This window comes from Pseudidiomarina tainanensis, from assembly GCF_004214835.1.
Lineage (GTDB): Bacteria > Pseudomonadota > Gammaproteobacteria > Enterobacterales > Alteromonadaceae > Pseudidiomarina > Pseudidiomarina tainanensis.
In genome coordinates this window covers 56,751-518,123 of sequence record NZ_PIQJ01000001.1, presented here as the reverse complement: position 1 = coordinate 518,123, position 461,373 = coordinate 56,751, and the positions used below count along the sequence as shown (strand labels likewise).

Genomic DNA, 461,373 nt, shown 5'->3' with positions numbered 1-461,373 from the left:
GTGACCGTCACATGTTGGCAGCGTTGAAATCAACTGCTGTGGTTTGTAACATTGGTCACTTCGATAACGAAATCGACACCAAATTTATGCGTGAAAACTGGCGCTGGGATGAAGTGAAGCCTCAGGTGCATAAAATTCATCGTAGCGATGATGAGAACGATTACTTGCTGTTGTTATCAGAAGGCCGTTTGGTAAACTTAGGCAACGCAACGGGTCACCCAAGCCGTATCATGGATGGTTCTTTTGCCAACCAGGTATTGGCGCAAATGCACTTATTTGACGAGAAGTTTGCTGATTTGCCAGCGGCTGAGAAAGCTGCCAAGTTGCGCGTTGAAGTATTACCTAAGCAATTGGATGAAGAAGTTGCGCGTTATATGGTGCAGGGTTTCGGTGGTGTGATGACGAAATTGACTCAGCAGCAAGCTGATTATATTCACGTGGCTGTTGAAGGACCGTTTAAGTCCGACGACTACCGCTACTAAAATACGAAAACGATATTAGCATTTGGATATTAGATATTAGCGATGCCGCTCTTACTAATATCCAATATCTAATATCTAATATCGAACCTGGTTTTTATGATTGAATATAGACAAATGACGGCCGCCGATTACGCGGCCGTACTTGAATTAGGCAACCGCGTACATGGCGATAACTACTTAACGCCAGAGTCGCTTGCGGATTATGATCAGCGCGGCCGCGTTGGCGATATCAACCTGAATTGGTTAGCGTTTGCCGATGGCAAATTGGCCGGTATTCGGCTGACGTTTGCGCCGGGCAACTGGGATATTGATGGCCATTGCAGCCCATCTGATTGGCCAGTGCCAGCTGAACAACTGTGCTACTTCAAGTGTGTGGCCGTTGACCCCGACGTACGTGGCGGTGGTATTGGTCGTGGCTTGCTTGACCATTCGATTGCTGAAGCGAAAAAACTCGGATGCACGGCGGGTTTAGCACATATTTGGATGCAGAGTCCTGATAACGCGGCGTTCGAATACTTCACCCGCTGTGGAGGTGAATTGATTCAGGAGCACGATAAGCGTTGGTATGACCTATCCATTAACGAAGGCTACCACTGCCCTGTCTGCGACGGTGTGTGCTATTGCACCGCGGGTGAGATGATACTTAAATTTAATTGATTCAATAAGGCCTGGTGCAATGTACGATCCTCTTCACGACAAAAATCCAGGCCCCAATCAACCCTATCCTGCCAGCTATTGGCACGCACACACCCAAACTTCGTGGCCGCAATGCGCCGACACCTTACCTGAACAAGCTGATATTGTGGTGATTGGCGCCGGCTATACCGGTCTGAACGCTGCCCTTGAGCTCGCTGAGCGCTTTCAACAACGCGTTGTTGTGGTGGAGGCGAATCAGCTCGGCTGGGGGTGTTCAACGCGCAATGCCGGCTTTGCAATGCCAGGCACTGGTCGCTTGGGTTATGTTGCTTGGAAGAAACGCTGCGGTGAGGCCGTCGCGCAAGCAATTCAAAATGAATATCAACTCGCCTTTGAACGTCTTGAGCGTCACCTGCAGGCTTGTCCAGAACAGCTGCAAGTCCAACGTGGTGGCTATTTGAAAATTGCTCACAAGTCCGCAGCAATAGGCGAGCTTGAGCAACAATATCGGGCGTTATGCCAATATGAGCCGAACACAAACTGGCTTGATTACGACGCAATTCAGGCCCGAGTGAAAAGTCCACAAGCGTTTGCGGCCATTCACTTTCCGCAAAGTTTTGGAGTGAACCCACTGTTGTTGCTTGCAAGTGTTGCACGGCAAGCAGTCGCTGCCGGTGCCACCCTAGTTGAAAATGCACCAGTTGAACATTGGCAAACACTCAGTAACGGTCAGCATCAATTAACGACGCCACGCGGCAGTATTGTTGCGAACAAAGTGATTGTTGCCACTAATGGTTATACGCCTAACCATTTACACCCAGCCATTCACGGACGCAGCCTACCGGTTCTCTCGAGTGTCTTGGTTACGCGCCAATTAACTGATTCCGAGCGCGCCGCCATTGGTGTTGCTCCGCACGAACTCGTCATGGATACTCGCACACTCAAATATTACTTCCGGCTGTTGCCCGATGGTCGCCTATTATTTGGTGGACGCGGTGCCATTCGTGGCAAAGATGCCCACAAGGAGCGTTATCAGCGCCATTTATTGAGTGCTATGGCTGATACTTTTCCAGCGTTAAAGCAATTGAGCCAAGAGAAACCTGAATACAGTTGGAGTGGTTGGGTATCGGTGGCGCTAGATGACTACCCGCGCATTTATAGCCCAGCCGCAAACGTATTTACGAGCATGGGCTATTGTGGCGCAGGGGTGACGTTTACGCAGTTAGCGGGTCAAAGAGTCGCACAGTTAGCGATGGGCGAGAAGCTTCCAGCGCTACCGTTTTATGAGTCGCCGTTACCGAAGTTTCCTCTGCCGCAACTGCGCCGCCTCGGCCAGTGGCTTTACTATCAAATTCAAAGTCGATATTAGCTATTGGATATTAGATATTCGAAGTGCAAGTTCGATATTAGCTAATGGATAATGGATGTGATGTAAACGGGTATTTATTACTTTTCTAATATCCAATATCCAATAGCTAATATCGTTTTTGGGTTTAAAGACCGAAGACGACTTTTTCGCTGGCGAGCATCCGACCAATCACGCGAATAATCAACAAACTCACAATTGCCGTTACCACCCCACTCACCACCAACGGCAACCACTGCAACGCCTCGCCCTTAATAATATCGAGTAGCGCTTGGTGTTGTCCCGTCAGCGGCAAATAGTACAGTACTGGGTTCTTAAGGCGCGCAAATTCAACGCCAAATACCGCAAGCATCGGTAACATCAGCAAAAATGAGATATACGTTTGAGCTTCTTTAAAGCTTTTTGCGCGGAAGCTGACAAACAACTGCAGTGCGGTTGCAAATAACGCTAATGGCGCCAGCATCAACACCATCAGCAACATCATCGGCCATTCAATGGCGACGCTAATCCCAATATCGTGTAGTGGCAAAAAGCGGAAGATTAGCGGTATCAGCACGACACTCAAAATGCCACCAAACATCGCAAAACAACTCGCTGCAAATGCTTTACCAAGCACCAGCTGATGCGAACTAAGCGGTTGTGACAATAGCAGTTCGAGTGAGTTACGTTCACGCTCACCGGCACTGATATCAATCGCTACATTCATACCTGAAAAGAACACTGACAACAGGATAAATATCAGGACACTGCCCATGAGAATAGCCGAGCGCGAGCCTTTGGTTGCCGTGTCGTGTTTCACTAAGTCAATAGGCTGCACCACGCGTGGGTCGAGCCCGCGCATTTGCATACGAATAAACGAGAGTTTACTACCGTAGCCTTCAATAGCTTTCTCAATACGGCGAATATCCGAACGTTGTTTAGTCGCACTAAAGTCAGCGGTTAACGTAATCGGCGCCGGCTGCGCTTTAGCGATATCATCGGCCCAACTCTCACCGATCACTAACTCAATAGGTTGCTGCCCTGCTGGCCACGCCTTTTCACGTTCAACAATACCTTGCTGTTGTAAATATTCGATGAGTGCCGGTGCGTGTTCTGCGCCTTTAATATCGATTTCAACATCACTCGGATCCGTCAATTGACTGATCATGACATAAAAGGCAACAGCCATTAACAATGGGCCGAAAAATGCGTAAGACATAGCGGCCATAACTGAGCGTTTATCACGAATAGCGTCTTTTAATTCTTTGCGCCAAACAATTCCTATTGGACTGCGAACAGACTTGCTCATGCAGCGATTCCCTCATCGGTTCCGATTATTTTTACAAACGCTTCTTCGAGCGCTGATTCACCCGTTAACTGACACAGTTCGTCGGTGGTGCCTTGTGCTGCGACTTTCCCTTTCGCGACTACAACAACTTGGTCACAAAGGGCCGCTACTTCTTGCATGACATGGCTTGAGAACAAAATACTGGTGCCTTGACTACGCAGCTCACGTAATAAGTCGCGCAAAATTCGGGTACTCATTACATCGAGACCACGGCTAGGCTCATCGAGAATAAGATGCTTCGGACGATGCACAATGGCTTGTGCAAGCGCAACTTTCATACGCTGCCCTTGTGAGAAGCCGGTTGCCTTTCGGTCGGCAATCGCAAGCATATCGAGGCGCTCTAGAGCTTCCTGTACAGCCGCCTGCCCGGCGTCTTTTTCAAGTCCATGCAGTGCCGCAAAATAAGCGACTTGCTCGCGCGCAGTTAAACGCTCATAAAGGCCGAATTTATCTGGGAAAATACCGATATTGCGACGCGCCTCTAACGGCTGTTTGCTGGCATCGATCCCGTCAATTAATGCTTGCCCGCTGTCTGCTTTTAATAACCCATAAATGGTTCGAAGGCAGGTTGTTTTACCAGCGCCATTCGGCCCTAATAAACCCGTAATTTGCCCTTCTGGGGCGGTAAAAGTAAGCCCGTCTAACGCGGTGACTTTTCCAAATTGTTTACGCAGTTCTGTCACTTGAATCATGGTCGGGTACCTTACAAGCCTTTGCCGTTGGCATTGAGAACAAACGGCATTGGTTTTTGATTTTGCAAACAACTGTCATCCAGTGCCGCAAGATCGAGTGTATTGATAAACTGCGTCGCTAATTTATTCGCGCATGTATGGCCGGCGATAGTATGCGAGCCATTTGGGGCAATCAGATGACGGCTATTTGGTAGCGTTTGCGCTGCTAATGCGCCCCACGTTGGTGGCGTTACTGGGTCTAAACGACCTGACAATAACAAGCTTGGAATATCACTCGCAACTGGTTCAAACCATGACTCAGGGCGTGGCACCGATGGCCATACCGAACACATTTCAACAAATGCATCGGCAGTACGCGAACCAATGAAATCGTTATCGCCATCTGCTGCTAACAGCTCATCGGTTGCACGTGGCAAGTCTTCGCTACAAAGCACCGATAAGGTTAATCCCATATACATTTCAGACTGCGACATGCTGCTGCCAATTAATCCCACTAACGGGGTGTAGTTGCCGCGATGCGTTTGTTGAATTGCATAAGGCAATAATTGTCGTGTTACTGGATGATATAGCCCGACACGCATAACCGAAGTAAAACGACCGGCGGTGATCAGAATATCCGTTGGTTCATTAGTCAGCGGGTCATTCACGGTCAACGGCACCGGCTCTTCTTCCAGTTTTGCCAGAGTTTCCGCGTAAGTAGTTTTCAGTTCAGGAAAGGTCGCTTGGCAAGCTGCCGATTGCGCGCAATGTTCTAACAACAAGTTAAATGAATCTGCGCCATGACGCCCAAACGGCCCGACCACAACTTCTGGCGGTGCCACAGCATCTAATACCGCAGCTCGCACAGACTCCGATGCTTCACGCATGTAGACTAAACCGGCTCGTGTGCCATACGAACCGCCGTATAAGTTAACTTGCGGGTAACCTAAATGCTCACGCACTGCTTCGAAATCACGAATTGCATTCACGGTGTGGTATTGGGTGAGGTCTTCATCTTTATATTGCGCTAAACATTCGCCTGCGATTCGCGCTAAATCGATATCATCATCCGCTTTGACCAACTCATCAACATGACTAAGCTCGCAACTAAGAGGATTTGAGTTCCCGGTACCACGCTGGTCGATTAACAGAATGTCTCGTTGTTTACGAACATCGCTAAACATGCGGTTAATCATAGCAGCTAGCTCAGTTGCGGCTTGCCCTGGCCCACCAGCCAAAATCAGCAACGGATCCGCTTTCTTGTTTTCACTTACGGCAGGTAAAACAGCATAATTAATTGATATTTGGCGCTGCTCTGGTTGGTCATAGTTTTCGGGAACCATGAGCGAGCCACATAAAACTTGCTCACTAATATTTTTCAAATAGCACGAGGTGAGTTTTTCTTGTTGCTGAAGCGCAGGTGATTCTTGACTGGCATCGTCTTGTGACGCTGCAAAGGCAGCTTCTGGAGTACCGATGTATAGTGTTCCCCCTAGCAAAAGTGCTAGAGCTGATATTCCCTTATTTCGCATGATTTGTTATCCGGTTGTAACAACTGTGCCCAGTCTATCCTTTCTCGGTGGTGAGTGGAAAGCTGCAAACTGTAAAAGTTTGTTTTAGTTTATTGAGATACTTGCTGCAATCGTTCTTCGATAACTTGGCGAATGCTATTTTGCTGAGGCAGCTGACGAGCCCAACTCACATCGCCGACATCGTACAAATCACGAATCAGTACACTATTGGCAATAAAGCGGCCGATTTCCGCAGAGCCGCTGTGGTGGGCAAATTGAATCATGCTTTCACCATTACAGCGAATACGTGGGTAAATGTCACGGATGCGCAAGCGATACTCGCGCAGTTTGTTACGGAAATCCTGTGAGTTGTTGTGACGTACTTGGCTACAAAACAGTAGCGCAACATCATCGCCGAACGTCGCGAGTGCTGGCTGTGCGCCGGTAGCTCCGCTTGTCAGCAGTAATGCTGTACTCATAACCGTCAGTAAACTCTTTTTTGCCGTACCAAAACCGTTCATACACTTTCACTAAATCACTATTTGAAAGGTATGTTAACGACCACAATAGGCGTTCGCAACGGATTAAAATGTTAAAAAACAACCGCCGTTAACGGGTTTTTTACACTTTATTTGGCTTAGCGGTCAGCTGTTTCGCGCTCGTAAACTTCTGTTACAAATGGGTAGGGATTTTTTTCATCGGCAGGATGCTCAACCGATTCAACCAAATTCCATGTTGCTTGCGCATGATAATCTGGGAAAAACGTGTCGCCGTCGGTTTCCAACTGAATTTGGGTAAGATAGAGACGATGCGCATGCGGCAAAAACTCCGCATAAACATGCCCTCCCCCAATAACCATCAACTCTTCGGTATGACCAGCGGCATGCACAGCTTGCTCTGGGCTACTGACCCAAATCACACCTTGCTCATCGGTATACGGCTGTTGGTATTTGCGACTTAAGACAATGTTGGTGCGCCCTGGCAATGGGCGCCCAATCGACTCGTAAGTTGTGCGCCCCATAACCACTGGTTTACCGAGCGTCACACGTTTGAAATGTTGAAGTTCTGCAGGGAGATGCCAAGGCATTTTGCCGTCTTTGCCAATGACGCGATTGGCCGCCATAGCCGCCACTAAAGCAATATGCATAATAACCTCGTTATTCGTGCGCTTCGCTATTCGTGATTCGTACGCTGCGCTGTTCGAAAAATGCGCAGCACGCACGAACAGTGAGCGAAGCGAACGTACGAATAACGAGCAACGCTTTTATTTTTGGTAGATCACTTCGACGTCGTAATCATCGTCGTCGTAGTCATCATCGTCATCATCTTCGTCTTCAAACGCTTCAAGCTGCTGCTTGTGGTAATCATCCCACTTGAACTCAACACTGGCCTTGGCTTCCGCTTCCATTTCTTCTGGCGTTTGCTTCGGCAATGATTCTAAGTACGCGATGATTTCTTTACATAGCGCATCTGTGCCGATGTTTGATAGGCCTGAGATTTGGTAAACAGGACCATCCCACTCAAGCGCTTCTTTGACGCGTTCGATGCCTTCGGCAATTTGCTCTTCACTTAGCAAATCAACTTTATTGACCACTAACCAACGTGGTTTCGCCGCAAGTTCCGGACTGTATTTTTCTAGTTCGCGTACAATTTTCACCGCTTGCTCAGCTGGATCAGTTTCATCATACGGTGCTAAATCAACAAGATGCAACAATAAACGGCAACGCTCAAGGTGTTTCAAGAAGCGAATACCTAAGCCTGCACCTTCAGCGGCACCTTCAATCAAACCTGGAATATCGGCGATAACGAAGGTTGCATGTGGCACTGGACGAACAACACCGAGGTTAGGAACCAAGGTGGTGAATGGGTAATCAGCTACTTTGGGTTTAGCTGCTGAAACAGAGCGAATAAAGGTTGATTTACCAGCGTTAGGCATACCCAAGAGACCCACATCAGCAAGCAACATGAGTTCGAGTTTCAGGGTGCGGATTTCACCTGGTGTGCCCATTGTTTTTTGGCGTGGCGCACGGTTAGTCGAGCTTTTGAAGCGCGCGTTACCCAAACCATGGAATCCACCTTTGGCAACCATACGACGTAAACCGTGGCGTGTTAAATCACCTAACACTTCGCCGGTTTCTTGATCAGTCGCGCGGGTACCTACTGGCACTTTTAAGACTAAATCTGCACCGCGTTTACCGGTACAGTTTTTGCCGTGACCGTTTTCACCACGCTGGGCACGGTGGAAACGCTCAAAGCGGTAATCGATCAGCGTATTTAGGTTTTCATCGGCTTCTAGATAAACGTCGCCGCCATCGCCACCGTCACCGCCATCGGGACCGCCTTTGGGGATATATTTTTCACGTCGAAAACTAACAACGCCGTTACCGCCGTCGCCTGCTTCTACGCGAATTTCGACTTCATCTACAAACTTCATGATTTTACCTATCTGCTTACATGAAAAAACCCCGCCACTCCGGACGGGGTTTCAATACTTCATTGTTAGCCGTATTTGAGACTTAGCGTAGCTGTGGCGAGATTCACCGTCGCTGCGCCACGTCCCGGCGTAGAACGCCGGGCTACGATTATTCAGTTACGATGCTAACGTATTTGCGGTTCTTAGGACCTTTCTCCGCAAAAGAAACTTTGCCGTCCGCCAATGCGAACAAAGTGTGGTCACGGCCGATACCGACGTTGTCACCAGCGTGGAATTTAGTACCACGTTGACGAACGATGATGCTACCAGCTAAAACTGACTCACCACCGAAGCGCTTAACACCCAGACGTTTACTTTCTGAGTCACGACCGTTACGAGTTGAACCTGCGGCTTTTTTGTGTGCCATGTGTCGTTACTCCTTCAATTAACCGTTAATACCAGTGATTTTCACTTCGGTGAACCACTGACGATGACCTTGACGTTTCATGTGGTGCTTACGACGACGGAACTTGATGATGTTCACTTTGTCTGCACGACCATGGTTTACTACTTCCGCCTTAACAGAGCCACCAGAAACAAAAGGTGCGCCGATTTTCACGTCGTCACCGTTCGACAGCATTAATACTTGGTCGAACTCAACCACATCACCAGTGGCTGCTTCCAGCTTTTCCAGGCGGACGATTTGGCCTTCAGTTACACGGTGTTGCTTACCGCCACTTTGGAATACTGCGTACATGTCTTTCTCCGATTTTCCCCGAGGGGGCTTATTTGAATTAAATTCAGGGCGCGAATTATATGCCCCTACGGGGCGAAATGCAACTACGATATTAGCTATTGGATATTAGATATTAGAAAAGCAAGAACGATATTAGCTGTTAGATATTAGATAAAACACAAATACCCGATACTTCGGCACTAATATCCAATATCTAATAGCTAATATCGCTTTTGTTTTTAAGCGATGCGGTCGACGGCGATGGCTGCTAGTGCATGCAGCGCCTCGCGATACGGCGACTCCGGCAAATGCGCCAACTGTTGCTGTGCCAATTCTGCTTCTTTTAGCGCACGGTTACGTGTGTATTCAAGTGCGCCGGTACGTTGCATAGCTGTCAGCACTTGTTGCAATTGATCGCGTCCGTCACCTTGTTCAATCGCAAGACGAATCATTGCGGCTTCATCATCATTGCCATGCCACATGGCGTATAACAACGGTAATGTTGGCTTACCTTCAGCGAGGTCATCGCCAGCTTGTTTGCCCATCGTTTCGCTATCTGCGGTGTAATCCAATAGATCGTCAACCAACTGAAATGCAGTGCCGAGGTGGCGACCATAGGCAGCTAATGCATCTTCAACTTGCTGTGGTTGCTCCGCTAACACGGCGCCAAGTTGTGTGGCTGCTTCAAAGAGCTTGCCGGTTTTGCCGTAGATTACATCAAAGTAGCTGGCTTCGGTGGTATCGGGGTCGTTGCAGTTCATTAACTGCAATACTTCACCTTCCGAAATGATATTGGTGGCATCGGCGAGAATCTTCATCACCTTCATGGAATTCAACGTCACCATCAGCTGAAACGCGCGGGTATAGAGAAAGTCACCAACCAGCACACTTGCTTCGTTACCGAACACGGCATTCGCGGTTTCTTTGCCGCGGCGCAATTCTGATGCGTCGACAACATCATCATGTAATAAGGTAGCTGTGTGAATGAACTCAATAATAGTCGCAAGGGTGAGATGCCCTTGCCCTCGATAATCGACAGCGCGAGCGGCGGTCACGGCAAGCAGCGGACGCAAACGTTTGCCACCACTATTGACAATATACAGACCCAATTGATTGATTAGTGCGACATCCGACTGAAGTTCAGCACCAATTAGTTGGTTCACTCCGGTCATGTCGTCGGCCATCAAGGCGTTGATTTCTGATAACTTCATAGCTTCAGTGTGACTGTTAAATTAAGCCAAAGATTGTACACGAAATTAGCGAATGAACACAGTCGATTAGCTACTTGGTATTGCGCTTCAACGCAAGTTTTTCGGCAAAAACTAGACTAACTGCGCCTATCGCCCCGCCGACATGTGCAAATACAGCAATTGCATCGCCTGTTTCTGGTTGATCCCAGTCCATCAAGATTTTTATTACTAAGGCGGCGAACACGACACCACCTATCCAATTTCTATTGAGCGCATCTTTGAGCGCTGCATAAGCGAACAGGCCGTAAAGAGTGCCGGAGAAACCAGCGTAGACTTCGTACGTAGGAGCCCCAAAGAGTTCGACAATACTGCTGGTGAGTAATATGGGTAAGCCAACTAACCAGTTGTGCGGTGTTTTTAATTGATCAGGGAATAGTAACCAAGCTATCCAGACACCGGCGATGTTGAACCATAAGTGCGGTGCATCGTGATGCATGAACTGACTGGTTATAAGCTGCCACCAAAAACCATCCATCACGCGCGGATAGCGCATTAATAAATCGTCGTGCCAAGGTGTGAGAAAATAAAAGCAACAAAAAAGCAGAGCACTTATCACGATGGGTGGTAAGACGCTCTGCTTAGGCATTGTGAAGCTGTTCTTATTTAACGAAATCTAAGCCGATTTGAATGTCGTTTTTCAGACCATCCAACATGTCAGCTTTCGCTTTTTCTTCATAAGCACTGAGTTCGCCGTATGACAGAATTTCTTCAACACCATTCGCGCCTAGGCGAACTGGGTGAGCGAAGAACAAAGCATCTTTGCCATCAGTTTCAACGTAGGTGCATTCAACAACGCTGTTGTCGCCTTGTAATGCTTTAACCAAAGATAGACAGAAACGCGCCGCTGCTTGACCCATTGATAAGGTCGCTGAGCCGCCGCCAGCTTTCGCTTCAACAACTTCAGTACCAGCGTTTTGGATGCGCTTGGTTAAGGCTTCGATTTGCTCATCAGTGAAGCTCAGGCCAGTTTGTGACAACAATGGCAAAATAGTCGTGCCGCTGTGACCACCGATAACTGGAACGGTTACTTCAGCTGGGTTTTTGCCGTGAATTTCAGCAACAAAAGTTTCTGCACGAATCACGTCAAGTGTGGTCACACCGAACAATTTGTTCTTGTTGTATACGCCTTTTTTCTCAAGCACTTTCTTCGCGATAGCAACAGTTGTGTTGACTGGGTTGGTGATAATACCAACACAGGCATTCGGGCAGTTGTCAGCAATTGCTTCAACCAAGTTAGCAACGATACCAGCGTTGATGTTAAATAAGTCTGAACGATCCATACCTGGCTTACGTGGTACACCGGCTGGAATCAATACGATATCGCTACCAACTAATGCTGATGCTAAATCGTCTTTGCCGTAGCCTTTTACAGACACCGCGGTTGGAATGTGGCTGAGATCAACAGCAACACCAGGAACAACAGGCGCTACGTCATATAACGCTAGCTCAGAACCAACCGGTAATTGGGTTTTCAAAAGTAATGATAGTGCTTGGCCGATACCGCCAGCTGCACCTAAAACTGCAACTTTCATCTCAGACTCCATCCAGTTATGTGGGGAAATTTTAGGCCGAAAACTTTACTCTTTTTACGCCCAAATTACAACCAAGGGCGCTGTTATGCGCGCTCTGAAATCCTTGCGTAACTCTTGCTTAAGTCTGCCGCACGTATATGATGGACGATTATTTTGAGAATTATTTTGCACGACGAATTGAGCGATTAACATGCCAACTAAAAAAACCGAAGACATGATTGAAGCCTTCAAGGCGCTATTAAAAGAAGAGCGATATGGTTCGCAAGGTGAAATAGTCGACGCCTTGAAGGAATTGGGTTTCGCAAACATTAGTCAATCGAAAGTGTCGCGTATGTTGAGCAAATATGGTGCCGTTCGTACGCGCAATGCACGACAAGAAATGGTCTACTGTTTACCCGCCGAACTTGGTATTCCAAGCACCCGTGCGCCATTAACCCAGCTTGTTTTAGATATACAGCATAATGATGTGATGGTGATTATTCGCACCACACCAGGCGCAGCTCAATTGATTGCTCGCTTGCTTGATTCGGTTGGCAAAAAAGAAGGCGTGTTGGGCACTATTGCGGGCGATGACACGATTTTCATTGCACCACTGAAGGTGTCGGAGATTGATTTCACGCTACAAAACGTGAAAAAGCTATTTGAAGAGCAACCACGATATTAGCTATTGGATATTAGATATTAGAAAAAAGATAAATACCCGATACATCAGCGCTAATATCAAATATCTAATAGCTAATATCGCCTTTGTTTTTCTAATATCCAATATCTAACGGCTAATATCGCTTTTGTTTTTCAGGAACTCGATGGAGGGGGCGAAATAGGCTGCGTTAGCCGTCGCCTCAATGTAATCCAGTAACGGATCATACTCACCCTGCTCATCCGCTATATATCGATTACGCAACCATTGCACCACATGCTTTGGCTTACCGGTAAAGTACATCGCCAACTGGCCTTGCTCGCGCAAATTACCCCATGGCATGTTTTGGCGCAGTAACTCTAATGGCTGGTCGTTGGCATCAATTAAGCGAGCTTTTTGAGTATGGGTGACCATACTCAGAACGGCTTCGCTAATCCGTTCGCCGGTTACTTTTTTACGCCCCATCACATGCTCTTGAATTTCCGTGCTTAATTGTTCCCAGCGGCGCAAATCGTAGCGGAATTTTTGGGTGAAGACATAACTGCCACCTTTGAAAATAGCATCATCGGCAACCACAGATACTTCGCGTCGACGCATGCCTCTCGGGTTATCAGGGGCGTCAATAAAACCGAGTAAATCGCGGCCATCCATAAAGCGGAAGGTATTATTTTGTTCGACTAATTCGACATCGTGACCGAGCCACTCCATGAGTGTGCGTGCTGCTTGAAAATTCACGTCAAATCGATCAGAGCGAATGCAAAGCAATAAATCAGCTGACTCTCGCGGTGTTTGTCTATCGCCGTCACTCAAATCCGGAAAACTAGCAAGCTGTAGCGGACGCACGTCTGGATAAAGTACATCCCAATAATCACTGCCAATGGCGATAAAGCCGTTGAGCATCGACTCTGAGAAACGTACGTCGAGGTCATCGATGAGCTGTGGCACCCGCGCTAATTTACGGCGCATATAATCGGCATCATCGGTCATAACATTCAATAAAAGCGTTATGCCGTGTAGATTGGGTTCTGCATAAATGCCGGTTTGCGCGTTATTCATAGATTCCTCATTGGCCACAATTTAGCGCGGTTCCTCGCCGAAATTAACGCATCAATCGCAATGCTCTTGTGGTAAAGGTTTGGTTGTGCCATAGATTGGTTTTAATTGATAAATGATTTTTACCATAAATTGACACGTTTGTTGATGCTTGTTGATATAAAAGTCTAGCAAATTCATGTCATATTAAAACGTTATAACTCATTGAGCCAACTGCCGGAGATATCATGCGTTCAGATTTAACCGTTGTGTCACGCAAAAAACCACTGTTTCAAGCGACCTTATTAGCAACCTCACTCACTTTTTTACTCGGCGGTTGTGCCGCGACACAAGAACCGAAACCTGATACCGCAACGAAACAAGTTGTTGAAAGTGCAGATAGCCGTTATCAAACGCTGGCCAATGATATTTATGAAAAGCTACAAGCGCAGAATCCATGGCAAAGCGATGTGCTGCCGGATATGTCGGCGGAGTTATTAAAGCAGCGAGCTGATTCACAAAAAGTGTGGCTTGCGCAACTTGAACAAATTGATGTCGAGGCATTATCTCGCCAAAACCAAATTAACCATCGCATGCTGACCTATCGATTGAAAAACGATATTGATGGTTACACCTACAAAGAACATTACATGCCGTTGAATGCTGAAGGCGGTTTTCATAGTAACTTAGGCTTTATGGTGCGTAATGCTAGCTTCCGTAGTTTCGAAGATTATCAAAATTATCTGCAGCGTCTGCGCTCTATCCCACGCTACATGGCGCAGCAAACTGATTGGCTGAAAGCGGCATTAGAAGAAGGCTACACGCAACCGAAGGCGGCGATGCAAGGCTTTGAAGAAAGTATTGCGGCTTACATTGTGCAAGCACCACAAGACAGCCTGTTTTATCAACCGTTTCAGGCCAACAAACCCGTATTCGTGAACGCCGAGCAGTGGCAAGAATTGCAACAGCAAGCGGCACAAATAATTGATGGCTTAGTGCTTCCAGCTTATCAAGACTACTTTGATTTTATGGTGATGGAGTATCTGCCTAATAGTCGTGAAAGCGTTGGCGCGAGCGAATTACCGAATGGTCGCGAGTACTATCAAAACCGCATTAAACACTACACCACGTTAGATTTGACGCCCGAAGAAATTCATCAGCGCGGCCTCGACGAGGTGAAGCGGATCCGCAATGAAATGGCGGTAGTCATTGAAAAAACTGGTTTTAAAGGAAGCTTTGAGGAGTTCACGGATTTCTTACGAACTGATCCACAATTTTATCCGAAAACCGCTGATGAATTATTGAAAGAAGCATCGTTTATTGCCAAAAAAGCCGATGGCGAATTGCCGAAGTTCTTTAAACTGCTACCGCGTCAGCCATACGGTGTCGCGCCGGTACCTGCAGAGATTGCGCCAAAATACACAACGGGCCGCTATGCCGGCAGTAATCGAAGTGATCGCGCAGGCTTTTATTGGGTGAATACCTATGCGTTAGATCGCCGCCCGCTCTATCAATTAGAGGCTTTAACCTTGCACGAGGCGGTGCCAGGTCACCACTTACAAGGCGCGTTAGCGCGAGAAATGGACGATCTTCCTGACTATCGTCGCTACACCTATATCTCAGCCTTCGGTGAAGGTTGGGGTTTGTACTCTGAGTGGCTCGGTAAAGAAATGGGCTTTTATCAAGACCCGTACAGTGACTTTGGCCGTCTGAGCTACGAGATGTGGCGTGCCGCGCGCTTAGTTGTTGATACGGGTATGCATGCCATGGGTTGGCCCCGTGAGCAGGCAATGGATTTTATGGCGTCAAACACGGCATTAAGTTTACATAACGTCAAAACAGAAATTGACCGTTATATTACGTGGCCGGGCCAGGCGCTCTCTTACAAGCTTGGGGAAATGTTAATTCGGCAGTTACGCACCGAAGCAGAAGCGGCACTGGGTGCAGATTTCGACCTACGTGAATTTCACCATGTGGTACTTCGCAACGGCAGCGTCCCTCTCGACATTCTCGAACAAGAAATCCGCAACTGGATAGATGAAACCGTAGCCCGGCGTTCCACGCCGGGTGGCGCATAGCGCCGTGATTGCATGGGGATAATTCGGTGTTGATGCGCCGGGTAGCGCGTAGCGCTGTGATTGCTACTTCGCCGGAAACAGCACTTCCGGAGGGAGCGGTTCGTCGGGGGTAAGCCCAACACCTTCAGGTAACACTGTACCGCGGCCATCCACCACTTCTTGTGGCGCATACATTGATAAACCAACCACCCAACCATTGGGTAAGTTCTTCACAGTCGTCGGGGCGAATGCGCCCCGCGAATTCTGCCCGCGCAACACAAAACCACGAAGCCGTAAAGCCTGTGCGAGGTGTTCGGCTGCACTTGCCGTGACTTCGGTAATCAAAACGGTGCCACGTTGATGAAGCTCGCCTAAGTTAGGCGTGCGCTGCTCATAAACCGCCTGTTGCCGTATTATCGTTAACGGCTCATCGCGACTAACCAAACTATTCGCAAGCTGACTCGCCAGCAGCAAACTGCCACCTTCATTAAAACGCAAATCAATTAAGAGCTTTGGTTTTAAGCCCGTCGCCTGTGCGGTTAAGCGCAGATCGTCTTCAATGTCACGCAGGGCGCGCTGCAAACAGCGTTGTCCCGCCTCGCTATAAGCCGCGTCGGCTGCGTATAAATGCAAACGCTGCACACCGATATAATATTCGCCGGACGCTAGTAACCCCCACCACAACCCTTCGTTGCAACTTTGACTGAGTCGACTATTACGCAAATCTCGCAACAGCTTTTGTCGGGAATGCTCACGCTGGGATTCGCCGACGGCGAAATCACTGACGCGGTGATAACGCTGAATATCGTTTGCCAGCACAAAAGCATGTTCATCGCCACTGTCTTCCAAAACCTCGCTGACAACCTGAAATAGAGCTAATTTTCGGTCCAACTTCGGCATCGATGTCGCTTTATCAAGCAGGCTTGCCTCGTAACGCCAGCGTAATAGGTCTGCTTGTGAAAGGCCATGTTGAAATTGCGCCAGTATTTCAGCAACGGTGTCGACGACTGCGACGGCACTGGCATCTGGCGGCGTATCGCAATGACGTGGTAGAAACGGTTCACGCGTAAACATCACCGGGAGACCATCCGACAACCGTTGCAGTACTAACGTGCGCTCACCAGCACCAATCCATATGTGTTGGCCGGGGTTTTGTGAACTGGAAAATACTCTCGGAAGTAAACCGGCGTCAGCTGCCCAACACTGGCTTGGTGTCCACTGATAACGTGTGACAATTGCATCATCAACAACGAGGTAGCTTTGGTAATGGCTGGACCAATACACGCCGTCATTGAGGGTCAGTGATGGTGGCGGCGTTGAGCTACTGCATGCGGCAAGTAGCCCAATTAATCCGCAGAGAATCCATTTGAATGCGCTCAAAGCACAGTGACTCCTGAGTTTGCTGTGCTTTAGAGCGTAGCGCTACAAATAGCGGTCGTAAAGCATTTGTAGTGTTGCTTGCGCAGCGAGTTGGCCTTGCTCTGCCCATAACTCAAGCTCTTCCTCAATGACTTCGTAGCCACCCGGTTGAGCTGTTACGCCGGCAACTTGGCGCGGACGTTGCAAATTATAGCCGCCGGCGCCAGCGCGATATTCCATCAAACCTTGCGGAATTGGAACACGATCATCGGCCAACAAGGTGGCATCTTCCAAAGACGTCATCGTTATTTGATAACCAATCGGCTCAAAATTCAGCTTGGTTTCGCGATAAGGCATAACTTCTAGGAGCAGGTTCGTGTGCTTACGTAGCATGTCCATTTCAAGACGTTGATTATCGTCTTGTGGATTTCGTTTTGAATCCGCGCGAATTTCAGAATCCAATAAGCGCATGGCGACGGCACGATTGACCAAACGCACGCCGTACTGCATCAGGGTGCTTTGATAGCCGCGTTGATATTCATCCCATTGCGCTGCAGTGAGCATCGTTGAACGGCGCGGATTTGCATAGCTGCGTTGTTCGACTCCCACTTGCACACTTTGTGATTCCGGAACGAATGTCCCCTCAGTGCCCGTTGCTTGAGCATTGACACTCACGCGGCGCTGCATGTGCCAATCCGACACCATATCACTGAAAGGCTCCCCCACTAACATCACTAACTTGGGTCGGCCTGCTTTATCGTAAGCCGCCTTAAACGTAGCTTGATCAACATTGAGCAAGCTAACTTGTTGTTGTTCTGCGGTGCGCGCACGATCAAAATAGCTGTCATTCAGCATGGGTTGTGCGGGCGCATCTTGCGCATTGGCAAAGCTGCTACCCAATAAGGTGGCAGCCGCACACAAAGTATAAATATGCACGGCTTTCATATTATCGACCTTCTCTAAGTTCTACCAAGAAATACTCGGCACGATCATTCAATGAGGTTTCTTTATAAATCGCTGTACCATTAGCTGGCACATAGACCCGTCGCCACATCGATTCGTCCATCAGTGGTGCTTGGTTTGCATCAAAAAACAACGCTTTGCCTTCAATCTGCAAATCGTAATCTGTACGGTTGCGGATCATCGTCCAAACTTCGAGTTGTCCCGTCGCTGTGTTACTGATGCCGCTACGATCAAGCGTCACTTTTACGGTTTCGCGAACACGTTCACCCAAAAAAGATTTGGTGATATCGGTACGGTTTAAGTTGTGATCAATAAACACAATAGTGTTCATTTCATTGGTGGTTGTGCGCTGTACTGGATGTGCGCCACTATAACCATTTTGAGTGCTACCACAGCCGGCTAACGTGAGTGCGATACCTGCTGCAATCAATAACTTACGTTTCATTGTTGGGTTCCTTATTGTTCTTATCGGGCCCGTGAACTGTGCCAAACGATATGATTACCCTGCGGATCTTGATAGTGTCGAAACACACCAGATTGCAAGGCGACTGGATTGCCATCGATATCGGTATAACTGGCCTGCCATTGCGAGACATCGGCAATGTTGGCGCGCATCGTCGAGGTATGCACCGCGTCAGGTAAACGTGACCAATAGCGAATATCAGCACGCGGCTTCACATTCGCAGATAACGCCATGCTTGCCACACCAATTAATGCCAGTGTATTCCCCACTTGACCACTACTACCGCCAAGTGCCGGTGAAAATACCCGTGCGGTGACGCCAAGCTGAGCTAAATCGCGACCAAGATCTGCGGTGGTATTCGCAAACGCAGCCTTGCCTTCAATAATTGCATCAACCGGACGACCACCTCGCGAGGTTGCTTGCCAATAAACACTCTCAATGGGTGCTAACTCGAGTTGTTCAGCCCCGGTGTCGAGAACAACATGTTTTTCTTTGAAGTTTTTACCCGGGCGGAACACTAATTCATAATGTCCCATGCCATCGGCAAGTTTCCGCGGTGAAAACCCTGTTTCCGCAAGGATCAACACATTGTCATCGGCCGCAGGGATTGGAAAATCAGGACGTAAAGCGCGAAGTTCATCGTAGGCTTCTTCAGCTAACACTGGACTTCCCATTTTCTGAGCTGACCAGCCAGCCAAAAGCATCATGACCGCAAAATCACTACGATTTTGTTCTTCTTCAGCAAATGCATCTTGCATTAGACCACTGACAAAACTCGCGCGGGCATTGTCGTATTCGCCATCGATAAGATAAATGAGGCCGCGATAGTAGTAAGCCATCGCCCGCTCATACGGTTCCCCTTTAAAATCTTTACGACCTTCTTCGTGCCATAAACTGCGTGCTTGTGTCGCCGCTTCATTGTCAGCATAGACCGTTTCAATGGTTTCTAATGCGGCATCAAAATTCTCACGTGCTAGGTCAAGGTCGCCACGATAAAAAGCTGCAGTGCCGATTTCCATGCGATTCAGAACTTCATTACGCTTACCTTCTTGAAACAGCTTACGGTAAAGCGGTTGTAGATAAGCTGGCTTGTCTGCAACGGCGTCTTGTTCTTGGGTGTTCAGCGCTAGAGGCTGGTACTGCGCTGGCCCAGTGCTTGTGCACCCAGCCAACGCCAATACCAATGCTGCACTAGCGATAGATAACGTCGTCTTGTGCAGTTTTTTGGAATTCATACATGCCACTCCAGACATAGGTTCCGAGTTCAAGGTCTACGAGTTCAAAGGTGATCTGATGATACCGAGAACGCTCTTGGCTACGGGTATCCATGGCATCAAGTGACATGATGCGACCAACTAAACGAAAATCAGCGCCAGCAGTAGCCTGCGTAGAACGAATAGTGCCACCATCAACGACGCCCATACGTTTCAATTCACGCTCTTTCTCTACCATATCGGCGTACTCACGACCGACAAAAACGAGACGGCCGTTCGAGGCGCGGTTCAAATTAATGCGCAGCCGATCGGTTAACATGTTTTTGTTGATTCGAGACGAGCTTTCGTTGGTGAAGTATTGGCTATCAATAATGATTCGCGGTGCAACCTCACGACTGACAAGCTGTGGATTGCTGAGCATATCGCGCATCATCTGATCGGTTACTGCCATGATATCTTGCGATTCAACGCCAACCCCTTGCACCTTGCCTGGCGAACGCGCATCTTCATAGACAGTTGCGCGACCAGCGCTATTATCAATTGTCGTACTTGAGCAGCCGGCAAGCACAAGTGTGCTTGCCAAGGCGGCTGTCATCACTAAATATTTCATAACAAATGCCTTTGATTGGTTAACTTAGAAATTAAAAACCTGCTTGCGCAGAAGCTTGATAAAGCGACTGGGTATACACTGTTTTCAATTCTGGGTAGATCGACATCGCGGATTCGAGTGCATCTTGATAATGCGGATGCGCTGAATGTGTGACGTACATCCATACCGAAAGCTCATACAGGCTGTTGAAAGAAATATCTGAAGTACCACGGATAACTTCTTCACCACCGGCCATTTCTAAAGCGACTTCACGGCCAACTGTATTACCGATTTCTTGACCCAACCAACCACCGATAAATGGAATGTTTTCTGCAAGCTTTTGTCCAGCGTAAGCACCGGCCATACCGCCGATTGCAGCGCCCATTTCAGCGTTACGAGCATTGTTAACCCATTCAGCTAACACGCCGTCTGAAGTGTACGGGCTCATGTATTCCCCGCTATTGTCTTGAATAGCTGGAGGAGCAGTTAATTGGTAAGGTTGCGCGAGTTGAGGACCCATGGCGCAAGCACTTAAAGTAAGGGCGGCGAGGGCCACAAGGGCGAGTTTGAGTTTGTTCATTGGAGCTCTCCGTGAGCTGGAATTATTGTTGTTGTTTTACATCTGCGTACTGCGTAAGCAGTTACGTTAAGATTATGCAAAGATTAAGTTATCGCAAGATAAATTTATAATTTTTTTTAACAGATTGAATTTTTGGCAAAAAAAAGAGCTCGAGGGGAGAGCTCTTTTTATAGACTGTTGTGGCGAGGTCGCGGACACCGCGGATGCGAGGTCACGGACACTGCGGATGCGAGGTCACGGACACTGCGGAAGCCCCGGATATTAACGGCGCTTCGCGCCACCCGGCGTAGAACGCCGGGCTACGCCACGTTAATGGTTGGGATGATGTTGGCTTTGGCGGCGGCTTCTGCCTCGCGGAAAGCGTCCATCTGATCGAAGTTTAAGTACTTATAAACTTCGCCAGCCATCGCGTTAATATCTTGCGCGTATTCCATGTACTCTGCAGGCGTTGGCAATTTACCTAAGATAGCGCCTACTGCAGCCAATTCAGCTGAGGTTAAGTACACGTTTGCTCCGTCACCTAAACGGTTCGGGAAGTTACGCGTTGACGTCGACAATACAGTAGCACCTGGCTCAACACGTGCTTGGTTACCCATACACAGTGAACAACCTGGCATTTCAGTGCGCACGCCGTTGTTCGCGTAGATGTTGTAGTAACCTTCTTCGCGTAACTGCGCTTCGTCCATCTTGGTTGGTGGTGCAATCCACAAACGCGTGTTCAGCTCTTGGGTGTTCTTCTCAAGCAACTTACCTGCTGCGCGGAAGTGACCAATGTTGGTCATACATGAACCAATGAACACTTCGTCAACTTTATCGCCAGCAACTTCACTCAAGAATTTCGCGTCGTCTGGGTCATTCGGGCAACAAACAATTGGCTCTTTGATATCAGCCAAATCGATTTCGATGACAGCTGTGTATTCAGCATCAGCATCAGCACGCATTAATTGCGGGTTCGCTAACCACTCTTCCATCTTACGTGCACGACGCTCGAGCGTACGTGAATCACCGTAGCCTTCGTTGATCATCCAGCGCAACATGGTGATGTTCGAACGTAAGTACTCAGCCACTGATTCTTCTGACAAGTTGATAGTACAACCTGCAGCTGAACGCTCTGCTGAAGCGTCTGATAATTCGAATGCTTGCTCAACCGTTAAGTGATCCAAGCCTTCAATTTCAAGAATGCGACCCGAGAAGATGTTCTTCTTACCGCGTTTTTCAACGGTCAGTAAGCCTTCTTTAATGGCAAACGCAGGAATAGCGTGTACTAAGTCACGTAACGTGATTCCTGGCTGCATTTCACCTTTGAAACGCACCAATACTGACTCTGGCATATCCAACGGCATAACGCCTGTTGCTGCCGCGAACGCGACTAAGCCAGAACCTGCTGGGAACGAAATACCCAATGGGAAACGCGTATGCGAGTCACCACCCGTACCAACGGTGTCAGGTAACAACATACGGTTCAACCAGCTGTGGATAATACCGTCGCCCGGACGCAAGCTGACACCACCACGGTTCATGATGAAATCTGGCAAGGTGTGTTGCGTTTCGATATCGACAGGCTTCGGATACGCTGCCGTGTGACAGAATGACTGCATAGTCAAATCAGCGGTGAAACCTAAACATGCCAAGTCTTTCAACTCGTCACGGGTCATAGGGCCAGTCGTATCTTGCGAACCTACAGTGGTCATTTTCGGTTCGCAATAGGTGCCTGGGCGTACGCCTTCCATACCACAAGCTTTACCAACCATCTTCTGCGCTAAGGTATAACCTTTGCCAGTGTCAGCCGGTTGCTCAGGCTTCAAGAACAAGTCAGATGGACCCATACCTAAAGATTCGCGAGCTTTCTCAGTCAAACCGCGACCGATGATCAGGTTGATACGACCGCCAGCACGAACTTCGTCTAGAATCACGCGTGAAGCGTAGTCGTATTCAGCAATAACGTCGCCCGCTTCATTTTCGATTTTGCCGGCATATGGGTAAATAGTGATCACATCACCCATGTTCATTTTTTCAACGTCTGCTTCAAACACCAACGCGCCTGCGTCTTTCATGGTGTTGAAGAAGATTGGTGCAACCTTGCCACCAATACAGATACCGCCAGCGCGCTTGTTTGGCGTGCCTGGCATGTCTTCACCGATGAACCAAAGTACTGAGTTGGTTGCTGACTTACGCGATGAACCGGTACCTACAACGTCACCAACGAATGCAACTGGGTGACCTTTTTGCTTCAGCTCTTCAATTTGCTTCGCCGCATCAGTCACGCCTTCGCGTGGCATTTTGTACATTGCTTTGGCGTGTAACGGAATATCTGGGCGCGACCAAGCATCTGGTGCTGGTGACAAATCGTCCGTGTTAGTTTCGCCAGTTACTTTGAATACCGTTGCTTTAATCGCTTCTGGCATTTCGTCACGGCTAGTAAACCACTCGGCATCGGCCCATGATTCAATTACTTCTTTCGCCAATGCGTTGCCGTTTTTCATTTTCTCTTCCACATCGTGGAAGGCATCAAACATAAGCAATGTGTGCTTCAATTCTGCCGCAGCTAATTCGCCCAGTTCCGCGTCATCAAGCAACTCAACCAACGTCACGATGTTATAACCACCGTGCATGTTACCGAGCAATGATACCGCAGCATCTTTGCTGATAACTGGGCTGCTGGTTTCGCCTTTCACGATAGCTGACAAGAAGCCAGCTTTTACATAGGCTGCTTCGTCAACGCCTGGAGGCACACGCTCAGAAATAAGTTCAACCAGGAAGTCTTCTTCACCGGCTGGTGGGTTTTTCAATAATTCAACTAAATCAGCAACTTGCTCTGCTGTCAGTGGTTTTGGCGGAATGCCTTCTGCGGCCCGCTCTTCGACATGCTTACGATATTCTTGCAGCACTGGGTACCCCTTTTGCTGTTGCGGTTTAAAAGTGCGCAGAATTATACGAGGTTTTGTGACTGAATAAAATTCATAAGGGGATATATACGTCAATCTTTGCGATAAAAGCTGTGAATGGAGAGCAAAAGCGATATTAGCTATTGGATATTAGATATTAGAGAAAACATATATACCCGATACATCAGTTCTAATATCCAATATCCAATAGCTTATATCGTACTTGGTTTCCAACAGTTACGCTTTTTTACAATTCCGACATAAACCTTTCACAAATTTGGACTATCTTAATAGATGACATCTCGTGGGGGGATTAGTCATGAACACACATCTATTGAAAGGTCTTTTCTTAGCTGCAGCACTTACTTCTGCAGCCCCAGTTTTAGCTGAATCCGTCGAGTCAACCGAATTTGTTGATATGCCAGTGTACCGCTTTGTTTATTCTGCTGAGCGAGCTATTGGTAGCTGGGATCACAGTGTCGATATTGCGCGTAACGATATTCGCAACGAGACATCGAATGACATTAAAAGCGACTCGCACTTGAGTTTACAAGCTACTGGGGCGGCATTACGCGTGCAGTTTGGTTACGCAATTTATATTCCAGAAATTAAGCAGCCCTTAATCTGGAAAAAGCTGGTTTAAATACAAGTACGATATTAGCTATTAGATATTGGATATTTGCGCAAAAGTAGCGGGTATTCGTTTTATTCTAATATCTAATATCCAATAGCTAATATCACTTTTGATTTTCAAAAGTAATCCCAGATTATTTGGGCGGCGGGGCCAGCTATACGCTCGGCTGAACGCACCAAATGCACCTCTAAGTGAACTTGGTTGATGAAATCGGGAATGTCGATTCGCACGAGATCACCGCGCGCCAGCTCATCCACAATAATATCTCCCGGCACGATGCCCCACCCCATACCAGCAACTAATAATTCACGTTGTGCAATGGAATCATTCACACGAATGCGCTGTTGTCCGGGCATACGGATCATTCTATCGAGGTTTATGCCGACGTCTTGGTTTTGCGGCATGAGCATCGGGATATCGAGTAAATCACGGCGCTGTTTAGGCAGCCCATGCTTGGCTGCGAGGCTTGGCGAGATAGCAACTAAAAGTTCGAAAGGCCGCACAAGCTTGGTTTCAAAGTCACCATGTTGGCGAAACACGGGTAGCCACGGTGTCAGAGCTAAATCCGCCTCACCTTCACGCACCGCTCGTAATGATTTTAATTGCGCTTCGCCATTCAATAATAAATCAGTTGCTGGATAGCGCTCTTGCACGGCTCGCATCGCTTTAAACAAACTGGCCGGCGCACAGGTATGATCGTAAGAAATGCGTAATAGTGGCTCCGCTCCTTCGCGTAATTGTTGCGTTAAGCTTTGCAGCCGTTGCTGTTGCCTCAATACTTCTCGCGCCTGCCGCAGAAACTGTTCGCCAAAAGCAGTGAGTTTTAAACGATAGCCATCACGGTCAAACAATGGAAAACCTACCTCGTCCTCAAGCTTTTTAAGTGCCATACTGACAGCAGCTTGCGTTCGATGCAGTTGCTCGGCTGCACCTTGCAAGGTACCCGTTTCACTTAACGCATTGAGCATTTGGAGCTGCTGAATTTTCATGAATGATTATCCTTATTAAACTTTACTGAATATGTAGTCAAGATTAATTCAATATAAATTAACAAGAAACAAGGTAAAATCAAGTGCGATATTAGCTATTGGATATTAGATATTAGGGAAAACACACATACCTGATACATCAGTTCGAGTATCCAATAGCTAATATCGAATTGGCTTTTCTAATATCTAATATCCAATAGCTAATATCGTCGTTGCTTTTAAAGGAGAATTTATGCGCATTCAGGCTTTAATGCTGACCGGACTTGCCGCCCTCACCAGCTTAGTTGGCTGTAGCGAAGGCGTTGCGCCCGTTGCTCAGGAAGAAGTGGTGCAGCCGGTGAAGCTCTACACGGTTAACTTCTCTGATGATCAGCGGATTCGTCATTTTCCGGCGGTAGTTGAGGCGGCGCAAGTGGCACAATTGGCGTTTCGCGTTGGTGGTGAAATTACTGAGTTTCCGGTTAAGGCTGGTAATGAAGTGAAACAAGGCGAGTTGATTGCCAAGCTTGACCCGACCGACTACCAATTGGTGTTAGATCAAGCGCAGGCACGGTTTGAATTGGCGCAAGCTCAGTTTCGTCGGACCGAAAACCTCGTCGAACAAGGGGTGATTTCACCACAGCAATTCGATGAAGTGAAGTCCAATCTAGAAGTAGCACGAGCCAATTTGGAAACGGCACGCGCGAATGTGCGTTATACCGAGTTACGCGCACCTTTCGCGGGCACTGTGGCACATGTTTTTGTCGAACGTTACGAAACGGTGCAGCCACAGCGTGCGATTGCCACATTACAGATGAATAATGCGATTGATGTAAGTATTCGCGTACCAGAAGGGTTGTTTGCGCGGGTACAACGCAACACGAATTATCAGCCGGATGTTATTTTTGCGGCGGCACCTGAGCAAAAATTTAAAGCGACACCGAAAGAGTGGGACACCACTGCCGACCCCGCAACCAACACCTACAAGGTCGTGTTCACGTTACCCACACCCGAAAATTTAAATGTGTTGCCGGGGATGTCAGCGATGGTCGCGGTGGATGCTCAAGCGGTTTCGCAGCAACTGGATGCGGCGCTGATTGTACCCGCATCGGCGTTATTTTCGCCACCAACAAAAGCCCCAGACCAAGGTCATTTTGTGTGGGTATATGACCCGCAAACTGAGCGCGTGACTCAGCGTGAGGTCAACGTGCGTGCGTTGACAAATCGCGGAGCAGAAATCACCGACGGTCTCGCTGCCGGCGACCAAATTGTGATTGCCGGTGTTCATGCGATTAGCAATAACCAACGTGTGCGACCTTGGGTGAAGGAGCGTGGTCTGTGATGAATATTGCACGCTTCAGTATGAAGCGCAGCACCACCAGTTGGATGCTGCTGCTGATTCTTTTGTTGGGTGGCTTGGTGGCGCTACAAAATATCGGACGTTTGGAAGATCCGGAGTTCACCTTGAAGCAAGCGATGGTGATTACGCAATATCCAGGCGCTACAGCACAGCAAGTTGAAGAAGAAGTGACCTACCGGCTTGAAAACGCGATTCAAGAGCTCAGCTATGTCGACCACATTACGTCGGTCTCACAACCGGGTTTAAGTCAAATCACTATCGAAATGCATAGCACCTTGCGTAAGCATCAAATGCCGCAGGTGTGGGATGAGTTGCGTCGTAAAGTCAACGACTCGCGCAAAACCCTACCGCCTGGTAGCGGCGAGCCGATGGTCAAAGATGACTTTGCCGATGTTTACGGTATGACTTTTGCCATCAGCGGTGACGGATACAGTTATCAAGACATTGCTGACTACACCGATTATTTGCGCCGCGAATTAGTGCTGGTTAAAGGCGTCGGTAAAGTCATGGTGGCGGGCAAACAAAACGAACAAGTTATTGTTGAGGTTTCGCGCGAGAAGCTAGCTAACTTTGGCATTCCGCCGCAACAACTCGTCAATCTGTTACAAACCCAAAACGCGGTTAGCGACGCTGGCCGGGTGCAGGTGGGTCAAGAGCGTATTCGTTTACAAACCAGCGGCGAATTTAATAGTGTGGACGAGCTGGCCAATTTAATGATCAGCAATCCTGGCGCTGACGAGCGTATTTTGCTGCGCGACGTCGCAACGGTAACCCGTGAATACCAAGAGATTCCAACGCACTTAGTACGCTACAACGGGCGCGACTCATTATGGTTGGCGCTGTCTTTTGCTGAAGACGTGAACGTTGTTGAAGTTGGTGCGCGAGTAATGCAAAAGCTGGATGAACTGCGCTATGCCCAGCCCGTTGGTATGCAAGTCGACAAAATTTATGACCAACCTTCCGAAGTTGATCATTCAGTAAATAACTTCCTCATCAATCTTGCTGAAGCAGTCGTGATTGTTGTGATTGCGCTACTATTGACCATGGGCTTGCGCTCCGGCGTGCTGATTGGTGGGGTACTCCTCATTACCGTTCTCGGTAGCTTCATTTTTATGTATCTGATGGATATCCAATTGCAACGGGTATCGCTTGGTGCGCTGATTATTGCGCTGGGTATGTTGGTTGATAACGCCATTGTGATTGCCGAAGGTATGCTAGTTGGCGTCCGGCGTGGCTTGTCGCGCATTCAGGCAGCCAGTGACGTCGTCCAACAGAATATTTGGCCCTTACTGGGTGCTACGGCTATTGCCGTGATTGCGTTTGCGCCGATTGGTCTTTCGCGCGACGCAAGCGGTGAATATGCAAACTCACTTTTTTGGGTATTGTTTATTTCATTGCTATTAAGCTGGTTTACGGCGATCACGCTTACGCCGTTCTTAGGAAATATTCTATTCCGCAAAGACGCACGTGCGCGCTCGGCTCGCGAGCAACCTGAAGATGACGACCATGTTTATAACCACTGGGTATTCCGGGGTTATCGTGTGATGCTTCATCGTTTCTTGGCATGGCGCAAAACCACGATTGCGGTCATGTTACTGTTACTCATTGCGGCGGGTTACGGTTTCACGACCATTAAGCAATCATTTTTCCCGCCGAGCACAACGCCCATGGCATTCGTGGATTTGTGGTATCCGCAAGGTACTGATATTCGCGCGACGGCACAGCAAGTGAAACAACTTGAACATTACCTCAACGAACAATCTGACAGCGACGGATTGGTGTTTACCGCGGCAACGATTGGTCAAGGTGCTCCGCGCTTCACGCTAACCTACTTAGTTGAGAAGTCTTACGAAAGTTATGCACAGCTGATACTTCGCGCTGACAACACCGACCAACTCGAACAGGTATTGCTCGATTTCGAAGACTTCTTACGTACAGAGCAACCTGACGTTGAATACAAAATGAAGCCTCTTGAAATGGGCCCGACCCAAGCAGCCAAAATTGAAGCTCGTTTTAGTGGGCCTGACCCTGTGATATTGCGTCAATTGGCTGCGCAAGCTAGAGAAATTATGGCGCAAGACTCAGGCGTTCGTAATTTAAGGGACAACTGGCGCCAGCGTACGAAAGTATTAGTTACCGATTTCAATGAGGCGGCGGCACGGCGGTTGGGTATAACGAAAGCCGATGTAGACGACGTTCTTAAACGCAATTTTGCCGGGCAAACCGTTGGTATTTATCGCGATGGCACCGACTTGCTACCGATTGTCATGCGAGCGCCAGCTAACGAACGTAGTGACATTGATAATTGGCAAGAACTACAAGTGTACAGCTCGGCGCTCCAGCAGCATGTGCCGTTAGGTCAGGTCGTTCGCGATGTGCAACTCATGGCTGAGGATAATTTGATTGTTCGTCGTGACCGCAAACGGACGATTACGGTGATGGCGGATCACAATATTTTTGGCGATGAAACCCCAGCGATGGTGCTTGCTCGGGTGCGCCCTGCGATTGAAGCAATCGAACTGCCAGCGGGTTATGAGCTGACTTGGGGCGGCGAGTTTGAGGCTTCCAATAAAGCCACCGGTGCGATTTTCCAAGCACTGCCGTTAGCGTTTTTGGTGATGTTTATCATTACCGTATTGCTATTTAGCTCGATTCGTCAGGCCGGTGTGTTATGGACCACCGTGCCGTTGAGCGTCATTGGCGTCACCTTGGGCCTTGTGCTGACCAATCAACCCTTCGGATTCATGGCATTATTGGGCTTTCTGAGTCTCTCCGGCATGTTGATCAAAAACGGTGTGGTCTTGCTCGAGCAGGTTCGCGTGGAATTGCACTCTGGCAAAGAAGCGTTGCAAGCGTTAGTTGATGCATCAGTCAGCCGTGTGCGGCCGGTTACAATGACAGCAGCGACCACCATTGTCGGCATGATTCCATTGTTATTTGACGACTTTTTTGTCAGCATGGCCGTAGTTATCATGTTTGGTCTCGGCTTCGCCACCTTGTTAACATTAGTGGTGGTTCCTGTCATGTATGCTTTGGTGATGCGCGTTAAATGAACATCAATGTGTTAGGTGCCAGTGGTGGCTTAGGTGGGCTCACTGGCACTACTTGCTTGCAAGTGAATGAATCGCTCTTGATTGATGCCGGCACTGGCGTCACGCAGTTGTTACTGAAACAAATGCAGCAAGTACGGCATATTTTTTTAAGCCACAGCCACAGTGATCATATCTGCTGTTTACCCATGTTACTGGGTAATCTCTTTAACGTTGCCGATGCCAGCTCGCCAGTGACAGTGTATGGTTCCCACGACACCCTAGAGGCACTGCGAGAACATGTTTTTAATTGGGTGATTTGGCCAGATATGCGGGAGCTCCCGTCCAAAGACAAACCCTTGTTGCGTCTGCAGGAAATCAGCGCCGGTGAACAGATTTGTATTGGTGATGTGTGCATTGAGCCATTTCGTACCTACCACACTGTTCCCACCTTCGGTTTTGCAATCCGCAAAGAGAACCAAACCACGGCGTTTGTAGCCGACACGGGTTATGCCGACAGCGTGATTGAGAATATCAACGCACTGGGGCCACTCGATGACATCATTTTTGAATGCTCATTTCCGAATGAACTTGAATCGGTTGCGAATCAATCCTGCCATTTAACGCCGCAGTTATGTTTGCGATTGCTTGAGGGGCTGCATTCACAGCCCCGCCGAGTATGGATTAATCACTTGAAACCTGATGTGGCTGATGCGGTGCATAAACAACTTCGTGAACTTCAGCCACCGCAAGGGTGGCAGGTGCTGCTTTAAACGTTATTCGTTATTCGTTATTCGTTATTCGTGAGTGGCACTTTAAACAAAGTGATACTTCTTTGCTACGAATGAGAATGTATTGTGAAAGTTGAACTGGTTACTAGCTTGAAGCGCCGAGCTACCAAAATTCCCACGACGTGGTCGCATACCTCCTGAATTACCAAACTCGGTTTATCGTGAATTAGTCGTCCCGCCGTGTCGCATTTTTTGTAAATGCGAACAGCAGCGGGTTATCATTGTGCATGTGATGCGAGACGAGCAACAGTTACGCCTGTTTATGCTCGGCACGAGCTAACGTGTAGCGGTGATACAACCAATACACGGCTGGTAGCACGAATAAGCTAAGTAGTGGCGCAGCGACCATACCGCCAATCATGGGCGCTGCGATGCGCTGCATCACTTCACTTCCGGTACCGTGGGTGAGCATAATTGGCAACAAGCCAGCAATAATAGTAATTACCGTCATTGCCTTAGGCCGAACACGCTGAACCGCACCTTCCATAATCGCATCGTGTAATCCTTGTTCCGAGCGCGACTGACTGTCACGCCAGGCGTTATTGAGATACAACAGCATCACGACCCCGAACTCAGCCGCGACGCCTGCCAGTGCGATCATCCCGACCACGACGGCAATGGATAAGTTGTAACCAAGCAACCAGATGAACCATAAGCTTCCGGCAAGCGCCAGCGGCAAGGTTGCCATAATGAGCACCGCTTGTTTAAAAGAACGGAAAGTTAAGTAAAGCAGGATCAGAATAACCGCTAGGGTGACTGGCACGACTTCTTTGAGTTTCGCTTGAACGCGTTGCATTGACTCATATTGCCCTGACCAACTGACGCTGTACCGCGGTGGAAGTTGGTACTCACTTACAAGAGGCTGTGCTGCTGTTAATACATCACCAACTGCAACATTATCGGCGACATCGACGAAGACCCACCCCGTTGGGCGAGCATTTTCGCTACGGATCATGGCCGGCCCGACGGTAACTTCGACGCTAGCAACTTGTTCCAGCGTTACCCATGCACCATCTTTGCTCACTAAGGGTAAGGTTTTCAAACGCTCAACATGATCACGATCTGCACGCGGATAACGTAAGGTAATTGGATAGCGCTCAGTACCTTCGACAGTTTCCGCAATCGTCGCACCACCGATACCGAATTGGATGGCAGTTTGGATATCGGCTTGGCTTAAACCGTAACGCGCTGCACGAGCTAAATCAGGACGAATTTCAATATAACGTCCGCTTGCTGGGCGTTCCGCAAATACTGATTTAACTCCCGCAACATCCTGTAAGCGCTGTTCTAGGTCGGCACCAATACGCTGAATTTCACTTAAGTCAGGCCCTGCGATTTTTAGACCCAGTGGCGTTTTCAAGCCGGTTGAAAGCATATCAATGCGCGTTTTAATTGGTTGCACCCACGCATTCGTGATACCTGGCACACGTACGGTGGCATCCAATTCAGCGATAATATCGTGAATAGTAAAGCCTTCTCGCCACTCACTTTGCGGTTTCAGCTGAATGGTGGTTTCGAGCATGGTTAACGGCGCTGGGTCGGTTGCCGTTTGGGCGCGACCGGTCTTACCAAACACGGTATCAACTTCAGGTACTTGCTTAATCAACCGATCGGTTTGTTGTAGCAATTGACCAACCGCCGCAGGGCTAATTCCCGGCATTGTGGTTGGCATATATAGTAAATCACCTTCTTGCATGGTTGGCATAAACTCGCTACCAATCTTGCTATAAGGATAGTAAGCACTCACTGCCGCCAGTATCGCAAAGACAATCGTGAATCGCGGCCAATTCAATACCACATTTAGTAAGGGACGATACAATGCAACCAGTAGCCGTGTGATGGGATTACGCTGCTCGCTGATAATTTTACCACGTACGAAATAGCCCATTAACACCGGTACGAGTGTAATCGACAGCAATGCGGCCGCAGCCATCGCAAACGTTTTCGTGTATGCAAGCGGTGCAAATAGCCTACCTTCTTGCTGCTCTAACGCGAACACCGGAACGAAACTTAAGGTAATAATGAGTAGCGATAAAAATAGTGCAGGACCAACTTCCGCTGTGGCTTTTGCCATAACCTGCCAATGTTCAGCGCCACGTGGTTCATCGCCATGCTGTTCACGGTAACGCTCAAGATGTTTATGCGCGTTCTCAACCATCACAATGGCAGCATCAACCAATGCACCGATGGCAATCGCAATACCGCCAAGGCTCATGATATTGGCGTTGATACCAAGCCAACGCATCACCATAAAGCTGATCAGTACGGCCAGCGGCAACGTAATAATCGCCACCAGAGCCGAGCGCATGTGCAATAAAAACAGCACCGTTACCAGAGCAACAAAGGCCATCTCTTCAATAAGTTTATTGGTTAAGTTGTCGACTGCGCGTTCAATCAATTGCGAGCGGTCATATACCGGCGTAATTTCAACGCCTTCCGGAAGGCCTTGTTGCAGAGTTTTAAGCTTATCGCGCACACGTTCGATGGTTGCTAACGCGTTCTCGCCATGACGCATCACCACAATTCCGCCGACCACTTCGCCTTCACCGTTAAACTCAGCGATACCGCGACGACTCAGCGGCCCACGACGTACTGTCGCCACGTCATCCAATGTGATGGCTGTGCCTGCGCTGCTACGCACATTGAGTGGCAACTGACGTAAATCGTCGAGCGACTGAATATAGCCGGTACCGCGCACCATAAATTCTGCTTCAGCCATTTCCACAATACCGCCGCCAACTTCTTGGTTAGCTGCTTGAATAGCTTGACGGATATCAACAATGGTTAAACCATAAGTTTGCAGGCGCTGCGGCTCAATCACCACTTGATAGGCTTGCACCATGCCGCCGACTGTCGCAATCTCCGATACGCCGCTCACGCTTTGTAGCTCTTGCTTTAAGAACCAGTTTTGCAAACTAGTCAGCTGACCCAGATCGTGCGTGCCTGTGGTATCGGTAAGCACGTATTGAAATACCCAGCCGACACCGCTGGCATCAGGGCCTAGTTCAGGCGTCACGCCAGCTGGTAGTTGCTGTTGTGCCTGACTCAGATATTCAAGAACTCGGCTGCGCGCCCAATAAATATCGGTGCCATCTTCAAACAAAATATATAAATATGAATCACCGAAAAACGAGTAACCGCGTACTTCAGATGCGCCCGGAACCGCAAGCATGACGTTCGCTAGCGGCCAAGTGACTTGCTCTTCAACCAGTTGCGGCGCTTGACCCGGATAACTTGTTTTCACAATCACCTGCACATCGGAAAGGTCAGGTATCGCATCGAGTGGTGTGGTGGTCATCGCGCGCCAGCCAAACCACGCCGCAAGCATGGCGGCAATCAGCACCAGCATGCGGTTGCGTAGCGAGGCATTAATGATGTGCGTGAGCATCAGTTGCCTCCTGTTCGCCGGTTGCGCGGCTATTTAACAAAGTCGCTTCTGAATCTAATAAGAATTGACCGGAAACAACGACTCGCTCACCGGCTTCGAGACCGTGCAAAATTTCTGCTTGGTCGCCGATCACCAGTCCGACGTGAACGTCACGTTGCTCGAACGTATTGTCAGTGGTTTTCACGATCACGCGATTGTTTGCACCGGTAACAATCAGGCTACTTAGTGGCACCGTCAACGCTTCACGCTTGGGTCCACCATATAACTCAACCTGCGCTTGCATACCAACTAATAAGCTATTACCCACTTGGCTATTGGGAAGTTTAATCCGCACGCGCTGCGTTCTTGCACGCTCATCAAGCGATGGATAAATGTATTCGATTTCGGTTTCGTAACCGTTGAGGTTCGCCTGTGGCAAAGTCACATCAACCGGCGCGCCTACGCGAAGCCAATCGCTGTATCGCTCAGGTACATCGGCAATGAGCCAAAAACTTTCATCACCTGTAAGTGTGAGCATGGCTAAACCTGGCTCTACGTACATGCCTTCTGCAACGTTAAGCTGCGTAACAACACCTGCCTGCGGGGCAAACACGGGCACGCGATACATGATTTCGCGACTCTGCTCGATTTCCTTAATAAGTTGCGGAGCAAAGCCAAGTAACTCAAGACGTAGCTTGGCATCGCGCACTAATCTCGCATTGCTCGCACTGTTGCTCAAAACTTGAAGTAAATCCTGCTGCGCCACCACAAGTTCACGGCTGTATATGTCATAAATACGATCGCCTTTCTGGACTTGCTTCCCTTCGCTACGCACATAAAGCTTTTCGATCCAACCGGCGGCGCGGGCATGCACATGATGGCGCGCGTTATCATTCCAAGCCACCTGCGCGATGGTTGGGTAATAACGCCACAACGTATCGTATGTCACGGCGGTGGTACGAATGGCAAGATTTTGCTGCATCGAACCACTCACTTGCACCGACTTCTCTTCTTGGCGCTGCCGCGGCTCAAGATCCATGCCGCAAATCGGGCACGTGCCGGGCTCATCACTGATAATATGACTGTGCATTGGGCACACATATTCGGTGCTTTGTTGAGACTGTTCGCTTTGTTCGCTGTGATTATGGTTGAGTTCGAACTCTTGCGCGTGACCCTGCGGCAACGCGAATGCCAAACACAGTATTGCAGTGAATAAACGTAAAATTGTCATAAGAAAACCTGCCAATAAAAATTAAAACGCACAAGCATCGGTGCTTGCGTTGCAACGAGTTTTAATTAGGCAGACATTGGAGGGCGCAGTTGGCCTTCTTGACGCGACAACGGCACAGCTTGCAGGCTTGGCCATTGCTCGAAAATACTTAGGTTAGTTTGTAATTGAATCGCGGTAATCAAACCACTGGCTGAAGAGCTACAGTGATGCTGACAATCACCGCAACTGTTATCGCAGTTGGTGTGAGGGTTTGCTGAAACTTGTGCCTTTTCAGTATCGCAACAATCGTGATTGGCATGAGTGCCTTCCATGTCTTGATCAGATATTTGATGTTGCATGTGCTGATCTGGCGTTACTGGCATAGCTTCCCATGCTTGCCCCGAAAACGGCGCCAGCAATAAGCTTACAATAATCATCAGTTTCAACAATATTTGCATGGCAGATAGTATAAACCCACTTCTGGGGTAATTACCAGAAGTGGGTTTTGCACTTAATTAGCCAACTTGCCTTACCAAATGGTAACGCGCTCTTCTGGCGGTAAGTACAACTCATCGCCTGGCTTCACATCAAAGGCTTCGTAAAACGCTGGAATGTTAACGACAGTACCGTTAACGCGATAGTCTGCTGGTGAGTGCGGATCGCTCAGCACTTGGTTACGAACGAATTCGTCACGTGCTTTGTTTTTCCATACTTGTGCCCAGCCTAAGAATACGCGTTGCTCACCGGTAAAGCCGTCCATGACTGGCGATTCTTTGCCGTTCAATGAATTGACATAAGCACGATAGGCAATGGTTAAACCAGCCAAGTCACCAATATTCTCACCCAAGGTCAATTTACCGTTGATGAAGGTTTCTGGAATCACTTCATAGCTATCATACTGAGCAGCTAATTGTGAGCCACGCGCATCAAATGCTTCGCGGTCGCCGTCAGTCCACCAGCTATTCAAGTTACCGTCGCCGTCATACTTCGAACCTTGGTCATCAAAACCATGGCCTAGTTCGTGACCGATAACCGCACCGATACCGCCGTAGTTCACAGCGTCTTCAGCATTCATGTCAAAGAATGGCGGTTGCAAGATACCTGCCGGGAACACAATTTCATTACGCACTGGGCTGTAATACGCGTTCACGGTCTGTGGTGTCATACCCCAGTCTTCTTCTTTAACCGGCTGGCCAATTTCAGCGATATTCTCTTGGTAGTCAAACGCGTACGAACGCTTCACGTTTTCGACCAAGTTATCGTCAGAAACAACCAAGCCTGAATAATCGCGCCATTCGCTCGGATAGCCCACATATGGGGTAAACTTGCTGAGTTTTTCGAGCGCTTTTTCTTTGGTCTCGTCAGACATCCATTCAAGATCTTTAATCGACTCGCCATAAGCCACAATCAAGTTGTCGACCAACTCTTCCATGCGCGCTTTGGCTGCCGGCGGGAAGTATTCTGCAACGTATAACTGACCCAACACTTCGCCTAATGCGTTATCGGTTGCGTCTACACCACGTTTCCAGCGCGGCTCTTGCTCTGGCGTACCACGGAGTACTTTGCCGTAGAATGCGAAGTTACGATCGTTGATTTCTTCAGTGAGCATTGACGCAAAGCGGTTCACTGTGCGCAATGTCATGTAATGCTTCCACGTTTCAACGCTCACATCGTCGAACATGTCGCCAAATGTTTCAAAGTAGCTCAACTGAGACACAATGTATTGGTCAGCAACGTCAATACCGGTGATTTTTGCGTAGGTTGGGAAATCAAAACTACCCATCAACGCAACCATTTCGTCGGTTGATTTTGGATTATAGGTCGCTTCTGCGTCGCGACTTTGCACGCGGCTCCAATGTGCTTGAGCAATTTTGGTTTCGAGTTCTAAAATCGCATCCGCTGCTGCTTCGGCTTCTTCGTAATCCACCAACGCCAAAATATCTTTGATGTAGGCTTTATAAGCGTTACGAATCTCAACGAATTTCTCTTCGTCTTTGAGATAGTAATCGCGGTCTGGCAAGCTCAAACCTGACTGACCCATATACAGTGCATTGTAATCAGGGTTTTTCTTGTCGCCGTAAACATAGAAGCCAAATGGACCACTGACGCCAATTTTCGCCAGCTCAGCGAAGCGTTCAACGACATCGGCATGAGTTTCAACTTGTGCAATGGCTTGCAAGTCTGCTGCGATTGGCGTGTAACCCAGGCTATTTAACTTTTCGACGTCCATATAGCTGTTGAAGAAGTCACCGATTTTTTGAGCATTTGAGCCCTCTTCCGCTTCTTGAGCTGACGCGGTTTCAATCAGTGTACGTAGACGTTCTTGATTACGCTCACGCAATTCAAGGAACGAGCCGATACGTGATTTGTCGGCTGGTATTTCAGTATTTTCATACCAGGTACCATTCACGAATTGGAACAGATCGTCTTGTGGGCGTACGTCGGTATTAAAAGCGTCTAGACGCAAGCCTGAAGTCAGTTGCTGCTGTGGTTGCTCTTGCTTGGCTTGTTGGTTTTGTTGTTCGGTGGTTTGTTGTGGCGAGCATGCAGCTACGCCTAACGCGAGCGCAACGCTCAGCGCAATAGTACTTACTTTATTCATAGGTTCCCCGTTTATCTTATTGACCAATCGCTTTGTCAGTAAATCTCTAATAACCTTTCTACCTTAAGCCATGCGCCTTTTGTGTACAACACAAAAGCTATGCTAAGTACCGCAGCTGCCGGATTTTTTGTCGCAAATTGTTTCGGGAAGGGAAAGAAAAAACCCCGTGAGGTGAGTCACGGGGTTTTGGTATTAACTACTTTTTCGCTTTTTTGTTCGGGAGGTCGGTGATTGAGCCTTCGAACACTTCAGCGGCCAAACCTACTGATTCGTGTAGGGTTGGGTGCGCGTGAATGGTCAGCGCAATGTCTTCTGCGTCGCAGCCCATTTCGATGGCCAAGCAGATTTCGCCGAGTAACTCACCCGCGTTTGAACCAACGATAGCACCACCGATGATGCGGTTGTTTTTATCGAACAACAACTTGGTGAAGCCGTCCGTTGCGCCTTGCGCAATCGCACGGCCAGAAGCTGACCATGGGAATACGGCTGCTTCGTACTCGACGCCTTGCTCTTTCGCTTCTTTCTCGGTCAAACCTGCCCATGCCACTTCTGGATCAGTATAAGCAATTGAAGGAATCACTTTCGGATCGAAGAAGTGTTTCTTACCGGCAATGACTTCGGCAGCAACGTGGCCTTCGTGAACCGCTTTGTGCGCCAACATTGGTTGACCAACGATGTCACCGATCGCGAAGATGTTCTTCACGTTGGTGCGCATTTGGTTGTCAACTTCAATGAAGCCACGGTCAGTCACATTCACGCCAGCATTTTCTGCGCCAAGTTTCTTACCGTTTGGTGCACGACCTACGGCAACCAATACCGCGTCATACTTCACTGGCTTCTCTGGAGCTTTGTCGCCTTCGAAGGTCACGTGAATGCCGTCTTTCTTAGCTTCTACTTTCGCCGCTTTGGTGTTCAACATGATGTTGTCGAACTTCTTCGAAATCGACTTGGTGAATGCTTTGATAATGTCTTTATCAGCTGGTGGAATCAGCTGCTCGGTCATTTCGACTACGTCAACTTTCGCACCTAGTGCGCTGTATACACAGCCCATTTCTAAACCGATGATACCGCCGCCCAAAATCAACATACGACCTGGAACAAATGGTAATTCTAACGCATCCGTTGAATCCCAAATACGCTCATCGTCGTGCGGTACGAATGGTAATTTAATCGATTGTGAACCAGCGGCGATAATCGCGTGCTCGAAGTTCACCACGGTTTCGTTGCCTTCTGCGTCTTTTACTTTCAGTTGTTTGTCGCTCGCGAATTCGCCAACGCCATTCACAACTTTCACTTTACGCATTTTCGACATTTGACCTAAGCCACCGGTTAACTGACCGATAACTTTTTCTTTATGAGAACGAATTTTGTCGAGGTCGATTTTTGGTTCGCCGAATTCGACACCTTCAGCGCCCATGTGCTTCGCATCTTCAATATGCTTGGCAATGTGCAACAATGCTTTCGAAGGAATACAACCGACGTTCAAACAAACGCCGCCTAAGGTGCTGTAGCGCTCAACCAATACGGTTTCTAAACCTAAGTCAGCAGCACGAAACGCTGCCGAGTAACCACCTGGGCCGCCACCGAGAACGACAACTTGGGCCTTCACTTCTTTGCTCATATCAACCTCGTTAGAATTCGGTAAAAACTCTTCGGTAAAAACGTTGGGGCTGATTATAACAGCCCCGGCACGATTTGTTTAATTTATAGAACTAATTTGCGAATGTCAGAAAGCACTGCGCTCAAGTACACACTAAATCGCGCGGCTACGGCACCGTCAATGACACGATGGTCGTAGCTTAAGCTCAATGGCAACATCAAGCGTGGCTCGAAGTCTTTGCCATTCCATTTCGGCTTCATCTCACTCTTCGATACACCCAAAATTGCGACATCAGGCGCATTCACAATCGGCGTAAAGGCTGTACCGCCAATGCCGCCAAGGCTAGAAATTGAGAAACAACCGCCTTGCATGTCTTGCGCTTTCAGCTTGCCGTCACGCGCTTTCGCACTGATTTCAAGGAGTTCGTCCGACAATTCATAGATGCCCTTCTTATCGACATCACGAATCACTGGAACCACCAAGCCATTTGGCGTATCGACCGCAATACCGATGTGCACGTATTTCTTCATGATCAGGTGTTCGCCATCGTCCGCCAGCGACGAATTGAATACCGGATACTCGCGCAATGCTTTGGCAACCGCTTTCATAATGAATACTAACGGGGTGATCTTCACACCGTCTTTTTTCTTCGCTTGCAGCTCGTTTTCCTGCTTACGGAAGGCTTCAAGCTCAGTGATATCCGCTTCATCAAATTGCGTGACATGTGGAATCGTCACCCAGTTGCGGTGCAGATTCGGGCCTGAAATCTTCTGGATGCGCGTTAATGGCACTTCTTCAATTTCACCAAACTTGCTGAAGTCCACTTTCGGTGGCGCAATCACTTGTAAGCCGCCAGCACCTTGAGCGACACCACTAGAAGCTGTTGCTTTCGGGCGTGACAATTCATACTTCACGTACTCTTGCACGTCTTCTTTCAAGATGCGTTCTTTGCGACCTGAGCCTTTCACTTGGTTTAAGTTAACACCAAACTCATGAGCCAACCGGCGCACAGCAGGCGATGCATAGGCCAAGCCTTCCGCTTTCGATTTTTTGTCGAGCGGGTGATCAGGAACCGGAGGTTTACGCTCGGCGGATTTGTCGGGGTCTTTGCCGTCGTTGGATGCCTCAGCTTTAGCTGGTGACTTTTCTTCGTCTGCTGAGCCGGTAGATTGGGTGTCAGACCCCGCTGGCGCGGCGTCAGACACCGGAGCGGCGGATACTTCGAGCATCACAACGAGTGAGCCTTGTTTAACTTTGTCGCCGACTTTGACTTCCACTGACTTCACCACACCCGCTTCTGGGCTTGGTACGTCCATCGTTGCCTTGTCGGTTTCAAGAGTGATCAAACCGTCTTCAGCGTTGATTTCGTCGCCTTCACTCACCAACACTTCGATCACGTCGACTTCGCCATCTTCGCCGATGTCAGGGACTGTGACTTCTATCACTTTCTTCTCGCCGCCTGCTGGCTTGTCTTTGTTTGATGACTCTGCTGCGCTAGGTGATTCATCTTCGTCTGCTGAGCCAGTAGGTTGGGTGTCAGACCCCGCTGACGCGGCGTCAGACACCGTTTCATCTACTGCGTCAGACTCCTGCGCTGCTTCGAACATCGCCAACAGGTCGCCTTCTTTGATTTTGTCGCCCACTTTGACTTTCATTTCAGCGACGACGCCAGCAAATGGCGCCGGGATATCCATCGACGCCTTATCGCTCTCAACGGTAATCAGCGAGTCTTCTGCTTCAAGGCTATCGCCTTTGCTAACTAATATCTCGATGACTTCAACTTCATCACCGCCCACATCGGGGGCTTTTACTTCTTTTAAATCTGCCATTATTGCCTCCGCTCCCGTTGCTTACGCGTACAGTGGGTTGATTTTGTTCGTATCAATGCCGAAGTCTTTGATAGCTTTTTCCACTACCTTGGCATCGATATCGCCCGCTTTCGCCAGCTCAGTCAACGCAGCTACTGCAATGTAATGTGCATTCACTTCAAAGTGACGACGTAAATTATCGCGGCTATCTGAGCGCCCGAAGCCATCTGTACCCAATACACGATATGGTGTTGGTACCCATGCACGGATCTGGTCAGCGTACTGTTTCATGTAATCCGTTGCGGCAATCGTTGGGCCTTTCGCCTTGCTCAATACATCAGTGACATAAGCGGTTTTCTGCTTCTTACCTGGGTTGAGCATGTTGTAACGCTCAACGTCATAGCCATCGCGCGCCAATTCGTTGAATGACGTCGCACTGTAGACCTTCGCAGTAATACCGAAGTCATCGGCTAATAATTTCGCCGCTTCGCGTACTTGTTGCAAAATAGTACCCGAGCCTAACAACTGAACTTCACCCTTGGCACTTTTCGCTTTGTGCGTTTCGAACTCGTATAAGCCTTTGAGGATTCCCTCTTCCACGCCCTCTGGCATTTCTGGCTGTTGGTAGTTCTCATTCATCACGGTGATGTAATAGAACACGTTCTCTTGCTCACCATACATACGACGTAAGCCGTCTTGAACAATCACTGCCACTTCATAACCATACGTTGGGTCATACGTGATGCAGTTTGGCACGGTGTTGAACAAGATATGACTGCTACCGTCTTGGTGCTGCAAACCTTCGCCGTTTAGGGTCGTGCGTCCAGCCGTACCGCCGACCAAGAAACCGCGCGCTTGGCTATCGCCTGCCGCCCATACCAAGTCACCCACACGTTGGAAACCAAACATCGAGTAATAAATATAGAACGGAATCATCGGCTCATTGTTGGTCGAGTAGCTGGTTGCGGCCGCCACCCACGACGCCATGGCGCCTAGCTCATTGATACCTTCTTGCAGTACTTGGCCTTTTTTATCTTCACGGTAATAAGCAACTTGATCAGAGTCTTGTGGTTCGTATTTCTGACCTTGACTCGAGTAGATACCTACTTGACGGAACAAACCTTCCATACCAAAGGTACGTGCTTCGTCAGGGATAATCGGCACAATACGCTGACCAATTTTCTTGTCTTTTAACAACGCTGTGAGAACACGAACAAACGCCATGGTGCTTGAGATTTCACGCTCACCAGAACCTTTGGTCACTGCCTCAAATGCTTTCAACGAAGGAATTTCAAGCTCAACCGTCGTTTGCGGTAGACGCTTCGGCATAAAGCCGCCAAGCGACTCACGGCGCTCGCGCATATACTTCATTTCTTCGCTGTCTTCAGGGAACTTGTAGAACGGAATGTCTTCAAGCTCGCTGTCTTTAATTGGAATGTTAAAGCGGTCGCGGAAGTGTTTGATCGCTTCCATATCCATTTTCTTCACTTGGTGCGCAATGTTTTTACCTTCACCAGCGGCACCCATACCGTAACCTTTGACGGTTTTCGCTAAGATGACCTGCGGACGACCTTTGGTGTTCACCGCTTTGTGATAAGCAGCGTACACTTTCATTGGATCGTGACCACCGCGGTTTAAGCGCCAGATATCCTCGTCGGTGAGGTTCGCGACCATGGCTTTGGTTTCTTCCGTTTTACCGAAGAAGTGCTCACGGGTATACGCACCACCTTTCGCTTTGTAGTTCTGATATTCACCGTCAACGCTGCTTTGCATGATGTCGGCAAGTTTACCTTCGGTATCGCGATACAGGAGAGGATCCCAATAGCGGCCCCAAATCACTTTAATTACTTCCCAGCCCGCGCCACGGAACGTGCCTTCAAGCTCTTGAATGATCTTGCCGTTACCACGTACCGGACCGTCTAAGCGCTGCAAGTTACAGTTCACGATGAAGGTCAGGTTATCCAAACCTTCGCGGGTTGCTAAGCCAATTGCACCCAAGCTTTCCGGTTCATCCACCTCACCATCACCTAAGAAACAGTACACGCGCTGATTTGAGCAATCTTTGATGCCGCGATCAGTGAGGTACTTCAAGTAACGTGCTTGGTAAATCGCCTGCATTGGGCCCAAACCCATAGATACTGTTGGGAACTGCCAGAAATCAGGCATCAAGTGCGGGTGTGGGTATGAAGGAATACCGTTGCCATCCACTTCTTGACGGAAATTGTTTAATTGGTCTTCGCTAATACGGCCTTCCAAGAATGCGCGCGCATAGATACCTGGACATGCGTGACCTTGAATGTATAGATAGTCACCGCCGTCTTGCTCGGTTGGCGCACGGAAAAAGTGGTTGAAACCAACATCGTACAGCATGGCTGATGACGCGAAGCTGGAGATATGACCGCCAAGCTCTAGATCTTTCTTCGAAGCCCGCAAAACCATCGCCAATGCGTTCCAACGAATCGCCGAACGAATGCGATGTTCGATGGTGCGGTTACCTGGCATTTCCGGCTCTTGGCTGGCCGGAATCGTGTTGAGGTAAGCCGTGGTTGCATTAAATGGTAGATACGCACCGCTACGGCGAGCTTTTTCAATTAAGCTTTCGAGCAAGAAATGGCCACGTTCTGGGCCGTCTTCTTCCAACACGACCTCGAGAGCTTCAAGCCACTCGCGCGTTTCTTGCGGGTCGATGTCGTCTTTTAAATGGTCAGTCATACTTCTGTCCTTACCCTTGCTGAGTTCGGCGTAGCGACCGCTGAATCCGCGACTGTTCACGGTTCGAGGCGAGCAACGCATGTTCAATATAGGCTAGCAACTGATGACAAGCTTCACGCGCTTGTTCGGGTTCACCAGCCGTGATGGCAGCAACAATTTGCTGCCGATGTTCATGTAACTGCTGCATGACCCCGGGCTTGTGCGCGAGGTCATGCAGGTTTTGCTGAATATTTTTCTGCAACAGTGGCAGCATACTGCGTACCAAGTGCAATAGGATCACATTGTGTGACGCTTCGGTAATACGCAAATTGAATTCGGTCAGTGCCTGCGCCTGTGCGGCAAGCTCCCCACCTGGGTCCTTTTGTAATGCCTCAAACGCCGCAGCAATTGCTTCAATATCTGCGGCAGTGCCGCGCATGGCGGCATAATACGACGAGATACCTTCAAGCGCATGACGAAACTCAAGCAAATCAAATTGTGATTCCGGATGTTGCGCCAGTAAGTCTAGCAAAGGTTCAGCAACACGCTCTTGCATGTTATCGCACACGTAGGTGCCGCCACCTTGACGTCGCTCAACTAAGCCGCGGGCTTCGAGTTTTTGAATAGCTTCGCGCAGGCTTGGCCGCGATACCGAGAATTGCGCGGCTAAATCGCGCTCAGACGGGAGCCGCGCTCCTGCTTCGAGCGTGCCGTCGACGATCATGCCTTCAATGCGGTCCATGATGACGTCGGATAGTTTGGTTTGCTGTATGCGCTGGAAAGTCATAGTTAACGTCAAACCCGATATTAGCTATTAGATATTAGATATTCGAAGAGCCACTTCGATATTTGCTATTGGATATTAGACAAACAACAAATGCCCGATACGTCGGAGCTAATATCTAATATCCAATAGCTAATATCGCTCTTGTTGGTTTTTGGTCATACCAATAGACCAGCATTTTAGATCAGTGGCGTAGAAAAGCCAAACAGATTCCGCTTAGAGCCAGCCGCCAATCGTCAATAACGCAACGAAAACGATATATAACAAGAAGTTACGCTTCACAAGCGCGGTAGTGGTCGGAGCAGTGAGGTCCTCGGCAAGCTCTGCAACTTTGGTCAGTGCAATAAAGTTATTTTGTGGTTTATTGCCGATGGAGTTGAGCCACGTTGCCATTGCTTTTGAGAAATTGCCGACAAGTAAGAAGCCTAAGGTCATCAAGCGTGTTGGTAACCAATCAATCAGTTGATTGACTAATTGCCAGCGCGAATTATGTGGGTGACGCATGTCGCGCAGTGTGGCGTACACCAGCGCGCCAGCTACGCCAAGTAACACGAAATAAATCATCACCGCAAAGTAATGGCGCAAGTGTATCCACAAGAGTAGGTGTTCGACCGGTGCAGCTTCGTTGCGGCCTGATGCTTGTTGCAGCAATCTCAGTTGCTTTGCTTGTTCTGCGCCATCTTCGTCTTGCTCTGCTTGCAGATAGGCTTTGTATGCTGCGCGTGCGGCGGGTGCTTGAATAGCACTGAGTAGTCCGGCGCTGCTGACTAAAAACGTAAGCAGAACGTTGTCGAGCAGGAGGAGAACAAATCCAATAAGCAACGCAGGGATAATCGCCCAGAGCACGTATCCGAGATCATGCTGGCGCCAGTCTTCCAACTTGGTATTGCGTACTTGCCAGTGTTGCCAGTGTTGCCAGCGCAGAATAATACGGCGCCAGTGCAGGTTGCGAGTAATCTCGAGCGTTCGTTCTAATGAATACGCAAGCAATATTGCCAACAAGTACATGCTTATACCTTTTCGCTAACAAGTTGTTTGAAGTATGACCAATCAAATGCTGGGCCTGGGTCGGTCTTGCGCACCGGCGCAATATGTTGGTGCCCTACTATACGATGCCGCGTTAACGCTGGGTAGTGCTGCAAGAGTTGTTCGACCACTTCCGCTAAACGCTGATATTGTGCTTTAGTGTACGGCTGCTCGTCGGTTCCCTCAAGCTCAATGCCAATACTAAAATCATTACAATGGCGGCGACCGCAATATTGCGAGCGACCCGCATGCCATGCACGACGATGAAATGGGACGTATTGTAAGAGCTCGCCGTCGCGTCTAATTAGGCAGTGGGCGGAAACGCGTAGGCCTTCAAGTATGCTGAAATCTGGATGGGCGGTCGTATCGAGCGTACCCATAAATAGGTCATCAATATACGGCCCACCAAACTCCCCGGCTGGCAAACTGATTCCATGCACCACCAGCAAGTTAATATCTTCTGGATCAGGACGCTCGTCGGCATGCGGTGATTCGCGCTTGGTTGCTTGTTTTAACCAGCCGTTGTTAATCATAGAACATCTCAAAGCCTCGTTGGCAGCATACGTTGATGTATTATTCCGTGAATGACTATGGTGTTTTGCTCAACCATGTAAAAAATTATATGACTCTCAAATGGATAACTCTGATATTTAGAATCTAAATTTATATTCAGTTTCCCTAGTTGAGGAAATTCACATAATAGCTTTATTGTCGATTCGATTTGTTCAATGTAATCATTCGCTTTTAATACTCCCCATCGACCAACTGTATACTCCCGAATTTCCACAAGGTCATCTAGTGCTAACGGCGTAAATTTATAATCAAGCATCAGTCATATTTACCAGCGAGTATATCCGTGAATACAGTTTCTCCATCGTGAAGCAGACCTGCTCGCGCTTGCTCTTCAGACGCTTTCAGCCTTGCTTTCAGTGCTTCGAGCTTCATGTGCTCAATTAATTCATATTCTTCAACTGACATCATCACAGCAACTGGCTTACCGTTCTTATTTATTCTTACGGGAGCGCTCTGCACACTCATGATGAGTTCGCCGAAATGCGTTTTCGCTTCATTGGCGGTGACCGTCTTCATATTAACTCCGATTAAATCGAACGATTTAATTAAATTAGTCCATTTCATCAAGCTATTCCACTTTAAATTTTGATAGTAAGATACTTTTAGGTAATTTAATTTGATTACTTTTTTCGATGTAATTATATTTAATTACTTTATTGCCTTGCTTTATTATCTAAGGAACTCATCACATGCCTGCTCAATTTGCTGCGTTAATGGGAGATATCGTTGAATCTCCTAATCAAAGCGCTGATAGCCGCCGACATCTCGGTGCGCATATTGAGCTTGGGTTGAGGCTGATTCATGACTATATCCCACTTTCATATGAAGTTTTTCGAGGGAGTCGCTTCGTTATCGAAACCGAGCACGCCGAGCAAGCCGTAACAATTGCGTTATTGCTACGCTTGTTTCTTAAATCCAAGCAGCAACGGGAAGATTGGGATGTACGCATTGGCGTGGGCGTTGTAACTCAAGATGCTAGCGAGTACACGACGAGTAAACACCGCGCTGAAAAGCTTGCTGAAAAAGCGTTGAGAACAATTAAAAAAGAACGTTTGTGTATTCAAACTGAAAACAACGACCTAAATGAGCGATTATCTCTGACAACCAAATTCGCCGATGCGTTACTTACAGCCTTAACAACAACGCAAGCGCAAGTGCTTAGTTACTATCTGCGATTTATGCCAATGACCCATCAGGCTTTAGCAACCAAACTCAATAAGTCACGCGTTAATGTCACGCAAATACTCAATAGTACGCATTACAAATTGTTTGAACTGTATTTGTTAGAAACCCGAGAAATTCTAAGTATGCGTGAATAATCACGAAGCGCCTTGTGAGAAGAGGCTGGTCGCCCTACAATAAGCTCAATTTTTGAATTCGCTACATATATATGAAGGCACACCGATGGACACTCGAGTCGACTCTACTCTTTTAGCATCTGATCGTGAGCAAATGGTGCAACGCGCCTTGCAGGAAGATTTAAACGGCTTAAGTGCCGAATTAGATATTACCGCGCAATTGATTCCAGCAACGGAACAGGCTCGAGCCACTGTGATTACCCGAGAAGATGCTGTGGTGTGTGGTGTCGAGTGGGTCAATGAAGTATTCAAACAACTTGGCGACGCCGTTGCGGTCACTTGGCATGTTGCCGATGGTGATGCTGTTGATGCCGATACGGTACTATGCGAGCTTGAAGGTACAGCCCAAGTGATCTTAACCGGTGAACGTACCGCTTTGAACTTTCTACAGACCTTGTCTGGTGTTGCCACGACTACGGCACATTATGTTCGCCACCTAGAAGGCAGTGATACGCGCCTGTTAGATACCCGCAAAACAATTCCTGGTTTACGCACCGCATTAAAGTACGCCGTGGTCTGTGGTGGCGGCTTTAATCACCGGATTGGCCTGTACGATGCCTACCTGATTAAAGAAAACCACATCATGGCCTGTGGCGGTATAGTGCAAGCAATACGTAAAGCTCGCGAACTAAATCCGGGCAAGCCCGTCGAAGTGGAAGTCGAAAATTTAGACGAATATCAAGATGCTCTGCAAGCAGGGGCAGACATCATTATGCTCGATAATTTCCCTTTACATGATATTTACACCGCAGTAGAACAACGTACAGGTCAGACCCGCTTAGAAGTGTCCGGCAACATAACGGATAAGCGTTTGAAAGAACTGGCCTTAACCGGCGTTGATTACATTTCATCCGGCGCTCTAACAAAAAATATACAGGCCGTTGACCTTTCTTTAAGATTTCAAAAACTTTAGCTATTGACGAATTTAAATCATCTGCTATGTTTTACATGCAATGCGCAACTAAGCACCAGAAATGGGCTTAGGGGCCAGGCATGCTTTAAAAGGCAAAGCCACCGAGAGGTGGTGACGCAAAACCTCCGGTCCAACTGGGATGCTATATAAATTTCCAGCGGATAGCGGGGCTGCAGGCTAAAGTCTGGTGGATGAAGTAGCTTTCCGATACAAGTCGACAAAGCAAATACCACTTGTTCTTTCGGCTGATGCAGAAGACTTGTAGTGGTCGTTAAAAGCGGCCATCCAAGTGCTGAATTGCATCTGGATGCTACTTTTTAACAACTACAATAACTAAATAAGTTGAAATTACTTTCGGGAGATATTTCATGAAAGCGCAAGTACAAAAAGGTTTTACCTTAATCGAATTGATGATCGTTGTTGCGATTATCGGTATCTTGGCTGCTGTAGCAATTCCTATGTACAGCGACTACACCCAGCGTGCTAAAGCTGGTACAGGAATGGCTGCACTTGCATCATATAAAACCGGTATTGCTATGTGTTATCAAAAGCGTGGAATCTTTGACGCAGATAACTGCAGTACTGCTGGTCAAGACGGAATTCCGGGCCGTATAGATTTAGATGGTACGACCGTATCAGTAACGGGTGTTCGCACTGCAACAGTTGCAACTGCGCAAGTCCCAGTTGACGCTGATGGAGACGGAACTGCGGAAGGTACCGATGATGTGACAGGTATTATTGCTGAATTAGATGCTACCGATACTGACGGCTCATATATTGTTGTAAATCTTACGCCAAAATTGGTCGGTGGTAATATGTCTTGGGACATCACTTGTTCAGACTACGACGCAGAAGGCAATTCTCGTGTAGATGGCTGTACGGGTGAAGCTGTGGCAACCACAGTTCCAGCAGGTTAACTTTTTAATTTGACATTTTTTATCTCAAGATTGAAAGTTGCTCAGTTGGCTCCCTAGGGAGCCAACTTTTAAATATTCAGATAAGGTAAATCATGCTGCATCACTCCCTCGCGGCGCTGTTGCTGCGTGATAAATTAATCCCTGAAGATAAGCTCACCAAATGCAGTGAGTATGCTTGGGAAAATAAACTTCCGTTTAGTGCGTGCTTAATTGACCAGAAGCTTATTTCGCCAAGCGAACTCGCCAATTTTTGTTATCTCGAATCAAACGCCCCTTGGCTCGATCTCGACGCCTTTAATCCAGATTACATTCCACAAGAATTTATTAATGAACGATTAATTCGCAAGAATCACGCGATTCCGCTGTATATGCGCGGCAACGTGCTGTACGTCGCAGTTTCGGATCCAACCCGCATTGAAACGCTTGATGAATTCCAGTTTCGTACCCGCATGCAAGCAGAAGCGGTATTGGTGGAAGAGAGCAAGCTCCAAAAACTCATTGATAGCGTTCTCGAAAATGACTCCTCGGCATTGGGCGTTACCGCAGAAGATGAACAAGAGTTGCGGGATATTGACGCTGAAAGCGAGCGTCAAGATGACACCGGTGCCGTTTCGGCGGATACTAAGAACGATGCGCCGATTGTCATCTACATCAACAAAATGCTCTTGGATGCGATTAAACGCGGCGCATCAGATTTGCACTTCGAACCGTACGAACAGGAATATCGCGTACGATTTCGTATCGACGGCGTACTCCATGAAATTGCTAAGCCGCCGGTACAGCTGGCGGGACGTATCGCGGCGCGTTTAAAAGTTATGTCACAACTTGATATCGCGGAACGGCGCTTACCGCAAGATGGTCGTATCAAACTCAAGTTATCGAAGCACAAAGCGATTGATTTCCGGGTGAGTACCCTACCAACGCTGTATGGTGAAAAAATTGTACTGCGGATACTTGATGCTGCGGCGGCCATGATTGGGATTGAATCACTTGGTTATGAGCCTGATCAGCAAGAGCTTTATGAAGAGGCGTTGGAAAAACCGCAGGGCATGATTCTGGTCACCGGTCCGACTGGTTCTGGTAAAACCGTTTCGCTATATACCGGTTTGAACATCTTAAATACCCCGGAGCGCAATATTTCTACCGCGGAAGACCCGGTGGAAATCAACTTGATGGGTATCAACCAAGTGCAGATTAACGTGAAGGCTGGTTTAACCTTCGCCGACGCGTTGCGCTCGTTCTTACGACAAGACCCGGACGTGGTCATGGTGGGTGAGATTCGTGACTTAGAAACCGCGGAAATTGCGATTAAAGCGGCACAAACGGGTCACTTAGTACTCTCTACCCTCCACACCAACTCGGCCGCAGAAACCTTAACACGTTTGATGAACATGGGCGTGCCGTCGTACAACATTGCTGGTTCAGTCACATTAATCATTGCGCAGCGCCTTGCTCGTCGTTTATGTAACACCTGCAAAGACGAAGAAAAATTGCCGAAAGAAGAAATGTTGCGCCAAGGCTTTTCAGAAGAACAGGTAAAGACTGCGAAAATATTTAAGGCGGTCGGTTGCGATCAGTGCACCGGCGGGTATAAAGGTCGTACAGGTGTATACGAGGTTATGCCCATTACAGATAGCATCGCTGATCTTATAATGCAGGGAGCTTCATCGTTAGAGATTGCGAAACAAGCACGGCGCGATGGCATTAATTCATTGCGTCAGTCGGCGTTGCTCAAAGTTTTAAAAGGTACCATTAGCCTGGCGGAAGCCAACCGTGTCACCAACTTCTAATTAAAATAATCAGAATAATAAAGGTGCTGTCATGGCCAAAAAGCCGCAAGCCATCAAAGAAATTTCCGAGTTTGCCTGGACCGGCATCAACAAACGCGGCCAACGTGTCAAAGGTTTGATGCGTGCCGACAACGATAAACATGTCCGCGCCAAACTGCGTGATCAAGGCGTCACCCCAAAAACCGTCAAGAAAAAAGGCAAATCGCTGTTCGGTAATAAGAAAATTACCGGCGGTGACATTGCGCTTTTTACTCGTCAAATCGCGACTATGTTAAGTGCTGGCGTCCCGCTTCTGCAGTCATTGGAGATGGTCGCCAAAGGGGTCGAAAACCCAAAGATTCGGGATCTCATGCTGACCATTGCCAACGACGTTGGAGCGGGTTCTCCGCTGGCATCGGCACTACGTAAGCACCCTGCCATTTTCGATACGCTCTATTGTGACCTCGTGGAGTCAGGCGAAGACTCTGGCTCACTGGAAACCATTTTTGATCGTATAGCGACTTATCGTGAAAAATCCGAAGCGCTTAAAGCGAAAATTAAGAAGGCCTTAGTATATCCGGCGTCGGTTATTGTCGTTGCGCTGGTAGTTACCATCATCTTGTTAGTTTTCGTGGTACCGCAATTCGAAGCTGTATTTAAAGATTTCGGTGCTGAGTTACCCGCGATGACACAGTTCGTGGTAACGCTCTCGGAAATCGTACAAGCGTACTTTATGTACGTTGCTGCAGGATTCGTGGTTGCTGGTTGGTTGTTTAAGCGGGCATATTCGAAGAGTCAAAAGTTACGCGATAAAGTCGACGCCTACTCGCTGAAGATCCCTGTCATTAAAGAGATTCTCAATAAGGCCGCCGTCGCGCGGTTTGCTCGAACATTGTCGACGACGTTCGCCGCTGGTGTGCCATTAATTAATGCGCTTGAATCTGCGGCCGGTGCGTCAGGCAACGCTGTTTACCGCGATGCCATTTTCCGAATTCGTGAAGAAGTCACCACAGGTATGCAAATGAATACCGCGATGCAATCCCAAGATTTGTTCCCAACGCTTGCCGAACAGATGGTATTCATTGGTGAAGAATCCGGCTCACTCGACGATATGTTAGCGAAAGTTGCGAGTATCTATGAGCGCGAAGTAGATGACCTCGTGGATAACTTAACCGCCCTACTCGAGCCGATGATCATGGTCGTCATTGGTGTGCTCGTGGGTGGCTTGATCGTGGCCATGTACTTGCCAATCTTCTCGCTCGGTAAGGTGGTTAGTTAACATGGAATTTATTGTCGATTACCCGGCGCAAACTTGGTGGGTCACGGTTTTCGGTTTGTTGCTCGGGCTTGTTGTGGGCAGCTTCTTAAATGTGGTCATTGGCCGTTTTCCGGTCATGATGCAACGCCAGTGGCAGCGAGAGTGCGCAGAAGTGAATGGCGTTGAGCCACCGCCGCATGAAACCTTTAACCTCGCCAAACCAAACTCGCATTGTCCGAAGTGCCAAGCGGCGATTAAATGGTATGACAATATCCCCGTTATTAGCTGGTTGCTGTTAAAGGCAAAGTGTCGCAGTTGTGGCGTACACATCTCGGCGCGTTATCCGGCGATTGAACTCTTAACAGGCATGATTTTTGCGGTTGTCGTGTGGAACCTCGGCTTCACATTCACGACTTTCGTTTATTTATTCCTCGCTTGCCTGCTGATCAGCATGTTCTTTATTGATGCCGACCACATGCTATTGCCGGACCAAATGACCTACTTGATGCTATGGACAGGGCTTGGGTTTGCTATCTACAGCGGCCACCTTCCATTAAAAGATGCCGTGATCGGTGCAATGGCGGGCTATTTAGCGCTGTGGAGCGTCTACTGGGGCTTTAAACTGCTGACTGGCAAGGAAGGTATGGGTTACGGCGATTTTAAGCTCTTAGCTGCATTTGGCGCGTGGCATGGCTATCAATTGCTGCCGGTCACGATTATTGCGGCCGCTGCCAGCGGCGCCGTGATTGGAATCGTGTGGCAGAGCATCAACCGCAACAAACAAGGTCAGCCGATCCCGTTTGGTCCATTTTTGATTTGCGGCGGCGTGATTGCGATGCTTTGGGGTGAGCCCCTCATGACCAGTTATCTCAACTGGGTTACACGTTAATGTTCGTGGTTGGTGTTACAGGTGGCATTGGTAGTGGGAAAACCACGGTCACTAATTTATTTCAGCAGCACGACATTGTTGTCGTGGATGCCGATGTTATCGCTCGTCATATTATGGATAAAGGTGGTGAAGCACTCGCCGCAGTGAGTGACCGTTATGGTCAGCAAGCATTGTTCGAGGACGGCACCTTAAATCGTGCCTGGCTGCGTGAGCGGATTTTTCAACACCCTGAAGACAAACAATGGCTCAATGAACTCACGCATCCGCTGATTCGGCAGCAAATTCTGACACAATTACAGCAAGCGCAATCACCTTATGTGATCTTGTCGGCACCACTATTGGTCGAAAACCGTCTAACGAAGCTGTGTGATCGGGTATTGGTTGTGGATGTAAGTGAAGCGACCCAACTAGAACGCACGCAACAACGCGATGATGTCAGCGCTGATCAAGTGCAATCGATTATGAACGCCCAGGCCTCGCGCGAACAGCGCTTACAGGCGGCTGATAATATTATTAATAATGAAGCTGACGAAGCGCAATTGGTTGCGCAAGTCGAAAAACTTCACGAGCTTTACCTACGTTTAGCACTCGCGAAACGCTCAACTCATTGAAACTTCTTAATAAGCGGCTATGATAGTGCAGATGGATAACAATAATAATCATGCAACCATAGTCTACGAGTACCCGCTTTTGGAGCGGGTGCGTACGTATTTGCGCCTGGAACATATCCTGCAAGCCTTACAACCGGACACCCCGGTGACGTTACAGAACTACACCCGATATTTCAGTGCGCTCTTCGCTATTCTCGATTTATGTGAACGCAGTGACGTGCGCACCGACGTACAAAAAGATTTAGAGCGGCGCAAAGCGCAATTAAAAGTTTGGGCGCAACACCCTGATGTGAATCAGGATTCGTTAGAGCAGACTTCAAATCATGTGAATCACGCCTTGCAGGCGATTCAACCCATCAATCGCGTCGGTAGCAACCTCAAGCAAGATCGGTTGCTCAGTGCAATTCGTCAACGCTTTGCCATGCCGGGCGGCACCTGTAATTTTGATGTGCCGCAGCTGCATTTTTGGTTACATCAACCGCAGCAAGTACGTGATGGAGACGCCGCGCGTTGGTGGTCTGAACTTGAGATTTTGGTGAATGGTCTGCTATTAGAGTTGGAGTTGATGCGCGGTCAGGCACGGTTTCAACCGGTAAGTGCACCAAACGGTTTATTACAAGAAAGTACCGAGCCGTTGAGTCTATTGCGTATTCGAGTGCCTGCGGACTTAGCGGCGTATCCAGTGATTTCAGGCCATAAACAGCGTTTCAGTATTCGCTTTTTACGCTATGAACCTATCAACGGCAAAGCATCCGTCGACGAACAAGTCGATTTTGAGCTTGCGCGGTGTCCATAACACCCTAAGTTATACTTTTTCGAATTAGTAACGCGCGTTCTGCGCAAGCAATCGGTCGATAATCGGCTGGTTAGCGGCTGGAAACGGATAAGCGTCGAGTTGATGCAACGGTACCCAGGCCCATTCCTGACCTTCTTGTTGGCGAACAGCACCCTGAAAATCAGTCACCACCCACACATCCAACAAAACCTGCTTATCTGGATAATCAAAGCTAATGGCAGTAAATGGCGCAGCGGCCGTAACCGTGATATTGCACTCTTCAAGTAACTCACGGCAAAGAGCTTGGTAGACATCCTCGTCGGCTTCAACTTTACCGCCGGGAAATTCCCATTTGTTACCTTGGTGAAGGTGGGCGTGACGACGACTAATGAACACATCGCCGTCAGGGTTTTGAATCACCCCGACAGCGACGTGGATACGCTTAGATGCGGCCATGGCACTGTTTAAATTTCTTACCAGAACCACATGGGCAAGGATCGTTACGACCCACTTGAGCTGCCGCTGCGGCTTGCTGTGGTGATGGCTCAGCACCGCTGGTTGGCACGCCTTCGTGCTGATATTCTTTTTGCTGAGCTGCTTCTGCGGCACGGCGCTTCGCTTCAACAGCTTCCACGTCTTCTTCGGCACGCACGCGCACTTTGCTCAGAATCGTCACTACTTCAAGTTTCAGCGCTTCTAACATCTCAGCAAATAACTCAAATGCTTCACGCTTGTATTCTTGTTTTGGGTTCTTCTGTGCATAGCCGCGTAGGTGAATGCCTTGACGCAAGTGATCCATTGCCGCCAAGTGCTCTTTCCAGTGCATATCGAGGCTTTGCAACATAATGGTTTTCTCGAACTGGCGAATCACCTGCTCACCAACCATTTTTTCTTTGTCTTTATAAGCTTTTACGAGCTCATCAAGAATGCGTTCACGGAGGATTTCTTCATGCAATTTATCGTCTGAATCCAACCATTGTTGAATCGGCAACGGTAACGCGAAGTCGGCACGTAAACGCTCTTCAAGCCCTTCAATGTCCCACATTTCTACCAACGACTGTGGCGGAATGTATTCACTGATCACACGGTCGATAACGTCTGCACGAATGGCTTCAATGGTTTCAGAAATATCGCCTTCATCAAGCAACTCGTTGCGTTGCTCGTACACCACTTTACGTTGGTCGTTGGCAACATCATCGTATTCAAGCAATTGCTTACGAATATCGAAGTTTCGACCTTCAACTTTACGTTGCGCGTTCTCAATCGCACGGCTCACCCACGGGTGCTCAATAGCTTCACCGCGCTTCATGCCTAAACGCTTCATCATGGTCGCCATGCGCTCTGATGCGAACATGCGCATCAAGCTATCTTCGAGTGACAAGTAAAAACGTGACGAGCCTGGGTCACCTTGACGGCCAGAACGACCACGAAGCTGGTTATCGATACGACGTGATTCATGGCGCTCGGTACCGATAATATGCAAACCACCCGCTTCGATAACGGCATCGTGGCGCTTCTGCCACTCCGCCTTCGCTTGCTCGATTTTTTCTGGGGTTGGGTCTTTCATGTCAGCAATTTCGGTCTGCAAGTTGCCACCCAACACGATATCGGTACCACGACCCGCCATGTTGGTTGCAATCGTTACCGCGCCCGGCAAACCTGCCTGCGCAACAATTTCTGCTTCACGCGCGTGGAACTTGGCATTCAACACGTTATGCGGAATTTTTTTCTTCTTCAACAACCGCGAGAGTAGCTCAGAGCTTTCAATCGAAATGGTACCGACCAATACCGGACGCTTGGCAGTACGGCACTCTTCAATATCAGCCACTATCGCTTCATATTTTTCTTCGGCAGTGATGAAGATTAAATCAGCGCGATCATCACGGATCATTGGACGGTTGGTTGGAATCACCACCGTTTCTAAGCCGTAAATCGACTGGAATTCGAATGCTTCGGTATCTGCCGTACCCGTCATACCTGCCAGCTTGGTGTACAAGCGGAAGTAGTTCTGGAACGTAATCGATGCCAACGTTTGGTTTTCGTTTTGAATCTTCACGCCTTCTTTGGCTTCAATGGCTTGGTGCAAGCCCTCTGACCAACGGCGCCCTTCCATTGTCCGACCGGTGTGTTCATCAACAATCACAATCTGGTCTTCTTTGACAATGTAGTCGACATCTTTTTGGAACAAGTGATGCGCACGTAATGCGGCATTCACATGGTGCAATAAGGTAATATTTGCCGCTGAGAACAACGAGTCATCTTCAGCCAACATACCGCGTTCTTTCAAAATCTCTTCGACATGTTCTTGACCGTGTTCGGTCATATGTACTTGCTTTGATTTTTCGTCAACTGTGAAATCGCCGTCGCCGCGCTCTTCTTCGGTGTCTTCTTTTTCCTGACGCACCAACAGCGGAACAATCTCGTTCATCTTGATGTACATGTCAGAACTATCTTCAGCTGCACCTGAGATAATCAGCGGTGTCCGCGCTTCGTCAATTAAAATGGAGTCAACTTCATCCACAATCGCATAATTTAAATCACGTTGAACGCGCTCTTGCGGGCTAAACGCCATGTTGTCACGCAAGTAGTCGAAGCCGAATTCGTTGTTGGTACCGTAAGTAATGTCGGCAGCGTATGCGGCACGTTTATCGGTTGGATTCATTCCTGGGATGTTGAAATCAACCGTTAATCCAAGGAATTCAAACAATGGGCGGTTCGTTTCGGCGTCACGGCGTGCTAAGTAATCGTTGACGGTTACAATGTGCACGCCCTTACCGCTTAATGCGTTTAGGTAAGCTGGCAGAGTTGCCGTTAGCGTTTTACCCTCACCGGTACGCATTTCAGCAATGCGGTTGTCGTTTAAGATCATCCCGCCGACCAATTGCACATCGAAGTGCCGCATTTTAAATACACGCTTCGATGCTTCACGCACTGTCGCGAACGCTTCAACGAGTAGATCATCGAGTTTTTCACCCTGCTCGATTCGTTGCTTAAACTCGACGGTTTTTTGTTTGAGTTCTTCGTCGCTAAGCGCTTCAAATTCAGGCTCAAGTGCGTTGATTTGCTGAACTTTCTTTTGCAAACCTTTCAGAATACGGTCGTTGCGGCTACCAAATACCTTGCGGAATATACTACCTAACATGTGAATCTATGTTCCTGTTGTAACAATCGAACGGCCTTAGTCGGCCGAACGATAGACATATTTATATGGGTCGATTTGACGATTGTTGCGCAGCACTTCGTAATGAACGTGTGGCCCCGTAGAGCGACCAGTGCTTCCGAGCAGAGCAATTTTTTGCCCGCGGGTAACAACATCACCTTCTTTCACCAATAATTCTTTGCTGTGGCCGTAGCGAGTTTTCAACCCACCACCGTGATCAATTTCAATCAACTGACCATAACCTGAACGCTCACCAGCCCATGTGACGACACCGGCACCAGTTGCATATACACCCGCACCTTCTTCTAAACTGGCGAAGTCGAGACCTTTATGCATGGCAGGACGACCATTGAATGGATCTTTACGAATACCGTACTGTGACGAAAGCCAACCTGAATCAACTGGACGCCCGGCAATAAAGCTCTCTGCTGAGATATGGTGACTCATCATCACTGACTCAAGTAGCGACAACTGTTTTTGTTTACTGGCAAGTTCACCCATCATGCCTTCGATTTTGTCGATGACATCGCGGCCATCGACTTTAGGCGCATCAGTAATGGACGCTTCAGGTCCCCCCATGATCTCAACCAGCGGTTGCTCAAAGGCAAATTCGCCGTTATCAAGATCAGCAACCGATGCTAGCCGTTTACCAAGTGCATCGAGGCGACGCAGTTGCGACTGCATCTCACCCAAATAGATGGTCATGGCGGTGAGTTTTTTCTCGGTTTCGTCTTTTAGTTCACGTACAGCTTGCTGTTGTGCAGCCAACGCGATTTTCTCTTCTGTAATTTTTGCGCGTGCGGCTTCTGGATTTAATCCCTGCGGCTCCCACGGCTTTGTTACAGCAAGTACACCAAGTGCAGCTAAGCCGGCCAGCGACATCAAGCGTCGACGGCTCAGCTCAAAGCTGAATTTTACTTTGGTGCCTCGGTAGAAGACTGATAAACTCATGCAATCTCTCGCTGCTAATTATAATTAAATGGCACGCAAACATGGCTCGAAAACGACCTCGCGATATCCAACAACTGTTTGGCGGTCAGCGCTTACAGCGTTTTACTGACTTTACAGAGCAATACCAACGCTGGCAACAGCAATTGCAACAATGTTTTGTTGCATTGCAGCTGTCGCCGCTGTTGGCTCATTGTAAAGTGGTGTCGGTTCGTGCGCACACCCTCGTGCTCGAAGCCTCATCGGCAGCCTTAGCCAGCCGCATAAAACTTCAGCAAAGCCGCATTATAACGCATTTTCAAGATGAATCTACGGGGCATATCTCTCGTCTTGAGGTGCAGGTGCGTCCAAAAATCAATACGCCTTCGCCTAAGCTTGCTGAAACAGCGCCGCAACCCACTCAAAATGCGGAAAAAAATGATGATGAGACGGTGGCGAAATTACGGCAGCAAGCGGCCTTGTGCGAGGAACCGTTGCGGTCGCAATTGCTTGCGCTGGCGGCGAAATACGAGAAAAACTAAGAGCAAGAGCGATATTAGCTGTTAGATATTAGATATTGGCAAAAGCGAAAAAGACCGCTTCCAGCTTCAGCCGTAGCGGTCTTGTCTAATATCTAACAGCTAATATCGTCGTTGTTTTTCTACGCGATAACTGGGTTGGCGAAAGCGATTGGTGCTGCTTCCACTTCGTCCTCAAAGGTCACAAATTCCCACGCTTCTTGATTCTGCAGAACCGCACGCAATAACTGATTATTCAGTGCATGGCCCGATTTGAAGGCGCGCAAGTTACCCAGAATTGCATAGCCACCCATATATAGGTCACCGATAGCATCAAGAATTTTGTGTTTAACGAACTCATCGTCGTAACGTAAGCCGTCGCTGTTCAGAATACGGAATTCATCCAGCACCACGGCGTTGTCGAAGCTACCACCTAAGGCGAGGTTATTCGCACGTAGCATTTCGATGTCTTTCATGAAACCAAAAGTACGCGCACGGCTAATTTCTTTAATGAAATTGCTGCTACTGAAATCAATGCTTAGTACTTGGCCGGTGTCGGCAATCGCCGGGTGGTCAAAGTCGATCGCAAAGTCGATACGGAAACCGTTATGGGGTAACAGTTCCGCCCACTTATCGCCTTCTTCAACCCGAACCGGCTGTTTGATTTTGATAAACTTTTTCGCTGCGCCTTGCTCTTCAATGCCCGCGCTCTGTAGCAGGTATACAAAGGGGTGAGAGCTTCCGTCCATGATCGGGATTTCGTGGCTATCTACTTCAATAACAAGGTTGTCGATGCCCATCGCTGCGACCGCCGCGAGCAAATGCTCAACGGTAGATACACGCACGTTGTCATCGTTAATCAGACAGGTACACATACGCGTATCCCGCACTAACTCGGCGTTAGCTGGAATATCAACCGCAGGATTCAAGTCAACACGGCGAAACACCAGACCTGCATTCACAGGTGCTGGGCGCAGCGTGAGCTGAACCTTGTTGCCTTTATGCAAACCAACACCAGTGGTTGCAATCGGCTGCTTGATTGTACGTTGTTTAATCATGTCTGTTCTTCTCTAAGTTAAAGAAGTTTCTAGTCCTTTGACTAGCAAAAGGCGCAATAGTTTACCGGATTATCTAAAAAACCGCAAGAAAGCCCAGTTTCTAATCGACTTGTCGGCGTAAAAATGCCGGGATGTCGAGATAATCCATATCTTTGCCTTGATTTGCCTGAGGTTTTGACGCTGGCTTTGACGCCACCGGCTCTGCCTCCATCGGCTCTTCATCTACTTCTGGTTCAAGCTGGCGAGCAGTTGCCGTATTGCTGTAGTTACTGCTACTAGCTGCACTACTACCGCTACGGCTGCCATAACTTGGCGCTGGTTCGCGACGATTAACCAGCGAAATATCAGGCTTTCGCTCACCACCAATACCGGTTGCAACAACGGTGACGCGCAACTCTTCCGACATATCCATATCGATAACGGTACCGACAATCACGGTCGCGTTTTCAGACACAAAGCCTTTCACGACGTTACCGACAATCTCGAACTCTTCCATGCTTAAGTCCATGCCAGCGGTAATGTTCAACAATACGCCACGCGCACCAGAAAGATCGATGTCTTCCAATAGCGGGCTGTTGATTGCCATTTCAGCTGCTTCTTGTGCACGGTCTTCACCACGCGCCACGCCGGTACCCATCATTGCCGTACCCATTTCGCGCATGACCGCACGTACGTCAGCAAAGTCGACGTTGATTAAGCCGTCACGAGTAATGAGGTCAGAGATACCTTGAACCGCGCCCAATAATACGTCGTTTGCCTTAGCAAATGCATCTAGCAAACTGGTGCCTTTACCTAAAACTTTCAAAAGTTTTTCGTTCGGTATGGTAATCAGTGAGTCAACATGACGACCCAGCTGTTCAATCCCCTCTTTGGCAGCAGCCATACGGCGTTGACCTTCGAATGGGAATGGTTTGGTTACCACTGCCACGGTCAAGATGCCTAATTCACGCGCGACTTCAGCAACCACAGGAGCTGCACCGGTACCGGTACCACCGCCCATACCAGCGGCAATAAATACCATGTCGGCACCTTGCAATTGCTTGCGAATTTCGTCGCGTGCTTCTTCAGCAGCTTGGCGACCCACTTCTGGATTGGCGCCAGCACCGAGTCCTTTGGTGATATCACTGCCAAGTTGAATCGTTACGTGAGCGCCGTGATTACGCAATGCCTGCGCATCGGTGTTAGCGACAATAAATTGTACGCCTTCAATCGACTCACTGATCATGTGTTTCACGGCGTTGCCGCCGCCGCCACCGACGCCGATGACTTTAATCACCGCATCAGTATCAAAGTTGTTGAGTACTTCAAACACTTCTTCTGACATGTTAATTCTCCTTTAACCTGCTTATTGTACTACCCCTAAAGTCATATCCAAAATGTTGTTTTAATTAAAATTCACCCTTAAACCAGCTCAATAAACGTTTCCCCATTCCTATAACGTTCGTTGAGCTCGCTTCAGTTTGACGATTTTGGACATCTTGTTGGCCATAACGTAACAAACCAACCGCTGTCGCATAGGTTGGATCTTGTACGTAATCGCTCAATCCGTGCATGCCAAGTGGCTCACCCAAGCGCACTGGCATTTGAAATATTTCTTCAGCAAATTCAATTGCACCTTCCATACGGCCGCAGCCACCGGTCAGCACAATACCTGCCGCTATTTGATCTTCTAAGCCGCTTTGCGTGATCTGGTCGCGGATCAGTTCAAATAACTCTTGGTACCTCGGTTCCACCACTTCGGCCAAAATATGGCGCTCCATGCTTCGCGATGGGCGACCGCCCACCGAAGGCACTTCAATATGATCATCTTTGCCAACGAGTTCGCGAAGTGCACACGCGTATTTGGTTTTAATCTCTTCAGCGTGATTCAATGGCGTCCGGAATATTTTCGCAATATCGCTGGTTACCTGGTTACCCGCCGCTGGAATCACAGCCGTATGGCGCAATACACCGCCAGTATAAATATTGATATCAATCGTGCCAGCGCCCATATCCACTAGCGCCACGCCGAGATCTTTTTCATCGTCGGTTAGCACCGCATAGCTTGATGCCAACGCCGAGAAAATCAGACGGTCGACACTTAATCCGCAACGCTCGACTGCCTTTTCAATATTCTTCGCCATGTCATTGGCGCAGGTAATAATGTGAACGCGAGCTTCCATACGCACACCGGACATGCCGATTGGGCTCTTAATACTCTCTTGCGAATCGATAATAAATTCTTGCGGCAACACATGAAGAATGCGGCGTTCTTGCGCAATCGGAACTGATTTCGCGGCATGAATGACGCTATCGACGTCGTCTTGCGTCACTTCCGCTTCGTTGATTGGCACCATGCCTGATTCATTTTGGCAGGCAATATGACGACCGGAGATATTCAAATAAACCGAAGCAATGCGGCAGTCGGCCATCAACTCGGCTTCTTCTACCGCCCGTTGAATCGACTGCACCACTAAGTTCAAATCGTTGACGCCACCTTTATCCATGCCGCGCGCAGCTGCAGCACCAACGCCAATGACGCTGATGTCACCGTCAGGCATCACTTCGCCTATCAGCGCCACCACTTTGCTGGTACCGATATCTAGCCCTACTACCATGTTCCGTTCTGCCGCTTTTGACATGCTACTTTCTCTCTTCTTCTTCTTTCCACGCCACCGCAACGCCGGTGTCATAACGTAAATCCACATAATCTATTGGCTGCGCTTTATGGCGAACGATGGTCGGGAACACATCAATAAAGCGTTGTACCCGTTCCAACAAGCCCTCGCGGCCTAAACGCAACTGAATGCCGGACAGCAACTCGACATCCACTGCAAAACGCTCTGTCAGCGTCAGCGCCACCACTTGGTGGCCGTTAATCTGAAGCAGTTCGCTAACTTGCTGATACTGCTCCACCGTTTCTTTCACTGCGTGTTCTGGGCCATTTAACTTCGGTAACAACACGTCAATAACTGACTTGTCGACCTCGAACACTTCACCCGCTGCGCTCACTAAAGCGTGTGGTCGCATCGCTTCATTCCAGTGGCCAAGCGGTTTTTGCTCAACCAAAAACACTTTTAAAATATCCGGCCATTCTTTGCGCACGGATGCTTGTTCTATCCACGGCTCGGCTTCTAAGCGCTCGCGAATGACATTCACATCCGCCGAAAAAAAACTACCGAGCTCTTCGCCTGCCAGCGCATCACGTACCTGATTGCGCTCTAAAAACCTCAATTCGCCTTGCACCACTAACCGCTTCAATGGCACTTCGTTGGCGTCCATCGCCAAGTAATACAACCACGCGACGCCCGCTATGGCTCCGATGACGACGCTGAGAAAAAAACTAAATCCCAGCCAAAACTGCCAGCGGATTGCCGCCACCCTACACCTCGCTAAGTTCGAGAATGCTTAAAACCAGTTGCTCGAAGCTCATGCCCACCGCTTTTGCTGCCATCGGTACCAAGCTCTTGGTGGTCATGCCTGGCACCATGTTTGCTTCAAGTAACTTAAAATTACCGTTGTGATCGCACATCACATCAATGCGACCCCAGCCCTTGCCGCCAACCGCATGAAATGCCGTTACAGCCAATTGCTCTAAGGCGCGTTCTTCAAGTTCGCTTAAACCTGCAGGGCAATGATATTGCGTATCTCCCGCCTGGTACTTCGCGTCATAGTCATAAAATTCATGAGTCGACTGCACACGAATTGCCGGTAAAGCACGGTCGCCGAGAATCGATACGGTATACTCAGGACCACTCAACCAGCTCTCAACCAAGGCTTCACGATCGTATTTGTGTGCCAAAGCAACTGCTTGCTCAAGCTCTGCAGCATTGCGCGCTGGGCTCATGCCAATACTGCTACCTTCTTGGGCCGGCTTCACCATCACCTTGCCGCCCAAATCAGTGATCAGCGATTGCCAATCGATAGCACGCCCACGAGCGATGACAGCACTTTGCGCAACTGGCAAACCAGCGGATTGCCACACTTGCTTCGTGCGTACTTTATCCATCGCCAGCGCGCACCCTAACACGCCACTGCCGGTGTACGGAATGCCTAAATATTCGAGTGCACCTTGAATAGTGCCATCTTCACCACCGCGCCCATGCAATACAATAAATGCCCGGGTAAACTGTTGTTCGACTAACGCCGTCAATGGCTGTTCAGCTGGGTCAAAACCATGCGCGTCAATATCTTGCGCTTGCAATGCAGCGAGAACGGCCTGGCCGGAGCGCAACGACACTTCGCGCTCTGCTGAATGGCCGCCGTACAATACAGCGACTTTGCCAAACTTTGTCTTCGCGACCATTACTTGGTTTCTCCTTGCAAGTCTTCAGCTTTCTGACGCAACTCGCTTGGTGCCAATTCAGTGGCAACTAAATCGCGGGCAATCGCGCCAATGTTGCCAGCGCCCTGCGCCAATAACATATCTTGCGGTTGCAATACATCAGCGAGTACTTTGTAAAGTGACGCTCGGTCACCCACATAAATCGGTTCCATTTGCCCGCGCATACGAATTGCGCGCGCTAAAGCACGGCTGTCGGCACCTGTCACCGGTGCTTCGCCGGCACTATACACATCCAGCAGCAACAACACATCAACTTCGCTTAACACATTGACAAAATCATCAAATAAATCGCGCGTTCGCGAGTAACGATGCGGCTGAAACGCCATCACGATACGGCGATCGGGCCAACCAGCGCGCGCCGCGGCAATAGTCACCGCAACTTCAGACGGATGATGACCGTAATCATCAACTAACAGGACGTCACCAGTCAGACCGTTGTGTTCGCTAGCAAACGCACCGAGGTGCTCAAAGCGACGACCGATGCCACCAAATTTTTCCAATGCTGCAATAATGGCGTCGTCACTGACACCTTCATCGGTTGCCACAGCAATCGCAGCAAGCGCATTCAAGGCATTGTGTTTTCCTGGCAAATTCACAGTGACTTGCAATGGCTGATGGTGAGGTCGATACACGGTAAATGAGCTCTGCCCGCCATGTTGCTGATAATTTGCGGCACGCACTTCGGCATCTTCGCTAAAACCATACGTGATGATTTGGCGGCCAACACGTGGGAGTAAATCGCGCACTACGGGATCATCGACACACATCACAGCCAAACCATAGAACGGTAGGTTGTGCAGAAAATCGATGTAAGTATCGAGCAACTTATTAAAGTCACCACCATAGGTGTCCATGTGGTCTGCTTCAATGTTGGTCACCACGGCCACCATCGGTTGTAAGTGCAAGAACGACGCGTCGGACTCATCGGCTTCCGCAATGAGATATTTGCTGGTGCCCAGTCGTGCGTTCGTACCGGCACTATTAAGCAAACCACCGATCACAAAAGTCGGATCTAACTGGGCTTCGGCAAACACACTCGCAATTAAACTGGTGGTTGTGGTTTTACCATGCGTACCGGCAATCGCCACGCCATGCCGGAAACGCATTAACTCAGCTAACATCTCCGCACGACGAACCTGCGGAATCATCTGTTCTTTCGCCGCAACTAACTCTGGGTTATCCGCCTTGATAGCAGATGAGACAACAATGACGTCAGCACCCTCAATATTTGCCGCAGCATGACCAATAAATATTTCTGCGCCGAAGTTACGCAAGCGTTGCGTATTGGCGTTTTCAGCAATGTCAGAACCAGCAATGGTATATCCTTGGTTCAGTAGCACTTCAGCGATGCCGCCCATACCGGCGCCACCAATGCCGACAAAGTGAATGCGACGCACGCGGCGCATTTCCGGCACACTGACGACTGTAAATGGGGCTGACTTCTCTTGCTTCATTACTATTTGCCTACGTTAATTTGTTCTGGATTTGCCCAACGCTCACATTGACTCACAACCACCTCTGTGGCATTCGGATAAGCAGCTTGCGCTGCATTCTTTTGCATCAGTTCGCGGGTTTCGCGATCTTGCAGTAACTCGTTTAGTAGCTGCACTAATGGCGTAATTTCTTGTAATTGCGCTTGTGGCAATAAACGTGCCGCACCAGCGCGAACTAATTCATTGGCATTCGCCGTTTGATGATCATCGACAGCGTGCGGTAATGGCACGAAAATCGCTGGCGTTGCAACCACAGCGAGTTCAGCCACAGTCAGCGCACCTGCTCGGCAAATCACTAAATCAGCTGAGCTGTACGCGCTGTGCATATCATCGATAAAATCTTCGACGACTAAATTTGCAACAGTTGCATTGCTGTATGCTTGTTGCACCTCATGGCTCCGCCCTTGACCACATTGATGGTGGACGCTCAATTGTTGCTGAAGTTCAGCACTTAACTGCCCGATTGCCGCAGGCACTGCTTGGTTCAATGCTTGCGCACCAAGGCTGCCGCCAACAATAAGTAAGCGCACACTATCACTTGGTGCTTTATTCCCATTTGGCTTCAGCCAGTCAGCACGCAATGGGTTACCGACCACTTCGGCATTTGGTAGTTGCGCTTTTGCCGCCGCAAAACCTACCATTACGTGGTCGGCAATACGCGCTAGTACTTTATTGGTCATGCCGGCTACGGCGTTTTGTTCATGCACCAATAATGGAATACCCAGCGAACGAGCTGCTAGCCCCGCTGGACCACACACATAGCCACCAAACGACAGCAATAATTGTGATTGGTGGTTTTTTAACAAGTGTCGGCATTGACGAAATGCCTTAAATAAGCGCCACGGCGTACCCAACTTGCGCAACAGACCATGCCCACGCACACCTTGCATGGTAATTTGTTCCAATTTAAAGCCAGCGGCTGGTACAACCTTGCTCTCTAAGCGTTGCTCGGTGGTACCTAACCACACGACTTCCCAACCATAGCCTCGAAGTTGCTCAGCAACGGCTAATGCGGGGAAGACATGACCACCGGTTCCGGCAGCTGCGATCATGATGCGATTCATGCAGCACCTCCGGCTTTTGTGGCGCTGCGTCGACGCGGCGCAACTTTAATCTGACTAACGCGAACCTCATAATCGACTCGCAATAAAATGCCGATAGCCACACAGCTAATCAGTAAGCTGGTACCGCCATAACTAATCAGTGGCAATGTCAGGCCTTTGGTCGGCAAAATGCCAGCAGCAGCGCCAATATTGACCATGGCTTGAAATGCGAACCAAATCCCAATGCCATAGGCGACAAAGCCACCGTATTGATGACCGGCATGCAGGGCTTTGCGGCCAAGTTGCATGGTGCGAATCACCAAGGCAAACGACAGCACTAGAATTAATACAATGCCAAAGAAGCCCAACTCTTCGCCGACCACGGCCATAATGAAGTCGGTATGCGCCTCGGGCAAGTACTGTAATTTTTGAATACTGTTACCAAGGCCTTGCCCGAACCAATCACCTCGACCAAACGCCATGAGTGATTGGGTTAACTGATAACCGCTACCGAAAGGGTCTTCCCACGGGTCTAAAAAGGACACAACGCGACGCATCCGATATGGCTCTTTAACAATCAGCAAAACAATTGCCGCTGCAAAAGCAATCATTACGCCGAAGAATTGCCATAACCGCGCACCAGCCAAAAATAGCATCCCCACCGCAATACACGACATGACGACTAACGAGCCAAAGTCTGGTTGTAAGAGCAGCAACCCGGCGAACAAGAACAGCACCAATAATGGCTTCAAGAAGCCTTTGAGGTTTTCTTGTACCTCACCAACTCGGCGGGTTAAGTAGCTCGACATGTAAATAACAAAAAATAGTTTAGCGACTTCGGCCACTTGCAACGTGAGCGGACCGAGTTTAATCCAGCGTTTGGCGCCATTTACTTCATGACCAATAAACAACACCATAATCAGCATGCCCATTGAAATGAGTAACAGCGAGCTACTGCCGCTCGACCACCACTGGATGGGCACTTGAATCACCGTCAACATCAGCGCAACGCCAAGGCCAACATAAATGCCATGACGAATCATAAAATGGAATGGATTACCGGTAAGTCGCTCGGCTACTGGAAACGAGGCTGACGTTACCATGACCAAGCCAATCGCCATGAGCGCCAGTGCCAACCAGAGGAGCATACGGTCATACAAAAGCGTACGGTCAGTGGCGATCCACCAATCACGCCAGCGTTGCGAAGGCGGTACACTCATCGCCTCAAGCGACGACTGGATACCAAGTTCCAGCTGCTGCTCGGCGCTATGTGATGTACGCGCTTTATGCGCTCTTGCGACCATAATGGGCCTCCACTGCGGCGCGGAATTGCTCACCACGCTGCTCGTAGTTCTTAAACATATCTAAACTGGCGCAAGCTGGTGACAACAACACCATACTATTTGGCGTAGCCAATTGCGCGGCTGTTTCAACGGCTTCTTCGAGTGTTTTCACCCGCACTGCATGCTCGACTTGATTGGCGATTCGCTCACCATCTTTACCCAGCACAATCAGCACATCCACTTGCTGCAAAGCGGCACGGAAATGAACGAAGTCAGCACCTTTACCATCGCCGCCAGCAATCAGAATCAATTTCCCTTTAACCAACTCGCGGGTACCGAAAATTGCCGCTTCAGCGGCGCCAATATTCGTTGCCTTCGAGTCGTTAACCCACTGTACTTGCTGATACTCACCGATGAGTTCACAACGATGCGGTAACCCTTTGAACTGACGCGCGGCCTCCAGCACCTGTTCTGGCTCAACGCCAAAGGCATACACTAATGCCAGCGCAGCTTGCATATTGAGCAGGTTATGCACACCAGTAAGTTGTAACTCGCTGGCTTTTAATATGGGTTTGCCAGCAAAACTAATCGCGATTTCGCCGTTGTTATCAACGAGGCCAAATTTATCCGTGCCATCTTCAGTGCTCGGCGATAAACCAAAGGTCAACTGTGCATTGAGGGGCACCAATGATGGCGCAGTCATTTCTTGTTCACGATTCCAAACAGCGACATCAACGCGGTTATAAATACGATGTTTGGCGTTGGTGTAATCACGTAAATCGCTGTAGCGGTCCATGTGATCGTCACTAATATTCAAAATAGTTCCGGCACGCAGGTGCAGGTCATGCATCAACTCAAGTTGGAAACTTGAAAGTTCAAACACAAACACATCCGCTGGCTGCCCCACTAAATCTAAAACTGGGACGCCAATATTGCCGCCCATCGCAACTTTCTTGCCCACCGCAGTTAGTAATTCAGTCACTAATCGGGTTACCGTTGACTTACCATTGGAGCCGGTAATACCAATAACCGGCTTGTTGGCATGGCGCGCAAATAAATCCATATCACCAACAACTGGAATTGCGGCGTCTATGGCTAATTGCAAAGCTGGCGTACGCAAATCAACACCAGGACTCACAATCAGTAAGTCCATTGCTAAAACATGTTCAAGTTCGAGCGCGCCGGTGTGTATCTCGAGTTCAACGTCGAGGCTCTGCAATTCTTTCAGCCCTGGCGGCTCTGCACGCGTATCGAAAATAACCGGCGTAATATCGCGCTGCAGCAAATAGTGCACACACGACAACCCAGTCTGGCCGAGGCCGACCACACCGATTGTTTCATATGTATCTAATGCTGCTAGTTTCATCTGTTATCTCAGTTTCAAGGTTGCTAAACCAATCAATACGAACACCAAGCTTAAAATCCAAAAGCGCACGATGACGCGCGGCTCCGGCCAGCCTTTTAATTCGTAGTGATGATGAATAGGTGCCATGCGAAAGACCCGTTTGCCGCGCAATTTATACGAACCGACTTGTAACATCACACTCAGCGTTTCCATCACGAACACACCACCCATAATGAACAGCACGAGTTCTTGTCTCACCATCACCGCAATCACACCAAGTGCTGCACCTAGCGTCAATGAACCAACATCCCCCATGAATACCAGTGCTGGGTAGGTGTTAAACCAGAGGAAGCCGAGACCAGCACCAAATATAGCGGTACATACAATCAGGAGCTCACCGGAGAGCGGTAGGAATGGGATATTTAAATAACTGGCAAAATTAGCGTTACCTGAAGCATAAGCGAAGACACCCAATGCACCAGCGACCATTATCGTTGGTACAATCGCCAAGCCATCAAGGCCATCGGTCAGGTTCACAGCGTTACTGGTACCCACAATGACGAAATAGGCCAACAAGATATACATGAGGCCAAGTTGCGGCATAACATCTTTAAAAAATGGTACCAGCAACTGGGTTTCTGCACCCACAGTTGCATGCGCGTATAAATAGACTGCTGCGAGCGTCGCGATAAGCGATTGCCAAAAGTACTTCCAACGTGCCGGCAAACCGCGCGGATTTTTTTGGACGACTTTACGGTAATCGTCAACAAAGCCCACTGCACCAAAGCCGAGTACAACGGCAAGTACAACTTGCACATAATGATTCGTTAAATCAGCCCAAAGTAAGGTTGAAAACACGATTGAAGCAATAATCAACACACCACCCATGGTTGGTGTACCGGCTTTGCTCAAGTGACTTTGTGGACCGTCGTCACGCACCGCTTGGCCAACTTGTAAACGTTGTAGATATTTAATGAGGGTCGGCCCCATCCACAACGAAATCAATAATGCGGTCAACACACTTAAAATCGCGCGCATGGTGAGGTACGAGATGACGTTAAACGCACTCGCAAATTGCGTGAGGTATTCCGCTAACCACACTAACATGCGTGCTTTCCTTCTGTTGAAGCCATTGGTTTTAATTCTTCCTGACGTTCTTTAAGAGCCTGCACCACGCGTTCCATATGCGCACTGCGTGACCCTTTCACTAAAATGGTAATAGGTGCTGGTGCTTGGTTGACTGTTTCGACAATCGCCGTCACCGCATTTTCCAATGTTGAAAAGTGGCGTCCACCACGACCATTAAAGACTTCACTCGCACTTTGACTAAGCACGCCTAAGGTATATAGGTTATCGATACCGGCGGTAATGGCATAAGCGCCGACTTCTTCATGATATTCGCGCGCTTGGCTGCCTAACTCGCCCATGTCGCCGAGTACCATCATGCGGTAACCGGGATATACTGCGAGCATGTCCAGCGCAGCTTTCACCGAGCCAACATTGGCGTTGTAGGTGTCGTCAATCAGTTGAATATGATCATTCAAACGGATCACATTCAAGCGTCCAGCAACTGGCGTTAATTGCGCTAATGCGGTCTGTGCATCGGCGAGCGCACAACCTACCGCAACTGCAGCACGAATGGCTACTAGTGCGTTGTCAACATTGTGTAAACCAGGCAGGTTCAGTTTAATATGGCCGGTTTGTGATTGCTCACCAGTCAATTCGATATCGAATTCAGCACAACCTTGGGCGTCAACTTGCACGTTTGTTGCACGCACGGTTGGCTGTTGTTCACCTGAATCTTGCACCCGCCCAAAGGTTTCGTGCTTGGTACCCGCCAGCATTTGCGCCCAACCTTGGGCAAACTGCGAGTGCAATGGCGTGAGTGCAAGACCATGCGGCCCGAGCCCACGGAAAATTTCTGATTTCGCACGATACACACCGTGAATATCACCAAAGCCCTCAACATGCGCCGGTGCCACGTTATTGATAATGGCAACATCTGGTTGCGTGAGTCGTGTCGTGTATGCGATTTCACCCAGGTGATTAGCGCCTAGCTCAATCACTGCAAACTCATGTTGTGGCTCAATCCGCAACAAGGTTAATGGCACGCCAATGTCATTGTTGAAGTTACCGGCTGTTGCGAGCACCTCGCCACGCTGACGCAATATTGCGGCAAGCATTTCTTTCACGGTTGTTTTCCCGCTGCTGCCCGTAATAGCGACTGTTTTTGGTGCGACTTTCGCTTTCACGGCCGCGCCGAGTAATCCCAGTGCATAGCGAGTGTCATTGACAATAATTTGGGGTGCTTTGGCACAAACGTCATCGGTTAGTTCACGCTCAACCATAATCGCTGCCGCACCGCTTTGTAGCGCTTGCGCAGCGAAGTCATGCGCGTCAAAATTTGGCCCTTTTAAAGCAATAAACAAGCAATCTTGCGGCAGCGTTCGTGTATCTGTGCTGACCTGATCGATCGTGCGGTTAGTACCGACTAAACGCCCTTCAACAGCAGCGGCGATCCATGCTAAATCAATACGAATCATGAGAGCTCCTCCGCGGCTGGTGCGGCGATGATTTCAGCAACCAAGGCTCGCTCGTTATAATCAATACGTTGTTGTCCAATTACCTGATAGTCTTCATGACCCTTACCCGCTAACAGCACAACATCATTAGCTTTGGCTTGGGCAATAACTTGGCGGACGGCGTTTTCGCGCCCCATAATCACCTGCACACGCTGGCGAGTTGGCATACCGGCCACGATATCCTGCACAATTTGCTCAGGTAACTCGGTACGCGGGTTGTCATCAGTCACGACGACCCGATCTGCCATGTCGGCAGCAACCGCACCCATTTGGGGACGCTTGCCGCGGTCTCTGTCACCACCACAACCAAAGACACACCATAATTGGCCAGCACAGTGCCGGCGCAATGCACCAAGAACTTGCTGGAGTGCGTCTGGCGTATGAGCGTAATCAACAATCACCAGAGGTTTGCCGTTGCTACCACCAAAGGCCTCCATACGCCCAGGTACCGCATGTAAATCATTACAAGCAGCGGCTACTTGTTGTGGTTCGTGCCCTAAACTAATCACTGCGGCCATTGCCGCAAGCAAGTTGTACACGTTAAAGCCGCCTAGGAGTGGTGACTGCACTGCTAATGTTTCGCTGTGCTGCGCGTCATAGCGCACATGCAAATTAAACTGGGTGCCGTCATGTTGGTATTTCACTTGCTCAGCCCAGATACTGCGGGCGGCGCTTTGTGGCGTTAAGCTGAAGCGCCAACTATCGCTACGATCAGGTAACCAAGCGGCAACCGCTGAGTCATCTGCATTTAACACGCTAAATTGGGTATCTAACTCGGTGAATAAGCGCCGCTTCGCGCCCGCATAGTTCGCCATAGTGCCGTGATAATCGAGGTGATCACGACTGATATTTGTTGCCACACCAACTTTAAAGTGCACAGCTTCAACGCGGCGCTGTACCAGTGCGTGTGATGATACTTCCATCGCCACCGCCTGCGCGCCTTCGCTACGCATGACATGCAATCGATGTTGCACGGCAATTGCATCAGGTGTGGTGTGTGTTTCAGGTAACAAGCGACCAGGAAAGCCTGAGCCGGTTGTACCAATCACACCACAAGGCACGCCAAGCGACTCAAGCAATTGCGCCGCAATGTAGGTGACCGAGGTTTTGCCGTTGGTACCCGTCACGCCAATCACCTGCAGCGACTGCGAAGGTTCATGGAAAAAGCGCCCGGCAATGGCCGACAGTTTGTTCTTTAATTGCGGCACTTCAATTACCCAAGTGCGGCCGCGCAACTCCATGCCGACCGTTTCTGAGTCGGCTAGTACAACAGCAGCACCGGCTTGAATGGCAGCATCGATATATTGACGACCATCCACTTGATAGCCAGGCACCGCCACAAACGCATCATTCGCTGCAACTTGTCGACTGTCGAGCTTCAAACCGCCGACTTTTACAGCCGGAAGTTGTAACGGATAATCTGGGAGTAAGGTCATCAGATCAATCATCTGAACCTCCAAAACCGGCAGCTTTTAACTGCGCATCGGCCAAATTATCTGGTGGAATGTTCATCACGCGTAACGCATCACTCACAATTTCAGCAAACACAGGTGCTGACACCTCACTGCCATAATACTCGTCGCCGCTCGGTTCGTTGACGGTCACCACCACCGCTAAGCGCGGATTACTGACTGGCGCAATACCAGCGAATAAAGTCACATACTCTTCGCCATAGCCGCCAGCAATAGCCTTCCGCGAAGTACCGGTTTTCCCAGCCACGCGATAACCGCGCACCTGCGCACGCTTACCTGAGCCATTGGCAACCACGCTTTCAAGCATGGCTAACACAGTCTTTGCTGTATTTTCTGAAATAACCTGTTCACCTTCCGGCGCACCTTCGCGGCGCTGAATGGTCAGCGGAACACGCTTACCACCGTTGCCAATTATCGCGTACATTTGCGCTAATTGAAGCGTGGTGGCGGACATACCATAACCGTACGACAACGTCGCAATCTCAAAATCGGACCAGCGTTGCCGATTCTGTAAAATCCCAAAACTCTCACCCAACATGGCAACCCCTGTATCATTCCCAAATCCCACCGCTGCGTAGGTATCTAACATGTTGTTAATTCCCGTAGCTAGTGCGATTTTGGCAGTGCCAACGTTGCTAGAGTTCTCTAAAATTTGTGTAATTGTTTGCTCACCACGATTAATCGGATCGCTCACGCGGCGTCCGCCCAAGCGTAACCAACCCGGACTGGTATTAATCACATCATCAGGTTTAATCGCGCCCGCTTCTAACCCGGCAATCACCGCTAGTGGCTTCACCGTTGAACCTGGTTCATAGGCATCAGTAATCGCCCGATTACGCAATTTATGTGGCTGCAAATCATTGCGGTTATTAGGGTTGTAGGACGGGCTGTTGACCATTGCGAGTACCTCGCCGGTTTTCACGTCTAGAATCACTGCCGAGCCCGAAGTCGCCTGGTGATAGCGCACGGCCTTTTTGACTTCGGCATAAGCCAGTGATTGCAGACGTTGATCAATACTCAGCGTCAATTGTTGTGGTTGTTGCGCTTCGGTCACCCGAATTTCTTCAACAACCCGTCCTGCCGCATCCTTGCGATAAACTCGCTCGCCGGGTACACCGGTGAGCACTTGATTGTAAATCGCTTCTAAACCTTCAATACCGAGTCCGTCGATATCGGTAAAGCCCACCACATGAGCGGCAATTTCACCAGCTGGATAAAAGCGACGCGACTCTGTTTTGAGATAAACACCAGGGATACCCAGCTGCCGCACAAAGTCAGCAACGCCAGGTGTCACTTTACGTTCCAGATAAACGAAGCGACGCGACGGATCGGCTACTTTTTCAAGCAAGTTGTTTACGTCGGTCCGGAACACTTCAGCAAGCGCTAACCAACGTTCGCGATTCGCCAAGCCGTCCCCTTCATGAACCCGCTTCGGATCCGCCCAAACGGTTTGTACTGGCACGCTAACCGCTAATTCACGGCCATTACGGTCTAAAATGCTGCCACGTTGTACGGTGGTTGCATCGGCGCGAAGCGAACGACGGTCACCTTCGTAGATCAAGCGCTCAGGCTCAATCAATTGAATGTATGCGGCGCGTGCCACCAGCGAGCCAAACACGCCGAATACCACTAACAAGGCGAAGTAGAAACGTCCCTTGCTCAAATGTGGTTGCGCTTTTTTAACAGCGCGGCGGTTTGGCTTCGGTGTTATTGCCATGGCACTAGCACCTCCTGCTCGGCTTCAGCGCGCACCATATTGAGGCGTTGCTGGGCAATACGCTCAACGCGGTTATGTTCGGTTAAGGTATTCTGTTCAATTTGTAAATGGCGCCACTCAATATCAATCTCATCGCGTTGTGAGAGGAGATCATCACGCTCAATAGTCAGCAATCGATGGCTGTGTGAAACGTAAATCACTGCCATGGCGCTACCGATGACCATTAAAAACAGCAAAACCAACACGAGGTGTTGGCGCAAATCTTCAAACAAAACTGTCAATAACGCTGGTACTCGGCTAGCTTTCATAATCTAACCTCGCAGCAATTCTTAGCACGGAGCTCCGCGCTCTGGGGTTCACTTTAATTTCTGCGGCCGATGGTTTGATGGCTTTGCCAACTAGGCGCAAAGTTTGGCCGCGATCGAAGTCCGCGTCTCGGATTGGCAGCCCGGCTGGAATGGGTCGACCCTGTGCTTGCGCTCGCATAAAGCGCTTCACCATGCGGTCTTCGAGACTATGAAAACTAATCACCGCAAGCCGCCCTTCTGGTTTCAAACCACTCACGGCGGCAGTTAAGGCCGTTTCGATTTCATCGAGCTCGCCGTTGATATGAATACGGATACCCTGAAAGCTGCGGGTAGCAGGATGTTTGTGTTTGTCCTTAAATGGCACCGCCTGCGCAATTAACTCGGCAAGTTCACGCGTTGTTGAGAGCGGTTGTTCTTCACGTTGTTTCACAATGGCTTGCGCGATACGCCAAGCAAAGCGCTCCTCGCCGTACTCACGCAGTACAAATGCAATGTCATCAGCGCTTGCGGTATTAAGGAAATCCGCTGCGGTCATACCGGTGCTAGTATCCATGCGCATATCGAGTGGACCTTCGCGCATGAAACTAAAACCTCGCTCAGCATCATCCAATTGTGGGGAGGAGACACCGAGGTCAAATAAAATACCGTCGAGCTTGCCGCGCAATTGCTGCGTTTCAAGCACCTCGTCTAAGCGAGAGAATGGCGTGTGGATAATGGTAAATCGCGGGTCGTCACGCAAGGCTTCAGCAGCAGCGATGGCGGTGGGGTCGCGATCGAGTGCGTAGAGTTTACCTTGCGAGTTTAATTCGGCCAGAATAGCGCGTGAATGCCCCCCTCTACCGAAGGTTGCATCTAAATAAATTCCGTCTGGTTTGATCGCAAGAGCCTCTATGGACTCTTGTAACAACACCGAGACGTGTTGTTGCGCTTCTGTTGTCATTATAATGAGAAGTCTTGTAGTCGATCACTGTGTGCCAAGTCGTCTTCTTGCTCCGCTGCCATATCGGCTGCGATTTGCTCTTGCCATGCCGCTTCAGACCAAAGTTCGAACTTGTTGAGCTGACCAATGATCATGATCTTTTTGCTCAAGTCAGCATGTTGGCGCAGTGTTGGTGCGATCAAAATGCGACCATTTTTGTCCATTTGGCAGTCTTCGGCGTGACCCAGTAGCAAACGCTGGAGACGACGCTCCGCGGGGTTCATGCTTGATAAGGTGGTGAGCTTCTGTTCAATCAATTGCCATTGTGGCAATGGATACAGCAATAAACAGGGTTGCTTGATGTCGATGGTGCAGACCATTTGCCCGTCACAATCCAAAAGCAGACTCTTGCGATACTTTGCTGGTATCGCGAGCCGACCTTTGTCATCTAGACTGAGTGCTGCTGCGCCACGAAACATATTATTTGATCCACTATTACCCACAAATCCCCACAATGTGACAGTCTAGGTGCCGATCTTTCCACCTGTCAAGAAAAAATGATGTGTTTGCGATGTGTAACAGCGCTTGACGGAAAGGATTAGGTAAAGGATGATGCGAATACTATGTCAAACAGCATATAATTCTAATAATAAGCTTTCTCATATAAATGAAGCAGATAGATGTTGTGAGTTTTCCAGATAAGTTCGGTAAGCAGTCCGAACGATGGCGTTTATTGCGCTACCTTGTTGTTGTGCTATTTATTGCATCCGCTTTGTTGTACGCGGTGTACTTGGTTGTCGACGGCGAGCGACAGCAGCAACTGGAAATAGAAAAACGTCGAGCTAGCGAACACTTAAGCTCGATGCGCGGCCAAATAGAACAGCGCCTGCAAGCCAACATGCTCGCGTTACGTGCCCTGCGTCCTGAAATTCTATGGCAAGATTCGCCCGACCGTGTTCGTCTTCAACATATCATCGATGAGTTTCTCTCTTCTAATCTCGACATCATGCATGTCGCGCTTGCGCCTGATTTAATCGTTAAGTTTGTTTATCCGGTTGAAGGTAACCAATCCATGATTGGTTTTAATTATCGCCTTGATACCGATCAATATGCAGGTATTTTGCGTGCCGTCGCCGTCAAAGATGTGGTGTTGACGGGGCCATTGCGGCTGACGCAAGGTCGTGATGCGCTGATTGCGCGGATGCCCATCTTTCGCAACGACCGGTCATTGTGGGGCGTCGCCTCGTTAGTGATTGATCATGTGCACTTACTTGAAGGCGTCCGGTTTTATCAACACCCAAATTATTCGTTTGCCATTCGTCATGCAAAAAATGACTTAAACCCGAATCCAATCCCGTTTGCCGGCAATGCCGATGTGTTCAATGCCGACGCACTCACTGCCGAAATTTCCTTCCCACGCGGTCGCTGGGAGCTCGCTGCGTTTCCGCGTGATGGCCAATGGGTTGCCACCAACGCCGACTTTTGGTTGCATTGGGCGATTGGCATTGGCCTTACAGCGGTAATCTTATCCGCATTCTTGATGCTGATTTTTACCCAGCATCGCTTACGTGGCGCTATTTCAACGATTGCCTATCAAGCGCGTTACGATGGCTTAACCGATTTACCAAATCGTAATTTCTTCTCGGAACAACTGGGCGCCGATATTCGATCAGCATTGCGCAACCAGCAGAAATTTGCATTGTTAGTGCTCGACCTTGATCACTTACGCGAAATCAACGATGTGTTAGGCCATGAAGTTGGTGATGCGCTATTGCAGCGGGTTGCGGAACGTATTCGTACCAGTATTCGTGAAGATGATTTATTAGCACGTATTGGCGGCGATGAATTTGCCATTGTACTACGTGACCTCAACGACCCGAGCGAAGCCGAAATTCGTGCCAAAGCGATTATGAACGATCTCTTGCACACGCTCGATATCGAGCACAACCATATTAATATGACCGCCAGTACCGGTATCGCGATGTTCCCGCATGACGGCCAAGAAGTGCAACAGCTATTGAAGCACGCCGAATTAGCGATGTACGCAGCCAAAGCGCAAGGCGCAATGAGCGTGCACTTTTTTGATGAGCAACTGCGCCAAAGTACCGAGCGCGATATTAATTTGCACCATCAAATTATTAAGGGCATCGAGGCGGAACAATTTGAAGTGCATTATCAACCCGTCATTGAAACCGAAACTGGGTTACTGACACGTTGTGAAGCGCTTATTAGATGGACTCACCCAGAACGCGGCGCGATTTCGCCAGCGGAGTTTATCCCGATTGCAGAAAAAACCGGTGCGATTATTGGGTTAGGTGATTTCGTATTACGTCAGGTGGTACGCGATTGGAAGAAAATGCATGAAGCTGGTCTTGATTTGGCCGTTGCGCTTAACCGTTCGCCGCGCGAATTTAATGACCGCCAAGCAGCAACACACTGGCTTAACGTGATTGCTGCGGCCGATGTTCCAACCAACCGCCTGATGTTCGAAATTACCGAATCAATGCTCATGCGCAATAAAGAACGACAGTTCGCTAACTTAAGAAAGCTGCGCGATGCCGGTATTTCGTTAGCTATTGATGACTTTGGTACCGGTTACTCAAGTTTGAACTACCTGCGCTCCTACCCCATCGATGTGATTAAGATTGACCGTAGCTTCTTGCATAATGTACCGCATCAAGGCCAACAAAAAGCGCTAGTTGAAGTGTTGATTCGTATTGCTCACACGTTGAATATGAGTGTGGTTGCTGAAGGCGTTGAGCATGAACAACAAGTTGAGTTCTTACAACAGCAAAAATGTCATTACCAACAAGGCTTCTTCTACGGCCGAGCGATGCCACTGAACGAGTTTATTCGTTTTACTCAACAATTTAATCGCGATGTATTAGAGGGTCGTTCTGATACTGAAAAAGATGTGTCGGGAGCCAGCCGATAAGCCGGGTTCTGTCGAGGACAATCATTCGTCTAGCCACTAGATCACTCTAGCGTTCAAGCAGTCTACCCGGGTTCAACGCGGGCCGCGCCAATGAACCCCTATTTGACCTTGCTCCGGGTGGAGTTTACCGTGCCACGAACTGTTGCCAGTCGCGCGGTGCGCTCTTACCGCACCCTTTCACCCTTACCTGATCCTACTTGCGTAGGCCATCGGCGGTTTGCTCTCTGTTGCACTAGTCGTCGGCTTACGCCGCCCAGACGTTATCTGGCACCCTGCCCTATGGAGCCCGGACTTTCCTCCCCCTATGCTAAGCATAGGCAGCGATTGCCTGGCTGACTCCCGGAGCGCATTCTACTGGTTATCTTGCTCGAGCGCCAGCTGATACAGTGTGTTTTTGCGCGCCCCATGAATTTCTGCGGCAAGCGCGGCGGCCTTTTTCAAAGGAAGTTCTTTGCGCAACAAATTTAGTGTTTTTAACGCCGCAGGATTGACGTCATCAGCTTCAACTTCAGGCGCGCCGCCAAGAATTAATACCATTTCACCACGCTGTTGATTACTGTCACTCAGCACTTGCTGTTGTACTTCAGCAATTGTACCGCTTAAATAAGTTTCAAATTGCTTGGTGAGCTCACGTGCCAGAACAAGTAGACGCTCGGTGCCGATCGTTGTGACCATATCCGCTAAGGTGTCGACAATGCGATGTGGCGATTCATAAAAAACCAAGGTCCGTGTATCTGTGGCCACCTGCTCGAGCCGTTTACGACGTTGCTGCGGTTTGGCTGGTAAAAATCCTTCGAAACTAAACCGATCAGTCGGTAACCCCGCACCAGATAACGCCGTGACAAATGCACAGGCACCCGGTAACGCAACAACCTTTAGACCAGCTTGACGACATTGTTGGACTAACACATAGCCAGGATCAGAAATTAGAGGCGTGCCGGCATCACTGATAAGCGCAATGGTTTCGCCCTTTTGTAATCGCTCAATGACTTGCTCTGCGCGTTGTCGCTCGTTGTGTTCATGCAATGCAAACAAGTTGGCACGAATACCAAGATGCTGCATTAACTGTCCGCTATGGCGGGTATCTTCAGCAGCAATAGCATCACAAGAGCGTAGGATTTGAATTGAACGCTCCGTCATATCCGCCAAATTACCTATGGGTGTTGGCACAATATATAAACAGCCAAAGGTTTCGGTACTCATGTTAACCCCTTGTAAGAACCTCGCGGCGCGATTGTGATGCCTTGCCGTACGGTTTATAGTATGACCCATTGCAGAAACTATGGGTAAATTCAAAATGTCTGTTGCTATTGTGCCAAAGAAGCTCCTGTTGTGCATGGTTATTGTCGCACTTTTCAGTGGACTCAATGGCTGTTCGTCGGGGCCGCGTGCGCCATCAACACAACCGGAGGCCAGTGAATCAGAATCTGAATTTACAGCAGTTCCGTTAGATGAACGTTTTCGATCTGCACAGAGCTGGCTCGCCAATGCCCGATTGATGACCGGCAGCGAACAAGTTGATGCATTATTACAAGCGGCGGCGACGTTTCAACGCGACGGCGAATGGCAACAAAGTGCAGCGGTGATTGCGCAAGTTCAACGCCACTTTGAATCAAACGAACTCAGCAGTGCGCAACAGCAACTGATGGCGTTGTTAGAAGCGCGTTTCGCTGGCCGCGAAGAGCGTTGGACCTACGTTGAGTCTTTACTCGAACCGCTACTTAAGCCGCGCTTATCAGTAGATTATCCAACTCAGACTCTTGAGCTTGCATTAAAATCAGCAAGCGCCCAGCAACATTGGGAAGAAGCCGCTAGCTATCATCTACAACTACTAAATGTGGCACCGGAGAGTACCTCACCCGAACAAGTTTGGCAGACCTTGCGTCAAGTGAATAAACCTGAACGTATCGTGCTACCACCGAGTTTTGAACGCAGTGAAGAAGTAGCTGGTTGGTCGGCATTGGTTAAGTCTTTGCACCAAATTAGTGCGGCGCCTGAACAGCTGGATTCCACACTAACCCAGTGGCAGAATGAATTTGCAAATCATCCGGCTCAATTCGTCGTTGATAATTTAATAGTGTTGACCGCACAGCCGCGCCAGACCGCACTCGTTTTGCTCCCATTAACAGGCCAATATGCAGAGCAAGGTTTAGCCGTGCGTGACGGTCTAATTAAAGGTTTAAGCCGATTACCGCAAGTACACGCGCAGTTTATTGATACCAATACGCTAGATTTCGCATCGCTACCTGAATTACTCCAGCAATACCAAGCGAATGTGCTAATCGGTCCATTGTTGAAACCGAATATAGCGGCTATTGATGCAACGCTACTACCTGAAGCGTTACCTTGGCTAACGCTCAATGAGCCGAGTGGTCAACTCGCCACCACATTATCGCAACAATACTTTTTTGCGTTAGATGCCGAGACAGAAATTCGTCAAGCCGCCAAACATATGGCGCAACAAGGGCATCGCCATCCCATTGTATTAGCGCCAGCGACGGAACGCGGTTCGCAACATGCGCAAGTATTCAAAACAGCTTGGCAAGAACAGTTTACTGATCCCGCAGCGATTTCAATGGGCGATTATCGCAATACGGAAGAGATGAAATCGGCAGTGCAAGATCAACTGGGGGTAACAGCCAGTGAAGCGCGAATTTACCAGGTAAAAATCGCCGCAGGTAAAATTATTGTGGATGCGCAAGCGCGCAGTCGAGCCGACGTCGATGCAGTTTACTTAGTAGGAGGCATTGAGCAAACCCGCCTGCTTAAGCCTTTTATTGACGTCAACATCTCACCATTTATGAAAGCGCTGCCTGTTTATGCAAACTCGGGTAGCCACACACTGCGTAACGATTTAAGCGAGAATGATCTCGACGCGGTGCGCTTTACCGATGCACCATGGCTATTGCCAGGGCACAGTGAAGCACAACAACTCGAAGATTTACTCGAGTTAAGAAGCAATTGGGGCTACAGTACAGCGCGCTTAGTCGCCTTTGGCCATGATGCGTTACTGTTGAGCCAACGATTGCCACTATTACAGACGATGCCGGGCATTACTGCCCAAGGGCTAACAGGAGAGCTAACCGTTCACAATAACCAAGTGATTCGCGAGTTAAACTGGGCTCGTTTCGACGGGCACGAGGTTGTCGCTGGTCAGTAACTCAATGAGGGACAAGGAATGTCACGCAAAGATATGGGTAAGGACGGGGAAGATCTTGCCCGTGGATTACTTGAGCGTCACGGTTTAGAGCATGTCGAAAGTAACTATACTTGCGATATGGGCGAAATTGATTTGATCATGCGAGAAGCGGATACTTGGGTATTCGTTGAAGTGAAAAGTCGCAGTAACGAGCAATTTGCCAGTGTCGTGGAACAGATTACCGCTGCGCAGTGTCAAAGAATCAGACGTTGTGCTCAACTCTTTCTTATACAACAAAATTTGAATGAGCACGTCACGCGCATGCGCTTTGATGTGGTCGCCATTGTCATGGACTATGAGCAAGCGCAGTGGTTGCAAGATGCGTTTTAACGAGGTGATATGCAGGATCCTATAAAAACCTTATTTACTGAATGTATTCAAACTCAAATTGCTGCGGCTGACATGTTGCAAGAGCCCATTGAGTTAGCGTGCAACCTATTAGTCGAATCACTCCTGAATGGACGTAAAGTCTATTGCTGTGGTGAAGGTCTTGCCCATGCAACGTCACGCCATTTTGCGCATATTATGCTGACTGGCTTGAGTTTCGAGCGCCCGCCGTTTCCGGTAACATCATTGCACGCCGACTACGGTGCGCTTGAATACAATCGGATGTTTGCACAACAGATACAAGCGGTAGGCCAGCCGAACGATGTACTTATTGTATTTAACGCCGCGGAGCGTGCTCCGCGTGTTAGCCGTGCGATGGAAGCGGCACTCAGTCGCAATATGCTGATTATTGCACTCACGCAAAATAGCGATGTAGATATTGCCGGCTTGCTCGGTCCTGATGACGTTGAAATTCGTATTCCAACCAGCAATGCCGCACGTGCAAGTGAGCACCTGTTACAAATTTCAAATATGCTGTGCAGTGTCGCAGAACAACGAATTTTCCCTCAGGAGACAGATTAATGACCGAACGTCGGAAGTTTTTGCCTGTAGCGGTATTAATCACCGCATTAGTTGTGAGCTTAAGTGGTTGTGCCGCGGCACTCGTCGGAGCTACCGCAGTTGGCATTTCAGCTGCCACGGACACCCGCAGTATTGGGACTCAAATTGATGACCAAACCATTGAAGTGCGAGTTATCACCGCACTGAAGGGCGATGATCGCCTCGACGATTCACGGGTACAGGTCGTGTCTTTCAACCGTTCAGTATTGTTACTAGGTCAAGTGACAAATAGTTCTTTGCGCGACTTAGCAAGCCACATCGTGCGCAATACGCAAGGTGTCGACCGCGTTCACAATGAGCTGAAAGTCGCCCCTGTAATTTCTCTCGGTCAGATCAGCAAAGACACTTATATCACGAGTAAAATCAAAGCGAAGTTTATCGCAAATGAAAATATCAAAACCAGTGATATTAAAGTCGTAACCGAAAACGGTGAAGTGGCATTGATGGGGTTGGTTGAGCGTGATATCGCGCGTCAGGCAATTGATATTGCGCGTAACATTAACGGTGTGACTCGCGTCATTGATGCCTTTGAATAAAGGCAATTAGACTCTTATTTAACGACGCGCAAATGTGAGCCGGAAGATTTTTTCTTCTGGCTTTCTTTTTTCTGTGGCTTAGCACTTTGCTCTTCAGACTTACTACCGGATTCAACTGGCTTTGGAGAAACCGGCGCTACGGCAGCAGGATTGTCATAAAAAGGTTCCGGTTCAAACATGCTCCCGGCGCCATTTTCACGTGCGTACATTGCTAAAATTGCCCCCATTGGGACAATAACTCGGTGCGGGTCGCCTGAGAATCGGGCATTGAATTGAACCGCATCGTTGTCAGCAATGAAGTTAGTGACTGCGGTAGGGGAAATATTCAAAATAATTTGCCCATCTTGGACAAACTGCCACGGCACCTGACAACCAGGATAATCAGCATCTACCGCTAAATGAGGGGTTAGCTGATTATCCAGAATCCATTCATACATCGCCCGCACTAGGTACGGGCGACGTGGTGTCATCGCCTCATCACTCACCGACCTAGATCTCTCTCAACATCGGTAAGCGACTCTTGGAATGACTCACGCTCAAATACGCGAACCATGTAGGCTTTTACTTCCTTCGCACCAGTACCTTCTAATTGGATACCATATAGCGGCAAACGCCACAGCAACGGTGCCAAATAGCAATCGACTAGGCTGAACTCTTCGCTCATGAAGAATGGTGAATCAGCGAACAATGGTGCTAGCGCAAGAATACCTTCACGCAGTTCTTGACGTGCTGCATCTGCGCCTTTACCACCTGCCAAAATTTTATCCGCAAGCGCATACCAATCACGGTCGATGCGATACATCATCAAACGGCTAGTACCACGTGCAACCGGATAAACCGGCATCAATGGCGGATGCGGGAAACGTTCATCAAGGTATTCCATGATGATATGAGCGTTATATAGCACTAACTCACGATCCACCAACGTTGGCAATGCATCCGCATATGGGTTGAGTTGCATGAGATCTTCTGGGAGATTATCTGGCTCCACAAAAGTAATCTCAACGCCCACACCCTTTTCAGCAAGCACGATACGTGTTTGATGGCTGCGTAAGTCATTTACGCCCGAATATAAGGTCATCACTGACCGTTTGTTTGCCGCAACCGACATGTTGTTCTCCATAAAACTTATTTCACATCCTTAAAGAATTCACGTTTCAGCAGTACCGCGAATACTAAAAAGACTAGTAAGAAACCGAACACATACCAACCGATACGACGCTGTTCCAACATCATTGGTTCACCGGTGTAAACCAAGAAGCTAGTTAGGTCGAGTGCGGCTTGATCGTACTCAGCATCTGTCAGCATACCGCTGCCGTCGGTTTTAATGCCTACGTATACATCTTGCATTTCACCGTCAATCATTCGCTGTTCGGTGGTTTTGCGCGGAATACCTTGTAGCTCTTCTAATACGTGCGGCATACCCACGTTCGGGAACACAGCATTGTTTACGCCAAATGGACGTGATTCGTCAACATAGAAAGAACGTAAATAGGTGTAAATCCAGTCCGCACCACGAACTCGCGCTACTAACGTCAAATCTGGCGCTGCAGTACCAAACCAGTTGCCAGCATCTTCAGTGGCCATGGCGTTGGTAATGAGATCACCGACTTTTTCACCCGTAAACTGAAGGTTTTCAACGCCTAACTCTTCTGGGATTTCTAAATCACGGAAAGTACGGTTGTAGCGTTGATACTGCATTGAGTGACAACCCAAGCAGTAGTTCATGAACAATTGTGCACCACGTTGCAACGACGCTTTGTCATGTAAATCAACGTTTGCTTTGTCCAGTGGTACTGTTGGGTCAGCTGCAAAACTTGCAACTGACCACAGTGATGCTGCTACCAGCAGAGTATTTTTGATTAACTGTTTCATCACTTAGTAATCCTCTCTGGAACTGGCTTCGTGTTTTCATTCTTACTGTAGAACCACAGTAAAACGAAGAAGGCGAAGTACAAGAAGGTGAAGATACGAGCGAACATGGTGTAAACCTCTGTCGCTGGCTTCAGACCCAGATAACCGAGTGCAATAAAGCTAATTGCAAATACAGTCAGGTTTACTTTGTGCAACGCACTACGATAGCGAACAGAGCGCACTTTACCGCGATCCAACCAAGGCAGTACAAATAGTGCGACAATGGCACCGAACATCAAAATAACGCCCAGTAACTTGTCAGGTACCGCACGCAAAATTGCGTAGAACGGTGTGAAGTACCATACCGGTGCAATATGTGCTGGTGTCTTCAACGGATTCGCCGCTTCAAAGTTTGGTGGCTCAAGGAACAAGCCGCCCATTGCCGGAGCAAAGAAGATAACGTAACAGAAGAAGAACAAGAAGATTGCTACGCCCACTAAGTCTTTCACGATGTAATACGGGAAGAATGGGAAGGCATCAACAATGTCATACTTCTTAGTGAAGCGCTCATGGAAGGTAAACTTCGGCTTCTCTGAATCTGGCACTGAGCCCTTCGGTTTCTTGATTGAAACACCCTCAGGGTTGTTCGAGCCGACTTCGTGTAGCGCGATGATGTGTAAGAACACCAAAATAACCAGTACTAATGGCAATGCAATGACATGCAGTGCAAAGAAGCGGTTCAGTGTCGCACCCGAGATAACGTAGTCACCACGAATCCAAAGCGTTAAATCATCACCGATGATTGGAATCGCACCAAACAACGAGATAATTACCTGCGCACCCCAGTATGACATTTGACCCCATGGTAATAGGTAGCCCATGAAGGCTTCAGCCATTAACACGAGGAAGATCAGCATACCGAACACCCACAGCAGTTCGCGCGGCTTCTGATACGAGCCGTACATCATGCCACGGAACATGTGCAAGTAGACCACCACGAAAAATGCGGACGCACCGGTTGAGTGCATATAGCGAAGCAACCAGCCGTACTCGATATCACGCATGATAAATTCAACTGATGCGAAAGCGCCCTCAGCTGAAGGTACGTAGTTCATGGTTAGCCAGATACCAGTCAAGATTTGGTTGACCAAAACTAACGTTGCTAGCACACCAAAGATGTACCAGAAGTTAAAGTTTTTTGGAGCTGGATATTGAGCTAAGTGGATATTCCACGTTTTGGTCATCGGAATACGTTCGTCAAACCATGCAATGAGTTTATTCATTAGGCTTGCTCCCCATCTTCACCCACCAAAATGGTGTTATCGTTGATGTAGTAATGAGGCGGAACCACCAAATTATAAGGGGCAGGAACGCCTTGGAACACTCGACCAGCGATATCAAAGATAGAACCGTGACACGGACAGAAGAAACCAGTCTCAGCGCCCTCTACATATTCACCCATTCCTGTATCAAGGAACTGTGGTGAACATCCCAAGTGTGTACAGATACCGACAGCGACAAAGAATTCTTCTTTGCGCGAGCGGTGAATATTCTTCGCATATTCAGGCTGCTGAGGTTCTTCAGAATTAGGGTCGCGAAGTTGGTCACTCACGGCTTCAAGCGATGCCAACATTTCAGGGGTACGACGTACCACCCAAACCGGTTGACCACGCCATTCAACACGAATCAATTGACCCGGCTCGGCTTTTCCAATGTTCACTTCCACTGGGGCACCCGCGTTTTTAGCTTTTTCGCTCGGGTTCCACGACGCAATGAAAGGAACGGCAACACCAACCGCGCCCGCTGCACCGACGACAGATGTCGCGACGGTCAGGAAACGACGGCGGCCTTTATCTACAGGCGCATTGCTCATCCACTTACTCTCCAGTTTGGACGCTTCGCGAGACATCGCCGCGAAGTCAGTAATTAGCTGCTGCGATAGGTTCACCCAAGTGATTTTAGGCGAACGGCAAAAAAATGCCTTCAGATGATAAAGAAATGCCCTGATTTTTACAAGGATAAAGACAAAAAACCCGGCACAAAGGCCGGGTTTTTGATGCAGTCGAGATTTCGAAGAATTAACGCTTCGAGAACTGTGGACGCTTACGTGCTTTATGCAAGCCGACTTTCTTACGCTCAACTTGACGCGCGTCACGAGTTACATAACCCGCGCGACGTAAGTCACCACGTAAAGCTTCGTCATATTGCATCAGTGCACGGGTGATACCGTGACGCACTGCGCCTGCTTGACCACTTGCACCACCACCTTTCACAGTGATGTATAAGTCGAATTTTTCAACCATGTCTACCAACTCAAGCGGTTGACGAACAACCATACGAGCGGTTTCACGACCGAAGTATTCTTCTAAAGTGCGGTTATTGATGCTGATGTTGCCGCTACCTGGACGCAAGAAAACGCGTGCAGTTGAGCTTTTGCGACGACCAGTACCGTAGTATTGATTCTGTGCCATAGTCTTCATGCTCCGTCTTAAATTTCAAGTTGTTTTGGTTGCTGAGCGACATGATTGTGCTCTGCACCAGCGTACACTTTCAGTTTACGGAACATGGCACGACCTAGTGGACCACGAGGTAACATACCTTTCACCGCTTTCTGAATTACCATTTCAGGCTTCTTAGCAATCAACTTCTCGAAGTTGATTTCTTTGATACCACCTGGGTAACCCGTGTGTGAATAGTAGATTTTGTTTTGCGCTTTGCGGCCAGTTACAGCAACTTTTTCAGCGTTAACGATGATGATGTAATCACCAGTGTCAACGTGAGGAGTGTACTCAGGCTTGTGCTTACCGCGCAAACGACGGGCAACTTCAGTTGCCAAACGACCTAAAGTTTTACCTTCAGCGTCAATAACATACCAGTCACGTTGTACTGTTTCTGGTTTTGCAACAAATGTACTCATTGAGAATTACTCTTTCTTTAAGGTTCACGACAGTAGTTCCGGGCTTCCCCGCGAACCACAACAACCGTTGTGGTTGAGCCACAAATTCGGTTAGTTGTACCTGTAACGTGGGCTGCGCGGATTATAGGGAAAAGCGCTTAAAAGATCAACGACGATATTAGATATTGGATATTAGATATTAAAACATCGACGACGATATTAGCTATTGGATATCAGGGAATAGCGGGTATTTGTCCTTTTCAAATATCCAATATCTAAGAGCTAATATCGTATTTGCTTTTAGGTTTTGAGAGCGGTGATGATTTCGGCGCTGCGTTCCCACATACTTGCCAACTGCATCAACGCCGCCCCTTCCGTTGGTTCTAACTCGTTTGCTGCGATGCGATTTAACCATGTGTGACGGAGCAAGTTGCGCGTCGCGCGTATCGAGCTCACAAGAGAAGCCCAGTTTGCTTCGGGACGATCTTTCATGTCGGCGCCGTTAAGTAACTCGAGTAACTGTTCGCGGAGTTGGTGGTTCAAACTGGCGTCAATTTGTGTCGGTGTTGCGGCACGTAGTTTTTCGACAATATCACGTAGATCGCGCAAGCGAGCATGGCTGGTATGCAGTTCGGCAAGCAGCAATGCTTCATCGCCATGCAGTTGTTTGGCGCTTAGCTTGGTCAGATAGGTTTGAATATGAGCTAACAATTCACCGGTTGCGATATCTTCCTCGGTTTCCTTTAAAGCGCCTTCATCTTTGAGGAGCATGCGCAGACGTATAACATATTGACGCAATACGCGGTTGAGCTCCTGCTGTATTGCGTTCAGGCCCATTGAAGGAACTTCTAAAACGGTTTTATCGAGAAAACGTGGTTCACCAGAACGTAATGGCGGTAACCGGTACCAGCTCTCAACTCGCCGGAAAATACGCTCATCAAGAAACCACATAAGAACTAAGCCGAGCACATTGAATAATGTATGAAAGATAGCGAGGCCGGTACTAATATTGGTGACCTGCTCGCCCCCTGAAAGGATTTCAGCAACCCACCACATTGGCACGAGCAATATCAATGCCACAACAGCGGTGACAGCGTTCATCAACACATGAACTGCCGACAAGCGCTTGGCGTGAGCAGTCGCACCAATACTCGCAAGTAGTGCGGTCAGTGTGGTTCCAATATTGGCGCCAATGACAACCGCTGCACCGGCTAAAGGTGTAAATGCGCCGCTGACTGAGGCCGTTAAGACAATTGCTAGTGCCGCTGACGAGGATTGCATCAAGGCTGTCAGCAACACACCAGCAAAAACGGCTAATAATATGCTTAATGGCCCACTCACAGAAAACTGCTCTACCGGCATGATAGTGACAAGTTGCTCGAAAGCATCTCGTAAAGTGTCTAAGCCGACGAAAAGAACACCAAATCCAGCGATAGCTAACCCGACACTGCCTGATGGAGAAGAGCGACGCACCAATTGCAATAGCATTCCGAGGCCAATAAGTGGCCATGCAATCATGCCAACATTAAACTTCAAACCAATTAACGCCACAATCCAGGCTGTCATGGTGGTGCCGACATTACTGCCGAAAACAACCCAAGCAGCTTGTTTGAGCTTGAGCATCCCAGCATTAGTAAAGCCGAGCAAAGCGACAACTACTGCGCCAGAAGCCTGCACCAGCGCCGTGACGGTAAACCCGGCAAATGCTGCGCGCAACCGTGTCTGTGTCGAACGCTCTAAAAAGCTTTGCAAATGGGTGCCGGCGGCAGCTTTAAGCCCGTCGGTTAGCAGCTGCATACCAAGGAGTAGCAGGCCAAGTCCACCCAATGCTAAAGTCCAATCAGTCAACGTCATGGTTTATGGGCCAGTCCTAAATATTCGTGGCTTTGCATTTCAAGTAAGCGACTTACACAGCGTTTAAATTCGAAATTCAACTTGCCTTGCGTATACAGCTCGTCCAATGGCGCTGCACCAGACATGATCAATTTGACGCGACGCTCATAAAATTCATCCACTAATGCAATAAAGCGCCGTGCCGCATCATCGTTTTGGGCGCCCATTTGTGGCACTTCGCTAATCAGTACCGCGTGGTAACACTGCGCTATTTCAATATAGTCGTTCTGTGAACGAGGACCACCACAAATGGCGTCAAACGAAAATAACACCACATCGTCGCACTCCATCCGTACCGGAATATTGCGATTATTCACCACAATGTAACCGCGTTCGTCGCGGTTACAATGGTCCGGCGCCAACTCGGTAAAATAACGCTGTAAATTTTCATCGGCGCCAGCATCAGCTGGAGCATGGTATATTTCAGCACGAGTTAGCGTGCGTAAACGATAGTCGATACCACTATCAACGTTGATCACTTGGCAATGCTGTTTGATTAGTTCAATTGCAGGAATAAAACGCTGCCGCTGCAGACCGTTACGATACAGCTCGTCAGGGACGATATTGGAAGTTGCAACTAACACCACGTTGCGCTTGAAGAGCTCTTGCATTAACGTGCCGAGAATCATGGCATCGGTTATATCTTGCACAAAAAACTCATCAAAACAGACCACTCGCGCTTCGCTGGCAAGCTTGTCTGCAATAATTGGTAGAGGATCGCTACGCCCTTTTAGCTCCTTCAGTTCGTTATGCACACGATGCATAAAGCGGTGAAAGTGAACGCGAAGCTTGCGCTCAAACGGTAAGGTTTCGAAGAATGTATCAACCAAATAAGTTTTACCGCGACCAACGCCACCCCAAAAGTAAATCCCCTTTGGCGTGGGCTGACCACCACCGAAAGTCTTCTTCAAGCGACTCAATAAGCTCGACTTAGCTTCAGCTTGATGAAATAAGACCAGTTCGTCATAAAGCCGCTGCAATTCCTCTACAGCTCGACGTTGCGCGGCGTCCGGCTGGAAATTGCCAGTCGCTAAATCCTGCTCATATTTTAATAATGGCGTAAGCTTGTTCGTTGTCACTACCACTTCGACCCTGTTCTAGATTATGCTAGTAGACAGTAGTTTATCATGCGAAATGCATTTTTAAGGAGTTTTTATGAGCTGGATTGTTGGAATTTTACTCGTCATAGCAGGCGCAATCGTTGGTTTTTTTGTGGCGCGTTACTGGCTCGCAGAGCATTCGGATGAAGCCGAGTTAAACCAACAAGTTACCCAAACCAAACAACAGCTTGCCGATTATCGTCAAGAAGTTGCCGAGCACCTTGCAACTGCTCAAGCTCTGGTAGGTCAACTCGAAGAAACTCAAGACAAGCTAAAAGCGTATTTACATCACAGCGCGGACTTATTACAGCGTGAGCAAGAGCAGCCAAGTTTGCCATTTTTTGCGGAAGATACTATTCGCGAATTGCGAATGGCAAACAAGGTAAAGGGCGAAAAACGCCGCTCGGATGATAAGGCGCCAAGTGATATGCCGCGTGATTACAGCGACACCAAATCCGGCCTATTCAAATAACCCCCAAAAATGATATTAGCTATTCGATATTAGATATTAGGACTGATGAATCGGGTATTTCTGTTCTCTCTAATATCTAATATCGAATAGCTAATATCGCCTTTATTTTCTGTTTTACATCTTGAAACACATCCACGGTGAACTTATTTAATCTGAGTCAGTCTTTAACTGCATCTACCTGAAATTATTTCGAGCCCTGCTAGCGACATCTTCTAGCAGAATTTGCATGTATAGGAGTTAACTCTGATGAAAGTGAAGTTCATTGCGGTTCTGGCATTGGCAAGTGCGTTAATTATTGCACCTGTTTCAGCCGGCATTCCTTTTTTTGGTGACAAAAATGAAACGCCTACGCTGGCCCCTATGCTTGAGGAAGTCACCCCTGCGGTGGTGAATATCTCAGTAAAAGGTAAGCGTGAGGTGCGCCAGCGCATTCCAGATATGTTTCGCTTTTTCTTTGGTCCAGGTGGCCCTCGTGAGCAAGTACAAGAACGTCCATTCCAAGGATTAGGTTCTGGCGTCATTATCGATGCTGATGAGGGTTACGTGGTCACAAATAATCACGTAATTGACGGCGCGTCTGAGATCATGGTGACCTTGAAAGACGGACGCCAATTTGATGCCACGGTTATTGGTACCGATGATCGCTCGGACATTGCACTGCTTAAAATAAAAGACGGCGAGAACCTCACTGAAATTAAAATTGGTAGTTCAGCTGATTTACGTGTGGGCGATTTCGTTGTCGCTATCGGTAATCCGTTTGGTCTTGGCCAAACCGTGACCTCTGGTATTGTCAGTGCGTTGGGGCGCAGTGGCTTGGGTATTGAAGAGATTGAAAACTTCATTCAAACCGACGCGGCAATTAATAGTGGTAACTCTGGCGGCGCATTGGTGACGTTAAAAGGCGAGTTGATTGGTATCAACACGGCTATTTTGGGACCAAACGGTGGTAACATCGGTATCGGTTTTGCCATCCCAGCTGACATGATGAAGAATCTTGTTGCGCAGTTGGTTGAGTTTGGTGAAGTGCGTCGTGGTGTGCTTGGTGTTCGTGGTAATGATTTGACTCATGAAATTGCCAAAGCGCTCGAACTGAAGGCGAACCAAGGCGCTTTTATCGCCGAAGTCATTCCGGAAGGAGCGGCCGATAAAGCGGGTTTGAAATCAGGCGATGTTATCGTTGCTGTGAATGGTGAAAAAATTCGAACCTTTGCTGATTTAGGTGCGCGTGTTAGCACAATCGGTGCCGGCAAAGAACTGAGTATTACGGTTTTACGTGACGGTAAAGAGCGTGATTTCGATGTGGTGTTAACTGCTGACGAACAGGCAGTAACGGCGGCTGCTCTGCATCCTGCACTTGATGGTATTACCTTGGTTCCGGACGAACGCGGCGGCCTCAAGGTTACCGAAATTGAAGAAGGTTCATTAGCGGAGCGCTATGGTATTCGCAAAGACGACGCCATTATCGGTGTGAATCGCAGCCCTGTGAATAGCATGAGTGAGTTACGTGAAGCATTAAGCAACGCCGGAAGCGTGGTCGCTCTGAATATTCGTCGCGGAAACTCGCAATTATACCTTGTGTTACGTGGCGGCTAGTTAGCTACGCTGCGAATGTTCAAAAGTAACGTATGACAAAACGAAGGCAGTTGAGATACTGCCTTCTTTTGTAAACAGTGTTATGCTTTGCAGTATTCTTAATCAATAGGTTACAAGTCGCTATGCAGCTACGGCAATTCGCTTGGTATATTGTTCGATCAGTCATTCTTGGCCTCGCAGTCGCAGCTATCGTGATTTATGCCCTACCTCACCTGCGTGAACAGTTCACTGGTGATTCACAGCAATCAGAGCAACCATTTAGCTTCTCCACAGCGGTTCAGCGCGCTGCGCCAGCAGTGGTAAACATCTACAGTATCGGTTCAACGCGTGATTCGTATTACTCGCGCCGACCGAACACGCTAGTGCGCTTAGGCTCTGGTGTTATCATGGATAACCGCGGTCACATACTCACCGCGTATCATGTTGTTGCCGATGTGAATGAAATACAGGTCGCATTGCAGGATGGCCGTAATTATAGCGGTCAAGTGATTGGTTATGATCGGATAACCGATTTAGCGGTGGTACGTATTGAGGCGGATAACTTACCAACGATTCCTCAAAATGAAACGCTGACAACCCAAGTTGGCGACGTAGTTCTTGCCATTGGCAACCCTCACAACTTAGGTCAAACCATTACACAAGGTATTATCAGTGCGACCGGTGGACGTATGGGGGTCATTAACTCTCACGCAGATCTGATTCAAATGGACGCAGTGATTAATGAAGGCGCCTCCGGTGGTGCCCTTATTAATAGCCAAGGTTATTTGGTGGGAATTAACAATGCGCAATTTCGTGACGCCCGCGGCCAAGGCATTGATGGGATTTACTTTGCCGTTCCCTACCCGCTGGCACGTTCAGTGATGGACACGCTGATTCGAGAAGGTGAAGTTGTACGCGGTTATTTGGGTGTACAAGCAGGTGAAACGCCGCAATCCAGTCCCTATACACAGCCCGGAATTTTCATCACTGGCGTCGACCCAAACAGCCCAGCAGAGCGAGCAGGCTTGCGCGCCGAAGATTATATTACGGAAATTAATGGTCAGCCGATGCAGTCGGCAGCAGAGGGCTTAGCACTGGTTGCTAACACCAAACCTGGCACCACTTTGCAGGTTCAGTTTTTACGAGACAATAAAGAAGAAACAACGGCAGTGACGATTACTAAACTGCAGTAAGAAGAAACGCGTGAGATCAATTCACGCGTTTAATATCGGCTCCAAGCGCGGAAAGCTTTTTCTCAATGGTTTCATAGCCGCGATCAATGTGATAAATCCGCTCTACAACCGTTTCGCCTTGAGCAACAAGTCCAGCAATAACCAGCGATGCTGAAGCGCGCAAATCGGTACACATCACCTGAGCACCAGTAAGCTGTTTCACACCTTTCGAAATTGCGGTGTTGCCTTCCAACTCAATGTTCGCACCCATACGACGCAGTTCCGGTACATGCATAAAGCGATTTTCAAAGATGGTTTCACGAACCCAACCGGCTCCATCAGCAATAGCGTTTAGCGCGCAAAACTGAGCCTGCATGTCGGTTGGAAATGCAGGGTGAGGCGCCGTCACGATATTGACTGGTCGCGGACGTTCAGTTGCTTGAATACGGATCCAGTCTTCGCCTTTGGTAATGGTTGCACCGGCTTCAGTTAGCTTTTTCAATACCGCATCTAACATGGTTGGATCGGTATTACGGCATGTGACATCACCGCCTGTCGCCAAAGCCGCGACCAAAAACGTACCCGTTTCAATTCGATCCGGTTGCACGCGATAGCTGCCACCATGAAGTTTTTCTTTACCATAAATGGTGATGGTATCCGTACCAGCGTCACGCACATCGGCGCCCATACTGTTCAAAAAGTTCGCTAAATCTTCAACTTCAGGTTCGCGCGCAGCGTTCTCAATGACAGTGACTCCTTCAGCAAGAGTCGCTGCCGCCATCAAATTTTCGGTACCGGTAACGCTAACCATATCCATCAAAATGGTCGCACCTTTCAAACGGCCGTCAACTTTTGCATTGATGTAGCCATTTTCTACGGTGATGTCTGCACCCATTTGGCGTAAACCTTCGATATGCAGATTCACCGGGCGTGCGCCAATGGCGCAGCCACCAGGCAATGACACTTGCGCTTGGCCGAATTTAGCCAGTAATGGGCCTAATACCAAAATCGATGCCCGCATTGTTTTCACCAAGTCGTAACTCGCGACATGATGATTAATACCTTGTGGCTTAATCAGATAACTATTGGGTCCCAACGTTTCGCTCGCAACACCAAGCTCACCTAATAGCTTCAAACTGGTACGCACATCTTGTAATGCCGGTACATTGTCTAATTGCACATCTTCAGATGGTAATAACGCCGCCATGAGTATCGGCAGTGCCGAATTCTTGGCACCAGAAATAACCACTTCGCCGTGCAGAGGAGTACCGCCGCGGATAACTAGTTTTTGCATCGTTTACTCTGCCGCTTAACTGAGCATCGCGAGCTTTTTCTCGCGTTGCCATTCGGTCGGGGTATAGGTACGAATTGATACAGCGTGCAATTCGCCGCTAGCGATTAATTCTTTGAGCGGTGCATAAACAACTTGTTGCTTTTTAACCCGCGAGAGTTCGGCAAACATTTCACCAACCACGGTAATATTCGCATGGCTGCCGTCAAGCTTTACCAAAACTTCAGTTACATCGAGCTCATCCAACAATCGCTGTTGAATTGATTCTGCTGTCATCATATTCATTTAATCGCTTTTATTTATTTGTGTGTTCATTCAGTTGTAGTAGTGCCGACACACCACTAACCTGCACCATGGCGTGCAGCTGTTGGTTCGCATGAGTTATAGCGAGCTCACGTTGATCTGCTAACACTGCACGTTTGGCTTCAAGCAGCATCGCCACGCCGGCTGAATCTATTTTGGTGACGCCTTGCAGATTTAGAGTAAGCACTTGCTCACCGCTTAGCCAGCTCTTACGTTGCTTCCAAAGTGCAGGTACAGTCATCCGATCCAATTCACCGATGAATTGAATTTCGTTGTCTTCACCACGCTGCCACTCGCAAGTTTTCATTATTCGGCACCTACGCCATCATGCGGCTTCACTGATTCTTGCGCCTTTTCGCGTAACAATGCAATCGTGCCATCAATCCCGTTACTACGGATCACTGCGCTGATTTCCGCTTGCTTACTATTCAGTAAGCTAACACCTTCAACGACGAGATCGTATGCTTTCCAAACGTTATCGCCATTGTCATAACGCATTTTAAAATCCATACGCACGGGTGGACGACCTTCTTCAATCAGTCGCGTGTTAACAACCACCATGCGGCTACCTTCTTCAAACCGACCAGAGTCACCGAACTCGATGGTGTGCTTGGTCTCGTCATATTGGGTAAATGCACCCGCGTATGTGGTGATTAAGTAATCACGAAATACTGTGTAAAATTCTTGCCGTTGCTCTTCGGTAGTATCAGTTAAGTTACGACCTAACACACGCTTGGCGGCGTAAACGTAATCCACATATGGCATCATTTCTTCGCGAATGACGACACGAATATGGTTGATATCTTGATCAATAAGTTCACGATCTTGCTCAATTCGCTCGATAGTTTTATTCGCGAGTTTCTCCAATAAGATGTATGGATTCTCGTCACGAATTAACTCGGCCTGCGCAACACCACTACCGGTAACTGCAACTACCGCAACTACAAGTGCTAACAACCATTGTTTCATACGTACTCCTTAATCTTTACCCTGACTAAATAGGAACTGCCCAATTAAGTCCTCTAATACCAGCGCTGATTTCGTGTCATAAATCTGATCGCCGTCTTTTAACATCTCAACGGTGTCGTCAATAAATCCCGGATTCAAGCCGATATATTGCTCACCTAATATTCCTGAAGTCAGAATTGAGACCGATGTTGTATCAGAAAATTCACTGTATTCTTGGCTAATTGTCATCTCAACCAATGGTTCATAATAATCACCGCTAAGTGAAATCTTGCTGACACGGCCAACAACAACACCGCCCACTTTGACAGGCGAGCGTTCTTTTAGTCCACCAATGTTGTCGAACTTTGCATAAAGTTTATACGTTTCACCATTCGTCACAACACTTGTATTGGCTGCTTGCAAGCCTAAAAACAACAATGCCAGAACGCCAATAATGACAAAGAAACCGACTGCGAGTTGTGTATTTCTTGATTCCATAGCTCTTATCCAAACATCAATGCTGTTAATACGAAGTCGAGGCCGAGCACTGCTAAGGATGCAGTGACTACCGTCGATGTTGTGGCACGACTTATACCAACCGAAGTCGGTGTACAGCTGTAGCCTTTATACAAAGCAATCCAGGTGACCACAAACGCGAAAACTAAACTTTTGATAATGCCGTTGACAATGTCTTGGCCCCATTCCACATTCGACTGCATGACCGACCAGAACGCGCCATCGTCAACACCTAACCAACGTACCCCGACTAAATAACCGCCGTAGATACCAACCGCCGAGAACACCAAGGCAAGAATTGGCATGCTGTAAAAGCCCGCCCAAAACCGCGGTGAAATAACACGACGTAACGGGTCAACTCCCATCATCTCAAGGCTCGACAACTGTTCGGTCGCTTTCATTAAGCCGATTTCTGCCGTTAGTGCTGAGCCAGCACGACCGGCAAACAGCAACGCAGTGACCACTGGACCGAGTTCACGAAGCAACGACAGTGCCACCATCGGACCCAGTGATTGCTCAGCACCGAAGTCCACCAATATGGTGTAACCTTGCAAGCCAAGCACCATACCGATAAATAGGCCGCTGACGACGATTATCACCAACGACAAGACCCCAACCGAGTACATTTGCTGCATCAACAGCGGCCACGATTTACGCAAGGTAGGTTTTCCCACTAACGCTCGCATCAGCATAAAAAACGCTGCTCCGGCACCTGCAATCGTATTTAGGGTGGTTCGCCCTAGTGCGGCAACTCTATCGAGCATTGTCCACCCCCAATAATTCATCTTCGAGCGATGGTGCGGCATAATGAAACGGCACAGGACCATCGGCTTCACCATGTAAAAACTGATGAACCAAAGGATCGTCAGAGGCTTCTAGCTCACTTGGCGTACCATGACCAACAACCTTTTTATCCGCAATAATGTAGACGTAATCGGCAATGGTCATAACTTCCGCAACGTCGTGCGTCACCACAATGCTGGTTAACCCCAGCGATTGATTCAGTTCTTTAATCAACTTCACGATAACGCCCATTGAGATTGGATCTTGTCCAGCAAATGGTTCATCGTACATGATGAGTTCAGGGTCAAGCGCAATTGCCCGAGCCAGTGCCGCACGCCGTGCCATACCACCGGATAACTCAGCTGGCATAAGATGACGTGCACCACGCAAACCAACCGCTTCAAGCTTCAATTTAACGATGGTTTCAATAATTTCTTCAGGGAGCTGGCTATGCTCACGAATTGGAAACGCAACGTTGTCATACACCGTCATATCAGTGAACAACGCACCGCTTTGAAACAACATACTCATTCGTTTGCGCAGTTCGTATAAGTCTGAACGCCCCAACGCATGAATATTTTCACCAGCGAAAGTAATTGTCCCTTGCTGAGGTCGCAACTGTGCACCAATTAAGCGCAACAAGGTTGTTTTACCGATACCACTTGGCCCCATCACTGCGGTGATTTTGCCTTTGGGTATACGCATGGATAAACCGCGATAAACTTGATGAGCGCCGAACCCGTGCGCGAAGTCAATGTTGTCGATAACAACTAATGCTTCGTCGTTACTATGAGTTTGTGGCTGGTTGCTCGTTGATTTTTGAGCCGTCTGCATCGCCTTGATATCTCCCTTTTCGAGCCCGCTAGTGTACCAGATTTAGCGCTTTTTCCAAAGATTAAGGCGGTAAAAATTGTGACAATTCGTTAGTTTCTATGCTTTTTACGTCTGCATTTCGCTTTTCGATCGGTTATTATCTGAGTTTAGGACAAGCAATAGCACATGCCATCACATTGGGTCGGAGCAAAATCAGTTATGACAGATTCCAGCAACCGTTCATTTCGCGAGCTTGGCGAGCGCGTTATTGATATCGAGACTGCCGCCGTTTCTGGTTTAAAACAGTATCTCAACGGCGATTTTGAGCACGCTTGTGAGTTGCTCTTAAATTGCCGTGGCCGCGTGATTGTGATTGGTATGGGTAAATCTGGCCATATTGGCGGAAAAATTGCAGCGACACTGGCGTCAACCGGCACACCAGCCTTTTTTGTGCATCCGGGCGAAGCAAGTCACGGTGACCTTGGCATGATAACGGAACACGACGTGGTATTGGCGATTTCCAATTCCGGAGAAACTGGTGAATTGCTGGCTATCGCCCCACTCATCAAGCGCCGCGGCGTTAAGCTGGTCAGTATGACTGGCAACCCGAAATCAACGCTGGCCGACATTGCGGATGTGCATGTTTGTATTGCAGTTGAGCAAGAAGCATGCCCGCTGGGGCTAGCACCCACGTCGTCTACAACGGCGACTTTGGTCATGGGCGACGCCCTCGCTGTGGCACTTTTGAATGCTCGCGGTTTTACTGCTGATGATTTTGCTATGTCGCACCCAGGCGGAAGTCTTGGCCGCCGATTGCTACTACACATTCATGATGTCATGCATGATGGTGAACGCATGCCGATGGTTGCCGAACAAGCGACGATTTCTGAAGCTTTATTAGAAATGTCACGCAAAGGTTTGGGAATGACCGGTGTTGCAAACATCGAAGGAAAGCTCGCAGGTATCTTTACCGACGGCGATTTGCGTCGTATCCTCGACCAGCGAATCGATCTGCACAGTACCCCAATAGCGCAAGTGATGACACGTCAACCTGTAACCATTAAACCCGATGTGCTTGCTGCGCAGGGTTTGAAGTTAATGGAAGACCGTAAAATTAATGGCCTGTTTGTTGTCGATGAAAACGGTATCCCTCAGGGCGCCTTGAATATGCATGACCTTTTGAAAGCCGGAGTGATGTAATGGAAATGATCAGTACCTGGTACGGCGACATTAATGCGACATTATTTGATCGATTCCAGCAAATTAAACTGGTGGTTTGCGATGTCGACGGGGTGTTTTCTGACGGCTGTATCTACTTGGGTAACCAAGGAGAAGAACTTAAAGCGTTTAATACACGTGATGGGTTTGGCGTCAAAGCACTGCTGAATGCTGGCATCGAGGTTGCTGTGATTACCGGGCGACGTTCGGCCATTGTCGAAAATCGTATGACCGCGCTGGGGGTAAAGCATATTTATCAAGGCCAAGAAGATAAATTAACCTGCTTTGAGCAGTTGTTGACCAAGCTAAACTTAGATGCACATGAAGTTGCCAGTATCGGTGATGATGTACCTGATGTTGACATGCTCAAGCGCAGTGGCGTTGGTGTGTCAGTGCAAGATGGGCATCCGTTTGTGCAACAATCGGCAGATTATGTCACCGCACAACGCGGCGGTTACGGTGCCGTGCGGGAATTAAGCGATTTAATTTTGTTGGCACAGGGACAATTACAATTGCACGGTGGAGTGAGCCTGTGAATCGGAATATTCTGGTTATCATTGGCATTATCTTTCTCGCAGCGGCAATGCTGATTTGGCGACCGTTCGATGACAGCGTGAGTACCGAAGAACAGCAGGGTTATCGAGAAATAAAACCTGACTTTACCGCCAAAGGTTTAATTGTGCGGGTATACGGCGAACAAGGTGAACTTGCTCACAAAATAGCTGCCGAACAAATGACGCACTACAGCCCCATTGGACTAACCGAGTTAATGGCGCCAACTTATATTGTGCAGCTCGATAATAACGGGCCGATGTGGCAAGTTGAAGCCGAACAAGGTTCGTTTTATGCAGATAAAACACTGGTATTAGAACGTAATATTGAAATGACGAGTCTGTCTGCCGAAGAATTTGTCGAACGTATTGAAACCAGTTATTTGACAATTAATACGCGCGAAGAATTGGTTATCACCGAACAGCCGGTGTTAATTATTGGTCGTGACTTCACGGCAAAAGGTGAAGGAATGCGTGCCGATTTGCGCGCCCAAACATTGGAAATGACAAAACATGTTGAAACGATTTATACCGGTCGTAGTGCTACTAGCAATTAATGCTATAAGTGTGAATGAGAGCGCTGCGCAAGGTCGCGAAGACTTTGATAAGCCGATTCAGATTAATGCCGAACGTGAGTCATTTGATGTGGCCAAAAAAGTAGCGGTGTTCGATCAAAATGTCGTGATTCGTCAGGGTAGCTTATCGATTCGTGCCGATCATCTTGAAGTGACACGTCGTGATGATCAAACGGATGTATTCACCGCCACAGGTAGCCCCGCTGTTTATGAGCAGCAGTTGGACGATGGCTCGCCCATCACGGCTGAAGCGGAAATAATTAGTTACGATCAAAGCCAGCAATTATTGACACTCTCTGGCAATGTGAAGGTCTCGCAAGAAAATAGCGTGATACAAGGTAGCGAGATTATCTATAACTTTGCGACGCAACAGCTTTCAGCTAACCGTAGCGAAGATGATGCGGATCGTGTGACCACCATTTTTATGCCAAAGAAAAAGAGCGACAACCAGAATGAGCCGACTAATCGCTGAGCATCTCGCGAAATCGTACAACAAGCGGCAAGTAGTAAAAGACGTCAGTCTAACCGTAGAATCCGGTCAAATTATCGGCTTGCTGGGCCCGAATGGGGCTGGTAAAACGACTACTTTCTATATGATTGTTGGCTTGGTCAACAACGATAAAGGTCGCATCATGATTGATGACGAAGATATTTCGTTGCTTCCAATGCATGAGCGTGCGCGCCGCGGTATTGGGTATCTGCCGCAAGAGTCCTCAATATTTCGAAAATTGACCGTACGTGACAATATCATGGCGATCTTAGAGACGCGCAAAGACCTCGATGCCAATGGCCGTGAAGAACGTTTAGATGGTCTGCTCGAAGAGTTTCATATTGGCCACATTGCGAATAGCCTCGGGATGAGCTTGTCCGGCGGTGAACGTCGTCGCGTCGAGATTGCTCGTGCTCTTGCCGCTGACCCAGCGTTTATTTTGCTCGATGAACCGTTTGCAGGCGTCGACCCCATTTCAGTTCTCGATATTAAAAAAATTATTGAGCATCTGAAAAATCGCGGCATTGGAGTGCTAATTACTGATCACAACGTACGCGAAACCCTCTCGGTTTGTGAAAATGCTTATATTGTTAGCCACGGTGAGTTGATAGCGACCGGTGACGCCCATACCATCTTAAATAACCAACAGGTTAGAGACGTGTATTTGGGCGAACAATTCACCCTCTAGGTGGTTTAATGAAACAAGGTCTGCAGTTTAAGTTCTCTCAGCAGCTGTCAATGACTCCACAGCTGCAGCAGGCGATTAAACTGTTGCAGCTTTCAACGCTGGAACTACAGCAAGAAGTTCAACAAGCGCTTGAAGAAAATCCCCTACTTGAACTTGAGCAAGCCGAAGCGGAGGGCGAAACCGCAATCAGCGACGATGAATTATGGGATAGTCCTTGTTCTGCTTCTTTAGGTCAGTCAGCATCGAGTTTCGATGGCGAGGATTCAGTATTTGAAGGCGCCTCAAGCACAAGTTTGCACGACCATCTAATCTGGCAAATGCAGCTCTCGCATTTTTCTACTGTTGATGAAGTCATTGCCCTCGCCATCATTGACGCCATTGATGATAGTGGTTACTTAACCGCCTCGCTTGACGACATCATTAGCGCCGTCAATCAGCAGTTAGACGAGCCAGTTGAGCTCGATGAAGTGGCTGTTGTACTTAAGCGTATTCAACATTTTGACCCTATCGGCGTCGGCGCTCGCGATGTCGGTGAATGCCTCGCCTTGCAACTTCTACACTTACCCACCGATACACCGTGGCGCAATGAAGCGTTTACGGCAGTTCGTGAGCATTTAGCTCTTTTGGGCAGTCGTGATTACCGAACGTTGGCGCGGCGATTACGCTTGAATGAAGACGACTTAGCCGCAGTCATTGAGCTCATTCAACAACTACAACCGCGACCGGGCGAGGCGTTCAATCAAAGTGATGACGACTATGTGATTCCGGATATTTTAGTGCGCAAAAAAAATAATCGCTGGATGGTTGAGCTAAATCCAGAAAGTGTGCCTAAACTTAAGGTAAATGAAAGTTACGCGAAGTTATGCCAAGGATCGCGCCAAACTGATGACATGCAATACATACGCCAGCAAACACAAGAAGCCAAATGGTTTATTCGTAGCCTTGATAGCCGCAACGAAACGTTGCTCAAGGTAGCCAACGCTATTGTTTTGCGCCAACAAGGCTTCTTTGAATACGGTGAAGAAGCCATGAAACCGATGGTTTTAGCGGACATTGCCAGTGCGGTTGATATGCACGAATCAACTATTTCACGAGTAACCACGCAAAAGTATATGCATTCGCCGCGTGGTGTGTTTGAATTGAAGTACTTCTTCTCTAGTCAGCTTGGCACTGATACGGGTGGAGAAGCTTCATCAACGGCGATACGCGCGTTGTTGAAAAAGCTAGTTGCTGCGGAAAACCCGAAAAAGCCGCTGAGTGACAGTAAATTGACTGAACTCCTAGCGGAACAGGGTATCCAAGTAGCTAGACGGACCATTGCGAAGTATCGAGAGGCACTCAATATTCCGCCCTCGAGTCAACGCAAACGTCTTATCTGAATCTTGGACAACAGAAGGAAGATGTTATGCAAATTAATCTGACTGGTCATCACGTAGAAATCACTGACGCCTTGCGCGAGTATGTTGATAGCAAATTTAGCAAGCTCGAACGTCATTTTGACCACATAAATAACGTCCATGTCATTTTAAATGTTGAAAAGTTGACGCAAAAAGCGGAAGCTACGCTGCATTTGAATGGCGGCGAAATTTTCGCAGATTCAGAGCATCAAGATATGTATGCCGCCATCGACGGGTTGATCGACAAACTCGATCGGCAGGTTATTAAACATAAAGAAAAGATGAAACGTCACTAAATCATGGATTTATCCACCTTGTTAAGCCCCGACTGCACGCGCTGTGCAGTCGACGGCTCAAGTAAAAAGAAAGTACTTGAGCTCATTGGCCAACTGGCCGCGCCTCGCCTGTCTGGCACTACCAGCTTCGATGTCTTTGAAAGCCTGCTGAATCGCGAACGATTGGGCAGCACCGGTATCGGTATGGGCGTTGCAATTCCACACGGTCGGTTAGCGAGTGCTAACAAACCTGTAGCAATACTCATGACGCTATCAGCACCTATCGATTTCGACGCCATTGATAATCAGCCGGTCGACATTATTTTCGCGCTATTGGTACCTGAAGACCAGCATGAGCAACACTTGCAAACTCTGGCGTCGGTGGCACAACGATTAAATGATAAGAATTGTACGCGGGCTTTACGTGATGCCCAGAGCGATCAAGAATTATATGACCTGTTCACGGGTTAAGTAGAAGCATCATGCAATTAATTATTGTCACAGGCCGATCCGGCTCCGGGAAAACTATTGCGCTGAGAGTTCTTGAAGATCTCGGCTATTACTGTGTCGATAATTTACCGATTACTCTGATGCCTACACTTGTGCATGCAGTCATTGATCAATATGACAAAGTTGCGGTCAGTGTTGATGTGCGCAATTTACCTGCCGATCAAAATGAGCTTACCGAAGCGCTCGATTTTCTGCCCAGCAAAGTTAAACCAGAAATTCTCTACATCGACTCATCGGAAGCAATTTTACTAAGACGCTTTGGCGAAACCCGTCGCCTGCACCCGCTCTCACAAAAAGAAATGCCATTGGCGGATGCCTTAGCCGCTGAAGCAGCGATGCTTGAGCCATTGGCGGAACGCGCAACTTGGCGTATCGATAGTAGTGATTTGAGTGTTCATCAGCTCAGCGAACAAGTGTCCGAGCGCGTGCTTGGTAAAGCCGCTTCACGATTAATTGTGGTGTTTCAGTCCTTTGGCTACAAATATGGGCTACCGCCTGATTTAGACTATGCATTTGATGCGCGTATTTTACCCAACCCGCACTGGGTGCCAGAGCTCAAGCCATTAACTGGCAATGACCCGGCAGTACAACATTTTTTTGAGCAGCAGCCGCTAGTAACTAAGTTTATTCATCAGCTTGAAGTGTTTTTTGAAACCTGGTTACCACATTTTCAGCGGAGCAACCGAAGTTACTTAACCATAGGCATCGGCTGTACGGGTGGCCAGCATCGCTCGGTTTATATTGCCGAACAACTTGCCAAGCGTTTCGCTGAACAACCATTCAAGGTGCAAGTGCGACATCGTGAATCAAGTCGCCACGCAAAATCATGACGCCTAAAGCTCTTTAAAGGTTTTCTTATGACCGATGTCATCCGTCGCACCGTTACCATCCGCAATAAGCTCGGCCTGCACGCACGCGCCGCAACCAAGCTTGCTAAGCTCGCTCATCAATTTGATGCCCAAGTATCCATTGTACAAGGCGAACAGCATGTGGATGCCTCGAGCGTCATGTGTTTACTGCTATTGGCGAGTGGTCAAGGTCGTGAGATTGATATCGTTGCTGAAGGTAACGAAGCAAGCCAAGCCGTTGATGCTATTGCAAACTTAATTGAATCTCGCTTTGATGAAGAGCAATGATGCGGTAAACTTCTCTTATTACTGAGGGTTTAACGTATGCTAGCTGAAGTCGCCGACAAAGAATTTGCCGAACAACGCATTCAGGAAGTTTCTGAATCGTTAGCTCGTGGCATGTACGTGCAGGCGCGACGTCAGCTTCATAACCTGCCGGCCTGGGATGTTGCCCTTCTTCTCGAATCATCCCCGCCTAAAGCCCGTGCCATCATCTGGCAATTAGTTGATGCCGACGAGCATGGTGATATTCTCGAGGAACTCTCGGAAGAAGTTCAGAAGTCCGTTATTCGGCAAATGGCGCCAGAAAAGCTGGCAGCAGCAACCGAAGGTATGGACACCGATGACCTTGCCTACGTTTTACGTGGTCTGCCGGAGCAAATTTATCAAGAAGTTCTAAAGTCGATGGACGAGCAAGATCGCCATCGTGCAGAACAAGCCTTGTCATACGCCGACGAAACTGCCGGCGGTATGATGAATACCGATACCATCACCTTACGTCCCGATGTCACCATCGATGTGGTCCTACGGTATTTGCGACTGAAAGGCGAGCTACCCGAAGCCACCGACAAATTGTATGTGGTTGATCGCGATGACAAGTTTATTGGTGAGATTGGTATTACGCGATTACTCACCGTTGACCCGACCAAGCTCGTTAGCGACGTCATGGATCAGGATATTCAAGGCATTGCGGTCGATATGGATGAGACCGAAGTCGCCAAGCTATTTGAACGCCAAGACTGGATCTCGGCGCCCGTTGTTGATGATGAAAACCGCTTGCTCGGTCGTATCACTATCGATGACGTAGTTGATATCATTCGTGAAGACGCACAACATTCAATGTTGAGCATGGCCGGTTTAGATGACGACGAAGATACGTTTGCGCCAGTACTCAAAAGTACTCGGCGCCGCAGTATTTGGTTGGGCGTTAACCTCATAACCGCACTCCTCGCCGCAGCGGTGAGCTCAATGTTCGAGGACATCTTGGCGCAAATGGCAATTCTTGCCATCTTAAACACCATTGTGCCAAGTATGGGCGGCATTGCCGGTTCACAAACTTTAACATTGGTGATTCGCGGTATGGCGTTGGGGCACATTGGTCAAAGTAACCAACGTTGGTTAATTGGTAAAGAGCTGGCAATTGGTGCGCTCAACGGTGTCATTTGGGCAATTCTCATTGCCGGTGTCGTTGCGCTATGGAAACAAGATCTTGTGATAGGAGGTATCATCGCATTTGCGATGATGGCGAACCTGTTAGCCGCTGGTTTAGCGGGCGTCACGGTGCCGCTGATTTTGAAAAAGTTTGATATCGATCCGGCTTTAGCCGGCGGTGTGATTCTCACCACCGTAACCGATGTCGTTGGTATTTTTGCATTCCTTGGCACTGCCACTCTATTGCTGGGTTAAACCCCAGCAATACGCATTTCTTCTAGTAAGACCGACCCAGTGCGCACGCCATGCCGTGCATCAACATCACCCGCAATGGCTACAATATTTGCCAACATATCTTTTAAATTGCCGGCAATGGTGATTTCTTCAACTGGGTACTGAATCTCGCCATTCTCAACCCAGAAACCTGCAGCACCGCGCGAGTAATCGCCATTCACGATGTTCACACCCTGCCCCATCAGTTCGGTTACCAGCAATCCGGTACCCATTTTTTTGCACAAAGCAGATAAATCTTTCACTTGATGATTCACTTCCCAAGTATGAATACCGCCGGCATGGCCTGTTGGCTGCATACCCAGTTTGCGCGCCGAATAACTGGTTAATAAGTACGTTTGTAGCACACCATCTTGAATGATATCGCGATCATGCGTCGCCAGACCTTCATGGTCAAACGGACTACTCGCCAGTGCACCACGCAAATGTGGACGCTCTTGCACAGTTAACCAACTTGGCAACACTTGCTTACCTAAATGGTCCACGAGAAAGCTCGATTTACGATACAAACTACCACCGCTAATACCGGCGACCAAATGCCCAAATAGGCTATTCGCGACATCGGCACGGAAAATCACAGGTACCTTTGCGGTCGCAATTTTGCGCGCATCCAAACGCGATACGGTGCTTTGTACAGCGTCTTCGGCAACCTGTTGCGGTGTCCATAAATCGTCACGATGGCGCGCCACGGTATAGCTATAATCACGCTGCATCGCATCGCCACTTTTCGCAATTAATGAGCAACTTAAGCTATGCCGCGACTGTAAATAACCGGCAACGAAACCGTGACTATTACCATACACACGATAGCCAACATGGCTACTGTAGCCAGCACCATCAGAGTTAACGATGCGCGGATCAAGCTGGAGTGCGTGATTTTCACAAGCAAGAGCCTGCTGGAGTGCAAACTCGGCACTCTGATCGGCTGGATGACATAAATCCAAATCAGGGATATCCGTTGCCATCATTTCAGCCGGCGCTAACCCAGAATATGGGTCTGCCGAGGTATAGCGCGCAATATCGTTTGCCTTCTCTACTGCTGCGCGAATCGCTTTCGCGGTCAAGTCGGTGGTAGAAGATGAACCTTTTTGCTGACCCCGAAAAACCGTAATCCCCAGTGCGCCGTCTTGATTGAACTCAACCGTTTCTACTTCACCTAACCGAGTGGCAACGTTGATGCCACTACTGCGGCTCATCGCGCACTCAGCTGCACTTACGCCAAGTTGCTTGGCGTAGGCTATGGCGTCGGTGACAGCCTGCTCGACGTCGTGCAGTTCTGTTTGTAGTTCATTTTTGTCAGGAATCATTACCTCTCCTTTGAAAACCTTACTGCGATATTAGCTATTGGATATTAGCGACGACGCTTCTAACCCTGCTTTTTTAATATCTAATATCCAATAGCTAATATCGTTTTTGTATTTATGTCTCTTGTTCGGGTACAATTCGCTCGAAACCACAGAGGCATCCCCATGAGCGAATTTGAGCACGACGATGAAATCGTCAGTAAATCCGAACTAAAACGCGCCGCCGAAGCGCAACAACAGCTGGGCGAACAACTCGTCAGCCTTGCTGAAGGCAAATTAGCGAAAATTCCTCTCGATGAAGAGCTACTTGACGCTATTCATCTGGCACAGCGTATTCGTAATACGCGCGAAGGCTATCGTCGCCAATTACAGCTCATCGGTAAAATGATGCGCCATCGCGATACCGGGCCAATTGAGCAAGCACTTGCTGAACTCGAACATTCGCATCACGAACAAAACGCTTTGTTTCATCAACTTGAGAAACAGCGTGATGCGATATTGGCAACTGGTGATGATGCGATTCAGCAATTCATCGATACTTATCCAAATGCTGACCGGCAAAAACTTCGTCAGTTGTATCGTCAGGCCAATAAACAGGCTGAACAAAACAAACCGCCGACCGCGAAGCGCGAGCTGTTCAAATATTTGCGTGAGGTGGCCACCGCTTAGTCGGTGCCACCCACCGTCATCGCATCTAATTTTAAGGTTGGCTGTCCAACACCAACCGGAACACTTTGACCATCTTTTCCGCACACACCTACGCCTTGGTCTAACGCGAGATCGTGACCAACCATGGATACCTGTCGCATGGCATCTGGACCATTACCAATTAGCGTCGCGCCTTTCACTGGTGCGGTGATTTTACCGTCTTCTATCAAATACGCTTCAGATGCTGAGAACACAAACTTGCCTGAAGTAATATCAACTTGGCCACCGGCAAAGTGCGGAGCGTAAATGCCGCGTTTCACACTACCAATAATTTCCTCTGGATCATGTTCCCCAGCAAGCATGTAGGTATTGGTCATGCGCGGCATTGGTAAATGGGCGTAGCTTTCACGACGACCATTTCCGGTTGGGTTCACGCCCATTAAGCGCGCATTCATTTTATCTTGCATGTAGCCAACCAAGCGGCCCTTTTCAATCAGCACGTTGTAACCCGCTTCGGTACCTTCGTCGTCAATGGCTAATGAGCCGCGACGGTCGGCCAAGGTTCCATCATCTACGATTGTGCACAATTCTGAGGCTACCATTTCACCGATTTTACCGGCATAGGCCGATGCGCCTTTACGGTTAAAATCGCCCTCTAAACCGTGGCCCACGGCTTCATGCAAGAGAACACCCGGCCATCCTGCACCAAGCACCACCGGCATGGTTCCAGCAGGCGCTGGACGTGCTTCTAAATTGACCAACGCTTGGCGAACAGCTTCATCGGCGTAGGTTTGCCAGCGCGGCTTGTCGCTCACATTGGCAGTAAAGTAATGGTAGTCAACACGAGCGCCGCCTCCAGCACTGCCGCGCTCACGACGACCATTGTGCTCGACGAGTACCGTACAATTCACGCGTACGAGAGGTCGAATATCGGTTGCAAACGTGCCATCGGTTGCGGCAACTAACACTTCGTCATAGCTACCGCTGATGCTGGCGATCACTTCGACTACTCGCGAATCCAGACTGCGCGCATAGGCATCAATTTCACGCAGCAACTCGATTTTCGCTTGCTCATTCAAACTCGCTAATGGGTTCACTGGTGCATATCGCATGCCGACAGGAGCCGAAGCAAATGCTTGCACCTGCTTATTTTGACCAGCTAAGCTGATGCCGCGAGCAGCCGCTGCAGCTTTTTGCAGTGCTTGCGGTGAGATATCGTCGGCGTACGCGAAACCGGTTTTATCCCCATGCACCGCACGTACTCCAAGCCCCGCTTCGATATGAAAGCTACCTTCTTTGACAATACCGTCTTCGAGTACCCACGATTCATTTACGCTACTTTGCAAATAAATATCTGCAAAATCTATTGCGCCGGTGTAAAGCGTCGCCAACGATTGATGTAATTTGTCACTATCTAATTGGTATTGGTGAAGCAGGTTTTGCTCAACGTTCTGTGCTTGCATGAATAACCTTTTTACTACGGTTGAAGTGTTTCGCTACGGGAATATCTTGGCGGATTTTGTGTAAGCTGTCGGTATTGCCCAACGCCGTCGCTAACCCCGGTTGCAGCGTTTCTGTTTCAGCTAATATGCGGCCCCAACCATCAATAACAAGGGCGTGCCCATAAGTCTGACGCCCATTTTCATGTTCTCCAGCTTGGGCGGCGGCGACCATAAAGCATTGTTGCTCAATCGCTCGCGCACGGGTCAGCACATGCCAATGCGCATTGCCGGTAACCTGTGTAAAGGCTGAAGGTAATACGAAAATATCTGCACCAGCATTTCTTAAGGCGCGAAATAGCTCGGGAAAGCGCACATCATAACATACTGCAAGCCCGATCGTACCGAACTCTGTGGTGACCGTAACAACGCTATCACCGGCTTCTGTCCAATGTGACTCTCGGTAGCTTTTGGTTTTGTCGGCAACGTCAACATCAAACAAATGCATTTTGTTATAACGCGCGACGCACTCGCCCTGAGGATTAAATACCAAGCTCGTCGCACTAAATTTTGTATCATCAACGTTGTCGATGAGAGGCATAGTTCCGCCAATTAACCACACGTTAAATCGCTTGGCCAATTCTGCGAGGCCGTCTTGCATTGGGCCTACGCCAGGGAGTTCGGCTATTTCGCGCTGACGTTTGTCACCGGCGCCGAAGCAAAGACAAGCCTCAGGTAGTACCACAAGTTGGGGACGAAAATCTGGGAGTTGTTGTAAGTGAGCCTCAATTTCCTGAAGATTCTGTTGCGGGCTCGGGCTGCTGGTTAGTTGTAGCGCCGTCAGTTGTACTTGATGGCTGTTCTGTTTTTGGTTCAACTTGCACCTCCGGTGGAATTGGCGCATCGCGGCTATCTCGCGCGACTTCCTCAATTTGTGGCTCATCCATAGTGCCAGAAATTTTGTATTCAAGACGGCTAATTACTTTGGCGTCGTGCAACATGCGATCAATCACTAACGCAGCTAACCCTGATGGTGGATTAATCATCCAAGCTAAAATAACTGGCAAACTTGAAGTGACCTTCGGCACAAACTGCAAGTCGTAGTCCAAGCTGCGCGTCATTAAATTGGTTTGGCCTTTCACTTCCATATCGCCCGCAGCACCGTTGAGTTGGGTGTTATCTGTCGCGACAATGCCATTGACGATATTGAAATCCCCACTAAAGTTCGTGTAGAACAAGCCATTTGCGAATACATCACGAAAGTCGAAACGTAATTTGCGCAAAATACTATCGAGACTTAGTAGCGAGAATAATCGCGCACCTCGATCACTCACATCATTCAGGTAACCTTGTCCTAAGCGCCAGTTCACGGTGCCATTCAACGAACTTGCTTGTAATTCTTGCGGCGCACCAAGGTAGCTTAGATCAAAAGCAATTGTTGCATTACTATCCCGCACCATTGAGGTGAACTCGTAGTTTTCCAGAAACTCACCAAAATCTGGTGAACTAAATTCACCGGTGATACGTGTTTGCGGGTGCTGTGTCGCTGTTTCCAGCGCCCAGGAACCGCTCGCCTTCAGGGTATGATTGCGATGATTCGCGCTGAATTCAACCAGTTCTAATTGCTTTTCGTCGCCGCGTAAGTGAAGATTCACTTCGCCTAAATCATATACGTTGTAACGACAGCGTTTGCAGGCTAAATAGATGTCAGGCAACTTTGCAAAGCTTTGTGGATAACTGCTTTGCTCTCCTTCGAGTACTTCATCGAGCTTTTCTTCTGGCTGAGCACCCTGTAACTCAATAATGTCAGCGTTCAATAATAGCTGCGCACTGCCCGTTTCAGCTGTTGCTGGGCGCCACTCAACTTCTGTAATGACTTGCTGAGAATCGATGCGCGCGCGCCAATTCTTTTGTTCTGGCCAGCCAACAACAGTCACGTCGTTAAGCACCACACTGCCATAATTTAATTGCGGACTTAAAAGCTGAATATAATCCGGTTGTAACAGCATAGCGAGTTGGCTTTCACCAGAACCCTCAGGCATAAAACTCAATAAGTGCTCGTAGTGTTCCAGCCACAATTCAACATCACTCGGCGGTAAGTTTGCCTCGACCGTAAACGTTGGATTGAGCCGCAAAACATTTGGGTTTGGCGCTTGTGATACAGCGTTACCAATACGCGCATAACCCGATTGAAGAACATTGGCGGCGCCATCAAATTGCAGCTCCAGCATGGCTCTCTCACCAAGCTCAGCATTGACCAAAATACTATCTTGGCTACCGGAAACGATGAGCTCTAACTGCTCTGATTCATCGGCATTTTTAGCAAATGGCGCAGGAACATTAATGACCGTCGGCTGTAAATCTGCGGTTTGTTGCCACCGAAAAGAATAACCACCGTCTTTGGGTAAACTTAAATTGAAATCGGCCTGCCAAGGCATCTCACCGGCAGTAAGCGGAGCAAATTCATCAAGTTGCCACGTGCCCAACGCCGCAACCTCAACATAGTAATCATCTTCGCGTTGTGCGCTATTCAAATTTGCCTGCAACGGAAACCCGCGCCAGGTCATAACCAAATCTTGCGCGTCAATCACATCATTACGAAAATGTACGCGACCGTGTAGATTTCGAAAACTCTCTTTTAAACCACGCACATACATACTGACATCATCTAACTGTGCATAGCCTTCCGCAACAACTTGAGGTGATTCCGCTAACGGAATGGTCAATTTTAGCTGACTCGTCATTGGCCCGCTTAATTGAAGTTCAGCAAACGTGGTACCCAGCGAATTTGCCAGCGGGCTGTCGTCAAAAATTGGTTTTAACTCGTTCGCGTTACCAGCAATATCGGCGGTAATATCTAAACGCGCTTGCTCACCACCGAGTAAGTCAGGTAGCACCACATCGGCGCGCTCGATTTGCACATTCCCTAACAGTCCATCAGTCGCTTTGATGTGCATGCGCTCGTTACGAAAGTTCACCACGGCGTTGGCATCGTAAATCGGCCGCCAGTTTGGTTGAAACTTATAATTTAATCCGGAGATTCGAGTGCGCGCTTCGAATATCCCTTGATTATCATGATAAGGAAAATGTTCGACGGCACCACGCCACACCATGGCGAGATCTTGCGCCTGGCCATCTTGTAAGGCCACAGTAAGATAATCATGAAGATTGTCGCCCATAACCACGGGTAAATGACGCCGCAATACTTCAGCATCAATTGGCTCTTGGTTCAAACTCGTTGCGATGGCATCAACATAAACCGACTCGTCACTCGGTTGCAATGTAGCGACGAGGCCAATTGATAAGCCATCTAAATGCAACTCACTACCTGGAGCAACCTGCAAGCGCCAGCCACCATCCTCAAACCATACGAATTGCCCCGACAAGTCGATTTTTGGCAGTGCCCATGGGTCGTCATAATCCAATGCACGGCTAATAAACGAGGCATCCGTACCATCTAACTGCCAACTTAATTGGTTATCGATACCTCGTACGCGTAAATTGACGTTACTTAAGCCGGGAACGCCAGCAAATTGCCCCCAGCTTAGTTTTTCGCCTTGCGCGAACCACCGCGCGCCGGCATTAATATCACTTTCATAAACCACATCAATTAAGCCTTGTGTGTCACGCTCTGCGAACTGTTCGCTGACTTGCGCACCTTGGCTACCGAATAGGTTTAATAATTGAAGTACTGGTGCCAACGGGAGGTCATCGACACTCACTGCCGCTGTTGTCGGCGTCTGTTCCCAGCTAAAGGTTGGTAATTCCCAACTGCGTTGATTGTGTTCAATAGTTAATGGATTTGAATTGACGCGCCAGCCATCACGATAAGGACGCAATTTAAGCTCACCACTCGGAATGCGTAACTGATGTTGCTGTTGATCAACTTCCCAAACTAAAGCCTGCTCACCGAGTTGCAATAGGCCATCGGTAAATTTATTTTGCTTAAAGTTAAGCCAGAGCTTGTAATTAAATTCAGCCGTTTTGATTTCGGTATCGATAATCTGTTGCTGCACCCACGGCGTAATATCCAACTGGTTTGCGGCGACATACACCTGACCATTTAATGCGCGTGAATCAGAACCCTGCACATCGATAATGATATCTAAGGTATTGTCGGATACCTTAGAAAACGCTAACTTTCCAACACCTTGATGGCGTCGTTGTTGGTTCGACCAACGTAACTCGGTAATATCAATTGTACGTGTTGCACCAACTAAGTTCACAAGCTCCAGCGTACTATCAACAACTTGAATGTAATCAAGCTGTTGCAATAATAAATCGGTCAGGTTATTGGAAAGCTTGAACTGCGTATCGGCGCCATTGCCATAACTGTCGCGAAGGTCGTAATGTAAGCGCATAGCATCCAGTTGGACACGCTCAAATTGAATACTGAATGAACGGGCGCTTGCCCAAAAATCAATCAGCACCCGCGCTTCATTTACTTCTACGCGTGTTGCCTTGGCTGCGTCTGGCTGCACCACTAATTCATGTAATATCAACTCAGGGCCACTGCGTCCCCAGTCAGCACTTATTTGTGCAAGTGAAACTTCGGTTGCATAGTTATTAGCTAGAAACGCTTCGACTTGTTGGGTCACGTCAGGCAGTTGCGGTAGTAAATAGCGAAGCCCACTAATCAGCAACGCAAAAAGCACCAAAGCGATTGCGATAGTGTAAAGTAAAGTTCGGTAGACAAACCCAAACGCCTTACCCGCCATAATTACATCATTACCACGTCAAACTGTTCTTGATGGTACAGTGGCTCAATCAGCACTTTAACCTGCTTGCCAATAAACACCTCGAGCTCAGCAAGCGCATGCGATTCCTCGTTTAACAGCATATCTGCTACTGCTGCAGATGCATAAACCATAAAGTGGTCAGCTGCATAAGCACGGTTAACTCGCACAATTTCTCGCATCACTTCGTAACAAACCGTCTCAACTGTCTTCATTGAGCCGCGGCCACCACATACCGGACACTCTGAGCATAGTACATGCTCTAAGCTTTCGCGGGTTCGTTTGCGGGTCATTTCAACTAAGCCAAGTGAAGTGAATCCGTTAATGGAGGTTTTCGCGCGATCTTTACCGAGCGCTTGTTCAAGGCTGTGCAAGACGCGGCGACGGTGATCGGCATTCTGCATATCAATAAAGTCAATAATGATAATGCCGCCTAAGTTACGTAAACGCAGCTGCCGCGCAATGGCTTGGGTTGCTTCAATATTGGTGTTAAAGATGGTTTCTTCGAGGTTACGATGCCCCACAAAACCACCAGTATTGATATCAATTGTGGTCATCGCTTCTGTTTGATCGATGATAATTGAGCCGCCTGATTTCAACTCAACTTTACGATCTAACGCGCGCTGCACTTCATTCTCAACATCAAATAAATCGAAAATAGGACGCTCGCCAGCGTAGTATTCCAATGCATTACTGAGCTCAGGAATAAACTCTTTCACGAACTCGTTGAGCAAGTCGAAGGTGACGCGAGAATCAACTCGAATTCGTTCAATTTGCTCGCCCACAAAGTCACGCAAAATACGACAAGAAAGATTTAAGTCCTCATAAACTAAACCAATGTTACGCATGCCTTTGCGACGTTTTTGGATGGTGTCCCATAAACGACGTAAAAACTTCGCATCGCGTTGCAGTTCGTCATCACTCGCACCTTCGGCAGCGGTGCGCACAATAAAGCCGCCCTCGTCGTCGCAATACGGCATGGCTGCTTGCTTCAAGCGATTCCGCTCCGCTTCATCCTCGATACGTTGCGAGATACCCACATGAGGCGATTGTGGCATTAACACCATGTAGCGCGATGGAATGGTGATATCGGTCGTTAATCGCGCCCCTTTGGTGCCAAGCGGGTCTTTCACGACCTGAACTAATATTTTTTGTCCTGGGCGCACCAGTTGTGCGATGTCTGCGGCAGGCATGGTGCCACGCGCGATGCCTTCAGCTTGTTCGAGTTGCGTGACAATATCAGAGGCGTGCAAAAACGCCGCTTTATCGAGGCCGATATCAATAAACGCGGCTTGCATGCCAGGTAATACCCGCGACACCTTGCCGACGTAGATATTACCTACCAAGCCACGTTTGGCTTGGCGTTCAATATGAACTTCTTGCAAAATCCCATTTTCAATTAACGCAACGCGCGTTTCGGTGGGCGTAACGTTCATCAGAATTTCTGCACTCATACGCTCCCCTCAATCGTTTCAATAAGTTGTTCGGTTTCATACATCGGCAAACCTACTACGGCAAAGTAGCTGCCGTTTAAGTGGGTTACGAACTTCGATGCTCGCCCCTGAATACCGTATCCGCCGGCTTTGTCTTGCGGCTCGCCTGAATGCCAATACTGGTCAATTTCACCATCACTGAGCCGTTTAAAATGAACCTCAGCTTGGCTAACAATCACATGTTCTTTTGCTCCCAGCACCGCCGCTACAGCCGTGATGGCAAAATGGCTACGTCCGGAAAGACGCTTCATCATGTCGACAAAATGATCGTAATCGTGAGGCTTTTCGAGCACATCGTCATCGCACACCACTACGGTATCAGCACCCAGAACCAAGCTATTCGGTTCGGCGAGCTCTGCACCAGCGCGCGCTTTGCTCAGCGCCAATCGTTGCACGTAAGCCGAGGCCGACTCGTGGCTTTCTCGCTGTTCAGGAACATTCGGCACCACGACACTAAATGGTCTATCAAGTAACTTCAGTAACTCTTGGCGACGCGGCGAGCCTGAGGCCAATACGAGTGCATTAGCGAACAAGGTAATGCCTCCGGTATTTGCGCAAAATCAGGTAAACCCATGGCCAAGCGATCGCCGAGGATAGAACCGGATAGAGATACGCGAAGTTAAACACAGCATCGTTTAAGACGTGTTCAAGCTCATACACAATCACGCGCTTGATGAGAATTAATACCGCTACCACAAATGCTTGTTGGGTAAATGAGTAGTTGCGAATACGCTGAAAATGCCGAATGGCAGGGTAAGCCATGATTAGCAAAGCGGTCGCATAAATACCAAACACCGAACCCATCAATATATCGGCGATCAGGCCGAGAATTAGTACCGTTCCCATACCAACTCGATGCGGAAGCGCCATGACCCAATAAATAATAACGAGACTGAGCCAATCTGGCCGCCAAGCCTCCAAAAACGAAGGCATCGGCATCACCATCAATACTAACGCAATCAGATAGCTCACAAGCAGCGGTATTAAACCCGATTTAATCCACATTGTTGGTGCTCTCCGTGTCGTCGTATACGGGCTGCTCGGTAGCGCTCGGCGGCCATAGTAATAGCACCGTACGAATACGATCGAGTTGTGCAAATGGTCGTGCCGACACGCGTGCATACTGAAGCCGTTCATCTCGGTCAATTTCAGTGATTTCCGCTACCGGATAGCCTTCTGGGTAGACACCACCAAGGCCAGAGGACATCAGCTTATCGCCTACTTCAAGCTCACTTGAGTGCGGGATATACATGAGCTCAAGCCGTTGCAAATCACCAGTACCGCGCGCCAGCACACGAATATCGTTGCGTTCGGCTCGTAGCGATAATGCATGACTTTGATCGCTGATAAGCAACACCCGCGCAGTGCCTCGTCCGACACTCATCACCTGCCCTAAAATGCCGCGATTATCGAGTACCGGTTGCCCTTCATAAACACCGTTAGCACTGCCTTTATTAATCACCACCTGATGCGAGAACGGATCGGTTGCTACCGCAACGACTTCAGCTGCCATACGTCGACTCGCTTGACGAATATCCGAGCCGAGTAATTGGCGCAAGCGGTCATTTTCGTTTTCGAGAAAATTAAGCCGTTGCACCGCCATTTGTAACTCTTGTAGCTCTTGTTTCAGTGCTTTGTTTTCTTCGCGTAACGTAGTGCGCGTAGTTGATAAATAAACGAGGCGATCGAGAACTTGCTCTGGTAATACAGCAAGATATTGAACAGGGGCAACGAGGGTCGATAAAAACGAACGCACCGGCTGCATGGTATTGAGCCGGTGGTCGAGAAACATCAAGGTACTGGCGCAAATTAGCGCCAATATGAGTCGTGTGAGAAGGGTTGGCCCCCGTTCAAAAAGCGACTTCATGGTGTCGCTTACTCATAACTGAACAGGTCACCGCCGTGCATGTCGATCATTTCGAGTGCTTTACCACCGCCACGAGCAACACAAGTTAGCGGGTCATCAGCAACAATTACCGGAATGCCAGTTTCTTCCATCAGCAGTCGGTCGAGGTCACGCAACAATGCGCCACCACCGGTTAACACCATGCCACGCTCAGAAATATCTGACGCAAGTTCTGGTGGTGATTGCTCTAATGCAACCATAACAGCGCTTACAATACCCATTAACGGTTCTTGTAGCGCTTCTAAAATTTCGTTGCTGTTCAATGTAAATGAACGCGGCACACCTTCAGCGAGGTTACGACCACGAACTTCGATTTCGCGAACTTCTTCACCTGGGAATGCTGAGCCAATTTCATGCTTGATACGCTCAGCAGTCGCTTCACCAATCAGTGAGCCGAAGTTACGACGAATGTAATTCACAATTGCTTCGTCAAACTTATCACCACCGATACGCACTGAAGACGAATAAACAACACCGTTTAACGAGATGATGGCAACTTCAGTGGTACCGCCACCAATATCAACCACCATAGAACCCGTCGGTTCAGAAACCGGAAGACCGGCACCAATCGCTGCCGCCATTGGCTCGTCAATCAGATAAACTTCACGCGCGCCTGCACCTAAAGCTGATTCACGAATTGCGCGACGCTCAACTTGCGTTGAACCACACGGCACACAAACAAGAACACGCGGACTTGGACGGAAGTAGTGACTATCGTGTACTTTTTTGATGAAGTGCTGCAGCATTTTTTCAGTCACGTAGAAGTCTGCAATCACCCCATCTTTCATTGGGCGAATGGCTTTAATATTACCCGGCGTTCGACCTAGCATTTGTTTGGCTGCTTGACCGACAGCAGCAACGCTTTTCGGGCCGCCAGAACGTTCTTGACGGATCGCCACGACTGAAGGTTCATTCAGAACAATACCTTCGTCTTTCACATAAATCAGTGTGTTTGCTGTACCCAAATCGATCGACAGATCGTTGGAGAAGATGCCGCGTAACTTCTTAAACATGAGGGGATGTTCCCTTACTCGTAATTTGGTGGACTGAAAAACTGTGTAACTTTACCAAGCTGACATCCTGCGGGCAAGCGTTATACCTTGTATATTAACTGCAATTACCCACCCGAATATAGCCTTGGCTTTGCACGCAAACGCGACGTGCGTTTGCGCCATTTATTTGTAGTTCTACTGAACTCTGACCGCAATTCTCGGCAGTGGTTGCATGGTTTGTTGAAACCGGACAACCCAACGCATTAAAGCGAAACCCAGTCGATGCACTTGGTAATGTCGAAACCACAGTCAGATTATTCGCCTCAGGCAACGTTATAACTCGCGTATTTTCAATGGCTTGACCACAATCAAATGGTGTCACTACGGTACTACTTAGGTTAACTCCGTAACAACGATTGACGACATCTTGCATTGCTTGTTGTTGTTGCAAACGCAGCAGACTTAGCAATTGTCGCTCAGTAACGACTTGATCGACACCGCCTGAACCAAAAATTCGGGGGCCTGCGGTCACAGCCAAAATACCGACCAGTACAATAACAATAATCAATTCAACAAGCGTGAAACCTTGCTGATTATTTACAATTTGGCGCTGTTTGGTCGAGGCAAATCCCATGGTCTCGTTAGCTCTATGTCGTTAGTCATAATTGGCGAACAATTTATGCAGTGTAAACGAAAAAAGTGTAGTATACAGAACAATATATCAACAAATTATAAGAAAAGTAGAAGCTGCGAGGCTTATCTATGCCCAGAACGTCGAGCACACAGCCATTGATGCACTCAACCCAGCGTGGATTCACGCTCGTTGAGATTATTATTGGTATTGTTGTGCTTGGCATTTCCATCGTATTGCTCACGGTACTTGTATTTCCGCAGGCGCAACGAAGCGCCGAACCGCTGTTGCAGCAACGTGCGTCGGCTTTAGGCCAAGCGTTTATCGACGAAATTAGTGCAAAATCGTTTGATGAAAACAGTGACCGTCAAGGCGGGTTGATTCGCTGCGGCGAAGACAGCACAACGTGCACGGTTCCCGCCAATTTGGGTCCCGACGGCGAAACCCGTGATATTTTTGACGATGTTGACGATTACCATCAACTTGAAACCACAGCCGCTACTCTTGAAGATGCGCTTGGCGATGATATCGCAGCCCGCTACCAAGGCTTTAGTTACGCTATTAATGTTTGTTACAGCGACAACGCGGGTAACTGCCAGACAGTCATCACCGAATTTAAGCGTATTCAAATCACCGTGACCACATCCTTCGGCCAAAATTTTGTGTTCAGCACGTTGCGAGGTAATTATTGATGCCTCCATTCGCTTCTGAACTAAACAACAAGAACCATGGCTTTACTTTGGTCGAGCTGATTATTGTGATTGTGCTACTCGCACTAACTGGGCTGTTTGTGTTCAATTATTTGGGTTTCGGTGCACAGATATTTCGTGACACGACCGAGCGCGATCAACTGGTATCACAATCAAGGTTTGCGCTAAACCGACTCACCAGCGAACTGCGCAATGCGGTTCCTCGAAGTGTTCGAGTGCGGGCAGCAGATAATCAGCGCTGTCTCGAATTCATGCCGATTTTAGCTAGCAGCCAGTATGTACGGATGCCGCGGCCTGGTCCGCCATCAGTTTCAAACGTGCCGTTTACCGCAATTGAACCAACCTCACTTACTAATTTGGTGGGGGGGTACTTACTGGTTTATGCTACCACCACGCAACATATTTATGGCAATTCGACTCAACGGCGCAAAGAGGTCACTGGCATTTCCACGCCATCCAATAATCTCGTCGAGATTACCTATACACCAAGCACGTTTTTTGTAACCGATAGCCCAGTACGACGTTATTATATCGGCGGTGACCCAGTGAGTTGGTGCTACGACGAAATTAACCACAATCTATTTCGTTTTGCCGGGTATGGGCGCATGAATAATCAACCAACGCTGGCCGATTTGAAAGCTAGCGCAGCGACGAGTGCCGAAGTGATGGCAGAGAACATCTATAATGATCTCAATAACAGCGAATTCCCATTTCGCGTCTACGAAGCAACACTGTATCGGAACAGTTTAATTCAGCTTGATTGGCGCTTTCGTCGCGCAAATGCACAAGAACCTTTAGAAATATTGCACGAGGTGGCGATACCAAATGTTCCCTAAACGTCAAATACCTTCACCTCAACAACAACGTGGCGCGGCTCTCGCTGTCGCGGTGTTTATTATTGTGGTGATGGGGCTGATTGGTATGGCCATGGTTCGTATCTTAGGTGACGCTTCAAGTGCCACAGTAAGTGAAGTGCTTGGTGCGCGAGCACAGGCGGCAGCTCGCAGCGGTGCTGAAACATTATTAGTTGAATTATTTCCGCTTGGCTCGGCAAACGCCGATATCAACGTGTGCCCAACGAGAACTAGCGGAGTGCCAACATCAGTTGTTGTGCAGACGTCGTATACAATTGACGGATTAGCGAATTGCGACACAACGGTGTTGTGCGACCAAGCAGAGCTCACTGCGCCATATACTGGTGTGCATTTTCGGATATTGGCACAGGGTAGTTGTAGCGCAGGTGACATGAACTATTCAAAGGAAATAATGTTGGAGGCGAGCGATGGGGTTTATTAGAGCCTGCTTAGTTGTTTTTGCGTTAACACCGCTTATCGCTCATGCCAACTGGTCTCTCCCAAACGATGCCATTAACAACGTCGGTGATTTTGCTTCGTGTAGCTTTGATGGCGGACAAACTGTTACTTGTAATAGTGCCATTACGCTGACCACAGTGGATGCCACGTTAAGCCTGACTCAGAATCTCAATTTAGTGATCAATGGGACGTTTACGACTGCTGACGGTATCACAATTAACCCCAATAATAGCTATACTTTGGCTATTCAACTTGGCAATAATAACTTCTTAATGAGCGGTGACAACGCGATCATTAACGCCAATATTGCTGCAGGTAATGTCACCATCAGCGGATTAGAGACGGTAATTAATGGTGACTTAACCGCACTAGGGAACATTTCAGTGCTGGCGGGCCCTACTGTGAACGGCGATATGACCGCTGGTGGCTCAGTCAGCAATAGTGGACTGATTAACGGCAAATTAACCGTTGCTGGGAGTTTTATTAATAATCCCGGAGCGGTACTGAGCGGTCGTGTCGACGCTTCCGGAAGCGTACAAAATAGCGGTACGGTGACTTCCAATATTGATGCGCTAGGTTCTGTTGCAAATAACAGTGGCGCAACCGCGGGCAGTATTAACTCAAGTAGTCCAGTGGTCAATAATGGTACCGTATTAGGCTATATTAATGCGCCAAGTGTTAGTGGAACCGGCACTGCTCCGTTCACCTGTAGTATTAATTCTTATGTGGGCCCCTGCCCCGGTGCGCAAGATCCAGAATTTGATTATTGCAGTGAAGTGACGTTGCTCACTACATACGGTGTTGTCGGTAGTGGTGGTTTTACCTTTGGAAACGGTTCAGAAATTAATGGCAACCCGATAGATGGCACCGGGAATACGCCAACGCCGGTTGGTCAAGTGGATACCGTTGACTTGGACTATCCGCCACTTGACCCCTTGGTGTATCCAACCTTTAGTGGTGGCCCTAACCTCAATATCAGTAAAAAAAATGACCCAGAGGATATCCCTGCTGGTACTTACGGAACAATTAATGTCGCTGGGGGTAAGAATGGTAATTTCTTGGGCGGCACGTATTACATTGACCAACTCATCGTCGGAGCCACTGGTAGCGGCACGGGTATTACCTTAGGAGCAGGTGATTACTTCATCCGTGAAATCATCTTTAATTCCGGTATTTATGTGAATACCACCAGTGCCGGACCTGCTCGATTGTTCATTGAGACCAGCATTGGCGAAAGTAATGCCAACCAACTTGAACTCAATAGTTCCGGCTCAGCGGCGAACTTTCAGATTTATCTCTATGAAGGTGCCACCATCATGCTCGGTAACGGGAATATGGGTGGTAGCAAAGATACCTTAAATTTTAATGGGACGATTTATGGTCCGTTTCCCGATAACGATATTAGTTTAGGTAATAACAATACGTTACAGGGCAGTATCCTTACTGCTGGGACCATTGATGTGGGTACCGATACGGTATTCAATTATAGTCCGGAAGTTCAGGCAGAGGTCACCGCATCACTCGGTTGTGCTCCAGTAGACGCCGAAGTGCATCATTACCGTTTGCTTCACCCCCAAGTTTTGGTGAGTTGTTATTCGGCGGCAATTGAAGTGATTGCTTGTGCCGATGATACCTGCTCGGCAACCTATGATGACCCGGTTACGATTACTATCACTTCAAGTGATGGTGATAGTGTTTGGCAAGGTGGCAATCTTGATGCCACCACCGGCGCTGAAGTTAATTTACTATTTAGCAACGGTAGCGGTAGTAGCGGTCTACGTAATGTGAATGGTGGCACAGCAACATTAGCGCTTAGCAATGCTTCGCCAACCGCTGTTGAAGCAACACAATGTTATGACAGTAGCGGCACCGTGCCGACAAGCTGCGAGGTCACGTTTAATACTGCGGGATTAATTATTACGGATACCGATGGTATGAGTCCGCTCCCTTCAACCTTTGCCGGTGTAGATTTACCTGCTGCTTTGCGCGCTGTAGAGACCAACACAACCACCGGTGCTTGTGAAGCCCGTCTTACCGGCACTCACAACGTTAACTTAGGTATGCAATGTTTAAACCCCAGCGCCTGCCAACCCAGCCAGACACTCACTATTGACGGGCAAGCAATTGGCCTTAATGCTGCAGGAGGCACTGCAAACACACAAACGCTAGCGTTGACCTTTGATGCAACCGGACGTGTTGATCATGATTTGCTGATTAATTATTCCGATGTCGGACAAATTCGGTTGTTTGCATCATTACCACTTACCGAAGCGCCATCAGCCTCAAATCCCGCTCTGAGCGATCCTGACATTGAATTGGTCGGCACCAGTATCAATGACTTTGTCGTGAAACCTCACACGTTGGTAACACGCGCGCTTGATAGCGCCGGCGATCTTTGGACAAGTACAACGAATACCGGCGCTGGATTTACTGCCGCAGCAGCACCATTCAGTATGGTTGTACAATCACTCAACGCGGCGGGCAACCCGACCCCAAATTTTGGTTTGGAGACAACTTCGGCGGGCGTGCAGGTCCAGTTTCATTCGATGGCCTACCCTAGCCCTGCCGACCTTGATAGTAACGGCTCTAAACTGACGCTGAATAATCCATTTGTGCTTGATCCAACCTATCCAGGTGCCAAACGAACTTCTGGGGCAATTTGGAAAGAAGTTGGCACCGTAAATCTGACCGCACGTTTGACGGCTGATGATTATCTCGGCGCTGGCGATGCTTTCTCACGCCCACCTAGCCCAATAGGTCGGTTTTATCCAGATCGCTTCGCAGTATCTGCGGCCAATGTACTCAATGCCTGCTCTGGTTTTAGCTACATGGGGCAAAATAGCATTGACGTCAGTTATACCGTTCAAGCGTTGAATCGCCTAGGTGAAGTAACCAAGAATTACGCCAACACTGGCGGTGTACTCTATAACGATACCGCAACCGTGCAAATGCGGGCGGCGAGCCTTACGCCTTCCGACATTGTCGCTGACGAGTTTTATAATCGGCTTGATTTTCTACCACAAACAACTTGGTTAGCCGGTGAGCTTAGTTTTGCTAGCAGTGCAATCGCGTTTAATCGTCGCACTGATAATGCGCCTGACGGCCCCTATCCCGAACTTCAACTTGGCCTGCAACTCATTGACCCGAGTATTGATGGAAGAAATTTCGCTGCGGCCGATTTGACGATGCTGGTGCAAAATGATCCGTTATTAACTTTACCAACAGTCGCAACACCAATCGGTGGCCTACTCGAACTGCGCTATGGTCGGTTGCGTTTAGAGAACATCTTCGGTCCTGAAAACGAAGATTTACCGATTGTCATGTACAGTGAATATTTCGACGGTAATCGCTTTTTACTCAATGAATTAGACTCTTGTACGAGTGTATTGGCCGCCAACCTAAACATTGTTGAGAACCCCGATGCGATCGACACCACAGCCGGTCAAACTACTGGACCTATTTTGCTCACAAATGGTGAACTGAGTTACGGTGATTTATTTTGGCTAGCACCCAATGCACCAAATAACTTTGGTGAGTTTGTGTTCGAATATCAGACGGACCCATGGCTGCGCTATGAATGGGGCAATGACACGGTTGAAACCAATGAGAATCCGCGCGCAACAGCCGGCTTTGGTCAATATCGAGGTAACGACCGCGTCATTTTCTGGATGGAGCGCCAATAATCCGGCCAAGGCCGGATTACCGTAGCCCGGCGTTTTCTCCGCAAGGTAATGCCGGGTGACGCGAAGCGGCGTTAATCTAAAATCGTTATTCGTTGTTCGTTATTCGTGCGCTTCGCTCACTGTTCATTAAATTACAGGCAATAAAAAAGCGCCCGAAGGCGCTTTTCAACATGTCTAAATGTTTATTAGCAACCAGTTGTCTCAACAGTAATAGTTGGACGCGCACCGGCTGTCGTTACATCAACATACTCAACGTAACATTCAGTGATAGTCGTATGGTCTGCAGGATCTAGTGCCGCAGTACCTGTTGTCGGAGTGGTTCCTGCAGGAGCAAAGCGTACTGTTGCAGCTGCGGTTCCAATTGCTGTTGAAGCTGTGTACGCAATATCCCAGTCAGCTGCTGTTATATTTAAAGCTGAAGTAATACCTGCTGCAGTCGCTGCTGGATAACCATAAACTACTTCAATAGTGTCTACGGTGACGTATGCTGGTGTGGTTGCGCCGTCATTCGCATCACCTTCAACGCCTTGAATCGCTGCTTTGCCGAAAACTAAGTCAGCTGCGCCGTTCATTGAGCCTTTAAGACCATTCAGAGTTGACTCGCGTGCATCTGTTGAGAAGTTAAAGAACTGCGGCGCGGCAGTTACGGCTAGGATGCCGAGTACCACGATAACGATGATCAGTTCGATCAATGTAAAACCTTTTTGTGCTTTCATAACGCTTTCCCTTTTAAAAGTAAGGAGTATTCCCCAAAGTATAAATTAATTATTACTAAAAATACTGACCCCACCGGTACGTGGGTTGTAAACAAACACGTTACCGACAGAGAGGTAGTCGGTGCCGCTTGGCGCTGAGGCCAAGTTTTTAATGGTATTTGCGAGATAATAAACGCAAATATCATTCACACCGTTATTTTCGCGGGTCACGTAATAACGGTTTTCACCCAGAAGGGTAAAACTGGTTGTTGCGGTTGGCGCACCTTGCAGAATCGCTTGCATCATGGTGCGACAATCTTCACTTGTTACGTTTAAATCATGGGCATCAAGGTTGTTATCGCCGCTCACGGGATAACCGGTGCTACCGTCAACATTTACGCTGATACCGTCCATCACTACCACGGCGCCAGCGCCATCCGCATTACCTTGCGGACGACCACGTAGCTCCCATTCGGCACGCACTAAGCCAACGGCACTTGCAAAGCCGCCAGCCACGCCTTCTACGGCGGCATCTTCAGCATCAGCGGTCACACTCGTGAAACGCGGCAACGCTGAGGCTGCTAACAAACCTAGAATGACAACCACAATAATCAGCTCAATCAGAGTAAAACCTGATTGTTTCGCTGTTGAAGTAATTTTTGTCTGCACTGCTTGCATCCCTTATTCCCCGTAGCTTTATTATGATTTTTATAACAAAACCATGCAAATATTAATGGTTATCTACACTTGTTGTATTATTGTTATATTAGCGCCCTCGGTATGCATCCATCATTTCCCACATTGGCAGGAATACTCCTAATGCCATGATGGTAATAATGACTGCCACGAAAACCAACAAAATAGGCTCAATACGGGCTGTTAAACTCTTGAGGTCATAATCAACTTCGCGTTCATAATAACCCGCCACTTCAAACAACATTTCATCAACGCGTCCAGTTTCTTCGCCCACCGCTATCATTTGTAATACTAACGGCGTAAATAGTTCACTACTGCGTGTTGTGCGCGTGAGGCTCTCACCACGCTCAATATTACGACGCATGTCGTTTATTCGGCCACTCATCCAAGAGTTATCAACTGCTTCAGCAACCAGTCCTAAGCCTTGCGTGAGCGGGACGCCAGCTTGCAACATCACCGCAAACGTTCGAGCAAATCGGGCGAGTAACGAGCGCATAATGATGTCGCCAACTACCGGCATACGCGTTTTAAACCTGTCCCAGGCTAATTTGCCAGGCACTGTTTTCACGTAATTAATTGCGCCAGCAATCGCAATCACCACAGCACCAAGCATCAGTGGCCACCAGTTCACAAAGAAATTTGATGTCGCCAAAATGATTCGTGTTGGCAATGGCAACTCGACATTAAAGTTAGCAAACATCTGTGCAAATGGCGGTATCACCCAAATATTAATAATCACCACAGCGGCGACCAGCGCCAACATAATAAATGTTGGATAGCGTAATGCTGATTTAATCGCCTTGCGAGTTTCTTGCTCTTTCTCTAAATAATCGGAAAGCTGTAAAAAAGCTCCTTCTAACTCACCAGTGTTCTCACCAACATGGACAATAGCCACTAATAAGCGTGGGAATACGCGCGGATGTGCAGCCAATGCTGAGGACAATGATCGCCCCCGCTCCAACTGATCCACCAGATCTTTCAAAATGACGCCAAAGCGTTTATTGCTGGTATTCTCTGCTAATCCTTCCATTGCCCGTAACAAGGGGATACCAGCTTTGGTCAGTGAGTACATTTGCCGAGTGAAAATAATCAAATCCACATGGCTAATGCGCGGCTGAAAGAGGCTACCGGATGTCGACGCGGTTTTTGTCTCATTTGCTTCTACGTGTATCGCCAGCGGGGTGATCCCCCGACGCAATAGGCTATCTGCCGCCGAACTTTCGCTGGCTGCTTCAATAACCCCTTGCACTGGTTGGCCGCCGTTATCGCGACCACGATACTTATAGTTCGCCATCGCCCTTCTCTGTAGCTGGAGCGGTTATCCGCAACTCTTTCTCTTCTACTGTTTCCGCTAAGAACAATACCTCATCAAGTGAGGTGATACCTTGACGCGCGTACTCGAGTGCCACACTTGCTAACGGTTTAAAACCTTCTGATTGACGCGCAGCCTGAGCGAACTCACGCATATTGCTATCGCGCAAAGCGTCGATCATGGTTTCGTTCATTTCGAGTAATTCAAATACACCGATTCGGCCTTTGTAGCCGGTATGGTTACAACTACGACACCCTTTGCCCCGCACAAATCCGCTACCATCTGCCGGGATACTGGCATCCATGCGCCGCAAAAGCGCTAATTCTGCGGCTTCTGGTGTATCTGTTGTTTTGCAGTTGTCGCACACTCGGCGAATCAACCGTTGCGCTAAAACGCCACGTAAAGCGGCGCCAACCAAATACGGCGCAGCCCCCATGTCGATGAGGCGCAACGCACTCGTAATAGAGTCGTTGGTGTGCAATGTCGTTAATACTAAGTGACCGGTAATTGAGCCACGCAAACCGATTTCGACCGTTTCATGGTCGCGCATCTCACCCACCATGATAATGTCAGGGTCTTGACGTAGCGTGGTACGCAATACATTCGAGAAGCTCAGACCAATTTTACTGTTCACTTGCACCTGAGAAATACGCGGCAGACGATATTCCACTGGGTCTTCCACCGTAATAATCTTTTTCTCAGCTTGGTTGAGTTCACTCAGCGCGCCATACAAGGTCGTGGTTTTACCAGATCCCGTTGGACCAGTAACAATCAACATGCCGTATGGGCGATGGATCAAGCGTCGCACGCGTTTAAGAATATGTTCTGGCATACCTGTTTGCTCTAACTGCAACAAACCGGCTGATTGATCAAGTAAACGCATCACGCACGATTCGCCATACTGAACGGGCATGGTGGATACCCGCACGTCAATTGAGTGGTCTCGCACTTTGATGTTAAACCGGCCATCTTGCGGTAAGCGTTTCTCCGAGATATCTAACCCCGCCATCAGCTTTAATCGGAGCAACAATGCGTTGGCGATATTGGTTTCGGTAAGCACGTTTTCTTGCAAGACGCCATCAACCCGCATACGAATGCGCAAGGCTCGATCGTCTGGTTCAATATGAATATCTGAAGCACGTACCTGAACAGCATCGGCAAAAATCGATTGCAGAAGTTTGGCTACCGTCGCTTCGTCATCGTCATCATCAAGTGACAAAGCGCCGAGATCGAATTCCGCACCATCTTGCGTTTCGGTTTGTAATTCTTTCGCGAACTGAGCGATATCTTTGGTGCGGCGATATAAATTATCAAAGGCTTCAAGCAGCTCGGCGTCAGGCACGACCGCTAACTTCATTTCGCGCGGTTGTAAATACTGTGATATCGCATCAACCGCCGCCAAATCAGCCGGATCGCTCATGCCGACCAGAGCCGACTTGTCATCTGCCTCAATCACTAAGGCACGATGGCGACGCGCTTGCACTTCAGGAATAAGATTAACGACCTGCTGTGAAATTTTTCGGTCACCCAGCTCAATCAAAGGAATATTGAGCTGACGCGCCAAAAACTCTAATAAATCATGTTCATCGATAAAGCCAAGATCAATGAGGGTAACACCGAGCTTACGACCATTTTGCTTTTGGTCGGCAAGGGCTTGTTGTAGCTGATTCTCGGTGATCATGCCGTCTTGAACGAGTAAGTCACCAAGGCGCATTTTTAAACGTGGGCGCATCTTAGAACCCCTCCAACACAGCAAGTCGCTGCTCAATGTACAAGCGCGCGTCTTGGCCTAAATCATTTTGCTGTAAGGCTTGTCGGTAACTTCGTACAGCGGCATCAAGATTACCGCCATCGTCGTAAGCGACGGCTGCAGCTAACCACCAACGCCCTTCATTAAACTCTGCAGCTAGTGCGGTGTAATCAGCTGCGGCTTCATTAAAATAACCAAGCTGAGTGGCTGCGGCCGCCCGCAACTGCAACAATTCTCGGTGCTCCGGTGCTTGCGGTGAAATGACAGCTAATACTTTGTAGGCTTGTTCAATACGGCCAATGCGCTCGTAAATGCGCGCTAGCAACAATTGCCACTCGGCCTCTTGCGGTTTCAGCTCAAGCCCTTGGTGTAACAGCGTTGTTGCGCGGCTTGTTAGGCCTTTGCCATACCAATATGCCGCTAATTCAGAGCGAACTTGTACGTGATCAGGCTTAACAATTAACGCTTTTTCCAACAATTCTTGGCCGCGTATTTGTTCACCTTTTTGCAAGGCTTCGCGTGCTTTGGCTAAGTTGGTATCAGCCAGTTGCTGCGGTGATAATTGCACACGTTCGACGCTAAACGATGATACGGACTGTTCTTGCGCTGGCTTCTTCCGAACGGCTGGCGTCACTGGTGCTGGTGGCTCTTCAGCCGCGGTTACTGCAGGTTCAGCAGACGACTGCGGTTGCTCTTCATTAATCGCCGCCAACTCTGGTTGTGAGACTGACTGTCGCTCTGCTTGTGATTCTGATTGTGGCTCTTGTTGCGAGTCTGGTAAACGTTTCACATCGACAATCGCCGTTGACTTTGGTTTTGAAACAACCGGTTCGATAACTTGTTGCGCCGGTGGTAGTGACACACCCTCCGAAGTCGCAAGCGTTTGTTCCGGTGTGGTGACCGGCTCTGAAGAACTGGTACCGTACATCCACCACAGATTCAAAGCGCCGATAATCACCGCGAGGCTTAACAGCAGAATACCCACAATCCAGGCCCAATGAATCGGCTGAGGAGCTACTGCCGCTGGCGTATAAGTTTGCTGATTCTGATGCTGCTGTCGCTTATCTAGGTCGCGTAACATGCGATTAATCACACTCACATGTCACCCCCAACAAACCATTGTTGGTAATACCCCACAGCGGCCACTCCAGCAATTACGGCAGCCCCTAATAACCACCATGGCCAAGTTGCTTTAGGTAAAGTTGCATCCTCGGTATCGTCCACAGCGGTACGAACATGCTTAGGCGTAACCGGATATACGCCCTCGCCGTAGCACAACAGGAGCACTTTGTGACACAGCACATTAGCCAAGCGCGGAATTCCGCGGCTGGCTTGGTGTAGCATACTCACAACACGACCGTTGAAGATTGGTGCACCCTTATAGCCGGCGATATGTAAACGATGAGAAATGTAACGAGCGAGCTCGTGTACTGTCATCGCCTGCAAGTGGTAGCTAAATGAAATGCGCTGACGTAATTGGCGGTGCTCGCGCGCAGCTAAACGTTCATTTAATTCAGGTTGGCCAAACAACACAATGTGAAGTAACTTACGCGTTTCCGTTTCTAAGTTCGAAATTAAGCGCAAAGCTTCAAGCGAATCACTTGGCAATGCTTGCGCTTCATCCAGCACAATCACCACCGTTTTGCCGGCTGCATTAATTTCCATTAAACGTTGCTGAATAGCCTGAGTGACCAGTTGCTGACTGCTCGCCTGAGAAATATCGACTTGTAACTCGCGCGCAATTTGCGCACGTAGTTCGTCTGGATTCAAAAACGGATTTGGAATGTATGCAGTAACATAATTTTCTGGTAATTCATTCAAAAGCTTGCGACACAGCAACGTTTTCCCGGTACCCACTTCACCCACAACTTTGATAAAGCCTTCACCGGTTCGCAGTGCGGTTAACAATACCTCTAACGCTGCGCGATGGCCTTCCAGATCACAGTAGAAGCTGGTATTCGGCGTTAGCGTAAACGGTAATTCTGTTAAGCCGTAATGCTTTTGATACATGTCAGTCTCAGTTTCCGTACCATTGTTTTAAAATTTCACTGGAACGGTCCAGCTCGTCCTGCCAGGTGTCAACACCAACAACGGTCGGACGAATTAAGATAACTAACTCTTTCTTCTGCTCAACACGACGTTTGTTTTTAAACAGGTTTCCAACTACCGGAATATCGCCGAGTAATGGTGCTTTCGCTTCGGTATCGGTGTACGAGGTTTGCATCAAACCACCGAGTACCACAATCTCACCGTTGCGCGCTTTGACAATTGTATCGCTCTCGCGAATGTTGCTTTGTGCGAGCGGGAGCACAAAGGTGTCGTTATTGAGTTTCACCACTTTTTCTTGCTCTGTGGTTTCGACCACCGACGGGTGGACATGCAAAATCACTTCGCCGTCTTCACTAATTTGTGGTGTGATATCCAGCGAGATACCAGAGAAGAACGGTGTTAATTCAATATTTGGCGTTGATGTTGTTGCCGTACCGGTAACGGTTGTGGTTGAGACGTTAGTGACAAAGTATTCGTCCTCACCAATTTTGATCACTGCTTTTTGGTTATTGGCAGCACTCACGCGCGGATTCGACAAAACTTGCACGTTTCCTTGTGTTTGGAGCAAATTCAGGGCACCGGTAAACTCACCAACATTTAATGTCATGCCAAATACGCCGCCAAGGCCGCTACCGACAACGCCTGACCCGCTCATGCTGATAGAACCAGTAGAGTTTCCGGCTTTAAAAATATCATTCCAATTGATGCCTTGCTGATAGTCATCGTTAAGAGCGACTTCAACAATACGCGCCTCCAGAATCACTTGCCGTTGCAGGCGACGTTGCGCAGATTCAAGAAACTCGCGCGCTGCACGTAACTCACGTGGTAACGCAGTGACTGTGACCAAACCGGCTTGCGGAGCAACCACCACGCGGCGACCATCGCCAGAGCCAATAATTCCTTCAATAATGGCTTGCAGCTCGCTCCACCAATCCGTCTCTGAAGAGCTACTGATGGATGAGCCATTGGTTTGCATACCATTTAAGTTTTGCGACAACGGATTGTTATTCGCACCACCTTGGTTACCTAATAGATTGTTATTGGTATTGCCGCCATATTGATTGTTACTGCCGCTATTACGGTCGTTTTCTTTTACACCACCAGAGCTGACACTCGTTTGTGACAACCCCATACGGCGTAGAGCTAAATAATCCAGAGCAATGGTTTCGCTACGCAAACCGGCAGGGAAAACACGAATCATATTGCGCTCTTTGCGCACTTGATAGCCATAGATATCACTAATCACATCAAGCGTTTCGGTTAACGTGACATCTTTTAGGTTCACTGTAATAGTGCCGCTTACCTCAGGATGAACGACAATATTGTAAGGTGAATCAGTGGTTAACCCAGCAAAAAACTGTGCCGCTGGAACGTCGTTCGCAGCAATTGAAAAACGCGGTTCAGCCAGCAATTGCTCACCGGCTTCACGCACTTGGTTGTTCTGACCACGCAGACTTGCTCGCACTGACTCAGGCAATGGCGGACGCTCTGCGCCAGCACGATCAGACGCGCGCTGTTGCAACGCTTGCTGTGCATCAACAGGCTGCCGCTCAGGTTGATGGGCACAAGCGGCCAACACTAAAACAGCGACACTAATAAGGCCTGCTCGAATCATAAACTGCTCCCTGCTGTCGGATTAACTGGTGTTGCTGAAAAGCCAAACAGCCGTATGGTTAAATCTTTACTGTTACGCGTATCTCGCAAAACTACTTCACTCATATGTATCGCATTCACTCGGTATGGGCCTACACTGTCACCAACTTGCTTCCATGAGCCTTCAATCAGTGCTTTACGTTGTTCGCCAACCCATTGAATAGACTGTAATTTTGGTACAGTAACAGCCGTCGCCGTGCTACCGGCACGCTCCAACACTCTTGGCGGTGCGGTTGGGTCGCGCAATTCTTGCGCCACGAGTGTCGACATGCCTACCAACGGCAAGATTAGTAGCGCTTTAACTCGCCACATAATCACGCTCCAAACTGATGGTATAAATTTCTAAAGTCAGCTCCGCCTCAGGCGCTTCCAAAACTTTGTAATCCAAGCGTTGCCAATAAAACGACCAATCTAACTGCTCCAATTGCTGCAGATAGTTACTCAACGAGTAATAATTACCGCGAATAACCAGTTGTAACCGATGACGAAAAATTCCCGTTTCAGAATCTACTTCATCCTGATAAATTAACTCTGCTGGCAACGCTTGTGCCGACTGTACCTGCACACGACTTGCTTGATTCAACAGTTCTCTTAATAGCGCACGGTTGTCGGCAGCGCTGACATAATTTGCTTCTTGGTTCAGTTGCTGATTCACCTCAAGCAAGCTAGCCTGAAGTTGCTCTAATCGACGCCGTTGGGCAGCCTGAGGATCGCCTGCTAATCGTTGTTGTACCTGGGTGACTTCGCGTGAAACTTGATCAATCTGCGCCTGCTGCGCTTGTTGCTTGTTTCTCTCGCTGGTAATAATTTCCAGCGCTGGACGCACACCAAACCAATAACTGAGATACAAAATCAGAAATACGGCGGCAATCAACCATATGCGCCGCCGCTTGGCATCGACACTTTCAAACTTTTGTTGCCACTGTAGCCATTGCTCTTTCATCGTGCCGACCTCGAATTCATGCGTGGTTGCACCAGCAAACTGCTATGCTGCAAACTCCCCACGGTAAAATCGAGAACGCCACGCGTGTCCACGTCGCGTAGTTCGAATACACCAAACTGACGACCACTCAACGTCTCATAATCAGAGAAGCTGGCTAGCCACAATGGCAGAGCACTCGCATCGGCGGTTTTACCTTGCAGCGTCAGTTGGCCATTGGTAATCAGTATGCGATTTAGCCAAATGGCATCGGTATCGGCGCGCGCCAAATCGGCAAGCACGTCAGCAAAGCTCGCATTTGCGGTTTGCGTGACGCCGCGCATTTGTTGCAACAAACGTTGACGTTGCGCGAATTCGAGCTCTACCGTTTCAATTTGTTGCGCAACTTGCGGATCGTTCATCGCGGCACGCAGCTCGTTTTGCTTGGCAACTAATTGCTGTTGCGCCTGACTCAGGCTATGGGCCATGCGTTGCGTTGCAATCGTTTGTTGATTGGCCCAGAAATTTAATGTGATGCTAGCAAGAACCCCAACCACCAACACAGCTGCTATAGTGATTGCGACACGCTTGAAAGTTAAGGTTTCACGCTTCGGTTGTAGTTCAGGCACATAGAGGTTCGCTATTTTTTTCATGCGACCTCCGCCTTACTGGCGCGTAAAACTTGCGCCAGCAATACTCCGCCAAGTACTGGAAAATCAGAGAAATCACCGGCGGCCAACTCTTGTGCCCACATTGGGTATTCGGCCCAGCGCGAGGTTAAACCTAAATCTTCGTCTAGCTGTTGCGTGATACCTTGACGGTGCTTGGTACCGACCGCTACCACAACCTCGCGAATCGGACGTTGGCGTAACTGCCGTTCAAAATAATCTGCAGATCGTTGCACTTCGACGCTCAATGGCGCAGCGCCGCCCAACTGAATTTCATCTGCACTTAACTGCGATAATTGCTCAAGGCTACGTACAACTCGGTTAACCTGTAATTTCCCTTGTTGATAGACCTGCAACAAAGCTGGCTCAAGATCGTGCTGATAGGCAATCACGATGGGGTCTTGCTGTTCGCTAAAGAGTTGCGCAATCGCTTGCTCTTCGGAAACAATGCCGACGATATTCTCGCTGATACTGTGTAGCTCAGTGAGCACCGGTTCAAGAATCCTTTTGTCCGCGACAATGGCGTTGATCTTATCTTGCCCAGCAAGTTGCACCGGTGCATCGTAATAATCCGCAATAATATCTGCGGGCGGTAACGTGACTAAATCACGCAAGTTGAAACGTAATGCCTGTGATATTTCTTCAGCAGGAAGGTTTGGACGTTCGAGTTGCACGCTTTGATAGAGAGATGGCCCTAAAACAAGCACCACAGCTGGGTTGGTTTTGGTATAGCGCGCATACTTGGCAGTAAGCGTTTTAATTGCTAAAGCCCAATTACCGTCGGCAATTTCAAGGTGGTCAGAAACAATCAAGGCAGGCGCATGACTAGTGTCATCATCGGCATATTCTGCGATCGCTAGAGACACAAAACCTGACGCTAACGCATACGTTAGCACCAGTCGATTGTTGTGTTTAGCGCGCCACAAACGAATCAAGTTGATTTCCTTTCAAATTATAATTTTTATTATAGTTCTATTTATAAACCCTGAAGTCATATAAGACCATGTCTTGAGGGGGATTACTAGATTGTTAAATTGTTCAACTGTTTGTTTATTTTTTGTTGTTTTTTTATTTTAGCTGCCAATTTAACATTTCGCCAGCCCAATATGGCACCATCGGCCCAACGGCTGTCATCACAGTTTCTGGTACTCGCCACGGCGACCTGATTAACGTTACTGTTGATATTGCCCGCGCATACCCGTAAAAATCAGCACCAAAGCCACTGGCAAAATCGGCTAATTTATCAAGCGCACCCATTTGTTCAAAAAACTCTGCATACAAAGGTAACGCTGCAGGCGCTGAGTAACAACCCGCGCAGCCACAAGCATTTTCTTTTTTCGATTGCGCATGCGGTGCAGAGTCCGTGCCGAGGAAGAACTTCGGATTACCGGACACGGCGGCGCGACGCAGTTCCAACTGGTGATCGCGACGTTTCAAAATCGGTAAACAATAATTGTGCGGACGAACGCCACCAACAAGCAAATCATTGCGGTTCATCAACAAGTGTTGCGGTGTAATGGTTGCGGCAACATTGTCGCCTTGCTCTTCAACAAATTTCACTGCGTCAGCCGTGGTGATATGCTCCAACACCAATTTTAATTTCGGATGGCGCTGCAGTAATGGACGCAAATGACGATCAATAAACACTTTTTCACGGTCAAAAATATCGATATCCGCCGTGGTGACCTCGCCATGCACTAATAATGGCACCTGCAGTTTCGCCATTTCAGCAAATACGTCGTCTAGGCCATCAACATCGGTAACACCCGCATCAGAGTTGGTGGTAGCACCTGAAGGGTAGAGTTTAAAACCAATGATGTTGGTATCTGCCGCCGCTGCACGCACCGTTTCTAAGCTGGTGTTTTGCGTCAAATACAATGCCATTAACGGCTCAAAAGAATTTGCTAGCGGGCGCTGTGCGAGAATACGTTGGCGGTATTGTTGCGCTTGCTCCACTGAAGTTACCGGCGGAACTAAATTCGGCATAATCACGGCGCGCGCAAATACATCCGCAGTTGCAGGTACTGTCGTTGCTAACAAGTCGCCGTCGCGAAGATGTAAATGCCAATCGTCTGGGGTTGGAATGGTTAGCTCAGTCGCCTGCATGTGTACCTCTATGAATTGAATTTTGGGATGCGATGAATTATCGCACTATTATACCTCGTTTGCGGCGATACAGCGATTCCGTCCGTCAGATTTTGCTTGGTAAAGAGCTTTGTCAGCCCGGGCAAACCAACGGTCGATATCTTTGTCGGTTGATAACAGTTGTGCGATTCCAATGCTTACCGTAACCGGAATACGTTTACCCTGCCATTCGAAACTAGCTTTCTCAACGCTACTACGGACGCGCTCGGCAACCAATAAGGCCTGCTCGATGTCTGCATGAGGGAGTAATATGGCAAACTCTTCACCACCTTGTCGCCCCAGTAAATCGCCATCTCTCAAGATCTCTCGAGTAGTATCGGCGAATTGCTTCAACACTTTATCGCCGGCCGCATGCCCGTATGTGTCATTCACGTTTTTGAAATGATCTAAATCGATAATCGCAACGCTCACAGGAACATCGTAACGATGTTGTTCGTTGAATTTTTGCCCAGCCGTTTCAAGAAATATTCGCCGATTCGCGACTTGGGTCAGCTCGTCAATCGTTGCCATACGGCGCAGCTCTTCGGTTGCTGATAGTCGTTGCGCTTCGATACGACGAAAGTGCATCAGAGTTCCCAGCGTATTGAGTATCGGCTCAAAGGTTAACAACAGATCGGGGGTGTATCCAATTGGGCTATTCGCCAGTAATAAGATACCGACCACTTCGCGATTGAAAAACAATGGCAGTAAATAGGCATTATCAAATTCCGGCAAGTCAATGGGTTGCAGTAATACTTCATCCTTCTGAACCGGATAAGGACAGAGTTGCGCTTCGCCGTCGCTCAACACTTGGCGGATGACACGACCCGTCACCTCAACTTCTAAGCCTTGTTGAATCAGTTTCTGATAGGCTCGATTTTTGTTGTCATCATCGTAGCGACGAACGCCATGCAACCAGAGCAAATCCTGCGTATGTGAATTACCGGGTAGCTCACCGATAATACCAACATCACTCTGAGTGAGCGCCATCAACTGCGGCAATGCGATATCACAGACTTCGCTAAACTCCTTCACGAACAGAAACTCATGCTGTACGGCCGTCACGAGATTTAAGATGGTTTCTTGTTGACGGCGACGTTCCTCGTTAGCAACTTCTGCAGTGATGTCGTGATGAATGCCAACCATTCGCACTGCTAGACCTTGTTCGTCGGACTCAATGACTTTGCCGATACTATGCAGCCAAATATAATGCCCATCAGCGTGTTGCAAACGAAAGCGTGCTTCAAAGCGTTCATCAAGGCCTTTCAAATGACGTTGCAATGCCGCACGTGTTGCTTGAAAGTCATCGGGATGGATTAATTGCGCCCACCTATTTTGCTGCGAATAGCTTTCATCACGCCCAAGTATTTCATCCCAGGTGTGGTTAACATTGACGGATTGTTTGAGTAGGTGCCAATCCCAGGTGGCTAAGTTGCCAGCCGCAAGGGCTAACGCAAAGCTCTGGTTCGCTTGTTTTAAGCTAAGTTCGAGTTGTTTGCGCTTGGTATTGTCATGCAAATAACCGCGCACTCTAACGATATGCCCTTGGCTGTCATAATCGGCGCGCGCATAATGCTGTACCCAACGAAGCTCATTTTCTGGCGTAATAACCCGATACTCGAGTTCCAACGAAGGTTGTTTACCGTCTAATACCGCATGCATTCGCGTTAATAATTCGCGGCGGTCGGCGCGGTGCACGATGGACTCATAATTGACTGCAGGACTCAGCAAGTGGTCACGCGAGTAACCGAGTACTTTTTCGACATTCGCAGCGGCATAGATCAAATGAGCTTCGGGCTCAACTTGCCAGACAACTGCGGCAATTGGCCCTTCAGCAAGAACTTGGCGTTCTTGTTCGTAATTACTGATGGCATAACGATTGGTCAGCTCATTCTCGACCCATTCAGCAAGGCTTTCTAACCATTGTCTATGTTGTGCGGAGAATTGACGCGGCTTGGAGTCGATAATGCAAAGTGTGCCGATGATAATGCCCGGCTTTATTTCGAGAGGTGCGCCGGCATAAAAGCGCAAGCCCTCTGCCGCAACCACAAATGGATTATCTGCAAAGCGTTCGTCTTTCGTGGCATCCTCGACGACCATGGTGGAGCCCTGCATAATCGCATGACCACAAAAAGAAATTTCGCGCGGTGTTTCACATTCTTGAAAGCCAATTTTTGACTTGAACCATTGTCGTTCGCTGTCGACGAGGGTTATGAGAGCAGCATCAACATCAAATAACTGCTTTACAAATTGCGTAATATTGTCGAATACCGGTTCTGGTTCGGTATCGAGAATGTCGAGCTCATGTAACAGATGCAACCGTTCTGACTCATTGTTCGGTATCGGTGCTGGTTTCATTGACTCTCCGCTATGAGTTAAATCTACTTCTGTTTAAATAGTAGCAAACTTTTCCCAAAGCAATTGATGTGATTAATTATTTTACGATTTAAAGGCCGAGTCGCTCTTTCCAATGTTTACGACAACAAGAGATGTAACGGTCATTGCCGCCGATAGCAATTTGATCGCCGGCTTTTACTGCGTTACCTTCGGCGTCAATGCGTAAATTCATGGTAGCTTTGCGACCACAAAAACAGATTGTTTTCATTTCCGCGAGTTTATCGGCTACGGCGAGCAACACGGCGCTACCGGGAAACGCCTTGCCAAAAGCGTCACTTCGAATACCGTAGCACATGACCGGAATATCTATCCGATCAACAACGTCAGTGAGCTGCCAAACCTGAGTTTCAGTGAGAAACTGCGCCTCGTCAATCAACACGCAATCAATGTGCTTACGTTGATGCCGCGCTTCAATCAAGGCGGCTAGGTCGGTAGTATTCGAAAATGCTAAGGCTTCCCGATCGATACCAAGCCGAGATGCAATTCGCCCATGCCCGGCCCGATCATCAATCGATGGTGTTAATAATAAAACGTGTTGCTCACGTTCTTCGTAATTATGAGCAACCTGCAGTAAGGATGTGCTTTTACCGGCATTCATTGCCGAATAAGTAAAATAAAGTGAAGCCATAGGTCGATATTCGTTATTAGTTATTGGTTATTCGAAGTGTCTTTCTAATATCTAATATCCAATAGCTAATATCCAACCTTTTTCGCCTTTCTTTTTGATATAATTGCTCAAATTAAAACAGGAGAAGCCCATGACAACACCTTATTCGCGCGCATTTTTAAAAGCCATGCCAAAGGCTGATTTGCATTTGCATTTAGATGGCAGTCTGCGCCCAGACGGACTAATTGAAATGGCGAAGCGAAGTGGTATCGAGCTGCCGTCGTATACAGTTGAGGGCTTGTACGACCTCGTTTTTAAAGAGTCGTATCAGAATTTAGGTGAGTACTTAAATGGCTTCCAATATACCTGCGCGGTACTGCGTGATATGGAAAACCTCGAGCAAGCTGCGTATGAGCTCGCGCAAGATAATATTGCCGAGGGCGTTATCTACATTGAGGTGCGCTTTGCGCCGCAATTGATGATGGACCCAGCTCGCGGTATCGATTTTGACACGGTGATGCACACCACCAACAAAGGCTTAAAGCGCGCTAAAGACGAATACAATGCGCAGGCCGATGTCCAAAATGGTACCAAACCGTCATTTGATTACGGCATTATTAATTGTGCGATGCGTATGTTCGGCAAGAAGGGCTTCTCGCCATACTACACGCAACTCTTCCAAATGTTACGTGATCATGAACCGAAGCAAGTGATTAAAACGGCGGCCATGGAAATGATCCGCGCCAGCGTTCGTCTGCGTGATGAAGAAGGCTTACCGATTGTCGGGCTCGATATTGCAGGTCAGGAAATGGGTTATCCAGCCCACGATTTCAAAGAAGTGTACGAATACGCCCATCAGAATTTCTTACTGAAAACCGTACACGCAGGCGAAGCCTATGGCGCCGAGAGTATTTTTGAAGCACTCACACAGTGTTATGCCGATCGGTTAGGTCATGGCTATTCGTTGTTTTCGCCTGAGATGATCCAAGCCCCCTCAATCACCAATAAAGAAGACTATGCGCGTCGGCTTGCATCATTTGTTGCCGACCGCCGCATTGCAATTGAAGTATGTATCACCAGTAATCTACAAACCAATCCAGAAATTGGTGATGTCGCTAATCACAACTTTAAGCACATGTATGCGAATCGCTTAGCCACTGTCATTTGTACCGACAACCGGCTGGTTTCGCGTACTACCGTGACACAAGAATATGAACTGGCGTTAAGCGCTGTTGACGTGCCGTTAAAACGTCTAAAAGACATGGTCGCATACGGCTTTAAAAAGAATTTCTTTGCCGGTGATTATATTGCGAAACGTGCTTATGCAAAACAGGCACTAGAGTACTTCGATAAAATCGCTGCAGAGCATGGGATAAGCTAAATCGACAAATGGTAAGAGGCGCAGATTTGCGCCTCTCTTCGTCTTATCCCTTGAATGTCAGCGCTTTAAAGTCATCGAATGTCATCGGCTTATGAAAATAGTAGCCTTGGCATACAACGTCTGTTGAAAGGCGTTGTAAGAAATCGAGTTGTTCTTTCGTTTCAACACCCTCAGCAACAATGCGTAATCCTAGGTGTTGCCCCATCGAAATAATCGTTTCAACAATCTTATCTTGGTTGGAATGGCCAATGCCTTGCACGAAGCCTTGATCAATTTTCAATTCATCAATGGCTAAGGTGGTCAGATAACTTAGCGATGAATAGCCCGTACCGAAATCGTCAATTGAAAACTGCACGCCAGTTTCCTTTAACGTTTTCATTTTCAGAGTAATATCCTGGATGTCATCAACGAGCAAATTCTCAGTGATTTCTAAAATAAGTCGGTTCGGCGAAACACCACTGCGCACGAGTTGTCGTTCAATAAAGTAGACAAAGTCATATTTACGGAAATGACGTGGGCTAATATTTATCGCAACCGTCAACTGTTCTGGTAATTGGGCGGCTATTTCTAGTGCGCGTGTGACAATCCACTTACCCAGCAACACAATAAGGTCACTTTTTTCAGCGATTGGAATAAACACTCCAGGCGATACGTGACCAAGTTCGGGATGCTGCCACCGACACAGTATCTCAATACCCACCAGAGTACCGTCTGGTAATTGCTGTGGTTGCAGATGCAATTGCAATTGCTCAGTGCCGATTGCGTCGCGCAGTGCCCGTTCAATTTCAAAGTACTGCTCCAACGCATAGCTATAAGACGGGTTATAAACCATCAACTGGTTGCCGCCATTTTCTTTGGCATGATGAACGGCGGTTTCGGCATGGCGAATGATCGACTCTGGCGTATCGCCATATTCAGGATACATCACCATACCCGCACTCGCTGTAACAATAATGCGTTCGCCGTCAACAAGCAGCGGCTTACTAATTTCGTCTAAAGCTTCTTTAATCAGCACTTGCGTGTGCGCAAGCACATGCTCACGCTCAGCAGTCGCAGGTAATAAAAGTGCAAACAGGTCGCCACCAAGATTACCGAGTGTTGCATTACTTTCGTGTTGCACAACCTGGCTGAGGCGATCTTTAATTGCGAGCAATACTTGGTCACCAAACTCAAAACCGCACACGTCATTGATACGTTGCAATCCATCAACATCCAACAAAACAACGGCGCCAAATTTTCTTGCTTCACGCGTTGTCAGTAGCTGTTGCAAAATTTCTGTGCATTTCGTTCGGTTTGGAAGTCCCGTTAGCACATCGAAATAGGCCAAGTAATTGACTTGTGCTTCAGCAGCACGGCGTTCGGTAATATTTTGTTTGCTCGCCAAATAATTAATGATCGTACCGTGCTCATCTCGCAGTGGTGAAATGGTCGCCCATTCGCGGTATTCACTGCCATCTTTACGCCGATTATACAGCTCACCCTGCCAAACTTTACCGTCAGTCAGTGCTCGCCACATTGATTCATAGGTCGATTTCGGTGTGTTTCCAGATGCCAATACTTTCGGATTGAGCCCGATTACTTCGTCGGCGGTATAACCGGTGATTTCAGTAAACGTTGTATTGACGTATTGAATACGCGCATCAAGATCGGTAATGACAATACAATCGCTACTTTGCTCTACTGCTGCAGATAAGCGGCGTAAACGACCTTCGTACTGCTCGCGTGCTTGCGCGGCATTCACCAACGCATCAGAAAGCAATCCAAGTTCGTTATATGCTTTTATTTTTACGTCACCAATTGGCTCACGCCGTGAAAATCGATCGAGTGCTGACACAATGGATTGCATCGGGCGCACAATCAGCGTTTGTAATCCGAGCCACAACAAGATGCCTAGTGTCGCCAAAACCATGACAAACACACTTAACTCCTGAACCGCTAGCATACTAAGCTGATACCAGGCGTCGTCGTGACGATATTCCACGACGAATAAATTTCGGCGTAGTGCAGCACTCAGTTCACCCGGTGGCACCACCGGTACAATCGCAACAAAATGCTTATGCTGAGAATGATATTCGATTGACGTTACACCTGAACGCGAGGCCGACTGAATTTTATCAATCGATAGTCGCTGTATAAATTCTGGTAGTTCTGGCGCAATTTGATTCATCGCATAGAAGCGCATCAGCTCGCCACTACTATCGAGCAAAAACGCTTTTTCAATACGCGGGTGAACATGCACCTCACTTAACAATTCCGGTACCGACTCTAATCGATTCAAACCAAACATTCGGTTGAGTGAACCTTGCGCAACCACCAACATCGAGCGTAATTCAAGTTCCGCTCGCTCAAATGCCTCCTCTTGTTGCGCACGGATAAGATAATGGCTCAAACTTGCCAAAATAATGAACGCAATCGCCACAATCGGCACGGTGATTTGTAGGCTCAAACGTTGGTATAGCGGTAGCTTCATCACAAAACACCTTCGCAAGGCGATAACATTTTAGGCGCATCAAATACGCCCGTTTCCTGTAAGTGAGCTGCGATTTGTTCACTAACCTCGGCATACCCCGTTTTAAAAAACTCACGACTCTGTTTAGTGTCATAAAACTTCAATTGTGCCATCGACATCGTCAGCTCTTCAGCTGATAAATCAGATAACTTCATCATCGCGTTGAAAATGTCTGAATTGGGAACTTGTGCTTGAGCCAACGCGGTATCCCAAGATGTGGTCACTAAAGGGAGTAAAAGATCGTGATACTGCTGCCAAGTCGCTTTTCGAACCACCACGGTGTCAATGATCTCGTCGGGTATCTCTCGGCTCGAAAAGATAACTTCTGCACCATGCTCCACCAAATTTTGGGTAAATGGCGCATAGGTCGCTATGACATCAACGAGGTTGGTGTTTAAAGCTGTTTCTTGTCCAGGTGGTAAGACAATCATCCGATTTACCCGCGATGGGTCAATGTCATGTTCTTCTAACCACCGCGATACCACATAGCGCGCCAGCGCGCTGTCTTCCATTCCGACTCGAATTGGGACCTCTGTTTTGAGCTGAGGAACAAAGTCTGGACGAGTCAAAATTGCATCTGCACCATCGGAACTCGAGAGCGCCAGCGCAATGCAAAAATCAAGATCGGTGCGCGAATTCAGACTAATGGCATTATCCAAACTCAACATAGCCACACTAGCGGCTTGGTTGGTTAGCATCCGAATGACACTAATATCTGATACCAACATGGTCAGATGGACATTGCTGGGCTGTTGCTCCGGATGCAGTATATGCTGGGCGTAGAGTGGTTGGTAACCTAACCAGGAATTACCTACAACATTGATCGACTCTTGCGGTGGTTGGCAACCAACAAGTAAAAATAGACTGAGGGCGGTGAACCATACATTTTTTTTCACGTAAACACTCCAAAAGCCACCCTCTCGGACAAATAACATTCGTTATAATATAACAAAGCGAACTGTTTGAAAGGAATTTTTGTTATTTACAGGTAATATAGTTTAGATTAAGACGAAATAAAGAAGAAGTGAGTCTGTATGGAAAAGAAAGAAACGCTAACCTCTCGCTTAAGTGCGATTATCGAGAGCTCCGGCGCTGGCACTTGGGAGTGGAACGTCCAAACGGGAGAAACGCGTTTTAATGCGACTTGGGCTGCCATTGTGGGTTATTCGTTAGAAGAGCTTGCACGGATTTCGATTAAAACTTGGGAAGCATTAAGCCATCCGGACGATTTAGCTGAATCAGGGCGACAGTTACAATTACACTTTAATGGCGATACGCCGACCTATCGGTGCGATGCACGCATGCGTCACAAGCAAGGCCATTGGGTGTGGGTGCGGGATACTGGCCAAGTTGTTTCATGGACGGCCGATGGCCAACCAGAATGGATGGCCGGCATGCACTTCGATATCACGGCGGAGAAACAAGCCGAACAGCAAGCTCGCACAACAGAGCAAAACTTACGGCGCGTGATTGACAGCTCGCCGACCACGATATTCGTGTGGGACATCGATACCGATAAATTACACCTCTACGGAGAACGCGTTGAGTTATTGCATGATAGCGACGAGACCATCATGAATGCCTCACGTTGGTGGCAACAAAATATTCACCCAGTTGATGGCAAGACGATGCTACCCAAGTTGCGGGAATGGGTAAAATCTTGCTCGGAACAGCCTTTATCACGCCGCTACCGCATTCGCGGCGCGAATGACCAGTACTATTGGTTGAAAGAGCGGATGCGGCCCGTGATTGAAGATGGTCGCATGAAACAGGCAATTGGTTCCATCATCAACGTCACTGAATCGGTGAATTTAGCCGAGCGACTCGAGGCGCTGTCAAGTTCCATTCCAGGAATGATTTATGATTATCATTGGTATCCCAATGGCCGCTCCTTCTTCCCTTATGCAAGCGAAGGAGTGCGACTTATTTACGGTTGCTCACCAGAAGATATTCAAACTGACGCATCGTTGGTGTTCAAGCGTATTCATCCTGATGATGTTGAACGCGTCACTGAAAGCGTCTTGAAGTCAGCTGACGAGCAATCTGTTTGGGAAGCTGAATATCGGGTTATTTTGCCCGACGTTGGTGAAAAATGGGTATCTGGACGGGCTACACCGATTCGATTACCTGACGGAGGTACCAGCTGGCATGGCGTAATTTTTGACGTTACGGCGGAGAAAAAGCTTGAGCTTGAGCTACAACAAAAGCAAATCACTCTCGAACGCGCTCAGGAGATTGGTCAGCTTGGTTATTGGACCTCGAAAATAGGCTTTGATGAATTATATTGGTCGAACAAGATTTATACTATTCTTGGGCTCGAACCGAACGCTATCGCGCCATCAGTCGAGGCCTTCCGCGACTTCGTTCATCCCGATGATCGAGAGTTTTTTGACACAAGTCTTGCAGCTGCAGAGGCGACTGGCACATACAACATTGAACACCGAATTGTTCGTGCTGACGGCCAGCTCCGTTGGGTGCATGAGCTCGCGAGTTTCTGCAAGATTAATAATGAAGACTATTTTGTTGGCACCATGCGAGACATTACGCAAGCCAAAGAATATCAAGCGCAACTTGAAGAACTGAGCGAAACAGACGAGCTAACAAAGCTCTACAATCGCCGATATTTTATGAGCCAAGCAAAGCTTGCCTATTACCATCTTGAGCGATTTAATCATCCGACAACGCTTGTGCTCATTGATATCGATCATTTCAAAAAAATCAACGATGATTTTGGCCATGATCTCGGCGACGTCGTATTGAAAACATTAGCCAATTACCTAAAACAAGCGGTTCGCCCATCTGATTTGGTTGCCCGACTCGGTGGTGAGGAATTCGTTTTGTTGCTTCATCAGACTGAGCTGCACCCTTCGTTACCGCGTCTCGAGGCAATTTTAAAGGGTATTAGCGAACTCGAAGTCAACACGAAAGGTATTCAAGTATCAGTCACAGCGACATTCGGAGTGACCGACATCAAGCCTGAGGATGTTGATGTTAGCGTTGCCCTCATACGTGCCGATCAGGCACTGTATGAGGGTAAACGAAAAGGCAGAAATCAAGTTGTCGTGAACTTGGCGAAGTACTGAGGAGCCTTTATATCATTCAGAACGGAATGTCGTCGTCGAAATCTTGGTCGGGCACAAACGGTTCTTGCTGTGGTTGTTGTGCCGGCTTCTGATTAAAGCTCTGTGCCGGCGCTTGACGCTGGCCACCTTGTTGACCACCGAAGCCACCTTGACCTTGACCACCTTGAGGCGCTTGACCACCGCCTTGCTGGCCACCGAAACCGCCAGATTGTTGTTGGCCGCCGCCGTAGCCACCTTGACCGCCACCTGGACGACCATCCAACATTTGCAGGTCGTTGATCACAATTTCAGTGGTATAACGCTCAACACCATCTTGACCTTGCCATTTACGTGTTTGTAAACGACCTTCCACATAAACCTTAGAGCCTTTTTTCAGATACTCGCCAGCAATTTCGGCTAAACGACGATAGGCAACGCAACGATGCCACTCGGTTTGCTCGCGCGGCTCACCAGTTTGCTTGTCTTTCCAAGTTTCGCTGGTAGCAACAGATAAGTTAGCGATGGCTGTATTATTTTGCGTGTAGCGCACTTCTGGATCGGCGCCTAAGTTTCCAATTAAAATTACTTTGTTGATGCCGCGACTGGCCATGCCATCTGCTCCTTCACTTGTCTTTTATGTTCAATGCTTATGTTCGGTATGAGGCTAAATATGCCTCTATTTCAGAATCATTGTAATCGGTTTTATGAACTTTTAAATACACTGTTTGCTCGGCGGCCACAATGCGAACTTCCTCAACACCTGCTACTTGACTGAGTTGCTCGGCTAAGCCATCAGCTTGGTCTGCAGTCAATTTATCGAGCGTGAAACTCACACTTTGCTGTTGTGGCGGTGGTTCCATGCCAAAGCTAATGACGAACCAGCATACTAGCAGTACCGTGCAGAAAATCCCAACACCTAACAAGCCAAAATATTGATAAATTGAACCACCAGCGGCGCCGCCAATAAACGCACCTAAGAACTGGAATGTGGCATAGATTCCGCTCGCACTGCCCTTGCGCCCAGCTGGTGCAAAGCGCGTAAGTGAGCTCGGTAATGTTGCTTCTAAGAAATTGAAGCCGGTAAAAAACAGCACAACAGCTATCGCCAAATAAGTCCAATGCGCTGGGATAAATACGATAACAGCTACCGCTAAGATAACTAAGGCAATAGCAACACGGAAATAGCGCGGTTGTTGCCGTTGGCGCTCGGCCTTAATCAGCATTGGGATCATAAACGCAAACGATGCAATTAACGTCGGCAAATACAACCAAGCATGTTCATCGGCAGCCAAGCCGCCGCGCATCAGTTGTAACGGTACTACGACGAAAAATGCGGTTAACACACAATGAAGTACCAATACGCCAAGGTTTAATCGCGCCAATTGCGGGTCTTTAAATAACTGACTCAGCTCGCTTTTCAGTGGAATCAAATCGCCGCGTGCGGACTTTTGCGCAACTTTAGGAACAGCCACAAGTAGCACGAAAATGCCGAAAACGGCACTGACAGCCGTGAAATAAAACAATCCGGATAAGCCAATTTGGGCACCAAGCAATGGCCCTAACACGAGAGCCAATGCGAAGGACAAGCCAATAAACATGCCTATTGTCGCCATGACTTTCGGGCGCTGCGAATCGCGGGTAATGTCGGCTGCCAAAGCTAAAATAGCAGCGGCAATTGCGCCCATGCCCTGCAACGCGCGGCCAATAATGACACCCACTAACGAATCAGCCCAAGCCGCCACCAAGCTGCCCACGGCAAACACAATCAGTCCACCGATGATAACAGGCCGGCGCCCAATTCGGTCGGACAGCATACCTAACGGAATTTGCAATAATGCTTGCGTTAACCCATAGGCGCCAATCGCTAAACCAATCAGCAATGGGGTGTAATCAGGGTACTGTTGTCCATAGATCGCAATAACGGGCATGATCAAAAACAGCCCGAGCATACGTAATCCAAACACAGCAGCTAAAGCACCAGAGGCGCGCCGCTCAATTGGGGTGAGTCGATTGTCTTGGTTTTGCTGTCGCATGAAATTCTCATAGCTGCAGGAAAAAATCGCTGGCCATTGTACCAGAAGGTACCGGTTGTGCGATAATACTCGTTTCATTCAATTGCTTGTCATTGGCAACGGAGAGTTGTAATTCTCATGGATAAAATAGAAATCCGCGGTGCCCGCACCCACAACCTGAAAAACATTAACGTGACCATACCCCGCGATAAACTGGTGGTCATCACAGGACTGTCCGGCTCGGGAAAATCTTCGTTAGCTTTTGATACGTTGTATGCGGAAGGCCAGCGCCGCTACGTCGAATCACTCTCAGCCTATGCGCGCCAGTTTTTATCGCTCATGGAAAAGCCGGATGTCGATAGCATCGAAGGCTTATCACCGGCAATTTCGATTGAGCAAAAATCAACCTCGCATAACCCGCGCTCAACCGTTGGTACCATTACTGAAATATACGACTATTTGCGCTTGATGTTTGCACGTGTTGGCGAGCCACGTTGTCCAACCCACAATGTGACCTTAGCGGCGCAAACCATTTCACAAATGGTCGACCAAGTATTGGCGTTGCCAGAAGGCGAAAAGCTGATGATTGTGGCGCCGATTATTCAAGAGCGTAAAGGTGAACACACCAAAGTTTTAGAAAACCTTGCCGCGCAAGGTTTTATTCGTGCTCGCATTGACGGCGAACTGTGTGATTTAAGTGATCCGCCTAAACTCGAACTACAGAAAAAGCACACCATCGAAGTGGTTGTTGACCGTATTAAGGTGCGCGAAGGGCTTGAGTTACGTTTGGCCGAATCGTTTGAAACCGCATTAGAACTAAGCGGCGGTACTGCGCTTGTGGTGCCAATGGAAAGCGATTCTCAGGTTGAGGATATTGTGTTCTCAGCTAACTTTGCTTGTCCACATTGCGGCTACAGCATGCAAGAGCTCGAACCACGATTATTTTCCTTTAACAACCCAGCGGGAGCTTGTGGGTCATGCGACGGCCTTGGCATTGAACAGTTTTTTGACCCAGCGAAAGTCGTGACGAACCCTGAGCTTAGCCTCACCGGCGGCGCGATTCGCGGCTGGGATAAGCGTAATTTTTATTATTACCAAATGCTGCAATCGCTTGCGCGCCATTACAAATTTGACCTCAATAAGTCATTTGCGAGCCTCGATGAGAAACACCAGAATGTGGTGTTGTTTGGCAGTGGCAAAGAAGAAATTGAGTTCACCTACATGAACGACCGTGGTGATCGCGTTGCTCGTACACATGCCTTTGAGGGCATCATTCCAAACATGCAACGCCGCTACCGCGAAACGGACTCGATGGCGGTGCGCGAAGATTTGTCGAAGTATCTTGCTTCACAACCATGCAAAAGTTGCGGCGGTACACGCTTACGCCAAGAAGCACGACATGTGTTTGTTAACGATACGACATTGCCACAAGTCGTTGAACGCTCGATTGGCGACGCACTCAAGTTTTTCCAAGAACTCGAGTTAGAAGGTCAGCGCGCCAAAATTGCTGAAAAGATTCTCAAGGAAATAAACGATCGTTTAGGCTTCCTCGTCAACGTTGGTTTGAATTATCTGAGCCTATCGCGCAGTGCCGAAACACTCTCCGGTGGTGAAGCTCAACGGATTCGCTTAGCTTCACAGATCGGCGCAGGATTAGTTGGCGTGATGTATGTCCTCGACGAGCCTTCCATTGGTTTGCATCAGCGCGATAATGAACGTTTGTTGAACACCCTCACACGTTTACGCGACCTCGGTAACACCGTGATTGTGGTTGAGCACGATGAAGACGCCATTCGCGCAGCAGATCATGTGATTGATATCGGCCCTGGTGCCGGTGTGCATGGCGGTCAGGTGATTGCGCAAGGCCATTACGAAGAAATTGTTGCCAACGAAGAGTCGCTCACCGGTGACTATCTCTCTGGCCGTAAAGCGATTGAGGTACCAGCAAAACGTCATCAGCCGGGCAAACAGTGGGTCAAGCTCAATGGCGCTTCTGGCAACAACCTGAAGAACGTCAATGCAGAAATTCCGGTCGGCCTAATGACCTGTGTAACTGGCGTATCAGGCTCGGGTAAATCAACGCTGATTAACGATACTTTATTCCGTATTGCGCACCGCGAGCTCAATAAAGCGACCGCTAATGAGCCAGCGCCTTATGAGAGCATCGATGGCATGCAATATCTCGACAAAGTGGTCGATATTGATCAAAGCCCAATCGGCCGTACTCCGCGTTCAAACCCGGCAACTTATACCGGTATTTTCACACCGATTCGTGAACTTTATGCCGGTACCGAAGAAGCGCGTTCGCGCGGTTATAAAGTTGGACGTTTCAGTTTTAACGTGCGTGGCGGCCGTTGTGAGGCGTGTCAGGGCGACGGTGTCATTAAAGTTGAAATGCACTTCTTGCCAGACGTTTACGTTCCGTGTGACGTTTGTAAGGGCAAGCGCTACAACCGCGAAACCTTGGAAATCAAATACAAGGGCAAAAGTATTCACGAAGTATTAGACATGACCGTTGAAGACGCGCGCGAGTTCTTTGCACCGATTCCAGCCATTGCGCGCAAACTACAGACCTTGATTGATGTTGGTTTGTCCTATATTCGTTTAGGTCAAAGTGCCACAACCTTATCAGGTGGTGAAGCGCAGCGGGTGAAACTTGCGCGTGAGCTCTCAAAACGCGATACCGGTAAAACGCTCTATATTCTTGACGAGCCAACAACCGGTCTGCACTTCCATGATATTCAGCAGCTGTTAACGGTATTGCATCGCTTGCGCGATCATGGCAATACCATCGTGATTATCGAGCACAACCTTGATGTGATTAAAACAGCAGATTGGATTATTGATTTGGGTCCAGAAGGCGGCTCTGGTGGCGGTGAGATTTTGACCGCAGGCGCACCGGAAGATATTGTAAAGTGCGAGGCGTCGCATACGGCTCGATTCTTAAAACCAATGTTAAGGTAACCATGACAGCAGATGTAATCAGTGGCGGCCAGTCCATCCACGCTCCGGATAACCTCAAGTCATTGCTGGAAAGTATTCTGCAGCAAGCCTTAACGGTGAACGATGGCAAAGTTGCTGATTACATCCCTGCCCTCGCCGAAGTCAAATCAGACTACTGTGCCCTGACGGTGGCAACGCTTGATGGCAAGGTCACTTCGGTCGGTGATTCAGATAAGTGTTTCTCAATTCAGTCGATTTCAAAAATCTTTGGTTTGATGCTCGCAATGGAGCGCTTCGGCGATCCACTTTGGGAGCGGGTGCAAATGGAGCCATCGGGCCAGCCATTTAATTCTATTGTGCAGCTGGAATGGGAAAAGGGCATACCACGCAACCCGATGATTAATGCCGGCGCGCTGTTGGTTAGCGACGTGTTAGTGAGTCATTACTCCGCCAGTAAGTCAGCGCTACTGAGTATGGTTCGCGGGTTATGTGGTAGCGAAGATGTGGCTGTTGATTCACGGGTACACGAGTCGGAACGCACCCACGGCGCGCGCAACGCCGCCCTGGCCTATTTGATGAAAAGTTTTGGCAATATCGAAGCTGACGTTGAAGAGGTTTTAGATCATTATTTTTGGCAGTGCGCATTAACGATGACGACCGAACAGTTAGCGCGCAGCTTGGCCTTTTTAGCCAACCGCGGCAAATGCCCTCGAAGCGGCGCACAAATCACGTCACATCGCGATGCACAGCGCATTAACGCGTTACTGAGTACCAGTGGTATGTATGACCAATCGGGGCAGTTTGCGTTTACTGTGGGGCTACCAGCGAAAAGTGGTGTAGGTGGTGGCATTGTCGCGATTGTTCCCGATTATGGTGTGATCACAGCATGGAGCCCACCGCTTAATAGCTACGGTAACTCAGCGCGCGGCATGTTCATGATTCGTGAATTAGCCAATCACTTAGGCTTAAGTGTTTATTAATCTGATGTATGGATTACCGCTGGGAGCTTAAAGCTTTTAAAAATAGCGTTTAGTTTGCCATTCTCTTTTAAACGCCGAATAAGCTTATCGACGTGGATTGCATCGACGTTTTTGTCTTTATTAATGACCGTGGCCATGTTGAACACGCCATATGGCTTGTTTGAAATGAGTAATTGTCGTTTCACTGCATCCGAAACCATTGCAGCAAGATACTCATCCGATAGCATGACGAGATCGAGACGCTCATTCAGTAACATTTGTAGATTCACGCGATGTGAATGCCCTAAATAAATGCCATATTTTTCTTCGAGAATTCGATGGTCTTTTTCGTTTGCTGCAAACGGATAGTGATAGCCCACGATACCGCCGAAACGCAGCCCTTTCATCTCGAAGAAGCGTTGATCACGATTAGGGTGCTGTAGCGCAACAAAGCGCTCTCTGCCCACCAGCAATGGCTTCGTAACATGAAGGTCTATATCCTCATCAGCCCAACCCCACGCAACGTCTTCAAACAACATCAAATCACAACACCCATCTGCGCTGAGCGCTAAATAGCGGGCATTCGGCGCAATCGGTTCAAGAGTGAACTGATAGTCTTGTTGAAGCTGATTTAACGCTTTAATGACTTCGCCAACCAAATGCGTCGGCATATTCTCAGAATAGTATGGTGGGTACTCGTAGGCGGCTACTCGAACCTGAATAGGCTCTGCGGTAGCTTTAAATATGAAACTGGCGAGAATGATGATTATTGTTATTAGATACTTCAACGCTTCGTTTACTCCGTTAACTCTTGTGTATCCTTCACACATCAGCGCTCAAAGTCAAGAGCGATATTAGCTATTAGATATTGGATATTAGAAGAGCGGTCTCGGACTTTCGTGTTTTCGCTAATATCTAATATCTAATAGCTAATAGCGCTTTTGCTTTTCAAAAACAAAAAAGGGAGCCGAAGCTCCCCTTTCTAAACAACCCGGCGTAGAACGCCGGGCTACGCATTAAGCGATGATCTTAGATACAACGCCTGCGCCTACAGTACGACCACCTTCACGAATCGCGAAACGAAGACCTTCGTCCATTGCGATTGGGTGAATCAGTTCTACTACGAACTTCAGGTTGTCGCCTGGCATTACCATCTCTACGCCTTCTGGTAACTGTACTGCACCAGTTACGTCAGTTGTACGGAAGTAGAACTGTGGACGGTAGCCTTTGAAGAATGGAGTGTGACGTCCACCTTCTTCTTTGGTCAATACGTACACTTCAGCTTCGAACTGAGTGTGTGGCGTGATTGAACCTGGCTTCGCCAATACTTGACCACGTTGGATCTCGTCACGCTTCGTACCACGCAACAAGGCACCGATGTTCTCACCTGCACGACCTTCGTCAAGCAATTTACGGAACATCTCAACACCAGTTACAGTAGTTTTCGTTGTATCTTGGATACCTACGATTTCTACTTCGTCACCAGTGCGAACGATACCGCGCTCAACACGACCAGTTACTACTGTACCACGGCCTGAGATTGAGAATACGTCTTCGATTGGCATGATGAACGGCTTGTCGATATCACGCTCTGGCTCTGGAATGTATGAATCCAATGCTTCTGCCAATTCGATGATTTTCTTTTCCCACTTCTCTTCGCCTTCCAAAGCTTTCAATGCTGAACCTTGGATTACTGGCAAGTCGTCGCCTGGGAAGTCGTACTCAGAAAGAAGTTCACGAACTTCCATCTCAACCAATTCCAACAACTCTTCATCGTCAACCATGTCACATTTGTTCATGAACACGATGATGTATGGAACGCCAACCTGACGTGACAACAAGATGTGCTCACGCGTTTGTGGCATTGGGCCGTCAGTTGCAGCTACTACCAAGATAGCGCCGTCCATCTGCGCAGCACCGGTGATCATGTTTTTAACATAGTCAGCGTGCCCTGGGCAGTCTACGTGTGCGTAGTGACGTGATGGAGTGTCGTACTCTACGTGTGAAGTTGCGATGGTGATACCACGCGCTTTTTCTTCTGGTGCGTTATCGATTTGATCGAATGCACGTGCTGAACCACCGTAGGTTTTCGCCAATACTGTGGTGATCGCAGCGGTCAGAGTAGTTTTACCGTGGTCAACGTGGCCGATAGTACCGACGTTAACGTGCGGTTTGGAACGTTCAAATTTTTCTTTTGCCATGACTTTTCCTTAACTTAAGTTAAAAGTCCGGTCCTAGGTAGAACCGGACCAGACTCTACTTAATCTTTATCTTTAACCTGACGAGCAGCAATAACCTGCTCAGCAATGTTGTTTGGTGCTTCAGCGTACTTCAAGAATTCCATCGCATAAGATGCACGGCCCTGAGTCTGCGAACGCAGGTCAGTAGCGTAACCGAACATTTCTGATAATGGAACTTGTGCGCGAACTTCTTTCAGACCACCAGGACCATCTTCCATGCCCTCGATGATACCGCGACGACGGTTCAAGTCACCAACTACGTCACCCATGAAGTCTTCAGGGGTAACAACTTCAACTTTCATCATTGGTTCAAGCAATGCTGGTTTAGCTTGTTGGGCACCTTTCTTGAATGCCATGCTACCAGCGATTTTGAACGCCATTTCTGATGAGTCGACATCGTGGTATGAACCATCGTACAAGGTCGCTTTCACGCCAAGTACTGGGTAACCAGCAATTACACCATTCTGCATTTGCTCTTGGATACCTTTGTCTACCGCAGGAATGTATTCCTTCGGTACCACACCACCAACGATTTCGTTTACGAACTCGTAGTTTGGCGCATCGTCATCGTTCGCATCGAAGTCCATTGGCTCGATGCGTAACCAAACGTGACCGAACTGACCGCGACCACCTGATTGACGTACGAATTTACCTTCAACTTCCACTTTCTGGCGGATAGTTTCACGGTAAGCAACCTGTGGTTTACCAACGTTACATTCAACTTTGAATTCACGCTTCATACGGTCAACGATGATGTCTAGGTGAAGCTCACCCATACCAGAGATGATCGTCTGGCCAGACTCTTCGTCAGTTTTAACGCGGAACGATGGATCTTCTGCAGCCAATTTACCTAAAGCGATACCCATTTTTTCTTGGTCAGCTTTAGTTTTTGGTTCTACAGCAACAGAGATTACTGGCTCTGGGAATTCCATACGCTCAAGCGTGATGATGTTGTTCGGGTCACACAACGTGTCACCAGTGGTTACATCTTTCAAACCGATAGCTGCAGCAATGTCGCCCGCCAAGATTTCTTTAATCTCTTTACGGTCGTTTGCGTGCATCTGTACCATACGGCCGATACGCTCGCGCTTGCTCTTCACTGGGTTATACACGGTATCGCCCTGAGACAGAACGCCCGAGTAAACGCGCAAGAAGGTCAAAGTACCTACGAATGGGTCAGTTGCGATTTTGAATGCCAATGCTGAGAACGGCTCGTCGTCAGATGACTTACGAACGCCTTCAGATTCGTCTTCCAAAATACCACGAATCGCTTTAACTTCAGTTGGTGAAGGTAAGTATTCGATAACTGCGTCAAGCATTGCTTGAACGCCTTTGTTTTTAAACGCAGAACCACACAAACAAAGGATGATTTCGTTGTTCAGCGTACGCTGACGTAAACCAGCTTTGATTTCAGCTTCAGTCAACTCACCTTCTTCAAGGTATTTGTTCATCAGCTCTTCGTTGGCTTCAGCAGCAGCTTCAACCAAGTCATTGTGCATTTCTTCAGCTTTGTCTTTCAGTTCCGCTGGAATTTCTTCATAGTTGAAAGTCATCCCCTGGTCTTCTTCATTCCAGTTGATTGCTTTCATCTTGATCAAGTCAACAACGCCTTTGAAGTTATCTTCAGCACCGATGTTCAAATGAATTGGAACTGGAGTTGCAGCCAAACGGGTTTTGATTTGACCTACAACGCGCAAGAAATCTGCACCAGCACGGTCCATCTTGTTGACGAATACCATACGTGGAACTTCGTATTTGTCAGCTTGACGCCATACGGTTTCAGTTTGCGGCTGTACGCCAGAAGAACCACACAGAACAACTACCGCGCCATCAAGTACACGCAGTGAACGTTCTACTTCGATAGTGAAGTCAACGTGTCCTGGAGTATCGATAACGTTGATACGGTGTTCTGGGAACTGGTTATCCATACCTTTCCAGAAAGCAGTTACAGCGGCCGAGGTAATAGTAATACCACGCTCTTGTTCTTGCTCCATCCAGTCGGTAGTCGCTGCACCGTCATGTACCTCACCCAATTTGTGAGACAAGCCGGTGTAGAACAACACACGCTCTGTGGTGGTTGTTTTACCTGCGTCTACGTGAGCACAGATACCGATGTTACGGTAACGCTCAATCGATGTTTGTCGAGCCATAAATTCCTCTTTGGGTTAACTGTGAATTTACCAGCGATAGTGTGCGAACGCTTTGTTCGCTTCGGCCATACGGTGGACGTCTTCACGCTTCTTCACAGCAGAGCCTTTACTTTCTGATGCATCTAACATTTCACCTGCTAGACGCTGAGCCATGGATTTTTCACCCCGAGTACGCGCAGCATCAACTAACCAACGCATAGCCAGTGCATTGCGGCGAACAGGACGTACTTCTACTGGTACTTGGTAGGTAGAACCACCAACACGACGAGATTTAACCTCGACAGTAGGACGAACGTTGTCCAACGCAGATTCGAAAATTTCAAGGTGGTCTTTGCCTGACTTCTCAGCCAGGATATCTAACGCACCGTAGATGATCTTTTCAGCGACAGATTTTTTGCCGTCAACCATGACGACATTGATAAATTTAGCCAACAACTCTGATCCGAACTTAGGGTCCGGAAGGATTTTACGTTGACCTATGACGCGTCTTCTTGGCATCTCAATATTCTCCGATTAATTCAGGGTATTCCCCAAAACTTATAAATTACAGTTTGGCCTTACTAACGGAGAACCGTTAAGACTTAGGCCGTTTCGCGCCGTACTTAGAACGTGCTTGGCGACGATCATTCACGCCTGCACAGTCGAGAGCACCACGAACTGTGTGATAACGAACACCTGGCAAGTCTTTTACACGACCGCCGCGAATCAATACGACTGAGTGTTCTTGCAAGTTGTGACCTTCACCACCAATGTACGAAGAAACTTCGTAGCCGTTAGTCAAACGTACACGGCATACTTTACGCAGTGCAGAGTTTGGCTTCTTCGGGGTAGTAGTGTAAACACGGGTACATACGCCGCGTTTTTGTGGGCAAGCCTCAAGTGCCGGAACGTTGCTTTTCACAACCGGCTTTTGACGACCTTTGCGCACCAGCTGATTAACTGTTGCCATTCATTACTCCTGATTATGTTGATGTCGCTCAACAGAATGAAAAATCCAAGTTTCCCCCTATTTTTAAGCTTGCTGTCGACAAGCCACGAGCTAATCGCCCAAATATGGGGAGGCCGAATTTTAATGGTCAATAATTGGACTGTCAAGGAAAAGCGACGGAAATAAAAAGGCCGCTCGCTAATGCGAACGGCCTTTAGAACGAGTTTTTACTCGTGAATGCAACGGCTTATTCGTTGCTGTCACCGTTGTCGGCCGCTTCGTTACCGAAGTTCAAAGCGTCAGCAAGTTGCTGCTCGGCTTCTTCTGCGGTTAAACGAGGGGCTTCGGTACCTGCCAACGCTTCAGCACGCTTGCGCGCACGTTCACGGTGGTAAGCGAAACCAGTACCAGCTGGAATCAAGCGACCAACAATAACGTTCTCTTTCAAGCCACGTAATGGGTCTTGCTTGCCTTGCACGGCTGCTTCGGTCAATACGCGCGTCGTTTCTTGGAACGATGCGGCAGAAATGAACGATTCAGTCGACAATGACGCTTTGGTGATACCTAACAGCTGACGCTCATACGAAGCTGGAATCTTACCTTCTGCTTCCGCTTTCGCGTTGGCAGCAAGTACTTCAGACAGCTCCATCATTTCGCCTTCAAGCAGTTCAGTTTCGCCTGGGTTCAAGATAATCGCTTTACGCAGCATCTGACGCACGATGGTCTCGATGTGCTTATCGTTAATCTTAACGCCCTGTAAGCGATAAACTTCTTGTACTTCGTTCACGATGTAGTTTGCAAGCGCACTCACGCCACGCAAACGCAAGATATCGTGTGGTGCTTCTGGACCGTCGGCGATAACTTCACCTTTGGTCACTTGCTCACCTTCGAAGATGTTCAACTGACGATATTTTGGAATCATCTCTTCGTACTGCTCGCCGCCATCCGTTGGGGTGATGATCAAGCGGCGTTTACCTTTGGTTTCTTTACCAAAGCTAACGGTACCAGAGACTTCTGCCAAAATTGCAGGCTCTTTCGGACGACGTGCTTCGAACAAGTCGGCAACGCGCGGTAGACCACCGGTAATATCGCGTGTTTTTGAACCTTCTTGTGGAATACGTGCAACCGTGTCACCCACTTTAACTTCAGCGTTATCTTCAAGGTTGATAATCGCGTTACCTGGCAAGAAGTACTGCGCTGGCATATCGGTGCCGGCGATGTTTACGTCTTTACCTTTCGCGTCAACCAACTTCACCATAGGACGCATGTCTTTACCGGCGCTGGTACGTTGACCTGTTTCAAGCACAACAATGCTTGATAAGCCAGTCAGCTCATCGGTTTGACGTGTCATGGTGACGCCGTCGATCAAGTCGACAAACTTCAGACGACCCGCTACCTCAGTGATGATTGGGTGCGTATGTGGATCCCAGTTCGCTACGATTTCGCCCGCATCAACTGCGTCGCCTTCGTTTTTCTTCAGAATCGCACCATAAGGCACTTTATAACGCTCGCGCTCACGACCGAACTCATCAATCAACGTCAATTCGGTTGAACGTGAGGTGATCACTAGGTGATTGTCTGTGTTTTCAACGAACTTCGCATTGTGAAGTTTCAGGGTACCCTTGTTCTTCACTTGAATGTTGTTGGCTGCAGAGTCACGCGATGCCGCACCACCGATGTGGAACGTACGCATCGTTAACTGGGTACCTGGTTCACCGATTGACTGTGCTGCGATAACACCAACCGCTTCACCTTGGTTCACCAAGTGACCACGAGCAAGGTCACGACCGTAACAGTTCGCACACACACCGAAATCAGTGTCACAGGTGATTACTGAGCGTACTTTGACTTGGTCAACCGAGTTCTGCTCTAACACGTCACACATTTTTTCATCAAGCAATGTGTTACGTGGAATCAGAACATCGTCGCTACCTGGCATCAGTACATCATCACATACCACACGACCCAATACGCGCTCACGCAATGGTTCTACAACGTCACCACCTTCAATTAACGGCTTCACATACAAGCCGTCTTCGGTGCCACAGTCGTCTTCAACAATTACAACGTCTTGCGCAACGTCAACCAAACGACGCGTCAGGTAACCTGAGTTCGCTGTCTTCAATGCGGTATCGGCCAAACCTTTACGCGCACCGTGGGTTGAGATGAAGTACTGGAGTACGTTCAAACCTTCACGGAAGTTCGCAACAATTGGGGTTTCGATGATTGAGCCATCTGGCTTCGCCATCAAACCACGCATACCCGCCAACTGACGAATCTGTGCGGGGCTACCACGAGCGCCTGAGTCAGCCATCATGTAAACTGAGTTGAAAGAATCTTGCTGCTCTTCTTCGCCTTTGGCGTTGATCACAGTTTCTTTCGACAAGTTTTCCATCATCGCTTTCGAGACTTTCTCGTTCGCAGTTGACCAAATGTCGATAACTTTGTTGTATTTCTCGCCGGCTGTTACCAAACCTTGCTCGAACTGTTCCTGAATTTCAGCAACTTCTTCTTCCGCCGCTTCGATAATATCTTTCTTAGCGTCTGGAATAACCATGTCATCGATACCAACTGACGCACCCGCGATCATCGCGTAGTGGAAACCGGTATACATGATTTGGTCAGCAAAAATTACGGTTGGCTTCAAGCCTAAGTCACGATAAGAACGGTTCAACAAACGACCGATCTGCTTCTTACCCATGGACTGGTTGATCATGTCAAACGGCATGCCAGTAGGTAGAATCAGTGACAAAATGGCACGACCCACAGTGGTGTCGTACAGTTTTGTCGTGGTGGTTGTGACACCTTCTTCGTCGGTTAACGTTTCAGTGATACGTACTTTAACGCGTGCGTGCAGCTCAGCATCCTTGTTACGGTATGCTTTCTCGGCTTCTTTAGCGTTCTTAAACGCCATGCCTTCGCCTTTCGCATTAATTTTTTCACGCGTCATGTAGTACAGACCCAATACAACGTCCTGTGAAGGAACGATAATTGGATCACCACTTGCTGGTGACAAAATGTTGTTGGTTGACATCATCAACGCGCGCGCTTCTAACTGCGCTTCAAGCGTTAATGGTAAGTGAACCGCCATTTGGTCACCGTCGAAGTCGGCGTTATAAGCCGCACACACCAATGGGTGCAACTGAATCGCTTTACCTTCGATAAGTACCGGTTCGAACGCCTGGATACCCAAACGGTGCAACGTAGGTGCACGGTTGAGCATAACCGGGTGCTCTTTGATAACTTCGTCAAGTACGTCCCAAACTTCTGGAATCTCGCGTTCAACCATCTTCTTAGCAGCTTTGATGGTAGTAGCTAAGCCACGACCTTCTAACTTACCGTAGATGAAAGGTTTGAATAGCTCGAGTGCCATTTTCTTCGGCAAACCACACTGGTGCAAACGTAGTTTAGGACCAACAGTGATTACTGAACGGCCTGAGTAGTCAACACGTTTACCCAACAAGTTTTGACGGAAACGACCCTGCTTACCTTTGATCATGTCAGCCAAAGATTTCAGAGGACGTTTATTGGTACCAGTGATAGCACGACCGCGACGACCGTTGTCTAACAACGCATCCACAGCTTCTTGCAACATACGTTTTTCGTTACGCACGATGATGTCAGGAGCTGCTAGGTCTAAAAGACGCTTCAAACGGTTGTTACGGTTGATCACGCGACGATATAGATCGTTCAAATCTGAAGTCGCGAAACGGCCACCATCCAATGGAACCAATGGACGTAGATCAGGTGGCAGTACTGGAAGCACTTTCAAGATCATCCACTCTGGCTTGTTGCCTGAGTTATGGAATGATTCAAGCAGCTTCAAGCGCTTGCTGATTTTTTTACGCTTGGTTTCTGAATTGGTTTCTGGAAGCTCTTCACGCAATTGCTTGATATCACCTTCGATATCAATGTGTTGCAACAATGACAACACAGCTTCAGCACCCATCTTGGCTTCGAACTCGTCGCCATGAGCTTCTAATGCGTCTAAGTATTCTTCTTCGGTAAGAATCTGGCCACGTTCAAGGTCAGTCATACCTGCTTCAGTCACAACGTATGATTCGAAATACAACACGCGCTCGATATCACGCAAGGTCATATCAAGCATCAAACCGATACGGCTTGGTAACGATTTCAAGAACCAGATGTGTGCAACTGGGCTCGCCAATTCGATGTGACCCATGCGCTCACGGCGCACTTTGGTGAGGGTCACTTCGACGCCACACTTCTCACAGATTACACCACGGTGCTTCAAGCGCTTGTATTTACCACACAAGCACTCGTAGTCTTTTACCGGGCCGAAAATGCGCGCACAGAACAACCCGTCACGCTCAGGCTTGAACGTACGGTAGTTGATCGTTTCTGGCTTTTTCACTTCACCGAAAGACCAGCTGCGGATCATGTCCGGAGAAGCAAGTCCGATGCGAATCGCATCGAACTCTTCAGTCTGGTTTTGCGGTTTTAAAAACTTTAATAAGTCTTTCACGATTTATCTCCTGGCAAATAGCGTCCGGTGGTGTCTCAGTCTTGGTCCAACTCAATGTTGATACCAAGCGAGCGGATTTCCTTCAGAAGTACATTGAAGGATTCCGGCATACCTGCTTCCATGCGCAGATCGTTGTCGACAATGTTTTTGTACATCTTCGTACGACCGTTTACGTCGTCCGATTTCACCGTCAACATTTCCTGCAACGTATAAGCAGCACCGTATGCTTCCAGTGCCCACACTTCCATCTCACCGAAGCGCTGACCACCAAACTGTGCTTTACCACCCAGCGGTTGCTGAGTAACCAAGCTGTAAGAACCGGTCGAACGCGCGTGCATCTTGTCGTCAACCAAGTGGTTCAGTTTCAGCATGTACATATAACCAACGGTTACATCACGCTCAAAACGCTCACCGGTACGACCATCCCACAACGTGATCTGACCTGATTCTGGTAAATCAGCCAGTTTCAGTAGTTCTTTAATTTCGCTTTCGACTGCACCATCGAATACAGGTGTCGCAGTTGGAAGACCTTTTTTCAGGTTTTCCGCTAGGCGAAGTACTTCGTCATCACTGAAGTCGTTAATATCAACTTCTTGACGTGTGTTACCTAGGCTGTACACCTTGTCTAAGAATTCACGCATTTCAGCAACTTTCGCTTGGCGCTTCATCATATTTTCGATTTTGGTACCAATGCCACGCGCAGCCATACCCAAGTGAGTTTCAAGGATCTGACCGATGTTCATCCGCGATGGAACGCCCAATGGGTTCAATACGATATCCACTGGCGTGCCGTGCTCGTCATGCGGCATATCTTCAACAGGAACGATGGTTGAGATAACACCTTTGTTACCGTGACGACCAGCAAGCTTATCACCTGGCTGGATACGGCGACGAACCGCAAGGTACACTTTCACAATCTTCAGTACGCCAGGTGCCAAATCGTCACCTTGCTCGATCTTACGACGCTTGTTTTCGAACTTGTTGTCGAAATCAGCGCGAATTTCTTCGTACTGTTGTGCAATCTGTTCAAGCTGTTGTTGCGCATCTTCTTTCTTCAAGTTTTGCGTCAACCACTTGCTTTGCTCAAGGCTAGCTAGTTTTGATTCATCAAAACCATTCGCTAACAACAAGCTACGAGCACGCTCAAAAATACCTTTTTCAAGGATTTTGAGCTCGTCAGCTAAATCTTTCTTAACCTGCTTCAGTTGCATCTCTTCGATTGAGCGAGCACGTGCGTCTTTCTCTACGCCATCACGGGTAAATACTTGAACGTCGATAACTGTACCGGTCACGCCGTTTGGTACGCGCAGTGAGCTATCTTTCACGTCAGACGCTTTTTCACCGAAGATTGCACGCAGCAATTTCTCTTCTGGCGTTAATTGAGTCTCGCCTTTTGGCGTTACTTTACCAACTAAGATGTCGCCGCCAGAAACTTCTGCACCAACATAAACGATACCGGCTTCGTCAAGCTTGTTCAGCGCAGACTCACCCACGTTTGGAATATCGGCAGTAACTTCTTCAGCACCTAGTTTGGTGTCACGCGCCACACAGCTTAATTCTTGAATGTGGATTGTGGTTAAACGATCTTCTTGAACCACGCGCTCTGAAATCAGAATCGAGTCCTCGAAGTTGTAACCATTCCATGGCATGAATGCCACGCGTAAGTTTTGACCCAATGCCAATTCACCCATATCGGTTGACGGACCGTCAGCCAATACATCGCCACGCATTACCGGCTCACCAACATTGACGGTTGGCGTCTGGTTAATACAGGTGTTCTGGTTAGAACGGGTGTATTTAACAAGGTTATAAATATCGATACCGGCTTCGCCTGGCATCATTTCTTCTTCGTTAACCTTCACGACAATGCGGCTAGCGTCAACTTTGTCGACCACACCACCACGTTTCGCAACAACGGTTACACCCGAGTCAACGGCAACAGTACGCTCAATACCAGTACCAACCAACGGCTTATCAGCACGTAATGTTGGAACGGCTTGACGTTGCATGTTTGAACCCATCAATGCACGGTTGGCGTCATCGTGTTCAAGGAACGGAATCAAGCTTGCTGCAATTGAAACGATCTGTTGCGGAGCAACGTCCATGTACTGAACTTGCTCTTTTGACATCAATGTGAATTCGTTTTTGTGACGACATGGAACCAAGTCTTCAACCAATTCACCTTTATCGTTCAAGGCAACGTTTGCCTGCGCAATGACGAAGTGACCTTCTTCAATCGCTGACAAATAATCGACTTCATCGGTGACAACGCCGTTTTCAATGCGGCGATATGGCGTTTCTAAGAAGCCATATTCGTTGGTACGTGCGAACGTTGACAACGAGTTGATCAAACCGATGTTCGGACCTTCAGGGGTTTCGATTGGACATACCCGACCGTAGTGCGTTGGGTGTACGTCACGAACTTCGAAGCCTGCACGCTCACGCGTCAAACCACCTGGACCTAATGCAGAAATACGACGCTTGTGCGTGACTTCTGACAATGGGTTGTTTTGGTCCATAAACTGCGACAACTGGCTTGAACCGAAGAATTCTTTCACCGCGGCGCTAATTGGCTTCGCGTTAATCAAATCTTGCGGCATGGTGCCATCTAAATCGCCGAGGCTTAAGCGTTCTTTAACTGCTCGCTCAACACGAACCAAACCAACACGGAATTGGTTCTCAGCCATCTCGCCCACAGAACGGATACGACGGTTACCTAAGTGATCGATATCGTCGACTTCGTCTTGACCGTTACGGATTTCGATGAGTTTTTTCATCACCTCAACGATATCTTCTTTGGTCAATACGCCTGGGCCAGTTAGGTCTTCACGACCTAAACGACGGTTGAACTTCATACGACCGACCGACGATAAGTCATAGCGGTCTTCGCTGAAGAACAAGTTGTCAAATAAGGTTTCAGCCGCTTCTTTGGTTGGCGGCTCACCTGGGCGCATCATACGATAAATCTCAACCAACGCTTCTAAGCGGTTGTTGGTTGAATCGATGCGCAAGGTCTCACTCATGTACGGCCCATGATCAAGGTCGTTCACGAACAAGGTTTCAAATTTCTTGAAGCCGGCTTCGCGCAGTTTCGCGAGTAACTCAAGTGTTAACTCAGCGTTCGCTTCAGCAATCACTTCACCGGTTTTCTTGTCGGTGTAGTTTTTCGCTAAAACTTTACCTACCAAGTACTCAAGTGGAACTTCCATTTCTGGCTGATTCAAGCTTGCGATTTGGTTGATATGACGCGCAGTAATACGACGGCCTTTTTCTACGATAATTTCGCCATCATCATTTTTGATGTCGAATTTCGCAGTTTCACCACGTAAACGCTCTGGTACCAGTTGCATAAATACTTTTTTATTGCGGAACTGGTAGTACGTGGTTTCGAAGAACATATCGAGAATTTCTTCAGTGCTATATTCAAGCGCACGAAGAATAATAGACGCCGGTAATTTACGACGACGGTCGATACGTACGAATACGTTGTCTTTCGGGTCGAATTCAAAATCCAACCACGAACCACGGTAAGGAATAACGCGTGCGTTATACAACACTTTACCTGAAGAGTGCGTCTTACCTTTGTCATGATCAAAGAATACACCTGGTGAACGGTGTAACTGAGATACGATAACCCGCTCGGTGCCGTTAATAACAAACGTACCGTTCTCGGTCATCAATGGGATTTCACCCATGTAAACTTCTTGCTCTTTGATATCTTTAACGGTGCCTGCCGCTGCTTCTTTATCAAAAAGAACCAAGCGCAGTTTCACCCGCAAAGGAGCTGCGTAAGTGATGCCACGGATTTGACATTCTTGTACGTCAAATACTGGCTCACCAAGGTGATAGCTCACGTACTGCAGTTCCGAATTACCTGAATAAGCGGTAATTGGAAATACTGAGCGAAATGCCGCTTCCAGACCATTATTGCCTTCTGGATCCGGCTCGATGAATTTTTTAAATGAATCTAATTGGATTGACAGCAGGTATGGCACCTCAAGTACATGAGGGCGTTTACCAAAATCCTTGCGAATACGTTTTTTCTCAGAGTAGGAGTACGCCATGGGGTTCCTCAGCTAGCTGATTGATGACCCTAACCACCGGAGTAGGAGTCGATGGTTAAAAACAAACTACTTAAAGCTTGTCGTTCCCGTTTTTGTCACCGCGAGCATGCACCCCAATAACGGGCAAAAATGATACATGCTTTACAGCGCAAAAAGGCTGGTAGCAAAATTGCCACCAGCCCTAGGCCTAAAAGGCCAAGTTATGTAAGTGGTTAAACTTACTTAACTTCAACTTCCGCACCAGCTTCAGTCAATTCTTTAGCAAGTGCTTCTGCGTCTTCTTTGCTGATGCCTTCTTTAACAGCAACAGGTGCAGACTCAACCATGTCTTTCGCTTCTTTCAAGCCAAGACCAGTTGCGCCGCGAACTGCTTTGATAGCTGCTACTTTGTTAGCGCCAGCAGATTTCAATACTACGTCAAATTCAGTTTTCTCTTCTGCAGCAGCAGCGCCTGCAGCAGCTGGACCAGCTGCAACAGCAACAGCAGCTGAAGCGTCAACACCGAATTTTTCTTCTGCAGCTTCGATCAACTCAACCAATTCCATAACTGGCATTTCAGCGATCGCGTTCAAAATATCTTCTTTAGTAAGAGCCATAACTCTAAACTCCTGGGTTATAAATTACAAAAAAATGGTTAAAAAAACCGCTTCTATTTAGCGTCTTTAATTGCCGACAACACACGCACAAATTTAGTAGGTACTTCGTTAATTGTACGAACGAACTTACTAACAGGCGCTTTGAAGGTTGCGAGCAATTTCGCCAATGCTTCGTCGCGAGTCGGAAGTGATGCAACAGCGTCAAGCTTGTCTGCGCCCATCAGGCCTGAGCCAATTGATAGTGCAGTTACTTTCAGGTGCTTGTTCTCTTTGGCAAACTCTTTGAATAAACGCGCAGCAGAACCTGGTGCGTCGATAGAGAAACCGTAGATCAAAGGACCTGTTAACGCTGAGTCCATGTCTTCAAACTTCGTGTCAACAAATGCACGTTTTGCCAGAGTGTTCCGAATAACTTTCAGATACACGCCTTGCTCACGAGCTTGACGGCGAAGTTGAGTCATGTGCGCAACTTCCATACCACGATACTCAGCAACAGCGACGGATAGAGCGTTTGAAGCAACTTCGTTAACTTCTTTAACGATTGCTTGTTTTGCTGCTAAACCTAGTGCCACTAGTATCACCTCTTTTTTTGGCCCGCCGCTCAAAGAGCTTTGGGCCTATCGTTACACATAGGTAGACCGTTACTGCATCTACCACGTTGTCACGGTGAATCTCTTACCCAGAGAGTCTGGATCGGATATCACCATCTGCGCAGGAAATTAAGTGTCGCTGAATTGTCTCTCTCGAGATGTCAGCCGCGATACACCTGCGGTCTTGGACGGGAGCTACAGCTCCAACCCATAAAACCTTAGTTTGCGCTTAACGAACCTTGGTCGATGGCTACGCCAGCGCCCATAGTGGTCGAAAGGCTAACTTTCTTGATAAATTGACCTTTTGCTGAAGAAGGCTTCGCTTTTTTCAGAGCAGCCAACAACGCTTCAAGGTTTTCTTTCAATTTATCGTTATCAAAATCAACTTTACCGATAGTCGCGTGGATGATACCCGCTTTATCGTTACGGTAACGAATCTGACCAGCTTTTGCGTTTTTAACTGCAGTTGCTACGTCAGGAGTTACAGTACCAGTTTTCGGGTTAGGCATCAGACCACGTGGGCCTAAGATTTGACCTAACATACCAACAACACGCATAGCGTCTGGAGAAGCGATAACAACGTCAAAGTTCATTTCGCCTTTCTTAACTTGTTCAGCTAAGTCTTCCATACCTACGATGTCAGCACCGGCTTCTTTCGCTTTATCAGCGTTAGCACCGCTAGTGAAAACTGCGACACGTACGTCACGACCAGTACCGTTAGGCAGTACAGTTGCACCACGAACGTTCTGATCAGATTTACGAGCGTCGATACCCAAGTTTACAGATACATCAACGCTTTCTTTGAATTTTGCAGTTGCTAATTCTTTTAATAAGTTGATTGCTTCGTTGATTTCATAATCACGCGCTTCAACTTTTTCACGGATAAGACGTGCACGTTTGCTTAACTTAGCCATCTTACAGACCCTCCACATTCAGGCCCATTGCACGAGCTGAGCCGGCAATAGTACGAACCGCTGCGTCAAGGTCAGCCGCAGTTAAGTCTGGCTCTTTAACCTTCGCAATTTCTTCCAGCTGCGCACGCGTCACAGTACCCACTTTTTCAGTGTTAGGACGGCCTGAACCGCTCTTGATACCGGCTGCTTTCTTCAACAAGAATGCTGCTGGAGGAGTTTTGGTGATGAACGTGAATGAACGATCTTCGAAAACGCTAATTTCTACTGGAACTGGCGCGCCTTTTTCAAGCTGGTCAGTTGCAGCGTTAAACGCTTTACAGAATTCCATGATGTTCACACCGTGCTGACCCAATGCTGGACCAACTGGTGGTGACGGGTTAGCTGCACCAGCTGCCACTTGCAACTTGATGATAGCTTTTAACTTCTTAGCCATGTTTATGCCTCTTGGTTGTGGGTCAAACGCCTCGTAAATCTAAGAGATGACTTACTCTAACGGCTCCCCAATATAAAAAAGGAGGCGAATTATAGTCCTATTCGCCCCTCATTGCAAGAGATCAGCTATTAGCTATTTGATATTAGATATTAGCTGACCGCTTCAAGTTGTGTTTTGGCTAATATCAAATATCTAGTAGCCAATATCGCACTTGTATTTATTAAGCTTTTTCCACCTGGCCGAACTCGAGTTCGACTGGCGTTGCGCGACCGAAAATAGAAACCGATACAGTCAAACGGCTCTTCTCGTAATCCACGCTTTCAACCGTACCATTGAAATCTGCAAACGGACCGTCATTAACACGAACCACTTCGCCTGGCTCAAACAACGTTTTTGGCTTCGGCTTATCAACAGATTCTTGCAGACGGTTCAAAATAATATCTGCTTCTTTTTGGGTAATTGGCGTTGGACGCTCTTGCGTACCACCAATGAAACCTAATACGCGTGGAATGCTTTTCACTAAGTGCCACGCATCTTCATCCATTGCCATTTCAACCAGAACATAGCCAGGGAAGAATTTACGTTCACTCTTCGCACGCTTGCCGGCTTTCATTTCGACAACTTCTTCGGTAGGTACGAGTACTTCACCGAACTTATCTTCCATGCCGTGCATTTTGATATGTTCGCGCAACGAATCAGCAACGCGCTTCTCAAAACCTGAGAATGCTTGAACCACGTACCAGCGCTTTTTCACTTGATCAGTCATAGATTAAAACTCCAGTCCGGTGAAGAAGCCTACAATGCGTACTAAAATCGCATCCATGCCCCACAGAATTAATGAAACGATTGCGGTCGCAACGACAACGATTAACGTTGTTTGAGTTGCCTCTTGGCGCGATGGCCATACCACGCGGCGCGTTTCTTTGCGGCTTTCTTTAGCAAATTCGCGGAATTGGCGACCTTTACCAGTCATACCTGCAATGACACCCGCAATAACAACTAGAAGTACCACGCCAATGGCGCGATAAAGCACAGACACTTGGTCACCGTAATAGTAGTTACCCAGTACTGCTGCAGCCAGCAGTGCAATCGCGACGATCCATTTTAAGCCGTCGAGTGAGCTGCTTTGCGTTTCGGTGTTTGCACTCATTATTCAATCCTGTAATTAAAACCAACGTCGATATTAGCTGTTAGATATTGGATATTAGCGGTACATCTGCGTTTTCCAATATCTAATATCCAATAGCTAATAGCTGAATGTGGCAGGGGTGGAGGGATTCGAACCCCCAACCGTCGGTTTTGGAGACCGCTGTTCTACCAATTGGAACTACACCCCTGCAGGTTCTGTATATGTGACAGAAACGGACGCTGTATTATACCGATCAAACCATGCAAAACAAGGGCGATATTAGCTATTCGATATTGGATATTAGAAGAGCGGTCTTGGACTTTCGTGTTTTCGCTAATATCTAATATCCAATAGCTAGTAGCGCTTTTGCTCTAAAAATTAAAAAGGGAGCCGAAGCTCCCCTTTTATCAATATCCGTTAACGGATACCAAGGCTATTAAGCGATGATCTTAGATACAACGCCTGCGCCTACAGTACGACCACCTTCACGAATCGCGAAACGAAGACCTTCGTCCATTGCGATTGGGTGAATCAGTTCTACTACGAACTTCAGGTTGTCGCCTGGCATAACCATCTCTACGCCTTCTGGTAACTGTACTGCACCAGTTACGTCAGTTGTACGGAAGTAGAACTGTGGACGGTAGCCTTTGAAGAATGGAGTATGACGGCCACCTTCTTCTTTGGTCAATACGTACACTTCAGCTTCGAACTGAGTGTGTGGCGTGATTGAACCTGGCTTCGCCAATACTTGACCACGTTGGATCTCGTCACGCTTGGTACCACGCAACAATGCGCCGATGTTCTCACCTGCACGACCTTCGTCAAGCAATTTACGGAACATCTCAACACCAGTTACAGTAGTTTTGGTGGTATCTTGGATACCTACGATTTCTACTTCGTCACCAGTGCGAACGATACCGCGCTCAACACGACCAGTTACTACAGTACCACGGCCTGAGATTGAGAATACGTCTTCGATTGGCATGATGAACGGCTTATCGATATCACGCTCTGGCTCTGGAATGTATGAATCCAATGCTTCTGCCAATTCGATGATTTTCTTTTCCCACTTCTCTTCGCCTTCCAAAGCTTTCAATGCTGAACCTTGGATTACTGGCAAGTCGTCGCCTGGGAAGTCGTACTCAGAAAGAAGTTCACGAACTTCCATCTCTACCAATTCCAACAACTCTTCGTCGTCTACCATGTCACATTTGTTCATGAACACGATGATGTATGGAACGCCAACCTGACGTGACAACAAGATGTGCTCACGCGTTTGTGGCATTGGGCCGTCAGTTGCAGCTACTACCAAGATAGCGCCGTCCATTTGCGCTGCACCGGTGATCATGTTTTTAACATAGTCAGCGTGCCCTGGGCAGTCTACGTGTGCGTAGTGACGTGATGGAGTGTCGTACTCTACGTGTGAAGTTGCGATGGTGATACCACGCGCTTTTTCTTCTGGTGCGTTATCGATTTGATCGAATGCACGTGCTGAACCACCGTAGGTTTTCGCCAATACTGTGGTGATCGCAGCGGTCAGAGTAGTTTTACCGTGGTCAACGTGGCCGATAGTACCGACGTTAACGTGCGGTTTGGAACGTTCAAATTTTTCTTTTGCCATGACAGCCTCTTTTTGGACAACGTACGGTGGTTTAACACCAACAATTGAAAATCTTTAGCCGGCGATTATGCCGAAATAAGCGAGACAAGGGAAGAGTTGGCCTGATGCGTGGTGCTGATAGGCGGATTTGAACCGCCGACCTCACCCTTACCAAGGGTGCGCTCTACCAACTGAGCTATATCAGCACAATACAGATTATTTGGAGCGGGTAGTGGGAATCGAACCCACATCATCAGCTTGGAAGGCTGAGGTAATAGCCATTATACGATACCCGCATGCCTTGAATCGGGCCACCTCAAACCATTCTGGACTCACCGCATTCGCATGACCATGCTAAAAAGTGGTGGAGGGGGCAGGATTCGAACCTGCGAAGGCTGAGCCGTCAGATTTACAGTCTGATCCCTTTGACCGCTCGGGAACCCCTCCAAAACCAGATTTTAAAATGGTGCCGGCACCAAGAGTCGAACTCGGGACCTACTGATTACAAGTCAGTTGCTCTACCAACTGAGCTATGCCGGCACCCCGGTTAGGTGGAGCGCATTCTATTGTATCGATTTTGATGATGCAATAGTAAATACCAATTTTTTTAGCTTTCTTGGTTCGATTGGTTAATTTGCGAACGGATGGCGCAAAATAATCGTCTCACCGCGGTCTGGGCCTGTTGAAATAATATCCACTGGCACACCAGTTAAAACTTCAATTCGTTTGATATACGCAAGTGCTGCGGTCGGCAGATCTTTGTGCTGCGTGATACCCACAGTACTGTCATTCCAGCCTGGCATGGTTTCATATACTGGCTCAACAGTTTCATAATCTTCTGCTGCCATTGGTGGGTATTCAACCACCTCGCCATTTGGCAGTTTATAGCCAACACAAATCTTCAGTTCTTCAAGCCCATCTAACACATCGAGCTTGGTTAAGCAGAAGCCACTGACCGAGTTAATTTGCACCGCACGACGCGCTGCTACCGCATCAAACCAACCAGTACGACGTTTACGTCCTGTTGTTGCGCCAAACTCATGCCCTTTCACACCTAAGTGTTGACCAACTTCACATTCTAGTTCAGTTGGGAATGGGCCGCTACCAACACGCGTGGTATACGCTTTCACGATACCCAACACGTAATCGATGTAGCGTGGACCAAAACCAGCGCCGGTCGAGACACCACCTGCGGTCGTGTTAGACGATGTCACGTACGGATAAGTACCGTGGTCGATATCCAACAACGTACCTTGCGCACCTTCAAACATAATGTGCTGGCCTGCTTTGCGAGTTTCATCAAGTAACGATGGAATATCGGCAACCATGTCTTGAAGTTGTTTAGCGACGTCTTCACAGTAAGCGAGTACGTCATCAACATTAACAGGTTCAACTTTGTAGTAATTCACCAACGTGAAGTTATGGAATTCGACAACCTCACGTAACTTCTCTTCAAATCGCGCAAAGTTGAACAAATCACCAACGCGTAAGCCACGACGCGCAACTTTATCTTCGTATGCAGGGCCGATACCACGTCCGGTGGTGCCGATTGCTTTGTTGCCGCGGGCTTTTTCACGCGCTTGGTCTAACGCGATGTGGTAAGGCAAAATTAACGGACACGCTTCGCTGATAAGCAAACGATCACGAACTGGCACGCCGCGTTGCTCAAGCATCGCGATTTCTGTCATCAGGGCTTCAGGTGACAACACCACGCCGTTACCAATCACGCATTTGACGTTTGCGCGCAAGATACCAGATGGGATTAAGTGTAAAACGGTTTTCTCACCGTCTATGACCAGGGTGTGGCCAGCGTTATGTCCGCCTTGATAGCGAACGACTAGCGACGCCTTATCGGTAAGCAAATCAACGATTTTGCCTTTACCTTCGTCACCCCATTGTGTACCTAGAATTACTACATTTTTACCCATGATCTCGCTACCAGCAGTTACTGTTGAAAAAACAGGCGGCGATTTTAACAGGTATTTAGGGGCGACGGTAGCCCGATCAGTTCTGACTCAACGCATTTTTTAATTGTTGATAGTCGGCAACGTCGTGATAAATAGCAAAGCCAAAGCGCAACCGTTCGCCGCGATAATCGGTTTCGATACCACAATTGCTAAGTTGCTCAGCAAGTTGCTCAACAAGCGTTGCGTTGGCTAACTTAAACGTCAAAAAGTGCCCGTGATGTGCTAAATCATTGACGATTAAATTGCCACGATGAATGTGTGGGTGTTCCACCTCATCAAGAATTGCCAGAAACTCCTGCTGTAATCGCTGCACGTACGCGTGCATCGTTTCAACGCTAAGCCCATCTCGATGCCACCACTCCAACACACTCTCAAGCCGATACACCGCCGAAAAGTCCATGGTTGCACCGGCAAAGCGCATGCCGTCATCGGCGTATTGAACGCTTGCTTGTTGCGGTTTGGCAAGATTGGCGAAATCCGCGAACCAGCCGGTAAATTCCGGCCGTAACTGGCAGCCCTTGGGCACGGCCATGAAACAGCACCCTTCCCCAGCCTGCAAATATTTATAGCCACCGGCGAGGTAAAATACACGATCAGCGATAGTCGATAAGTCAGTGGGGATAGCACCACAACCATGGTACCCGTCGATAATAATCTGAGTTTGCTGCGGCACTTCGTCTAGCCAAGTTAAAGGATCGGGTGCCACCACCCCTGAATTGAAAAATACCTGGCTGGTGAAGATGATATCAAACGAACCTTGTTTAATTGCATCAAGCCAGCGCGCTTCAAACGTCTCATAGGGTTCGGTTGGAGCGCTTTCAAATTGTACGTTAGCACGCTCTTGTAGGCGTCGAATTTGCCTTGCGAAGCTATGAAACTCGCTATCGGTGCTTAATATCTTTAACGGTTTGTCTGGCGCAAAACTTGAAATGACGCGATACAGCAACTCATGGGTATTACCCGCGAATACAAATTGCTCAGGGTGTGGATGATTCAATAACGCGGCCAAATATCGTTGTACCGCAGGAACACGCTCGCCAAACACGATATCCCACTTATGGTCTACGCCACGCGCACTATCGTCCCAATAAGCCAGTTGGGCATCGCGTGTCACATCCGGCCAATAGTGATGGCTGTGCGGCGCAAAATGCAGACTTTGAGGATGTTCTTTAAAGTAGCGACTGTAGTGCTGTTTATACGTCATGAGCTGCTGTCCGTTGTTCGTTATTCGTCGTTCGTTATTCGCTTGAGATTAAACACAAAAAACCCGCGGGACAACCGCGGGTTTCTAATATCCAATATCTAATAGCTAATATCTAAAAGCTAATATCGCTTTTGCTTTTATTAATTCGCAGTCGCTTTGTTTAGATATTTGAAGAAGTCGCTGTCTGGCTCAAGTACCAAGACATCGTTACCCTCTTCGAAGCTCTTTTCGTAAGCTTGTAAGCTACGAATGAAAGAGAAAAACTCAGGATCCTTGCTGTATGCACCGGCATAAATGCCAGCAGCTTCCGCATCACCTTGACCACGCAATTGACGTGATTCACGCTCCGCATCAGCAAGCATAACAGTTACGCGTGCATCAACATCGGCACGAATGAACTCAGCCTGCTCACGACCTTCTGAGCGGTGCTCCATCGCCACGGCTTGACGTTCCGCGCGCATACGCTGGAAGATTGACTGACTAACTTCGGTCGGCAAGTTAATTTGCATCACCCGCACATCAATCACTTCAATACCCAATTCTTGCGCGCTATCAGCGCCGCGAATCAATGCTTCGCGCATTAAGTTGTCACGCTCGCCTGACACGATTTCTTTGATGGTACGGCTACCAAATTCAGCACGAAGACCACTGCTAACACGACGGGTTAAAAGCGCTTCGGCTTGTGCTTGGTTACCACCATTGGTCGAGAGATAGTAAGTTGCAAAATCAGAGATACGCCATTTCACATAGGTATCAACGATTAAGTCTTTTTTCTCGCTGGTTACAAAACGATCCGGATTACCATCAAGTGTTTTGAAACGCGCATCGAGGCGTTTTACATCTTCAATAAATGGTAATTTGAAGTGCAAACCGGGGGCGTACACCGTTGCTTCACCGGTATCTGCATCACGCAGAACTTTACCGAACTGCACAACAATAGCGCGTTGACCTTCTTTCACCACGAACACTGACGAAAAGCCCAGAACGACAGCGACGATAACTAATACAGCTACAAAGTTTTTCATCGTTTACCCCCGACCATCGTTAAAGCGATCGCTGGTACGAACGCTATTGCTTGAACGTGATGAATTGCTTGGTTCATTGCTCGTTGAGCTACGTGTTGGGCTTGAATTGGTGCCCTGCGCTTCGCTACGCGCTGGTTCTTGCGTGGCGCGCTGCTTCTCGAGAATTTTATCGAGCGGCAAGTACATCATGTTATTGCTACCTTCAACATCCACCATAACTTTGGCGGTGTTGCTGTAGATCTTCTCAAGGGTTTCGAGATACAAACGCTCGCGGGTGACAACCGGCGCAGCTTTGTACTGAGGTAGCAACTCTTCGAAACGTGCCACTTCACCCTGAGCTTTTAACACGGTCTGTTCACGATAAGCCTGAGCTTCTTGCAAAATACGGCGTACTTGACCACGTGCGAGCGGTTCAATTTCACGTGCATAAGCTTCAGCTTCACGAATAAAGCGTTGCTCATCTTCTTGTGCCGCAATCGCATCATCAAATGCGTCTTTGACTGCTTCTGGCGGACGCGCTGGTAGCAAGTTGACGTCAACCACCTGAATACCCAACTGGTATGGTGCGATGATATTTTCAAGCAGTTCTAAGGTGTTTTGGCGTACGCTTTCACGACCAACTGTCAGCACTTCGTCCATGGTGGTGTGCCCCACGACAAAACGCAATGCGCTATCGGTTGCCTGTGCCAAACTGCGGTCAGCATTTTCAACCGCATAAAGGTAATCACGCGGATTCACAATGCGATACTGAACGTCAAGCTCAACGTGCACAACGTTTTCGTCTTGCGTCAGCATGAAGCCTTCCGACTGGAACTGCTGAACGTTACTGACGTCAACGGTTTCGACGGTATCAACTAGGAATGGCCGCCAGTGTAGGCCAGACTCAACAAGATTGTGATATTGGCCGAAGCGCAAGACCACGCCACGTTCAGCTTCTTTCACTGTGTAGAAGCCCGCAATAAACCAAATGACAACGGCGAGAATGACAATGACGCCAATACCGCGAGATGGAATCCCACCACCGCTTTTATTGTTGCCACCACCGTTACCTTTATTGCCACCAAGACCTAACTTGCCAAGCAAGTTACGAATTGCTTCATCTAAATCAGGCGGACCTTGATCGCGGCCGCCTTGGTTTTTCCATGGATCACGGTCATTGTTATTACCGTTTCCCGGTTGATTCCAGGCCATTGATTACTCCAACTCTGGGTAGTTTATAAATAAATTTTTAATTCTTGTCGCTATTCTACAAAGCCTTGCAGGCTATCGCCATACTCTTCGGCGACTTGCTTACTTAAGCGCTGCCAATCAACTGCGGACATGCGCACATGCAGCGCCAATTGGCCATCATCACAGGCTTTTTCACCGGTCACGCTTTTCATCGCATACAGCTTACCACGTAACTTGCCCATTGACGGCGGAATTCGTAAGGATACGTCAACCATGCTTGGACGCAAGCGTTGCACCAGCGCTTCTTGTAACAAATCAATTCCTTGACCAGTTTGCGCCGATAACCAGACACGTATTGGTAAGCCATCATCATTGGTATCTATACGTGCGTTACCGTCTGCTAGTTTATCAATCTTGTTACAAATCAACAGCTGCGGGATTTCATCGGCGCCGATTTCGTTTAAAACTTCCTGAACTTGATGAATATTTTCCGCCTGACGCTCGTCTGCCACATCAATCACATGAAGCAATAAATCGGCTTCTTGTGTCTCTTGTAACGTCGCTTTAAATGCAGCGACAAGCTCGTGGGGCAAATGACGAATAAAACCTACCGTGTCAGCCAGGATAATCGGTCCAACATCGGGCAACTCAAGTTTACGCAGGGTTGGGTCGAGCGTTGCAAACAATTGGTCGGCGGCGTACACTTGCGCTTCCGTAATCCGATTGAATAGCGTGGATTTGCCGGCGTTCGTATAACCAACCAACGAAACCGTCGGAATCTCCGCGCGCTGGCGTGCACGACGACCTTGCTCGCGCTGCTTTTGCACTTTTTCAAGCCGACCTAATATATTTTTGATACGACCGCGAATTAATCGCCGGTCGGTTTCTAGCTGAGTTTCACCCGGCCCGCGTAAACCAATACCACCTTTTTGGCGTTCCAAGTGGGTCCAACCACGGACCAAACGGGTTGATATATGGCGAAGCTGCGCCAACTCGACCTGTAGCTTACCCTCGTGAGTACGCGCACGCTGCGCGAAGATATCAAGGATCAAACCGGTACGATCGAGCACGCGACACTCACACAATTTCTCGAGGTTACGCTCTTGGGTTGGGCTTAAACTATGATTGAATATGACGATATTGGCGTCGAGCAATTTAACCTGATCGGCAATTTCTTCCGCTTTACCAGAGCCGACAAAGAACCTTGAGCTAGGGGTACTACGCGAAGCTGTCACCACGCCGAGCGTTTCCACGCCAGCGGATGACACTAATAGTTTGAGTTCAGAAAGGTCTTCACGATCGATTTCGGCTGGGAAATCAACGTGGACCAGGATAGCCCGCTCACCACTTTCAAACCTATCAAACAAGCTATCACTGCTCCTTATTGGTTGTCTTAATCAATTGCCTCTTCGCTGTTTTCGCCAATAGGCAGATAGTTCTGCGGAATACGCGCAGGAACAACAGTCGAGATGGCATGCTTGTAAACCATTTGGCTTACCGTGTTTTTCAATAAAATGACAAATTGGTCAAATGATTCAATTTGGCCTTGTAACTTAATTCCATTAACGAGGTAAATTGACACCGGAACGCGTTCACGGCGCAACGCATTCAAAAACGGGTCTTGTAAAGTTTGCCCCTTAGCCATATTCGATTTCCTTTTTTGTTATTGTTTGTGTCTGGCAACAACTTACCGCCCGCTCATGCCAGTCACTTCTAATATAGTTGAATTCCCGCAATTTCACAGCAGACTGTATTTTATTTCAGCTTATACTGAATATAAGGTGAATGTTTTAGTTTTCAAGGTTGTTTTGTGTAAATAACTGCGTTGGTTTTGCACAAATTGCTAAAGCATCTGTCACCAACGTTGGTGACTCAGTATCAAGCCAATGAACACCAGGCCATTTCCGTAACCATGTCAATTGTCGCTTGGCTAACTGACGAGTGGCAAAAATGCCGCGATTAATCATTTCTTCGTAATCATAGTCGCCATCGAGATACTGCCAAGCCTGACGGTAACCAACACAACGTATCGAAGGTAAATCGATATGTAAATCAGACCGTCGTCGTAGTGCTTCGACCTCATTAAGAAAGCCTTGTTCCACCATTTGACGAAATCTTAACGCAATACGTTCATGGAGCACCGCACGATCACTTGGCGCGACTGCCATTTGAATAATCGGATAGGGTAATGCGCCGTCACGCGTCGCCGTTAATTCAGTCAGCGTTTTGCCACTAATTCGATACACCTCGAGCGCGCGCAATAATCGCTGTGGATCGTTAGGATGGATGCGTTGCGCACTGGTTGGGTCAATTTTCTGCAATTCAGCATGCAACGCTTCAAGGCCCTGCTGTTCCAATTGCTGATTTAACTCAGCTCGAATCGCAGCATCAGCCTCTGGCAATTTTGACATCCCCTCAAGTAATGCTTTGAAGTACAACATGGTACCGCCAACCAGCAATGGAATTCGGCCAGCGGCAATAATTTGATCAATTTCTCGACGCGCATCCGCAGCAAATTGTGCTGCCGAATAATTCTCAGCGGGATCGCAAATATTAATTAAACGGTGCGGTGCTTGCGCTAACTCTTCGGCGGTCGGCTTCGCAGTACCAATATCCATCCCGCGATAAATCAACGCAGAATCCACCGAAACGATATCACACGGTAAATGTTTCGTGAGCGCTATTGCTAACCCAGTTTTACCGGCTGCTGTTGGGCCATACAGACAAATCACATGTGGCTGCGTCATCGTAAGGCCTCCGGGATTTGCGGTAACGATACAGCTAACCAAAATGACGCTGGGCTGTCGTTTAGCTCAAGCGCATAGGCAAGCCAGTGCTCCGCTTGCGCAAGTGAGTAGTGAGCTTGAACCTGGTGCAGCGCCAACCATGCGATAAGTTCTTGCTGATTGTCTAATTTGCGGAGTAACGTTCGCATACTTGTCGCGATATCTGTTTGTCGCAGTGCCGATGGGACATCGAGCACTGTCACCGATTGCTTGCCAATTTCAAGACGCACACCAAGCAGAGCCAGCTGTTTCAAGTCCGCTGATTTTAATGCCGACACAATGTCTGGGTCAGACAGTTTCACAGGGATTAGCAGCGGCTGGCCAGCCAAACCAATTTTAGCTTGTTGGTTTAATTGTTGCTGTAAAAAATAATGTTGCACCTGTTGCAAGTTGAGCAGTGCTAAAGACTCTCGCTCGACCAACGCAAACCGTTGCTGAATGATGGTCAGCACTTTATTCGTTTCGGTACTGCCGTGTGCTGCAATAGGCGTCGGTGATTTTGCCGGCGTTACGAAATCGGCATAACTGGCAACTTGAGTTGGTGATACCGATGCTCGAGTCGGAAAGATTTCACGGTGCTGTGGCTGTAATTCTCGCACTTGCTGCGCCAAAGCGGCAGAGCTTTCCGTGTAGCCGTGTTGCGCGCGATTTATCGGTTCTGCACTTGGTTGCGGTTGCTGTGCAGCAATCGCTTGGCGCACCGCAGTTAGCACAAAATCATGAATCTGGCGGGCTTGGTGAAATCGCACTTCATGTTTTGCTGGGTGTACGTTCACGTCCACATCTTGGGCAGGTAGCTCAAGATATAAGACAAACGTCGGCGCCCTATCATCGGTTAAGCTATCACCGTACGCTTGACGCACGGCATGCCCTAACAGTCGGTCGCGCATCATGCGGCCATTCACATAAAAGTACTGTACATCGGCCTGATGGCGGCAAGCATTCGCCGGTGCCACCCAGCCCCACAATCGAACGGGTCCCGATTGCTCATCAATAGCCAAGACGTCGGAAGTAAAGGTTCCACCGCAGACTTGTCCTACGCGTTTTATGTATTGCTCTGGGCTTTGCACAGCCACATATTGACGCACTATTTTGTCGTTATGGAGCAATTGAAATCGCACATCAAAACGCGCTAAAGCTATACGCCTTAGCACTTCATCAATATGACCGAATTCGGTTTTGTCGGTACGTAAAAATTTTCGCCGCGCTGGCGTATTGAAAAATAAATCCTGCACATCAACGGTGGTGCCTTGCGGGTGACTTGCCGGCGCTAGCTCGGCCTGCATATCGCGCCCCTCTACCCACGCTTGCCATGCTTGCTCGGCTGTTGGCGTTTTGGAGGTTAAAGTTAATCGCGAAACCGAACTGATACTTGCTAATGCTTCGCCACGGAAGCCTAGGCTTTGAATCGCTTCTAAATCACTTAGCGAACTAATTTTACTGGTGGCATGTCGGCTTAAAGCAAGCGCTAACTCGTCGCGCGGAATACCACCACCATTATCGCGTACGCGTATACGCCGCCGTCCACCCTGCTCGATGTCGATGGTTATTTCTGTCGCGCCCGCGTCAAGGCAGTTTTCGACTAATTCTTTAACAACGGATGCGGGGCGTTCAATCACTTCTCCTGCCGCAATCTGGTTCGCCAGACTAATTGGCAGTAATTGAATAGGCATGTCTAAAACCTAATTTATGAAGACGGAATTTCTAGCTTCTGGCCAATATGCAGCACGTTACTTGAAAGATGATTACGGTCTTTAATCGCTTTCACTGTGGTGTTGTAACGTTGTGCTAAAACAGACAACGACTCGCCCGAGCGCACAATATGCGTCCGGCTGCGGCTGGTCGCAAACAAGGTGCCATCCGGCGGTCGCCGCTGAAAATAGTTGCGTACACCTTGATAAATAGCGCGCGCCAGCTGTTGCTGATGCTTATTCGTGAGTAACTGCTGTTCTTCTTGCGGATTCGAGATAAATCCAGTTTCTACCAGCATCGACGGTACATTACCCGAGGTTAATACAGCTAGGCTGGCATGCTGAGGTTCGTGCTTGTGCATGTGCGCCACACGCTTCATTTCCGCGATGACCTCTTTTGCCATTTCGTAACCCGTACTCATTGCATGACCCATACTTAAGTCGAGAATAGTTTTGCTGATATATCCGTAGGTGTCATCTTCTTCAAGACGCATATCGACCCCACCGAGAACATCCGACATGCGCTCTTTATCCTCGAGCATCCGACCCATTTCGTTATTTGCCCGCCGAGTAGACAGCACCCACACCGAGGCACCGCGTGGTTTCGGACTGGTAAACGCATCCGCATGAATCGACACTAGCAAGTCAGCTTTAATATCTTCCGCTTTGCGCGTTCTAGCTTTCAAGCCCACATAATAGTCGCCCGATCGAATCAGATAAGCCTGCATGGCGCTGTCTTGATTAATGATGTCAGCAAGTGCTTTGGCAATTTTCAGCACCACATGTTTTTCATAAGTTCCGCGAGGACCAATCGAACCTGGGTCGTCGCCGCCGTGACCGGCGTCAATCGCGATGGTCACTTTACGTTCTTTCAATTGTTCAACCGTTAAAGCTTCCGTGCGACGCTCAATAGAACGTCCCGGCAGGTCAATCACCAAGCGTTCGCCATAACGGTCGTTCGCTGCCAACGGAAACACAATCGCATCAATTTTATCAGTCAGCTCGATGACAATGCGGGTTGAGTTTTTATCTTTCGGGGTGCTGGTACGAACTTTATTGATCAACAACGATTCATTCTGTAGCTTGGTTAAATCAACATTCAGCTTCGTCGCATTGAAGTCAATAACTAAGCGGTAAGGCGGCGCTTGGTAGAGCGTGAAATAGCTATAATCGGCTGCCGCCCCCATATCAAAGACAACACGGGTGTTGTCTGGCGCAGGCCAAATCCGAATATTTTCAATCTCGTTCGCGTAAGCTGCGCTGCTCAGCAAGCAACACAACATCGCCACTTTCGCTAAAAAGTTTCGCATTACATGGTATCGAGTAACTCTCGACCTCGTTCTGTTAGCGCTTCTAAGGTGATTGATCGCGCCGTATCCGCATAATCAATCGTTATAATTATATCTGGCTGCGGCAAATAACCTTCGCCACGCTGCGGCCATTCCGCAAGAATGATTCTATGGGTTCCAAGGTAATCACGGATGCCCATAAATTCAAGTTCTTCTGGATCAGCTAGGCGATACAAATCGAAATGATTAATCTGCCATGGTGCTAAGTCGTAGCTTTCCACAAGGGTATACGTTGGGCTTTTGACGTGGCCCTGATGTCCAAGTTGTTGAATAAAACCACGGCTAAAGGTGGTTTTCCCTGCCCCGAGCTCACCTAACAAATAAATCGTCAGTGCGCTTTCTGCCACACTGTCTTCATGCGCTTTAACGGCATTCGCCAACTTTCGCGCAGCTTCGAGTAACGCCGCTTCATCTTTTAAAAATAACGTGTGCTTGTGCATGAACCCCTACTCATTCAAGTTTTTAAGCGCCGATTTTAAGGTCTTGGTGCGGATTCACAAGGGTGCGAAGCTCATCCAATAAATCGCTCGGTAGTGTACCACGTTCTCCTCGCTGCGCAGCCATTTCGCCAGCCACAGCGTGCAACCACGCGGCGATTGCAAGCACCTGATCGGTAGGGATTTGTTCAGCTGTTTGTTGCGCCAGCAACGCGCCCACCACACCACTTAACACATCACCACTACCACCAACGGCTAATGCCGGTGAGCCACGCCGACACACCCAAGCGTCATGCTGCTGTGGTGATTTCACCAAGGTGCCAGCTCCTTTGAGTAGAGTATACGCATGAAAGTTCTGACAAATTTGTGTAAGTGCACGCAATCGATTCGCATTGACATCACTTGCGCTAAGGTTAAGCAAACGCGCAGCTTCGCCAGGATGTGGCGTGAACAACCAAACACTTGCGTCAGGCTTAGCGATGGGCTGCGCCGCAAGGCTATTCAGCGCATCGGCATCCCACGCCACGGCGCCTTGCCACTGCGCAACCCGTTCAACCAAAGCGCGAGCCCAAGGGCTTTGACCGAGTCCAGGCCCAATCACCACCACCGTCGCTCGTTCTAATAATGCCGATAAATCGTTGTCGACGGCATGAACCATTAATTCCGGTTGCGCCGCTGCAATCGCTAACTGCGACTCTTTGTGACAGGCAATCGATACCTTACCGGCACCGCATCGCAATGCCGCTTGTCCGGCAAGCAACGCGGCACCACTCATACCAGGGCCACCGCCGACAATCAGAACATGACCAAAATCCCCCTTGTGTGCAGCCTTATTGCGTCGACGTAAGTGTTCACTCACTAATGAGCTTTGAATCGCCCTCAATGTTGGTGGGGTTTTAAAAAACGCTCGGCTGACACCGAGATCTGCAAGCACAAGCTCACCACAATAGGTCGCTGCAGCGCCGGTGACCAATCCGGTTTTCAAAGCAATCATGGTTACCGTACAGGTTGCTTTTACTGCTGTCGGCATTGCGATTCCGGTATCGCTATTTAACCCGGTAGGAACATCAATGGATAACACCCAGCCAGCAAAGTTGTGCCGATTAATGAGGTTGACCGCCTCAGTAAACGGCGTCGACAAGTCACGATCCAGTCCGTTGCCGAGCATTGCGTCAATAATGACATCGGCGTTATCAATCTGCGCTGTCGTTAGCGCCGTCAAATCGGTGACGACGCCCCCTTGATCACGCCACGCTTGGGCTGCCAACTTCGCTAGTTCTGAACGCGGCTCGGTTGCGGCAACTTGAACTCGAAATCCCGCTTGTTGTGCCAGGCGAGCTAACACCCAACCATCACCGCCGTTATTGCCGGGTCCGCATAAGATCAACAGGTTGGCAGGGGCTGCTTGTTTGTGTTGAATGACTTCAAGGCACGCTTGTGCGGCGCGCTGCATCAGTTGTGCCATACTCACGTCACATCGCGCGGCAGCATCTTGCTCGCCATCGCGCACTTGTTCTGCGGTGTAGATCATGGTGGTTAAATCAACTGACATCGGTGCATCCTTTGGCCGTTTTTGCTATGTTAGCGCCACATCACGCTGCGTATTAGTGTAGAGGATAAATCGAATTCTATGGATTATCACCAACTAGCCGAAGATATTAAACGTTGGGGCGCTGAATTAGGCTTCCAAAAAGTTGGTATTACCGATGTCGATCTCAGCACCGAACGTGAGCATCTGCGACGCTGGTTAGAGCACGGTATGCATGGTGATATGGAGTGGATGGCGCGCCATGAAGAGTTACGTACTCGCCCAGACCATCTGCATGAGGGCGCTGTTCGTGCCATCTCGGTGCGCATGAACTACTTACCCGCCGAGGCTGGCTTCGCTAAAACACTGAATAACCCGCGACTAGGCTATATCAGCCGCTACGCACTGGGCCGTGACTACCACAAATTAATGCGCAAACGCCTCAAGCAACTTGGCGATCGCATTCAAGAGGCCTGCGCTGAACTCGACTTTCGTCCATTTGTCGACTCGGCTCCAATCATGGAAAAGCCGCTGGCGATTAAAGCAGGGCTTGGCTGGCGAGGAAAACATACGCTGGTGCTTGATGAAGGCAGCGGCTCGTGGTTTTTTCTCGGCGAATTACTGGTGAACCTTCCGCTACCGACCGACCAAGAAGTTGAGGAAAAATGTGGTAGCTGTAGCGCATGCATTACCATTTGTCCTACGCAAGCCATTGTCGAACCTTATGTGCTTGATGCGCGGCGCTGTATTTCTTACTTAACGATTGAGTTACGTGACAGCATTCCTGAGGAGTACCGACCACTGATGGGCAACCGCATTTACGGTTGCGATGATTGTCAGCTGATTTGTCCTTGGAACCGTTACGCACAATTGACTGATGAGGGCGACTTTTCACCGCGACAAGAACTGCATGCGCCGGAGCTCCTCGAATTGTGGCAGTGGGATGAAGCGACCTTTTTGAAGCGCACTGAGGGTTCGCCGATTCGGCGTATTGGCTATGACTGTTGGTTACGGAATTTGGCGGTTGCGATGGGCAATGCGCCAACCGATACGGATATCATCGCGGCGCTTGAGCAACGACGTTCAGTTGTGTCTGCAATGGTCGCTGAGCACATTGACTGGGCACTTGAACGTCAACGAAGTGGTTCCGTTAAAGTTGAAAAACAGGTAATTCGGCTTGTACGCGCTGTGCAGAAGGGGCTCCCGCGTGATGCTTAAGCGTTGCAGTGGAGGGCTCTTGCACTCGCGTTGACTTGGTGAACGTCTCCTGCTCTTGTGGACTACATGCCACCAAGATCACCATCGTACTCATGATAAGACCTAATAAGAACTTGTACATGGTTGCGCTCCCCACTTAGCTGACCGTTAAAATAACGGGTGGATCTTAGCGAGCAGCGCAAATACGGACAATCCGTTTTGTGAAAGGATTAAGTAAATCTTTGCTTATTCCTCAGAAGACGTCGGTGCTTCGGTCAAAATGAGATTCACTCGACGGTTTTCACTACGTCCCTCAGCGGTGTCGTTCGATTGTAACGGCTGACTATCCGCATAGCCAATCGCGCGAAGGCGCTCAGCAGCAATACCATTGGTTTGCAAAAAGCGTACAATCGAAATAGCCCGCGCTGCTGACAACTCCCAGTTACTCGGAAAACGCGCCGTACTGATGGGAATATTATCAGTATGACCTTCGACACTAATTTGCAGATTTGAATCGGCCAATGTACTCAGCAGGGGGTGCATCACACGTGCAGCTTGTTGATTAAACTCAGCTTCACCACTGTCGAATAAGATTTTGTCGTTCAAGCGTATATTGAGTTTACCTGGCGATAAACTCACGTTGACCGAATCACCTAACCCAGCGCCAGCGAACTGCTCTTGAATACGCGACTGCATGGCACCTAAACCATTTTGTGCGGCCATCATGCTCTGCTGTGCTGATTGCTTTTTACCCGACAAATCGGCATTCGCTAGTAACACGACAAATAACACGAGAAGCAACGTCAACAAATCCATATAGGTTGTCACCCAACTGTCTTCTTCCTGATTCGTATCGGATGGTTCATCCAGATGACTTTTAGGGGTGCGGCTCAACATTCGTGTCGTTATATTTTGTGTGCCATCATCGATACTTTGCAAACGCTCACGATTGGTTGCTACTGGTGCACCCGCGTGACGTTCCATTAAATCGTTTAACGTGGGTTCAGATGCCATGCTTAACTCCGCTCTTGAGCCGGAGCTGCAGCGTTATTCTGCAATGCTTGGTGCTCGTCGATATCGAGCTCGTCTTCAACATGCGCAAAGAACGTTGCTAAATATTCACGAATGTATCCTGGGCTACGTCCGCGAGCAATCAGTAAAATCCCTTCAAGAATCATGTTCATTAGCTGTACGCGACGCTCGGTGCGACGTTCAAATTTAATCGCTATTGGCTTAAAAAACATATTGGCTAATACCACGCCATATAGTGTCGTCAACAATGCGAATGCCATATCCACGCCGATCTCAGTCATGCTACTACTGCCCATACCATGCAACATGTTGACGAGGCCAACCAAGGTTCCCAGCATCCCGAACGCTGGCGCAAATGCCGCCATAGTGCGATACACCTGTGCTTCGGCACGCTCTTTTATTTTCATTTTTAAGATCCGCCATTCAAGTAACTCGGCGATGTCTTGTGTTGGGGTGCGATCAATGAGGAGTTGTAGACCGGTTTTTAAAAATGGATTTTTGACTTGTGCCAGCTGGTCTTCGGCGTTCGCGATACGCCCCTGCACGAGTTGTCGTGCAACTTCGACCAGCTCTTTTTGATCATCATGGGCGTACATTTTCTCGTTGCGAAGCACAATCCACAAAATTTTGAATACCCGCACCACTTCGCGTAACGGATACGCCAATAAAGTTGCGGCGAAAGTACCACCGAGCACAATGGCAAGACCTGGCAAATTCACAAATGCCCACGCATCTGCGGCGGTAAGAAAAATGGAAAGGACAACAATGGCAATGCCAGAGAGCATGCCAAGCAGAGTGGATAAGTTCATGGTTATTCGCTGGCCTATTTTACAACTTCAGATGACTTTCATTATCGGCGAATAACCACAATTCTTTAGGGTGAATTTAGAGTCGCCAGTTGAATACGCGAGTGCGAATTTGTTTTTCGAGCTCGACAATCAAAAGCAACGCTACTCCAAGACACATGACCAAGCCGACTTGCTGCCAGTTCAGCGCCGCAATGCCTAACAGTTTTTGCGCGGCCGGAAGATACGTCACCAGTGCTTGGGCTAATAATACCAAGATGATGGCAAGCCAGAGTGCCCGTGTGCCACGTAAAGCTCGCCATGTGAACGATGGACCATAAATATTACGAATAAAGAAAAGGTGGAAAATTTCTAACACAACCGCGGTATTGAGCGCCATACTGCGCGCAACTTCAATGCTCTGCCCTTGATTGAGGGCGTATTGAAAAGCGCCATAAAGTGCACTGACAAATAACACCGAAACAAACACAACATGCCAGACCAAAGCACCACGTAGCAGTGGTTCGGAGCGATGTCGTGGCGGGCGACACATGCTATTGGGTTCAGTCGGTTCAAACGCTAATGTCAGCCCTAAGGTAATCGCCGTCACCAGATTGACCCACAATAGTTGCACGGGCGTAATCGGTAACGCCAAACCGAGTAACAACGCAATAATAATTGCCATCGATTCTCCGACGCTGGTTGGTATATCCCAGCTGATTACTTTTTTGAGATTGTCATACACGGTACGCCCTTGCGAGATGGCAGCAACGATCGAGGCGAAGTTATCATCCGTCAGCACAACATCAGCAGCTTGTTTGGTGGCTTCACTTCCACGAATTCCCATCACAATGCCAACATCGGCTCGCTTCAACGCCGGTGCGTCGTTCACACCATCACCGGTCATCGCCACAATGTGCTGTTGCGCTTGTAATGCTTGAACTAACCGTAGTTTATGCGCAGGACTCGTACGAGCAAATACATGCGTATGTTGCATCGCCTCATGAAACTCGTGGTCCGATAACTGATCGAGATCGGTCCCGGTTAATACGTTCTCAGCGTTTTCAATTCCAACTTGCCGAGCAATCGCTGCGGCGGTCCCTGGGTGATCACCCGTAATCATTTTGACCCCAATCCCGGCCTGTTGGCACTGCTGGATTGCCGCAATCGTCTCGTTCCGCGGCGGGTCTATCAGGCCAACCAACCCTACCAAGATTAAGCCTTCATTTACATCAGCCTGCTCTAGCACGACTTTTGAATCAGTCACTGGCCGCTGCGCCAGTGCTAATACCCGTAACCCCTGGGCGGCAAGTTGTTGTGCCTGATTCAGCCAATATTCGTGAACCAAATGTTCCGATTGATTGCCAACAAGCTGGTGTGAACACATGCTGAGCACCTGTTCTGGAGCGCCTTTAACATGAATGAAAGCGTTGCCGCGATGATCATGATTTAACGTGGCCATATAACGTGATTCTGCATCGAACGGAATTTCATCATGGCGATGCCATTGGCGACGGTCGTGATCGAGCGACCAGCCGAGCTTCGCCGCAAACGCAAGTAACGCCCCTTCCATTGGATCGCCCACAACCTGCCAACCGTCTTCTGCTTGATGCAATTGTGCATCGTTACAAAGCATGGCAATTCGACCAGCATCGTTCATATCGCTACTAAGACGGTTCGACGCTGGCGTGGCAGTATCAATCACCGCACCATCGGGCGCATAACCATCACCCGATACCGTGAGCTGAGCTCCTGCGGTTGTCAGTGCAGCAACCATCATTTCATTGCGCGTTAACGTTCCGGTTTTGTCGGTACAGATCACTGAAACCGCGCCCAAGGTTTCAATGCTCGGCAGATGACGCACGATAGCGTGACGCTTCGCCATCGCTTGCACCCCGACCGCAAGTGTTATCGTCATCACCGCCGGCAAACCTTCCGGAATTGCAGCAACGGCGATACTCACCATAATCATAAACAATTCAGCAAAGGGCTTTAGTTCTAGCCAGCTAGCATAAGCGAGCAAAATTCCGGCACTGATTAAAATCAAAAACGTCAGCCACTTTGAAAATCGCGCGGTTTGCTCAACGAGCGGTGTCGTTAGCCGCGATACTTCACTAAGCATCACGCCAATATGCCCAAACTCAGTATTCGACCCGGTAGCAGTGACAACCCCTTGCGCATGACCTGTGGTCACCCAAGTACCGAGATACGCCATACAAGCACGACTACCTAACGGAGTTTGCTCCGCCAGCAAGTCGATTTGCTTGTTCACTGCTGCAGATTCGCCGGTCAGTAACGCCTCTTGAACCTGCAGGCTATGCGTTTCGAGTAAACGTAAATCAGCGGGCACTCGGGCACCAGCCTCCAGAATCACAATATCACCGACAACTAACTGCTCAGCTGGAATGTGATATTGCTTGCCGTCACGCACAACCAAAGCAGTCGGAGCCAGCATGTGTCGCAAGCCAGCAATCGCCGATTCAGCCTTCCCTTCTTGGTAATAACCAATGATTGCGTTAATGATAATAACGGCAAAAATAACCCCTGCATCAACATAATGCTGAAGCAACAGCGTGACGCCAGTTGCGCCAATGAGGACATATATGAGGACGTTATGAAATTGCCGCGCTAATCGCAGCCATGCGGGTTCAGGTTTGATAGTCGGGAGCGTATTCGGACCTTGCTGTTGTCGTCGGCGTTGCGCTTCATCTGACGTTAAGCCCTGCTGATTACTCTGCGTGTGCTGAAGAACATCTGCAGATGACATGGCATGCCATTGTGTTTGCATAAGTCCTCCACAGTCGTCTTACGCTTATTGTTCTGATTTTTTGATATCTGCAAGAATCTTAGCAAAAAATTCAGCGCCTTTTTGCCGAGCAAAATCAATATTGCGCTCTGGAATACACTCGGGCTTAGTGTAGCTTGCTAGCGCATTGGCGACGCTCTCTTCACGCAGCACATGCAACATTGGATATGGCGCGCGATTAGTATAGTTCGCAGCATCGTCAGCATCGCTATCGGCAAATTGATAGTGAGGGTGAAACGTCGCCAGCTGATAAACACCATCGTACCCTTCAAGTTCGAGTAAACGCTCTGCGTAATCAACTAAATCGAGATAATCATCAAAATCGTCAACGCCTTCGGGCAATACTAACAGGGTGGTCGCAATGTCAGTGTTGGTGTCGAGTTGTTTAAGTAGTTGCAATAGCGTTTGCAGTTGCCGAGCTAAATCGGCGCTCGGTTCTACGTGATAATGGATAGTTTCCTGCTCAACTTCACGGCGGGCAAAAGGACATAAATTAAATTGGACGATAACTTGGTCAACCCAAGCTTTGGTCTGCGCGATAATATGCGCGGTGTTATCAGTTGTCATATATACGGATTGTATACCACTTCCCATAAATGTTTTTCGGGGTCCATAAAGTAGCCTGCATAACCGCCCCATGAAGTGGTTTGCGCCAGCTTGACCCAACTTGCACCTGCCGCTTTCGCTTCATAAAGAACAGCATCAACAGCGGCTCCTGAATCAACATTGTGTGCCAACAAAACATGCGTAGGTTCGGCTTTACCCAGCGGTAAACCGCTATCATTCGCCAAACTTTGGCGCGGCCACAGCGCAAACATCAAGTTATTTTCAAGCTTAAAAAATGCCGCAGCACCATTTTCGTATTGCTCGCCAATAATACCTTCCGTTGGCCAGCCTAAGCCGTCGCGATAAAACGCGACGGCTTGCTCCAAATTATCCACCGTTAAGGTAATAAAGGAGATTCTTGGCTTCATGCAACGGCCTTTGGATTTGGACCAAAGCGGTTGTCGCCTGGCGTGCTATCCATGACAAAGAAGACAATCAATACAATGGCACCAATCAGCGGAATTAAGCCAATCAATAACCACCAACCTGACCGGTCGGTGTCATGCAAACGACGCACACCAACTGCAATCGATGGTATTAGTACAGCTAAGCTATAAATTGTCCCCAGCACACCCACACCGGCCTCTGGGTTACCGAGCCCTAAAATGCCATCAATGAAGCCAAGCACAAATCCAATAATGACGTTAAACAAAACAAAGAACCAATATTCAGAGCGGCGCGCGCGACCACTGAACACGGCATATTTTTTTAGAACGGCAAGATACCAATTCATGTTATTTTTCCTTTTTATTTGCCCTTATAATTTTCGGTCTACGTGATGTTGGGCTCATCTACGTAGTACTGCATTCCGTTTGCAAAAATAACGATTCTGTTAATTATTGCTTGCGCATGTATTCTAAAGCACCTTTGACAGCGGCAACTTGCGCTTCAATACACTCTTCTGGAGAGGCATTGGCGCTATCAGGATATACTTCGGTTGTGCTCACGTAAGGCGCATCGGTTAAGCCCATACATAAACCGAGCTCTTTACCAGCGTAGTGAATCACGCCCTCTTGCTCGACAGGTGCACCAATGATTTTGCCTTCGTCGTCGGCGGGCGCGATATGAGTTACCTGACGTACGGAATCTATAATCGCCTTTTGGAATTCTGGGGTTGGTTTTTCCGAGTTCCCTACCGTATAAAAACCATCCGGAATATTCCAATTGGTATTTACTTTACCGTCGCGAGCAGCAAGCGCTGGGCGAAACTCAGAATTATCAGTATCAGTGGTTTCATGCAGATCAATATGCATGACAAATTCAAGCTTATGGCTGGCAAGATAATCCATGATTGCGGCGCACTCGCCCGCAGGACTATTTTCTTTAAACGAACGATTCGGATCAATCGCCGACGGATTCCAGCGATTGATGGTTTCATATCCCCATGGGCTAATACATGGCGCAATCAGAATGTTGAACCATTGGCTGTAATGCTCAGCATGTTGCTTGGCAAATGCTAAAGCACCATGAACACCCGATGTTTCGTAGCCATGCACACCGCCGGTGACCAAAACATTTGGTTTCTTATCATCCCAATCACGCGTTTTCAGCAAAAACAACGGGAACGTATTATTGGGATATTCCAACGCACCATACTGTTCGACATCAAATTGATCATGCAGTTGATTAATTTGCGTTACAACATCGTCAAAGTATGAGCGCTTAACAGATTGTTGTTGTAGCCATTGCTGCTTTTCTTCGGCACCCCATGGTTGCCCAGGCGTGCCGATTGGGTACTGCTGCTCTGTCATTGTTGAACCTTTTGAATCTCGTTTTAAGCCAATAATTTAATGGCGATTTGCACTAACACGGCAATATTCGCGATGATGCCAATCATGAAAAAATAACTACGCGGGCTCGGATTCCGCTCTGTCGCAATACCGTAGTACAGCAACATATGAATGATACGGGCGAATGCAAATGCCCAAACCGATATGGCGAACCACTGTGAGTCGACACCGGTGAAAATTGCGAGGAATACAGCGCCAAGAAAGAACGGAACATTCTCAATACTGTTTTGAAATGTGCGATGAGCACGAAAAACAAAGGAATGATGGCTCAGACTTTCATTAATTTTGCCGGGAATAGCGCCCGGCTGCTTAGCCTTGCTGCCACTGGCGATAATCCATTGCACCATCACTGTGGCTAAGATAACCCAAACACCCGCATAGACGAGATGATTCATGACCATACCTTTTGATGAATGTAAGAAACATTACAGTAGCGGCTAATCACAAGCTCTGCAATGGCAATTATTCGGGTTTGAAAATTCCGATAATGCTTTCTGATTCGACACTCTTACCCGATGCGGTTGGTGCATTTGCGGGGGCTTGCTGTGCCGCTGGTGGCTTTGCTCCACGCTCGGAAAACGTGTGGCCGCACTCAACACAACTGACTTCTTCTTGCTCGCCGGTTATTTTGAGCAACAATGTGTCGTGCGCATGACATGCTGGACATTCAGCGCCAGCGATAAAACGTTTACGAGTTTGAGTCATATTCACCTCTGTGGCTATCAGGTATAATTGTCGCAGAAACTGAGTCGAACACCAAGTTTAGGACTACCCATGATAAACATTCGCGCGATGTCGTTAATGCGCGGCGGCAAGTTATTGCTCGAAGACGCTAACATTACCATATTCCCTGGCCATCACGTGGGTCTTGTGGGTCGCAATGGTACGGGTAAATCATCATTGTTTGCGTTGCTGCGCGGCGAACTTAGCGTTGAGCAAGGCTCCTGTGAGTTGCCAAGCGGTTGGCGTATTGCCAGTGTAAAGCAAGAAACCCCAGCGCTTGAGCAGTCTGCTATTGACTACGTACTTGATGGCGATAAAGAGCTGCGAGACCTCGAAAAACAATTAGCCGACGCCGAAGTCAAGCATGACGGCAACGCCATTGGCCACTTGCATGATGCGATAGCTACGATTGGGGGCTATGAAGCGCCAGCTCGTGCAGCTGCGCTATTAGCAGGCTTGGGTTTCCAACCTGAGCAAATCTATGCGCCGGTGAAGTCATTTTCTGGTGGTTGGCGGATGCGACTCAACTTAGCGCAAGCGTTGATCGCTCGTGCCGATTTACTCTTACTCGATGAGCCGACCAACCACTTGGATGTTGATGCGATTTTTTGGCTTGAAGATTGGTTGCAGCGCTTTACTGGCACACTGATCGTTATCTCGCACGATCGCGATTTTCTTGATGCGATTGCTCAACAAATTGTGCTGATAGAGCATCAGCGCGCGACCAGTTTCAGCGGCAACTACAGTAGTTTTGAGCGCCAGCAAGCCGAGCAATTGGCACAGCAGCAAGCGCAGTTTGAAAAAGAGCAAGCGCAACGCAAACACTTGCAGAGTTACATTGACCGTTTTCGCTACAAAGCGAGCAAAGCCAAGCAAGCACAAAGCCGCATCAAAGCACTTGAACGTTTGCAAGCAAGTGCCCCTTTGCGTGCCGCCAGCGGCTTTCAATTCAACTTTAAAGAGCCGGAGCAGCTACCCAATCCATTATTAACGCTGGACAAAGTGCAAGCGGGTTACGGCGATACGGTTATTTTGAAGAATATTCAGTTTAACCTCGTGCCAGGTAGTCGTATCGGTTTGCTGGGTCGCAATGGCGCCGGTAAATCGACCCTAGTCAAACTACTTGCTGGGGAGTTAACGGCACAAGGTGGTGTTGTTGCCCTAAATCCAGGCATAAAACTCGGCTATTTCGCGCAGCACCAACTTGAAACGCTTGATGCGCAAGCAACACCGTTACAGCATCTACAACGGTTGGATAAATTTGCAACCGAACAGCAGCTGCGAGATTTTATTGGTGGCTTCGGATTCTCTGGCGATGCGGCTACCAGCCTGGTCGGCCCCATGTCAGGCGGCGAAAAGGCGCGCTTAGTGTTGGCGCTGATTGTCTATCAAAAACCGAATCTGTTATTACTCGATGAGCCGACCAACCATCTTGATAGCAGTATGCGTGAGGCACTGGTCTATGCTCTGCAAGATTTCACCGGCGCTATGGTTATTGTGTCGCACGACCGTCATTTATTGCGCACCACAGTCGATGAATTCTATTTGGTTGCGCACCAGCAAGTCGAGCCATTTGCTGGTGATTTAGATGCCTACCATGATTGGCTGAAGCAGCAGGCACAACTATCAGTTTCAAGTACCAACAACGGGAGCGGAAAGGCGGACAAGAAAGCCGAGAAACGTCAAGCTGCGGAACGACGACAAGCACTGAAACCACTAAAAGATCGCGTTACCAAAGCGGAGAAGGCACTTCATCAAGCCGAACAACAATTGGCTGAGCTTAACGCATTGCTCGCGGACACCGGACTCTATGAAGCGGCACGCAAAGCGGAATTAGCTGATATTCTGCAGCAACAAGCGCAGGCACAAGCCAATCTCGCAGCAGCCGAAGAAGAATGGATGACGGCTGAGGAAGCGCTACAAGAGGCACAAGATTAATGCAAATCCCATGGCAACAAATCGACCCCGAGACGTTAACAAACTTAATCGAGATGTTTGTGCTGCGCGAAGGCACTGATTATGGCGACGAAGAAAAATCCCTCGAAGAAAAAGTCGAGGATGTTCGTCGCCAATTACGTTCGGGCGAGGCCGTATTAGTTTGGTCGGAGTTACACGAAACGGTGAATATTTTACCGGCTAATCAGCGTTTCGATGATGAGTAAACACGTGCTGCCATGGCACTTCTGGGTCGCCCAAAATAATAAAATTTGGATTACCTAAATTGGCTTCTTGATTATAGGTGAGCGGAGTGAAGCTCTCGCTGACAATACGCCCGCCCGCTTCACCGACAATGACTTCGGCAGCTGCCGTATCCCATTCACCCGTCGGTCCAACCCGCAAAAAGCAATCGGCACGCCCTTCGGCAATCATACAGGCTTTAAGTGAACAACTCCCGGCTGGAACCAATTGTAACTCGCGATCGCTGGTCATGCGTTGCAACACCCGCTCGCGTGGTTGACGCCGACTTATTGCTAAATGCAAAACGTCATTGAGCGGATCGGCAAGGCGGCGCACTTGAATACGTTGTATGCCATGTACATCACGGCGAAAAGCACCCTGCCCACGCTGGGCGGTGTACAGCACATCGCCAGCGGGCCAGTAAATCACCCCTAGCACCGGTTGGTTGTACTCAACCAAGGCAATGATCACGCCAAAATCACCACTGCGGGCAATAAATTCTTGTGTGCCATCAATCGGGTCAATCATCCAATAGCGCGGCCACTTTCGACGCTCTTCAAACGCTAAATGCGAACCCTCTTCAGAAAGCACGGGAATATCCGGTGTGAGCGCAGCCAATCCATCAACAATCAGCCGATTGGCGGCAAAATCCGCGCTCGTTACTGGCGATTCATCATCTTTCTCATACGTTTCATAGGCTTGTTCTTCATATAACTCTAGAATTAAATCGCCAGCGCGCATCGCAATATCAGCGGCACCTTGTAGCCAGCCCTGTAATTGTTCGATCGAATTCGTTGTTGTCACTTGTTCAGCTCCCGCAACGTCATTAACAAGGCCGCAATACTGCGCGCCTCGGTAAAATCTTCTTGTTCTAATAACGCGTCCGCTTTGCTCAGCAACCACGGTACCTGCTCGAGCGGCTCCGGCTCATCGCCTGGCAGACTTTCAGGATATAGGTCGCGAGCGATGAAAATATGCATCGTAGCCGCGAAAAATTGCGGCGCCATGGTGACACTTTTGAGTGGAATGAGTTGTTTCGCACCGAACCCAATCTCTTCTTTGAGCTCACGATTTGCAGCCTCTTCAGGCGTTTCACCGGGGTCGATTAATCCCTTTGGGAAGCCTAGCTGATAATTATGGAGGCCTGCGGCATATTCGCGCACCAGCATCAAGGTTTCGTCATCAATAAACGGTACAATCATGACGGCACCACGACCGCTGCTGGCCATGCGCTCGAACTGCCGTTCAACACCGTTACTGAAACGCAAATCGACCGCTTCAATGCGCAATAGGCGGCTGGTTGCTACAATTTGGCGAGTTAAAATTTCTGGAACTGGTTTATGCGCCATAAGAATTCCATATTACTGGCTAAATACATCGGCTTTTCGTTACTATAACGGCAAAGAAGTAAGCGGTACAACCAGAAGGAGCATTTGATGAGTCAGGCAGATCTGCAATTTGACGCGGTAGTGATAGGCAGTGGCCCAGGTGGCGAAGGTGCCGCGATGCAACTCGCGAAAAATGGCCGCAAAGTTGCGATGGTTGAAAAGCACAGTTCAATTGGTGGTGGCTGTACCCACTGGGGCACGATTCCATCAAAAGCCTTGCGCCATTCTGTCAGTCGGCTCATTGAATACAATGCCAATCCGCTATTTGCGGCAGAGCGCATTCAACGTGGATTAACCTTTGCTGAGATTCTGAAACATGCGCAAGGGGTTATCCGCAAAAAAGTGCGATTGCGCAGTAGCTTTTACGAGCGCAATGGAGTCACGGTGATTCACGGTACCGCTGCTTTTGAAAATGAAAACCGATTAAAAATCACGCAAACTGATGGCACTATAGAATTTATTACGACCAAACAAGTTGTTATCGCAACCGGTTCCCGTCCATATCATCCGCCTGATGTGGACTTTTCGCATGCCCGAATTTATGACTCCGATACCGTACTCGATTTAGAACATGAGCCGCGTAGCATTATTATTTACGGTGCGGGCGTCATTGGTTCTGAATACGCGAGTATCTTTCGTGGCTTGGGCGTCAAAGTTGATTTAATCAACACGCGTGAGCGGCTGTTAAGCTTCCTTGATGCCGAAATTTCAGATGCGTTGAGTTATCACTTGCGCAACAGCGGCGTCGTGATTCGGCATAACGAAGAGTATGAACGTATAGAAGGCCACGCTGACGGCGTCACGCTCTATACCAAGTCAGGTAAGCGAATAGACGCGGATTGCTTGTTGTTTGCAAATGGTCGGTCGGGCAATATTGAATCGCTCAACGTTGCAAAGGTTAATTTAAAGCCGAATTACCGCGGTCAACTTGAAGTGAATAATCACTATCAAACGACGGTCGATAATATTTATGCCGTCGGCGATATCATTGGTTATCCCTCGTTAGCCAGCGCAGCCTATGATCAAGGCCGCATTTGTGCCACGGCGATGATTGACGGTGAATGCGATCAACGTTTAATCAGTGATATTCCAACCGGCATTTATACCATTCCTGAAATTAGCTCGGTCGGGAAAACCGAAGAAGAGCTCACTGCGCAGAAAGTGCCTTATGAAGTGGGTCGTGCACAATTTAAGCACCTAGCGCGGGCGCAAATTTCCAATATGGCGGTGGGAAGTTTGAAGATTCTTTTTCATCGCGAGACCAATGAAGTACTGGGTATTCATTGCTTCGGTGAACGGGCGGCTGAAATCATTCACATCGGCCAAGCCATTATGGAACAAAAAGGTGCCGGCAATACCATTGAGTATTTCGTCAACACAACCTTTAATTATCCGACGATGGCGGAAGCTTATCGCGTCGCCGCACTGAATGGCTTAAACCGCGTACGCGGTTAATTCGCAGTTGGCGTTTGTGCGGGTATCTCTACCCGCACACAAAGTCCGCCGAGCCGTTGACTGCTACCAAACAGCACACGACCGTGATGACGTTCTACCAGCCGCTTCACTATCGCAAGCCCGAGGCCTGAACCTTTGGTGGAACGAGCCTTATCGGCTTGGGTAAATGGCTGTAGCAGATATTCAATTTGATTCGCTGGAATTCCCGGTCCGTCATCACACACTTTTATCCATGCCATATGACGTTGTTGGTCATAGCCGGTCTCGATAAGCACTTTCTCGTGACCGTAGCGCTCCGCGTTTTCGAGTAGATTGAGCAAGACGCGTTTAATTGAGACTTCACGTACGAGCACCTCTGGCATCTCATTGTAAATCACCTCAATTTTGCTATGCCAAGAATCTGGCACGTGGGCAACCACGTCTTCAACGATATAATTTAAGTTTTGTTGGTCGTTATCAGCGGAAGTATCACTGCGAACGTAATCAATGAACTGATCGATAATCGCATTCATATCGTCGATATCGTTGATAATACCCTCAGCTAAGTAATCTTCACTTGGCGGCATCATCTCTGTGGCTAAACGAATACGCGTTAGCGGCGTGCGTAAGTCGTGCGACACCCCGGCCATCAACAATGCACGATCCTGTTCGAGTTGCTTCACGCCTTGAGTCATTTGATTAAACGCTTGAGTTACCGCAATGATTTCGCTCGAACCTCGCTCCGGCAAATCATCTGGGTAGTCGCCCTGACCAATTTTCTTCGCGGCCGCTTCAAGCGCTTTTAGAGGGCGATTTTGCCAGTTGGTAAACACCATGCCGCCGAACACACTCAAAGCGCCAATGAGGACCAAATAGAATAACATCGGCGAGAAGCGGGCTTCATCAAAGCTATCTAGTTGAATTACTAACCAGTAGCCCGGCAGACCTTCGGTGCGGATCCAGACTCGATAGGCATCGCCTTGCGAGATTCGTACTTCGGTGTTGGCTTGGAGTAAATCGGATAATTGGGCCGATAAAAAGTTGTACGTGGTGGTTTGCGCTAGGCCATAATCCACGGCCTTGTCTTCGCTAATCCCTTCAATTCCGGTAGCTTCGGTATATTTCAACGCCAATAGTTGTTGTTGCTCGGGCGATATGTCGGTTTCGTTAAACCAGTCATCAAGCGCCATGATTCCTTGCACTTGTCGGGCAACCACACTGCTGATTTGCTGCATACTCGGCTTGACCACGTACAACCCAATCATGATGTACGAGACTACTTGGTTGACGAGAAGCAAGGCGGCGATTAACGCCACCGTACGAGCAAATGCAGAGCGCGGGAAAAACTTCATACTAGGCCGGTTTACCGGAATCTTTACCATCCGGTACAAACACGTAGCCTAACCCCCAAACGGTTTGTATGTAACGTGGGCTTGCCGGGTCAGCTTCGAGCATACGGCGCAAGCGTGACACTTGTACGTCAATACTACGCTCAAGCGCACTGTAGTCACGGCCGCGTGCCTGATTCATTAATTTATCACGCGACATAGGTTGGCGTGGATGCGTCACTAATGCTTTCAATACCGCGAACTCGCCGCTGGTTAATGGCATCGGCTCATTTCCACGAAACATTTCGCGGGTGCCTAAGTTTAAACGAAATTCACCAAAGCGAATTTCTTCATCTTCAGCACTTGGTGCGCCGGGAATTTCTTTCCCGCGCCGACGCAATACCGCTCGCACACGCGCTAACAGCTCTCGTGGATTGAATGGTTTGGCTAGATAATCATCGGCGCCAAGCTCAAGCCCGATAATACGATCCACCTCATCGCCTTTCGCCGTGAGCATCACAATGGGAATCTCGTTATTTTGTTGGCGTAAACGTCGGCAAATTGATAATCCATCTTCACCTGGTAGCATTAAATCGAGCACCATCAGATGGAAGTTTTCGCGCTCTAATAAACGATCCATCTGGTCACTACTACCCGCGGCTCGCACATGAAAGCCCTGCTCGGTTAAATACCGCTCTAACAGGCTACGCAAACGCGCGTCGTCATCCACGACAATAATTTTAAACGTTTCTTGGCTCATAAGGTTTTGCTCTTGTAGGCAACTATTCCTGTTACTATGTGAACTATATGCGAAGCAAATTCTTTTGCCAACAAAGGCTTGTAACGAAAGGTTTCAGTGCCATGAGGCGACTATTTGATTTCACTGCGCTTCGTCGTAAACTCCAGCTTTTGATTCAACCCTATTTTTAAGAGCTTATTGCCACAACATGAAGACAAATTTAATTAGCCGTTCTGGCTATCTGCAGTTGCAACAAGAACTTGATCATTTATGGCGCGTTGAGCGTCGCGAAACGACCGAAAAGGTCGCGTGGGCAGCCAGCCTTGGCGACCGCAGTGAAAACGCAGACTACAAGTACAATAAGCAGAAATTACGGCAAATCGACAAGCGTATTCGATTTTTGCGCAAGCGCTTAGAACAGCTCAAAATTGTTGATTATTCACCGCAGCAAGAAGGTAAAGTCTTCTTCGGCGCAACCGTCACTGTTGAAGACGACGATGGCCAGCAACGCACTTTCATTATCGCCGGGCCCGATGAGATTTATCAGCGCAACGATGTGATTTCGATTGATGCACCTATGGCCCGGGCAGCGCTTGGTAAGCAACTCGATGACGAGTTCACTGTCATCACCCCAAACGGTCCAAAAGCATGGATTGTAACCAAAATCGATTACATTTTGACGCGTTCCTAGTGTGAAAAGTGGTGCATTTACGCTTTCTCTACATCGAATCACACACAAGCAAGAAGCAGCCTGATATACTTGCCCGATTCTTAAATTAATACACGACATCATGAGAGAAGTTATGAGCTCGATTACTCAGCAAATCGCGAACGAGTTAGCGGTCGGTTCGCAGCAAGTGCAAGCTGCTATCGCGCTATTAGATGACGGTGCCACGGTACCTTTTATTGCGCGTTACCGAAAAGAAGCAACGGGCGGTCTAGATGACACGCAGTTGCGTAATCTAGCACAACGCCTGACCTACTTGCGCGAACTTGAAGAACGCCGAGCGGTGATTCTGAGCAGCATAAAAGAGCAAGGTAAGCTCACGGCGGAACTTGCACAGGCCATACAAGAAACCAATTCGAAAACCGAACTTGAAGACCTATATCTGCCGTATAAGCCGAAGCGCCGTACCAAAGGGCAAATTGCCATTGAGGCTGGGCTTGAACCACTTGCTGATGCGCTGTTTAGTGACCCACAATTAACACCTGACGTTGAAGCGCAGAAATATTTCAATAGCGAAGCTGGCTTTGCCGACGAAAAAGCCGTACTCGAAGGTGCGCGTTTTATTCTTATGGAGCGTTTTGCCGAAGACGCAGCCTTATTGAAAAAGGTGCGTGATTATTTATGGAATAACGCTGAAATCACGAGCACAGTAGCGCCGGGTAAAGAGTCTGAGGGCGCTAAGTATCGTGATTATTTTGAATTTAGTGAAGCACTGAAGAAGATACCTTCGCATCGCGCGTTAGCCCTATTCCGTGGTCGTAATGAAGGCATCTTGCAACTGAAGTTAAACCCCGATCCGCAACAAGACGACCCGAAGGCTCGTAGCTACGGCGAGCAACTGATTGCAGCGCATATCGATTGGCAAGATAAAGGCCGTGCCGCCGATGCTTGGCTACAACAAACAGTCCAGTGGACCTGGCGCATTAAAATTCTATTGCACATGGAAACCGAATTATTTGGTTCGGTTCGTGAGCGCGCCGAGACCGATGCCATTCAAATTTTTGCCAATAACCTCAAAGATTTACTCATGGCCGCGCCTGCCGGTGACAAAGTCACTATGGGGCTTGATCCCGGTGTACGCACGGGGATTAAAGTTGCTGTCGTGGATAGCACCGGCAAGGTACTTGGTACCAATACGGTATTCCCGTTCCAACCACAAAACCAAGTGGATAAAGCGATGCGCACGCTAGCCGGCATGTGTAAGCAGCATAAAGTTGAACTTATTTCGATTGGCAACGGCACCTACTCTCGCGAAACCGACAAATTAGTTGGCGAAATGCTCAAAGCCAATCCAGAAATTAAAGCCAATAAAGTGATTGTGAACGAAGCTGGTGCATCGGTTTACTCGGCTTCAGAACTTGCCGCACAAGAATTCCCTGAACTTGATGTGTCATTGCGTGGGGCAGTTTCAATAGCTCGACGTTTACAAGACCCTCTTGCCGAACTCGTGAAAATTGAGCCGAAATCAATAGGTGTTGGCCAATATCAACACGACGTCAGCCAAGCTCAGCTTGCGCAAAGTCTTGATGCCGTTGTCGAGGATTGTGTCAACGCAGTCGGCGTCGATTTAAATACAGCATCCGTTGCATTACTCGCTCGCGTTGCAGGTTTGACCAAAACCTTAGCACAAAATATTGTTGCTCATCGCGATAGCAACGGACGCTTTGCAACCCGCCAGCAATTGCTCAAAGTTGCCCGTATGGGGCCGAAATCGTTTGAACAGGCGGCAGGCTTCTTACGCATCATGAACGGTGAACAACCGCTCGATAGCTCGGCTGTGCATCCTGAAGCGTATCCCGTCGTTGAACGTATTGCCGCGCAAAACGAAAAACAAGTCAGCGATATTATCGGTGATAGCAGCTTTTTGAAGCAGCTCAATGCAAAGGATTATATCGACGACAAATTTGGCTTACCAACCGTGCAAGATATTTTGCGCGAGCTCGATAAACCCGGTCGTGACCCTCGCCCAGAGTTTAAAACCGCGAGCTTCAAAGAAGGCGTGGATGATATCAAAGATCTGAAAGCGGGCATGACGCTTGAAGGCGTGGTTAGTAACGTGGCCGCTTTTGGCGCTTTTGTCGATATCGGCGTGCACCAAGATGGCTTAGTGCATGTGTCGGCGCTATCAGATAAATTTGTCAGTGATCCGCGTGAAATAGTCAAAGCCGGCGATATTGTCAAAGTAAAAGTGTTGGAAGTCGACGTGCCACGCAAGCGCATTAGTCTCACTATGCGCCTCAGCGATGAGCCAACACCTGCTGCGCCAAACCAAGCGAAAGCGAGTTCAGCTAAATCGCCATCGCACAAGCCACGCAGCGCTGGCGGTCAATCACGACCACAACCGGCCTCGCAACCTAGTGCTAATTCAGCGATGGGCTCTGCTTTTGCCGAGGCCTTTGCAAAAGCGAAAAAGTAGTGGCTTTTAGCTCGAAAAAAACCGACCTCAGAAGGTCGGTTTTTTATTTCCGTTATACTTTTAAACGGTTTGCGGCGCTCGCATTGTGCGCTGCAGTAACTCTTGAAATTCTTGTTTGTGCGTTTGGAATGCCACGCGCATGATTTCAGCTTTAGCCTGCAATTCTGCAAGCGTTGGTACATGCATCCCATCAACCATTGCTTTCGCTTTTGTATCAAGTAATTGCTTGCGCACTTGGTAATAATCACGCAGTTTTACGACCATGAGATCAAATTCATCGTGTAGTTTTGCCATTGTCGTTTCACAAGAAATCTGTGCTTTTTCTTTGGCTTTCTTAAACTGCATCTCGAGTCGAGCTTTCTCAACTTGATAGCCGTTTGTCCGCTTCAAGTTCGACGTTAATCCAACCCATGAACACGCTCGAATCAACCATTTGGTCGGGTCGAAATGCCACCAACGAATCCCGTTGCGGTAATCCGCAGAGAAAATATGATGGTAATTATGATAGCCCTCACCAAAGGTTAATAAGGCTAATACACCATTATCACGCGCCGTATTGCGATCGGTGTAAGTTTGCTTACCCCAAATATGTGCCAGTGAGTTGATAAAGAACGTGGTGTGATGGTTAATCACCAAACGCGCGAAGCCGACTAAAATGACTGCACCCCACACATCACCGAGCATCAAGCCCAAAGCAATCGGCCAGCCAACTGAAGTCAAAATGGTCAGCAACAGGTAGTGGCGATGCTGCCACATCACAATCGGATCTTTCTGCAGATCTTTGACGTTGTCGTAGTTGCTATAACGTGATGCCTGATATTCACGTAACATCCAACCGATGTGCGAGTACCAGAAACCGCGCTTCGCTGAATAAGGGTCTTTATCGTTATCGTCCACATGTTTGTGGTGTTCACGATGATCAGACGACCAGTGCAAAGCACTGTTTTGCACCGCTAAAGCACCACCTAAAGCGAAAAGGATTCGCAATGACCAGTGCGCATCGTATGTGCGATGCGCCCATAACCGGTGATAGCCAGCCGTGATCGAAATACCAGCGAACACGATGGTACCGATCAATCCAGCAATCAGCCCAGCCGAAAAACCGTGCGTTAAGCCATACCATGGCACACCAATTGCGGCGACTAAAAAAGTAATGGCAAAAACACTGAAGTTAAGCCAAATGATGGGAGGTTTTTCAGCAGTTGCTGAACCAGGATGTGACGACATATATGAACCAACTTAATTACTAAAAAGAAGAACTCGCGCATTCAGTGAACATGTGTTCGCTCAATTTACCTATGCTTTATATTCAGTGCAAGTAAATTCGGTCGAAAAACGTTGAATTGCGTGAACACGCGTTCACTGACATAATCTGTTCGACGACTAAAATTAACGAGAGTTCCATGCTATGGCCGGTGTTCGCGCAGCCCAAAAAGAAAAAACCCGTCGAGCCCTTATTCAAGCGGCGATGAATCAGCTCAGCGCTGAACACGGATATGCGAGTTTGAGTTTACGGGAAGTTGCGCGCGAGGCAGGTATTGCACCGACTTCGTTTTACCGTCACTTTCAAAACATGGAAGAGCTTGGGCTGACTTTGGTTGACGAAGGCGGCCTGACACTGCGGCAATTATTACGTCAATCACGCCAACAAATTGCCAAAGGTGGCTCGATTATCCGCGCGTCGGTGACGACGTTTATGGAGTTTGTGACCAACAACACCGCTATTTTTCGTCTGTTATTGCAGGAAAAATCCGGCAATTCACGTGATTTCCGCTTGGCAGTAACCCGCGAAGTCGAGCATTTCACCGCTGAGTTAGTCGATTATTTAGTTGATGAGCAACAATTCGACCGTGAATTAGCCGAGTTGCAAGCGGATGCGATTGTTCGCATTGTATTCAGTGCTGGAGCCGATGCACTTGATGCTGACGCCAAAGAGCGCCAGCGCTTAACCGAGCAAACGATTGCGCAATTGCGCGTGGTTGCGCGCGGTGCTGAGGCTACGCGGCAAGTGGCCAAAACCAGAGAATCAGCGGCACTGTAGCAACGCACAACACAATGGTTAACGGTAAACCGAGTTTCCAGTAATCACCAAACGCATACCCCCCCGGCCCCATCACCAAAATATTTGATTGATGACCAATTGGCGTAATAAATGGTAACGCCGCACCAATCGCAACTACCATCAAAAACGGGTCAACGGAAACGTCGAGGCCGGTTGCCATATTTAAGGCGATGGGCGCCATTAATACCGCCGCAGCCGCATTATTGATGATGTTAGATAACGCGAGCGTGACCACCAATAAAATTGTCAGCGCCACGGCTGCCGGAGCATCACTACTCACCATAAGTGCCCAATCTGCCAACGTATGCGCCGCACCGCTGCGTTCAAGCGCACCACCTAACGGAATGGTCGCCCCGAGCAACACCACGATCGGCCAATCGACGTTTTCATACAACTCGCGCAGCGGAATGATATTCGCAAGTACCATTGCGCCAGCAGCGGCAGTGAACGCAACTGGCACGGAGAGAACTCCCAGCGCACTGAGCATAATTGCGGTAGCGAATATCGCCAGTGGTGTGAATAGTTTTTTACCGGCACCAATACGCATACTGCGCTGTGCCAACGGGAAACAACCAAAACGACGAAACACATCGGTGAGAATTTCAGCGTCGCCTTGCAACAATAAAACATCGCCTGGTTTGAAGCGTATATTTGCCAGATTTGGCTTAACCGGCTGCCCTTGACGCGCAACGGCTAACACGTTCACGCCAAACCGATGACGCAGGCGTAAATCAGCGGCAGAACGCCCCACCAGGCGTGAATCCGGACCCACAACGCCCTCAACGACCTGTACTTCATCGGAAATCAAAAATCGATCCGCAAGTTCTTCTTCTGCATTTAATTCAAAGCCCGTCGCGTCGATAATCTGCTGCAATGTATCGGTATCAGCTTCTACAATCAGCACGTCTTCGGCTTTAATACGGTAATAGCGCGGCGGCGCAGTCATCACCGTTTTATCTTGTTTGATAGCCACGACCGCAAAGTTTTCTTTTATGCGGCTTTCCAGCTCGTACAGCGTTTGACCAACATAGCTTGCACTCTGAGGTACCCACAGTTCTGTCATGTATGAGCTCATATCGTAAGGCGAATTAGCACTATCACGGCTATTTGTCTTCGGTACTAACCATTTGCTAGTCAGCCACATGAAACCTAAACCGATAACTGTGAGTGAAACGCCAACAGCAGTAAAATCAAATATACCGAAGCTTGCACCAATCGATTCACGGCGAATATCCGCCACAATAATGTTGGATGGCGTACCAATCATGGTCACCGTACCGCCCAACAATGAACCGAATGCCATTGGCATCAATACCTTTGAAGCATGACCTAACCCGCTTCGCGATAACTGCAGCGCAACTGGAATCATGATGGCCATGGTACCGGTATTACTGATGAACGCAGAGCAAAATGCGGTAATGCTGGTGAGCGCAAGCATTTGAATCCAGGCTGTATCACCCACTCGCTTCATTAAAGAAGCTAATGCATCGACCACGCCCGATCGCCACATTGCATGACTAATGACCAATACTGCAGCCACGGTGATAACAGCCGCATTACCGAACCCTGCAAACACTTCATTGGTTGGCACCAACCCTAGGGCGGCCGCCACTAATAGGGCAAACATTGCCACCAGGTCATAGCGCCAGCGGTCCCAGACAAACAGAACCAGGGCACCAATAATAATTGCGCCGATAAGTAATTGGTCAACCATGTACTTTCCAAAACCTTAAAATGTTGTTAACAGATTGGCGTTATTTCGTGGGAAGTCAATAATTTTGCTGGTAAGATTGCTAAATAATTATGAATAATCAGTGAACAACAAAGCAACGAGGAGTACATCATGCTGCGCAGCATTAGTCTTGTATTAGTCGCTGCGGTAATGTCATTTTCTACCTATGCACGAGATATTACGTTAGAAGAAACCATTACCGTTAAATCAATAAACAGTGCGGCTCTTGCCGCTGATGGACAATTAGCGGCCTTCACTCGAGTGGTACCACGCCAACCATACGTTGATGACGACGGCAGTTCTTACATTGAACTTTATACCGTGCGCGGTAACTCTGTGAGCGTGCCCTTTATTACCGGTAAAGAAAGTCTTGGTGCGGTTAGCTTCAATGGGCAAACAATTTACTTCTTAGCGAAACGCGACGGTGTGAAGCATACGAGCCTTTATAAAATGGCAACCACAGGTGGCGAAGCGCAGCTTGCACTTAGTCATGATGCCGCCATCAATAGCTACGCGATCAGCGCTGATGGGCGCTACATCGCATTTCGTGCTCGCAGTAAAGCTGACGACACGAAAGCGAAGCTCGCCAAAAAAGGTTTCAAAGCTGAAGTTTATGAAGAAGAGCATGAGTTCACGCATTTGTGGCTTTATGACACGCAAACCGAAAATGCCAAGCCAGTACAGCTGACAAACTCACAGCAAGTCCTGTCTGTTGCGTTTCGTCCGGGTCATGAACAATTGTTAGTTCGTGTCGCACCAACTGCCTTAGTTGATGACAATTATATGAGTAGCCAATATCAGCTACTTGATTTTTCAGGTAAGCAAGTCAGTGCATTTGAGTCGGTTGGGAAACTCGGCAAAGCAGAATTTTCGCCTGACGGTCGCTACTTAGCGGTGATTGGTGCGGCTGATTATAATGATCCAGCTGATGGCCGTTTATACGTATACGACACCAGCAAGCAGAATGAACGCAAAGAGGTCCTGCCGGATTATCAAGGGCATGTGCAAGACATCGCTTGGCGTCGAAACGACGAATTGGTTTGGTTAGGCCACCGCGGCACGCAAAGTGAAGTGCAAGCGCTGACCATGCAATGGCTCGAGACACGTATTTTAATGGAACCCAGCAAGCTTGTTGCGGTTGATATTGAGGTTACGCCGGGTCACGAAGATGTTCTTGTTCGAGCGCATAGCGCCGCACACCCAACTGAATTGTTCCGCATTAGTGGTCAACGTATTGAACGCCTCACCGACTCCAACCCTTGGTTAGCCGACATCACCATGCCGCGCCAAGAAACAGTAAGTTACAAGGCGCGTGACGGCTTAGATCTTGAAGGTATTGTTGTGTACCCAACCGATTATCAAGAAGGTCAGCGTTATCCACTGATCATGGTTGTGCATGGTGGCCCGGAAGCGCACTACAGTAATGGTTGGCTGGATCGTTACGGTAGCCCAGTAAAATACGCCGCGCAGCAAGGCTATGCGTTATTTTTCCCGAACTATCGAGGCAGTACCGGACGCGGTGTTGAATTCTCGAAGCTTGGTCAAAATGATTATGCTGGCAAAGAGTTTGACGACTTAGTTGACGGTAAAGATCACTTAGTCAAAATGGGCTTAGTTGATGCGAAGAAAGTGGGGATTACCGGCGGCTCGTACGGTGGCTTTGCGTCGGCATGGGGTGCAACGGCACTTACCGAACATTTTGCCGCCAGCGTGATGTTCGTTGGTATCAGCGATAACATTTCTAAGTTTGGTACGACCGATATCGCCAAAGAAATGCATGCCGTTCACGCGCGCAGTTACCCATGGGAAAAATGGCAGTGGTACTTAGAGCGCAGCCCGATTTATCACGCTGAAAAAGCACGTACGCCTATCTTGATTATGCACGGTAAAGAAGACACCCGTGTACATCCAAGCCAGTCGATGGAGCTTTATCGTTACTTGAAAACTCACGGAAATGTTCCGGTACGCTTAGTCCTATACCCCGGCGAAGGTCACGGTAACCGCCGTGTTGCGGCGCAACTGGACTATGCTATGCGTTTAATGCGTTGGATGCAGCACTTCTTGGTTGAAGGTAATAAAGAAGCGCCAGCACATGAACTGCCACATGCTGAAAAACTGAAGTAGGGGTATTCATGGCAGGTCTTAAGCGACTATTTAACAAAGGGTGGTGGGTTATCCCCCACCCTTTTCAGCCAGAAGACCTGCGCTACTGGCGAGTGAAGTTAATGCAGAATATTCAATTTATTCTGCAACTTTATACCGGCATATTCTTTTTTCTGAATATTTTTCTGTTTGACTATCTGCTGATGGCCGCCGCCGATGCAATACTTTTCGGCGGTATCTTGGCGTTACAAATTGATCTTCGCAAGCACCTGAATATTGAGCGCAGCGCTCGTCTGCTAATTGGCATTATTGTCATCTTTCTCGGAATGTATTTCGCTTTAGCGCACGGTCGCAACTATTCATTTATTTGGTTTAGCATGGTGCCCTTGCTTGCGTTTTTCTTACTTGGTTTACGTTTAGGGCTTTATGTCAGCGGAGGCTTCCTTGCCGCTTTAGTGGCGTTTATCATCTGGTTTTCTCCACAGTGGCCAAGTTACGCAATTAATCTACCAGCCGTGTTTAATATTGCGCTGGCGTTAGTCGCAGTGCTCACCATCTCGCGCCATTATGAAAAGTCACGCGAAGAAGCTTTTAATTTTCTAGCAAAGCGCAATCGTGAGCTTGAAGTGCTCGCAAGAACCGACACGCTGACACAATTGAAAAACCGCTCGCACTTAGATGACGTGCTCGAACAAGAGCTAGAGCGTGCGCATCGTTATCAGCATGAGCTTGCTGTACTGATTCTTGATACCGATCATTTCAAAACACTTAACGACAACTATGGACACCTTGTTGGCGATCAAGTACTTAAAGAGCTCAGCCAAGTTTTATCTGCTCAGATCAGAGCCAGCGATATCCTCGGGCGCTGGGGTGGTGAAGAGTTTTTAGTTATTGCGCCAAATACCGATGAAGAAGGTGCTGTTGAATTAGCGGAAAAAATCCGTATTGCGGTAGCTGAGCATCGTTTCACCGAACAAAAGCTTCACTTAACCGTCAGTATTGGTTGTACCGATTGTCTCGATGAAGACACCATCATTTCGATTGTTCAGCGTGCCGATAACGGGCTTTATCAGGCAAAGCATGACGGACGCAATTGTACTCGCTTAGGTAAAGCGGCTCGAGCCGCAGTGCATTAGCCTCAATTGTTTAGAACAAACAATAAAAAAGGCAGCGTCAGCTGCCTCTTTTATTTATGCGAAAGCTTATTGCTACAACTGAGGGCCTGCAGCAACGAGAGCTTTACCTTCTGCGTTGTCAGTGAACTTTTCAAAGTTCGCAACAAAACGCTGCGCCAAGTCTTTAGCTTTCACATCCCAGTCTCCCTTATCTTCATAGGTGTTACGCGGGTCAAGGATGTGCTGCTCTTGAACGCCTTCAAGTGCTGTTGGCATTGCTAGATTAAAGTATGGCAACTGTACAAATTCCGCATCTTCAATGCTGCCGTCTAGAATCGAATCAATGATAGCGCGCGTCGCTTGAATTGAAATACGTTTGCCAGTGCCGTTCCAACCGGTATTCACCAAGTAGGCTTCCGCACCAGATGCTTCCATACGCTTCACCAATACTTCTGCGTACTGCGTTGGATGCAACGTTAAGAATGCCGCGCCGAAACAGCTTGAGAAGGTTGGCGTTGGCTCAGTAATACCGCGCTCTGTACCAGCCAATTTCGCGGTAAAGCCGGACAAGAAATAGTATTCAGTTTGCTCTTTAGTCAGCTTAGAAACAGGTGGTAATACACCAAACGCATCCGCTGTTAGAAAAATAACTTTTTGCGCATGACCCGCTTTCGACACTGGCTTCACGATGTTATCGATGTGATAAATCGGGTACGACACACGGGTATTTTCAGTTTTTGAATTGTCATCAAAATCAACGCTACCGTCTTCGCGAACGGTCACGTTTTCTAACAAGGCGTCACGGCGAATTGCGTTGTAGATATCTGGCTCGGCCTCAGCTGACAAGTTGATAGTTTTCGCATAACAACCGCCCTCGAAGTTAAAGACGCCATCGTCGTCCCAACCATGTTCGTCATCGCCGATAAGCTGACGCTTTGGATCGGTTGATAAGGTTGTTTTACCGGTACCCGACAGGCCGAAGAAAATAGCAACGTCGCCGTCTTCGCCAACGTTCGCAGAACAGTGCATTGAAGCAATACCCTGAAGCGGCAGGTAATAGTTCATGATTGAGAACATACCTTTCTTCATTTCACCGCCGTACCAAGTACCGCCGATTAACTGAATACGCTCAGTTAAGTTAAAAGCAACGAAGTTTTCAGAATTCAGGCCATGCTCTTGCCATTTGTGGTTAATGCATTTCGCACCATTCATGACCACAAAATCAGGGGTAAACGTTTCTAGCTCTTCCGCTGATGGACGAATAAACATGTTCTTCACAAAATGAGCTTGCCATGCCACTTCGGTAATAAAGCGAACGGCCAAACGCGTATCTTCGTTTGCGCCACAATAGGTATCAACAACAAACAAACGCTTGCCAGATAGTTGACCCGTTACTGTCTCTTTTAGATCAGCCCAAATTTCAGGGGTAATTGCTTTGTTATCGTTCTTGCCTTGATCCGCCCACCACAATGTATCTTTGGTAGTGTCATCACGTACAATGTATTTGTCCTTTGGCGAGCGACCAGTGAAAATACCAGTATCGACAGCAACAGCGCCAAGATCGGTGACAACACCTTTCTCGAAACCTTGAAGATCGGTGCGAGTTTCTTCTTCGAACAACTGCTCGTAAGAAGGGTTATGGACAATTTCAGTGACGTCTGTGATGCCGTAATGGCCTAAATCCAGATCAGTCATGTGACGGACTCCTGCGGGTCTGGTTTGAGCAAAAATTTGAAAAGTAAACTTGGGGCGCGATTCTAACCTCAAACACGCAAAAATGATAGTCTTTGTCGCCATTTTAAGGCTAGAATGGCGCCTTTTACCGCAAAAGTTATGGTTAAAATATGCGCGATAGTTTTCACACACGGATAGGCTTCGTTCTCGCTGCAGCAGGCTCTGCTATTGGTCTTGGCAATATTTGGGGCTTCCCCAGCCAAGTTGCAAATCACGGCGGCGCTGCATTTCTACTCGTCTATCTACTGGTTGTTGTGATACTTGCGGTACCGGCGTTATATACCGAGTTAAGCCTAGGCCATGCCGCGCAAGCGAACCCTGTAAAAGCACTCAGCACATTGAGTACCACGGCACGCCCTATCACCGCAATCAGCGGTAAAACAATGGGTTATTTGAACGTTATCGGCGCGATTTTAATGCTGAGTTTCTACCATTTAGTCGCCGCTTGGATGCTTGCCGAAGGTTTCACCTTTTTACTCACTGCTCTGCAATTAACCGAGTTAACGCCGTTTTTTGCTGATGCTTCGATGCTGCGCGATATCATTTTGCTCTTAGTTTTTGTCGCACTTACCTTTGGTATCGTCATCAATGGCGTCCAGCAAGGTATTGAACGTTGGTCACGCCGCCTCATGCCGTTACTGGTGTTGCTATTAATTGGCTTGATTGGTTTCATGAGCACCTTACCTGGCTCAGCCGATGGCTTCAGAGCTTATTTAATTCCCGATTTTGCAGCGATGTGGAATGCCGACCTGTTAGTGTCTGCCATGGGTCAGGCGTTTTTTAGCTTGTCCATCGGCTTGGGCGGCATGATGATTTATGGGAGTTACTTGCAAAAAGGCACCCGTATTGGCCGTCTGACTTGGAGTGTCGCTGCGCTCGATACATTAGTCGCGTTCTTGGCTGGTCTATTAATAATCCCTGCACTCTACGTGGCTATGGCACAAGGCTTAAGCGTCACCGAGGGCGAGCAGCTGATCGGCGAAGGTCGGCTGATCTTTCAAGTGCTTCCTGATTTGTTCACGCAATTAGGCTATGCCGGCGCTTGGTTAGGATTCGGCTTTTTTGCGCTGTTGAGCATTGCGGCACTCACTTCAACGATTGCGACCGCCGAAGTCCCCATTGCGTATGCGATAGAAACGCATCCGCTGAATCGTCGCCAAGCCGCGCGTATTATTGCAGCGATTATTGCGCTAATTGGCTGTGCTTTGGTGATTTGGTTTGAACCGCTCTTTAATTGGGTGGTGACCTATGTCACACAATTCCAATTACCGTTATCGGGGCTGTTTTACTTTATTGTATTGGGATGGTTTTGGCAGCGTAGCAACCGAGTTCGCGAGTTAGCGGCAACGTCATGGCGCTACCGCTTATTGTTCTGGCATTTACGTTTTATCTGCCCACTGTTATTGGCTTGGGTATTTGTCGATGTCGCGCTGTAAGCAAGCACTTACTTGCGCGCTTTGATCTTATTTTCTAAAGCCTCGGCTACACGCGCGTCAGTAAACTGGCGCACATCACCGTGGTGAATTGCCACTTCTTTAACCAGCGTGGATGAAATAAATGAATTTTCTTCAGCCGGTGTTAAAAACACACTTTCTAAGCCTGGAAACAAGCGTCGATTCATATTTGCCAGCTGAAACTCATATTCGAAATCCGACACCGCACGTAAACCGCGAATCAGTACTGTCGCGCCCTGCTCTTTGGCAAAATCCACCAATAAACCACTAAAGCCAACCACGGTAACATTCGGTAACTCGGCTGTCACTTGACGCACAAGCTCAACGCGCTCTTCAAGCGTAAACATTGGCTTTTTGCTGGGACTATTCGCAACACCGACAATAATTTCACTAAACAAGTTTGCGGCTCGTTCAATTAAGTCAGCATGACCATTCGTAATCGGATCAAAGGTCCCAGGATAAATGGCGCGTTTATGCATGAAATTTCTCCAGCTGATGAAATGAGGATGCGCAGCCCCCTGCTGATCAGGTAAACTATGCTTATCGTAACAGCTTAAGTAAACAGACTTAAGTTCACCCGTCAGGTCTAAAGCACGGAGAATTACATGAAGCAAGATTTTTATCAACAGCTTGAAACGCAACTCGAAGAGCTGAAAAACGAAGGTTTATACAAAAACGAACGCATTATTCTTGGCGACCAAGACGCTGAAATTGAAGTGGGTGACGGCGAGTCCGTATTAAACTTTTGTGCGAATAACTACCTCGGTTTAGCCAACAATGCTGAGCTGATTAAAGCTGCGAAGCAAGGCTTGGATGAACATGGTTTTGGTACGGCATCGGTCCGTTTCATTTGTGGTACACAAGATATTCATAAAACTCTAGAAGCGAAACTGAGTAACTTTTTAGGTACTGAAGATACCATTTTGTACTCGTCATGTTTTGATGCCAACGGTGGCCTTTTTGAAACATTAATGGGCCCTGAAGACGCGATTATCAGTGACGAGCTTAACCATGCCTCGATTATCGATGGCATTCGCTTAAGCAAAGCCAAGCGTTATCGTTACAAAAATAACGACATGGCAGACTTAGAAGCGCAACTCAAACAAGCGAAAGCCGACGGCGCACGTAATATTTTGGTGGCGACCGACGGTGTGTTCTCAATGGATGGTGTGATTGCGAACTTAAACGGCATTTGCGATTTAGCAGACGAATACGGCGCTTTGGTGATGATGGATGATTGTCACGCGACTGGTTTCTTGGGCGAAAACGGTAAAGGTACACACGAGTACTGCAACGTATTAGGTCGCGTCGATATCATTACCGGTACTTTAGGTAAGGCACTAGGTGGCGCATCAGGCGGTTATACCTCTGGTAAAAAACCAGTGATTGATTGGTTACGTCAGCGTTCACGCCCATACCTATTCTCAAACTCAGTTGCCCCAGCCATTGTACAAGCGTCGATTCGCGTACTTGAAATGTTGGAAAACGGCCATGATCTTCGTCAAAAACTTTGGGATAACGCTAACTACTTCCGCAGCGAAATGACCAAAGCTGGGTTCACTTTGAGTGGTGCTGACCACGCCATTATTCCAGTAATGATTGGTGATGCCCGCTTGGCTTCAGAAATGGCTGACCGTATGTTGAAAGAAGGCATTTATGTGGTTGGTTTCTCATTCCCAGTAGTGCCGCGTGGCAAAGCGCGTATCCGTACGCAAATGTCTGCAGCGCACACTCGTGAGCAACTCGATCGTGCCATTGACGCATTCACGCGCATTGGTAAAGATCTCGGCATTATTTAATCGTCTTTTTAAAAGGCTGAAGGGAACGATTTATGAAAGCATTGGCGAAATTGCACGCTGAACCTGGTATTTGGATGACCGACGTTGAGAAGCCGGAATACGGCTACAACGATTTGCTTATCCGCATTAAGAAAACCGCCATTTGTGGCACCGACGTACACATCTATAAGTGGGACGAATGGTCACAAAAAACGATTCCGGTACCGATGGTTGTCGGTCACGAATATGTTGGCGTGGTTGAGGCTATGGGTGAAGGTGTTCGCGGCTTCAACAAAGGTGACCGGGTTTCGGGCGAAGGCCATATCACGTGTGGTCACTGCCGCAACTGCCGTGCTGGACGCCGTCACTTGTGTCGCAACACCGTCGGTGTAGGTGTAAATCGCCCTGGCGCGTTTGCCGAGTACTTAGTGATTCCTGCCGAGAACGCATTCAAATTGCCGGATGATATTAGCGATGATTTAGCTGCAATTTTTGATCCGTTCGGTAATGCCGTACATACCGCACTTGCTTTCGATTTAGTCGGTGAAGACGTGTTAATAACTGGTGCTGGTCCAATTGGAATTATGGCCGCAGCCGTGGCTCGTCACGTTGGTGCGCGCCACGTTGTGATTACCGACGTGAACGAATACCGTCTCGACCTCGCCAAGAAAATGGGTGCTACCCGTGCGGTTGATGTGAGCAAAGAGAGTCTTAAAGACGTGATGAATGAGCTCGGCATGAAAGAAGGCTTTGATGTTGGTCTTGAAATGTCTGGCGTTCCTTCAGCGTTTGCGCAAATGCTTGAGACCATGAATCATGGCGGCAAGATCGCCATGCTTGGTATCCCGCCAACCAGCGTTGCTATTGATTGGAACCAAGTGATTTTCAAAGGGTTGGTGATCAAAGGTATTTATGGTCGCGAAATGTTTGAAACCTGGTACAAAATGGCCAGCTTGCTACAATCGGGGCTCGACCTCTCACCCATTTTGACGCACAGTATGCCAGTGGACGATTTCCAGAAAGGGTTTGATATCATGACGTCAGGTCAGTCTGGGAAAGTTGTTTTAGACTGGAGCTAAGGCACTCAATCAAGGATTAGAACATGGCAGATTTTAAACGTATTAACACGCTAACAGCGCATGAATTATGGAATTCCAAAACGGCGCGGTTTGTGGATATCCGCGATGAGCGCTCATATGCTGCAGCGCATATTCCTGGTTCGATGCGTTTAACTGACGCCAATGTTCAGCAGTTTCTTGACGATTTAGACGACCATGACCAGGTGGTGGTCGTCTGCTATCACGGCAACAGTAGCCAAGGCGCGGCACAATACCTCGCCCACCAAGGGGTCGAGTCGGTTAGTAGCCTAGATGGCGGCATGACGGCTTGGGCTCAAGCGTTTCCTGAGGCGGTGGAGCGTAGTTAGATGAAAAAATTACTGACCACGCGCAATGCCGACGAAATGGCTATGTTGTACGCCTACTTGCAACGCCATAACGTACCGGTAACGGTCAGTGAACATGGCGATGAATTGGAGCTTTGGTTAACGGTATCCAGTTATCACGCGCATGCGAAAGCTCTTATTCAAGCGTTCAAAGAGAATCCGCAAGAAGCGGTAGCGGAAGTGCTCCAAGATATTCAAGAGCACTCAAAAGTAGAGGCACCACCAAGCTTTTTTCAGCAGTTGCTGCAACAGGCCGGATGGTTTACTACCGGCTATGCCGCAGTGGTTATCTTAACCTTTATTGGTTTATTAACCCCGTTGGCCGAACCGATTCTTGGGGCGTTTCTATTTAATCCAGATAGTTACGAAGCCATGCCATGGACACAACCGTGGCGCTTTTTCACCCCAGCCTTATTGCACTTTAGTGTGTTGCATATTGTTTTTAACGTATTCTGGTGGTGGTATCTTGGCGGCCGCTTTGAGCGTTATTACGGCAGCAAATGGCTGATTCTAGCGTTCCTGTTTTGCGCCCTTGCCTCAAACACCTCGCAATTTATTGAAAGCGGCCCTTATTTTGGTGGTCTCTCGGGCGTGGTGTATGGCTTGTTTGGTATTGCCACGGTCGTTGGATGGAAGAATCCAAGACACCCGTTATTTTTGCCCAATAGCCTGATTATCTTCATGTTAGTGTGGCTAGTGATTGGCTACACCGGCCTATTGTGGGTGAACATTGCCAACACCGCGCACACCGCTGGCTTGATTGCTGGCCTGTTAGTCGGAGCCGGTATCCGTGCCTTGACTGTTTATGGGCAGAAGTGACGTTCATGGATGTTGCTGTGAAAACCGAATTTGATTTTCCAATTATTCGCCATCATCAAAAAGCTGATTGGCTGTTAGCAAACTCGGCGACATTGCCCGAAAGCGCTGCGCTTCAAGCTTGGCTACTTGACCCCAACTCGCTCACCGCAAAACTGAAGCAGCATTGCGCAAACTTTGAAGTGCGCGTGATAGGCCAGCAACCTGGCACCATTCGCAGCGACGAAGCACGGTGGCTCGGTGATGATGAACATGCTGCCATACGCGAAGTCTTACTTTGCTGTGATGGCAAGCCCTGGGTATTTGCTCGCAGTGTATTTCCGCAACGCGCACTAGATGAACAAGCATTACAACTCGGTCAGCTTGGCAATAACCCATTGGGTGCGCATTTATTTGCACAGCCCGACCTAGAACGTGGCGCCATCGAAGTTGCCAAGTTTTCCCCAGACTCACCGATTGGCCGGTTGAACCAACAGTTAGGTTATCCGGCGCAGCAACTTTGGGGACGCCGTAGTTGTTTTAAAGCTGCCGGACAAAAGGTTTTAGTTGCTGAGGTTTTCATTGGCGAGTCGATTCCCGCCAAGCTCGCAAATGAGGACATACAGTCATGATCAAAGCTGGTCAGTTTATTAGTGCATGCTGGCGTTTGATGCGCGCCGATCGCCCGATTGGTAGCCTGTTGCTCGGCTGGCCGACACTCGTTGCGCTACTAATTGCTGGTGACGGCAATCCACCGCTACGCACCGTAGTACTATTTATGTTAGGTGTGTTCGTGATGCGCTCCGCCGGTTGTGTGATCAACGATTACGCGGATCGCAATATAGACGGTCATGTGAATCGAACGAAATTACGTCCGCTTGCCACCGGCGAGCTTAAACCATGGCATGCACTTGCTCTATTTGGTCTGCTGATACTGATTGCATTTGTGATTGTTCTGCAATTTAACCAGGCCACTATTTTGATGAGTTTTGCCGCTGCCGGCGTCGCCACTTTATATCCGTTTTGCAAACGCTTTACCCAGTTACCTCAAGTGGTGTTGGGTATCGCTTTTAGCTTTGGGGTCTTAATGCCATTTACCGCGTTAGACCAAGGGCTGCCACTGATTGCTTGGATACTGTTTGTTGCCAATATCGCTTGGACTGTGGCATACGACACTGAGTACGCGATGGCTGACCGTGCTGATGATCTTAAAATTGGCGTGAAATCGACTGCGATTTTGTTTGGTGGGCACGACAAGTTTGCTATTGCTGTGCTGCAACTCATCACGCTGGCACTGCTTGGATGGCTGGGTTACTTATTGTTGTTTGGCTGGGTTTACTGGGCCGGCTTAGCCGTGATTGTCTTACTATTTATCTGGCAACACTACCTGATTTGGTATCGTGAGCCTGGGCGTTGCTTTCAAGCATTTTTGCACAACAACAACGTGGGTTGGGTATTAGCTCTCGCTGTTGCTGCGCATTATTGGTTTTAATAGGTTTAAGGCCGAGCGGATTAACGTTCAGCCTTCACCAACTGTTGCACTGATTGACGAATGGTTTGTAGAACCGCAGGTTCAAGCAACAAATCAACGGCGTCGCTGAGTTCGCCGACGCGCTGATCGGCCATCATTTCGCCGGAATCAATCACACTAAAGTAACCTTCAGATTTCAGCGTACCAATGAGTGTGCTGAGTACCTTTTTATCGAAGAACTCCGGCGCATTCACCCCATGAATCGAGCTCAACCGCTCAGCGAGCTGTACTGAATGTTGCTCCAAATCGCTGCGCGAAATAGGCTGTGCTTGCTGGAGTAATTCCAACACTATGGCATAGCGTTGCGCGGTTTCACTTGAACTGCGCGCCAACAGCACTAACTGTGAATACGCACGTGAGTCACGTTTGGCGACCGCATAAACCCCCTCGCCAGCTTCGGTTAACAACCCACACTGCACATATTGCTCAAGTAACGCATTAACCCAAAGTGTCATGTCCTCGGCGTTGTGGCTAATAAACAGTTCATTTTGCAACAACGGATGTAACTCGGTTAATAACTTGCCCGCAGCTTCAGCAGTAAAGCGTTTATGACCAAGCGCAAAGGCCGCTAATAATGCTGGAACAATCACCATATGCATAATATTGTTGCGATAATAAGTCATGGCGATGGCAGTGGAGCCATCGAGACGAATCAACTCGCCAATACCATCCGCTTCAACAATAAACTTGTCGTGCTTCTTCGCCAATTGCCACAGCTGTTCACCGTCTTCTTCTGGCACATAGGCATCTTTACTGTAGGGCACTTCACGCATAATGCGTGTGTACAGGTTGAGCTGGCTCACCAGCTCTTCGCGAGTCAGCGCATGGTGCTCCGAGCTCAGAATGGCTAGCGCACATAAGTTCACACTGTTAAACGCAGCGGCATTGTTTATTCTGCACATGATCTGGTCGGCAAGTAGGTTAACCGTCGGCGTCAGCCATTTCGGACGTTCCGGCTCTTCAGCCCCGGTCGTGATTGAATCACGCCAGTTCGGTTGCAGTTTTTCAAGCGCTTCGCCAAGATTAATCGGTTCGCCGAAGCTTACATAGCCTTGTCCGAAATTACGCAAATGCCGCAGACTGCTCAGCACCTGCCACATCGATTCCTTCTCTTTCGATTTACCTTTTAGTTCTTTGAGGTAGGTGCCGACTTCCATCACGTGCTCGTAGCCCAAGTAAACTGGTACCAGCGACATCGGACGTTGTTGACCGCGGAGCATACCTTGTACCGTCATTGCGATCATACCGGTTTTCGGTGGTAACAAACGACCGGTACGACTACGCCCGCCCTCGGTAAAGTACTCTACCGGGTAACCTTTTTGGAATAATCGGTTTAAATATTCACGAAAAACCGTCGAATAAAGCTTGTTGCCACGGAAACTGCGACGGATGAAAAACGCGCCGCCCCGGCGGAACAGCGGCCCGGCTGGAAAAAAGTCGAGATTAACACCAGCCGCAATATGCGGTGGGACTAAACCTTCTTTATAAATCACGTAGCTTAATAACAAGTAGTCCATATGCGAGCGATGACACGGAACATAAACAATTTCGTGCCCCGCTTCGGCAAGCTCGCGAATACGCTCACCACCTTCAATGTGAATCCCGTTATAAATTCGGCTCCAACACCAGGTCATAAATCGATCGAGCAAGCGGACTAAGGTGTCACTGTAACTTGCGGCAATTTCATGAAGATACTTTTCTGCAGTTTTACGTGCTTGCGGAACAGAGATTTTTTTACTGCGGGCTTCATCTGCAATGGCTTGCTGTAGCGCAGGTGTATCCAATAAATCTTGAATAACCACCGCACGCTCAGTCATTTTCGGTCCGGCTACAGCATGGCGTAAGCGCACAAAATGAACACGCGCGACGCGCGCCAGTTTATGCGCTAAGCGTTGCGTAGACCCGTGCTGTTCTGCCATGTCACGTAACTGCACTGGTGAACTCGCGCGAATTAAAATATGACGACCCGAAAACATCGTCAGCCAAAATTTACGCCAGTGACCCGGGTTATCAATATCGGCGACCATGGTATGACCTTGGCGCGCTTCTTGGCCAGGTTTGCGCCCCCAAAATAACCCGATTGGAACCACTTTCACGTTCAGTTGCTGATCTTGCTGATGGGCTGCAATTAGCTTTTCAAAATCCTCAATCGCTTTTTCGGCCGAACCATGGTCGGTTTGATCCAAAAACATCACCCGAGCCAACTGCTGACCATTAATCAGCAAGTCTTCGGTTGGATCAGGTAAGCCTGCCTGCTTCAACGCACGCTGTGCCACCAACATGTCGGTGTTCGACGTTGAGCGCATGACATATACCACATTATTGTCGCCAACAATCTGCGCTGTCGCGTCATCAAGAATTGTTTCAAAGCGCGTTAACCAGCGTACTGGCCAATACATTATGCCGCGCCAAAAGCCTTTCAGACTCATGCAATATCCCCACAAAATACAAACGTATAAAGCATACCACTGTTGCTTGAATTTGTCTGAATGAAAAAATTTTGCACAAAAAAGTTGCGAAACCAAAACACCTGTATATACTCACAGTATCACTGTATAGATAAACAGGTATTCACATGCGACCATTAACGCCACGACAGCAGCAGATTCTGAGTCTCATCAAAGACAATATTGATGCGACAGGAATGCCACCAACACGCGCTGAAATTGCGCAGCGCCTTGGCTTCAAATCAGCGAATGCTGCTGAAGAACATCTGAAAGCGCTTGCGAAGAAAGGTGTGATTGAAATGATGCCGGGTATGTCGCGCGGCATTCGTCTCATCGGTGTCGAGGACGAAGATGTACCTGAAGGGCTGCCTCTTATAGGTCAGGTCGCTGCTGGCGAACCCATTTTGGCGCAAGAGCACATTGAGAGCCACTATCAGGTTGACCAAAACCTGTTCAAACCGCACGCCGACTTCTTACTGCGCGTTAACGGTATGAGCATGAAAGATATCGGTATTTTGGACGGCGATTTGCTTGCTGTTCACAAAACACATGAAGCACGCAACGGACAGATTGTTGTGGCTCGCGTTGAAGATGACGTCACTGTGAAACGCTTTGAGCGTCGCGGCAACATGATTCTGTTGCACCCAGAGAATGACGAGTTTTCACCTATTCAAGTCGATCTCACTCACCAGTACTTCACCATAGAAGGGTTAGCTGTTGGTGTGATCCGTAACGGAGCATGGTTATGAGAAATCAATTTGGCAATCAATTTAATGAATCAGCATTCGATATTTGGTCGGGTGCACCAGAGCTTTCTGCCAGTCAAACTGATTTGGAAAGTGTGTTACCGCGTTTGCATGCTTTATCGCTACGCACTCATCAATGGGTGACCGTTATCGGCGCACGCCGTGAAGTGATTGAGCAACTCGTGGCAGCAGGTATTAGCCGAACTCGGATTCGCTGGGTTCACGGTCGCAATCAAGATGAACGTGAATGGGCAACTGAACAGGCGTTACTAGCGGGTACCAGCAGCTTGGTATTGAGCTGGTTAGGTGAAATGTCACCACGCATGCAACAGCGTCTAAAAATGGCTAGTAAAGTCAGCCATACACACAGTTTTGTGTTTAACGATTTACCTTCACTTCCCCCACTCCACTAATCCTGCTTGTGAAGGTTGTCAGTTGAGGGCTGCAGTGCAGCCCTTTTTTTATACTTGAATGTAAAAATTATTCGAAATGGCGGTTTCTTTTTCACCAGAAAATGGTATTTTGAATGTGCATTAACTGCTAACACAATAAACAATAATAAACTTTGATACATAACAACAAAGGGTTAGTGGGGAAAGCGATTTTCTTTTGAAATGCTGTTCCTTTTTCTACTCACCTCGTTGTTCTTCAGGCTCGCACTTCGGTGTATTCGTGGGAAAACCACGTCGGAAGAATGAGAGGAGATGTCGCGTGAGTACTAGACTCATCACTGCGCTACTAGCGAGTATTCCACTTGCTGCTAGTGCGCAATCGCAGTTGAATCTGACTCAAGGTGTTACCGAGATCAGTCAACGCGTGTACGACCTACACATGACAATTTTTTATATTTGCTGTGTGATAGGTGTCATTGTTTTCGGTGCTATGTTTGTTTCGATGATTTTGCACCGCAAATCGAAAGGCCACAAACCTGCTACGTTTCATGAGAACGTTAAAGTAGAAATTCTGTGGACCGTTATTCCATTTTTGATTCTGGTCGGTATGGCCATTCCAGCTACCAAGACACTGTTTGCGATGGAAGACGCGTCTGAAGCTGAGGTGACTGTTCTCGTAACCGGCTCACAGTGGAAATGGCACTACAAATATTTCGACCGTGATGTTGAATATTTTAGTTTACTTGCAACCCGCCAAGATCAAATCAACAACCGTCTAGAGAAAGGCGAAAACTATCTGTTGGAAGTTGACCGTCCATTGGTTCTACCAACCGATACAAAAGTTCGCTTCTTAGTCACTTCAGACGACGTTATCCACTCCTGGTGGGTTCCTGATTTTGCGGTGAAGAAAGACGCGAACCCAGGCTTTATCAACGAGGCTTGGACGAAAATCGACGAACCCGGCATCTATCGCGGCCAGTGTGCTGAACTGTGTGGTAAAGACCATGGCTTTATGCCAGTTGTCGTTATCGCCAAAGAGCCTGCTGAATTCGAGGCTTGGATCAGCGAACAAGAAGCCATCGCTAAAGCCGCCAAAGAAGAAGAGCAACGTTTACTTTCAATGTCGATGAGCAAAGACGAGCTTATGGAATTGGGTGAGCGCGTCTATCTTGGTAGCTGCGCGGCATGTCACCAGCCTAACGGTGAAGGCATTCCTGGCGTATTCCCGAGCTTGAAAGGCACTGCGATGGTGATGAACGACAAACCTGGTCACATCAACATCGTCGTTAATGGTAAAGCTGGCACAGCCATGCAGGCCTTTGGTAATCAGTTAAGCTTGCGTGAACTTGCGGCCGTTATCACCTATGAGCGTAATGCTTGGGGTAATAATACTGGCGACCTGATTCAGGCCGCTGACGTTAATGAATATTTGAATAAGTAAGGGAGACCCGATATGAGCACAGTTGCTGGCGAGATGGATCATCACGATCATCACCATCACGCGCCATCGGGTATTACCCGTTGGTTATTCACAACGAACCACAAAGACATTGGTTCAATGTACTTATGGTTCAGTTTTATTATGTTTTTGGTTGGCGGTTCCATGGCGATGGTCATTCGCGCCGAGCTCTTCCAACCTGGTTTACAACTTGTCGACCCGCACTTCTTTAACCAGATGACGACTGTACATGGTCTGATTATGGTGTTCGGTGCGGTTATGCCTGCATTTACTGGCCTTGCAAACTGGATGGTACCAATGATGATTGGTGCGCCAGATATGGCATTGCCGCGTATGAACAACTGGAGTTTTTGGATTCTTCCATTCGCGTTTGCAATCCTCTTAGCTTCATTGTTTATGGAAGGCGGTGGCCCAGCATTCGGCTGGACGTTCTACGCGCCACTTTCAACCACCTACAGTAGCGATTCCACGGCGTTATTCGTGTTCTCAGTACACATCATGGGTATTTCGTCGATTATGGGCGCAATTAACGTGATCGTGACCATTATGAACATGCGTGCGCCGGGTATGACCTATATGAAGATGCCGTTGTTTGTGTGGACATGGTTCATTACTGCATTCTTATTGATTGCGGTCATGCCAGTACTTGCTGGTGCGGTGACCATGGTGTTAACAGATAAGTACTTCAGTACTAGCTTCTTCGATGCAGCTGGTGGTGGCGATCCAGTGTTGTTCCAGCATATTTTCTGGTTCTTCGGTCACCCTGAAGTGTACATCATGATTTTGCCGTCATTCGGTATTGTCTCGGCGATTATCCCTGCATTTTCTCGTAAGAAACTATTTGGTTACTCGTCGATGGTCTACGCAACCGCAGCAATTGCGGGCTTGAGCTTCCTCGTTTGGGCACACCATATGTTTACAACGGGTATGCCGGTAGCCGCGGAAATCTTCTTCATGTACGCCACCATGCTTATCTCGGTGCCAACCGGTGTGAAAGTGTTTAACTGGGTTGCGACCATGTGGCGTGGGTCTATCAGCTTTGAAACCCCAATGCTGTTCGCGTTAGCATTTGTGATCTTGTTTACCATCGGTGGATTCTCTGGCTTGATGCTTGCGATTACGCCAGTAGACTTCCAGTATCACGATACCTATTTCGTAGTGGCTCACTTCCACTACGTATTGGTGAGCGGAGCCATCTTCTCGATTATGGCAGCAGCATATTACTGGTTACCGAAGTGGACTGGTCACATGTACGACGAAACGTTAGCGAAGTGGCATTTCTGGTGCTCGCTAATTTCCGTGAACGTGCTGTTCTTCCCAATGCACTTCGCAGGTCTTGCTGGTATGCCACGCCGTATTCCAGACTACTCGCTACAGTTCGCTGATATTAACCAAATCGTTAGTATTGGTGGCTTTGCATTTGGTTTATCGCAGCTGATTTTCCTAGCTGTGGTCATCAAATGTGTTCGCGGTGGTGAGAAAGCACCTGCCAAACCATGGGATGGAGCAGAAGGTCTCGAGTGGACAGTACCGTCACCGGCGCCATACCACACCTTTGAAACACCACCTGAGGTGAAGTAGTCATGACGACCAATAGCCCAACACCAAACCCAGCACCGCGCGCAGATAATGCGCGCGTTGTGCGACGCTTATTGTTTGTCGTTGTCGGCATGTTTGGTTTCGGCTTTGCACTGGTGCCGTTGTATGAAGTGTTCTGCGATATTACCGGATTCAACGGCCGCACCAAAAATGAGCAGGCCGCTGCAAACGTTCGTAGCGTAGATACTTCGCGCACCATCAATGTGCAATTTATTACTCGGGTAAATAAAGGAATGCCTTGGGGTTTTGAACCGGAAGTGAAATCTGTTCGAGTTCATCCAGGCGAAACCAAAGTCGTCAACTTTTTGGCAAGTAATCCCACCGGACAAAACATGGTAGCTCAAGCAATCCCCTCTGTTGCACCCGGCGAAGCGGGGTTATATCTGAACAAAACCGAATGTTTTTGTTTTAACCAGCAGCCTTTAGCTGCCGGTGCAGATACCAAAATGCCAATGCAGTTTTATTTAGACCCAGACATTCCTGACCACATACACACGTTGACTTTGTCATACACCATGTACGATATGACAGCCAATGCTCAACCGGACGTGCTTGCTTCATTTGATGCAGCAACGTCGGCAGACTGAGGATTCGTTTTATGGCACAACAACATGAAAAATATTACGTACCAGCGTCAAGTCCTTGGCCCATTGTTGGGGCCGTAGGTTTAGGGCTCATCGCTTTTGGTGCGGGTCACACCGTTATTGATATGAAAAATGAAGTAACCGACGGCTGGGGCGCAAATGTTCTATTTGGCGGCATTGCCGTACTCATTGTGATGTTATTTGGTTGGTTCCGCGACCAAATCAATGAATCAATGTCGGGCTTATATAGCAATCAGCTTGGCCACTCTTACCGCCAAGGTATGAGTTGGTTTATTTTCTCAGAAATTATGTTCTTCGCCGCATTCTTTGGCGCTTTGTTTTATGCTCGCGTGATTGCCGTCGAATGGCTTGGTGGCGCCAGCAATAATGCGATGACCAATGAAGTATTGTGGCCGGCATTTGAAGCACATTGGCCCTTAACGCAAACGCCAGGCGGCACCGAATCGGGTGCGATGGGTTGGATGGGTTTACCACTCTACAACACGATCATCTTAATCGTTTCGAGTGTGACCTGTCATTTTGCGCATGTTGGGTTAGAGAAGAATAATCGTAAGCAACTGACGTTGTTCTTAGGTATCACCATTATTTTGGGTTGTATCTTCTTGTACTTGCAAGGCGCCGAATATGTGCATGCTTATGAAGAACTTGGGTTAACACTCGACTCCGGTATTTACGGGAACACCTTCTACATGCTCACCGGCTTCCACGGTATGCATGTAACCTTAGGTACCTTGATGTTGATCATCATGTTCTTGCGCGTTATCAAAGGACACTTCACGCCAGACAATCACTTCGCCTTCCAAGCAACCAGCTGGTATTGGCACTTTGTTGACGTCGTTTGGGTGTGTCTATTTATATTTGTGTACGTTTTATAACGTTAACATCACTGGAGTAACTAACGCCGTACTGGCTCACCACGTCAGTACGGCCGCGGATTTGGCACCAACACACCGGATGCCAGTAGTACCACGATCAACACAATCGCAATTGCTGAAAACAGCACGCGCTGACCTAAGTATTTTGTCATTGATGGCTTGGTCGGGTCGTTACGCAACATCGCAAATAGAGCGCGAAACAAATTAACGACCATAAATAACATGAGTAGTACCAATATGATTTTTGCAGTAATGACCATCACAGTTTCCTATCAAAAAGTTTCTGGCAGGGCTTACTATGCGTAATAAATTACGTAAAAGTAAACTCGTTGCGATAGTGCTCACTGTGCTGGCAATTGCGATTTTGGTCAAGCTTGGATTCTGGCAACTCGAGCGAGCCACAGAAAAAGAGCAACTTTTTGCCGACTACAAAGCACGGCAAACCACTTCAATTAATCTTAACACCGCCAAACAGCCACTCAGCTCCCTCAATCGTTACGCAAAAATTTCGGTAACAGGAACATTTTTAAACAATCATTTGCTACTCGATAATCAAATTTTAAACGGACAAGCCGGCTATCAAGTGATTGGTTTGCTTGAGGCGAAATTTGCCGAGAATCAGAATAGTTTTGTGATGGTTAATATGGGCTGGGTGCCTTGGGGGCGCGATCGTCAACAGTTACCGCAATTAGACCTTCCGCAAGGTGAAATCACCATTACTGGATTTTTTTATCAACCTCAATTGAGCGACGTTTGGGGGGCTGGCGATACCTTTATTGAGGCGGAACGCTGGCCAATGCGCGTCACCCAGTTGGATGCCGAAGCGATTAGTGACGCCACGCAGCTTCCCATTCAGCCATATGTGGTGCTACTCTCTGAAACTGCTGAATATGGGTGGCCACGCCAATGGCAACCGCAAGTCATGACACCTGAGAAACATCGCGCCTATGCCCTACAGTGGTTTTCATTAGCGCTGGCATGTTTACTAGTGTTTTGGTTTGCCAGCCGTTCCAAAAAAATAACAACAGAGGAATGACAATGACCAACGTAAAACGATCGCGAGCAACCCTTATCGGTGTCGCCCTCGCATTTTTGATTCCAGTCATTGGTGCGAAATTAGTACTCGACCAACATTGGTACCAGGGCGCCGTTACGAATAAGGGCACCATGCTGGTACCGCCAATTGAATTGCGCGAACTGAATGCTGCGCTACCGGAAGGATGGCGGGTTGCTTTAGTCGACGACGGGCAGTGTTCTGATGCCTGTATGCAAGGCTTATATGCCATGAATCAGCTAGACGTCGCACTCGGTAAAGAGACCGATCGTGTGAACCCCATTCTTATCACCTCCGCGGGAACTGCACTGGATTTAAATCGAGTCCCGTTAGTGAAACATGTGGAAAATAGCGCACTCGAATTGGCTGTAAGCCAAGTCCCAGCCCATCATTTATTTATTATCGACCCGCTAGGAAACGTGGTGTTGCACTACCCAACCTATGCAGAAGAAGAAGCCATGCGTGCAGAGGCGAAGAACTTACTAGCTGATCTTCGCACCTTGTTAAAACTCTCCAAGGTAGGTTAGGACCATGCGTACATTTGTTAAAATCAGTGTTCTATTAGCATTTGTAGTGATTGTTTTGGGCGCTTATACACGCTTGACCGACGCAGGTTTAGGTTGCCCAGACTGGCCCGGCTGTTACGGTGAATTAACCGTACCGAAAGATGCTGAAAAGGCTGTTGAGCTCTTTCCACATGCGCCGCTTGAGTCTCACAAAGCTTGGAATGAAATGATTCATCGCTATGCGGCAGGTACACTCGGTTTAGTTATTCTTGCTATTGCTATCACAGCGCTCGTTCGCCGCCGTCATGACCCAGCGCAACCGGTCGGTTTACCTTTGTTTCTGCTTGGTTTAGTAACCTTTCAGGCCGCTTTAGGTATGTGGACTGTCACCATGAATTTACAGCCCTTGATTGTGATGGGGCATCTGTTGGGTGGCTTTACCACCATTTCGCTGCTGTACTTACTGAACTTACGACTAGAGCGTGTGCATATGCCGCTCGGCGATTCCAAGATGCGATCGTTACGCGGATTTGCATTCTTTGCGCTACTTGTCGTGTTCGGGCAAATCGCTCTTGGTGGTTGGGTTGCCGCTAACTATGCGGCCATGGCTTGTACCCAGTTACCGTTTTGCGAAGGGAATTGGGGCGAACGGCTAGATTTTGCGGGCGCGTTTTCTGTGCCGCCAGCTGACACCTACCAATACGGGGCACATGATTACGCCGAACGTATGACCATGCACGTGATGCATCGCTTTGGGGCATATTTTACCACCATCGTGGTGGGTTTATTATTGTGGTTTGGCTATCGTCGCACGCAAACTCAGGTGATTCGTCGCAGCTTAAATTGGGTTGCGGTCGCGTTAGTCGTTCAGCTCGCCCTGGGCTTCAGCAACGTGATATTTATGTTACCTTTGAAAGTGGCTGTTGCGCATAATGCCGTTGGGGCATTACTGCTGCTAAGTTTAGTCGGCTTAAATTATAAGATCGCTCGCAACGCATGAGCGGCGGGGTAAAACAGATGACAGAACAAGTACAATTAGCCAGCGCCGATGAAGCGCTTGCCCAAACTTATAAAAAGCATGCCAGTTGGCGTGATTACTTAACCCTGACCAAACCGAATGTGGTGTTGCTATTGTTACTTACCGCTCTTGTGGGCATGTGTTTAGCGACACCAACTTGGGTGCCTTGGCAAATCATGGTGCCAGGCCTCATTGGCATCGGTTTTATGTCAGGCTCCGCAGCCGCAGTGAATCATTTAGTTGACCGTCATATTGACGCGCGAATGGCACGAACGCTGCGCCGTCCGCTACCTTCAGGTGCGCTCTCACCACGTCGAGTGCTCACTTTTGCGGCAGTTTTGGGTGCACTTGGTTTTGCCGTGTTAGCGATTTGGGTCAATATGCTCACCGCATGGCTGACGCTTGCTAGTTTGGTCGGCTACGCCATTGTTTACACCATGTATTTGAAGCGCGCGACACCGCAAAATATTGTTATCGGTGGGTTAGCCGGTGCCGCGCCACCGCTATTGGGCTGGACTGCTGTCACGAACGAAATTCATCCATTTGCGATTTTGCTGGTGATGATTGTATTCACTTGGACACCACCGCACTTCTGGGCACTTGCGGTACATCGCGCCAAGGATTATGCCAAGGCAGATATTCCAATGCTACCGGTAACTCACGGCATTGAATTCACCAAAACCTGTATTTTGCTCTACACCATCCTGCTGGGTGTTGTGTGTTTGCTGCCTTATATCATCGGTATGTCGGGCGTGATTTATTTGGTTGGTTCAACCGTTCTCAGTATTTGGTTCTTGGTCTACGCGTGGAAGCTGAAATTCTCACCCGGTAAATTAACCGCATTTAATATGTTTAAATTTTCGATTTGGCAATTGTTCGGCTTATTCATTCTATTATTAGCTGATCATTATTTGGTTACGCCAGCACTTTAGGCGAGCGAAAAAGTTGGAGTAAACGGATGCAAAAATTACTCATTAGCGTGGTTGCACTTATCGCACTTGTTGCCGGTGTGGTTATTTATAACACCCTACCGAAACCTCAGCCGCAAGCGTTGGTCTACGAGCCAGCGCGTGCACTTGCACCGTTTACTTTAGAAAGTTCGTTGGGTAGTGACGTGACCAACGATGACTTGAAAGGCCAATGGACATTATTATTCACCGGTTATACGTTCTGCCCAGATATTTGCCCAACCACCATGGCAGATTTACGCCAAGCGTTACCAGAACTAACGAAACAAGCGGATGAACCGGTGCGAGTATGGATGATTTCAGTTGATCCACAACGCGATACGGTCAAACGAGTGACTGACTATGCTTCGTTTTTTGGCGAAGAATTTGTCGGTGTTCGCGCTGAGCATAAAGAACTTTATCCGTTCGTGAATGGCTTAGGGTTGATGTATTCCATTCCAGAACAAGGTGAGACTGATTACTTGGTGAATCACAGCGCTGCGATCGTTTTGGTAAACCCTGACGGCGAACGCCAAGCTATCTTCAAAGCTGAACATGTGATGGGCGAAGTACCAACGGTGAACATGAAAACCATGGTCACCGACTTCGCCATCATTGCATCAGGCTATAATTAATCGGGCCAACGGCCGCGCTGATCAGCACGTATAAAAGGGTGCGAGTACCAATAAAAGCGCCCTTTTTCAGACACACTTGGCACCGTACAATTTACCCGCGAGCGCCCTATAGGTAACTCTTTTCTTAACTGCACATGAAAGGTGTTGCCGTCCCACCGCGGTTGCAGCACATCGCTACCGGCAAAACAGTTCATCTGATTTAGATTAAAATCATCAGTCGACGCGATCTCGACACGAAATGACGGCGTTAGATTATCTGATGACACCAGCATTTCTTTTGGCTCTGCTGCAACCAAAGGTAAACCCAAGCTTTTAAGTTTCGTGGCGAGTGTTTCTAAATTTGCATATTGGGCTGATGCCGGAAAGCGTGGTATTGCGGTTTTCGGACTGTACGGCGTCCACGGCCCTGAGTGTTGTCCAAAGGCAATAAAACCATGTTCGGCTAACATCGTTTCTAATGCCACATCGTATTCCCCATAAGGATACGCTAAGTGCCGTGGCTGCTCACCCAAGTGTTTATCAATTTCCTCTTGTGCGTCTAGCACGTCGGCTAGCACCCGTTCGCGCCAAACCTCCTCACTTTCATTTTCATAACGCCACGTCATATGCCAATGACTATTTGAATGGTTAGCAATGTGTGCACCGTACTTTTGTAACTCGCGCAACTGCTCCCAACTCATGTATTGCGACGACGCTTCGCGCATTAGTTTGGGATTCACGAAAATCGTAAACGGATACTCATATTTCTTAAACACTTCGAGCCCTTCGCGATACACGTTACGCCAGCCATCGTCGATGGTTATCGCGGCAGTATATTCTGGCACGGGCTCGCCGCTGTCGAAGCGCCGTTGAATTTCCGCCAACGACAACACTGTAAAATTATTATCTTTCAACCAGGCAAAGTGAGCTTCTAGCTCTTCGGCTGTTACCGAGGTCACCCGCGGTGTATCATCACCGATATGATGATATTGTAAGATTGCGACGCTACTGGGCGCCGCCCAAGCGACGCCACTTAGAAGCGCTAATAAAACCATGATAAAACGCATTCAAAAACTCCCATCTTGGTTAGGCAAAAGCGCCGATCATCGCGCTATTTTTGCCATTGCTTTGCCCATGATCATATCAAATATCGCAGCGCCTTTATTGGGTTTAGTCGATACCGCGATCATCGGTCATTTACCCGACACCATTTACCTCAGCGCTGTCGCTTTAGGGGCGATGGTCGTCAGCTTTATTTATCTTCTCGCTATCTTCTTACGGATGACCACCACAGCTGAGATCGCTCATGCCTTTGGTGCAGAAAATCAGCGCCTCGCGCAGCGCGTTATCGTTCACGGCGTCACCATTGCCATGCTGCTTGGTGTCATGCTTTTAATTGCGCGCCCTTGGTTAATTGAGCTTGCTTGGCTGGTGATAGTACCAGAGCCCGAGCTGCAACATTATGCCACGCAATATATCAGTATTCGTTTATGGGCGGCGCCGGCCGCACTCATCAATTTACTGGTGCTCGGAGCCCTGCTTGGCCGGCAACAAAGCCGCCTCGCAATGACGCTCGTTATTTTTACCAACGCCGTGAATGTCATTGCTGATGTGGTGCTTATCATCGGCCTTGAAATGAACGTGCAAGGTGCAGCATGGGCGTCGGTACTTGCCGAAGTTTCGACCGCAGCGCTCGGCTTATGGTTCATCCGCGATTTACTGCCTAAACCCAGCTATTGGCGAATCACTCCTGCGTACTTTAAACAATTTGCCGCCATGAACCGCGATGTGTTTATTCGCTCGTTATTACTGCAACTGTGCATGGCAGTCATGACCGGTTATGCTGCACGATTTGGCGCGGTGGTGGTTGCCGCCAATGCTGTGCTGATGCAGTTTCTAATGCTCATTTCGCTCGGGCTTGATGGCATTGCCTATGCAGTCGAAGCGTTGTTAGGAGCGGCGCGCGGTCGGCGCGATGTGAGCAAAATACGCTACTGGATGCGGTTGACGCTGTTTTGGTCAGGTGTTTTCGCTGTTGCTTATTGTATCGTTTTCGGCCTTGCCGGTACTCAAATCATTGGTTTGTTGACCGACCTTGACGAGGTCATTCACGTTGCTGAACGATATCTCCCTTGGTTAATTCTCATGCCGCTTTTCGGTCATTGGAGTTATTATTTTGACGGTGTCTATATCGGCTTAGGGCTTACCAAAGCGATGCGCAATACCATGGCGATAAGTGTTCTAGGCGTATTTGTGCCGGTCTGGCTCAGCAGTCAATGGTGGCTAAACGAAAACAATGCCAACCATGGTCTATGGTTGGCATTGAGTTTATTTCTATTAGCGCGTGGTGCCAGCCAGTGGCTTTACCTTCGCTACAAAGGGCTTACATTGCTGGTGCAAGATCATCCATCAAAATAAGCTGTGGTGGTAAGCCACCGCCAGTCGCATCAACCGCTACAGCTGTGTAGACACCATTACCGTCTAAGGTCAGTTCTACTGGGCCGATTGCTGCTGTTTGCGTTCCTGTTGCAGTGACTGTCACAAAATAAGTCCCAGGAGTCAGTGACACGTAGCCAGTTGACACTAAGCTTGCTGCATTGAACGGCACATCGGTAAATACTGGTGTTGCATCGGTCAAGTCAGCAGTTCCAGTCACATAAATATCAACGTTACCAGCACTTGGTGATGCATGTACTAACTGCACTTGCGCCGCAGTCGCAATACGCCGTGCATTGTCTTCAACAACGGCAAGCGTTAATGAAGAATCACCTAAAGCACCGACTGCATATACGCTCACGCGTTGACTTGCTGCTAAGGCTAGCTCTGCATCGTCAATCACCACTGGCGTACCACCAGCAGCGGCAACATCAACTAAGTACGTATCTGCCGGTAGATTAATAAAATCGGTGAATTCTAAGAATGCCAAATCAGCTACAGCGGGTGTCGCTGCATTGTTGACAGTGATATCCACTGCTGGCGCATCAGCGCTAGCGTGAACAATACGTAATTCACCGCCAGCATCAGCAGACGCAAGAATTTGTGCACTTTCGCCATCAGCTACTTGAAGCATCACAGGAGAGTCACCGGTACCGGTATTCGTTACCGCCGCAACAACTAAGTCAGCACCTGCGGCTAGGTCTAAAGCACCACTGTCGTACACGACAGCACTGGCATCACCCGCTGCAGTAATACGTACTTGGTATTCACCAGCTGGCACATCAAGTTGTGCTGAGTAGTCAGTGAATTCTAGTGTTGCAGCTGGTTGCTCGGCACTTAAATCAGCATCAACGGCTGTTAAGTACACATCAACAGCTGGTGCGTTAGGTGCCGCATGAACAACTTGCACACGGAAGCTACCATCTGGAATGTCCGATACTGGATTTTCAATCACTAAAGGTGCGATGGTTTCATCGGCGACGCTACCAACCGCAAAAATTTCGTAACGATTATCGCCAGCAAACTCAAGATCAGCTGGGCCAATCACTGTTGCGACGCTTTCGTCAGGTAAAATGCCATCGACTTGAATGCTGTACGAACCTTCTTCAAGCTCAAGTACGCCTGATGAAGCACCAAACGGTACGCCTTCAAGGGCTGCCGTACCATCAACAAGAACGTTGACATCTGGTGCGTCAGCTACCGAGTGATGAACACGCACAAACGTCGATGCCGGTGGCGGCGGCGGTGGTGTTACGATATTATCGGGGGTGTCGTTATCGCTACTACCGCAAGCAGCAACTAAAACTGCTGCTGACAGCGCGAGACCAAGTTTTGTGATCCCATTCATGTTTTAATCCTCATTGTGTGTATAGGCAAATCACACTACGAAGAAAGATTCAGAATGGGATCACTCTCAAAACTTATACAAGATTAATTTTTACACAACATTAATAGTACGAATGTTCGCCATGCTCGTGTTCTGTAACGTCTCGAACACCGTTCAGCTCACCTGGGAAGCGCTGTACAAGTTCTTTCTCAATGCCTTCTTTCAAGGTCACGTCAACCATACTACAACCATTACAACCACCGCCAAATTGCAATACGGCAATACCGTCGGCAGTGATCTGATTGACGGCAACTTTACCACCGTGGTTAGCTAATTGCGGGTTAATTTCTGCTTGAATCACATATTCAACACGCTCAATTAATGGCGCATCGTCAGAAACCTTTTTGGCTTTCGCGTTAGGTGCTTTCAGAGTTAACTGCGAACCGAGATCTTGTTCTTCAAAATCAATCACAGCATCGACTAAGAATGGCGCACTGCCTGAGTCAACCACAGCGTCAAAGCCACTGAACGGCAACAACTCATCATCAGGCTCGACCGAGTCTGGAGGACAATATGAAACGCCGCACTCAGCTGACGGGGTACCCGGGTTCACCACGAACACACGGATATTAGTGTTATCCGGCTGATCGGCAAGTAACTTGCGAAAATGTGCTTGTGCACTTTCAGTAATACGAATCATGGGTTTACCACCTCACTGCTATACCTGAGTAATTTAGTAAGGTATATCTTATCGCAAATTTCGCGCATTGCATAGTAATCAACTTGGGAACCAGCATAGATTTTGCTAGTTTCGGGAGATTCATTTTCGCGATGCAACGTAGGAAAATCTTATGGCTCGTATTATCTCAATCACGCTATTTTGGCTATTCGCTTCGGCAACAGCTTTAGCGACCACCTTAAATGATTACTTACCGAAGGACGTTAGCTATGACCCGTCCATTCCAACTCCAAAAGAAGTACTGGGGTATGAAGTGGGTGAATGGCATGTGCGTCCAGAACAACTCGTGCGTTACATGGAAGTGCTGTCAGAAAAATCAGACCGCTTCTCGTTTGAAATTACCGGCTATACCCATGAGCGCCGTCCATTAGTGTTGGTTACTGTCACCACGCCAGAGAACCATCAGAATATTGATGCGTTACGTGACGCGCACATTGCACTTTCTGATCCGAAACGCAAAGGTGATCCAGACAATGCACCTTTAGTATTGTACATGGGCTACAGCATTCACGGTGACGAGCCAAGTGGTAGTAATTCAGCGTTGTTATATGCGTACTACTTAGCCGCAGCGCAAGGTGAAAAGATTGAGCGTGTACTGAAAGACACGATTATTTTGCTCGATCCAAGCTACAACCCGGACGGTTTAGCGCGCTTTGCACAATGGGCAAACCAGCATAAGAGTCAAAACCTAGTTACCGACACGCAACATCGTGAACACGTGCAACCTATGCCACGCGGTCGTGTGAACCATTATTGGTTCGACCTCAACCGCGATTGGTTGCTGCTACAACACCCAGAGTCGCGTGCGCGCATCGCCAACTTCCAGAAATGGAAGCCAAATGTCTTAACTGATTTCCACGAAATGGGTACCGACAGCACGTTTTTCTTCCAGCCAGGCATTCCATCGCGTAAAAACCCAAATACGCCAGATGAAAACGTGAAGCTGACGCAAACATTAGCCGAAGGTCACGCAGCCGCGTTAGATGAGCAAGGCCGTTTATACTTCACCGAAGAGGCTTTTGACGATTTCTATGTGGGCAAAGGGTCAACCTACCCAGACGTACAGGGCGCGATTGGTATTTTATTCGAGCAAGCATCAAGCCGCGGTCATGCGCAAGACTCGATTAACGGTGTATTGGAATTCCCATTCACCATTCAAAACCAATTCACGACCTCGTTAACCAGCATGTATGGTGCTCACGCCAACAAACGTTGGTTCAACGATTATCAACAACGCTTCTACGATGATGCCATGGCAGCAGCCGACAAAGCTGGCTTTAAGGGTTACCTGATTGGTGACTCAAGTGATCCGGCACGCGTGAATGAAATGTTGAACGTGCTGTCGCAACACGGCATTAAAGCTTATGCGCTAACCGACACCATCAAGATTGACGGTAAAACGTACGCAGCCAACCAGAGCTATTATGTGCCATTAGCGCAAGAGCAGTACGTACTCATTCGCGCTATCTTTATGGATCAGCAAAGCTTTAAAGATAACACTTTCTATGATGTATCGGCGTGGACCTTCCCACATGCGTTCAACGTCAACTTTGATAAGTTTGATGGCTGGAGCATTAAAACCGCCGATACGCCATGGCAGAAGCCTGCACCACAAGCCGTTGAACTGGCACAAAACGCCTACGCTTATGCGTTTGAATGGCACAACTACTTCTCGCCACGCACCTTAAACCGCCTGTTGCAAGCTGGCGTGCATGTGCGTCAAGCAAACCAAGAATTTACCGCAAAAACGACTGACGGCGATTACACCTTTACTCCAGGCACTGTGGTTGTGACCCGCGCTTATCAAGAGCACGATTGGGCAGATGTACAAGCTAAATTGGCTGAGATTGCTACTGATAATCAAGTGAAAGTTCACGCGATTACTTCAGGCTTAACTCCGCGCGGTATGGATCTCGGTAGTCGCAATTTATCACCGCTGAAGCCAGTAAACGTGATGATGATTGTTGGTACCGATGCCAACATGTATGAGGCTGGTGAGGCTTGGTACTACTTGGACCGCCACGTTGGCATCCCAGTTTCGATGGTGGATACCGACCGCTTAAACCGCTCAGACTTGAGCCGTTATACCCATATCATTATGGTCGACGGGCGCTACTCGAATTTGAACAAGCACAGTGCAGACAAATTACGCAGCTGGGTAAATAACGGCGGTGTGATTATCGGTCAACAAGGTGGTGCCAAATGGCTAAGCGAGCACGATATTCTTGGTGCGAAATTTGTCGACGATAAAACGTTCCGCGACGCTTTCAAACAAGAAGATTTAAGCTATGGCGATATGGATGACTTTTATGGTCAACGTCGTCTTGCTGGTGCCATTTTCGAAGTACAGCTCGACACCACGCATCCATTAGCGTTCGGTTATCCGCGCGCAGCATTGCCAGTGTTTAAAGACAGCACCAACGCAATGTTGGTACCAGAGCAACCATTTGTCACGGTCGCCAAATACAGTGAAAAAGAGCCTCTATTGGCCGGCTTCACGGCAAAACCAAACCGTGACGTGTTAGCTGATAAAGCAGCGATTGTTGCACACCGTAAAGGCTCAGGTCGGGTTATCGCGTTTGCCGATGACATGAACTTCCGTGCCTTCTTCTACGGCAGTGCGAAATTGCTCAGTAATGCAATTTTCTTGGCGCCTGAGGTTCGACCTACCTTGAGTGACGAAGAAAATGCGGAAGCGGCGGCTGCAGAAGCAGCCGAAGCCGCTCACGCGCACTAAGTGTTCTCCCTCGGTTGATGTGGTTCAGCATACGCTAACGCCCACCCATCAACCACTTTGGCCCCGCGTCGTGTCAATGCATCCGCTGCGGCAGACATTGATGCGCCGGTGGTCAAAACATCATCAATAATTGCCAGTTTTAATCCGCTCACATCACGACTGCAGTGCATACTTCGATGCATATTTTGCCAGCGTTGTCCTGCGCCAGCATGATGCTGCGCGCCATCGTCATCGCGAATGCGACGTAATAATCCCGTCGCAACCGGCAGTTGAACGAGTGCTGCTACTTGATGAGTGAGTAAACCGGCTTGGTTATAGCCGCGTTGACACCAGCGTTTATAAGTCATTGGCATGGCAACTAACATATCTGGCCAAGCATCTGGCTTTTCCCGATAGCAGTGCTGCACTTGTGCGGCCAAAAATGGTGCGAGAATGCCGGCTAACTCCGGGCAACGTTGAAATTTGAAGCGGTGAACGAGGTGTTGAATATCCGGTTGCCAACGAAAGGCGGCAAACCAATACCGGCCTAAAGCAAGTTCCGGACGCTGGCAACGCCAACGCAAACAAGAAGGCGGTAACCGTGGTAAATCATGTAGACAAACGTGGCACAGCCCACTTGTTTCAGCAATACGTAATGATTGATCACACAACCAGCAATACCCTAACATAGACGCATCCTTTCGCAGTGATAGAGAATGTAAAATGGTAGCTTCAGTTTGGCGTGCCGTCAGGGGCACAGGGACGGATATTGTTGTACTCCATGGCTGGGGCTTAAATGCCAATATTTGGACGCCCGTTGTGACACCATTAGCGCAGGTTGGCCAGCTTCATCGTCTCGATTTGCCTGGTTATGGCGAATCGCCTTGGCCAACCGATATGCCGTTAACTTTCGAGAATTTATGTGAGTTAACGCTCGCAGCACTACCGGAGCGCTGTCATCTCATCGGCTGGTCGCTTGGTGGCCTGGTCGCCACAGAACTCGCACTGCGTTATCCCGAACGCTTTTATAGTTTGACCACGGTTGCGTCCTCGCCCTTTTTTCCAGCTGAAAGCAACGCGACAGAGGGTGACTGGCCTGGCATTGAGCCACATATTTTAAATACCTTCGCCAAGCAACTTAGCAAGGACTTCAAACGTACCGTCGAGCGCTTTTTAGCGTTGCAATCACTCGGTTCACCTCATGCGCGAGAAGACGTGAAACAAATCAAAGAATGGCTGTTTGCGAAGCCCATGGCGTCGGTCGAGGTGTTAGATGCCGGTTTAGACATGTTGGCCAGCGTTGATTTACGCAAGCGATTGCCGGAATTACAAGTGCCCTGCCTACGCATGTACGGCAAGCTTGATGCACTGGTACCGAAAGCGGTTGCTGAGCGCGTCAGTACGTGGTTACCGCAGAGCGAATGCTACGTTGCACCCAAATGCAGTCACGCACCGTTTATTAGCGATCCAGAAGGTTTTATCAATCGGTTAGTGCCGTTTTTACAGCAGCATATGCCCTAGCGCTGACAGCTTGGGCAGTACACCGTGCTGCGCTGTCCAAGCCGGATTTCTTTCAACCGACCCGAGCAGTTAATGCACAATTTGCCGCCGCGCCCATACACCATCAATTCTTGTTTGAAATAGCCCGGTTGACCGTCGACTTGGGTGAAATCCTGTAAGGTGGTGCCACCCTGTTCAATCGCTTTAGCTAGCGTTGCTTTGATGATGGGCACTAACTTTTCATAGCGCTGCTTACTGACTTTCCCAGCGGCGCGTTTCGGATGAATCCCAGCTTTAAATAAGGATTCGTTAGCGTAGATATTGCCAACGCCCACCACCACATGATTATCCATGATAAAGGTTTTGATGGACTGTTGGCGGCCGCGCGATTCGGCAAATAAGTAATCCACGTCAAACGCTTCCGTGAGGGGCTCGGGGCCAAGCTCGCGTAATAGCGGATGGGCTAAGCTTGGATGCTCTTTAGAAAAGAGCCAGCAACCAAAACGACGCGGGTCATTGAACCGTAAACACAAGCCCGTAGATAGCACCAAATCAACATGGTCGTGTTTCACTGGCGGCGTCGCAGCAGGAACCACACGTAACGCTCCAGACATGCCTAAATGAACAATCACGTAGCCTTTTGAGGTATGCAAGATAAGATACTTAGCGCGACGTTCTACCTGAGTAATCAACGCGCCGTCGAGCTGCTCGATTTCCGGCGACACCGGCCAACGTAACCGATGATCGCGTACAATAACGTGGTTAATTTGTTGATTTTCAAGGTGCGGTGCAACACCACGTCGACTCACTTCAACTTCAGGTAATTCAGGCATACTCTATCCACAGTGGCTTGTGTTTATTTAGCGGCTACATTATATTCGCGCAACGCTTACTTGTCTCAATTTCATCGGAGTTTCACGGCATTGACACTATCGGCTCCTAGACAACTTGACCCCAACGCATTTCGTACCTCTGCAATTGATTTTGACCAACTTGCCGAGCGTGGTTATGTGGTGGTGCCAAACTTTTTAGAAGCCCCCTATTGTCAGCGTTTGTTTGAGTATGCGCAATCGTTACAACCAACCGACTGGCAACAAGCTGGGATTGGGCGCGCGGATCAATACACCACCAATACTGCCGTTCGCCAAGATAAAATTCGTTGGCTACAGCGCGACTTTCAACTCGAAAGCGCCTACTTAACCATGATGGATGACTTGCGTGTACAAGTGAACCGCGAATTGTTTATGGGCTTGTTCGACTATGAATGCCATTTGGCGCATTATCCACCCGGCGCATTTTATCGCAAACATCTTGATGCCTTTAAAGGGCGCAGCAATCGCATTCTCACGACCGTGTTTTATCTCAATCCAGAATGGCAGGAAGCCGACGGTGGTCAGTTGGTCATGTATGGTGAGCGTGGGGAGGTGCTTGAAACTATTTTGCCCGAAGCCGGTAAGTTAGTCGTCTTCTTAAGTGACGTGTTTGTGCACGAGGTATTGGCTGGCAATCGCGACCGCTTCAGTATTACTGGATGGTATCGGCATAATACAAGTATCAACGGGGTGATTGACCCCACGCGTTAGAAACACGAATTTCAGACACAAAAAAACCCAGCCAGGCTGGGTTTTTTGTGCTCAGAAGAAGCTTACTTAATTTTAGCTTCTTTGAAAAGCACGTGTTTACGAACCACTGGATCGTATTTTTTGATTTCCATTTTTTCTGGCATGTTGCGCTTGTTCTTGTCGGTAGTGTAGAAGTAACCAGTACCGGCAGAAGAAACTAGACGGATCTTATCACGCATGGTTTAGCTCCTTACACTTTCTCGCCACGAGCGCGCAAATCTGCGAGCACCGCGTCGATACCATTTTTATCAACAATACGCATACCTTTAGTAGAGATACGCAACTTAACCCAACGCTTTTCTGATTCTACCCAGAAGCGGTGAGATTGCAGGTTCGGCAGGAAACGACGCTTGGTCGCATTGCGCGCGTGAGAACGGTTATTACCGGTAACCGGACGCTTTCCTGTAACTTGACATACTTGTGACATCGTTTATTTACTCCAAAATTGCTTCAAGCTCGCCTGTCGCCCATCGCGGCCTTGCCTTGAATCCGAGGGCGCATTTTATACAGCAAATCGGCCCGGCAATCAAGTGATCGCTGATATTTTTTGATCTTTCTGATCCTGTAAACGGCGGCGCTACTTTACTACAAGAGTCCGCGTTCGGCAAATGAAACTGGTGTTCCTGCACCAATAACGAAGTGATCCAGCAGGGCAACATCGATCATGCTCAATGCCCGCTTGAGCCGCTCCGTCACGCGTTGATCCGCTTGACTAGGCTCTGCCACACCCGACGGATGATTGTGCGCAAGAATAACTGCGGCGGCATTATGTTGCATCACTAATTTTATAATTTCTCGTGGATACACCGGCGCCGCATTGATCGTGCCCTGAAATAATTCGACGTATTTCAATAACCGATGTTGACTATCAAGAAGTAAAACGACAAAAATTTCTCGCTGTTGATGGCGTAATTGCGCGGTTAGGTAATCTCGAACCATGGCCGGTTGGGTAAAACCGTCATCACGACGCAATTGCCACGCCAAGTAACGTCGCGATATTTCCATCACCACCTGCAGTTGCATCACGCGCGCCGGCCCCAGCCCTGGTTGCTCTAACAACACATCAGCACTTGCCGCCAACATGCCACCGAGTCCATCAAATGCGCCGAGTAAATCACGGGAATAGGCAACAACATCCTTACCACGAATACCGGTACCCAGCAGAATGGCTAATAATTCGGCATCGGTTAACGTGGCCACGCCTAACTCCGCCATTTTCTCTCGTGGTCGTTCGGCTGCCGGCCAATCTTTTACACTTGTCATGATCACTCCTTGATCGCTTGAGTCTATTGGATAAATAAAATGCATCAGTGATGCCAATAAGCTAGCACAAGGCAAACCTCAACTTGATGAATTACGATTCTGTACATAGGGCAATACGGCAATGGCTGAAGGGTAAATTGGCGAAAATTTGTATATCGCGAATTTTGGAGGTTCGTGATATTGTAAAAACAGTTTAAAGGTAAGGACTTACTATGAGTACAAGCCCCAATCAGCCGTTACTTGGTCGTCGCATCCTGCTTGGTATCAGCGGTGGCATTGCTGCGTATAAAACACCCGAACTTGTGCGTCGTTTAAAAGATTACGGCGCCGATGTGCGTTGCGTACTGACCCAAGGTGGGCAGGCATTTATTACGCCGCTCACACTGCAAGCCGTTTCCGGCAACCCGGTGCACCATGATTTGCTTGACCCAGCCGCAGAAGCTGCCATGGGCCATATTGAATTGGCGAAATGGGCCGACCTCGTCTTTATCGCACCAGCCTCAGCTAACACGCTGGCGCAACTTGCGCATGGTCATGCCAGCGATTTGCTGAGTACACTATGTTTAGCAACCGCGGCACCTGTCGCTGTCGCGCCGGCAATGAATCAACAAATGTGGGCACATGCCGCCGTGCAAGCGAATTGTGAACTATTACAGCAGCGTGGCGTTCAAGTCATCACCCCAGCCAGCGGTGCGCAAGCATGTGGCGATGTTGGTGCTGGCCGCATGCCTGAGCCACTAGAATTGCGTGAAACTATCACTGCGCTACTTGCGCCGCAGGCTACCGAGCTGAGTGGCAAGCATATTGTGATCACCGCCGGCCCAACCCGCGAAGCGATAGACCCAGTCCGTTACTTAAGTAACCACAGCTCTGGGAAAATGGGCTTTGCACTTGCCGCCGCAGCGCAGCGCATGGGCGCACAGGTCACTTTGATTGCTGGACCAGTCAACTTAGCAACGCCAGCCGGTGTGTTACGAGTTGATGTGGTTAGCGCCGCAGAGATGCACACAGCCGCGCTACAGGCAGTCGAGAACGCTGATATTTTCATTGGCTGTGCAGCCGTTGCGGATTATCGTCCTGAGCAAGTCGCCGATAATAAAATCAAGAAATCGAATGATGGCATGCAGATAACGTTGGTGCGTAACCCCGATATTCTTGCCGACGTTGCGGCGCTGAAAAAAGCGCCATTCACCATCGGTTTTGCTGCAGAAACGAATGATGTTGCGCACTATGCGCAGGACAAGTTAGCGCGTAAAAAGCTCAATATGATTGCCGCAAACGACGTCAGCGACACCAGCATAGGATTCAATAGCGAAGACAACGCGATGGTCCTATTCTGGCGAGAAGCAAACAACACCGTGCAACAGCAAGCACTCGCACGCGCTAGCAAATCAGCCATCGCCCAACAGATCCTGCAACAAGCAGCAAAGCTTCTATCGAATAACCAATAACGAATAACGATCAACGACAAACAGAAGGAGTTTTGCGTGGCCGCGAAACAAGACCGAAAGCAAGAAATCCTAGCCGCCTTAGCTACCATGCTAGAAACCAGCCCAGGCCAGCGTATTACCACCGCTCGTTTAGCTAGCGAAGTGGGCGTATCAGAAGCCGCACTTTATCGTCACTTCCCATCAAAAGCCAAGATGTTTGAAGGGCTGATTGATTTCACCGAAGACGCAATTTTATCGCGCATTAATCAAATTTTAGAGAATGAAAAAGACACGGTAAATCGCTGCGAAATGATCGTGCGTTTAGTGCTGACGTTCGTCGAACGTAATCCGGGTATCACCCGTATCCTGACTGGCGATGCACTGCTTGGCGAACACGAGCGTCTGCGTGGTCGAGTGCTTGGTATTTTCGAAAAAGTCGAAGCGAATTTGAAGCAGGTGCTTCGTGAGCGTCGATTGCGCGAACAGGTTCGTGGTGGTTTAGATGAAGGGATGTTAGCGAACTTAGTGATGGCGTATGCCGACGGCAAAATCACTCAATTTGTTCGCTCAGAGTTCAAGCGAGCGCCAACTGAGCACTTTGATGAGCAATGGCAAACCATTGCCCAACAGTTACTCAGCTAACAAAACGATTATTCAGAAGTACGTGCCCGGCTCAGTAAGTTAATTGCGGCTTGCTGAGGCGTGGTATCACCGTACAACACGTCGTAGAGTTGCTCACAAATCGGCATTTCCACACCATGCCGCTTCGCCAATGCAACGACTTCGCGGGTATTGCGATAGCCCTCAACAGCTTGACCAATTTCTTTCATCGCTTGATCAACCGATTTCCCCTGCCCTAAAGCGAGACCAAAGCGACGGTTGCGCGATTGGTTATCGGTACAAGTGAGAATCAAATCCCCTAAGCCAGCCATGCCGGTGAAGGTTTCTGGCTTCGCCCCGAGTTTCAAACCAAGCCGTGTCAGCTCGGCCAAACCACGCGTAATCAAAGCAGTGCGCGCATTCGCGCCAAAGCCGATACCATCAGCCATACCAGCACCAATCGCAATCACGTTCTTAACCGCACCACCCAACTGTACGCCAATAAAATCATCGTTGGTGTAAACACGGAAACTACGATCGCAATGCAGTAACTCCGAGAGTTCTTCGACAAACTGCGGATCGGTTGACGACATCGAAATCGCGGTCGGTAACCCTTTCGCCATTTCCATCGCAAAGGTGGGTCCAGACAGCACTGCCAAAGCGTGTGAATCACCAAGAATTTCCTGCGCCACTTCAAACAGTAAGCGGCCAGTTTCTGGTTCTAAGCCTTTGGTTGCCCATGCGACACGAGCGTCTGGTAGTAAGTTTGGCTGCATGTCTTTCAACACTTGAGCAAACGCACTACTTGGCACCACCACCACAATATTTTTGCAGTCGGCAACCGCTTCGGCTAAATCAGCGGTCACATGTAAAGTGTCAGGAAGTTGAATACCAGGAAGGTAACGCGTGTTCTCGCGCGATTTCGCCATGGCTTCGATTTGTTCGACGTCACGGCCCCATAAACAGGTTTGTGTGCCCTTACGAGCAAAACAAAGTGCTAGGGCAGTTCCGTAAGAACCGGCGCCTAGCACTGTTACTTGCGAATCACGCATAGATTGCGCTGATATTACGCGTCAGCTTGGGCAGCTTGTTGCTGCTGTTGCTGTTGTACGTGTTGTGCAAATACTGCATCGAAGTTAACTGGTGCTAAGTTCAACTGTGGGAACGTTGCACGGCTAACTAGGCTTGATAAACACTCACGCGCATATGGGAACAAGATGTTCGGGCAGAATGCACCTAACAAGTGAGCGCGTTGGCCTTCTTCAATTGCGTCAGACACAGAGAAGATACCTGCTTGGTGAACTTCACCAATAAATGCAACGGTTTCACCGATTTTGTTGGTAGCCGTTACTTTCAGAACAACTTCGTAAACACCTTCGTCGATTTTGGTGTTTTTCACGTTCAAATCTAAGCTCAACTCAGGTTTCCATTCTTGACGGAAAACTTCTGGTGCATTTGGCGCTTCAAACGAAACGTCTTTGGTGTAAATGCGTTGAATTTGGAAAGCTTGTTGCTGTTGCGCTTCGTCTTGAGCGGCGCCGTTTACTTGCTGTTCGTCAGCCATTTTAATACGTCCTATTACTGAAAGTTACACTTATTATTTTTTAACCAGTGGGAAACTGGCGCCCTGCCAGGCTGAGATTCCACCTTGAAGTACGGCAACATTCTCAAACCCAGCTTTGCTAAGCGAAGCTGCTGCGGAACGCGCAGTCATTCCTGTTGCACATACAACCACGATGGGGGCAGATTTGAATTTCTCAAGAGCCTGCAACTCATTTTTTCGAATCTTATCGGCGGTAACATGAATTGCGTCTTGAATGTGGCCCTTACGGTACTCGTCCATCGAGCGGATATCAACATACACACCATCGTTTTTGTTAACTAACAAGGTGGCTTGCTGCGGCTCGAGCAATTTGACTTTTGAGGTTGCGCCTTTCACGTAACTGACAATAATCGCGATCAGAAGGATGACCCACAACAGGCTCATAAAGTAGTGGTCCATCGCGAAAGCGAGAAGTTGATCCATGGGGTTGCCTACTCCAATTGAAAAAAACAAGGCACAGAGTATACCGACTGCAACGCACGTTGCCAGTAAAATTTGCCACGAAACGTCGGTTAGAAAGGATGCGTTACGCTGCAAAATCGCATAAAATAAATTCAATTTTTTGAATTTACTGAAAAACCACTGAGGAAGTCATGGCCAAGCCACATACACCGTTAGCCCTATTGATTTTAGATGGTTGGGGTCATCGTGAAGCCGCTGAAGATAATGCCATTGCTGCAGCTAATACACCAACCATGGATAAGCTTTGGGCGACGCGCCCGCATACCTTAGTTGATGGTTCAGGAATGGCGGTTGGTTTGCCCGAAGGTCAAATGGGTAACTCAGAAGTAGGTCACGTAAATTTAGGTGCCGGCCGTGTGGTCTATCAAGATTTCACTCGTATTAGCAAAGCGATTGCCGATGGCGACTTCTTCACAAATAAAGCGTTAACCGAAGGTGTCGACGCTGCCGTATCGGCTGGTAAAGCCGTACATATTATGGGTTTACTATCGCCAGGCGGTGTGCATAGCCATGAAGATCATTTATTAGCGATGGTCGAGCTCGCCGCTCAGCGCGGTGCAAAGCATGTTTATGTTCATGGCTTTCTCGATGGCCGCGACACGCCACCGCGTTCCGCCGCAGCGACGATTGAGCGTTTCGAAAAGCAATTCATGCAATTAGGCCTTGGTCGCTTCGCCACCCTATGTGGTCGCTATTTCGCAATGGACCGCGATAAGCGTTGGGACCGCGTTGAGCAAGCATGGCGAGCGGTTGTGCACGCGCAAGCGCCGTATAAAGCAGATAGTGCCAGTATCGCATTAGCAAACGCTTATGAACGTGACGAAAGCGATGAATTCGTGAAGCCAACATTGATTGGCGACGCTGTTCCTATTCAAGATGGTGACAGTGTCTTCTTTATGAATTTCCGCGCCGACCGCGCACGCGAATTAAGTCATGCTTTCTTGGATACAGAGTTTGATGGCTTTGAGCGTGGACAGCGTCCGCAGCTATCAGCGTTTGTGATGCTGACCGAATACGCCGCCGATTTAAAAGGCCCGATTGCATATCCACCAGAGAGTCTTACCAATGTACTCGGTGAGTGGCTTGCCAAGAATGACTACAGTCAACTTCGCATCTCTGAAACGGAAAAATACGCACACGTTACGTTTTTCTTCAGCGGTGGTCGTGAAGAAGAGTTTGACGGTGAGAAACGTGTGTTGATTCCATCGCCGAACGTTGCAACCTACGATTTACAGCCAGAAATGAGCTCAGAGCAATTAACCGACGCCCTCGTTGATGCCATTCGCCAGCGCCAGTTTGATGTGATTATTTGTAACTATCCAAACGGTGATATGGTAGGGCATACCGGTAATTTCGATGCGGCAGTCAAAGCCGTTGAAGCCGTCGATCGTTCCATTGCGCGGGTTGTTGAAGCGCTCCAGGAAGTTGGCGGCGAATGTTTGATTACTGCTGATCATGGTAACGCCGAGCAAATGCAAGACCACACCACAGGTCAGTCGCATACCGCGCACACCAGTGAGCTGGTACCGTTTATTTATGTGGGTCGTGACGCCACCGCTCGTGTAGGCGGCACATTATCAGATGTCGCCCCAACGATGCTGCATTTGCTTGGTCTTGAACAACCGCCAGAAATGACCGGCACACCGATTGTGACGTTAACTTCGTGAGACGCATTCTTGCTGCACTCCTCATCCTCCTGTTGTCGCCAGTAAGCTGGGGACAACAGCCCAGTGCACAAGAACAAGCTGCAACCGAAGCACAATTAGCACAAATTGCTGAAGAATTGAAAAAGCGCGAAGCCGCCATTGGTCAGCGGGCTGAACGCTTGAGTATTACCGAACGCGAGTTACGGCAGTTGGAACAACAAATGGCGACTGTTGCGAGCGAACTTAATGCGACCCAGCAGCGCTTAGCCGATATTCGTGGCCGTATTAACGACCTTCAACAACAAGAACAAACACTCACCGAACAACTTAAAAGCCAACGCAAACTCCTCGAGAAGCAACTGGATATGGCGTACCGCATGGGTGAGCACGACTATTTAAAGTTGATTCTTAAGCAACAAGAACCCGCCAAATTCGAGCGCCTGCTTGGCTATTATGGCTATTTTAACCGTGCCCGACTCAAAGAGCTTGACGATATTCGCGCCACCCAAGAGCAACTAGCTCAAGTGCAAGCCGACGTTGTCGACCAGCAGCAGCAACTAGCCCAACGCGAACAGCAACAACGCCAACAGCAAGGGGTATTGAAAGCTCAGCAAGGCGAGCAGCAACAACTTGTGAAGCGACTGCAACGTGAACAATCGGCTGACCAAAAGCGTATTGATGAATTAAAGCAAAACCAAGAAGCGTTGGAACAAGTGCTGGCGGCAATTCAAGCGGCACAACGTGACGAGCCTCGGTTGGTTGGTTTAACCGAACGCAAAGGTAAAATGAGCTGGCCGGCCGACGGTAAAGTGGAACGATTATTTGGGCGCCAACGCAGCGGCGGTGTGACTTGGAAAGGCGTCGTGATCAAAGCTGATGCAGGCGAGCCTGTCAAAGCGATCGCCGATGGTCGCGTGCTGTTTGCCAATTGGTTGCGCGGTTATGGCTTGGTGATTGTACTCGACCACGGTAATGGCTATATGAGCCTTTACGGGCACAATCAAACGATATTGCCAGCCGAAGGCGACGTGGTTAGAGCCAATGAAACAATTGCGTTGGTTGGTCAGAGTGGTGGTGTTGAAGATCCTGCGGTATATTTTGAAATTCGCGTCAAAGGTGACGCGGTAAACCCTGTTAACTGGTGTCGCTAAATGACTTCAATATTAAGAATCGTGATGATTGCAGCTGTCATTTTCACTCCTGCAACCATAGCAAATGAAGTGGAGTTACCGCGTATCGCGATTGTCATTGATGATCTTGGTAATAGTCGATTCCAACAGCAGTTTGCCGAGCTCCCAGGGCCACTAACCCTTGCCATGTTGCCACACACACCTTATGCCGAACGCATTGCACAAAGCGCACAGCAGAACGGCAAAGAAGTGATTATTCACATGCCCATGCAGGCATCGGCGAATGATGACGCTGGTGCTGGAATGTTGTCATCAGAAGATGATAAAGCCGAAACCATTCTGCTCATGGAACAAGCCTTTATTCAAATACCGCAAGCGGTCGGTATGAATAATCATATGGGGAGCCGGTTAACGGCATTGATTGAGCCAATGCAATGGGTGATGGAACAACTGGCTTTGCGCAATTTCTATTTTCTCGACAGCCGTACAACCGCTGCCACGCAAGCCGAAAATGTCGCCCGCGAGTTCGGTATTCCAGTTGCACGGCGCCACGTATTTCTGGATAACAACCCAGAACCTGCCGAAATTGCGTTGCGCTGGAAAGATCTCATTCGTCATGCTCACAAACACGGCGAAGCGATCGCTATTGCGCATCCACATCGCTCCACACTTGAGTTTCTAAAAGAAGTTCTGCCCAACATCGAGCGCCACTACGGCGTTAAGCTTGTCGTTGCGTCTTCTTTAACCCAACGCCCGGACACCGAAACCATTCAGCTCACTGAACATACGAGCGAGCAAATAAAAACGCCGGCGAATTAAGCCGGCGTTTTTGTTTTCAGAATGCCTTTTAAGACATGGCCATGCGTAGTTTCTTCATGGCATTTGCTTCGAGTTGACGTACACGCTCAGCAGAAACCTGATATTTATCCGCAAGTTCTTGTAGCGTGGTTTTATTTTCTTCGTCTAACCAACGGGCACGCACGATATCTTGGCTACGCTCATCAAGTGTATTAATCGCTGACAACAAGCGGCGCTGCGTGTGGTCTTCCCACTGCTCATTTTCCACTTCTTCAGCTAAATCTGAACGCTTGTCTTCAAGATATTGTGCTGGCGAGTAGGTGCTACCCTCCTTCGCATCATCATCGTCAGAGCTTAATTCGAACGCTTGGTCATGCGCGCTCATGCGCGCTTCCATTTCCAAAACTTCGTTGGTGCTGACACCTAACGTTTCAGCAACGGTGTTGACTTCTTCATTGGTGAACCAACCTAAGCGCTTCTTCATTTTACGCAAGTTGAAGAACAATTTACGCTGTGCTTTGGTGGTTGCAATTTTGACCATGCGCCAGTTTTTCAGCACATACTCATGAATTTCGGCTTTGATCCAATGTACTGCGAACGACACTAAGCGGACGCCAACCGCTGGGTCGAAACGACGCACGGCTTTCATCAGACCAATATTACCTTCTTGAATTAAATCGGCTTGAGGCAGGCCGTAACCTGAGTAGCTGCGGGCAACATGTACGACAAAGCGCAGGTGCGACATGATGAGCTGACGTGCAGCTTCTAAGTCGTCCTGTTCGTGCAAGCGTGTCGCCAGCTCGCGCTCTTCCTCTGCCGATAACATAGGAATGCGGTTCACTGTCGAAATGTACGCCTCTAAGCTGCCACTCGACTGTGGAACAGCTAATGCCATACTAGTAATTTCAGAGCTCATGCAACAACATCCTCTCTCACTGGTGTCTGCACAACATTATCCAGACACTGCTCAGACCACTTTTCGGTCTTGAAGTTCCCTCATTCTAGCAAAATTGACGCCGCTGACAATGACTGCTTTGGGATGAATTTTGATAACTTGTTCTATCCATATGGGGATAGATTATTGTGGTTCAATAGTCCGTACGTGTTTTCTTACTGCAATATACGAACCTAATAATCCCAAGCCAATTGCCAGTAGCCATAATACCAGCATTTCATTAAAGGTTAGCCCAACTAAGGTGAACTGACTTTCATACAATTCACTGATATCAGTAACGGCGCCAGAAATCCATAAAATCATTACGGCGGTTGCCAGCCAAGCGATCAATCCGCCAACAAAACCATACCAAACGCCGGTGTATAAAAATGGGCGTTGGATATAACCGTCGGTTGCACCCACCAGCTTCATCACCATAATTTCATCGCGTTTGCTATTAATATTGAGGCGAATGGTGTTGCCAACAATCAGCACCACCGCAATACACAGTAGCGCTGCGAGAGCTAACAAGCCATCGCGCACTAAATTCAATAAAGCTTCAAGCCGCTGCAACCAATCTAAATCAAGTCGTACTTGCTCAACTTCGCGCTCATTACGCAATTGCTGAGCCAGTTGTTGCGCTTGTGTCGTCCCACGTTTATTCGCTACCGGTAATACTAACAACACATCCGGCAGCGGATTATTGGTTAGCGCATCGAGCGCTTCACCAAACCCTGAACTTTCACGAAACTCTTGCAGCGCTTCGTTTTTATCAATCCAGCGCACGCTTTCAATATCGTTCGATAAGCTCAAACGCTTATGAAAGGTTGACACTTCTTGCTGGCTTAAATCTTTACGCAGAAACAGTGTAATTTCTGAGGCATGCTGCCAATCTGCACCAATCGCTTCAGTATTTTTCACCACCACATAAAGGGTTGCCGGTAGTGTCAGGCTCAATCCCAACACCGCCATGGTCATCAGGCTTGCCATGGGATACCGCGCAAGCTCACCGAGGCTGGCAACCGCTTGTTGTACATTGTGCACCCAGAACATGACAAAACGACGAAAGCCCGAAATATTGACCTGCTGGGCGCCTTGCTGACGAGAACGAAACAGTAAACTCATGGCTTAGCTCTCCTGCAACCCGTCGTTAATCATGCGCCCATCGCGCAACGTCAGCGTGCGGTATCGCAGTCGGGCAATCAACCCTAGATCATGCGTCGCGATCAATACGGATACACCAACTCGGTTAAAGTCTTCAAATAGCTTAATGATTTCCATCGATAATTTCGGATCAAGATTACCGGTTGGTTCATCGGCTAAGAGTAGCGGCGGTTTATTCACAACCGCACGTGCAATACCAACTCGTTGCTGTTCGCCACCCGATAACATCATTGGGTAATGACGCACTTTGTCGCCTAATCCGACTTTTTCGAGCGCAGCATGCACACGCTTACGCGCCTCTTGCATGCTGTAACCTTCAATTAATAGCGGCAATGCGACGTTATCAAAGACGGTTTTGTCCATCAGCAAACGGTGATCTTGAAAAATCATACCAATGTCACGCCGGGCATAAGGAATTTGGCGAGAATTAATGCGTTTAAGGTCGTGACCATTAATCATCACGCGGCCAGCGGTCGGCCGTTCCATCATACTAATGAGCTTGAGTAAGGTACTTTTACCAGCGCCAGAATGACCGGTTAGAAACGCCATTTCACCGGGTTCTAGGTGAAAGCTGACATTGGTCAATGCCTGAAAGCCACCTGGATACGTTTTACTCACCTGCTCAAATTTGATCATGATGGTTGCGTCTCTTTCAGTTCCCGTTGAAATAAGGCATCGACAAACTCTTGCGCATCAAATTGCCGCAAATCATCTATTCCCTCGCCCACGCCAATGTAACGAATCGGAATATTAAACTGGTCAGCAATCGCGAAAATAACCCCGCCTTTTGCTGTGCCGTCTAGTTTAGTCAGTGTAATACCACTCACGCCAACAGCCTCAGTAAATAATTTGGCTTGGCTAATCGCATTTTGCCCGGTGCCAGCATCTAACGTCAGCATCACTTCGTGCGGTGCGTTTTCATCCAGCTTGCGCATGACCCGTACTACTTTTTTCAGCTCATCCATCAAGTGCGCTTTATTTTGCAAGCGTCCCGCGGTATCGGCAATTAATACATCAACACCACGCGCTTTGGCTGCTTCAACTGCATCATAAATGACGGATGCACTATCTGCACCGGTGTGCTGCGCGACAACCGGAATGTCATTACGCTGACCCCAAACTTGTAGCTGCTCAACCGCCGCCGCTCGGAAGGTATCACCGGCAGCGAGCATCACCGATTTGCCCTCACGTTTAAATTGCTGGGCGAGTTTACCAATCGTGGTGGTTTTACCGACGCCATTCACGCCAACCATCAGAATCACGTAAGGACCTTGGTGATCTGCAGGAATCGTCAACGGCTGGGCCACAGGCGATAAAATATCAGTCATGTCCTGCTGTAACAGTTTAAAAAGCTCTGCGGAGTCTTTAAGCTGTTTCCGATTCGCTTGCTCAGTTAAACGCTCGACAATTTTGAGTGTGGTTGGCACGCCAATATCAGCGGTCAAAAGCTGAGTTTCGAGTTCTTCAAACAGGTCATCATCAATTTTTTTATCTTGAAAAATGCCCCACAAACCGTCGCCAATGGCTGACGATGTTTTGCGTAAGCCTGCCGTTAACCGCTTCCATAAACTTGGCTTTGACTGAGTTTCAGGTTGTTTGGCTTGCTCGGCAGCTTTAGATTCGGCGGTCACTTGTGCACAAATTTCAGCGGCATCGGGTGCGGCGACCTCTGCTACGGAAGGCTCTTCTGGAAGCGCATCTGACGCGACTGATTCATGTTCAAGTTGCGGTTCTTGTTGCTGTTCGTGTTGTTCGTGGTCTTTCTCTGTCGACGCCTGCTCAGCATCGTTCTGTTTATTTTTGCGAAATAACGAGAAAAAAGATCCTTTGGCCATGCCTGCTTTACCTTTGGAAGTTCACTGCTGCTCGGTTTACAATGGCACACAGTTTAACACGTCAAATAAAAGAAGGCTTACTTTAGCATGCCGCGAAGCTCGTACAAGCAGAAAAGCACACCTCGCCCTGACGCCAAGCAACGTTCGCACCAAGGTGCCGGTGAATTGCGTATTATTGGTGGGCTCTTGCGCGGTCGTAAGCTTGCTATCGCCGATGTCCCCGGCCTGCGACCTACCACTGACAGAGTTCGTGAAACTCTTTTTAACTGGTTGCAGTTTGAGTTGACCGATAGCCGTTGTCTTGATTTGTTTGCGGGAAGCGGTGCACTAGCTTTCGAAGCTTTATCGCGTGGCGCGCAGCAAGTCATTTTGATTGAAAAAGATGCGCAAGCGGCGAATTTATTAGCCCAACATGCTGCCAAACTATCAGAAGCTGTTAAAGGGCAAGCGCTGGTTCAACGCGGCGATGCCCTGCTCTTTTTACAACAACAGCCAGACGTCAGTTTCAACGTGATTTTTGTCGACCCACCATTCGGCATGGGCTTAGCCGATGATTGTTTGACGCTCATTGCGCAGAATAATTGGGTGAGCAGCGGCAGTTGGGTGTATGTGGAAACTGAGAAAGCGATTCAACCGCGCGTACCGGCAACCTGGCTGTTGCACCGAGAGAAATTTGCTGGGCAAGTTGCGTTTCGCTTATATCACGTGAACTAATTCACTTTTACAAACAAGGATATTTCATACATGGGTATAGCAGTGTGGCTTGGGCGACTTATTTTCGCTGTGATTTGGGGCGTGATGCTGGCAAATCTTGTGGCGCCATTTGAAGGGAAAGGCTTCGCGTTTTTCCTATTTTTGATGGTTTTGCTGATTGCCCTGCACTTATTGCAGCTGCTGATGTTCGCCACGGTATATAAAGAGCACATTCAATGGCGCCGCGGTGATTATTGGCAGGTTATATTCTTTGGCGTGATTGGCTGGTTGGCCATTGTGCGCGCACAACCAGCACGCACTCAAACTAAAGCGGAACAGACGAACGACGAGTCGTAGCTACTCGTCGTCATCATTACTATCGTCGGCCATACTCACACCAATATTTGAGACGCCTTCGTCAGCAACCATGTCACGAACTTGACGAACCAGCTCTTGGTTTGGTTGCGATTGACTTGCCGCAACGGTTTCAAGGTAGTTAAGAATCGCCTGCTGAACTTCAATCTCGTATTGCACCAACTCATGTTCGCGTAAGAGTTTTCGACGCTCTTGCGCATCCATCTCGGCACCTTCAGTAAGCTCCAAAAATTTCGCCACACTCGCCTGCGATACCTTCGCCACACTCACCAAGTCAGCACTATTCTGATCCAGCAGCCCCTGCAACAAGGTGCTAATAGCCGTACACGCATCCATGGCTGGATACACGCCGAGCATATCGTGACCATGTTCGCTTGGCGTTACTTCATCAACCTTCTCTTGCCAGCGCGAAAAATTCACTTTAACGGCTTTCCCCTGCCATACCCAATCCCAACAGGCATTCAGGGCACCTTGCAGTGGTTTTGGATCACCAAAGCCAGTAACATGATGGAATAGTTCGTAATTTGGCACCATGCGTTGGCACAGGTATAAGGCCATGACGGTTTGGTATGCTAAGGGTAAGGCGCGGATGCGCTCAAACGTGTTTAAAACCATAAAAACCCCAAGTTCGATATTAGATATTCGATATTAGATATTAGGCAGATAGCATCGAGGTTTTAATGAATATCGAATATCTGATAGCTAATATCGATTTTGCTTTGAGGTAGTATACGCTTTATGACTTTGCAACTCGACTCTTCTTCCATTCAAGTGGCAGCAAAATTAATTGCGCCCATGGTTCGACGCACCACCGTGCTGGTTAGCTTAAAGCTCAACGAGGCGCTCGGCGCGAATGTGTGGCTGAAATGCGAGCACTTACAGCATACCGGCGCATTTAAGTATCGCGGCGCTTGCCATGCTCTTTTGCAATTGTCTGAGGCCGAGCGCGCGCAAGGCGTATACACCGTATCTTCGGGTAATCATGGGACCGCTTTGGCGGCTGCTGGGCAGAAATTAGGAATTAAAGTGCGGGTTGGCGTCGCTGCCAATGCTTCCGAGGTAAAGCGCGCGAACATGGCAAAATATGACGCTGAATTAGTCACGATTGAGCCGGGTATGGCTGCTCGCGAAGCCTTTGTCGCAGCGCAGCGTCCAACTGGGCGGATATTTATTCCACCTTATAATCACGCTCATATATGGCAAGGCCAAGGCACTGCAACCTATGAGTTACTGCAAGAGCAACCAGAACTAGATTGTGTCATTGCGCCGCTGGGTGGTGGAGGTTTGTTAAGCGGCACTTCGGTCGCAGCCAAAGCGCATGGTGTGCCGCAGGTATTTGGTGTAGAGCCAGAGCTTGCTGCTGATGGTGAAGCGTCGTTTCGAACCGGTGTACTGCAACCTGCCATGCCACCATTGAGTGTTTGCGATGGTCTACTAACGAGTGTTGGCGATCAAACCTTTCCGATCATTCGCCAGAATGTGGATGATATTCTGTTGGTTTCGGACAGCGAGGCGCTGGCTGCACAAAAGCTGGTGTTTGAATTAACCGACCAATGGATAGAGCCTTCATCGGCAACGGTCATTGCCGCTATTCAACGGTATTCGAAGCTATTCAAAGGGAAGCGTATTGGGGTGATTATTAGCGGCGGCAATATTGCACCGCCAACATTCATTTCATAGTGGACTAATCAATTATTTCGCGAACAGCTGACCGAGGTCGTTAAACGCCTTGAATTCCAGCGCGTTGCCACTGAAATCATAGAAAAACATGGTGGCCTGTTCGCCCGGTTGACCTTGAAAGCGTATGTGCGGTTCAATCACGAACGCGATGCCAGCCGCTTTCACTTTTTCCGCCAGAGCATGCCAATCGTCCATCGTTAGCACCACACCAAAGTGTGGCACTGGCACATCATGACCGTCGACTGGGTTGCGATGCGCAACACCCTCTTTCTCAGGTGCCAGATGGGTGACAAATTGATGACCAAAGAAGTTCCAATCAACCCATTGCTCGCTACTACGTCCTTCACTTAACCCTAAAATGTCACCATAAAATTCACGCGCTTTGGCAATATCGTGAACCGGCACAGCTAAATGAAATGGGCGTAACGACGACATAGAGACAGCAAACTCCATTGTAGTTATTTAATGCAGTTATTTAATTGGCAGCATCGGCGTTGATTTGCGCCACATACGCACACCAACAGCAACCATTAATGCCATCCAGTTGACCGGCGGTACGAGTCCACAAAGTAATACGGCAAGCATATTCCACAACGGTTGGCGATGATATTGCCCGACCAACACATAAAACAACAATGCCGCCACTAACCCTTGTAAAAGAAACAGGCTAATAGGCATGTTTTGTTCCTTATTTATTCTGTTTTTATTGTGGGAATTAGCCTACCGTATCTTCATGAAATTGTAAAAGAGTGTTAATGCGCCTGAAATATCAGGCGCTTAGAGCACGATCTAAATCCGCAATCAGGTCGTCAAGATCTTCGATGCCCACCGAAATTCGAACAAAGTTGTCCAAAATGCCGAGTTTTTCACGATTTTCTTTCGGAATTGACGCATGCGTCATAATCGCTGGGTGCTCGATTAAGCTTTCAACGCCGCCAAGGCTTTCTGCCAACGCGAAAATTTCGACAGCTTCTAAGAAGCGGCGCGCCTTATCTAAATCACCTTTCAGTAAAATCGAAATCATACCGCCAAAGCCGCTCATCTGCTTTTTCGCCAACTCATGTTGCGGGTGACTTGGCAAGCCTGGGTAAATGACTTTCTCAACTTGTGGATGTGCTTCAAGCCATTGCGCCAGCTTCAATGCCGCCTCGTTATGATGCTTCATACGTAGTGCTAACGTTTTCACGCCGCGAAGCGCCAAATAACTATCGAATGGCCCAGCAACCGCACCGACCGAGTTCTGCAAGAACAGCATTTTTTCGACGAGCTCATCGTTGTCACCAACAACAGCAATACCGCCAACCATATCTGAGTGGCCGTTCAGGTATTTGGTTGCCGAGTGCATGACAATATCAGCACCCATTTCGAGTGGACGTTGGTTGTAAGGCGTCGCAAAGGTATTATCCACCACCACAATCATGTTGTGCTGTTTTGCAATAGCCGCCACAGCAGCAATGTCAACCAACTTCAACATCGGGTTGCTTGGCGTTTCAATCCAAATCATGCGAGTTTTCGGCGTAATCGCGGCTTCAACCGCACTCAAGTCCGCCAAATCGACATAAGAAAACTCTAAACCCGCCGAGCGACCGCGGACTTTATCGAATAGACGGAATGTGCCGCCGTAGAGATCATCCATTGCAATCACATGGTCACCGCTATCCAGCAGCTCCATAATCGTTGATGTCGCCGCCATACCAGAGGCAAATGCTAGACCCTGCTTACCACCTTCAAGGCTTGCCACCGCACGCTCCCACGCAAACCGTGTAGGATTATGTGAACGTGAGTATTCAAAGCCTTTGTGTACGCCTGGGCTTTCTTGAATATAGGTTGAGCTGGTAAAAATCGGCGGCATAACCGCGCCCGTTGCCGGCTCAGGTGATTGCCCGCCGTGAATGGCGCGCGTTGCGAATTTCATGTTCTTTGCATCAGCCATGTTACTTCTCCAGCAAATTTTGAGCGGCCATCCACTCATCGTTGTAAAGTTTTGAAAGGTAGCGGTTACCGGTATCACACGCCAACGTCACCACACGCTTTGGTTCGGTTTGCTCACGGCAGTAACGTAGCGCAGCGGCAATTAACGTGCCGCTCGACGAGCCGACCATCACGCCTTCTTTGACTAGCACTTCGCGAGCGGTGTGAAACGCTTCTTTATCGCTAATTGCGTAGGCTTTGTTGGCAAGATTAATCTCGCAGATATCCGGCACAAAATCTTCACCAATGCCTTCAACCAGCCAGCTACCCGCTTCAACCGTTTCACCACGGTTAATCATTGGCTCAAGAATCGAGCCATCTGGGTCCGCCAAGACTAAATCAACCGTCGCATTTTGCTCACGCAGATAACGACCAATACCGGTTAACGTACCGCCAGAACCAACGCCACAGACAAAGGCATCAAGCTTACCTTGCATTTGCTCCCAAATTTCAGGTCCGGTGGTTTTGTAATGCGCGTCAACGTTCGCTGGGTTGGTAAATTGGTTCACGTAAAAATAACCATTCTCTTCAGCCAGACGTGCCGCCATATCTTGATAATATTCCGGATGGCCTTTTTGCACGTCAGAACGTGTGCGCACCACTTCGGCACCCATCGCTTTGAGGTTATTCACTTTTTCTGCCGACATTTTGTCTGGCATGACAATTTTTAACGGGTAGCCTTTGCTGGCCGCCACTAAGGCGAGACCTAAACCGGTGTTACCAGCAGTCGCTTCAATAATGGTCATGCCCGGTTTCAGTGCACCTGATTTTTCCGCTGCTTCAATCATGCTTACCGCGATACGGTCTTTAATCGAACCGCCTGGATTCATGAGCTCTAGCTTTAAGTACAGCTCACATGGGCCGGTATCGAGATTAGAGACCTTCACCATCGGCGTCTTGCCGATCATTTCTAAAACATTCTGATAAACATGCATGATTGTCTGATCCGTTTCTTTGAATTCGTTAAAATTGCGCTCAATGGCGGGTATTATCGCACGATGCCCTGTTTTATAGCAAAGCGAGCTGTGGCAAAGTATCAGCACTATTTGGAATATGACATAACTAGGAAATTGGATGCATCACTTACACAACTATTTACCAAACTGGCGATTCGCTGCCATCGCCGTTGGTGTTTTAGCTGCAGCTGCTTGTGCGCCAGCAGAACAAACCTCAAATACTGGTTATGTGGCTGAACAAACCACTTTTATTAATACCTTTCGGCCATACTGTGGCCAAGCATTTGCCGCGACCATTGTTGAAGACAATCAACCAAGCCCCGCATGGGATAAACCACTCGTGGTGCATATCCGTGATTGCGAAGAAAATACCATTCGTATGCCATTGCATGTGGGTGACGATCGCTCGCGCACTTGGGTGCTCACGCAACATCCAGGCTATATCGATTTTCAACATTATCACTTGCACGAAGATGGTAGCCCAGACGATGTGTCGCCATATGGCGGTCAAACATTGGCAGCTGGTAGCGTAACAATGCAAGCATTCCCAGTAGATGAAGCAAGTAAAGCGTTGTTTGTTGAAAATGGTCTCGACGTTTCAGTGACGAACACTTGGACCATTAGCTTTGTTGATGAAAAAACCATGAGTTATAAACTATCGCGCCCAGGTCGTATTTTTGAAGTTCATGTAGATTTAAGTCAGCCGATTGATGTGCCGCCACCGGCTTGGGGCTATGCACAGTAAACATTAGTTTTAATTGTTGAGAAGGGTTCGCTTCCATGATTGATTTACGCAGTGACACAGTAACGCAACCAACCGCTGCGATGCGGGCCGCCATGGCTGCAGCGCCTGTGGGAGATGATGTTTTTGGCGATGACCCAACCATCAATGCATTGCAACAGCGTGTAGCGAAACTCGCTGGGAAGGAAGCGGCCTTAATTGCGAGCAGCGGTACTCAAACCAACTTACTGGCATTGTTGAGTCACTGTCAGCGTGGTGACGAGTATCTGGTTGGGCAAGAATACCACACCTATCGTTATGAGGCGGGTGGTGCTGCGGTGCTTGGCGGCATTGTGCCGCAGCCGTTTGAAGTTGAAGCCGACGGAACCTTGAATTTAAGTGCTGTTGAAAAACGCATTAAGCCCGACGACCCGCACTTTCCAATTACCCGGTTATTATCATTGGAGAATACCCATACCGGCCGTGTTATTCCGCAAGAATACATGTTGAAAGCACGGCGGTTATGCGACAAGCATGGCCTGAAGCTTCACCTTGATGGTGCACGTGTTTTTAACGCCAGCGTTGCCACTGGCCTATCGCTTGCTGAGCTATCGGCACCATTTGATAGCGTGTCCATATGCTTTTCCAAAGGACTCGGCACACCAATTGGTTCAGTGCTTCTCGGGGGTAAAAAGTTTATTCAACGTGCGCACCGTTGGCGCAAAATGCTCGGCGGCGGCATGCGCCAAGCAGGCATAGTGGCTGCAGGTATGGATTATGCGCTTGACCACCATATCGAGCGTCTTGCGGATGATCACGCTAATGCCCAGCTACTGCACGATGGCTTGAGTGCTCTCGCCGCCCATCATGCTGGATTCCACGTTGAGCCCGCCCAAACCAACATGGTTTATGTCAATTTCCCAAGCCTTGAAGTGGCACAAAAAGTAAGTGATTACTTACGCGAGCATGGCGTATTAACGGCACGGTCACAACGAATGCGACTAGTGACGCATCTCGATGTATCAGAGTCAGACATCAATCAAGTGCTGACTTTATTCAAGCAAGCCTTAGCTCGCGTGTAACTGCTGTAATAGACGGTCGAGGGCTCGGAAGCTGAGCGCCTCGGCCAAATGGGTTCGGGAAATCATCTCCGCATCTGCCAAATCAGCAATGGTGCGAGCTAAACGCAACAGCCGATGATACGCACGGTGGGACAACTTAAATTGCTCAATGGCAGCCACTAAAAACTGGTGGTCCTCGTCGTCTAATTTACAAAAATCCGCGAGCTGACTGGGCTTTAGTTCACTGTTTAAGCAGCCTTGACGTTCAAGTTGTGTCGCTCTCGCTTCATTCACATAATCACGCCAAATTGGTGTAACCGGTTCAGCCTGCTGATGTTGCTGTTTCAGCACATCGGATTGGCGGGGTACATCGACTTGCATATCAATACGATCTAAAAGCGGCCCTGATAACTTTCCCAAATAACGCATAATTTGATCGGGGGTCGCCCGCGCGCTAGCCAAGGTTCCGTCAAAATGACCGCAAGGCGACGGGTTTAACGCACAGATTAGTTGGAATTGTGCTGGGTAGGTTACCTGATGACCGGCGCGACTGATCGTGACATGCCCCGACTCTAACGGCTCACGCAGTGAATCGAGAACATGGCGAGCAAACTCCGGAAGTTCGTCGAGGAACAACAGCGATCGGTGAGCTAAGGAAATTTCACCAGGTTGGGGTGGTGAGCCACCACCAACAAGTGCCGCCGCCGAACAAGAATGGTGCGGCGCACGAAGTACACGCTGTTGCCAATGTGAACCACGCAACGTACCACTGACCGAACGAATAGCTGCAACATCCAACCCTTCGCGCTCATCTAACACGGGCAACAATCCGAGCAAACGTTGCGCCAACATGGTTTTGCCTGTGCCCGGTGGGCCTACAAACAGAATATGATGGCCACCACTGGCGGCAAGTAGCAACGCTCGTTTGGCTTGCTCTTGTCCAATCACATCGGCGATATCACCATGTTGCGTAAGTTGAGGTTTTGCGGTTGCGGGTTTAATGAAGGGCAACGGCGACGGACTGGTCAAATGCTCAAACACATCGCGCAAACTAATTGCCGCCACACATTGCTGCACCGTTAAGGCCGCCGCTTCCTCGGCATTATCCAGTGGAATAACCGCTTCTCGCCCCTCGTCACGACACCCCAACACCGCCGGAAGAATACCGGTCACTTCACGTAAATCGCCATTGAGTGTTAGTTCACCATAAAACTCGCGGCCTGCCACCGCACGCTCATTGATTTGCCCGTCAGCCACCAAAATCCCAATAGCAATCGCAAGGTCATAGCGTGCACCGTACTTGGGTAAATCAGCCGGCGCTAAGTTCACCGTGATTTTAGTTGCTTTAGGAAAACTATAGCCGCTGGCAAGAATCGCTGAACGCACCCGGTCACGTGCCTCGCGCACGCCCGCTTGCGGAAGGCCAACCACCGCAAACCCCGGCAACCCACCAGCCAAACATACTTCGACCGACACCTGCGGTGCTTCAATACCTTGTGTTGCACGCGTAAACACACGCGCAATTGAAACAGCTTTACCTGCCATCACTGCCCTCCTTGGCTCTAGTAGCCAAACTATAGCAGTGCGGTGATAAAACTAGATCAACTCAAATTCGTATCCTGACGTACGAAGTCGCGTCATTAATGCAATTTAAGGCGCGGGCGCAAACGGCGATTAATGCCCTGCGCCAACATGTATAGCAGAGTTTTGAAATAGCCATGCAAGGCAACTTGGTGCATGCGATACAACGATTTATACATGAACCGCGCCATCATGCCTTCAATCATCATGGAGCCGCGCGTTAGGTTACCCATCAAACTACCTACCGCGGTGTAGTTCGACAAGGATACAAGTGAGCCGTGATCTTTGTAGGTAAAGCGTTGTAATGACTGACCTTTTAAACTGCGCACAATATTTTCGTACACGCAATCCGCCATTTGGTGCGCCGCCTGCGCGCGCGGTGGTACTCGGCTACCATTGGCTTGAGTAAACGCAGCGCAATCACCTAACGCAAAAATCGATGCGTCGCGAGTGGTTTGTAGCACATCGGTGACCACCAGTTGGTTACCGCGGTTAGTTTCCAAGCCAGCAAAGTTAGCGAGGAAATCGGGCGCGCGGACGCCAGCCGCCCAAACTTTAATGCTCGCTTCAATACGCTCGCCTGAACGCGTGATAAATCCATCGGCATCGACACTGGCCACAGCCGTGTTCACACATATTTTAACGCCGAGTTTAGCGAGTTCGCGACTTGCGGCAGCCGCTATACGCTCGCTTAATGCTGGCAGAATGCGTTCACCAGCTTCAATCAAGACAATTTCAAGCTGCTTTAAATCGAAGTCATCAAAGCCATAACTGCGGATCAGTTCTGCCGATTTATGGAGCTCGGCTGCCAGTTCAACACCCGTCGCCCCTGCCCCGACGATGCCAACTCGAAGCGGTCGCGGATAGCGCTCTGACTGCAACGCTAAAAACGTGTTCATGAGCGTATGATGAAATTTTTTAGCTTGCTTGACGCTATCTAAGAAATAGCAATGCTCGGCTGCGCCTGCAGTACCAAAATCATTGGTGACTGAGCCGATAGCCAGTACCAGATGGTTGTAGCGTAACGTGCGTGCAGCGACAATCTCATGACCCGAGTCATCGCGAATAGGTGCTAACGTGAGTGTTTTTGAGTCGCGGTCGATTGCGGTGAGTTCGCCGGGCTGAAAACGGAAGCCTGCGGCTGCAGCCTGAACCCGATAATCAACGCCGTCCATATCAGCATCTAATGCGCCCGCTGCGACCTCATGCAATAACGGCTTCCATATATGAGTGAGGTTGCGGTCAACCAGTGTGACTTTAACCTCTGCGTTGCCGCGATACTTCCGACCTAATTTACTGGCAAGCTCCAAGCCTCCGGCACCACCACCAATCACCACAATATGGTGTTCTGACATGTATTTATTCCTTCAAATTGCTATCAATAATTACCAATAATGTTCCATGGTGACGTTACCAGGTTTACGCCGCAGGTTTTTCGGTAAGCCCATGTCATTGAGCACAACCTTGGCATCCCGAATCATGTCTGGATTGCCGCAAAGCATGACTTGCGCACGCTCATTGAGTACATCACCCACAGCGCGCTGTAAATCACCACTTTCAATGAGTGCTGGAATACGACCGCGCAGTGCGCCAGGATAATCTTCGCGGCTCACAATCGGTTGATAGTTCAGCTGTCCCGGGTGTGCCTCGACCCAGTCGAGAATTTTACGTTGGTATGCGAGGTCGGCGCCGTAACGTACGGCATGAATAAGATGAATGCGCGAGAAGCGTTGCCACGGAATGTCGGTGGTTAACATCGACAAGTAAGGGCCAATGCCGGTACCTGTTGAGATTAACCACAAACTATCGCCGTCAGGTACTTCGTTTAGCGTGAAGAAGCCACTTGGCGGCTGCGAGACTTCAATGGTTTGCCCGGCTTTTAAATCATGCAGCATGGGTGAAAATAAACCATCGTGAACACGATTCACCAAAAAGTCGAGAACGCCATCATCGGGGCCGTTCACTAAAGAATAAGCGCGCTGTATGCGTCCGCCGTCATGAAGTAAGCCAAGGCGCACGAATTGACCGGCAATAAATTCGAAGGGTTGCGTGCGCACACGCAAACTGAAAAGCTCCTGATTCCACGCATAATTCTCAATGACCTCTCCGGTTAACCATTGTGCCATTGGTATCTCCTCGCGTTGGTGAGCACTCGCGCTATAGTAAGGTTTTAACGTTAGTTTTTCTAGCCGCAACAGTGCTTTTGCGCAGTTGCAAGTGTTACACTTGCTGTACACATAAGGAGTATTCTGGTGATTCAACAACTATCGAATTTTAAATTGATTATGCTCGTCGCTAGCATGGTCGTTTTGGTCGGCTGTCAGCCACAAGCGGAATCACCGAAGGATACGCCGGAAGCACCTGTTGTTCGTTATAGCAATGCAAAAGTGTGTGAGTTTGCACAAGAGTTAGCGAGTCTGCCGACCAACCCCGTAAACACAGCAGAGCTACGGTTTCTGAATGAGCAATGGCGTGAGCTCAACCGCACTGAAGGTATGTTTCGAAATTCTGAAGCCGATGATAGTCGTGCGATTCTCTCGGCGCTCAATATTGCACTTGCCCATGAAACGACTGAGTTACTTCAGCAAGCCATTGTTGTGACAGCTGAAGCTTATGAACAAATTGAGGGGCTACGCGACTATGCTAGCGATCCCGAAAACATGAAGGTGCCGGAGTCGATAACACGAACACTGGTAAATAAATTAGACAACTGCTGTTTGAATCAGCTAAACGGCAACGCGACGGCCTTAGTCCGCGAAGAGAAGAACTCGCCATTGTATAACGTCGGTACACTCGCCTATTTCATCAATCGGGACGTGAACCAGATACTGCGCAAGGAATTGAGCCTGGCTGACTACGAAGCGCAAGTGTTGACAGCGGGTGCGGCGCTACCGCCAGTACAAGCAACCATTCAAACCGTCAGCACTGCACCAACATGGGCGCAATGCCGGCCGTCTGAATAGGTCAAGATTCGTCGTCTAAGTCGCGCTTCATCGACTCCAGCTCACGCTCGAGCTGGTCAACACGCTGACGTAAACGTAGTAATAGTTGTTGCTGCACATCGAGCTCTTCACGGGTGACCACATCAAGCTTGCCAAGTTGCTGCTGCAATACGGTTTTCACGCGCTGTTCGATGTTACCAGCGAAATCTTTCACGCCAGCCGGAATACTTTCATTAATTTGACGCGCAATATCTTCTATTTTTTTCGGGTCCATAGTGCTTCCGTTGTTACTTCTTGTAAGAAATGTTTAACCACTAAAAATCAATTCTCTGTAATTACCTTTTAGCTTAGCAGGAGTTTACGGTAAAATCTGCGGCTCATTCGTCGAACCGATCATCAAAGGCCGTTTTATACATGCTACTCAACCCCCGCCAACAAGAAGCCGTAAAAGCCATCGAAGGACCGGTGTTGGTATTGGCAGGAGCCGGTAGTGGTAAAACGCGTGTTATCACCGAAAAGATCGCGCATTTGATTCAGCGCTGCGGCTATCAAGCACGTCATATTGCGGCGGTTACCTTTACCAATAAAGCCGCCCGAGAAATGAAAGAGCGTGTGGGACAAACCCTTGGCCGCCAATACACCCGCGGCCTAACGGTGTCGACCTTTCATACCCTTGGCCTCACAATTATTCGAAAAGAAGTCAGCCAATTGAACATGAAAGCGGGCTTTTCGTTGTTTGATGATCAAGATTCCTTTGCGCTACTTAAAGCGTTAACAGAACCTGAGCTGGATGGCGATAAGAATTTATTGAAGTTGCTGCAAAGCCAAATCAGTAATTGGAAAAATGCGATGCTGAGCCCCGATCAGGTGCTGAACCAGGCTCAACAAGCTGACGAGCAAATGTTTGCGGAGTTTTATCGTCGCTATCAGCAAAATATGAAAGCTTGCAACGCGATAGATTTTGACGATCTGATATTGCTACCAACGCTACTGTTAAAAACCAACGAGCAGGCGCGTGCGCGGTGGCAGAATAAATTCCATTACTTATTGGTGGACGAATATCAAGATACCAACACCAGCCAATACGAATTGGTTCGCTTATTGGTTGGCGAGCGGGCTAACTTCACCGTGGTTGGCGACGATGACCAATCCATTTATTCATGGCGCGGTGCCCAGCCACAAAACTTGGCGCTGCTGCAAAAAGACTTTCCAAAGCTGAACGTCATCAAGCTAGAGCAAAACTACCGTTCGCATGGCCGTATTCTAAAAGCCGCAAATATTTTGATTGAAAATAACCCGCACGTATTTGATAAAAAGCTGTTTTCTGAAATGGAATATGGCGTGCCGCTTCGTGTGATATATGGCCGTAACGAAGAGCATGAAGCCGAGCGTGTGGTTGCTGAAATTGTTCGACGACGGTTTTTAGAGCGCACGCCGTATCATCAATTTGCAGTGCTGTACCGCGGCAATCATCAATCGCGGGTGTTTGAAAAGGCCTTGATGAGTAACAGGATTCCATATCGGATGACCGGCGGGCAGAGCTTCTTCGCCCGCGCGGAAGTCAAAGACGTCATGGCCTATTTGCGCTTGTTGGTGAACCCAAGTGACGACACCGCATTCATTCGGATTATCAACGTGCCGAAGCGTGGTATTGGTCCGCAAACAGTTGAGCGTGTGGGGGAGCTTGCGCACGAACTACACATTAGTTTGTTTGAAGCGGCCGACCATCAAGCGTTGAAAACCCGTTTGGGGGCACGCGAGTATCAATCAGTACAATATTTTGTCGATTTCATGAAGCGTGCCGCACGGCGTTGTGACCATCCACCAGAAGCTGCCTCCGCATTGTTTGATTTACTCAAACTGATTGGCTACGAAGAGTGGCTATACGAAAGCAGCCCAAGCGTGAGTGCAGCAGAAATGCGTTGGAAGAACGTCAGTGAACTGATGCGTTGGGTCACCGAAATGCTTAAAGGCGATGACGAAAATGAACCGGTCACGCTAGAACAAGCCGTTGCGAAGCTTTGTTTACGCGACATGCTCTCGCGCAACGAGGAAGAAGAACAAGGCGACCAAGTTCAATTGATGACGCTACATGCATCTAAAGGCCTCGAGTTCCCGCATGTATTTATGGTGGGAATGGAAGAAGGTTTGTTGCCGCATCAATCAAGCATTGACGAAGGTATGGTCGAAGAAGAACGACGCTTAGCCTATGTGGGTATTACTCGTGCGCAACAGTCTTTAATCTTCACCATGGCGAAAGAACGCCGGCAATACGGTGATGTGATGCGGCCAGAACCGAGTCGTTTCTTGTACGAATTACCGCAAGATGATTTGGAGTGGGAAGAACACGCTGCAGCCAACGAAGCCGCACGGGAAACCGCTCGTGCAAGCGGTTTGGCTTTATTACGTAAAGCCATGGAAGATTAAGAAGAGGTTACGCCGTTCCTGCCGACTGCACTGGCGTCGGCTCGTCCTGCGATGGTGACTTTACCTGCTCGGGTTCCCCAAACAGTGAACCCTGCCCCACATTCACCCCGTTATGCACCAAGGCTTTTTGTTGGTCGATGTTCTCGATACCCGAAGCCGAAATTTCAATACCGAGATCACGACATAAGTGCACCACGTTGCGCACCATAGTTTGCGCCCGCTGACTCGTTGCAATATCCGCGACAAAACGTGGATCAAGTTTCACATGCGTAAACGGATAGTTGAGAATATATTGCAACGCACCGGCGCTGCGACCAAATTCATTGAGTGCTAAACCAACGCCGAAATCAGCTAATTGACGAAGGCAACTGAGCTGACGTTTGGAGTTATCGTGTAATTCGGTTTCACTAAACTCAAGAATCAAGCGCTCTGGCGCCACGCCTGATTGGGTAATGATTTCTTGCAGTGCTTTCACATCTGCTAGCTTGAATAAGTGTTTCGCAGAGATACACACGTAAACCGGCGGGGCAGTTTCGTCGTTGGCAAGTAACTCGCAGCAACGAGTTAACATCCATTGGTCAAGCGCCATGGTCATGCCGGTTTTCTCGGCAATTGCTAAAAAGCGTTCGGCAGGTAATAAACTGTCATCACGTTGCCAGCGCAGGAGTAGCTCTTGCGCCACAGGCTGGTTTTTACCGAGTTCATGCACGGTAAACTTCTGCAAAATAAAATCTTGGTCAAACTGTGCATGACGCAATTCGGTTTCGCGATTTAATGATGCGACCAAGTCTTTGTGAATGCTCTCATCAAATACCACATAGCGGCCACGCCCCATGCTCTTAGCTTGATACATGGCGGCATCGGCATCACGGAGTAATCGCTCGGCTGAGTCGTTACGCGATTTACACTCGGCGATACCCACGCTTGCGCCGGAATAATGTTCGCTCTCACCAAACACAAACGGCAACTTCATTTTTTCGATGATACGTGAAGCGATATCACAAGCATCATCGATATGGCGAATCATATCCAGCAAGATAACGAATTCGTCACCGCCTAAACGCGCAATAGTGTCGTTATCACGAATACACTCACCAATACGTCGGCTCGCTTCGAGTAAGAATTCGTCGCCGGCAGAATGCCCTAAGGTGTCATTAATATCTTTAAAGCGGTCAAGATCGACGAACAGCACCGCAAAGTTATGATGTGGATAACGACGTTTATGCTTGAGTGTTTGCTGCAAGCGCTCGGTGAACATGGAGCGGTTAGGTAGCCCTGTTAATGCATCGTGATGGGCATCGTAGAACAGCTTCTCTTCAACCTTTTTACGGCGCTCAATTTCGCTGACAAGTTCTTCAGTGCGCTCGGCCACTTTACGTTCGAGATAAGCATTCACGCGACGCACTTCATCAGCGTTACGACGCCGTTCAATCGCCACCGCAACATGCTGCGAAACGAAGTTCAGGAGCTCAAGGTCATCCTGTTTGTACTGCACATCATCACTATAGGTTTGCACCGATAAAACGCCAATCACTTCGTCATCAACCACCAGCGGTGAGCCTAACCATTGCGTTGGCTGCGTTCCGTAATAACTGGTTGAGCCTTCTACTTCGCCTTCGGCAAGTAAGACCGCATATTTTTCTTTCTCAATGAATACCGGCTTTTTGTGACGAATAACGTATTCGGTCATACCGCGCCCAAGCGGCCGCTTCTTTTGTAAGTTGTTGTCGAAGGCATCGACATAGTATGGAAATTCGAGGAATTTCTTGTCGTCGTCTAATAATGCGACGAAAAAGTTTTCGTTATTAATAAGCTGACCGATTTGCCGATGTAGTTGCTCATAAAATGATTTCATTGAATCTGAGGTGTTGGTGACCTCAGAAATTGAAAATAAAACAGAGCTGAGTTGCTGGGCACGTTCGCGTTCAGCAATTTCTGATTTTAAGTCGTCATTGATTTGACGTAACTTCGCGGTTTGATGCTCGATTTCCGCTTGCATCATTTCACGTTGTCGCACTCGATCTAACGCATTGACGATGTGCTGCGATACGAACAAGAACAATTCTTTGTCGGCCTCGCTGTAGCGCACATCTTCGGTGTAGCTTTGAACAACCATTGCACCGATGATTCGATTATCTGAATGGAGTGGCACACCAAGCCAATCAACTGGTGCAGCACCTAAATCACGAATCTCGCCGCTTTTAAGCAAGCGTGCAAATACGTCTTTATCGTACAGAAAGGGTTTTCCGGTACGCATAACGTAACCTGTTAAGCCTTTACCTAACAATTCAGCAGGAATTGACTCCAATGAAGGGATATCATCGTATTCGTCAACGAAATAAACAAATTTTACGGTATCTTCCGCATGATCGTACAAACAAATAAAGAAGTTCTTCGCAACCATGAGGTCGCCGATAATATTGTGCACCGACTGATAGAACTGTTGCATGTCGGTAACAGACGAGGCGAGCTCTGAAATCTTAAAGAGCGCTTTTTGCACCACTTCTGATTCGCGATACTTCAGTGCTAGCTCTTGCAGACGTGCAACAGCCTTGCGCAGGCGCGCAATTTCTTTTTGCTTTTTAACAAGCTCACTAGACTGTTGCATCTTTTTGATTTTATTTGTTTTTTATTTTGTTTGTTTTTGATTCAACAACGTGTAGAACCGCGTTACTTACCCTAAGTTATGTAAACTTTTAGTAAAAACAACGCTTGAGTATATCTTTCATCAGGACGTTAGAAAAGTGTTTTGCTCAAATTACAGGCACAAAAAAACCGCCGTAGCGGTTTTTTCATTATTCATGAGCTGAATATAAGAAATTTTTCTTTAAATGTCAGCGATCATGTAATCGATTGCTGCTTGAATTTCTTCTTCGCTACAGTCGTTGCAGGTGCCTTTTGGTGGCATTGCATTAAAACCTTCAACGGCATGCTTAAGGACAGTGTCCATACCTTGGGCTAGGCGTGGTTCCCAATCGGCAGCATCATTAATTTTTGGCGCACCCAGCACACCCGAGGTATGACACGCGGTACAGAATTTGTTGTAAACTGCATCACCTGAACGAGCACTTGCAGCGCCGCCACCACTTGCAGCTGCATTTGCACCCGCTACACGCACTTGTGCGATTGGCGCGATACGCTCTTTAATTTCATCATTGCTTTGCTGTGGTAGCATGGCAGCACTTGCACTGCCTACAGATAATGCCAGCGCAGCAACCCAAATACGGCTTGATTTTACGACTTTCAGTACGTTCACAGTGGACTCCTGTATAAGCTGATGAGCTTGCTAGCTCGGTTCGTTGTTGCGATTATAGCCAGATTCCGTCCAAGGTTAAACACTTCCGTGCTATGTCAGAAAACACACAAGGTAATACGCGTAAAATTGCACTTTTAGATCTCGATGCTTTCTTCGCGAGCGCCGAGGTATTACGCGACCCCAGTTTGAAAGCGCGTCCATTTGCCGTGGGCGGTGGTGGTGAACGCGGCGTTGTCGCAACTGCGAATTATCTCGCTCGCCAATATGGTGTGCGTAGCGCCATGAGTGGCTCCCACGCGCGCCGATTGTGTCCGGAACTCCATTTTGTTGCTCCCGATCACGGCTATTATCGTGAGTTATCCAAGCAAGTCTTCCAAGTACTCACCGAAGTCACACCGATTGTCGAGCCTGCTTCAATTGATGAGTTTTATCTCGATTTAACTGAAAACACGCTGTATCAGGGTAGCGCCAGCATTACCATGGAAAGTATCCGGCATACCTTGCGGGGCATGGGCTTGACGGCTTCTGCTGGTATTTCCAACCAGAAAATGGTGGCCAAAATTGCGAGTGAAGAAGACAAGCCTGATGGTCAATTCGTTGTCGCCCCCGAGCAGGTGTTGGATTACTTAGCTAAGTTGCATCTCAAACGTATTCCAGGAGTTGGACCGAAAAGTTTACAGCGGCTGAACTATGCCGGATTTTTTCTTGGTCGAGATATTCAGCAGGCTAACATTGAACGGTTACAAGAATTACTCGGCGATAAAGCCGGTTGGTTGCTCTATCAACGCTGCCAAGGCATTGACCCTCGGCAAGTCGTCACCGAACGTATTCGGAAAAGTGTCGGAGTTGAAGAGACCTTGCCCAGTGATTTTCATCAGCTTCGTCAGGTTGAACAGTTTGTTGACGAGGTTTTGCTTCCGCAGTTAATGAAACGCTTGCGGGTTTCACGTTGGCAACAAACGCATATTAAAAGCCAAACCGTGAAATTAAAGTTTAGTGATTTCCAGCAAACGACGGTTTCGCGCACCGCGCAAACCGCCTCACCCAGCTTGTTCTATCATTTGGTGCGAGAAGCTTGGGAGCGCCGCAATCAGCGCGGCGTGCGCTTGATTGGTATCAGCGTGGCGCTGCCTGATCCGGACGATCAACTGCAGCTTGAGTTAGAGCTTGAATAGCGGTAGCTACCTAGCTCAATCACACGATTACGTAATTTAATCGCACTAAGTGCCGCTTGTACCTGGCTGTGTAGCAAATGCCCTTCAAACTCGATAAAAAAATGGTATTGACCAAATTTCTGCCCTGTCGGCCGCGATACCAGTGAGAGTAAATTCACTTGATGCACAGCAAAAGCTTGTAGGTGCTCAAGCAATAGACCTGGATGATCAGCATCATCGACAATCACCACCGCTGATTTATATTCTGTGCCAAGCTTTGGCAACGCCAGTGGTTGAGCGGCTTGCAGTGCCACAAAACGCGTTTCATTGTGGGCAACGTCGGTGACATCATGCACAACCGTTGCAAAAGTTGTTGATGCGACACGGTCACCATCAAGCAGGTGTTCAGGAATCAGCGCCGCTGCGGGCTCTTTAGTGGCCTGCAATAATGACAAGGCTTCGGTGTTACTTGCGGTGGTGACAATGTCCGGCGCATGGCGCGTTAACCACTCACTACACTGGCCTTGCGCAACAAACTGAGCAAATAACCGCTGTGGCTGCGGATGATTCATGACCACCGAGAAGCGCACCGGAATAGCGGCCTCCGCAATGATTTGTAGTGGACGTCTGAGAAAGCTATCGACCACCGGCGAGACGATGCCTTCAACAATATTTTCAATTGGCACCACAATGATGTCGGCGCCATCATCAAGCGCGTCAATGGTGCGCCGCAGCGTTGGATAAAACATAATATTGCTGGTGGTGTAACGTTTCGCGAAATTGCGGGCAGCAAGTTCTGAAAATGTACCAGCGGGCCCGAGGGTGGCTATTTTGGTGGTCACAACTTACGTCTCATGTCTTATTTTCGTGGTAGTCATTTAATGACAAGCATGGTTACAACCTACAGCGTTTTTTATACTGACGCCAGCACCAAAAATAAATCCCACTCAACGGTAAAATAATCAGAGCTAAACCACCAAACAACACAACAATGAGCCACGGCAGACCGCCAACAGCAGCAACGTGTACCGGAAAAATCATTTGGCTTAGTTGGTAACCTAAACTGTCATAGCGTAAATCATACACGCTCGTTACCGCACCGGTTTGCGCATTAAACTGCACATGGCTACGTCCGTTCGGATGCCATTCACCAGGAAACGTCATGCGTAAACTCAAGTTGGATAATGACACCAGTTGCACCTGGTGTTCTGGCAATAATTGGTGGGCACGATCAAAGCGTTGCTGCCAATTCTGTGCAGGTGTCACTTGCTGCCATTGATGCGCCGTCAGCGGTTGCGGTTGTTGCTCTGGGGCTAACGCCGTTAAACCCGAACTCACCGCCGCTGCATACATGATGGCAGTACCTGTCAGCATGCCAATAAAGACGGGAATAAATAAGACACTTCCCGCTACTTTATGGAGCTGAAACAGCGTGCCTGCAAAACCTCGCTGCCACGGCCACATCCAGCGAATCGTGAATATTCGTTGCGTCCAACGCCGCGGCCACCAGCGAATAATTCCTGTAATCAGAAGAATTAAACCAACGATACCGATATACCCTAGCATCGTTTTACCGAGTTCTTTGAGAAGCAAATGATGATGAAATTCCACCATGATACCAACTAAATCGCTTAGATAAGGGCGTTCTAATACACGTTCACCGTTGGCATTGTAATAATGACGTGCGCCGGCTGGTGTCACCACTTCAAGCCATGGGTTCGCATCTCGTGGCATATAGGCGTAGCCTTCGGTGTAGCGGTCGAAGACTTGCGCAGCGGTTTCCTCGCTCGGTAATGCGTTGAGGCGCAGTTGTGGATAGCTCCACTGCAACAATTCCACTTTGTATAACAGCAACGTGCCCGTCAAAGCGACGAGCATGAGCCATATTCCAAAGAATAAACCGAACCAGCGATGTAACTTGGTTAGAATTGATAGAACCAATTGATACTCACAGTACGGCCGCGGCCGGCAAAGTTAGTGGCATCAGCGCCAGCGGTTTGCGCGTAATAAGTCAGATAGTATTCATCCAATAGGTTTTCGATACCCAAGGTAAACAAACCATAGTCGGGTGAATCGTAGTTCATCTGTAAATCAACCGTTTGATAACCTTCAAAGTTATTAATCGCTCGTTCACCGGTGTAGATATTCCGGTCAAACAGATGATTCAATTGCAAGCGCGTATTCACCATGTCTGTCCACTGTTGCTGCCAGCTGATGTTCATACGGCGTGGCGCAATGTTGCGACCACCGAGTTGAGTGTCAACGACATTGTCAGCGTCGCTGTCATATTCACCGTCTGTATCCGCGTAGTTCAAATCAAAACTAGTGGCGTTCGAAAGTGCATAACTTGCAGAAAACTCGATACCATCAATTTCGGTGCGCTCACGAGCAACCGAGAAAATACCATCTTCATTCGGTTGTAAACGTGCACCTAAATCTGATTCAGAAGTAAAGTAACTCAGGCTGGCACGTAGCGCTGAACCGCGATACTCAATACCCACTTCTTGGTTGTCTGCGATGACTGGTTGTAAATCTAGGAAGCTAGCAACACTTAAATCAGGTGTATTAATGCCACGCAATACACGGCCAACGTCCGGCATACTGAAGCCTTCTGAATAACTCGCAAAGGCGCGAACGGTATCGGTAAATGCGTAAACCACGCCTAAATTGGGTAACAGCTCATTAAATGATGGCTCGCCGCCCTCAACAAAGGTGCTGTTGTATGCATATAAGGTGGTGAAGTCTTCAACCTCAAGCTTACCGTATTCGTAGCGTAAACCACCGCTGATCGTTAAGCCGTCTTGCTGGTAGCGCAATTGTGCGAATGGCGCCCAGTTATTGAAAGTTGTTTCTGGCACCCAGTTACGATTTGTTTGAGCGAGCTCTTGAAAGGTTGTGTCTTGCAAGTAATCAATACCAGCGCTTAGGTCAACCGGTGACCCTGCCAGTGCGCTCCAGTTCATGGTTAAGCGAGAGCCGAACTTATTGGAGTCATTACGTGACTGGTCGAAAATTTCATCGCCGTAAGCGGGATCTTGGAAGGTTGCATAACGCCCGCCACCATAAAGCGCAGAGAAATCTTGCAAGAACACCTGCCAATTTAAATCAGCACCTAACACGGCTTTGTTTTTGTAGGTTAGCGTTGCGGTTGTGACTTTATTTTCAGCAGGATCGCCTTCGCTTGGTTGTTTCACTGAAATCGCGGCAATACCTTCCGCACGATTACCGTTAACGGGTGAAAAATCGCCATTTCCTTGTAAGTTGAAGTGATTCACCATCAGTTCAAGGTGTTGTTGGTCGTCAATGGTGTAACCAATTTTGGTAAATAAATCGAAGCTTTCTGAGTCTTGCGTATCACCTTGCGTTACGTCGGTACCAATGAAGTCACCGTTACCGTCAACGTACATGCCAGTACTGCGCAATTGAGCGCCAGCGACCACTTGCCAGTCGCCTGACACATGACGGGTCAAATAACCCGCGCGATAACTCAAACCGTCACTAAATTCTTCTGGTGACGTGGTGAGACCTGCGACAAATTCATTTTCAGTGCCGTTAGTCGCGGATTTCGTCACGATGTTGATGATACCGCCGCTTGCGCCCATACCCTGAATAGCGCTGGCGCCGTGAATAATCTCAACGCGCTCTATCATGAGCGGATCAATGGTGTAGCTTGCCCGCGACCCATTTCGCAACGGGTTTGACTGCGGCACGCCATCAATCAAGTAAAGTGGCTCACGACCACGCAACGTTTCGCCCGCGCTGGTTAATTTTTGGCGTGATGGTGAAAATGCAGGCACTAAGTTACCTAACACATCTGACAGCGAGTCAGCCACGGCTAATTGCTCACGAATTTCCTCGCCATCAATGACTGTTACTGTAGCGGCAATACTACTGGCTGGTTGTGATGTCCGCGTTGCCGATACCTGGATAACTTCATCAACAGCTGCTGATGTGTCTTGTGCAATTGCAATCTGTGGTGTAGTGACGAGTGCTGTAACGACAGCGATTGTTAAAGCGTTAAGGCGCATGACTTCCCCCGAAATTAGAGCGGCCTAAATGATTGCGCTAATGATAACGATTCGCATTTAAATTACAATAGTGTTCGTGGTTTTTTTTGCGCAGTGTCATAATTGCTGATGAGAAATTGCATCTATTGCAAAGCCTTGGCACTATTGAACGTATAGCTATCAAAAAGCCGAACAATAACAACAAAAGGCCATTCCCATGAGTTGGATGTCTGTCTTACCGCCACTTGTCGCGATATTAGTGGTGTTCTGGCGTAAAGAAGTCATAGTTGCGCTACTCCTTGCCATTATGACTTCTGAATTGCTCCTCACCCTTCAAGGTGGCGAATCAGTTTTACTCACGTTTGTCGCGACCATTGAGCGCATTGTTGCCGTATTTGGCTCAGCCAGTAATACCCGTATTCTGGTGTTTAGCTTAATGGTGGGTGCGCTACTTGCTTACATTCGTGAGTCTGGTGGCGTGGCAGCAACAGTTGAGGCTCTGCTGGCTCGCGGCCTTGGTAAAACCAAGCGTAGCGCCAGCTTAATGACGGTATTTACCGGAATCTTTGTCTTTATCGAATCGAATTTAAGTGTCCTCACAGCCGGTATTTTATCGCGTGGCTTATTCGAAAAGCTTGGCATGAGCCGTGCGCGTTTAGCCTACTTAATCGATAGTACCAGTGCTCCCGTGTGTATTTTGATACTACTGAACGGTTGGGGTGCCTATGTACTTGGCATGATTGAACAGCAAGGTTTACCTGGCTCATCTGTGAGCACGCTCTGGGCCACTATCCCTTATAACTTTTACGCACTCGTTACACTCAGCATCGTGTTTTATACCGCCTTTTCAGGCAAAGTATATGGACCAATGCGCACCGTTGAACAGCAGCCGCAACCCCATCAAGATATTCCGGAACACGTGCCGAGTAACAGCAAAGCTCGCTATATGCTGGTACCGCTGGCAGTGATGGTGTTCGGTATGGTGGCATTTATGTTTGGTACTGGCGACGGGGATATCACCCAAGGAGATGGCTCTAAATCAGTATTGTATGCGACCGCTTTGGCTTGCGTCGTTGCTTATATAATGTTGCTGATGAGTCGACGCAAAAGCCATCAACAGTTGGTAGATATCGGCTTTAAAGGTATGAGCGAGCTCTTGCCATTAGTGAGCATCGTATTGCTGTCTTTGGCGCTAGGTAGCAGCTTACGGGAATTAGGTACGGGTATCTTCTTAGCTAACTTAGTTGGCGATTTCTTACCCCTCTATTTAATTGCGCCTATGTTATTCTTAACCGGTGCACTGATTTCGTTCACAACCGGAACTTCATGGGGCACCTTTGCTATTTTGATTCCGATTGCTGCACCGATGATTATTGCGCTTGATTTGCCAGCACCGCTGCTATTGGCTGCCGTATTAGGTGGTGGTGTGTTTGGTGACCACTGCTCACCGATTTCTGATACCACCGCGGTATCAGCATTAGCATCTGGCTGTGACCTACTCGAGCACGTGCGTACACAATTGCCGTATGCGCTGACAGCTGGTGGCGTCACGCTTGTGTTGTACGTTATCGCTAGTTTTATAATGATTTAAGGAAAACGTTGTATGTGGTATCTCGGCGTGATGACAATCACCGTGACAAAATTAGCGGAATGGCTAGGAGTGCATCATGGCTAATGGTGTTCATTTTCGCCCTACCCGTGCCGAGATCGACCGCGATGCTTTGCATCATAATGCACGCATTGCGCGCCAGCTAGCTGGTGATGCACGTTTGTTAGGCGTGATTAAAGCCGATGGTTATGGTCACGGTGTGCTTACTGTTGCTGAAGCGATTAGCGAACACGTGGATGCGTTCGCCGTGGCTTTTATTGACGAAGCTATCGAGATTCGCAATGCCGGATTCCAACACCCAATTGTGTTGCTGGAAGGGTGTTTTAGCGAAGCCGAATTGCCCGTTTGCGCCCATCATAACTTCCAGCCAGTGGTGCACCAGCAACAACAACTCGATGCAATTTTAATGTCACGCATGGTACGGCCGTTATCGGTGTGGCTGAAAGTCGATACAGGTATGCATCGATTGGGTTGGTCGCCAGCTGAAGCTCAGCGTGTTTACGAAGAACTTAAGGCCTCCCCCCAGGTTGGCAGCGTGACCATGATGTCGCATTTTGCCAATGCTGAGAAACAGACGCATCCACTGAACGACAAACAACTTGAGCTGTTTGAAGATGTCTGTGCACAAACCGAGTCCAAACTCGATATGAGTTTAGCAACTTCAGCAGCGCTGTTGAGCTCAGCCATTGATATGGCACAACATAACGGCCACTGGGTGCGCACTGGGATTTTGCTCTATGGTGACAACCCAGTAGAAAAAGCCATTGAATTACCCGAACCACTGCGTCCGGTCATGCGTCTTGTAGCGCCTGTTATTGCTATTCGTAACGTTGCGAAAGGCGAGAGCGTCGGTTATGGCGGTACGTGGACAGCAACGCGACCGAGCCTCATTGCAACTGTCGCCATAGGTTATGCAGACGGCTATCCGCGTCATGCTAAAAATGGCACACCAGTGTGGCTAAAGGGTCATGAAGTGCCGTTAGCCGGCACGGTATCAATGGATATGATCACAGTGGATATCACTGACTTTACTGATATCGCCATTGGCGATGAAGCAGAATTATGGGGACCCAATTTGAGTGTTGGCCGAGTGGCCACACACGCTGGTACCATTAGCTACGATTTGCTCACCAATGTTACCGCGCGCGTGCCTCGCGTGACGCGTTAATCATCACCTTGTTTGCGGGTTACTTTGTCTAAGTAACCCATCGCAAAAGCAGAGCCGACAAAGGTTAAGTGGATAATCACGTACCACTTGATGGTGTCGTGGTCGATGTTTTGCGCGTTCATGAATACTTTCAGCAAGTGGATTGATGAAATCGCAACAATCGACGCTGCCACTTTATTCTTCAAACCGCCCGAGTCAATTTTACCAAGCCACGCGAGCTTTTCCGTGTCGTTATTGATGTTAAGCGTGGAGACAAAGTTTTCGTAACCACTGAGCATCACCATCACCAGCAAGCCACCGACCAATGCAATATCAATTAGGGTTAGGGTAAGCAGGATCAGATCGACTTCTTTAATCTCAAGAATGTTTGGAAATACATGAATGAGCTCTTGAAAGAACTTCACACCCAATAGTAAAACCGCCAGACTCAAACCGAGATAAATAGGCGCTAACAACCAACGCAAACTATACATTAGGTTTTCAATGAAACGTTCCATGCTCTGCCTTGTCACTTCATCAATCAAAAAAAAAGTTGCGACATCATAGCAAAAAATATGACATCGCAACCATTTTGTTACCGCATGACTAGCTGCAGTTATTTTTTATGATAAAGCTTAAACCACGCCAACGTATGCTCAATTTTCGCAATCATATTTGACGGACGCGCGGTCACACCGTGCGATGCATCGGGAACGCGAACCATCGCCGTATCTACTTTACGCAATTGCAACGCTTGGTAGAACTGCTCGATTTCCGACATTGGCACACGACGGTCATTTTCACCGCTAAATAACATGACTGGCGTGTTCACTTTACCCGCCATTGATAACGGTGAGCGCTTCCAATAATGATCGTAGTCTTCCCACGGCATTGCTGGAAACTGATTGGTAATTTGCCCCAAGTAGCTATCTGCAGTTAGCGTTTTACTAATCCAGTTAATGACAGGGTTAGTTGCTGCAGCTGCATTAAACCGATCGGTAAGTCCAACCGCATACGCAGTTGCGATACCACCTGCCGAACCACCAGCAATGAACAGGTTGTTCGGATCAACCATGCCTTTTTCAATCAATACATCAATACCTGACATATGGTCCGCATGATCGCGCTCAGATGAGTAGAAGCCATCCAGTTTTAACGCGTGCTCGGCGCCATATGACGTACTGCCGCGATAGTTGTTGTAAAACACAATGTAACCTTCAGCGGCATAACGCTGCTGCTCGGCTGCAAACATCGGGCTGTATGCTAGATGCGGACCGCCGTGAATTTCTAACAGCAACGGATATTTTTTGTTCGGATCGTAATCAGGCGGCGTAATGTACCAACCGTGAATTTCCGTATCATCGAAGCTTGAGTTGTACGTAAACTCATGCACTTTACCCAATTGGCGATGCCCTAACACGTCGTCATTTAACGCCGTAAAGCTTTGTGGTTTAGCTGCGCCACGGCGCGGAATATCAAACACTGCAACATCGGCTGGGCGATAGCTTGAGCCACGGGTGTAAGCGACTTTGTTACCACCAGCGGCAACTGAGAACATACCACTCATGTATGGACGACTGACTGAAACGCCACCCACATCATCCACCCACTCGTTTTTGTTACCGTTTAAACGAACTTCAGCCAATTTATAGCGGCCACGGTCTGCGTATTGAATCGCTAGGCGGTCATTGCTCAGCCACAACGGACTGTCGACCGAGCGGTCAAAATCGCTTAATAGTTCACGCTGATCATTGTCGTCTAAATCCATTATACGTAGCTTGGCGTTATGATATGGAATCGCTTCGTTGCCACGATGTAAAAACGCGAGTTGCTCGCCATTTGGTGAGGAGATTGGCGACCATTCACGGCCTGGCATATCAGTGACTTGGGTCAATGCACCATCTTGTACTGCAACTTTCCACAAATCAGATTCGTTGACTTGATATTCCCAATCGTCGTTACGATTGGCGCTGAACACGAGCGCTTTACCGCCGTCAACCCACGCTAACGGCCCGTTATGACTAAATGCACCGCTAGTTAATTGACGTGCGGTACCACCTTCGCTTGGCACTACAAAAATCTGGCTATAGGTGTCAGGTAGCACACCTGCGCCATCGCGCTGATAGTAAGTACGCTCCACAATCACTGGCGGCTTCGCCCACTTCGCACCTTTTGGCGCCTTTGGCTTTTTCACCGCTTTCGCGTACTCGGTCTTCTCAGCCGCCACATTCATCAAGAAGGCGAGGTGTTTGCCATCCGGCGACCATGAGAACTGACGCGGGCTTTCAGTTACTTCAGTAATCGCGCTCGAAGTTTTCGTAGCCAAGTGATACACGTGAATTTGATTGCGTCCATCGCGATTGGAGCTAAACGCTAATTTTGAACCATCGGGTGACCAGCTTGGATTACCGTATGAATGCTGATCATCAAACAACGGCGTATGCGATCCCGTTTCAGTGTCGACCAGCCACAACGCGCGCTTGGTATTGTCTTTCATGATGTCGAAACCGTGACGAACATACACCACGTAACGACCGTTGGGTGAGATTTGCACATCATTTGCCCACTCCAATGCGAAAATATCTTCTGCTTGAAAGGTTTTAGGCGCTTCTTGTGCAGTTGCGGGGGCAACCACTAGCTGCGTAGTTAATGCTGAGAGACCCAGCACCACTGGAATTAGAAGTTGACGCATGGCTGATCCTTTTTCGTTGTTCTATTGAAGTTATTACGTTCAGACTAAAGCATTTTGTTGCCGTTGCGAGTACAAATCCGACTATCTTAGTTGTTCATGCGATAAACAACACCCGTGTCGTTGTGACTTTTTGACTACAATAGCAGTCATGCTGTGTTGAGCTTTTACGTTACTTTTTTACTCAGGTACCCTTTTATGTCACGTTTCATCACCTTTGTTATCGCGTCGCTGTCGCTCCTTTTTATCAGCGCCTGTCAGCCACAACCCGAAGCGCCAGAAGTTGCCGTTGAGCCTACTGGTTACGCTTTCCATGGTGTTAATGTGGTTACCTTAACCCGCACAGACGGTGACGTTCGCGCTAACCAAACGGTATTAGTTGCGGGCGACCGGATTACAGCCGTGGGTGATACCGCAACGTTGTCAGTACCAGAGAACTATAAGCACATTGACGGTACCGGCAAATATCTATTAGCTGGTTTAGCTGAAATGCATGGGCATGTGCCGCCAGCCAGTGGTTTTGGACAATACCCCGACCGTTATCTCGACGATGTATTGTTTATGTACGTTGCGAATGGCGTCACGACAGTGCGCGGCATGTTAGGTTATCCGCATCAGTTGCAGTTGAAACGAGATATCACTGAGGGCAAGCGTATAGGTCCTACGCTTTATCTTGCCGGACCAAGTTTCAACGGCAACAGCATCGAATCACCTGAACAAGCGACGCAGCGAGTGATTGACCAACGCGATGAGGGCTGGGATTTACTTAAGGTTCATCCGGGGTTAACCCTTGCTGAATATCAAGCTATGGCGAAAACGGCGCGTAATGCAAAAATGGACTTCGGTGGCCATGTGCCGACCGACGTTGGTTTGGAAGAGGCGTTAAAAGCTGGACAACGAACCATTGATCACCTTGACGGTTACCTTGAAGCGATTGATGCAACTAATCGCGCTGCATCACGTTATGAACTCGATTATTTAGTCGCATTATCATTGCGCTACAACGTCGCCGTGGTGCCAACCCAAGCGCTGTGGGCAACCATTATTGGTGCGGCCGATAAAGATGCATTGCGTGCCTACCCAGAGATTAAATATGTACCGCAGCAAGTTCGCGATGGCTGGTTTGGTTACCTTGAGGAACCCACGCTTGGTTACTTCAATCAAGACAACGCCATGGTGCAGCAACAAAACCGCCAACGCCTCATCAAAGCCTTATATGATGGCGGTGTACCGATGATTTTCGGTACCGATGCGCCGCAGTTATTCAGCGTTCCGGGATTCTCGGCAATGCATGAAATTCGTATGTTACGCGATGCCGGTATTCCGACCGCAGGTATATTACACAGTGCGACAGTTGCTGCTGGTGAGTATTTTGCCGATAAAGATAAATTCGGTGCGATTGCGGAAGGTCAGCGCGCTGATTTCATGTTGCTCAATGAAAATCCTCTTATTGCCCCAGAAGCTATCGCTGAACATGCTGGTGTTATGGTTGCTGGCCAGTGGTTAGATCGAGCAACTATCGATGCGCGCTTAGCTGAAATTGCCGCAGCATATGCCGTTTCAACTGATACTGAGCAGTAAACCAAGAATGACCGCATAACGTGCGGCTTTGCCGATGGCAGTGAGAACCAAAAACACGCCGAAGTGAAGCCGCATAATGCCAGCAAAAAGGGTGATTGGATCACCAACAACCGGTAGCCATGCCAACAATAGACTCCACTTGCCATAGCGTCCAAACCACGCTTGCCCTTTCTCTAGCTGCTTTGATGACACCGGAAACCAACGCCGATGTTGCCAATGCAAAGCATAGCGACCTAACCCATAGTTCACACATGAACCGAGCGTATTGCCAAGCGTAGCCACCAACCATAACCAGCCCGCCGCATAGCCTTGCGTTTGCAACGAAACCAACAATACTTCCGATGAACCGGGTAACAGCGTGGCAGACAATAACGCCGCCACAAATAGCGTCACATACATACGAAATACTCTGGTTTTGGTACTGCCATACATTTTGTATGGGCACGATTAGTTATTATCTTGCTAATGAACGGCTTATTATTCGTAATCGGCTAAATTAATGCCTATACTTATTTCGACTAAGGTACATACTACCCACGAGGTGAAAGATGTTCGAAAGTTGGTTCACACAGGCAGATGCGATATTACTTGCCCGATTTCAATTCGCATTCACTATTGCCTTCCATATTATTTTCCCCGCCTTCACCATTGGCTTAGCCAGTTATCTTGCAGTACTCGAAGGTTTATTTCTTAAAACGCGCAATCCAGTGTATCAAAAGCTCTACCGTTACTGGGTGAAAATCTTCGCGGTTGCCTTTGGCATGGGTGTGGTCTCCGGCATTGTGATGAGTTACCAGTTCGGTACCAACTGGTCGGTATTCTCCGACAAGGCGGGTCCCGTCATTGGTCCATTGATGGGCTACGAGGTACTCACAGCGTTTTTCTTAGAGGCCGGATTCTTAGGTGTCATGCTCTTCGGGATGAACAAGGTTGGTGAGCGCTTACATTACTTTGCAACCCTCATGGTTGCTGTAGGTACCGCGATTAGTGCCTTCTGGATTTTATCGGTCAATAGCTGGATGCAAACCCCAGCCGGCTTCGCCATAAATGAGCAAGGTCAATATGTGGTCACCAGTTGGCTAGAAGCCATATTTAATCCATCGTTCCCCTATCGCCTCGCGCACATGCTGATTGCCGCATATTTAACGACTGCGTTTGTAGTTGGCGCGGTTGGGGCTTGGCATTTGTTGAAAGACAAAAGCTCGCAAGCCGCTCGCAAAATGTTTTCGATGGCGATGTGGATGGCGTTGATTGTCGCGCCGCTGCAAGTATTCGTTGGCGACCTTCACGGCTTAAATACACAAGAGCATCAACCCGCCAAAGTGGCCGCAATGGAAGGCCACTTTAAGTCTGAATCACAAGCGCCCTTGTACTTATTTGGCTGGCCCAATGAAGAAACAGCCGAAGTTGATTATGCGATTAAGATACCTGGCCTTGCCAGCTTGATTTTAAAACACGACGTCGACGCTACAGTTACGGGACTGGACGCTTTTCCACGTGATGAATGGCCGCCGGTTCCGATTGTGTTTTGGTCGTTCCGCATCATGGTTGGTATTGGCGTGTTGATGATGCTGATTGGCTTATGGTCTGGCTATCTGCGGCTGCGCAAAAAGCTTTATGACTCGAGAGCGATTCACCGTGCAGCTCTCTTTATGGGGCCAATGGGCTTTGTTGCGGTTATCGCCGGTTGGATTGTGACTGAAGTAGGCCGCCAACCATGGGTAATTCAAGGATTGCTACGTACGAGTGACGCCGCCTCACCCATTGATGCAGTTGGCGTCGGCGCCAGCCTCATCGCCTTTATCGTGGTGTACTTCTTAGTATTCGGTGCCGGTACGGTTTATATCTTACGCAAAATGGCCGGTAGCCCTGAGCATACCCATATTCCTGAATATGCACGCGTGCCAATGGCCGCTGAACGCCTATATCACGAGGAGGACTAAGCGATGGATTATGCACTCATTTGGGCAGCACTGATTGCAATTGCAGTGTTCGCTTACGTGGCGCTGGACGGCTTTGATTTGGGTATGGGAATTTTATTCCCGTGGATTCGCGAGGAAAAATATCGCGACCGCATGGTCAATAGTGTGGCACCCGTATGGGATGGTAACGAAACGTGGTTAGTACTTGGTGGTGGCGGCTTGCTTGCGGTATTCCCGTTAGCCTATTCGGTACTCATGCCCGCGCTTTACATGCCTGTTATTGCCATGCTATTGGGGTTGATTTTCCGCGGTGTCGCATTTGAATTCCGCTTCAAAAGTAAAGCCAATAAGCATTGGTGGGATCGCGCTTTTATGCTCGGCTCAATGGTCGCGGCGTTAAGCCAAGGCATCATGTTGGGTGCCATGCTGCAAGGTATTGAAGTGACTGACCGTGCTTATTCTGGCGGCTGGTTTGACTGGTTAAGCCCATTTACCATTTTTGCTGGTATTGCGGTATGTGTTGGCTATGCGCTTTTGGGCGCAACATGGCTGGTCATGAAAACCGACGGACCACTGCAAGCGCGCGCATACAACTATGGACGAAACAGCGCCATCTTGTTGATCCTTGCCATTGCGACAGTCAGTATTTACTTGGTGTCATCATTTGAAAATGTCGCTGAACGCTGGCTTACTTGGCCCGGCTCGGCAGTGTTATGGGTGGTGCCATTTGCCTTGACGCTGATTGGCGGTGGATTGCTCAATTCACTCACCAAGCAACAAGAAGGTCGCCCCTATTTATGGGCGCTTGGCGTGTTTCTAATTGCTTTCGTTGGCTTCGCCGTCAGTATCTTCCCGTATCTAATTCCGTTTGAAATTACTATTTGGGAAGCTGCCGGACCGGATAATAGCTTGGCGTTCTTGCTTGTAGGCGCCGTTGTTCTCTTACCAATTATTTTCGCGTACACCGGTTACACTTATTGGGTGTTTCGCGGCAAAGTGAAAGAGGACAGTGGCTATCATGACTAAACCAACTTGGCAGCGCTGGTTATGGTTTGTCGGAATATGGGCCGCCGGGGTGATCACGATCACCCTGGTCGGCCTGCTCATTCGAGCGGTATTACTTTAATTTGCTTGGTTTGAGTACAGCTTTACCCATTCGGTTAGCAGGCGTACGCCGTAACCGTTGCCACCAGCTGGATGGATACCGCTAGCGCCGGCATTGTATGCATTGCCGGCCATATCGATATGAATCCATGGGGTATCTTTAGCAAAGTGCTGTAAGAATACCGCGCCAGCTTGCGCACCAGGCGAACCCACGTTCTTAATGTCTGCTAACGTGCTGCTGATGATACCTGGGTATGGGCCTAACGGTAGTTGCCATACTAATTCATCGGTGGCTTCACCGGCTTGTTTCATGGTAGCAAGCAAATCGTCATGCTCAGTGAAAATAGCTGAGTATGCGGTGCCCAATGCGCCGACTTTCGAACCCGTTAACGTCGCAATGTCAGCAATGGCGCGCGGTTTGAATTTATCACGTGCATACCAGATACCGTCAGCCAGAATCAGGCGACCTTCTGCATCGGTGTTTGCAACTTCAATTTTGGTACCATCACCGGCAGTCACTACATCACCTGGTAACAGCGCTGAGCCTGAAATTAAATTGTGTGATAAAGGCACCACAGCCACAACGTTCACCGGTGCTTTTTGTCCAGCTAACGCCATCACTGCACCCAATACTGCACCGCCACCGGCTTTATCGGTTTGCATACGCAAGATTGAGCTTGATGAAGTTTTCAGGTTATAACCGCCGGTATCGAACGTATTCCCTTTACCAACCAGCGCAACCGGTTGGTCTTTGCTACCTTGCCAATGCGCGGCCAGCAAGTAAGCCTTGTGTTGGCTACCTTGGCTAACACCGTAAAGCGCACCCATGCCGGCTTTACGCACTTGCTCAGGGTTTAATACGGTTACTTTAATGCCCAATGGCTTCAAGGCTTTTGAGGCCATTTCAGCAATCGCTTGCGGATAGCCATCGCCGCCTGGCAGATTGGTGATGTCGCGTGCTAAGAAAACGCCTTTTGCAATCGCTTGGTAATCGCCATAGTGTTGCTGCGCCGCTGAATCATCAGCCACTTGCCAGTAATAGGTAACGGTGTCGCGATCTTTTGCATCGCTCTTATAGCGATCAAAACGATAGTTTTTTAAGTCCATACCGTGTGCAATGGCTGCAACCGCATTCGCATCAGCAAGCAAACTAGCGTTTAACGCGACCTCGTTATCACTTGGTAACGAACCCAGTAGCTTTGCGCCAACCTGCTCGGCTTTCACTCGATTAAATGCACCGGCCGCACCAACGCCAACAACAATCAAACGCTGCGCGGTTAATCCAGTAGGCGCTAATACTTCAACCATTTGACCGTGCTTACCAGTGAATTCCTTCGCATTCAACGCCGTGGTGACCATAGTTTGCGTCGCGCTTGACCACGATTCTAATGTAACCGCCTCATCTTCCGCGGCAAATATCACCATCACCTTACTGTCGTTGTTCGCGTCATCGTCAAATTTGTGGTTTATGACAAACTGCGAGGCGAACGCCTGTACTGACAACATCAACGTTGCTAGTGCCGCAATAACTTTCATTGCCTTCATGACTCATCCTCTTTAAGAAATAACCTGTTGCGTAGTCTAACCAAACTGCGCGGGTTCACTAGCGTATTCGGGCAAGTTGCCTAATCTCTGCGATGAGGTTAGATTGGCTAGCAGTCAATAGAACAAAAATCAGGACACAATCATGACGTTATCTTTCAAACCCTTAGCCAGTTTGGTGTGTGGTGCATTGCTCTTTTCAACCGCGCCAACATTCGGACAATCGGCCGATGATATTCGAGCAACAGCTGAAGAAGCGTTGAGCGCATTTAATATTCCTGGGCTTGCTGTTGTTGCGGTGAAAGATGGTGAAGTGATTTTAGCCGAAGGCTTCGGGGTTCGGGATGTTGGCAACGGCGAGCCGGTAAACGCTGACACCCTCTTCGGTGTTGCCTCGCATACCAAAGCGTTTACTGCAGCGGCGCTTGCGACACTCGTTGAGCAGAAGAAACTTAGTTGGGACGACAAAGTCATTCAATACATTCCTGAATTTCGTTTGTCGGACCCTGCAATTACCGCCGAGCTGACCATTCGCGATCTGTTGAGTCATCGCTCTGGCTTAGGCCTCGGTGCTGGCGATTTGATGATTTGGCCAAACACTGATAAATCAACCGCTGACATTATAGCAGGGTTGGCTCATGTGCCTTTTGCCTCCGGCTTGCGTGAGCGCTTCGCCTACAACAATTTAATGTTTGTTACTGCTGGCGAAGTCATCGCCCGCGCCAGTGGCATGCCGTATACCGACTATGTTCAAGAAGCATTACTTAAGCCGTTGGGTATGAATGACACGGTGATTGGCCATTCCAACATTCCAGGTAACGTTGATAATGTGGCAGTCGGCACTATTGAAATGAATGGCAAGCTGCATCGTTTCCCACTGGACTATCTGGAAGATTTTGCGGCGGCAGGGGCCATGGCGAGCAACGCCAATGACTTCGCGAAGTGGTTACTGGCACAAATCGCCCATGGCAAATCAATTAACGGTGAGCAGGTGTTTAGCGCCGATTCTCAACGTGCCATGTGGCAGGTCGTTACTCCATTGACGGTGAGCGCCAGTGCTGCCGAGAACGGCACGCATTACCGTGGCTACGGCTTGGGTTGGTTTGTGAAAAACGAACACGGCGTAAAACACGTTTACCATAGCGGCGGTATCTTAGGCATGCTTTCGCTCACGACCATTATTCCTGAGCGCAACTTTGCGATTACTGTCATGAGCAATCAGCAGGCCTTCGGTGCATTAATCGCAATTACTCAAGAAGCGCTTGAAGACTTATTAGACTTGCCAGATTCCGATTGGATAGCAGAAGAAAGCGAAAAATATCGCGAGTTTATGGATTCTAAAGCAGCGTTTAAAATGCCTGTACCGGATGTCAGTCGCAAAGCATTACCATTAGCGCGATACGTGGGTAGCTACGTCGATGCTTGGTATGGTGCTGTCGATATTGGTATGACGGACAAAAAATTACGGATTAACTTCACCCACACACCAATGCTAAAAGGCACCCTCGAGCACTATAACGGCGATACTTTTGTGGTGCGTTGGGACGAACCATTGTTAGAGGCTGATGCTTATATTGATTTTAACGTCAGCCGCTCGAACGAGGTGACAGGCGCTAAAATGGAAGCGATTGCGCCATTTACCGATTTCAGCTTCGATTTCCATAATTTAGAGCTAAAACGCCAACCGTAGTTGGCGTTTTCCGGCTGGACAGCAACGCGAGCGGTCACTATAATGCCCGCTCTCTTCGATTCCTTAGTGAATCAATGCGCACCCGTAGCTCAGCTGGATAGAGCGCTGCCCTCCGGAGGCAGAGGTCACAGGTTCGACTCCTGTCGGGTGCGCCATACAATTCAAATATTTCACCGAAAGTGTTCACTAACCAAAAAGTTTTTGTGCCAAATTTTTTAACCCTCTTAATCTGTAGTTAAACAATTATTATATCGAGCTCTCTGTATCCCCGGAAAACCTGATGTATATTCATCTGAGTTTTCCGAAAACAATATTCTGAAATCCATTGAGAAATCATCGCTGTTATAAATTCGTCGGGGGTAGTTACAAAGTTAACCATGTCTCTCAAAGGTAGCCGGGGAAGAAAGTACGAATGTCGTATGATACGTCGAGAGCACTTTCTGGCGACAGCGAAAGAAGTTGCCAGTGAATTACCCGCTACGTTCCCCAGTTTTATTGCTGACCCGTTCTTCGATGGCATGCGCAGATATATACAGCGGCTTGCGCGGGCAACACCCACGAAGGCTCTTTGACGCACAGGGCAATGGCGGCCTCATCGGGCCAGTGCGGATTGGCTAGATGAGCACGACCGACCATGACCAAGTCGAGCTGACCTTGAGCGAAGGTGTGCTCTGCCAGCTGTGATGCGTCAATTCCCCAAGCTGATGTTAACGGTCAAAAAGTCAGTGACGATTACTCTCCTGACTGGCCAGCATGGAAAGCCGGCTCGGACTTTAAGAAGCCCGAGCGCAAGACCGTCCAGAATAACAAGGAAACGAAAATTTTTAAGCCCCTGCAACCTGCGGGGGCTTTTTTTACTAAATAATTGACAGCGTTAACAGCAGGCGTAAGATAGTAATAACTTACTTACTTTTGAGTCTGTCATGAGCCCACATACCAATTATATGAAAGCTGAAGACCGCCGCGCTGCGACGGTCGACATCGTTGTTGCACTTGCTGCAGAAAAAAACCCGAGCGAAATATCTACTACAGATATCGCTAAAAAGATGGGCGTCACGCAAGGAGCATTGTTCAAGTATTTCCCGACCAAAGACGCAATTGTTCAAGCTGTTATTCAATGGATTGCCGATAAATTACTCAGTCGTATCGAACGAGCCGCACAAGCGGAAACCTCTCCGATAGCCGTAATTGAAGCAATATTTTTTGCTCATATTCGCTTTGTCAGCGAGTATCCGGGCGCCCCACGCATGCTGTTTAGTGAGCTTCAACGTAAGCAGGCAAGTGTGCCCAAGCAAATCGCAACCACATTACTCAAATCTTACAGCTTGCGACTGCAGCAGCTCCTTGAAAATGGCAAAACACAAGGACTCGTCCGTGCAGACCTTGATACTAAAGCTGCGGCAGGCTTGTTGATTGGAATGATTCAAGGATTGGTGATGCAATCCTTACTCGTCGATAACATTAAGTTAATGCACATCGAGGCACCAAAAGTTTTTGCGATATACCGCCATGGCATAGAGGCCTAATATGATTAACTTTAAACCCCATAAGAAAGCCGTTGCGCTTACAATTGTCATTGTGCCGCTGTTAATTTTGCTTGGTTACGTGGTTATCAATAGCGGTCCACTAGCACCCGTAAAAGTAGTCACGACAGAGGTTCAAACGAAATCATTGCAACCAGGCCTTTTTGGTATTGGCACGGTTGAAGCGCGCTATACCTATACTTTGGGTCACGCATACGCAGCTCGAGTCAAAGCGCTCTTTGTCGATGTGGGTGACGAAGTGAACGCCGGTGACGTTCTAGTTAAACTGGAGCCCATTGATCTAGAACAACGTCTCAATGCGAAGTTAGCGGCGGTAAAAGCAGCGAATGCAAGCATTGCCGAAGCTGAAGCTAAACTCGATTTTGCTGAAGCACAAGCTGAGCGTTTTGCACAGCTTTATAAAACAGAAGCAGTGAGTGCAGACGACTTAGCCGCTAAGCAACAAGCTGCGGCTATTGCCCGAGCTGCGCTTGTCCGCGTACAAGATGAACGCGACCGCAACGAAGCGGATTACCAAGCTCTTGTGGTACAACGCCAAGAGCTTGACCTCCTGGCGCCAGCAGACGGTATTGTGATTGCCCGTAACGCTGAAGTTGGCTCTACTGTACCCAGCGGACAAACCATACTTGAACTCATTGATCCCGCTAGCATTTGGGTCAACGTGCGCTTTGACCAAATAAGTGCTGCAGGACTCCGTAAGGGCTTACCGGCAACAATCATCTTGCGGTCTCAACAAAACGTTCAACTGGACGGTCAAGTCGCGCGTGTTGAATTAAAAGCCGATGCCATTACTGAAGAAACGCTGGCAAAAGTCGTTTTCGCTCAAACTCCTGAGCCGTTGCCACGCATTGGTGAATTAACCGAGGTACACGTAAGCCTTACTGAACTAGAGCCCACACTCGTCATTCCTAATGCAGCTATCCACCGTGTGAACGCTGAATTAGGCGTGTGGCGAGTACGCAACGGAGATCTGCAATTTGTTCCTATTACCCTAGGCAGAGCAGACCTTAATGGCGATGTGCAAGTGCTTAAGGGATTACAAGACGGTGACGCGATTGTGTTGTTTAGTGAAAGAGAGCTTTCCGCACGTAGCTCAATTCACATCGTTGAGAGTCTGGTGGAGCGTAGTGAATGATCAGCCTCGCCGGACGCGACATCCTGCATTCTTGGGGTAAGTTTATCTTTACCGGCATCGGACTCGGATTGTTGATCGGTGTCACTTTTGTGATGGCCGGTGTTTATCGAGGAATGGTGGATGACGGTAAAGCATTACTTGATAACAGTGGAGCTGACCTTTGGGTCGTACAGCAAAATACCCTCGGTCCCTATGCCGAATCATCCAGTTTAAATGATGATCTTTATCGCACCATCAGCGCAATGCCTGGCGTTGCCGAAGTCGCCAACGTTACCTATTTGACCATGCAGGTTCGTAAAGAAGAGCGCGATGTCCGAGCGATGGTTGTCGGCATAGTACCTGGCGATCGTTTCGCTGCGCCAGGCTGGCCACCGTATTTGGTGGCTGGGCGTTACCTAACCCGAGGTCACTACGAAGCGGTCGCGGATGTTGCAACAGGCTTCGTTATCGGTGATACCGTGCGTATACGCCGCAAAGACTTCACCATTGTCGGGCTCACACGACGTATGGTTTCTTCTAGTGGCGACCCGATGATTTTTATACCATTAAAAGATGCGCAAGAAGCACAGTTTCTGAAAGATAATGATGCGACTTGGCAAAGTCGCCGTCGTACTGAAGCGAACCCTGCATTTAATCAACCGGGCTCCTCAGCCATCACGCAGGCAGTTATCGATTCACAAACCACCAATAGTTTCGTCAATGCGATTCTCGTGAGACTCGATGCCCATGTTTCACAAGACGAAATGGCGCAACGGATCAGTCGTTGGAAACGCTTAACCGTTTATACCCGAGCTGAAATGGAAGAGATTTTACTCGGCAAACTCATCGCTACTTCAGCTCGCCAAATTAGTATGTTCTTGGTCATTCTGGCGATTGTCAGCGCAGCCATTATCGCCTTTATTATTTACACTTTAACTATGGACAAAATCCGTGAGATAGCTGTGCTAAAGCTTATCGGCACACGCAATCGAACCATTGCAGCCATGATTATGCAACAAGCGCTTGTACTTGGCATTATTGGCTTTGTGATTGGTAAAATTACTGCGGCTTTCGCTGCTCCACTGTTCCCTAAACATGTTTTGTTACTTACGCAAGACGCCTTCATCGGTCTCTTCTTGGTACTTGTTATCAGTGCGCTCTCTAGTGTCATTGCCATTCGTATGGCGTTAAAAGTCGACCCAGCAGAAGCAATTGGAGGTTAATATGTCGAAACATGGAATACGCATTGAGCATTTGAGTAAACGCTATGGCAGTGGTGATACCGCCGTTGATGCACTCAAAGATGTGAACATGAACGTGGCTCCTGGTGAAGTTGTTGGATTAATAGGTCCTTCAGGCTCAGGTAAAAGCACCCTACTGAAATCACTTGGAGCAGTGATTACGCCAACTTCAGGCAAAATGACACTGGGCGAGCAGACCATTTTTGAGCAAGACTGGAAAGTCTCGGACCTGCGGGCACTGCGACGCGATAAAATAGGGTTCATCTTTCAATCACCCTATCTCATCCCGTTTTTAGATGTCGTAGACAATGTGGCGCTATTACCAATGTTAGCGGGTGTCAGCAATTCCGAAGCACGCGCTCGTGCGCTAGAACTACTAACCGCACTAGATGTGCATCACCGCGCGCAAGCTTTTCCGTCGCAGCTCTCTGGCGGAGAGCAACAGCGCGTAGCCATAGCACGTGGGTTAATTAACCGTCCGCCAGTGATTCTCGCCGATGAACCAACAGCGCCTCTTGACTCCGAGCGTGCCATGGCGGTTATTCGAATTTTGAATGACATGGCAAAAAAATTTGAAACCGCAATCATCGTGGTGACTCATGACGAAAAGATCATTCCCACCTTCAAGCGCATTTACCACATTCGCGATGGCGTCACGACTGAGGAGGTCGGTGAAGGTCGGTTGCCTGATTAAGTGTTTGAAAATAAAACAGACAGCGACGAGAATCTAGCTTATTGGTGCAAGGAAAGTTTACTTAACCCTATGAATGCCAATATTGCACAACTAAATGAGATGCAGGCCCAGCTTGTGACGAATCATAGCGACCTAGTGGCTTGGATTTAAGGCTATCGTGATGCCTTTGGTACTGCCTGCATGGATAGTTTGTATCCTTCCAGCTAAATTTAAAGTTATGGCGCGCTCAGGACTAATAAACTAGGTCTCTCAACAATCATGAAAACCACTTATCGTTACGCAATTTTATTCGGATTACCCGGTCTTGTGGTGGCGTTTATTGCAGCTATGGCTACTGTCGCATTGTTTGCTGGTATTTTCTGGCTCTTTATTTATGGCGACAATCCTTGGCCGGATTGGTCAGATTATTTCCTTGGTATTGTTGCACTCATTGTTTTTCTGAGCGTCTGGTTACTCACAATTTATGCTGGATTTCAACACGGCTGTAAGCAAAATACCCGATCTTCTTCTTTCAAGACTCGATTAATCTATTCTATTACTGCCACTGGCATTATGGCTCTTTCGGTCACCCTGTTTTTAATACGCGGCGAACTTCGCCCCAAAACGCTTAGCGAACAATGTGCGAAGATTTGCTTAGATAAGGGTTATTACGGAAGCTCGACACCCCCTAATAGCTCAGGAAAGAAGACATGCAGTTGTTTCGATGAAACAATCGACGATTACATTGAAATTGGCGAATTGCCGGAAAAGTCACAGTAGTTAGTGTCATTTCTCGCGATTCGCCGCTCCAATTTCCAACGCCATGCGCACACAGACACGGCCTCCGGCTAGCTTATAACAAACTTAAGGAAGCTCTTTCATCTTGAGCCCCTGGTACCGACGGCTGGTTTTGAAGTTCTCGATATTTGGAACAAAGCGATCGCGTTTATTGCCACGAGTTTTATGGTTTTCATTACCATGTACCTCATATTGAAATGATTAAATTACAGACCACCCTAAGTACCCAAAGTCCAGATAAAAGGTGGAATTTTTTCCACCTAAAAACTCAAGTTTTTCGGAAGGTTCAGAATTTTTTGTCGCGAGGCAAAGGTCAAAATTTGAAATTTCGGAGTCGGTTTTCTGTGACCAATTTTGTCCTTAACCGGTCTCAAAAGTGTCGATTCCGACGCAAAAAAGAAAGCCTAAACACCGTTTAAGCCCATACCACGCCTAGCTTTAACGATTTACCACCGAACCCGTGACTGCCCTCCGGAGGCAGAGGTCACAGGTTCGACTCCTGTCGGGTGCGCCATTCAATGTTCAATGTGTTAAAGGCTGCCAGTCTGAGTCTTCAAAATAAGCGGGATACTCATCTAATGACTGAATGATAAGAACAACACCTTGCTTTTGATTATCAGCAGACTTCATTTGCTCTAAACCGCGCATTATTTTCGCAAGGAGAATATGGAGCTGAGCGTCTGCCTGAGGTTCTAGTTTGCAGTTTTTAAATAGAAAATTTAAATGGTCATTTAAGCTTCCCGCCAATTCTTGATATTGAACAGCAGAAAACTGATTGTTATGAATTGCTTCTAAATTTATTTCTATTTCACGTTTGAGGCTCGTCATGCCGATGTGCAGACTCTCATCAATAGTCCATCTTTTACCGTGATTTAAAGCGAGTTCAAGTTTGTGAGTTTGAGCGTCATGCTCATGCTCTTGTGCAATCACAGTTGAAAACTGTAAGGTTTTAAAAATTCCAATAAACGCTGCGATATAAAGTATATTTTTCATATTCACTTCCCGAATGAAACAATTTACGATTTAACCAACATTTGCTCGTATATCGACATCTTATAGTCCGCCGCTGAGTAATTATTGTTCTCGAGCAATAAATACTTTGGTTTTAAATCTTCATCCAAATGTAATCTTAGCGTTGTCGTCCTCTGATAATCGAATTGACTTGCTCGAATCAACATCAAGAGTCACTTCAACGGAAGCCTCGAATACAATATGATGGAGTGACTGGAATACCGAAAATTTGCAGAATAATCAGTCAACAGATAATTCGAAAGGTGGGCATGTGCTCAAACCCAAAGTTGTGTTTCCTCAGCAGTTTGTACACGACCAACCCATCCATCATGGGGAAGAGTTTGGTGTATTGTGCTGGAATACGCAAAAGCTTACCGAAACAACGAATTTTCAACGTGTTTTGGCGGGCGTTTTAGCAAACTATCCCTGCTTATTTCTATTGCTTCAAGAGGCAAAGCTCACCGCAAAAAGTAACTGGCTTCTGCCGCAGTGGTCTTACGCTGTTGCACCAAACATGCAAACCCGTCGCTCGACTTATGGTGTCCTCACCGCAAGCCAGTATGCGTTTACAGAAGCTCAAGCGCGACTCAGTAATAAGCGCGAAGGCATGTTTGCAACACACAAAAGTTACATGCTGTCGTACCACTCGCTAGCCGAGGGTGGCTCATTATTAGTCGCTAACGTTCATGCTATAAATTTCGTTCGTGCGAACCAATTTTCAAAAGAAATAGAGCTCATCAAAGCTGAAATCTTAAGCCACCAAGGGCCGCTCATTGTGGCTGGTGATTTCAACGTATGGAGTCGACAACGCCGTTTACGCTTACTGCAATTCTGTCGCAGCGTCGGACTTCGGCAAGCCATTATGGTGGATCCACATCATATAAAAACCTACCGGCAGCACCCGCTAGATTTCATTTTTTATCGCGACCTTTCGCTGCTACAAACGTCAGCGATCGACACAAACAAGGTGTCTGATCACAACCCGCTATATGCGCGCTTTAAGTTATAGCGATAATAGATTAGCCCGCAGCGCTTCAATATTCTCAATCTGAGTCGACAGTGCTTTTTCAATATCTGCCATAGCTTTTTCTGCTAAATTCGCTTTTTGCCGGCTAGCTGCCGCATAAATGCCGTAGTCGTTTCTGTTAATTGTGGTAGTTTTGTAGCTATTGGTTAGGCACTACAAGGAGTGGCTACAGCATGAATATTAATAGCGACAAAGTAAAACAATTGCGTGAAAACAAAGGTTGGTCACAAGAGCAGTTAAGTGAACTGTGCGCTGTAAACTTAAGAACAATTCAGCGCTTAGAAAAAAGAGGTAGCGCATCACCAGAAACACTAAAGGCGTTAGCTTCGGTATTTGAAGTTAGCCCAGATTCACTATTGAGCCCTTCAGACAGGGTTCCCAAAAACGCAGTAACTAGCGTACTTAATACGCTTAAGAACTTCGATAACTTTCACAGCTACTCGAACCGTTACGAATTTTGGTGGTTTTTCATATTCTTTGTCATGGTGCAGGCTCTAGCTGAAGCAATACACATGATGTTGGCTACTATTGTCGCTATTATATTGCTTATTCCCTTTTTGGCGGTTTCTACGCGTCGGTTACGAGACGCAGGCCAAAGCATCGGGTGGCAATGGATGTACTTAGTCCCATTTGGTGTGTTATTAGTACTTTATTTCTTGGCGATGCCAAGTTTAAAACGGTCAACTTAATTCGCCCCCTTTTACAACCATCCTTTTTGATGCGCAATGCGTGCCGCCTCGACGCGATTACTCGCATGCAACTTACTGATGGCCTCTGAGAGATAATTACGCGCAGTACCTTCGGCAATAAATAATGCTTGGGCAATGGCTTGAGTGCTCATGCCCTGTCCTGCTAGGCGCAGCGCTTTGCGCTCTTTCTCCGTAAGAGGGTCATCTTGGCCAAGCGCTTGCAGTAACAATTCGTTGCTGATCACGCGCTCTCCGGCACAGACCTTTTGCAGGGAGCCAATAAGTGTATCAATCGGAGCATCCTTTAACAGGAAGCCACTCACGCCAGCGTCAACGGCACGTTTTATGTAACCTGCCCGATTGAATGTAGTAATAATCACAGTTTTAAGTTGTGGCTGATGCTTTCGAACCCATTGCACTAACTCAATACCAGACAGGTGCGGCATTTCGATGTCGGTCAGCAAAATGTCATAGTTTTCTTGCTGCAACTGTTGTTGCGCTGCCGCGCCATCAACTGCCTCATCGACCTCGTAGTCTGCCTCTAAGCGAAGCAAACTGGCTAATGCGGTACGTACCATGGTTTGATCTTCGGCGAGCAAAACCTTCATGTCGCTGCTCCGTCGGTATTCGTCAATTCAAGCTTCGGTAGCTGCAAAGCCACAGCGCAGCCCCGTGCGGTGGACACTTCGACGGAGCCGCCGAGCTCTTGTATTCGTTGTTTGACACCTAATAGGCCGTTACCACTTTGGACCTCAGCATGACTGCCATCATCGGTAATCTGCACGCGATAGACATCGGCACTTTCATCAAAATGAATGGTGCAGATCTGGCCCGAACTATGCCGGATAACATTCGTTACTAGCTCGGTTACGGCAAGAACTAAGGCGGTTTCGCGAGGTGTATCCAAGATCGGCGGCTTACCTAAGATGTCGGTTCGAAAGCCGGCATCATGCAAGCGTTGTTCTAAACGTTTTAACTCAAGCACAAGCCCGCTATGTTTATAGCCCGACACGCTCTGACGCACCTGCGACAAGCTATGGCGCGCTATTTCGCTGAGCTCCTGAAGCTGTTGCGCTGCGGCATCGTACTGCTGTTTACCAAGTTGCGCTTTGGCCAAATCCGACTTCAATACAATACTTGAAAGGGTATGCCCCAAGATGTCGTGTAAGTCGCGCGCGATGCGCTCGCGCTCAACACTCGTTGCTAGGCGTTCAATTTCGTCCGCACTGCGACGTTCAGCGGCGGCGTGCTGCTGCCGCAAGCGCTCAATACGACCAAAAATTGCAACGGTGATGACGATGACTCCGCCATAATGAAAAAACAGGTCCCAATGGGTTCCCACATGCCACTGAAACACTGCTAGGGTGCCGATAAGCCCCAACACTACAGCTAAGGCATAAGGCCAACGGTAGGCAAAACCGACGAAAAAACCGACGTAGCTGAATAAAGCAACGGAACCCGGGTTCCACGGCGTGACCGCGCAGGCAATAACATACATACCGATAATCGGCCAAAGCATGCGTTGGTAAGGCAAATAGAAGCAATAAAAATACAGCCCGACAAATACCAACATAGCAAGGGAAAGCAACACAATCTCGCTGATCGTATAGGGGAATAGCACCATCGGTAGGATGTAAAAACCTAAGTTAAATAGGTAAACCCAAGCGTGTTTCGCTTCTTCGTTAGAGGCTTTTTGTGTGGTGTTATCGCTGGTCATCATCTGCTTCTTCCGCTCGAAGTCATTTCATTATGGCCATTACTAGCCCATTCGACCAGTGACATTTGTCACCTTCAATTGCTGACAAAAGCTACTGCCGCGTAAGCATTTGTCTCCCTAAACTTGGCGATAACATTATTTACTGGAGATCGCCCATGGCAGTCGCACACTTATCTATTCACGGCTTACGCAAAAGCTATGGCCAGCATCGCGCACTTTACGATGTGGATCTCACCGCCTACAGCGGCGAGGTTCTTGCGGTTCTTGGTAAAAACGGCGCAGGCAAGACCTCGTTGATCAACAGCGTACTTGGCATGCACTCCTACCAAGCGGATCAGCTCGAGTTATTTGGTCAGCCTATGTTGACGCAACAACGCTCTTTAGAGGTACGACAGCGCTTAGGCGTCATGATGCAACTCGGTGCACTGGCAGCGAACTTAACTGTCTACGAACAGCTGGATCTCTTTTGTAGCTATTACCAAAACGGTTTTCAGGTTGCCGAGCTCATGAACAAATTTAATCTCAATACTATCGCCAAGCAACGCTTTGGCAAACTCTCTGGCGGCCAGCGCCAGCAAGTCCTTTTCGCCCTCGCGGTGGCTGGCAAGCCCGACTTACTGTTTTTAGATGAACCCACCGTGGGCATGGATGTCGAGGCGCGTCATGCACTCTGGCAGCATATTCAGGACTACCGCTCTGCGGGCACTGCTATTGTGCTAACCACCCACTACATCGAAGAAGCCGAGCGCTTGGCTGACCGTGTCGCAATGTTGCGTGACGGCGAAGTCATTGCAGCAGGCACTTTGACCGAGGTGATAGCTGATCACGGTTCACTGGAGCAAGCCTACTTAGCCAACATGCAGGAGCAACGTCATGTTTAATGCGAATTTATACGTTAAAGAAGCGGGCTATGATTTGCTTAGCTTATGGCGCACACCCGCATTTTTTTTACCGGCTATTTTATTCCCGGTCACTTTTTATATCTTTTTCGGTATCGTTTTTAACTTTAGCTCGGGCAGTAGTCAGTACATGCTCGTTTCTTATGCCTGTTTCGGTATGATGGGGCCGGCTATGTTCAACTATGCGACCGCCGTCGCCAGTGACCGCGCCCATGGCTGGCTTACCTTAAAGCGCGTTGCGCCTATGCCATTAAGCGCCTATGTAGCAGCTAAGTATTTCAGTAGCTTGGTATTCGCCTTGTGCATTTCCCTAATCCTCTTTGTCACTGGTGGCGTTTTTGCCGGCGTCGAACTCCATACGTGGCAATGGCTTGCCCTCTTGTTGGTATTGTTAATTGGTACCCTTCCCTTCGCTCTCATCGGCTTATTGCTGGGTCTTTGTTTGTCCGACAAAGGTGCGCCTGCGGTCGTCAATTTGGTGTATTTACCGATGGCTTTCTTATCTGGCTTATGGGTACCCATTCAGTTTTTGCCGGAAACCGTGCAATACATCGCCTATGGCCTGCCGGCCTACCACTATGCACAACTGGCTCATGCTGTGATTGGCACGAGTCAGGGCCATAATATTTGGCTGCACTTGGCTGCTCTTGTTGGCTTTACCTTATTACTCACCGTTATCGTGCGCTGGCGTTGCCAGCGCCTTTCGCACTAATTTAAATGAGCCTACTACTATGAAAAAGATACTTTTATTACTGGCCGTTGTTAGCGCTGTAATGGCCATCGTATTCAGTCTACCGACTCCAAAGCCGGCTGATGCGGGGCGCGAGAACAGCTTCGTGGTCGGTCCGGTGAACATTTTTGACGGCGAAAAATGGCGCGATGAAAAATTTGTTGTTGTGCAAGACGGTTGGATTACTGAGCTTGCGATGACGCGCCCGCAAATCGATTTACCCTATCGCGAGACGCAAGGCGAAGTGTTAATTCCGGGCTTGATTGACGCACATGTGCACGTATGGGGGGATGCCCTGGCGCAAAGTCTCGACTTCGGTGTGACCACCGTGATCGATATGTTCGGGGACCCTAGCTTTTTGCAGCAGCATAAAGCCGCGCGTGCGGAAACCCAACAAGCTAAACAGGCTGACATCTTTGGCGCTGGCTATTTAGTCACTGCACCTAACGGCCATGGCACGCAATACGGTATTTCGGTACCGACGTTAAATGCTCCTAGCGCAGCCCCCGAAACTGTTGCTGAGCGTCTCGACAGTGGCTCTGATTTTATCAAAATCGTTTACACCCATGCTGACGCGGTTTATCAACATGCGCCGTCAATTTCCTATACGGAGCTGGAGTTCCCATCTTAGCTGGCAGCGATGCACCCAATCCAAGCACCGCTCACGGCTGGTCATTGCTGGTTGAGCTAGAAATATTGCAGCGCGCTGGCTTATCATAAAAGTATCCGACTCATTTACACTTACGGTGTTTATGGGGCTTGCAAAAGAGTATTACGTCACCGCTTTAAAAACCGCAAAACCAGGGCTCTAAACACCAGATTGTCGACAATATTTCTACTATAAGCCATATTTATTTCTACAAAATCACTTTTAGACATATATTGTCGACAAATTTACCTGGGTGAGCCCTTATGCTTTTTAATTTCTTTGGAACTTTGAATTCGATTTTAATTGTTGTGAGCCTGATTGGTATCTTCTCGCAAGTCAGAACGGTTTGGCTACGCAAGAGGGAAAACCGGCACGGAGCTACTGAAATCCTCTCTTTAAATAAATTCTTTGTTAGCTTTTTGGCTTATTACTCATTTTTTGTTTACGGGATGTCGATAGAGCCTTTCAATCACTTTATTGTTTGGCCGAGGTTGATAGCCGCTCTTTTAGTTGCGGTGGTTTTATATGAAATATGGATTGATAGAAGAGCAATGACTTCCTTCAGCCTTTTCGCTTTAGCCATTATATTACTTGTGTCAGGAATTATCTTTGGTCTCGTAACAGATGCCTACACCGATGATGGACGCAAGCTAATGGCGGCAATGATTGTTATTATTACTATTTTTCTTGCACAAGGTTATATCCATCAAATCATGCTGGTACTTAAGCTAGGCAGTACTGGGGCGCTCGATATAAAAATGAGTCAGCTCATTCTACTCATGGATTTTTCGACAGTCGCATTTGCATGTGTTATGGGACTTGAGGATGGTTGGCCCTTACTGCTGCTCGCCGTAGTGAGCGCATCTACCAAGATCATTATTCTTTATTTGTTTCGGTGGGTCAGGAAAAGTAAATCTGCAGAACGCAGGCGTCTAGCTGCGGCTCAGTAATGTACCAGCCGTTGTTCTGGGAACTTAGACCAAGTAATAGAACAATTCGACAAATTAGGCTCTACTTGAGTATCAGAGCAATAGTTTGATCGTGATTTCACGGAGAACTCTTTTGAACTTTGTACGCTATATTAGTCTATTGCTTGCCAGTTTGATTTTGACTGGGTGTGCGTCAATCGTTTCGACTTATTTGCAATCAGCAGATAGTTTCGATTATGACAGTATCGGTTCTTACGAACATATTGCCGAACTCGGCTTTACTACGCGTGAACATTGCTCCGCGAACGAAGGCCGTTGTACCCAGTATTTTATCGGGGAGCCGCTCACAAGTCGGCGTTTGCAATACCAAACTGAACTTTCATCAGCGCACTCCATAACCGCTGTTGAGTTATCTATCACACGAGATAGTCTGCCCGTTTACGCGCCAAGTACGATTGTGTTGATGCACGGTTTTCGCGCCTCAAAAGAGTTCATGGTAAATACAGCGCTCTACTTTCGCTTCTTAGGATTCAACGTTATCGTTCCCGATTTGCTCGGGCATGGTGACTCTTCTGGGAAGAAGACTTTTGGTGTCATCGATAGCTATGTGATTAATGAAATCATTGCCAAAGAGCATGTTCCCCAACGAAACCTCTATTTACTTGGTAACTCAATGGGCGCGGTTACGGCTACTCGAATTGCGAGCATGCGGGATGATGTTCATGGACTTATATTGCAGGCACCCATGCTCAATTTTAGCGAGGCCGTATACCGTTACTCGAACTCAAATTATCCATTCCTTGCTGGTCTAATTGGCGACGAAGCTATTCTCGAAGGAGCTTCATCAGCGTTATCCGAGGTCAACTTGACCCCCTCTGATACCAATATTATGCCAATGCTTTCATCGCTGCCGATACCGATATTGATTTTGACGTCATCGGCTGATGAAGTGTCGCCTTACACTTCGTTTGCCGATCTAAGGGGCGAGCAAGTAACTGTCAAAAATCTACCCAATAGGAATCATCCAAGCATGGCGGTTGTTGGCAATGAAAGCAGTGCGATTATTTTAAATTGGCTTGGGAAATGACTTTTGTTAAAAATTTTTGACATGAAGGCACTCCGCCTATAAACTCACCATGTTAATTATTTTTAACTTGGTGAAGTGCACATGGCTTTCAAAGAAAAATCAGCCTGGCTAATGTTGATTGCAACCTTGATAGTTGGGCTTTATATGTCGTATGCGGTCGTGCAAACATATATGGAACTTCAGCAGGTTCCTGCGGTACTACCGATATTTATTAAACTTACGGTTACGCTAATTATTTTAAGTGTAATCGGCCAAATCGTGCTGGCAATCGCCAATCGTCAACAGGCTGGGCAAAAAGCCGATGAGAGAGAGCAAGTGTTCATTCGTCGGGGACAAGCTGTGGCGGGCGGTGTATTAGCAGTTGGCGTTGTCACGTCGCTACTACACTTTCTCTTCCTAAACGACGGCAATCTTCTCTTTTATAGCTGTTTACTGAGTTTAGTGGTGGCACAAATCACCGAATATGCTGTGCAAATTGTAAGTTTCCGAAGAGGTTATTAATCATGCTGCCTATCGGTAACTGCGTACGTGAATTACGCGCAGAAAGCGGTGATATGACTCAAGCTGAGCTGGGCGAGCGCGTTGGTGTGACGCGTCAAACGATAGCGGCGATTGAACAACGTCGCTATTCACCATCTTTGGAAACTGCCTTTCGCATTGCCAAAGTTTTCAACAAAAGCCTTATTGATGTATTTTGGTTTGATGAAACCTAATTTGACTTAAACCACTGTCATGATGCTTGCACCTATCGAATTAATGCCGGTGAATATTGTTCAATTACTCATGTTGTTTGTGAGTATTTTGGCAATCGCTATGCTATGTGGACAACGTCGCTATGTCGGGTTGGTTTTGGCATTTTCGGTGCAGGCATTGGCTGTGCTTTTTAATTTTTTAGAAGAACTGCGATTTGTTCCAGTGCTCGTTACGCCAGCTATGAGCCTTGCCGGTGGACCCAGTTTATATCTCTTTGTCAGGATCTTGGTGCGACCTGAACAGCCGCTTGTCTGGCGCGATGCAGTGCATTTTGTGCCGGCATTTATTGCGCTGTTTTTCGCATCCTACATCGGTTGGGTTCTCGCATTAGGCGCATTGAGTCAACTTATTTACCTGAAACGGTCACTCGTGCTTCTGTTGCGCTACGAGCGCGCCATTAAAGAACGCAGAGCTGACACCGAACGCCTGCAACTGCGCTGGTTGATGTGGCTTCTTTTCACTTTGATGGGATTAATTGTCATTGAGATCATCCGCGCCAACCTGCAATCCTTTCTTCCCTTCGATTTGCGCAATCAATGGTATTTCATCGACCAAGTCATTCTGCTTTTATTGCTCGCCGGTTTTCTGGTTGGGATTGTTCGGCAACCTGAAATTTTCGATGATTTGCAGGAGTTCGAGGAAGCTGAAAAAGCTAACTCGCAAGCTTCGAATGAACAGGCTCTTAGCCTCTTCAACGAAATTGATGGCTTAGTCAAACGTGAAGGGCTCTTTCTCAGGCCGCGCCTAGCTCTTCAAGATATCGCTTCACTCACAGGCCTCAATGCCAAAGATATCTCGTGGGCGATCAATCAAGGCGGACAAACAAGCTTTGCCGACTACATCAACCAATTACGCATTGCGCAAGTGGTTGAGATGGCTCAATCGCAACCACAAAAATCACTGCTGGATATCGCGCTTGACGCTGGTTTTAGTTCCAAGTCCTCTTTCAATGCGGTATTCAAAAAGCAGACGGGAATGCCGCCCAGTCGCTACTTAAAAAGTCTAGAATCTTGATTCTGGTCGCCACTTGGCCGCTCACAAACTAGGCTACTGGCACAAACAACCGTGCTTGGAGTCTACCCATATGAAAACTAGCAAATTGAGAACCTTTCCACAGAGGTGTCTGCGCGGCACTGCGATACTACTACTCACATTTTTTTCAATCGCAGCGCTGCTATGGCTCTATCAAGACCTCGAACGCGGCGAGACTGAGTTAACTCTTGAAAGACCCCAAAGCTTTATCCTTAACAACGTAAACATACTACCGATGGGTGGGCAGAAAGTGCTTCCAGCTCACACGATTGTTGTGCGTAATGGCGTCATTACAGAGATAAGCCCCATAGCGCAAGTAGCTGAGAGTGAACTCACGGTCATTGATGGCAAACAAGCCTACGTCATGCCGGGTCTAATCGATGCACATGTGCATGTATTAGATCGTAGTTATGCCAAGTCAGCGTTAGCCGCAGGGGTCACTACCGTGCGTAACATGGGCGGCTTTCCTTACCATATAAAATGGCGTCATGAACTCGAATCTGGTGAATGGTTTGGCAGCCGATTGGTGGTGTCGAGCCCTATTTTTAATAGCATTGAACAAGGCGATCCACTCGCTCACTTCCGAGTAAACAACCCTGATTTAGCGCGTCAGGCTGTGCGCGATTATATTGCCGAAGGCTATGATTTTATAAAAGTCTACGAAGGTCTACATGCAGAAACTTACAGTGCGATTTTAGCCGAAGCGAACACGCTTGGTGTCATGGTAGCAGGACACCCTTCGTATGATTTGATGCATAAAAATCTTAAAAAGCATGGCGCACTGCGTACCTTTGAGCATAGCGAAGAGATCTACGATGGCTTTTTAGGGCAAACTTTTGACGACTCGAAAGCCGAGTCAGCAGCGCAATTTTTTGTCGAACACGATGTCGCTTTGGTTCCAACTTTAGCTGTGAATCATGAGTTAACGCAGTTAAGCAATAAAAAAGCTGACTATTTACAGCGAATTGATCAAGCGGCAATCACTCCTTTCGCCCGCTTCATCTATGAGCAAACATCGTTTAAACGTTGGCTAAATGCATCGCCAGAACTGGCAACATACAATCGAGAGGTTGATGCCTACCTACATCACCTAACCCGCCTCATGCACGAGCGCGGCGTTAAACTTGTACTGGGTTCAGATGCAGGCGCATTAACTGGGCTACCGGGACCAGCCACAATCGATGAGATAGAATTGATGGTTGCAGCTGGTATTCCACCCTATGCGGTACTGACTGCAGCAACGGTCAATGCTGCGCAAAGCATAGATATGGATCAACAACTTGGGCGCATTGCGGTGGGCTTTCAGGCTGATTTAGTGGTTTTAAACGAAAACCCAGTTAGCACAATACATACCTTGCGTAATCCCCTCATGGTGATACAACAAGGTCGTGTTTTTAGCAGCGAAGACCTCAATCAACTGCATGCTGAGGCTCATCAGCATTCAAACTGGCTGTTGAGTGTTATTCGGCATTTGAATTATCTGATATTTGGCTAGCTACAAAAGAGGTGCTGAAGCGACGCTCGCTAAAAGTGGATTCAAAATCTTGGCTAGACTTGCTTTCAGTTACAAATAAATAGCCATCATGCTGTGCGTAGTGCTCTATACTTTTACCGGCAGCATTTACATCGAAAAAGAAGTAGGCGCTGCCATCACCATAAAAATTGAGCTCTGCTTTAATTGGATGAAGGTCATCGGTAACGGTCAAATGATAGTTTGCTTCAAATTCATTAACGTAACCGCGAAGTTCTTCATCATCAATCAGTGCTTCAAGAGGTAAAGCGTATTCAAATCGAAGCTGTTTTTGCTCTGGTATTGACACAACGCGAACAAGAGTGCCGGTACGGATGCGCTCAATAATGGCATCACGTGGATGGAATAGATCAACCAATTCGGCGACATCAAAATACTCCATCGCAAATGCAGTTTCTGATGATGTTTCATTACTGCGGCCTTTATTTAAAAGGTTGATTAAGGTGGCCGGGTAAATGACTTCTAGGCCGTCAGCGTTCGTTCGCACGAAAGTGGTAAGTTGACCGAACTCGCGTTTATCATGACGTAAGTTGAGTGCTTCAAAACTAGCATTAAGAGTAACCTGCAGCGTCTTATCGGGTAATGCCGGCAATTCGAATAAGCTTTGCTCAAGTTGTTGCTGAAAGGCACGAACATCTGGCTCAGAAGCATCAATTGAAACAGATGCCGATAGCAATAAACTGCCGATCAGTAAAAGAGGCTTTTTAAGTAACATTTTTTATATACTCGATTGAATTCGTGAATTTAAAGACTCCAAGTATTTTAAAGAGTTCATCCCAAAAGAAAGGAAGCCGGTTAGATGCCTGAAAATGCAGAGCCAGTCTATTTTGATGACGCTACAGGAACATTGCTATTCAGGGATGTACACATTGAGTTGCGTCCCAAAACCTACGCTGTTGCAAAGTTCTTAGCCGAGCGTGCACAAGAAGTTTGCTCCAAAGAGCAAATCATGGATGCAATTTGGGAAAATAGTTTTGTGGAAGAGCAAGCGGTATTCCAATCCATTAACGAAATTCGTCGCAAATTCGAACCATCTGTTGTGATTCAAACATACCCGCGTAGAGGTTATCGCTGGGTATTACCCGTTGTCTTACATGCATCGAGCCAAAGCAAAAATCCAGAGCAGTTGATTAAACATCGCAAGCCACATGGGCTTTTGATGTCGTTTCTTGTTGTTTTGTTAATCGGTTTAGTGGCAGTTGGTTGGTATACGTTTATCGATAATGGCAGATTGAAGCGATGGAGTCAGAGTGATCCACGCTTCAACATTACCGATCATCAAGCATTGATGGTATTGCCAACTGATACAACCGCACTCACCAATAACGACCATGGTCTTGGTTTTGGCGCCTTACAGTCAGTACTCGAAAGGCTTCCAACAGAGAGTAATCGCACGATATTCCAGGCTAGTGATGTGCTGGATATCATGGATAGAAAACAAACTGAACAACCGACCGACTATTTCGCCGTATCTGGAGCAACGCAAATTGTCAGTAGTAAATTAAATGGTGTGCCCGGAGAGTATTCTTTACTTTTTACTGTGTGGCAGCGAGGTGGTTCACAACAGCACGGCGTGCTTCACGGCAGTACGATTGAACAGGTTGTCAATGATTACGCCGAAGCATTAATGCTGCAACTATTCGGTGAGCTGCCTCGCCCACACCGCGGAACTGTCTCTGCCTTAACCACAACCTTAACTCACCGAGCGATGACGTTGCTTTCACAAGGTGAAATACAGTCGGCAATTCCTTTTCTTGAAAGCGCTATTGTTGAGCACCCTGATGAGCCGATGCAACGCTTTCTATTAGCCCGTAGCCACTTACAGTTAGGCAATATAGAGTCTGCTTTGCCTCATATTGAATCAGGCCTAGCAACGCTTAATAAATCACCACAGCAAACCTTGCGCGGTCGCTTACTTTATTTGAAAGGTGTGGCGCTCATGAAAACAAACTTACCTGCAGCGAGTCACTTCCTAAGTGCTGCACAATCTGTTGCTGAAGAACAACAAGACTGGCTTTACCATGCTTATACTAAAGCGATGCAAGGCCAAATCCTCATCAAGCAACAACGCTTTTCTGAAGCAGAGCCTTTATTTGCAGAATCTCTTCGTTATCAACAATTACTAAACTGCCCGCTCGGTATTATACAAGGCCACCTCGATTATATTGATTTTTACCTAGCGCAAGGACACACCACTAAGGCGAAAGCTGAATTGGAGCTTGCTGAGAAAATTGTACGAGAACGAGACCTTGAGGTCGTCAGGAAGATTATTGAAGGTTATAAAATTAAACTTATAAAAACATAGTGTTACAGATTATAGAATTCTTATAAAAGAATTCTAAGCCTTATATTTCGTGTTTTGCCATGCTGTTCAAACAACGAACAGAGGAATTAAACATGAAATTAAACGCACTCGCTCAATCATTCATAGGTTTTAGCTTTATAGCCGCTCTTACAGCATGTTCCAGCTCGGGATTTGAGCGAACCAACCTAAATCAGGCTAATCAACGATACCACGCCATCTTACTTCAGCAAGAACCTGTGACATTAAATTCAAGTATTCCCGAAGGAGCTGTTACCGGCGCAAGTTTCGGCTTGTTTACTGAGATCGATGGTGACTCCGAAGACATGATTTCTGGCATGCTCGCGGGCGCACTAGTCGGCAGTGTAATTAGTGCAGTGACTGATGGTTCAAACCAAGCCACCCGATACCGCTTTTACAATCAGAAGAAAGGCGAATTTAGCGTCGTTAGCAAGCAGAAGTTCGATAAAAATGTGCAATGTGTCGAGGTGCACCATACAAATAAAATAAAATTGTATGCTGTTGACTCAGAGTTCTGTCGGCTAACTCGAGAAGATAACTCAGTGAAGGCTATCTACGGCGGAAAGTTACAGCGAATTGGTACGAACGCTTGGCATCCTGCAACCGTCATTGTCAAAGATGAACTCATTATAGCCGTTAATCCAACCAGCCAAGAAATTCCTGCCGGCGCACAACTCATTGATGGTCGCGGAACATGGCTCATTCCTGGTCTCGTGGACGGACACGTGCACTTATCGCAAAGCGGTAGCGCATTTACGCGTCCGGATATGATTGGTGCAACCCATATTCATAGCTATGGTGACGATCAGAGTTGGCTCATTGATCAGCTTCCCTCTCTGCTGGAAGATTACGTGAGTCTTGGGATCACGACGATTGCAGATTTAGGTGGTCCGACTAAAAGTCTTCACGTTCGAAATCAACTCAACTGTGAGTCGCATTGCCCATCGATTATAAGCGCTGGCGAGCTAATTAGCGCGACGCCGGTACCAGCGCTCAATGGTGCTCAAGGGCCAACCTTTTTAAACACCGAAACTTCAGCTGAAGCCATTGCCGCAGTGAAAATGCAGCGTCAGTTTGGTGCGAAGATCAGCAAATTTGTATTTACCAGCGAGGCAGGTTTGAGCCCTAGTCAGCTAGATAAGCTATTCTCTCCGGCTATTAACGAAGCAAAATCGCTGGGGCAGATTATTGCCGTGCACGCTCAAGATTTAGATTATGCAAAGGCGGCGATTAGAGCTGGTGCCGATATTTTAGTCCACGGTGTTATGACTGCGCCGGTAGATGATGAATTTATTGAGCTTGCTAAAACATTAAACGTTACTTACATGCCCACCCTAACGGCTTATGAACACTACCTCGATATATTTAAAAGGCAACTCACGTTCTCTGAATTCGAACGCCAGTTTGGTGATCATTACATCATCGATTCTTTTGCACAACTCAATGAAAACCTGTCCGCTACGGATCAAATGTTTCAGCTTTTTACGCGTTATGTCCCGTTTGTTGATAGCAGTGAAAAGGAGCGTTCAAGTCTAACGCCTCAAGAACAATCAATTGTGGCACAGCTAGAAACTTTGTTTTCGGAGCGAATTCTACAAATACAGGTAGCAAACTTATTCACCGTGGCAAACGCCGGTGTGAGACTTGGATTCGGTACGGATGCCGGAAACCCGGCGACGTTGCATGCCTATTCAGTAGCCGAAGAAATAAATGCTTGGCAACACGCCGGTTTGGATAACTTAAAAATATTGCATGCCTTAACCGAGGGGAATGCTATCGCATATCAAATAGAGAAAAAGCAAGGTTCTATTGCGCCAGGGAAGTCAGCCACTTTTAATTTGCTGACCCAAGATCCGTTGCAAAACACCAATACTTTGTTAGCGCCTGCTCTGGTAATTGCAAACGGTAATATTATCGACCTTCAGGAGAATAAATGATGAGCATAAAGCAGCGTTTAGCTTCGTGGCGCAATTGCGTTCTCGGTATAGGGCTCAGTACTATTTCTATTATTGTTGTTGCAACCCCCATTGTTATTCGCCACGACGTCAAAGATGGATCTTATCTCGCAACACAAGCAGATTTTCCACCTTTGGCAACACTCTACAAAATTGGTGCACATGGCACCTTAGTTCATGAAAAGTGGGTTGTGACCGCCGCCCATACTGTTTTTTGTGTTACTCCAGGAACGGCAATTCGAATCGGCGACAAGATTGTCGAGGTCAAAGCGCGATACAGTCATCCGGATTATGAACGCAATGGCGATAATGATATCGCTCTTATTGAGCTCGCCGAGCCACTAAATTCTCCAGTTACCGCTCGTCTTTATGCGGGTAGTAATGAGGTGGGAAAGGATGTCTGGTTTATTGGTTCTGGCGGCACTGGAAATGGTTTAACAGGTCAAACCGTCAATTACAAAGAAAATGCCGGTGTCTTGCGTAAGGCACAAAATCGCATTGAAAGCGCTCGAGGTAATGAGATCACATTTACTTTTGACAAAGGTGTAAAAGCCTTGCCGCTGGAGGGCGTTTCCGGCAACGGTGATAGCGGTGGCCCGGCATTTATCAAACGTGGTGGAGAGTATTGGTTGTTGGGCATAAGTTCACGCGCTGACTCGTGGTTTAAAGAAATGGGCGAGTACGGTGTCAATGAAGTCTACACCAGAGTTTCTGCTCATCTACCATGGATCGAGGCGATGTTCGCTGCTACACCACGACAACGTCGCGAAATGAGTTCGGCAGAGCGATTTGTGCAACCTGGCATCGATGATATCGATAGCATCTGTCATCAAATAAATTATACCCCGGTTAAGGAATCATAATGCTTAAGAAAATCGTAACTCTCGTTTGCCTAGCACTTTTAATTTTCGCGCCAATTACAGCGCACTCGACCAGCGTCGCTAAACAGTTTCAGGCCGCCGGAAGCTGCTTTCAATCGTTTCCAACGTATGATGCTTGGATTGACTTAATACGCGAGCGCAATGGCTGGTTAAAAGCATGGTTAATCTCATGGCGCTATGACGAAGATCGCTTTAACGATGCCGTCGCCAGCGTTGACTGCACAGTAGGCGTTTACCGAAGTTTTGATGGTACTTCAGTACAGGCTTTTGTCGTTAAACCGAAACACTCGCCAATGTCTAAACCTTTACCTATGGTGCTCTATAATCGCGGAGGAAACCAAGGATTTGGTGCGATTACCCTCGCGCAATTACTCGACTTCATCATTCCGTTGTCAAAAAAAGGCTATGTTGTTGCAGCAACTCAATATCGCGGCGGTAGCCCACGCTCTGAGGGAGTGGACGAGTTTGGCGGTCGTGACGTAGAAGATGTTTTGGCGCTTGGTGAAATCATAGCGGATATGCCTGAAACAAACGATAATCAGCGGTTCATGTTGGGCATTTCACGCGGCGCGATGAATACCTTTATGGCTTTACGCGATGCACCGCAAAATGTCATCGAAAAATATCGTGCTGTAGCGGTTGTCGGAGGTCTTGTCGATCTGGTGGACATGAAGAAGTTTCGCCCTGAAATGGAACGAGTCTATCGTGCATTGATTCCCGACTACTCATCAAAGGAAGCTGAGCAACTGTATACCCGTTCAGCGAGTTTATGGCCAGAAAGGTTACCACGACATGTCGCGGTTTTGCAGATACACGGCGAAGATGACGAGCGCGTTTCAGTGCAATCAGCGCGAACTTTTTCAAAGCGTCTAGACGCAAACATTGAATCACATCACCTTAAAGTTTTCGCTGGTGAAAATCATATGATTCGCGGTGAACGAGAAGTCGTCGTTGCTACAATAGATAACTGGTTTAAGCGGCATCTAAATAAAGCTCAATCGAGATCAGAGCTACCGCTCAACACTAAAGCTGTGGTTAAATCAATAACATCTAATGATTAATTGATGTAACAGCAATCGTTGCAAAAGGAGAATAGTAATGTACGAGCTAATGGTCATTTTATCTTGGGGTTCACCGGTAGGAATCGGATTGTTTTTATTTCTTATGGGATGTGGTTTAGGTGTGTTTTTTTGGGGTATTTCACGTTTGCCTACAAAAAACTGAGAATAATTGCGCATTATCAGGATCTCCAATTTTACATCGCGCTTGTTGCAATTAGGAATGATTCGCATTAACATGCCCTCCGTTTGCGAAGTCATGCCCTTTCGGCGGACGCTACTGAGAAAATTTACTGACACTCAATTGGAGATCCCAACGTGAAATTCAGACTTACAACTATCGCTGCGGCCATTTTAATGAGCCATACCGCAACCGCACAGGAAAGTAATGACGTCGAGCGAATTGAAGTCAGGGGTCAACATTTGTCGGTGAGTGAATCCAATTCCGTGAAAACCCCGACACCTATTATTGACGTGCCACAGAGTCTCACCATCATCACCGCCGAAGAAATTTCAGAGCGCGGGATTACCAGCATTGGTGAGATTATTGACTACACCCCCGGTGTGAATACGACGCAAGGTGAAGGCCATCGCGACGCTGTGGTTTTCCGTGGTGTGCGCTCAACGGCTGATTTTTATCTCGATGGTAACCGTGATGACGTGCAGTACTATCGTGCGCTATACAACATTGAGCAGGTCGAGATACTACGAGGCCCGAATGCGTTGTTATTTGGTCGTGGCGGTACCGGTGGTATTTTAAATCGAGTTTCAAAGAAGGCTGATATTGGTGGCGAATTTACCGATTACACAACTTCGGTCAACTCTTTCGGTGGCTTAAACGCCGCTATCGATACGAACGTCACCATGAGCGACAGCTCAGCGTTACGAATTAACGCCATGTACGAGCGCGTTGAAAACCATCGTGATTTTTATGATGGCGATCGTTATGGCTTTAACCCTACGGCGCGATTTGAATTATCCGACGACACCACGCTTAATCTTTCTTATGAATATGTGAATCATGAGCGTTTCATCGATCGTGGTGTTCCGACTGGTGCCGATGGCCGCCCTGTTAAAGCCTTCGAAGATATCGTGTTTGGTGATCCGCAGAACAACTATAACGATGTTGAAGCACACATTTTCAGAGTCGCAGTCGAACATAAATTCAGTGACGCCGTAAAAGGTAACTTCAGTGCATTTTACGGCGACTATGAAAAAGTGTACTCAAACTTCTACGCGAGCGACTACGATGCAACGAACAACGTTGTTGAGCTTGATGGCTACATTGACAGCACATCTCGCGATAACTTGATTCTATCCGGTAATATTGTTGGCGAATTTGAAACTGGCAATATTGGTCATACACTCATTGTTGGCTCAGAGTTGATTTCGACCCACTCCGATCAAAATCGATTTAATCCAGTATTCAGCACCACAGGTTCTGACCAGGAATTATTTGATATTCAGCGTCCAATCAACATCAATGGGCTTGCCGGTGTCAACGCGGATGGCGAGAACTTTACGGTAAGTTTTAGCGATCTGAATGATGACACGCGCGTGAAATTAGACGTGGTATCGGTTTACGTTCAAGACGAAATTGCCTTATCGGATTACTTTGATGTGGTACTCGGTGCGCGCTTTGATCAATTTGATATTGAAGTATTCAACGCCGACCCAGCGGTATTAGAAGCCCGCAGTCGCACCGACAATGAAGTTTCACCTCGTGCTGGTATCATTTATAAACCGATGGAAAATGTCTCGCTGTATGCAAGTTACAGCCGCTCATTTTTGCCACGCAGTGGTGAACAATATACGGATATTAACGGCGAAAATGACAAGCTTGACCCAGATACTTACAGCAATCGCGAAATCGGGGTTAAATGGGACTTTGTGCCAGGTATGAGTTTCACGGCAGCGATTTTTGAAAATGAACAAAGCTCGCCGCAGCCAGCCGACAACGACCCGTCGACCTTAGATATTATTGACTCGGACATTAATGGTTTTGAATTACAATTCAAAGGCCAAGTCACGGACAACTGGTATCTTACGGCTAACTACAGCAATCTCGATGGTGAAATTGTGGATCGCGCAGGCCCAACTGGTCGCACACCACGTGAGTTACCTGAACAGACTTTCTCGGTTTGGAATACTTACCAGTTTACCGATAAGTTCGGCATGGCACTTGGTGCGACGTACCAAGATGAGAGCTTCATCGACAACGGCAATACAGCTGTCATGCCAAGCTATACACGCATTGACGCATCAGCGTATTACCAAATTTCTGATGATATGCGAGTACAGTTGAATATTGAGAACCTGACCGATGAGCTCTATTTCCCGAATGCGCACTCAACGCATCAGGTAACAGTCGGGGCGCCACTCAATGCCGCATTGTCACTCGTCGGGTCGTTTTAATCGGCATCATTGTTACCAAAATATTAAAACTTCTTAAGCCTTACTTAATCTTTGTTCAATAGCATACCGTTACGCATCGTTTTGATGGTAACGGTATCGCTATGGTAGAAAATTCATATAGCACCAGAAATTGGTTGATCACAGCAGTCATTTTTTCTGCTTTATTTCTGGTCATAGAAGTCACCGACGTAAAGTTTCTGCTGGCTGACTATATCTATCGATTAGAAGGCTTTCAGTGGTCTTTACGTGACCACTTTATTACCAAAGATATTCTTCATAATGGCGTGCGCGAGCTTAACTTTGTCGCTATCGCTTTGGTTTTGTTTTTAACGATTTATCATTATTCTCCTTTTGGTCGCCGCGAAAAACGGCGGCGATATACCTTACTTTTACTCTCGTTATTGCTGTCATTCGGAATCGTCAACTATCTCAAAGCCACACTGGGAATGGACTGTCCATGGGATCTCAGTCTATACGGCGGCGCTAAGCCATATGTCGATTTTTGGTCCTTCAGAGAGAGTAGTTTCGCACCCGGCCGATGCTTTCCTGCAGGCCATTCCAGTATCGGTTTTAGTTGGCTGGCACTTTATTTCTTCTGGAAGAACAACCGGATCACTTTAGCGAAGTTTGCACTGGTGAGCTCTATTGTCGTGGGATTCTCACTTGGACTGGTTCAGCAATTACGCGGGGCTCATTTCTTTTTAGATGACATCACCACCGCATTTATCTGTTGGAGCGTATCGTTCTTTATTCATCATTTTGGTAAGCACCATGAAGCGAATCAACGTTAATTTTTCGACGATATTACTTTGCGTAACCGCATGGTTAGTTTTAGCGTATTCAGCCGCTTTACGCGATTCGCTCGAGAATTATGCGGTATATCCTATTACCCAGATTAAATTATTAGCCTTCGTCGCCTGCGTATATGGGCTACTTTTGGTACTTGCGAGAATACTCAATATTTTCAAGCCGGTGGCGATAGGTCTGATCGTGTTGGCGGCGCCAGCTGCATTTTTTATGCAGCAATACGGCATCTTGATTGATCCAGACATGTTGATTAACGCCCTGGAGACCGACCCAGCAGAAGCACATGACCAACTATCCCTCGGCCTGTTTTTTTACGTCATTTTTATGGGGATTGTTCCGGCGTTAATTTTAGCCTTTCTCAAAATACTCCCGACTGGATTTTTCAAAAGATTGAAACAGGGCGTGATTATCGGGCTTTGCTTTACAATTTTTTCAATAGGAATTGTGATGACAAGTTATGATGATTTTGCCTCTCTTTTTCGGAATCATCGCGATATCAAATACCGCATTGTGCCTTTTAATGTTATTTCAGCCTCCGTCTCCGTTGCCAAGCAAAAGCTCAGCAAACCCTCTGAATTTGTGACGCAAGGTGAAGATGCGTTTCGCGAAATAAGCGCAGAAACCAAGCCGAAAGTTATGGTGGTTATTCTCGGTGAAACAGCGCGCGCCGATCATTTTTCGGTGAATGGTTATCCACGTCCAACCACGCCGCGGCTTGAGCAATTAGAACGCTCCGGTGAAATTGCAAGCTATGATGAAGCCGTATCGTGTGGCACCGCCACAGCTATCTCGGTACCGTGCATGTTTAGCTTCTACAACGCAGATAATTATGATCAAGCAGCACGTAATACGACGAACGTACTCGACGTATTAGACACCGTTGGTATTCATGTGACTTGGGTTGAGAATAACTCCGGTTGTAAAAACGTCTGTGACCGTATCAACACCCTCAAAATACCTCCCGAGATGTGTGCAGCAAATCAAGATTGTTTTGATACGGCGCTCATCGATCTGTTTCACGAGTGGATCGAGAACGTGAAAGGCGATTCGATAGTGGTTCTCCATCAAATGGGGAGTCACGGACCAGCCTACTTTGAGCGATCACCAGAGCAATTAAAAAAGTTTTTGCCAGAATGCACTAGCGCAGAGCTAACCGAATGTGCACGCGAAGAAATTGTGAATGCCTACGACAACAGTCTGGTGGTGACTGACGAAATGGTCGCGGCCATTATCGAGTTACTGAAGAACGATATGCGACTAGACGCCAGCTTAATGTATGTTTCTGATCATGGTGAATCACTCGGCGACAATGGGGTGTATTTGCATGGTTTGCCGAAATGGTTAGCGCCAAAAGAACAAACCCATATTCCTTGGATTGTCTGGCCAAGTAATCACTTCAAAGCGAATGCTCGAACTGACAACCAGCAAGTAAGTCATGACAACCTTTCACATACATTGCTGGGTTACTTCAAAGTCAAAACCGAACTTTATGATAGTCGACTAGATTTGACATCTCATCACCGTTAGACTTTGGTCGTAACCACACCTCAAGCCTGAAGGTTCGGCGTACAATATCGCCCTTTATACCTGCATCCCATTAATACACAAAGAATGCAGTCTTGTGAGTTAACCTACAGGTAATGTCATGTCTAAAAATTCCCGTATTCTATGTCCCGAACTGAAGCACTTAGTCATGAGCGCCGAAGAAGCGGCAAAACTTATATCGCCTGGCGCTAATGTTGGCATGAGTGGTTTCACTGGAGCCGGTTATCCCAAAGCAGTGCCTGGTGCGCTAGCAGAGCGCATTCGAGCTCATAATGCGCAAGGTGGAAAACCATTTCGTATCAATGTTCTAACTGGCGCTTCAACCGCGCCAGAGCTCGACGGCAAACTCGCTGAAGTGGATGGTATCGAAATGCGTTTGCCGTTCCAAAGCGATCCGATTTGTCGTGACCGAATTAACTCTGGCACCATGAACTACGCCGATTACCACCTCTCCGAAGTAGCGCAGTATGCATGGTCGGGATTTTTCGGAAAAATGGATATCGCAATCATTGAGGTTGTTGGGATTCGTGAAGACGGTTCGTTGATTCCATCATCATCGCTTGGTAACAACAAAACTTGGATTGAGCAAGCGGATAGAGTCATCCTCGAAGTAAACTACAAGCAGCATGAGCGCTTAGAAGGTATGCACGACGTTTATTATGACGCCGCTTTGCCACCGCACCGTAAGCCCATCATGTTGACTGAGCCGAATCAGCGTATTGGCGATCTATATCTGCGTTGTCCGATCGAAAAAGTGGTTGCTGTTGTTGAAACCAATGCACCGGATCGGAATACGCCATTTAAGCAACCAGACGAAGCTTCGCGGCGAATCGCTGAACACATTTTGGACTTTTTTGAACGTGAAATAAAAATTGGCCGGTTACCCAAAGAATTGCTACCGCTACAGTCTGGCGTGGGTAATATTTCGAATGCAGTACTTGAGGCACTCGACACTGGTCCATATAAAAATCTGACGGCTTATACCGAGGTTATTCAAGACGGTATGCTCAAGATGCTGAAATCCGGCACGCTACAGATGGCGTCGGCAACCGCTTTTTCATTAAGCCCTGAAGGGTTAGCTAAGTTTGATGAGAATATTGAGTTTTATCGCGAAAAAATTCTGTTGCGCTCGCAAGATATTAGTAATCACCCAGAAGTCGCGCGACGCTTAGGAATTATTGCCACCAATGGCATGATTGAAGCGGATATCTACGGTAACGTAAATTCAACCCATATCATGGGAACCCGCATGATGAACGGCATTGGCGGCTCCGGTGACTTTGCTCGCAATGGTTATCTCTCAATCTTCATGTCGCCATCGACCGCAAAAGGCGGCAAAATTTCCTCGATTGTGCCGATGGTTTCGCATGTCGACCATACTGAACATGACGTAAAGATTATCGTGACCGAGCAAGGTTTAGCTGATTTGCGCGGGCTTTCACCACGCCAACGCGCTCGCACAATCATTGAAAATTGCGCTCACCCTGATTTCAAAGACCAGCTACACGATTACTTCGAGCGAGCCTGCGCCAGCGGTCGTGGTATGCATACTCCGCACCTTCTAAATGAAGCACTCAGTTGGCATGAGCGCTTTGAACAAACGGGTGATATGAAGTAATTAAACCGGGAGCGCTGAGCAATTACTTCAATTGTTCAGCGCCTGAATTGCTAGTAGCGCGAGCGAACGTTGAAATGAATAAACGTCATCAGTTCTAACCAACGTTCATTGCGGTGTCAGCGATCTCTCACTGTTCGTCAATTTAAAAGAGAACTCCCAACACCTTCAATGCGCAAACTACCAGAACCACTTTCAATAATATTTAAATCACCAACATCGCGTACTTCGATGCTGCCAGAACCATCGATAATCGTCACCTTGCCATTCACTTGTTGAATATCAATGGAGCCTGAACCGTCTTCAATATTGAGATTACCACGCAGATTTCGCACTGTGATTGAGCCCGAGCCGTCATCTATTTCAACATTCCCGCCATTTTCGATGGTGATGCTACCTGTACCATCTTCGATAGCGAGATCACCCATCACGTCGCGCAGTACGATAGAGCCCGACCCATCATTCAAATCAATACTGAGCGCAGCCGGTACACGCGCTGTTAAATTGATATAAGGGTTGTCACCCCGGTAGGAATTGCTCGCAAAGTCGGCAGTTAAAACTGCGTTACCGCCGGTTTTCTCTAGCGACAACTGAATGTCGTCAGCGTCACGATAATAAACCTCTGCAACCACATCAATTCGGGTACGACCCGCTTCACCGATAATTTCTAAACTTCCGGCACCAGTATCAGCCTTCATTTCTTCAATATCAGTCATATCTAACGATAGCTTCCGTGTTTCATGTTGAAGCTCACTATCGCTCCAAAAATCACCATCATCTGACACATTTGCGTAGACCACACAGCCTGATAACAGGCTTAACGAAGTCAGCGCGAGTACCATTGCTTTCATTTTGATTTCCTTATGCGGATTGACGTTCTCTACCATAATAGATTCATTATGATGAACTAACCTCTAAAGTGAAAATTTCTTCAACAGGCACGTTAAAGAAACTTGCCAACTTTAAAGCAATCACTACGGACGGTGTGAACCGACGTGTTTCAATGGTACTGATGGTTTTGCGCGATACCCCGATAGCATCAGCCAGCTCTTGTTGCGACATGCCATGCTTTACTCGAAATGTTGGCAAATTATTCAGAACCTGATCATCCATTATCATCGTCTCCTTGGTCTCGCATTTCCCACAACACCGACAATGACCACATTAAAGTTCCGACGACGATGAGCGTTAAACTATAAGTGCTGACCGTCACGTAGCTTCCAATAAGCGTTGCTTCGAGGTTGTCACCAATCAATGCACCCGGAATCAACACAATGACTAAACCGACAAACGCTCGCGCATTGGCTTTACGACTTGTTTCACGCGTGAATTCGTCACTATAAATACCGAGCATTTCGCGCCAGCCACCGGCTAGCTTATGACTGCCTGCACTCATTCGTGCCACGACACCTACAAATAGTAATGCGACAAGAACCATCAGAATATTAGGCCACTCACCAACATTCTTACCGGCAAGCTCCAACCATTTAGACACCAACATAATCGTGAAGTAAACACCACTTATAAGCGAGATATAAGCGCCATATTTGAGCGATTTCGCCTGCGCTTCTGCTGACCATTTCGACATAAACGTATCCTCATGGAGGCATCACAATGATACCTTTAGGTTTCACAATATAACCTAAAGGTATCATTTTGCAACCTTAGGGTATCATTTTATCAAAAGTTTCGATTAAGCACGGCACTCATCACAAATGTCAGCGGTCGGCGTATGTGCGAAGCTTTTCGCTAATAAATGCCTTAACGGTTTATCGCAGTAATGCTTCCGTGTTACGTGAGGGTGCGAGCGTAAGCGTCCTTTCAGCACATTATTGCCGACATCGGTCAGTAGTGGGTTATTCGGATCAACCGATGGACCTAATGCACGCGATTTCAGCTCTGGCGGCAAAGAAAGTACCGGTACTGTCGCGGATAATTGGGCAGCCATAAAGAAAGCAATGGAGTAACGCTCTTCACCTTGAATTGGGCTTTCAACCTTGTGATTGGTTGCTTTTAAGAATCCGTTCGAGGCAAGCTCCAATAACTCACCAATATTCACGACTAAAGCGCCCGGAATTGGTGCGACATCAATCCACTCGTTACCACGTTCCACTTTGAGGCCGCTTTGTGAGTCTTGCATGACCAATGTCAGGTAGCCCGGATCTTTATGCGCACCAACGCCTTGTTGTGGCAACTGTTGCGCCGGATAACGAATCAGTTTGGCATGAGTATAGGGCTGCGCACCAATGGTATGATCAAGTGCATGAGCATCAACACCCAGTGACTCACAAAGCTTCTGGAGTAAATCAACCGTAATGTCGCTTAACTTAGTTTGTAGCTTCGTTAATGTCGGTTTGAGTGTTGGCATAGCGCTTGGCCACAAATTCGGACCGATCAGCTTTTGCCAAGGGTACTTGAGTTGCTCAGCGGAAAGCGCCAGCTCTTCATTCATCCAGTCGAATTGCTCGCGCGCATCAAGCCGACCGGCGGTCATTTCATTCCCCATCGCGTTATAACCGCGAAAATGCGGGGAATTGAGCATATCAACGGCTTGCTTTTGCTCAGCTGAAAGCTGAAAGAATGCTCTACTAAGTGCTAAATAATCTTGCTGCGCAGCAGAACTGATACCGTGATCGACAAGATAGAAGAAGCCAACTTCACTTGCGGCGTGGCGCAACTGCGCCAAGCCTTCATCAGAATCAAGTGATGTTAAAGAGATAATCGGTAATGTCGCAGCGTTCATGAGCGCCTCCTATTAGGTAGTGGCGCTCAATATAAGCCTCTATGTACAAATTATGAACGAACGAATTTTTCTAAGTTAGATTGTTTCGCTATAGCCGCTACGTTTACCTATCTATTGTGCTTGTGACTGATTGAGTGCCTGAATCGCAAAACTACCCAGCCAGTGCCCGCCTTCATAGCTATCGCCGATTAAATTAGGGTATGAATGAGCAAAATGCTTATCAGCTAATGCCCGCAAATGAGCGTACTGTGGATAAGCATTGGCGAGCGCATACAAGTTCCAAGCGCGGCTGAAGTTCAGACCATCAAGATGAACCAACTTGCCATCGCTGCGATCACTAACTTGACCGACTTCAAGCTGATAATTTTTATCAGCAAGTTGCGGCATAAACTCAGCTAACCACACGAGAAACTCTTTTTGGGGTAGCACGCGCTGCATCAGACCAATTTCTTCTAAACATGGCGAAATGAAGTCATACCCGCTCGGCTCCCAGCTGATTGGGCAATTTTTATCAGTAAGAAAATAAGCTTTTGCTCGGGCTTCGATGAGTTGCTCAAGTTCGGTCAAATCGTGATTGACTGCGTAGTCATAAGCAAAACTCAATCCGAAAGCTGTATTCGTGTGTTCACCAACACGCACTGGGTAAACCAGTTGTGGTAGAAATTCCATGTAACGCTGCACAATCACATCAACCAGCGGTTGCAGGTTTGCTGAAAGCTCTGCCGCCATTGGATCATCCCAAGCGTTCAACTCATCCGCTAATTTAAGTAACCAGGCCCAGCCATAGGTGCGTTCAAAGGCCTTATTGATGTCTTTGGCGAAAAATTCCGCTTCGCGCAGGCCATTTTCTTTGGTGAGATTGCGCGTTAATACTTCGCGAGCTTGCGTTGCATGCGCCATATCTGGAAATTGACGGAGTAAGGTTACCAACGACCAATAACCGTGGGCTGCGCTGTGCCAATCAAAGCAACCATAAAATATTGGATGATGTTGTGAAGGTTCTTTTAGATCTTCCGCGCTACCGAGCACAATCCCAGTTTTGTATGGATAAGGTGTTTCAACACAGTGCAGTGGCAACGTGATTAACTTGTCCGCCTCAGTGAGTGTTAATTCATGCGAACTCTCGGTGCTGGCTTGAGCTTGTCCAAGCAACCCAAAAGAGAGAAAAACTGCAACGCTCGTTAATTTTTTCATTGTTCTGCCTTCTTAACTTCAGAAATCATTTCCCGAAAAATTATCTTACTCCAAAACATCACCTGCTCTGAGTCATAATCGGAATCACTCGAGTCATACATGACAATTAACGGATGTCCCGACTCACAGTAATCAGTCGGCTCAATTCCGCCCCATGTTAACCCTAGCCCCTTTACGCTGCTAATCGACGAAAGCCCTAGCCGATGACCAACATGTTCGGTAAATCCTGCATGAAAAATATTACTACCAACTTGCTGGGCCTGTTCACGCGATTCAAAACATTCAAAATGACTGAATTGCGGCGTTGTCGCACAAGCCGATAGGCCAAGAACCAATGCTGATAGGTAATATTTCAATTCAATACCTCGAGAGAGTGTGATCATTTTACCGATAGTCAGAGTGACATAATGCCCTGCCTTATAGGTAATGAAAACCTCTTCATTCTGCTTTGCTGAGAATGGGCTATAGTTGAACTGTTATTCCAAAACCATGATGACGAGGCCTTGATTATGTGGCTACGATTGACCCTTTTGGGAATGCTAACGTTCGCAACTTTTTCGGTGCTAGCGGCTTCGTCGCAAGAACAAAGCAATCGCACTGGCGAACCACCACCTATCATCAATGCGCATTTGCATGCGACAAATGAGAGAGGGATTACGGTTGATTCTGTTTTAGCAGAAATGGATGAACACAATGTTCAATTTGCAGTCCTCTCGGGTGCAGATAACGAGCTCGCCTATGCATGGCAACAAAAAGCACCGTCGCGATTCCGAGTGGGCGCATCTTTTCCCTGTACCGACGGTGTTTATCCACGAATGTATCCATGCTTTGCTGACAATAACGGTTGGCCGGATATCAACTGGTTAGAAGAGCAATTTACTAGTGGCCGTATGACAGTTATGGGAGAGTTGCTCTACGTTTATTACGGCATGGCACCAACCGATGAACAGCTTCAACCATACTTTGCTCTTGCCGAAAAAATGGCGATTCCCGTGGGAATTCATGCGGCAGATGGCCCACCTCCCAGAGAGCGCCCAGAAGGATGTTGCCCTAATTTCAGTGCCGAGTTAGGTAATCCGCTTTTACTAAAACCTGTACTCGAGCAACATCCTCAATTGAAGATCTGGCTAATGCATGCGGGCGAAGTTCGTTTTCACAAAGAAGCTATCGAGTTAATGCAAGAATTTCCAAACGTCTACGCGGACATGTCAATTCTCAATAGTGTGATGCCGGTCGCACTTCACCGTAGGCTCCTCAAGAGCTTTATTGATGCAGGGTTAGAAGATCGATTATTGCTGGGAACGGATAACATGCCATTGACAGCTATACGTGACCGACTAGAAAGCTTTGAGTTTTTATCCGAGCGACAAAGAAGGAAGATCACGTACGAAAATGCGGCAAGATTCTTCAATTAAGAAATCAATTGCCGCACTCATATTTATGGCATTAATCAACAGCTAGCTGGCGCAAATAGTCGTCATAAGTGCCTGAGAAGTCTCGCATGCCGCTCTCGGTCAATTCGATGATGCGCGTGGCGAGCGATGACACAAATTCACGGTCGTGACTCACGAACAGTAACGTACCGTCGTAATGCTCAAGCGCGAGGTTCAACGCTTCAATCGATTCCATATCTAAGTGGTTGGTCGGCTCATCCATAATCAAAATGTTCGGACGCTGCATAATCAGCTTTCCGAAAATCATGCGGCCCTTTTCGCCACCCGACAAAATTGTGACCGGCTTTTTAATGTCGTCCTGAGAAAACAACATACGGCCAAGCACGCCACGCACAGCTTGTTCATCATGGTGCGGCTGCTTCCACTGACTCATCCAGTCAAATACAGTGATTTTTTCTTTAAACCAATCGGCATGGTCCTGTGCGTAATAACCAATATTGACGTTTTCAGACCATTTGATCATGCCACTATCAACTGGATGTTGCCCAACCAAGCATTTGAGCAACGTGGTTTTGCCGATACCATTGGCACCGAGTATCGCGACTTTCTCGCCGACTTCAATCATGGCGCTCAACTTACGAAGCACCTGTAGTTCGTCGAATGATTTGCTTACGCCTTCCATTTCAAGCGCTAATCGATAGAGCTTCTTTTCTTGTTCGAAGCGAATAAATGGACTAACTCGGCTTGAAGCTTTTACTTCGGCAAGCTGGATTTTTTCAATTTGCTTTGCACGTGACGTGGCTTGCTTTGCCTTCGAGGCGTTTGCCGAGAAGCGACTCACAAATTGTTGTAATTCGGCAATCTTCTCTTTCTTTTTCGCATTATCATTGAGCAATTGCTCACGCGCTTGCGTCGCAGCAAACATGTATTGGTCGTAATTGCCGGGATAAACGCGTAATTCGCCATAATCAATATCCGCCATATGCGTACACACACTGTTTAAGAAATGACGGTCGTGCGAAATAATGATCATGGTAGCTTGGCGATCGTTCAGAATGTTTTCCAGCCAACGAATGGTGTTGATATCCAAGTTGTTGGTTGGTTCGTCAAGCAACATGATGTCTGGGTCAGAGAACAACACTTGCGCCAATAGCACACGTAACTTTAAGCCCGGCGCAATCTCGCTCATTAATCCGAAGTGAGATTCCAACGGAATGCCAACGCCTAATAAAAGTTCACCTGCACGTGACTCAGCGGTGTAACCATCCATTTCAGCAAAGGCAACCTCAAGGTCAGCCACCCGCATGCCGTCTTCTTCGCTCATTTCGGCCATGCCATAAATGCGATCGCGTTCGGCTTTTACTTGCCATAATTCTTCATGGCCCATAATCACCGTATCAATGACACTGTATTGCTCGTAGGCAAACTGATCTTGGCGCAATTTACCCACGCGCATATTTGGTTCAATAGAAACGTTTCCGGCTGATGGCTCTTGCTCGCCACTAAGGATACGCATGAACGTTGACTTGCCGCAGCCGTTTGCGCCAATCAAACCATAGCGATTACCTTCGCCAAACTTAACAGAAATGTTTTCAAAAAGAGGTTTTGCACCAAATTGCATGGTGATATTTGCAGCAGAAATCACGTTTAAACACCCGAACAAAAAATAGGCGCGTAATCTACGTGGTTTGGACGAAAAACACAAAGGAAGTTTGCGGTTTCAGCAAATAAAATTAGCGCTTATACTGCGTTTCCGAATTTAGATGAATGTCGCTGAATAATTTCTAGCACCTCATCGTCTCTTACTTGCGAGAAATCCTGATACCAATAACCGATAGCAGCAAACGGATACGGTTTCGCCAAACAGACCAACCTATCAATATCGCTTCGTATTTCCAGCGCGGTTTCGCGGGCGGCAACGGGAACTGCCACCACGATAGTGCCGGCTTCATCTCGTTTAAGCACTTTAATCGCTGCCTTCATTGTTGCTCCTGTCGCCAGCCCATCATCAACTAAAATGACAGTTTTTCCCGTAACTTTGGGTAATGGAGTTCCCGAGCGATAGAGTTGTTGACGGCGCTCTAGTTCTTGGCGCTCACGTTGTTCGATACGGGCGATCTCGCGCGTATCAATCGCCAAAGTTTCCACTATCTCATTGTTAAGTACACGAACACCGTTCTCTGAAATTGCGCCCATCGCTACCTCGGGTTGACCAGGAACACCCAATTTTCGAACAAGTAAAACGGAAAGCGGCACGCCGAGCCGCTGCGCAATTGGCTCTGCCACTGGAACACCGCCGCGCGGCAGTGCCAAGACAAGAACATTGGTGAGACTGGTCATCGATGCTAATTCGCTTGCCAGTTGTTCTCCGGCTTCTCGACGATTTTTAAATGGTAACTTCATTCGGTTTTGTCGTTCCCTAAAAACGGCAATATGCTTAATATGACAATAGTTCATCGATGTCCCGTTTTGGAAACAAATGCATGAAATTTTCTCTATCACACATTTCTGCCGGCGCTACGGCCGTATTTGTTGGTTATAGCAGTGCCGTGGTACTGATACTTGAAGCGGTGAAAACGCTCAATGGTTCGCCTGCGGTGCAAAGTTCGTGGCTACTTGCACTTGGTCTCGCTATGGGCATGACCAGTATTGTTTTGTCGTTGCGTTATAAAGCTCCCATATTTACGGCTTGGTCAACACCCGGCGTTGCGTTACTCATTGTGGCACTCGAGGGCGTATCACTATCTCAGGCTGTTGGTATTTTTATTTTCTCGTCTGCGCTTATTGTTCTGTTTGGTTTAATCGGCATTTCAGATCGCCTGATAAAGTACATTCCGGTATCGGTAGCCGCGGCGATTCTCGCCGGTATTTTGTTGAAATTTGTATTGGCGGTCATGCCGGCAGTTTATGAGCAACCGATTATCGCTGGTTCGCTTGTGATTGCATTCTTTGTGTTGCGTTATTTCACCCCACAGTTTGTATTTTTCTGGGTTCTCTTGCTGGCGATCGGTTTACCAGCCTTCATGCAAGATCTTAATTTCTCCCAATTAACATTTTCAATGCCGGCATGGGTTTGGGTTTGGCCTGAGTTTGATTTGTCATTAATGATTGGGGTTGGTATTCCATTATTTGTTGTGACAATGGTGTCGCAGAACCTACCAGGCATAATGATGCTGCGTAGCAATGGTTATACACCCCCATGTCGCCACTTCTTACAACAACCGGTTTAGCTGGTTTAATTCTTGCGCCGTTGGGAGCTTTTGCAATAAACCTCGCAGCAATTACAGCCGCTATTTGCCAATCGTCAGACGCTGATCCAGATAGCTCTCAGCGTTACAAAGCAGCCGTAGCCGGCGGTATATTTTATCTCCTTGCTGGTTTAGCAAGTTCGGCAATTGTTGGGTTGTTTCTAATGTTACCTGCCGCCGTTACTGCCACCATCGCCGGCCTAGCGTTATTACCGGTGCTAAGTACGAACATGTTTAAAGCTTTTAGCGACGCTAATAATCAACTTCCGCCCATTTTGGCTTTCTTAACCACCGCATCCGGGACACATTTTTTCGGAATTAATAGTTCATTCTGGGGGTTACTGATTGGCATTGTGGCGTACTACCTTGCGCAGCACTTTAAATCGAAGCAGGCGGGAAAATAGACCATCAAAAAACCCCAATAACTTTGCAATTATTGGGGTTTTAAAGTCACCGAAAATAAAATTTACTTCTCTTCTTTTAAGTAGGTATCGAGCCAGCGTGTTTGCTCCCACAACATGTGCAGAATTGATTCACGTGCACGATAACCATGAGACTCATGCGGTAACATGACCAAGCGCGAACTGCCACCTAAGCCTTTAATGGCTTGATACAGACGCTCAGACTGCATCGGGAAAGTACCTGAGTTGTTATCGTTAGAACCATGAATCATCAACAATGGCTCGTTGATTTTATGCGCATGGAAAAACGGTGACATGCGAATGTACAAATCAGGGTCATCCCAAACAGTACGTTCTTCACGCTGGAAGCCAAATGGCGTCAAACTGCGGTTGTACGCGCCACTTCGAGCGATACCGGTGGTGAACAAATCACTGTGCGCCAGCATGTTTGCTGTCATAAAGGCGCCGTAGGAGTGCCCGCCAAGTGCTACACGTTCTGGATCGGTCACACCGCGCTCAACACCCGCTTGAATCGCCGCTTTACCGTTCATCACCAATTGCTCAATGAAGGTGTCATTCGGTTGTTTATCACCCTCCCCAACAATTGGCATGGTGGCGCTATCAAGCACCGCATAGCCTTGCGTCGCGAGGTATTGCGGACCCCAATAACTAATGCGAACGAATTCATATGGCGAACCCGAAACTTGCGCTGCGGCAGCTGAACTCTTGTATTCGCGTGGATAAGCCCAAACCATAGTCGGCAATGGACCATCGCGGTCTTTGTCATAACCAGCGGGTAAATACAGCTCCGCAGACATTGGCAAGCCATCTTCACGCTTATAAGTAATCAGTTCGCGCGTAATGCCTAATGTATGTGGCATAGGGTGCGGCGTTTCTGTCAAAGCGCGAAGTTTGTTGTCATCGAGATCGCGAACATAGAAGTCTGCAGGATCATCGACACCTTCACGTTGCGTCAAGAAGGTAAGCTCTTCGGCATCAATGATGTCACGCGGCTGCTCAAAATATGGTGCTTCACTGCGCCACAAACGCTCGCTCTCGCCGGTCGCAAGGCTGTAGCTGTCCACAAATGGACGGTCGCCTTCGTCGGAAGCGCCAGCACCTCTTAGCAACATATTGTCGCCATCAACATACAGTAACGTTCGACCATCTTGTTGCACGGTGAACGGTTGACCTGGATCGTTATAGCGATCTTCCCACGAGCGTTCCCAAACAAGTTTCGGCTCGGCTGCGCCTGTACCATCCACCAACCAGAGCTTCTCATCGCGGTCCGCCCACCAACGTTCCCACACCAACATGGTGTCAGCATCAGCAGCCAATAAACGCGAGTATCGCTTGCTTAAATCGAGTAGTTTTTGCGGCTCTTCGTTAAACGGCGCTGCTTGTTGATACACGCGGTCACGAATTTCAGTTTTAACAGCTGGGTCGCCTTGGTCGGCGGCTTCTGCCCAAACTAAGGTGGCATCCGCGTCGTTACGCCAGCTAATCGAGCGGCGTCCTTGTTCAACCGCGTCAAAAGCGATCGGTAAGTTATCGGCCAACGGTTGCTCAGCAACGGTATAAACCGCTTTGCCACTCGTATTCCAGACTTTTGTTGTGACTGGGAAGCGGTACCAAGGCACGGCATAAGAGTATGGGCGTTCAATATTCGCAACTAGCAAGAACTCGTCGTTTGGCGAGGTGCTTACGCTACGATAAATAGCCGGCTCACCGACTTCTTTCGTACGACCATTCACGCCAACAAAACTGATTTGGCTGGTGAAATAATAATCAAAGAGCAACTCATCTTGTTTATTCTGCAGCAAATCTTGATAGGTACGACCAGGAGCGTTACGCCCCATACTCTCAGTGATGACTGGGCCGGTCGGTACTGTCTTCAGCGCTGGTTTCTTCATCCCACTTGCTACGGTGTAGGTATACAATCCTGCACTATCATGGCGCCACTCTAGCATCGGCCCCCAAACGGCATTCAAGGACTGCTTGGTTAAACGCTTCGCTCGAGTTTTTTCAATATCGACAAGCCAAAGTTCAACGTTTTCAGCTGTCATTTGTGCAAACGCGACATAGTCGCCATTAGGCGCCCAACTGGCGCCAATAATTTTCAATTCTTCAGGTAACCCTTTAATGCGCAGACTCTCGCCTGAATCGACATCAACGAACCCTAACGAGCTTATGTATCGAGCTTGGCTAACTGTATAGTTGGCCGGATTGATGCGACGTCCGGCCAGTTTCAGCTCGTCAGCGGCAACGTCCGCAATAGTTGGCAGCGACGGATAGTTCATCACCATCAGCAAATCACCATTTGGACTCAAACTACCGCCAGGTGACGGAGCAGCATCAACAATATCAATTAGCCCCTGACTTGGCTGCTGGTAATCAATTTTAACTGGATTAGCATTAATCGGTGCTGAGCTTAACAAAAACGAGCCAAGCCCCAGCGCTAATACCAATGCATTCAATGCGGAAGGTTTGTTCATAAACAATGCCTTTTTGTTGTCTTTAGTTGTTGTTATCAAGTTAACACAATTTTACAACTGGCCGTTTTCCTCGAACGCAAACATCATGTGATTCAACGCATTATTACTAACTAATTTTGTTTTCGAGAGGGAAGTTCGACAGTCTCACAATCACTAACTATACTTCGTTCACTATTGGTACAGCGAGTTGTATCGAGGAGGTCAATCATGAGCTCTCACTTTCCCAAAGATCCGCAAAAAACGCTTGGTCAACGAGGCGTTTGGCAACCCAAATTATCGCCACACAAATTAAAGAGTCCGTCGGTTTGTTCACAGTGTGGTGTGGTGTATCAAAACTCTCGTTGGCAGTGGCTCGAGCGGCCAGAACCTGATGCCGCAGAGGTAATCTGCCCGGCATGCGAATTAATTCAAAATGGGCAGTCAAACGGTCGCTTGAAGCTTGCCGGTGATTTTTTTCAAGCGCACCGAGATGAAGTGCTCGGGCTTGTTCGACACGTCATCGAAGTCGAAACCAAACAACACCCTCTGAACCGACTTATTGATCTGCACTCTGATGCTGATGAAACAGTGCTTACTTTCACGGATGGTCACCATCCAAAGCGAATTGGTCATGCGCTAGAACAAGCCTATGATGGAAAGTTTGAAATTAGCTATAACGAAGATTACTGTGAAGCCTCGTGGCGGCGCTAACTTGATATGGCTCATATGTCATCGCGATCAAAGTGATCGTTTTTATCACGATATCGCTATTACTTGGTGATCGTCGTATGTTGTAGTTCATCTTTCATCAAATTGTTGTGGAGCTTTTTACAATGAAGCAACCGGTTCAAACTAAAATTGGCAAGCGCATTGCGCTAATTGCGGCAGCAGGCATTGCTGGTGTTACCTTATTTTCAGCTGTTGCCGGTGGCACGCAAAAAGAGGTGACAACAGCGCAGCGTGCGGCACAGAGCTTTGCTACAACGGATAAAGAATGTTTAGCAACGTTCGACCACAGTATGCGAGCGTTACACTCGAAAGATAATCACAACTTATGCGAGCTAACAAAGAATCGCGTCGTGATGGTGGTAAATACGGCAAGCAAATGCGGCTACACAGGCCAGTTCGAAGGGCTTGAGGAGCTCTATCAAGCCTACAAAGACGAAGACTTCGTTATTTTAGGTTTCCCTTCCGACTCATTTCGCCAAGAGCATAACGAAGAGGAAGAGACAGCAACGGTTTGTTTCGTTAATTTTGGCGTCACGTTTCCAATGATGGCAACAACATCGGTAAAAGGCGACGAAGCAAATACAATTTTCAAAGCACTGACTCAAGCTACCGAGCAAGCCCCTGGCTGGAACTTCCATAAATACATTGTTTCGGCAGATGGAAAACAGGTAACGAGTTTTCCAAGCAAAGTAGAACCCATGGATAAACGTATCACTGAGGTGATTGATCGCTACTTAAGTTCAGCTGAATAGGCCTTTGGCAAACGACTCTTATATTGCGCTCATCCCGGTTTGTGGTCATTATCTTAATAACCACAAACCAAAGGATGAGGACTTTGTGTCAAAGCCAGTCATTGTAATACCTGCATACAATCCAAATAACGAACTACTGCACTTAATTGAAGCGTTGCAGGAATTTCGCCAACACTATGACAGTATTGTCGTCATCAATGACGGTAGCGCCAGCGCTGATGTTTTTTCCCGATTACCGCAAATTGATAATTTGCATGTACTCACCCATGACGATAATCGTGGCAAAGGTGCCGCGCTGAAATCTGGTTTTCAGTGGATACTCGATAATAAACCCAACAGTCTCGGCGCGATAACTGCCGATGCAGATGGCCAGCATTTACCGACAGATATTATTCGGGTTCTGGATCAATTTCGCCAGAACCCTCAGGAACTCTGGCTTGGTAGCCGAAATTTCAAACGCCGAGGTATTCCGTTTCGTTCATGGCTTGGCAATACGTTTGCTCGTTACACCTTTCGTCTGGGCTTGCGTATTCATATCCCTGACACCCAAACCGGATTACGTGGCATTCCAATCAAGTTGCTCAATGCATTGGTTCACACGCCAAGCGATCACTATGAGTTTGAACTTGATATGCTGATTTTAGCTAAGCAGGAAGAGGTTCCATTTCGCTCGATTGAGATCACGACCGTTTATGAACAAGGTAACGCCAGCAGTCACTTTCGCCCATTGCAAGACTCCATCCTTATTTATAAAAAATTCCTGAAGTTTTCTGGTGTCGGTATTGCATCGGCAGCACTAGATTATGGTTTATTCGCTCTCGTTTATGGATTGACTGGAGAAATTCTATTCGCAATTGCCTCCGCAAGACTTGTTTCCGGCATTTTTAACTTCACACTCAACCGACAATGGGTATTTGGTAAAGGCCGTTCGCTCGCCACTGATGCGTTGAAATACACCACACTCGCTATTGTGCTTGTCTTCGCAAATTATCTATTTACGAAAACCCTTTACGCTGTTGGATTATCCCCATTTATTGGGAAACCTGTTGCAGAAATCATTGTTTTTCTGCTGAGTTATCGCTTTCAGAAAAAGTTAGTGTTTCGCCGTAGTGTGTAATCTGGCTCTGAACATATCTTTTATCCCAAATATCGCCTATAACATATAACACTGCCGCAACAATGGGTTACGGCTATTTACAGTGAGATGACGCTTATGTTGAATGAATTCAAAAAATTTGCCATGAAAGGTAATGTTGTCGATATGGCTGTAGGTATTATTATTGGCGGAGCTTTTAGTACAATCGTGAAAAGCTTTGTTTCAGACATTATTATGCCACCGATTGGCTTGTTGCTCGGTGGTGTCGACTTCACCGATATGTTTGTTGTCTTACGCGAAGGTGTCGAGAATGCGGGCCCTTATGTGGCGCTTGCTGATGCCCAAGCTGCCGGTGCGGTAACAATAAATTATGGTTTATTTATTACCAACACCATTAGCTTTTTGATAGTAGCATTTGCTGTGTTCTTCCTTGTGAAAGGCATGAACACGCTACGCACGAAAGAAGAGGCTGCGCCGGTCACTACAAAAACCTGTGAATTTTGTGCAACAAGCATTCCGTTAGCGGCAAAACGCTGCCCTGCTTGTACATCGGAGTTATCTTCGTAACCAATTTTGATTACCTATAGGTTGTATCCATGACTGATGTTGTGCCGTGGCTTGAAACTGAACAAACGCCCTTTTTATTGATCGACCAGCAACGTTTCCTTCGTAATGCTGAGCGATTACAACAACGTATTTCGGCGCTTGAGTGTCAGCTACGGCCGCATCTCAAAACCTTACGCTCGATAGATGCAGCGGGCTATTTATTACCAGATTTATCCTCACCGGCAACGGTATCGACCTTAGCAGAAGCCGAGGCTTTTGCCGATGCGGGTTATAGCAACTTACTATACGCCGTAGGTATCAGTGCGAATAAACTCAGCCGAGTTCGAGCGCTGCTTGAACGTGGCGTTCAGTTACATATATTGCTTGATAGCATTACGCAAGCCGAAGCGGTCGTCGATTACGGTCGAAACCATGGTGTTTCATTTTCTGTGTTCATTGAAATTGATTGCGACGACCATCGCGGTGGGTTGCCTCCGCACAGCGCACTCATCGGTCGTATAGCCCAATTACTTCACGATAATGGCATGATTGTTACCGGTGTTATGTCGCATTCGGGCGGCTCGTATTCTGCAACAACAACGGCAGAGATTGCGCAAGCCGCAGCACAAGAATGCGCGGCAATTCGTCTAGCAGCAGAACAAATTCATGAGCTTGGCATTGATTGCCCGATTCTCAGCGTCGGTTCGACACCAACAGCGCATTTTGCCGAAGATCTAAGCAACATCACCGAAGTTCGCGCTGGGGTGTATACCACATTTGATTTGGTTATGTATAACCTCGGCGTCTGCACTCTCAGCGATATCGCCATGTCGGTTGTAACGACGATCATTGGCCATAACGCAGAAAAAAACTGGGTATTGGTCGATGCCGGTTGGATGGCTCTGTCACGCGACCGTGGCACGGCATCGCAAAACCAAGATTTTGGTTACGGCCTTGTCTGCGACAGCAACGGCGTTCCGCTAGACAATGTTTGCGTCACCAAAGTTAATCAAGAACATGGGGTTATTGCGCTACCAGATAGTCGCACCGTGCAAGACTTCCCTATTGGTACCCAGCTACGTGTATTGCCAAACCACGCGTGTGCGACTGCAGCCATGCACCAACATTACGTGGTGGAAACCACGCAACATCAACGCGAAATTTGGCCGCGCATTTTAGGTTGGTGATAACGGTAAGTGACCGGTTTTTACGTAGATGATTGTTTCCTGCTCAACGAATGGCGTATGCATACTTAGGTGTGGACTGCGTATCCATGTTCCAGTTGGGTAGCGCCCGTTCTCATCAATAAACTCGCCGCTTAGCACCAAGATTTCCTCGCCGCCGAAATGCCGATGTGGTTTGAATACTTCGCCGGCTGGCCATTTCACCAACGCGCAATGTTCAGTTTCATGACTATGTAGTGGCATCACCTCTAAATTTCCCTGACCAGGTAGCCAAGGCGTATTTTTGGTATCAATACGCACCACATTACGGTCAGTATCAGAAAATTGGTGGAGCTTGACGAATAATGTACAACCTTGCTCACTAAATGGGGCATGCGATGAGCCCGGTGGGTTGCGAATATAGGTACCGGCTGGGTAGTCGCCATGCTCATCGGAAAAGACGCCATCGAGTACAAAAATCTCTTCGCCCAACGGATGTTGATGGGTTTGAAAGGAAGCGCCGGGCTCATACTTTACAATACTGGTTGCGCGGCCACGTTCTGCTTCTTCGCGTTCAAGTGGCTTGCGCAATACACCTCCAGCTGGGCTTTTGACCCAATCAAGCTCAGCGCTTCGAATCACAACACGTTGTGAGAAATCCATATTAAACATGGAACTACTTTCTCCTTGAAACAGCTTATTTTACTGAACAGGTATTGATACCCAATACTTTGTACAATCCACAAAAACGAAAGATACCCGTTGCAAGTACGACTGCACCAAGAATCCACCACAGATTTCCCGCAGAAACGCTCCATGCAATCAGTGCAATTCCAATGATAATTCGAATAATCCGATCCGGTGTTCCGACGTTGACCATAAAGCCTCCGATGTTTTTTAGTTATTACTAAAGAAAGTAGTCAATAGATCGCTCAAATGAAAGAAAATGTGAATAGCAACCCTGTACCAGAAATGGCAGAATCAAGCTAATTAAACAAGGTACTTTCACTACTGGGAATACAAAAATGCGTTTTTTAGTCTTATTAGCAGCCTGTTTATCCTTTGCTTTTTATCTTTATACCCCGGTGAGTTTTGCGACTGCCCCCACGGAATCAACAACAATTCTCCCGATGTTTCAATTTGAAGAACAAGCTTCTGACTTACAGTATATAAAAATAGCCCAAAGAAAAGCTGTCGAAGAAAATAAGTATTTGCTGGTGATTCTTGGTGCTACGTGGTGCAGTGATAGCAAAGTAATCGCTGATCAATTCTCGCAACCTGATTTCTATGAGCAAATTAGCCAGCACTACGAAGTAGTGACAGTAAACGTGGGTTACCTAGAGAGCGGTTATGATATTGCTCGCTTCTTTGGACTACCAACCTATTATGGAACGCCCACGGTATTAATAGTAGAACCCAGCAGTAGCACTATTACAAATCGCATCGACTTTTACGAATGGATGAATGCGCGTTCAAAATCACAAGAAGATTTCCATAGCTACTTCCTGCAACAGAAGTATCCTAAAACCGAACAACTCTCTTTGTCACTTGAAGTAAAGAAAGAAATTGAAATATACGAAACGCTTCATGCACAGCGCATCAATGCTGGTTATATTGTAGCTGGAGAGTTATTAAAAGCTTACAAAGAAAGTGGACAGCCTGCGTCAAAAAAATTCACAGAAGTGTGGATTGAACTCGCAAAATATCGCAATGCCGTAGCGAAGGCAGTGGGTGACGCATTACGCACTGGTAACACAGCTCAATTACCCCAATTTGAGAATTCGTTCTCATGGGAAAATCAGTAAATTAATTGATGAAAATTTGATTAATCTCCATGTAATTTTTATATTTCGTATTATACTAAAATAAAACAACACGGAGATTCCTGATGAAAGCCTTAACAGCATCTGTAATAGTTTTTTCTACTATTTGTTTAACCGCAACGCATGCGCAAGCAGAGGTTCGAAATGAACCGATTAAGGTGATTGAACCATATGTAAGTGAGTCACCAGAAAAAGTCGAGTTGGGTAAACAACTATTTTTTGACCCACGTTTATCCATGTCTGGCATTATTTCTTGCAATACTTGTCATAATCTTTCATATAGTGGAACAGATAATTTAAAGACCTCGATTGGTCACAAGTGGCAAGCCGGCCCGGTCAACTCCCCAACAGTTTTTAACTCCAGCCTACAAATCGCGCAGTTTTGGGATGGGCGTGCATTAGATTTGAAAGAGCAAGCTGCAGGGCCAATTGCTGCAAATGTTGAAATGGCGATGCCGCATACGCTAGCCGTTGATGTTATTCAGTCGATTCCCGGCTATCGCTCACAAGTGGAGGCTGTCTATGGTACAAACCAAGTGACGCTTGATCATATTACAGATGCCATAGCTGAATTTGAAAAGACGCTAGTTACGCCAAATGCACCATTTGATCGATGGCTCCAAGGTGACGATAACGCCATTACTGAGCAGCAACTTGCGGGTTACCAGCTATTCAAACAAGCGGGATGTGTTGCATGCCACTATGGCGAAGCTCTAGGCGGTAAATCATTTATGAAAATGGGATTAGTACAACCTTATGAGTCAGATTCCCCCTCGCAAGGTCGTTATGACGTGACCGGCAAAGAAATAGATCGCTTTATGTTTAAAGTGCCGACTTTAAGGAATGTTGCTATCACTTACCCATACTTTCACGATGGCGCCGCAAACACTCTGGAAGAAGCAACTCAAATTATGGGGCAACTTCAATTAGGTCGCAATTTTACCAAAGATGAATTGGCAAATTTAGTTGCATTTATGGAATCTCTCACAGGTGAGCGCCCAAAAATATCATTGCCCCTGTTGCCACCTTCTGGCGAGAATACACCGCGGCCGAACCCGTTCCAGTAAAATTTTTGAATTTAATAATTTTTGGTCTTGTGACTTTAATGAACATGCCATAAGCAGAATAGCGATTATTAAAAAATGGAATCATTCACTTGAAACACGGTCATAACAGATAACATGGGCGTCAGTTAGGTGAAGGATTCTAAGATGCGTTTGATTTATGCATTATCAGCGCTTGGTAGCATCATTGTTTTAACAGGTTGTGATAACGCACCGCAATCGACCACAGTTGAGTACGGTTGCGGTGCACTTGACGTAGAAGCAACCTTTTCAAATCAAAACGTCGAACTTCGGTTTGGCGATCAACGTGTTGCGCTCGATGCCAAAACGAGTGCATCTGGCGCGCTATACGTTAACCAACAACAAGAGCTTGAGTTTTGGAATAAAGGCTCACAAGCACAGTTAACCATCGCTGGGCAGCCTTATCCGCTGTGTATCGACAAAGCAAGCCTTCCGCAACAATTTAGTGCGCGCGGCAACGAGCCCTTCTGGCTTGTGCACGTCAATAATGGTAGCGCATCGCTACGTCAGCCTACTGGGGATCGTGATTACCCGAAAATAGAAACGTCTCGACTGAACGATACCTCTCGAAATACTTGGGAAATAAAACTACGTACTGACGAAGTACTGCAAATTTCAGACGCTATCTGTCGCGACTCCATGTCCGGCATGCCTTATCCATACACAGCAAAATTAACCCGTGATGATACATCGTTCAGTGGCTGTGCGGGTGAGCCACAACGACTCCTTTCGGGGGCATCGTGGCAGTTACACGCTAGTGAGCTCGATAAGCCGCCGACCATTCAGTTTATGAGTGACAATTCGGTATTTGGTTACAGTGGCTGCAATCGTTTTCAAGGTAACTTTCAATTAAGTGGTGAGGGGCTCAGCTTTAATCCGTTAGCCGCTACGAAAATGATGTGCTCTCAGGAACAGATGTCAGCCGAGCAAGCGCTATTTGAAGCGCTTGATCAAGTGACCGGTTTCGAAGTGGGTGACAATGGCAACACGTTGCAATTGCGCAACAACAATGAAACGTTGCTGCGCTTCGTTAAAGCATCTTAAGCGACTTGCTCGTCATAGTGACTAAGAAGCAACTGCTGAGCTTGTTGTAATGGTTGAGGCGCATTAATAATTGCTTCTTCGTGCGCCTCAAGCAACTCCATCATCACTTCGTTATCTTCACGACCTTGCCACATTTTAATGTAAGTACCCTGCTTATATCCGCGTTGTTGACGTAAGTTATTCAGGGCATTTTTACCAATATAGGTCAGGTAAACTGTGTTCGCATCACCATAAGCATCAATGAGCGCGGCAAATAACGTCGCGAAAAAAGCACTTCCGCACTGTAACGCTTTGGTCGCATCGCCATCTTTCGCAAGGGCGACGACGATTTCTTTACCATCGTTAATGGTTGCCCCGCCAGTGGCGCCTTGAAGAACCAGTGCAGCAACTTCTTCTGCCGCCTGTTCATGATTCAAGCCTCGCGCACAGGCATTTTCGACCGCATCAGATATGGCGAAATGCAGGATATCGATGAGCTCCATATTGGCTTGCGCCCAATCGGCTGATTGCTTCTTCCACCATTTGTACGCTGTATGCTCAAAATACTCGCCGAGTTCGACCAATATTGCTTTCACGTCGTCGCGTTTTACTTGCGGATTTTCCGGATAAGACGGATCGATGACTTGGTTAAATGCAATTTGCATTTCAACCAATTGCTTTGCTTGTTCTGGAGTCATGGCGCTCTCGTTAATGGTAGATCGTATAAAGGATTATGAAAGCAAGATTACCATTGAAGGCTTAGCTGGGAAAGCGTTGAAAAGTGACTGAGTCGGTAAATTTCGGCGTGTAACAACACAACATAAAATCATCGTGGTGTTCATGTGTCGCATCAGTTTGGTAGTTCGCAACTGGTCGTTTGAGTATTTGTAACAGCAGCCCCTGCTCAGCCTTTGTCACCGCCTCAGCAAGAGTCCACCGTTCAAAAAATCGTTGCCAATGCTCAGCAGACAAATCGGCAAAAAAACCATCTTGGTAATTCGCGACAAGTTCAGCTAAACGCTTGCGAGGTTTAATGCGTTCAACATCAACACCAACCACATATTCAGGGCTTGCGGCAACTAAAACGGCACCCTTGGTATGACTAATCGAGCACTGCCATGTTTGCCCCCCAACAGAGAGTAACGGCGCACCGTTTTCTTGGCGGGTTATCGATACAGCGCCGGCAGCACAATGCCAAGTAGTGCAGACAAGCCAACGTAATAAGCCACGCCCAGCAAGAAATTGCTGTTGACGTGGCTCTTGTCGATAAGCTTGCGCCGCCTCGCGCTCAGCTTCAGTTACCCATGCCTCAAGCGCGGGGAGTAACGTATCAAAATTTGTTGAGTAGGCGGTCGCAATCATTCATCAATTGAAGGTTATTTGTTTACGCTAGTGTAACGCAAATAAGGCTTCACGGTTTTAAAACCTTGTGGGAATTTTTTCTTTGCGTCTTCCATCGATACGCTAGGTGGAATGATCACATCACCGCCCACTTGCCAATCAGCCGGACACGCCACGCCGAATTGGTCGCCGGTTTGCAATGCGTCAATCACACGTAGAATCTCGGTGAAGTTACGACCAACGCTCATTGGGTAGGTCATGGTTAGACGAATTTTGTGGTTCGGATCAATGATAAACACCGAACGCACCGCCGCGGTCTCACTTTCGCCTGGATGAATCATTTCATACAGCGCGGCTACTTTCTTGTCTTTGTCTGCGACAATTGGAAACTGCAGGTTGGTGTTTTGTGTTTCATTTACGTCGTTAATCCAACCTAAGTGTTCTTCAACGGTATCCGTTGAAAGACCCAAAGGTTTCACACCACGCTTCTCAAACTCACCTGCAAGTTGCGATGTACGTCCCATTTCTGTGGTACACACCGGCGTATAGTCGGCAGGATGACTAAAAAAGAATACCCAAGAACCTTTTGACCACTCATGAAAATCAATTTCACCTTTGGTGGTTTCAATTTTAAAATTAGGTGCGATATCGCCAATACGTAATCCCATTTTCATTTCCTCTATTCTGTTAAGTACCAATCAAAACTTATTCGCTGGTATTTTAAAGTACGATGCACCGTCAGCCTCTGGCTTAGGCAGTTTACCGGCGCGTAAGTTCACTTGCAGCGCGTGTAACATGCGGTCTGGCAAAGCCAACGTGGCATCCCGCGCATCACGTTGTTCACGATACTGCGCTTCGGTTACATTCCCTGCAAGATGAATATTTTCTAACTTATGCTGTTTGACTGTGGCTTCCCATTGTGGCTCACGACCATCTTTGCCATAGTCATGCCCGACAAATAAGCGCGTGTTCTCTGGTAACGACAAAATTCGTTGCAAGGTTGCCCACAGATCTTTGGACGTGCCTCCAGGAAAATCTGCTCGCGAGGTACCGCTATCTGGATACATGAACGTGTCATGCACAAACGCTGCGTCACCAACAATATAAGTAATTGAGCCTAAAGTGTGTCCCGGAGATAGCCAAACTTGCACATCGAGTTCACCGATTTTGAATGTGTCTCCTTCATTGAGGAGATAATCAAAGTCATCACGGGGTGAAAATTGGTTAGGTAAGTTATAGTAGTCGCTCCAAAGCTTCGCAATTTCGTTAACTTTTTCGCCGATGGCATTCGGTGCGCCAGTTTTCTCTTTCAAGTAGTACGATGCCATCATATGGTCAGCATGCGGATGTGTGTCCAGTACCCATTGCACTTCGAGATTGTTTTCATTCACTAACTCAAGCACCTGATTTGCGCTTGAAAAGTCGGTTCGCGCTGAGCGCGGATCAAAATTCTGTACCACATCGATTAAAGCAGCTTTGCGCGTTGCTGGATCAGCAACAACATATTGAATTGAACCAGTGTCGGCTTCATAAACACCCCAGACATCTGGTGAGTTAGAGCCAGTTGATGGGCTAAAACGGATCATGTTTTTCATAACACCCTCCTTATTTCGTATATCCCTAAAGTAAGTGCTATGATGATATTTCGCAAGTTGCAATGGTCGATTTTCGTAATCGGCTCACTCGATTGAAAGATTGTTGTTTTTAGTGTCTCATAGTCGACATAACAAGTAGGAGAAGGCTTCATGATTCAAGCGATTATTGGCGCGATACTAATCGGCTTAAGCCTCGGCATTTTTGGATCGGGTGGCTCGATCCTTACGGTTCCTGTCTTACTCTATCTTGTGAACATGCCTGCCAATCTCGCCATTGCATCGTCTTTGTTGATTGTTGCATTCATCAGTTTGTTTGGCGGGTTATTAAGTGCTCGCAAGAAGATCGTCTCATGGCCACACGTTTGGTTGTTCGGTATACCGGGCATGATTGGTGCCTACGCTGGCGCATGGGGCGGTGCGGCGGTTGATAGCCGCATTCAGCTCTTAGTATTCGTTGTGCTGATGGCTATTGCCTCGGTGATGATGTGGCGCGGTCGCAGCACGACCGATACACCAAATGATGTGAAAGTTGTTCGCGTGATTATTGACGGTCTCGTGGTGGGAGCAATAACCGGATTTGTTGGTGTTGGCGGCGGCTTTTTAATTGTGCCCGCGTTGGTACTGTTAGGTGGCGTACCGATGATTCTCGCTATTGGTACCAGTTTGATGATTATCGCGCTGAAATCCTTTGTTGGCTTTGCCAAATACTATGCGGCTCTTAGTGCACAAGGCTATGAATTCGATTGGGTCATTATTGCGATTATTTCCATCGCCGGCATTGTCGGAAGCTATGCGGGTGCGTGGATTGGCGCTCGTTTACCGCGACAGAAACTGCAAAAGGCATTTGCTGTGTTTCTGATTTTAATGGCTATTTTTGTACTCAGCCAGTCAGTACTGTAAGCCACACTAACGATAGCGTCGCAATAACTAACCATAACACAACGGCCAAAAGCAGCGGACGCCAGCCAGCTGCTTTAAGCCGTTCGACGGTAATGCTCGCCCCCACCAAATACAAACAGAAAACCAGTAACTGCTTACCAACGCTAAACGTAGCAGCGTATAGAGTATCGAATTGCGGCAGCGATGACGCAAACAACATGGCGGCGATATAGCCTGGAATAAACCACGGAACAGTGATGTTGCGTTGTCCTTCGGTTTTCGTCATGCGCTGGTAGACAAGCGCCGAAATGAGTGCCAATGGAATGATCCAAAGAGCTCGCGCCAGTTTTAACGTTGTCGCCACTTGTAATGCGTGGTCGCCGTATGCTTGTGCCGCGCCGACCACCGAACTGGTATCATGAATGGCAATGGCCGCCCACACACCAAATGTTTGTTCGTTGAGACCCAAAGCGGTGCCAATGATTGGGAAAACTAACAAGGCAACAGCGTTGAGAGTAAATACACTGGCCAGCGCTAGAGCCATTTGATCGTTTCTGGCATGAATGGCTGGGGCCACTGTCGCAATCGCACTACCACCACAAATGGCCGTGCCTGAACCCAACAGGTGACTCGTGGTGGTGTCCATTTTAAATAGTCGACCGAGCCCCAGCGCCAACAGCAAAGTCACCACAATGCTAGTGACCATCAATGCAAAATAATCACTGGTCACCTGCCAAGCCACATTGAGTTGCACACCAAAGCCCAACGCCACAATCGCAATTGCGAGTAGCTTTTTCACCAATATACTTGGTTGAATATACGGCGGAATGGCACTGAAGTGGGCCATCAGCGCGCCGAGAATTAAAGCAACCGGCGCACTGATCCAAGGCGTCAACGTTAGAATGCCGACAAGCCAAAACAATGCCGGTTTAATATGAGTCACAACTCACCTTTGCGGTGGAGATTGACGCTTGCTTAGAGTTGGTCAATCGGCAATTTTAAATACACTTTGCCGTCTGCGTCTGCTGGCGGCATGTGTCCCGCCCGAATATTAACCTGAATTGACGGCAAAATCAGCCGCGGCATCTCTAAGGTCGCATCGCGTTCCTCACGCATTTTCACAAATTCAGCTTCCGTCACGCCATCGTGAACGTGCTTGCTGTGTTGACGTTGCTGCGCCACGGTAGTCTTAAACTCATGCTCGCGCCCTTGTGTCGGATAATCATGGCAAATATAAATTTCCGTTGTTTCAGGTAATGCCAAAATTTTCTGAATCGATTGATACAGTGTGCTTGCGCTTCCGCCAGGGAAATCGCAACGCGCGGTACCAACATCAGGCATAAATAACGTATCGCCCACAAAAATTTTCTCTTCATCGACGATGTAACACAAATCTGCTGGGGTATGCCCTGGAGTATGCATGACACGAAACGTCATCGAGCCGACTTTAAACGTTTCACCATCCTTGAATAGATGATCAAACTGATGACCATTCGGTAGGAATTCTTTTTCGAGGTTAAACACATCTTTGAAAATTTTCTGCACATCTTTGATGTGCTCGCCAATGCCAATTTGACCACCAACCTGCTCTTTCACAAACGGAGCTGCAGATAAGTGATCGGCATGCGCATGCGTTTCCAACACCCATTCTACTTGCAATTTTTCAGCTTTGACAAAATCAACTAAGCGTTGAGCGCCGCGTGTGCTCGTACGACCCGACTTGTAGTCAAAATCTAAGACCGGATCAATAACAACGGCTTTTCGTTCATCCTCACGGTAAACCACATAGCTAAACGTTTCGCTGTCATCGTCCAAAAATGCTTTCACTTGTACTGCTGACATCACTCAACCTCATCAAGAAAATTGATTAATTTAGTAAATACTAAACTACTTTTTGCGCGGGTTAAACCCGTTTGGTTCAGATACTACTCAAGCCAAGTTACGACGAACGAGCCGCGCAGATCACCAACTTCAAAACCTGTTGCCGCATCGTTCGGATAGTTCTCAAGCACCGCTTGTTTCACCTCAGGATTAACTGCGCTGCCATGGCACGCGGCACACTGGGGTTGCATAACGATTGCACGCATGTACTGTTGTTCACCGTTGCTTGTGGTGTAAAGCACTTCTGGTACTTGGCTTGGCTCTTTAGCTAGTCGCTCAGCAAAGTACTTCATCACGGCTTTTTGTTCCCCGGTTGGCGCGTTTTTTGGGTTTCTCACACGCAATGCAGTACGAGCAACAATAACACTTTCAGTACTTAGTGATTGAGCAATTTGAGGTGCTTTTTCATTACAAACTTGAATGGCATGAACAGGCCCTTGTGCTTTCATAGCTGCCATTAGCTCAGCGCCAAGTTGTTGCTGCAATGCTTGTGATAATTGACGCGACTTTTCAATCGTTTGACGATCATCGGCAAGCACGGTGGTGCTCAATAAACTAACGGCTAATGCTAAGATTTTTCGTTTCATAATCGGTACCTCACTGCTTTAGGGGTGAATGCTTGCTTAATTTGCGTTGCAAAGTGCGGCGGTGCATACCGAGCGCCCTTGCGGTGGCAGAAATATTACCTTGGTGTTCTTGCATAACACGTTGAATGTGTTCCCACTCTAATTGGGCTGGGGTCAGTGGCTGGTCACTCAACTCAGGCGGCAATTCCTCGTCTGTTGCCAGGGTTTGCAGTAAAACCTGCGTTTGTATTGGCTTGGCAAGATAATCGGTCGCTCCAGCCTTAATCGCTGCTACTGATGTGGCAATGCTCGCATAGCCAGTTAAAATCACTAGATTCTTAGGATTAAACCGCATTTTCAATGGTTTGATTAGCTCTAAACCGTTCGTTTCACCGAACTTTAAATCTAAAAGAATATGATCGACTTGCGCACAAGGCTGCATATCGAGCTCGGCTTTCGTCGCTGCTGTCACCACTTGATAGCCCGCACGTTCCAGCCGACTACTCAGCGCCTGCAGCAGGTTAATGTCATCATCAATAATCAGCACGGTGTCAGCCATGACGAGCCTCCACTGGCATACAAATCTCAGTCACGGTGTGCCCCGACTCAACATGCCAACTTACAGTACCGCCGAACCGCTCAAAGGTTGCATAACTCAGCATCGCGCCAGCGCCAACACCACGGCTACTTGGCAGCAGCTCTCGCCCTAACCCACGCTTTCGAGGAGCATCAAGTGGCTCGCCCTCATTACGAATAATCATCTGCCAAGTGTTCTCAACAACTTGCGTTTTAACGTCGATTTTCGAATCGAGCGGCGCTGCATCGGCAGCGTTGTGCAACAAGCTTAAAATGGCTGGGATTAATGTTCGATCTGCTTGAATAACACAGCCAGGCTGTTCATCGTCATGCCAATGCACACGAATATCGGGACGGGCAATCAGCAATGCATCGCGAACCTGCTCAACGAGTTCGTTTACTTGCAGCTCAAGTACACGGTGAGTCCGAACATCTTCGGCCACTTGCCGCCAATCTAATAGCAAGTTGTGAATACGCTTAATTTGCTGCTCTGCTCGCTGCAAGTCTTCATCGTTTGGATAGCGTTGCCGCACATCTTCAAGCATAAACTGTATGGTCTGGATGGGCGTGGCAACCTCATGACTGAATTGCGCCGCAGCGGTACCAATAGTTACCAATTGTTCGTCGCGATGTTGGCGCTGATGCAAGGCTCGTAAGGCTTGTTGCTGACGCACAATGCGCACACGCAAGATATGTAAGGTCACCCCAAGGAGCAAGCCAGCGAAAATTTGACCATACACCATTGCCCTATAGTGGGTATCCATCTGATGATTAGTGGGTAGTGGCGCCTGTAGCTGCATCAGTTGCCCTGCGACACCCACAACAATGACCAACCATGCTAAACGAAATGGTAAGAGCAACATGGCTGCCGCCATCGGGACCAGAATCAACACGGCATAAGGGTTCGTTGCCGCGCCGTTTAGCCAAATGAAGCTGTTAGCGAGCACCGTAATGAGCAGTAGTATGATTGCCGTTAAAATATCCCGGATGGTCAAATGTTTTAGCTCCTTCTTAAGTACCTCTTAAGTATGCATCAGATTGACGAGAATTCCAGCTGCGACACTTTGCCACATCCTTTTTGAAATCAATCAGTTGATAATTCGCGCATTCACTATTTACAAGGAATGCCGTTATGCTCACCACACTCTATTTAATGCTGTTACTCAGCCAACAAGACGTTGACCAAACCGAACTAGAGCGCATTGTTGTTACCGGCGCTCGCCCGTTAAGCTCAACTGAATTGGTAAAAGATCCGAAAGCGCCGCAGCAGCCTTTACCTGCGCATGATGGCGGAGACTATTTAAAGGCCATTCCTGGCTTTTCGCTGATTCGCAAAGGCGGAACTAGTGGCGACCCGGTTTTTCGGGGCGCGGCCGGTTCACGCTTAACCATTAATAGCGATGACCAAATGGTACTTGGTGGCTGCTCTGGTCGTATGGACCCGCCAACAGCCTATATCAATCCACAAAACTATGATCAGATCCGCATCATTAAAGGGCCGCAAACCGTGCTGTATGGTCCTGCGGCAGGCACAGTGTTATTTGAACGCACCAGCTATCAATTTGAACCTAACCAGAGCCCAGGGCAAGTCAGTGTTGTCGGTGGTTCTTGGGGGCGACTCGAAGGCACTGCCGACTATACCGCCGGCAATGACAATGGTTTTTGGCGCCTCAACGCCAGTTACAGTGAAGCCGACAACTACGAAGATGGTGCTGGTGTTGAAGTCAATAGCGCTTATCAACGTTGGGGCGTTGATACGCAAGTTGGTTGGACACCGGATGATGATACAGTGGTTTTGCTGACCCTTGGCCAAAGCGGCGCAGAAGCCGCCTACGCGGACCGTGCTATGGATGGTGCGCTATTCGACCGCACCAGCGCCAGTTTGCGTTGGCGCGAAAGTTACCCTGTGAGCTGGCTCGCCGAACTCGATACGCACGTGTACTTTGGTTATGTCGACCATGTAATGGATAACTACAGTTTACGAACCTTTACGCCAACTATGGCAATGCTTAATCCAAGCGTGAAAAACCCAGACCGCTATACCCGCGGCGGTCGCATGGTGGCTACTATTGACAGCGATTTTTGGTCGAAGCTTCAACTTGGTATCGACCACCAATATCATAGTCATCGCGAACGCATGACTATGAATCAACCAGTTAAACCTTATGAAGAACGTTCGCGCCTTGCCGATGCCGTTATTGAGCAAACCGGGCTGTTTGCCGAAGCAAGTTTTGCGCCAACCGTCCGTAGCAAGTTGTTTGGTGGCGTGCGCTTAGATAATTGGAAGGCACAAGATCAACGCCAGTTTTTAGGCATGATGCATGCACCACGTCCGAATCCGACCATGGACGAACGTCGCGATGATGACTTAATCAGTGCCTTTGTTCGCTATGAATATACCGTTGACGCGCATCAGTGGTATGCCGGTATTGGTCGTGCCGAGCGGTTTCCTGACTTCTGGGAGCTGATCGGTAATCAAAACATGAGCACCACGAGCGCCAGCTCTTTTCATACTAGCTCGGAGCTTACCCATCAGCTCGACGTGGGTTACCACTACCGCCAGAGTGAAGTTGAATGGATTCTCAGTGGCTTCTATAACCGCGTCGATGATTTTATTCTGATTGAAAACGGCATGATGATGAACCCTGATTTGGTTCGGGCAATTAACGCCGAAAGCTGGGGCGGTGAAGCCATGATCACTTACCGGCCGTCAGCAAGTTGGTTACTGGATGCAAGCTTTGCATACACTCACGGTAGCAATTTAACTGATGAACGCCCGTTGGCACAGCAGCCACCGCTAGAACTAAAGCTTGGCGCAGAATACAAATACCACGATTGGACATTTGCTGGCTTGTGGCGCGTGGTTGATAATCAACACCGAGTTGCCATTGGCCAGGGCAATATTGTTGGCAATGACTTCAAAGAAACAGCGGGCTTTGGCACTTTAGCACTCAATGCCCACTGGCGCATTTCGAACAGTTGGCGGATTAGCTTTGGTGTTGATAACGCACTGGATAAGCTTTATGCCGAGCACTTAAGCACTGCCGGTGCCATGGTTGCCGGGTTCGAACAAACCACACAGGTCAACGAACCAGGTCGTACTTTCTGGTTTAAGCTGGATTATCACCTGTAACTGGGTATAAAATTGCCAACTTCATTTATAACCAAACATGATTGAGAGCAATTTATGGGTCGCGCGTATCAAAACCGAAAAGATTCGATAGCCAAAACGGCCGCTGCAAAAAGCAAAGTTTACAGCAAGTACGGTCGTCAAATTTATGTCGTGGCAAAGCAAGGCGGAGTCGACCCCGATGCGAACTTGCAGTTACGTAGCTTGATTGATAACGCCAAGAAGGACCAAGTTCCCGCGCACGTTATCGAAAAAGCGATTGATAAAGCCAAAGGCGGTGCTGGCGAAGATTACTCGCCAGCCATGTATGAAGGCTTTGGTCCAGGCAATTGTATGGTTATGGTTGACGCGCTTACAGATAACCCGAACCGCACCATTGGTGAAGTACGTAACTGCTTCACCAAAACCAAGTGCAAGCTCGGCGCACCAGGCAGCGTCTCACACATGTTTGACCATTGCGCTATTTTGCGTTTTGCTGGTGATGACGAGGAAGCCGCACTGGAGGCGTTGATGATGGCCGATGTTGACGTAACCGACATTGAAACCGATGAGGGCTTCATTACCGTATTTGCACCGCACACCGAATCGCATAAAGCAAAAGTTGCATTACAGGAAGCCTTTGAGGGCATCGAGTTTGAAGTGGACGAAGTTCAGTATCTACCGCAAATCATGACTGACTTAACGAGCGATGAAGATATTGCGCAAATGGAGAAGTTGCTCGATATGCTGAATGATTGTGACGACGTACAAAACGTCTACCACAACGCCCAGTGGTAGTTTCGTTATTCGTTGTTCGTTGTTCGTTGTTCGTTGTTCGTTGTTCGTTGTTCGTTGTTCGTGAAAAAATAACCCGGCGTAAAACGCCGGGCTACGAATTACTAATAACGAACAACGAAGAACGCTTTTCGTTACTTCAGTAGGTTTAAGATGAAGGCGTACTCTTCCGCAATTTCCTTCATTCGTGCAAACCGACCACTACTCCCGCCGTGTCCGGCACTCATATTTGTTTTAAACATCAGCGGATTCGCATCCGTTTTATGAGTCCGTAATTTTGCGACCCATTTTGCTGGTTCAAAATACTGTACCTGCGAATCATGTAAGCCCGTGGTGACTAAAATGGCTGGGTAATCTTGCTTCTTCACTTGGTCATACGGCGAATACGACAACATGTAATCATAGTACGGTTGGTACTTTGGATTACCCCACTCGTCAAATTCATTGGTCGTTAGCGGAATGGTTTCATCCAACATGGTGGTAACCACATCAACAAACGGCACGTGTGCCATCAAGCCGCGATAATGTTCAGGTGCCATATTGGCAACTGCACCCATGAGCAATCCACCAGCACTGCCGCCCATGCCAAACACTTTATCCGGATGAGCGTACTTCTCTGCCACCAAATGTTCCGTCACGTCGATGTAATCAGTAAACGTATTGATTTTCTTCAACAGCTTGCCGTCTTCGTACCATTGACGTCCCATCTCTTGACCACCGCGAATATGGGCAATGGCATACACAAACCCACGGTCAACCAGACTGAAAATTGTGGAACGGAAGTATGGGTCCGAGCTGCTCCCGTAAGAGCCGTAGGCATATTGATAAAGCGGCGCCGTACCATCTTGTTTGAACCCCTTTTTATACAAGAGTGACACTGGAATTTTTGTGCCATCATCTGCGGTCGCCCAGGTGCGTGCGGTTTCATAAAGACTTGCATCGAAGTTCGGTACTTCGTTTTGCTTTAATAACTCTTGCTCGCCGGTCGCCATATTGTAGGCATATATCGTCGAAGGTGTGGTTAATGAGCTGTATGTATAGCGCAAGGTGTCGGTATCTTGTTGCACGTTGCGTTCAAACACAGTGACATAGGCTTCTTCGTCGGAGGCAATAAACTTCGCTTCTTCAGGAGCATTCCAAGGCATGATGCGAATGCGACGCAAGCCATCACTGCGCTCATTAATGGCAAGGTAATTACTGAACACCGCAAAGTCTTGAATAAATACGTCATCACGATGTTCAACTAGAGGCTGCCATTTTGATTTATCGCCAATATTTTCATGCGCGACTTGCATCATCTGGAAATTTGGCGCATTGAGATCGGTACGAATAATCCAACGGCCATTCAAGTGATCCGCACTGTACTGAAAATCGCGCTCGCGCGGCGCTAAAGCCTTGAATTCGCCATTTGGCTCATCGGCGTCTAGTACATGCACTTCGGTCGACACCGTTTGGTCGAGGTTAATTTGAATATATTCGCCGTCGGTGGTGTTATTCACCCACATATAAAAGGTGTTGTCCTTTTCTTCATAGACGAGTTCAGCGGTGTTGGCCGGTTCGCCAATGCGATATTTCATCACCCGAGTTGAAAGCAATGTTTGCGGATCATTTTCAATCACAAACAGTGTTTTATTATCTTTCGCCCAAGCAATTGCTGGCGAAAGTCCAGTTAGCACTTGGCCGTTGTCTTGACCGGTACTTAAGTCGCGAATACGCAATTCGTACTGACGGCGACCGGTATTATCAACCATATAGGCCATTAACTGTTGGTTAGGGCTCACGGCGATATTACCGACGTTCATATAGCTTTGCCCGTCAGCAAGCTTGTTCACGTCTAACATGACTTGCTCATTACCGTCTTTGTCAGCGCGAATATAAATTGGATATTCTTTACCCGCTTCATACTTTACTGAGTACAAATAGTCGCCCTTTTGATACGGCACCGAGGTATCGTCTTGCTTAATGCGACTAATGATTTCCTGTTCGAGCGTTGCCGTTAACTCCGCATAGTCAGCACGATAATCATCATAATATGCATTTTCAGCCTCTAAGTACGCCAACACATCGGCATCCGTACGCGTATCATCTCGGAGCCAGTAATACGAGTCTTGACGATTACCCTGCGGCGACTCGACTACGAAAGGACGTTGTTCAGCAATCGGTGGATTGACAGTCGATTCAGTCGTCGTTTGTTGAGATGCTGGGCTACATGCCGCTAACCAAAGCGCTGAAAGGATTAAACTAGTGGGATATAAACGGTTTTTTAAAGCCATATTGTTATTCCGATTTTGATGGAAATTTAACTATACGGCACATTTTCAAATGCGCCAAAAAACAGTGTTACAAGTTATTACGTTTGCTCAAAAAATGAGGTATCATCGAGCGTATAACACATAAGATTAACAAGCCATCTTACAAACGTTCATAGCGCACACTCGCCGCAATTGCGCATACACGTCCGACCAGTCGTGACAAACTGACGATGTTTTAGGCAAAGTTAACTTGTTCTGGGAGGGCGGATGCCTAAGTTCTTATTGCTCATTGTGCTACTGTTTAGCTTTCAGGTCACCCCTGTGGATGGCCAAGAACTCGCAACGCCGGCTGTTGACCAAACCATCGAAGATCGTTTGGATGCCGTGCTGAACGCTGCAAATACAGAAACCTCACTCCAGCAGTTAACCGATATCCGCAATGACTTAACAGCCGATACGCCGATCATGACACGCGTGCGTACGCTAAGTTATATTGCGCTCGATCATGCGTACCTAGGGAATTACGACAAAGCCTTTGAACAGATTGAAGAAGTCCGTCGTATCGCCATGCAAAGCAATCTTGCAGATGCGCAAGCAGAAGTCGAAGCAACAGCACTGTTAATTGTTGCGATGCAAGGCAAAATTTCCGCCGCCATGGCGAACCTAAATGACGCGTTAATTCCTCTTGAGAAAGCGCAAATCCCGCGTGTGAAGTACTTTGTCAATAATCTTGCGGCCTACTTGTATCAGCAGCGCAGTCAATTTGACCGGGCTCTTGAACATCTCATTTATGCTGCCGACGCCGTCGCCGAAACCGACGATTCGCGTACGCTAATCCGGTTGATTTCAACCAAGTTACAGATCGCTAATTTATATGCTCAGCAAAAGAATTATGCGTTAGCCATAGAACAATTGGATGACGCCGAACAGCTTGCGACAGATAACGGCCTCATGGCGCAGCTAGGTACTGAAATCATGATGCAACGAGCTTATGTTGAGAGCGCTCAAGAGAATTTTGATACGGCGCTCGGCATTTACGAACAATTAAAGCAACGCTTAAAAGACAATCCGGACCAAATTAATAATTACTTGACCGTGTTGAACAACATGGGCGATGTCGATATTCGTATCGGCCGTTATGAAGAAGCAAAAACCGTATTACAAGAAGCTTACTCGATTGCGAAGTTAAATCCACAGCAATACAACCCAGACGTTATCCACTTTAATCTTGGCTATGTCGACGTGTATTTGGGGGATGTCGAGCAAGGCCTTGCTGAAATGCAGACTGTTGTTAAAAATGCTCGCGAGGCTTGGCCTCCTTCCGAGTTCGAGCGGTTATTGGGGGAGTACGCTGAAGCATTGATTCACGTCAATCGTTTGAATCAGGCGATCGATGTGTTGCTCGAGCAACGTCGCTTACGCGAAACGGCTTACAAAGGCGACCAACAAAAAAGTATTGCTGAACTGCAAAACCTCTACGACAGCAAAGACAAAGCAATGCAGATTGAGTTGCTGTCGCAAAAGAATGAACTTAACCAGCAACTCATCGAAAACGAGAGTCAGAAGCGCACAATTTTAACTCTATTTGTTGTAGTTGCCCTGTTTGCCATGATTTTAGTGGTGTTGTTATACCGTGCTGCACGACGCAGTAATCGCGAACTTAAGGTAGCCAACAGCATGCTCGCTGAACAGTCAGTGCGCGACCCACTAACCGGACTTTTAAATCGCCGCGCCTTGCAAGATAAACTGCGAGCACCGCACAAAGTAGCCCATGATGCCATGTTGCTACTCGATGTAGACCACTTCAAACGCATCAATGATAATTTAGGTCACGCAGCCGGCGATGACGTTTTGATTGAAGTGTCAAAGCGACTGCTACAGGTTTCTCGCGATTCAGATTTGGTCGTGCGTTGGGGGGGTGAAGAGTTCTTGATTTACCTGACCAATACTGAGCAAAGCAAACTGCCAGGTATGGCGAAGCGCATGCTGGATGTGATTGGTTCGACCCCAATCAAATCGGGCGATCGTGAGATTTGGATTACCGCCACAGCCGGCTTTATCAGCTATCCATTCGCTGATCTACAAGAAAATCAAATGGGCTGGGAAGACACCCTGCAATTGGCGGATATGGTGTTATACGCCGGAAAGGTTCATGGTCGTAATCAAGCGTGGGGCGTCATGGCGCTCAACAAGCCGTTTGCTGAAGTTCAAAACCTTCTTGAAACTGACCTCCCTGGTGCTATTGAACAAGATGCGATTAGCGTGGAAATTATTCACGGCCCTGAGCAAGCAAAAGACGCATAAAAAAAGCCCCGAGTGTCGCAAAACATTCGGGGCTCTCACCTGAACTAAAATTAATTCAATTCTTTAACACCCATATTCCACAGTGTAAAACCGTAGATATCAGCATACTGTTCAATAGTTTTCGATACTGGGGTACCAGCACCATGACCTGCGTTGGTCTCAATACGAATCAACTGCGGGTTAGCGCCAGCGTCTTTCGCTTGAAGCTCAGCAGCAAACTTAAATGAATGCGCTGGAACCACACGGTCATCATGGTCGCCGGTAGTAATCATTGTCGCAGGATAATGAACACCTGACTCAACATTATGTACTGGTGAATAGCCGTAAAGGTATTCGAACATTTCTTTGCTGTCTTCAGCGGTGCCGTAGTCATATGCCCAACCAGCGCCAGCCGTGAACGTGTGATAACGCAACATGTCGAGTACGCCGACCGCAGGCAGTGCAACTTGCATCAAGTCAGGACGCTGAGTCATCACAGCACCCACCAACAAGCCACCATTTGAACCACCACGCACAGCAAGTTTGCCGCTTGAAGTGTAGTTTTCCGCAATCAGATATTCTGCTGCTGCAATGAAGTCATCAAATACATTTTGCTTCTGCATTTGCGTACCCGCATTGTGCCATGCTTTACCGTACTCACCACCACCGCGCAGGTTAGCAACCGCATACACACCACCAAGCTCAAGCCACATTGCATTAGTCATACTGAAGCTTGGTGTCAGGCTGATGTTGAAGCCGCCATAACCGTACAAAATAGTTGGGTTGGTGCCATCAAGCTCCATACCTTTTTTGTAGGTGATAATCATCGGCACTTTGGTACCGTCTTTCGAAGTGTAGAATACCTGCTTCGACTCGTACGCGTTGCTGTCGAACTGCGCTTTTGATTCGGCATAAACGCTTGATTCACCAGCATCTGGTTCATAAGCGTAGATGGTGCCTGGCGTGTTGTAGTTGGTGAAGGTGTAATACACCACGTCGGCTTCGCGCTTGGCACTGAAACCACCCACGCTACCAACGCCTGGCAGTTCGATTTCACGCACGCGTTCGCCGTCGTAGTTGTACTGCTCGACCTTTGCAATCGCATCCACCATGTACTCGGCAAAGATATAGCCAGCACCGGTTGATGGGCTCAATACGTGCTCAGATTCAGCAATAAAATCTTGCCAGTTTTCTGGTTGCGGATTCGCCGCATCGACGGTTACAACGCGCTTGTTCGGAGCATCCAAATCGGTCACTAAATACAGCTTGCTACCCACGTTATCTAACACGTAGGTATCTGAATCTGTATGATCCAGTACGGTGACTAGTTCACTGTCAGGCTTCGACAAGTCTTTCATAAACAACTTGTTGCCCGAAGTTGAAACGGCCGCCGTGATAATCAAATAACGATCATCTTCAGTGACTTGGCCACCCACATAACGATGTTTTTCAGCGTCAGTGCCGCCAAATACCACTTGGTCTTCAGCTTGCGCCGTACCAAGTTTGTGATAGTAAAGTTTGTGCTGGTCGGTTTTAGCCGAAAGCTCACTGCCTTCAGGTTTGTCATAGCTTGAGTAATAGAAACCTTCGTTACCGTACCAAGAAATACCACTGAACTTCACATCAACCAAGGTTGGCTCAAGTTGCTCTTTGGTTTCTACGTCAATGACGATGATTTTACGCCAGTCGCTACCGCCTTCAGAAATAGCGTAAGCTGCTAGCGAACCATCTTTTGAAAAGCTCAAGGTTGCGAGCGAAGTGGTGCCGTCTTCACTGAAGGTATTTGGATCTAAGAATACTTCAGTGTTGCCTTCTGCATCGGTGCGATACACCACGTATTGGTTCTGCAAACCATCGTTTTTATAAAAATAGGTATAGTTGCCTTCTTTAAATGGCGCACCGACTTTTTCGTAGTTCCACAGCTCGGCTAAACGGTCTTTGATTTTGTCGCGATATGGGATCTGCTCAAGATACTCGAATGTCACTTCATTCTGCGCTTTCACCCAAGCTTCTGTTTCTGCTGAGCGGTCATCTTCTAACCAACGATACGGGTCAGCAACAACAGTACCAAAATATTCATCGGTGACATTGCCGCGAACCGTCATTGGATACGTCAGTTTTGCATCCACCGCGGTCTCCGTATGTGTTTCTTGTTGTGGCGAACAGGCGCTTAATAACGCTACGCCAGCCACAGCTGCTAAATATTTCATGTGTGTATTAACTCCCCTCTTTATTGTTATTAACTCAGCGCGGGATGCGTATTTGCAAACCATGGCTGATTATTCATACCTAATAAAAACTGTTGTAGATTCGGATATTCTGCAAGCTGAATTCGCTCACGAAATTGGGCCCAACTTAAAAAGCACGCCAAGCGCAATTGCCCGTCACTGTATTGATTCGTTTCTGGCCAATCGCGTTCATTTAATTCTTTCAAAATGGTGTGAATACGATCGTACTGACGCTGCAAGTAAGGGCTATCTTTGGTGGTAATATTATCACGCTCTAATAAAAATAAATTTACCGTGGCATCAAGTGCTGTATTTGCGAGACAAAATAAATCAAAATCGGCAACATTATCGCAAAATGGTTGTTGATGACGTTCGCGCAAATAACGAAGAATCGCCGCTGAGTCAGTTAACTGAACGTCACCGTCGTGAAGAAAAGGAACTCGCTGGGTTGGCGACTGCTGTGCACTTTGCGAATAATCCGTTGGTATAAATTCAAAGGTGTCGTTGTTCTGAGCCAGCACAATACGGCAATGACGCACATACGGTGAGGTATAACTACCAAATAACTTCATAATGCCCCCTAAAAGACGTTAAGCTATGCGTTCAATCTGCTTGAGATTACCAAAATGAAACGTGGAATACAGTATTTACTCAAAGGCCTGACAATTTTGCTGCCGTTAGTGGTTACAATTGCTTTGGTTCATTGGTTCTTAGTGACTATTGAATCTTGGCTACGGCCAATTTGGGAATCCATTCTGGGAACCAAATATTATTTCCCGGGTTTAGCCTTCTTAAGTTTCCTGGTACTCGCCATTATTATTGGCTTTAGCGCGCGCTGGCGATTCATCAACAAGCTGTGGGAGTTACCGGGCAACATCATGCAACGGATGCCGGTGCTGCGAAGCTTATACGGCACCATTACCGATGTGTTCGATTTAATGTCGGGAAAAAGTTTTTCTGATGAATCGGTCGTCTTGGTCACTTTACCCGGGGTGGATGTAAAGTTAATCGGCATTGTGACGAAAAAGCCAGGTCAAAAAGAAGATCGTCTCTCGGCGATGCTTGATGAAAACCATATCGCTGTATTTCTGCCCATGAGCTATAACGTTGGCGGTTATATGATTATTGTGCCGCGTGATAGTGTCGAAGCATTAGATATGTCGCCGGCAGATGCCATGCAACTCACCATTAGTGGCGGGCTCGGTAAAAACCGACAGAATTCTGAAGACAACAATTAGTGGAGTACCCATGTCTTACCTTCCTTGCGTAGAAATCGAACCGAATCAACCAGCAACCCATGCGATTATTTGGTTGCATGGCCTTGGTGCGGATGGTAACGATTTTGCCCCATTAGTGCCGCATTTAACCCTTCCAGTAGCGGTTCGATTTGTGTTCCCGCATGCACCACAAATACCGGTCACCATTAACGGCGGCATGCGTATGCCAGCTTGGTACGATATTTTGAGCATGTCGTTGGGCCGTGAAGTTGATGAACAGCAATTACGTGATTCTGCGGCAGCTGTACATCAGTTAATTGAACGCGAAATTGAACGCGGTATTCCGGCAGAGAACATTTTATTAGCAGGGTTTTCGCAAGGGGGTGCGGTTGCTTATGAAGCGGCTTTGACTTATCCGAAACGGTTATGCGGGCTGTTAGCATTGTCGACTTATTTAGCAACACACCAGAGCATCACGCCACATGCGGCGAATAACGATTTGCCGATTTTAGTACAGCATGGTTCGCAAGACCCTGTCGTTCCTGAAGCCTTAGGGCAACATGCCTTTCAATGGTTGAAAGAACATGGTTATCATGCCGAGTATCAGAGCTTTGCCATGCAACATCAGGTATGTGGTGAACAGGTACAAGCCATCAACAACTGGCTACAGAAAGTTCTCGCTTAATCAGCGAGAATCTGCAATTTTTCTGCCCATTGTGAAACCCACGTTAGCGCCGTGTCACGATTCGCGGTGCGAATGTTGACGTGACCAACCTTACGACCTGGGCGTGCTTCTTTGTTATACCAATGACAATCGGTATCCGCATGGTGCCACAAGCCGGCGGGTATTTGATCAGCTCCAATCACGTTGATCATCAACGTTGGTTCTAAGCGCAGTAGTGGCAATGGCATGCCTGTTAATGCTCGGATATGTAAATCAAACTGGCTACTATTGGCGCCAGTCATCGTCCAGTGACCTGAGTTGTGAACGCGTGGCGCAATTTCATTAACCAGTAGCTGAGCACCGTCGCCTTCACCGACCACGAAGAACTCGATTGCTAAAACACCGACATAGTGCAACGCATCAGTAAGTTTACGGAAACAGTCTTCCGCTAGACTTTGCAAGCGTTCGTCAACGATATCAATCGCACCCAGGCTGTAACTTAAAATGCCACGATCATGCACGTTCGTAATCAATGGATAACAACAAATGCTACCGTCTTTACTGCGTGCGCCAACCAATGAGACTTCGCGCTGAAACGGAATCATATGTTCAGCGATGCCTGGCGCTTGCCCCGCCTGCTGCGCCAACGCAGTTGGGTCATCAGCCATACGAAAACGCCACTGGCCTTTACCATCGTAACCACCGCGCGCAGCTTTCAGCACTAAGGGTTGTTCGGCCTGACTCAAAATCTTCTCAAGTTCATCTGCGGTGTTATAAGTTTGCCACGGTGAAGTTGGCACGCGGCAATCGTCGAATAGCTTCTTTTCGGCACGGCGATCCGTCAGACTTTTAATGCGTGCCGGGTCCATCAAAAACTTATCATGAGCTGCCGCCAGAATATCTGCGGGAATATCTTCGTGTTCCCAGCTTACGACGTCGGCCCATTCAATGGCGTCGGCAAGTGACAACTGCAAATCAATTTGCGCCGAGAGTGGTTTAACGGTGTTGCTACGGGTACTAAAGAGTAGACACTCGTGACCGTGGCTAATTGCACTGGCACCGAGCATTTGTCCTAATTGGCCATCACCGATAAACAAAATTTTCATGATTCAGGTAGCTCCAATTTCGGGCCATTCATCACTTTTTCACGCTGCTGTTCGCGAAACGCATGCACACGCTGACGCACGTTTGCGTCAAACGAACCAATAATTTGCGCCGCTAACAAGCCAGCATTCGCAGCGCCAGCTGGGCCAACTGCCAACGTACCTACAGCCACGCCTTTTGGCATTTGCACAATCGACAATAGGCTATCTAAGCCTTTCAACTGTTTACTTGGAACCGGCACGCCGAGCACTGGAATAGCTGTAAATGCGGCCAGCATTCCTGGTAAGTGAGCCGCGCCGCCAGCACCAGCAATTACCACAGGAACGCCGTCTTGCTCGGCTTGTTCCATGGTGGTTTTTAGTAAATCCGGGGTGCGATGTGCAGACACAACTTCAGCGCGCCATTCCACGCCGAGGTCTTTCAGCATTTGTGCTGCATGTTGCATGACGGGCCAATCAGACTGCGAACCCATTAAGATCAAGACAGGTGCCATGTGGTGCTCCGTTTTTCAAAGGAGCGAATTGTAGCTAGACCAAGCGATTGGTGCAAATTTATTGCGCAATTCTCAAGCGATTTCGCCCCTGACTCTTGGCTTTATCCATAGCAGCATCGGCTTGTTCCAGCCATTGCCCCCAGTCTTGTCCTTTACGCCATTCCGCCACACCAGCACTTGCCGTCACGGTGGTCATCATGCTTTTTACTGAGAATGGTTCGTGCCGTAGGCTGTCTAGCATTTCACCCGTTATTTCAGCGGCTTGCTTTAAAGGGGTATTCGGGAAAATAACTAAAAATTCAGCGCCACCGTGCCGTATCATCACATCACTTTTGCGGCAAAACCGAGCCAACCGAGCGGCCGTTTCTTTCAATACGGCATCGCCAAACATATAGCCAAATTTGTCATTCACGTTTTTGAACGAATCGAGATCAAGCAGCATGGCGCTAACGGGTTGTTGATTGCGCTTTGCACGCTCTAACTCGGTTTGCATCATTTCAGCCACATAATCACGGCGATAAAATCCGGTTAATGGGTCCGTCGCATACAGTTTCGATAAGTTGCGCTGCATGTAGCTCATCATGACTAAAAAGACGGCGCCGACGCCAATCAAAACGAGCATAGAAAGCGCAATTCGCCATGCGTATTCAAACGGTAAAAATTGGTACATCACCGCCGCAAATAACGCGTAAATAAGCATAATCACGAGCACAAAGATGGTGCGATCAAACATGAAAAATACCATGGCAAGTACTGGATACATCCAATACACACCCATCATGCCCGATGATTTCATTGATACGCTAACTAACGTACCGAGTGCGCAGATAAAGAGGAAGTTAATCCACTGCGGGGCTAATTCATTGCGGTAAATCACCCCCGTGAGAATAAATGCTAAAGCCACGCTTACTAAAGCACCAGACTCCAACCAGCGCGATTCCGTTGCCAATACCCCCGCGAGGACAGCAATCACAATGCCAACACCAAAATAGATGGTACGCATTGCTACCAAGCGAAATTGTTGCCATAAGTTCAATGATAATGAGGGAGCTGCTGCCGTCGAGTTCATGAATATCCGTTCTCAATTAAGCCGTTGGGGTGTAACTTTCTGCTTTACACACTTGATTGCGACCTTTGCGCTTCGCTTCAAGTAAAGCAGTATCTGCCGTATTTATCCATTCTGCCCAAGTTTGTTCCGCGCGTAACTGCGCAACCCCTATACTGACCGTGAGGTGTGCTTGCGCATCTTTTCCATCAAACGGGTTGTTGGCAACATTTAAGCGCAACTTTTCCGCAACTTTTACAGCTTCTTCAAGTTCAGTTTCGGGCATAACCACCAAAAACTCCTCACCACCGACGCGAAATAACTGATCGTTAATGCGTAACGTTTTCTTCAACCGCGCCGCTAACTGCTTCAACATTTGGTCACCAAAGAGATGGCCATGTTTGTCGTTGAGAAGTTTAAAATGATCTAAGTCCAGCATGATTAAACTTGCTGGTCGATGATATCGGCGGAAGTTATGAATTAACTGACTCAAGACGTTATTGACGCGATGGCGATTCTGTAACCCAGTAAGCGTGTCGGTAACCACCAATTGGTGTAGAAGTTTCTGCATACGCCCAAGCATCACCACAAACACACCACCGAGAACCAGAATAACGAGCAGCGAGGCCGCAATACGCCAGGCGTCGCCGCTCGGCATGTAAAGTACAGCCGCCATACTCATCACTATGGTTACAGCAGATGCTAAGGCAATGGCATAACCATCACGAAACATAAAAAAGCTAGCGACTAACAATGGGTAGGCCCAGTACACACCTAATGTGCCATTATTTCGAATCGAAACAACACAGATAGCGGTAAGTAACGCCATGAAAATTACGCGCCAAAAATCGGGAATGCGCTGGCGACGATAAGAATAAGCAATAACACCGAGAACTGCGGCGGCAGCAAACATGATTACCGCTTGTAGATAATGTGCTAGCCAGAGCTGCGCGCCGGCTAATAATAATTGCGTAATAGCACCTGCCCACACGATGTTGCGGGTGACTTTGTTACGAAAGCTCTGCAGTAGAGCATCGGCGGATTGATTCGGCATGGCCAGCGTCCTTCTGACTTTCCCTGTTACGTTGCCTGTGTGGTCAAAGTATCGCCAAGCATTAGGAATAGCAATCACTTTGCGGCATAATTCATTTAATTTGATTCAACGGAGTTTTCACCATGCTGATGAAAGCAGACCAAAGCGTACTTGTTATTGTTGATGCACAAGAAAAACTGGCACCGGTTATCCACCAACGCGACCAACTGATTGCGCGTATGCGGTGGCTTGGTGAAATAGCGAACGAATTAGATGTTCCTGTGCTGGTAACGGAACAATATCCGAAGGGACTCGGCATTAGTGTTGATGACCTCTCTGGTGTGATTGAGAATGCGCAAGTTATTGAGAAATTGCATTTCAGCGCCGTGCAAGAGCCTAATTTTGTAAATGCGATTAACGAAATTAATCGCTCACAAGTCATATTGATGGGTATGGAAACGCACGTCTGCATTTTGCAAACTGCGCTCGATTTAATTGCCGATGACTACCAGGTATTCGTGGTGGAAGATGCTGTTGGTTCGCGCCGAGATAGCGACAAACAAACGGCATTAAAACGTATGCGCCAAGAAGGCGTGGTGATTATTTCATCAGAAATGGCGGCCTACGAATGGTTATATCGTTCAGGAACTGACCAGTTCCGGCACATCACCAAGAACTGGATACGCGGCTAAACCCCTTATAAGCGTTAATAAATCTTTAATTGACAGGGGGTAGGATCAGCGTATACTGACCGTCGCTAGAAAAATTCGGCTGTCTAATTGTGGCCTGTTACGAAGTCAATTGCTGTACCTCGTTTTGTAAGTCCCCAAGTAATACACGTAATTTTTATTAGCAATACCCTAGATTTTCACATGCAATACGAGGAATCACAGCATGTCTACAGTAACTGGTAAAGTAAAATTCTTTAACGAAGCTAAAGGTTTCGGTTTCATCGAGCAAGAGCAAGGCGCAGACGTATTCGTACATTTCTCTGCTATCCAATCAGACGGTTTCAAAACCTTAGCTGAAGGCCAAACTGTTCAATTCACTATCGAACAAGGTCCTAAAGGCCCACAGGCTTCTAACGTAGTTCCTATGTAATTACGTTTCTTCTAGCGAAGAATTCCAAAAAGCCGCTCAATCGAGCGGCTTTTTTTGTGCCTGTTCTTGATAGCTGTACCAACCGGTTTTAAACCGACCTTTGGTTGCTGACATGCGTGCTTCACGTAAACCTTTGTCAAGAATACGACGCGCTTGTTGTGTCTCACCTTGGGCGACATAGACGCGTGCTTGTCCCCAGTAAGCTTCATGCACATAAGGTGCCTGTTTTGCCGCCTTCCGGTACATCATCATCGCAGTTTCTAACTGATTTTGCTCAAATGCTGCGTCGCCTAACGCAATCCAGACGTATGGATTCGCCTCTGGTATCGATTGGATGCGCTGTTCAAGCTCAGCCACTAAATCAGTTCGCTGCTGACGCTTTGCAAGCGCTTGGTAATTGTGCAACACGTTAAGATTGTCAGCATCCAAACTTAATGCATAGCTAAATAGTTGTTCGGCACTCCGGCTATCCTGTTTACGGCCATGCAACAGCCCCAAGATATTGATGACTTCACTATCTTTAGGCGTGTATTTTAACGCTTCACTAGCGTAAGCGTAGGCATCATCAATACGACCATCAACCATCAATTCAGCGGCACGATTACGATAATACAGCGCGAGAAACTGGGTGTCGGTAATCATCTCCGCATTTTGTGATGCTGAAGACGGAAAATAATCCACCACTACCCAAGCGCGCTTCAACAGAGTATTGTTTTCGTTATCTTGGCTAGCTTCATACGGCTTGTACAAGCGCGCACGGACATGATCAGAAACCAACACCACATTATTATTGCGATCAAACACTGGGGCATTAGTGACGCGCTGGAATTTTATTTCCACTGCAACTAAATCAGCCAAACTCTTCGTCAATATCGCCAAGGCCATACAGTTACCGGCGCTTAGTGCAAAGGCTTCGCTAGCGGTATAGGTTTGCTCTTTATAATTAAACCCAAAGGTTAAATCATGCAGATATGCACTAATGCGTTCATGTTCTGGTAAATCGCTCAGGCGCCCGTTGTAATCAAGCAAGAAGTCATGCTGTTGCGAAGCCGTTAGAGCAAATAATTGCTGGGCCGAAACAACAGATTGTTGTGGCGCAAATAACGCGCTATTCAAACTCGGCATTTGCGCGTTTTGATGGTGTTCTATCAATGAATTCATTGCTGCTTGGCTGCTACAACCGGCCAGCACTGACAGTGATAAAACGGTGAGTAGTGTTTTTGCTAGCTTCATGATTACCTCCGCTAGCAACTGGATATCGTCAAGAGTGAGTCGCCATAACCTGCTCGACTGATGCTGCCCTCTTTTTTTACTGTTTTTCCTGCTGCTTCTCTTGCTGACGACGTTCAGCTGCTTCCTGTTCTGCTTGAAGGAAGTCCATATCGTCTAAATCTACATCCGGTATTTCTTCACATACATTACCGCCAAGCTTGTTAACCGCGCAACATAAATCGCTCACTTTTTGGTCAAGCAAGTGTACGTGATCTAACATCCGACCGATCGCAGTTGCGACAGGATCGGGGTTGTCTGCGGAAATGGCATATGCATCAAAACCGTACTGTTTCGCAATTTCTTGCCGACGCTTCGTTACTTCTGAGGTTTCTGATGTGGCAGCACTGCGCGCAACACGGGCCGGTATGCCGACCACGGTTACTTCGGCGGGAACATCCTTCACCACCACGGCATTAGAGCCAATGCGTGCGTTTTCACCAATCACTAACGGGCCAAGTACTTTAGCGCCGGCACCAATGACGACGCCGTTGCCAAGCGTCGGATGGCGTTTGCCCTGATTCCAACTGGTACCGCCGAGTGTAACGCCATGATAGATGGTGACATCATCACCAATTTCAGCGGTTTCACCAATCACCACACCCATCCCGTGGTCGATGAAGAAACGGCGTCCGATTTTCGCACCTGGATGAATTTCGACACCGGTGAGCCAACGCGAAATCGTCGATACAAAACGCGCCAGCCAATACCAACGCCACGTCCACAGCTTATGACTCAAGCGGTGCCACCAAATGGCATGCAGCCCTGGATAGGTGGTGAGCACTTCAAAAGCATTTCGCGCCGCAGGATCGCGGGCAAAAACACTTTGGATATCTTCTCGAACGCGTTTGAACATGAAATGTACTGCCTAATCGGTGTCATTAAGAGCGGTATTATACCAAGATTTAATCATCGTTGCGTCAGTTCACTCAGTTTAAGCGGTTAAATGCTCACCGGTTCGTTGCCGATACAGCAATTACTCGCTACTGTGTTGACTATAGCAAAAATAAAACGAGGTAAATCACATGCGGAAATTATTAGCAGTATCTGTGGCGTTAGGCTTGGCTTCAACAGCTCATGCCGACACGCTTATTTATGCGGGTACCTTAATTGATGGTACTCAAGCGAATCCTAAAGCTGAGATGACTGTCGTAATTGATGCAGGCACCATTAAAGCGATCGAAAAAGGTTTTAAACAACCACAGCAAGGCGACGTGGTGATCGACCGTCGAGACGGCACGGTGATGCCTGGTTTCATTGATATGCACACGCATTTAACCTCACAGCTCGGCCCTGGTAGCTATATGAATAAATTTACCAAAGGTGCGCCGGATGTGACTTTAGATGCCGTTAATTATGCTCGGAAAACTTTGATGGCTGGGTTCACGACAGTTCGTGATTTAGGTGATTCATACAATGCGAGTATCGCGCTGCGTAACGCTGTGAATGCCGGTAAAGTGATTGGCCCACGTATTTATACTGCAGGTAAATCGCTCGCAACCACCGGTGGTCACGCTGACCCAACCAATGGCGCACATGCTGGTTTATACGAAACGCCAACACCAGCGGATGGTGTTCTTAACGGCCCATACGAAGCTCGTCAAGCCGTTCGCGCTCGTTATCAAGACGGCTCAGATTTGATCAAGCTAACCGTGACTGGTGGTGTTCTAAGCGTTGCCAAAAGTGGTCATAACCCGCAGTTCATGATGGATGAGCTAAAGGCCGTTGTTGATACTGCAAAAGATTATGAAATGAAGGTCACAGTACACGCGCATGGTAAAGAAGGCATGCTTCGCGCTATTGAAGCCGGTGTTGATTCCATTGAGCACGGCACTTATATGGACGAAGAAGTCATGCGTGCCATGAAGAAAAAGGGCGTGTATTACGTGCCAACAATTACGGCCGGACGCTCGGTTGCTGATCGTGCCAAAATTGATGGCTTCTTCCCAGAGTTAGTGCGTCCAAAAGCTGCGGCAATTGGTCCAAAGATTCAAAGTACGTTCGCTGAAGCCTACAAAGCTGGTGTTAAAATCGCCTTTGGTACTGATGCCGGTGTCTACGATCATGGCGAAAACTATCGCGAGTTTATTTACATGGTCGAAGCCGGTATGCCGCCATTAGTTGCTATTCGCAGTGCAACCGCAGAAGCTTCCAAACTTCTTGGCGTGACGGATATAGGTACGATTGAAGTGGGTAAACGTGCCGATGTGGTTGCCGTACAGGGAAATCCGTTGAACGATATCTCCCTGCTTAGCAATATCAATTTGGTAGTGAAAGACGGTACTGTTTACAAACAATAACCTAAGCGAAATCTTTCAAGAGCTGGCGGACGTCTTGTAAAATGACGTTCTCCAGCTCTTTTTCGTAGCCCTCTCGCTCATTGTCCATTTTGCGAATTTCAGCTTTTGGATACTGCTTGCGCGCCTCATGAGTCGGCATGTGCTTTATCCGTTCATACATATCGTGTAACGACGGATACTTTTTAGCATAACCGGCTTGCGTAGACTCGACGCGTAAATCAAGCAATACCACCAAGCGCAACGCGCCCTCGGACAAAGGGCATTGTCCCTGCTCCATCGCCTTTGCAATTGTGACAATACTTTCGTGTAGGTTTTCATTTCGCTTTGCCAAAGCTTGGTCGCGACGCTGGTTTTGCGCCTTTAGTTGCGCCAGCAAACGCCCAGCATAAAAAGCTAGGCCAACAATAATGACACTGCCTAAAGCAATGGCAAACCACACCCACACTGGAAAGTTAGCTTCTGTCATCGTCATCCTCAAAGTCGTCATCGAAGTCTAAGTCGTCGAAATCGTCATCTTCGCCGTCATCCAGCTCAATACCGAGTTGTTCGGCAAGCTGTGCGAATCTCTCAGTACGCTCTTCCATGTACTTTGTATCACTGGCATTTAGTGTTTCGCCGTCTTCTGCACGTTCTAGTAGTGCTTGGAGACGCTCGTCGTTCTCAATAGCGGCTAGTTCAGCCAGCGCGGCTTTACGATCAAAGCTAGGCTGCTGCACAAAATGTGTTGCTTGATTTGGGTCGACGAGAGTAATTGGCTTCTTACTACCATGACGCGGGTCTTGTGGTTGCTGTTTACCACCTGCGCCCTGACCTTTCGTCTGATTTGACGGCAGATTAAAACGACTACCTGGCTTACGCCCTTTGGTTTTGTGCGTCGGTTTCTGCGGTGCTGATTTTACCTTCGGTTGCTCCCAATCCTTTTGAACTTTTTTGGCTGGAGCGAGCGGGCCGGTTTTGCGGGTTTTCTTGACGCGTGTCATGTGTGTTTCCAGAACAGTTAAATTGAATACGTTGGCTTAAGCTTATTATGCTTGCAAACGTCTCGTATAGTTTAACTGATCTAGCAGGCAATAAAAAAGGCGATGTTGCCATCGCCTGATTTATTCTCATTCTTTCACACAGCGCACGTGCGATTTCGAGAACGGTTGTCATTATCTTCCATGTTTTTAATTATAACGTCCGTGAGTCTTTTATTATTATTGTTATTATCTATGCGCATTAACCGAGCTCTATTATTTTTATTCTGCTTGGTTAAAAGTCGGCCTCCTGGCCGTGTTGTTATTCCCTGGATTTTAAATCTGATTACTGGCGAAGCCTTATAATATGTGGCTTCCAGAAAATCCAATGGCATTCAGAGTACTGATTCGTGCCGAATTATCAATGATTATTATGTTCTAAAAACAAAAATCTTTATAACTTTTTAGACAAACCCACTATTTTCAAAGGATTTTCTTACATTTTTTTGCAACAAAAAAACAAAAAAGGCAGCTTTCGCTGCCTTTCTAATCGCTTGATTAATACAAGCCTTGAATATATTGAGATAAAATTTCGATATCTTTATCGGTTAGCTTGCTCGCTACATCACGCATCATATTGTTCATGTCGTTAGCGCGCTCGCCACTACGGAATAATTCAAGCTGTTGCTTGGTATATGCAGCGTGTTGACCTGAAATATTTGGGAAGTTAGCTAACGCCATGCCGTCGCCGCGCGGACCGTGACATGCTGCACAAGCGGCGATACCGCGAGACTCATCGCCTGCTGCAAACAATTTCTTACCTGCAGCAATCACGTCTTCTGGTGCTGCACCACCTTCCATTTCTTGTGACGCAAAATATGCCGCTAAGTCAGCCATATCTTGTTCACTGAGCATCATCACTTGGCCCTGCATGATCGCGTTAGCACGACCTTGCTCACCGCCAGTATCTGCAGCGAGTTTATAATCTTTCAGCTGCTTCAACAGGTAGCTTTCGTGCTGACCAGCAATTTTCGGATACATATCAGATGCCGCATTACCATCCGGCCCGTGACACGCAGCACATACTGCGGATTTCTGTTGTCCTGCTTCCGCATCGCCAGTTGCTGCCATGGCAATACCAGTTAAGCCAAGGTACAGGCCTACGAACATTGCGATTTTTTTCATGATCGATATCTCTGCTCTGGGTAGTTGTAACAGACGCTATTTTACACAAAAGTTGTAAGGATTAAACGTCTAATCATGCTACTATGTGGTTTCAAATGAGGTCGCCTAATACGTTTATGAATACCACGTTAAACTTTCAGCCCACAAAATTTATCACGAGTGCCGCAAATATTCGACAATTGCCTGAAGATTCAGGGGTCGAAATCGCTTTTGCGGGGCGTTCGAATGCCGGGAAATCCAGTGCATTAAACACCATCACCCGCCAAAAAGCTCTCGCGCGCACCAGTAAAACACCGGGGCGAACGCAGCTTATTAACGTTTTTGAGGTGCAACCGAATAAACGTTTAATCGATTTGCCAGGCTATGGCTACGCCAAAGTTCCACTTGAGGTGAAAGAAAAGTGGAACCTCGCTCTGAGTGAATATTTACAAAAACGTCAGTCACTGCGCGGTCTCGTATTATTGATGGATATCCGCCATCCGTACCGTGATACCGATCAGGATTTACTGCATTGGGCAACCGATTGCGGTATTCCGGTGTTGGTATTGCTGACAAAAGCCGACAAGTTAAAGCCAAGCCAACGTAAAAGCACGTTACTGCAAGCACGCGAAGCAGCGCTGGTGTTTGGTGACGGTGTGCAAGTAGAGATGTTTTCCTCGCACAACAAAATCGGCCTTCCGCAAGTTGAAGTCATTCTCTCTAACTGGCTCAACACGCCAGCAGACGCAACGGTTAACACCGATGCAGCAGAATGAAACGCCACCATTAAAAGCTTGGTTATTACTATTGCTGCTCGCTATGATTTGGGGCAGCTCGTTTATTTTGATCAAAAAAGGTCTGATTGCATTTCGGCCTGATCAACTCGCGGCTATTCGCATTGCCTCAGCGGGCTTTGTGCTGTTACCGTTTTTAATGCAACGCTTTAAAACCGTTCAACGTCACCACTGGCCTAAGCTCATTTCCGTGGGTTTAGTGGGTAGTTTTATCCCGGCTTTTTTATTTGCTTTTGCTCAAACAGAGCTACCGAGCGGTGTGACTGGTGTGCTTAACACCTTTACTCCGTTGGCCACGTTGTTGATAGGCGTACTCGTTTTTCATCAAATCGTCGTGGTACAGCAATGGATTGGGGTTTTGATAGGCTTGGCAGGCACAGTTATTTTAATCACCGCTAATGCGAGTGGTGAATTTCAATTCAATACTTACGCTTTGCTAATTGTTGTGGCAACGATTTGCTACGGCATAAATCTTAACCTGATTAAGCATCATATACCTGATTTAGGCGCGCTCACGATTACTGGGGTTAGTCTGTTTCTCGTGGCTCCTCCGGCATTAGTTTATTTGCTATTCGCTACACCGTTTATTGAGCAACTCGGAACCCAGCCCGACGCATACTTCTCGCTCTCGGCCATTTTAATCCTCGGTGTTGTCGGCACGGCAATGGCATTGGTAATTTTTAATACCGTCGTAAAAGTGACAGATACCACATTCACAAGCTCTGTTACTTATCTCATTCCGATTGTTGCATTAATACTCGGGGTCATTGATGGTGAGCCGTTCTTGGTTGAGCACGCTGTTGGCATGGCGGCTATTTTAGCGGGTGTATTTATTGCGAATCGCCGCGCTCGAAAACCTCGCGTTGCACCGACCGCATAAACGTTTGGGCTATAGAAAGAAAAAGCCCGGCATGAAGCCGGGCAAAAGTTCTTACAATCCAGGGAGAGAACATCTCAGAAAGGTAATGACAAACGAACTCGATTCGTTTAATGCGCCTTTCACTGATTCAGACTGGCTGTTCAAAAAATAGTTCAAAAAAATTTTCATTTTTCTGAAATTATTTTTAGTGCGCCTCGTCCCAGTTGTTCCCAACACCTGCTTCGGCAATTAACGGCACTTTAAGTTCCGCGGCTTGCTCCATGATCTCGGCAAGCTTTTGCTGATATTCAGTTACTTTGTCATCTCGTACTTCAAAAACCAATTCATCGTGCACTTGCATGATCATATGCACATCTTCTTTAGGTACCTGTGTATTAATGTAGTCCGCCACAGCAATCATGGCGCGCTTAATAATATCAGCTGCTGTTCCTTGCATAGGTGCGTTGATTGCCGCTCGCTCAGCCGCCTTACGACGCATCCCGTTCTGCGACTTAATCTCTGGAAGTTGCAAACGGCGCCCATAAATTGTTTCAACGTAACCGTCACGCTTCGCTTGCGCTCGGGTGTCTTCCATGTACTTCAATACGCCCGGGAATCGGTCAAAATATTTATCCATATAATCTTGTGCTTCTTGGCGAGGAATATCGAGCTGACGCGCAAGCCCAAACGCAGACATACCGTAAATCAGACCAAAGTTAACCGCTTTGGCACGGCGGCGTTGTTCACTCGTGACCTGCTCTAATGCCACACCAAACACCTCTGAGGCTGTCGCTTTGTGAATGTCTCTACCTTTTGAGAACGCTTCAACCAGCGCTGGGTCTTGCGACAGATGTGCCATAATGCGCAACTCAATTTGGCTATAGTCAATCGCCATAATCTTATAACCGGCCGGCGCAGTAAAAGCCTGGCGAACACGGCGCCCCGCTTCAGTACGAATCGGAATGTTCTGGAGGTTCGGATCGCTCGATGACAACCGCCCGGTCGCTGTGACTGCTTGGTGATATGAGGTATGGATGCGATGCGTGCGCGGATTGACCATTTTCGGTAACTTGTCCGTGTACGTTGACTTCAGTTTACTCAATCCGCGATGACGCATAATGACATCCGGTAGCGGATAATCGAGTGCTAATTCTTGTAACACCTCTTCGGCCGTTGAAGGTGCACCCTTTGGCGTTTTTTTCAGCACTGGTAATTGCAGTTTGTCGAACAAAATCGTCTGTAATTGCTTGGTTGAACTCAGATTAAATTCCTCACCAGCAATGTCGTAAGCTTTTTTCTCGAGCTGCTGCAGCTCCATTGCGATTTCATGACTCTGTTTTGCCAGTAACGGGGCGTCAATTTGCACCCCACGCTGCTCCATATCTACCAGCACCGGTAATAAGGGCAGCTCAATGGTTTGCAGAACATTCAATAACGACTTCGCTTGGCTTACTTCGTGCCAAAGCTTGTGATGCAGCTGTAAAGTGACATCAGCATCTTCTGCCGCATAAGGGGCGGCTTGATCTAAGCCGATTTGATTAAAGGTTAATTGCTTCGCGCCTTTGCCAGCAATGTCTTCAAACGAAATCGCTTTGTGACCTAAATACTGCAAACTCAAACTGTCCATATCGTGACGCGAGCCAACACTATTAAATACATACGACGCCAGCATGGTGTCGTTATGAATGGCGCCCACACGAATGTTGTAACGGCGCAGTATATGGCTATCGTATTTTAAGTTTTGACCAATTAACTTCGGCTGCTTTGATTCAAGTAGCGGTTTCAATTGTTCGAGTACCCAAGCACGATCGAGTTGCTCAGGCGCGCCAGGATAATCGTGAGCGACTGGAATGTAACAAGCTTGACCAGGCTTGATAGCAAACGAGAGACCCACAAGTTCAGCTTCCATGTAATTTAAGCTGGTTGTTTCAGTGTCAAAAGCGAAGTATTCCGCTTGCTCTAGGTCCTTCAACCAGTGCTTAAAACGCGCTTCGGTCGTCACCGTTTCATAGTCGTCATGACTCACCGGTGTATCATTATTAGACGCCGTCGGTTGTTCGTGTCCCAACACTTGGTCCGTGACCGCACCTTCATCCATCACTTCTGCTAGCCAACGGCGGAATTCGCACTGTTTATAAAGCTGAATAAGCTCATCTCGATTCGCTGGCTGAATCGTCAGCTGGTCAGGACTCAATTCCAACGGGACATCGAGTTTAATTGTTGCCAACTCGCGCGATAACAACAGAATATCCGTATTTTCGCGAAGCTTATCAGGCATGGTTTTCGCACCACGAAAATCCAACTTAGCGATTGCCTCTGGGTCCGCCAACATCGCATCGATAGACGCCATGCCTTGTAACATTGCTAACGCTGTCTTCTCGCCTACTTTAGGCAATCCTGGAATATTATCTGAGCTGTCTCCCATCAATGACAGGAGATCAATCATCTGCTCTGGCTTCACACCATACTTGGCCACTACACCGTCATAATCCAATAACGTGTCAGTCATGGTGTTAATTAGCATGACGTGATCATTTACTAACTGCGCCATATCTTTATCGCCGGTGCTAATTAGGGTAAATCGCCCCTCTTTTCCCGCTTGCTCGGCTAAAGTGCCAATCACATCATCGGCCTCAACATCATCTATGCACAGTAGCGGAAGCCCGAGCGCTTTGACGATTTGATGCAACGGTTCAATCTGTTGACGCAAATCGTCAGGCATCGGCGGACGATGAGCTTTGTATTCAGCGTAAATTTCATTGCGAAATGTCGTACCCTTGGCATCAAACACCACCGCCATATGCGACGGCTTATATTTTTTCAAAAGGCTTCTGAGCATGTTGACGACACCGTATATTGCACCCGTCGGCTCACCTGCCGAATTGGTCAAGTGCGGGGGCGCATAAAATGCTCGAAATAAATACGATGAACCGTCTACGAGAATGAACGGGTTTTCGGGTACTGATGGTGTTGCTGTTGCCATGGATGCAATCTCAAAATTTGCGACTAAGAATTGCTGTGTAGCATGCCACAGGTTCACGATCTTCGCCACTTGGCGCCGTTGAGCAAACTGTGAAAAGGCTGTGGATAAGTCTGTTGAAAACGACAAAACCCACCAGCGAAAGATCTTAGATCTCTGGTGACTTGGATTTGATAAACGTCTTGAAATACAAGGGGTTCGCAGTACGTCTGAATCCCTGACAGCGTTTTATTTTTATTTTGGTTCAGTTGTGGAAACTGATTTTTAGCACATACTTGGAAGGTAACGGCGTGCTCTGTCAATTCTCGTTGAATCGAAATAGAAGACTATCACATTAATCGGCGATTGCTAGTGCCAAATGCGATTTTCTTAGAACAATTTTTGCGCGTTATCAAAAAGCCATATGCGTAAAAGGAATCAACATCGTCTTACTTTTTCTATATACTGCTTGTCATAGTTCTTGCAAAAGCAATCTGAACTAGTGTTGAATGAGTACTATCTATATGATGCTTGTTACTGATGAATACTTAACCAAACGTGGCCCCATGGAAATAGAATCGATGAAGTTGACAAAAGATGAGCTGCGCCAACTCGAGGAGTTTGAGCGGCGTCGCATTGCTCTGAACCAGTCGGAGTGGTGGGATCGATTGTCGATGGACCAAAAATTTGGGGTTTATCAGTTACAAAAATTCGGCTTTGATTTAGCCTTTATTCGTAACACCGAAGACGGCCCAACGGCGGTAGTTCGGCGTGGCAGTGAGTTCGCCACGGTCAATCATGAGGGCGACGTCGACCTCAGTCCTGATATTGTTTTGCGCGACTAAACGTCAACCAACGAGCCTTTCACGTATTTCCTGAATAACTTTCTGCGTATCTAGTTCGGCGCCTTCATGCCACATTTGAAATGCCGCGCCTGCTTGTTCAACCAGCATACCTAATCCATCATTTATGACTGAAACGCCGGCTTGCTGTGCTTGCTGCATAAATACGGTTGGTTGTGCGCCGTAAACCATGTCGTAAGCACAGGTAGCATGCGCTAACTCGGTGGGTGCTACGGGAAGTTTCTCACCAGCGAGACTGGCGCTGGTTGCATTAATCACGATCGCTCCGGTTGGAATCGCTAATTCATAAAAGCGACACGCTTGAAGTTTTGAGTTGGCAAACTGTTCAACCAAAATTTGGGCCTTTTCCTCAGTGCGGTTGGCAATGATTAAGCTACTGGGCTCCTGCTCCAGCAAGGGTGCAATGATGCCACGTGCCGCGCCGCCAGCTCCCAAAATAACCACATCGCGGTGAGCAAGAGTCTGCCCTAAATTGCGTTGTAAATCACGAACCAGACCAATTCCATCGGTGTTATCGCCAAGCAATTGGCCGTAGCCTAACGGCACCAAAGTGTTCACAGCACCTGCTTGTTGTGCGCGCGCGGTGACATAAGTGACCAGTTCAAAAGCTTGTTGCTTAAATGGCACGGTGACATTGGCGCCTGCACCACCATGTCGAAAAAACTCTGCAACCGCTCGGCGAAAGCGAGCCTGTGATGTTAAACTGCGCGTGTAATTCAGTTCTACCCCGCTCTGCTGAGCAAAGGCTTGGTGTATTTGGGGTGATAAACTATGCGCAATCGGATTCCCAAAGACAGTATATATCGCCATGTTTAACTTCCTTCGTAAGGGCACAGGCCCAAAATCAATTTATGACCAGCTTGGCGGTGAAACAGCAGTTCGCGCCATGGCAGAGAGATTTTATGATGTCATGGAGAGTGACCCACGCGCAAAAGATTTGTTAGCCATTCACCCACAGCCAATGACCGCAATTCACCAGAAATTTTATGAGTTTTTAAGTGGCTGGTTCGGTGGTCCGCAACTATTCGAAGAAAAGTATGGTCATCCGCGCTTACGTGCTCGTCACATGCCCTTTACCATTGACGTAAAATTGCGCGATCAGTGGTTGCTGTGTATGTACCAAGTGCTTGATGAACAAGTTGACGACGAGTTACTCAAAATGCAACTGCGCCAACGCTTTACGCAATTGGCGCATCATATGATTAATACCGACTAAAGCTCAGTTAACCAGTCACGCGGGCGTAAATAGTCCGTATAAAGTTTTGCTTCGGGGCTGCCTGATTCAGGTTGATAACCATATTCCCAACGCGCTAGCGGCGGCATTGACATGAGTATTGACTCAGTGCGTCCACCCGTTTGCAAACCAAACAGCGTTCCTCTGTCCCAAACGAGGTTGAATTCAACGTAGCGACCGCGACGATACAGCTGAAACTCCCGCTCGCGTTCACCATATGGGGTGTCTTTGCGACGAGCAATAATTGGCAGGTAAGCCTCAAGATAGGCATCACCCACAGCGCGCATAATTGCGAAGCTTTCGTCAAATCCACGCTGGTTTAAATCATCAAAAAATAGGCCACCAACGCCGCGAGTTTCGTCGCGGTGTTTCAGCCAAAAATAATCATCACACCACTTCTTAAACTTAGGATAGAGCTCATCACCAAACGGCTGCAGCGCGTCGTAAGCAACCTGATGCCAGTGTTTGATATCATCATCAAATGGGTAAAACGGGGTGAGATCAAACCCACCCCCAAACCACCAAACCGGCTCAGCACCCTCTTTTTCAGCAATAAAAAAACGAACATTGGCGTGACTAGTGGGTACATAGGGATTGCGCGGATGCATCACCAAGCTCACCCCGCACGCATTGAAATTTCGTCCGGCAAGCTCTGGTCGGTGTGCGGTTGCCGATGCCGGCATTTGCTCGCCGAAAACATGTGAATAGCCGACGCCACCCTGCTCTAGCACAGCACCATCGCGCAACACGCGCGAGCGACCACCACCGCCACCTGGGCGCTGCCAAGCTTCCTCTTTAAAGGTACTCTTACCGTCAGCTTGCTCAAGTGCATCACAGATTTTGTCTTGCAAACTTTTCAGGTAGTGATTGACCTGTTCTAACATCGAATCATGCATGCTTAATCCCGAATAACCTTGTTCGTCAATGGGTCGATAATCCGCGAAGGTTTCAGTGCACCGCCGGTTGGCGCATCCATGACCCAAGCGATATTGTCGCCAAAGGTTTCGCGCACCTCTGATGCTGTGGTCAGCGCAGGTTGTCCCGAAATATTCGCACTAGTTGAAACAATAGCACTGCCGAGTGCTTTACAGAGCTGGCGAGCGGGTTCATGGGCAGTAACGCGCACAGCGATTTGATCGTGCGCGCCGCGCAACCATTCCGGCACGTTATCTGCCGCTGGTAATAACAGGGTGACTGGGCCCGGCCAATTAGAAAATACGCTGAACCGTTTATCCTGTGGAATTTTATGATCGGCAACAAAACCCACCAATTGACTATAATCGGCGGCGAGTAAGATCAGTCCTTTCTCTTGCGGACGCTGTTTCGCTTGCAGTAGTTTATTGACCGCAGCGCCGTTGCGCGGGTCGCACCCCAAACCAAAAACGGCTTCGGTGGGGTACGCCAGCAACTCGCCGCTAGCGAACGCTTGCTTCGCCAATAACCATGGGTCTGTTTGTTCAGTCATGTCGGTGGTCTCTTCCAATACTTCAAAATGCCGGATTATTCGTGAAAGTTGGGCTATTTTAACGAAGATTTGTAATCACAGGAATCATTTGCGCAAATCAGCCGTTCGCCAGCTGCTGTTTTCTTCTTCAATAGCAGTGGAAATTGACAGGTTGGGCAAGGTTGGGAAACGGGCGGTAAGTTCACCGAGTATTTGCATGTAGGAAAATGGTCACAAGCGTAAAACGAGTTACCAAAACGGCTCGTTTTCTGCACCAGTTTACCGGTTTGGCAAACTGGGCAAAGTGCATCGGTACCAGGGTCAAAATCAGCCGCCGTCATATAATCGCAGTCGGGATAACCACTACAACCAACAAACAAGCCATAACGGCCCTTTTTAAGTTGCAGATCGCGCTGACACCGGGGGCAAGGCACGCCCAGCGACTGTGGTTCCAAGAAGTTATCGGTCATTTAATGCAATAAACCCTCGGGTTCCTCAAACAGTAAGCCTTCCATTTGATCATAGGCGTCTTCGTGGCCTGGTACATTAAACAGCACCATCAGCACAACCCATTTCAAATCGTCGAGCGTAAACTGTTGGGTGTCGAGCTCCATCACTCGGTCAATAACCATTTCGCGAGTTGTGAAGTCCAATACCCCAAGGCTCTCTAGGTACATTAAAAAACCACGGCTGGCACAATCCAGTCGCGCAACTTCATCGGCCGTAAAGACCCGTGTACTTTTGCTCTCGGACTTATTGACATACGGTGAGGCATGGCTGTCTTGTAAGTCAGCCAAGCGTTCTAACCAAGCGAGTGCCTTATGAATCTCTTGGCGATGGAAACCAGCGCGGGTGAGTTCGTCAGTTAGCTCGTCGTGGTTAACTACAACCTCCATGTCCGAATGTATATAGTTCTCGAACAAGTACATGAGGATATCAAACATCGTTAGCGCCTCCCCATTTTTATATAACCGCCTGATACTGAGACCACACTGCCCTCAAGCTCTAACAACACCAACTGCTCTGTAACAATCGCAACCGGCAGTCCACTGCGCGCCACAATGGTGTCTATTGAAGTGACCTCTGATCCCACATTAGCCAACAATTGGCGGTTTGCCAAGCTTCGTTTCGAATTTATTTGATGATGTTTTTCTGACAATTGAGATGGGGGCAGTTCTGGCAAATTCAACTCATGGAGAATATCATTCACACAAACTGCAATACCGGCTCCTTCTTGCAATAACTTAAAGCTCCCCGTAAATGCCGCATCCCAGATTGAACCGGGTACTGCCATAATTGTTTTTTGTTGCTCCTGCGCCAGCCCTGCCGTGATCATCGTACCGCTATAAAGTTTCGCCTCAATCACGAGAACTAATTGAGAAAGTCCGCTTAAGATTCGATTTCGACGGGGGAAATGATCACGTTTTGCCGGCGTGCCTGGCGCAAACTCAGTCACCACTAATCCTGATTGCATGATTTGCTGCTGCAATTGCCGATTGCGCGACGGGTAGTAAACATCCGGGCCAGCTGCCAATACCGCTAAAGTTTTTCCTTCATCTAAAGCGCCACGGTGCGCAGCGCCATCAATACCCAGCGCAAGCCCACTGCTGACAACCAAACCTGAACGCGCCAAACCGCGCGCAAAATAATCCGCAGTATGCTGCCCCACTGGCGACACGTTGCGACTGCCAATAATGGCAACACTCATGGCATTCAAACAACTCAAGTCACCCTGCGCGAATAGCACTAACGGTGGGTCATGAATATGTCGTAACGTTTCTGGATAGCGTGGGTCACGCAAATGAATAGCATAACAATTGGGCTGCTCAGCCCATAGCCGTAATCGCTCGATACGAGCAGGAACAAGATTCGCATCGGGCCACTTCGCATGAGCTGAAATTTGTTCAAACGAACTTAGGCTACGTAAAAACTTCCGATGTTTGCTCGGCGCACTGGCAAGCGCCAGTAACGTCGTTGCGGTTTCAGCATCCATGCTGATAACCTCCGATTGTTGATTAAGACGACTCGTGTTTTAGAGTTGCTTAGGAATATAGTAATCACCTACCGACAGCCACTCACGTGAGCGCAACACTATCGCGAAGCTGGTTTCTTCTTGTACTTCAAGTACCATCATCTCAGCCGTTGCCGACGCTGGTAATTGCACTGTGTTGCGCCAAAAACGTGATAAATCATCTGCTGGTTTATAGTAATTCACCAAGCTTATTTCTTCGCCCTCAACAAAAATAGTCGAGCCCGGACGAATCGCTTGATACATCTGTCCCACAGCAACACCATGATTGGCGCCTTTGTTGAGCACAACAACATCGTATTTACCTTGCTCTTTTCGTGAGTTGAGCGAAGCGATGACTTGACCATCAGTTTTAGCACCAGAGGTTGGCGTAATCACAGCAGGCAGATTCAACGGTTTGGTTTCTAACAAGTAGTCACCACGACGTATTTCTCGCTGAATTCGGCTCAGTTCACCTTCGGCTATATCACCACTATTGTAGGTGATGTCGACGTCGCCGACATAGCGCAGTAACTCACCCTGTTCGATGCGCTCAACTGGCGTGAACACGCTATAAGTCGTTTTCTCAACGGCGCCTTTGATAAACACCGGTAACATACCGTTCACGCGCGGCGCACCGCGATTATCACCCAGTATTTGTGGCAAATCACTGAGCTTACTAGCGTTAAATAATCGATGTTCGGTCAATAACGGCGCCAGCATCTCACGTGAAAACGTTGGAATCGGCTCGCCTTTATCTTTTAACTCGCCCTGCGGCAACAACGCGCGGTATTCTTTTCGAGTCAGTTGCGGCTTGCCATCAACCCAAATCAGCAATAACCGGTCACCTGGATAAATTAAATGCGGGTTTTTGACGTCTTCGTTAATGCGCCAGAGTTCAGGCCAGTACCACGGGTCATTTAAATACAACTCGGAAATATCCCACAGCGTGTCACCCTTTTTGACAACATATTCCTGCGGCGCGTCTTCACGCAACGACAGCACATCGCCTTTTGTTTGTTCTGCGGTAGTCGACTGCGCCACGGCAACATGCAGTGGTGTGCCTAGCAGAAAACCGATTAGCGCAATCGCCGGTAATTGCCATTTGGTCATCTTATGCTCCGTTGTAAAACCGTGTGTTCATCCCCAAATTACGTTAAAATCACGCAAGATGAAACTAGCGAATGAAAGGTTATGAGTAAATTAACAATTTTAAAATATCCAGACGAGCGATTACGCACCGTCGCACAGCCAATTCAGCAAGTTGACGATGCCCTCAAAGCGGACATCGACAACATGTTTGAAACCATGTACGAGTCCAACGGCGTTGGTCTTGCTGCTACCCAGGTCGATATTCACCGTCGCCTATTCGTTGCTGACTGTAGTGAAGATCAGAACGAACCACTGGTGTTTATTAACCCAGAGATTACAGCACAAGACGGCCATTTCACCAATGAAGAAGGCTGTTTATCGTTCCCAGGCGTTTACGCAAAAGTAGAGCGCGCCGGCAAAGTCACGGTGAAAGCCCTTGATAAAAACGGCGAAGAGTTCTCACTCACCGCCGAGGGTTTACTGGCCATCTGTATCCAACACGAACTCGATCATCTCAATGGTAAGCTGTTCGTTGACTACTTGTCGCCGCTAAAACGCGACCGTATTCGTAAAAAACTCGAAAAAGAAGCGCGTCTGCATGCCGAATAAGCTGAAAGTCGTTTTTGCTGGCACGCCAGATTTTGCGGCGCAGCACTTAGCGGCATTAATCGACGCTGCCAACATTGACGTTGTTGCCGTATACACCCAGCCCGACCGGCCCGCCGGTCGCGGCAAAAAGCTTCAAGCCAGCCCAGTAAAACAACTCGCGCTGCAACACGAGCTTCCGGTTGAGCAGCCCGAGTCGTTCAAGCAAGCCGATGCGCAAGCAACGTTAGCCAATTATCGCGCCGATGTGATGGTGGTGGTGGCTTACGGGTTATTGTTGCCACAAATCGTTTTAGATACGCCAAGACTCGGGTGCGTCAACGTGCACGGTTCATTGCTGCCGCGCTGGCGTGGTGCCGCCCCGATACAACGGGCACTTTGGGCTGGTGATCAAGAAACTGGCGTGGCTGTCATGCAGATGGAAGCAGGTTTAGATACTGGTCCGGTATTACTCGAAGCCCGATTGCCTATTTTACCCACCGATACGTCAGCGACGCTTTATAGTAAACTGGCTGAGTTAGGCCCGCAGGCGTTATGCGAAGCGCTGCTTGATTTAGAACGGTTGCAACATAATGCGGTTGCGCAAAACGATGCTCAAGCCACTTATGCCAAAAAACTTAGCAAAGAGGAAGCGCAGTTAGATTGGCAACAACCTGCTGCAGCGCTCGAACGCTGGGTACGAGCCTTTAATCCTTGGCCGATTTGTTGGCTCGCTTGCGATAACGGTGAAATCGTCAAAGTCTGGCGTACCGATGTCGTCGCTGGCGCAAACGCAGCGCCAGGTACAATCTTGCAAGCGGATAAACATGGTGTCGTGGTACAAACCACCGATAGGGCTTTGCGGCTACTTGAATTACAGCCAGCAGGTAAGAAACCAATGCCGGCCGCCGACTTCCTCAATGGGCGCAGTGATTGGTTTACGCCGGGTACGACGCTCCCTCAGGTAAAATCATGACGCACCGTAACGTGCGCCCCGGAGCCGAGAGTCGCGCTGTTGCTGCGCAGGCCGTGTTTCAAGTTGTGGAACAGGGGCGCTCACTCAGCCAAGCACTACCCAGTTTAAATAAACACTTGGAGCCACGCGATAAAGGCATGGCGCAGGCGCTAGCCTACGGCACACTGCGATATTTACCAGCGCTCAACTTCATGGTCGGTGCGTTAATCAGCAAGCCGTTGAAAGGCGAACTCAAGATCCTGCACAGTTTGCTCCTCGTTGGTGCGTATCAGTTGGTTTACATGGGGTCGGCTGAGCACGCTGCGGTATCGGCAACCGTTGATGCTGCTGTATTACTTAAGCGCGGCAAACAAAAAGGCTTAGTCAATGGTGTGCTGCGTAACCTGCAACGTCAACTGCCAGAGTTACAGCAACAACTCGCTCGTAAACCAGCGCTCCTGCACAATCATCCGCGTTGGTTGTCTGACCTAATTACACAACATTATCCTGCGCAGGCTGAAGCAATTTTTACCGCTAACAACGGGCAAGCCCCGATGTGGTTGCGAATCAATTCACGCTATACGAATCGTGCCGAATACCTGCAATTACTCAGCGACGCCGGGATAGAAGCAATAACCGAAGCACCACTCGAAACCGCTATCCAGCTTGTTCAGGCAGTTGATGTGCAACAGTTACCGCACTTTCAAGATGGTTGGGTTTCAGTTCAAGATATTGCAGCGCAACATGCCGCTTGGTTGCTCAACGCGCAAGCCGGCGAGCGCATTCTCGATTGCTGTGCGGCGCCAGGTGGTAAAACCGCTCATATTTTAGAGCAACAACCAGAGGCCCAAGTACTTGCGATTGATGCCGATGCGCCACGATTGCAGCGTGTCCATGATAATTTAAAGCGATTAAAGCTTAACGCTGAAGTGCGCCAAGCCGATGCGACGAATACCGAGTGGTGGAATGGTCAGCTGTTTGACCGGATTTTACTCGATGCACCGTGTTCAGCTACCGGTGTTATCCGTCGTCATCCAGATATAAAATGGCTCCGTCGCGATAGCGATATTGCTGAGCTAGTGCATATTCAACAGCAAATTCTTAACGCTTTATGGCCAACGCTGAAGCCGGGCGGCACCCTACTTTATGCGACATGTTCTATACTAGCTGAAGAAAATACATCGCAAATTGAAGCATTTAAACAAGCACATTCGGATGCAATAGCAGTTGCAACGAAACCCGATGGCGCAGTAGAGTGGCAATGGTTACCCGGTGACAATAATGGCGACGGGTTTTATTACGCAAAACTGGAAAAGCGCAAATGAAAATAGTGATTTTAGGCGGTGGACAAGTTGGCGGCACGTTAGCAGAAAACTTGGTCGGCGAAGATAACGATATTACCGTTGTTGATACCGACAAGGGGCGCCTTGAAGCCCTGTCTGAACTTCACGATATTCGTACCATAGAAGGCCATGCTTCGCACCCACGCGTGCTGCGACAAGCGGGATGCGAAGACGCCGACATGCTGATTGCGGTTACGCCAAGTGACGAAACCAACATGTTAGCGTGCCAAATTGCTTACACGCTTTATCGCACACCGAAACGAATTGCTCGGATTCGGTCACAGGAATACAGCGATTACAAAGATAAGCTATTTCACAAAGACGACATCCCCGTCGACCATCTGATTTCGCCTGAGCAACAGGTGACTCACTATATTAAACGTCTCGTCGATTATCCAGGCGCCTTACAAGTGATGGAGTTTGCTAGCGGTCGCGCCAGCCTTGTTGCCGTGCGAGCCTATTATGGCGGTAAACTCGTCGGTCATGCGATATCAACATTAAAAAGCCATATGCCGAATGTGGAAACGCGGGTTGCGGCAATATTTCGTCAGGGCCAAGCCATCAAACCGATGGGGACCACCATTATTGAGGCCGGCGATGAAATTTTCTTTATTGCCGACACCCGTTACGTGCGGATGGTGATGGAAGAAATGCAAAAGCTTGAGCATCAATACCGTCGCGTAATGATTGCTGGTGGCGGTAATGTTGGTGCTGGCCTGGCCGCATTGCTAGAAGAAAACCATCGCGTCAAACTGATTGAACACAATAAAGAGCGCGCCGAAGCACTCAACGAAAGCTTACAAAACACCACGATTTTGCAAGGTGACGCGTCTGATGAGCGCTTGCTCACGGAAGAACATATTGAAGATATGGATGTGTTTATTGCGGTAACCAACGATGACGAAGCAAACATCATGTCCGCGATGTTAGCAAAAAAACTAGGGGCCAAGAAAACCATGGTGCTGATTCAGCGCCAGGCCTATGTTGATCTTGTGCAAGACAACGTTATCGACATTGCTATTTCGCCGCAACGCGCAACAGTTTCAGCGCTGCTATCGTTGATTCGAAAAGGCGACATAGTAAACGCTTACTCACTTCGCAAGGGCGCTGCAGAGGCGATTGAGGCCATAGCGCACGGTGACGAAAAGACCTCAAAAGTTATCGGTAAAACCATTGATGAAATCAAGCTGCCGCCAGGCACAACCATTGGTGCAATTGTGCGTGGGAATGAAGTACTGATTGCTCACGATGATACGGTATTACAGGCCGATGACCACGTTATTCTGTTCTTGGTTGATAAGAAGTATATTCGCGAAGTGGAGCGCCTGTTCCAACCAAGCGCCCTATTCTTCTAACTACGCCAGAAGGTCGGCGTTAATAACACCAAGATAGTGAACACTTCGAGGCGTCCAAACAACATCGCGACCACGAGCAGCCATTTGGCGGTATCCGAAATACCCGCGTAGTTAGCAGCGACTTCGCCAAGCCCGGGGCCTAAGTTATTGAGACAGGCGGCTGTTGCCGAAAAGGCAGTAATATCGTCAAGACCCGTTGCCAATAGCCCTAGCATAATCACCACAAACACCAACGCATAAGCGGCGAAAAATCCCCAAACCGCTTCTACCACCCGCGGCGGCACAATACGCTGCCCTAGTTTTACCGAGTACATGCCTTGCGGATGCACCAACCGGTTCAGTTCACGTACCCCTTGGCGGAAAAGCAACAAAACGCGCACTACTTTTAAACCACCAGCTGTTGAACTTGCGCAACCACCTATGAAACTCGCGAAGATTAAAAGAATGGGAAGAAATAGCGGCCAACTGGCAAAATCTGCCGTTGCAAAGCCTGCCGTAGTACTGATGGATACGGCTTGAAACATCGCTTGATTGAAGGCGATTTCGGTATTATCAAAAACTTTGTGCACCAGCACCGTCATGAACACGACGATGATCAAAACCACTTGAATGAATATAAACCCACGCGCTTCCGGGTCTTTAAAGTAGCCCCACAGCGAACGGCCGGTGATTGCCGCATAGTGCACCGCGAAATTAATTGATGACAGGAGTAAAAACACCACACAAATGGTGTTAATCAGCGAGCTATCAAAATACCCCATACTGGCATCGTAAGTGCTGAAGCCGCCGACAGCAATGGTCGAAAAAGCGTGGCCAATGGCATCGAACCACCCCATTCCAGCAAGTTTATAGGCAATCGCGCAAACGGCGGTTAAAGCAACGTAGATATACCAAAGATGCTTCGCGGTATCTGCAATACGCGGTGTCATTTTCGCATCTTTTAGTGGCCCCGGAATTTCTGCCCGATACAGCTGCATGCCGCCAATGCCGAGCATTGGCAGTATTGCCACCGCAAGGACGATAATACCCATACCACCCAACCACTGGAGCTGCTGGCGGTAAAAAAGAATACTGTGTGGGAGGTGTTCAATACCAGTGAGAATAGTTGCGCCGGTTGTTGTGAGACCTGAAAACGACTCAAACGCAGCATCGGTAATCGACAGCGGCACTTCTGCGGTAAACCATAATGGCAGAATCCCTACCGAGCCAAGTACCGTCCAAAATAATACGGTGAGCAAAAAGCCATCACGAACCTTAAGGTCAGAACGTTCATTGCGATTGGGGTACCAGACCAAAAAGCCGACGATAATACTGACAATAAACGCCAGCAAAAAGGCAACGCCACCACCGTCTTCGTAAATTAGCGCGACGATACCAGGTGGGATCAATGTCGCACTAAATAGACAAATCAGTAATCCTAGAATACGAAGTATGCCGCGAAAGCGCACTAGCCGTCCTCATTTATAATTGTGATGACTACGCGCCCTTGCGTAGCATTTTTTATGTCGGATTGCAGTTCAAGTGCAGTGTCAGCCACAACCGCTAACGTCGCTTCAACATGCGCTGTAAATTGCTGCGCTGTAATCTCTGCATCATATTGTTGCAGCATATGCGAAACCACACTTTGGTCTGCATAATCGTAGTTTATCTGAGCCGCTTTGCGTAGTACTTTTTCATGACAAGTCAAAACTTTAAGCACGTCGCTTACCGCTTGACTATAAGCTCGCTGTAAACCGCCCGTACCTAGCTTAACACCACCGAAGTATCGTGTGACGACCACCGAAATTTCACCAATGCCGCTACTTTGCAATACATGAAACATCGGCCGCCCAGCGGTACCGGAAGGCTCACCATCATCACTCATCGCGTACTTTTGGCTATCAGTTGGCGCTGCATAAAGCGCTGCGGTGCAATAGTGACTTGCGCCAGGCCATTGTTGCTGGCAGTCGCGGATATGCTGCTGATGTTCTGCGGCTGATTCCACATGGCGTGCCGAAGCAATAAAGCGACTATTTTTGATAATCACTTCATGGGTTGCCGGTGCGCTCGGTACCCGATATCCACTCATAGCTTTCCTAACGTTTGAGCTGTGCGCCACTAATTTGCATCGGCACTAACTCACCAAATAATTCGGGCTGCAGCTCGTTCTCACGTAACGTGCGGTAAATTTGCTGATAGGCCAATACATTCTTCACATAATTTCGCGTTTCTGCGTAAGGAATCAGCTCAATCCAACGGTCAACTTCCATAGGTTGTGCCGGAAGCCAATCATAAACGCGATAAATGCCTGCATTATACGCCGCTGTTGCCAAGATCCAATTATCGCCTAGGCGGCGCTGCAAGTCTGCAAGGTATCGTGTACCAAGACGGATATTGTACGACGGATTAAATAGCTCGTGCACGCTAACATCACGACGTTCAACTAAGTTAGCGGTGCTCGGGAGTAATTGCATGAGGCCGTAGGCACCGGCGTGTGATCGTGCATCGTCACGGAACGCACTTTCACGCCGCGACACTGCTAATGCCCAATTCACATCAATATTCGCGGCATCGGAAAACTGCTGATGTTCTTCCAGATAGGCAGTCGGAAAGCGCTGTGCAATCGCATCGTACTCACCCAATGTGCCAAGCGTATAAATCGCTTGATCATGCCAGCCCCAATCACTGGCAATAACAGCCAAAGCCCGCTGATCATCGGGTGGTAAATGTTCAAGTAAGCTATTCCATTCACGTCGCGCATCGAGCCCTCTGTCCAACGCCCGCAACTCGTATGCGCGCTGCACACCCGGCAGCTGCCGTACACGGCTGATTTGTTCTGGAGGCAGTTCGAGCGCCTCGCGACTGAGCGACAACGACTGTTTTAGTTTTGCTGCTGCCAAGAAACCATAATAGCTACGTTGTTGCGCTAGACGTTCAAAAATTTGCTTAGATACCGGCACAAAACCTTGAGCCTCAAGCGACCGAGCAAACCAATATTGCCACTGATCTGATTCGCGCTGAGTGTCTGGTAAACGTGGAACAAGGCTCATGATCTGTGTCCAAGCGCCCTCCCGCAACCACTCTGCAAGTTGCCAGTGCAACGTCGCATCAGTATGTTCGGTCGCATCCAATCGAGCGAGCCAACGACTCGCTTGGTCATGGTCTTTTAAGCTTAAAGCGACTGCGAACGTTTGCCGTAACAGCAAATACTGCTCAGCAGAAAAATTTATGTGGGCAGGCAAGTTATCCATAAGCGCTAGCGCTGCGTCTGGGTCACGCCAAATCAGCCGCCCTAAGCCATAGGTTACAATTTGTGTTTCGTGCTTGGGGAAGTCGCTGGATAAATATTTTCTTTGAGTTAAATTAGCAGGGTTGCGGCGCACCCGATGATAATGCTCGGCTAGATACTGCATGTTTTCTGGCAGTAATTTCTGTAAATAGGGAATCAGGGTATGTCGACCACCCTCTGCAGCAAGCACTATACGCTGCCAAATCATATCGGCAGTGCGCATGCCGGCATTTGTCCAAGCTTCTAAAACTGGGTCGCAGTCTTTCGGCAATGACTCGCCAGTTAGCCAAATATCATTCACCAACCGTAAGATTGGCTTGGTATCGCCAGTGCCTGTGGCGAGTTGTGCGTAAACAGCGAAACACTGGTGACGAATGCTTCCTGGATACTCATAGTAACTCAGAAACTGCTCGTAATGATGGTCGTCCATGAGTTTATCTAACCAGACCGAGCGAACTTGCCAGCCTAACGGCGAAAGGTAGTGTTGATTGAGAAATTCACTCACCCGGGCATCATCTTTAGGAGTGGCGAGTAAACGAATATAATCCGCTTCAAGATAAGGTACTAGAGGGTATGCGCCTAAGGCTTCAATGAGGCGCGAATAGTCGTCTAACTGACGATTTTTTAACGCCGCTTCCGCCTCTAAAAATAGTTCGCGTTGTTGTGCGCGCACATCAATAGGGCTTGCAGTAGCCTGAGCAGTTTGCGCTTCACTCGCGTGAATACCGCTAACTAAAATACTCGCACACAGTAAAACCGTACAAAATTGTTGATACCACTTCGACATAATTCAAACGCACGTTTAAAAAATCATTGAAAATTTGCCCCAATAAGGCCACACTCTAGGGCGACTATAAGAACCACTTTAACCGAAAGCAATCTGATTATCAGTAAACGCTCAAGGAGACCGAATATGATTTATCAGGGTGATAGCATTCGGGTTGAATTTGTAGAAGACGGCATTGCCGAGCTTCAATTCGCAGCCGCAGGCTCTGTGAACAAGTTTGACCAGAAAACCTTGGAAGAATTCAGCCAAGCTTTAACTGAATTGGCCAACGACAAAGATCTGCGCGGTGTGATTGTCACCAGTGCGAAGCCTACATTCATTGTAGGTGCTGACATTACAGAATTCCTCACATTATTTGCCGATGTAGAGCAAACCAAAGTTTGGGTTGCCAAAGCATCTCGCGTTTTTGATCAGCTCGAAGACTTGCCAGTACCAACAGTTGCCGCTGTTGCTGGGTTTGCTTTGGGCGGTGGTTGTGAAGCGACGCTTGCGTGTGATTACCGTGTGGTCGACACCAGCGCCGTTATCGGCTTGCCAGAAGTAAAACTGGGTTTGATTCCGGGCTTCGGTGGCACCATGCGTTTACCGCGCATTATTGGCCCTGACAACGCGCTGGAATTAATTACCACAGGTAAAAATAACAAGCCTGAAGATGCGCTCAAAATTGGCCTCGTTGACGCCGTTGTGATGCCAGAAAAACTGCGTGATGCAGCCCTGAGCATGGTAAAAGCGGCAGTAAGCGGCGACTTAGATTGGCGCGCAAAACGTCAGCCGAAACTCGAGCCGTTAAAAGCGAACGATACTGAACTTACCATGACCTTTGTCACCGCCAAAGCAATGGCAGCGGCACAAGCTGGTAAACACTACCCAGCGCCACACGCAGCGATTAAAGCGGTTGAAGACGGTGCCAAGCATGGTCGTGAAGAAGCATTGAATGCAGAAAACGCTGCATTTGTTGGCTTAACCCAAACCGACGCTTGCCGTGCACAAGTCGGCATCTTCATGGCTGACCAATTAGTGAAAGGTAAAGCTAAGAAAGCTGGCAAGTTAGCAACTAAAGAAATTAAGCGCGCAGCAGTGCTTGGCGCCGGCATTATGGGCGGCGGCATAGCGTACCAATCAGCCTATAAAGGCGTGCCGGTAGTGATGAAAGATATTCGTCAAGAAGCACTTGATTTGGGCATGTCTGAAGCCAGCAAAATTCTTGGTAAATTGGTCGAACGCGGCCGTATGGACCATAAGAAAATGGCCAAAGTATTGTCTTCAATTACCCCGACGTTACTCGATGAAGGCGTGAAAGGCGTCGACATTGTCGTCGAGGCCGTTGTTGAAAATCCAGATGTGAAAGGCAAAGTACTCGCGCAAATGGAGAGTGTGGTGGATGATGACACGATTATCGTCTCGAACACGTCGACCATTTCAATTGACCGCCTAGCGAAAAACTTGAAAGACCCGTCACGCTTCTGCGGCATGCACTTCTTCAACCCTGTACACAAAATGCCATTGGTTGAAGTGATTCGCGGCGAAAAAACCTCTGATGAAACGGTTGCTGCGGTGGTTGCCTACGCAACGCGCATGGGTAAAACCGCAATTGTGGTGAACGACTGCCCAGGCTTCTTAGTGAACCGCGTGTTGTTCCCTTACCTTGCCGGCTTCGCAGGTATGGTTGATGAAGGCGTTGATTTTGCTGGCATTGACAAAGTAATGGAACGTCAGTTCGGCTGGCCAATGGGTCCTGCATACTTGTCCGATGTTGTCGGCATCGACACGGCTGATCACTGCACTGTCGTGATGGCAGAGGGCTTTCCAAGTCGTATGCCGCGTGACACCAGTAGTGCGATTGCAAAATTAGCTGCTGCTGAGCGTTTTGGTCAGAAAAACGGCAAAGGCTTTTACAACTACGGCGTTGACAAGAAAGGTCGCCCTGCTAAAGAAAAAGCACCTGAAGTTTACGAGATGCTTTCAATTGGCGACAAGCAATTAGATGCCGATGAAATCATTGCGCGCTGCATGGTGCCTATGGTGAACGAATGCGTACGTTGTTTAGAAGAAGGCATCGTTGCCAGTGCCGCTGAGTGCGATATGGCGCTGCTTTACGGTCTTGGCTTCCCGCCATTCCGTGGTGGACCATTCCGCTACCTTGAAACTGTTGGTCTCGACAAGTTTATTGCATTGGCCGACAAGTACGCGCACTTAGGTGAAATGTATCAAGTAACCGATGGCCTGCGTGACATGGCGAAGTCAGGCAAATCATACCTGGCCGGTTAATCAGTAGCGCAGCGCTAACGGAGGATTTTATGAAAGACGTAGTGATTGTCGATTGTATTCGTACCCCAATGGGTCGTTCGAAAAACGGTGTTTTTCGCAATGTTCGCGCCGAAGATTTATCGGCGCATTTAATGAAAGGTTTGCTGGAGCGCAATCCGCAAGTCGACGTTAACGAATTAGAAGATATTTATTGGGGTTGTGTACAACAGACTCTAGAGCAAGGTTTCAACATTGCGCGTAACGCAGCATTGATTGCCGGTATTCCACACCAGGTATCAGCGGTTACCGTGAACCGTCTGTGCGGTTCATCCATGCAAGCGATCCACGATGCCGCGCGCGCCATTATGCATGGCGACGGTGAAATTATGATTGCTGGCGGTGTTGAACACATGGGCCATGTACCGATGACGCACGGGATTGATTTTCATCCAGGTATGAACAAATCAGTCGCACGTGCCGCCGGTAGCATGGGCATGACCGCAGAATTATTGGCTCGCAAGTTCGGTATCGACCGTGCCGCGCAGGATGCATTTGGTGCTCGTTCGCATCAACGTGCTCACGCTGCAACTGTTGAAGGCCGTTTCGCTAAAGAAATCTTGGCGTTAGAAGGTCACGATGCTGACGGCATTTTACACTTAGTGAAAAATGACGAAGTGATTCGCCCAGAAACGACCGTTGAAGGCCTTGGAGCCTTACGTCCGGTATTTGACCCAGCGAACGGCACCGTGACTGCAGGTACCTCGTCAGCCTTGTCTGATGGCGCGGCAGCTTGCCTTGTCATGTCAGCCGATAAAGCGAAAGAACTTGGCTTAACGCCAAGAGTGCGTATTCGCGCGATGGCAGTAGCCGGTTGTGACCCTTCAATTATGGGTTACGGCCCAGTGCCAGCAACACAAAAAGCGCTTAAGCGCGCCGGCCTTGATGTGAAAGACATCGATTTATGGGAGCTCAACGAAGCGTTCGCAGCTCAATCGTTGCCTGTACTCAAAGGTCTTGGTCTGCTTGACGTGATGGACGAGAAAGTTAACTTGAACGGCGGCGCAATTGCCTTGGGTCACCCACTCGGCTGTTCCGGTGCGCGTATCTCGACCACGCTGATCAATTTGATGGAAAGCAAAGATGCGACGTTGGGTGTGGCGACGATGTGTATTGGTTTAGGCCAAGGTATCGCCACCGTCTTCGAACGCGTGTAAAAGCAACGGCGATATTCGATATAAGATATTGGATATTGGATATTGGATATTGGATATTGGATATTACAAAAAAAGACCGCTACAGCATATCGCTTAGCGGTCTTTTTGTTTAAACTAATATCGAATATCTAACAGCTAATATCGTCTTTGTATTTAGCTGCCCTTGCGGATGAGGTAGCGGTAGGGCTGAGATTCCGTTTCCGCTAACAGCAACTCATGATCCATAAAACGGCAGAAGCTCGGGATATCGCGCGTGGTTGCTGGGTCGTCTGCAATCACTTCAAGCGTGTCACCCGGATTCAGTTTGCGCATAGCCACACGCAGCATCATGACTGGCTCTGGACACCGAAGCCCCAAAGTATCCAGCTGTGAGGTCGCTTCTCCCGTCATGCTTTTTTATCACTCCACGAATAACGAGTAACTAATAACGACTAACGACTAACGTCGTTACAGGTATTTCTGCCAGAACTCAGCTTTACCCATCGCATCATCGAGCTGATAAGGTTTAAAGCCGAACTTTTCGTAGGCAATTTTTGCAGGCTCGTTACCTTGCAATACTTCTAAGGTGAGTTTGCAACAACCACGGAATTGCGCCAAGGTTTCCACTTCTTGTAACAAACGTTTCGAGATACCTTGGCCGCGGAATGGTTTAATAACCGCGATATCATGAATATTCATGACCGGTTTCGCCGCAAACGTCGAAAAACCTTCAACGCAGTTAGCCAGTCCAACCGGCTGGTCATCAACATAGGCAAGAATAGAGAAAACATGATCACGCTTGGCCATTTCATCAATCAAATTTTCGCGGGTGGCTTCGGGAAGTGCTTCGCCGCCACCCATTGGATCGCGCGCATAGTCATCTAACATATCGATAACCGCTTGACGGTGCTTCGGATTACTGTAGTCAGCAAGGACAATCTCTAACATGATCAACTCTTATCTATAGTGTGAAACGGCGCATAGCGTCGCAGGTTGGTTCATAGCAATGGCATGACACAACATGGTCATTCACCATGCCTACTGCTTGCATAAACGCATAACAAATGGTGGTACCAACAAAGCTAAAGCCGGCTTTTTTAAGGGCTTTCGCCATAGTATCAGAAACTTCGTCTGATGTGGGAATGTCACCACCCTGCCGAGCGAAAATTCTCGGCTGTCCATCGCTGAACTGCCATAGAAATTCATTAAATTTAACGCCTTTTTCTTGTAGAGCAAGGTATGCCCTAGCGTTTTTGAAAATCGACTCAATTTTTAATCGATTGCGAACGATGCCAGCGTTATGCATCAAACTAGCTTGGTATTCGGACGACAACTGCACAATGTCGTGTGGATTGAAATCGCAAAAGGCTTTTTCATAATTTTTTTGTTTGCGTAAGATAGTAATCCAACTCAGGCCAGCTTGTTGCCCGTCCAGACACAGCTTCGCAAAGAGCTCTTGGCTATCTTTGACAGGTTGTCCCCATACCGTGTCATGATAATGAACATAGTCAGGGTCGGTGCCACACCAGCTGCAGCGATGAATAGTTTTCGTCATTTCGCACGGTATCCTGTAACCTCGCGTCAACACAGGGTATAATTTACGCCAATTTGGTTTAAAAATCAGCACGAGATATCGCATGGCTAGCTACGATGTAAAAACATTTCAGGGGCTCATTTTAGCCCTTCAAGATTACTGGGCGCAGCAAGGTTGCGCTGTGGTACAACCGCTGGATATGGAAGTTGGTGCCGGCACTTTCCATCCGATGACGTTCTTACGCTCAGTTGGCCCAGAGCCGGCTAGCTTTGCGTATGTGCAACCGTGTCGCCGTCCAACCGACGGCCGCTATGGCGAAAACCCAAACCGTCTACAACACTACTATCAGTTCCAAGTATTACTGAAGCCTTCGCCTTCTAATATTCAAGAGCTTTACTTGAGTTCTCTTGAAATGCTTGGATTCGACCCGCTGGTTCACGACATTCGTTTTGTCGAAGACAACTGGGAGTCACCAACGCTGGGTGCTTGGGGGCTTGGCTGGGAAGTTTGGTTAAACGGTATGGAAGTAACACAGTTCACGTACTTCCAGCAGGTTGGTGGTTTAGAATGTAAGCCAGTAGCTGGCGAGATTACCTATGGTCTTGAGCGCCTAGCAATGTATATTCAAGGCGTAGATAGCATTTATGACCTCGTTTGGACCGATGGTCCGCGTGGGAAGATTTTATATGGTGATGTGTTCCATCAGAATGAAGTGGAGCAATCAACGTACAATTTCGAGCATGCCGATGTTGATGTATTGTTTGCACGCTTTGATTCATGCGAGAAAGAGTGTGAGCACTTACTATCAGTCAATCTTCCGCTTCCTGCCTATGAGCAGGTAATGCGCGCATCCCACGCATTCAACCTTTTAGACGCGCGGCATGCGATTTCTGTAACCGAGCGCCAACGCTATATCTTACGTGTTCGTACCATGGCAAAAGGCTGTGCTGAAGCTTATTATGCCGCTCGCGAAGCCCTAGGTTTTCCCCTTGTTCAAGATAAATCAGTTGTAAAAGAAGGAGCTTAATTGTGCGCTACGAGACGTTGTTAGTTGAAATTGGCACCGAAGAGCTTCCTCCAAAAGCATTGAAAGGCTTGAGCGACTCATTTACGGAAAACCTCAGCAATCTATTAAAAGAGAATGATTTTACATTTGCGAAAGTGAAATCCTACGCCTCACCTCGTCGCTTAGCCGTTCAAGTGTTTGAATTGGCATCGCAACAGGCTGATAAAGTTGTGGAAAAGCGTGGTCCAGCGGTTAACGTAGCATTTGATGATGCCGGCAACCCGACAAAAGCAGCCGAAGGCTGGGCTCGCGGCAATGGTATTACAGTTGCTGAAGCAGAGCGTTTAGTGACGGATAAAGGTGAATGGCTACTCTACAAAGCCGAGGTTCAAGGACAGCCGTTGGCGGAAGTATTGCCTGAGTTGGTGGCAACCGCGCTGAAAAAGCTACCAATTCCAAAACCAATGCGTTGGGGCAGCGGTAGCGCACAGTTTATTCGCCCAGTGAAAACCATCACCATGCTGTATGGCGCCGAGTTAGTGCCAGGCACCATTTTGGATGTTAGCTCAAACACCCATATTCAGGGGCATCGCTTCCATGCGCCGCAAGGTACAACACTAAAACACGCAGACGATTATGAAGCCGCTCTGGAATCGGTTTGGGTGGTTGGTGACTTTGCCAAGCGCCGCGAGATTATCGTGACAGGCATCAATAAATTAGCCAACGAGCTTGGTGGTCATGTTGTTGAAGATACCGACCTGATTGATGAAGTAACCGCTTTGGTTGAGTGGCCAGTCGCATTATCAGCATCGTTTGATAAAGCCTTCTTGTCAGTTCCGAAAGAGCCGCTGATCGTTACCATGAAAGATGACCAACGTTATTTCCCGTTGGAAGACGAACAAGGCCAACTGTTACCTGCGTTTATTTTCATTACCAACATTGAGTCAAAAGATCCGGCACAAATCATTTCGGGTAACGAAAAAGTTGTACGCCCTCGCCTCGCCGATGCCCAGTTCTTCTTTGAAGCGGACAAGAAAGTTAAGTTGGCTGACCGTGTTGACGGTTTAGCAAATATTTTGTTCCAGAAGCAACTTGGCTCGATTAAAGATAAATCAGACCGTATTGCTGCTGTCGCTGGCGACATTGCAGATGATTTAGCTGCAAACGGTACCGTTGCAGAACGCGCTGGTTACTTATGTAAAGCCGACCTCGCCGCGCAAATGGTCCTGGAATTCCCAGAAACACAGGGTGTTATGGGCATGCATTACGCTCGTCATGACGGCGAAGCGGAAGGCGTTCCACAAGCAATTTATGAGCATTATTTGCCACGCTTCGCGGGTGACGATTTGCCACAGTCACCTGAAGGTGCAGCGGTCGCTATTGCTGACAAACTTGATACGTTAGTAGGCATTTTTGGTATCGGACAAACACCTAAAGGCGACCGTGACCCATTTGCCCTGCGCCGTGCAGCCATTGGTTTATTGCGTATTATTGTTGAAGGTAACTATCCTTTGGATTTGGAAGCGTTGGTAGCGAAGTCGCGTCAAAGCTTCGGCAAATTATTGACCGCTGACAATGTTCAAGACGACGTGGTTGATTTTCTACTCGGTCGCTTCCGTACTTGGTATCAAGAACAAGGTATCGCAGTTGATGTGATTCAGGCGGTACTCGCGCGCCGTCCGACCAAACCGGTGGATTTCGACTTGCGTGTGAAGGCCGTCACTGAGTTCCGTAATCTAGCTGCTGCAGACGCGCTTGCCGCAGCCAATAAGCGTGTAAGTAACATCTTAGCGAAAGTTGAAGGCGAGCTTCCGAGCGACGTTAACGCATCGTTGTTGACTGAGGATGCAGAACGCGCCCTTGCAAACGCGATTAACAGCGCTAAAAAGGCTTCAGCGGCGGCTTTGCAGGCTGGTAACTATACTGAAGCACTATCTTCATTAGCATCGCTACAAGAGCCGGTAGACGCGTTTTTTGATAACGTTATGGTTAATGCTGATGACGACGCCGTACGTCAGAATCGACTCGCGCTATTACAAAATTTACGTGAGTTGTTCTTACAAATTGCGGACATTTCGGTTTTAAATTAAACTAAGCAACATAAGATTCAGGTTACTTGATAACTGGCCTTGTTTCTTTGTTTCCAAAATAAGAAAGGGGAGCCAATTGGCTCCCCTTTTTTGTCACTGTTATTCAACTACACGTCAAGATTCGCAACCTTCAGCGCATTCGTTTCAATAAACGCACGGCGTGGTTCAACATCATCACCCATTAAAGTAGTGAATAGTTGGTCTGCCGCAATTGCATCTTCAATAGTTACGCGAAGCATACGACGAGTTTCAGGATCCATTGTAGTTTCCCACAATTGCTCTGGATTCATCTCACCCAAACCTTTGTAACGTTGAATATAGATGCCACGCTTGGATTCGCTGATTAACCATTCGACGGCTTCAACAAAGTCGCTAACCGGCTTTTCTTTTTCGCCACGACGTACAAAGCCACCAGCTTCTACCAGGCCGTTGATCTTCTCACCGATTGAAACGAGCTGATCGTAGTCACGAGACATTAAGAACTCGTAACTCAACGGGTACGGCGTATCAATACCATGACGACGGACGATAACCACAGGTAAATAGAGATTACGTTCTTCATCATGGTTCACCGACAACGTATATGTTGCAGAGTTGACTTCTCGGGTTGTGAGATCGTTTTGTAACGCCCCCGCCCATTCAGTCATAGCCTGTTGATTTTTAAGCATTTCTTCCGTCAGGCGCGGAGCGTAAAGTAGACGTTGCAAGAAAGTTTCTGGCATACGACGTGACAGACGCTGTTTAATAGAGTTTTGTGCCAACTGGTAGTCGTTCACCAACGTTTCGAGATGCGCACCGCTGATACCCGGAGCATCGCTCGTTACGTGCAATGACGCACCATCAAGTGCAAGACTCGTCAGGTACTGGATAAGACCTGGATCATCTTTAATATAGGTTTCTTGCTTGCCCTTTTTCACTTTATAAAGTGGTGGCTGAGCAATATACATATAACCGCGTTCAATCAATTCCGGCATTTGACGATAGAAGAAGGTCAACAGCAACGTACGAATGTGCGAGCCGTCGACGTCAGCATCGGTCATGATGATAATACGGTGATAACGTGTTTTATCTGGGTCATATTCGTCACGCCCAATGCCGCAACCTAGGGCAGTAATAAGCGTTGCTACTTCTTGTGAAGATAACATCTTGTCGAAGCGTGCTTTCTCGACGTTCAGGATTTTACCTTTCAAAGGCAGAATCGCTTGGTTTTTGCGGTTACGACCCTGCTTCGCAGAACCACCCGCAGAGTCACCCTCCACAATGTAGAGTTCAGAAAGTGCTGGGTCTTTTTCCTGGCAGTCGGCAAGCTTACCTGGTAATCCGGCTAAGTCTAATGCACCTTTGCGACGTGTCATTTCACGTGCTTTCCGTGCAGCTTCTCGAGCTCGAGCGGCGTCGATAATTTTGCCAACAATAATTTTGGCGTCGCCAGGTTGTTCCAACAAGAAGTCAGATAGCTTCTCATTCATCGCTTGTTCAACAGCAGATTTCACCTCAGATGAAACTAATTTATCTTTTGTTTGCGATGAAAACTTTGGATCAGGTACTTTGACAGAAACAACAGCAGTCAAACCTTCGCGCGCATCATCACCGGTCGCGTTGGTTTTGTATTTCTTGTTGAGACCTTCTTTTTCCATATAGGTATTCAGTGTACGCGTTAGCGCCGCACGGAAACCGGCTAAGTGAGTACCACCATCACGCTGTGGAATATTATTGGTAAAACAGTAGATGCCTTCTTGGAATGAGTCATTCCACTGCATCGAAACTTCAACTGAAATACCGTCTTCCCGTTCACTGGTAAAGTGAAAAACGTTCTGATGAATTGGTGTTTTATTTTTATTCAAATATGAAACAAAGGCTGAGATACCACCTTCATATTTGAAGTGGTCTTGGCGTTCATTGCGCTCATCTTTAAGGATAATGGATACGCCTGAATTCAAGAACGACAATTCGCGCAAACGCTTCGCGAGAATATCGTAATGGAATTCGATATCGCTAAAAATTGTCGGACTTGGCCAGAAACGAATCTCTGTTCCGGTCTTATCGGTATCACCGATTTGCTCAAGCGGTGCAACTGGGTCACCAAGCTTGTAAGTTTGCTGGTATGAGTGGCCTTGACGTTGAATAGTCAGCAATAACTTATCTGACAACGCGTTAACAACTGACACACCTACCCCGTGCAAACCGCCCGATACTTTATAAGAGTTATCGTCGAATTTACCACCGGCGTGCAGAACGGTCATGATGACCTGAGCAGCCGAAACACCTTCTTCCGGATGGATATCAACAGGAATACCACGACCGTCATCTCGAACTGATACTGAGCCGTCGGAATGAATCGTCACGAGAATGTCTTTGCAGTGTCCTGCCAACGCTTCATCGATCGAGTTATCGACAACCTCGAACACCATATGATGTAAACCAGTGCCGTCATCAGTATCACCAATGTACATGCCTGGGCGTTTGCGAACTGCATCAAGCCCTTTAAGGACTTTAATACTGGACGAATCGTAATTGTTTTCTGCCATAATTAGCTTCTCTATTGTTCCTTGACGGTTCCATGTTCCACGTGGAACATTCTCGTATCTTCGGTTTTGAGTAGTCCACTTACGTCGCTACCATCAATCGCCGATACAAAAACCTGTGACTTGGATGCGACAAGCGCACCACAAAACTTCTCCTGACTTACCGAATCCAATTCGGCCGTAATGTCATCTACCAAGTAGATACATTGTACGCCAGTTTTCTGTTGAAGGTACTCACCTTGCACCAATTTAAGTGCAGCGACAAGTAGCTTCAATTGCCCACGAGAAAGTAAGTTTTTAACATCTTCACCGTTGGCCAAAATTCTTAGTTCCGCCTTGTGCGGTCCGACTGTTGAATGCCCATATCGGATATCTTGCTCGCGATGTTTAACGAGCGCGTCGCCTAGACGACTCCCCTTTTCCCAACCGGAGCGAAGCTGAAACTCAAATTCATAATTCGGTAAAAACTCTGCTAGCCGCGTCTTTAATACTGGCACAAATGCGTTAACGTAATTCTCTCGATGCGAGTGAATGCGTTCACCGAAACTCGCAAACTGTTCATCCCAATAGCGGTGCTCTTGATCAAACCGTTTCATTTTCAATAGGCTGTTTCGCTGTTTTAATAACTTAGCAAAACCAATCCAGTCGTTATAAAAGGAATGTTCCACGTGGAACACTCCCCAATCGATATATTGCCGCCTAACTTTAGGGCCGCCTAAAACAAGCTCTATACTCTCTGGCGTCATCAACTGAACGGGAACCATTCGCGCCAATGAGGAAAAGCGCTTCTCTTTGGCTTGATCGATTCGTAGTTGAACTTCACCAGCATGATTCCGTTGATAACCAACTTGGTGCTTCTCGCCATTCTGCTCTGTTAACTTGGCGAATACGACAAACTGTTCTTGTTCGTGTCGGATAAGCTGACGATACGTTCCAGGCCGAAACGAGCGTCCAAATCCAAGACAATAAATCGACTCAATTAAACTTGTTTTACCGCTACCGTTTGCGCCAGAAATAATATTAACCGTCTTACTTGGCGTCACTGTCGCCGCAGCAAAGTTTCTAAAATTAGTAAGCGACAGTGATTCCAGGTACATAAACGACCACGATGCGCCTACTACAGGCGCATTGGCATAACCACATAAAGCGATGAATCATCATCGTTGTCTTCAACTAAACCACTCGCATCTGAACCTGATAGCGTCAGTTTTACTTTGCTGCCTTGAATGGTATTCAAAACGTCAATCAAGTAACTCACGTTGAAACCAATTTCTAGCGGTTCGCCTTGGTATTCAACTTCAATCACTTCTTCAGCAGTTTCTTGTTCTGGGTTATTGGCAGTTAGGCACATTTCGCCTTGGCTCAAATTGATGCGAACACCACGATATTTCTCATTCGATAAAATCGAAGCGCGTGAACACGCCTGTTTCAACACATCACGTTCAGCAACGACGATTTTATCCCCACCACTTGGTAAAACGCGGCGATAATCAGGGAAGCGTCCATCAACCAGTTTGCTAGTGAATCCGATACCGTTAGTCTCAACGCGAATATGGTTGTTACCAATGAGAACTTTCACTTCGTTCTCAACGTCATCGAGCAGTCGTAACAGCTCCATCACACCTTTACGTGGCACGATAACTTGGCGGGCTGCAAGATTCGGCTGCCCAATTTCACAACTGCTCATAGCTAAACGATGGCCGTCAGTTGCTACGGTACGCAAAATATTGGCATCAGTCTCGAACAACATGCCGTTCAAATAATAACGAACATCTTGGTTCGCCATTGAGAAGTGCGTGCGTTCCATCAAGTCCTTAAGCACCGCTTGGCTTGTCACCAACTGAATATCACTGTCCCAATCATCGATATTCGGGAAGTCTTGCGCAGGTAAGGTCGCTAGCGTGAACTTACTGCGCCCCGAACGAATCATTGCCTTATCGGCCGATGCGCTAAACTCAACCGTCGCACCATCCGGTAAACTACGAATGATATCGACAAGCTTTTTCGCAGGAACCGTAACTTCACCGGCTTCGCCATTCTCGATCGCACATGATGATACCAATTCAACTTCCAAATCGGTGCCGGTTAGCTTCACTTGTTCAGTGGAAGCCTGTATCAACACATTGGAAAGAATCGGAATGGTATGTCGGCGCTCGACTGCACCGCTGACAACCTGAAGTGGCTTTAAAAAAGCATCACGACTGATGGAAAATTTCATACCCACATTCCCCTGTTGTTTGTTCCTTGCCGCTTTTATACGTCCCTACTGTACCTTTTGTAACGTCTGTACGTCGACAGTTACGCTGAAAGCGTGCGAATTAAATTACGATAATCTTCTTTTAAATCGTTCTGTTCGTCTTTTAACTTAGCAATCGTACGGCAGGCATGCAGCACCGTTGTATGGTCACGTCCACCAAAAGCATCGCCAATTTCCGGCAAACTATGGTTCGTCAGTTCCTTCGCTAAAGCCATCGCCATCTGGCGCGGCCGTGCGACTGAACGTGAACGACGCTTAGACAGCATATCTGACATTTTAATGTTGTAATACTCAGCTACGGTCTTTTGAATATTATCAACCGTAACGAGTTTTTCCTGTGCAGCAATTAAATCACGCAACGCTTCACGAACAAAATCGATAGTAATCTGGCGGCCGGTCAGGTTTACGTTCGCCACTAAGCGGTTTAGCGCACCTTCAAGTTCACGTACGTTTGAACGTAAACGCTTAGCGATAAAAAACGCGACCTCGTGCGGTAATGTAATGCCGCGTTCTTGCGCCTTACGAATCAAAATCGCAACACGCGTTTCTAGCTCTGGTGGCTCAATTGCAATGGTTAAACCCCAACCAAATCGCGACCGCAGGCGGTCTTCTAGCCCTTCGATTTCTTTCGGATACAGGTCACTCGTTAGAATAATTTGCTGGTTGCCTTCAAGTAACGCATTGAAAGTATGGAAGAATTCTTCCTGCGTGCCCTTTTTATTTGAGAAAAAGTGGATGTCATCAATCAGCAACGCATCAACTGAGCGATAATACCGCTTCATTTCATCGATGGTGCTGTTTTTCAACGCATTCACCATATCCTGAACAAAACGTTCAGCACGAATATAGAAAACCTTTGCATCTTTTTTGTGAGCGCGAATGGCATTACCGACAGCATGCAACAAATGCGTTTTACCAAGCCCAGTACCACCATATACAAAGAGCGGGTTATAAGCGCTCCCCGGGTTTTCCGCGACTTGATGTGCTGCGGCGAGCGCAAGCTGATTCGATTTACCCTCTACGAAATTATCGAAGGTATACTCTTCATCTATATTGCACTCAAATGCGGGCGCCGGAGCATCTGTTGCATTCCAAGGGGTAGCACGTGGTTGGCGTTGCGCTGGAGCTGCCGCTGGCACGGCTGCGGCTGGGCGGTTATCGGCTGAACTCGTCGCCACACCATTACCCTGCGCTTTCTTTTCAACGCCGCCAACGCGAAACGATACACGTGGACTCTTCTCACCGCGCTCAGTCGTTAACTCGGTCAAATAATCATTTATTTGATTCAGGTATTTGTCTTTGATCCAATCGACAACATAAGAATTTGGCGCATACAACGTCAGAACGTTGTCTTCGAGCTCAGATTGCAGAGGACGGATCCAGGTATTGAAATTCTGCGCGGTTAATTCGCTTTGCAGTCTATCTGCGCATAATTGCCAAAGCGATTTATTCACACCTGTCTCCTGTTTTTGTCAGTTATAATTATTGCGCTTGATTGCTTCGTTAAGATCAGTAGCGATCCTTTATTTTTAGCATCAGCTGGATTGATTTGATTGTACTAAAAGCACCTTCAGATCGCTAGCGTTTGCGGCAAATTTACTGTGTTCTCAACTCCTGCTTATCCACAATTGAAATCATTCTCATCTCGCTTTTGTGGATAGCTTTTTGCGTTGACTTTGATCCTTTTAACCGTTAGAATTCGCGCTCTAAATTTTTAGGTAACTCGAATACGGAAGTAACGTCATGAAAAGAACATTTCAACCAAGCGTATTGAAGCGCAAGCGCACTCACGGTTTCCGTGCTCGTATGGCAACGAAAAACGGTCGTCAAGTGTTGGCTCGCCGTCGTGCCAAAGGCCGTAAAGTTCTGTCTGCATAATATTGAAGCAGAATTACGCTTACGGGCGGGAGTTAAGGCTGTTAACTCCCGCGCACTTTCAAAAAGTCTTCGATAATCCCCCGGTGAAAGCTGTCACGGCTGAACTCACCATGCTTGCTACCCCTAATAATCTCGGTTGTCCTCGAATTGGTGTCACGCTTTCTAAAAAGCGAGCCAAGCGCGCTGTTGATCGAAATCGAATAAAACGCAAGATTCGCGAGAGTTTTCGTCTAAAACAGCATAAAATACCGGCATTCGATATTATCGTGATTGGAAAAAACGGTGTTGTTGACCTTTCTCAGGAAGAGTTGCAGCAACGTTTGGATTACTTATGGCGAACCTTAAGCAAGCGTTGCGCGCAATACCTATCGGCTTCATCCGACTCTACCAGCTGATTATTAGTCCGCTAATAGGGCCTCGTTGTCGATTTACGCCAACCTGTTCACAATACGCCATCGAAGCAATCCAAAAGCATGGTATGATTCGAGGCTTCTGGCTTGCCAGTAAGCGTATTCTCAAATGTCACCCAGGGCATCCAGGTGGCTTCGACCCGGTTCCAGGTACTGAACCTTGTGAAGCGGAAACAACGAATCAAAGTAAAACAGAGACGAAGGACTTATGAATTCGCCACGTTCTATCTTGTTTATTGCTTTCTTGGTAGTAAGCTTTTTCCTCTACCAAAATTGGCTTATTGATACTGCACCGGGTACACAAAAATCGGCGCAAACCCAACAAACTCAAACAACCGATTCAGGTGTGCCTGAAGCGCGTATGGAACCAACAGCAACTGAAAGCGCTGTTCCAGAGTCAAGTGACAGTGGTTTGCCTGCAACCAGTACCGCATCGAATAACCCACGTGTGACAGTGAAAACTGATGTGCTTGATGTGGTTATCGACACTCACGGCGGTGACGTTGTTAACGCACAACTTCTTGAGTTTGCACGCACACAAAACTCAGAAGAGCGCTTTGAATTGCTTCATGCAAATCCAAACCAGCTTTACATTGCCCAGTCAGGTCTCGTTGGCGCTGACGGTACCGATTCAGCACAAGGCCGTCCAGTGTTCCACGTAGAACAAACTGACTACCAATTAACCGGTGACAAACTCGAAGTACCTCTTTACTACACCCTAGAAGATGGTAGCGAAGTGATTAAAACCTTTGTGTTTAGCAAGGGCTCTTACGCTGTCGACGTGGTCTATACCATTCGTAATGCGACAACCACCCATAAGCAGCTCCAATTCTATGCTCAACTTAAGCAAATCATGACTGAAGGTTCAGGCAACATGATGATGCCAACCTATAAAGGTGGTGCTTATTCTTGGGATGAAGACCGTTACGAAAAATATGCGTTTGATGACATGCGCGATCAACGTTTAAGCCGCGAAACTCAAAAAGGTTGGGTTGCAATGCTTGAGCATTACTTCGTATCTGCATGGATTCCACGCGGCGAAGGTACCAAGCAATTATTCTCGCGCATTGTCGGCGGCGACCAAGCGATTATGGGCGTACTTTACCCAACCGCGACTGTTGCACCAGGTGCTGAAGCACAGATTCGCTCAACATTGTTTGTTGGTCCAAAAGACCAAGACGCCATGGCTCTGGTTGCAGAAGATTTGAACCTGACCGTCGATTACGGTTTCCTGTGGTGGTTAGCACAACCAATCTTCAAATTACTGCAATTGGTACAGAGCGTCCTCATCAACTGGGGTCTGTCAATCATCGCAATCACCATCATCATCAAGGCCTTGTTGTACCCGCTAACCAAAGCACAGTACGTATCAATGGCTAAAATGCGGATGATTCAGCCGAAGATGCAAGCACTTCGTGAACGCTATGGCGACGACCGTCAGAAAATGTCACAAGCCATGATGAAGATGTATAAAGAAGAAAAAGTAAACCCACTCGGTGGTTGTTTGCCGATGCTTCTCCAATTGCCAATCTTCCTAGCGCTTTACTGGGTACTGCTGGAAAGTGTTGAATTGCGCCATGCACCGTTATTCCTGTGGATTAACGACTTATCAGCAAAAGACCCATACTTTATCTTGCCTATTCTGATGGGTGCATCGATGTTCATTATGCAGAAGTTGCAACCGACCCCTGCAACCGATCCGATGCAGCAGAAGCTACTGCAATATATGCCAGTAATCTTTACGGTATTCTTCCTATGGTTCCCTGCTGGTCTCGTACTTTATTGGTTGAGCAGCAACCTAATTACCATTGGTCAGATGCAGTGGATTTATAGCGGCCTTGAAAAGAAAGGCATGATGGAACGTCGTAAAAAGAAATAAGTCATGGACTTTGAGCTAACGAACGACACTATCGTTGCACAAGCCACGCCTCCTGGGCGTGGCGGTGTCGGCATTGTACGCGTTAGTGGCCCAGCAGCCCGAACCGTTGCTGAACGCATGTTGGGCCATTGCCCAGCGCCGCGTAAAGCAGAATACCTGCCGTTTAAAGACCTTGATGGCGCAGTGCTTGACGAAGGCATTGCGCTTTTTTTTCAAGGACCAAACTCGTTTACCGGTGAGGACGTGCTTGAGTTACAAGGCCACGGCGGCCCCATACTCATCGACATGATCATCAAGGCAATTCTGGATTTCCCTGAAGTACGGCCCGCTCGCCCCGGCGAATTCAGTGAGCGCGCATTTTTAAACGATAAACTCGATTTGACTCAGGCTGAAGCGATTGCTGATCTCATCGATACTACCTCAGAACAAGCCGCTAAAGCAGCCCTACAAAGCCTACAGGGCGGTTTCTCACACGAGATAGACCAACTTGTCGACCAAGTGATTCATTTGCGCATGTACGTTGAAGCCGCGATTGACTTCCCCGATGAAGAAATTGACTTCCTGAGTGACGGCAAAGTTGCAGCTGATCTTGAGGCGATTATCGATCGGCTACAACAAGTGATGGTGCAAGCAAAGCAAGGCACGTTATTACGCGAAGGCATGAAAGTGGTGATCGCCGGTCGACCTAATGCCGGAAAATCGTCGTTATTAAACGCCCTCGCCGGCCGTGAATCAGCCATTGTCACGGCGATTGCTGGTACCACGCGTGATGTTCTGCGCGAGCATATTCAAATTGATGGAATGCCGTTACACATCATCGATACCGCCGGTTTAAGGGAAAGCCCCGATGAAGTCGAGCGTATTGGCATTCAACGCGCATGGGATGAAATTCGTGGTGCTGACCGTGTACTATTTATGGTTGATGCGACTGAAACCGACGCGGTTCATCCTGCCGATATTTGGCCTGAGTTTTTCGCGCAGTTGCCGGATGACCTGCCATTTACTGTTATTCGAAACAAGGTCGATTTGAATGAAGAACCGGTAATCATCGAAGACATTGGTGGCATTCCCGTACTTCATCTCAGCGCAAAAACCGGACGCGGGATTGATTTGCTGCGTGAACACTTAAAACACTGTGTCGGTTATACCGCCACCAGCGAAGGCAGCTTTATGGCGCGTCGCCGTCACCTTGATGCCCTCGAGCATGCCCGTGAGCACCTCATCACAGGACAAGAGCAACTGGAAATGAATTTGGCCGGTGAGTTACTCGCAGAAGAGCTACGTATTACTCAACAGCACTTGAATGAAATCACCGGTGAGTTCACCTCTGACGATTTGCTTGGCAAAATTTTCAGTAGTTTTTGTATCGGTAAATAGCATAAACCAACCCTCTGCACCTATAAAATCATAAGCGAGAACAACGATGGGTTTAATTATTAAACTAGTTTTAGGGATTGTCGTCGGTACTTTGATTGGGCTTTATACGCCTGACTGGATGACCCAACTTCTACTGACCTTCAAAGAGCTATTCGGCCAATTATTATTCTTTTCCATTCCATTATTGATTTTGTTTTTTATCACCAGCGGTATTGCCGGTTTACCACAAAACTCTGGAAAACTGCTGGGACGCACCCTAGGTATCGCCTACTTATCAACAATTGTGGCGGGTACTGTCGCTTATTTCGTGGCAAGTATTGTCGTACCTATGCTAACTACTGCAGCAAAAACCGCACAAGCATCCGATACAGCGATTTTAGAGCCATTTATCACCTTAGACATGCCACCGGTATTTGGCATCATGACAGCGCTGGTTTTGGCCTTTATTTTCGGTTTAGGTATCACCGCCACGCGCGCCGAACAACTGAAACAACTTTCTGATCAAGGCCGCGATATTATTGAGTTACTACTCGGTAAAGTCATTATTCCTTTATTACCGTTTTATATTGCTGGTGTATTTGCCGAAATGGCCGCAGCTGGCACCGTATTCGGTACGCTGAAAACATTCGGTATCGTACTATTACTAGCCGTGGCATTGCATTGGGTGTACATCATCAGCATGTTTACAGTCGCCGGGTTAAAAGCCGGAATCAGCCCTATCACGCTCATCAAAAACATGTTGCCAGCATACTTTACCGCGTTAGGCACCATGTCGAGCGCTGCAACTATTCCGGTAACGTTACGTAGCGCGAAAGCCAATAATGTTGATGAAGACGTGGCTAACTTCGCTATTCCCTTATGTGCAACTACTCATTTAGCCGGCTCTACAATCACCATCGTCAGCTGCACCATTGCAGTGATGTATCTGCATAGCGCATTAGCGATTCCATCATTCCTAACCATTCTGCCTTTCATTTTAATGTTGGGCGTGGTGATGCTGGCGGCACCAGGTGTGCCTGGTGGTGCGGTGATGTCTGCGGTGGGTTTACTGGCCTCAATGCTTGGCTTTGGTGAAACTGCAATTGCCTTAATGATCGCGCTTTACATGGCGCAAGATAGCTTTGGTACCGCCTGTAACGTGACGGGCGATGGCGCCATCGCATTGCTCGTGAACCAAGCGTCGAAACAGAGCTAAGCGTCCATTCGATATCAGACATGATCAAAAAAGCCGCTGATTTCTTTCATGGGAAATCAGCGGCTTTTTCTATTTAATAGCTAAATTAACCTACTAAGCTTCGTTCGGCACGATACGTAATTCAACGCGACGGTTCAGCTGGCGTCCATCAGCAGTGCTGTTGTCCGCAACTGGCATGGTTTCGCCATAACCGACAGTCGTCACGCGACGCTGATCGACACCATTACCCACCAAGTGATTGCGTACCGCCAATGCCCGGTTCTCTGACAAGCGTTGGTTGTAGTTGGCATCACCTGTGCTATCGGTATGACCTTCCACCAACATGGTCGTTTTCTCATAACGATTAAGCACTTTGGCAACATCAACAAGCACCGGATCGAAGCTCGATGCAATCGTCGTGCTATCCACCGCAAATGTGACGTTACTTGGTAACTGCAAACGAATGTTATCGCCGTCGCGAATCACCTGAACACCGCTACCGGCGAGCTCGTCGCGAAACTCTTGCTCTTGCTTATCCATGTACGCGCCAATTGCGCCACCAGCAATAGCACCAGCCACCGCACCCCAAACATAGCGGCTCTTATCGTGATCACCGGTACCTTTACCAATCACCGCGCCAGCAATGGCGCCAATAGTGGCACCTTTTTGGGTATTACTCATATTCGCGCAACCCGTCACAACAAGTGACGATACTGCAACGGCTACAGCTAATTTTTTCATCATGCTGAGATTCCTTTTTCCAAATGCAAGTTACATACAATTTAGCACAGTAAAGAAATTCTGCCGTGGCGTTTGCTTGAAATTAACGCTTCGTTATTTGGCGTTACGCACAAATAAGGCCACCACCGCTGAGGTAATCACCCCCATTGCAACAGCGCCTATAACCGCTTGAACCATGTAGCTTTGTAACGAAAAATAGACCACAGCTTGAGCTTCGGTCATATTGCCGCTACTTACGGCATACTCAACCATATTGGTGAAAAAGTGAGGGGACACGAAGGTATGCGCAAGCCATTGGGTAAGCGGTGACAAAATGGCAACGACAACAGTCACCCCTACGCCACACATAAAGCCCTGCTTCCAAGTCATGCGACCATTCAGTTCGTGTATTTTTTTCTGACGAAGCGCAAACACGTAAATCGCAATAGCTACTATGGCGAACAAATTGGTCCACATCATATGTTGCGCTATATACGTACTATGCAATCCCACTAAACGCTCTAATAACAACCAGAGCAGCATCGCCACGCTAAAAATAAAGCCCCAACGAATTTCTAATTTATAATTGTTCATCAAGCACCTACTTGTACTTTGAGTACGTTATTTGGGTTAGTCGGTGGCAACCCGTGAACGAATTCGCTTGATCGCTTGGCTATGTAACTGTGATACACGCGATTCGGTAACATCGAGTACTGCGCCAATCTCTTTGAGGTTAAGCTCTTCTTGATAATAGAGCGTCATGACTAATTTTTCACGCTCAGGCAACATATCAAGTGCTTCTACTAATAGCTGTTTTAGTTGTGCATTGCCAATTTGTGCTTCCGGCTCGGCTTCTTCATCATTGGTTTCGTTGCCTGGAGTTTCAGCAACCACTTCGTCGTAGGATAAAACCAAGCCATTATTGGTATCTAACAGCAGTTGATGGTATTCCGCCAGTTCAATATTGAGCTCAGTTGCAATTTCACGCTCTTCGGGCGGCCGCCCTAGACGCTGTTCTAGTTTGCGAATGGTTTGCTCAAGCTCACGCCCATTGCGACGTACGCTGCGCGGTAGCCAATCTCGGCTACGTAACTCATCAATCATCGCGCCGCGAATACGCTGATGCGCATAAGTTGAAAAAGCGACTCCTGAATCTGGGTCAAAGCGGTCAACACAGCTTAATAAGCCTTCAACGCCAGCTTGAATCAGATCATCCACGTCAACGCCGGCCGGCAGCTTAACTTTCAAGTTAAATGCTTGACGACGAACGAGTGGATAGTACTGTTCGATAATACTGTGCTTGTTGAACTTTCCTTCAGCTGTATACATATTTTTCAGCCCGAAAATACCAATACGTCAATGTTAAAATACTGGCGCGCAACCATTTGTATGTTGGCGAGCAACCCTTGTCGTGCCATCGGTGGGTGCAATGCGACAATACGCCGCGGACCATCTACCTCATGAATGCGTTTGAGTACTCGATACACTCGAGCAAAACTATCTAAATCATCCTCAACCCAAACCGCCCAGCGAGGATAATTGCCCACCAATTTATCAAAATCTGGGTATTCAAGCGATACTGGAATGACACGCCATCGATCGGCGCTACCAACCCACTTCATGCCCTGTTCTTCCCAGCGCTGAAAAACTGCAGCTGCTTTCAACGCATAGCCGTCGCTAAACTTCGGTAATCCCAATACAACCACCTGCTCGAGATTGCGCGACGCATTATCTGCAGAAACCACCTCTGAACACGCTTCAGCGGCTGAATCATCGCCATCACGTTTGGCGGCCCACTGCCGCAAACTCGCTGCCTGATCGCTCATACTACCCTTGTGCCTCTACTTCTCGGCCTGCTACTACTAAGGAATCATAGGCATGTATTACATGCAAAATCGCCGGCAATAACTTATCACCTTGAACGCGACCGCGTTTACCACTAATACTCAACAGTTCACCTCTGAGCCCGGCAAATTGAGCCGCAGCGTGATACTCAACATGTAGCGCAACAGCAGCCAACGCCCCGGCTAGGCCTAACTGAGTACGGCTGTCTAATTCATACTTGCCCAGTGACCGCCAAGCGAGTCGTGTCAATCGCGCAAATTCTTCCAATTGCAACATGGCGCGCGTACGTTCAACCACTTGTTCAGCGGTACAATTACCGTCGGCTAACCAATAGCGTCGCTGCACTGGATTTTTACTCGGTCCGCCATGGAGTTCGCCGTATATGACTTGCACTAACTGCTGGCTTGGCTCGGTTTCAGCCGCCGCAATAGTGAGTTCAAGACGTCGCCGCTCGCCACGGTATAAAATGGTGTGTTTACTTAGCGGAATACCATGCTTTTTGACAAGGCCATTTACCGTGAACGGTTGCCCTTGAAATTGCACTTTATGATTCAGGTTCAGTGTGGCTAACCAACCGGTTTGGTGCTGAGAAAAAATATCCAGTAGCTCAGGTTGGGGTAAATAATCGAATAACTGCACAGGTGCTAACGCCATATCTACCAGCACTGGATTCTCAGCGCTGTGTAAAACGGGTGGTAATAAGGGCAAACCTCGCTTATTCAAACCCAAATGGGGCGTTAAATGACTCCATCCCTGCAATGGTTGCGGTGCCGCCCAGCGAATCATATTCAGCTCATCTGGAAACGCAGTATTCGCCCAATGATCCGGCAACTGCTTGAGTTTTAGCGCCTGCACAAGCTCATCAAAGTGTGGAATCTGTTGCCGTAAGGCCTGCATGTTAGACTGAATCAGGTGACCATGAGCAAATACCTGCGAGGGCTCAAGCTTCTCGCTCGCTTGCTCCCATTCACTTTCAGCTAACTGCGACGAACTCACCTCAGCCGTTAACGAATCGGCCACCAATTGCTCAATATCCGGCACGCGGATGTCTTCTGGTACACGCTGCCCCGACGCCGTTGCTTGCACCGTCAATTTATGACGAATAACGGTGTCCAACACACCACCCATACGAGCGGTTTCATCTAACTTAGTTAAAATGCAGTCGTGAATAATTAAGTCGCTTTCGCGCGCAATACGCTGATAAATCCGAGCGACTTCATCCAGCGTTTCTTGTTGCGCGGCAGCGTTTAATAACAGCACCAAACGAGTTGAATCGCGATGCTCCGCGCTACCTAATGCAGCGATTTTTTGCGCCAAGCGTTGATCACGTTGGCTCATGCCAACAGTGTCCACCAACACCAAACGTTTACCGTGCATCTTTTCCGCTAACGAATCGAGAGTGTCACCATCAGCTAATGCGTGCATTTGTACGTCGAGCAGTTCGGCATATATCGCTAGCTGCTGCTGCGCACCAATTCGATAGCTATCGGTTGTCACTAACAGCAAACTGTCGTTGCCATGTTGCATCACATAATTAGCTGCAAGCTTAGCAGTCGTGGTCGTTTTGCCTACCCCAGTTGGTCCAACAAACGCCATCACGCCTTGATGTTGTAGCAATTCCCAATCATTCACACGCATCTCAGATTGATGAGAAATACGCGCAACAATCTGCTGCTGTAACCACTTAAGCGCTTCCGGATAGGTCTTATTAGAGTGATTCAATGCAGAGGGCAACAACGCTACCAACTGACGACTTAAGGCATCGCTATAGCCTCCAGCGCGTAACTGACGATATAACCGCTTACGATTATCATCAGGCGCCTTCTCACCTTGCTGTTGATGTAGCATGGCACGCATGTCCTGCATATCGCTTAACAATTGCTGAGCAATACCAGAAAAATCCGGCGATGCAGGGCTTGGTACCTCATCAGCATCTTGCGATTGTGCTAAATCAGCTTCACTAATGGCGAATACTTCAGCACCTTGCGCTGTCTTACGCGAGGACACAATCACCGCATCTTCGCCGAGTGCATCACGCACTTTGCGCATCGCGTCTTTGTGGCTGGCTGCTCGGAAGCGCCTAATGGTCATTGTGACCCTCCAATTACGCTAACAACTTTAATGGTTCGGTCATCCGGAATCTCGGCCTGAGATAATACCACCAAATCACGTAGCTGCCGGCGTAAGAAATGCGACAACAATGGGCGTAATTGATGTGGAACAACAAGTACCGGTGCTAATCCCATTGTTTCGGCATGGTGCAAAGCTTTCTGCGTTTGCTCTTGTAGGGTTACTGCCAACCCAGGTTCCAATGAACTGTTCTGTTGTAGTGCTTGCGATAACATATTTTCTAATGACACATCTAACCCAATAACCTGCAATTCGCGCGCGCCACCGAACCATTTCTGGGTAATGTTGCGACCCAAAGCAATTCGCACTCGCGCCGTCAACTCATGCGCATCGGCCTGTTGCCCTTCGAATTCCGCCAAGGTATCGAAAATAGTTCGTAAGTCGCGAATGGATACATCTTCTTCAAGTAGGTTTTGCAATACCCGTTGTAAGGTGGTCACGGTAACACATTTTGGTACGACATCTTCAACTAACGCTTTGTTTTCTTCGGATAGTTTATCTACCAATTGTTGCACTTCTTGGCGCCCTAGAAGGTCAGAAGCATAGCGTTGCAGCAAGTGATTCAAATGCGTGGCAACCACTGTACTGGCATCCACAACGGTGTAGCCGTATATCTGTGCATGCTCGCGTTGATCCTGGCCAATCCATTTCGCCGGCAAACCAAATGCTGGGTCGGTAGTATCAATTCCTTCTACCTCGCCACTCACCTGACCTGGATTTATTGCTAACCAGCGATCGGGGTGAATCTCCGCCCGTCCAATCTCACCGCCTTTTAAGGTGATGGTATAAGTATTCGGATTGAGTTCGAGATTATCGCGTATATGCACCACCGGCGGCAGAAAACCAACTTCTTGGGCAAATTTTTTGCGCACACTCTTGATGCGACCAAGCAGCTCGCCTTGTTGCGAGTCATCAACTAAGGCAATTAATCGATGTCCCACTTCCATACCCAAGGTGTCAACCAGTTGAACGTCATTCCAGCTTGCTTCAGGTGCGCTAAAAGAAGGCGTTGGTGCGGCTTGCTCAGATTGTACCGCAGCAATTTTTTCAGCCGCTTGCTGTTTATGCAAATACCAAGCGAAACCACCGAGCATGGCGGTGAAGAGTAAAAATACGAAATTAGGCATGCCCGGAACTAAACCCAACATCCCGATGACCCCGGCCGCCAACATCAATACTTTCGGGCTAACAAATAGTTGCTTGATTAACTGCTGGCCAACGTCTTGGTCGGTATTCACCCGTGATACCGTGACACCAGCGGCAGTGGAGATAATTAAGGCGGGAATCTGTGCTACCAAACCATCACCGATAGTTAACAGCACGTAGGTTTCAGCAGCGGCGCCGGCGCTCATATTGTGCTGCATGACACCAATGAGGAGACCGCCAATGATGTTAACCACCATGATAATCATACCTGCAACGGCGTCACCGCGAACAAATTTACTGGCACCGTCCATTGAGCCGTAAAATTCTGCTTCTTGTGCGACTTCTTGACGACGCCGGCGTGCTTCCTCTTCACCAATCAGTCCGGCATTCAAATCGGCGTCAATTGCCATTTGTTTACCTGGCATTGCGTCGAGAGTGAAGCGAGCGCCCACTTCGGCTATACGCCCTGCGCCTTTAGTGATTACCATAAAGTTAATGATGACGAGAATTAAGAAAACGACCAAACCTACGGCAAAATTCCCACCCACTAAAAACTGGCCAAACGCCTCAATCACTTTGCCTGCGGCATCACCGCCATTGTGCCCTTCCATCAGTACGACACGAGTTGAGGCCACGTTGAGCGATAGCCGGAGCAACGTGGAAAACAACAGCACAGCTGGAAACGCCGCGAACTCTAATGGTTTTTCGGTAAACATACTTACCAACAACACCATTAACGACAGTGCAATATTGAAGGTAAATAGGAAATCGAGTGCAAATGGAGGCAACGGCAATACCATCATTGCCAGAATCATGAGAATAAGAACTGGCCCTACAAGCACTTGTAAGCGAGCTGAGCTTAAGCTCCCGGCTAGCGCGTTCATGCTTAACTTCATGGTGCAGGTACCTCGTAATCGTCAGGAACTGAAATACTGGTTGGCGTTGGTGGTATTAAAGCTGCGCCATTGCGCGCTCGCTTCAACTGAAATGCCCACGCCAAAACTTCGGCCACTGCCGTATACAACGGCGCAGGAATCTCGTGTCCCAAATCAACATGGGTATGTAATGCTCGAGCTAGCGGTGGCGCTTCTAGTCGTGGCACTTTGTATTCATCACCGAGTTCGCGAATGCGTTGCGCCACCAAGTCCGTGCCTTTGGCCACCACGCGCGGGGCGCCCATATTACTATCATCGTATTTCAATGCCACCGCATAATGCGTTGGGTTCGTCACAATCACATCTGCTTTAGGAACTTCAGTCATCATACGACGCCGCGCCATGGCTTGTTGCTGCTGCCGAATTTTCCCTTTGACGTGCGGGTCACCTTCGGTTTCTTTGTTCTCACGCTTCACTTCTTCTTTCGACATGCGCAATTTTTTAGTGTGCGTGAATAGTTGAAATGGCACGTCAAAGGCAACGACGACTAACAAGGTTAGAATCATCAAGAAACAAGCTAATGCGGCCATGCTCATGGCTTCACCTAGTGCTTGTTTGACTTCGAGGCTCATTAGTCGCAGAAAATTCGCTTTCTGATCCCACAAAAACAGCATCAGGACGCTACCGACCAGTACCGACTTTGCAATCGCTTTGCCAAGTTCGGCCAACGCCTGCGTAGAAAATACGCGCTTTAAGCCTTTAATCGGGTTGAGTTTGCTTAGCTTCGGAGCCATCGCTTTGGCGGATATCACCCAACCGCCTAGTAAAGCCGGAGCAACCAGTGCCAGCACCATCATGACGGCGAATAAAGGTAATAACGAAAACAGTGCCGATTGACCGAGCTCCAACACATTCTGCAACATGGGGCCGGGTTCAGAAACCTGCAACCGTTCAAACAAGAAGGCTTGTTCCATCACTAAGCCAAGGTTATGGTACATGGTGCTACCTAGCGCCCAAAGCATTAACACACCACCAAACAGGATCACAAACGTGGTCAGCTCGCGCGATCGCGCAACCTGACCTTCCTCCCGAGATTTTTCTAACCTTCGGGCCGTGGGGTCTTCTGTTTTTTCTTGGTCATTTGTTTGTTCTTCTGCCATGACAGCAATTATTGCGTATAGCAGGCAAGAGCTAAGGGTCGAAAAAAGGGGTTAGAACCCCTTATTTCTGTTTCGTTTGATCGGTTGCGTTGGTCGCGCGTTGAAACTCTTCGTTCAATTGCTGAACATCGGGTTCAAGACTGGCATCGAGTTCAGCTTGATCTTGGGGGAAAAAGCCTTGGCGTTTGATAAACTCAGCTGATTCGAATGTATGCACCACAATCGTAATCCGGCGATTGCGAGGGTCATTGGGTTCGGTGCCATCAAGTGGAATTCTATCGGCTGCGCCCATCACAAGTAATAACCGGTCAGGCTCAAAGCCGCCGTCTAACAACGTCTTTCGTGATTCATTGGCGCGATCGGCTGAAAGCTCCCAGTTGCTATAACCTCGTTCGCCGCCAGCATACGGCAAACTATCAGTATGGCCACTGATGGTTACTTCATTAGGGATTTCATTTAATAACGGGGCCAGGGTACGAAGCAAACGCTCCATGTAAGGCGCAATCCGATCGCTGCCCACCTCAAACATCGGTTTGGTCTCGGTGTCTAGCATCATGATTCGCAAGCCTTCGCGGGTAACGTCAAATTGCAATTGCGCCTTCAATGCCCGTAGCACAGGGTCGGCTTCGATTGCCGCCTCAACACGACGGCGAATTTCGTTAAAGTGGCGCCGCACATCCGCTGGCCGTGTTTGGCGACGTAAGTCAATGCGTGCTTGCTCACCATCGGTGTGAATCGGATCAGCACCACCACCTTTTATGACGCTAGCAGCATTACTCGAACGCTCACCTCCAGCCATAGAAACCAGCAGTGGCGTCTGGAAATACTCAGAAATACTTTGCCGCTCTTTCTCACTCGACATCGACAAGATCCACATCACCAAAAACAACGCCATTAACGCCGTCATAAAGTCCGCCAGCGCAATTTTCCAACTGCCTCCGTGGTGCTTTTTAACGATTTTTTTGCGTCGAATGATTATCGGGCGATGTTCATCTGCCATGACGACTACTCCGCTTTGGCACCACGAACATGGTCTTCAAGTTCAGTAAAGGTTGGTCGCTCTGAAGTATGTAATGCCTTGCGACCAAACTCTACAGCCAATTGCGGGGCGTATCCGTGCATACTTGCTAGCAACGTCACACGGATAACCTGTAAAGTTTTCACCAGTTCCGCAACTTGACGCTCGACACGACTCGCTAACGGGTTAATAAATCCGTAACCCAATAGAATACCTAAGAACGTACCAACCAAGGCGTGGGCGATCATCGTGCCCATAACGTCTGGCGGTACATCTGCAGTACTGAGCGCGCGCACAACTCCAAGCACTGCGGCGACAATACCAAAGGCTGGCATTGCGTCACCTACTTTGTGCAACGCGTCTCCTGGAATTTCGGCTTCAGCCTCGAAGGTTTCGATTTCATGCAACATCAACTCGTCCAGCTCTTGCGGATTCATGTTGCCACTAATCATTAAGCGCAAATAATCGGCAATGAAGTTCAACATCATTGAGTCTTCAAGAACTTCCGGATGCTCCTGAAAAATAGCACTTTCTTCGGGGTTTTCGATATCACGCTCTACCGCTAACATGCCGTCGCGGCGCATTTTATTGAGTAACTTATAAATAACGGCGAGTAATTCGAGGTAGGTCTCGTTATTGTACTTGGTTGAGCGCTTAAAGCGTTTGACCGATTGCAGTGTGGCTTTGATTGCTTTGCCATTATTAGCAGCAATAAATGCCCCAATTCCCGCGCCACCGATAATCAGTAACTCAAGTGGCTGAAAAATCGGTCCCAATGCGCCACCGGCCAGCACGTAACCACCGAATACGGAAAACAAAACCACAACAAAACCGATAGCTATTAACACGGCCGCTTCCTCTATCTAAAAACACATCTAAGAAGTTTATCGGCGCGTTAGCTTCAGACTTAAATATCTTTTCGCAATTTTGCCACTTTTTGTTTGAGTGGTTTACCGGCTCGCGATGGCGGTTGGCATACACCACATACATAATCCGCGTCTGGTGTATGAGCATGATTAACGAACTGCAAACCACAGCAAGTACATTTAGACAACTGGAACATGTCGCTCTCAAAAAAGCGGATTAATGTCCAGGCTCTAGTTAAAGCTAGAACCTCCTCCTCGTCACTTAACTGAATATGCTCTTGGTACAGTTTGTAAGCTTTGATAAACGCCTGCATGCGTTCAAGCTTCTGACCTTCGCGCAAACGAGAGTAGATGTTGTAAAAAAACGATGAATGCACATTCGGCTGCCACGTCATAAACCAATCAGTTGAAAACGGCAGCATTCCTTTGGGTGGTGACTTACCTGAAACTTCTTTATACAACCGAACCAATCGGCCACGGTTTAAACTTACCTCAGATTCTAAAACCTGCAATCGAGCACCAAGTTCGATAAGCTCAATTGCAAGCTGCACCTGATTCAGTTCTTCAAGAAGTTTCTTGGCGGTCATTCATGACTCTTTCTAAGGTTAAGCAGAAGCCATATGCATTGCTAAATGGGTTGCTTGCATGCCAGTATCCCGCTTATTTTTCAGAATGGCTTTCAACTGACTTACTGGACCCAAATTAGGTTGCAATAGACTTTGAGGTTGGCGGGCCAACATGGTTAATTCTTTCGCAGACATATCAACAATAAGGTCAGCTAATTCATCGTCGATTTTTAATCGGAAAATTGCAGTATCGCGATCTTCGACAATTAACTTCTGAACTAACATCAGGTAACTAAGATTGAGTTCCTGTAATTCAGAAATCGTTTTGCTGTGACTCATTAGCGCATTTCTCCAATACTACTTATTGTTTTTCTTCGTTATTGCGATCTTTAGCAAATCTTAACACTGTTGGTCAATAGTAAAGATTGTCCTTTACACTCTTTGATTCATATTAAAATGTATTTTTTATGTTGAGCTGGTGGCCGCAAAAAACGGCAAATCAACGATCAGAATCCACGGAATGCGCCCAAATCAACAACTCTGCAACAATCACCCAAAGCGTTTGCGGTACATATTCATCGAGATCAATTTGCGATAAAAGATCGACTAATTCCGGTGAATCGTGAACAAACACATTATGCTCTTTTGCCAGCGCAATGATCTTATCCGCGATCAATCCTTCGCCTTTGGCGACAATTTTTGGTGCCGGCTCAAACTCTTGATAACGTAAGGCAACGGCCTTTTTATTGAGCGGTTTATCATCATTCATTGCGGCAACCTCGACACCGGTATACTGTCAATTTCTACCCCTGCACCTAGCCGCAGCCGCGCAATAAGTCGCGCCGTTGCGCTTTGCAATGAATCCACTAACATCTCAGCGCATTGTAGCTGCATCGTGAGATGTTTATGTGACAGTCGCATTTGCGCTCGAATCTCGCCCACATGCGGTAACGTTAGCTTTAATTCGCTGCGCCACGCTGGAGGCTCAGGTTCTTCCCCTTGCTTGCGACGTTGCTCGTCACGCCAACGCTGCACCAGCGGGTTCACATCGGGCTGAATTAACCATTGCAAATGTGCTTGCGGCCACAACTCGGTATCGATATGAATAATACCTGAACTTAATAGCTCAAGTTGCTGACCTAGAATCGCCTGTATCTGTGGTGAGTTTGCTCGGAATGGTCCAAGGTTATGCGGCTGTTGGCGTACCGTTAAGAATGGGACTTTGTTTGCAACCCAGCGCGCTAATAGCGCTTCGTAAAATAATCCGGAGTCCTTCACAATTGTCTGCAATCGGCCCATCAACGTAAGAACGTCTAGTTGCGTTGCTCCAGGAAACAAAGGGGCATCAAGTCGAATATGCCCACCGAGAAACTGGCTGCCGGACTGTGCCGTGCTGTTAAATTGTGCAGGAAGTTGCTGCTGAAAAGACTGAATAAGTTGCATTAACCGTACGACTTGCTGGCCAGCTTGGCTAAACTCTGTGGTGCTAGCTGTCGCTTGTACCGGTGCAACAGGTAACGTATGGCGCGGGAGTAAATCCACCGTTGATCGTTGCTTCGCAACTTGGTGGACCAGTGTATCCAGTAACGGCGTTATGCTACTCAATTGCTATATGTATGCTCTAGCTTTTGCTTTTTCTGCATGCTGAGCAAGGTCTGCTCCAACATGGTACGACGCGCGACTAAGCGTTCCCGAATCTCACGGTCTTGATCCATGATGGTGCTCAAAAGTTGTAATTTGCTAAGTTGCTGGTCCTCGGACAACTCAACTGCAGCTTCCGCGTGGCTTAACTTTTCCACCTCACGAACGTACTCAACTTCCGTCTCAATCAAGGCTTCCCAGTCTTCGTTGCGCACACTGGCCAGCATTTTGTTCGAATGCTCCAGAAGCGTCTGGTACGACATAATGACCTCCGTCGGTGACATCAAGTAGTCACCTTTAAATTTGGGTTACGCGGCCACATGCCTTACGCCCCTTCAGCCTGTGACTGAATTTCCTTCCAAGCAGAGCCAATTTGGTCAAGTAACTCTGCAGCTTCATCTAACTTAGCGGTATCATTTTTCAGGTTAGCTTTTAGCAATAACTCGCTCACATAAAAGTAAATCGACTCTAATCGTTCAGCGAGTTCGCCACCTTTCTCTTTGTCTAGCGCTGCTAACAAGCCCAAATGTACGATATCGGTGGCTTTGCCGATGGCTTTACCTTTCTCCGCAACGTTACCGTTTTCCATATGTAATTTGGCGGCTTTAATTTGCTTCTGTACGCCATCAAATAACATTGCGATAAGTTTGTGCGGACTGGCTGAAAGCACATGACTTTCAACATCAACACGACCATAAGCTGCAGCACCACGCATACCGTACATGATAATTACCCCTATTTACCCTTGACCTAATTGCGCATTCAACGATGCAAACTGCTGCTGCAAATAAGCGCTAGTTGAATTCATACTCGCAATCATGCTGTCCATTTGCGCGAATTGCTTGCGATAGATCTCGACAGTTGAAGCTATTCGTTGTTCTTCTCTGAGATAACGGTCATCAAGGCGCTCGAGTGTACTTTCGAATCCCTTGATACGACTATTGATTGGCCCTTCATCAGCCAAAAGATTACCTAAAGTAGCTTTTGTCTTATCCGCAAAACCCTCTATCGCGTCGGAGCCTGCAAAAAACTCCTGCAACATCGGTAGATCGTTTTCGATAGCACTGGCTAAAGCGTTTTCATCGATTTTTAATTTGCCGCCTAATTCGCGCGAGATACCTATATCACCAAGCTTGGTGAACTGGCTATTGACCGTTTCACTTAAGAGGCTTCGAAGACGAGACTCAATCGTTCGTACTCCGCTATCGCCAAGTAATTGACCAGCAACTTGGGAGCCCGTGTCGTACTTGGTCATATCGGTGATTAATTGCTGCAACTCATTAAATGAATCAACGAAATCTGTAACTTGTTTTGTTATGGATTCTGAATCGCGAGTAATATTTACCTGCGCTTGCCCTTGTTGTGCTAGCGACAGTGTGACGCCTTGGATTGCATCTTCAACAACGTTCGATTGGCTCGTAATAGCAATACCATTTACGGTCATTTGCGCATTACTTGCCGCCATTTCGGTAGCGCCATCAGTACTGACATTTCCAGCTAGGGCGCCGCCGAAAGTTAAATTCGAAATGGCGGATTCTGTACCCGGGTTTGACGAAGTTAAGACTAAACGATACGGCGTACCGGAACCGTCATTTACAATGGATGCTTGTACATCTGTTTGTGCGTTATTAATTGCGGCACGCATATCTTCAAGTGAAGTAGCTCCATCAGCTAAATCGATGCTGTGAGATGTGCCATTCGCTAATGTGAAGCTGACATTACCCGCGCCAGTACCAATTTGAGCGGCGCTGTCAGCAACACCTTGCGTTGCGATACTGTAACTACGAGCGAGGCTCGTTACATTAACGTCAAAAGTGCCCGTTGGTGTGTTGTTCGCCGCAGCAACAGACAGTACATCAGAGCTCACTGTACTTTTCGTGGCTTTAAATGTTGGAGTTAAGTTCAATGCACTGTTGGCATCTTGAAATTTGGTTAAAGCGCTCTGTAACTTGCCATATGCCGAAATTCGCGCTTCAAAGCTCTTTTGCTGTAAAGAGATCGGTTGCAGTCGCTGACGCTCAGCCGCTTCAAGCTGATTCAGCAAACCGTTCAGATCTAAACCTGAACCGATACCTAACGCTGCAATTGATGCCATGCCATTAACCCCTATTTCTCATATCAATCAGTTTGCATGAACTCATGCAATTCAAAACCGATAAAAAGCGACGCAAAACCCGTCTATTCACTTTTATCGGCCACTATTTATTCAACTTAAATATTTTTTTTATACTAATGTGCGCTAGCTTTCCGGCACCAGAATATCGCGAATGCGGCCAAGCTCGTTAAGCGCAGCGCCTTCTATGGGGGGACCTAACTTATCATCGGGGGCAAGCTTATGAGGTGACACGCGAACACGGCTCACGCGCTTTTTCTCATCTAGACCAACAACCCAAGCAAAAGCGCCTTTTTCAAAGCGCAATAAAGTGCCAATAGGTAACGGCCCAAAATGGCTCAGATAACGTTTCACCCAGGCCTCATCGAATTGCTCAGTTCGGGTTTGCATGGATTTTGTTGCGGCAATTGCAGAAATCGCTGGGCGATCTGGACGATGGCGTTGCATGGCATCGATAACATCTACCACCGCAGCGGCGCGTGCCAGTTGCCCTAACTGCTTGTCCTTTAAGCCGTTCGGATAGCCCGAACCATCCATACGTTCATTAATTTGTGCAATCACATTATCGCGCACAACCGGAGCCAGCCATTTAACGCCCTCTAACTTTTCGAGAATAACCTCCACATGACTTTGCATCTCTTCATAAACGTCTGTACTTAACGTAGTGGCTTTCCAAATTTCCGGCGGCAACGTCCCTTTACCAAGGTCATGAACCATTGCCGCAGCGACAACTGCTTTACGCAGATCGCGCGGCATTTTGGCGGCATTTAATAAATCCGCTAAACGTATCGCGACCGCTAAACCGTGCTTGACCCAGCGCGACTCGCGTTGAATACAATGCACAGCGAACAACGCTTCTTGACGATCGTCCTCAAGCATATCAAGCACACGATCAGCATGTAACGATAGTTGTGCTGAATTGATTTGCTGACCCTGTTTAAGCATCACCATCTGGCTGTCAAGATAACCGGCAATACGAGCCATCCGGCGCGCCATCGGCGTTGCATAAGTATGTGCGTGGCGACGACTCAGCTTAACGTCGTTATCATCACGTACACGGAATAACTCTGATTCGCTGCGGCTATCGCCATTACCTGCACTGCGCGACGCTTCCCGCTCAATTTCGCGAACATACCCCCAAATTTCACGCTCTTGTGGCTTACTAACATTTTCAAACTCAAAACCAACCGCTAAAACTTGACGATCGTTATCCGTTTTCAAATGTCGTACTTTGGCTTTCACCTCAAAGCTTGTGCCATTGGGGAAATACAACTCAATTTCCGTGGCAATATCCGGTAGTACGCGCGATACGCCATCTTGCATAAAAAACTCAGCCAAGCAGCCGGTCGCGGATAAATCTTTGAGATCGCCCTGCAGTTCAACCAATTCTTCTTTGTCGTTGTCTTTGCTGCGAACATGCACACCCACGTTCATGCCAATGCGCAGGCTTGCACGGAAACTAGCGCGGCGCTGTTTGACATGAATTTCAGTCGGCCAATCCGCATACGCCAACAAGCGACTGTCGACGGTAGTAAATTCACGAACTGATAATGGGTTGGTGCGGACTAAGCCGCCAGGGGTAAATCCGGACAGAATAAACTTGCCGCCGCGCCGAAGCGGTGGCGCGACATCACGAATCGCTGTGAGATCGAATAACAAGTAGTCTTCTTCAAGCTGTTCAACCAGTACAACAGGATGATCTTTCTCGGCCGGCCCAAGCAACGTCAGCACAGCAACACCTGGTTGACTCAACGCATCGTAATACGTCGCAAGTTCAACCACACTGTTGATGGGCGTAAATTCATTATCGCTCGTTTGAGAATGTTGACTGGCCTCGCTCACGCGATGCTCCTTTCCATAGTTATGTTCTTATTCCATTTATCGGCACGCTTACCATAGCCTTTAATGCGCTCTTCGTTAATATAGCAAGCGTCAGATAGGCTTTCGAAAAAAATTTTCAGGTTTTTCAAAAAAAGTTCTAAAGGTTTTTTTTAACCCACCGATAACCCATAGCGACGGCAGGCCAAACTTGGCAGCCAAATTTGGAAACAGAAGGAATAAGACTATGTCAGTTATCAATACCAACATGACCTCACTGATTGGTCAGCAAAACCTCCAGAAGTCGCAGTCTTCATTGCAAACTTCTATGGAACGTCTGTCTTCAGGCCTGCGTATCAACAGCGCCAAAGACGATGCAGCTGGTCAAGCTATCGCGAACCGTATGACCGCTCAAATTACTGGTATGCGTCAAGCACAACGTAACGCAAACGACGGTATCTCTATGGTGCAAACCATGGAAGGTGGCTTAAACCAAATCAACGACAACTTACAACGTATTCGTGAATTGGCCGTTCAAGCAGCTTCTGATACTAACAGCGCTGATGACCGTACTTCAATTCAGACAGAAATCACCGAGCGTGTTGCTGAAATCGACCGTATCGCTGGCGGCGCAAGCTTCAACGGTACCAATCTATTGAATGCTGCAGCGACACTTAATATCCAAGTTGGTGCAAACACCACTGCGAATGACTCAATTGCTGTTGCAACTGTCGACGCAACTTCAGCAACTTTAGGTGTAAACGCACTTACTGTAACTGATGCAACTACTTCACAAGCAGCTATCGACGCAGTTGACGCAGCAATGGCTACAATCGACACCTCACGCAGTACTTTAGGTGCAACGTTGAACCGCTTTGATTCAGTTGTTGAGAACTTAGCAACTACCGCAACTAACTTATCAGCTGCTCGCTCACGTATCGAGGATGCTGATTACGCGGTTGAAGTTTCAAACATGACCCGTGCTCAGATTTTGCAACAAGCTGGTACGTCTGTACTCGCGCAAGCAAATCAGGTTCCACAGGGCGTATTGTCACTGCTGGGCTAATACCCAGAAGCAAAAACCAAAGGCGCTCGTTGAGCGCCTTTTTTCTTAAAAAATCTATCACTGCCATAAAATGCAGGGCAACCACTATGAAAATAGCGAACGCAACGGTTACGTCATACGAATTAATTAACGACGTGATCCCTAAGCTAAAAACGGTGGAGTTTATATTGGATAGTAAACTCGCTGCCGCGATTGAACATAGCAAGGATGCCCAGCAAAAAGAGAAATATCAGGTTTATCAGCAGGAGTTTCAGTTGGAACTCATGATGATTCAGATGAATCTTGAGCATCTTCTCACTCGATATGCAAACATCATTAAACCCTCTGACGGCACACGTGGCGAGAATACTTATTTAGAGTTAGATGATAGCGAGCGAGTGGCGCTCTCCGCGATTATCAATTTACACAATAAAGTCAGTACGTTAGCATCGACATTATAATGAATTAAAAGCGGCTAAAGTTTGTACGATATCAGCCGATATTCCAATATAAGCGAAAAGACACATTTTCGTAATTTTGGAGATGACATGATGGCCACACCAATAAATGAAGCCACTTCAAATTGGCCGGTAACAACCGCTGCTGCTGAAAAACAGCGATTAGACCGCGTATTACAGCAATTACCTGCTGTGCGCCAAAGCGAAGCGCAACGCGAAATTAAGAAAGATGAACTCGTAAAACCTGTTCAGCAAATCAATGAAGTCATGAATAACTATGGTATTCATTTCGAATTTGATGATAGCTCAGGTCGAACTATTGTGAAGGTTGTAAGCCAAGAATCTGGCGAAGTTATACGTCAGATCCCTAACGAAGAGGTTCTTCGCATTGCGCAGCATTTGCATGAAATGAGTGGATTGCTAGTCCGAGAAGAGGCGTAAAGCCTCTTCTCTCGTCTTAAAACTACACCTGCATATTCATAATATCTTTATAAGCACTGACCAGCTTATTACGCACCTGCACGCCCATTTCAAAAGCTAGACCAGCTTTTTGCTTGTCCACCATCACTTGATTTAGCGATACATTCGGGTCGCCTAATTGAAATGCTGTCGTGGTAGCCGCCGACGTTTGTTGTAGCGCGTTGATGCGCTCTATCGAGTTTTTTAACTCCCCCGCAAAGCCGCCGCTCTGCACTTTCTCAACGCCTGGTTGCACGTTCAAATTTACTTTTAGCGCAGGGGCAGCAACCTCTGCCTTCATGGTTTGCATTTGTTGCAATGCAGTTTGAATTGCCGGTACGCTCATGAATCATTCCTTCTCATTCACTTCTGTGATTGCAGCAACTATACCCACCAATCACAAAAGCGAAGCGTTCAATAAAGCCTAAAAAAGTGCGCTTATTGCCACTTTGACTTGCATTGCTCTGGGCATAATGTGCAGTAGATAAATCCGTGCACCAATTGAATTGAGATACCCAATGGAAGCAACGCAAGCTCAAACAATGAACAGCCCAGCCTCCGGGAATGCAGCGCCTGCGCCGTGGCTGAACAAGCTAAAACAAAGTGGACTGGTACCATTGTTAATCGGTGGTGCTGCGTTTATTGGTTTGGTGTTTGCGTTAGTGATGTGGGCAAGTGCGCCGGAATATCGCGTGTTGTATAGCAACTTGAGCGAAGCTGACGGTGGCCGAATTGTTACTGAACTCGACGCGCGTCAAATTCCCTACCAGCTAAACAGTGCGGGTACCATCTTAGTCCCAAGTGAACAAGTTCATAAATTGCGCTTACAAATGGCAGAGCAAGGATTACCGCAAGGTGGTAACGCTGGGTTTTCACTGATGGATAACCAAGCGTTTGGTATTAGCCAATTTGCCGAGCAGGTGAATTTCCAGCGCGCCTTAGAGGGTGAGCTAGCCAGCTCCATGGAATCACTCGGGCCGGTACAAAAAGCTCGAGTACATCTCGCCATGGCGAAGGCTTCCGTATTTGTGCGTGAGCGTGAGCCTGCAAAAGCATCGGTGATTCTGACCTTACAACCGGGGCGCAAGCTCGGCGATGGTCAAGTTCAAGCCATTATACATATGGTGTCGAGTAGCGTCCCTGAACTCACTCCGGACAACGTCACGGTCGTTGACCAATATGGAGCACTACTTTCGCAGAATAATCGCGATGATGCTTTGAGTGGTTCCAAACTTGATTATATTCAACAAGTTGAACGCTCTTACCAACAACGCATTGAAAACATTCTAATTCCAATTTTAGGCCGCGAGAACATCAAAGCTCAGGTCGTGGCGCAGGTTGATTTTTCCAAACGCGAAGCAACCGCTGAACGTTATAGCCCAAACCAAACGCCTGAAACCGCCGCCATTCGCAGTATTCAACGCAATACCAATTTACAAGGCAGCGGGGCTGGTGCCATGGGCGTTCCCGGCGCCTTAACCAATACGCCGCCAGGCGTCGAACCATCACCCATTGAAACAACCGCTGAAGGTGATGAAACTGAGACAACCGCGGCAACCGGCACGCGCGCTGTTCAGCAAGACCAAGTAGTGAATTATGAGCTCGATCGCTTTGTGGAGCATGTGGATCATCAACGTGGTCAGCTTGAGCGCCTCTCTGTTGCAGTCGTCATTAACCATCGCACCGTCCTTGATGAGGAAGGCAACCCAGAATTAGTGCCACGCAGTGCCGAAGAACTGGACTATATCAACCGTTTGGTGCGCCAAGCAATGGGCTTTCAAGAAGCACGTGGTGACCAAATTGAAGTGGTCAACAGCCCGTTTGTCAACAACCAAGAAACGCTTGTTGAAGAACCTTGGTACAAGCAGCCTGCAGTGATGCAACTGGCGCAAAACCTCGTGCGTTATCTGTTAGCTGGCATTGGCATTCTGCTGCTTTATCTATTACTCCTGCGCCCAATCATGAAGCGTTACGTACACGCGGCGCCGGTATCTGAGGGCACAACTACCAATGGCAAAGGAACCTTACGCGCTGTTGTCGGTGATGATGATGACATGGAAGAAGTCGTGGTCAAACGTCGCCGTCAAGCAGGTGATGGTTATGGCGACATGGCCGAAGACAACGCTACGACTGACTCGGGCGATAGCTTCCATTGGCCAGAGCAGCGCAACAACAAGAGCTACACCCAAGCGTTAGCGAAAGCGAAAGAGATTGCCCAAACCAATCCACGTCAAGTCGCACGCATTTTACAAAATTGGATGAACGATGATGACCACGTCTAACGCTACCGACAACAAAACGGATAAAAGCGTCGCCAAAGAAATGACTGGCATGCGACGCACGGCATTGCTGTTGTTAATGCTAGAGGAAGAATCAGCGGCTGAGGTGTTTAAACACTTCCCGCCGAATCAGATCCAAAAAATCAGTAAAGAAATGACGAAGCTGTCAGACGTTTCGCATGCAGACATCAAAGCTGTGCTGGAAATGTTCCATAGTGACTTGGCTAATACCCCTTCGTTTGACAAATACGATGATTATGTGCGCTCGGTACTGACCAAAGCACTCGGCTCAGATCGCGCAAATACACTGATTGAAGATGTGCTTGAACACAAAGTTGGGGGTATCGGTATTGATGCCCTGAATATGATGGATGTGCCAGAAGTAGCGGAAATGATCAAAGACGAACATCCGCAAATCATCGCAACCATCCTAATTCACTTAGACCGCGCTCAAGCTGCCGGTGTCTTAGAATTATTTGAAGAGCGCTTACGTAATGATGTGGTATTACGTGTAGCAACGTTTACGGGTGTGCAACCAGCAGCCTTGCAAGAACTGACCGAAGTACTCGGCGGTATGCTCGACGGCCAATCATTGAAACGGAGCAAGATGGGTGGCGTACGCACCGCTGCTGAAATTCTTAACCTTCTTAGTGCTGGTCAAGAAGACACAGCGTTGGAAAATATTCGTGCGTACAACGACGAGTTGGCGCAAAAAATTGTCGACGAAATGTTCCTCTTCGAAAATCTTATGGACCTCGACGACCGAAGTATTCAGGTGCTCCTGCGTCAAATCGAAACCACCTCGCTGGTGGTGGCGCTCAAAGGTGCCGACGATGGCTTGGTGGAGAAATTCCTACGCAACATGTCGCAACGAGCAGCGCAACTTATTCGCGAAGAGATGGAAACACGTGGTCCTATTCGAGTTTCACAAGTGGAAAGCGAACAAAAAGCTATTCTGCAAGTAGTGCGTCGATTGGCCGATTCGGGTGAAATTGTCTTGAGTAGTGGTGATGATGCCTTCGTCTAATACCAATCGCCAATGGCGCAGCTGGAATATGGAACCGTTGGCGGCGAAGCAGCGGCGTGATGCTGTGCAGCAACAGCAAGCTGATGAGGCCCAGTTTGAGCAGCAAAGTGAACTACGGCAACTGCGTGAACAAGCACGCCAAGAAGCCTATGAAGAAGGTCTTAAAGCGGGTCGAGAAGCGGGCTATCAAGCCGGTCATGAGGAAGGTTTAAAGCTTGGCCGTGAGGCTGGTCTTGCCGAGTACAACGCTCAGTTAAAAGCCGCTTTAACGCCGCTCGGTGAGCTTATAAAAGAAGCCGACGCTGCTGTACAAGGAATGGATGCACACCTTTCTGAGAGCTTGTTGCAACTGGCATTAACGGTTGGCCGTCAGCTTGCTGGCGAGGCGCTCGCCGCAAATCCAGAACAAGTTTTAGAGTTAATTCGTGCCATTTTGCTTGAAGACCCAATGCTTACCGACAAACCAGTACTGCTACTTAATCCAGAGGATTTAGAGCTAGTCAAAGAGCATTTAGAGCAAGAAATTTCCTCCGTCGGCTGGAAGTTACGTGTCGACGATCGGTTGGAGCGCGGAGGTTGTCGTTTAGTCAGTGCAAATGGTGAACTCGATGCCACTATCGAGATCCGCTGGCAACGCATTGTGCATCAATTGCGAGGTCGCCATGGCTAACGCTCAGCATCAATTACACCAATGGCAACTGACGCTCAACAGCGTCAATCAACGTCTACATCAATTACCTCAATGGTATATGTGTGGTCGCTTGATGCGTGCTACGGGTATGGTGCTAGAAGCCGTTGGTTTAAAACTGCCCGTTGGCAGTAGTTGTGTGATTGAAATGCCGCAGCATGGCGAGGCATTGGTTGAGGCTGAAGTGGTTGGCTTTGCCGGCGACGTCACTTATTTAATGCCATTGGATGCCGTTCAGGGTTTAGTGCCGGGCGCGCGGGTCATGCCGCTCAACGATGGTCATAACGATAGCCGTCGGTTCCCATTGGGCGAGAGTTTGCTTGGCCGCGTGCTTGATGGCAGTGGTCGCCCACTTGATAACAAACCCTTACCGAAACAAGCAGAATATGGCTATCTTGCTACAAAAACCATTAACCCAATGTTACGTGCGCCAATTGATACTTCAATTGACGTGGGTATCCGCGCAATCAATGGTTTATTAAGCGTCGGCCGCGGGCAACGCATGGGTTTGTTTGCTGGCTCTGGGGTCGGCAAGTCGGTTTTACTTGGCATGATGGCTCGCTTTACCAAAGCCGATGTGATTGTGGTTGGGCTGATTGGTGAGCGTGGTCGCGAAGTTCAAGAATTTATCGATCACATACTTGGTGAACAGGGCATGGCGCGCTCAGTGGTTGTTGCCGCGCCAGCTGACGCCTCGCCCTTACAACGCTTACAAGGTGCATCGTATGCCACCCGTTTAGCCGAAGATTTTCGTGATAAAGGCAAACATGTGCTGCTTATCATGGACTCATTAACCCGCTTTGCTATGGCGCAGCGTGAAATTGCTTTAGCTATCGGTGAGCCGCCAGCAACCAAAGGTTATCCGCCAAGCGTATTTGCAAAAATTCCGGCGCTTGTTGAGCGCACCGGTAACGGCATTCGTGGCGGCGGCTCGATTACCGCCTTTTATACCGTATTAACCGAAGGCGATGATCAGCAAGACCCGATTGCCGATGCAACCCGAGCGATTCTCGATGGCCACATTGTGTTGTCGCGCCACTTAGCTGAAAGCGGCCATTACCCAGCCATTGATGTTGAAGCTTCGATTAGCCGTGTAATGCCATCCGTGACAACGCTTGGACAACAACAACAAGCACAGCGACTGAAGAAGTTGTTCTCGGTTTATCAGCGCAACCGCGATCTGATCAGTGTCGGTGCCTATAGCCCCGGTCACGACCCCTTGTTAGACCAAGCGGTACAAAAATTCCCACAAATTGAAGCCTATTTACAGCAAAAAATGAACGAGCAATCCGCTTTTGCGCAAGCGCAGCAACGGTTGACTGAACTAGTTGGAGGTACCTCGTCATGAACACCGTCGTACTTGCACATTTAACCGAACAGGCCGAGAAAGCGCGTAACGAAGCAGCGAAATTATTAGCTGAAGAGCGCCAGAATAAGCAGAAGATTGCGCTGCAACTGCAAACGCTACAACAGTATCGAAACGACTACGCAGTGCAGCTTCAACAGCAAATGCAAAACGGTATTGCGAGTAATTTACTGAGTAACTACCGACAGTTTTTAGCCAGTTTAGATAGCGCCGTTACACGGGCGCAAAACGCCTTAGTGGATCAAGAAAACAAATTAGATAAAAGCCAACAATTTTGGCAGACCAAGCAACGTAAGTTGGCGTCTTATGAAACCTTAGTTGACCGTAAACAGGCAGCTGAAGTGAAAATCGCGATGAAGCGCGAGCAAAAATTAGCTGACGAATTGTCGTTGGCTATGTACATGCGTCAGCGCGGGCTGCGATAGGAGAAACAAGGTGAGCATGATGGTTAATTTTAATAATTTAATGACGACCACCCAGACTAACGCGAAAGGTGCACCAGCCGCCTCTGATGGTAACGCGCCGGCAACCGGCTTTGCCGCCCTTTTTGCTGCCTTGCAATCACCGACCGCAGAGCTTGACCAAGCACCCTCAGCAGCGCAATTACAGCAACTCGCAGTAAACTTGCAAAACAGTGAGAATCCGCAGCTGCTCGAGGAAATAGGATTAGAACAAGATTTGACGCCAGAAGCTCTCGCGCAAATTTTGTCACAATTACAACAGCTTCAGCCACAAGCTCCTAGCGCTCAGGTCATGCCTGAGGCCACGGCTATTAATGGCGTAGCACCTAATGCCATACAATCGACACAGTCAGTCGTTCAAGCTATGCCGCAAGTCAATCAGCAACAATCCGCTGTCGCCAAGCAATCAACTCAGCAATTGAATCAAGCGATACTGAAAGCAGATAACGTTAAATCAGCAAACGTCATTGCGTCGACATTGTCTACTCCGGCGGGCGTAAATGAGCCGCAACAATTCAATCAACAACAGATTAAACCTGAGACTGCGCAGCAATTATCTGGAGAATTAAAGCAAGTTGATACGAAAGCGACAATTGACACAAGTCGACTAGCGCCAACGAGCGCAACACCAACACCCACTGCCGGAAGTACTCTAACGTCGTCTGCCATGTCTGCCAGTATCGTCATGATTGACGCACCAGTTACGCAAGGCGCACAGGCGCCAGTCGCAACACCAAGCACGACAGCGGCCACCGCAACCATGGCAACACCGGTAGGGAGCCAAGCTTGGGCCAATCAGTTACAACAAAACGTGATGCAAATGGTCATGCACAATCAAAATGAAATGACGTTACGTTTGCATCCGGCAGAGCTAGGCCCGTTACAAGTGCAACTGCGCATGGATGATTCGACTGCACAACTGAATATTCTCACGCATAGTCAGCATGTCCGCGGCGCCCTCGAGCAGGCGATGCCGACATTGCGCGACGCGCTTGCCAACCAAGGTATTCAGCTTGGTGACTCGCAGGTGAGTGATCAGAGCCAACAATTTATGCAACAACACGCACGCCAACAAGCTCAGCAATGGACAGCTAACGCGCAACAAAATGAGCAAAATACCAACAAAAGCACTGTAGAAAATTCAGAATCGGCCGAGAATACTGACATGGGTGAAAATTCTCGGCATACTGCCGCCGCTCATAACGGTCAAGTCGACACCTTTGCGTAAGGCGAACGTTGGTAACTAATTAAAGGATAAAGAAATGGCGCGTAAAAACGACACACAGGTAGCAAATGACGGGAATAATTCCTCGCTCATGCTCATTATTCTAGTTTTGGTGCTGGTACTTATTGGTCTCAACACTTACTTACTGTGGGATACGCGAAACTTAGCGGCAGCTTCAGCCATGGGCTCCGCACAAGCAGAACCTGAGCCAACTGATCCTGTTTTTGTAGCTATCTCTCCGTTTACGGTGAATCTACAGAGCGATCAGTTCGGTCCGCGCCTGTTGTATGCAGGATTAACGCTGGAAGTGCCGAGCGAGAAAGTTAAAGCCGAACTCATGAAAAACATGCCACAAGTTCGCAATCGTTTGTTGGTCTTACTATCGGGTCAAGAAGCCGAGAGCATCACGCAATCGGAAGGCAAAAAAATCTTAGCGAAAAGCATCATGGACTCGCTAAGTGCGCCGTATCAAGGCGAAGAAGCAGTCGCAATTAACGATGTTTTATTTACTGAATTCATTGTTCAGTAATCACTGTAAAAAGCGTGATTGAACACATTTTAAAGAGAGCACATGAGTAACGGACACCAACTGTCACAAGAAGAGCTTGATGCATTATTGGCGGGTATAGCAACCGATGATGATACTGAAGCTGACGCTGAAGCCATGGGCGCGGCGCCGTTGGGTGCTGATGCCGGCGCTGATGCGCTCACGCACAAGCCAAAGCGTAAAGTGAAGCAACAGCCATTTGACCCAGGTTCGCAAGCACGCATTGTCCGTGAGCGTTTGCATACGCTTGAAGTCATTAACGAGCGCTTCGCTCGACAGTTTCGCATGAACTTGTTCAATTTGTTGCGCCGTAATGCAGACATTTCGGTTGAGTCGGTTAAATACCAACGTTTCAGCGACTTTGCCGACGCAACACCTACGCCAACAAACCTCAATATTATTTCGATGAAGCCGTTGCGTGGCAGTGCGCTCGTAGTATTTCCTCACGCCATGGTGTCGATGATTGTTGAGAATCTATTTGGTGGTGACGGTCGGTTCATGACGCGTAACGAAGCGCGTGAATTTACCGGCACAGAGCAACGCATCATCAATCGTGTATTGAATCTGGCGATTGACGCCTATCAAGAATCTTGGCGTGCCGTGCACCCGCTGGAAATCAGTTATGTGCGCTCAGAGATGCAGCCGAAGTTTGCTGCGATTACCAGTTCACCAAGTGAAATCGTGGTGACCACAACGTTCCATCTTGAAGTGGGTAACCTAGACAGTCATTTCAAGATTTGTATGCCTTACGCCATGGTTGAGCCCTTGCGCGACAAGCTGACGAACTTGCGCGCTGACATTGGTGGCAGTAGTAACGATAAAGCTTGGCGTCAGCGCATTACTCATGAGCTACAAGCCTCTAGCGTCGAACTCATTGCTAACTTTGTGGACATTCCCATGCGCATTCCGCAAGTGATGTCACTCAAACCTGGCGATGTTCTGCCAATTGAACTGCCGGATACGGTTACGGCAACGGTAAATGCCCTGCCAATTATGGAATGTGAGTTTGGCAGCTTGATTAATAACCGCGCACTTAAAGTGATGCGATTACTTGAAAATCATCGTTTCCCGCAATCACTGCTACGGGAACGAAATAAAGGCGGTATATTTACCCCTTTGCGTGCGAAGGAGCCCTATGATGACGAATAACGACAAAGTAAACCCAGATAACGAGCAAGACCCTTGGGCAGATGCACTCGAAGAACAAGCTGATGCAGCGCCAGACGAGAATGCGAACAGCGTTTTTAAACCACTAGAGAATACCGCACAAGCTGGCTCCATGAATGAGCTAGATATCATCATGGATATTCCGGTGAAATTGAGCGTTGAGCTAGGGCGTACGCGTATCACCATCAAGCAATTACTCGAATTAGCCCAAGGTTCTGTCGTCGAATTAGACGGTTTAGCTGGGGAGCCGATGGATATTCTTATCAATGGCTACCTGATTGCACAGGGCGAAGTCGTTGTTTTAGATGATAAATACGGTATTCGCATTACCGAAATTGTGACGCCTTCTGAACGAGTACAAAAGTTAAATCGATGAACGAATCAACCTCAGTAGAGCTAGATAGCGGCCTTGCACTGCTCGGCCAAGTAACAGTAGTGCTGATTTTAATCATCGGCATTATTTTGCTGTGCGCTTGGTTGTTTCGTAAATTAAACGGCACATCGTTGGGGCATTCGAAACTACTGAGCGTGGTGGGTTCGGTATCGGTCGGGCAACGAGAACGCGTTGTTATTGTCGAGCTGAAAGACACTTGGCTGGTACTTGGCGTGGCTTCCGGCAACATCACCAAACTCCATGAAATGCCGGCCCAAGAGCGCCCTGAACCGCAACTGAATAGCTTTGCCACTCGATTGCAACAGGCTCTCAATAAAAATACCTCAGACACATCGAAAGAGACAAACTAATGCGTCGTGTTTGGTTTCTATCGTTAATCATCGTGACGCTCGGCTTGCCTTTTGAAGCCTTTGCTCAATCCATTCCTGGTGTTTTGGTAGAGCCGACTGAAAACGGTGGACAACAGTGGTCGTTGTCGCTTCAAACCTTACTATTTTTGACGAGTCTGACATTTTTACCGGCCGTCATGCTCATGATGACCTGCTTCGTTCGTTTGATCATCGTCTTTGGTTTATTGCGAACTGCGATGGGAACGCAATCGGCTCCGCCGAATCAAGTATTACTCGGCCTTGCGCTATTTCTCACATTTTTTATTATGGCGCCGGTGTTCAACCAAATATATGACATTGCTTGGCTACCGTTTAGCCAAGACAGTATCGATTTCCCGCAATTTTTAGAGCTCGCCTCCGGCCCACTGCGTGAATTTATGCTTGCGCAAACTCGCGAACCTGATTTAGCTCTGTTCGCTAACTTGGCTAATGTTGGTCCTATTGCAACACCACAGGACGTGCCGTTCCATGTCTTAGTGCCATCGTTTGTGACCAGCGAACTGAAAACCGCGTTTCAAATTGGTTTTACTATTTTTATTCCGTTTTTGATTATCGACTTAGTTGTGGCGAGTGTACTGATGGCTCTCGGTATGATGATGGTGCCGCCAGCGACTATCTCACTGCCGTTCAAACTCATGTTGTTTGTGCTCGTTGATGGTTGGCAGTTGCTCATTGGCTCTCTTGCAGCCAGTTTCTATGTGTAGGAGGCGATAATGACACCCGAAACGGTCATGACCATTGCCTACCAAGCCATGCTATTGTGCGTGTACCTTGCCGGCCCATTGTTGCTCACTGCATTGCTACTGGGCTTGCTCATCAGCTTGTTTCAAGCGGCAACGCAGATTAACGAAATGACCTTGAGTTTTATTCCGAAAATTCTAGGCGTTCTCGCGGTTTTAGTGCTTATTGGCCCCTATTTGCTGCAACTCATTATTGATTTTACAACACGGCTATTCACCAATATTCCGTCGATGATTCAATAGCGGAGTCGCGCATGATTACGGTGACTTTCGCGCAACTGCAAGAATGGATAAGCCTATTTCTGTGGCCGTTTTGCCGCTTTACTGGGCTACTACTTATTGCGCCGGTTTTCAGTCACTCCAGCATCCCCAACCAAGTCAAATTGGGTTTAGCCCTCATTTTTAGTGTCATTATTGCGCCGATATTACCGCCATTACCCGACATTCCCTTATTTTCCTGGGCCAGCTTCGGCATTATCGTTGAGCAAATTATTATTGGTGTCACCATTGGCTTGGTGGTTCAGGTGGTATTTGCGGCCGTACAGGCTGCAGGTGAGTATATCGGCCTACAAATGGGTCTCGCCTTCGCTACCTTCTTTTCGCCTGATAGCGGCGCTAACACGATGATTCTTTCGCGGGTGTTCTATACCTTCGCAATTCTCATGTTTTTAGCGATTGATGGGCATTTAATTATGCTGGAAATTCTTGCGCGTTCATTTGAGTTTTTGCCGATTGGCACACTCGGTTTGAATGCCGGTGCATTTGAACAAGTCGCGCGTTTCGGTCTGGTGGTCTTTAGCTCGGGGATCTTGCTCGCATTGCCGGTGTTTGGTGCCCTACTCATTGTGAACCTAACGCTTGGCATCTTGAACCGCTCTGCGCCACAGCTCACCGTATTCTCGGTTGGTTTCCCAATGTCGCTAACACTCGGTCTCATATTAATGACGGTACTAACAACCGAGCTCGGCGGATATCTTCAGCGCCTATTCCGCCTCGGCCTCGACATGGTCGAGCAAGTCCTCCTCGCCATGTAAACTACAAAAGCGATATTAGCTATTGGATATTAGATATTAGGAAGAGCGCAAAACAACCGTTCTAATATCTAATAGCTAATATCGTAGTTGTTTTTAAAGGAACTTAAACAAACTCATGTCTTTCATGTCCACAAACGCCTTTTGTGCCGCCTGCAAACCAACCATCCGCACACTATATTGCGACGCCGCTTCCACATAGTCCAAATCAACCAAATCAGACAATGCCTGTTCGTACGCTAAGGTGCGATTGCCACCAATCGTGTCCAGCGCGTCCAGCTCATTTAAACGAGCGCCCACTTCAGCGCGGGTAGTCAGTACATTATCCATACCGTTATCAAACTCACGCATCACCGTACGCATGGTATTCGTCCGTTGGGCTTTTTCAGCGTCGGTATTGGCTGGATTATCAAGTACCGCTAAGGCTTTTTCGAAGCTGCGAAAAATATCCATATTGCTGTCTTGCCCGCGCGCAACACGAAGAGTATCACCTGTGGCAGGCATTCCTTCCAACTCCACTTCGATACCGCCTAAAGCAATCGCGCTTGGGTCATTATAATCCGCCCATGCACCACCGTTTACGCGGTACTGCATTTGCCCAGCGTTATCGGCAAATTCGATATCATAGGCCAGACCAAAATCCGGGTGATTAGAATCGACGATATTAATCCCGTTAAATTGCATAGTGCCTTGATTAGTCATGCCAGCATCAGCTAGATAAGTGGCGCTGCCATGCACCGAGCGAAAAATTTCGTCACCCGAATGACCAATCGCCATCCGTCGGTCACCATCAACTTGTTGCTCACGCACGTTTGGATTGCCGACGTAATCGACATTACCATTCACATCACGCACAAACGGCGCAGTGTCGTCTTGATAGCCGCCGAATAAATAGCGCCCATTACCGTCACGTGTATTGGCCAAGCCAACTAACGATTCATACAACCCACGAATTTCGCTCGCAACCGAAGCGCGATCTGCATCAGATAAGGTGTCACTCGAGGCCTGAACCATGAGTGTTTTCGCTCGCGAATACACATCATTGACCGAGTTTAAAACGCTTTCTTCTTGCGCAAGGGCATTACGAACACCAACGCGCGCATCGCTGAATTGACTGGAAACTGCTTTTGACTGCCCGATGTTAATCGCTTGCGTCATGGCTTGCGGATCATCTGAAATGTTCACGATGCGCTTACCACTGGCAATTTGCTGACCAATTTTCATGAATTCGGTCTGCTGCCGATTCATCGATGACACGCTTTGGTTGTACATAGTGAGAGTGCTAATTCGCATAATCTAAACTCCGCGTTGTCTGGTTAGCGCAATTGCAAAATGGTATCGAGAATCGTTGTTCCGGTCTCAATCACTTTGGCGTTGGCTTGATAATATTGTTGGAAGCGAATCAAATTAGCTGCTTCTTCGTCGAGGTTCACACCTGACTCGGATTGTTGTAGCGCCGTTAATTGCTCAGTCAGACCTTCTTGCGCTGCCAAGTTGGCTTGAACTACGTTTATCTGGTTACCCAGTGTGCTCACCATGGTGCCGTAGGCTTGGTTAAAGGTACCCTTGCCTTCCACCAGCATCTGATTCTGCAAATCAAGTAACGCTAAGCCGTTGCGGTTATCACCGCTCGCTGACGACTGCGCCGCCGCCAATTGCGAACCTTCGGATAACAGCAGTTCAAAGCTTTGTGCTTGATTCACCAGCGGCCGCACTCGGAAGCTATCGCCTTGACTCACTGCGCCGGTCATGGTCACTTCTAACCCGTTAAAGGCCAAAGTATCGGTGGCACCATCAAAGGTGGCATTCACCAATTTCCCATTATCCATACGGCGTACTTCATAGCCGGTATCAGTTAACTTGATATCGTAATCTGCCGCCAATAGCGCATTGGCATCACTGATTTGAACCGCGGCTGTGCCAGTACCGGAATTGCGTGAATTGCTATAGGCTATTGGATTACCAGCGCCAAACATGGCTTGGCCTGGATCTTGGTTTAAATCAACCCCAGCTTGGTGTTGTTGATTAAACGCATCGGTGAAAACTCGAACCATTTGGCCAAGTTGATTCCGCATGGTGTCGAGGCTTTTTGAACGAAACTCCATTAAGCCGCTCAAGCTGCCCCGATTAAAGGTCGACTCTTTGAGCTGAATTTGATTTCCCGCCACGTCATTATAAAAAACCGCGATGCGGGTTGGATCCGCGTTATCCGTCACCGCATCCAATTGATACGCGGTGTCACCCGAAACCAACGGCGAACCGTTATTCAATGAAATGGTATACGAGCCTGATTTTTGTTCATGCACGCGCACATCAATACGCTGAGATAAATCATGAACCATCTTATCGCGCTGGTTCAATAAACTGTTTGGCGCTTCGCCGTTACCTGAGCGTGCAATCAGAATTTCTTTATTTAACGAGCTAATTTGCTGCGATAGCGTGTTAATCGTGTCCACTTCAAACTTTATTTCGCCATTCACGCTACTTTCAATATCCTGCAAATAATTATCAAAGGATTTGAATTGGCTCACAAGTGTGCTGGCGGTACCAAGCACGCCGGCACGTGCTGAGGGATCAGCCGGGTTACTGTTCATTTGACCCAGTGCATTAAAGAATTCTTGCATCACCGGCGCTAAGCCGGAGCGATCATCGGAGAGGAGGTTATCAATTTGGCGCACTTGACTGTAATAGGTTTCAAGTGATGCTAACGAGCCACTAGAAGCATTCAAACGCGTTGCGACAAATTGGTTAAATTGGCGCTCAATACCATTGACTAATACACCGCTGGTGCGATTTTCGCCAAGCTGGACAATTTCACGATTGTAGCCCGGTGTATTGACGTTACTGATGTTACCACTGGTGGCATAAAGCCCTGTTTGAGCTGCGCGTAATCCGCTTAAACCAATTGAAAAGATACTCATGCCTGCTCCCTAATACTGTTACCGAAGTTATCGGCACCAGCGCTAATAACTTTATGGCTTTTTGCCTTGCTCTTGGTGCAATTGCTGCAACAGCTGATCCGCAAGACCAATCCCTTTGCCGGCAACCTCGGTCGCGAGTTGTTGATCGAACATGTCGGTGTATGTTCGCATCGCTGAGCTATTAAATAATTCTGACTCGCCACCGGCTTCGCGCATGGTTTTCATCATTTGCTGAATAAACAGGGCTTCAAATTGACGGGCTGCTTCCGCCGCTGCTTGTTGCGGCTGAGCATGACTTTGCTTTTTAAGTTCGTTAAGTTGCTGCGCGTCGATTGCCAACCCAACAGAGCTCACCGAATTCGCCATTAGATAATCTCCAATTCAGCGCGCAGTGCGCCGGAGGCTTGCAACGCCTGCAAAATAGCCATGAGATCACTCGGTGTTGCACCTAAGCTGTTCAGTGCTTGCACAACTTCCATCAGCTCAACGCCTTCAACCATTTGTAGCGACGCTTCTTCTTGCTCGATTGTGATGTCTGCTGCGGTGCCAGTGACTGTATCCCCGCCACTCAGTGCTGGTGGTTGGCTCACAAACGGACGGCTGGCAATGGTGACAGACAAATTACCATGTGCTACTGCAGCCTGACGCAATGTCACTGGGCCACTTAACACGACTGAACCTGTACGTGAATTGAGTACCACACGAGGATCGGCCGCACCTGGGCGCACATCGATATTTTCAACTCGAGCCATAAATCGTACGCGATCGTTGGCGTCTTGAGGGCTTTGCAATTCAATTGAGCCGCCATCAATGGCGCTAGCAACCGAATAACCAAACTCATTGTTAATGCGGTCGACCATATTTAGTGCGGTGGTAAAATCTGCTTCTTTGAGGTTCAGTTGCAGATTCATGCGGGCCAAATCAAGCGCCACCTGACGTTCAACGGTAGCACCATTCGAAATACGACCACCGGCTTGCTGATTAATGACCGCCGATGAACCTTGTGATTCAGCGCTAGCGCCGTTAATCAACAGGTTGCCTTGTGCCAAGGCATACACTTGCCCATCAGCACCTTTAAGTGGCGTCATTAATAACGTTCCGCCACGCAAACTGCGGGCGTTACCAATCGACGAAACCACCACATCAAGCTGTTGTCCCGGACGGGCAAAGGCGGGCAAAGTTGCGGTCACCATCACAGCGGCGACATTGCGCAATTGCATGTTGGTACCAGGCGGAATAGTGACACCAAGCTGCGCCAGCATGTTGGTCATGCTTTGCCCAGTAAATGGCGCTTGCATGGTTTGGTCACCCGAGCCATCAAGGCCAACAACTAAACCATAACCAACCAGACTGTTGCTGCGTACACCTGCAAAATTGGCTAAATCTTTAATTCGCTCAGCGTAAGCAGTACCGCAACTGGTCACCGTAATCACTGCGAGCAAAATAAGCTGTCGCAACATATCAAAATCCCTCGTTAGAACGGCGTGATGTAGTTAAAAAACCGCTGCAACCAACCTTGTTGTTGCGCTTGGTTTATATACCCATCGCCAATGTATTCAAGGCGGGCATCAGCCACCGCACTTGATAGCACGCTATTTTGTCCATTGATGCTGCGCGGATTCACCACACCAGAAAAGCGTATATATTCAGTGCCTTGATTAATCGCGATTTGCTTTTCACCGCGAACGCGTAAATTGCCGTTCGGTAAAACATGCATCACTTGCACGGTGATAATGCCGGAGAACTGATTCGAGGCACTGCTAGCGCCAGAGCCGGCAAAATCATTTGCGCTACCGATGTTAAAGCCGTACTCCGCGAGTTGCTCCAGTGCATCTGGTAAGCCTTCTAAATCCATACCGATATTGCTTGCCCGAGACGATTGCGACGAGGCATTTTTAGTTGCGCTGACCTGCTCTTCAAGAACAATCGTAATAATGTCGCCTGAGCGACGCGGACGTTGGTCTTCAAACAGTGGAATATAACCATTTCGAGCCTGGTAAATCGCGCCGTTAGGCTCGGCTTCGGCATTCTTTGGAATCACCACAGGGGCATAGGGCTCAACCACGACTGGCTCTGGCGGCGCGCTACTACACCCCACCATAAACAAACCACCAACTAGAATAAATACCGCGCGCATCACCAAACTACCTCGCTAATTTACAACTGGCTTAAGCGCGCCAGCATCTCGTCACTACTCGAAATCGCTCGGCTATTAATTTCGTAAGCGCGTTGGGTTTGAATCATATTGACCATTTCTTCCACTACGTTCACGTTAGAAGCCTCAACGAAACCTTGAAATAACGTACCGGCGCCATTCATACCTGGAAGTGATTCGGTGGGTGCGCCTGACGCTTGGGTTTCAACGTACAAATTACCACCACGCGCTTCCAGGCCTGCATCATTCATAAACATCGCCAAAGTAATTTGGCCCACTTGCATATTCTGGGTGTTGCCTGGTTGAGTCACGGTGACGATACCGTCTTGACCAATGGTCACACTCATCGCGTTAGCTGGAAGAAAAATAGCTGGCTCTAGAGGAAAACCATTCGCCGTCACCATTTGTCCATCTTGGTTGACTTGAAAGCTACCGTCACGGGTGTACGCAATAGAGCCATCTGGCATCAACACTTGAAAATAGCCTTTACCGCTAATCGCCAAATCACGCGAGTTTTCAGTATTATTTAAGCTACCTTGGGTGTGTAAACGCTCAGTTGCCACAGCGCGCACCCCAGTACCGACCTGCAAACCAGAAGGTAAGCTATCTTGGGCGTTATTCATGGCACCCGGCTGACGCATGTTTTGATACAGCAAGTCTTCAAAAACAGCGCGCGAACGTTTAAAGCCCGACGTATTCACGTTAGCCAAGTTATTGGTGATGACGTCCAACTGTTGTTGTTGTGCCGTCAAACCTGTTTTAGCTGTCCATAACGATTTAATCATGTCTTATCTCCACTTAACTCGGTGCTTAGCCTCGCACCGATAGCAAGCTATTCGCCTGTTGCGCTGATTCATCGGCTGTCGTAATCACACTCATATTGAGGTCATAACGACGCTGGGTATCAATCATCGCCACCATGGCTTCGATGGTATTCACGTTGCTCCCCTCAAGGGCGCCAGACACCAGTTGTGCATTTTCGTCACGTTGCAACGCGGCACCGACCGGAGTTCGAAACCAACCATCGTCGCTGCGTTGAAGCTGATTCGGCTGGTCAACACGAACTAGTTTAATGCGGTCAAGCGGAACCAACTCATTCGCATTACCGCCCATACCGATACCGCTAACCGTACCGTCGTTACCGATTGAAACTTGCGTGCCCAATGGCAATAAAATCGGGCCACCGTCACCTAATACCGGCATGCCGTTAACCATGAGTTGCCCGTCGGCATCAATCTGCAAATCACCACGTTTGGTATAGGCCTCACCAGCAGGCGTTTGCACCGCTAACCAGTTGGCTTGATCAAGCGCCACATCCAAATCACGTTCGGTTGTTTGAATCGCACCAGCTGACGTATCAAACAAACCAGTGGCGGTCACTGCCGCCACCCGCGTGTCCAATACACCAGCACCATTCACTGGTACCGCTCGAGCTGCCGCAAGTTGCGCTCGAAAACCCGTGGTTGATGCGTTACTCAAGTTATGGGTCACCACCGATTGTTCATCGAGTGTTTGGCGTGCCCCATTCATCGCCGTGTATAAAATGGCATCCATCGCTAAAGCCTCTTTCGTTAGCTACCTAAGCTAGCTTTAATTATTTCAACTGCATGGTGGTTTGTAGTGCTTCATCCTGCGATTTAATACTTTGCGCGTTCGCTTGATAGTTACGCTGCGCAATAATCATGGCCACCAACTCTTGGGTTAAATCGACGTTTGATGCTTCAACGGCGCCAGCCATAATGGAGCCAAATTGGCCTTCACTTGGGACTGATAAAATTGGCACACCGGAGTTTTTCGACTCAATCCATGCGTTATTACCGACTGACTTCAAACCTTCAAGGCTCTGGAAGTTTGCCAAAGCGATAGTGCCGAGAGTTACTTGTTGTTCGTTCGAGTAGGTGCCAATGATGCTGCCATCTTCAGCAACCGCAACCTGCATCAAGGTGCCTGACATGTAGCCGTTTTGCTCCATGGAGGTCAGCTCAAACTCGTTCGCGAACTGTGTGGTACCGGTTACGTCCATCGCAATCGACATGTTTGCTGCGCCGTCACCAGGTACAAATGTGAAACCATCCATATTGGTGGTGCCGACCAACAAACCATTGCTGTCAAAATCAATCTGACCAACTTCTGGCGCAAGCTCACCGCCGCGAGACATGCGTACTTCCCACTGATTGTCAGCGGTTTTCGTGAAATACATCATGCTCGGGTGTGCATTTCCGAGTGAATCGTACAGCGTTACTGAGTTTGCATAGGAGTAACTATCAGGATTCGCTTGATCGAAAGGTACCGTCGCGCGGTCAATAAGTGGCACGCTAGTATCTAAGTTAAATACCGACTTCAACTCAGTGGATGCCTGCGCTGGAATGCCACCCGGTGGCACGCGCAACACTTCAGGTTGGCCGCCAAACTCAACGCCTTGTGGGTAACCGGTGAGTTGTGCACCTTGCGCATTCACAATAAAACCGGTTTTATCGATGGTTAATTGACCATTGCGAGAATATTCAATCTGGCCTTGATTTTCGAACCGGAAAAATCCTTTACCGCTGATGGCCAAATCCATATTACGGTTCGTGGTTTCAATGTTACCGTCGCTAAAATCTTGAAAGACACCGGCAACGCGCACACCTAAACCAACCTGAGCATTGGCATAAATGTCTGAGAATTGCGCACGCGCGCTTTTAAAGCCGACTACCTGCGAGTTAGCAACGTTGTTACTAATTACATCAAGATTGGTTGCCGCTGCACGTAAACCTGATAATGCTTGTGAAAAACCCATGGTCGAGCTCCTTAAATAATTTGCCGAATGTCTTCAAGACGAACGGGTTCTAAAATGCCGCCCAAATCTAAGCGAGGACCGCTTTCTGTCATACTTACTGCGATAACTTGTGCATAGTTGAAGCGCTCTGAGGTGACTTGTTCATCACCATTGGTTGCTTCAACGGTAAAGTTGTAGGCACCAGCTGGTGCGGCTGTGCCATCGTCCATTTTGCCGTCCCACGTGAACGATTGCGGACCCGAGCCAACGTTACCTAAATCCATACGACGAACCAGCATGCCACTGGCGTTGAAAATATTAACTTTGACACTTTCAGCAGGCACATTGAGTTCAAGGCCAAATGGTGTCGCGCCAACTTCACCTTCGCCGCCGACTAAAATGCGATCACCCGGCACGAGCACGGCGCGACCTATCAAGGCCGACGCTTGCATGGTTTTTGCGGCTTCCATTTGGCCGTTGATGGTTTGCATGGTGTCGTTGAGCGACTCAATGCCGCTCACGGTATTGATTTGCGCCAACTGCGAGGTCATTTCGTTGTTTTCCATTGGGTTCAATGGATCTTGATTGCGCAACTGGGTCACTAATAAGGTCATGAAGTTATCGCGCATTTCTTGGCTATTCGAAGCAACTTGCCCGTTACCGCCGGGTTGGTTAATCCGATTCAATACATTTGCATCAATCGTACTCATTGCTCTCTCCTTAGCCTTTACCGATGGTTAGTGTGCGCATCAACAGGTCTTTGCTGGTGTTCATCACTTCCACGTTGGCTTGATACGACCGCGATGCAGAAATCATATTGACCATTTCCGCAACAGGATCGACATTCGGCATGGTCACATAGCCTTGCTCATCGGCAAGAGGGTGACCCGGTTGGTACTCGCGACGCGCCGGCGCTTCTGACTCCACAACGTCTTTAACCTTTACACCACCAACACCGTTGGCCTGCAGTTGCTGCTCAAAAATTACCTGCTTGGCTTTATAAGGTTGTCCATCTGGTCCCGCCACACTATTAGCGTTCGCCATGTTGCTGGCGGCCACATTCATGCGTTGCGATTGCGCGGTAAGCGCTGAGCCGGAGATATCTAAAATAGAAAAGATCGCCATAATGTTGCTTCCTTATTGTTCCGGTTGCATGGCTTTACGCAGGCCACTGATGCGATCATCTAAAAACTGAATATCAGCTTGATAGCGCAGCGAGTTATCTAAAAATTGAGCGCGCTCCATATCCATATCCACGGTGTTACCATCTAAGCGACTCTGCGCTGGCACCCGATATTTCATGTCAACGGTACTGGTACTGGTTGATAATGGGAGGTGGCCTGCATGCGTTGTCGCCAATTTAACCGCGCCCTGTTGATGCGCGGTTGCACGCTTTAGCTCTTGCGTAAAATCGAAATCTCTCGCTTTAAAGTTCGGCGTATCCGCATTGGCGATATTGCCGGCCAAAGTTTCTTGTCGTTGTTGTCGTAACGCCAACGTTTGTTGCTGAAATTGCAACGCACTGGTTAACTTATCGATCATGTTGCAGACCCTCCTGTTCACGTTGCAGAGTACTGCGACTTGTGTAAAGGCAAAGCAACGAATAAGCGCTTTTTTTACCCCCAATTCTGCCGATTCCAACTTGTAGAACTGTCTATAATTCGAGCTGTTGTTGAGAGTGACGATACGGAGCTGCAATGCAAAATAAGGCGCCAATCAGAAGCTGGCTGCTGCTTACGTTCACCCTTATACTGTGGGGCACACCCGCGGTAGCGGTCAGTGTTTCTGATACACAAAAAGTGCCTGGTCACGCAGCCATTGCGAAACTGATCGCAGACCATCTACCCGCGACAACAACGAACCACCGCTTCGACATCATTACGCCATTAGCTGTATTAAGCTCGCTGGAAACTTGCACCTCCATTGATGCTCACTTTACGCGCCAACCACAGCGCTTAGCTGGGCGCACTATGGTTGAGTTGCGCTGCACAGACTTAGCGCAACCAACGTCTCACTATGTCCAAATTAATGTCATCGCCACTGGAGAGTATTTGGTCGCTTCACGCGATTTAGCGGCGAATCACACACTGCAACGCACTGATATTTCGATTCAACAAGGCGATTTAAGCCAGTTACCGCGCCACGCACTATTAGCAACGCCCAACGCAATAGCACAGGCGCTTGGACAACAATTACGGCGGTCGTTAACGCAACATAGCGTGCTACAGGCCAATCTGTTATCGCGTCCCAACGTCGTGAATTTTGGTGATGAATTGCTGATTGAGGCAAGTGGTAGCGGATTTCAAATAACGCGAACAGGCGAGGCCATGGATACTGGAGCGATTGGTGATATAATTCGCGTTCGATTAAATAACAAACAATTGTTGCGAGTGGAAATCACCGCAGCCGGTCGCGCACGACCAGCGCAGTAACTGTTAAAACTGTGCAAATAATCTTAAAGAAATTAGCGTTGGTGCCGATAACTTAACTAGCAACGCCAATAATAGCGAGGGATTTCCCGTGAAAATCAATGGTTATCAACCACCTAACAGCGTCACTCAATCAGACTCTAGTCGCTCACAAGCAGCGCAGAAAACTGATAAAGCCAACGCTGGTGAAGCCAAACAAGCGGAAGTGGTGACGCATTTAAGTCAGCTCCCGCAAGATGCGTCACAAGACGTCAACATGGCTCGTGTTGAAGAGTTACGCGAAGCCATTCGTGACGGCAAATTGAACATGAATACGGACAATATTGCCGAAGCGTTATTAAAAAGCCTGACGGATGGTATTTAAGCAGTTATGAGTTTACACCAACATTTAACCGATCAAGTTGAACGCTTAGAGCAACTGCAAACGTTGCTAGAACAAGAGCAACGCCTGCTTGGTGATGGTCAAATTGATGGTGAAAAACTGCAATCAATCGCTGTACAGAAACACACAATTCAGCAAGCAATTGAGGCGAGCGAAACTAAACGCCATACCGCGCAACAAAAGCTCGGTTTTAGTGATGATGCGGCGGGTGCCCGACTGGCAGCAGAACAGGCCGGTTGTAGCGATATTTGGCAACAATTATTAGAACGTACGCAACGTATTGCACAACTCAACGGCCTAAATGGCGAACTCATCCAACATCGCTTACACCACAACCAGCAAATGCTAAATATTCTGCGCGATGCCGCGGGCACTGGCAGTGCGGCCATGTATGGCGCCGACGGTAGTCAAGGCGCCACACCGCAGCGCCTTAATTCCAAAGCTTAATTTTTTGCTTTAGCTGCGTCGCTAAATAATCCATCCAAAATTGCCGCTAAGCGCTCAGCACCTTGTTGCATCCGTTGTTCAAGAACCGGCTCCCACTGTGCTGTGTAATCCTCACCGAGCTCTTGTCCTTCACGATAATTTGAATAGATCCGGCGCGTAATGGCAGCTGATTCATTTGCCCACTTTAAGGTTTGTTCCGGTGTCACCGACAACGCGGCTTCAACCGATAGACCATCAATCAGCTGCTTGGCTTTCGCTGACGTATCTTCGCCGCCACGACGAAGTAGCATGTCGGTATCCCATAACCGATGCAAATTTGTTGGTTGATCAAAATAGGTTAATCGTGCGCGGTTACCACCTAAATCATCCGCAAAACTCACGTGCATTGGTTGATGCAAGTCACCAATGAAATGTGCCAAAAATGCCAACGCTTGCCAATCATCATGGTTATGTTTGAGAACATTGTAGTGATGCTGAATGGCGCTCAGTACACAACCGCCTTGTACTGGGCAATCTTGCTCGGTTACTTTGGCTGCAGAACGCGAAAAATTCACATAATGGTGCGGCTTCGCCCAGTCCCATGTTTTATCGCTTTTAATATCATCGGCCCAACTGCAAAAACTGCCAAAACCACTATAACTTGGGTGTTGTGCAACCAGTCTGTCGATCTGTTGTTGGGTTTGAGGTTGCGCGAGTTCATACGCCGCCTGACAGAACGCGCTATGGCCGTGCTTGCCATAAGCGGTCGCAGTGTTTGATACCGCCACGATGATTATTGCCACGGCGGCGACACCTAAAAATTTGAAGTACATCATACGTTGTCCGCTTCCTTAATTTTCAAAACTAACCTGTAGGAGCTTTCCCTCAGCGCTGTCCGTGAGCACCAAAATACGCCCTGACGGCGCGACATAAACCGCTCGCAAACGAGCATTCAGCTCTTGCAAATAGTCACCTTCTAACTGCCACTGATCATCAATAAGACGCAGCCGCTGTAACCTTTTGCCGGCCAAGTGTGCGACCAATAAGTCGCCTTGATACAACGCCAGCCCAGCCGGCGCTAATGATGGCGTCCATTGATATAACGGGGCCTTAACGCCAGGTAGTTGACTAAAAGGCGATACTTTTGCGCCGGTGTAGTCAATTCCAAACGTAGCAATTGGCCAACCATAATTCCCGCCCTTTACAATTTTATTTAATTCATCGCCGCCTTTGGGCCCATGTTCATGTTGCCAGATCGAATCGCGTGCTTGGTCATAGATCAGACCTTGCACATTGCGGTGACCGTAGCTAAAGATTTCTGGTGCTTGCGAATGGAAAAATGGATTATCTGCTGGCGCTTTACCATTGCGTGTAATGCGAACAATTTTGCCTAAATGATTATCCAGATTTTGTGCTTGCTCACGATAAACAAAGCCATCGCCAAGCGCGACCAACAGCGTGTTATCGGCCAGCCAAGTCATGCGCGCGCCGTAATGGGCGGCGCCTTCCTTTTTCGGTAACGCCGTAAAGATGTTCTGGCTATTAGTGACAATGTATGGAGGCTGTGCACTGAGTTTTGTACGCACAACACAGGTATTATTGGCGTCTTCGGTGCCGCATGAATAGCTAATAACGAGTTCGCGTGAGGTTACAAAATCTGGTGTCAACAACACTTCAAACAAACCCGCCTGAGCCGTCGCATAAAGATCTGGCAGGTCTAATTTGATGACTTGCTTATCACCACTGTCGCTCGCATACAGCAACTGCCCCGAGCGCTCTGTCACCAAAAACCCGCCCTCTGGAAGCTCAGCGACCGACCATGGATAGTTTAACTTATCAGCTATCACCTCTGTGCGAACGGTTGCTGCTTGCGCAGAAACCGCACTCAAAACAAACAATGATATTGCCAAAATGAGCTGTTTCATGCAGGTAACTCCTCAGCAAGTTCACGCGGCTGAGGATGCCAGAGCCTATCGAAAATCCATCCGCCAAAGGCTCCCGTCGAACTCATCAGTAAAAACCCTACCAGCGTCCGGTTCGCAGCAATTAGCGTTGGCATCGGTGCAAGGCTATCGACCACCCAAAATGTGCAAGCAAGGCCAAGGCCGCCACCAATAATGAACCAGCCACGCTCAAACTGCGGACGCCACAGACTCAGTCCACGCGCGACGATAAAAGCAACGAGCAGGGTTGGTGTAAGCATCAGCGCAAACACTGGCCCGAAGTGAAGCAAATCGTGAATGATGGTATCCATGCGCATAGCCATATCAACATCGACCGTAAGCGCAGTAATTTCGGCGAGATTAAATTGGGTTTGAATAACGGTGCCGACTAATGCGGCACCAACAACAGCAGATAAAAAAGCAACGAACATGCGCACCATGGCATGCCTCCTGACTTAGAAGCGAACTTCCAGCCACTCGTCTTGTTGCCGGAAGGTTACACTTTGAATAGGGCCTAGACCTTCAACATTAACTAAATTTTGCTGACTTGGCCAAAGATCATGCAAGGCTTTGTGTTTAATCCGCAAACCTTTTAAACCATCAACAATCGGCGTTTCTTGATAAATCCAAAAGTTATTGCCATCGACTTCGTAGCCCACTGCTTTTAATGAGAGCGGTTCGCCGTTCAACGTTTGCAATCCAAATCGTTCAAACACATACGAACTAAATTGCGCTTGTGTGCTATCGAGTTGATGAATATCGGCTTTTTTATCAAATAGCTGCTTAACAGCATGTTCTGCATCGTGCAGGAAGAATCGATGCAAGACCTCAATATTGCCCGTACGTTCATTGAACAATACCGTGGTACTCGCGGTATGAAGTTGATGAGCGCTTGCCGCGCTCATCATTCCAATCGTCACCACACTCAACAATGCAAACAACAATCGACGCATTGTTGATTACTCCTGATCTTCCGATTTCTCGTCTGACTTTTCTTCTTCTGATTTCAGTTTCGTTTTCGCATCTTGCATGATGTCGCGCGAAACATGGTCAGTTGAGCGCTGCCATTTGAAGGCTTCAATACGAGATTTCATGATACGACGTGGGTAATAGTTGTTCTCGATATCCACATCCGCAGTTTCCCAGTTTGGATCAACCGCAAACTCACGAACTTCTTTATCGGTAACAATCAATTTACTCACAGATTTCGCATTACGACGCCAAATTTCAGCAGGAATATACATGTCTTCTTTGCTGCCATCTGCATAAGTTACTTGAAGCAAGATTGGCATGACCAAACCGCCCACATTGTTGAAGTCTAAAACATAGTAGTTTTTGTCTTCAGCAATGGCGCGATCAAACACGCGACGCTCCCAAGGCTCAAGTTTATCTAAGAAGCTCTGGTACGCATTACGTTGTTTGTTCGTTACTGTGAAACGATCGTTTTCATCATGGAAATCGCGAATATCTGGATTCTTTTCAACCCAAGTTTTACGGCCTTCTGCTTCATTGCGCTGCACAAATAGTGACACCGGTTTATTCGCTTCTTCTTGACGACGACGTTCCCAATCGATATCAGGATTTTCGGTATCCAGTTGTAATTGATATACCTTGTCGAGGCTGATATCGACATGATCAGTGGAGTAGAACCACCCACGCCAGAACCAATCAAGATCAACGCCTGATGCTTCTTCCATGGTACGGAAAAAGTCAGCAGGGGTTGGTCGTTTAAACGCCCAACGCTGCGCATACTCTTTGAATGCATAATCAAATAATTCACGTCCTAGAATCACTTCACGCAAAATATTTAACGCTGCAGCAGGCTTGGTATAAGCGTTCGGGCCTAAATTTAGAACGCTGTCGGATTGCGTCATAATCGGCACTTGGTTCGTTGATTTCATATAATCAACAATTGAACGCGGCTCTACGCCCCATGGAATAGTTGGATCCCATTCACGGCCGGCAACACCATCAAGGAAGCTATTTAAGCCTTCATCCATCCACGTCCACTGACGCTCGTCTGAGTTCACCACCATCGGGAAGTAAATGTGACCAATTTCGTGAATTACCACGCCAATCAGGAAGCGCTTTTCAGATAACGAGTACGTACGACTACCGTCATCCTGCAAAATTGTGCGCGGCCCATTGAAGGTAATCATCGGATATTCCATACCACCCACAGGCCCATTGACCGATTGCGAGGTTGGATATGGGTAATCAAATGAAAAGCGTGAATAGACTTCCATTGTATGAATGACCGATGCAGTGGAATATTTTTCCCATAGCTCGCCACCTTCTTTTGGATAGAACGACATGGCCATAACCAACGGTTGGACATCACCACCTTGCTCGTAGCCCTGTGCATCCCAAATAAATTTACGCGATGAAGCCCATGCAAAGTCACGCACGTTTTGTGCTTCAAACTTCCACACTTTACGTTTATCTGAACCCGCCTTTTCATTTTCTAACGCTTCTTCTGGCGTCACAATGAATACTGGCTTGTCAGCATCTTTTGCGTCTTCTAAACGCTCACGCTGCGTTGGCGTTAATACCGCACGTTCGTTGGTAAGTACCCCTGTTGAGGCAACGATATGGTCCGCCGGCACATCAATTTCAACGCTGAAATTACCGAATTCTTGTGTAAATTCACCACTTCCTAAGAATTCTTTATTGGTCCATGCTTCATAATCAGTAAAGGCAGCAACACGCGGATACCACTGTGCTAACAAGAAAATATCGTTTCCACCTTCACGAGCATCATCAGGGAAGTGTTCATAACCAGAGCGCGCACCTACTGCGTCTTCTTCAACAATGTTGAAACCAAAATCAATCGCTAACTCGGTTTTTTGACCTGGCTTCAACGGGCTTGGTAGGTCAACACGCATATTCGTACCAACCACCACAAACTCCAAGCCACGACCGCGACCATCAGCGACTTTATTAATACTGAAACCTAATTCGTTATCGGCCATAAACTGCTGACGACGCAGTTGGTTCAAGGTAATCCGTGCGGGTTTATCAACGCCACCAAGGTTAACGTCTGGTTTGCTATTAAAAGTGGCAGTACGCTCAGCGATTGAATCGGAGCGGAAGATGTTTTGATCAAGCTGAATCCAGATATATTTCAGCGTGTATGGCGAATTATTGTGATACTGGATGGTTTCTTGCGCATCAATACGGCGTTTTTCTTCATCTAAGCGAACTTTAATCGTGTAATCCGCTTGTTGTTGCCAGTAACTCTCGCCAGGCTCACCAGCAGCACTACGATAGACGTTTGGAGTTGGCAACACTTCATCAAGTTGACGGAATTTGTCGACAAAAGTCCCTTTGGTTTGAGACACAGCCGACGCTTCAGCAATATTTATGAAAAACGAAGCGACAAGTCCTGTCGCAATCAGAATGAGCGATTTATTCATGTTAGTTCTCTTTTAGTTAGCGCGCGTGACGCTACTTTAGCAAGTTCCGATACATCGCTCCATTACATTGACGGACAAAAATCGGTAATTGGTCGCTTTCTTACCAATTTTAAACCTTGTCAGTCGAAGAAAAATAGTGCAACAATCTCCTTTACATTTAGTGTTTCCAAGCATAAATAACAGCGAAATCGAGGAATTTTTCCGTGAAACCCAGCGCTTACGTGCTTCTCTTTTTTCTCTGGATCGGCACATTTTACGCTTCAGAAATCATGGCTTTTGCGGAGTTCATCAGTCTTTGGTACATGCCAGCAGGTATATCGATTGCCGCCTTTTTAATATTTGGAAAACGCGCGTTTATTCCGATTTTCTTAGCCGTCTTTTTCCTTTCATTTAGATTTACTGAGCAACTACAGCAAGGCCTTGATCCGGCACACCTTGCAGCCGCAATATTGTTTGCTCTCGCTCATACCGTTCCCTATGGGTTAGGCGGGTTAGCGGCACGATATTGGTTGAGTCATTTCATCCAGCATGGGCTACCGATTCGAATTATCGGATTACTCGTGATTTACGCCGTATCTGCGTTATGTGCCGCGATAGCTGGCTTATTCGTTTGGGAATTCACCACCGAAACATACGACAACATAATAGAAGAAGGCTGGTTTGCATGGTGGCTTGGCGATCTTGTTGGCGTGATGGTTATCGCACCGCTCATGTGCTTAATTCTGCCTAAATTTACAAACACCAGATTGGCATGGCTAGAAGAGTTCTACGCTCACGACCGTAAATTAAGCGCTAATCTAAAGCCATTTTTATTCAAACTCTGTGTCGCTGCAGCCGCTGTCATTGGCATTCTCCTGCTTGATAGCCAACTCACGCATCCAGGCATCGCCTATTTCGTGTTCTTTGTTACCATACCTCAATTGTGGATTGTGCTTACCGAACGAACGTCGTTTGCGACAACAAGTCTGGTTGTCATTACCGTCATCATGGCTTTTGGCGTGGGCTTATTTAATGTAACCGATCAAGCAATCACCTACCAATTTGCACTCTATATGACAGCCGCAATTTCGTATTTCGCGGTTGCCGTGCCCGCACTGATTCAACGTAATATTCAGTTGCAAGAAATGAGCATGGTGGATCTACTCACGAATCTGCCGACAAAATGGCTGTTTAAAACCTTAGTGAACCAAGTCGTTAAATCATCGCGACCAAATCAAAATCACAGTATTGCGATGTACAATCTCGACCACTTCAAAAAAATTAATGACGACTACGGTGAAGCGATTGGCGATCAAGTGCTGATAGATTCCGCACAGATCATGAAAAACGAATTACGTGACAGTGAGATTCTCTGTCGTTGTGAGCAAGATATCTTTGTTGTCTTTATGCCGAATCTCGATATCGATGCCGCAACCAAGCGCGCCAACGAACTTCGGCATAAATTACCTGTCCTTCATATAGATGATTTAATTTTACCAATACGTGGCAGCTTTGGTGTTGCCCAAGTACAATTTGGTGAAGCAATTGAAGAAACCGTAGAGCGCGCCACGCGAGCCTTACAACAAGCAAAACAAGAGGGTCGCAACAAAGTCGTGGCCATCAGTTAAGAGAGCCATTTATGCAAAACATTGATATCCTTGTTGCTACCACGTCTGGTAATACAGAATACCTTGCTGACCAACTGTCAAACCAACTAAAAGAAGCCGGGTTTAGCACCGCCTTGCACTACGAACCAGATTATTCTGAATTAGTCGAAGGTTTAACCGAGCAATCAGTTTGGCTTTGCTGTGTCGCCAGTCATGGTGCCGGTGAATATGCCGATTCCATGCTCGATTTTGCGGAAGAACTCCACCAGCACAAACCCCAATTAAACGAGCTTCGCTACGGCGTTATAGCAGTTGGCGATAGCTGTTACGATACCTTCTGTGCTGCCGGTCGCGATTGTGATGCCATGCTTGCGATTCTGGGTGCAAAACGTCTGATCAGCCATCTTGAAATTGACATGTCACAAGATGATCCGGACGAAAATTCATCAACATGGCTACAATCTTTTATTCAATCTATGTGAATAATCCTTGTATAAGATCGGTTTAACTCTGTTTATACCCACTGAATAACTCTGTGAATAACTTACCTTGTGGATAACACTACTAGTTATCCACTGTTTGATCACCGGAAGGATCATGATCAAATCACATCTTTGATGATCGTTGTGATCCTTAACACATAACGCCTTGATGCAGTTATCCACACAATTTCTGATCCTAAGAATAAGAGTAATAAAAGATCAAAAAAAAAGATCTTAATTAATTGATTAGATCCTTAGGCTTTTCACGACTAGAATTTAACCGTTTTGATCTTGCTTAAATCAGGTTAAAATAGCCGGCTACGTTTTACATTCATGCAGATTAAATTCTAGGATCGCTCAGTATGCCAAACACCTCTTCTTACCATCAGCATTACGACGTTATTGTCATTGGTGGTGGACACGCAGGCACAGAAGCAGCTCTCGCTTCAGCTCGTATGGGCTGTGCAACGCTGTTACTGACGCACAACATTGACACTTTAGGTCAAATGTCGTGTAACCCAGCTATTGGTGGAATCGGTAAAGGCCATTTAGTGAAAGAAATTGATGCGCTTGGTGGTGCTATGGCACATGCAGCTGATTTAGCTGGCATTCAGTTTCGTACGCTGAATTCATCCAAAGGCCCTGCTGTACGCGCAACTCGAGCACAAGCTGATCGTGCACTTTACAAAGCAGCCATTCGTCACATGTTGGAGAATCAACCAAATTTAAGCTTGTTCCAGCAAGCTTGTGACGATCTGATCGTTGAAAACGATCGCGTTGTTGGTGTGGTCACCCAAATGGGCTTAAAGTTCTCTGCGAAAACAGTTGTTTTAACAGTAGGCACGTTCTTAGGCGGTCAAATTCATATTGGTTTAAATAATTATCAAGGTGGTCGAGCTGGCGATCCTCCAGCAAATAATCTAGCGAAACGATTACGCGAACTACCGTTGCGCGTTGATCGGTTAAAAACCGGTACACCACCGCGTATTGATGCAAAAACCGTTGATTTCAGCGTCATGCAAGAACAACCAGGTGATACGCCAACTCCAGTATTTTCGTTTATGGGATCACAAGCGGATCATCCGCAGCAAATTTCCTGTTACATCACGCACACCAATTTACGCACCCATGAAATTATTCATGGAGGCTTAGACCGTTCACCAATGTACTCTGGCGTTATTGAAGGTGTTGGACCACGATACTGCCCATCGATTGAAGATAAAGTGATGCGCTTTAGCGATAAAGATGCGCACCAAATTTTCGTTGAACCTGAAGGCCTCAATACCAATGAGCTGTATCCAAATGGTATTTCGACCAGTTTGCCTTTTGATGTTCAGGTTGCGTTAGTACGGTCAATAAAAGGCTTTGAAAACGCCCATATCACACGTCCTGGTTAC

The 461,373-nt window shown here is 48.1% G+C and carries 440 protein-coding genes, 6 tRNA genes, 1 other RNA gene, 5 pseudogenes and 1 riboswitch (2 of these 453 running past the window's edge); of the genes and pseudogenes, 183 read left to right on the top strand and 269 right to left on the bottom strand.

Going from position 1 to position 461,373, the window contains the following annotated elements; translation table 11 throughout:
- From ahcY to CWI82_RS02540, 3 genes are all read left to right on the top strand, one after another.
- Positions 1–482, top strand: the end of a protein-coding gene (gene ahcY / locus CWI82_RS02550; RefSeq protein ID WP_092856369.1) for an adenosylhomocysteinase. The gene continues 883 nt to the left of window position 1, outside the view; only the last 482 of its 1,365 coding nucleotides appear in the window; the start codon falls outside the window, past its left edge; its stop codon occupies positions 480–482.
- A 96-nt stretch (positions 483–578) separates the two neighbouring features.
- The gene (locus tag CWI82_RS02545) at positions 579–1,139 is read left to right on the top strand and encodes a GNAT family N-acetyltransferase (protein WP_092856371.1); all 561 of its coding nucleotides are present in this window, start codon (positions 579–581) and stop codon (positions 1,137–1,139) included.
- A gap of 19 nt (positions 1,140–1,158) precedes the next feature.
- Positions 1,159–2,487: an NAD(P)/FAD-dependent oxidoreductase gene (locus tag CWI82_RS02540; RefSeq protein WP_130202561.1), complete on the top strand. Its 1,329-nt coding sequence runs from the start codon at positions 1,159–1,161 to the stop codon at positions 2,485–2,487.
- Positions 2,488–2,611: 124 nt separating this feature from the next.
- Here CWI82_RS02540 and CWI82_RS02535 read toward each other — a convergent pair whose 3' ends face one another.
- The 11 genes from CWI82_RS02535 to mdh all read right to left on the bottom strand — a co-directional run bounded on the left by CWI82_RS02535 (position 2,612) and on the right by mdh (position 11,924).
- Entirely contained in the window at positions 2,612–3,772 is a 1,161-nt protein-coding gene (locus CWI82_RS02535; RefSeq protein ID WP_092856375.1) for an ABC transporter permease, read from the bottom strand.
- Positions 3,769–4,503, bottom strand: a complete 735-nt coding sequence (locus tag CWI82_RS02530; protein WP_092856377.1) for an ABC transporter ATP-binding protein — start codon at positions 4,501–4,503, stop codon at positions 3,769–3,771. Before CWI82_RS02530 ends, CWI82_RS02535 begins: the two co-directional genes overlap by 4 nt.
- 11 nt (positions 4,504–4,514) lie before the next feature.
- On the bottom strand, positions 4,515–6,014 hold the full coding sequence (locus tag CWI82_RS02525) for an alpha/beta hydrolase (protein ID WP_130202560.1): 1,500 nt from the start codon (positions 6,012–6,014) through the stop codon (positions 4,515–4,517).
- 89 nt (positions 6,015–6,103) lie between these two features.
- Positions 6,104–6,514: a DUF3718 domain-containing protein gene (locus CWI82_RS02520; protein WP_130202559.1), complete on the bottom strand. Its 411-nt coding sequence runs from the start codon at positions 6,512–6,514 to the stop codon at positions 6,104–6,106.
- 116 nt (positions 6,515–6,630) lie between these two features.
- Entirely contained in the window at positions 6,631–7,140 is a 510-nt protein-coding gene (gene folA / locus CWI82_RS02515; RefSeq protein WP_130202558.1) for a type 3 dihydrofolate reductase, read from the bottom strand.
- Positions 7,141–7,257: 117 nt separating this feature from the next.
- A complete protein-coding gene (gene cgtA, locus CWI82_RS02510; RefSeq protein ID WP_130202557.1) occupies positions 7,258–8,427 on the bottom strand; it encodes an Obg family GTPase CgtA in 1,170 nt (389 codons plus the stop codon).
- 148 nt (positions 8,428–8,575) lie between these two features.
- A complete protein-coding gene (gene rpmA, locus CWI82_RS02505; RefSeq protein ID WP_055439238.1) occupies positions 8,576–8,833 on the bottom strand; it encodes a 50S ribosomal protein L27 in 258 nt (85 codons plus the stop codon).
- 18 nt (positions 8,834–8,851) lie between these two features.
- Complete coding sequence (gene rplU, locus CWI82_RS02500; RefSeq protein ID WP_130202556.1) at positions 8,852–9,163, bottom strand: 50S ribosomal protein L21; 312 nt, start codon at positions 9,161–9,163, stop codon at positions 8,852–8,854.
- Between the two features lie 218 nt (positions 9,164–9,381).
- Positions 9,382–10,353, bottom strand: coding sequence for an octaprenyl diphosphate synthase (gene ispB / locus CWI82_RS02495; RefSeq protein WP_130202555.1), 972 nt, complete (start codon positions 10,351–10,353; stop codon positions 9,382–9,384).
- 70 nt (positions 10,354–10,423) lie between these two features.
- Entirely contained in the window at positions 10,424–10,885 is a 462-nt protein-coding gene (gene rrtA, locus CWI82_RS02490; protein ID WP_165383863.1) for a rhombosortase, read from the bottom strand.
- Positions 10,886–10,991: 106 nt separating this feature from the next.
- On the bottom strand, positions 10,992–11,924 hold the full coding sequence (gene mdh / locus CWI82_RS02485) for a malate dehydrogenase (RefSeq protein WP_092856395.1): 933 nt from the start codon (positions 11,922–11,924) through the stop codon (positions 10,992–10,994).
- Between the two features lie 190 nt (positions 11,925–12,114).
- On the opposite strand from mdh, the gene argR reads away from it, so the two are divergent.
- A complete protein-coding gene (gene argR / locus CWI82_RS02480; protein ID WP_130202553.1) occupies positions 12,115–12,588 on the top strand; it encodes a transcriptional regulator ArgR in 474 nt (157 codons plus the stop codon).
- A gap of 105 nt (positions 12,589–12,693) precedes the next feature.
- Here argR and CWI82_RS02475 read toward each other — a convergent pair whose 3' ends face one another.
- Complete coding sequence (locus tag CWI82_RS02475) at positions 12,694–13,620, bottom strand: Dyp-type peroxidase (RefSeq protein ID WP_130202552.1); 927 nt, start codon at positions 13,618–13,620, stop codon at positions 12,694–12,696.
- A 224-nt stretch (positions 13,621–13,844) separates the two neighbouring features.
- Here CWI82_RS02475 and CWI82_RS02470 point away from each other — a divergent pair, with 224 nt between their 5' ends.
- Positions 13,845–15,674, top strand: coding sequence for a DUF885 domain-containing protein (locus tag CWI82_RS02470; RefSeq protein ID WP_130202551.1), 1,830 nt, complete (start codon positions 13,845–13,847; stop codon positions 15,672–15,674).
- 63 nt (positions 15,675–15,737) lie between these two features.
- On the opposite strand, the gene CWI82_RS02465 is transcribed toward CWI82_RS02470, so the two are convergent.
- The 7 genes from CWI82_RS02465 to acnB all read right to left on the bottom strand — a co-directional run bounded on the left by CWI82_RS02465 (position 15,738) and on the right by acnB (position 23,709).
- Entirely contained in the window at positions 15,738–17,033 is a 1,296-nt protein-coding gene (locus CWI82_RS02465; RefSeq protein WP_130202550.1) for a S41 family peptidase, read from the bottom strand.
- 42 nt (positions 17,034–17,075) lie between these two features.
- Positions 17,076–17,957 (bottom strand): hypothetical protein, encoded by an 882-nt coding sequence (locus tag CWI82_RS02460; protein WP_130202549.1) that lies wholly within the window; start codon positions 17,955–17,957, stop codon positions 17,076–17,078.
- Between the two features lies 1 nt (position 17,958).
- A complete protein-coding gene (locus CWI82_RS02455) occupies positions 17,959–18,420 on the bottom strand; it encodes a putative periplasmic lipoprotein (protein WP_130202548.1) in 462 nt (153 codons plus the stop codon).
- A gap of 20 nt (positions 18,421–18,440) precedes the next feature.
- Positions 18,441–19,673 carry a hypothetical protein gene (locus CWI82_RS02450; RefSeq protein ID WP_092856409.1) on the bottom strand — a complete coding sequence of 411 codons (1,233 nt, stop codon included), beginning with the start codon at positions 19,671–19,673 and terminating at the stop codon, positions 18,441–18,443.
- Positions 19,630–20,262: a penicillin-binding protein activator LpoB gene (locus tag CWI82_RS02445; protein WP_130202547.1), complete on the bottom strand. Its 633-nt coding sequence runs from the start codon at positions 20,260–20,262 to the stop codon at positions 19,630–19,632. Before CWI82_RS02445 ends, CWI82_RS02450 begins: the two co-directional genes overlap by 44 nt.
- A gap of 31 nt (positions 20,263–20,293) precedes the next feature.
- Entirely contained in the window at positions 20,294–20,821 is a 528-nt protein-coding gene (locus CWI82_RS02440; RefSeq protein WP_130202546.1) for a hypothetical protein, read from the bottom strand.
- A gap of 299 nt (positions 20,822–21,120) precedes the next feature.
- Positions 21,121–23,709, bottom strand: a complete 2,589-nt coding sequence (gene acnB / locus CWI82_RS02435) for a bifunctional aconitate hydratase 2/2-methylisocitrate dehydratase (protein ID WP_130202545.1) — start codon at positions 23,707–23,709, stop codon at positions 21,121–21,123.
- 316 nt (positions 23,710–24,025) lie between these two features.
- On the opposite strand from acnB, the gene CWI82_RS02430 reads away from it, so the two are divergent.
- Positions 24,026–24,349 carry a hypothetical protein gene (locus CWI82_RS02430; protein ID WP_130202544.1) on the top strand — a complete coding sequence of 108 codons (324 nt, stop codon included), beginning with the start codon at positions 24,026–24,028 and terminating at the stop codon, positions 24,347–24,349.
- Positions 24,350–24,456: 107 nt separating this feature from the next.
- Here the strand turns inward: CWI82_RS02430 and CWI82_RS02425 are convergent, their stop codons facing one another.
- A complete protein-coding gene (locus CWI82_RS02425) occupies positions 24,457–25,329 on the bottom strand; it encodes a LysR family transcriptional regulator (protein ID WP_130202543.1) in 873 nt (290 codons plus the stop codon).
- A gap of 232 nt (positions 25,330–25,561) precedes the next feature.
- Here CWI82_RS02425 and CWI82_RS02420 point away from each other — a divergent pair, with 232 nt between their 5' ends.
- The 4 genes and pseudogenes from CWI82_RS02420 to CWI82_RS02405 form a co-directional block, all read left to right on the top strand.
- On the top strand, positions 25,562–26,650 hold the full coding sequence (locus tag CWI82_RS02420) for an efflux RND transporter periplasmic adaptor subunit (RefSeq protein ID WP_233340176.1): 1,089 nt from the start codon (positions 25,562–25,564) through the stop codon (positions 26,648–26,650).
- Positions 26,650–29,721 (top strand): efflux RND transporter permease subunit, encoded by a 3,072-nt coding sequence (locus tag CWI82_RS02415; RefSeq protein ID WP_130203187.1) that lies wholly within the window; start codon positions 26,650–26,652, stop codon positions 29,719–29,721. Before CWI82_RS02420 ends, CWI82_RS02415 begins: the two co-directional genes overlap by 1 nt.
- Positions 29,718–30,470, top strand: a complete 753-nt coding sequence (locus tag CWI82_RS02410) for a 3',5'-cyclic-nucleotide phosphodiesterase (RefSeq protein WP_092856437.1) — start codon at positions 29,718–29,720, stop codon at positions 30,468–30,470. Before CWI82_RS02415 ends, CWI82_RS02410 begins: the two co-directional genes overlap by 4 nt.
- Before the next feature lie 130 nt (positions 30,471–30,600).
- A pseudogene (locus CWI82_RS02405) lies at positions 30,601–30,768 on the top strand (type II toxin-antitoxin system RelE/ParE family toxin); the annotation flags it as partial.
- On the opposite strand, the gene CWI82_RS02400 reads toward CWI82_RS02405, so the two are convergent.
- The 12 genes from CWI82_RS02400 to CWI82_RS02345 form a co-directional block, all read right to left on the bottom strand.
- Positions 30,739–33,876 (bottom strand): efflux RND transporter permease subunit, encoded by a 3,138-nt coding sequence (locus CWI82_RS02400; protein WP_130202542.1) that lies wholly within the window; start codon positions 33,874–33,876, stop codon positions 30,739–30,741. The pseudogene CWI82_RS02405 and the gene CWI82_RS02400 sit on opposite strands and share 30 nt — an antisense overlap.
- Complete coding sequence (locus CWI82_RS02395) at positions 33,857–35,086, bottom strand: efflux RND transporter periplasmic adaptor subunit (RefSeq protein WP_130202541.1); 1,230 nt, start codon at positions 35,084–35,086, stop codon at positions 33,857–33,859. Before CWI82_RS02395 ends, CWI82_RS02400 begins: the two co-directional genes overlap by 20 nt.
- Positions 35,087–35,151: 65 nt before the next feature.
- Positions 35,152–35,502 carry a hypothetical protein gene (locus CWI82_RS02390; RefSeq protein ID WP_130202540.1) on the bottom strand — a complete coding sequence of 117 codons (351 nt, stop codon included), beginning with the start codon at positions 35,500–35,502 and terminating at the stop codon, positions 35,152–35,154.
- A 92-nt stretch (positions 35,503–35,594) separates the two neighbouring features.
- On the bottom strand, positions 35,595–37,667 hold the full coding sequence (locus tag CWI82_RS02385; RefSeq protein ID WP_130202539.1) for a M13 family metallopeptidase: 2,073 nt from the start codon (positions 37,665–37,667) through the stop codon (positions 35,595–35,597).
- A 196-nt stretch (positions 37,668–37,863) separates the two neighbouring features.
- Positions 37,864–39,288, bottom strand: a complete 1,425-nt coding sequence (lpdA, locus tag CWI82_RS02380) for a dihydrolipoyl dehydrogenase (RefSeq protein ID WP_130202538.1) — start codon at positions 39,286–39,288, stop codon at positions 37,864–37,866.
- Between the two features lie 83 nt (positions 39,289–39,371).
- Entirely contained in the window at positions 39,372–41,096 is a 1,725-nt protein-coding gene (gene aceF, locus CWI82_RS02375; protein ID WP_130202537.1) for a dihydrolipoyllysine-residue acetyltransferase, read from the bottom strand.
- Positions 41,097–41,117: 21 nt separating this feature from the next.
- The gene (gene aceE, locus CWI82_RS02370) at positions 41,118–43,787 is read right to left on the bottom strand and encodes a pyruvate dehydrogenase (acetyl-transferring), homodimeric type (protein ID WP_130202536.1); all 2,670 of its coding nucleotides are present in this window, start codon (positions 43,785–43,787) and stop codon (positions 41,118–41,120) included.
- Positions 43,788–43,797: 10 nt separating this feature from the next.
- Positions 43,798–44,553 carry a pyruvate dehydrogenase complex transcriptional repressor PdhR gene (gene pdhR, locus CWI82_RS02365; protein ID WP_092856462.1) on the bottom strand — a complete coding sequence of 252 codons (756 nt, stop codon included), beginning with the start codon at positions 44,551–44,553 and terminating at the stop codon, positions 43,798–43,800.
- A 213-nt stretch (positions 44,554–44,766) separates the two neighbouring features.
- Positions 44,767–45,558 carry a regulatory signaling modulator protein AmpE gene (gene ampE, locus CWI82_RS02360; protein WP_130202535.1) on the bottom strand — a complete coding sequence of 264 codons (792 nt, stop codon included), beginning with the start codon at positions 45,556–45,558 and terminating at the stop codon, positions 44,767–44,769.
- A 2-nt stretch (positions 45,559–45,560) separates the two neighbouring features.
- Positions 45,561–46,109, bottom strand: coding sequence for a 1,6-anhydro-N-acetylmuramyl-L-alanine amidase AmpD (ampD, locus tag CWI82_RS02355; protein ID WP_130202534.1), 549 nt, complete (start codon positions 46,107–46,109; stop codon positions 45,561–45,563).
- An 8-nt stretch (positions 46,110–46,117) separates the two neighbouring features.
- On the bottom strand, positions 46,118–46,405 hold the full coding sequence (locus tag CWI82_RS11560; protein ID WP_092856471.1) for a type II toxin-antitoxin system RelE/ParE family toxin: 288 nt from the start codon (positions 46,403–46,405) through the stop codon (positions 46,118–46,120).
- Positions 46,405–46,665: a type II toxin-antitoxin system Phd/YefM family antitoxin gene (locus tag CWI82_RS02345; protein ID WP_130202533.1), complete on the bottom strand. Its 261-nt coding sequence runs from the start codon at positions 46,663–46,665 to the stop codon at positions 46,405–46,407. The genes CWI82_RS11560 and CWI82_RS02345 overlap by 1 nt, the downstream gene beginning before the upstream one ends.
- 173 nt (positions 46,666–46,838) lie before the next feature.
- On the opposite strand from CWI82_RS02345, the gene CWI82_RS02340 reads away from it, so the two are divergent.
- From CWI82_RS02340 to zapD, 8 genes are all read left to right on the top strand, one after another.
- On the top strand, positions 46,839–47,468 hold the full coding sequence (locus tag CWI82_RS02340; protein WP_130202532.1) for a hypothetical protein: 630 nt from the start codon (positions 46,839–46,841) through the stop codon (positions 47,466–47,468).
- A gap of 85 nt (positions 47,469–47,553) precedes the next feature.
- On the top strand, positions 47,554–48,420 hold the full coding sequence (nadC, locus tag CWI82_RS02335; protein ID WP_130202531.1) for a carboxylating nicotinate-nucleotide diphosphorylase: 867 nt from the start codon (positions 47,554–47,556) through the stop codon (positions 48,418–48,420).
- Between the two features lie 81 nt (positions 48,421–48,501).
- Positions 48,502–48,598: riboswitch (cyclic di-GMP riboswitch) on the top strand.
- Between the two features lie 190 nt (positions 48,599–48,788).
- A complete protein-coding gene (locus tag CWI82_RS11525; protein ID WP_130202530.1) occupies positions 48,789–49,337 on the top strand; it encodes a pilin in 549 nt (182 codons plus the stop codon).
- Positions 49,338–49,429: 92 nt separating this feature from the next.
- Entirely contained in the window at positions 49,430–51,127 is a 1,698-nt protein-coding gene (gene pilB / locus CWI82_RS02325) for a type IV-A pilus assembly ATPase PilB (RefSeq protein WP_130202529.1), read from the top strand.
- A 31-nt stretch (positions 51,128–51,158) separates the two neighbouring features.
- Positions 51,159–52,385: a type II secretion system F family protein gene (locus tag CWI82_RS02320; RefSeq protein ID WP_130202528.1), complete on the top strand. Its 1,227-nt coding sequence runs from the start codon at positions 51,159–51,161 to the stop codon at positions 52,383–52,385.
- A gap of 1 nt (position 52,386) precedes the next feature.
- Positions 52,387–53,253, top strand: a complete 867-nt coding sequence (locus tag CWI82_RS02315; protein WP_130202527.1) for a prepilin peptidase — start codon at positions 52,387–52,389, stop codon at positions 53,251–53,253.
- Complete coding sequence (gene coaE / locus CWI82_RS02310) at positions 53,253–53,864, top strand: dephospho-CoA kinase (RefSeq protein WP_130202526.1); 612 nt, start codon at positions 53,253–53,255, stop codon at positions 53,862–53,864. Before CWI82_RS02315 ends, coaE begins: the two co-directional genes overlap by 1 nt.
- Before the next feature lie 31 nt (positions 53,865–53,895).
- The gene (gene zapD, locus CWI82_RS02305; RefSeq protein ID WP_165383862.1) at positions 53,896–54,660 is read left to right on the top strand and encodes a cell division protein ZapD; all 765 of its coding nucleotides are present in this window, start codon (positions 53,896–53,898) and stop codon (positions 54,658–54,660) included.
- Between the two features lie 24 nt (positions 54,661–54,684).
- Here zapD and mutT read toward each other — a convergent pair whose 3' ends face one another.
- The 3 genes from mutT to CWI82_RS02290 are packed head-to-tail and all read right to left on the bottom strand — an operon-like array spanning position 54,685 to position 58,750.
- Entirely contained in the window at positions 54,685–55,095 is a 411-nt protein-coding gene (gene mutT / locus CWI82_RS02300; protein ID WP_092856504.1) for an 8-oxo-dGTP diphosphatase MutT, read from the bottom strand.
- Complete coding sequence (gene secA, locus CWI82_RS02295) at positions 55,082–57,781, bottom strand: preprotein translocase subunit SecA (protein ID WP_130202524.1); 2,700 nt, start codon at positions 57,779–57,781, stop codon at positions 55,082–55,084. The genes mutT and secA overlap by 14 nt, the downstream gene beginning before the upstream one ends.
- A gap of 36 nt (positions 57,782–57,817) precedes the next feature.
- Positions 57,818–58,750: a M23 family metallopeptidase gene (locus CWI82_RS02290; protein WP_092856510.1), complete on the bottom strand. Its 933-nt coding sequence runs from the start codon at positions 58,748–58,750 to the stop codon at positions 57,818–57,820.
- A 41-nt stretch (positions 58,751–58,791) separates the two neighbouring features.
- Here CWI82_RS02290 and CWI82_RS02285 point away from each other — a divergent pair, with 41 nt between their 5' ends.
- The gene (locus tag CWI82_RS02285) at positions 58,792–59,268 is read left to right on the top strand and encodes a DciA family protein (RefSeq protein WP_130202523.1); all 477 of its coding nucleotides are present in this window, start codon (positions 58,792–58,794) and stop codon (positions 59,266–59,268) included.
- Positions 59,269–59,387: 119 nt separating this feature from the next.
- Here CWI82_RS02285 and lpxC read toward each other — a convergent pair whose 3' ends face one another.
- The 16 genes from lpxC to mraZ form a co-directional block, all read right to left on the bottom strand.
- Positions 59,388–60,302 carry a UDP-3-O-acyl-N-acetylglucosamine deacetylase gene (gene lpxC / locus CWI82_RS02280; RefSeq protein ID WP_130202522.1) on the bottom strand — a complete coding sequence of 305 codons (915 nt, stop codon included), beginning with the start codon at positions 60,300–60,302 and terminating at the stop codon, positions 59,388–59,390.
- A 100-nt stretch (positions 60,303–60,402) separates the two neighbouring features.
- The gene (gene ftsZ / locus CWI82_RS02275; protein ID WP_407681417.1) at positions 60,403–61,626 is read right to left on the bottom strand and encodes a cell division protein FtsZ; all 1,224 of its coding nucleotides are present in this window, start codon (positions 61,624–61,626) and stop codon (positions 60,403–60,405) included.
- A 64-nt stretch (positions 61,627–61,690) separates the two neighbouring features.
- A complete protein-coding gene (ftsA, locus tag CWI82_RS02270; protein ID WP_092856519.1) occupies positions 61,691–62,923 on the bottom strand; it encodes a cell division protein FtsA in 1,233 nt (410 codons plus the stop codon).
- Position 62,924: 1 nt separating this feature from the next.
- A complete protein-coding gene (locus CWI82_RS02265; RefSeq protein ID WP_233340175.1) occupies positions 62,925–63,662 on the bottom strand; it encodes a cell division protein FtsQ/DivIB in 738 nt (245 codons plus the stop codon).
- A 1-nt stretch (position 63,663) separates the two neighbouring features.
- Complete coding sequence (locus CWI82_RS02260; RefSeq protein ID WP_130202521.1) at positions 63,664–64,587, bottom strand: D-alanine--D-alanine ligase; 924 nt, start codon at positions 64,585–64,587, stop codon at positions 63,664–63,666.
- Entirely contained in the window at positions 64,587–66,080 is a 1,494-nt protein-coding gene (murC, locus tag CWI82_RS02255; RefSeq protein WP_130202520.1) for a UDP-N-acetylmuramate--L-alanine ligase, read from the bottom strand. The genes CWI82_RS02260 and murC overlap by 1 nt, the downstream gene beginning before the upstream one ends.
- Positions 66,081–66,082: 2 nt before the next feature.
- Positions 66,083–67,183 (bottom strand): undecaprenyldiphospho-muramoylpentapeptide beta-N-acetylglucosaminyltransferase, encoded by a 1,101-nt coding sequence (murG, locus tag CWI82_RS02250; RefSeq protein ID WP_092856528.1) that lies wholly within the window; start codon positions 67,181–67,183, stop codon positions 66,083–66,085.
- A complete protein-coding gene (ftsW, locus tag CWI82_RS02245; protein WP_130203183.1) occupies positions 67,180–68,382 on the bottom strand; it encodes a cell division protein FtsW in 1,203 nt (400 codons plus the stop codon). Before ftsW ends, murG begins: the two co-directional genes overlap by 4 nt.
- A gap of 64 nt (positions 68,383–68,446) precedes the next feature.
- Complete coding sequence (murD, locus tag CWI82_RS02240) at positions 68,447–69,811, bottom strand: UDP-N-acetylmuramoyl-L-alanine--D-glutamate ligase (RefSeq protein ID WP_130202519.1); 1,365 nt, start codon at positions 69,809–69,811, stop codon at positions 68,447–68,449.
- Between the two features lie 3 nt (positions 69,812–69,814).
- A complete protein-coding gene (gene mraY / locus CWI82_RS02235) occupies positions 69,815–70,897 on the bottom strand; it encodes a phospho-N-acetylmuramoyl-pentapeptide-transferase (protein WP_092856534.1) in 1,083 nt (360 codons plus the stop codon).
- On the bottom strand, positions 70,891–72,333 hold the full coding sequence (locus CWI82_RS02230; RefSeq protein WP_130202518.1) for a UDP-N-acetylmuramoyl-tripeptide--D-alanyl-D-alanine ligase: 1,443 nt from the start codon (positions 72,331–72,333) through the stop codon (positions 70,891–70,893). Before CWI82_RS02230 ends, mraY begins: the two co-directional genes overlap by 7 nt.
- Complete coding sequence (murE, locus tag CWI82_RS02225; RefSeq protein WP_092856540.1) at positions 72,330–73,820, bottom strand: UDP-N-acetylmuramoyl-L-alanyl-D-glutamate--2,6-diaminopimelate ligase; 1,491 nt, start codon at positions 73,818–73,820, stop codon at positions 72,330–72,332. Before murE ends, CWI82_RS02230 begins: the two co-directional genes overlap by 4 nt.
- Entirely contained in the window at positions 73,813–75,561 is a 1,749-nt protein-coding gene (locus tag CWI82_RS02220; protein WP_130202517.1) for a peptidoglycan D,D-transpeptidase FtsI family protein, read from the bottom strand. The genes murE and CWI82_RS02220 overlap by 8 nt, the downstream gene beginning before the upstream one ends.
- A complete protein-coding gene (gene ftsL / locus CWI82_RS02215) occupies positions 75,552–75,869 on the bottom strand; it encodes a cell division protein FtsL (protein ID WP_130202516.1) in 318 nt (105 codons plus the stop codon). The genes CWI82_RS02220 and ftsL overlap by 10 nt, the downstream gene beginning before the upstream one ends.
- Positions 75,859–76,809, bottom strand: a complete 951-nt coding sequence (gene rsmH, locus CWI82_RS02210) for a 16S rRNA (cytosine(1402)-N(4))-methyltransferase RsmH (RefSeq protein WP_130202515.1) — start codon at positions 76,807–76,809, stop codon at positions 75,859–75,861. Before rsmH ends, ftsL begins: the two co-directional genes overlap by 11 nt.
- Positions 76,809–77,267, bottom strand: coding sequence for a division/cell wall cluster transcriptional repressor MraZ (gene mraZ, locus CWI82_RS02205; protein ID WP_092856553.1), 459 nt, complete (start codon positions 77,265–77,267; stop codon positions 76,809–76,811). The genes rsmH and mraZ overlap by 1 nt, the downstream gene beginning before the upstream one ends.
- A gap of 188 nt (positions 77,268–77,455) precedes the next feature.
- Between mraZ and CWI82_RS11555 the strand changes: the two are divergent.
- Positions 77,456–78,103: pseudogene (locus CWI82_RS11555) on the top strand (CHASE domain-containing protein); the annotation flags it as partial.
- Positions 78,104–78,124: 21 nt separating this feature from the next.
- Here the strand turns inward: CWI82_RS11555 and CWI82_RS11425 are convergent.
- Positions 78,125–78,280 carry a hypothetical protein gene (locus CWI82_RS11425; protein WP_165383861.1) on the bottom strand — a complete coding sequence of 52 codons (156 nt, stop codon included), beginning with the start codon at positions 78,278–78,280 and terminating at the stop codon, positions 78,125–78,127.
- Between the two features lie 48 nt (positions 78,281–78,328).
- Here CWI82_RS11425 and CWI82_RS11550 point away from each other — a divergent pair.
- Positions 78,329–78,802, top strand: a pseudogene (locus CWI82_RS11550) (diguanylate cyclase domain-containing protein); the annotation flags it as partial.
- Positions 78,803–78,820: 18 nt separating this feature from the next.
- On the opposite strand, the gene CWI82_RS11475 reads toward CWI82_RS11550, so the two are convergent.
- Positions 78,821–78,961, bottom strand: a complete 141-nt coding sequence (locus tag CWI82_RS11475; RefSeq protein WP_233340174.1) for a hypothetical protein — start codon at positions 78,959–78,961, stop codon at positions 78,821–78,823.
- Here CWI82_RS11475 and CWI82_RS11545 point away from each other — a divergent pair.
- Positions 78,956–79,558: pseudogene (locus CWI82_RS11545) on the top strand (EAL domain-containing protein); the annotation flags it as partial. The gene CWI82_RS11475 and the pseudogene CWI82_RS11545 sit on opposite strands and share 6 nt — an antisense overlap.
- Before the next feature lie 146 nt (positions 79,559–79,704).
- Here CWI82_RS11545 and rnpB read toward each other — a convergent pair.
- An RNA gene (rnpB, locus tag CWI82_RS02190) (RNase P RNA component class A) lies at positions 79,705–80,063 on the bottom strand.
- Between the two features lie 11 nt (positions 80,064–80,074).
- A complete protein-coding gene (gene rsmI, locus CWI82_RS02185; RefSeq protein WP_130202514.1) occupies positions 80,075–80,926 on the bottom strand; it encodes a 16S rRNA (cytidine(1402)-2'-O)-methyltransferase in 852 nt (283 codons plus the stop codon).
- Between the two features lie 79 nt (positions 80,927–81,005).
- On the opposite strand from rsmI, the gene CWI82_RS02180 reads away from it, so the two are divergent.
- From CWI82_RS02180 to dolP, 4 genes are read left to right on the top strand one after another with little or no spacing between them, the layout of a single operon-like run.
- Entirely contained in the window at positions 81,006–82,883 is a 1,878-nt protein-coding gene (locus CWI82_RS02180; protein WP_130202513.1) for a penicillin-binding protein activator, read from the top strand.
- 18 nt (positions 82,884–82,901) lie between these two features.
- Positions 82,902–83,252 (top strand): YraN family protein, encoded by a 351-nt coding sequence (locus tag CWI82_RS02175; protein ID WP_130202512.1) that lies wholly within the window; start codon positions 82,902–82,904, stop codon positions 83,250–83,252.
- Positions 83,253–83,261: 9 nt separating this feature from the next.
- Positions 83,262–83,831 carry an SIS domain-containing protein gene (locus CWI82_RS02170; RefSeq protein ID WP_092856564.1) on the top strand — a complete coding sequence of 190 codons (570 nt, stop codon included), beginning with the start codon at positions 83,262–83,264 and terminating at the stop codon, positions 83,829–83,831.
- The gene (dolP, locus tag CWI82_RS02165; RefSeq protein ID WP_130202511.1) at positions 83,831–84,406 is read left to right on the top strand and encodes a division/outer membrane stress-associated lipid-binding lipoprotein; all 576 of its coding nucleotides are present in this window, start codon (positions 83,831–83,833) and stop codon (positions 84,404–84,406) included. Before CWI82_RS02170 ends, dolP begins: the two co-directional genes overlap by 1 nt.
- A 14-nt stretch (positions 84,407–84,420) precedes the next feature.
- Here the strand turns inward: dolP and CWI82_RS02160 are convergent, their stop codons facing one another.
- From CWI82_RS02160 to zapE, 9 genes are all read right to left on the bottom strand, one after another.
- Positions 84,421–84,876, bottom strand: coding sequence for a ClpXP protease specificity-enhancing factor (locus CWI82_RS02160; RefSeq protein WP_199286250.1), 456 nt, complete (start codon positions 84,874–84,876; stop codon positions 84,421–84,423).
- An 11-nt stretch (positions 84,877–84,887) separates the two neighbouring features.
- The gene (sspA, locus tag CWI82_RS02155) at positions 84,888–85,517 is read right to left on the bottom strand and encodes a stringent starvation protein SspA (protein ID WP_130202509.1); all 630 of its coding nucleotides are present in this window, start codon (positions 85,515–85,517) and stop codon (positions 84,888–84,890) included.
- 17 nt (positions 85,518–85,534) lie between these two features.
- Positions 85,535–86,281: a cytochrome c1 gene (locus tag CWI82_RS02150; RefSeq protein WP_092856576.1), complete on the bottom strand. Its 747-nt coding sequence runs from the start codon at positions 86,279–86,281 to the stop codon at positions 85,535–85,537.
- Complete coding sequence (locus CWI82_RS02145) at positions 86,281–87,543, bottom strand: cytochrome b (protein WP_130202508.1); 1,263 nt, start codon at positions 87,541–87,543, stop codon at positions 86,281–86,283. The genes CWI82_RS02150 and CWI82_RS02145 overlap by 1 nt, the downstream gene beginning before the upstream one ends.
- On the bottom strand, positions 87,543–88,133 hold the full coding sequence (gene petA / locus CWI82_RS02140) for a ubiquinol-cytochrome c reductase iron-sulfur subunit (RefSeq protein WP_092856582.1): 591 nt from the start codon (positions 88,131–88,133) through the stop codon (positions 87,543–87,545). The genes CWI82_RS02145 and petA overlap by 1 nt, the downstream gene beginning before the upstream one ends.
- A 205-nt stretch (positions 88,134–88,338) precedes the next feature.
- Positions 88,339–88,731, bottom strand: coding sequence for a 30S ribosomal protein S9 (gene rpsI, locus CWI82_RS02135; RefSeq protein WP_092856585.1), 393 nt, complete (start codon positions 88,729–88,731; stop codon positions 88,339–88,341).
- 17 nt (positions 88,732–88,748) lie between these two features.
- Positions 88,749–89,177, bottom strand: coding sequence for a 50S ribosomal protein L13 (rplM, locus tag CWI82_RS02130; RefSeq protein ID WP_092856588.1), 429 nt, complete (start codon positions 89,175–89,177; stop codon positions 88,749–88,751).
- A 279-nt stretch (positions 89,178–89,456) separates the two neighbouring features.
- Entirely contained in the window at positions 89,457–91,010 is a 1,554-nt protein-coding gene (locus tag CWI82_RS02125; protein ID WP_092856591.1) for a Na/Pi cotransporter family protein, read from the bottom strand.
- The gene (gene zapE / locus CWI82_RS02120; protein WP_130202507.1) at positions 91,007–92,128 is read right to left on the bottom strand and encodes a cell division protein ZapE; all 1,122 of its coding nucleotides are present in this window, start codon (positions 92,126–92,128) and stop codon (positions 91,007–91,009) included. The genes CWI82_RS02125 and zapE overlap by 4 nt, the downstream gene beginning before the upstream one ends.
- Positions 92,129–92,204: 76 nt before the next feature.
- Between zapE and CWI82_RS02115 the strand changes: the two genes are divergently transcribed.
- The 3 genes from CWI82_RS02115 to CWI82_RS02105 all read left to right on the top strand — a co-directional run bounded on the left by CWI82_RS02115 (position 92,205) and on the right by CWI82_RS02105 (position 95,386).
- Entirely contained in the window at positions 92,205–92,621 is a 417-nt protein-coding gene (locus CWI82_RS02115) for a YhcB family protein (RefSeq protein ID WP_130202506.1), read from the top strand.
- A gap of 246 nt (positions 92,622–92,867) precedes the next feature.
- Positions 92,868–94,214, top strand: coding sequence for a DegQ family serine endoprotease (locus CWI82_RS02110; protein ID WP_130202505.1), 1,347 nt, complete (start codon positions 92,868–92,870; stop codon positions 94,212–94,214).
- Positions 94,215–94,336: 122 nt separating this feature from the next.
- Positions 94,337–95,386: a trypsin-like peptidase domain-containing protein gene (locus CWI82_RS02105; protein ID WP_092856606.1), complete on the top strand. Its 1,050-nt coding sequence runs from the start codon at positions 94,337–94,339 to the stop codon at positions 95,384–95,386.
- Between the two features lie 16 nt (positions 95,387–95,402).
- Here the strand turns inward: CWI82_RS02105 and murA are convergent, their stop codons facing one another.
- The 7 genes from murA to CWI82_RS02070 are packed head-to-tail and all read right to left on the bottom strand — an operon-like array spanning position 95,403 to position 100,040.
- The gene (gene murA / locus CWI82_RS02100; protein ID WP_130202504.1) at positions 95,403–96,659 is read right to left on the bottom strand and encodes a UDP-N-acetylglucosamine 1-carboxyvinyltransferase; all 1,257 of its coding nucleotides are present in this window, start codon (positions 96,657–96,659) and stop codon (positions 95,403–95,405) included.
- 15 nt (positions 96,660–96,674) lie between these two features.
- A complete protein-coding gene (locus CWI82_RS02095) occupies positions 96,675–96,941 on the bottom strand; it encodes a BolA family protein (RefSeq protein WP_325049910.1) in 267 nt (88 codons plus the stop codon).
- Positions 96,942–96,951: 10 nt separating this feature from the next.
- Positions 96,952–97,266, bottom strand: coding sequence for an STAS domain-containing protein (locus CWI82_RS02090; protein WP_092856613.1), 315 nt, complete (start codon positions 97,264–97,266; stop codon positions 96,952–96,954).
- Positions 97,266–97,928 (bottom strand): MlaC/ttg2D family ABC transporter substrate-binding protein, encoded by a 663-nt coding sequence (locus tag CWI82_RS02085; protein WP_092856616.1) that lies wholly within the window; start codon positions 97,926–97,928, stop codon positions 97,266–97,268. Before CWI82_RS02085 ends, CWI82_RS02090 begins: the two co-directional genes overlap by 1 nt.
- A 9-nt stretch (positions 97,929–97,937) precedes the next feature.
- Positions 97,938–98,405, bottom strand: a complete 468-nt coding sequence (gene mlaD / locus CWI82_RS02080; protein ID WP_092856619.1) for an outer membrane lipid asymmetry maintenance protein MlaD — start codon at positions 98,403–98,405, stop codon at positions 97,938–97,940.
- Between the two features lie 5 nt (positions 98,406–98,410).
- A complete protein-coding gene (gene mlaE, locus CWI82_RS02075) occupies positions 98,411–99,187 on the bottom strand; it encodes a lipid asymmetry maintenance ABC transporter permease subunit MlaE (protein WP_092856623.1) in 777 nt (258 codons plus the stop codon).
- On the bottom strand, positions 99,177–100,040 hold the full coding sequence (locus tag CWI82_RS02070; RefSeq protein ID WP_130202503.1) for an ATP-binding cassette domain-containing protein: 864 nt from the start codon (positions 100,038–100,040) through the stop codon (positions 99,177–99,179). The genes mlaE and CWI82_RS02070 overlap by 11 nt, the downstream gene beginning before the upstream one ends.
- Before the next feature lie 198 nt (positions 100,041–100,238).
- Here CWI82_RS02070 and CWI82_RS02065 point away from each other — a divergent pair, with 198 nt between their 5' ends.
- Genes CWI82_RS02065 through mgtE form a run of 11 tightly spaced genes read left to right on the top strand, consistent with a single transcriptional unit; the run spans position 100,239 to position 108,257 of the window.
- Complete coding sequence (locus CWI82_RS02065) at positions 100,239–101,219, top strand: KpsF/GutQ family sugar-phosphate isomerase (RefSeq protein WP_130202502.1); 981 nt, start codon at positions 100,239–100,241, stop codon at positions 101,217–101,219.
- A 5-nt stretch (positions 101,220–101,224) separates the two neighbouring features.
- The gene (gene kdsC / locus CWI82_RS02060) at positions 101,225–101,773 is read left to right on the top strand and encodes a 3-deoxy-manno-octulosonate-8-phosphatase KdsC (protein ID WP_130203182.1); all 549 of its coding nucleotides are present in this window, start codon (positions 101,225–101,227) and stop codon (positions 101,771–101,773) included.
- Positions 101,770–102,345, top strand: a complete 576-nt coding sequence (lptC, locus tag CWI82_RS02055) for an LPS export ABC transporter periplasmic protein LptC (protein ID WP_130202501.1) — start codon at positions 101,770–101,772, stop codon at positions 102,343–102,345. The genes kdsC and lptC overlap by 4 nt, the downstream gene beginning before the upstream one ends.
- Positions 102,302–102,835, top strand: a complete 534-nt coding sequence (gene lptA / locus CWI82_RS02050; RefSeq protein WP_130202500.1) for a lipopolysaccharide transport periplasmic protein LptA — start codon at positions 102,302–102,304, stop codon at positions 102,833–102,835. The genes lptC and lptA overlap by 44 nt, the downstream gene beginning before the upstream one ends.
- Complete coding sequence (lptB, locus tag CWI82_RS02045) at positions 102,816–103,541, top strand: LPS export ABC transporter ATP-binding protein (RefSeq protein WP_130202499.1); 726 nt, start codon at positions 102,816–102,818, stop codon at positions 103,539–103,541. Before lptA ends, lptB begins: the two co-directional genes overlap by 20 nt.
- Positions 103,542–103,549: 8 nt before the next feature.
- Positions 103,550–104,920, top strand: a complete 1,371-nt coding sequence (locus CWI82_RS02040; RefSeq protein WP_130202498.1) for an RNA polymerase factor sigma-54 — start codon at positions 103,550–103,552, stop codon at positions 104,918–104,920.
- A 26-nt stretch (positions 104,921–104,946) separates the two neighbouring features.
- Positions 104,947–105,234, top strand: coding sequence for a ribosome hibernation promoting factor (hpf, locus tag CWI82_RS02035; protein ID WP_092856647.1), 288 nt, complete (start codon positions 104,947–104,949; stop codon positions 105,232–105,234).
- Positions 105,235–105,237: 3 nt separating this feature from the next.
- Positions 105,238–105,684, top strand: a complete 447-nt coding sequence (gene ptsN, locus CWI82_RS02030) for a PTS IIA-like nitrogen regulatory protein PtsN (protein ID WP_092856649.1) — start codon at positions 105,238–105,240, stop codon at positions 105,682–105,684.
- 11 nt (positions 105,685–105,695) lie between these two features.
- Positions 105,696–106,553, top strand: coding sequence for an RNase adapter RapZ (gene rapZ / locus CWI82_RS02025; RefSeq protein WP_130202497.1), 858 nt, complete (start codon positions 105,696–105,698; stop codon positions 106,551–106,553).
- 27 nt (positions 106,554–106,580) lie between these two features.
- Positions 106,581–106,859 carry an HPr family phosphocarrier protein gene (locus tag CWI82_RS02020; protein ID WP_092856654.1) on the top strand — a complete coding sequence of 93 codons (279 nt, stop codon included), beginning with the start codon at positions 106,581–106,583 and terminating at the stop codon, positions 106,857–106,859.
- 36 nt (positions 106,860–106,895) lie between these two features.
- The gene (mgtE, locus tag CWI82_RS02015; protein WP_092856657.1) at positions 106,896–108,257 is read left to right on the top strand and encodes a magnesium transporter; all 1,362 of its coding nucleotides are present in this window, start codon (positions 106,896–106,898) and stop codon (positions 108,255–108,257) included.
- On the opposite strand, the gene pmbA is transcribed toward mgtE, so the two are convergent.
- On the bottom strand, positions 108,254–109,600 hold the full coding sequence (gene pmbA / locus CWI82_RS02010) for a metalloprotease PmbA (RefSeq protein WP_130202496.1): 1,347 nt from the start codon (positions 109,598–109,600) through the stop codon (positions 108,254–108,256). The two genes, mgtE and pmbA, sit on opposite strands and share 4 nt — an antisense overlap.
- 162 nt (positions 109,601–109,762) lie before the next feature.
- Here pmbA and yjgA point away from each other — a divergent pair, with 162 nt between their 5' ends.
- Positions 109,763–110,266 carry a ribosome biogenesis factor YjgA gene (yjgA, locus tag CWI82_RS02005; protein ID WP_177203798.1) on the top strand — a complete coding sequence of 168 codons (504 nt, stop codon included), beginning with the start codon at positions 109,763–109,765 and terminating at the stop codon, positions 110,264–110,266.
- On the opposite strand, the gene tldD is transcribed toward yjgA, so the two are convergent.
- The 9 genes from tldD to CWI82_RS01960 all read right to left on the bottom strand — a co-directional run bounded on the left by tldD (position 110,263) and on the right by CWI82_RS01960 (position 121,445).
- Positions 110,263–111,708 (bottom strand): metalloprotease TldD, encoded by a 1,446-nt coding sequence (gene tldD, locus CWI82_RS02000; RefSeq protein WP_130202495.1) that lies wholly within the window; start codon positions 111,706–111,708, stop codon positions 110,263–110,265. The two genes, yjgA and tldD, sit on opposite strands and share 4 nt — an antisense overlap.
- Positions 111,689–112,561: a carbon-nitrogen hydrolase family protein gene (locus CWI82_RS01995; RefSeq protein WP_233340173.1), complete on the bottom strand. Its 873-nt coding sequence runs from the start codon at positions 112,559–112,561 to the stop codon at positions 111,689–111,691. The genes tldD and CWI82_RS01995 overlap by 20 nt, the downstream gene beginning before the upstream one ends.
- Positions 112,470–116,402: a YhdP family protein gene (locus CWI82_RS01990; protein WP_130202493.1), complete on the bottom strand. Its 3,933-nt coding sequence runs from the start codon at positions 116,400–116,402 to the stop codon at positions 112,470–112,472. The genes CWI82_RS01995 and CWI82_RS01990 overlap by 92 nt, the downstream gene beginning before the upstream one ends.
- Before the next feature lie 2 nt (positions 116,403–116,404).
- Positions 116,405–117,874: a ribonuclease G gene (rng, locus tag CWI82_RS01985; protein WP_092856676.1), complete on the bottom strand. Its 1,470-nt coding sequence runs from the start codon at positions 117,872–117,874 to the stop codon at positions 116,405–116,407.
- Positions 117,871–118,446 (bottom strand): Maf family protein, encoded by a 576-nt coding sequence (locus tag CWI82_RS01980; protein WP_130202492.1) that lies wholly within the window; start codon positions 118,444–118,446, stop codon positions 117,871–117,873. The genes rng and CWI82_RS01980 overlap by 4 nt, the downstream gene beginning before the upstream one ends.
- A complete protein-coding gene (gene mreD, locus CWI82_RS01975) occupies positions 118,436–118,918 on the bottom strand; it encodes a rod shape-determining protein MreD (protein ID WP_092856682.1) in 483 nt (160 codons plus the stop codon). Before mreD ends, CWI82_RS01980 begins: the two co-directional genes overlap by 11 nt.
- On the bottom strand, positions 118,908–119,780 hold the full coding sequence (mreC, locus tag CWI82_RS01970; protein WP_092856685.1) for a rod shape-determining protein MreC: 873 nt from the start codon (positions 119,778–119,780) through the stop codon (positions 118,908–118,910). Before mreC ends, mreD begins: the two co-directional genes overlap by 11 nt.
- An 8-nt stretch (positions 119,781–119,788) precedes the next feature.
- Complete coding sequence (locus CWI82_RS01965) at positions 119,789–120,832, bottom strand: rod shape-determining protein (RefSeq protein WP_092856688.1); 1,044 nt, start codon at positions 120,830–120,832, stop codon at positions 119,789–119,791.
- Positions 120,833–120,926: 94 nt separating this feature from the next.
- Positions 120,927–121,445, bottom strand: a complete 519-nt coding sequence (locus tag CWI82_RS01960) for a type II secretion system protein (RefSeq protein ID WP_130202491.1) — start codon at positions 121,443–121,445, stop codon at positions 120,927–120,929.
- 128 nt (positions 121,446–121,573) lie between these two features.
- Here CWI82_RS01960 and CWI82_RS01955 point away from each other — a divergent pair, with 128 nt between their 5' ends.
- From CWI82_RS01955 to CWI82_RS01940, 4 genes are read left to right on the top strand one after another with little or no spacing between them, the layout of a single operon-like run.
- Positions 121,574–122,134, top strand: coding sequence for a type IV pilus modification PilV family protein (locus CWI82_RS01955; RefSeq protein ID WP_199286239.1), 561 nt, complete (start codon positions 121,574–121,576; stop codon positions 122,132–122,134).
- Positions 122,134–122,988: a PilW family protein gene (locus tag CWI82_RS01950; protein WP_130202490.1), complete on the top strand. Its 855-nt coding sequence runs from the start codon at positions 122,134–122,136 to the stop codon at positions 122,986–122,988. Before CWI82_RS01955 ends, CWI82_RS01950 begins: the two co-directional genes overlap by 1 nt.
- Positions 122,978–123,448 (top strand): pilus assembly PilX family protein, encoded by a 471-nt coding sequence (locus tag CWI82_RS01945; RefSeq protein ID WP_130202489.1) that lies wholly within the window; start codon positions 122,978–122,980, stop codon positions 123,446–123,448. The genes CWI82_RS01950 and CWI82_RS01945 overlap by 11 nt, the downstream gene beginning before the upstream one ends.
- Positions 123,435–127,148: a DUF6701 domain-containing protein gene (locus tag CWI82_RS01940; RefSeq protein ID WP_130202488.1), complete on the top strand. Its 3,714-nt coding sequence runs from the start codon at positions 123,435–123,437 to the stop codon at positions 127,146–127,148. The genes CWI82_RS01945 and CWI82_RS01940 overlap by 14 nt, the downstream gene beginning before the upstream one ends.
- 185 nt (positions 127,149–127,333) lie before the next feature.
- Here CWI82_RS01940 and CWI82_RS11520 read toward each other — a convergent pair whose 3' ends face one another.
- From CWI82_RS11520 to CWI82_RS01870, 14 genes are all read right to left on the bottom strand, one after another.
- Entirely contained in the window at positions 127,334–127,864 is a 531-nt protein-coding gene (locus tag CWI82_RS11520; RefSeq protein WP_130202487.1) for a prepilin-type N-terminal cleavage/methylation domain-containing protein, read from the bottom strand.
- Between the two features lie 45 nt (positions 127,865–127,909).
- Positions 127,910–128,512: a type II secretion system protein gene (locus CWI82_RS01930; protein WP_407681416.1), complete on the bottom strand. Its 603-nt coding sequence runs from the start codon at positions 128,510–128,512 to the stop codon at positions 127,910–127,912.
- Between the two features lie 97 nt (positions 128,513–128,609).
- Positions 128,610–129,833, bottom strand: coding sequence for a type II secretion system F family protein (locus CWI82_RS01925; RefSeq protein WP_130202486.1), 1,224 nt, complete (start codon positions 129,831–129,833; stop codon positions 128,610–128,612).
- On the bottom strand, positions 129,820–131,583 hold the full coding sequence (locus CWI82_RS01920; RefSeq protein ID WP_130202485.1) for a GspE/PulE family protein: 1,764 nt from the start codon (positions 131,581–131,583) through the stop codon (positions 129,820–129,822). The genes CWI82_RS01925 and CWI82_RS01920 overlap by 14 nt, the downstream gene beginning before the upstream one ends.
- Before the next feature lies 1 nt (position 131,584).
- Positions 131,585–132,700 carry a tetratricopeptide repeat protein gene (locus CWI82_RS01915; RefSeq protein WP_130202484.1) on the bottom strand — a complete coding sequence of 372 codons (1,116 nt, stop codon included), beginning with the start codon at positions 132,698–132,700 and terminating at the stop codon, positions 131,585–131,587.
- Positions 132,697–133,611 carry an ExeA family protein gene (locus CWI82_RS01910; protein WP_130202483.1) on the bottom strand — a complete coding sequence of 305 codons (915 nt, stop codon included), beginning with the start codon at positions 133,609–133,611 and terminating at the stop codon, positions 132,697–132,699. The genes CWI82_RS01915 and CWI82_RS01910 overlap by 4 nt, the downstream gene beginning before the upstream one ends.
- A 7-nt stretch (positions 133,612–133,618) precedes the next feature.
- The gene (gene mshL / locus CWI82_RS01905) at positions 133,619–135,265 is read right to left on the bottom strand and encodes a pilus (MSHA type) biogenesis protein MshL (RefSeq protein WP_092856724.1); all 1,647 of its coding nucleotides are present in this window, start codon (positions 135,263–135,265) and stop codon (positions 133,619–133,621) included.
- Positions 135,262–135,615 (bottom strand): hypothetical protein, encoded by a 354-nt coding sequence (locus tag CWI82_RS01900; RefSeq protein ID WP_092856727.1) that lies wholly within the window; start codon positions 135,613–135,615, stop codon positions 135,262–135,264. Before CWI82_RS01900 ends, mshL begins: the two co-directional genes overlap by 4 nt.
- Positions 135,602–136,246, bottom strand: a complete 645-nt coding sequence (locus CWI82_RS01895) for a hypothetical protein (protein WP_092856730.1) — start codon at positions 136,244–136,246, stop codon at positions 135,602–135,604. Before CWI82_RS01895 ends, CWI82_RS01900 begins: the two co-directional genes overlap by 14 nt.
- Entirely contained in the window at positions 136,243–136,875 is a 633-nt protein-coding gene (locus CWI82_RS01890) for a PilN domain-containing protein (protein ID WP_130202482.1), read from the bottom strand. Before CWI82_RS01890 ends, CWI82_RS01895 begins: the two co-directional genes overlap by 4 nt.
- Entirely contained in the window at positions 136,872–137,825 is a 954-nt protein-coding gene (locus tag CWI82_RS01885) for a hypothetical protein (RefSeq protein WP_130202481.1), read from the bottom strand. Before CWI82_RS01885 ends, CWI82_RS01890 begins: the two co-directional genes overlap by 4 nt.
- A gap of 133 nt (positions 137,826–137,958) precedes the next feature.
- Positions 137,959–138,996: a dihydroorotase gene (gene pyrC / locus CWI82_RS01880; RefSeq protein ID WP_130202480.1), complete on the bottom strand. Its 1,038-nt coding sequence runs from the start codon at positions 138,994–138,996 to the stop codon at positions 137,959–137,961.
- Positions 138,997–139,044: 48 nt separating this feature from the next.
- On the bottom strand, positions 139,045–141,372 hold the full coding sequence (locus CWI82_RS01875; RefSeq protein WP_130202479.1) for a sensor domain-containing diguanylate cyclase: 2,328 nt from the start codon (positions 141,370–141,372) through the stop codon (positions 139,045–139,047).
- Between the two features lie 88 nt (positions 141,373–141,460).
- Positions 141,461–142,039: a thymidine kinase gene (locus CWI82_RS01870; protein ID WP_130202478.1), complete on the bottom strand. Its 579-nt coding sequence runs from the start codon at positions 142,037–142,039 to the stop codon at positions 141,461–141,463.
- A 130-nt stretch (positions 142,040–142,169) separates the two neighbouring features.
- Between CWI82_RS01870 and CWI82_RS01865 the strand changes: the two genes are divergently transcribed.
- Positions 142,170–143,399, top strand: a complete 1,230-nt coding sequence (locus CWI82_RS01865; protein WP_130202477.1) for an adenosine deaminase family protein — start codon at positions 142,170–142,172, stop codon at positions 143,397–143,399.
- Positions 143,400–143,442: 43 nt separating this feature from the next.
- Here the strand turns inward: CWI82_RS01865 and CWI82_RS01860 are convergent, their stop codons facing one another.
- On the bottom strand, positions 143,443–145,869 hold the full coding sequence (locus CWI82_RS01860; protein ID WP_130202476.1) for a putative bifunctional diguanylate cyclase/phosphodiesterase: 2,427 nt from the start codon (positions 145,867–145,869) through the stop codon (positions 143,443–143,445).
- Positions 145,869–146,804 (bottom strand): ABC transporter substrate-binding protein, encoded by a 936-nt coding sequence (locus CWI82_RS01855; RefSeq protein WP_165383860.1) that lies wholly within the window; start codon positions 146,802–146,804, stop codon positions 145,869–145,871. Before CWI82_RS01855 ends, CWI82_RS01860 begins: the two co-directional genes overlap by 1 nt.
- Positions 146,805–146,942: 138 nt before the next feature.
- Here CWI82_RS01855 and CWI82_RS01850 point away from each other — a divergent pair, with 138 nt between their 5' ends.
- Positions 146,943–148,991 (top strand): PAS domain-containing protein, encoded by a 2,049-nt coding sequence (locus CWI82_RS01850; protein WP_130202474.1) that lies wholly within the window; start codon positions 146,943–146,945, stop codon positions 148,989–148,991.
- A gap of 16 nt (positions 148,992–149,007) precedes the next feature.
- On the opposite strand, the gene ssb is transcribed toward CWI82_RS01850, so the two are convergent.
- Positions 149,008–149,580: a single-stranded DNA-binding protein gene (gene ssb / locus CWI82_RS01845; protein ID WP_130202473.1), complete on the bottom strand. Its 573-nt coding sequence runs from the start codon at positions 149,578–149,580 to the stop codon at positions 149,008–149,010.
- Between the two features lie 37 nt (positions 149,581–149,617).
- Entirely contained in the window at positions 149,618–151,003 is a 1,386-nt protein-coding gene (locus CWI82_RS01840; protein WP_130202472.1) for an MFS transporter, read from the bottom strand.
- Between the two features lie 117 nt (positions 151,004–151,120).
- Here CWI82_RS01840 and uvrA point away from each other — a divergent pair, with 117 nt between their 5' ends.
- Positions 151,121–153,946, top strand: a complete 2,826-nt coding sequence (gene uvrA / locus CWI82_RS01835) for an excinuclease ABC subunit UvrA (protein ID WP_130202471.1) — start codon at positions 151,121–151,123, stop codon at positions 153,944–153,946.
- Positions 153,947–153,948: 2 nt separating this feature from the next.
- Positions 153,949–154,905 carry a glutaminase A gene (gene glsA / locus CWI82_RS01830; RefSeq protein ID WP_130202470.1) on the top strand — a complete coding sequence of 319 codons (957 nt, stop codon included), beginning with the start codon at positions 153,949–153,951 and terminating at the stop codon, positions 154,903–154,905.
- On the opposite strand, the gene CWI82_RS01825 is transcribed toward glsA, so the two are convergent.
- The 30 genes from CWI82_RS01825 to CWI82_RS01680 form a co-directional block, all read right to left on the bottom strand.
- Complete coding sequence (locus CWI82_RS01825) at positions 154,902–155,672, bottom strand: substrate-binding periplasmic protein (protein ID WP_130202469.1); 771 nt, start codon at positions 155,670–155,672, stop codon at positions 154,902–154,904. The two genes, glsA and CWI82_RS01825, sit on opposite strands and share 4 nt — an antisense overlap.
- Before the next feature lie 228 nt (positions 155,673–155,900).
- Positions 155,901–157,085, bottom strand: coding sequence for an elongation factor Tu (tuf, locus tag CWI82_RS01820; protein ID WP_130202467.1), 1,185 nt, complete (start codon positions 157,083–157,085; stop codon positions 155,901–155,903).
- Positions 157,086–157,144: 59 nt separating this feature from the next.
- Positions 157,145–159,274 carry an elongation factor G gene (gene fusA / locus CWI82_RS01815; RefSeq protein ID WP_092858776.1) on the bottom strand — a complete coding sequence of 710 codons (2,130 nt, stop codon included), beginning with the start codon at positions 159,272–159,274 and terminating at the stop codon, positions 157,145–157,147.
- Positions 159,275–159,301: 27 nt separating this feature from the next.
- A complete protein-coding gene (gene rpsG, locus CWI82_RS01810) occupies positions 159,302–159,772 on the bottom strand; it encodes a 30S ribosomal protein S7 (protein ID WP_055439991.1) in 471 nt (156 codons plus the stop codon).
- A gap of 76 nt (positions 159,773–159,848) precedes the next feature.
- Positions 159,849–160,223 carry a 30S ribosomal protein S12 gene (gene rpsL / locus CWI82_RS01805; protein WP_034777283.1) on the bottom strand — a complete coding sequence of 125 codons (375 nt, stop codon included), beginning with the start codon at positions 160,221–160,223 and terminating at the stop codon, positions 159,849–159,851.
- Positions 160,224–160,449: 226 nt separating this feature from the next.
- Complete coding sequence (gene rpoC, locus CWI82_RS01800; protein WP_130202468.1) at positions 160,450–164,688, bottom strand: DNA-directed RNA polymerase subunit beta'; 4,239 nt, start codon at positions 164,686–164,688, stop codon at positions 160,450–160,452.
- A 35-nt stretch (positions 164,689–164,723) separates the two neighbouring features.
- Complete coding sequence (rpoB, locus tag CWI82_RS01795) at positions 164,724–168,752, bottom strand: DNA-directed RNA polymerase subunit beta (RefSeq protein ID WP_092858784.1); 4,029 nt, start codon at positions 168,750–168,752, stop codon at positions 164,724–164,726.
- Between the two features lie 218 nt (positions 168,753–168,970).
- Positions 168,971–169,348, bottom strand: coding sequence for a 50S ribosomal protein L7/L12 (rplL, locus tag CWI82_RS01790; RefSeq protein ID WP_092858786.1), 378 nt, complete (start codon positions 169,346–169,348; stop codon positions 168,971–168,973).
- A 53-nt stretch (positions 169,349–169,401) separates the two neighbouring features.
- The gene (gene rplJ / locus CWI82_RS01785; RefSeq protein WP_092858788.1) at positions 169,402–169,920 is read right to left on the bottom strand and encodes a 50S ribosomal protein L10; all 519 of its coding nucleotides are present in this window, start codon (positions 169,918–169,920) and stop codon (positions 169,402–169,404) included.
- A 236-nt stretch (positions 169,921–170,156) separates the two neighbouring features.
- A complete protein-coding gene (gene rplA / locus CWI82_RS01780; RefSeq protein ID WP_092858790.1) occupies positions 170,157–170,852 on the bottom strand; it encodes a 50S ribosomal protein L1 in 696 nt (231 codons plus the stop codon).
- Position 170,853: 1 nt separating this feature from the next.
- Positions 170,854–171,285 carry a 50S ribosomal protein L11 gene (gene rplK / locus CWI82_RS01775; RefSeq protein ID WP_092858792.1) on the bottom strand — a complete coding sequence of 144 codons (432 nt, stop codon included), beginning with the start codon at positions 171,283–171,285 and terminating at the stop codon, positions 170,854–170,856.
- Positions 171,286–171,505: 220 nt separating this feature from the next.
- Complete coding sequence (nusG, locus tag CWI82_RS01770; protein WP_092858794.1) at positions 171,506–172,051, bottom strand: transcription termination/antitermination protein NusG; 546 nt, start codon at positions 172,049–172,051, stop codon at positions 171,506–171,508.
- 3 nt (positions 172,052–172,054) lie between these two features.
- On the bottom strand, positions 172,055–172,435 hold the full coding sequence (gene secE / locus CWI82_RS01765) for a preprotein translocase subunit SecE (protein WP_092858796.1): 381 nt from the start codon (positions 172,433–172,435) through the stop codon (positions 172,055–172,057).
- 110 nt (positions 172,436–172,545) lie between these two features.
- Positions 172,546–172,622: transfer RNA gene (locus tag CWI82_RS01760), tRNA-Trp, on the bottom strand.
- Positions 172,623–172,850: 228 nt separating this feature from the next.
- Positions 172,851–174,035, bottom strand: a complete 1,185-nt coding sequence (tuf, locus tag CWI82_RS01755; RefSeq protein WP_130202467.1) for an elongation factor Tu — start codon at positions 174,033–174,035, stop codon at positions 172,851–172,853.
- Between the two features lie 109 nt (positions 174,036–174,144).
- Positions 174,145–174,220: transfer RNA gene (locus CWI82_RS01750), tRNA-Thr, on the bottom strand.
- 15 nt (positions 174,221–174,235) lie between these two features.
- Positions 174,236–174,310, bottom strand: a tRNA-Gly gene (locus CWI82_RS01745).
- Positions 174,311–174,376: 66 nt separating this feature from the next.
- Positions 174,377–174,461, bottom strand: a tRNA-Tyr gene (locus tag CWI82_RS01740).
- A gap of 17 nt (positions 174,462–174,478) precedes the next feature.
- Positions 174,479–174,554 (bottom strand) — tRNA-Thr (locus CWI82_RS01735).
- Between the two features lie 89 nt (positions 174,555–174,643).
- The gene (locus tag CWI82_RS01730) at positions 174,644–175,942 is read right to left on the bottom strand and encodes an adenylosuccinate synthase (RefSeq protein ID WP_130202466.1); all 1,299 of its coding nucleotides are present in this window, start codon (positions 175,940–175,942) and stop codon (positions 174,644–174,646) included.
- Positions 175,943–176,018: 76 nt separating this feature from the next.
- Complete coding sequence (locus CWI82_RS01725; protein ID WP_130202465.1) at positions 176,019–177,185, bottom strand: aminotransferase class V-fold PLP-dependent enzyme; 1,167 nt, start codon at positions 177,183–177,185, stop codon at positions 176,019–176,021.
- Between the two features lie 140 nt (positions 177,186–177,325).
- Complete coding sequence (gene hflC / locus CWI82_RS01720) at positions 177,326–178,210, bottom strand: protease modulator HflC (RefSeq protein WP_092857617.1); 885 nt, start codon at positions 178,208–178,210, stop codon at positions 177,326–177,328.
- 3 nt (positions 178,211–178,213) lie between these two features.
- Positions 178,214–179,401, bottom strand: coding sequence for an FtsH protease activity modulator HflK (gene hflK, locus CWI82_RS01715; RefSeq protein WP_130202464.1), 1,188 nt, complete (start codon positions 179,399–179,401; stop codon positions 178,214–178,216).
- A 50-nt stretch (positions 179,402–179,451) separates the two neighbouring features.
- Entirely contained in the window at positions 179,452–180,747 is a 1,296-nt protein-coding gene (hflX, locus tag CWI82_RS01710; RefSeq protein ID WP_092857621.1) for a ribosome rescue GTPase HflX, read from the bottom strand.
- 26 nt (positions 180,748–180,773) lie between these two features.
- Positions 180,774–181,025, bottom strand: a complete 252-nt coding sequence (hfq, locus tag CWI82_RS01705) for an RNA chaperone Hfq (RefSeq protein WP_092857623.1) — start codon at positions 181,023–181,025, stop codon at positions 180,774–180,776.
- A gap of 145 nt (positions 181,026–181,170) precedes the next feature.
- Positions 181,171–182,127, bottom strand: a complete 957-nt coding sequence (miaA, locus tag CWI82_RS01700) for a tRNA (adenosine(37)-N6)-dimethylallyltransferase MiaA (RefSeq protein ID WP_130202463.1) — start codon at positions 182,125–182,127, stop codon at positions 181,171–181,173.
- Positions 182,124–183,839, bottom strand: coding sequence for a DNA mismatch repair endonuclease MutL (gene mutL, locus CWI82_RS01695; RefSeq protein ID WP_130202462.1), 1,716 nt, complete (start codon positions 183,837–183,839; stop codon positions 182,124–182,126). Before mutL ends, miaA begins: the two co-directional genes overlap by 4 nt.
- A gap of 14 nt (positions 183,840–183,853) precedes the next feature.
- The gene (locus tag CWI82_RS01690; protein WP_130202461.1) at positions 183,854–185,167 is read right to left on the bottom strand and encodes an N-acetylmuramoyl-L-alanine amidase; all 1,314 of its coding nucleotides are present in this window, start codon (positions 185,165–185,167) and stop codon (positions 183,854–183,856) included.
- On the bottom strand, positions 185,167–185,646 hold the full coding sequence (gene tsaE, locus CWI82_RS01685; protein ID WP_130202460.1) for a tRNA (adenosine(37)-N6)-threonylcarbamoyltransferase complex ATPase subunit type 1 TsaE: 480 nt from the start codon (positions 185,644–185,646) through the stop codon (positions 185,167–185,169). The genes CWI82_RS01690 and tsaE overlap by 1 nt, the downstream gene beginning before the upstream one ends.
- Before the next feature lie 22 nt (positions 185,647–185,668).
- Entirely contained in the window at positions 185,669–187,195 is a 1,527-nt protein-coding gene (locus CWI82_RS01680; RefSeq protein WP_130202459.1) for an NAD(P)H-hydrate dehydratase, read from the bottom strand.
- Between the two features lie 78 nt (positions 187,196–187,273).
- Here CWI82_RS01680 and queG point away from each other — a divergent pair, with 78 nt between their 5' ends.
- On the top strand, positions 187,274–188,389 hold the full coding sequence (gene queG / locus CWI82_RS01675) for a tRNA epoxyqueuosine(34) reductase QueG (protein ID WP_130202458.1): 1,116 nt from the start codon (positions 187,274–187,276) through the stop codon (positions 188,387–188,389).
- A 225-nt stretch (positions 188,390–188,614) separates the two neighbouring features.
- On the opposite strand, the gene CWI82_RS01670 is transcribed toward queG, so the two are convergent.
- The 9 genes from CWI82_RS01670 to CWI82_RS01630 all read right to left on the bottom strand — a co-directional run bounded on the left by CWI82_RS01670 (position 188,615) and on the right by CWI82_RS01630 (position 196,092).
- Positions 188,615–189,382, bottom strand: coding sequence for an OmpA/MotB family protein (locus CWI82_RS01670; protein WP_130202457.1), 768 nt, complete (start codon positions 189,380–189,382; stop codon positions 188,615–188,617).
- 2 nt (positions 189,383–189,384) lie between these two features.
- Entirely contained in the window at positions 189,385–190,209 is an 825-nt protein-coding gene (locus tag CWI82_RS01665) for a motility protein A (RefSeq protein WP_092857639.1), read from the bottom strand.
- Between the two features lie 76 nt (positions 190,210–190,285).
- Positions 190,286–192,973 carry a cation-translocating P-type ATPase gene (locus CWI82_RS01660; RefSeq protein WP_130202456.1) on the bottom strand — a complete coding sequence of 896 codons (2,688 nt, stop codon included), beginning with the start codon at positions 192,971–192,973 and terminating at the stop codon, positions 190,286–190,288.
- Positions 192,974–192,997: 24 nt separating this feature from the next.
- A complete protein-coding gene (locus tag CWI82_RS01655; RefSeq protein ID WP_130202455.1) occupies positions 192,998–193,558 on the bottom strand; it encodes a DUF1415 domain-containing protein in 561 nt (186 codons plus the stop codon).
- Entirely contained in the window at positions 193,555–193,965 is a 411-nt protein-coding gene (locus tag CWI82_RS01650) for a VOC family protein (protein WP_130202454.1), read from the bottom strand. Before CWI82_RS01650 ends, CWI82_RS01655 begins: the two co-directional genes overlap by 4 nt.
- Complete coding sequence (locus CWI82_RS01645; RefSeq protein WP_092857647.1) at positions 193,962–194,330, bottom strand: DUF805 domain-containing protein; 369 nt, start codon at positions 194,328–194,330, stop codon at positions 193,962–193,964. Before CWI82_RS01645 ends, CWI82_RS01650 begins: the two co-directional genes overlap by 4 nt.
- Positions 194,331–194,433: 103 nt before the next feature.
- Positions 194,434–195,348: a M14 family metallopeptidase gene (locus tag CWI82_RS01640; protein ID WP_130202453.1), complete on the bottom strand. Its 915-nt coding sequence runs from the start codon at positions 195,346–195,348 to the stop codon at positions 194,434–194,436.
- A gap of 23 nt (positions 195,349–195,371) precedes the next feature.
- Entirely contained in the window at positions 195,372–195,782 is a 411-nt protein-coding gene (locus CWI82_RS01635) for an MAPEG family protein (protein WP_092857651.1), read from the bottom strand.
- A gap of 67 nt (positions 195,783–195,849) precedes the next feature.
- Complete coding sequence (locus tag CWI82_RS01630) at positions 195,850–196,092, bottom strand: YheV family putative zinc ribbon protein (RefSeq protein ID WP_092857653.1); 243 nt, start codon at positions 196,090–196,092, stop codon at positions 195,850–195,852.
- Positions 196,093–196,161: 69 nt separating this feature from the next.
- Between CWI82_RS01630 and CWI82_RS01625 the strand changes: the two genes are divergently transcribed.
- Together CWI82_RS01625 and CWI82_RS01620 are read left to right on the top strand one after the other, a co-directional pair.
- On the top strand, positions 196,162–198,048 hold the full coding sequence (locus CWI82_RS01625; RefSeq protein WP_130202452.1) for an ATP-binding cassette domain-containing protein: 1,887 nt from the start codon (positions 196,162–196,164) through the stop codon (positions 198,046–198,048).
- Complete coding sequence (locus CWI82_RS01620; RefSeq protein WP_092857657.1) at positions 198,048–198,272, top strand: YheU family protein; 225 nt, start codon at positions 198,048–198,050, stop codon at positions 198,270–198,272. The genes CWI82_RS01625 and CWI82_RS01620 overlap by 1 nt, the downstream gene beginning before the upstream one ends.
- Here CWI82_RS01620 and cysQ read toward each other — a convergent pair.
- Positions 198,247–199,092, bottom strand: coding sequence for a 3'(2'),5'-bisphosphate nucleotidase CysQ (gene cysQ / locus CWI82_RS01615; RefSeq protein WP_267899164.1), 846 nt, complete (start codon positions 199,090–199,092; stop codon positions 198,247–198,249). The two genes, CWI82_RS01620 and cysQ, sit on opposite strands and share 26 nt — an antisense overlap.
- Complete coding sequence (gene nudE / locus CWI82_RS01610; RefSeq protein ID WP_130202451.1) at positions 199,089–199,637, bottom strand: ADP compounds hydrolase NudE; 549 nt, start codon at positions 199,635–199,637, stop codon at positions 199,089–199,091. Before nudE ends, cysQ begins: the two co-directional genes overlap by 4 nt.
- Positions 199,638–199,724: 87 nt before the next feature.
- Here nudE and sthA point away from each other — a divergent pair, with 87 nt between their 5' ends.
- Positions 199,725–201,131 (top strand): Si-specific NAD(P)(+) transhydrogenase, encoded by a 1,407-nt coding sequence (gene sthA / locus CWI82_RS01605; protein WP_130202450.1) that lies wholly within the window; start codon positions 199,725–199,727, stop codon positions 201,129–201,131.
- Here the strand turns inward: sthA and envZ are convergent.
- Together envZ and ompR are read right to left on the bottom strand one after the other, a co-directional pair.
- A complete protein-coding gene (envZ, locus tag CWI82_RS01600; RefSeq protein ID WP_092857663.1) occupies positions 201,128–202,462 on the bottom strand; it encodes a two-component system sensor histidine kinase EnvZ in 1,335 nt (444 codons plus the stop codon). The genes sthA and envZ overlap by 4 nt on opposite strands.
- Before the next feature lies 1 nt (position 202,463).
- On the bottom strand, positions 202,464–203,198 hold the full coding sequence (gene ompR, locus CWI82_RS01595) for an osmolarity response regulator transcription factor OmpR (RefSeq protein WP_092857665.1): 735 nt from the start codon (positions 203,196–203,198) through the stop codon (positions 202,464–202,466).
- A gap of 187 nt (positions 203,199–203,385) precedes the next feature.
- Between ompR and greB the strand changes: the two genes are divergently transcribed.
- Both greB and CWI82_RS01585 read left to right on the top strand, forming a co-directional pair.
- Positions 203,386–203,868: a transcription elongation factor GreB gene (greB, locus tag CWI82_RS01590; RefSeq protein WP_092857668.1), complete on the top strand. Its 483-nt coding sequence runs from the start codon at positions 203,386–203,388 to the stop codon at positions 203,866–203,868.
- 112 nt (positions 203,869–203,980) lie between these two features.
- On the top strand, positions 203,981–206,320 hold the full coding sequence (locus tag CWI82_RS01585) for a Tex family protein (protein WP_130202449.1): 2,340 nt from the start codon (positions 203,981–203,983) through the stop codon (positions 206,318–206,320).
- A 60-nt stretch (positions 206,321–206,380) separates the two neighbouring features.
- Here the strand turns inward: CWI82_RS01585 and CWI82_RS01580 are convergent, their stop codons facing one another.
- The gene (locus CWI82_RS01580) at positions 206,381–207,547 is read right to left on the bottom strand and encodes an acyl-CoA desaturase (RefSeq protein ID WP_092857672.1); all 1,167 of its coding nucleotides are present in this window, start codon (positions 207,545–207,547) and stop codon (positions 206,381–206,383) included.
- A 181-nt stretch (positions 207,548–207,728) separates the two neighbouring features.
- Here CWI82_RS01580 and fabR point away from each other — a divergent pair, with 181 nt between their 5' ends.
- Positions 207,729–208,361 (top strand): HTH-type transcriptional repressor FabR, encoded by a 633-nt coding sequence (gene fabR / locus CWI82_RS01575; protein ID WP_130202448.1) that lies wholly within the window; start codon positions 207,729–207,731, stop codon positions 208,359–208,361.
- Here fabR and CWI82_RS01570 read toward each other — a convergent pair.
- Positions 208,318–210,096, bottom strand: coding sequence for an SLC13 family permease (locus CWI82_RS01570; RefSeq protein WP_092857676.1), 1,779 nt, complete (start codon positions 210,094–210,096; stop codon positions 208,318–208,320). The two genes, fabR and CWI82_RS01570, sit on opposite strands and share 44 nt — an antisense overlap.
- Before the next feature lie 129 nt (positions 210,097–210,225).
- Here CWI82_RS01570 and CWI82_RS01565 point away from each other — a divergent pair, with 129 nt between their 5' ends.
- On the top strand, positions 210,226–212,238 hold the full coding sequence (locus CWI82_RS01565) for an alpha/beta hydrolase family protein (protein ID WP_130202447.1): 2,013 nt from the start codon (positions 210,226–210,228) through the stop codon (positions 212,236–212,238).
- A gap of 8 nt (positions 212,239–212,246) precedes the next feature.
- On the top strand, positions 212,247–213,353 hold the full coding sequence (locus CWI82_RS01560; protein ID WP_130202446.1) for a GGDEF domain-containing protein: 1,107 nt from the start codon (positions 212,247–212,249) through the stop codon (positions 213,351–213,353).
- 72 nt (positions 213,354–213,425) lie between these two features.
- Here the strand turns inward: CWI82_RS01560 and pckA are convergent, their stop codons facing one another.
- Positions 213,426–215,027: a phosphoenolpyruvate carboxykinase (ATP) gene (gene pckA / locus CWI82_RS01555; protein ID WP_130202445.1), complete on the bottom strand. Its 1,602-nt coding sequence runs from the start codon at positions 215,025–215,027 to the stop codon at positions 213,426–213,428.
- Positions 215,028–215,176: 149 nt separating this feature from the next.
- On the opposite strand from pckA, the gene CWI82_RS01550 reads away from it, so the two are divergent.
- Positions 215,177–216,502, top strand: coding sequence for a sodium-dependent transporter (locus CWI82_RS01550; protein WP_092857684.1), 1,326 nt, complete (start codon positions 215,177–215,179; stop codon positions 216,500–216,502).
- Between the two features lie 8 nt (positions 216,503–216,510).
- Here CWI82_RS01550 and coaD read toward each other — a convergent pair whose 3' ends face one another.
- On the bottom strand, positions 216,511–216,999 hold the full coding sequence (gene coaD / locus CWI82_RS01545; RefSeq protein ID WP_092857686.1) for a pantetheine-phosphate adenylyltransferase: 489 nt from the start codon (positions 216,997–216,999) through the stop codon (positions 216,511–216,513).
- A 126-nt stretch (positions 217,000–217,125) separates the two neighbouring features.
- Between coaD and CWI82_RS01540 the strand changes: the two genes are divergently transcribed.
- The 6 genes from CWI82_RS01540 to ubiA are packed head-to-tail and all read left to right on the top strand — an operon-like array spanning position 217,126 to position 222,029.
- On the top strand, positions 217,126–218,319 hold the full coding sequence (locus CWI82_RS01540; RefSeq protein ID WP_092857688.1) for a glycine C-acetyltransferase: 1,194 nt from the start codon (positions 217,126–217,128) through the stop codon (positions 218,317–218,319).
- 32 nt (positions 218,320–218,351) lie between these two features.
- Positions 218,352–219,377, top strand: coding sequence for an L-threonine 3-dehydrogenase (gene tdh / locus CWI82_RS01535; RefSeq protein WP_130202444.1), 1,026 nt, complete (start codon positions 218,352–218,354; stop codon positions 219,375–219,377).
- 23 nt (positions 219,378–219,400) lie between these two features.
- Positions 219,401–219,724 carry a thiosulfate sulfurtransferase GlpE gene (gene glpE / locus CWI82_RS01530; RefSeq protein WP_092857692.1) on the top strand — a complete coding sequence of 108 codons (324 nt, stop codon included), beginning with the start codon at positions 219,401–219,403 and terminating at the stop codon, positions 219,722–219,724.
- On the top strand, positions 219,725–220,561 hold the full coding sequence (locus CWI82_RS01525; RefSeq protein ID WP_130202443.1) for a rhomboid family intramembrane serine protease: 837 nt from the start codon (positions 219,725–219,727) through the stop codon (positions 220,559–220,561).
- A gap of 5 nt (positions 220,562–220,566) precedes the next feature.
- On the top strand, positions 220,567–221,169 hold the full coding sequence (locus CWI82_RS01520; protein WP_130202442.1) for a chorismate--pyruvate lyase family protein: 603 nt from the start codon (positions 220,567–220,569) through the stop codon (positions 221,167–221,169).
- A complete protein-coding gene (ubiA, locus tag CWI82_RS01515; protein ID WP_130202441.1) occupies positions 221,166–222,029 on the top strand; it encodes a 4-hydroxybenzoate octaprenyltransferase in 864 nt (287 codons plus the stop codon). Before CWI82_RS01520 ends, ubiA begins: the two co-directional genes overlap by 4 nt.
- Before the next feature lie 20 nt (positions 222,030–222,049).
- Here the strand turns inward: ubiA and plsB are convergent, their stop codons facing one another.
- A complete protein-coding gene (gene plsB / locus CWI82_RS01510) occupies positions 222,050–224,497 on the bottom strand; it encodes a glycerol-3-phosphate 1-O-acyltransferase PlsB (protein ID WP_130202440.1) in 2,448 nt (815 codons plus the stop codon).
- 146 nt (positions 224,498–224,643) lie between these two features.
- Here plsB and lexA point away from each other — a divergent pair, with 146 nt between their 5' ends.
- The 6 genes from lexA (at position 224,644) to CWI82_RS01480 (ending at position 230,191) form a co-directional block, all read left to right on the top strand.
- Positions 224,644–225,264, top strand: coding sequence for a transcriptional repressor LexA (gene lexA / locus CWI82_RS01505; protein WP_130202439.1), 621 nt, complete (start codon positions 224,644–224,646; stop codon positions 225,262–225,264).
- Positions 225,261–225,674, top strand: coding sequence for a hypothetical protein (locus tag CWI82_RS01500; protein ID WP_092857704.1), 414 nt, complete (start codon positions 225,261–225,263; stop codon positions 225,672–225,674). The genes lexA and CWI82_RS01500 overlap by 4 nt, the downstream gene beginning before the upstream one ends.
- 298 nt (positions 225,675–225,972) lie before the next feature.
- A complete protein-coding gene (gene coxB, locus CWI82_RS01495; protein ID WP_092857706.1) occupies positions 225,973–227,094 on the top strand; it encodes a cytochrome c oxidase subunit II in 1,122 nt (373 codons plus the stop codon).
- Between the two features lie 12 nt (positions 227,095–227,106).
- Positions 227,107–228,693: a cytochrome c oxidase subunit I gene (gene ctaD / locus CWI82_RS01490; RefSeq protein ID WP_130202438.1), complete on the top strand. Its 1,587-nt coding sequence runs from the start codon at positions 227,107–227,109 to the stop codon at positions 228,691–228,693.
- Positions 228,694–228,695: 2 nt separating this feature from the next.
- Positions 228,696–229,298, top strand: a complete 603-nt coding sequence (locus CWI82_RS01485; protein WP_092857708.1) for a cytochrome c oxidase assembly protein — start codon at positions 228,696–228,698, stop codon at positions 229,296–229,298.
- Positions 229,299–229,309: 11 nt separating this feature from the next.
- On the top strand, positions 229,310–230,191 hold the full coding sequence (locus CWI82_RS01480; RefSeq protein WP_092857709.1) for a cytochrome c oxidase subunit 3: 882 nt from the start codon (positions 229,310–229,312) through the stop codon (positions 230,189–230,191).
- A gap of 44 nt (positions 230,192–230,235) precedes the next feature.
- On the opposite strand, the gene CWI82_RS01475 is transcribed toward CWI82_RS01480, so the two are convergent.
- Entirely contained in the window at positions 230,236–230,451 is a 216-nt protein-coding gene (locus CWI82_RS01475) for a DUF2909 domain-containing protein (RefSeq protein ID WP_130202437.1), read from the bottom strand.
- A 38-nt stretch (positions 230,452–230,489) separates the two neighbouring features.
- Between CWI82_RS01475 and CWI82_RS01470 the strand changes: the two genes are divergently transcribed.
- From CWI82_RS01470 to CWI82_RS01450, 5 genes are read left to right on the top strand one after another with little or no spacing between them, the layout of a single operon-like run.
- Positions 230,490–231,227: an SURF1 family protein gene (locus tag CWI82_RS01470; RefSeq protein ID WP_130202436.1), complete on the top strand. Its 738-nt coding sequence runs from the start codon at positions 230,490–230,492 to the stop codon at positions 231,225–231,227.
- A gap of 2 nt (positions 231,228–231,229) precedes the next feature.
- Positions 231,230–231,772, top strand: coding sequence for a hypothetical protein (locus CWI82_RS01465; protein ID WP_092857714.1), 543 nt, complete (start codon positions 231,230–231,232; stop codon positions 231,770–231,772).
- Between the two features lie 4 nt (positions 231,773–231,776).
- Positions 231,777–232,751: a COX15/CtaA family protein gene (locus tag CWI82_RS01460; RefSeq protein ID WP_130202435.1), complete on the top strand. Its 975-nt coding sequence runs from the start codon at positions 231,777–231,779 to the stop codon at positions 232,749–232,751.
- Positions 232,752–232,768: 17 nt separating this feature from the next.
- A complete protein-coding gene (cyoE, locus tag CWI82_RS01455; protein WP_130202434.1) occupies positions 232,769–233,701 on the top strand; it encodes a heme o synthase in 933 nt (310 codons plus the stop codon).
- A gap of 26 nt (positions 233,702–233,727) precedes the next feature.
- Complete coding sequence (locus CWI82_RS01450) at positions 233,728–234,351, top strand: SCO family protein (protein ID WP_130202433.1); 624 nt, start codon at positions 233,728–233,730, stop codon at positions 234,349–234,351.
- On the opposite strand, the gene CWI82_RS01445 is transcribed toward CWI82_RS01450, so the two are convergent.
- Positions 234,348–235,397, bottom strand: coding sequence for a polysaccharide deacetylase family protein (locus tag CWI82_RS01445; RefSeq protein WP_130202432.1), 1,050 nt, complete (start codon positions 235,395–235,397; stop codon positions 234,348–234,350). The genes CWI82_RS01450 and CWI82_RS01445 overlap by 4 nt on opposite strands.
- Here CWI82_RS01445 and CWI82_RS01440 point away from each other — a divergent pair.
- Entirely contained in the window at positions 235,384–236,748 is a 1,365-nt protein-coding gene (locus CWI82_RS01440; RefSeq protein ID WP_130202431.1) for an MATE family efflux transporter, read from the top strand. The genes CWI82_RS01445 and CWI82_RS01440 overlap by 14 nt on opposite strands.
- Here the strand turns inward: CWI82_RS01440 and CWI82_RS01435 are convergent.
- On the bottom strand, positions 236,714–238,114 hold the full coding sequence (locus CWI82_RS01435; RefSeq protein WP_130202430.1) for a DUF4397 domain-containing protein: 1,401 nt from the start codon (positions 238,112–238,114) through the stop codon (positions 236,714–236,716). The genes CWI82_RS01440 and CWI82_RS01435 overlap by 35 nt on opposite strands.
- Positions 238,115–238,214: 100 nt before the next feature.
- Complete coding sequence (nfuA, locus tag CWI82_RS01430; protein WP_092857726.1) at positions 238,215–238,793, bottom strand: Fe-S biogenesis protein NfuA; 579 nt, start codon at positions 238,791–238,793, stop codon at positions 238,215–238,217.
- A 151-nt stretch (positions 238,794–238,944) separates the two neighbouring features.
- On the opposite strand from nfuA, the gene CWI82_RS01425 reads away from it, so the two are divergent.
- Positions 238,945–241,569 carry a M14 family zinc carboxypeptidase gene (locus CWI82_RS01425; RefSeq protein ID WP_092857728.1) on the top strand — a complete coding sequence of 875 codons (2,625 nt, stop codon included), beginning with the start codon at positions 238,945–238,947 and terminating at the stop codon, positions 241,567–241,569.
- On the opposite strand, the gene CWI82_RS01420 is transcribed toward CWI82_RS01425, so the two are convergent.
- On the bottom strand, positions 241,566–242,237 hold the full coding sequence (locus CWI82_RS01420; protein ID WP_092857730.1) for a ComF family protein: 672 nt from the start codon (positions 242,235–242,237) through the stop codon (positions 241,566–241,568). The genes CWI82_RS01425 and CWI82_RS01420 overlap by 4 nt on opposite strands.
- A gap of 34 nt (positions 242,238–242,271) precedes the next feature.
- Between CWI82_RS01420 and bioH the strand changes: the two genes are divergently transcribed.
- Complete coding sequence (bioH, locus tag CWI82_RS01415) at positions 242,272–243,069, top strand: pimeloyl-ACP methyl ester esterase BioH (protein ID WP_130202429.1); 798 nt, start codon at positions 242,272–242,274, stop codon at positions 243,067–243,069.
- On the opposite strand, the gene mutM is transcribed toward bioH, so the two are convergent.
- Positions 243,066–243,881: a bifunctional DNA-formamidopyrimidine glycosylase/DNA-(apurinic or apyrimidinic site) lyase gene (mutM, locus tag CWI82_RS01410; RefSeq protein ID WP_130202428.1), complete on the bottom strand. Its 816-nt coding sequence runs from the start codon at positions 243,879–243,881 to the stop codon at positions 243,066–243,068. The two genes, bioH and mutM, sit on opposite strands and share 4 nt — an antisense overlap.
- A gap of 90 nt (positions 243,882–243,971) precedes the next feature.
- Here mutM and CWI82_RS01405 point away from each other — a divergent pair, with 90 nt between their 5' ends.
- Positions 243,972–244,631: a 2OG-Fe(II) oxygenase gene (locus CWI82_RS01405; protein WP_199286238.1), complete on the top strand. Its 660-nt coding sequence runs from the start codon at positions 243,972–243,974 to the stop codon at positions 244,629–244,631.
- Positions 244,632–244,693: 62 nt separating this feature from the next.
- Here the strand turns inward: CWI82_RS01405 and rpmG are convergent, their stop codons facing one another.
- The 3 genes from rpmG to radC all read right to left on the bottom strand — a co-directional run bounded on the left by rpmG (position 244,694) and on the right by radC (position 245,933).
- Entirely contained in the window at positions 244,694–244,849 is a 156-nt protein-coding gene (gene rpmG / locus CWI82_RS01400) for a 50S ribosomal protein L33 (protein WP_130202427.1), read from the bottom strand.
- A gap of 11 nt (positions 244,850–244,860) precedes the next feature.
- A complete protein-coding gene (rpmB, locus tag CWI82_RS01395) occupies positions 244,861–245,097 on the bottom strand; it encodes a 50S ribosomal protein L28 (protein WP_092857738.1) in 237 nt (78 codons plus the stop codon).
- A gap of 158 nt (positions 245,098–245,255) precedes the next feature.
- Positions 245,256–245,933 carry a RadC family protein gene (radC, locus tag CWI82_RS01390; RefSeq protein ID WP_130202426.1) on the bottom strand — a complete coding sequence of 226 codons (678 nt, stop codon included), beginning with the start codon at positions 245,931–245,933 and terminating at the stop codon, positions 245,256–245,258.
- A 212-nt stretch (positions 245,934–246,145) separates the two neighbouring features.
- Between radC and coaBC the strand changes: the two genes are divergently transcribed.
- Together coaBC and slmA are read left to right on the top strand one after the other, a co-directional pair.
- Positions 246,146–247,384, top strand: coding sequence for a bifunctional phosphopantothenoylcysteine decarboxylase/phosphopantothenate--cysteine ligase CoaBC (coaBC, locus tag CWI82_RS01385; RefSeq protein WP_130202425.1), 1,239 nt, complete (start codon positions 246,146–246,148; stop codon positions 247,382–247,384).
- Between the two features lie 36 nt (positions 247,385–247,420).
- Positions 247,421–248,005 carry a nucleoid occlusion factor SlmA gene (gene slmA / locus CWI82_RS01380; RefSeq protein ID WP_092857744.1) on the top strand — a complete coding sequence of 195 codons (585 nt, stop codon included), beginning with the start codon at positions 247,421–247,423 and terminating at the stop codon, positions 248,003–248,005.
- Between the two features lie 8 nt (positions 248,006–248,013).
- Here slmA and gpsA read toward each other — a convergent pair whose 3' ends face one another.
- The 3 genes from gpsA to CWI82_RS01365 are packed head-to-tail and all read right to left on the bottom strand — an operon-like array spanning position 248,014 to position 249,989.
- On the bottom strand, positions 248,014–249,015 hold the full coding sequence (gene gpsA, locus CWI82_RS01375; RefSeq protein ID WP_092857746.1) for an NAD(P)H-dependent glycerol-3-phosphate dehydrogenase: 1,002 nt from the start codon (positions 249,013–249,015) through the stop codon (positions 248,014–248,016).
- A 14-nt stretch (positions 249,016–249,029) separates the two neighbouring features.
- Complete coding sequence (secB, locus tag CWI82_RS01370; protein ID WP_092857748.1) at positions 249,030–249,527, bottom strand: protein-export chaperone SecB; 498 nt, start codon at positions 249,525–249,527, stop codon at positions 249,030–249,032.
- Between the two features lie 33 nt (positions 249,528–249,560).
- Positions 249,561–249,989 carry a rhodanese-like domain-containing protein gene (locus tag CWI82_RS01365; RefSeq protein WP_092857750.1) on the bottom strand — a complete coding sequence of 143 codons (429 nt, stop codon included), beginning with the start codon at positions 249,987–249,989 and terminating at the stop codon, positions 249,561–249,563.
- Positions 249,990–250,159: 170 nt separating this feature from the next.
- Between CWI82_RS01365 and gpmI the strand changes: the two genes are divergently transcribed.
- The 3 genes from gpmI to CWI82_RS01350 are packed head-to-tail and all read left to right on the top strand — an operon-like array spanning position 250,160 to position 253,623.
- Positions 250,160–251,695: a 2,3-bisphosphoglycerate-independent phosphoglycerate mutase gene (gpmI, locus tag CWI82_RS01360; protein WP_130202424.1), complete on the top strand. Its 1,536-nt coding sequence runs from the start codon at positions 250,160–250,162 to the stop codon at positions 251,693–251,695.
- A complete protein-coding gene (locus CWI82_RS01355) occupies positions 251,692–252,825 on the top strand; it encodes a murein hydrolase activator EnvC family protein (RefSeq protein ID WP_092857754.1) in 1,134 nt (377 codons plus the stop codon). Before gpmI ends, CWI82_RS01355 begins: the two co-directional genes overlap by 4 nt.
- Entirely contained in the window at positions 252,826–253,623 is a 798-nt protein-coding gene (locus tag CWI82_RS01350) for a divergent polysaccharide deacetylase family protein (RefSeq protein WP_130202423.1), read from the top strand.
- Positions 253,624–253,651: 28 nt separating this feature from the next.
- On the opposite strand, the gene rpoH is transcribed toward CWI82_RS01350, so the two are convergent.
- The 4 genes from rpoH to ftsY form a co-directional block, all read right to left on the bottom strand.
- Positions 253,652–254,518 (bottom strand): RNA polymerase sigma factor RpoH, encoded by an 867-nt coding sequence (rpoH, locus tag CWI82_RS01345; protein ID WP_092857762.1) that lies wholly within the window; start codon positions 254,516–254,518, stop codon positions 253,652–253,654.
- A 162-nt stretch (positions 254,519–254,680) separates the two neighbouring features.
- A complete protein-coding gene (ftsX, locus tag CWI82_RS01340) occupies positions 254,681–255,661 on the bottom strand; it encodes a permease-like cell division protein FtsX (protein ID WP_092857764.1) in 981 nt (326 codons plus the stop codon).
- 3 nt (positions 255,662–255,664) lie between these two features.
- Positions 255,665–256,336, bottom strand: a complete 672-nt coding sequence (ftsE, locus tag CWI82_RS01335; RefSeq protein WP_092857766.1) for a cell division ATP-binding protein FtsE — start codon at positions 256,334–256,336, stop codon at positions 255,665–255,667.
- Positions 256,333–257,535 (bottom strand): signal recognition particle-docking protein FtsY, encoded by a 1,203-nt coding sequence (ftsY, locus tag CWI82_RS01330; protein ID WP_130202422.1) that lies wholly within the window; start codon positions 257,533–257,535, stop codon positions 256,333–256,335. Before ftsY ends, ftsE begins: the two co-directional genes overlap by 4 nt.
- An 87-nt stretch (positions 257,536–257,622) precedes the next feature.
- Between ftsY and rsmD the strand changes: the two genes are divergently transcribed.
- Positions 257,623–258,249 carry a 16S rRNA (guanine(966)-N(2))-methyltransferase RsmD gene (rsmD, locus tag CWI82_RS01325; protein ID WP_130202421.1) on the top strand — a complete coding sequence of 209 codons (627 nt, stop codon included), beginning with the start codon at positions 257,623–257,625 and terminating at the stop codon, positions 258,247–258,249.
- A 30-nt stretch (positions 258,250–258,279) separates the two neighbouring features.
- A complete protein-coding gene (locus tag CWI82_RS01320; protein WP_130202420.1) occupies positions 258,280–258,585 on the top strand; it encodes a DUF1145 domain-containing protein in 306 nt (101 codons plus the stop codon).
- Here the strand turns inward: CWI82_RS01320 and CWI82_RS01315 are convergent, their stop codons facing one another.
- Positions 258,586–259,218 carry a YjaG family protein gene (locus CWI82_RS01315; protein WP_130202419.1) on the bottom strand — a complete coding sequence of 211 codons (633 nt, stop codon included), beginning with the start codon at positions 259,216–259,218 and terminating at the stop codon, positions 258,586–258,588.
- A 123-nt stretch (positions 259,219–259,341) separates the two neighbouring features.
- Between CWI82_RS01315 and CWI82_RS01310 the strand changes: the two genes are divergently transcribed.
- Positions 259,342–260,283, top strand: coding sequence for a threonine/serine dehydratase (locus tag CWI82_RS01310; RefSeq protein WP_130202418.1), 942 nt, complete (start codon positions 259,342–259,344; stop codon positions 260,281–260,283).
- Between the two features lie 12 nt (positions 260,284–260,295).
- Here CWI82_RS01310 and CWI82_RS01305 read toward each other — a convergent pair whose 3' ends face one another.
- The 4 genes from CWI82_RS01305 to CWI82_RS01290 form a co-directional block, all read right to left on the bottom strand.
- The gene (locus CWI82_RS01305; RefSeq protein ID WP_130202417.1) at positions 260,296–260,718 is read right to left on the bottom strand and encodes a VOC family protein; all 423 of its coding nucleotides are present in this window, start codon (positions 260,716–260,718) and stop codon (positions 260,296–260,298) included.
- 36 nt (positions 260,719–260,754) lie between these two features.
- On the bottom strand, positions 260,755–260,961 hold the full coding sequence (locus tag CWI82_RS01300) for a hypothetical protein (RefSeq protein WP_130202416.1): 207 nt from the start codon (positions 260,959–260,961) through the stop codon (positions 260,755–260,757).
- Between the two features lie 91 nt (positions 260,962–261,052).
- Positions 261,053–262,216, bottom strand: coding sequence for a cystathionine gamma-synthase (locus CWI82_RS01295; RefSeq protein ID WP_130202415.1), 1,164 nt, complete (start codon positions 262,214–262,216; stop codon positions 261,053–261,055).
- A gap of 1 nt (position 262,217) precedes the next feature.
- Positions 262,218–263,189, bottom strand: coding sequence for a PLP-dependent cysteine synthase family protein (locus CWI82_RS01290; protein WP_130202414.1), 972 nt, complete (start codon positions 263,187–263,189; stop codon positions 262,218–262,220).
- A gap of 139 nt (positions 263,190–263,328) precedes the next feature.
- On the opposite strand from CWI82_RS01290, the gene CWI82_RS01285 reads away from it, so the two are divergent.
- The gene (locus tag CWI82_RS01285; protein WP_092857786.1) at positions 263,329–263,955 is read left to right on the top strand and encodes a hypothetical protein; all 627 of its coding nucleotides are present in this window, start codon (positions 263,329–263,331) and stop codon (positions 263,953–263,955) included.
- 35 nt (positions 263,956–263,990) lie between these two features.
- On the top strand, positions 263,991–265,013 hold the full coding sequence (gene ltaE, locus CWI82_RS01280; protein ID WP_130202413.1) for a low-specificity L-threonine aldolase: 1,023 nt from the start codon (positions 263,991–263,993) through the stop codon (positions 265,011–265,013).
- Here the strand turns inward: ltaE and CWI82_RS01275 are convergent.
- The 3 genes from CWI82_RS01275 to CWI82_RS01265 all read right to left on the bottom strand — a co-directional run bounded on the left by CWI82_RS01275 (position 264,999) and on the right by CWI82_RS01265 (position 268,699).
- Positions 264,999–266,537 (bottom strand): YifB family Mg chelatase-like AAA ATPase, encoded by a 1,539-nt coding sequence (locus tag CWI82_RS01275; protein WP_130202412.1) that lies wholly within the window; start codon positions 266,535–266,537, stop codon positions 264,999–265,001. The genes ltaE and CWI82_RS01275 overlap by 15 nt on opposite strands.
- A gap of 95 nt (positions 266,538–266,632) precedes the next feature.
- Positions 266,633–267,928, bottom strand: coding sequence for an NAD(P)/FAD-dependent oxidoreductase (locus CWI82_RS01270; protein ID WP_130202411.1), 1,296 nt, complete (start codon positions 267,926–267,928; stop codon positions 266,633–266,635).
- A 30-nt stretch (positions 267,929–267,958) separates the two neighbouring features.
- Positions 267,959–268,699, bottom strand: coding sequence for a ferredoxin--NADP reductase (locus CWI82_RS01265; RefSeq protein WP_130202410.1), 741 nt, complete (start codon positions 268,697–268,699; stop codon positions 267,959–267,961).
- A gap of 126 nt (positions 268,700–268,825) precedes the next feature.
- Between CWI82_RS01265 and CWI82_RS01260 the strand changes: the two genes are divergently transcribed.
- Positions 268,826–269,536 carry a hypothetical protein gene (locus tag CWI82_RS01260; RefSeq protein WP_130202409.1) on the top strand — a complete coding sequence of 237 codons (711 nt, stop codon included), beginning with the start codon at positions 268,826–268,828 and terminating at the stop codon, positions 269,534–269,536.
- 1 nt (position 269,537) lies between these two features.
- On the opposite strand, the gene CWI82_RS01255 is transcribed toward CWI82_RS01260, so the two are convergent.
- Positions 269,538–269,789 carry an accessory factor UbiK family protein gene (locus CWI82_RS01255; RefSeq protein WP_092857798.1) on the bottom strand — a complete coding sequence of 84 codons (252 nt, stop codon included), beginning with the start codon at positions 269,787–269,789 and terminating at the stop codon, positions 269,538–269,540.
- Between the two features lie 140 nt (positions 269,790–269,929).
- Here CWI82_RS01255 and rep point away from each other — a divergent pair, with 140 nt between their 5' ends.
- Complete coding sequence (gene rep, locus CWI82_RS01250; protein WP_092857800.1) at positions 269,930–271,942, top strand: DNA helicase Rep; 2,013 nt, start codon at positions 269,930–269,932, stop codon at positions 271,940–271,942.
- Between the two features lie 7 nt (positions 271,943–271,949).
- Here the strand turns inward: rep and CWI82_RS01245 are convergent, their stop codons facing one another.
- Together CWI82_RS01245 and CWI82_RS01240 are read right to left on the bottom strand one after the other, a co-directional pair.
- Positions 271,950–274,550, bottom strand: a complete 2,601-nt coding sequence (locus CWI82_RS01245; RefSeq protein ID WP_130202408.1) for a sensor domain-containing phosphodiesterase — start codon at positions 274,548–274,550, stop codon at positions 271,950–271,952.
- 219 nt (positions 274,551–274,769) lie between these two features.
- Positions 274,770–275,117: a c-type cytochrome gene (locus CWI82_RS01240; RefSeq protein WP_092858235.1), complete on the bottom strand. Its 348-nt coding sequence runs from the start codon at positions 275,115–275,117 to the stop codon at positions 274,770–274,772.
- Between the two features lie 173 nt (positions 275,118–275,290).
- On the opposite strand from CWI82_RS01240, the gene dinB reads away from it, so the two are divergent.
- Positions 275,291–276,373 (top strand): DNA polymerase IV, encoded by a 1,083-nt coding sequence (gene dinB / locus CWI82_RS01235; protein WP_130202407.1) that lies wholly within the window; start codon positions 275,291–275,293, stop codon positions 276,371–276,373.
- On the opposite strand, the gene CWI82_RS01230 is transcribed toward dinB, so the two are convergent.
- Genes CWI82_RS01230 through CWI82_RS01220 form a run of 3 tightly spaced genes read right to left on the bottom strand, consistent with a single transcriptional unit; the run spans position 276,343 to position 280,380 of the window.
- Positions 276,343–277,194 (bottom strand): prephenate dehydratase, encoded by an 852-nt coding sequence (locus tag CWI82_RS01230; RefSeq protein WP_130202406.1) that lies wholly within the window; start codon positions 277,192–277,194, stop codon positions 276,343–276,345. The genes dinB and CWI82_RS01230 overlap by 31 nt on opposite strands.
- 52 nt (positions 277,195–277,246) lie before the next feature.
- Positions 277,247–278,293: a PepSY-associated TM helix domain-containing protein gene (locus CWI82_RS01225; RefSeq protein WP_165383859.1), complete on the bottom strand. Its 1,047-nt coding sequence runs from the start codon at positions 278,291–278,293 to the stop codon at positions 277,247–277,249.
- Positions 278,275–280,380, bottom strand: a complete 2,106-nt coding sequence (locus tag CWI82_RS01220; RefSeq protein WP_130202404.1) for a TonB-dependent receptor — start codon at positions 280,378–280,380, stop codon at positions 278,275–278,277. The genes CWI82_RS01225 and CWI82_RS01220 overlap by 19 nt, the downstream gene beginning before the upstream one ends.
- A 196-nt stretch (positions 280,381–280,576) precedes the next feature.
- On the opposite strand from CWI82_RS01220, the gene CWI82_RS01215 reads away from it, so the two are divergent.
- A complete protein-coding gene (locus CWI82_RS01215; RefSeq protein ID WP_092857812.1) occupies positions 280,577–281,950 on the top strand; it encodes a Na+/H+ antiporter NhaC family protein in 1,374 nt (457 codons plus the stop codon).
- 76 nt (positions 281,951–282,026) lie between these two features.
- Positions 282,027–283,136, top strand: coding sequence for an alanine racemase (alr, locus tag CWI82_RS01210; RefSeq protein ID WP_092857814.1), 1,110 nt, complete (start codon positions 282,027–282,029; stop codon positions 283,134–283,136).
- Here the strand turns inward: alr and CWI82_RS01205 are convergent.
- The gene (locus CWI82_RS01205; RefSeq protein ID WP_092857816.1) at positions 283,133–283,633 is read right to left on the bottom strand and encodes a TIGR00645 family protein; all 501 of its coding nucleotides are present in this window, start codon (positions 283,631–283,633) and stop codon (positions 283,133–283,135) included. The two genes, alr and CWI82_RS01205, sit on opposite strands and share 4 nt — an antisense overlap.
- 98 nt (positions 283,634–283,731) lie before the next feature.
- Positions 283,732–285,807 carry a S9 family peptidase gene (locus CWI82_RS01200; protein WP_130202403.1) on the bottom strand — a complete coding sequence of 692 codons (2,076 nt, stop codon included), beginning with the start codon at positions 285,805–285,807 and terminating at the stop codon, positions 283,732–283,734.
- Positions 285,808–286,002: 195 nt separating this feature from the next.
- Between CWI82_RS01200 and CWI82_RS01195 the strand changes: the two genes are divergently transcribed.
- The gene (locus CWI82_RS01195) at positions 286,003–287,385 is read left to right on the top strand and encodes an amidohydrolase family protein (RefSeq protein ID WP_130202402.1); all 1,383 of its coding nucleotides are present in this window, start codon (positions 286,003–286,005) and stop codon (positions 287,383–287,385) included.
- Here the strand turns inward: CWI82_RS01195 and CWI82_RS01190 are convergent.
- Complete coding sequence (locus tag CWI82_RS01190; protein ID WP_233340172.1) at positions 287,365–287,817, bottom strand: YqaA family protein; 453 nt, start codon at positions 287,815–287,817, stop codon at positions 287,365–287,367. The two genes, CWI82_RS01195 and CWI82_RS01190, sit on opposite strands and share 21 nt — an antisense overlap.
- A 116-nt stretch (positions 287,818–287,933) precedes the next feature.
- On the opposite strand from CWI82_RS01190, the gene CWI82_RS01185 reads away from it, so the two are divergent.
- Positions 287,934–289,328: a cytochrome ubiquinol oxidase subunit I gene (locus tag CWI82_RS01185; protein ID WP_130202400.1), complete on the top strand. Its 1,395-nt coding sequence runs from the start codon at positions 287,934–287,936 to the stop codon at positions 289,326–289,328.
- 3 nt (positions 289,329–289,331) lie between these two features.
- On the top strand, positions 289,332–290,333 hold the full coding sequence (gene cydB / locus CWI82_RS01180) for a cytochrome d ubiquinol oxidase subunit II (RefSeq protein WP_130202399.1): 1,002 nt from the start codon (positions 289,332–289,334) through the stop codon (positions 290,331–290,333).
- Positions 290,334–290,429: 96 nt separating this feature from the next.
- On the opposite strand, the gene CWI82_RS01170 is transcribed toward cydB, so the two are convergent.
- Positions 290,430–291,956 carry a leucyl aminopeptidase family protein gene (locus tag CWI82_RS01170; RefSeq protein WP_233340171.1) on the bottom strand — a complete coding sequence of 509 codons (1,527 nt, stop codon included), beginning with the start codon at positions 291,954–291,956 and terminating at the stop codon, positions 290,430–290,432.
- A gap of 142 nt (positions 291,957–292,098) precedes the next feature.
- Here CWI82_RS01170 and CWI82_RS01165 point away from each other — a divergent pair, with 142 nt between their 5' ends.
- The 7 genes from CWI82_RS01165 (at position 292,099) to CWI82_RS01130 (ending at position 298,995) form a co-directional block, all read left to right on the top strand.
- Entirely contained in the window at positions 292,099–293,643 is a 1,545-nt protein-coding gene (locus CWI82_RS01165) for a serine hydrolase (protein ID WP_130202398.1), read from the top strand.
- Between the two features lie 78 nt (positions 293,644–293,721).
- Positions 293,722–293,798 (top strand) — tRNA-Arg (locus tag CWI82_RS01160).
- A gap of 768 nt (positions 293,799–294,566) precedes the next feature.
- Positions 294,567–295,169: a TetR/AcrR family transcriptional regulator gene (locus tag CWI82_RS01150; protein WP_130202397.1), complete on the top strand. Its 603-nt coding sequence runs from the start codon at positions 294,567–294,569 to the stop codon at positions 295,167–295,169.
- Position 295,170: 1 nt separating this feature from the next.
- Entirely contained in the window at positions 295,171–296,322 is a 1,152-nt protein-coding gene (locus CWI82_RS01145; RefSeq protein ID WP_130202396.1) for an efflux RND transporter periplasmic adaptor subunit, read from the top strand.
- Positions 296,319–297,524: an ABC transporter permease gene (locus CWI82_RS01140; RefSeq protein ID WP_130202395.1), complete on the top strand. Its 1,206-nt coding sequence runs from the start codon at positions 296,319–296,321 to the stop codon at positions 297,522–297,524. Before CWI82_RS01145 ends, CWI82_RS01140 begins: the two co-directional genes overlap by 4 nt.
- A gap of 1 nt (position 297,525) precedes the next feature.
- Positions 297,526–298,236 carry an ABC transporter ATP-binding protein gene (locus tag CWI82_RS01135; RefSeq protein ID WP_130202394.1) on the top strand — a complete coding sequence of 237 codons (711 nt, stop codon included), beginning with the start codon at positions 297,526–297,528 and terminating at the stop codon, positions 298,234–298,236.
- A 258-nt stretch (positions 298,237–298,494) separates the two neighbouring features.
- A complete protein-coding gene (locus CWI82_RS01130) occupies positions 298,495–298,995 on the top strand; it encodes a hypothetical protein (RefSeq protein WP_130202393.1) in 501 nt (166 codons plus the stop codon).
- Between the two features lie 540 nt (positions 298,996–299,535).
- Here CWI82_RS01130 and CWI82_RS01125 read toward each other — a convergent pair.
- On the bottom strand, positions 299,536–300,006 hold the full coding sequence (locus tag CWI82_RS01125) for a hypothetical protein (protein ID WP_130202392.1): 471 nt from the start codon (positions 300,004–300,006) through the stop codon (positions 299,536–299,538).
- Positions 300,007–300,295: 289 nt separating this feature from the next.
- On the opposite strand from CWI82_RS01125, the gene CWI82_RS01120 reads away from it, so the two are divergent.
- Together CWI82_RS01120 and CWI82_RS01115 are read left to right on the top strand one after the other, a co-directional pair.
- On the top strand, positions 300,296–301,033 hold the full coding sequence (locus CWI82_RS01120) for an endonuclease/exonuclease/phosphatase family protein (protein ID WP_130202391.1): 738 nt from the start codon (positions 300,296–300,298) through the stop codon (positions 301,031–301,033).
- 191 nt (positions 301,034–301,224) lie between these two features.
- The gene (locus CWI82_RS01115; protein ID WP_130202390.1) at positions 301,225–301,740 is read left to right on the top strand and encodes a helix-turn-helix domain-containing protein; all 516 of its coding nucleotides are present in this window, start codon (positions 301,225–301,227) and stop codon (positions 301,738–301,740) included.
- Positions 301,741–301,751: 11 nt separating this feature from the next.
- On the opposite strand, the gene CWI82_RS01110 is transcribed toward CWI82_RS01115, so the two are convergent.
- Complete coding sequence (locus tag CWI82_RS01110) at positions 301,752–302,348, bottom strand: response regulator transcription factor (protein ID WP_130202389.1); 597 nt, start codon at positions 302,346–302,348, stop codon at positions 301,752–301,754.
- Positions 302,345–303,460 carry a sensor histidine kinase gene (locus tag CWI82_RS01105; protein WP_233340170.1) on the bottom strand — a complete coding sequence of 372 codons (1,116 nt, stop codon included), beginning with the start codon at positions 303,458–303,460 and terminating at the stop codon, positions 302,345–302,347. The genes CWI82_RS01110 and CWI82_RS01105 overlap by 4 nt, the downstream gene beginning before the upstream one ends.
- A 152-nt stretch (positions 303,461–303,612) precedes the next feature.
- Between CWI82_RS01105 and CWI82_RS01100 the strand changes: the two genes are divergently transcribed.
- From CWI82_RS01100 to CWI82_RS01060, 9 genes are all read left to right on the top strand, one after another.
- Positions 303,613–304,338: an ABC transporter ATP-binding protein gene (locus tag CWI82_RS01100; RefSeq protein WP_130202388.1), complete on the top strand. Its 726-nt coding sequence runs from the start codon at positions 303,613–303,615 to the stop codon at positions 304,336–304,338.
- The gene (locus CWI82_RS01095) at positions 304,331–305,068 is read left to right on the top strand and encodes an ABC transporter permease (RefSeq protein ID WP_130202387.1); all 738 of its coding nucleotides are present in this window, start codon (positions 304,331–304,333) and stop codon (positions 305,066–305,068) included. Before CWI82_RS01100 ends, CWI82_RS01095 begins: the two co-directional genes overlap by 8 nt.
- Before the next feature lie 19 nt (positions 305,069–305,087).
- A complete protein-coding gene (locus CWI82_RS01090; RefSeq protein WP_130202386.1) occupies positions 305,088–305,717 on the top strand; it encodes a hypothetical protein in 630 nt (209 codons plus the stop codon).
- Positions 305,718–305,998: 281 nt separating this feature from the next.
- The gene (locus CWI82_RS01085; protein ID WP_130202385.1) at positions 305,999–306,685 is read left to right on the top strand and encodes a hypothetical protein; all 687 of its coding nucleotides are present in this window, start codon (positions 305,999–306,001) and stop codon (positions 306,683–306,685) included.
- A gap of 112 nt (positions 306,686–306,797) precedes the next feature.
- A complete protein-coding gene (locus CWI82_RS01080) occupies positions 306,798–307,751 on the top strand; it encodes an alpha/beta hydrolase (protein ID WP_130202384.1) in 954 nt (317 codons plus the stop codon).
- A gap of 81 nt (positions 307,752–307,832) precedes the next feature.
- On the top strand, positions 307,833–308,252 hold the full coding sequence (locus tag CWI82_RS01075) for a hypothetical protein (protein ID WP_130202383.1): 420 nt from the start codon (positions 307,833–307,835) through the stop codon (positions 308,250–308,252).
- A 2-nt stretch (positions 308,253–308,254) separates the two neighbouring features.
- Positions 308,255–308,464 carry a helix-turn-helix transcriptional regulator gene (locus CWI82_RS01070; RefSeq protein WP_130202382.1) on the top strand — a complete coding sequence of 70 codons (210 nt, stop codon included), beginning with the start codon at positions 308,255–308,257 and terminating at the stop codon, positions 308,462–308,464.
- 70 nt (positions 308,465–308,534) lie between these two features.
- Positions 308,535–309,518, top strand: coding sequence for a helix-turn-helix domain-containing protein (locus CWI82_RS01065; RefSeq protein WP_165383858.1), 984 nt, complete (start codon positions 308,535–308,537; stop codon positions 309,516–309,518).
- A 253-nt stretch (positions 309,519–309,771) separates the two neighbouring features.
- Positions 309,772–311,031 carry an amidohydrolase family protein gene (locus CWI82_RS01060; protein ID WP_165383857.1) on the top strand — a complete coding sequence of 420 codons (1,260 nt, stop codon included), beginning with the start codon at positions 309,772–309,774 and terminating at the stop codon, positions 311,029–311,031.
- Here the strand turns inward: CWI82_RS01060 and CWI82_RS01055 are convergent.
- On the bottom strand, positions 310,997–311,782 hold the full coding sequence (locus tag CWI82_RS01055) for a hypothetical protein (protein WP_130202379.1): 786 nt from the start codon (positions 311,780–311,782) through the stop codon (positions 310,997–310,999). The two genes, CWI82_RS01060 and CWI82_RS01055, sit on opposite strands and share 35 nt — an antisense overlap.
- Positions 311,783–311,866: 84 nt before the next feature.
- On the opposite strand from CWI82_RS01055, the gene CWI82_RS01050 reads away from it, so the two are divergent.
- The 8 genes from CWI82_RS01050 (at position 311,867) to CWI82_RS01015 (ending at position 323,669) form a co-directional block, all read left to right on the top strand.
- Positions 311,867–313,372 carry a winged helix-turn-helix domain-containing protein gene (locus CWI82_RS01050; RefSeq protein ID WP_130202378.1) on the top strand — a complete coding sequence of 502 codons (1,506 nt, stop codon included), beginning with the start codon at positions 311,867–311,869 and terminating at the stop codon, positions 313,370–313,372.
- Positions 313,373–313,464: 92 nt separating this feature from the next.
- A complete protein-coding gene (locus CWI82_RS01045; RefSeq protein ID WP_165383856.1) occupies positions 313,465–315,327 on the top strand; it encodes an amidohydrolase family protein in 1,863 nt (620 codons plus the stop codon).
- Positions 315,324–316,208 carry a S1 family peptidase gene (locus tag CWI82_RS01040; RefSeq protein WP_130202376.1) on the top strand — a complete coding sequence of 295 codons (885 nt, stop codon included), beginning with the start codon at positions 315,324–315,326 and terminating at the stop codon, positions 316,206–316,208. The genes CWI82_RS01045 and CWI82_RS01040 overlap by 4 nt, the downstream gene beginning before the upstream one ends.
- Positions 316,208–317,287: an alpha/beta hydrolase family protein gene (locus CWI82_RS01035; RefSeq protein ID WP_130202375.1), complete on the top strand. Its 1,080-nt coding sequence runs from the start codon at positions 316,208–316,210 to the stop codon at positions 317,285–317,287. Before CWI82_RS01040 ends, CWI82_RS01035 begins: the two co-directional genes overlap by 1 nt.
- A gap of 315 nt (positions 317,288–317,602) precedes the next feature.
- Positions 317,603–319,699 carry a TonB-dependent receptor gene (locus tag CWI82_RS01030; protein ID WP_130202374.1) on the top strand — a complete coding sequence of 699 codons (2,097 nt, stop codon included), beginning with the start codon at positions 317,603–317,605 and terminating at the stop codon, positions 319,697–319,699.
- 101 nt (positions 319,700–319,800) lie between these two features.
- Positions 319,801–320,490 carry a phosphatase PAP2 family protein gene (locus tag CWI82_RS01025; protein WP_233340169.1) on the top strand — a complete coding sequence of 230 codons (690 nt, stop codon included), beginning with the start codon at positions 319,801–319,803 and terminating at the stop codon, positions 320,488–320,490.
- Entirely contained in the window at positions 320,471–322,033 is a 1,563-nt protein-coding gene (locus CWI82_RS01020) for a phosphoethanolamine transferase (protein ID WP_130202372.1), read from the top strand. Before CWI82_RS01025 ends, CWI82_RS01020 begins: the two co-directional genes overlap by 20 nt.
- Positions 322,034–322,151: 118 nt before the next feature.
- Positions 322,152–323,669: an acetyl-CoA hydrolase/transferase family protein gene (locus tag CWI82_RS01015; RefSeq protein WP_130202371.1), complete on the top strand. Its 1,518-nt coding sequence runs from the start codon at positions 322,152–322,154 to the stop codon at positions 323,667–323,669.
- Positions 323,670–323,806: 137 nt separating this feature from the next.
- On the opposite strand, the gene CWI82_RS01010 is transcribed toward CWI82_RS01015, so the two are convergent.
- The 6 genes from CWI82_RS01010 to CWI82_RS00985 all read right to left on the bottom strand — a co-directional run bounded on the left by CWI82_RS01010 (position 323,807) and on the right by CWI82_RS00985 (position 327,959).
- Positions 323,807–324,517: a DUF4097 family beta strand repeat-containing protein gene (locus CWI82_RS01010; protein WP_130202370.1), complete on the bottom strand. Its 711-nt coding sequence runs from the start codon at positions 324,515–324,517 to the stop codon at positions 323,807–323,809.
- 46 nt (positions 324,518–324,563) lie between these two features.
- Positions 324,564–324,779, bottom strand: coding sequence for a helix-turn-helix transcriptional regulator (locus CWI82_RS01005; protein WP_130202369.1), 216 nt, complete (start codon positions 324,777–324,779; stop codon positions 324,564–324,566).
- Positions 324,772–325,254, bottom strand: coding sequence for a hypothetical protein (locus CWI82_RS01000; protein WP_130202368.1), 483 nt, complete (start codon positions 325,252–325,254; stop codon positions 324,772–324,774). Before CWI82_RS01000 ends, CWI82_RS01005 begins: the two co-directional genes overlap by 8 nt.
- 105 nt (positions 325,255–325,359) lie before the next feature.
- Positions 325,360–326,409 (bottom strand): isopenicillin N synthase family dioxygenase, encoded by a 1,050-nt coding sequence (locus CWI82_RS00995; protein ID WP_130202367.1) that lies wholly within the window; start codon positions 326,407–326,409, stop codon positions 325,360–325,362.
- A 111-nt stretch (positions 326,410–326,520) separates the two neighbouring features.
- The gene (locus tag CWI82_RS00990; protein WP_130202366.1) at positions 326,521–327,603 is read right to left on the bottom strand and encodes a DUF2891 domain-containing protein; all 1,083 of its coding nucleotides are present in this window, start codon (positions 327,601–327,603) and stop codon (positions 326,521–326,523) included.
- Positions 327,600–327,959, bottom strand: coding sequence for a hypothetical protein (locus CWI82_RS00985; RefSeq protein ID WP_130202365.1), 360 nt, complete (start codon positions 327,957–327,959; stop codon positions 327,600–327,602). The genes CWI82_RS00990 and CWI82_RS00985 overlap by 4 nt, the downstream gene beginning before the upstream one ends.
- 153 nt (positions 327,960–328,112) lie before the next feature.
- Between CWI82_RS00985 and CWI82_RS00980 the strand changes: the two genes are divergently transcribed.
- Positions 328,113–329,018 carry an amidohydrolase family protein gene (locus CWI82_RS00980; protein ID WP_130202364.1) on the top strand — a complete coding sequence of 302 codons (906 nt, stop codon included), beginning with the start codon at positions 328,113–328,115 and terminating at the stop codon, positions 329,016–329,018.
- Positions 329,019–329,049: 31 nt separating this feature from the next.
- Here the strand turns inward: CWI82_RS00980 and CWI82_RS00975 are convergent, their stop codons facing one another.
- A complete protein-coding gene (locus tag CWI82_RS00975; protein ID WP_130202363.1) occupies positions 329,050–330,642 on the bottom strand; it encodes an ABC-F family ATPase in 1,593 nt (530 codons plus the stop codon).
- Positions 330,643–330,737: 95 nt separating this feature from the next.
- Positions 330,738–331,400 (bottom strand): phosphoribosyltransferase, encoded by a 663-nt coding sequence (locus CWI82_RS00970; RefSeq protein WP_130202362.1) that lies wholly within the window; start codon positions 331,398–331,400, stop codon positions 330,738–330,740.
- 56 nt (positions 331,401–331,456) lie between these two features.
- Between CWI82_RS00970 and CWI82_RS11540 the strand changes: the two are divergent.
- A pseudogene (locus CWI82_RS11540) lies at positions 331,457–332,649 on the top strand (benzoate/H(+) symporter BenE family transporter).
- Between the two features lie 62 nt (positions 332,650–332,711).
- On the opposite strand, the gene CWI82_RS00960 reads toward CWI82_RS11540, so the two are convergent.
- A complete protein-coding gene (locus tag CWI82_RS00960) occupies positions 332,712–335,141 on the bottom strand; it encodes a S9 family peptidase (protein WP_126759732.1) in 2,430 nt (809 codons plus the stop codon).
- Between the two features lie 207 nt (positions 335,142–335,348).
- Here CWI82_RS00960 and CWI82_RS00955 point away from each other — a divergent pair, with 207 nt between their 5' ends.
- From CWI82_RS00955 to CWI82_RS00935, 5 genes are all read left to right on the top strand, one after another.
- Positions 335,349–335,831 (top strand): BCAM0308 family protein, encoded by a 483-nt coding sequence (locus tag CWI82_RS00955; RefSeq protein ID WP_130202361.1) that lies wholly within the window; start codon positions 335,349–335,351, stop codon positions 335,829–335,831.
- Between the two features lie 122 nt (positions 335,832–335,953).
- Complete coding sequence (locus CWI82_RS00950) at positions 335,954–336,601, top strand: glutathione peroxidase (protein ID WP_233340166.1); 648 nt, start codon at positions 335,954–335,956, stop codon at positions 336,599–336,601.
- Between the two features lie 85 nt (positions 336,602–336,686).
- On the top strand, positions 336,687–337,718 hold the full coding sequence (locus tag CWI82_RS00945; protein WP_130202360.1) for a bifunctional glycosyltransferase family 2/GtrA family protein: 1,032 nt from the start codon (positions 336,687–336,689) through the stop codon (positions 337,716–337,718).
- Positions 337,719–337,814: 96 nt separating this feature from the next.
- Positions 337,815–338,264, top strand: a complete 450-nt coding sequence (mscL, locus tag CWI82_RS00940) for a large-conductance mechanosensitive channel protein MscL (protein ID WP_126759735.1) — start codon at positions 337,815–337,817, stop codon at positions 338,262–338,264.
- 29 nt (positions 338,265–338,293) lie between these two features.
- The gene (locus CWI82_RS00935; protein WP_130202359.1) at positions 338,294–339,430 is read left to right on the top strand and encodes an alanine racemase; all 1,137 of its coding nucleotides are present in this window, start codon (positions 338,294–338,296) and stop codon (positions 339,428–339,430) included.
- Here the strand turns inward: CWI82_RS00935 and CWI82_RS00930 are convergent.
- Both CWI82_RS00930 and CWI82_RS00925 read right to left on the bottom strand, forming a co-directional pair.
- Complete coding sequence (locus CWI82_RS00930; protein ID WP_130202358.1) at positions 339,419–340,078, bottom strand: cupin domain-containing protein; 660 nt, start codon at positions 340,076–340,078, stop codon at positions 339,419–339,421. The two genes, CWI82_RS00935 and CWI82_RS00930, sit on opposite strands and share 12 nt — an antisense overlap.
- A 25-nt stretch (positions 340,079–340,103) precedes the next feature.
- Positions 340,104–340,286, bottom strand: coding sequence for a YgaP family membrane protein (locus CWI82_RS00925; protein ID WP_126759738.1), 183 nt, complete (start codon positions 340,284–340,286; stop codon positions 340,104–340,106).
- 145 nt (positions 340,287–340,431) lie between these two features.
- On the opposite strand from CWI82_RS00925, the gene CWI82_RS00920 reads away from it, so the two are divergent.
- From CWI82_RS00920 to CWI82_RS00910, 3 genes are all read left to right on the top strand, one after another.
- On the top strand, positions 340,432–341,211 hold the full coding sequence (locus CWI82_RS00920; protein WP_130202357.1) for a thioredoxin family protein: 780 nt from the start codon (positions 340,432–340,434) through the stop codon (positions 341,209–341,211).
- 83 nt (positions 341,212–341,294) lie between these two features.
- A complete protein-coding gene (locus CWI82_RS00915; RefSeq protein WP_130202356.1) occupies positions 341,295–342,296 on the top strand; it encodes a cytochrome-c peroxidase in 1,002 nt (333 codons plus the stop codon).
- A gap of 144 nt (positions 342,297–342,440) precedes the next feature.
- Complete coding sequence (locus tag CWI82_RS00910; RefSeq protein ID WP_130202355.1) at positions 342,441–343,358, top strand: META domain-containing protein; 918 nt, start codon at positions 342,441–342,443, stop codon at positions 343,356–343,358.
- On the opposite strand, the gene CWI82_RS00905 is transcribed toward CWI82_RS00910, so the two are convergent.
- The 4 genes from CWI82_RS00905 to CWI82_RS00890 form a co-directional block, all read right to left on the bottom strand.
- On the bottom strand, positions 343,355–344,035 hold the full coding sequence (locus tag CWI82_RS00905) for a dUTP diphosphatase (protein WP_126759741.1): 681 nt from the start codon (positions 344,033–344,035) through the stop codon (positions 343,355–343,357). The two genes, CWI82_RS00910 and CWI82_RS00905, sit on opposite strands and share 4 nt — an antisense overlap.
- Before the next feature lie 61 nt (positions 344,036–344,096).
- Positions 344,097–344,699, bottom strand: coding sequence for a 4'-phosphopantetheinyl transferase family protein (locus CWI82_RS00900; RefSeq protein ID WP_130202354.1), 603 nt, complete (start codon positions 344,697–344,699; stop codon positions 344,097–344,099).
- Positions 344,700–344,713: 14 nt separating this feature from the next.
- Positions 344,714–345,346: a peroxiredoxin gene (locus CWI82_RS00895; protein ID WP_126759743.1), complete on the bottom strand. Its 633-nt coding sequence runs from the start codon at positions 345,344–345,346 to the stop codon at positions 344,714–344,716.
- A 30-nt stretch (positions 345,347–345,376) separates the two neighbouring features.
- A complete protein-coding gene (locus tag CWI82_RS00890) occupies positions 345,377–346,273 on the bottom strand; it encodes an MBL fold metallo-hydrolase (protein ID WP_130202353.1) in 897 nt (298 codons plus the stop codon).
- A 150-nt stretch (positions 346,274–346,423) separates the two neighbouring features.
- Here CWI82_RS00890 and CWI82_RS00885 point away from each other — a divergent pair, with 150 nt between their 5' ends.
- Positions 346,424–347,173, top strand: a complete 750-nt coding sequence (locus tag CWI82_RS00885; RefSeq protein WP_233340165.1) for a sulfite exporter TauE/SafE family protein — start codon at positions 346,424–346,426, stop codon at positions 347,171–347,173.
- On the opposite strand, the gene CWI82_RS00880 is transcribed toward CWI82_RS00885, so the two are convergent.
- From CWI82_RS00880 to CWI82_RS00860, 5 genes are all read right to left on the bottom strand, one after another.
- Complete coding sequence (locus tag CWI82_RS00880) at positions 347,154–348,095, bottom strand: YeiH family protein (protein WP_233340164.1); 942 nt, start codon at positions 348,093–348,095, stop codon at positions 347,154–347,156. The two genes, CWI82_RS00885 and CWI82_RS00880, sit on opposite strands and share 20 nt — an antisense overlap.
- Positions 348,096–348,127: 32 nt before the next feature.
- Positions 348,128–348,994, bottom strand: coding sequence for an MBL fold metallo-hydrolase (locus CWI82_RS00875; protein ID WP_126759745.1), 867 nt, complete (start codon positions 348,992–348,994; stop codon positions 348,128–348,130).
- 83 nt (positions 348,995–349,077) lie between these two features.
- Positions 349,078–349,620: a Tll0287-like domain-containing protein gene (locus CWI82_RS00870; protein ID WP_130202352.1), complete on the bottom strand. Its 543-nt coding sequence runs from the start codon at positions 349,618–349,620 to the stop codon at positions 349,078–349,080.
- 10 nt (positions 349,621–349,630) lie between these two features.
- The gene (locus CWI82_RS00865; RefSeq protein ID WP_130202351.1) at positions 349,631–350,158 is read right to left on the bottom strand and encodes a response regulator transcription factor; all 528 of its coding nucleotides are present in this window, start codon (positions 350,156–350,158) and stop codon (positions 349,631–349,633) included.
- A complete protein-coding gene (locus tag CWI82_RS00860) occupies positions 350,151–351,170 on the bottom strand; it encodes a sensor histidine kinase (RefSeq protein ID WP_130202350.1) in 1,020 nt (339 codons plus the stop codon). The genes CWI82_RS00865 and CWI82_RS00860 overlap by 8 nt, the downstream gene beginning before the upstream one ends.
- A 137-nt stretch (positions 351,171–351,307) precedes the next feature.
- Between CWI82_RS00860 and CWI82_RS00855 the strand changes: the two genes are divergently transcribed.
- Together CWI82_RS00855 and CWI82_RS00850 are read left to right on the top strand one after the other, a co-directional pair.
- Positions 351,308–353,308 carry a TonB-dependent copper receptor gene (locus CWI82_RS00855; RefSeq protein WP_130202349.1) on the top strand — a complete coding sequence of 667 codons (2,001 nt, stop codon included), beginning with the start codon at positions 351,308–351,310 and terminating at the stop codon, positions 353,306–353,308.
- Between the two features lie 54 nt (positions 353,309–353,362).
- Entirely contained in the window at positions 353,363–354,082 is a 720-nt protein-coding gene (locus CWI82_RS00850) for a YebC/PmpR family DNA-binding transcriptional regulator (protein WP_130202348.1), read from the top strand.
- Between the two features lie 131 nt (positions 354,083–354,213).
- Here the strand turns inward: CWI82_RS00850 and CWI82_RS00845 are convergent, their stop codons facing one another.
- On the bottom strand, positions 354,214–356,352 hold the full coding sequence (locus CWI82_RS00845) for a S9 family peptidase (protein ID WP_130202347.1): 2,139 nt from the start codon (positions 356,350–356,352) through the stop codon (positions 354,214–354,216).
- 246 nt (positions 356,353–356,598) lie between these two features.
- Here CWI82_RS00845 and CWI82_RS00840 point away from each other — a divergent pair, with 246 nt between their 5' ends.
- Positions 356,599–358,635: a tetratricopeptide repeat-containing diguanylate cyclase gene (locus CWI82_RS00840; RefSeq protein ID WP_130202346.1), complete on the top strand. Its 2,037-nt coding sequence runs from the start codon at positions 356,599–356,601 to the stop codon at positions 358,633–358,635.
- A 50-nt stretch (positions 358,636–358,685) separates the two neighbouring features.
- Here the strand turns inward: CWI82_RS00840 and CWI82_RS00835 are convergent, their stop codons facing one another.
- Together CWI82_RS00835 and CWI82_RS00830 are read right to left on the bottom strand one after the other, a co-directional pair.
- Positions 358,686–360,824 (bottom strand): prolyl oligopeptidase family serine peptidase, encoded by a 2,139-nt coding sequence (locus tag CWI82_RS00835; protein ID WP_092857927.1) that lies wholly within the window; start codon positions 360,822–360,824, stop codon positions 358,686–358,688.
- A 29-nt stretch (positions 360,825–360,853) separates the two neighbouring features.
- Complete coding sequence (locus CWI82_RS00830; RefSeq protein ID WP_130202345.1) at positions 360,854–361,414, bottom strand: glutathione S-transferase family protein; 561 nt, start codon at positions 361,412–361,414, stop codon at positions 360,854–360,856.
- 54 nt (positions 361,415–361,468) lie between these two features.
- On the opposite strand from CWI82_RS00830, the gene CWI82_RS00825 reads away from it, so the two are divergent.
- Positions 361,469–362,080, top strand: a complete 612-nt coding sequence (locus tag CWI82_RS00825) for a DUF502 domain-containing protein (protein ID WP_092857931.1) — start codon at positions 361,469–361,471, stop codon at positions 362,078–362,080.
- A 10-nt stretch (positions 362,081–362,090) separates the two neighbouring features.
- On the top strand, positions 362,091–362,744 hold the full coding sequence (locus CWI82_RS00820) for an alpha/beta hydrolase (RefSeq protein WP_092857933.1): 654 nt from the start codon (positions 362,091–362,093) through the stop codon (positions 362,742–362,744).
- On the opposite strand, the gene CWI82_RS00815 is transcribed toward CWI82_RS00820, so the two are convergent.
- Genes CWI82_RS00815 through CWI82_RS00800 form a run of 4 tightly spaced genes read right to left on the bottom strand, consistent with a single transcriptional unit; the run spans position 362,741 to position 366,419 of the window.
- Positions 362,741–363,829, bottom strand: coding sequence for a 5-(carboxyamino)imidazole ribonucleotide synthase (locus CWI82_RS00815; protein ID WP_130202344.1), 1,089 nt, complete (start codon positions 363,827–363,829; stop codon positions 362,741–362,743). The two genes, CWI82_RS00820 and CWI82_RS00815, sit on opposite strands and share 4 nt — an antisense overlap.
- The gene (gene purE, locus CWI82_RS00810; RefSeq protein WP_092857937.1) at positions 363,826–364,320 is read right to left on the bottom strand and encodes a 5-(carboxyamino)imidazole ribonucleotide mutase; all 495 of its coding nucleotides are present in this window, start codon (positions 364,318–364,320) and stop codon (positions 363,826–363,828) included. Before purE ends, CWI82_RS00815 begins: the two co-directional genes overlap by 4 nt.
- Before the next feature lie 58 nt (positions 364,321–364,378).
- A complete protein-coding gene (locus tag CWI82_RS00805) occupies positions 364,379–365,389 on the bottom strand; it encodes a GGDEF domain-containing protein (protein WP_130202343.1) in 1,011 nt (336 codons plus the stop codon).
- Positions 365,390–365,405: 16 nt separating this feature from the next.
- The gene (locus CWI82_RS00800) at positions 365,406–366,419 is read right to left on the bottom strand and encodes a GGDEF domain-containing protein (RefSeq protein ID WP_092857941.1); all 1,014 of its coding nucleotides are present in this window, start codon (positions 366,417–366,419) and stop codon (positions 365,406–365,408) included.
- 122 nt (positions 366,420–366,541) lie between these two features.
- On the opposite strand from CWI82_RS00800, the gene CWI82_RS00795 reads away from it, so the two are divergent.
- Together CWI82_RS00795 and CWI82_RS00790 are read left to right on the top strand one after the other, a co-directional pair.
- Positions 366,542–367,090 (top strand): hydrolase, encoded by a 549-nt coding sequence (locus tag CWI82_RS00795; protein ID WP_092857943.1) that lies wholly within the window; start codon positions 366,542–366,544, stop codon positions 367,088–367,090.
- A 202-nt stretch (positions 367,091–367,292) separates the two neighbouring features.
- Entirely contained in the window at positions 367,293–367,499 is a 207-nt protein-coding gene (locus CWI82_RS00790) for a cold-shock protein (RefSeq protein ID WP_055439451.1), read from the top strand.
- A 36-nt stretch (positions 367,500–367,535) separates the two neighbouring features.
- Here CWI82_RS00790 and CWI82_RS00785 read toward each other — a convergent pair whose 3' ends face one another.
- Both CWI82_RS00785 and cysE read right to left on the bottom strand, forming a co-directional pair.
- Positions 367,536–368,732 carry a tetratricopeptide repeat protein gene (locus CWI82_RS00785; protein WP_130202342.1) on the bottom strand — a complete coding sequence of 399 codons (1,197 nt, stop codon included), beginning with the start codon at positions 368,730–368,732 and terminating at the stop codon, positions 367,536–367,538.
- A gap of 76 nt (positions 368,733–368,808) precedes the next feature.
- Entirely contained in the window at positions 368,809–369,624 is an 816-nt protein-coding gene (gene cysE / locus CWI82_RS00780) for a serine O-acetyltransferase (RefSeq protein WP_092857947.1), read from the bottom strand.
- 169 nt (positions 369,625–369,793) lie between these two features.
- Here cysE and CWI82_RS00775 point away from each other — a divergent pair, with 169 nt between their 5' ends.
- The gene (locus CWI82_RS00775; protein ID WP_092857949.1) at positions 369,794–371,068 is read left to right on the top strand and encodes a metal-dependent hydrolase family protein; all 1,275 of its coding nucleotides are present in this window, start codon (positions 369,794–369,796) and stop codon (positions 371,066–371,068) included.
- Between the two features lies 1 nt (position 371,069).
- Here CWI82_RS00775 and CWI82_RS00770 read toward each other — a convergent pair whose 3' ends face one another.
- The 3 genes from CWI82_RS00770 to CWI82_RS00760 form a co-directional block, all read right to left on the bottom strand.
- On the bottom strand, positions 371,070–371,534 hold the full coding sequence (locus CWI82_RS00770; protein WP_130202341.1) for a DUF2489 domain-containing protein: 465 nt from the start codon (positions 371,532–371,534) through the stop codon (positions 371,070–371,072).
- Positions 371,521–372,048 carry a Der GTPase-activating protein YihI gene (yihI, locus tag CWI82_RS00765; protein ID WP_130202340.1) on the bottom strand — a complete coding sequence of 176 codons (528 nt, stop codon included), beginning with the start codon at positions 372,046–372,048 and terminating at the stop codon, positions 371,521–371,523. The genes CWI82_RS00770 and yihI overlap by 14 nt, the downstream gene beginning before the upstream one ends.
- A 534-nt stretch (positions 372,049–372,582) precedes the next feature.
- Positions 372,583–373,209 carry a c-type cytochrome gene (locus CWI82_RS00760; RefSeq protein ID WP_092857955.1) on the bottom strand — a complete coding sequence of 209 codons (627 nt, stop codon included), beginning with the start codon at positions 373,207–373,209 and terminating at the stop codon, positions 372,583–372,585.
- Positions 373,210–373,325: 116 nt separating this feature from the next.
- Here CWI82_RS00760 and yihA point away from each other — a divergent pair, with 116 nt between their 5' ends.
- Both yihA and CWI82_RS00750 read left to right on the top strand, forming a co-directional pair.
- Positions 373,326–373,964, top strand: a complete 639-nt coding sequence (gene yihA / locus CWI82_RS00755; RefSeq protein WP_092857957.1) for a ribosome biogenesis GTP-binding protein YihA/YsxC — start codon at positions 373,326–373,328, stop codon at positions 373,962–373,964.
- Positions 373,951–374,862, top strand: coding sequence for a DMT family transporter (locus CWI82_RS00750; RefSeq protein ID WP_130202339.1), 912 nt, complete (start codon positions 373,951–373,953; stop codon positions 374,860–374,862). The genes yihA and CWI82_RS00750 overlap by 14 nt, the downstream gene beginning before the upstream one ends.
- A 184-nt stretch (positions 374,863–375,046) precedes the next feature.
- On the opposite strand, the gene polA is transcribed toward CWI82_RS00750, so the two are convergent.
- Complete coding sequence (polA, locus tag CWI82_RS00745) at positions 375,047–377,824, bottom strand: DNA polymerase I (protein WP_130203173.1); 2,778 nt, start codon at positions 377,822–377,824, stop codon at positions 375,047–375,049.
- A 500-nt stretch (positions 377,825–378,324) separates the two neighbouring features.
- Here polA and CWI82_RS00740 point away from each other — a divergent pair, with 500 nt between their 5' ends.
- Entirely contained in the window at positions 378,325–378,645 is a 321-nt protein-coding gene (locus CWI82_RS00740; RefSeq protein ID WP_092857961.1) for a hypothetical protein, read from the top strand.
- 3 nt (positions 378,646–378,648) lie between these two features.
- Here the strand turns inward: CWI82_RS00740 and aroE are convergent, their stop codons facing one another.
- Positions 378,649–379,473, bottom strand: coding sequence for a shikimate dehydrogenase (gene aroE, locus CWI82_RS00735; RefSeq protein ID WP_130202338.1), 825 nt, complete (start codon positions 379,471–379,473; stop codon positions 378,649–378,651).
- On the opposite strand from aroE, the gene CWI82_RS00730 reads away from it, so the two are divergent.
- On the top strand, positions 379,472–379,879 hold the full coding sequence (locus tag CWI82_RS00730) for a group II truncated hemoglobin (protein ID WP_130202337.1): 408 nt from the start codon (positions 379,472–379,474) through the stop codon (positions 379,877–379,879). The genes aroE and CWI82_RS00730 overlap by 2 nt on opposite strands.
- On the opposite strand, the gene hemF is transcribed toward CWI82_RS00730, so the two are convergent.
- The 6 genes from hemF to CWI82_RS00700 are packed head-to-tail and all read right to left on the bottom strand — an operon-like array spanning position 379,876 to position 384,462.
- Positions 379,876–380,793, bottom strand: coding sequence for an oxygen-dependent coproporphyrinogen oxidase (gene hemF, locus CWI82_RS00725; protein ID WP_130202336.1), 918 nt, complete (start codon positions 380,791–380,793; stop codon positions 379,876–379,878). The two genes, CWI82_RS00730 and hemF, sit on opposite strands and share 4 nt — an antisense overlap.
- Before the next feature lie 2 nt (positions 380,794–380,795).
- Positions 380,796–381,362 (bottom strand): L-threonylcarbamoyladenylate synthase, encoded by a 567-nt coding sequence (locus CWI82_RS00720; RefSeq protein WP_092857969.1) that lies wholly within the window; start codon positions 381,360–381,362, stop codon positions 380,796–380,798.
- 53 nt (positions 381,363–381,415) lie between these two features.
- The gene (locus CWI82_RS00715; protein WP_130202335.1) at positions 381,416–381,811 is read right to left on the bottom strand and encodes a DNA topoisomerase family protein; all 396 of its coding nucleotides are present in this window, start codon (positions 381,809–381,811) and stop codon (positions 381,416–381,418) included.
- The gene (locus tag CWI82_RS00710; protein WP_130202334.1) at positions 381,812–382,285 is read right to left on the bottom strand and encodes a DUF494 family protein; all 474 of its coding nucleotides are present in this window, start codon (positions 382,283–382,285) and stop codon (positions 381,812–381,814) included.
- Positions 382,286–382,287: 2 nt separating this feature from the next.
- Positions 382,288–383,334 (bottom strand): DNA-processing protein DprA, encoded by a 1,047-nt coding sequence (gene dprA, locus CWI82_RS00705; protein ID WP_130202333.1) that lies wholly within the window; start codon positions 383,332–383,334, stop codon positions 382,288–382,290.
- A gap of 39 nt (positions 383,335–383,373) precedes the next feature.
- Positions 383,374–384,462: a LysM peptidoglycan-binding domain-containing protein gene (locus CWI82_RS00700; protein WP_130202332.1), complete on the bottom strand. Its 1,089-nt coding sequence runs from the start codon at positions 384,460–384,462 to the stop codon at positions 383,374–383,376.
- An 81-nt stretch (positions 384,463–384,543) separates the two neighbouring features.
- On the opposite strand from CWI82_RS00700, the gene def reads away from it, so the two are divergent.
- Genes def through trkA form a run of 4 tightly spaced genes read left to right on the top strand, consistent with a single transcriptional unit; the run spans position 384,544 to position 388,679 of the window.
- A complete protein-coding gene (gene def / locus CWI82_RS00695) occupies positions 384,544–385,050 on the top strand; it encodes a peptide deformylase (protein WP_130202331.1) in 507 nt (168 codons plus the stop codon).
- Positions 385,040–386,002 (top strand): methionyl-tRNA formyltransferase, encoded by a 963-nt coding sequence (gene fmt / locus CWI82_RS00690; RefSeq protein ID WP_130202330.1) that lies wholly within the window; start codon positions 385,040–385,042, stop codon positions 386,000–386,002. Before def ends, fmt begins: the two co-directional genes overlap by 11 nt.
- Positions 385,999–387,306: a 16S rRNA (cytosine(967)-C(5))-methyltransferase RsmB gene (rsmB, locus tag CWI82_RS00685; RefSeq protein WP_130202329.1), complete on the top strand. Its 1,308-nt coding sequence runs from the start codon at positions 385,999–386,001 to the stop codon at positions 387,304–387,306. The genes fmt and rsmB overlap by 4 nt, the downstream gene beginning before the upstream one ends.
- Positions 387,303–388,679 carry a Trk system potassium transporter TrkA gene (gene trkA, locus CWI82_RS00680; RefSeq protein ID WP_092857984.1) on the top strand — a complete coding sequence of 459 codons (1,377 nt, stop codon included), beginning with the start codon at positions 387,303–387,305 and terminating at the stop codon, positions 388,677–388,679. The genes rsmB and trkA overlap by 4 nt, the downstream gene beginning before the upstream one ends.
- Here the strand turns inward: trkA and CWI82_RS00675 are convergent.
- Genes CWI82_RS00675 through CWI82_RS00665 form a run of 3 tightly spaced genes read right to left on the bottom strand, consistent with a single transcriptional unit; the run spans position 388,676 to position 392,734 of the window.
- Positions 388,676–390,127, bottom strand: a complete 1,452-nt coding sequence (locus CWI82_RS00675; RefSeq protein WP_092857986.1) for a TrkH family potassium uptake protein — start codon at positions 390,125–390,127, stop codon at positions 388,676–388,678. The two genes, trkA and CWI82_RS00675, sit on opposite strands and share 4 nt — an antisense overlap.
- The gene (locus CWI82_RS00670; protein ID WP_130202328.1) at positions 390,127–390,747 is read right to left on the bottom strand and encodes a YigZ family protein; all 621 of its coding nucleotides are present in this window, start codon (positions 390,745–390,747) and stop codon (positions 390,127–390,129) included. The genes CWI82_RS00675 and CWI82_RS00670 overlap by 1 nt, the downstream gene beginning before the upstream one ends.
- Positions 390,748–390,754: 7 nt before the next feature.
- The gene (locus tag CWI82_RS00665; RefSeq protein ID WP_130202327.1) at positions 390,755–392,734 is read right to left on the bottom strand and encodes a transglycosylase SLT domain-containing protein; all 1,980 of its coding nucleotides are present in this window, start codon (positions 392,732–392,734) and stop codon (positions 390,755–390,757) included.
- 126 nt (positions 392,735–392,860) lie between these two features.
- Here CWI82_RS00665 and fadB point away from each other — a divergent pair, with 126 nt between their 5' ends.
- Both fadB and fadA read left to right on the top strand, forming a co-directional pair.
- Positions 392,861–395,002 carry a fatty acid oxidation complex subunit alpha FadB gene (gene fadB / locus CWI82_RS00660; protein ID WP_130202326.1) on the top strand — a complete coding sequence of 714 codons (2,142 nt, stop codon included), beginning with the start codon at positions 392,861–392,863 and terminating at the stop codon, positions 395,000–395,002.
- A gap of 29 nt (positions 395,003–395,031) precedes the next feature.
- Positions 395,032–396,195: an acetyl-CoA C-acyltransferase FadA gene (gene fadA, locus CWI82_RS00655; protein ID WP_130202325.1), complete on the top strand. Its 1,164-nt coding sequence runs from the start codon at positions 395,032–395,034 to the stop codon at positions 396,193–396,195.
- 153 nt (positions 396,196–396,348) lie between these two features.
- Here fadA and tusA read toward each other — a convergent pair whose 3' ends face one another.
- From tusA to CWI82_RS00640, 3 genes are read right to left on the bottom strand one after another with little or no spacing between them, the layout of a single operon-like run.
- Positions 396,349–396,585 (bottom strand): sulfurtransferase TusA, encoded by a 237-nt coding sequence (gene tusA, locus CWI82_RS00650; RefSeq protein WP_130202324.1) that lies wholly within the window; start codon positions 396,583–396,585, stop codon positions 396,349–396,351.
- 57 nt (positions 396,586–396,642) lie between these two features.
- Positions 396,643–397,122 carry a GNAT family N-acetyltransferase gene (locus CWI82_RS00645; protein ID WP_092857998.1) on the bottom strand — a complete coding sequence of 160 codons (480 nt, stop codon included), beginning with the start codon at positions 397,120–397,122 and terminating at the stop codon, positions 396,643–396,645.
- Between the two features lie 13 nt (positions 397,123–397,135).
- On the bottom strand, positions 397,136–397,729 hold the full coding sequence (locus CWI82_RS00640; RefSeq protein WP_130202323.1) for a DNA-3-methyladenine glycosylase I: 594 nt from the start codon (positions 397,727–397,729) through the stop codon (positions 397,136–397,138).
- Positions 397,730–397,811: 82 nt separating this feature from the next.
- On the opposite strand from CWI82_RS00640, the gene glyQ reads away from it, so the two are divergent.
- Together glyQ and glyS are read left to right on the top strand one after the other, a co-directional pair.
- A complete protein-coding gene (gene glyQ / locus CWI82_RS00635) occupies positions 397,812–398,735 on the top strand; it encodes a glycine--tRNA ligase subunit alpha (protein WP_130202322.1) in 924 nt (307 codons plus the stop codon).
- A 2-nt stretch (positions 398,736–398,737) separates the two neighbouring features.
- Positions 398,738–400,804: a glycine--tRNA ligase subunit beta gene (glyS, locus tag CWI82_RS00630; protein WP_130202321.1), complete on the top strand. Its 2,067-nt coding sequence runs from the start codon at positions 398,738–398,740 to the stop codon at positions 400,802–400,804.
- Positions 400,805–400,911: 107 nt separating this feature from the next.
- Here glyS and gyrB read toward each other — a convergent pair whose 3' ends face one another.
- The 4 genes from gyrB to dnaA form a co-directional block, all read right to left on the bottom strand.
- Positions 400,912–403,332, bottom strand: coding sequence for a DNA topoisomerase (ATP-hydrolyzing) subunit B (gene gyrB, locus CWI82_RS00625; RefSeq protein WP_130202320.1), 2,421 nt, complete (start codon positions 403,330–403,332; stop codon positions 400,912–400,914).
- 11 nt (positions 403,333–403,343) lie between these two features.
- On the bottom strand, positions 403,344–404,426 hold the full coding sequence (gene recF / locus CWI82_RS00620) for a DNA replication/repair protein RecF (protein WP_130202319.1): 1,083 nt from the start codon (positions 404,424–404,426) through the stop codon (positions 403,344–403,346).
- Between the two features lie 20 nt (positions 404,427–404,446).
- A complete protein-coding gene (dnaN, locus tag CWI82_RS00615) occupies positions 404,447–405,547 on the bottom strand; it encodes a DNA polymerase III subunit beta (protein ID WP_130202318.1) in 1,101 nt (366 codons plus the stop codon).
- A gap of 80 nt (positions 405,548–405,627) precedes the next feature.
- On the bottom strand, positions 405,628–407,040 hold the full coding sequence (gene dnaA / locus CWI82_RS00610) for a chromosomal replication initiator protein DnaA (RefSeq protein ID WP_130202317.1): 1,413 nt from the start codon (positions 407,038–407,040) through the stop codon (positions 405,628–405,630).
- Positions 407,041–407,329: 289 nt separating this feature from the next.
- Between dnaA and rpmH the strand changes: the two genes are divergently transcribed.
- The 6 genes from rpmH to CWI82_RS00580 all read left to right on the top strand — a co-directional run bounded on the left by rpmH (position 407,330) and on the right by CWI82_RS00580 (position 412,325).
- Positions 407,330–407,464, top strand: coding sequence for a 50S ribosomal protein L34 (rpmH, locus tag CWI82_RS00605; protein WP_055439485.1), 135 nt, complete (start codon positions 407,330–407,332; stop codon positions 407,462–407,464).
- A gap of 83 nt (positions 407,465–407,547) precedes the next feature.
- Positions 407,548–407,859, top strand: coding sequence for a ribonuclease P protein component (rnpA, locus tag CWI82_RS00600; RefSeq protein WP_325049930.1), 312 nt, complete (start codon positions 407,548–407,550; stop codon positions 407,857–407,859).
- Positions 407,796–408,086, top strand: coding sequence for a membrane protein insertion efficiency factor YidD (yidD, locus tag CWI82_RS00595; protein WP_130202315.1), 291 nt, complete (start codon positions 407,796–407,798; stop codon positions 408,084–408,086). Before rnpA ends, yidD begins: the two co-directional genes overlap by 64 nt.
- A complete protein-coding gene (gene yidC, locus CWI82_RS00590; RefSeq protein ID WP_130202314.1) occupies positions 408,083–409,753 on the top strand; it encodes a membrane protein insertase YidC in 1,671 nt (556 codons plus the stop codon). Before yidD ends, yidC begins: the two co-directional genes overlap by 4 nt.
- Before the next feature lie 3 nt (positions 409,754–409,756).
- Positions 409,757–411,130 carry a tRNA uridine-5-carboxymethylaminomethyl(34) synthesis GTPase MnmE gene (gene mnmE / locus CWI82_RS00585; protein WP_130202313.1) on the top strand — a complete coding sequence of 458 codons (1,374 nt, stop codon included), beginning with the start codon at positions 409,757–409,759 and terminating at the stop codon, positions 411,128–411,130.
- A 46-nt stretch (positions 411,131–411,176) separates the two neighbouring features.
- Entirely contained in the window at positions 411,177–412,325 is a 1,149-nt protein-coding gene (locus CWI82_RS00580; RefSeq protein WP_130202312.1) for a dicarboxylate/amino acid:cation symporter, read from the top strand.
- A 93-nt stretch (positions 412,326–412,418) separates the two neighbouring features.
- On the opposite strand, the gene CWI82_RS00575 is transcribed toward CWI82_RS00580, so the two are convergent.
- The 17 genes from CWI82_RS00575 to CWI82_RS00495 form a co-directional block, all read right to left on the bottom strand.
- Positions 412,419–413,048: an OmpA family protein gene (locus CWI82_RS00575; protein ID WP_177203831.1), complete on the bottom strand. Its 630-nt coding sequence runs from the start codon at positions 413,046–413,048 to the stop codon at positions 412,419–412,421.
- Positions 413,049–413,138: 90 nt separating this feature from the next.
- Positions 413,139–413,618, bottom strand: coding sequence for a DUF4199 domain-containing protein (locus CWI82_RS00570; protein ID WP_130202311.1), 480 nt, complete (start codon positions 413,616–413,618; stop codon positions 413,139–413,141).
- A gap of 36 nt (positions 413,619–413,654) precedes the next feature.
- Positions 413,655–414,353: an RNA polymerase sigma factor FliA gene (locus CWI82_RS00565; RefSeq protein ID WP_325049908.1), complete on the bottom strand. Its 699-nt coding sequence runs from the start codon at positions 414,351–414,353 to the stop codon at positions 413,655–413,657.
- Between the two features lie 5 nt (positions 414,354–414,358).
- The gene (locus CWI82_RS00560; protein ID WP_092858028.1) at positions 414,359–414,850 is read right to left on the bottom strand and encodes a hypothetical protein; all 492 of its coding nucleotides are present in this window, start codon (positions 414,848–414,850) and stop codon (positions 414,359–414,361) included.
- A gap of 1 nt (position 414,851) precedes the next feature.
- Positions 414,852–416,960: a flagellar biosynthesis protein FlhF gene (gene flhF / locus CWI82_RS00555; protein ID WP_130202309.1), complete on the bottom strand. Its 2,109-nt coding sequence runs from the start codon at positions 416,958–416,960 to the stop codon at positions 414,852–414,854.
- The gene (gene flhA / locus CWI82_RS00550) at positions 416,957–419,041 is read right to left on the bottom strand and encodes a flagellar biosynthesis protein FlhA (protein ID WP_130202308.1); all 2,085 of its coding nucleotides are present in this window, start codon (positions 419,039–419,041) and stop codon (positions 416,957–416,959) included. Before flhA ends, flhF begins: the two co-directional genes overlap by 4 nt.
- On the bottom strand, positions 419,038–420,180 hold the full coding sequence (flhB, locus tag CWI82_RS00545) for a flagellar biosynthesis protein FlhB (RefSeq protein WP_130202307.1): 1,143 nt from the start codon (positions 420,178–420,180) through the stop codon (positions 419,038–419,040). Before flhB ends, flhA begins: the two co-directional genes overlap by 4 nt.
- 61 nt (positions 420,181–420,241) lie before the next feature.
- Positions 420,242–421,180 (bottom strand): flagellar motor protein MotB, encoded by a 939-nt coding sequence (gene motB, locus CWI82_RS00540; protein ID WP_130202306.1) that lies wholly within the window; start codon positions 421,178–421,180, stop codon positions 420,242–420,244.
- 5 nt (positions 421,181–421,185) lie between these two features.
- Positions 421,186–422,046, bottom strand: a complete 861-nt coding sequence (motA, locus tag CWI82_RS00535) for a flagellar motor stator protein MotA (protein WP_130202305.1) — start codon at positions 422,044–422,046, stop codon at positions 421,186–421,188.
- 59 nt (positions 422,047–422,105) lie between these two features.
- Complete coding sequence (flhC, locus tag CWI82_RS00530; RefSeq protein WP_130202304.1) at positions 422,106–422,651, bottom strand: flagellar transcriptional regulator FlhC; 546 nt, start codon at positions 422,649–422,651, stop codon at positions 422,106–422,108.
- An 18-nt stretch (positions 422,652–422,669) separates the two neighbouring features.
- Positions 422,670–422,969, bottom strand: a complete 300-nt coding sequence (locus tag CWI82_RS00525; protein WP_130202303.1) for a flagellar transcriptional regulator FlhD — start codon at positions 422,967–422,969, stop codon at positions 422,670–422,672.
- 160 nt (positions 422,970–423,129) lie between these two features.
- Entirely contained in the window at positions 423,130–423,399 is a 270-nt protein-coding gene (locus CWI82_RS00520; protein ID WP_130202302.1) for an EscU/YscU/HrcU family type III secretion system export apparatus switch protein, read from the bottom strand.
- On the bottom strand, positions 423,396–424,235 hold the full coding sequence (fliK, locus tag CWI82_RS00515; RefSeq protein WP_130202301.1) for a flagellar hook-length control protein FliK: 840 nt from the start codon (positions 424,233–424,235) through the stop codon (positions 423,396–423,398). The genes CWI82_RS00520 and fliK overlap by 4 nt, the downstream gene beginning before the upstream one ends.
- Complete coding sequence (locus CWI82_RS00510; RefSeq protein ID WP_165383855.1) at positions 424,232–424,534, bottom strand: flagellar protein FliT; 303 nt, start codon at positions 424,532–424,534, stop codon at positions 424,232–424,234. The genes fliK and CWI82_RS00510 overlap by 4 nt, the downstream gene beginning before the upstream one ends.
- A 62-nt stretch (positions 424,535–424,596) precedes the next feature.
- On the bottom strand, positions 424,597–424,995 hold the full coding sequence (gene fliS, locus CWI82_RS00505) for a flagellar export chaperone FliS (protein ID WP_199286237.1): 399 nt from the start codon (positions 424,993–424,995) through the stop codon (positions 424,597–424,599).
- 15 nt (positions 424,996–425,010) lie between these two features.
- A complete protein-coding gene (gene fliD / locus CWI82_RS00500; RefSeq protein ID WP_092858050.1) occupies positions 425,011–426,366 on the bottom strand; it encodes a flagellar filament capping protein FliD in 1,356 nt (451 codons plus the stop codon).
- A gap of 144 nt (positions 426,367–426,510) precedes the next feature.
- The gene (locus CWI82_RS00495; RefSeq protein WP_092858052.1) at positions 426,511–428,226 is read right to left on the bottom strand and encodes an HD domain-containing phosphohydrolase; all 1,716 of its coding nucleotides are present in this window, start codon (positions 428,224–428,226) and stop codon (positions 426,511–426,513) included.
- A gap of 223 nt (positions 428,227–428,449) precedes the next feature.
- Between CWI82_RS00495 and CWI82_RS00490 the strand changes: the two genes are divergently transcribed.
- From CWI82_RS00490 to CWI82_RS00480, 3 genes are all read left to right on the top strand, one after another.
- Positions 428,450–429,268 (top strand): flagellin N-terminal helical domain-containing protein, encoded by an 819-nt coding sequence (locus tag CWI82_RS00490; protein WP_130202299.1) that lies wholly within the window; start codon positions 428,450–428,452, stop codon positions 429,266–429,268.
- A gap of 86 nt (positions 429,269–429,354) precedes the next feature.
- Positions 429,355–429,708, top strand: a complete 354-nt coding sequence (locus CWI82_RS00485) for a hypothetical protein (RefSeq protein WP_130202298.1) — start codon at positions 429,355–429,357, stop codon at positions 429,706–429,708.
- An 87-nt stretch (positions 429,709–429,795) separates the two neighbouring features.
- A complete protein-coding gene (locus CWI82_RS00480; RefSeq protein ID WP_130202297.1) occupies positions 429,796–430,146 on the top strand; it encodes a flagellar protein FlaG in 351 nt (116 codons plus the stop codon).
- A gap of 22 nt (positions 430,147–430,168) precedes the next feature.
- Here the strand turns inward: CWI82_RS00480 and fliE are convergent, their stop codons facing one another.
- Positions 430,169–430,510, bottom strand: a complete 342-nt coding sequence (gene fliE, locus CWI82_RS00475; RefSeq protein WP_130202296.1) for a flagellar hook-basal body complex protein FliE — start codon at positions 430,508–430,510, stop codon at positions 430,169–430,171.
- A 172-nt stretch (positions 430,511–430,682) separates the two neighbouring features.
- On the opposite strand from fliE, the gene fliF reads away from it, so the two are divergent.
- From fliF to fliR, 13 genes are read left to right on the top strand one after another with little or no spacing between them, the layout of a single operon-like run.
- A complete protein-coding gene (fliF, locus tag CWI82_RS00470) occupies positions 430,683–432,446 on the top strand; it encodes a flagellar basal-body MS-ring/collar protein FliF (protein ID WP_130202295.1) in 1,764 nt (587 codons plus the stop codon).
- A complete protein-coding gene (fliG, locus tag CWI82_RS00465) occupies positions 432,430–433,470 on the top strand; it encodes a flagellar motor switch protein FliG (RefSeq protein ID WP_233340163.1) in 1,041 nt (346 codons plus the stop codon). The genes fliF and fliG overlap by 17 nt, the downstream gene beginning before the upstream one ends.
- On the top strand, positions 433,454–434,140 hold the full coding sequence (locus CWI82_RS00460; RefSeq protein ID WP_130202294.1) for a flagellar assembly protein FliH: 687 nt from the start codon (positions 433,454–433,456) through the stop codon (positions 434,138–434,140). Before fliG ends, CWI82_RS00460 begins: the two co-directional genes overlap by 17 nt.
- Complete coding sequence (fliI, locus tag CWI82_RS00455; protein ID WP_130202293.1) at positions 434,133–435,506, top strand: flagellar protein export ATPase FliI; 1,374 nt, start codon at positions 434,133–434,135, stop codon at positions 435,504–435,506. Before CWI82_RS00460 ends, fliI begins: the two co-directional genes overlap by 8 nt.
- Positions 435,503–435,949, top strand: a complete 447-nt coding sequence (gene fliJ, locus CWI82_RS00450; RefSeq protein WP_130202292.1) for a flagellar export protein FliJ — start codon at positions 435,503–435,505, stop codon at positions 435,947–435,949. Before fliI ends, fliJ begins: the two co-directional genes overlap by 4 nt.
- 16 nt (positions 435,950–435,965) lie before the next feature.
- Entirely contained in the window at positions 435,966–437,213 is a 1,248-nt protein-coding gene (locus tag CWI82_RS00445; protein WP_130202291.1) for a flagellar hook-length control protein FliK, read from the top strand.
- A 34-nt stretch (positions 437,214–437,247) separates the two neighbouring features.
- Positions 437,248–437,739, top strand: a complete 492-nt coding sequence (gene fliL / locus CWI82_RS00440; protein WP_130202290.1) for a flagellar basal body-associated protein FliL — start codon at positions 437,248–437,250, stop codon at positions 437,737–437,739.
- 42 nt (positions 437,740–437,781) lie between these two features.
- Positions 437,782–438,906 (top strand): flagellar motor switch protein FliM, encoded by a 1,125-nt coding sequence (fliM, locus tag CWI82_RS00435; protein ID WP_130202289.1) that lies wholly within the window; start codon positions 437,782–437,784, stop codon positions 438,904–438,906.
- Positions 438,893–439,300 (top strand): flagellar motor switch protein FliN, encoded by a 408-nt coding sequence (gene fliN, locus CWI82_RS00430; RefSeq protein ID WP_199286236.1) that lies wholly within the window; start codon positions 438,893–438,895, stop codon positions 439,298–439,300. Before fliM ends, fliN begins: the two co-directional genes overlap by 14 nt.
- Positions 439,297–439,668 (top strand): flagellar biosynthetic protein FliO, encoded by a 372-nt coding sequence (gene fliO / locus CWI82_RS00425; protein WP_130202288.1) that lies wholly within the window; start codon positions 439,297–439,299, stop codon positions 439,666–439,668. The genes fliN and fliO overlap by 4 nt, the downstream gene beginning before the upstream one ends.
- Positions 439,668–440,411 (top strand): flagellar type III secretion system pore protein FliP, encoded by a 744-nt coding sequence (fliP, locus tag CWI82_RS00420; protein ID WP_092858080.1) that lies wholly within the window; start codon positions 439,668–439,670, stop codon positions 440,409–440,411. Before fliO ends, fliP begins: the two co-directional genes overlap by 1 nt.
- Before the next feature lie 9 nt (positions 440,412–440,420).
- Positions 440,421–440,690, top strand: a complete 270-nt coding sequence (gene fliQ, locus CWI82_RS00415; RefSeq protein ID WP_055439886.1) for a flagellar biosynthesis protein FliQ — start codon at positions 440,421–440,423, stop codon at positions 440,688–440,690.
- A gap of 11 nt (positions 440,691–440,701) precedes the next feature.
- Entirely contained in the window at positions 440,702–441,481 is a 780-nt protein-coding gene (fliR, locus tag CWI82_RS00410) for a flagellar biosynthetic protein FliR (RefSeq protein ID WP_130202287.1), read from the top strand.
- 93 nt (positions 441,482–441,574) lie between these two features.
- Here fliR and flgL read toward each other — a convergent pair whose 3' ends face one another.
- From flgL to flgB, 11 genes are read right to left on the bottom strand one after another with little or no spacing between them, the layout of a single operon-like run.
- Positions 441,575–442,771 carry a flagellar hook-associated protein FlgL gene (gene flgL, locus CWI82_RS00405; RefSeq protein ID WP_130202286.1) on the bottom strand — a complete coding sequence of 399 codons (1,197 nt, stop codon included), beginning with the start codon at positions 442,769–442,771 and terminating at the stop codon, positions 441,575–441,577.
- Positions 442,772–442,794: 23 nt separating this feature from the next.
- A complete protein-coding gene (gene flgK, locus CWI82_RS00400; RefSeq protein ID WP_130202285.1) occupies positions 442,795–444,399 on the bottom strand; it encodes a flagellar hook-associated protein FlgK in 1,605 nt (534 codons plus the stop codon).
- 51 nt (positions 444,400–444,450) lie between these two features.
- Positions 444,451–444,765 (bottom strand): rod-binding protein, encoded by a 315-nt coding sequence (locus tag CWI82_RS00395; protein ID WP_092858088.1) that lies wholly within the window; start codon positions 444,763–444,765, stop codon positions 444,451–444,453.
- The gene (locus tag CWI82_RS00390) at positions 444,765–445,859 is read right to left on the bottom strand and encodes a flagellar basal body P-ring protein FlgI (protein ID WP_092858090.1); all 1,095 of its coding nucleotides are present in this window, start codon (positions 445,857–445,859) and stop codon (positions 444,765–444,767) included. Before CWI82_RS00390 ends, CWI82_RS00395 begins: the two co-directional genes overlap by 1 nt.
- Before the next feature lie 14 nt (positions 445,860–445,873).
- Complete coding sequence (locus CWI82_RS00385; RefSeq protein WP_130202284.1) at positions 445,874–446,536, bottom strand: flagellar basal body L-ring protein FlgH; 663 nt, start codon at positions 446,534–446,536, stop codon at positions 445,874–445,876.
- Between the two features lie 20 nt (positions 446,537–446,556).
- Positions 446,557–447,339 (bottom strand): flagellar basal-body rod protein FlgG, encoded by a 783-nt coding sequence (gene flgG, locus CWI82_RS00380; protein WP_092858094.1) that lies wholly within the window; start codon positions 447,337–447,339, stop codon positions 446,557–446,559.
- A gap of 25 nt (positions 447,340–447,364) precedes the next feature.
- A complete protein-coding gene (locus tag CWI82_RS00375; protein ID WP_092858096.1) occupies positions 447,365–448,108 on the bottom strand; it encodes a flagellar basal body rod protein FlgF in 744 nt (247 codons plus the stop codon).
- A gap of 40 nt (positions 448,109–448,148) precedes the next feature.
- Entirely contained in the window at positions 448,149–449,333 is a 1,185-nt protein-coding gene (gene flgE / locus CWI82_RS00370) for a flagellar hook protein FlgE (RefSeq protein WP_092858098.1), read from the bottom strand.
- Between the two features lie 11 nt (positions 449,334–449,344).
- Positions 449,345–450,022, bottom strand: coding sequence for a flagellar hook assembly protein FlgD (locus CWI82_RS00365; protein WP_092858100.1), 678 nt, complete (start codon positions 450,020–450,022; stop codon positions 449,345–449,347).
- A 10-nt stretch (positions 450,023–450,032) separates the two neighbouring features.
- On the bottom strand, positions 450,033–450,437 hold the full coding sequence (gene flgC / locus CWI82_RS00360; RefSeq protein ID WP_092858103.1) for a flagellar basal body rod protein FlgC: 405 nt from the start codon (positions 450,435–450,437) through the stop codon (positions 450,033–450,035).
- A gap of 12 nt (positions 450,438–450,449) precedes the next feature.
- Positions 450,450–450,854, bottom strand: coding sequence for a flagellar basal body rod protein FlgB (flgB, locus tag CWI82_RS00355; protein ID WP_130202283.1), 405 nt, complete (start codon positions 450,852–450,854; stop codon positions 450,450–450,452).
- Positions 450,855–451,009: 155 nt separating this feature from the next.
- Between flgB and flgA the strand changes: the two genes are divergently transcribed.
- The 3 genes from flgA (at position 451,010) to CWI82_RS00340 (ending at position 452,570) form a co-directional block, all read left to right on the top strand.
- Positions 451,010–451,744 (top strand): flagellar basal body P-ring formation chaperone FlgA, encoded by a 735-nt coding sequence (gene flgA, locus CWI82_RS00350; RefSeq protein ID WP_130202282.1) that lies wholly within the window; start codon positions 451,010–451,012, stop codon positions 451,742–451,744.
- An 88-nt stretch (positions 451,745–451,832) separates the two neighbouring features.
- A complete protein-coding gene (gene flgM / locus CWI82_RS00345; protein ID WP_165383854.1) occupies positions 451,833–452,105 on the top strand; it encodes a flagellar biosynthesis anti-sigma factor FlgM in 273 nt (90 codons plus the stop codon).
- Positions 452,106–452,111: 6 nt separating this feature from the next.
- Positions 452,112–452,570: a flagella synthesis protein FlgN gene (locus CWI82_RS00340; RefSeq protein ID WP_130202281.1), complete on the top strand. Its 459-nt coding sequence runs from the start codon at positions 452,112–452,114 to the stop codon at positions 452,568–452,570.
- Here CWI82_RS00340 and CWI82_RS00335 read toward each other — a convergent pair.
- Genes CWI82_RS00335 through CWI82_RS00315 form a run of 5 tightly spaced genes read right to left on the bottom strand, consistent with a single transcriptional unit; the run spans position 452,567 to position 457,908 of the window.
- Complete coding sequence (locus CWI82_RS00335) at positions 452,567–453,385, bottom strand: S1/P1 nuclease (protein WP_130202280.1); 819 nt, start codon at positions 453,383–453,385, stop codon at positions 452,567–452,569. The two genes, CWI82_RS00340 and CWI82_RS00335, sit on opposite strands and share 4 nt — an antisense overlap.
- Positions 453,386–453,400: 15 nt before the next feature.
- On the bottom strand, positions 453,401–454,474 hold the full coding sequence (locus CWI82_RS00330) for a PQQ-dependent sugar dehydrogenase (RefSeq protein ID WP_130202279.1): 1,074 nt from the start codon (positions 454,472–454,474) through the stop codon (positions 453,401–453,403).
- The gene (locus CWI82_RS00325) at positions 454,471–454,932 is read right to left on the bottom strand and encodes a hypothetical protein (protein WP_130202278.1); all 462 of its coding nucleotides are present in this window, start codon (positions 454,930–454,932) and stop codon (positions 454,471–454,473) included. The genes CWI82_RS00330 and CWI82_RS00325 overlap by 4 nt, the downstream gene beginning before the upstream one ends.
- Positions 454,933–454,947: 15 nt before the next feature.
- Positions 454,948–455,445, bottom strand: a complete 498-nt coding sequence (locus tag CWI82_RS00320) for a DUF6702 family protein (RefSeq protein WP_233340162.1) — start codon at positions 455,443–455,445, stop codon at positions 454,948–454,950.
- A gap of 6 nt (positions 455,446–455,451) precedes the next feature.
- A complete protein-coding gene (locus CWI82_RS00315; RefSeq protein WP_130202277.1) occupies positions 455,452–457,908 on the bottom strand; it encodes a M1 family metallopeptidase in 2,457 nt (818 codons plus the stop codon).
- A gap of 203 nt (positions 457,909–458,111) precedes the next feature.
- Here CWI82_RS00315 and CWI82_RS00310 point away from each other — a divergent pair, with 203 nt between their 5' ends.
- The 3 genes from CWI82_RS00310 to mnmG all read left to right on the top strand — a co-directional run.
- A complete protein-coding gene (locus tag CWI82_RS00310; protein WP_130202276.1) occupies positions 458,112–459,515 on the top strand; it encodes a sensor domain-containing diguanylate cyclase in 1,404 nt (467 codons plus the stop codon).
- Positions 459,516–459,526: 11 nt separating this feature from the next.
- Positions 459,527–459,976: a flavodoxin domain-containing protein gene (locus CWI82_RS00305; protein WP_092858125.1), complete on the top strand. Its 450-nt coding sequence runs from the start codon at positions 459,527–459,529 to the stop codon at positions 459,974–459,976.
- 362 nt (positions 459,977–460,338) lie between these two features.
- Positions 460,339–461,373 carry the 5' portion of a tRNA uridine-5-carboxymethylaminomethyl(34) synthesis enzyme MnmG gene (gene mnmG, locus CWI82_RS00300; protein WP_130202275.1) on the top strand. The gene runs 867 nt beyond the window's last position, so 1,035 of the gene's 1,902 nt are visible here — the first part of the coding sequence; its start codon is at positions 460,339–460,341; its stop codon lies beyond the right edge, outside the window.

Coding starts and splice junctions, on each gene's coding strand:
- CWI82_RS02545 (WP_092856371.1), top strand. CDS start 579: ATGATTGAATATAGACAAATGACGGCCGCCGATTACGCGGCCGTACTT.
- CWI82_RS02540 (WP_130202561.1), top strand. CDS start 1,159: ATGTACGATCCTCTTCACGACAAAAATCCAGGCCCCAATCAACCCTAT.
- CWI82_RS02535 (WP_092856375.1), bottom strand. CDS start 3,772: ATGAGCAAGTCTGTTCGCAGTCCAATAGGAATTGTTTGGCGCAAAGAA.
- CWI82_RS02530 (WP_092856377.1), bottom strand. CDS start 4,503: ATGATTCAAGTGACAGAACTGCGTAAACAATTTGGAAAAGTCACCGCG.
- CWI82_RS02525 (WP_130202560.1), bottom strand. CDS start 6,014: ATGCGAAATAAGGGAATATCAGCTCTAGCACTTTTGCTAGGGGGAACA.
- CWI82_RS02520 (WP_130202559.1), bottom strand. CDS start 6,514: ATGAACGGTTTTGGTACGGCAAAAAAGAGTTTACTGACGGTTATGAGT.
- folA (WP_130202558.1), bottom strand. CDS start 7,140: ATGCATATTGCTTTAGTGGCGGCTATGGCGGCCAATCGCGTCATTGGC.
- cgtA (WP_130202557.1), bottom strand. CDS start 8,427: ATGAAGTTTGTAGATGAAGTCGAAATTCGCGTAGAAGCAGGCGACGGC.
- rpmA (WP_055439238.1), bottom strand. CDS start 8,833: ATGGCACACAAAAAAGCCGCAGGTTCAACTCGTAACGGTCGTGACTCA.
- rplU (WP_130202556.1), bottom strand. CDS start 9,163: ATGTACGCAGTATTCCAAAGTGGCGGTAAGCAACACCGTGTAACTGAA.
- ispB (WP_130202555.1), bottom strand. CDS start 10,353: ATGAAGTTATCAGAAATCAACGCCTTGATGGCCGACGACATGACCGGA.
- rrtA (WP_165383863.1), bottom strand. CDS start 10,885: ATGCGCTATCCGCGCGTGATGGATGGTTTTTGGTGGCAGCTTATAACC.
- mdh (WP_092856395.1), bottom strand. CDS start 11,924: ATGAAAGTTGCAGTTTTAGGTGCAGCTGGCGGTATCGGCCAAGCACTA.
- argR (WP_130202553.1), top strand. CDS start 12,115: ATGCCAACTAAAAAAACCGAAGACATGATTGAAGCCTTCAAGGCGCTA.
- CWI82_RS02475 (WP_130202552.1), bottom strand. CDS start 13,620: ATGAATAACGCGCAAACCGGCATTTATGCAGAACCCAATCTACACGGC.
- CWI82_RS02470 (WP_130202551.1), top strand. CDS start 13,845: ATGCGTTCAGATTTAACCGTTGTGTCACGCAAAAAACCACTGTTTCAA.
- CWI82_RS02460 (WP_130202549.1), bottom strand. CDS start 17,957: ATGAAAGCCGTGCATATTTATACTTTGTGTGCGGCTGCCACCTTATTG.
- CWI82_RS02455 (WP_130202548.1), bottom strand. CDS start 18,420: ATGAAACGTAAGTTATTGATTGCAGCAGGTATCGCACTCACGTTAGCC.
- CWI82_RS02450 (WP_092856409.1), bottom strand. CDS start 19,673: ATGAATTCCAAAAAACTGCACAAGACGACGTTATCTATCGCTAGTGCA.
- CWI82_RS02445 (WP_130202547.1), bottom strand. CDS start 20,262: ATGAAATATTTAGTGATGACAGCCGCCTTGGCAAGCACACTTGTGCTT.
- CWI82_RS02440 (WP_130202546.1), bottom strand. CDS start 20,821: ATGAACAAACTCAAACTCGCCCTTGTGGCCCTCGCCGCCCTTACTTTA.
- CWI82_RS02430 (WP_130202544.1), top strand. CDS start 24,026: ATGAACACACATCTATTGAAAGGTCTTTTCTTAGCTGCAGCACTTACT.
- CWI82_RS02425 (WP_130202543.1), bottom strand. CDS start 25,329: ATGAAAATTCAGCAGCTCCAAATGCTCAATGCGTTAAGTGAAACGGGT.
- CWI82_RS02420 (WP_233340176.1), top strand. CDS start 25,562: ATGCGCATTCAGGCTTTAATGCTGACCGGACTTGCCGCCCTCACCAGC.
- CWI82_RS02415 (WP_130203187.1), top strand. CDS start 26,650: ATGAATATTGCACGCTTCAGTATGAAGCGCAGCACCACCAGTTGGATG.
- CWI82_RS02410 (WP_092856437.1), top strand. CDS start 29,718: ATGAACATCAATGTGTTAGGTGCCAGTGGTGGCTTAGGTGGGCTCACT.
- CWI82_RS02400 (WP_130202542.1), bottom strand. CDS start 33,876: ATGCTCACGCACATCATTAATGCCTCGCTACGCAACCGCATGCTGGTG.
- CWI82_RS02395 (WP_130202541.1), bottom strand. CDS start 35,086: ATGACAATTTTACGTTTATTCACTGCAATACTGTGTTTGGCATTCGCG.
- CWI82_RS02390 (WP_130202540.1), bottom strand. CDS start 35,502: ATGATTATTGTAAGCTTATTGCTGGCGCCGTTTTCGGGGCAAGCATGG.
- CWI82_RS02385 (WP_130202539.1), bottom strand. CDS start 37,667: ATGAATAAAGTAAGTACTATTGCGCTGAGCGTTGCGCTCGCGTTAGGC.
- lpdA (WP_130202538.1), bottom strand. CDS start 39,288: ATGAGCAAAGAAGTGAAGGCCCAAGTTGTCGTTCTCGGTGGCGGCCCA.
- aceF (WP_130202537.1), bottom strand. CDS start 41,096: ATGGCAGATTTAAAAGAAGTAAAAGCCCCCGATGTGGGCGGTGATGAA.
- aceE (WP_130202536.1), bottom strand. CDS start 43,787: ATGACTGACCATTTAAAAGACGACATCGACCCGCAAGAAACGCGCGAG.
- pdhR (WP_092856462.1), bottom strand. CDS start 44,553: ATGACTTTCCAGCGCATACAGCAAACCAAACTATCCGACGTCATCATG.
- ampE (WP_130202535.1), bottom strand. CDS start 45,558: ATGTACTTGTTGGCAATATTGCTTGCGTATTCATTAGAACGAACGCTC.
- ampD (WP_130202534.1), bottom strand. CDS start 46,109: ATGATTAACAACGGCTGGTTAAAACAAGCAACCAAGCGCGAATCACCG.
- CWI82_RS11560 (WP_092856471.1), bottom strand. CDS start 46,405: ATGCTTGATTATAAATTTACGCCGTTAGCACTAGATGACCTTGTGGAA.
- CWI82_RS02345 (WP_130202533.1), bottom strand. CDS start 46,665: ATGAAGACGGTCACCGCCAATGAAGCGAAAACGCATTTCGGCGAACTC.
- CWI82_RS02340 (WP_130202532.1), top strand. CDS start 46,839: ATGCCTGCTCAATTTGCTGCGTTAATGGGAGATATCGTTGAATCTCCT.
- nadC (WP_130202531.1), top strand. CDS start 47,554: ATGGACACTCGAGTCGACTCTACTCTTTTAGCATCTGATCGTGAGCAA.
- CWI82_RS11525 (WP_130202530.1), top strand. CDS start 48,789: ATGAAAGCGCAAGTACAAAAAGGTTTTACCTTAATCGAATTGATGATC.
- pilB (WP_130202529.1), top strand. CDS start 49,430: ATGCTGCATCACTCCCTCGCGGCGCTGTTGCTGCGTGATAAATTAATC.
- CWI82_RS02320 (WP_130202528.1), top strand. CDS start 51,159: ATGGCCAAAAAGCCGCAAGCCATCAAAGAAATTTCCGAGTTTGCCTGG.
- CWI82_RS02315 (WP_130202527.1), top strand. CDS start 52,387: ATGGAATTTATTGTCGATTACCCGGCGCAAACTTGGTGGGTCACGGTT.
- coaE (WP_130202526.1), top strand. CDS start 53,253: ATGTTCGTGGTTGGTGTTACAGGTGGCATTGGTAGTGGGAAAACCACG.
- zapD (WP_165383862.1), top strand. CDS start 53,896: ATGGATAACAATAATAATCATGCAACCATAGTCTACGAGTACCCGCTT.
- mutT (WP_092856504.1), bottom strand. CDS start 55,095: ATGGCCGCATCTAAGCGTATCCACGTCGCTGTCGGGGTGATTCAAAAC.
- secA (WP_130202524.1), bottom strand. CDS start 57,781: ATGTTAGGTAGTATATTCCGCAAGGTATTTGGTAGCCGCAACGACCGT.
- CWI82_RS02290 (WP_092856510.1), bottom strand. CDS start 58,750: ATGAGTTTATCAGTCTTCTACCGAGGCACCAAAGTAAAATTCAGCTTT.
- CWI82_RS02285 (WP_130202523.1), top strand. CDS start 58,792: ATGGCTCGAAAACGACCTCGCGATATCCAACAACTGTTTGGCGGTCAG.
- lpxC (WP_130202522.1), bottom strand. CDS start 60,302: ATGATTAAACAACGTACAATCAAGCAGCCGATTGCAACCACTGGTGTT.
- ftsZ (WP_407681417.1), bottom strand. CDS start 61,626: ATGTCAGAAGAAGTGTTTGAAGTACTCAACAACTTTGATACTGATGCG.
- ftsA (WP_092856519.1), bottom strand. CDS start 62,923: ATGTCAAAAGCGGCAGAACGGAACATGGTAGTAGGGCTAGATATCGGT.
- CWI82_RS02260 (WP_130202521.1), bottom strand. CDS start 64,587: ATGGTCGCGAAGACAAAGTTTGGCAAAGTCGCTGTATTGTACGGCGGC.
- murC (WP_130202520.1), bottom strand. CDS start 66,080: ATGAAGCAAGAGAAGTCAGCCCCATTTACAGTCGTCAGTGTGCCGGAA.
- murG (WP_092856528.1), bottom strand. CDS start 67,183: ATGAATCGCATCATGATCGCAGCTGCCGGAACCGGTGGTCATGTCTTC.
- ftsW (WP_130203183.1), bottom strand. CDS start 68,382: ATGAGTGTACCGCCTTCGCAACGCTGGCGTGATTGGTGGATCGCCACT.
- murD (WP_130202519.1), bottom strand. CDS start 69,811: ATGAAACTAGCAGCATTAGATACATATGAAACAATCGGTGTGGTCGGC.
- mraY (WP_092856534.1), bottom strand. CDS start 70,897: ATGTTAGTGTGGTTAGCGGAATACCTCACGCAATTTGCGAGTGCGTTT.
- CWI82_RS02230 (WP_130202518.1), bottom strand. CDS start 72,333: ATGATTCGTATTGATTTAGCATGGATCGCCGCTGCTGTTGAAGGGCGT.
- murE (WP_092856540.1), bottom strand. CDS start 73,820: ATGATTGATCTGATGACCTTACTCCCAGATTATCCGTTACAACTTCCG.
- CWI82_RS02220 (WP_130202517.1), bottom strand. CDS start 75,561: ATGGCAATAACACCGAAGCCAAACCGCCGCGCTGTTAAAAAAGCGCAA.
- ftsL (WP_130202516.1), bottom strand. CDS start 75,869: ATGAAAGCTAGCCGAGTACCAGCGTTATTGACAGTTTTGTTTGAAGAT.
- rsmH (WP_130202515.1), bottom strand. CDS start 76,809: ATGACAACAGAAGCGCAACAACACGTCTCGGTGTTGTTACAAGAGTCC.
- mraZ (WP_092856553.1), bottom strand. CDS start 77,267: ATGTTTCGTGGCGCAGCAGCACTCAGTCTAGATGACAAAGGTCGGCTC.
- CWI82_RS11425 (WP_165383861.1), bottom strand. CDS start 78,280: ATGCAACCAAAAGTCGGCGTTGGTGGCAACCCATTGGCCATCACGCGG.
- CWI82_RS11475 (WP_233340174.1), bottom strand. CDS start 78,961: ATGCACTTCAAATTGTTCCGCCTCGATGCCCTTAATAATTTGATGGTG.
- rsmI (WP_130202514.1), bottom strand. CDS start 80,926: ATGAGTACCGAAACCTTTGGCTGTTTATATATTGTGCCAACACCCATA.
- CWI82_RS02180 (WP_130202513.1), top strand. CDS start 81,006: ATGGGTAAATTCAAAATGTCTGTTGCTATTGTGCCAAAGAAGCTCCTG.
- CWI82_RS02175 (WP_130202512.1), top strand. CDS start 82,902: ATGTCACGCAAAGATATGGGTAAGGACGGGGAAGATCTTGCCCGTGGA.
- CWI82_RS02170 (WP_092856564.1), top strand. CDS start 83,262: ATGCAGGATCCTATAAAAACCTTATTTACTGAATGTATTCAAACTCAA.
- dolP (WP_130202511.1), top strand. CDS start 83,831: ATGACCGAACGTCGGAAGTTTTTGCCTGTAGCGGTATTAATCACCGCA.
- CWI82_RS02160 (WP_199286250.1), bottom strand. CDS start 84,876: ATGACACCACGTCGCCCGTACCTAGTGCGGGCGATGTATGAATGGATT.
- sspA (WP_130202509.1), bottom strand. CDS start 85,517: ATGTCGGTTGCGGCAAACAAACGGTCAGTGATGACCTTATATTCGGGC.
- CWI82_RS02150 (WP_092856576.1), bottom strand. CDS start 86,281: ATGAAACAGTTAATCAAAAATACTCTGCTGGTAGCAGCATCACTGTGG.
- CWI82_RS02145 (WP_130202508.1), bottom strand. CDS start 87,543: ATGAATAAACTCATTGCATGGTTTGACGAACGTATTCCGATGACCAAA.
- petA (WP_092856582.1), bottom strand. CDS start 88,133: ATGAGCAATGCGCCTGTAGATAAAGGCCGCCGTCGTTTCCTGACCGTC.
- rpsI (WP_092856585.1), bottom strand. CDS start 88,731: ATGGCACAGAATCAATACTACGGTACTGGTCGTCGCAAAAGCTCAACT.
- rplM (WP_092856588.1), bottom strand. CDS start 89,177: ATGAGTACATTTGTTGCAAAACCAGAAACAGTACAACGTGACTGGTAT.
- CWI82_RS02125 (WP_092856591.1), bottom strand. CDS start 91,010: ATGACGTTGACTGATTGGACTTTAGCATTGGGTGGACTTGGCCTGCTA.
- CWI82_RS02115 (WP_130202506.1), top strand. CDS start 92,205: ATGAGCTGGATTGTTGGAATTTTACTCGTCATAGCAGGCGCAATCGTT.
- CWI82_RS02110 (WP_130202505.1), top strand. CDS start 92,868: ATGAAAGTGAAGTTCATTGCGGTTCTGGCATTGGCAAGTGCGTTAATT.
- CWI82_RS02105 (WP_092856606.1), top strand. CDS start 94,337: ATGCAGCTACGGCAATTCGCTTGGTATATTGTTCGATCAGTCATTCTT.
- murA (WP_130202504.1), bottom strand. CDS start 96,659: ATGCAAAAACTAGTTATCCGCGGCGGTACTCCTCTGCACGGCGAAGTG.
- CWI82_RS02095 (WP_325049910.1), bottom strand. CDS start 96,941: ATGAATATGATGACAGCAGAATCAATTCAACAGCGATTGTTGGATGAG.
- CWI82_RS02090 (WP_092856613.1), bottom strand. CDS start 97,266: ATGAAAACTTGCGAGTGGCAGCGTGGTGAAGACAACGAAATTCAATTC.
- CWI82_RS02085 (WP_092856616.1), bottom strand. CDS start 97,928: ATGAAACAATGGTTGTTAGCACTTGTAGTTGCGGTAGTTGCAGTTACC.
- mlaD (WP_092856619.1), bottom strand. CDS start 98,405: ATGGAATCAAGAAATACACAACTCGCAGTCGGTTTCTTTGTCATTATT.
- mlaE (WP_092856623.1), bottom strand. CDS start 99,187: ATGCTCGATAGAGTTGCCGCACTAGGGCGAACCACCCTAAATACGATT.
- CWI82_RS02070 (WP_130202503.1), bottom strand. CDS start 100,040: ATGCAGACGGCTCAAAAATCAACGAGCAACCAGCCACAAACTCATAGT.
- CWI82_RS02065 (WP_130202502.1), top strand. CDS start 100,239: ATGACAGATTCCAGCAACCGTTCATTTCGCGAGCTTGGCGAGCGCGTT.
- kdsC (WP_130203182.1), top strand. CDS start 101,225: ATGATCAGTACCTGGTACGGCGACATTAATGCGACATTATTTGATCGA.
- lptA (WP_130202500.1), top strand. CDS start 102,302: ATGTTGAAACGATTTATACCGGTCGTAGTGCTACTAGCAATTAATGCT.
- lptB (WP_130202499.1), top strand. CDS start 102,816: ATGAGCCGACTAATCGCTGAGCATCTCGCGAAATCGTACAACAAGCGG.
- CWI82_RS02040 (WP_130202498.1), top strand. CDS start 103,550: ATGAAACAAGGTCTGCAGTTTAAGTTCTCTCAGCAGCTGTCAATGACT.
- hpf (WP_092856647.1), top strand. CDS start 104,947: ATGCAAATTAATCTGACTGGTCATCACGTAGAAATCACTGACGCCTTG.
- ptsN (WP_092856649.1), top strand. CDS start 105,238: ATGGATTTATCCACCTTGTTAAGCCCCGACTGCACGCGCTGTGCAGTC.
- rapZ (WP_130202497.1), top strand. CDS start 105,696: ATGCAATTAATTATTGTCACAGGCCGATCCGGCTCCGGGAAAACTATT.
- CWI82_RS02020 (WP_092856654.1), top strand. CDS start 106,581: ATGACCGATGTCATCCGTCGCACCGTTACCATCCGCAATAAGCTCGGC.
- mgtE (WP_092856657.1), top strand. CDS start 106,896: ATGCTAGCTGAAGTCGCCGACAAAGAATTTGCCGAACAACGCATTCAG.
- pmbA (WP_130202496.1), bottom strand. CDS start 109,600: ATGATTCCTGACAAAAATGAACTACAAACAGAACTGCACGACGTCGAG.
- yjgA (WP_177203798.1), top strand. CDS start 109,763: ATGAGCGAATTTGAGCACGACGATGAAATCGTCAGTAAATCCGAACTA.
- tldD (WP_130202495.1), bottom strand. CDS start 111,708: ATGCAAGCACAGAACGTTGAGCAAAACCTGCTTCACCAATACCAATTA.
- CWI82_RS01990 (WP_130202493.1), bottom strand. CDS start 116,402: ATGGCGGGTAAGGCGTTTGGGTTTGTCTACCGAACTTTACTTTACACT.
- rng (WP_092856676.1), bottom strand. CDS start 117,874: ATGAGTGCAGAAATTCTGATGAACGTTACGCCCACCGAAACGCGCGTT.
- mreD (WP_092856682.1), bottom strand. CDS start 118,918: ATGTGGATTAAATCGGGTTTAATACCGCTGCTTGTGAGCTATCTGATT.
- mreC (WP_092856685.1), bottom strand. CDS start 119,780: ATGAAGTCGCTTTTTGAACGGGGGCCAACCCTTCTCACACGACTCATA.
- CWI82_RS01965 (WP_092856688.1), bottom strand. CDS start 120,832: ATGTTTAAGAAGTTACGCGGCATCTTCTCCAACGATCTGTCGATCGAT.
- CWI82_RS01960 (WP_130202491.1), bottom strand. CDS start 121,445: ATGGGATTTGCCTCGACCAAACAGCGCCAAATTGTAAATAATCAGCAA.
- CWI82_RS01955 (WP_199286239.1), top strand. CDS start 121,574: ATGCCCAGAACGTCGAGCACACAGCCATTGATGCACTCAACCCAGCGT.
- CWI82_RS01950 (WP_130202490.1), top strand. CDS start 122,134: ATGCCTCCATTCGCTTCTGAACTAAACAACAAGAACCATGGCTTTACT.
- CWI82_RS01945 (WP_130202489.1), top strand. CDS start 122,978: ATGTTCCCTAAACGTCAAATACCTTCACCTCAACAACAACGTGGCGCG.
- CWI82_RS01940 (WP_130202488.1), top strand. CDS start 123,435: ATGGGGTTTATTAGAGCCTGCTTAGTTGTTTTTGCGTTAACACCGCTT.
- CWI82_RS11520 (WP_130202487.1), bottom strand. CDS start 127,864: ATGAAAGCACAAAAAGGTTTTACATTGATCGAACTGATCATCGTTATC.
- CWI82_RS01925 (WP_130202486.1), bottom strand. CDS start 129,833: ATGGCGAACTATAAGTATCGTGGTCGCGATAACGGCGGCCAACCAGTG.
- CWI82_RS01920 (WP_130202485.1), bottom strand. CDS start 131,583: ATGCGCCCACGTTTAAAAATGCGCCTTGGTGACTTACTCGTTCAAGAC.
- CWI82_RS01910 (WP_130202483.1), bottom strand. CDS start 133,611: ATGTATCAAAAGCATTACGGCTTAACAGAATTACCGTTTACGCTAACG.
- mshL (WP_092856724.1), bottom strand. CDS start 135,265: ATGATTCGAGCAGGCCTTATTAGTGTCGCTGTTTTAGTGTTGGCCGCT.
- CWI82_RS01900 (WP_092856727.1), bottom strand. CDS start 135,615: ATGTGGCGAGTTAAAGCGCTACTAATCTTGCCGTTGGTAGGCATGTCG.
- CWI82_RS01895 (WP_092856730.1), bottom strand. CDS start 136,246: ATGAAAGAGCAATGGCTACAGTGGCAACAAAAGTTTGAAAGTGTCGAT.
- CWI82_RS01890 (WP_130202482.1), bottom strand. CDS start 136,875: ATGAAAAAAATAGCGAACCTCTATGTGCCTGAACTACAACCGAAGCGT.
- pyrC (WP_130202480.1), bottom strand. CDS start 138,996: ATGCAGGCGACTGAGCTAACCATTCCAACCCCAGACGATTGGCATTTA.
- CWI82_RS01875 (WP_130202479.1), bottom strand. CDS start 141,372: ATGAAACCAGCACCGATACCGAACAATGAGTCAGAACGGTTGCATCTG.
- CWI82_RS01870 (WP_130202478.1), bottom strand. CDS start 142,039: ATGGCTTCACTTTATTTTACTTATTCGGCAATGAATGCCGGTAAAAGC.
- CWI82_RS01865 (WP_130202477.1), top strand. CDS start 142,170: ATGACAACACCTTATTCGCGCGCATTTTTAAAAGCCATGCCAAAGGCT.
- CWI82_RS01860 (WP_130202476.1), bottom strand. CDS start 145,869: ATGAAGCTACCGCTATACCAACGTTTGAGCCTACAAATCACCGTGCCG.
- CWI82_RS01850 (WP_130202474.1), top strand. CDS start 146,943: ATGGAAAAGAAAGAAACGCTAACCTCTCGCTTAAGTGCGATTATCGAG.
- ssb (WP_130202473.1), bottom strand. CDS start 149,580: ATGGCCAGTCGCGGCATCAACAAAGTAATTTTAATTGGAAACTTAGGC.
- CWI82_RS01840 (WP_130202472.1), bottom strand. CDS start 151,003: ATGCGACAGCAAAACCAAGACAATCGACTCACCCCAATTGAGCGGCGC.
- uvrA (WP_130202471.1), top strand. CDS start 151,121: ATGGATAAAATAGAAATCCGCGGTGCCCGCACCCACAACCTGAAAAAC.
- glsA (WP_130202470.1), top strand. CDS start 153,949: ATGACAGCAGATGTAATCAGTGGCGGCCAGTCCATCCACGCTCCGGAT.
- tuf (WP_130202467.1), bottom strand. CDS start 157,085: ATGGCAAAAGAAAAATTTGAACGTTCCAAACCGCACGTTAACGTCGGT.
- fusA (WP_092858776.1), bottom strand. CDS start 159,274: ATGGCTCGACAAACATCGATTGAGCGTTACCGTAACATCGGTATCTGT.
- rpsG (WP_055439991.1), bottom strand. CDS start 159,772: ATGCCAAGAAGACGCGTCATAGGTCAACGTAAAATCCTTCCGGACCCT.
- rpsL (WP_034777283.1), bottom strand. CDS start 160,223: ATGGCAACAGTTAATCAGCTGGTGCGCAAAGGTCGTCAAAAGCCGGTT.
- rpoB (WP_092858784.1), bottom strand. CDS start 168,752: ATGGCGTACTCCTACTCTGAGAAAAAACGTATTCGCAAGGATTTTGGT.
- rplL (WP_092858786.1), bottom strand. CDS start 169,348: ATGGCTCTTACTAAAGAAGATATTTTGAACGCGATCGCTGAAATGCCA.
- rplA (WP_092858790.1), bottom strand. CDS start 170,852: ATGGCTAAGTTAAGCAAACGTGCACGTCTTATCCGTGAAAAAGTTGAA.
- rplK (WP_092858792.1), bottom strand. CDS start 171,285: ATGGCTAAGAAGTTAAAAGCTATCATCAAGTTGCAAGTGGCAGCTGGT.
- nusG (WP_092858794.1), bottom strand. CDS start 172,051: ATGACTGATCAAGTGAAAAAGCGCTGGTACGTGGTTCAAGCATTCTCA.
- secE (WP_092858796.1), bottom strand. CDS start 172,435: ATGAGTGCAAACACCGAAACGCAAAGCAGCTCACTCGACGGCTTAAAA.
- tuf (WP_130202467.1), bottom strand. CDS start 174,035: ATGGCAAAAGAAAAATTTGAACGTTCCAAACCGCACGTTAACGTCGGT.
- CWI82_RS01730 (WP_130202466.1), bottom strand. CDS start 175,942: ATGGGTAAAAATGTAGTAATTCTAGGTACACAATGGGGTGACGAAGGT.
- CWI82_RS01725 (WP_130202465.1), bottom strand. CDS start 177,185: ATGACGTATAAACAGCACTACAGTCGCTACTTTAAAGAACATCCTCAA.
- hflC (WP_092857617.1), bottom strand. CDS start 178,210: ATGAAAAACTTTGTAGCTGTATTAGTTATCGTCGCTGTCGTTCTGGGC.
- hflK (WP_130202464.1), bottom strand. CDS start 179,401: ATGGCCTGGAATCAACCGGGAAACGGTAATAACAATGACCGTGATCCA.
- hfq (WP_092857623.1), bottom strand. CDS start 181,025: ATGGCTAAGGGGCAAACTTTACAAGACCCGTTTTTGAATGCGTTGCGC.
- miaA (WP_130202463.1), bottom strand. CDS start 182,127: ATGACGCAGCCACATGTGATTTGTCTGTATGGCCCAACAGCAGCCGGT.
- mutL (WP_130202462.1), bottom strand. CDS start 183,839: ATGCCTATTCAATTACTGCCAATTAGTCTGGCGAACCAGATTGCGGCA.
- CWI82_RS01690 (WP_130202461.1), bottom strand. CDS start 185,167: ATGCGAAACTTTTTAGCGAAAGTGGCGATGTTGTGTTGCTTGCTGAGC.
- tsaE (WP_130202460.1), bottom strand. CDS start 185,646: ATGCACAAGCACACGTTATTTTTAAAAGATGAAGCGGCGTTACTCGAA.
- CWI82_RS01680 (WP_130202459.1), bottom strand. CDS start 187,195: ATGTCAGTTGATTTAACCACCATGATCTACACCGCAGAACAAGTGCGC.
- queG (WP_130202458.1), top strand. CDS start 187,274: ATGGATTATCACCAACTAGCCGAAGATATTAAACGTTGGGGCGCTGAA.
- CWI82_RS01670 (WP_130202457.1), bottom strand. CDS start 189,382: ATGGCATCTGAACCCACGTTAAACGATTTAATGGAACGTCACGCGGGT.
- CWI82_RS01665 (WP_092857639.1), bottom strand. CDS start 190,209: ATGAACTTATCCACTCTGCTTGGCATGCTCTCTGGCATTGCCATTGTT.
- CWI82_RS01660 (WP_130202456.1), bottom strand. CDS start 192,973: ATGCAAACACAATGGCATGCCATGTCATCTGCAGATGTTCTTCAGCAC.
- CWI82_RS01655 (WP_130202455.1), bottom strand. CDS start 193,558: ATGACAACTGATAACACCGCGCATATTATCGCGCAGACCAAAGCTTGG.
- CWI82_RS01650 (WP_130202454.1), bottom strand. CDS start 193,965: ATGAAGCCAAGAATCTCCTTTATTACCTTAACGGTGGATAATTTGGAG.
- CWI82_RS01645 (WP_092857647.1), bottom strand. CDS start 194,330: ATGAATTGGTATCTTGCCGTTCTAAAAAAATATGCCGTGTTCAGTGGT.
- CWI82_RS01640 (WP_130202453.1), bottom strand. CDS start 195,348: ATGACAGAGCAGCAGTACCCAATCGGCACGCCTGGGCAACCATGGGGT.
- CWI82_RS01635 (WP_092857651.1), bottom strand. CDS start 195,782: ATGAATCATCTCGTCTATGCGGGTGTTTGGGTTATCTTAGCCACAGTG.
- CWI82_RS01630 (WP_092857653.1), bottom strand. CDS start 196,092: ATGACTCAAACTCGTAAACGTTTTATCGCTGGCGCTGAATGTCCAGCA.
- CWI82_RS01625 (WP_130202452.1), top strand. CDS start 196,162: ATGATAAACATTCGCGCGATGTCGTTAATGCGCGGCGGCAAGTTATTG.
- CWI82_RS01620 (WP_092857657.1), top strand. CDS start 198,048: ATGCAAATCCCATGGCAACAAATCGACCCCGAGACGTTAACAAACTTA.
- nudE (WP_130202451.1), bottom strand. CDS start 199,637: ATGGCGCATAAACCAGTTCCAGAAATTTTAACTCGCCAAATTGTAGCA.
- sthA (WP_130202450.1), top strand. CDS start 199,725: ATGAGTCAGGCAGATCTGCAATTTGACGCGGTAGTGATAGGCAGTGGC.
- envZ (WP_092857663.1), bottom strand. CDS start 202,462: ATGAAGTTTTTCCCGCGCTCTGCATTTGCTCGTACGGTGGCGTTAATC.
- ompR (WP_092857665.1), bottom strand. CDS start 203,198: ATGAGCCAAGAAACGTTTAAAATTATTGTCGTGGATGACGACGCGCGT.
- greB (WP_092857668.1), top strand. CDS start 203,386: ATGAAGACAAATTTAATTAGCCGTTCTGGCTATCTGCAGTTGCAACAA.
- CWI82_RS01585 (WP_130202449.1), top strand. CDS start 203,981: ATGAGCTCGATTACTCAGCAAATCGCGAACGAGTTAGCGGTCGGTTCG.
- CWI82_RS01580 (WP_092857672.1), bottom strand. CDS start 207,547: ATGTCGTCACATCCTGGTTCAGCAACTGCTGAAAAACCTCCCATCATT.
- fabR (WP_130202448.1), top strand. CDS start 207,729: ATGGCCGGTGTTCGCGCAGCCCAAAAAGAAAAAACCCGTCGAGCCCTT.
- CWI82_RS01570 (WP_092857676.1), bottom strand. CDS start 210,096: ATGGTTGACCAATTACTTATCGGCGCAATTATTATTGGTGCCCTGGTT.
- CWI82_RS01565 (WP_130202447.1), top strand. CDS start 210,226: ATGCTGCGCAGCATTAGTCTTGTATTAGTCGCTGCGGTAATGTCATTT.
- CWI82_RS01560 (WP_130202446.1), top strand. CDS start 212,247: ATGGCAGGTCTTAAGCGACTATTTAACAAAGGGTGGTGGGTTATCCCC.
- pckA (WP_130202445.1), bottom strand. CDS start 215,027: ATGACTGATCTGGATTTAGGCCATTACGGCATCACAGACGTCACTGAA.
- CWI82_RS01550 (WP_092857684.1), top strand. CDS start 215,177: ATGCGCGATAGTTTTCACACACGGATAGGCTTCGTTCTCGCTGCAGCA.
- coaD (WP_092857686.1), bottom strand. CDS start 216,999: ATGCATAAACGCGCCATTTATCCTGGGACCTTTGATCCGATTACGAAT.
- CWI82_RS01540 (WP_092857688.1), top strand. CDS start 217,126: ATGAAGCAAGATTTTTATCAACAGCTTGAAACGCAACTCGAAGAGCTG.
- tdh (WP_130202444.1), top strand. CDS start 218,352: ATGAAAGCATTGGCGAAATTGCACGCTGAACCTGGTATTTGGATGACC.
- glpE (WP_092857692.1), top strand. CDS start 219,401: ATGGCAGATTTTAAACGTATTAACACGCTAACAGCGCATGAATTATGG.
- CWI82_RS01525 (WP_130202443.1), top strand. CDS start 219,725: ATGAAAAAATTACTGACCACGCGCAATGCCGACGAAATGGCTATGTTG.
- CWI82_RS01520 (WP_130202442.1), top strand. CDS start 220,567: ATGGATGTTGCTGTGAAAACCGAATTTGATTTTCCAATTATTCGCCAT.
- ubiA (WP_130202441.1), top strand. CDS start 221,166: ATGATCAAAGCTGGTCAGTTTATTAGTGCATGCTGGCGTTTGATGCGC.
- plsB (WP_130202440.1), bottom strand. CDS start 224,497: ATGAGTCTGAAAGGCTTTTGGCGCGGCATAATGTATTGGCCAGTACGC.
- lexA (WP_130202439.1), top strand. CDS start 224,644: ATGCGACCATTAACGCCACGACAGCAGCAGATTCTGAGTCTCATCAAA.
- CWI82_RS01500 (WP_092857704.1), top strand. CDS start 225,261: ATGAGAAATCAATTTGGCAATCAATTTAATGAATCAGCATTCGATATT.
- ctaD (WP_130202438.1), top strand. CDS start 227,107: ATGAGCACAGTTGCTGGCGAGATGGATCATCACGATCATCACCATCAC.
- CWI82_RS01485 (WP_092857708.1), top strand. CDS start 228,696: ATGACGACCAATAGCCCAACACCAAACCCAGCACCGCGCGCAGATAAT.
- CWI82_RS01480 (WP_092857709.1), top strand. CDS start 229,310: ATGGCACAACAACATGAAAAATATTACGTACCAGCGTCAAGTCCTTGG.
- CWI82_RS01475 (WP_130202437.1), bottom strand. CDS start 230,451: ATGGTCATTACTGCAAAAATCATATTGGTACTACTCATGTTATTTATG.
- CWI82_RS01470 (WP_130202436.1), top strand. CDS start 230,490: ATGCGTAATAAATTACGTAAAAGTAAACTCGTTGCGATAGTGCTCACT.
- CWI82_RS01465 (WP_092857714.1), top strand. CDS start 231,230: ATGACCAACGTAAAACGATCGCGAGCAACCCTTATCGGTGTCGCCCTC.
- CWI82_RS01460 (WP_130202435.1), top strand. CDS start 231,777: ATGCGTACATTTGTTAAAATCAGTGTTCTATTAGCATTTGTAGTGATT.
- cyoE (WP_130202434.1), top strand. CDS start 232,769: ATGACAGAACAAGTACAATTAGCCAGCGCCGATGAAGCGCTTGCCCAA.
- CWI82_RS01450 (WP_130202433.1), top strand. CDS start 233,728: ATGCAAAAATTACTCATTAGCGTGGTTGCACTTATCGCACTTGTTGCC.
- CWI82_RS01440 (WP_130202431.1), top strand. CDS start 235,384: ATGATAAAACGCATTCAAAAACTCCCATCTTGGTTAGGCAAAAGCGCC.
- CWI82_RS01445 (WP_130202432.1), bottom strand. CDS start 235,397: ATGCGTTTTATCATGGTTTTATTAGCGCTTCTAAGTGGCGTCGCTTGG.
- CWI82_RS01435 (WP_130202430.1), bottom strand. CDS start 238,114: ATGAATGGGATCACAAAACTTGGTCTCGCGCTGTCAGCAGCAGTTTTA.
- nfuA (WP_092857726.1), bottom strand. CDS start 238,793: ATGATTCGTATTACTGAAAGTGCACAAGCACATTTTCGCAAGTTACTT.
- CWI82_RS01425 (WP_092857728.1), top strand. CDS start 238,945: ATGGCTCGTATTATCTCAATCACGCTATTTTGGCTATTCGCTTCGGCA.
- CWI82_RS01420 (WP_092857730.1), bottom strand. CDS start 242,237: ATGTTAGGGTATTGCTGGTTGTGTGATCAATCATTACGTATTGCTGAA.
- bioH (WP_130202429.1), top strand. CDS start 242,272: ATGGTAGCTTCAGTTTGGCGTGCCGTCAGGGGCACAGGGACGGATATT.
- mutM (WP_130202428.1), bottom strand. CDS start 243,881: ATGCCTGAATTACCTGAAGTTGAAGTGAGTCGACGTGGTGTTGCACCG.
- rpmG (WP_130202427.1), bottom strand. CDS start 244,849: ATGCGTGATAAGATCCGTCTAGTTTCTTCTGCCGGTACTGGTTACTTC.
- rpmB (WP_092857738.1), bottom strand. CDS start 245,097: ATGTCACAAGTATGTCAAGTTACAGGAAAGCGTCCGGTTACCGGTAAT.
- radC (WP_130202426.1), bottom strand. CDS start 245,933: ATGACAAGTGTAAAAGATTGGCCGGCAGCCGAACGACCACGAGAGAAA.
- coaBC (WP_130202425.1), top strand. CDS start 246,146: ATGAGTACAAGCCCCAATCAGCCGTTACTTGGTCGTCGCATCCTGCTT.
- gpsA (WP_092857746.1), bottom strand. CDS start 249,015: ATGCGTGATTCGCAAGTAACAGTGCTAGGCGCCGGTTCTTACGGAACT.
- secB (WP_092857748.1), bottom strand. CDS start 249,527: ATGGCTGACGAACAGCAAGTAAACGGCGCCGCTCAAGACGAAGCGCAA.
- CWI82_RS01365 (WP_092857750.1), bottom strand. CDS start 249,989: ATGGATCAACTTCTCGCTTTCGCGATGGACCACTACTTTATGAGCCTG.
- gpmI (WP_130202424.1), top strand. CDS start 250,160: ATGGCCAAGCCACATACACCGTTAGCCCTATTGATTTTAGATGGTTGG.
- CWI82_RS01350 (WP_130202423.1), top strand. CDS start 252,826: ATGACTTCAATATTAAGAATCGTGATGATTGCAGCTGTCATTTTCACT.
- rpoH (WP_092857762.1), bottom strand. CDS start 254,518: ATGAGCTCTGAAATTACTAGTATGGCATTAGCTGTTCCACAGTCGAGT.
- ftsX (WP_092857764.1), bottom strand. CDS start 255,661: ATGAGTTTACTGTTTCGTTCTCGTCAGCAAGGCGCCCAGCAGGTCAAT.
- ftsE (WP_092857766.1), bottom strand. CDS start 256,336: ATGATCAAATTTGAGCAGGTGAGTAAAACGTATCCAGGTGGCTTTCAG.
- ftsY (WP_130202422.1), bottom strand. CDS start 257,535: ATGGCCAAAGGATCTTTTTTCTCGTTATTTCGCAAAAATAAACAGAAC.
- rsmD (WP_130202421.1), top strand. CDS start 257,623: ATGCCGCGAAGCTCGTACAAGCAGAAAAGCACACCTCGCCCTGACGCC.
- CWI82_RS01320 (WP_130202420.1), top strand. CDS start 258,280: ATGGGTATAGCAGTGTGGCTTGGGCGACTTATTTTCGCTGTGATTTGG.
- CWI82_RS01315 (WP_130202419.1), bottom strand. CDS start 259,218: ATGGTTTTAAACACGTTTGAGCGCATCCGCGCCTTACCCTTAGCATAC.
- CWI82_RS01310 (WP_130202418.1), top strand. CDS start 259,342: ATGACTTTGCAACTCGACTCTTCTTCCATTCAAGTGGCAGCAAAATTA.
- CWI82_RS01305 (WP_130202417.1), bottom strand. CDS start 260,718: ATGTCGTCGTTACGCCCATTTCATTTAGCTGTGCCGGTTCACGATATT.
- CWI82_RS01300 (WP_130202416.1), bottom strand. CDS start 260,961: ATGCCTATTAGCCTGTTTCTTTTACAAGGGTTAGTGGCGGCATTGTTG.
- CWI82_RS01295 (WP_130202415.1), bottom strand. CDS start 262,216: ATGGCTGATGCAAAGAACATGAAATTCGCAACGCGCGCCATTCACGGC.
- CWI82_RS01290 (WP_130202414.1), bottom strand. CDS start 263,189: ATGCATGTTTATCAGAATGTTTTAGAAATGATCGGCAAGACGCCGATG.
- CWI82_RS01285 (WP_092857786.1), top strand. CDS start 263,329: ATGCATCACTTACACAACTATTTACCAAACTGGCGATTCGCTGCCATC.
- ltaE (WP_130202413.1), top strand. CDS start 263,991: ATGATTGATTTACGCAGTGACACAGTAACGCAACCAACCGCTGCGATG.
- CWI82_RS01275 (WP_130202412.1), bottom strand. CDS start 266,537: ATGGCAGGTAAAGCTGTTTCAATTGCGCGTGTGTTTACGCGTGCAACA.
- CWI82_RS01270 (WP_130202411.1), bottom strand. CDS start 267,928: ATGTCAGAACACCATATTGTGGTGATTGGTGGTGGTGCCGGAGGCTTG.
- CWI82_RS01265 (WP_130202410.1), bottom strand. CDS start 268,699: ATGGCACAATGGTTAACCGGAGAGGTCATTGAGAATTATGCGTGGAAT.
- CWI82_RS01255 (WP_092857798.1), bottom strand. CDS start 269,789: ATGGACCCGAAAAAAATAGAAGATATTGCGCGTCAAATTAATGAAAGT.
- rep (WP_092857800.1), top strand. CDS start 269,930: ATGCTACTCAACCCCCGCCAACAAGAAGCCGTAAAAGCCATCGAAGGA.
- CWI82_RS01245 (WP_130202408.1), bottom strand. CDS start 274,550: ATGCAACAGTCTAGTGAGCTTGTTAAAAAGCAAAAAGAAATTGCGCGC.
- CWI82_RS01240 (WP_092858235.1), bottom strand. CDS start 275,117: ATGCTACCACAGCAAAGCAATGATGAAATTAAAGAGCGTATCGCGCCA.
- dinB (WP_130202407.1), top strand. CDS start 275,291: ATGTCAGAAAACACACAAGGTAATACGCGTAAAATTGCACTTTTAGAT.
- CWI82_RS01220 (WP_130202404.1), bottom strand. CDS start 280,380: ATGCGCCTTAACGCTTTAACAATCGCTGTCGTTACAGCACTCGTCACT.
- CWI82_RS01215 (WP_092857812.1), top strand. CDS start 280,577: ATGAGTTGGATGTCTGTCTTACCGCCACTTGTCGCGATATTAGTGGTG.
- alr (WP_092857814.1), top strand. CDS start 282,027: ATGGCTAATGGTGTTCATTTTCGCCCTACCCGTGCCGAGATCGACCGC.
- CWI82_RS01205 (WP_092857816.1), bottom strand. CDS start 283,633: ATGGAACGTTTCATTGAAAACCTAATGTATAGTTTGCGTTGGTTGTTA.
- CWI82_RS01200 (WP_130202403.1), bottom strand. CDS start 285,807: ATGCGTCAACTTCTAATTCCAGTGGTGCTGGGTCTCTCAGCATTAACT.
- CWI82_RS01195 (WP_130202402.1), top strand. CDS start 286,003: ATGTCACGTTTCATCACCTTTGTTATCGCGTCGCTGTCGCTCCTTTTT.
- CWI82_RS01190 (WP_233340172.1), bottom strand. CDS start 287,817: ATGTATGGCAGTACCAAAACCAGAGTATTTCGTATGTATGTGACGCTA.
- CWI82_RS01185 (WP_130202400.1), top strand. CDS start 287,934: ATGTTCGAAAGTTGGTTCACACAGGCAGATGCGATATTACTTGCCCGA.
- cydB (WP_130202399.1), top strand. CDS start 289,332: ATGGATTATGCACTCATTTGGGCAGCACTGATTGCAATTGCAGTGTTC.
- CWI82_RS01170 (WP_233340171.1), bottom strand. CDS start 291,956: ATGAAGGCAATGAAAGTTATTGCGGCACTAGCAACGTTGATGTTGTCA.
- CWI82_RS01165 (WP_130202398.1), top strand. CDS start 292,099: ATGACGTTATCTTTCAAACCCTTAGCCAGTTTGGTGTGTGGTGCATTG.
- CWI82_RS01150 (WP_130202397.1), top strand. CDS start 294,567: ATGAGCCCACATACCAATTATATGAAAGCTGAAGACCGCCGCGCTGCG.
- CWI82_RS01145 (WP_130202396.1), top strand. CDS start 295,171: ATGATTAACTTTAAACCCCATAAGAAAGCCGTTGCGCTTACAATTGTC.
- CWI82_RS01140 (WP_130202395.1), top strand. CDS start 296,319: ATGATCAGCCTCGCCGGACGCGACATCCTGCATTCTTGGGGTAAGTTT.
- CWI82_RS01135 (WP_130202394.1), top strand. CDS start 297,526: ATGTCGAAACATGGAATACGCATTGAGCATTTGAGTAAACGCTATGGC.
- CWI82_RS01130 (WP_130202393.1), top strand. CDS start 298,495: ATGAAAACCACTTATCGTTACGCAATTTTATTCGGATTACCCGGTCTT.
- CWI82_RS01125 (WP_130202392.1), bottom strand. CDS start 300,006: ATGAAAAATATACTTTATATCGCAGCGTTTATTGGAATTTTTAAAACC.
- CWI82_RS01115 (WP_130202390.1), top strand. CDS start 301,225: ATGAATATTAATAGCGACAAAGTAAAACAATTGCGTGAAAACAAAGGT.
- CWI82_RS01110 (WP_130202389.1), bottom strand. CDS start 302,348: ATGAAGGTTTTGCTCGCCGAAGATCAAACCATGGTACGTACCGCATTA.
- CWI82_RS01105 (WP_233340170.1), bottom strand. CDS start 303,460: ATGATGACCAGCGATAACACCACACAAAAAGCCTCTAACGAAGAAGCG.
- CWI82_RS01100 (WP_130202388.1), top strand. CDS start 303,613: ATGGCAGTCGCACACTTATCTATTCACGGCTTACGCAAAAGCTATGGC.
- CWI82_RS01095 (WP_130202387.1), top strand. CDS start 304,331: ATGTTTAATGCGAATTTATACGTTAAAGAAGCGGGCTATGATTTGCTT.
- CWI82_RS01090 (WP_130202386.1), top strand. CDS start 305,088: ATGAAAAAGATACTTTTATTACTGGCCGTTGTTAGCGCTGTAATGGCC.
- CWI82_RS01085 (WP_130202385.1), top strand. CDS start 305,999: ATGCTTTTTAATTTCTTTGGAACTTTGAATTCGATTTTAATTGTTGTG.
- CWI82_RS01075 (WP_130202383.1), top strand. CDS start 307,833: ATGGCTTTCAAAGAAAAATCAGCCTGGCTAATGTTGATTGCAACCTTG.
- CWI82_RS01070 (WP_130202382.1), top strand. CDS start 308,255: ATGCTGCCTATCGGTAACTGCGTACGTGAATTACGCGCAGAAAGCGGT.
- CWI82_RS01065 (WP_165383858.1), top strand. CDS start 308,535: ATGTTGTTTGTGAGTATTTTGGCAATCGCTATGCTATGTGGACAACGT.
- CWI82_RS01060 (WP_165383857.1), top strand. CDS start 309,772: ATGGGTGGGCAGAAAGTGCTTCCAGCTCACACGATTGTTGTGCGTAAT.
- CWI82_RS01055 (WP_130202379.1), bottom strand. CDS start 311,782: ATGTTACTTAAAAAGCCTCTTTTACTGATCGGCAGTTTATTGCTATCG.
- CWI82_RS01050 (WP_130202378.1), top strand. CDS start 311,867: ATGCCTGAAAATGCAGAGCCAGTCTATTTTGATGACGCTACAGGAACA.
- CWI82_RS01045 (WP_165383856.1), top strand. CDS start 313,465: ATGAAATTAAACGCACTCGCTCAATCATTCATAGGTTTTAGCTTTATA.
- CWI82_RS01040 (WP_130202376.1), top strand. CDS start 315,324: ATGATGAGCATAAAGCAGCGTTTAGCTTCGTGGCGCAATTGCGTTCTC.
- CWI82_RS01035 (WP_130202375.1), top strand. CDS start 316,208: ATGCTTAAGAAAATCGTAACTCTCGTTTGCCTAGCACTTTTAATTTTC.
- CWI82_RS01025 (WP_233340169.1), top strand. CDS start 319,801: ATGGTAGAAAATTCATATAGCACCAGAAATTGGTTGATCACAGCAGTC.
- CWI82_RS01020 (WP_130202372.1), top strand. CDS start 320,471: ATGAAGCGAATCAACGTTAATTTTTCGACGATATTACTTTGCGTAACC.
- CWI82_RS01015 (WP_130202371.1), top strand. CDS start 322,152: ATGTCTAAAAATTCCCGTATTCTATGTCCCGAACTGAAGCACTTAGTC.
- CWI82_RS01010 (WP_130202370.1), bottom strand. CDS start 324,517: ATGAAAGCAATGGTACTCGCGCTGACTTCGTTAAGCCTGTTATCAGGC.
- CWI82_RS01005 (WP_130202369.1), bottom strand. CDS start 324,779: ATGGATGATCAGGTTCTGAATAATTTGCCAACATTTCGAGTAAAGCAT.
- CWI82_RS01000 (WP_130202368.1), bottom strand. CDS start 325,254: ATGTCGAAATGGTCAGCAGAAGCGCAGGCGAAATCGCTCAAATATGGC.
- CWI82_RS00995 (WP_130202367.1), bottom strand. CDS start 326,409: ATGAACGCTGCGACATTACCGATTATCTCTTTAACATCACTTGATTCT.
- CWI82_RS00990 (WP_130202366.1), bottom strand. CDS start 327,603: ATGAAAAAATTAACGAGCGTTGCAGTTTTTCTCTCTTTTGGGTTGCTT.
- CWI82_RS00980 (WP_130202364.1), top strand. CDS start 328,113: ATGTGGCTACGATTGACCCTTTTGGGAATGCTAACGTTCGCAACTTTT.
- CWI82_RS00970 (WP_130202362.1), bottom strand. CDS start 331,400: ATGAAGTTACCATTTAAAAATCGTCGAGAAGCCGGAGAACAACTGGCA.
- CWI82_RS00960 (WP_126759732.1), bottom strand. CDS start 335,141: ATGAACAAACCTTCCGCATTGAATGCATTGGTATTAGCGCTGGGGCTT.
- CWI82_RS00955 (WP_130202361.1), top strand. CDS start 335,349: ATGAGCTCTCACTTTCCCAAAGATCCGCAAAAAACGCTTGGTCAACGA.
- CWI82_RS00950 (WP_233340166.1), top strand. CDS start 335,954: ATGAAGCAACCGGTTCAAACTAAAATTGGCAAGCGCATTGCGCTAATT.
- mscL (WP_126759735.1), top strand. CDS start 337,815: ATGTTGAATGAATTCAAAAAATTTGCCATGAAAGGTAATGTTGTCGAT.
- CWI82_RS00935 (WP_130202359.1), top strand. CDS start 338,294: ATGACTGATGTTGTGCCGTGGCTTGAAACTGAACAAACGCCCTTTTTA.
- CWI82_RS00930 (WP_130202358.1), bottom strand. CDS start 340,078: ATGTTTAATATGGATTTCTCACAACGTGTTGTGATTCGAAGCGCTGAG.
- CWI82_RS00925 (WP_126759738.1), bottom strand. CDS start 340,286: ATGGTCAACGTCGGAACACCGGATCGGATTATTCGAATTATCATTGGA.
- CWI82_RS00920 (WP_130202357.1), top strand. CDS start 340,432: ATGCGTTTTTTAGTCTTATTAGCAGCCTGTTTATCCTTTGCTTTTTAT.
- CWI82_RS00915 (WP_130202356.1), top strand. CDS start 341,295: ATGAAAGCCTTAACAGCATCTGTAATAGTTTTTTCTACTATTTGTTTA.
- CWI82_RS00910 (WP_130202355.1), top strand. CDS start 342,441: ATGCGTTTGATTTATGCATTATCAGCGCTTGGTAGCATCATTGTTTTA.
- CWI82_RS00905 (WP_126759741.1), bottom strand. CDS start 344,035: ATGACTCCAGAACAAGCAAAGCAATTGGTTGAAATGCAAATTGCATTT.
- CWI82_RS00900 (WP_130202354.1), bottom strand. CDS start 344,699: ATGATTGCGACCGCCTACTCAACAAATTTTGATACGTTACTCCCCGCG.
- CWI82_RS00895 (WP_126759743.1), bottom strand. CDS start 345,346: ATGGGATTACGTATTGGCGATATCGCACCTAATTTTAAAATTGAAACC.
- CWI82_RS00890 (WP_130202353.1), bottom strand. CDS start 346,273: ATGAAAAACATGATCCGTTTTAGCCCATCAACTGGCTCTAACTCACCA.
- CWI82_RS00885 (WP_233340165.1), top strand. CDS start 346,424: ATGATTCAAGCGATTATTGGCGCGATACTAATCGGCTTAAGCCTCGGC.
- CWI82_RS00875 (WP_126759745.1), bottom strand. CDS start 348,994: ATGTCAGCAGTACAAGTGAAAGCATTTTTGGACGATGACAGCGAAACG.
- CWI82_RS00870 (WP_130202352.1), bottom strand. CDS start 349,620: ATGAAACGAAAAATCTTAGCATTAGCCGTTAGTTTATTGAGCACCACC.
- CWI82_RS00865 (WP_130202351.1), bottom strand. CDS start 350,158: ATGGCTGACACCGTGCTGATTATTGATGATGACATTAACCTGCTGCAG.
- CWI82_RS00855 (WP_130202349.1), top strand. CDS start 351,308: ATGCTCACCACACTCTATTTAATGCTGTTACTCAGCCAACAAGACGTT.
- CWI82_RS00850 (WP_130202348.1), top strand. CDS start 353,363: ATGGGTCGCGCGTATCAAAACCGAAAAGATTCGATAGCCAAAACGGCC.
- CWI82_RS00845 (WP_130202347.1), bottom strand. CDS start 356,352: ATGGCTTTAAAAAACCGTTTATATCCCACTAGTTTAATCCTTTCAGCG.
- CWI82_RS00840 (WP_130202346.1), top strand. CDS start 356,599: ATGCCTAAGTTCTTATTGCTCATTGTGCTACTGTTTAGCTTTCAGGTC.
- CWI82_RS00835 (WP_092857927.1), bottom strand. CDS start 360,824: ATGAAATATTTAGCAGCTGTGGCTGGCGTAGCGTTATTAAGCGCCTGT.
- CWI82_RS00830 (WP_130202345.1), bottom strand. CDS start 361,414: ATGAAGTTATTTGGTAGTTATACCTCACCGTATGTGCGTCATTGCCGT.
- CWI82_RS00825 (WP_092857931.1), top strand. CDS start 361,469: ATGAAACGTGGAATACAGTATTTACTCAAAGGCCTGACAATTTTGCTG.
- CWI82_RS00820 (WP_092857933.1), top strand. CDS start 362,091: ATGTCTTACCTTCCTTGCGTAGAAATCGAACCGAATCAACCAGCAACC.
- CWI82_RS00815 (WP_130202344.1), bottom strand. CDS start 363,829: ATGAAAATTTTGTTTATCGGTGATGGCCAATTAGGACAAATGCTCGGT.
- purE (WP_092857937.1), bottom strand. CDS start 364,320: ATGGCACCTGTCTTGATCTTAATGGGTTCGCAGTCTGATTGGCCCGTC.
- CWI82_RS00805 (WP_130202343.1), bottom strand. CDS start 365,389: ATGAACTCGACGGCAGCAGCTCCCTCATTATCATTGAACTTATGGCAA.
- CWI82_RS00800 (WP_092857941.1), bottom strand. CDS start 366,419: ATGCCGAATCAATCCGCCGATGCTCTACTGCAGAGCTTTCGTAACAAA.
- CWI82_RS00795 (WP_092857943.1), top strand. CDS start 366,542: ATGCTGATGAAAGCAGACCAAAGCGTACTTGTTATTGTTGATGCACAA.
- CWI82_RS00790 (WP_055439451.1), top strand. CDS start 367,293: ATGTCTACAGTAACTGGTAAAGTAAAATTCTTTAACGAAGCTAAAGGT.
- CWI82_RS00785 (WP_130202342.1), bottom strand. CDS start 368,732: ATGAAGCTAGCAAAAACACTACTCACCGTTTTATCACTGTCAGTGCTG.
- cysE (WP_092857947.1), bottom strand. CDS start 369,624: ATGTTCAAACGCGTTCGAGAAGATATCCAAAGTGTTTTTGCCCGCGAT.
- CWI82_RS00775 (WP_092857949.1), top strand. CDS start 369,794: ATGCGGAAATTATTAGCAGTATCTGTGGCGTTAGGCTTGGCTTCAACA.
- CWI82_RS00770 (WP_130202341.1), bottom strand. CDS start 371,534: ATGACAGAAGCTAACTTTCCAGTGTGGGTGTGGTTTGCCATTGCTTTA.
- yihI (WP_130202340.1), bottom strand. CDS start 372,048: ATGACACGCGTCAAGAAAACCCGCAAAACCGGCCCGCTCGCTCCAGCC.
- CWI82_RS00760 (WP_092857955.1), bottom strand. CDS start 373,209: ATGAAAAAAATCGCAATGTTCGTAGGCCTGTACCTTGGCTTAACTGGT.
- yihA (WP_092857957.1), top strand. CDS start 373,326: ATGAATACCACGTTAAACTTTCAGCCCACAAAATTTATCACGAGTGCC.
- CWI82_RS00750 (WP_130202339.1), top strand. CDS start 373,951: ATGCAGCAGAATGAAACGCCACCATTAAAAGCTTGGTTATTACTATTG.
- polA (WP_130203173.1), bottom strand. CDS start 377,824: ATGGCAACAGCAACACCATCAGTACCCGAAAACCCGTTCATTCTCGTA.
- CWI82_RS00740 (WP_092857961.1), top strand. CDS start 378,325: ATGATGCTTGTTACTGATGAATACTTAACCAAACGTGGCCCCATGGAA.
- CWI82_RS00730 (WP_130202337.1), top strand. CDS start 379,472: ATGTTTAACTTCCTTCGTAAGGGCACAGGCCCAAAATCAATTTATGAC.
- aroE (WP_130202338.1), bottom strand. CDS start 379,473: ATGGCGATATATACTGTCTTTGGGAATCCGATTGCGCATAGTTTATCA.
- hemF (WP_130202336.1), bottom strand. CDS start 380,793: ATGCATGATTCGATGTTAGAACAGGTCAATCACTACCTGAAAAGTTTG.
- CWI82_RS00720 (WP_092857969.1), bottom strand. CDS start 381,362: ATGACTGAACAAACAGACCCATGGTTATTGGCGAAGCAAGCGTTCGCT.
- CWI82_RS00715 (WP_130202335.1), bottom strand. CDS start 381,811: ATGACCGATAACTTCTTGGAACCACAGTCGCTGGGCGTGCCTTGCCCC.
- CWI82_RS00710 (WP_130202334.1), bottom strand. CDS start 382,285: ATGTTTGATATCCTCATGTACTTGTTCGAGAACTATATACATTCGGAC.
- dprA (WP_130202333.1), bottom strand. CDS start 383,334: ATGGATGCTGAAACCGCAACGACGTTACTGGCGCTTGCCAGTGCGCCG.
- CWI82_RS00700 (WP_130202332.1), bottom strand. CDS start 384,462: ATGACCAAATGGCAATTACCGGCGATTGCGCTAATCGGTTTTCTGCTA.
- def (WP_130202331.1), top strand. CDS start 384,544: ATGAGTAAATTAACAATTTTAAAATATCCAGACGAGCGATTACGCACC.
- fmt (WP_130202330.1), top strand. CDS start 385,040: ATGCCGAATAAGCTGAAAGTCGTTTTTGCTGGCACGCCAGATTTTGCG.
- rsmB (WP_130202329.1), top strand. CDS start 385,999: ATGACGCACCGTAACGTGCGCCCCGGAGCCGAGAGTCGCGCTGTTGCT.
- trkA (WP_092857984.1), top strand. CDS start 387,303: ATGAAAATAGTGATTTTAGGCGGTGGACAAGTTGGCGGCACGTTAGCA.
- CWI82_RS00670 (WP_130202328.1), bottom strand. CDS start 390,747: ATGAGTGGATATCGGGTACCGAGCGCACCGGCAACCCATGAAGTGATT.
- CWI82_RS00665 (WP_130202327.1), bottom strand. CDS start 392,734: ATGTCGAAGTGGTATCAACAATTTTGTACGGTTTTACTGTGTGCGAGT.
- fadB (WP_130202326.1), top strand. CDS start 392,861: ATGATTTATCAGGGTGATAGCATTCGGGTTGAATTTGTAGAAGACGGC.
- fadA (WP_130202325.1), top strand. CDS start 395,032: ATGAAAGACGTAGTGATTGTCGATTGTATTCGTACCCCAATGGGTCGT.
- tusA (WP_130202324.1), bottom strand. CDS start 396,585: ATGACGGGAGAAGCGACCTCACAGCTGGATACTTTGGGGCTTCGGTGT.
- CWI82_RS00645 (WP_092857998.1), bottom strand. CDS start 397,122: ATGTTAGAGATTGTCCTTGCTGACTACAGTAATCCGAAGCACCGTCAA.
- CWI82_RS00640 (WP_130202323.1), bottom strand. CDS start 397,729: ATGACGAAAACTATTCATCGCTGCAGCTGGTGTGGCACCGACCCTGAC.
- glyQ (WP_130202322.1), top strand. CDS start 397,812: ATGGCTAGCTACGATGTAAAAACATTTCAGGGGCTCATTTTAGCCCTT.
- gyrB (WP_130202320.1), bottom strand. CDS start 403,332: ATGGCAGAAAACAATTACGATTCGTCCAGTATTAAAGTCCTTAAAGGG.
- recF (WP_130202319.1), bottom strand. CDS start 404,426: ATGTACCTGGAATCACTGTCGCTTACTAATTTTAGAAACTTTGCTGCG.
- dnaN (WP_130202318.1), bottom strand. CDS start 405,547: ATGAAATTTTCCATCAGTCGTGATGCTTTTTTAAAGCCACTTCAGGTT.
- rpmH (WP_055439485.1), top strand. CDS start 407,330: ATGAAAAGAACATTTCAACCAAGCGTATTGAAGCGCAAGCGCACTCAC.
- yidD (WP_130202315.1), top strand. CDS start 407,796: ATGGCGAACCTTAAGCAAGCGTTGCGCGCAATACCTATCGGCTTCATC.
- yidC (WP_130202314.1), top strand. CDS start 408,083: ATGAATTCGCCACGTTCTATCTTGTTTATTGCTTTCTTGGTAGTAAGC.
- mnmE (WP_130202313.1), top strand. CDS start 409,757: ATGGACTTTGAGCTAACGAACGACACTATCGTTGCACAAGCCACGCCT.
- CWI82_RS00580 (WP_130202312.1), top strand. CDS start 411,177: ATGGGTTTAATTATTAAACTAGTTTTAGGGATTGTCGTCGGTACTTTG.
- CWI82_RS00575 (WP_177203831.1), bottom strand. CDS start 413,048: ATGATGAAAAAATTAGCTGTAGCCGTTGCAGTATCGTCACTTGTTGTG.
- CWI82_RS00570 (WP_130202311.1), bottom strand. CDS start 413,618: ATGAACAATTATAAATTAGAAATTCGTTGGGGCTTTATTTTTAGCGTG.
- CWI82_RS00565 (WP_325049908.1), bottom strand. CDS start 414,353: ATGTATACAGCTGAAGGAAAGTTCAACAAGCACAGTATTATCGAACAG.
- CWI82_RS00560 (WP_092858028.1), bottom strand. CDS start 414,850: ATGAGCGATCAGGCAGCGAGTTTGCGGCAGTGGGCCGCCAAACGTGAT.
- flhF (WP_130202309.1), bottom strand. CDS start 416,960: ATGACCATTAGGCGCTTCCGAGCAGCCAGCCACAAAGACGCGATGCGC.
- flhA (WP_130202308.1), bottom strand. CDS start 419,041: ATGAAGTTAAGCATGAACGCGCTAGCCGGGAGCTTAAGCTCAGCTCGC.
- flhB (WP_130202307.1), bottom strand. CDS start 420,180: ATGGCAGAAGAACAAACAAATGACCAAGAAAAAACAGAAGACCCCACG.
- motB (WP_130202306.1), bottom strand. CDS start 421,180: ATGGCAGATGAACATCGCCCGATAATCATTCGACGCAAAAAAATCGTT.
- flhC (WP_130202304.1), bottom strand. CDS start 422,651: ATGACCGCCAAGAAACTTCTTGAAGAACTGAATCAGGTGCAGCTTGCA.
- CWI82_RS00525 (WP_130202303.1), bottom strand. CDS start 422,969: ATGAGTCACAGCAAAACGATTTCTGAATTACAGGAACTCAATCTTAGT.
- CWI82_RS00520 (WP_130202302.1), bottom strand. CDS start 423,399: ATGAATGATGATAAACCGCTCAATAAAAAGGCCGTTGCCTTACGTTAT.
- CWI82_RS00510 (WP_165383855.1), bottom strand. CDS start 424,534: ATGTCGTACCAGACGCTTCTGGAGCATTCGAACAAAATGCTGGCCAGT.
- fliS (WP_199286237.1), bottom strand. CDS start 424,995: ATGTACGGTATGCGTGGTGCTGCAGCTTATGGTCGTGTTGATGTTGAA.
- fliD (WP_092858050.1), bottom strand. CDS start 426,366: ATGGCATCAATTGCAGCGTTAGGTATCGGTTCAGGTTTAGATCTGAAC.
- CWI82_RS00490 (WP_130202299.1), top strand. CDS start 428,450: ATGTCAGTTATCAATACCAACATGACCTCACTGATTGGTCAGCAAAAC.
- CWI82_RS00485 (WP_130202298.1), top strand. CDS start 429,355: ATGAAAATAGCGAACGCAACGGTTACGTCATACGAATTAATTAACGAC.
- CWI82_RS00480 (WP_130202297.1), top strand. CDS start 429,796: ATGATGGCCACACCAATAAATGAAGCCACTTCAAATTGGCCGGTAACA.
- fliE (WP_130202296.1), bottom strand. CDS start 430,510: ATGAGCGTACCGGCAATTCAAACTGCATTGCAACAAATGCAAACCATG.
- fliF (WP_130202295.1), top strand. CDS start 430,683: ATGGAAGCAACGCAAGCTCAAACAATGAACAGCCCAGCCTCCGGGAAT.
- fliG (WP_233340163.1), top strand. CDS start 432,430: ATGATGACCACGTCTAACGCTACCGACAACAAAACGGATAAAAGCGTC.
- CWI82_RS00460 (WP_130202294.1), top strand. CDS start 433,454: ATGATGCCTTCGTCTAATACCAATCGCCAATGGCGCAGCTGGAATATG.
- fliI (WP_130202293.1), top strand. CDS start 434,133: ATGGCTAACGCTCAGCATCAATTACACCAATGGCAACTGACGCTCAAC.
- fliJ (WP_130202292.1), top strand. CDS start 435,503: ATGAACACCGTCGTACTTGCACATTTAACCGAACAGGCCGAGAAAGCG.
- CWI82_RS00445 (WP_130202291.1), top strand. CDS start 435,966: ATGATGGTTAATTTTAATAATTTAATGACGACCACCCAGACTAACGCG.
- fliL (WP_130202290.1), top strand. CDS start 437,248: ATGGCGCGTAAAAACGACACACAGGTAGCAAATGACGGGAATAATTCC.
- fliM (WP_130202289.1), top strand. CDS start 437,782: ATGAGTAACGGACACCAACTGTCACAAGAAGAGCTTGATGCATTATTG.
- fliN (WP_199286236.1), top strand. CDS start 438,893: ATGATGACGAATAACGACAAAGTAAACCCAGATAACGAGCAAGACCCT.
- fliO (WP_130202288.1), top strand. CDS start 439,297: ATGAACGAATCAACCTCAGTAGAGCTAGATAGCGGCCTTGCACTGCTC.
- fliP (WP_092858080.1), top strand. CDS start 439,668: ATGCGTCGTGTTTGGTTTCTATCGTTAATCATCGTGACGCTCGGCTTG.
- fliQ (WP_055439886.1), top strand. CDS start 440,421: ATGACACCCGAAACGGTCATGACCATTGCCTACCAAGCCATGCTATTG.
- fliR (WP_130202287.1), top strand. CDS start 440,702: ATGATTACGGTGACTTTCGCGCAACTGCAAGAATGGATAAGCCTATTT.
- flgL (WP_130202286.1), bottom strand. CDS start 442,771: ATGCGAATTAGCACTCTCACTATGTACAACCAAAGCGTGTCATCGATG.
- flgK (WP_130202285.1), bottom strand. CDS start 444,399: ATGAGTATCTTTTCAATTGGTTTAAGCGGATTACGCGCAGCTCAAACA.
- CWI82_RS00395 (WP_092858088.1), bottom strand. CDS start 444,765: ATGGCGAATTCGGTGAGCTCTGTTGGGTTGGCAATCGACGCGCAGCAA.
- CWI82_RS00390 (WP_092858090.1), bottom strand. CDS start 445,859: ATGTTGCGACAGCTTATTTTGCTCGCAGTGATTACGGTGACCAGTTGC.
- CWI82_RS00385 (WP_130202284.1), bottom strand. CDS start 446,536: ATGCGCGCGGTATTTATTCTAGTTGGTGGTTTGTTTATGGTGGGGTGT.
- flgG (WP_092858094.1), bottom strand. CDS start 447,339: ATGATTAAATCGTTATGGACAGCTAAAACAGGTTTGACGGCACAACAA.
- CWI82_RS00375 (WP_092858096.1), bottom strand. CDS start 448,108: ATGGATGCCATTTTATACACGGCGATGAATGGGGCACGCCAAACACTC.
- flgE (WP_092858098.1), bottom strand. CDS start 449,333: ATGGGTTTTTCACAAGCATTATCAGGTTTACGTGCAGCGGCAACCAAT.
- CWI82_RS00365 (WP_092858100.1), bottom strand. CDS start 450,022: ATGAGTACGATTGATGCAAATGTATTGAATCGGATTAACCAACCCGGC.
- flgC (WP_092858103.1), bottom strand. CDS start 450,437: ATGGCGATCTTTTCTATTTTAGATATCTCCGGCTCAGCGCTTACCGCG.
- flgB (WP_130202283.1), bottom strand. CDS start 450,854: ATGATCGATAAGTTAACCAGTGCGTTGCAATTTCAGCAACAAACGTTG.
- flgA (WP_130202282.1), top strand. CDS start 451,010: ATGCAAAATAAGGCGCCAATCAGAAGCTGGCTGCTGCTTACGTTCACC.
- CWI82_RS00340 (WP_130202281.1), top strand. CDS start 452,112: ATGAGTTTACACCAACATTTAACCGATCAAGTTGAACGCTTAGAGCAA.
- CWI82_RS00335 (WP_130202280.1), bottom strand. CDS start 453,385: ATGATGTACTTCAAATTTTTAGGTGTCGCCGCCGTGGCAATAATCATC.
- CWI82_RS00330 (WP_130202279.1), bottom strand. CDS start 454,474: ATGAAACAGCTCATTTTGGCAATATCATTGTTTGTTTTGAGTGCGGTT.
- CWI82_RS00325 (WP_130202278.1), bottom strand. CDS start 454,932: ATGGTGCGCATGTTCGTTGCTTTTTTATCTGCTGTTGTTGGTGCCGCA.
- CWI82_RS00320 (WP_233340162.1), bottom strand. CDS start 455,445: ATGCGTCGATTGTTGTTTGCATTGTTGAGTGTGGTGACGATTGGAATG.
- CWI82_RS00315 (WP_130202277.1), bottom strand. CDS start 457,908: ATGAATAAATCGCTCATTCTGATTGCGACAGGACTTGTCGCTTCGTTT.
- CWI82_RS00305 (WP_092858125.1), top strand. CDS start 459,527: ATGCAAAACATTGATATCCTTGTTGCTACCACGTCTGGTAATACAGAA.